The sequence below is a fragment of the Nesterenkonia sp. YGD6 genome (assembly GCF_022565895.1).
Lineage (GTDB): Bacteria > Actinomycetota > Actinomycetes > Actinomycetales > Micrococcaceae > Nesterenkonia.
The window spans coordinates 210,899-628,648 of record NZ_JAJOYY010000001.1 but is presented as its reverse complement, the minus strand read 5'-3'; the positions used below and the strand labels follow the sequence as shown (position 1 = coordinate 628,648).

362 protein-coding genes, 4 tRNA genes, 4 pseudogenes and 1 riboswitch are annotated in these 417,750 nt (G+C 66.9%); of the genes and pseudogenes, 222 read left to right on the top strand and 148 right to left on the bottom strand.

The genetic code is table 11. The features are described 5' to 3' along the window. Window positions 1-79 precede the first annotated feature (79 nt). The 4 genes from LTI14_RS02800 to LTI14_RS02785 all read right to left on the bottom strand — a co-directional run bounded on the left by LTI14_RS02800 (window position 80) and on the right by LTI14_RS02785 (window position 5,792). Window positions 80-982 carry a transporter substrate-binding domain-containing protein gene (locus tag LTI14_RS02800; RefSeq protein ID WP_241463750.1) on the bottom strand — a complete coding sequence of 301 codons (903 nt, stop codon included), beginning with the start codon at window positions 980-982 and terminating at the stop codon, window positions 80-82. 333 nt (window positions 983-1,315) lie between these two features. After that, window positions 1,316-1,912 carry a recombination mediator RecR gene (gene recR / locus LTI14_RS02795; RefSeq protein ID WP_241470215.1) on the bottom strand — a complete coding sequence of 199 codons (597 nt, stop codon included), beginning with the start codon at window positions 1,910-1,912 and terminating at the stop codon, window positions 1,316-1,318. Between the two features lie 48 nt (window positions 1,913-1,960). After that, window positions 1,961-4,726: a DNA polymerase III subunit gamma and tau gene (locus LTI14_RS02790; protein ID WP_241475740.1), complete on the bottom strand. Its 2,766-nt coding sequence runs from the start codon at window positions 4,724-4,726 to the stop codon at window positions 1,961-1,963. 22 nt (window positions 4,727-4,748) lie between these two features. Then, window positions 4,749-5,792 carry an acyltransferase family protein gene (locus tag LTI14_RS02785; protein ID WP_241475739.1) on the bottom strand — a complete coding sequence of 348 codons (1,044 nt, stop codon included), beginning with the start codon at window positions 5,790-5,792 and terminating at the stop codon, window positions 4,749-4,751. 271 nt (window positions 5,793-6,063) lie between these two features. Between LTI14_RS02785 and LTI14_RS02780 the strand changes: the two genes are divergently transcribed. The 4 genes from LTI14_RS02780 (at window position 6,064) to LTI14_RS02765 (ending at window position 10,603) form a co-directional block, all read left to right on the top strand. Further along, a complete protein-coding gene (locus tag LTI14_RS02780; RefSeq protein ID WP_241463754.1) occupies window positions 6,064-7,428 on the top strand; it encodes an MFS transporter in 1,365 nt (454 codons plus the stop codon). 159 nt (window positions 7,429-7,587) lie between these two features. Beyond that, window positions 7,588-8,682: an ABC transporter substrate-binding protein gene (locus LTI14_RS02775; RefSeq protein WP_241463756.1), complete on the top strand. Its 1,095-nt coding sequence runs from the start codon at window positions 7,588-7,590 to the stop codon at window positions 8,680-8,682. A 177-nt stretch (window positions 8,683-8,859) separates the two neighbouring features. Continuing rightward, window positions 8,860-9,810: an ABC transporter permease gene (locus tag LTI14_RS02770; protein WP_241463757.1), complete on the top strand. Its 951-nt coding sequence runs from the start codon at window positions 8,860-8,862 to the stop codon at window positions 9,808-9,810. Between the two features lies 1 nt (window position 9,811). Beyond that, on the top strand, window positions 9,812-10,603 hold the full coding sequence (locus tag LTI14_RS02765; protein ID WP_241463758.1) for an ABC transporter ATP-binding protein: 792 nt from the start codon (window positions 9,812-9,814) through the stop codon (window positions 10,601-10,603). A gap of 133 nt (window positions 10,604-10,736) precedes the next feature. Here LTI14_RS02765 and LTI14_RS02760 read toward each other — a convergent pair whose 3' ends face one another. Beyond that, on the bottom strand, window positions 10,737-11,375 hold the full coding sequence (locus LTI14_RS02760) for an HD domain-containing protein (protein WP_241463759.1): 639 nt from the start codon (window positions 11,373-11,375) through the stop codon (window positions 10,737-10,739). Window positions 11,376-11,498: 123 nt separating this feature from the next. Here LTI14_RS02760 and LTI14_RS02755 point away from each other — a divergent pair, with 123 nt between their 5' ends. The 3 genes from LTI14_RS02755 to LTI14_RS02745 are packed head-to-tail and all read left to right on the top strand — an operon-like array spanning window position 11,499 to window position 14,450. Continuing rightward, complete coding sequence (locus tag LTI14_RS02755) at window positions 11,499-12,704, top strand: thiolase family protein (protein WP_370642669.1); 1,206 nt, start codon at window positions 11,499-11,501, stop codon at window positions 12,702-12,704. Between the two features lie 4 nt (window positions 12,705-12,708). Then, on the top strand, window positions 12,709-13,572 hold the full coding sequence (locus LTI14_RS02750) for an enoyl-CoA hydratase/isomerase family protein (protein ID WP_241463760.1): 864 nt from the start codon (window positions 12,709-12,711) through the stop codon (window positions 13,570-13,572). Next, on the top strand, window positions 13,569-14,450 hold the full coding sequence (locus LTI14_RS02745; protein WP_241463761.1) for a 3-hydroxyacyl-CoA dehydrogenase family protein: 882 nt from the start codon (window positions 13,569-13,571) through the stop codon (window positions 14,448-14,450). The genes LTI14_RS02750 and LTI14_RS02745 overlap by 4 nt, the downstream gene beginning before the upstream one ends. A 59-nt stretch (window positions 14,451-14,509) precedes the next feature. Here LTI14_RS02745 and LTI14_RS02740 read toward each other — a convergent pair whose 3' ends face one another. Continuing rightward, window positions 14,510-15,427, bottom strand: coding sequence for a sugar-binding transcriptional regulator (locus tag LTI14_RS02740; protein ID WP_241464422.1), 918 nt, complete (start codon window positions 15,425-15,427; stop codon window positions 14,510-14,512). A gap of 227 nt (window positions 15,428-15,654) precedes the next feature. Here LTI14_RS02740 and LTI14_RS02735 point away from each other — a divergent pair, with 227 nt between their 5' ends. The 3 genes from LTI14_RS02735 to glpK all read left to right on the top strand — a co-directional run bounded on the left by LTI14_RS02735 (window position 15,655) and on the right by glpK (window position 19,805). Continuing rightward, complete coding sequence (locus LTI14_RS02735) at window positions 15,655-17,403, top strand: glycerol-3-phosphate dehydrogenase/oxidase (RefSeq protein ID WP_370642668.1); 1,749 nt, start codon at window positions 15,655-15,657, stop codon at window positions 17,401-17,403. Between the two features lie 61 nt (window positions 17,404-17,464). Next, on the top strand, window positions 17,465-18,211 hold the full coding sequence (locus LTI14_RS02730; RefSeq protein WP_241475738.1) for an MIP/aquaporin family protein: 747 nt from the start codon (window positions 17,465-17,467) through the stop codon (window positions 18,209-18,211). A gap of 79 nt (window positions 18,212-18,290) precedes the next feature. Beyond that, window positions 18,291-19,805 carry a glycerol kinase GlpK gene (glpK, locus tag LTI14_RS02725; protein WP_241463763.1) on the top strand — a complete coding sequence of 505 codons (1,515 nt, stop codon included), beginning with the start codon at window positions 18,291-18,293 and terminating at the stop codon, window positions 19,803-19,805. 135 nt (window positions 19,806-19,940) lie between these two features. Here the strand turns inward: glpK and LTI14_RS02720 are convergent, their stop codons facing one another. The 4 genes from LTI14_RS02720 to pdhA form a co-directional block, all read right to left on the bottom strand. Next, window positions 19,941-20,891 (bottom strand): urea carboxylase-associated family protein, encoded by a 951-nt coding sequence (locus tag LTI14_RS02720; protein ID WP_241475737.1) that lies wholly within the window; start codon window positions 20,889-20,891, stop codon window positions 19,941-19,943. A gap of 112 nt (window positions 20,892-21,003) precedes the next feature. Then, entirely contained in the window at window positions 21,004-22,548 is a 1,545-nt protein-coding gene (locus LTI14_RS02715; RefSeq protein ID WP_241475736.1) for a dihydrolipoamide acetyltransferase family protein, read from the bottom strand. Window position 22,549: 1 nt separating this feature from the next. After that, window positions 22,550-23,617 (bottom strand): alpha-ketoacid dehydrogenase subunit beta, encoded by a 1,068-nt coding sequence (locus tag LTI14_RS02710; protein WP_241475735.1) that lies wholly within the window; start codon window positions 23,615-23,617, stop codon window positions 22,550-22,552. Between the two features lie 3 nt (window positions 23,618-23,620). After that, window positions 23,621-24,805: a pyruvate dehydrogenase (acetyl-transferring) E1 component subunit alpha gene (pdhA, locus tag LTI14_RS02705; RefSeq protein WP_241463767.1), complete on the bottom strand. Its 1,185-nt coding sequence runs from the start codon at window positions 24,803-24,805 to the stop codon at window positions 23,621-23,623. 185 nt (window positions 24,806-24,990) lie between these two features. Between pdhA and LTI14_RS02700 the strand changes: the two genes are divergently transcribed. The 7 genes from LTI14_RS02700 (at window position 24,991) to LTI14_RS02670 (ending at window position 33,460) form a co-directional block, all read left to right on the top strand. Then, complete coding sequence (locus tag LTI14_RS02700) at window positions 24,991-25,488, top strand: Lrp/AsnC family transcriptional regulator (protein WP_241463768.1); 498 nt, start codon at window positions 24,991-24,993, stop codon at window positions 25,486-25,488. After that, a complete protein-coding gene (locus LTI14_RS02695) occupies window positions 25,485-26,501 on the top strand; it encodes an MDR family oxidoreductase (RefSeq protein WP_241463769.1) in 1,017 nt (338 codons plus the stop codon). The genes LTI14_RS02700 and LTI14_RS02695 overlap by 4 nt, the downstream gene beginning before the upstream one ends. 184 nt (window positions 26,502-26,685) lie before the next feature. Next, entirely contained in the window at window positions 26,686-28,794 is a 2,109-nt protein-coding gene (gene paaZ / locus LTI14_RS02690) for a phenylacetic acid degradation bifunctional protein PaaZ (RefSeq protein ID WP_241475734.1), read from the top strand. Window positions 28,795-29,040: 246 nt separating this feature from the next. Continuing rightward, the gene (locus LTI14_RS02685; protein WP_241475733.1) at window positions 29,041-30,630 is read left to right on the top strand and encodes an LTA synthase family protein; all 1,590 of its coding nucleotides are present in this window, start codon (window positions 29,041-29,043) and stop codon (window positions 30,628-30,630) included. Between the two features lie 111 nt (window positions 30,631-30,741). Beyond that, window positions 30,742-31,098: a DsrE family protein gene (locus tag LTI14_RS02680; RefSeq protein ID WP_241470207.1), complete on the top strand. Its 357-nt coding sequence runs from the start codon at window positions 30,742-30,744 to the stop codon at window positions 31,096-31,098. A gap of 1 nt (window position 31,099) precedes the next feature. Beyond that, window positions 31,100-31,930, top strand: a complete 831-nt coding sequence (locus tag LTI14_RS02675) for a formylmethanofuran dehydrogenase subunit E family protein (protein WP_241475732.1) — start codon at window positions 31,100-31,102, stop codon at window positions 31,928-31,930. Window positions 31,931-32,149: 219 nt separating this feature from the next. Continuing rightward, window positions 32,150-33,460, top strand: a complete 1,311-nt coding sequence (locus LTI14_RS02670; RefSeq protein WP_241475731.1) for a carboxylesterase family protein — start codon at window positions 32,150-32,152, stop codon at window positions 33,458-33,460. Between the two features lie 32 nt (window positions 33,461-33,492). On the opposite strand, the gene LTI14_RS02665 is transcribed toward LTI14_RS02670, so the two are convergent. Then, a complete protein-coding gene (locus LTI14_RS02665; protein ID WP_370642694.1) occupies window positions 33,493-34,896 on the bottom strand; it encodes an aldehyde dehydrogenase family protein in 1,404 nt (467 codons plus the stop codon). Window positions 34,897-34,938: 42 nt separating this feature from the next. Continuing rightward, window positions 34,939-36,513, bottom strand: coding sequence for a GMC family oxidoreductase (locus LTI14_RS02660; RefSeq protein WP_241475730.1), 1,575 nt, complete (start codon window positions 36,511-36,513; stop codon window positions 34,939-34,941). Between the two features lie 184 nt (window positions 36,514-36,697). Here LTI14_RS02660 and LTI14_RS02655 point away from each other — a divergent pair, with 184 nt between their 5' ends. Then, entirely contained in the window at window positions 36,698-37,663 is a 966-nt protein-coding gene (locus tag LTI14_RS02655) for an AraC-like ligand-binding domain-containing protein (protein ID WP_241475729.1), read from the top strand. A 17-nt stretch (window positions 37,664-37,680) separates the two neighbouring features. On the opposite strand, the gene LTI14_RS02650 is transcribed toward LTI14_RS02655, so the two are convergent. From LTI14_RS02650 to LTI14_RS02595, 12 genes are all read right to left on the bottom strand, one after another. Next, window positions 37,681-38,451, bottom strand: a complete 771-nt coding sequence (locus LTI14_RS02650) for an enoyl-CoA hydratase/isomerase family protein (RefSeq protein WP_241463778.1) — start codon at window positions 38,449-38,451, stop codon at window positions 37,681-37,683. 24 nt (window positions 38,452-38,475) lie between these two features. Then, on the bottom strand, window positions 38,476-39,627 hold the full coding sequence (paaE, locus tag LTI14_RS02645) for a 1,2-phenylacetyl-CoA epoxidase subunit PaaE (RefSeq protein ID WP_241463779.1): 1,152 nt from the start codon (window positions 39,625-39,627) through the stop codon (window positions 38,476-38,478). Continuing rightward, complete coding sequence (gene paaD, locus LTI14_RS02640) at window positions 39,627-40,139, bottom strand: 1,2-phenylacetyl-CoA epoxidase subunit PaaD (protein ID WP_241463780.1); 513 nt, start codon at window positions 40,137-40,139, stop codon at window positions 39,627-39,629. Before paaD ends, paaE begins: the two co-directional genes overlap by 1 nt. An 11-nt stretch (window positions 40,140-40,150) precedes the next feature. Further along, entirely contained in the window at window positions 40,151-40,978 is an 828-nt protein-coding gene (paaC, locus tag LTI14_RS02635) for a 1,2-phenylacetyl-CoA epoxidase subunit PaaC (protein ID WP_241463781.1), read from the bottom strand. Then, window positions 40,975-41,274: a 1,2-phenylacetyl-CoA epoxidase subunit PaaB gene (paaB, locus tag LTI14_RS02630; protein WP_036474355.1), complete on the bottom strand. Its 300-nt coding sequence runs from the start codon at window positions 41,272-41,274 to the stop codon at window positions 40,975-40,977. The genes paaC and paaB overlap by 4 nt, the downstream gene beginning before the upstream one ends. Window positions 41,275-41,322: 48 nt before the next feature. Then, the gene (gene paaA, locus LTI14_RS02625; RefSeq protein WP_241463782.1) at window positions 41,323-42,342 is read right to left on the bottom strand and encodes a 1,2-phenylacetyl-CoA epoxidase subunit PaaA; all 1,020 of its coding nucleotides are present in this window, start codon (window positions 42,340-42,342) and stop codon (window positions 41,323-41,325) included. Between the two features lie 186 nt (window positions 42,343-42,528). Beyond that, on the bottom strand, window positions 42,529-42,813 hold the full coding sequence (locus LTI14_RS02620; RefSeq protein ID WP_241463783.1) for a DUF3253 domain-containing protein: 285 nt from the start codon (window positions 42,811-42,813) through the stop codon (window positions 42,529-42,531). A gap of 198 nt (window positions 42,814-43,011) precedes the next feature. Continuing rightward, window positions 43,012-43,632, bottom strand: coding sequence for a TetR/AcrR family transcriptional regulator (locus tag LTI14_RS02615; RefSeq protein WP_241470199.1), 621 nt, complete (start codon window positions 43,630-43,632; stop codon window positions 43,012-43,014). A 21-nt stretch (window positions 43,633-43,653) separates the two neighbouring features. Next, window positions 43,654-44,985 carry an AMP-binding protein gene (locus LTI14_RS02610; RefSeq protein ID WP_241463785.1) on the bottom strand — a complete coding sequence of 444 codons (1,332 nt, stop codon included), beginning with the start codon at window positions 44,983-44,985 and terminating at the stop codon, window positions 43,654-43,656. Window positions 44,986-44,989: 4 nt separating this feature from the next. Beyond that, window positions 44,990-45,451 carry a hydroxyphenylacetyl-CoA thioesterase PaaI gene (paaI, locus tag LTI14_RS02605; protein ID WP_241463786.1) on the bottom strand — a complete coding sequence of 154 codons (462 nt, stop codon included), beginning with the start codon at window positions 45,449-45,451 and terminating at the stop codon, window positions 44,990-44,992. Between the two features lie 165 nt (window positions 45,452-45,616). Next, a complete protein-coding gene (locus LTI14_RS02600; protein ID WP_241470198.1) occupies window positions 45,617-46,657 on the bottom strand; it encodes an NAD-dependent epimerase/dehydratase family protein in 1,041 nt (346 codons plus the stop codon). Between the two features lie 132 nt (window positions 46,658-46,789). Then, a tRNA-Ser gene (locus LTI14_RS02595) sits at window positions 46,790-46,881 on the bottom strand. 139 nt (window positions 46,882-47,020) lie between these two features. On the opposite strand from LTI14_RS02595, the gene LTI14_RS02590 reads away from it, so the two are divergent. Beyond that, complete coding sequence (locus tag LTI14_RS02590; protein WP_241463788.1) at window positions 47,021-49,066, top strand: FAD/NAD(P)-binding protein; 2,046 nt, start codon at window positions 47,021-47,023, stop codon at window positions 49,064-49,066. On the opposite strand, the gene LTI14_RS02585 is transcribed toward LTI14_RS02590, so the two are convergent. Continuing rightward, on the bottom strand, window positions 49,041-50,540 hold the full coding sequence (locus LTI14_RS02585) for an FAD-binding oxidoreductase (protein ID WP_241475728.1): 1,500 nt from the start codon (window positions 50,538-50,540) through the stop codon (window positions 49,041-49,043). The genes LTI14_RS02590 and LTI14_RS02585 overlap by 26 nt on opposite strands. Window positions 50,541-50,633: 93 nt before the next feature. On the opposite strand from LTI14_RS02585, the gene LTI14_RS02580 reads away from it, so the two are divergent. The 3 genes from LTI14_RS02580 to metX all read left to right on the top strand — a co-directional run bounded on the left by LTI14_RS02580 (window position 50,634) and on the right by metX (window position 54,532). Continuing rightward, window positions 50,634-51,617, top strand: coding sequence for a linear amide C-N hydrolase (locus tag LTI14_RS02580; protein WP_241470195.1), 984 nt, complete (start codon window positions 50,634-50,636; stop codon window positions 51,615-51,617). Between the two features lie 92 nt (window positions 51,618-51,709). Then, window positions 51,710-51,842, top strand: a riboswitch (SAM riboswitch). Window positions 51,843-51,973: 131 nt separating this feature from the next. Beyond that, the gene (locus LTI14_RS02575; RefSeq protein ID WP_241470194.1) at window positions 51,974-53,386 is read left to right on the top strand and encodes an O-acetylhomoserine aminocarboxypropyltransferase/cysteine synthase family protein; all 1,413 of its coding nucleotides are present in this window, start codon (window positions 51,974-51,976) and stop codon (window positions 53,384-53,386) included. A gap of 15 nt (window positions 53,387-53,401) precedes the next feature. Beyond that, a complete protein-coding gene (metX, locus tag LTI14_RS02570) occupies window positions 53,402-54,532 on the top strand; it encodes a homoserine O-acetyltransferase MetX (RefSeq protein WP_370642665.1) in 1,131 nt (376 codons plus the stop codon). Between the two features lie 29 nt (window positions 54,533-54,561). Here the strand turns inward: metX and LTI14_RS02565 are convergent, their stop codons facing one another. Continuing rightward, complete coding sequence (locus tag LTI14_RS02565; protein WP_370642664.1) at window positions 54,562-55,452, bottom strand: SGNH/GDSL hydrolase family protein; 891 nt, start codon at window positions 55,450-55,452, stop codon at window positions 54,562-54,564. 95 nt (window positions 55,453-55,547) lie between these two features. Between LTI14_RS02565 and LTI14_RS02560 the strand changes: the two genes are divergently transcribed. Further along, window positions 55,548-56,207, top strand: a complete 660-nt coding sequence (locus LTI14_RS02560; RefSeq protein WP_241475727.1) for an alpha/beta hydrolase — start codon at window positions 55,548-55,550, stop codon at window positions 56,205-56,207. On the opposite strand, the gene LTI14_RS02555 is transcribed toward LTI14_RS02560, so the two are convergent. The 4 genes from LTI14_RS02555 to LTI14_RS02540 all read right to left on the bottom strand — a co-directional run bounded on the left by LTI14_RS02555 (window position 56,194) and on the right by LTI14_RS02540 (window position 59,712). Further along, window positions 56,194-57,198 carry a glycosyltransferase family 2 protein gene (locus LTI14_RS02555; RefSeq protein WP_241475726.1) on the bottom strand — a complete coding sequence of 335 codons (1,005 nt, stop codon included), beginning with the start codon at window positions 57,196-57,198 and terminating at the stop codon, window positions 56,194-56,196. The two genes, LTI14_RS02560 and LTI14_RS02555, sit on opposite strands and share 14 nt — an antisense overlap. A 4-nt stretch (window positions 57,199-57,202) precedes the next feature. Then, the gene (locus LTI14_RS02550; RefSeq protein ID WP_241475725.1) at window positions 57,203-58,228 is read right to left on the bottom strand and encodes a hypothetical protein; all 1,026 of its coding nucleotides are present in this window, start codon (window positions 58,226-58,228) and stop codon (window positions 57,203-57,205) included. Continuing rightward, window positions 58,225-59,310: a glycosyltransferase family 4 protein gene (locus LTI14_RS02545; protein ID WP_342357711.1), complete on the bottom strand. Its 1,086-nt coding sequence runs from the start codon at window positions 59,308-59,310 to the stop codon at window positions 58,225-58,227. The genes LTI14_RS02550 and LTI14_RS02545 overlap by 4 nt, the downstream gene beginning before the upstream one ends. Window positions 59,311-59,466: 156 nt before the next feature. Continuing rightward, window positions 59,467-59,712 (bottom strand): RNA-binding S4 domain-containing protein, encoded by a 246-nt coding sequence (locus LTI14_RS02540; protein WP_241463798.1) that lies wholly within the window; start codon window positions 59,710-59,712, stop codon window positions 59,467-59,469. A gap of 62 nt (window positions 59,713-59,774) precedes the next feature. Between LTI14_RS02540 and LTI14_RS02535 the strand changes: the two genes are divergently transcribed. The 5 genes from LTI14_RS02535 (at window position 59,775) to LTI14_RS02515 (ending at window position 65,982) form a co-directional block, all read left to right on the top strand. Continuing rightward, window positions 59,775-60,776: a DMT family transporter gene (locus LTI14_RS02535; protein WP_241463800.1), complete on the top strand. Its 1,002-nt coding sequence runs from the start codon at window positions 59,775-59,777 to the stop codon at window positions 60,774-60,776. 83 nt (window positions 60,777-60,859) lie between these two features. Further along, window positions 60,860-62,242 (top strand): glycine--tRNA ligase, encoded by a 1,383-nt coding sequence (locus LTI14_RS02530; RefSeq protein ID WP_241463802.1) that lies wholly within the window; start codon window positions 60,860-60,862, stop codon window positions 62,240-62,242. A gap of 182 nt (window positions 62,243-62,424) precedes the next feature. Next, a complete protein-coding gene (locus LTI14_RS02525) occupies window positions 62,425-63,390 on the top strand; it encodes a GNAT family N-acetyltransferase (protein ID WP_241463804.1) in 966 nt (321 codons plus the stop codon). A gap of 11 nt (window positions 63,391-63,401) precedes the next feature. Beyond that, entirely contained in the window at window positions 63,402-64,649 is a 1,248-nt protein-coding gene (gene dusB, locus LTI14_RS02520) for a tRNA dihydrouridine synthase DusB (RefSeq protein WP_241475723.1), read from the top strand. A 10-nt stretch (window positions 64,650-64,659) separates the two neighbouring features. Beyond that, window positions 64,660-65,982, top strand: a complete 1,323-nt coding sequence (locus tag LTI14_RS02515; RefSeq protein WP_241475722.1) for a deoxyguanosinetriphosphate triphosphohydrolase — start codon at window positions 64,660-64,662, stop codon at window positions 65,980-65,982. Between the two features lie 31 nt (window positions 65,983-66,013). Here the strand turns inward: LTI14_RS02515 and LTI14_RS02510 are convergent, their stop codons facing one another. Beyond that, entirely contained in the window at window positions 66,014-66,511 is a 498-nt protein-coding gene (locus LTI14_RS02510; protein ID WP_241463809.1) for an aminoacyl-tRNA deacylase, read from the bottom strand. Between the two features lie 133 nt (window positions 66,512-66,644). On the opposite strand from LTI14_RS02510, the gene dnaG reads away from it, so the two are divergent. The 5 genes from dnaG (at window position 66,645) to LTI14_RS02485 (ending at window position 75,681) form a co-directional block, all read left to right on the top strand. Next, window positions 66,645-68,579, top strand: coding sequence for a DNA primase (gene dnaG / locus LTI14_RS02505; RefSeq protein ID WP_241470188.1), 1,935 nt, complete (start codon window positions 66,645-66,647; stop codon window positions 68,577-68,579). A gap of 209 nt (window positions 68,580-68,788) precedes the next feature. Next, window positions 68,789-71,494 carry a phosphoenolpyruvate carboxylase gene (locus tag LTI14_RS02500; RefSeq protein ID WP_241463812.1) on the top strand — a complete coding sequence of 902 codons (2,706 nt, stop codon included), beginning with the start codon at window positions 68,789-68,791 and terminating at the stop codon, window positions 71,492-71,494. A gap of 44 nt (window positions 71,495-71,538) precedes the next feature. Next, complete coding sequence (locus LTI14_RS02495) at window positions 71,539-73,743, top strand: prolyl oligopeptidase family serine peptidase (protein WP_241475721.1); 2,205 nt, start codon at window positions 71,539-71,541, stop codon at window positions 73,741-73,743. A gap of 121 nt (window positions 73,744-73,864) precedes the next feature. Continuing rightward, window positions 73,865-74,854 (top strand): ATP-binding cassette domain-containing protein, encoded by a 990-nt coding sequence (locus LTI14_RS02490; protein ID WP_241470185.1) that lies wholly within the window; start codon window positions 73,865-73,867, stop codon window positions 74,852-74,854. Continuing rightward, window positions 74,851-75,681, top strand: a complete 831-nt coding sequence (locus LTI14_RS02485) for an ABC transporter permease (RefSeq protein WP_241475720.1) — start codon at window positions 74,851-74,853, stop codon at window positions 75,679-75,681. Before LTI14_RS02490 ends, LTI14_RS02485 begins: the two co-directional genes overlap by 4 nt. A gap of 50 nt (window positions 75,682-75,731) precedes the next feature. On the opposite strand, the gene LTI14_RS02480 is transcribed toward LTI14_RS02485, so the two are convergent. Next, window positions 75,732-76,364: a DUF4870 domain-containing protein gene (locus tag LTI14_RS02480; protein ID WP_241463816.1), complete on the bottom strand. Its 633-nt coding sequence runs from the start codon at window positions 76,362-76,364 to the stop codon at window positions 75,732-75,734. Window positions 76,365-76,413: 49 nt separating this feature from the next. Between LTI14_RS02480 and LTI14_RS02475 the strand changes: the two genes are divergently transcribed. From LTI14_RS02475 to LTI14_RS02460, 4 genes are all read left to right on the top strand, one after another. Next, window positions 76,414-77,274 (top strand): SIR2 family NAD-dependent protein deacylase, encoded by an 861-nt coding sequence (locus LTI14_RS02475; protein WP_241475719.1) that lies wholly within the window; start codon window positions 76,414-76,416, stop codon window positions 77,272-77,274. Continuing rightward, window positions 77,271-78,197: an undecaprenyl-diphosphate phosphatase gene (locus tag LTI14_RS02470; RefSeq protein ID WP_241475718.1), complete on the top strand. Its 927-nt coding sequence runs from the start codon at window positions 77,271-77,273 to the stop codon at window positions 78,195-78,197. Before LTI14_RS02475 ends, LTI14_RS02470 begins: the two co-directional genes overlap by 4 nt. Window positions 78,198-78,267: 70 nt before the next feature. Continuing rightward, window positions 78,268-78,717 (top strand): DivIVA domain-containing protein, encoded by a 450-nt coding sequence (locus LTI14_RS02465; protein WP_241475717.1) that lies wholly within the window; start codon window positions 78,268-78,270, stop codon window positions 78,715-78,717. A 100-nt stretch (window positions 78,718-78,817) separates the two neighbouring features. Then, window positions 78,818-78,988 (top strand): DUF3117 domain-containing protein, encoded by a 171-nt coding sequence (locus LTI14_RS02460; RefSeq protein ID WP_084479395.1) that lies wholly within the window; start codon window positions 78,818-78,820, stop codon window positions 78,986-78,988. 92 nt (window positions 78,989-79,080) lie between these two features. On the opposite strand, the gene LTI14_RS02455 is transcribed toward LTI14_RS02460, so the two are convergent. Beyond that, window positions 79,081-79,731 carry an O-methyltransferase gene (locus LTI14_RS02455; protein ID WP_241463821.1) on the bottom strand — a complete coding sequence of 217 codons (651 nt, stop codon included), beginning with the start codon at window positions 79,729-79,731 and terminating at the stop codon, window positions 79,081-79,083. Window positions 79,732-79,887: 156 nt separating this feature from the next. On the opposite strand from LTI14_RS02455, the gene LTI14_RS02450 reads away from it, so the two are divergent. Further along, a complete protein-coding gene (locus LTI14_RS02450; protein ID WP_241463823.1) occupies window positions 79,888-80,781 on the top strand; it encodes a hypothetical protein in 894 nt (297 codons plus the stop codon). A 26-nt stretch (window positions 80,782-80,807) separates the two neighbouring features. Then, the gene (locus LTI14_RS02445; protein WP_241463825.1) at window positions 80,808-81,401 is read left to right on the top strand and encodes a twin-arginine translocase TatA/TatE family subunit; all 594 of its coding nucleotides are present in this window, start codon (window positions 80,808-80,810) and stop codon (window positions 81,399-81,401) included. A gap of 91 nt (window positions 81,402-81,492) precedes the next feature. Here LTI14_RS02445 and LTI14_RS02440 read toward each other — a convergent pair whose 3' ends face one another. Next, entirely contained in the window at window positions 81,493-82,623 is a 1,131-nt protein-coding gene (locus LTI14_RS02440) for an Mrp/NBP35 family ATP-binding protein (RefSeq protein ID WP_241475716.1), read from the bottom strand. An 87-nt stretch (window positions 82,624-82,710) separates the two neighbouring features. On the opposite strand from LTI14_RS02440, the gene LTI14_RS02435 reads away from it, so the two are divergent. After that, entirely contained in the window at window positions 82,711-83,649 is a 939-nt protein-coding gene (locus LTI14_RS02435; protein WP_241475715.1) for a general stress protein, read from the top strand. A gap of 162 nt (window positions 83,650-83,811) precedes the next feature. On the opposite strand, the gene LTI14_RS02430 is transcribed toward LTI14_RS02435, so the two are convergent. Further along, complete coding sequence (locus LTI14_RS02430; protein WP_241463831.1) at window positions 83,812-84,087, bottom strand: GlsB/YeaQ/YmgE family stress response membrane protein; 276 nt, start codon at window positions 84,085-84,087, stop codon at window positions 83,812-83,814. A 160-nt stretch (window positions 84,088-84,247) separates the two neighbouring features. Next, window positions 84,248-85,840: an aminopeptidase P family protein gene (locus LTI14_RS02425; protein WP_241475714.1), complete on the bottom strand. Its 1,593-nt coding sequence runs from the start codon at window positions 85,838-85,840 to the stop codon at window positions 84,248-84,250. Between the two features lie 83 nt (window positions 85,841-85,923). Between LTI14_RS02425 and LTI14_RS02420 the strand changes: the two genes are divergently transcribed. From LTI14_RS02420 to LTI14_RS02380, 9 genes are all read left to right on the top strand, one after another. Beyond that, complete coding sequence (locus tag LTI14_RS02420; protein ID WP_241463834.1) at window positions 85,924-86,772, top strand: PHP domain-containing protein; 849 nt, start codon at window positions 85,924-85,926, stop codon at window positions 86,770-86,772. Window positions 86,773-86,785: 13 nt separating this feature from the next. Continuing rightward, a complete protein-coding gene (locus LTI14_RS02415; protein WP_241470172.1) occupies window positions 86,786-87,436 on the top strand; it encodes a TetR/AcrR family transcriptional regulator in 651 nt (216 codons plus the stop codon). 107 nt (window positions 87,437-87,543) lie between these two features. Continuing rightward, a complete protein-coding gene (locus LTI14_RS02410; protein WP_241463845.1) occupies window positions 87,544-87,777 on the top strand; it encodes a DUF3107 domain-containing protein in 234 nt (77 codons plus the stop codon). 11 nt (window positions 87,778-87,788) lie between these two features. Beyond that, the gene (locus tag LTI14_RS02405; protein WP_241475713.1) at window positions 87,789-89,570 is read left to right on the top strand and encodes a DEAD/DEAH box helicase; all 1,782 of its coding nucleotides are present in this window, start codon (window positions 87,789-87,791) and stop codon (window positions 89,568-89,570) included. A gap of 11 nt (window positions 89,571-89,581) precedes the next feature. Then, window positions 89,582-90,487 (top strand): DNA-methyltransferase, encoded by a 906-nt coding sequence (locus LTI14_RS02400; RefSeq protein WP_241475712.1) that lies wholly within the window; start codon window positions 89,582-89,584, stop codon window positions 90,485-90,487. Next, window positions 90,484-91,413: an ABC transporter ATP-binding protein gene (locus LTI14_RS02395; RefSeq protein WP_241475711.1), complete on the top strand. Its 930-nt coding sequence runs from the start codon at window positions 90,484-90,486 to the stop codon at window positions 91,411-91,413. The genes LTI14_RS02400 and LTI14_RS02395 overlap by 4 nt, the downstream gene beginning before the upstream one ends. Beyond that, window positions 91,410-92,090 carry an ABC transporter permease gene (locus LTI14_RS02390; protein WP_241475710.1) on the top strand — a complete coding sequence of 227 codons (681 nt, stop codon included), beginning with the start codon at window positions 91,410-91,412 and terminating at the stop codon, window positions 92,088-92,090. The genes LTI14_RS02395 and LTI14_RS02390 overlap by 4 nt, the downstream gene beginning before the upstream one ends. Continuing rightward, the gene (locus LTI14_RS02385) at window positions 92,087-92,866 is read left to right on the top strand and encodes an ABC transporter permease (protein ID WP_241475709.1); all 780 of its coding nucleotides are present in this window, start codon (window positions 92,087-92,089) and stop codon (window positions 92,864-92,866) included. Before LTI14_RS02390 ends, LTI14_RS02385 begins: the two co-directional genes overlap by 4 nt. 94 nt (window positions 92,867-92,960) lie before the next feature. Next, window positions 92,961-93,866 (top strand): ABC transporter substrate-binding protein, encoded by a 906-nt coding sequence (locus LTI14_RS02380; protein WP_241475708.1) that lies wholly within the window; start codon window positions 92,961-92,963, stop codon window positions 93,864-93,866. A 272-nt stretch (window positions 93,867-94,138) separates the two neighbouring features. Here the strand turns inward: LTI14_RS02380 and LTI14_RS02375 are convergent, their stop codons facing one another. Beyond that, window positions 94,139-95,602 (bottom strand): glutamyl-tRNA reductase, encoded by a 1,464-nt coding sequence (locus LTI14_RS02375; RefSeq protein WP_241475707.1) that lies wholly within the window; start codon window positions 95,600-95,602, stop codon window positions 94,139-94,141. A 59-nt stretch (window positions 95,603-95,661) separates the two neighbouring features. Between LTI14_RS02375 and hemE the strand changes: the two genes are divergently transcribed. The 8 genes from hemE (at window position 95,662) to hemL (ending at window position 105,052) form a co-directional block, all read left to right on the top strand. After that, entirely contained in the window at window positions 95,662-96,882 is a 1,221-nt protein-coding gene (gene hemE, locus LTI14_RS02370; protein ID WP_241463858.1) for a uroporphyrinogen decarboxylase, read from the top strand. An 11-nt stretch (window positions 96,883-96,893) separates the two neighbouring features. Beyond that, on the top strand, window positions 96,894-98,483 hold the full coding sequence (locus tag LTI14_RS02365; protein WP_241475706.1) for a protoporphyrinogen/coproporphyrinogen oxidase: 1,590 nt from the start codon (window positions 96,894-96,896) through the stop codon (window positions 98,481-98,483). A 107-nt stretch (window positions 98,484-98,590) separates the two neighbouring features. Further along, window positions 98,591-99,313, top strand: a complete 723-nt coding sequence (gene hemQ / locus LTI14_RS02360; protein WP_241470164.1) for a hydrogen peroxide-dependent heme synthase — start codon at window positions 98,591-98,593, stop codon at window positions 99,311-99,313. Further along, complete coding sequence (locus tag LTI14_RS02355) at window positions 99,310-100,644, top strand: ferrochelatase (protein ID WP_446740369.1); 1,335 nt, start codon at window positions 99,310-99,312, stop codon at window positions 100,642-100,644. Before hemQ ends, LTI14_RS02355 begins: the two co-directional genes overlap by 4 nt. Beyond that, entirely contained in the window at window positions 100,645-101,664 is a 1,020-nt protein-coding gene (hemC, locus tag LTI14_RS02350) for a hydroxymethylbilane synthase (protein WP_241463861.1), read from the top strand. It begins immediately after the preceding gene. Window positions 101,665-101,675: 11 nt separating this feature from the next. Continuing rightward, window positions 101,676-102,488, top strand: a complete 813-nt coding sequence (locus LTI14_RS02345; protein WP_241475705.1) for a uroporphyrinogen-III synthase — start codon at window positions 101,676-101,678, stop codon at window positions 102,486-102,488. 108 nt (window positions 102,489-102,596) lie between these two features. Continuing rightward, on the top strand, window positions 102,597-103,727 hold the full coding sequence (gene hemB, locus LTI14_RS02340) for a porphobilinogen synthase (RefSeq protein WP_241475704.1): 1,131 nt from the start codon (window positions 102,597-102,599) through the stop codon (window positions 103,725-103,727). Between the two features lie 17 nt (window positions 103,728-103,744). Continuing rightward, on the top strand, window positions 103,745-105,052 hold the full coding sequence (hemL, locus tag LTI14_RS02335; protein WP_241475703.1) for a glutamate-1-semialdehyde 2,1-aminomutase: 1,308 nt from the start codon (window positions 103,745-103,747) through the stop codon (window positions 105,050-105,052). A 75-nt stretch (window positions 105,053-105,127) separates the two neighbouring features. Here the strand turns inward: hemL and LTI14_RS02330 are convergent, their stop codons facing one another. Further along, complete coding sequence (locus tag LTI14_RS02330) at window positions 105,128-106,168, bottom strand: zinc-dependent alcohol dehydrogenase family protein (protein ID WP_241463868.1); 1,041 nt, start codon at window positions 106,166-106,168, stop codon at window positions 105,128-105,130. 164 nt (window positions 106,169-106,332) lie between these two features. Next, window positions 106,333-107,118, bottom strand: coding sequence for a 3'-5' exonuclease (locus tag LTI14_RS02325; protein ID WP_241463869.1), 786 nt, complete (start codon window positions 107,116-107,118; stop codon window positions 106,333-106,335). A 116-nt stretch (window positions 107,119-107,234) separates the two neighbouring features. On the opposite strand from LTI14_RS02325, the gene LTI14_RS02320 reads away from it, so the two are divergent. From LTI14_RS02320 to LTI14_RS13315, 3 genes are all read left to right on the top strand, one after another. Continuing rightward, the gene (locus LTI14_RS02320) at window positions 107,235-110,867 is read left to right on the top strand and encodes an ATP-dependent DNA helicase (RefSeq protein ID WP_241475702.1); all 3,633 of its coding nucleotides are present in this window, start codon (window positions 107,235-107,237) and stop codon (window positions 110,865-110,867) included. Beyond that, on the top strand, window positions 110,864-114,535 hold the full coding sequence (locus LTI14_RS02315; protein WP_241475701.1) for an ATP-dependent DNA helicase: 3,672 nt from the start codon (window positions 110,864-110,866) through the stop codon (window positions 114,533-114,535). The genes LTI14_RS02320 and LTI14_RS02315 overlap by 4 nt, the downstream gene beginning before the upstream one ends. Window positions 114,536-114,624: 89 nt before the next feature. Continuing rightward, complete coding sequence (locus LTI14_RS13315) at window positions 114,625-115,809, top strand: DNA cytosine methyltransferase (protein ID WP_446740368.1); 1,185 nt, start codon at window positions 114,625-114,627, stop codon at window positions 115,807-115,809. Between the two features lie 552 nt (window positions 115,810-116,361). On the opposite strand, the gene LTI14_RS02310 is transcribed toward LTI14_RS13315, so the two are convergent. From LTI14_RS02310 to LTI14_RS02285, 6 genes are all read right to left on the bottom strand, one after another. Then, complete coding sequence (locus LTI14_RS02310) at window positions 116,362-117,675, bottom strand: sigma factor-like helix-turn-helix DNA-binding protein (protein ID WP_241475700.1); 1,314 nt, start codon at window positions 117,673-117,675, stop codon at window positions 116,362-116,364. After that, window positions 117,672-118,250, bottom strand: coding sequence for a hypothetical protein (locus LTI14_RS02305; RefSeq protein WP_241475699.1), 579 nt, complete (start codon window positions 118,248-118,250; stop codon window positions 117,672-117,674). The genes LTI14_RS02310 and LTI14_RS02305 overlap by 4 nt, the downstream gene beginning before the upstream one ends. 19 nt (window positions 118,251-118,269) lie before the next feature. Beyond that, a complete protein-coding gene (locus tag LTI14_RS02300) occupies window positions 118,270-119,934 on the bottom strand; it encodes a DEAD/DEAH box helicase family protein (RefSeq protein WP_241475698.1) in 1,665 nt (554 codons plus the stop codon). Beyond that, window positions 119,931-122,279 (bottom strand): ATP-binding protein, encoded by a 2,349-nt coding sequence (locus LTI14_RS02295; RefSeq protein ID WP_241475697.1) that lies wholly within the window; start codon window positions 122,277-122,279, stop codon window positions 119,931-119,933. Before LTI14_RS02295 ends, LTI14_RS02300 begins: the two co-directional genes overlap by 4 nt. A 1,150-nt stretch (window positions 122,280-123,429) precedes the next feature. Beyond that, window positions 123,430-124,677, bottom strand: a complete 1,248-nt coding sequence (locus LTI14_RS02290; protein ID WP_241475696.1) for an MFS transporter — start codon at window positions 124,675-124,677, stop codon at window positions 123,430-123,432. Window positions 124,678-124,897: 220 nt separating this feature from the next. Beyond that, the gene (locus tag LTI14_RS02285; protein WP_241475695.1) at window positions 124,898-126,547 is read right to left on the bottom strand and encodes a phosphotransferase; all 1,650 of its coding nucleotides are present in this window, start codon (window positions 126,545-126,547) and stop codon (window positions 124,898-124,900) included. Between the two features lie 168 nt (window positions 126,548-126,715). Between LTI14_RS02285 and nudC the strand changes: the two genes are divergently transcribed. Together nudC and LTI14_RS02275 are read left to right on the top strand one after the other, a co-directional pair. After that, window positions 126,716-127,789: an NAD(+) diphosphatase gene (gene nudC / locus LTI14_RS02280; RefSeq protein ID WP_241475694.1), complete on the top strand. Its 1,074-nt coding sequence runs from the start codon at window positions 126,716-126,718 to the stop codon at window positions 127,787-127,789. After that, complete coding sequence (locus LTI14_RS02275) at window positions 127,786-129,978, top strand: ATP-dependent DNA helicase UvrD2 (RefSeq protein ID WP_241463881.1); 2,193 nt, start codon at window positions 127,786-127,788, stop codon at window positions 129,976-129,978. The genes nudC and LTI14_RS02275 overlap by 4 nt, the downstream gene beginning before the upstream one ends. 7 nt (window positions 129,979-129,985) lie before the next feature. On the opposite strand, the gene LTI14_RS02270 is transcribed toward LTI14_RS02275, so the two are convergent. Next, a complete protein-coding gene (locus tag LTI14_RS02270; RefSeq protein ID WP_241470150.1) occupies window positions 129,986-130,525 on the bottom strand; it encodes a M48 metallopeptidase family protein in 540 nt (179 codons plus the stop codon). A gap of 73 nt (window positions 130,526-130,598) precedes the next feature. Between LTI14_RS02270 and LTI14_RS02265 the strand changes: the two genes are divergently transcribed. The 6 genes from LTI14_RS02265 to LTI14_RS02240 all read left to right on the top strand — a co-directional run bounded on the left by LTI14_RS02265 (window position 130,599) and on the right by LTI14_RS02240 (window position 139,281). Then, window positions 130,599-131,639, top strand: a complete 1,041-nt coding sequence (locus LTI14_RS02265; protein ID WP_241475693.1) for a hypothetical protein — start codon at window positions 130,599-130,601, stop codon at window positions 131,637-131,639. Between the two features lie 179 nt (window positions 131,640-131,818). After that, complete coding sequence (locus tag LTI14_RS02260; RefSeq protein WP_241475692.1) at window positions 131,819-133,363, top strand: zinc-dependent metalloprotease; 1,545 nt, start codon at window positions 131,819-131,821, stop codon at window positions 133,361-133,363. 52 nt (window positions 133,364-133,415) lie between these two features. Then, window positions 133,416-134,507 (top strand): YlbL family protein, encoded by a 1,092-nt coding sequence (locus LTI14_RS02255; protein ID WP_241475691.1) that lies wholly within the window; start codon window positions 133,416-133,418, stop codon window positions 134,505-134,507. A gap of 89 nt (window positions 134,508-134,596) precedes the next feature. Then, window positions 134,597-137,716: a UPF0182 family membrane protein gene (locus LTI14_RS02250; protein ID WP_241463888.1), complete on the top strand. Its 3,120-nt coding sequence runs from the start codon at window positions 134,597-134,599 to the stop codon at window positions 137,714-137,716. A gap of 148 nt (window positions 137,717-137,864) precedes the next feature. After that, window positions 137,865-137,938 (top strand) — tRNA-Met (locus tag LTI14_RS02245). A gap of 545 nt (window positions 137,939-138,483) precedes the next feature. After that, window positions 138,484-139,281 carry a type I restriction-modification system subunit M gene (locus LTI14_RS02240; protein ID WP_274615772.1) on the top strand — a complete coding sequence of 266 codons (798 nt, stop codon included), beginning with the start codon at window positions 138,484-138,486 and terminating at the stop codon, window positions 139,279-139,281. On the opposite strand, the pseudogene LTI14_RS02235 reads toward LTI14_RS02240, so the two are convergent. The 4 genes and pseudogenes from LTI14_RS02235 to LTI14_RS02220 all read right to left on the bottom strand — a co-directional run bounded on the left by LTI14_RS02235 (window position 139,251) and on the right by LTI14_RS02220 (window position 145,454). After that, a pseudogene (locus tag LTI14_RS02235) lies at window positions 139,251-140,431 on the bottom strand (IS3 family transposase). The gene LTI14_RS02240 and the pseudogene LTI14_RS02235 sit on opposite strands and share 31 nt — an antisense overlap. A 323-nt stretch (window positions 140,432-140,754) precedes the next feature. Then, complete coding sequence (locus LTI14_RS02230) at window positions 140,755-141,408, bottom strand: DUF6308 family protein (protein ID WP_241475690.1); 654 nt, start codon at window positions 141,406-141,408, stop codon at window positions 140,755-140,757. 3,041 nt (window positions 141,409-144,449) lie between these two features. Continuing rightward, a complete protein-coding gene (locus LTI14_RS02225) occupies window positions 144,450-144,824 on the bottom strand; it encodes a hypothetical protein (RefSeq protein WP_241475689.1) in 375 nt (124 codons plus the stop codon). A gap of 39 nt (window positions 144,825-144,863) precedes the next feature. Then, window positions 144,864-145,454 (bottom strand): recombinase family protein, encoded by a 591-nt coding sequence (locus LTI14_RS02220; RefSeq protein WP_241475688.1) that lies wholly within the window; start codon window positions 145,452-145,454, stop codon window positions 144,864-144,866. 1,377 nt (window positions 145,455-146,831) lie between these two features. Here LTI14_RS02220 and LTI14_RS02215 point away from each other — a divergent pair. Further along, window positions 146,832-147,782, top strand: coding sequence for a hypothetical protein (locus tag LTI14_RS02215; protein WP_241475687.1), 951 nt, complete (start codon window positions 146,832-146,834; stop codon window positions 147,780-147,782). 509 nt (window positions 147,783-148,291) lie between these two features. Beyond that, window positions 148,292-148,567 (top strand): annotated as a pseudogene (locus LTI14_RS02210) (transposase); the annotation flags it as partial. A 397-nt stretch (window positions 148,568-148,964) separates the two neighbouring features. Here the strand turns inward: LTI14_RS02210 and LTI14_RS02205 are convergent. The 4 genes and pseudogenes from LTI14_RS02205 to LTI14_RS02190 form a co-directional block, all read right to left on the bottom strand. Next, window positions 148,965-149,231 (bottom strand): annotated as a pseudogene (locus LTI14_RS02205) (IS3 family transposase); the annotation flags it as partial. A 136-nt stretch (window positions 149,232-149,367) separates the two neighbouring features. Further along, window positions 149,368-149,622, bottom strand: coding sequence for a HigA family addiction module antitoxin (locus LTI14_RS02200; protein ID WP_241475685.1), 255 nt, complete (start codon window positions 149,620-149,622; stop codon window positions 149,368-149,370). Window positions 149,623-150,555: 933 nt separating this feature from the next. Further along, window positions 150,556-151,107 carry a hypothetical protein gene (locus tag LTI14_RS02195; RefSeq protein WP_241475684.1) on the bottom strand — a complete coding sequence of 184 codons (552 nt, stop codon included), beginning with the start codon at window positions 151,105-151,107 and terminating at the stop codon, window positions 150,556-150,558. A 135-nt stretch (window positions 151,108-151,242) separates the two neighbouring features. Beyond that, window positions 151,243-152,295, bottom strand: coding sequence for a restriction endonuclease (locus tag LTI14_RS02190; protein ID WP_241475683.1), 1,053 nt, complete (start codon window positions 152,293-152,295; stop codon window positions 151,243-151,245). A 591-nt stretch (window positions 152,296-152,886) separates the two neighbouring features. Here LTI14_RS02190 and LTI14_RS02185 point away from each other — a divergent pair. Genes LTI14_RS02185 through LTI14_RS02180 form a run of 3 tightly spaced genes read left to right on the top strand, consistent with a single transcriptional unit; the run spans window position 152,887 to window position 154,618 of the window. Then, entirely contained in the window at window positions 152,887-153,324 is a 438-nt protein-coding gene (locus tag LTI14_RS02185) for a LexA family protein (RefSeq protein ID WP_241475682.1), read from the top strand. Further along, window positions 153,306-153,824: a Y-family DNA polymerase gene (locus tag LTI14_RS13310; protein ID WP_446740367.1), complete on the top strand. Its 519-nt coding sequence runs from the start codon at window positions 153,306-153,308 to the stop codon at window positions 153,822-153,824. Before LTI14_RS02185 ends, LTI14_RS13310 begins: the two co-directional genes overlap by 19 nt. Next, the gene (locus LTI14_RS02180) at window positions 153,779-154,618 is read left to right on the top strand and encodes a DinB/UmuC family translesion DNA polymerase (protein ID WP_446740366.1); all 840 of its coding nucleotides are present in this window, start codon (window positions 153,779-153,781) and stop codon (window positions 154,616-154,618) included. Before LTI14_RS13310 ends, LTI14_RS02180 begins: the two co-directional genes overlap by 46 nt. 193 nt (window positions 154,619-154,811) lie before the next feature. Here the strand turns inward: LTI14_RS02180 and LTI14_RS02175 are convergent, their stop codons facing one another. Next, window positions 154,812-155,114: a histone-like nucleoid-structuring protein Lsr2 gene (locus tag LTI14_RS02175; RefSeq protein ID WP_241475681.1), complete on the bottom strand. Its 303-nt coding sequence runs from the start codon at window positions 155,112-155,114 to the stop codon at window positions 154,812-154,814. A 567-nt stretch (window positions 155,115-155,681) separates the two neighbouring features. Beyond that, window positions 155,682-156,374, bottom strand: a complete 693-nt coding sequence (locus tag LTI14_RS02170) for a hypothetical protein (RefSeq protein ID WP_241475680.1) — start codon at window positions 156,372-156,374, stop codon at window positions 155,682-155,684. Between the two features lie 214 nt (window positions 156,375-156,588). Between LTI14_RS02170 and LTI14_RS02165 the strand changes: the two genes are divergently transcribed. The 3 genes from LTI14_RS02165 (at window position 156,589) to LTI14_RS02155 (ending at window position 158,499) form a co-directional block, all read left to right on the top strand. Next, on the top strand, window positions 156,589-156,894 hold the full coding sequence (locus LTI14_RS02165) for a hypothetical protein (RefSeq protein WP_241475679.1): 306 nt from the start codon (window positions 156,589-156,591) through the stop codon (window positions 156,892-156,894). Between the two features lie 32 nt (window positions 156,895-156,926). Beyond that, complete coding sequence (locus tag LTI14_RS02160; protein ID WP_241475678.1) at window positions 156,927-157,622, top strand: hypothetical protein; 696 nt, start codon at window positions 156,927-156,929, stop codon at window positions 157,620-157,622. Between the two features lie 205 nt (window positions 157,623-157,827). Beyond that, window positions 157,828-158,499 carry a hypothetical protein gene (locus LTI14_RS02155; RefSeq protein WP_241475677.1) on the top strand — a complete coding sequence of 224 codons (672 nt, stop codon included), beginning with the start codon at window positions 157,828-157,830 and terminating at the stop codon, window positions 158,497-158,499. A 152-nt stretch (window positions 158,500-158,651) separates the two neighbouring features. Here LTI14_RS02155 and LTI14_RS02150 read toward each other — a convergent pair whose 3' ends face one another. Both LTI14_RS02150 and LTI14_RS02145 read right to left on the bottom strand, forming a co-directional pair. Continuing rightward, window positions 158,652-159,488, bottom strand: a complete 837-nt coding sequence (locus tag LTI14_RS02150; RefSeq protein ID WP_241475676.1) for a hypothetical protein — start codon at window positions 159,486-159,488, stop codon at window positions 158,652-158,654. 57 nt (window positions 159,489-159,545) lie between these two features. Further along, window positions 159,546-160,106, bottom strand: coding sequence for a hypothetical protein (locus tag LTI14_RS02145; RefSeq protein WP_241475675.1), 561 nt, complete (start codon window positions 160,104-160,106; stop codon window positions 159,546-159,548). A gap of 100 nt (window positions 160,107-160,206) precedes the next feature. Between LTI14_RS02145 and LTI14_RS02140 the strand changes: the two genes are divergently transcribed. Beyond that, on the top strand, window positions 160,207-161,130 hold the full coding sequence (locus tag LTI14_RS02140; RefSeq protein ID WP_241475674.1) for a DUF5655 domain-containing protein: 924 nt from the start codon (window positions 160,207-160,209) through the stop codon (window positions 161,128-161,130). Window positions 161,131-161,748: 618 nt separating this feature from the next. After that, window positions 161,749-164,883 carry a hypothetical protein gene (locus LTI14_RS02135; protein WP_241475673.1) on the top strand — a complete coding sequence of 1,045 codons (3,135 nt, stop codon included), beginning with the start codon at window positions 161,749-161,751 and terminating at the stop codon, window positions 164,881-164,883. Window positions 164,884-165,293: 410 nt separating this feature from the next. Here the strand turns inward: LTI14_RS02135 and LTI14_RS02130 are convergent, their stop codons facing one another. Next, complete coding sequence (locus LTI14_RS02130) at window positions 165,294-165,557, bottom strand: hypothetical protein (RefSeq protein ID WP_241475672.1); 264 nt, start codon at window positions 165,555-165,557, stop codon at window positions 165,294-165,296. 180 nt (window positions 165,558-165,737) lie between these two features. On the opposite strand from LTI14_RS02130, the gene LTI14_RS02125 reads away from it, so the two are divergent. Then, window positions 165,738-166,958 (top strand): tyrosine-type recombinase/integrase, encoded by a 1,221-nt coding sequence (locus LTI14_RS02125; RefSeq protein WP_241475671.1) that lies wholly within the window; start codon window positions 165,738-165,740, stop codon window positions 166,956-166,958. A 711-nt stretch (window positions 166,959-167,669) separates the two neighbouring features. Here LTI14_RS02125 and LTI14_RS02120 read toward each other — a convergent pair. Together LTI14_RS02120 and adhP are read right to left on the bottom strand one after the other, a co-directional pair. Then, entirely contained in the window at window positions 167,670-168,011 is a 342-nt protein-coding gene (locus LTI14_RS02120; RefSeq protein ID WP_241475670.1) for a carboxymuconolactone decarboxylase family protein, read from the bottom strand. A 107-nt stretch (window positions 168,012-168,118) separates the two neighbouring features. Next, the gene (gene adhP, locus LTI14_RS02115) at window positions 168,119-169,147 is read right to left on the bottom strand and encodes an alcohol dehydrogenase AdhP (RefSeq protein ID WP_241475824.1); all 1,029 of its coding nucleotides are present in this window, start codon (window positions 169,145-169,147) and stop codon (window positions 168,119-168,121) included. Window positions 169,148-169,723: 576 nt separating this feature from the next. Here adhP and LTI14_RS02110 point away from each other — a divergent pair. Both LTI14_RS02110 and LTI14_RS02105 read left to right on the top strand, forming a co-directional pair. Continuing rightward, window positions 169,724-170,722 carry a 2-hydroxyacid dehydrogenase gene (locus LTI14_RS02110; protein WP_342357710.1) on the top strand — a complete coding sequence of 333 codons (999 nt, stop codon included), beginning with the start codon at window positions 169,724-169,726 and terminating at the stop codon, window positions 170,720-170,722. 11 nt (window positions 170,723-170,733) lie between these two features. Continuing rightward, a complete protein-coding gene (locus tag LTI14_RS02105) occupies window positions 170,734-172,251 on the top strand; it encodes an L-lactate permease (protein WP_241463893.1) in 1,518 nt (505 codons plus the stop codon). 44 nt (window positions 172,252-172,295) lie between these two features. On the opposite strand, the gene LTI14_RS02100 is transcribed toward LTI14_RS02105, so the two are convergent. Continuing rightward, window positions 172,296-173,219, bottom strand: coding sequence for a 1-phosphofructokinase family hexose kinase (locus LTI14_RS02100; RefSeq protein WP_241475668.1), 924 nt, complete (start codon window positions 173,217-173,219; stop codon window positions 172,296-172,298). A 450-nt stretch (window positions 173,220-173,669) separates the two neighbouring features. Between LTI14_RS02100 and LTI14_RS02095 the strand changes: the two genes are divergently transcribed. Further along, window positions 173,670-174,845 carry a M14 family zinc carboxypeptidase gene (locus LTI14_RS02095; RefSeq protein ID WP_241475667.1) on the top strand — a complete coding sequence of 392 codons (1,176 nt, stop codon included), beginning with the start codon at window positions 173,670-173,672 and terminating at the stop codon, window positions 174,843-174,845. A 55-nt stretch (window positions 174,846-174,900) separates the two neighbouring features. Here the strand turns inward: LTI14_RS02095 and LTI14_RS02090 are convergent, their stop codons facing one another. After that, a complete protein-coding gene (locus LTI14_RS02090) occupies window positions 174,901-176,271 on the bottom strand; it encodes a hypothetical protein (RefSeq protein WP_241475666.1) in 1,371 nt (456 codons plus the stop codon). Window positions 176,272-176,684: 413 nt separating this feature from the next. On the opposite strand from LTI14_RS02090, the gene LTI14_RS02085 reads away from it, so the two are divergent. The 3 genes from LTI14_RS02085 to LTI14_RS02075 are packed head-to-tail and all read left to right on the top strand — an operon-like array spanning window position 176,685 to window position 181,003. Then, window positions 176,685-179,498, top strand: a complete 2,814-nt coding sequence (locus LTI14_RS02085; protein ID WP_241475665.1) for a cation-translocating P-type ATPase — start codon at window positions 176,685-176,687, stop codon at window positions 179,496-179,498. A gap of 55 nt (window positions 179,499-179,553) precedes the next feature. After that, window positions 179,554-180,546, top strand: coding sequence for an arsenic resistance protein (locus LTI14_RS02080; RefSeq protein ID WP_241475664.1), 993 nt, complete (start codon window positions 179,554-179,556; stop codon window positions 180,544-180,546). Window positions 180,547-180,577: 31 nt separating this feature from the next. Next, entirely contained in the window at window positions 180,578-181,003 is a 426-nt protein-coding gene (locus tag LTI14_RS02075) for a DUF1801 domain-containing protein (RefSeq protein ID WP_241463900.1), read from the top strand. Between the two features lie 21 nt (window positions 181,004-181,024). On the opposite strand, the gene LTI14_RS02070 is transcribed toward LTI14_RS02075, so the two are convergent. Then, window positions 181,025-182,389: a variant leucine-rich repeat-containing protein gene (locus tag LTI14_RS02070; RefSeq protein WP_241475663.1), complete on the bottom strand. Its 1,365-nt coding sequence runs from the start codon at window positions 182,387-182,389 to the stop codon at window positions 181,025-181,027. Window positions 182,390-182,745: 356 nt separating this feature from the next. On the opposite strand from LTI14_RS02070, the gene LTI14_RS02065 reads away from it, so the two are divergent. Further along, window positions 182,746-183,501 carry an SAM-dependent methyltransferase gene (locus LTI14_RS02065; protein ID WP_241463915.1) on the top strand — a complete coding sequence of 252 codons (756 nt, stop codon included), beginning with the start codon at window positions 182,746-182,748 and terminating at the stop codon, window positions 183,499-183,501. Between the two features lie 8 nt (window positions 183,502-183,509). Here LTI14_RS02065 and LTI14_RS02060 read toward each other — a convergent pair whose 3' ends face one another. From LTI14_RS02060 to LTI14_RS02040, 5 genes are all read right to left on the bottom strand, one after another. After that, entirely contained in the window at window positions 183,510-184,565 is a 1,056-nt protein-coding gene (locus LTI14_RS02060) for a variant leucine-rich repeat-containing protein (RefSeq protein WP_241475662.1), read from the bottom strand. 73 nt (window positions 184,566-184,638) lie between these two features. Continuing rightward, entirely contained in the window at window positions 184,639-185,250 is a 612-nt protein-coding gene (pdxT, locus tag LTI14_RS02055; RefSeq protein WP_241463919.1) for a pyridoxal 5'-phosphate synthase glutaminase subunit PdxT, read from the bottom strand. Further along, window positions 185,247-186,158, bottom strand: a complete 912-nt coding sequence (pdxS, locus tag LTI14_RS02050; RefSeq protein ID WP_342357709.1) for a pyridoxal 5'-phosphate synthase lyase subunit PdxS — start codon at window positions 186,156-186,158, stop codon at window positions 185,247-185,249. Before pdxS ends, pdxT begins: the two co-directional genes overlap by 4 nt. Before the next feature lie 112 nt (window positions 186,159-186,270). Continuing rightward, window positions 186,271-187,077, bottom strand: coding sequence for a PspA/IM30 family protein (locus LTI14_RS02045; protein ID WP_241463920.1), 807 nt, complete (start codon window positions 187,075-187,077; stop codon window positions 186,271-186,273). Between the two features lie 123 nt (window positions 187,078-187,200). After that, window positions 187,201-188,712 (bottom strand): hypothetical protein, encoded by a 1,512-nt coding sequence (locus tag LTI14_RS02040; RefSeq protein WP_241475660.1) that lies wholly within the window; start codon window positions 188,710-188,712, stop codon window positions 187,201-187,203. Window positions 188,713-189,264: 552 nt separating this feature from the next. Between LTI14_RS02040 and LTI14_RS02035 the strand changes: the two genes are divergently transcribed. Both LTI14_RS02035 and LTI14_RS02030 read left to right on the top strand, forming a co-directional pair. Beyond that, window positions 189,265-190,797, top strand: coding sequence for a S1C family serine protease (locus LTI14_RS02035; protein WP_241475658.1), 1,533 nt, complete (start codon window positions 189,265-189,267; stop codon window positions 190,795-190,797). Between the two features lie 37 nt (window positions 190,798-190,834). Continuing rightward, the gene (locus LTI14_RS02030) at window positions 190,835-191,584 is read left to right on the top strand and encodes a PIG-L deacetylase family protein (protein ID WP_241475823.1); all 750 of its coding nucleotides are present in this window, start codon (window positions 190,835-190,837) and stop codon (window positions 191,582-191,584) included. 21 nt (window positions 191,585-191,605) lie between these two features. On the opposite strand, the gene rraA is transcribed toward LTI14_RS02030, so the two are convergent. The 4 genes from rraA to LTI14_RS02010 all read right to left on the bottom strand — a co-directional run bounded on the left by rraA (window position 191,606) and on the right by LTI14_RS02010 (window position 195,619). Further along, complete coding sequence (rraA, locus tag LTI14_RS02025) at window positions 191,606-192,142, bottom strand: ribonuclease E activity regulator RraA (protein ID WP_241463925.1); 537 nt, start codon at window positions 192,140-192,142, stop codon at window positions 191,606-191,608. Then, window positions 192,142-193,926: an anti-sigma factor domain-containing protein gene (locus LTI14_RS02020; protein ID WP_241475654.1), complete on the bottom strand. Its 1,785-nt coding sequence runs from the start codon at window positions 193,924-193,926 to the stop codon at window positions 192,142-192,144. Before LTI14_RS02020 ends, rraA begins: the two co-directional genes overlap by 1 nt. A gap of 58 nt (window positions 193,927-193,984) precedes the next feature. Further along, window positions 193,985-194,467, bottom strand: coding sequence for a tRNA (cytidine(34)-2'-O)-methyltransferase (locus LTI14_RS02015; protein ID WP_370642659.1), 483 nt, complete (start codon window positions 194,465-194,467; stop codon window positions 193,985-193,987). Between the two features lie 84 nt (window positions 194,468-194,551). Next, entirely contained in the window at window positions 194,552-195,619 is a 1,068-nt protein-coding gene (locus LTI14_RS02010; RefSeq protein WP_241475653.1) for a J domain-containing protein, read from the bottom strand. A 43-nt stretch (window positions 195,620-195,662) separates the two neighbouring features. On the opposite strand from LTI14_RS02010, the gene LTI14_RS02005 reads away from it, so the two are divergent. Continuing rightward, complete coding sequence (locus LTI14_RS02005; protein ID WP_241475652.1) at window positions 195,663-196,895, top strand: cysteine desulfurase family protein; 1,233 nt, start codon at window positions 195,663-195,665, stop codon at window positions 196,893-196,895. 121 nt (window positions 196,896-197,016) lie between these two features. Here LTI14_RS02005 and LTI14_RS02000 read toward each other — a convergent pair whose 3' ends face one another. The 9 genes from LTI14_RS02000 to LTI14_RS01960 form a co-directional block, all read right to left on the bottom strand. Next, on the bottom strand, window positions 197,017-197,430 hold the full coding sequence (locus LTI14_RS02000; protein ID WP_241463930.1) for a VOC family protein: 414 nt from the start codon (window positions 197,428-197,430) through the stop codon (window positions 197,017-197,019). A gap of 133 nt (window positions 197,431-197,563) precedes the next feature. After that, window positions 197,564-198,703 carry a hypothetical protein gene (locus LTI14_RS01995; RefSeq protein ID WP_241475651.1) on the bottom strand — a complete coding sequence of 380 codons (1,140 nt, stop codon included), beginning with the start codon at window positions 198,701-198,703 and terminating at the stop codon, window positions 197,564-197,566. Further along, complete coding sequence (locus tag LTI14_RS01990) at window positions 198,703-199,140, bottom strand: chorismate mutase (protein WP_241463933.1); 438 nt, start codon at window positions 199,138-199,140, stop codon at window positions 198,703-198,705. The genes LTI14_RS01995 and LTI14_RS01990 overlap by 1 nt, the downstream gene beginning before the upstream one ends. Before the next feature lie 26 nt (window positions 199,141-199,166). Further along, window positions 199,167-200,321: a tRNA 2-thiouridine(34) synthase MnmA gene (mnmA, locus tag LTI14_RS01985; protein ID WP_241475650.1), complete on the bottom strand. Its 1,155-nt coding sequence runs from the start codon at window positions 200,319-200,321 to the stop codon at window positions 199,167-199,169. A gap of 145 nt (window positions 200,322-200,466) precedes the next feature. Beyond that, window positions 200,467-201,789: a DUF58 domain-containing protein gene (locus LTI14_RS01980; RefSeq protein ID WP_241475649.1), complete on the bottom strand. Its 1,323-nt coding sequence runs from the start codon at window positions 201,787-201,789 to the stop codon at window positions 200,467-200,469. A 93-nt stretch (window positions 201,790-201,882) separates the two neighbouring features. Continuing rightward, window positions 201,883-202,899 (bottom strand): AAA family ATPase, encoded by a 1,017-nt coding sequence (locus LTI14_RS01975; RefSeq protein ID WP_241470130.1) that lies wholly within the window; start codon window positions 202,897-202,899, stop codon window positions 201,883-201,885. Next, window positions 202,892-204,193 (bottom strand): DUF4350 domain-containing protein, encoded by a 1,302-nt coding sequence (locus tag LTI14_RS01970; protein ID WP_241475648.1) that lies wholly within the window; start codon window positions 204,191-204,193, stop codon window positions 202,892-202,894. Before LTI14_RS01970 ends, LTI14_RS01975 begins: the two co-directional genes overlap by 8 nt. Continuing rightward, window positions 204,190-204,825, bottom strand: coding sequence for a DUF4129 domain-containing protein (locus LTI14_RS13200; protein WP_241470128.1), 636 nt, complete (start codon window positions 204,823-204,825; stop codon window positions 204,190-204,192). The genes LTI14_RS01970 and LTI14_RS13200 overlap by 4 nt, the downstream gene beginning before the upstream one ends. Continuing rightward, entirely contained in the window at window positions 204,806-206,008 is a 1,203-nt protein-coding gene (locus tag LTI14_RS01960) for a hypothetical protein (RefSeq protein WP_241475647.1), read from the bottom strand. The genes LTI14_RS13200 and LTI14_RS01960 overlap by 20 nt, the downstream gene beginning before the upstream one ends. 149 nt (window positions 206,009-206,157) lie before the next feature. On the opposite strand from LTI14_RS01960, the gene mtrA reads away from it, so the two are divergent. From mtrA to secA, 6 genes and pseudogenes are all read left to right on the top strand, one after another. Further along, a complete protein-coding gene (gene mtrA / locus LTI14_RS01955; RefSeq protein ID WP_036473691.1) occupies window positions 206,158-206,847 on the top strand; it encodes an MtrAB system response regulator MtrA in 690 nt (229 codons plus the stop codon). Between the two features lie 77 nt (window positions 206,848-206,924). After that, the gene (mtrB, locus tag LTI14_RS01950) at window positions 206,925-208,694 is read left to right on the top strand and encodes an MtrAB system histidine kinase MtrB (RefSeq protein WP_241475646.1); all 1,770 of its coding nucleotides are present in this window, start codon (window positions 206,925-206,927) and stop codon (window positions 208,692-208,694) included. Then, the gene (locus tag LTI14_RS01945) at window positions 208,691-210,415 is read left to right on the top strand and encodes an LpqB family beta-propeller domain-containing protein (protein ID WP_241475641.1); all 1,725 of its coding nucleotides are present in this window, start codon (window positions 208,691-208,693) and stop codon (window positions 210,413-210,415) included. The genes mtrB and LTI14_RS01945 overlap by 4 nt, the downstream gene beginning before the upstream one ends. A gap of 177 nt (window positions 210,416-210,592) precedes the next feature. After that, complete coding sequence (locus LTI14_RS01940; RefSeq protein WP_241475639.1) at window positions 210,593-211,501, top strand: ComF family protein; 909 nt, start codon at window positions 210,593-210,595, stop codon at window positions 211,499-211,501. 127 nt (window positions 211,502-211,628) lie between these two features. Continuing rightward, a complete protein-coding gene (hpf, locus tag LTI14_RS01935) occupies window positions 211,629-212,318 on the top strand; it encodes a ribosome hibernation-promoting factor, HPF/YfiA family (RefSeq protein WP_241463949.1) in 690 nt (229 codons plus the stop codon). A gap of 253 nt (window positions 212,319-212,571) precedes the next feature. Further along, window positions 212,572-215,157, top strand: a pseudogene (gene secA, locus LTI14_RS01930) (preprotein translocase subunit SecA); the annotation flags it as partial. A 94-nt stretch (window positions 215,158-215,251) separates the two neighbouring features. On the opposite strand, the gene LTI14_RS01925 reads toward secA, so the two are convergent. After that, a complete protein-coding gene (locus LTI14_RS01925; protein ID WP_241475637.1) occupies window positions 215,252-215,878 on the bottom strand; it encodes an Rv3235 family protein in 627 nt (208 codons plus the stop codon). Window positions 215,879-216,044: 166 nt separating this feature from the next. Continuing rightward, a complete protein-coding gene (locus LTI14_RS01920; RefSeq protein ID WP_241475629.1) occupies window positions 216,045-216,896 on the bottom strand; it encodes a LysM peptidoglycan-binding domain-containing protein in 852 nt (283 codons plus the stop codon). A 145-nt stretch (window positions 216,897-217,041) separates the two neighbouring features. Here LTI14_RS01920 and LTI14_RS01915 point away from each other — a divergent pair, with 145 nt between their 5' ends. Next, on the top strand, window positions 217,042-217,644 hold the full coding sequence (locus LTI14_RS01915; RefSeq protein ID WP_241475627.1) for a hypothetical protein: 603 nt from the start codon (window positions 217,042-217,044) through the stop codon (window positions 217,642-217,644). Here the strand turns inward: LTI14_RS01915 and LTI14_RS01910 are convergent. Further along, on the bottom strand, window positions 217,630-217,887 hold the full coding sequence (locus LTI14_RS01910; protein ID WP_241464432.1) for a helix-turn-helix domain-containing protein: 258 nt from the start codon (window positions 217,885-217,887) through the stop codon (window positions 217,630-217,632). The genes LTI14_RS01915 and LTI14_RS01910 overlap by 15 nt on opposite strands. A 203-nt stretch (window positions 217,888-218,090) precedes the next feature. Between LTI14_RS01910 and LTI14_RS01905 the strand changes: the two genes are divergently transcribed. The 4 genes from LTI14_RS01905 to LTI14_RS01890 all read left to right on the top strand — a co-directional run bounded on the left by LTI14_RS01905 (window position 218,091) and on the right by LTI14_RS01890 (window position 226,865). Then, window positions 218,091-218,852 (top strand): hypothetical protein, encoded by a 762-nt coding sequence (locus LTI14_RS01905; RefSeq protein WP_241475625.1) that lies wholly within the window; start codon window positions 218,091-218,093, stop codon window positions 218,850-218,852. After that, complete coding sequence (locus LTI14_RS01900) at window positions 218,853-220,235, top strand: AAA family ATPase (protein WP_241475623.1); 1,383 nt, start codon at window positions 218,853-218,855, stop codon at window positions 220,233-220,235. A gap of 87 nt (window positions 220,236-220,322) precedes the next feature. Then, on the top strand, window positions 220,323-225,155 hold the full coding sequence (locus tag LTI14_RS01895) for an NAD-glutamate dehydrogenase (protein ID WP_241463959.1): 4,833 nt from the start codon (window positions 220,323-220,325) through the stop codon (window positions 225,153-225,155). 51 nt (window positions 225,156-225,206) lie between these two features. Further along, window positions 225,207-226,865, top strand: coding sequence for a sensor histidine kinase (locus LTI14_RS01890; protein WP_241463961.1), 1,659 nt, complete (start codon window positions 225,207-225,209; stop codon window positions 226,863-226,865). Between the two features lie 3 nt (window positions 226,866-226,868). On the opposite strand, the gene LTI14_RS01885 is transcribed toward LTI14_RS01890, so the two are convergent. Then, window positions 226,869-227,117: a WhiB family transcriptional regulator gene (locus LTI14_RS01885; RefSeq protein WP_036474112.1), complete on the bottom strand. Its 249-nt coding sequence runs from the start codon at window positions 227,115-227,117 to the stop codon at window positions 226,869-226,871. Window positions 227,118-227,537: 420 nt separating this feature from the next. On the opposite strand from LTI14_RS01885, the gene LTI14_RS01880 reads away from it, so the two are divergent. Next, window positions 227,538-227,990: a hypothetical protein gene (locus tag LTI14_RS01880; protein WP_241475621.1), complete on the top strand. Its 453-nt coding sequence runs from the start codon at window positions 227,538-227,540 to the stop codon at window positions 227,988-227,990. On the opposite strand, the gene LTI14_RS01875 is transcribed toward LTI14_RS01880, so the two are convergent. Further along, a complete protein-coding gene (locus LTI14_RS01875) occupies window positions 227,965-229,284 on the bottom strand; it encodes a phosphotransferase family protein (RefSeq protein ID WP_241475619.1) in 1,320 nt (439 codons plus the stop codon). The genes LTI14_RS01880 and LTI14_RS01875 overlap by 26 nt on opposite strands. An 84-nt stretch (window positions 229,285-229,368) precedes the next feature. Between LTI14_RS01875 and LTI14_RS01870 the strand changes: the two genes are divergently transcribed. Both LTI14_RS01870 and LTI14_RS01865 read left to right on the top strand, forming a co-directional pair. Next, the gene (locus LTI14_RS01870; RefSeq protein WP_241475617.1) at window positions 229,369-231,015 is read left to right on the top strand and encodes a sensor histidine kinase; all 1,647 of its coding nucleotides are present in this window, start codon (window positions 229,369-229,371) and stop codon (window positions 231,013-231,015) included. Continuing rightward, window positions 231,012-231,671, top strand: a complete 660-nt coding sequence (locus tag LTI14_RS01865; protein ID WP_241463968.1) for a response regulator transcription factor — start codon at window positions 231,012-231,014, stop codon at window positions 231,669-231,671. The genes LTI14_RS01870 and LTI14_RS01865 overlap by 4 nt, the downstream gene beginning before the upstream one ends. A 35-nt stretch (window positions 231,672-231,706) precedes the next feature. On the opposite strand, the gene LTI14_RS01860 is transcribed toward LTI14_RS01865, so the two are convergent. The 8 genes from LTI14_RS01860 to LTI14_RS01825 form a co-directional block, all read right to left on the bottom strand. Continuing rightward, on the bottom strand, window positions 231,707-232,177 hold the full coding sequence (locus LTI14_RS01860) for a hypothetical protein (protein WP_241475615.1): 471 nt from the start codon (window positions 232,175-232,177) through the stop codon (window positions 231,707-231,709). A 137-nt stretch (window positions 232,178-232,314) separates the two neighbouring features. Next, window positions 232,315-233,373, bottom strand: a complete 1,059-nt coding sequence (locus LTI14_RS01855; protein ID WP_241463971.1) for a phosphotransferase family protein — start codon at window positions 233,371-233,373, stop codon at window positions 232,315-232,317. After that, window positions 233,370-234,554, bottom strand: a complete 1,185-nt coding sequence (locus LTI14_RS01850) for a phosphotransferase family protein (protein ID WP_241463972.1) — start codon at window positions 234,552-234,554, stop codon at window positions 233,370-233,372. Before LTI14_RS01850 ends, LTI14_RS01855 begins: the two co-directional genes overlap by 4 nt. Further along, window positions 234,551-236,488: an ABC transporter ATP-binding protein gene (locus LTI14_RS01845; protein ID WP_241475613.1), complete on the bottom strand. Its 1,938-nt coding sequence runs from the start codon at window positions 236,486-236,488 to the stop codon at window positions 234,551-234,553. The genes LTI14_RS01850 and LTI14_RS01845 overlap by 4 nt, the downstream gene beginning before the upstream one ends. Continuing rightward, window positions 236,485-237,756: a glycosyltransferase family 4 protein gene (locus LTI14_RS01840; RefSeq protein ID WP_241475605.1), complete on the bottom strand. Its 1,272-nt coding sequence runs from the start codon at window positions 237,754-237,756 to the stop codon at window positions 236,485-236,487. Before LTI14_RS01840 ends, LTI14_RS01845 begins: the two co-directional genes overlap by 4 nt. Continuing rightward, window positions 237,753-239,111 (bottom strand): glycosyltransferase family 4 protein, encoded by a 1,359-nt coding sequence (locus tag LTI14_RS01835; protein WP_241463978.1) that lies wholly within the window; start codon window positions 239,109-239,111, stop codon window positions 237,753-237,755. The genes LTI14_RS01840 and LTI14_RS01835 overlap by 4 nt, the downstream gene beginning before the upstream one ends. After that, the gene (locus tag LTI14_RS01830; protein ID WP_241470114.1) at window positions 239,101-240,441 is read right to left on the bottom strand and encodes a glycosyltransferase family protein; all 1,341 of its coding nucleotides are present in this window, start codon (window positions 240,439-240,441) and stop codon (window positions 239,101-239,103) included. The genes LTI14_RS01835 and LTI14_RS01830 overlap by 11 nt, the downstream gene beginning before the upstream one ends. Window positions 240,442-240,543: 102 nt before the next feature. Continuing rightward, complete coding sequence (locus LTI14_RS01825) at window positions 240,544-240,924, bottom strand: DUF1844 domain-containing protein (protein ID WP_241463981.1); 381 nt, start codon at window positions 240,922-240,924, stop codon at window positions 240,544-240,546. Between the two features lie 75 nt (window positions 240,925-240,999). On the opposite strand from LTI14_RS01825, the gene infC reads away from it, so the two are divergent. The 5 genes from infC (at window position 241,000) to LTI14_RS01800 (ending at window position 244,092) form a co-directional block, all read left to right on the top strand. After that, a complete protein-coding gene (infC, locus tag LTI14_RS01820) occupies window positions 241,000-241,770 on the top strand; it encodes a translation initiation factor IF-3 (RefSeq protein ID WP_241464433.1) in 771 nt (256 codons plus the stop codon). Window positions 241,771-242,027: 257 nt separating this feature from the next. Beyond that, window positions 242,028-242,222, top strand: coding sequence for a 50S ribosomal protein L35 (gene rpmI, locus LTI14_RS01815; protein WP_241463983.1), 195 nt, complete (start codon window positions 242,028-242,030; stop codon window positions 242,220-242,222). 49 nt (window positions 242,223-242,271) lie between these two features. Continuing rightward, window positions 242,272-242,652 carry a 50S ribosomal protein L20 gene (rplT, locus tag LTI14_RS01810; protein WP_058888465.1) on the top strand — a complete coding sequence of 127 codons (381 nt, stop codon included), beginning with the start codon at window positions 242,272-242,274 and terminating at the stop codon, window positions 242,650-242,652. Between the two features lie 166 nt (window positions 242,653-242,818). Next, complete coding sequence (locus tag LTI14_RS01805) at window positions 242,819-243,790, top strand: TrmH family RNA methyltransferase (RefSeq protein ID WP_241475603.1); 972 nt, start codon at window positions 242,819-242,821, stop codon at window positions 243,788-243,790. Then, window positions 243,787-244,092 carry an RNHCP domain-containing protein gene (locus tag LTI14_RS01800; RefSeq protein WP_241475601.1) on the top strand — a complete coding sequence of 102 codons (306 nt, stop codon included), beginning with the start codon at window positions 243,787-243,789 and terminating at the stop codon, window positions 244,090-244,092. The genes LTI14_RS01805 and LTI14_RS01800 overlap by 4 nt, the downstream gene beginning before the upstream one ends. A gap of 40 nt (window positions 244,093-244,132) precedes the next feature. On the opposite strand, the gene LTI14_RS01795 is transcribed toward LTI14_RS01800, so the two are convergent. Continuing rightward, complete coding sequence (locus tag LTI14_RS01795; protein ID WP_241464434.1) at window positions 244,133-244,741, bottom strand: DNA-3-methyladenine glycosylase I; 609 nt, start codon at window positions 244,739-244,741, stop codon at window positions 244,133-244,135. A gap of 128 nt (window positions 244,742-244,869) precedes the next feature. Between LTI14_RS01795 and LTI14_RS01790 the strand changes: the two genes are divergently transcribed. Beyond that, window positions 244,870-246,999 carry a S9 family peptidase gene (locus LTI14_RS01790; RefSeq protein WP_241475599.1) on the top strand — a complete coding sequence of 710 codons (2,130 nt, stop codon included), beginning with the start codon at window positions 244,870-244,872 and terminating at the stop codon, window positions 246,997-246,999. A gap of 55 nt (window positions 247,000-247,054) precedes the next feature. Here LTI14_RS01790 and LTI14_RS01785 read toward each other — a convergent pair whose 3' ends face one another. Then, window positions 247,055-247,396, bottom strand: a complete 342-nt coding sequence (locus LTI14_RS01785) for an acylphosphatase (RefSeq protein ID WP_241475597.1) — start codon at window positions 247,394-247,396, stop codon at window positions 247,055-247,057. Window positions 247,397-247,523: 127 nt separating this feature from the next. Next, a complete protein-coding gene (locus LTI14_RS01780) occupies window positions 247,524-248,693 on the bottom strand; it encodes an amidohydrolase (protein WP_241475595.1) in 1,170 nt (389 codons plus the stop codon). A 95-nt stretch (window positions 248,694-248,788) separates the two neighbouring features. On the opposite strand from LTI14_RS01780, the gene LTI14_RS01775 reads away from it, so the two are divergent. From LTI14_RS01775 to LTI14_RS01665, 23 genes are all read left to right on the top strand, one after another. Continuing rightward, window positions 248,789-249,739 (top strand): cation diffusion facilitator family transporter, encoded by a 951-nt coding sequence (locus LTI14_RS01775; protein WP_241475594.1) that lies wholly within the window; start codon window positions 248,789-248,791, stop codon window positions 249,737-249,739. Window positions 249,740-249,800: 61 nt separating this feature from the next. Beyond that, window positions 249,801-250,619, top strand: coding sequence for a superoxide dismutase family protein (locus LTI14_RS01770; protein ID WP_241475592.1), 819 nt, complete (start codon window positions 249,801-249,803; stop codon window positions 250,617-250,619). Between the two features lie 199 nt (window positions 250,620-250,818). After that, the gene (locus tag LTI14_RS01765) at window positions 250,819-253,827 is read left to right on the top strand and encodes a DUF4040 family protein (protein WP_241475590.1); all 3,009 of its coding nucleotides are present in this window, start codon (window positions 250,819-250,821) and stop codon (window positions 253,825-253,827) included. Beyond that, window positions 253,824-254,357, top strand: a complete 534-nt coding sequence (locus LTI14_RS01760) for a sodium:proton antiporter (RefSeq protein WP_241470108.1) — start codon at window positions 253,824-253,826, stop codon at window positions 254,355-254,357. The genes LTI14_RS01765 and LTI14_RS01760 overlap by 4 nt, the downstream gene beginning before the upstream one ends. After that, window positions 254,354-255,958 carry a monovalent cation/H+ antiporter subunit D family protein gene (locus LTI14_RS01755; protein ID WP_241464000.1) on the top strand — a complete coding sequence of 535 codons (1,605 nt, stop codon included), beginning with the start codon at window positions 254,354-254,356 and terminating at the stop codon, window positions 255,956-255,958. The genes LTI14_RS01760 and LTI14_RS01755 overlap by 4 nt, the downstream gene beginning before the upstream one ends. Further along, window positions 255,955-256,362 (top strand): Na+/H+ antiporter subunit E, encoded by a 408-nt coding sequence (locus tag LTI14_RS01750; RefSeq protein ID WP_241475575.1) that lies wholly within the window; start codon window positions 255,955-255,957, stop codon window positions 256,360-256,362. Before LTI14_RS01755 ends, LTI14_RS01750 begins: the two co-directional genes overlap by 4 nt. Next, window positions 256,359-256,625: a monovalent cation/H+ antiporter complex subunit F gene (locus tag LTI14_RS01745; RefSeq protein WP_241464002.1), complete on the top strand. Its 267-nt coding sequence runs from the start codon at window positions 256,359-256,361 to the stop codon at window positions 256,623-256,625. Before LTI14_RS01750 ends, LTI14_RS01745 begins: the two co-directional genes overlap by 4 nt. Further along, on the top strand, window positions 256,625-256,984 hold the full coding sequence (locus LTI14_RS01740) for a cation:proton antiporter (RefSeq protein WP_241464003.1): 360 nt from the start codon (window positions 256,625-256,627) through the stop codon (window positions 256,982-256,984). The genes LTI14_RS01745 and LTI14_RS01740 overlap by 1 nt, the downstream gene beginning before the upstream one ends. Window positions 256,985-257,023: 39 nt before the next feature. Then, window positions 257,024-258,295: a YihY/virulence factor BrkB family protein gene (locus tag LTI14_RS01735; RefSeq protein ID WP_241464004.1), complete on the top strand. Its 1,272-nt coding sequence runs from the start codon at window positions 257,024-257,026 to the stop codon at window positions 258,293-258,295. 459 nt (window positions 258,296-258,754) lie between these two features. Then, complete coding sequence (locus LTI14_RS01730) at window positions 258,755-260,593, top strand: ABC transporter substrate-binding protein (protein ID WP_241464005.1); 1,839 nt, start codon at window positions 258,755-258,757, stop codon at window positions 260,591-260,593. Window positions 260,594-260,734: 141 nt separating this feature from the next. Next, window positions 260,735-262,258: an ABC transporter permease gene (locus LTI14_RS01725; protein WP_241464006.1), complete on the top strand. Its 1,524-nt coding sequence runs from the start codon at window positions 260,735-260,737 to the stop codon at window positions 262,256-262,258. Beyond that, entirely contained in the window at window positions 262,255-263,421 is a 1,167-nt protein-coding gene (locus LTI14_RS01720) for an ABC transporter permease (protein ID WP_241464007.1), read from the top strand. The genes LTI14_RS01725 and LTI14_RS01720 overlap by 4 nt, the downstream gene beginning before the upstream one ends. After that, entirely contained in the window at window positions 263,421-265,166 is a 1,746-nt protein-coding gene (locus LTI14_RS01715) for an ABC transporter ATP-binding protein (RefSeq protein ID WP_241475573.1), read from the top strand. Before LTI14_RS01720 ends, LTI14_RS01715 begins: the two co-directional genes overlap by 1 nt. A 178-nt stretch (window positions 265,167-265,344) precedes the next feature. Continuing rightward, a complete protein-coding gene (locus LTI14_RS01710) occupies window positions 265,345-266,979 on the top strand; it encodes a peptide ABC transporter substrate-binding protein (protein ID WP_241464009.1) in 1,635 nt (544 codons plus the stop codon). 204 nt (window positions 266,980-267,183) lie between these two features. Then, complete coding sequence (locus LTI14_RS01705) at window positions 267,184-268,110, top strand: ABC transporter permease (RefSeq protein WP_241470104.1); 927 nt, start codon at window positions 267,184-267,186, stop codon at window positions 268,108-268,110. Further along, entirely contained in the window at window positions 268,103-269,035 is a 933-nt protein-coding gene (locus tag LTI14_RS01700; protein ID WP_241464011.1) for an ABC transporter permease, read from the top strand. Before LTI14_RS01705 ends, LTI14_RS01700 begins: the two co-directional genes overlap by 8 nt. Window positions 269,036-269,048: 13 nt before the next feature. Next, window positions 269,049-270,152, top strand: a complete 1,104-nt coding sequence (locus LTI14_RS01695) for an ABC transporter ATP-binding protein (protein WP_241464012.1) — start codon at window positions 269,049-269,051, stop codon at window positions 270,150-270,152. Then, window positions 270,149-271,204 carry an ABC transporter ATP-binding protein gene (locus LTI14_RS01690; protein WP_241475571.1) on the top strand — a complete coding sequence of 352 codons (1,056 nt, stop codon included), beginning with the start codon at window positions 270,149-270,151 and terminating at the stop codon, window positions 271,202-271,204. The genes LTI14_RS01695 and LTI14_RS01690 overlap by 4 nt, the downstream gene beginning before the upstream one ends. A 279-nt stretch (window positions 271,205-271,483) precedes the next feature. Continuing rightward, complete coding sequence (gene typA / locus LTI14_RS01685; RefSeq protein ID WP_241464014.1) at window positions 271,484-273,430, top strand: translational GTPase TypA; 1,947 nt, start codon at window positions 271,484-271,486, stop codon at window positions 273,428-273,430. Further along, window positions 273,430-273,894 carry a hypothetical protein gene (locus tag LTI14_RS01680; RefSeq protein ID WP_241464015.1) on the top strand — a complete coding sequence of 155 codons (465 nt, stop codon included), beginning with the start codon at window positions 273,430-273,432 and terminating at the stop codon, window positions 273,892-273,894. The genes typA and LTI14_RS01680 overlap by 1 nt, the downstream gene beginning before the upstream one ends. Window positions 273,895-273,931: 37 nt before the next feature. After that, window positions 273,932-274,252 (top strand): ferredoxin, encoded by a 321-nt coding sequence (gene fdxA / locus LTI14_RS01675; protein ID WP_036474056.1) that lies wholly within the window; start codon window positions 273,932-273,934, stop codon window positions 274,250-274,252. Window positions 274,253-274,290: 38 nt separating this feature from the next. Then, window positions 274,291-275,460: a succinyldiaminopimelate transaminase gene (gene dapC / locus LTI14_RS01670; protein WP_241475569.1), complete on the top strand. Its 1,170-nt coding sequence runs from the start codon at window positions 274,291-274,293 to the stop codon at window positions 275,458-275,460. 130 nt (window positions 275,461-275,590) lie between these two features. Next, window positions 275,591-276,874: a citrate synthase gene (locus tag LTI14_RS01665; RefSeq protein WP_241464017.1), complete on the top strand. Its 1,284-nt coding sequence runs from the start codon at window positions 275,591-275,593 to the stop codon at window positions 276,872-276,874. Between the two features lie 98 nt (window positions 276,875-276,972). Here the strand turns inward: LTI14_RS01665 and LTI14_RS01660 are convergent, their stop codons facing one another. Both LTI14_RS01660 and dapD read right to left on the bottom strand, forming a co-directional pair. Then, a complete protein-coding gene (locus LTI14_RS01660; protein ID WP_241475559.1) occupies window positions 276,973-278,046 on the bottom strand; it encodes a hypothetical protein in 1,074 nt (357 codons plus the stop codon). 47 nt (window positions 278,047-278,093) lie between these two features. Continuing rightward, window positions 278,094-279,047: a 2,3,4,5-tetrahydropyridine-2,6-dicarboxylate N-succinyltransferase gene (gene dapD, locus LTI14_RS01655; protein ID WP_241475557.1), complete on the bottom strand. Its 954-nt coding sequence runs from the start codon at window positions 279,045-279,047 to the stop codon at window positions 278,094-278,096. Between the two features lie 87 nt (window positions 279,048-279,134). Between dapD and dapE the strand changes: the two genes are divergently transcribed. The 3 genes from dapE to LTI14_RS01640 are packed head-to-tail and all read left to right on the top strand — an operon-like array spanning window position 279,135 to window position 281,478. Next, window positions 279,135-280,268, top strand: a complete 1,134-nt coding sequence (gene dapE, locus LTI14_RS01650; protein WP_241475555.1) for a succinyl-diaminopimelate desuccinylase — start codon at window positions 279,135-279,137, stop codon at window positions 280,266-280,268. A 51-nt stretch (window positions 280,269-280,319) separates the two neighbouring features. After that, a complete protein-coding gene (locus tag LTI14_RS01645; RefSeq protein WP_241464023.1) occupies window positions 280,320-281,033 on the top strand; it encodes an SDR family oxidoreductase in 714 nt (237 codons plus the stop codon). Between the two features lie 10 nt (window positions 281,034-281,043). Then, the gene (locus LTI14_RS01640; protein WP_241464025.1) at window positions 281,044-281,478 is read left to right on the top strand and encodes a GNAT family acetyltransferase; all 435 of its coding nucleotides are present in this window, start codon (window positions 281,044-281,046) and stop codon (window positions 281,476-281,478) included. A 25-nt stretch (window positions 281,479-281,503) separates the two neighbouring features. Here LTI14_RS01640 and LTI14_RS01635 read toward each other — a convergent pair whose 3' ends face one another. Further along, entirely contained in the window at window positions 281,504-282,109 is a 606-nt protein-coding gene (locus LTI14_RS01635; protein WP_241464026.1) for an LOG family protein, read from the bottom strand. Between the two features lie 65 nt (window positions 282,110-282,174). Between LTI14_RS01635 and LTI14_RS01630 the strand changes: the two genes are divergently transcribed. Both LTI14_RS01630 and purU read left to right on the top strand, forming a co-directional pair. Beyond that, window positions 282,175-282,246 (top strand) — tRNA-Asn (locus LTI14_RS01630). Between the two features lie 140 nt (window positions 282,247-282,386). Further along, entirely contained in the window at window positions 282,387-283,262 is an 876-nt protein-coding gene (purU, locus tag LTI14_RS01625) for a formyltetrahydrofolate deformylase (RefSeq protein ID WP_241464028.1), read from the top strand. 99 nt (window positions 283,263-283,361) lie between these two features. Here the strand turns inward: purU and LTI14_RS01620 are convergent, their stop codons facing one another. Then, window positions 283,362-283,808 carry an Hsp20/alpha crystallin family protein gene (locus LTI14_RS01620; RefSeq protein WP_241464030.1) on the bottom strand — a complete coding sequence of 149 codons (447 nt, stop codon included), beginning with the start codon at window positions 283,806-283,808 and terminating at the stop codon, window positions 283,362-283,364. 226 nt (window positions 283,809-284,034) lie between these two features. Between LTI14_RS01620 and LTI14_RS01615 the strand changes: the two genes are divergently transcribed. Then, a complete protein-coding gene (locus LTI14_RS01615) occupies window positions 284,035-284,904 on the top strand; it encodes a siderophore-interacting protein (protein WP_241464032.1) in 870 nt (289 codons plus the stop codon). Window positions 284,905-284,974: 70 nt separating this feature from the next. Here the strand turns inward: LTI14_RS01615 and LTI14_RS01610 are convergent, their stop codons facing one another. Continuing rightward, window positions 284,975-285,421, bottom strand: coding sequence for a TM2 domain-containing protein (locus LTI14_RS01610; protein ID WP_241464033.1), 447 nt, complete (start codon window positions 285,419-285,421; stop codon window positions 284,975-284,977). Window positions 285,422-285,501: 80 nt separating this feature from the next. On the opposite strand from LTI14_RS01610, the gene LTI14_RS01605 reads away from it, so the two are divergent. From LTI14_RS01605 to LTI14_RS01595, 3 genes are read left to right on the top strand one after another with little or no spacing between them, the layout of a single operon-like run. Further along, window positions 285,502-286,473 (top strand): phage holin family protein, encoded by a 972-nt coding sequence (locus LTI14_RS01605; protein WP_241464035.1) that lies wholly within the window; start codon window positions 285,502-285,504, stop codon window positions 286,471-286,473. A gap of 9 nt (window positions 286,474-286,482) precedes the next feature. Next, window positions 286,483-287,124, top strand: a complete 642-nt coding sequence (locus LTI14_RS01600) for a CDP-alcohol phosphatidyltransferase family protein (RefSeq protein WP_241470099.1) — start codon at window positions 286,483-286,485, stop codon at window positions 287,122-287,124. Next, window positions 287,124-288,410, top strand: a complete 1,287-nt coding sequence (locus tag LTI14_RS01595) for a glycosyltransferase (RefSeq protein WP_241475553.1) — start codon at window positions 287,124-287,126, stop codon at window positions 288,408-288,410. The genes LTI14_RS01600 and LTI14_RS01595 overlap by 1 nt, the downstream gene beginning before the upstream one ends. Window positions 288,411-288,477: 67 nt before the next feature. Here LTI14_RS01595 and LTI14_RS01590 read toward each other — a convergent pair whose 3' ends face one another. From LTI14_RS01590 to LTI14_RS01575, 4 genes are all read right to left on the bottom strand, one after another. Further along, window positions 288,478-289,752, bottom strand: coding sequence for a PQQ-dependent sugar dehydrogenase (locus tag LTI14_RS01590; RefSeq protein ID WP_241475551.1), 1,275 nt, complete (start codon window positions 289,750-289,752; stop codon window positions 288,478-288,480). Window positions 289,753-289,852: 100 nt separating this feature from the next. Further along, a tRNA-Ile gene (locus LTI14_RS01585) sits at window positions 289,853-289,926 on the bottom strand. 68 nt (window positions 289,927-289,994) lie between these two features. Then, on the bottom strand, window positions 289,995-290,381 hold the full coding sequence (locus LTI14_RS01580; RefSeq protein WP_241475549.1) for a 6-pyruvoyl trahydropterin synthase family protein: 387 nt from the start codon (window positions 290,379-290,381) through the stop codon (window positions 289,995-289,997). 48 nt (window positions 290,382-290,429) lie between these two features. Beyond that, complete coding sequence (locus LTI14_RS01575) at window positions 290,430-291,488, bottom strand: zinc-dependent alcohol dehydrogenase (RefSeq protein WP_241475546.1); 1,059 nt, start codon at window positions 291,486-291,488, stop codon at window positions 290,430-290,432. Between the two features lie 67 nt (window positions 291,489-291,555). On the opposite strand from LTI14_RS01575, the gene LTI14_RS01570 reads away from it, so the two are divergent. Further along, window positions 291,556-292,656 carry a glycosyltransferase family 4 protein gene (locus tag LTI14_RS01570; protein WP_241464436.1) on the top strand — a complete coding sequence of 367 codons (1,101 nt, stop codon included), beginning with the start codon at window positions 291,556-291,558 and terminating at the stop codon, window positions 292,654-292,656. 47 nt (window positions 292,657-292,703) lie between these two features. Here the strand turns inward: LTI14_RS01570 and LTI14_RS01565 are convergent, their stop codons facing one another. Together LTI14_RS01565 and LTI14_RS01560 are read right to left on the bottom strand one after the other, a co-directional pair. Further along, the gene (locus LTI14_RS01565) at window positions 292,704-293,903 is read right to left on the bottom strand and encodes an FUSC family protein (RefSeq protein WP_241475544.1); all 1,200 of its coding nucleotides are present in this window, start codon (window positions 293,901-293,903) and stop codon (window positions 292,704-292,706) included. A 79-nt stretch (window positions 293,904-293,982) separates the two neighbouring features. Beyond that, window positions 293,983-294,522, bottom strand: coding sequence for a M23 family metallopeptidase (locus LTI14_RS01560; protein ID WP_241475542.1), 540 nt, complete (start codon window positions 294,520-294,522; stop codon window positions 293,983-293,985). A gap of 412 nt (window positions 294,523-294,934) precedes the next feature. Between LTI14_RS01560 and rpsB the strand changes: the two genes are divergently transcribed. From rpsB to LTI14_RS01525, 7 genes are all read left to right on the top strand, one after another. Beyond that, window positions 294,935-295,876, top strand: a complete 942-nt coding sequence (rpsB, locus tag LTI14_RS01555) for a 30S ribosomal protein S2 (RefSeq protein WP_241464047.1) — start codon at window positions 294,935-294,937, stop codon at window positions 295,874-295,876. A gap of 19 nt (window positions 295,877-295,895) precedes the next feature. Continuing rightward, window positions 295,896-296,735, top strand: a complete 840-nt coding sequence (gene tsf, locus LTI14_RS01550; RefSeq protein WP_241464049.1) for a translation elongation factor Ts — start codon at window positions 295,896-295,898, stop codon at window positions 296,733-296,735. A gap of 190 nt (window positions 296,736-296,925) precedes the next feature. Further along, on the top strand, window positions 296,926-297,648 hold the full coding sequence (gene pyrH / locus LTI14_RS01545) for a UMP kinase (RefSeq protein ID WP_241464050.1): 723 nt from the start codon (window positions 296,926-296,928) through the stop codon (window positions 297,646-297,648). Window positions 297,649-297,713: 65 nt separating this feature from the next. Further along, window positions 297,714-298,271, top strand: coding sequence for a ribosome recycling factor (gene frr / locus LTI14_RS01540; protein WP_241464052.1), 558 nt, complete (start codon window positions 297,714-297,716; stop codon window positions 298,269-298,271). Continuing rightward, complete coding sequence (locus LTI14_RS01535) at window positions 298,271-299,125, top strand: phosphatidate cytidylyltransferase (protein WP_241475540.1); 855 nt, start codon at window positions 298,271-298,273, stop codon at window positions 299,123-299,125. Before frr ends, LTI14_RS01535 begins: the two co-directional genes overlap by 1 nt. A gap of 2 nt (window positions 299,126-299,127) precedes the next feature. Then, entirely contained in the window at window positions 299,128-299,685 is a 558-nt protein-coding gene (locus tag LTI14_RS01530; protein WP_241464056.1) for a DivIVA domain-containing protein, read from the top strand. A gap of 388 nt (window positions 299,686-300,073) precedes the next feature. Then, window positions 300,074-300,460 (top strand): hypothetical protein, encoded by a 387-nt coding sequence (locus tag LTI14_RS01525; protein ID WP_241475538.1) that lies wholly within the window; start codon window positions 300,074-300,076, stop codon window positions 300,458-300,460. 86 nt (window positions 300,461-300,546) lie between these two features. Here LTI14_RS01525 and LTI14_RS01520 read toward each other — a convergent pair whose 3' ends face one another. Continuing rightward, entirely contained in the window at window positions 300,547-302,205 is a 1,659-nt protein-coding gene (locus LTI14_RS01520) for a solute symporter family protein (RefSeq protein ID WP_241464060.1), read from the bottom strand. Then, window positions 302,205-302,567, bottom strand: coding sequence for a DUF485 domain-containing protein (locus LTI14_RS01515; RefSeq protein WP_241464062.1), 363 nt, complete (start codon window positions 302,565-302,567; stop codon window positions 302,205-302,207). The genes LTI14_RS01520 and LTI14_RS01515 overlap by 1 nt, the downstream gene beginning before the upstream one ends. 217 nt (window positions 302,568-302,784) lie before the next feature. Here LTI14_RS01515 and LTI14_RS01510 point away from each other — a divergent pair, with 217 nt between their 5' ends. Genes LTI14_RS01510 through LTI14_RS01495 form a run of 4 tightly spaced genes read left to right on the top strand, consistent with a single transcriptional unit; the run spans window position 302,785 to window position 306,471 of the window. Continuing rightward, complete coding sequence (locus tag LTI14_RS01510; RefSeq protein WP_446740365.1) at window positions 302,785-303,672, top strand: sensor histidine kinase; 888 nt, start codon at window positions 302,785-302,787, stop codon at window positions 303,670-303,672. Beyond that, on the top strand, window positions 303,672-304,430 hold the full coding sequence (locus LTI14_RS01505) for a LytR/AlgR family response regulator transcription factor (protein WP_241475536.1): 759 nt from the start codon (window positions 303,672-303,674) through the stop codon (window positions 304,428-304,430). Before LTI14_RS01510 ends, LTI14_RS01505 begins: the two co-directional genes overlap by 1 nt. Next, window positions 304,430-304,942 carry a hypothetical protein gene (locus LTI14_RS01500; RefSeq protein WP_241475534.1) on the top strand — a complete coding sequence of 171 codons (513 nt, stop codon included), beginning with the start codon at window positions 304,430-304,432 and terminating at the stop codon, window positions 304,940-304,942. Before LTI14_RS01505 ends, LTI14_RS01500 begins: the two co-directional genes overlap by 1 nt. Beyond that, window positions 304,939-306,471 carry a sodium/solute symporter gene (locus LTI14_RS01495; RefSeq protein WP_241475532.1) on the top strand — a complete coding sequence of 511 codons (1,533 nt, stop codon included), beginning with the start codon at window positions 304,939-304,941 and terminating at the stop codon, window positions 306,469-306,471. Before LTI14_RS01500 ends, LTI14_RS01495 begins: the two co-directional genes overlap by 4 nt. A 115-nt stretch (window positions 306,472-306,586) precedes the next feature. Here the strand turns inward: LTI14_RS01495 and LTI14_RS01490 are convergent, their stop codons facing one another. Further along, window positions 306,587-307,687 (bottom strand): Gfo/Idh/MocA family protein, encoded by a 1,101-nt coding sequence (locus LTI14_RS01490; RefSeq protein ID WP_241475524.1) that lies wholly within the window; start codon window positions 307,685-307,687, stop codon window positions 306,587-306,589. 336 nt (window positions 307,688-308,023) lie between these two features. Between LTI14_RS01490 and LTI14_RS01485 the strand changes: the two genes are divergently transcribed. Further along, window positions 308,024-308,593, top strand: a complete 570-nt coding sequence (locus tag LTI14_RS01485) for an RNA polymerase sigma factor (protein WP_241470091.1) — start codon at window positions 308,024-308,026, stop codon at window positions 308,591-308,593. A 16-nt stretch (window positions 308,594-308,609) separates the two neighbouring features. Here LTI14_RS01485 and LTI14_RS13195 read toward each other — a convergent pair whose 3' ends face one another. Together LTI14_RS13195 and LTI14_RS01475 are read right to left on the bottom strand one after the other, a co-directional pair. After that, window positions 308,610-311,312 (bottom strand): LuxR C-terminal-related transcriptional regulator, encoded by a 2,703-nt coding sequence (locus LTI14_RS13195; RefSeq protein WP_241475505.1) that lies wholly within the window; start codon window positions 311,310-311,312, stop codon window positions 308,610-308,612. Between the two features lie 166 nt (window positions 311,313-311,478). Continuing rightward, window positions 311,479-311,946, bottom strand: a complete 468-nt coding sequence (locus LTI14_RS01475; protein ID WP_241464070.1) for a GNAT family N-acetyltransferase — start codon at window positions 311,944-311,946, stop codon at window positions 311,479-311,481. A 100-nt stretch (window positions 311,947-312,046) separates the two neighbouring features. On the opposite strand from LTI14_RS01475, the gene dxr reads away from it, so the two are divergent. From dxr to LTI14_RS01445, 6 genes are all read left to right on the top strand, one after another. Then, complete coding sequence (dxr, locus tag LTI14_RS01470) at window positions 312,047-313,339, top strand: 1-deoxy-D-xylulose-5-phosphate reductoisomerase (protein WP_446740364.1); 1,293 nt, start codon at window positions 312,047-312,049, stop codon at window positions 313,337-313,339. After that, entirely contained in the window at window positions 313,336-314,856 is a 1,521-nt protein-coding gene (locus LTI14_RS01465; RefSeq protein WP_241475494.1) for a M50 family metallopeptidase, read from the top strand. The genes dxr and LTI14_RS01465 overlap by 4 nt, the downstream gene beginning before the upstream one ends. Before the next feature lie 129 nt (window positions 314,857-314,985). Then, complete coding sequence (gene ispG / locus LTI14_RS01460) at window positions 314,986-316,134, top strand: flavodoxin-dependent (E)-4-hydroxy-3-methylbut-2-enyl-diphosphate synthase (protein WP_255727281.1); 1,149 nt, start codon at window positions 314,986-314,988, stop codon at window positions 316,132-316,134. Window positions 316,135-316,150: 16 nt separating this feature from the next. Further along, complete coding sequence (locus LTI14_RS01455; protein ID WP_241475492.1) at window positions 316,151-317,002, top strand: GNAT family N-acetyltransferase; 852 nt, start codon at window positions 316,151-316,153, stop codon at window positions 317,000-317,002. After that, window positions 317,003-318,085 carry a hypothetical protein gene (locus LTI14_RS01450; protein WP_241475490.1) on the top strand — a complete coding sequence of 361 codons (1,083 nt, stop codon included), beginning with the start codon at window positions 317,003-317,005 and terminating at the stop codon, window positions 318,083-318,085. It abuts the gene before it with no gap. Window positions 318,086-318,290: 205 nt separating this feature from the next. Then, window positions 318,291-319,694: an FAD-binding oxidoreductase gene (locus LTI14_RS01445; RefSeq protein ID WP_241475488.1), complete on the top strand. Its 1,404-nt coding sequence runs from the start codon at window positions 318,291-318,293 to the stop codon at window positions 319,692-319,694. A gap of 61 nt (window positions 319,695-319,755) precedes the next feature. On the opposite strand, the gene LTI14_RS01440 is transcribed toward LTI14_RS01445, so the two are convergent. Together LTI14_RS01440 and LTI14_RS01435 are read right to left on the bottom strand one after the other, a co-directional pair. Continuing rightward, entirely contained in the window at window positions 319,756-320,550 is a 795-nt protein-coding gene (locus LTI14_RS01440) for a TSUP family transporter (RefSeq protein ID WP_370642650.1), read from the bottom strand. A gap of 29 nt (window positions 320,551-320,579) precedes the next feature. Further along, the gene (locus LTI14_RS01435; RefSeq protein ID WP_241475486.1) at window positions 320,580-322,385 is read right to left on the bottom strand and encodes a proline--tRNA ligase; all 1,806 of its coding nucleotides are present in this window, start codon (window positions 322,383-322,385) and stop codon (window positions 320,580-320,582) included. A gap of 254 nt (window positions 322,386-322,639) precedes the next feature. Here LTI14_RS01435 and LTI14_RS01430 point away from each other — a divergent pair, with 254 nt between their 5' ends. Then, on the top strand, window positions 322,640-325,084 hold the full coding sequence (locus tag LTI14_RS01430; protein ID WP_241475484.1) for a helix-turn-helix transcriptional regulator: 2,445 nt from the start codon (window positions 322,640-322,642) through the stop codon (window positions 325,082-325,084). A 10-nt stretch (window positions 325,085-325,094) separates the two neighbouring features. On the opposite strand, the gene LTI14_RS01425 is transcribed toward LTI14_RS01430, so the two are convergent. Then, window positions 325,095-325,481: an SHOCT domain-containing protein gene (locus tag LTI14_RS01425; protein WP_241464084.1), complete on the bottom strand. Its 387-nt coding sequence runs from the start codon at window positions 325,479-325,481 to the stop codon at window positions 325,095-325,097. Window positions 325,482-325,686: 205 nt separating this feature from the next. Here LTI14_RS01425 and LTI14_RS01420 point away from each other — a divergent pair, with 205 nt between their 5' ends. The 15 genes from LTI14_RS01420 (at window position 325,687) to LTI14_RS01350 (ending at window position 339,648) form a co-directional block, all read left to right on the top strand. Next, window positions 325,687-326,130 (top strand): DUF6325 family protein, encoded by a 444-nt coding sequence (locus LTI14_RS01420; RefSeq protein WP_241464086.1) that lies wholly within the window; start codon window positions 325,687-325,689, stop codon window positions 326,128-326,130. After that, entirely contained in the window at window positions 326,127-326,483 is a 357-nt protein-coding gene (locus LTI14_RS01415; protein ID WP_241470082.1) for an SHOCT domain-containing protein, read from the top strand. The genes LTI14_RS01420 and LTI14_RS01415 overlap by 4 nt, the downstream gene beginning before the upstream one ends. Window positions 326,484-326,658: 175 nt before the next feature. Further along, the gene (locus LTI14_RS01410; protein WP_241475476.1) at window positions 326,659-327,204 is read left to right on the top strand and encodes a ribosome maturation factor RimP; all 546 of its coding nucleotides are present in this window, start codon (window positions 326,659-326,661) and stop codon (window positions 327,202-327,204) included. Between the two features lie 24 nt (window positions 327,205-327,228). Further along, window positions 327,229-328,206 (top strand): transcription termination factor NusA, encoded by a 978-nt coding sequence (gene nusA, locus LTI14_RS01405; RefSeq protein WP_241464092.1) that lies wholly within the window; start codon window positions 327,229-327,231, stop codon window positions 328,204-328,206. Between the two features lie 54 nt (window positions 328,207-328,260). Further along, window positions 328,261-328,536: a YlxR family protein gene (locus tag LTI14_RS01400; RefSeq protein WP_241464093.1), complete on the top strand. Its 276-nt coding sequence runs from the start codon at window positions 328,261-328,263 to the stop codon at window positions 328,534-328,536. A gap of 223 nt (window positions 328,537-328,759) precedes the next feature. After that, window positions 328,760-331,636: a translation initiation factor IF-2 gene (gene infB / locus LTI14_RS01395; protein WP_241475474.1), complete on the top strand. Its 2,877-nt coding sequence runs from the start codon at window positions 328,760-328,762 to the stop codon at window positions 331,634-331,636. 147 nt (window positions 331,637-331,783) lie between these two features. Continuing rightward, window positions 331,784-332,278 (top strand): 30S ribosome-binding factor RbfA, encoded by a 495-nt coding sequence (gene rbfA, locus LTI14_RS01390; RefSeq protein ID WP_241475472.1) that lies wholly within the window; start codon window positions 331,784-331,786, stop codon window positions 332,276-332,278. A 27-nt stretch (window positions 332,279-332,305) separates the two neighbouring features. Then, on the top strand, window positions 332,306-333,397 hold the full coding sequence (truB, locus tag LTI14_RS01385) for a tRNA pseudouridine(55) synthase TruB (RefSeq protein WP_241475470.1): 1,092 nt from the start codon (window positions 332,306-332,308) through the stop codon (window positions 333,395-333,397). A gap of 5 nt (window positions 333,398-333,402) precedes the next feature. Beyond that, window positions 333,403-333,759 carry a hypothetical protein gene (locus LTI14_RS01380; RefSeq protein ID WP_342357715.1) on the top strand — a complete coding sequence of 119 codons (357 nt, stop codon included), beginning with the start codon at window positions 333,403-333,405 and terminating at the stop codon, window positions 333,757-333,759. Next, a complete protein-coding gene (locus tag LTI14_RS01375) occupies window positions 333,741-334,208 on the top strand; it encodes a hypothetical protein (RefSeq protein WP_446740363.1) in 468 nt (155 codons plus the stop codon). Before LTI14_RS01380 ends, LTI14_RS01375 begins: the two co-directional genes overlap by 19 nt. Beyond that, window positions 334,208-335,239 carry a bifunctional riboflavin kinase/FAD synthetase gene (locus LTI14_RS01370; RefSeq protein ID WP_241475461.1) on the top strand — a complete coding sequence of 344 codons (1,032 nt, stop codon included), beginning with the start codon at window positions 334,208-334,210 and terminating at the stop codon, window positions 335,237-335,239. The genes LTI14_RS01375 and LTI14_RS01370 overlap by 1 nt, the downstream gene beginning before the upstream one ends. A gap of 14 nt (window positions 335,240-335,253) precedes the next feature. Then, window positions 335,254-336,153: a class I SAM-dependent methyltransferase gene (locus LTI14_RS01365; protein ID WP_241475459.1), complete on the top strand. Its 900-nt coding sequence runs from the start codon at window positions 335,254-335,256 to the stop codon at window positions 336,151-336,153. 115 nt (window positions 336,154-336,268) lie between these two features. Beyond that, window positions 336,269-336,538 carry a 30S ribosomal protein S15 gene (gene rpsO / locus LTI14_RS01360; RefSeq protein WP_036473966.1) on the top strand — a complete coding sequence of 90 codons (270 nt, stop codon included), beginning with the start codon at window positions 336,269-336,271 and terminating at the stop codon, window positions 336,536-336,538. Window positions 336,539-336,819: 281 nt separating this feature from the next. Next, complete coding sequence (locus tag LTI14_RS01355) at window positions 336,820-339,057, top strand: polyribonucleotide nucleotidyltransferase (RefSeq protein WP_241470076.1); 2,238 nt, start codon at window positions 336,820-336,822, stop codon at window positions 339,055-339,057. Window positions 339,058-339,369: 312 nt separating this feature from the next. Then, window positions 339,370-339,648, top strand: a complete 279-nt coding sequence (locus LTI14_RS01350; protein WP_241475457.1) for a hypothetical protein — start codon at window positions 339,370-339,372, stop codon at window positions 339,646-339,648. Here LTI14_RS01350 and LTI14_RS01345 read toward each other — a convergent pair. From LTI14_RS01345 to LTI14_RS01335, 3 genes are all read right to left on the bottom strand, one after another. Next, a complete protein-coding gene (locus LTI14_RS01345; RefSeq protein ID WP_241475455.1) occupies window positions 339,633-340,937 on the bottom strand; it encodes an MFS transporter in 1,305 nt (434 codons plus the stop codon). The genes LTI14_RS01350 and LTI14_RS01345 overlap by 16 nt on opposite strands. Window positions 340,938-341,281: 344 nt before the next feature. Continuing rightward, window positions 341,282-341,548 (bottom strand): rhodanese-like domain-containing protein, encoded by a 267-nt coding sequence (locus LTI14_RS01340; RefSeq protein WP_446740374.1) that lies wholly within the window; start codon window positions 341,546-341,548, stop codon window positions 341,282-341,284. A gap of 86 nt (window positions 341,549-341,634) precedes the next feature. Further along, a complete protein-coding gene (locus LTI14_RS01335; RefSeq protein WP_241475451.1) occupies window positions 341,635-342,921 on the bottom strand; it encodes an MFS transporter in 1,287 nt (428 codons plus the stop codon). 204 nt (window positions 342,922-343,125) lie between these two features. Here LTI14_RS01335 and LTI14_RS01330 point away from each other — a divergent pair, with 204 nt between their 5' ends. From LTI14_RS01330 to LTI14_RS01305, 6 genes are all read left to right on the top strand, one after another. Then, window positions 343,126-343,851 (top strand): ArsR/SmtB family transcription factor, encoded by a 726-nt coding sequence (locus LTI14_RS01330; protein ID WP_241475449.1) that lies wholly within the window; start codon window positions 343,126-343,128, stop codon window positions 343,849-343,851. 147 nt (window positions 343,852-343,998) lie between these two features. Further along, complete coding sequence (locus LTI14_RS01325; RefSeq protein ID WP_241464115.1) at window positions 343,999-345,390, top strand: MBL fold metallo-hydrolase; 1,392 nt, start codon at window positions 343,999-344,001, stop codon at window positions 345,388-345,390. Window positions 345,391-345,447: 57 nt separating this feature from the next. Next, window positions 345,448-346,095, top strand: a complete 648-nt coding sequence (locus LTI14_RS01320; RefSeq protein WP_241464116.1) for a rhodanese-like domain-containing protein — start codon at window positions 345,448-345,450, stop codon at window positions 346,093-346,095. Beyond that, complete coding sequence (locus LTI14_RS01315) at window positions 346,092-346,934, top strand: sulfite exporter TauE/SafE family protein (RefSeq protein ID WP_241464118.1); 843 nt, start codon at window positions 346,092-346,094, stop codon at window positions 346,932-346,934. The genes LTI14_RS01320 and LTI14_RS01315 overlap by 4 nt, the downstream gene beginning before the upstream one ends. 33 nt (window positions 346,935-346,967) lie before the next feature. Next, on the top strand, window positions 346,968-347,246 hold the full coding sequence (locus LTI14_RS01310; RefSeq protein ID WP_036473958.1) for a metal-sensitive transcriptional regulator: 279 nt from the start codon (window positions 346,968-346,970) through the stop codon (window positions 347,244-347,246). Between the two features lie 278 nt (window positions 347,247-347,524). Next, window positions 347,525-348,427, top strand: coding sequence for a ribokinase (locus tag LTI14_RS01305; RefSeq protein ID WP_241475447.1), 903 nt, complete (start codon window positions 347,525-347,527; stop codon window positions 348,425-348,427). Here the strand turns inward: LTI14_RS01305 and LTI14_RS01300 are convergent. The 3 genes from LTI14_RS01300 to LTI14_RS01290 all read right to left on the bottom strand — a co-directional run bounded on the left by LTI14_RS01300 (window position 348,405) and on the right by LTI14_RS01290 (window position 352,840). After that, window positions 348,405-350,069 carry an FAD-dependent oxidoreductase gene (locus LTI14_RS01300; RefSeq protein WP_241475445.1) on the bottom strand — a complete coding sequence of 555 codons (1,665 nt, stop codon included), beginning with the start codon at window positions 350,067-350,069 and terminating at the stop codon, window positions 348,405-348,407. The two genes, LTI14_RS01305 and LTI14_RS01300, sit on opposite strands and share 23 nt — an antisense overlap. Before the next feature lie 150 nt (window positions 350,070-350,219). Continuing rightward, window positions 350,220-352,397 carry a RecQ family ATP-dependent DNA helicase gene (locus tag LTI14_RS01295; protein ID WP_370642646.1) on the bottom strand — a complete coding sequence of 726 codons (2,178 nt, stop codon included), beginning with the start codon at window positions 352,395-352,397 and terminating at the stop codon, window positions 350,220-350,222. A 50-nt stretch (window positions 352,398-352,447) separates the two neighbouring features. Next, entirely contained in the window at window positions 352,448-352,840 is a 393-nt protein-coding gene (locus LTI14_RS01290; RefSeq protein ID WP_241464124.1) for an HNH endonuclease, read from the bottom strand. A 107-nt stretch (window positions 352,841-352,947) separates the two neighbouring features. On the opposite strand from LTI14_RS01290, the gene LTI14_RS01285 reads away from it, so the two are divergent. The 3 genes from LTI14_RS01285 (at window position 352,948) to LTI14_RS01275 (ending at window position 355,566) form a co-directional block, all read left to right on the top strand. After that, a complete protein-coding gene (locus LTI14_RS01285; RefSeq protein ID WP_241475443.1) occupies window positions 352,948-354,474 on the top strand; it encodes a TIGR01777 family oxidoreductase in 1,527 nt (508 codons plus the stop codon). A 45-nt stretch (window positions 354,475-354,519) separates the two neighbouring features. Further along, window positions 354,520-354,780 carry a glutaredoxin domain-containing protein gene (locus LTI14_RS01280; RefSeq protein WP_241464132.1) on the top strand — a complete coding sequence of 87 codons (261 nt, stop codon included), beginning with the start codon at window positions 354,520-354,522 and terminating at the stop codon, window positions 354,778-354,780. An 81-nt stretch (window positions 354,781-354,861) separates the two neighbouring features. Then, complete coding sequence (locus LTI14_RS01275) at window positions 354,862-355,566, top strand: VIT1/CCC1 transporter family protein (protein ID WP_446740373.1); 705 nt, start codon at window positions 354,862-354,864, stop codon at window positions 355,564-355,566. Window positions 355,567-355,592: 26 nt separating this feature from the next. Here the strand turns inward: LTI14_RS01275 and LTI14_RS01270 are convergent, their stop codons facing one another. Next, on the bottom strand, window positions 355,593-356,138 hold the full coding sequence (locus LTI14_RS01270; RefSeq protein WP_241475441.1) for a TspO/MBR family protein: 546 nt from the start codon (window positions 356,136-356,138) through the stop codon (window positions 355,593-355,595). A gap of 50 nt (window positions 356,139-356,188) precedes the next feature. Here LTI14_RS01270 and LTI14_RS01265 point away from each other — a divergent pair, with 50 nt between their 5' ends. Continuing rightward, the gene (locus tag LTI14_RS01265) at window positions 356,189-356,794 is read left to right on the top strand and encodes a TIGR03085 family metal-binding protein (protein ID WP_241475440.1); all 606 of its coding nucleotides are present in this window, start codon (window positions 356,189-356,191) and stop codon (window positions 356,792-356,794) included. Window positions 356,795-356,796: 2 nt separating this feature from the next. On the opposite strand, the gene LTI14_RS01260 is transcribed toward LTI14_RS01265, so the two are convergent. From LTI14_RS01260 to LTI14_RS01250, 3 genes are all read right to left on the bottom strand, one after another. Continuing rightward, window positions 356,797-358,281, bottom strand: coding sequence for a benzaldehyde dehydrogenase (locus LTI14_RS01260; protein ID WP_241475431.1), 1,485 nt, complete (start codon window positions 358,279-358,281; stop codon window positions 356,797-356,799). Between the two features lie 223 nt (window positions 358,282-358,504). Next, on the bottom strand, window positions 358,505-359,047 hold the full coding sequence (locus LTI14_RS01255) for a hypothetical protein (protein ID WP_241475422.1): 543 nt from the start codon (window positions 359,045-359,047) through the stop codon (window positions 358,505-358,507). A 247-nt stretch (window positions 359,048-359,294) separates the two neighbouring features. After that, window positions 359,295-360,356, bottom strand: a complete 1,062-nt coding sequence (locus LTI14_RS01250; protein WP_241475420.1) for a hypothetical protein — start codon at window positions 360,354-360,356, stop codon at window positions 359,295-359,297. 162 nt (window positions 360,357-360,518) lie between these two features. Between LTI14_RS01250 and LTI14_RS01245 the strand changes: the two genes are divergently transcribed. The 3 genes from LTI14_RS01245 to LTI14_RS01235 are packed head-to-tail and all read left to right on the top strand — an operon-like array spanning window position 360,519 to window position 363,569. Next, window positions 360,519-361,526, top strand: coding sequence for an asparaginase (locus LTI14_RS01245; RefSeq protein WP_241475418.1), 1,008 nt, complete (start codon window positions 360,519-360,521; stop codon window positions 361,524-361,526). A gap of 46 nt (window positions 361,527-361,572) precedes the next feature. Further along, window positions 361,573-362,463 carry a polysaccharide deacetylase family protein gene (locus LTI14_RS01240; protein ID WP_241475416.1) on the top strand — a complete coding sequence of 297 codons (891 nt, stop codon included), beginning with the start codon at window positions 361,573-361,575 and terminating at the stop codon, window positions 362,461-362,463. 47 nt (window positions 362,464-362,510) lie between these two features. Further along, window positions 362,511-363,569: a PPK2 family polyphosphate kinase gene (locus tag LTI14_RS01235; RefSeq protein ID WP_241475414.1), complete on the top strand. Its 1,059-nt coding sequence runs from the start codon at window positions 362,511-362,513 to the stop codon at window positions 363,567-363,569. A gap of 103 nt (window positions 363,570-363,672) precedes the next feature. On the opposite strand, the gene LTI14_RS01230 is transcribed toward LTI14_RS01235, so the two are convergent. Then, a complete protein-coding gene (locus LTI14_RS01230) occupies window positions 363,673-364,740 on the bottom strand; it encodes a hypothetical protein (RefSeq protein ID WP_241475412.1) in 1,068 nt (355 codons plus the stop codon). Window positions 364,741-365,485: 745 nt separating this feature from the next. Here LTI14_RS01230 and LTI14_RS01225 point away from each other — a divergent pair. Genes LTI14_RS01225 through LTI14_RS01200 form a run of 6 tightly spaced genes read left to right on the top strand, consistent with a single transcriptional unit; the run spans window position 365,486 to window position 376,508 of the window. Further along, complete coding sequence (locus LTI14_RS01225; RefSeq protein ID WP_241475411.1) at window positions 365,486-365,686, top strand: helix-turn-helix domain-containing protein; 201 nt, start codon at window positions 365,486-365,488, stop codon at window positions 365,684-365,686. A gap of 5 nt (window positions 365,687-365,691) precedes the next feature. Then, the gene (locus LTI14_RS01220; RefSeq protein ID WP_241475409.1) at window positions 365,692-368,985 is read left to right on the top strand and encodes a helicase-related protein; all 3,294 of its coding nucleotides are present in this window, start codon (window positions 365,692-365,694) and stop codon (window positions 368,983-368,985) included. Further along, the gene (locus LTI14_RS01215) at window positions 368,978-369,643 is read left to right on the top strand and encodes a DUF4391 domain-containing protein (protein WP_274615746.1); all 666 of its coding nucleotides are present in this window, start codon (window positions 368,978-368,980) and stop codon (window positions 369,641-369,643) included. The genes LTI14_RS01220 and LTI14_RS01215 overlap by 8 nt, the downstream gene beginning before the upstream one ends. An 18-nt stretch (window positions 369,644-369,661) precedes the next feature. Continuing rightward, on the top strand, window positions 369,662-371,647 hold the full coding sequence (locus LTI14_RS01210) for a site-specific DNA-methyltransferase (protein ID WP_241475399.1): 1,986 nt from the start codon (window positions 369,662-369,664) through the stop codon (window positions 371,645-371,647). A gap of 5 nt (window positions 371,648-371,652) precedes the next feature. Further along, window positions 371,653-374,724 (top strand): type III restriction-modification system endonuclease, encoded by a 3,072-nt coding sequence (locus tag LTI14_RS01205; RefSeq protein ID WP_241475397.1) that lies wholly within the window; start codon window positions 371,653-371,655, stop codon window positions 374,722-374,724. 11 nt (window positions 374,725-374,735) lie between these two features. Then, on the top strand, window positions 374,736-376,508 hold the full coding sequence (locus LTI14_RS01200; protein WP_241475395.1) for a DUF262 domain-containing protein: 1,773 nt from the start codon (window positions 374,736-374,738) through the stop codon (window positions 376,506-376,508). Between the two features lie 240 nt (window positions 376,509-376,748). On the opposite strand, the gene LTI14_RS01195 is transcribed toward LTI14_RS01200, so the two are convergent. From LTI14_RS01195 to LTI14_RS01180, 4 genes are all read right to left on the bottom strand, one after another. Continuing rightward, on the bottom strand, window positions 376,749-377,225 hold the full coding sequence (locus tag LTI14_RS01195) for a pyridoxamine 5'-phosphate oxidase family protein (protein WP_241475393.1): 477 nt from the start codon (window positions 377,223-377,225) through the stop codon (window positions 376,749-376,751). A gap of 87 nt (window positions 377,226-377,312) precedes the next feature. Next, entirely contained in the window at window positions 377,313-379,796 is a 2,484-nt protein-coding gene (locus LTI14_RS01190) for an ATP-dependent DNA ligase (RefSeq protein ID WP_241475390.1), read from the bottom strand. A 132-nt stretch (window positions 379,797-379,928) separates the two neighbouring features. Then, window positions 379,929-380,627: an 8-oxoguanine DNA glycosylase OGG fold protein gene (locus LTI14_RS01185; protein WP_241464175.1), complete on the bottom strand. Its 699-nt coding sequence runs from the start codon at window positions 380,625-380,627 to the stop codon at window positions 379,929-379,931. An 85-nt stretch (window positions 380,628-380,712) separates the two neighbouring features. Beyond that, entirely contained in the window at window positions 380,713-381,045 is a 333-nt protein-coding gene (locus tag LTI14_RS01180) for a cupin domain-containing protein (RefSeq protein ID WP_241464177.1), read from the bottom strand. A gap of 86 nt (window positions 381,046-381,131) precedes the next feature. On the opposite strand from LTI14_RS01180, the gene LTI14_RS01175 reads away from it, so the two are divergent. The 3 genes from LTI14_RS01175 (at window position 381,132) to LTI14_RS01165 (ending at window position 383,178) form a co-directional block, all read left to right on the top strand. Beyond that, window positions 381,132-381,449, top strand: a complete 318-nt coding sequence (locus LTI14_RS01175) for an XRE family transcriptional regulator (RefSeq protein WP_241464178.1) — start codon at window positions 381,132-381,134, stop codon at window positions 381,447-381,449. Between the two features lie 139 nt (window positions 381,450-381,588). Further along, the gene (locus LTI14_RS01170; RefSeq protein ID WP_241475382.1) at window positions 381,589-382,299 is read left to right on the top strand and encodes a hypothetical protein; all 711 of its coding nucleotides are present in this window, start codon (window positions 381,589-381,591) and stop codon (window positions 382,297-382,299) included. A gap of 21 nt (window positions 382,300-382,320) precedes the next feature. After that, window positions 382,321-383,178, top strand: coding sequence for a dihydrodipicolinate synthase family protein (locus tag LTI14_RS01165; RefSeq protein ID WP_241475380.1), 858 nt, complete (start codon window positions 382,321-382,323; stop codon window positions 383,176-383,178). Window positions 383,179-383,260: 82 nt separating this feature from the next. Here the strand turns inward: LTI14_RS01165 and LTI14_RS01160 are convergent, their stop codons facing one another. Then, the gene (locus LTI14_RS01160) at window positions 383,261-383,953 is read right to left on the bottom strand and encodes a hypothetical protein (RefSeq protein WP_241475378.1); all 693 of its coding nucleotides are present in this window, start codon (window positions 383,951-383,953) and stop codon (window positions 383,261-383,263) included. A 184-nt stretch (window positions 383,954-384,137) separates the two neighbouring features. Here LTI14_RS01160 and LTI14_RS01155 point away from each other — a divergent pair, with 184 nt between their 5' ends. The 5 genes from LTI14_RS01155 (at window position 384,138) to LTI14_RS01135 (ending at window position 387,885) form a co-directional block, all read left to right on the top strand. Next, a complete protein-coding gene (locus LTI14_RS01155) occupies window positions 384,138-385,016 on the top strand; it encodes a serine hydrolase (protein ID WP_241475376.1) in 879 nt (292 codons plus the stop codon). Next, window positions 385,006-385,893, top strand: coding sequence for a serine hydrolase (locus LTI14_RS01150; RefSeq protein ID WP_241475374.1), 888 nt, complete (start codon window positions 385,006-385,008; stop codon window positions 385,891-385,893). Before LTI14_RS01155 ends, LTI14_RS01150 begins: the two co-directional genes overlap by 11 nt. Window positions 385,894-386,036: 143 nt before the next feature. Then, window positions 386,037-386,264, top strand: a complete 228-nt coding sequence (locus tag LTI14_RS01145) for a hypothetical protein (RefSeq protein ID WP_241470035.1) — start codon at window positions 386,037-386,039, stop codon at window positions 386,262-386,264. A gap of 243 nt (window positions 386,265-386,507) precedes the next feature. After that, window positions 386,508-387,419: a non-homologous end joining protein Ku gene (gene ku, locus LTI14_RS01140; RefSeq protein WP_274615744.1), complete on the top strand. Its 912-nt coding sequence runs from the start codon at window positions 386,508-386,510 to the stop codon at window positions 387,417-387,419. A 91-nt stretch (window positions 387,420-387,510) separates the two neighbouring features. After that, window positions 387,511-387,885, top strand: a complete 375-nt coding sequence (locus tag LTI14_RS01135) for a hypothetical protein (RefSeq protein ID WP_241464188.1) — start codon at window positions 387,511-387,513, stop codon at window positions 387,883-387,885. A 75-nt stretch (window positions 387,886-387,960) separates the two neighbouring features. On the opposite strand, the gene LTI14_RS01130 is transcribed toward LTI14_RS01135, so the two are convergent. The 3 genes from LTI14_RS01130 to LTI14_RS13190 form a co-directional block, all read right to left on the bottom strand. Continuing rightward, entirely contained in the window at window positions 387,961-388,893 is a 933-nt protein-coding gene (locus LTI14_RS01130) for a cation diffusion facilitator family transporter (protein WP_241470033.1), read from the bottom strand. Between the two features lie 87 nt (window positions 388,894-388,980). Beyond that, on the bottom strand, window positions 388,981-389,607 hold the full coding sequence (locus LTI14_RS01125; protein WP_241475370.1) for a response regulator: 627 nt from the start codon (window positions 389,605-389,607) through the stop codon (window positions 388,981-388,983). Between the two features lie 41 nt (window positions 389,608-389,648). Then, window positions 389,649-390,890 (bottom strand): sensor histidine kinase, encoded by a 1,242-nt coding sequence (locus LTI14_RS13190; RefSeq protein WP_241475368.1) that lies wholly within the window; start codon window positions 390,888-390,890, stop codon window positions 389,649-389,651. 230 nt (window positions 390,891-391,120) lie between these two features. On the opposite strand from LTI14_RS13190, the gene LTI14_RS01115 reads away from it, so the two are divergent. Together LTI14_RS01115 and LTI14_RS01110 are read left to right on the top strand one after the other, a co-directional pair. Beyond that, on the top strand, window positions 391,121-392,299 hold the full coding sequence (locus LTI14_RS01115) for an ABC transporter permease (RefSeq protein ID WP_241475366.1): 1,179 nt from the start codon (window positions 391,121-391,123) through the stop codon (window positions 392,297-392,299). Window positions 392,300-392,382: 83 nt separating this feature from the next. After that, window positions 392,383-393,063 carry an ABC transporter ATP-binding protein gene (locus LTI14_RS01110; RefSeq protein ID WP_342357708.1) on the top strand — a complete coding sequence of 227 codons (681 nt, stop codon included), beginning with the start codon at window positions 392,383-392,385 and terminating at the stop codon, window positions 393,061-393,063. On the opposite strand, the gene LTI14_RS01105 is transcribed toward LTI14_RS01110, so the two are convergent. Next, the gene (locus tag LTI14_RS01105; RefSeq protein ID WP_241475364.1) at window positions 393,047-393,523 is read right to left on the bottom strand and encodes an SRPBCC family protein; all 477 of its coding nucleotides are present in this window, start codon (window positions 393,521-393,523) and stop codon (window positions 393,047-393,049) included. The genes LTI14_RS01110 and LTI14_RS01105 overlap by 17 nt on opposite strands. Continuing rightward, the gene (locus tag LTI14_RS01100) at window positions 393,520-393,861 is read right to left on the bottom strand and encodes an ArsR/SmtB family transcription factor (RefSeq protein ID WP_241464198.1); all 342 of its coding nucleotides are present in this window, start codon (window positions 393,859-393,861) and stop codon (window positions 393,520-393,522) included. Before LTI14_RS01100 ends, LTI14_RS01105 begins: the two co-directional genes overlap by 4 nt. A 128-nt stretch (window positions 393,862-393,989) precedes the next feature. On the opposite strand from LTI14_RS01100, the gene cmtR reads away from it, so the two are divergent. Together cmtR and LTI14_RS01090 are read left to right on the top strand one after the other, a co-directional pair. After that, complete coding sequence (cmtR, locus tag LTI14_RS01095) at window positions 393,990-394,358, top strand: Cd(II)/Pb(II)-sensing metalloregulatory transcriptional regulator CmtR (RefSeq protein WP_241475362.1); 369 nt, start codon at window positions 393,990-393,992, stop codon at window positions 394,356-394,358. Continuing rightward, on the top strand, window positions 394,355-394,999 hold the full coding sequence (locus tag LTI14_RS01090) for a cation transporter (protein ID WP_241475361.1): 645 nt from the start codon (window positions 394,355-394,357) through the stop codon (window positions 394,997-394,999). The genes cmtR and LTI14_RS01090 overlap by 4 nt, the downstream gene beginning before the upstream one ends. A 48-nt stretch (window positions 395,000-395,047) precedes the next feature. On the opposite strand, the gene LTI14_RS01085 is transcribed toward LTI14_RS01090, so the two are convergent. Continuing rightward, window positions 395,048-395,680: an NUDIX domain-containing protein gene (locus LTI14_RS01085; RefSeq protein WP_241470026.1), complete on the bottom strand. Its 633-nt coding sequence runs from the start codon at window positions 395,678-395,680 to the stop codon at window positions 395,048-395,050. A gap of 167 nt (window positions 395,681-395,847) precedes the next feature. Here LTI14_RS01085 and poxB point away from each other — a divergent pair, with 167 nt between their 5' ends. From poxB to LTI14_RS01070, 3 genes are all read left to right on the top strand, one after another. After that, the gene (gene poxB, locus LTI14_RS01080; protein WP_241475359.1) at window positions 395,848-397,563 is read left to right on the top strand and encodes a ubiquinone-dependent pyruvate dehydrogenase; all 1,716 of its coding nucleotides are present in this window, start codon (window positions 395,848-395,850) and stop codon (window positions 397,561-397,563) included. Window positions 397,564-397,694: 131 nt separating this feature from the next. After that, window positions 397,695-398,357, top strand: a complete 663-nt coding sequence (locus LTI14_RS01075) for a DUF6318 family protein (RefSeq protein WP_241475357.1) — start codon at window positions 397,695-397,697, stop codon at window positions 398,355-398,357. A 467-nt stretch (window positions 398,358-398,824) separates the two neighbouring features. Next, window positions 398,825-399,427: a hypothetical protein gene (locus LTI14_RS01070; RefSeq protein ID WP_241475355.1), complete on the top strand. Its 603-nt coding sequence runs from the start codon at window positions 398,825-398,827 to the stop codon at window positions 399,425-399,427. 133 nt (window positions 399,428-399,560) lie between these two features. Here the strand turns inward: LTI14_RS01070 and ctlX are convergent, their stop codons facing one another. Together ctlX and LTI14_RS01060 are read right to left on the bottom strand one after the other, a co-directional pair. Beyond that, window positions 399,561-400,556: a citrulline utilization hydrolase CtlX gene (gene ctlX / locus LTI14_RS01065; protein WP_241475353.1), complete on the bottom strand. Its 996-nt coding sequence runs from the start codon at window positions 400,554-400,556 to the stop codon at window positions 399,561-399,563. 6 nt (window positions 400,557-400,562) lie between these two features. After that, the gene (locus LTI14_RS01060; RefSeq protein WP_241475351.1) at window positions 400,563-401,591 is read right to left on the bottom strand and encodes an ornithine cyclodeaminase; all 1,029 of its coding nucleotides are present in this window, start codon (window positions 401,589-401,591) and stop codon (window positions 400,563-400,565) included. Window positions 401,592-401,739: 148 nt separating this feature from the next. Between LTI14_RS01060 and LTI14_RS01055 the strand changes: the two genes are divergently transcribed. The 3 genes from LTI14_RS01055 to LTI14_RS01045 all read left to right on the top strand — a co-directional run bounded on the left by LTI14_RS01055 (window position 401,740) and on the right by LTI14_RS01045 (window position 404,243). Beyond that, window positions 401,740-402,171, top strand: a complete 432-nt coding sequence (locus LTI14_RS01055) for an Lrp/AsnC family transcriptional regulator (protein ID WP_106122999.1) — start codon at window positions 401,740-401,742, stop codon at window positions 402,169-402,171. A 154-nt stretch (window positions 402,172-402,325) separates the two neighbouring features. Beyond that, window positions 402,326-403,627: a M16 family metallopeptidase gene (locus tag LTI14_RS01050; protein WP_241475349.1), complete on the top strand. Its 1,302-nt coding sequence runs from the start codon at window positions 402,326-402,328 to the stop codon at window positions 403,625-403,627. A gap of 169 nt (window positions 403,628-403,796) precedes the next feature. Next, window positions 403,797-404,243, top strand: a complete 447-nt coding sequence (locus LTI14_RS01045) for a hypothetical protein (protein WP_241475347.1) — start codon at window positions 403,797-403,799, stop codon at window positions 404,241-404,243. A gap of 20 nt (window positions 404,244-404,263) precedes the next feature. Here the strand turns inward: LTI14_RS01045 and LTI14_RS01040 are convergent, their stop codons facing one another. The 3 genes from LTI14_RS01040 to moaA form a co-directional block, all read right to left on the bottom strand. After that, window positions 404,264-404,644, bottom strand: coding sequence for a nuclear transport factor 2 family protein (locus LTI14_RS01040; protein ID WP_241464212.1), 381 nt, complete (start codon window positions 404,642-404,644; stop codon window positions 404,264-404,266). A gap of 62 nt (window positions 404,645-404,706) precedes the next feature. Beyond that, window positions 404,707-405,135 carry a MoaD/ThiS family protein gene (locus LTI14_RS01035; protein ID WP_255727126.1) on the bottom strand — a complete coding sequence of 143 codons (429 nt, stop codon included), beginning with the start codon at window positions 405,133-405,135 and terminating at the stop codon, window positions 404,707-404,709. A gap of 3 nt (window positions 405,136-405,138) precedes the next feature. Beyond that, entirely contained in the window at window positions 405,139-406,284 is a 1,146-nt protein-coding gene (gene moaA / locus LTI14_RS01030; protein ID WP_446740372.1) for a GTP 3',8-cyclase MoaA, read from the bottom strand. A gap of 173 nt (window positions 406,285-406,457) precedes the next feature. Between moaA and LTI14_RS01025 the strand changes: the two genes are divergently transcribed. From LTI14_RS01025 to LTI14_RS01010, 4 genes are read left to right on the top strand one after another with little or no spacing between them, the layout of a single operon-like run. Next, complete coding sequence (locus LTI14_RS01025) at window positions 406,458-407,801, top strand: molybdopterin molybdotransferase MoeA (protein ID WP_241470019.1); 1,344 nt, start codon at window positions 406,458-406,460, stop codon at window positions 407,799-407,801. Next, on the top strand, window positions 407,798-408,334 hold the full coding sequence (gene moaC, locus LTI14_RS01020; RefSeq protein ID WP_241464217.1) for a cyclic pyranopterin monophosphate synthase MoaC: 537 nt from the start codon (window positions 407,798-407,800) through the stop codon (window positions 408,332-408,334). The genes LTI14_RS01025 and moaC overlap by 4 nt, the downstream gene beginning before the upstream one ends. Beyond that, entirely contained in the window at window positions 408,331-408,936 is a 606-nt protein-coding gene (locus LTI14_RS01015) for a MogA/MoaB family molybdenum cofactor biosynthesis protein (RefSeq protein WP_342357707.1), read from the top strand. Before moaC ends, LTI14_RS01015 begins: the two co-directional genes overlap by 4 nt. Beyond that, the gene (locus tag LTI14_RS01010) at window positions 408,933-409,421 is read left to right on the top strand and encodes a molybdenum cofactor biosynthesis protein MoaE (protein ID WP_241464219.1); all 489 of its coding nucleotides are present in this window, start codon (window positions 408,933-408,935) and stop codon (window positions 409,419-409,421) included. The genes LTI14_RS01015 and LTI14_RS01010 overlap by 4 nt, the downstream gene beginning before the upstream one ends. 13 nt (window positions 409,422-409,434) lie before the next feature. On the opposite strand, the gene LTI14_RS01005 is transcribed toward LTI14_RS01010, so the two are convergent. Further along, window positions 409,435-409,887 carry a hypothetical protein gene (locus LTI14_RS01005; RefSeq protein ID WP_241470018.1) on the bottom strand — a complete coding sequence of 151 codons (453 nt, stop codon included), beginning with the start codon at window positions 409,885-409,887 and terminating at the stop codon, window positions 409,435-409,437. 5 nt (window positions 409,888-409,892) lie between these two features. Continuing rightward, entirely contained in the window at window positions 409,893-410,654 is a 762-nt protein-coding gene (gene dapB, locus LTI14_RS01000) for a 4-hydroxy-tetrahydrodipicolinate reductase (protein ID WP_241470017.1), read from the bottom strand. A 121-nt stretch (window positions 410,655-410,775) separates the two neighbouring features. Here dapB and LTI14_RS00995 point away from each other — a divergent pair, with 121 nt between their 5' ends. Genes LTI14_RS00995 through galK form a run of 4 tightly spaced genes read left to right on the top strand, consistent with a single transcriptional unit; the run spans window position 410,776 to window position 415,071 of the window. Beyond that, window positions 410,776-411,645, top strand: coding sequence for a DeoR/GlpR family DNA-binding transcription regulator (locus tag LTI14_RS00995; RefSeq protein WP_241475345.1), 870 nt, complete (start codon window positions 410,776-410,778; stop codon window positions 411,643-411,645). Beyond that, window positions 411,642-412,877, top strand: coding sequence for a galactose-1-phosphate uridylyltransferase (gene galT / locus LTI14_RS00990; RefSeq protein ID WP_241475343.1), 1,236 nt, complete (start codon window positions 411,642-411,644; stop codon window positions 412,875-412,877). The genes LTI14_RS00995 and galT overlap by 4 nt, the downstream gene beginning before the upstream one ends. After that, window positions 412,874-413,893 carry a UDP-glucose 4-epimerase GalE gene (galE, locus tag LTI14_RS00985; RefSeq protein ID WP_241470014.1) on the top strand — a complete coding sequence of 340 codons (1,020 nt, stop codon included), beginning with the start codon at window positions 412,874-412,876 and terminating at the stop codon, window positions 413,891-413,893. The genes galT and galE overlap by 4 nt, the downstream gene beginning before the upstream one ends. Then, window positions 413,890-415,071 carry a galactokinase gene (galK, locus tag LTI14_RS00980; protein ID WP_241464228.1) on the top strand — a complete coding sequence of 394 codons (1,182 nt, stop codon included), beginning with the start codon at window positions 413,890-413,892 and terminating at the stop codon, window positions 415,069-415,071. The genes galE and galK overlap by 4 nt, the downstream gene beginning before the upstream one ends. Before the next feature lie 43 nt (window positions 415,072-415,114). Here the strand turns inward: galK and LTI14_RS00975 are convergent, their stop codons facing one another. Beyond that, window positions 415,115-416,329 (bottom strand): heparan-alpha-glucosaminide N-acetyltransferase domain-containing protein, encoded by a 1,215-nt coding sequence (locus LTI14_RS00975; protein ID WP_241475335.1) that lies wholly within the window; start codon window positions 416,327-416,329, stop codon window positions 415,115-415,117. A gap of 195 nt (window positions 416,330-416,524) precedes the next feature. Between LTI14_RS00975 and LTI14_RS00970 the strand changes: the two genes are divergently transcribed. Continuing rightward, window positions 416,525-417,346, top strand: a complete 822-nt coding sequence (locus LTI14_RS00970) for a DUF4397 domain-containing protein (RefSeq protein WP_241464231.1) — start codon at window positions 416,525-416,527, stop codon at window positions 417,344-417,346. Between the two features lie 33 nt (window positions 417,347-417,379). On the opposite strand, the gene LTI14_RS00965 is transcribed toward LTI14_RS00970, so the two are convergent. Beyond that, entirely contained in the window at window positions 417,380-417,553 is a 174-nt protein-coding gene (locus tag LTI14_RS00965) for a hypothetical protein (RefSeq protein WP_241464232.1), read from the bottom strand. Window positions 417,554-417,750: the final 197 nt, after the last annotated feature.

The following is a 417,750-nucleotide window of genomic DNA, read 5'->3' as shown; positions in this document are numbered from 1 at the left end:
TCCCCTTTTTGGTTTACTCGTTGGCGGTGGGCCGCCTTGTTGCCCCCCCCACCACCGTGGGGTGTATGAGACTCTCAGCTCAGTCTTCGATGTCCTGGAGTGCTTCCAGGTCGCCTTCGCAGAGTGCCTCGGCGGTCAGGTCGGCGGGCGGGACCTCTGCCTCGGTGAAGCCGTATTCGCCGATGATCTCCAGCAGCTCGCCGCTCTCCTTGAGCTCTGCGAGGTGCTCGTTGTATTCCTCGAGAAGCTCCGAGCCCTGTGGGAAGACGGTGGAGCCGGCGCCGTACTGCATGACGCCGTCCATGTCGTGGACGAAGCCCTCGGTGACCTCGACGCCGTCCATCTCACCAGCCATCTCGCTCAGCGAGATCGCGGTCAGGGCGAACACGTCCGCGCGACCACCGGTGACCATGTCCACGCCGTCGTCCGCGGTGCCCACGCCTTCAGCGTCGATGCCCAGGGCGTCGACGTAGCCGGCTTCGACGCCGGAGGACAGGGTGGCCAGCGTGATGTCCTCGCCGGATTCAATCGCCTCGGCGACGTCGTTGAGATCTTCCACGCCGTAGGGGTTGCCCTCTTCCACCAGCAGTGCGGTGGTGTACATGATCTCGGGCTCGGCGAAGGCAGCCTCTTCACAACGCTCGGGAAGAATGGACATGCCCGCGGAGACGGCCTCGTAGCGATCCGCGTTGAGGCCCGGTATGAGGCTGTCCCAGTCGGTGACCTCGGCCTCGATCGTGTAGCCCATCTCGCCGAAGATCTCCTCGGCCAGGGCGATCGTCGCGCCTTCGGGCTCCGCGTCGTCATTGAGATACGAATAGGGCTCTTCGCCGGCGATGGCGACGGTGATGACGTCCTCGCCGCCGCCTTCGGCTTCGCCGTTCTCGGCCTCATCATCGCCGCCCCCACAGGCGGTCAGAACCAGCAGTGCGGCGGCGCTCACGGCGCCTGCGCGGACTGCCATGGAAGTCTTGTTCCTCATCAGTGCTTACCTCATCCTCTGGTGTGCGTCTGGTGCGAGTCAGTCCGGCACCATGCTGCAAAACAGCACAGAACCGCCCTGTCCCAATACGCTAGACCGGTAAAGAGGATTTGGAAACTGATTTCTTGCCAGACGACAACGCTCGGCGGCTTCCAGCGGACCGTGGAATGGTCGGAAGAATCCCTCACGGTGATCCGCTGATGACCCGCGCTTCCCAGACGTGACTAGGACAACAGGGCAGACGAAAACGAACGGAAATACGACGGCGAAGAAACCTGGGTATTACCTGATCACGCTTGCATAACTATCTGGATACGGGGTGTCGGACCCAGGTCAGGACATCACGGTGCGGCCTTCGAAGGCCCGCCCGAGGGTGACGTCATCGGCGTATTCCAGGTCTCCGCCCACCGGAAGCCCCGAGGCCAGACGGGTGAGCTTGATGCCGATGGAGCCGAGCATCCGGTAGAGATACGTGGCGGTCGCCTCGCCTTCGAGGTTCGGGTCGGTGGCCACGATGACCTCGGTGATGGTGTCGTCGGAGAGCCTGCTGAGCAGCTCGCGGATGTGCAGCTGGTCGGGGCCGATCCCGGCGATCGGATTGATGGAGCCGCCCAGCACGTGATACTTCCCGCGGAAGGACCGGGTGCGTTCGATCGCCATGACGTCCTTGGACTCTTCGACCACGCAGAGCAGGCTGGGATCGCGTCGGCTGTCCTGGCAGATCCGGCAGGTGGTCTCCTCGGAGACGTTGAAGCAGATCGCGCAGAACTTGACCTTCTCCTTGACCGTGGTGATCGCATCGGCCAGGCGCTTCATGTCCTCGCCGTCGGCCTCGAGGATGTGGAAGGCCACGCGCTGCGCCGACTTCGGACCGATGCCGGGAAGTCGCCCGAGTTCGTCGATCAGATCTTGGACTGCGCCTTCATACACGGTGTGGACGAGCCTTCCTTCAGGGGTGGAGATTCAGTCTAACCGGGCTCACTCGTTGAGTCGGCGTTCCTCCAGCAGGGTGGCTCCCAGGTGCTTCTCGAAGGCCTTGCGTCCGAAGACGCCGGAGTGCTCCAGCGGGACATCATCCTCACTGGCCACATCCTCCGGCTCAGCCTGAGCCCACGACGGCGGCGCGCTCTGGTCGTAGTCGCTCGGCGGGCCTGAGTCCCAGGCCGGGTCCGGGGGTGGAGCCGGCTGTGAGGGGTGGTCAGCAGGGGGTTCGGACGGCGGAGCCGACGGTGATCCGCCCCCGCCGCGCTGGGCCAGCCGACGGCGGATCTCCGCCGCGCGACTGGGCGCACCCCCGCCGGGCGGGCCGGCGGTGCTCCCTGCGGCGGTGTGCTGCGCTGGCGCGCTGTCCTGTGCTGCTGCGCTGTCCTGCGGGTCGGCGCGCGAAGAGACTGTGCCAGGGGAGGCGTCCCCCGCTGCGAGCACGTCAGCCGGGGCGCTCCAGCGTGGGCCGGTTCCCGCGCGGCGGGCGAAGGCCGGGACCGGTGACTTCTCGGCGAGGGGCCGATAGGCGTCTTCGGCGTCGGGCTTCAGCGCCGACGCGTCGCTGCTCAGGTGCGCAGCCGCTTCGGGGGAGACCGCGGAAGACGCAGCTGCGCGGGAGTCGGCCGCGGCCGATTCCTCGGGATCGTTGGAATCGGGGTCGGTCGGGTCAAGATCGGCCGCATCGGGGTCGCTGGACCCGGCGGCTGTGTTGAGATCGGCGGAGGCGTTGGATTCGGCGGGGTGCTCAGAGGGCTGGTCTGCCGGCTGTTCCGGCGGGGCCTCGGCGAACCCGGGGTCGTAGGGCTCGGGCGGCTCCTCCTGGACCCAGGCAGGGGTGTCATCCCCAGGCCGGGCCTCCTGTGGAGCGGCCGCCGGGCTCAGCCGGCGGTCAGCTTTTGGGCCCCCACCACCGCCTGCCGAGGATGTGCCTCCGGTGACGAGCTTGAAGCGGACCTTCATGCCCAGCACGTCTTCGATCGCGGCGTTCATCGCCTGCTCGCCGTTGCGGTTGGCGAACGTGGTCCGTGCGCCCTCATTGGCGAAATCGAGGCTCAGGGTCTGCCCGTCGAAGCCGCCGACGCTCACATTGCCCTTGACCAGCATCCACAGCATGCGCGACTGGGACTTCAGCGAATCCACGATGTCGGGCCACGCCCGGCGCATCATCTCGTCCGTGGACCCTCCCGCAGCTGATGCGGGCGGCGACGCCGCAGCAGGTTCGCCAGCACCCGAGGGGGTCGGTGTCGCATCCGGCGAGGCCGCAGGCTGGCGATCATGCGGCTGAGATGCTTCTGGCCGAGGCCCTTCCGGCTGAGGCGTGTCCGACTGACGCGTGTCTCCGGCAGGCGGGCCCGCCTGCCGCCCGGGGGGTGCGGCTGCGGGGCGAGGATCGGAGGCCGCTGCGCTCTGCGCGGGGGCGGCCCACTTCGGATCGGCCGGGGCCTGCGGCTCAGCACGATCTTTCGACCCTGAGCCGGCTTCCGGCGCTGAGCTTGCGTCCGGCGTCGAGCTGGCGCTGCCGCTCTGACGCGGGGCGTCGCCGGCGTCGTCGCCGGCTGTGTCCGCCTCGGCGTCGGGCGTCACACCGGCTCCGGCGGCGAAGTCGAGCCGACGTTCGACGCGTTCGAGCCGTGCGGCCACCGAGGCGTGGCCCTGCTCGGCATGGGGCAGCAGCAGTCGAGCCATCAGCAGTTCGAGGTGCAGCCGCGGGGAGGTGGCGCCGACCATGTCGGTGAGCGCCTGGGCGCTGATGTCGGCCGCCCGGGAGAGTTCTGCGGAGCCGAGCTGGCCGGCCTGGGTCTGCATCGAACGGATCTGGTCCTCGGGGACCCCGCGCAGGATCGCGCCGGGGTTCTCCGGCACCGACTTCACCACGATCAGATCGCGCAGCCGTTCCAGCAGGTCCTCGACGAAGCGTCGGGGGTCCTGTCCGGACTGGACGACTCGATCCACCACCGAGAAGGCGGTGGCACCGTCGAGCGCCGCCACGGACTGCACGACCTCGTCGAGCATGGTGGCGTGGGTGAAGCCCAGCAGCGCCGTCGCCCGGTCATAGTCCAGGGTGCGCTCGGCGGAACCGGCGATCAGCTGGTCCAGCACGGAGAGGGTGTCGCGCACCGAGCCGCCGCCGGCGCGGATCACCAGGGGCAGCACGCCGGGGGCGACGGTGACACCTTCCTGGTCGCAGAGCCGGTGCAGGTACTCCATCAGCGGCTCGGGCGGGACCAGTCGGAACGGGTAGTGGTGGGTGCGCGAGCGGATGGTCCCGATGACCTTGTCCGGCTCGGTGGTCGCGAAGATGAACTTGATGTGCTCCGGGGGCTCTTCGACGATCTTCAGCAGCGCATTGAAGCCCGCGGCGGTGACCATATGGGCCTCATCGATGATGAAGATCTTGTAGCGGTCGCGCACCGGGGCGAAGGTCGCGCGTTCGCGCAGATCACGGGCGTCATCGACGCCGCCATGGCTGGCGGCGTCGATCTCGATGACGTCCAGGGAGCCAGAGCCGCCCGTGGCGAGGTCCAGACAGGAGTCGCAGGTCCCGCAGGGGGTCCCGGTCGGGCCCTGTGCACAGTTCAGGCAGCGGGCCAGGATGCGGGCAGAGGTGGTCTTGCCACAGCCGCGCGGACCGGAGAAGAGGTAGGCGTGGGAGACCGCGTCCTTGCCCAGGGCCGTCATCAATGGTTCGGTGACGTGCTCCTGCCCGATCACCTCGGCGAAGGAGTCGGGACGATAGCGGCGATACAGGGCGGTGCTCACAGTGTGAAACCTTATCTGCTTGCTAGGACATGCGCATGCGGTCGGAGTCCTGATCTGAGCCGAGGTCCGGCACGCCGCCCCCAGCGCGCCCCGCGCCAGCGTCGGGGTCGCGCTTCCGAGCGGCGAGGCGGGCGGTCACTCGCTGATTGCCCGGGACGATGTAGAGCCAGCTGGTCCATGGCCGCAGCCACACCACGACCAGGCTCAGCAGCAGCCCGCCCACCGTGCTGATCGCGACATGGAGCACCGGGTCCACGCCGACCTCGCTGAGTCCGCGGTGGATCAGGATGATGATCGGGAAGTGGCAGACATAGACCACGATGGAGTTGCGTCCGACCCATTGCAGAAAGCTGTTGACCTTGCCGGCGGGTATTCGCGGCGCCACCCACAGGATGACCGCGATGCCGATCACGGCGGTGGGGGCCGCATAGAGGCTGCCCGCCCGGAACTCGCGGCTCTCCAGCCCGTGATGGGCCAGCAGGGCCATCACCACGCCGAGCGCCGCGATCAGCAGCCAGGGTGCGGTGGCCCAGCGCTGCAGGATCCGCGCGCAGGCCGCACCGAGGAAGAAGAAGGCCCCGTAGTAGAGCGTGCGGGTGACCAGCGAGTTGTCCACCTCGGTGAAATGCCGGGTGACGACCATGACCACGAACACGACGACGGCCAGTCCACTCAGCAGCTGCGGCCGGGACACCAGCGGCTTGAGCAGCATCCCGAAGATGTAGCAGAGCGTCAGCGCCATCAGGAACCAGAGATAGTCACCCGTCAGCCAGTACTGCAGCCTGCCGGGCCCGCCGCGGTAGATCAGCACGCCGAATCCGACCAGCCAGATCATCAGCGGCCAGATGAGGCCGGCGAACTTCCCCCAGAGGTAGGTGGCTGAGGATTTTGTCAGCGAGCGCGGCAGCAGGGTTCCAGAGAGGAACATCAGCAGCGGCATCCGGAACGGCTCGAGGTAGAGGTTCAGCTGGATCCACTGATCCACGCCGAGCCCGTTGGCCCGAGGAATGTCGGACCCGTGGAGCACCACCACCAGCAGCACGGCGACGCCGCGCAGCAGATCCATCCACCGCATGCGAGGGGAGGTGTCAGTCAGTGGCTGGGACATGGTCCTGGGAACGGATCTCTCGTGAGGGGCCGGGTGCTGCATCGCCGCACCCTGGCGCGAGGAGACGGTGATTTCACTGTAACGGACGACGTTCGCACTGATCACCCCACTGACCAACCGTTCGGTCATTAATTCTGGTACATTAGCGCTCATGCCAGTGACCTGAGTCACAGGCACAACCCAGGAATCACTCGTGCGTCACCTGACGTGTTCAGCCTTTGGAGCAGATATGAGCCAGACCACCTATCTCAGCAGCGAGGGGCATGACCTGACTCGTGAAGAGAAGAAGGTCCTTGCGGGAACCCTCGTCGGCACCACCATCGAGTGGTACGACTTCTTCATCTATGCGCAGGCCGCTGGCTTCGTGCTGGCGGTGCTGTACTTCGAGCCGCTCGGCGAGGACAACGCCGCGCTGGCGCAGATCGTCGCCTGGGCCTCGGTCGGCATCTCCTTCCTCTTCCGCCCGCTCGGCGCGATCCTTGCCGGCATGGTCGGTGATCGGTACGGCCGCAAGGTGGTCCTGGTCATCACGTTGATGGGCATGGGCGGAGCCACCGTGCTCATCGGCCTGCTGCCCACCTATGCGAGCTGGGGCATCCTGGCGCCGGTCCTGCTCATCGTGCTTCGCGTGCTGCAGGGCCTCTCGGCCGGCGGCGAATGGGGCGGCGCGGCACTGCTCGCCGTCGAACACGCCCCCCGGCACAAGCGCGGACTCTTCGGCGCATACCCGCAGATCGGCGTCCCGCTGGGCATGCTGCTGGCCACCGGATTCATGTTCGCGCTCAACGCCATGACCACCGAGGAGCAGTTCCTCGAGTGGGGCTGGCGCGTGCCGTTCCTCTTCTCCTTCGTGCTGATCATCGTGGGCTTCCTCATCCGGCTGAAGGTCGACGAGTCCCCGGTCTTCCTGGAGATGAAGGAGCGCAAGAAGGAATCCTCGGCCCCGCTCAAGGAGCTGGTGACCACGCACAAGAAGTACACCTTCCTTGCCGCGCTGATCTTCGCCGCGAACAACGCCGCGGGCTATCTGGTGATCGCCTTCTTCGCCGCGTACGGCGTGAACACGCTGGGCATGGATCGCAACGACACCCTGATCGCCTCGCTGATCGGCGGCGTCGGCTGGTTCATCTTCACGCTCTTCGGCGGTTGGATCTCCGACCGCATCGGACGCGTCAAGACCTTCCAGATCGGCTACGGCATCATCATCGTCTGGGCGATCCCGATGTGGTTCCTGCTCGACACCGCATCGCTGCCGCTCTTCGCCCTGGCGATCTTCATCCTGACCATCGGTCTCGGCCCGTCCTACGGCCCGCAGTCGGCGCTCTACGCCGAGATGTTCCCGGTCAACATCCGCTTCTCCGGGGTGTCGATCGGCTACGCCCTGGGCTCGATCATCGGCGGCGCCTTCGCGGCCACCATCGCGCAGACGATCCTGAACACCACCGGACAGTCCTGGCTGATCGGCCTCTACATCGCGATCCTGGCGATCATCTCCTTCATCGCCGTCTCGATGGTTCCGAAGAAGCTCCAGGGGATCAATCTCAACGACGACAGCGAGCGCGAGGAATTCTCGGTCATGCCGGGATCGCGCTGACCTGCTGACTTATCAACCTGGAGCGGATAATCTCTGTTCCACACCGCGGAGACGCGGTGATCACTCGCAGCACCAGCAGCACCAGCAGCACCTGAATCACGCACAGCATCACACCGGTGAACCCCACCGGTGAATGACGCACCAAGATGAGGAGCAACTATGCGATCACGCAGCACAACCATGAGGCTCTCCGCGGCGGTTGCCGCCACGGCACTGATGCTCACCGCCTGCGGCGGGGACACCGAGGGCGAAGACACCGAGGGCGAGGCCGGCGAAGAAGCCGGCAGCTACTCGATCGGCATCACCCAGATCGTCGCCCACCCGTCCCTCGACGAGGCGCGCGACGGCTTCAAGGCGGCCTTCGAGGACGCAGGCGCCGAGGTGGAATGGGATGAGCAGAACGCCCAGGGCGAGCAGGCCACCGCCAGCAACATCGCCGGCACCTTCGCCACTTCGGACATGGACCTGATCCATGCGATCGCCACCCCGACCTCTCAGGCCGCGGCCCAGGCGATCACCGACAAGCCGATCGTGTTCTCCGCGGTCACCGACCCCGAAGAAGCCGGCCTGGTGGATTCCTGGGAAGAGCCCGGCGGCAACATCACCGGCGCCTCAGACCTGAACCCGGTGATGGAGCAGTTCGAGCTGCTCCAGGAGATCGCACCCGACGTCGAGACCGTGGGGATCGTCTACTCCTCCGGCGAGACGAACTCCGCCGTGCAGGTGGAGCTCGCCCAGGAGGCCGCCGACGAGCTCGGCCTGGAGATCCAGGAGGCGACCGTCTCGAACTCCTCCGAGGTCCAGCAGGGTGTGGAGTCGCTCAACGTCGACGCGATCTGGGTCCCGACCGACAACGCTGTCGTCTCGGCGCTGGAGTCCGTGCTGCAGTACGGACAGCAGAACAGCATCCCGGTGATCGCCTCCGAGGGTGACTCGGTCATCCGCGGCTCGGTGGCCACCTACGGCATCAACTACGCCGCCCTCGGCCGCCAGGCCGGCGAGATGGCGCTGCGGATCCTCGAAGACGGTGAGGACCCGGCAACCATGGCGGTGGAGACTCAGGAGACTCTGGAGCTCATCGTCAACCCTGAGGCAGCCGAGGCCATGGGCGTCGAGCTGGACCAGGAGCTGCTTGACCGCGCCGACGTCGTCGTCGGCGAGGACGTCGAAGCCGAGGACCCCGCTGAGGCCGACGAGGCCGAGGGTGACGAGGACGCAGAAGACGAGGACACAGAAGAGGAAGAGGACGAGTAGACCCGCACGGGTGACTCGACTCGACCCCCTACGGCCGCCTCAGGCGGCTATGACTGACAGATGACCACCAGGCCGGGCGCCGGAACAGCCGCACCAGGCTGCACCGGCGCCCGTCGCCTGAGTGGACGTGGACCCGCCGACGGCCGTTGATCCGGCTGCGACGACAAATGAGGACACATGATCACAGCATTCGAGCTCGGGCTGATCTACGCGATCATGGCCCTGGGCGTGTACCTGACCTTCAGGATTCTTAACTTCCCCGACCTGACCGTCGACGGGTCCTTCACCTCCGGTGCGGCGACGGCGGCGATCCTGATCACCAACGAGGTGGACCCGTTCCTGGCCACCGCCGCGGCCTTCGTGGTCGGCAGCCTCGCCGGGATGATCACCGGCCTGCTGCACACCAAGGGCAACATCAACGGGCTGCTGGCAGGCATCCTCACGATGATCGGGCTGTACTCGATCAACCTGCGCATCATGGACGGGGCGAACGTGCCCCTGCTGGGCCAGGACACCGTCATCTCCATGATGCGCGGATTCACCGGCGTGGGCTGGACCTCGGTGGCCGTGCTCGCCGCCGTCGCGCTGATCTTCAAGCTGATCATGGACTGGTACCTGCAGACGGACAACGGGCTGGCCCTGCGCGCCACCGGTGACAACGAGCAGATGATCAGCTCCTTCGCGGTCAGCACCGACCGGCAGAAGATCATCGGACTCATGCTCTCCAACGGGCTGGTCGGCATCGCCGGCGCCGTCGTCGCCCAGCACCAGGGATTCGCCGACATCGGCATGGGCATCGGTCTGATCCTGGTCGGACTGGCCTCGGTGATCGTCGGCCAGGCCATCTTCGGCAGCCGCAGCGTCATCCAGGCCACCCTCGCCGTGATCCTCGGCGCCGTGGTCTACCGCCTGGCGATCCAGCTCGCGCTCAACGTCGGACTCAACCCCAACGACATGAAGCTGATGTCCGCGGTGCTCGTCGTCGCGGCCCTGCTGCTGCCCCAGTGGAAGGGCTTCTCGAAGCTGAGCCTGCGCCGCAAGGGCCCCTCGCCGCTGGCCGACGCCGCCGCCCCGCTGACCACCTCAGATGCGCACCTGTCCAAGACTTCGGCAGAGAAGGGAGCCTGACATGTTGAACATCGCCTCAGTCTCCAAGACGTTCTTCCCCAACACCGTCAACGAGCGCCGCGCGCTGGTGGACGTGAACCTGGAGCTCAAGGAGGGTGACTTCGTCACCGTCATCGGCTCCAACGGCGCGGGCAAGTCCACCCTGCTCAACACCGTGGCCGGACGCATCCACCAGGACACCGGCGTGGTCTCCCTCGACGGCACCGACGTCAGCAGGCTCAAGGAGCACCAGCGGGCCGCGCAGGTCGGCCGGGTCTTCCAGGACCCGATGGCAGGCACCGCCCCTAACCTCAGCATCGAGGAGAACCTCTCCCTGGCGGACCGCCGCGGGCGTCCGCGCGGGCTCTCCCGCGGGGTGACCAAGTCGAAGCGCGATCGCTTCGCCGAGGCGCTGAAGCAGCTCGAGCTGGGCCTGGAAGGACGGCTGAAGACCAAGGTCGGGCTGCTCTCCGGCGGACAGCGCCAGGCGCTGAGCCTGCTCATGGCCACGTACTCCGACCCTCGCGTGCTGCTGCTCGATGAGCACACCGCGGCCCTGGACCCGCAGCGCGCGGAGCTCGTCACCCGGCTGACCAGGAGTGTGGTGGAGGACAAAGGTCTGACCACGCTGATGGTCACGCACAACATGGTGCAGGCGCTCGAGGTCGGCAACCGGCTGATCATGATGCACGAAGGCCGGATCATCCTCGACGTCGGCGCCGAGCAGAAGGCCCAGATGACCCCGCAGGACCTGCTCGCCGAGTTCGGCAAGCTCAAGGGTGCTGTGGTCGACGACAAGACGCTGCTGCAGTAGGGCGGCGCGCACACCGGATCGACCAGGCGCACACTGGGTCGACCAGGGACTGACACTGGGCTGAGGCCGGGCAGATGATGCTCAGCCTCAGCCCGGTGCTCGTTCCGGGCCCCTTCTTGGGATCAGCCGGCGCTCACTCGGCCCAGGGCGAGCTGCGGATGACCTCGACGAAGTCCCCGCGCTCGAAGCCGGGCATGAAATGGGCGAGCACATCGGCCTTCACGTTGCCGAAGGTGGTCTCCGGGCGGTCCTTGAGCCCCTCGGTGAACGCCGCGAGGATCTGATTCTTGAAGTCCGGCCGGGGATGGGCCTCGACGACGGCGGCCCGCTGCTCATCGGTGATCGCGTCATAGCCCAGGCCCAGCACGTCGAGCTCGACCCCACGGGTCACCAGCGCGACCTCCGGATCCATGTGAAGCGGGATCTCCGGGGTGGTGTGCAGCGCGATGCCGTTCCACACCTTCTGCGCGTCCTCCGCGGCGATGCCATGGCTGAGCAGGAAGCGGCGGGCCTCATCGGCGGCGTCGATCTCGAATCGCTGGTCGGTCCGCCGGTAGGTCTCGGTGAGCCCCAGATCGTGGAACATCGCGCCGATGTAGAGCAGCTCCGGGTCTGCGCTGGTGCCCAGCTCCTCGCCGCGCAGCGACCCGAAGAGGTAGACCCGGCGAGAGTGGTGGAAGACCAGCGGGGCGGCCACGTCGCGGACCAGCTCGGTCGCCTCGCGCGCCATCGTGGAGTCGGGAATGGTGATGCCTGCAATGATTTCGCTCATGTTCCCCATTGTGGACCAGGGTGGGGGTCGGCCGGGGATCATGCTGTGATTGACCACACAGTGCACTCATGGAAGAGTGACAGGTGAACGATCGGTCAGTTATTCCTGTGAAAGGCGCATGACGTGGCGATCAGCCCTGTATATCTTGTCTCCGGCACCCGCACTCCCGTCGGCCGCTACGGCGGCGCTCTGTCCTCGGTACGTCCCGATGACCTCGCCGCCCTGGTGGTGCGCCAGGTGGTCGAGGAATCCGGCATCGACCCGGCCCACGTCGACGAGGTCATCCTCGGCAACGCCAACGGCGCCGGGGAGGAGAACCGCAACGTCGCGCGGATGGCGTGGCTGCTCGCCGGCTTCCCGGACAGCGTTCCGGGCATCACCGTGAACCGGCTCTGCGCCTCCGGGATGAGCGCGATCTCCCAGGCCCAGCACATGATCGCCGCCGGAGCCGCCGACATCGTCGTCGCCGGGGGAGTCGAATCCATGTCCCGCGCCCCCTGGGTGATGGCCAAGCCCACCACCGCCTTCGGCAAGCCCGGAGAGGTGGTCGACACCTCCATCGGCTGGCGGTTCCCCAACCCCAAGTTCCAGGCCATCGAGAAGCGCACCTTCTCCATGCCCGAGACCGCCGAGGAGGTCGCCCGGGTCGAAGGCGTCACCCGTGAAGACGCCGACGCCTTCGCCGTCGAGTCCCAGCGCCGCGCGCTCGCCGCGATCGACGCCGGCCGGCTGGCACGGGAGATCACCCCGGTCGAGGTCCCCGGACGCAAGGGCGCGATCACCGTGGTGGACACCGACGAGGGCCCCCGACGCGGGATCACCGCCGAGACCCTCGCCGGGCTTCGCCCCGTGGTCGCCGGCGGCTCCGTGGTCACCGCGGGCAACGCCTCCTCGCTCAACGACGGCGCCTCCGCGGTGATCGTCGCCTCCGAGGCCGCCGTGGAGAAGTACGGGCTGACCCCGCGGGCGCGCATCGCCGGCGGTGCCAGCGCAGGACTCGCGCCGGAGATCATGGGCATGGGCCCGGTCCCGGCCACGGCTAAGGCGCTGGACCGCGCCGGCTGGGGGATCGCGGACCTCGGCGCCGTGGAGCTCAACGAGGCCTTCGCCACCCAGTCCCTTGCCAGCATGCGCCGGCTCGGCCTGGACCCCGGAATGGTCAACGCCGACGGCGGAGCGATCGCGCTGGGCCACCCGCTGGGCTCCTCCGGCTGCCGGATCGTGCTGACCCTGGCCCGGCGGATGGAGGACGAAGGCGTGGCCCGCGGGCTCGCCACCATGTGCGTGGGCGTCGGCCAGGGCGCCGCGCTGCTGCTGGAGAAGGCCTGAGCCCATGAGCGCACCAGATCCCACGCTGCTCGACGCAGCGGACTTCAGCACGCTGACGATCACCGAGTCCGCGGACCGGCTGCACGCCCAGCTGGACCGCCCCGAGGTCCGCAACGCCATCGACGCCACCATGATCACCGAGCTGCACGCGGTCTGCGCACACCTGGAGCACCACCCGAAGGTGCTGATCCTCTCCGGCACCGAGTCCGGCGGCAAAGGCATCTTCGCCTCCGGGGCTGACATCGGACAGCTCAGAGACCGACGACGCGCGGACGCGCTGCGCGGAGTCAACTCCACCGCCTTCGAACGCCTGGCCAAGCTGCCCATGCCGGTGATCGCCGCACTGGACGGCTACGCCCTCGGCGGCGGCGCGGAACTGGCCTGGGCCGCCGACTTTCGGCTCGGCACCCCTGCGGTGAAGATCGGCCAGCCCGAGACCGGGCTGGGCATCATCCCGGCCGCCGGGGCGCTCTGGCGGCTGCGTGAGCTCACCGGTGAGGGCGTCGCCAAGGAGATCCTGCTCGCCGGGCGCATCCTCGACGCCCAAGAGTCCCTGGACCACGGGCTGCTCAACGCGGTGCACCCCGCCGCAGAGCTGCTCGACGCCGCCCACGCCCTGGCGGACCGGATCGGCAGACAGGACCCGCTTGCGGTGCGAATCAGCAAGCAGGTCTTCTCCATGCCGCGCGAGGCCCACCCGCAGGTCGACAACCTCGCCCAGGCGATCCTGTTCGAGTCCGAGGCCAAGTTCGAACGCATGCAGGCCTTCCTGGACCGCCGCGAGGCCAAGACCGCGGCGAAGGACGCAGAGAAGACCGCGGCGAAGGCCGATCCCAAGCCAGCACAGACATCAGGAGACCACGGATGAGCACCTCGACCGCAGCGACACAGCCTTTCCCCGCCACCGTCGGAGTGCTCGGCGGAGGCCGCATGGGGGCTGGGATCGCCCACGCGTTCCTCATCGCCGGAGCCGAAGAGGTCGTCGTCGTCGATGTCTCAGAGGCAGCGGCCCAGACCGCCGCCGCGCGGATCACCAAGGATCTCCAGGCCTCGCTGAGCCGGGGGAAGATCGACGGCGAGCTTGCGAGCTGGGCAGACCGGCTCACCGCCACCGCCGATGTCACCGCGTTCACCCGCTGCGGCCTGGTGGTCGAAGCGGTGCCCGAGGATATGGCGCTCAAGGTCGATTCGCTGCGCCGGGCCGAGGCGCAGCTGACCCCGGAGGCCTGGCTGGCCACGAACACCTCCTCGCTGTCCATCACCGCGCTGGCGGAGCACCTGCAGCGGCCCGAGCGGTTCTGCGGGCTGCACTTCTTCAATCCGGTGCCGGCCTCGAAGCTGGTGGAGGTGGTGCTCGCCGAGCGCACCGGCGAAGAGCTCGCCGCGCTCAGCCCGCGCTGGGTCGAGGCCCTGGGCAAGACGCCCGTGGTGGTCAAGGACGCACCCGGCTTCGCCTCCTCCCGGCTGGGAGTGGCGATCGGGCTCGAAGCCATCCGGATGGTCGAAGAAGGCGTGGCCGCTCCGGCCGACATCGACAACGCGATGGTGCTCGGCTACAAGTTCCCGATCGGGCCGCTGGCGCTGACCGACATCGTCGGCCTCGACGTGCGGCTGGGGATCGCTGAATACCTGGAGTCCCAGCTGGGCGAGCGTTTCGCTCCGCCGCAGCTGATGCGCGAGATGGTGGCCCGCGGCGAGCTGGGACAGAAGTCCGGCAAGGGCTTCTACGACTATCCCGAGGCCTGAGCCTCAGGTCCTGATCCCGCAGGTCCTGACCCCGCAGGTCCAGATCGCGAGCGGCGGGATCAGCGCGACGCATCCTGGACCAGCCATCGCGCCGTGGCCTCATCGAGGATGAGATCAGTGGGCAGCCCGGCAGCCAGGGCCCCGCGCAGGCCGCTGATCTTCGCCTCACCCGAGACGATGCAGATCCGCCGCGGCACCTGTCGCAGCAGCTCCAGGTCCGGTCCCGTGCTGCGCTGATTGATCAGCAGGTCACGGTGGCTGCCGTCGGCGCGGAAGAACATGGTCGCCACGTCTCCGACCACCCGCTCCGCGTCCAGCGCGCGCAGGTCCGCCTCATCGAGGTACCCGCCCGAGTACACGTGACTGGGGATCCCGGAGTTGGTCGAGCCGACCCCGAAGATCGCCATGGTCATGCGTCGCTGGAGCTCGAGGATCCTCAGCACGCTGCGTTCGGCCCACATCGCGGTCTTGGTGTCGGCGTGATCGAAGAAGGCCGGGACCGGAAACTGCTCGACGCGGGCGCCATAGGCGTGACCGAATCGGCGCAGGATCTCACTGGCATAGGCGATCCCCGTGGTCTGGGTGTTCCCGGCCCCGTTGAGCTGCACGATCGTGCTGTCGTGGGTGATCCTCCGGCTCAGGTGCTGGCTCACGGCGCTGAGCGTGGAGCCCCAGGCCACGCCGATGATCGCATTGGAATCGACCAGGGGGCCTATGGTCCGGGCCGCCTGGATCGCCACCCGGTCCAGCGACTCTGAATCACTGACCAGATCCGAGACCGGCACGACATGGGCGTCCACTCCGAAGCGTCGCCGGATCTCGTTCTCCAGAGACGGTGCCCGGTGCGCCGGGTTATTGACCTGAATCTCGACCAGACCGGTGTCTCGCGCCATCGAGAGCAGGCGGGAGACCGTGGACCGCGAGGTCATGAGCTCCCGTGCGATGGCGTTCATCGTCAGGTCCTGGAGGTAGTACATCTGCGCCGCGCGCAGGGCATCGCCGCTCCTGGAGCGTGCGGACTCCGCGGTGGATGAACGTGCAGCGGGCTGAGATCTGTCGTCCCCTGGCGATGTGTTGATGATCAATCCTTCCGTAGATTCTGCACGTCTGTGCACCACCATTGACTATTTGTCCCGAAGTTTCAAGAGTGTACCTATACGCACGGTGACCCCGATGTAGCACCTGACACCCTGAGGAGAATGTGATGGCCGACACAATGGCGACCAATGGCGACACCCGGATCCCCGCTGAGAGAGCAGAGGTTCGGCAGCTCCGAGAGACCCCGCGGGCTTCGGTGCTGATCATCGGCGGCGGAATCAACGGTGTCGGCACCTTCCGAGACCTGGCGCTGCAGGGCGTGGACGTGGCGCTCGTGGAGCGCGGCGACTATTGCCAAGGAGCATCCGGGGCGTCCTCGCACATGATCCACGGTGGGATCCGCTACCTGGAGAACGGCGAGTTCAGGCTGGTCCGCGAATCGGTGGTCGAGCGCAATGGCCTGCTGAAGACCGCCCCGCACTACGTGAAGCCGCTTCAGACCACGATCCCCATCTTCAGCACCTTCTCCGGGGTCCTCGCCGCCCCGCTGCGGTTCATCACGCACCGCCAGCACGGGCAGCCTCGCGAACGGGGAGCATTCCTGATCAAGGCGGGCCTGACCATGTATGACTGGTTCTCCCGCGCAGGCGGCGCGGTCCCGCGGCACCGTTTCGCCGGTCGCCGCGCATCCCTCGCGCAGCTCCCGGATCTGCGTCCCGACGTGCGCTACACGGCCACCTACTTCGACGCCTCGGTGCACAACCCGGAGCGGATGACCCTGGATGTGCTGCGTGACGGTCTCAACGCCAACCCGGAGGTCCGGGCCACGAACTACGTCAGCGCGGTGAGCCGCAGCGGGGAGTCCGTGTTGCTCCGCGACGAGCTCACCGGAGCTGAGTTCCCGTTCACCGCCGACGTGATCGTCAACGCCACCGGGGCCTGGGTCGATGGGACCAACGAGTCCCTCGGTGAGCCCAGCGCCTTCATGGGCGGCACCAAGGGCTCCCACATCGTGCTCGATCACCCCGAGCTGCTGGCCGCCTGTGCGGGTCGCGAGATGTTCTTCGAGAACACCGACGGTCGCATCGTGCTGATCTACCCCATCGAGGACCGAGTGCTGGTGGGCACCACTGACATCGACGTCGACGTGAACGAACCCGCCGTGTGCACCCCCGAGGAGGTCGACTACTTCATCGACCTGGTCGGACAGGTGTTCCCCCGGATCGCAGTGGAGCCCGGGCACGTGGTCTACAGCTTCTCCGGCGTCAGGCCGCTGCCCCGCCACGACGCGACCCAGCCGGGCTTCGTCTCGCGGGACTACCGCATCGAGAAGCGAGAGGACCGGATCGCTGGGCAGTCTGTGACCACGCTCAGCCTGGTCGGCGGGAAATGGACCACCTTCCGGGCGCTCTCCGAGCACCTGACCGATGATGTGCTCGAAGTCCTGGGCAAGCCCCGCACGGTCAGCACCGCCGGGCTCGCCATCGGCGGCGGCGCCGACTTCCCGAAGACACCCTCCGCAGAGAAGGCCTGGATCATGGCCCACGCCCGAGACGGCCTCTCCGCCGAGCGGGTGGAAGTGCTGCTGACCCGGTACGGGACCCGTGCCGCGGAGGTCATCGATCACCTCCGTGCCGGCGCGGACAAGGACCTCGACTCGACGCCTGAGCTGAGCCAGCGCGAGCTGGCCTACATGGTGGAGCACGAGCAGATCGGCCACCTGATCGACGTCCTGATCCGCCGCACCTCCCTGGCCTTCCGCGGGCTCGTCACCGCCGAGCTGCTCAGCGAGCTGGGTGAGAGCCTCGCGCCGCTGCTGGGCTGGGACGCAGAGACCATCGCCTCCGAGATCAAGGACGCACAACGAGTGCTGCGTGAATGGCACACCGTTGAGCTCAAGGATCTGGTGGCCTGACTCCGGCGGGCAGCAGCCCGACGGGAACCCCCTGAAAAATGAATAACGAAAGGAGCCAAAGATGTCTCTAGAAGCTTTCGTCGCCGAGACATTCGGCACCATGCTGCTGCTGCTGCTCGGTTGTGGCGTGGTCGCCAACGCCGTCCTGCGAGGCACGAAGGGCAACAACGGCGGATTTCTGATGATCAACTTCGGCTGGGGGCTCGGCGTCTTCGCCGGCGTCTACGTCGCGGCGCTCTCCGGAGCGCATCTGAACCCCGCCGTCACGGTCGGTCTGCTGGTCAACGGCGACATCGAGACGCTGGGCCCCGACATCGAGAAGTCGGCTCTCAACGTGGTGCTCTACTTCGCGGCGCAGCTGCTGGGCGCCATGATCGGAGCCTTCCTGTGCTACCTCTCTTATAAGAAGCACTTCGACGCGGAGCCTGACCCAGGGGCCAAGCTGGCCGTCTTCGCCACCGGCCCAGCCATCAGGTCCTCCCCCTGGAACCTCATGACTGAGATCATCGGCACCTTCGTGCTGGTGTTCGTCATCATCGCCTTCGCGGGTACACCTTCGGGTCTCGGACCCCTCGCGGTGGCACTGCTGGTGGTCGGCATCGGCGCCTCCCTCGGCGGGCCCACGGGCTACGCCATCAACCCGACTCGTGACCTTGGGCCCAGAATCGTCCATGCGCTGCTGCCCATCAAGGGCAAGGGCGGAAGCGACTGGTCCTACGCCTGGGTTCCGATTATCGGCCCCCTGATCGGCGGTGCTCTGGGCGGTCTGCTGGCCATGATGGTCACCCTTCCCGTCGTGAACGGATAGCGCAGAAGCATCGCGGGCGGCTCGGCTGCTGCCCGTAATCGGAACTTTCACCGACTGCACACTCAACGAGGAGAACAACATGTCGAAGTACGTCATCGCGATCGACCAGGGCACCACCTCGAGTCGAGCCATCATCTTTGACCACAGCGGGAACATCGTGTCCTCGGGTCAGAAGGAGCACGAGCAGATCTTCCCCAAGGCGGGCTGGGTCGAGCACGACCCGATGGAGATCTGGAACAACACCAGGGAAGTCATCGGCAACGCACTCTCGAAGGTGAACCTGACCCGGCACGACATCGCCGCGGTGGGCATCACCAACCAGCGTGAGACCACGGTGGTGTGGGACAAGCACACCGGAGAGCCCGTCTACAACGCGATCGTCTGGCAGGACACTCGCACCCAGTCGATCGTGGACGAGCTCGCCGCCGACGGCGGGGTGGAGCGCTTCAAGACGAAGGTCGGTCTGCCGCTGGCGACCTACTTCTCCGGCACCAAGGTGAAGTGGATCCTGGACAACGTCGAAGGTGCCCGCGCCAGGGCCGAGGCCGGGGACCTCTACTTCGGGAACACCGACTCCTGGATCACCTGGCACCTCACCGGCGGCACCGAGGGCGGCGTGCACATCACCGATGTCACCAACGCCTCACGGACCATGTTCATGGACCTCGAGACCCTCTCATGGGATGACGAGCTCCTGAAGGCCTTCGGGGTGCCCCGCTCGATGCTGCCGGAGATCAAGTCCTCCTCGGAGGTCTACGGCACGGTCCACACCGCTCAGCTGCTGCGCGAGACCCCGGTGGCCGGGATCCTCGGTGACCAGCAGGCCGCGACGTTCGGTCAGGCCGCGTTCGAGAAGGGCGGGGCGAAGAACACCTATGGCACCGGCAACTTCCTGATCGTCAACACCGGTGAGGAGATCGTCCACTCGAAGAACGGGCTGCTCACCACCGTCTGCTACAAGCTGGGCGACGCCAAGCCGGTCTACGCCCTGGAGGGCGCGATCGCCGTGACCGGATCGCTGATCCAGTGGCTGCGCGACAACCTGGGGTTCATCAAGACGGCGCCCGAGGTGGAGGAGCTGGCCAAGTCGGTGGAGGACAACGGCGGGGTCTACGTGGTGCCCGCCTTCTCCGGGCTGTTCGCTCCCTACTGGCGGGGCGAGGCGCGCGGGGTCATCGTGGGTCTCACCCGCTTCGTGAACAAGGGCCACATCGCCCGGGCCGCGCTGGAGGCCACGGCCTTCCAGACCCGCGAGGTGCTCGACGCGGCCAACGCCGACGCGGGGGTCGACATGGCGGACCTGCGGGTCGACGGCGGGATGGTGGCCAACGATGCGCTGATGCAGTTCCAGGCCGACATCCTTGGGATCCCGGTGATCCGGCCGAAGGTGGTCGAGACCACGGCGCTTGGTGCGGCCTATGCGGCGGGCCTGGCGGTGGGCTTCTGGAGCGACACCGATGAGCTGGCGACCAACTGGGCGGAGGACAAGCGCTGGCTGCCGTCGATGGACGACGCCGAGCGTGATCGCCAGATGCGTCTCTGGAAGAAGGCCGTGACCCGGACGTTCGACTGGGTGGACGAGGACGTCAAGTAGCACTCAAGCAGCCGACGTCGAGCGGCAGACAGCTGCGCGCAGCTGAACGGGCCCGTGCTGATCCCTTGAGATCGGTGCGGGCCCGTCTGCGTGTCAGGTGCGTCGGGTGAGGGGCGCCGCAGCGAGGGCGACGTGTCAGGGGAGTCTGGACCCTCGACCGGGATGTGGGGTGGCCACCAGCCCGTGACGCCCGCGTCTGCCGCGGTACGTCGCCGTCTCCGGGGGCCTCCAGGCGCCGAGCGCCTCCGCCTCGACGGCGAAGACCTGCACGCCCAGCGGGTGACAGTGCTCGAGCTGCTCTTCGGTGGTCGCCGCATCGGGTCCCCACATGTGCACCGAGAGGTCGCCTCCGGGGCAGGTGGAGAGCGCGCAGAGCAGATCGATCTCGGCGAAGAACTCGAAGTAGTCACCGGGCTGGGTGGGGCAGGCATCCATGAAGTACTCACGCTTCTCATTGAGGCCTGCGAACTGGAACACGTTGAGCACATCGTGGACGTCGTACTCGGTGAGGCCGTGACCGTGGATGGCCCGGGTGAGGTTGGAGTGGCAGTGGTAGTCGAAGTCCTCACCGGTGAGCATCCGATTGACATAGGGGTCACAGCGGGTGCCCAGCAGGTCGTGGATGACCTCGGCGTCGGGGTGCTCGGCCAGGGAGTCCCCGATCACCGTGGCCATCGGGCGCAGGTGGGGGAGTGTGGACCAGAAACGGTCATAGGTGGTCATCGAGGCGCGCTGCAGCTGCCGGGTCCGGGCGGCCCAGAACCGTTCGCGCGGGTTGTGCAGGTTCCACAGGTTCAGGTCACCGACCTGCGGACCCTCGATGGCGCTGATCCGCACGATCGACCCGGCACTGACCTCCCAGGCGTGACCGGAGCGGACTGGGATCTCGAACTCCCGGGTCAGCGTCCGCTCGGCGGAGGCCACGGCGTCATAGAAGCTGCGATCCGGGTCCAGCGGTCCTGAGGGCATCGACTGATACGCGGCGGGCTGATCGTAGGTGCGCGGCCTCGCTGTCCGTGCGCTCGCAGCGTCTGGGACGGCGGGGTCAGCGGTCGCGGGTTCTCCGCTGGTGAGGTCTCCGGTCATGCTGTCTCCTTCTCGCGGGGAAGGGTCCAGTCTAGGGAAGAGGCCGGGGCCGACATCTGTCGTCGGCCCCGGCCCGTTCTGCTCATCCCTCAATGGTGCAGCCTATTGATCCTCAGAGATCCGCCAGCGCGGAGGACGGGTCCTCCAAGCAGGTGGCCACGAAGTTCAGGAACCCGCCGGCGGTGCCGCCGTCGCACACCCGGTGATCGAAGGCGATGGTCAAGGTGGCGACCTTGCGGACTGCGAGCTCCCCGTTCACCGCCCAGGCGCGGTCAAGGATCCGCCCGATGCCGAGGATTCCGACCTCGGGGTGGTTGATGATCGGGGTGGCGCCGTCGGAGCCGAAGACCCCGTAGTTGTTCACCGTGAAGGTGCCTCCGGTGAGCTCCTTGCCCGAGATCTTGCCCTCGCGGGCCTCACCGACCAGCCGTGAGATCTCCCCGTGCAGCGCTCGGGCGGAGAGCCGCTCGGCGTGCCGGATCACCGGAACCACCAGCCCTGCCGGCGTCTGGGCCGCGAAGCCCAGGTTCACGCCGTCGTAGTGCACGATCTCCTGGGCGCCGTCTGCCGTGTCCTCGAGCCTGGTGGCCAGGTCCGGATAGCGGGAGAGCCCGGCCAGCACGAACCGGCTGAGCAGCGCCAGCAGCGACGGCGCGGTGGTGCCGTCCTTGGCGGCCTGCGCCTTGAGTCGGGAGCGCAGCGCGAGTACCTCGGTCATGTCCACGTCCTGCCAGACTGTGGCCTCCGGGATCTCTCGGCGCGAACGGGTCAGAGTGGTGGCCACAGCCTTGCGCATCCCCGACATCGGGACGCGTTCGCGGACCTCGAGGCCACCCGGTGCCGGTGCCGCTGCGGGTGCGCCGGTCTTCGACGAGCCCGCGGAGGGCGGTGTGGGACCGGACGCAGGTGCCGAGGCAGGCGCAGAGCTGACCGCCTGGGCGGAGGCAGGGGCTGCCTGGGCGGAGGAGTCGATCGCGGCGAGCACATCGGCGCGCAGGATCATCCCCTCCGGACCGGTGCCCGTGAGCTCGCCCAGGGTGAGGGCATGCTCGCGAGCCAGTCGGCGCACCAGTGGCGAGGACACCCGAGGGGCCTTCTGCGCTGGAGCTGTGACGGCTGGAGCGTCGCTCACCGGGGAGGCGGCACCGCCGGCGCCTGCCGAGCGGGAGGCGCCGTTGCGTCGGCGGCGTCGCCCGCTGCTCTTCGAGGTGGAGGTGCCGTAGCCGATCAGGACATTGCCCGATCCTTCATCCTCCGCGGAGTCAGCGGCGGATTCGGGGGCCGTGACCGCTCCGGTGGCGGGCATCGTGCCGGCGCGCTCCTCCTCGCGGTAGCTCAGTGCTCCCGCGGAGGAGCCGTTGGAGGCGCCGTCTGCTCCGGCGCCGGCGGAGTCATCCGCGGCGGAGCCGCTTCCGGCTTCACCCTCGGCACCCACGCTGATCAGCGGTTCGTCCACGATCAGGGTCTCGCCCACGGCGCCGTGGAGCTTGGTGACCACTCCGGCGTAGGGGGTGGGCACCTCGATGGCGGACTTGGCGGTCTCGACCTCGGCGATGGGCTGATCCACCACGATCGTCTCGCCCTCGGCCACCAACCAGCTCAGCAGCGTGGCCTCGGTCAGTCCTTCGCCCAGGTCGGGCAGGTTGAAAGTGGTCATCTCAGTCCTCCCACTGCAGCTCGTCGAGCGCGTCCAGGATGCGGTCCACGCTGGGCAGGTGGTGCTCCTCGAGCTTCGGCGATGGATATGGAATGTCGAACCCGGTGACCCGCTTGACCGGGGAGGACAGTGAATGGAAGCTGCGCTCCTGGATCCGGGCCACGATCTCGGCGGCCACCGAGACGAAGCCCTGCGCCTCGGCGATCACCACTGCGCGACCGGTCTTGGTCACCGTGGCCTCCAAGGCGGCGTCGTCGAAGGGCACGATGCTGCGCAGGTCCAGGACCTCCGCAGAGATCCCGTCCTCGGCGGCGGCCGCGGCGGCCTTCAGCGCAGTGGACACGCTGGGCCCGTAGCTGATCAATGAGACGTCGGTGCCCTCACGGACGACGACGGCGCGGCCTTCAGCCCCGACCCCGGCCGCCGGTGTGGACTCATCGTTCGCAGCGGCCTCGTACTGGGTGCGCAGTGCGCTGAGGTCGACGGCCTCCTTGGTCCAGTAGAGCTTCTTCGGCTCGAAGAAGATCACCGGGTCCGGGGAGTCGATGGCCTCGCGGAGCATCAGGTAGGCGTCGCTGACCGTGGCCGGGGTGTAGATCTTCAGCCCCGGGGTGTGCGCGTAGTAGGCCTCGGAGGAGTCGCAGTGGTGCTCCACGCCGCCGACTCCGCCGCCGTAGGGGATCCGGATGACCATGGGCAGGCGGACCCGCCCGCGGGACCGGTTGGCGGTCTTGGCGATGTGGCTGAAGATCTGCTCCAGCGCCGGGTAGGCGAAGGCGTCGAACTGCATCTCGATCACCGGGCGCATCCCGTTGATCGCCATGCCCATGGCCATGCCGGCGATGCCTGATTCGGCCAGCGGGGTGTCGAAGCAGCGGTTCGCGCCGAAGCGCTGGGTCAGCCCGTCGGTGATCCGGAAGACTCCGCCGAGTGTGCCGACGTCCTCGCCGAAGACGCAGACCGAGCGGTCGCCCTCCATGGCGTCGGACATCGCGGTGTTCAGCGCTGCGGCGAAGGTGGTGGGCTTGGTGGTGGCGCCGGCCGGCGCGGGGGTGGTGGCAGTGGCCATGGGTCAGCCCTCCTGGCTTCGCTCGAGCTCATCGGCCAGCTTGGCGCGCTGTTCGCGCAGCTGGGCGGTCGGGGCGGCATAGACGTGGTCGAAGATCTCCAGCGGGTCCATGTCCGGTTCGGTGGTCATGGCCAGACGCAGTGCGGCCGCGACCTCCTCGGCCTTCCCGCTGATCCGGGTCTCGGCGTCGGAGTCGAGGACCCCGCGCTCGGTGAGGAAGGTGCGCATGCGCAGCAGCGGGTCACGCTGCTTCCACTGCTCGACCTCGGCGGACTCGCGGTAGCGGGAGTCGTCGTCGGCGTTGGTGTGGGCCTGCATCCGATAGGTGATGGCTTCGAGCAGCAGCGGCATCGAGTTCTTCCGGGCCAGCTCGACGGCGCGGCGCAGCGTGGCCAGCACGGCCACCATGTCGTTGCCGTCCACCTGCTCCCCGGCCATGCCGTAGCCGATGGCCTTGTGCGCCAGCGAAGGCGCAGCGGTCTGCGCCGAGAGCGGCACCGAGATGGCGTAGCCGTTGTTCTGCACGAAGAACACCACCGGGACCTCGAAGACCGCGGCGAAGTTCAGCGCCTCGTGGAAGTCACCCTCGCTGGTGGCGCCGTCGCCGCACATCGCGAGCACCACGGTGTCCTCGCCGCGCAGCTTCGCCGCGTGGGCCACGCCGACGGCGTGGAGCAGCTGGGTGGTCAGCGGCGTCGACATGGCCGAGATCTTGTAGTCCAGCGGGTCATAGCCGCAGTGCCAGTCGCCGCGGAAGGAGACCATGACCTCCAGCGGGTCCACCCCGCGGGTGATCGTGGCGACGGTGTCGCGGTAGGTGGGGAACATCCAGTCTCCGGTGCCCAGTGCAAGGGCGGCACCGACCTGGCATGCCTCCTGGCCGTGGGAGGAGGGGTAGACCGCGAGCCGGCCCTGGCGGACCAGGGCATAGTTCTGGTCATTGACCCGGCGGCCCACCACCAGCGCCTCATAGGCGGCCAGCAGGGCGTCATCCTCGGGGATCGGGTATTCGTGCCCGGGGCTGGTGCCCTGGGCCTCCTCGGCGATCAGCTGCCCGTCGGGTCCGAGCATCCGGATCTGCTGGGCGGCCGGGAGCATGTACTGCTCCGGGGTGATCCCGAAGCTGCTGCTCGTCTCCTTGATGTGGGAGCCCTGGATCGGGGTCCCGTCCCGTGTCTCGCTGGTCATCGCGAGTCCTCCTAAAAAAGTCTCTCGTGCAGGTGTCGTGCATCACACTCTTGGTACGAGTGTCACCCAGCTCGCCTGCGCGTGACCACTGCGCAGACACATCCAAGACGGCGTCCGCTCGGGGGTCCCCGGGGCTGGACGAACTGCTCGTGTGGGGTGCGCCACGGCTGGTATCGTCCAGAGCTATGGGCGATGAACGAGACGAGGCGGCGAGAGGTCAGATCTCGCTGGACTCCGTGGACCACCGAATCCTGCATGCGCTGAGTCAGGATGCCCGCCAATCGGTGAGCGCCCTGGCCTCCGGGCTGCACCTGTCCCGGGCCAACGCCTATGAGCGGATCTCCCGGCTGCGCGCCGCCGGAGTGCTGCAGGGCTATACCGCGGTGATCGATCCTCGGGCGGCCGGGATGTCCACGGCGGCCTACGTCTTTCTCACCCTGAAGCAGGATGACTGGGAGGTGCTGCGCGGGGCGCTCGCCGATGAGCCCGCGGTGCGGCATCTGGCGCTGGTCGGCGGACAGTACGACGCGGTGCTGCTGGTGCGCACCCGCACCGTGGAGGAGCTGCGCCGCGTGGTCTTCGAGCGGATCCAGTCGCTGGCCTGCGTACAGTCCTCCCAGACCGCCCTGATCTTCGACGACCACACCCAATACGAGCACCCGATGCCAAGGAGACCTTCATGACCTTTCGAGCAGCCCTGATCGAACAGACACTGGAGCGCGGACGCGTTCAGGATCACCAGGCGACCTTGCAGGACCTTCCCGAGGACTACCTCGACGGCGCCGGGGGAGACGCTCCGGTGGACATCGCTGTCCACTACTCCGGGATCAACTACAAGGACGGCCTCGCCCTGGCCGGCAAGCCCGGGGTGGCGCGGACCTCCCCGCTGATCCCGGGCATCGACCTGGTCGGCGAGGTCACCGCCTCCGCCGATCCGCAGTTCAGCCCGGGCGACGTCGTGGTGCTCACCGGCGGCGGAATCGGCGAGGCGGCCCACGGCGGCCTGGCCGAGCGAGCCCGGGTCTCCGCGAAATACCTGGTCAAACTCCCCGCGGGGCTGAGCCCACGGCGGGCCGCGGCGATCGGAACCGCAGGGTTCACCGCGATGCTCGCGGTGCTCGCGCTGGAGCGCGGCGGAGTGCGGCCCGAGTCGGGCGCCGTCGTCGTCAGCGGGGCGGCTGGAGGAGTCGGCTCGGTGGCGATCGCGGTGCTCAACCAGCTCGGCTATAAGGTCACCGCGGTGACCGGCCGGGTCCATGAGCAGGGCGAGTATCTGCGCCACCTCGGCGCCTCCGAGCTGCTGGACCGCCAGGACTTCGCCGAGGCCGGCTCTGCGCTGCAGAAGCGCCGCTGGGCGGGTGGGATCGACTCCGCCGGCTCGGCCACCCTGGCGAACATCCTCTCGCAGACCGACGACGACGGGACCGTCGCCAGCTGCGGGCTGGCCCAGGGCGTCGACCTGCCCACCACCGTGATGCCCTTCATCCTGCGCGGGGTCACCCTCGCCGGGATCAACTCCGTGACCGCGTCGCCTGAGCTGCGTTCACAGGCGTGGGCCCGACTGGCCAGCGACCTGCCCCTGGAGCTGCTCGATGAGATGACCCAGGAGATCCCGCTCGACGGGGTCTTCGAGCAGGCCGAGCAGATCCTCGCCGGCCAGGTCCGCGGCCGCACGGTGGTGAAGGTGAAGGGATGAAGCTGCAGCGGTGAACCTGGGGAGCTGCAGCGGTGAATCTGGGGAGCTGAGTCGGCGAGCTGAGCTGGAGCAGCGGACGTGGCGCGGCGGATTCTGTGCGGGGTGTCACATTCTCGCCTCCCGGGCTAGGATGGGGTCAATTACCGACCGTTCGGTCAGTTCTACCTGTCGTTGAGAGGACCCCATGGCTGCCACTGACACATCTGCGGCTCCCCGTCTCCTGCCCAGCTACATCCAGGACTCCTGGTGGACCCCGGAGGCCCCGAGCAAGGTCAGCGAGATCCTTGACGCCTCCACCTCTGAGCCGGTCTGCCTGGTCTCCACCGAGGGACTGGACACCTCCGCCGCCGTCGCCCACGCCCGCTCGGTCGGCCAGGAGAGCCTGGGGCAGCTGACCATCCACCAGCGCGCACTGCGGCTGAAGCACCTGGCGGCCTACCTCCACGAGCACCGCGAGGAGCTCTACGAGCTCTCCGACCGCACCGGCTCCACCCGGCGTGACCACCTGATCGACGTGGACGGCGGCATCGGCACCATCCGCACCTTCTCCTCGAAGGGTCGGAAGGAGCTGCCCAACGCCAACGTCATCGTCGACGGGCAGGTGGAGCAGCTCTCCCGCGACGGCTCCTTCCTCGGTGAGCACATCTACACCCGGCTCACCGGGGTGGCCGCGCAGATCAACGCCTTCAACTTCCCGGTCTGGGGGATGCTGGAGAAGTTCGCCCCGAGCTTCATCGCCGGGGTGCCCACCATCGTGAAGCCCGCCTCGCAGACCGCCTACGTCACCCAGGCCTGTGTGCGGCTGATGATCGACTCGGGGCTGATCCCCACCGGTGCGCTGCAGCTGATCTCCGGCTCCGCCCGGGACCTGCTGGACCACCTGGATCACCGCGACCACGTGGCCTTCACCGGCTCGGCTAACACCGCGCAGCTGCTGCGCTCCCATGACAACGTGGCCAACCAGGGTGTGCGCTTCACCGCGGAGACCGATTCGCTCAACGCCGCCATCCTGGGTCCCGACGCCGGCCCGGACACGGTCGAGTTCGACGCCTTCATCAAGTCGGTGGCCCTGGAGATGACCGCGAAGACCGGCCAGAAGTGCACCGCGATCCGCCGCGTCATCGTGCCCTCGGCCCAGGTGGACCCGGTGGTCGAGGCGCTGCGGAAGCGGCTGGACTCCCGTGTGGTCCTGGGAGACCCGCGTGACGCCGACACCACGATGGGCCCGCTGGCCTCCACCGATCAGCGCGACGAGGTCGCCCGTGCGGTGGACACACTGGTCAGCGCCGGCGGCGCAGTGCGGGTGGGGGGCCCGGAGTCCGGCACCGGCTCGGCCGATGCCGCGCTCGGCGCGTACTTCCCGGCCACCGTGCTCTCCTTCGCCGAGGCCCGCACCCCTGAGGTGCACTCGGTGGAGGCCTTCGGTCCGGTCACCTCGGTGCTGGGCTACGCCGACATCGACGACGCCGTGGACCTCGCCGCCCTCGGCGGCGGGTCCCTCGTCGCCACCGTCTGCACCCATGACCCGGAGATCGCCGCCGAGTTCACCCGCGGCATCGCCTCCCACCATGGGCGCGTGCTCTTCCTGGACCGCGACGACGCCAAGACCTCCACCGGTCACGGCTCTCCGCTGCCCCACCTGGTCCACGGCGGCCCCGGACGGGCCGGCGGCGGCGAGGAGCTCGGTGGGATCCGCGCGGTCAAGCACTACATGCAGCGCACCGCCGTCCAGGGCTCCCCGGACCTGCTCACCGGGGTGACCGGGATCTGGCACCGTGGCGCCAAGGCCATCACCGCGACCCCTGAGACGGTGGCCGACGGCACCGCCGTGCACCCGTTCCGCAAATCCCTGACCGAGCTGCGCATCGGGGACCAGTTCGCCTCGGGGCTGCGCACCGTGGCGTTGGAGGACATCACCTCCTTCGCCGAGTCCACCGGAGACACCTTCTACGCCCACACCAACGAGGAGGCGGCGACGGCGAACCCGTTCTTCCCGCGCCGAGTGGCCCACGGGTACCTGCTGGTGGCCTGGGCTGCCGGACTCTTCGTGGAGCCGGCTCCGGGGCCGGTGCTGGCCAACACCGGCCTGGAGAACCTCTCCTTCCAGACCCCGGTGACCTACGACGACTCGATCCGCGTGACGCTGACCGCGAAGCAGATCATCCCGCGCGAGACCGACGACTATGGCGAGGTCCGCTGGGACACCGTGCTGCACAACCAGCACGATGAGATCGTCGCGACCTATGACGTGCTGACCCGGGTGGCGAAGCAGAACAAGCCCGAGTGGGTGTGACGCCGTCGTCGGCTGACGTCGGCTGATGTCGGCTGCGCGCGCCTGACGCCAGCAGACCTCAGGCGCACGCAGGCACATGCTCGAGCAGTGAAGGGGCGGGGCCGGGGGGAGAACCTCGGCTCCGCCCTCTGCCGTGTCCGACCTCCAGGCTCTCCTCGGGAACGGCGCGTAGCGTAAGGGGCTGAGTTTTCATCGCCCCTGAGTGGGCTCGAGGTCAGGCAAGGGGCGCACATGGTGGCAGCGGCAATGCCAAATGACCCTGCGCGCGCCCGGATTCCCCACGTGGCCCGGCGGTCTGGCGCGATCCTCGGCCGAATCACGCTCTTTCTGCTGGTCTGGATCGGGCTCGCCCTGCTGATCGCCGCAGCCATGATCCGCCTCCTCTGGGGAGAGATCACCGTGGGCCAGGTGCTGCTGAACCTGGTCTCCGTGGAGACCGACGGTGGAGGTGGAGCCCTGGTCTGGGTCGGCGTCCTGGGCATCGGAGTCCTCCCGCTGGTGATCACCGCCGGCATCGCGCTGTCAGTGCGATTCCGACGCCGCATACGCCGGTTGCGCCGGGATCACGACCGAGCCTGGCGCTCGCCGTGGCTGATGCGCGCCGTCGCGAGTGCGGCGGCCGCTTCAACAGTGGTCCTCGGGACTGCCTCCTTCGCCACAGCGGTGGGCCTCGCTGACCACATCAATGCGGGGAACTCCGAGTACGACCTCAGCGACCACTACCTTCAGCCGCGCATCACCGGCGACGAGCAGAAGCGCAACGTGGTGCTGATCTACCTTGAGGCCGGCGAGGCCACGCTCGAAGATGAGGCGCTCTTCGAGAAGGATGCGTTCGCCCCGCTCAAGGACGTGACCACGGCTGACGCGGGCTGGCAGAGCGTGGAAGATCTCCGGCAGTACGAGGGCGGCGGCTGGACCATGTCCGGTCTCACCTCGACCCAGTGCGGCATCCCGCTGGCGGGCGCCACCTCTGCCGCGAGCAGCGGCGCGCTCGGTGAGCTTCGCGAGGGCGATGAGGCCTACCTGGGTGGAACGACCTGCCTGGGTGATGTCTTGGACGATCACGGATACACCAATGTCTTCCTGGGCGGCGCCAGCTCCTCCTTCGCCGAGAAGGACAACTTTCTGGGCAGCCACGGCTACACGCAGATCAAGGGTCTCGCCGACTGGCGGGCCGCCGGCGAATCGGCGAGCAGCTTCCGCAGCGACTGGGGCCTGAGCGACCAGCGCCTGATGGCCCGGGCCAAGGACGAGCTCGATGAGCTCCATGCGGATTCCGTGCGGACCGGGGCGCCGTTCAACCTCTCAGTGCTGACCCTGGACACCCATGAACCGGTCCATGTGTTCGACTACTGCGACGTGGACACGCAGGACCAGGCCACCTCAGTGTTCTCCTGCTCCATGGCGCAGGTGGCGGGATTCGTGGAACACATGGAGGAGCAGGGATACCTCGAGGACACCGCCGTGGTGATCATGGGCGACCACCTCAAGCCGGTCAACACCGGCGACGCCTTCCAGGAGCAGCTCGAAGACCACCCGGACCGCAGCATCTTCAACCGGATCTGGATTCCAGGCGGAGGGGCGGACGCCACGCTGCGCAAGGGCGTGGACCAGCTGAGCATGTACCCCACGCTTCTGGAGGTCGCCGGGCTGACCCTCTCCGATGGTCAGGCCGGGGTGGGGGTGTCCGCGTTCTCCTCCCAGGTGCCAGAGGATTCAGCGCAGTCGCTGTCCCCGGCGGTGTATTCCGAGCTGCTGAGGTCGCGTTCCTCGGAGTTCTACTCCGAGGCGTGGGACGACGCCGCCACACCCGGCTCACCCGGCACACTGGACTGACCCGGCACAAGGGACTGACCCGGCCGGTCGAGCGTAATGAGGTCTGGGTGTGTTTCTGGGTGCCGGTCGGGAAGGGGCGCGATCACGGGTGAGATCGAGGATGATGGCCCCATGGCAAAGACCGTGATCTTCCTGTTCCATGACGACAACAGTTCACTCGAGGCTGGTTCCCATGTAGCGGAGAGGATCCGCCAGGTCGCCGCAGGCCAGGGCGTGGAGCTCGAGGTCTTCTGCTTCGGTCCCGCGCAGGCCGCCCTGACCGAGGAGAGCGACGACCCGGTCCGAGCAGGCTACCGGCACCAGATCGAGGCACTCACTCGAGACGGCGTCGAAGTGCATGCCTGCCTGAACGCGGCGCACGCCGTCGGTACGGCCGAGGCGCTCATCTCGCGCGGGGTGACTCTTGAATACGCACGCGACGCCTTTGTCCGCTACGCCCTCGAAGGTGCGGCGGTGATCAGCTTCTGACATGACGACACCGATTGATGACGCAGGTGAGGAGGCGTCCCACGAAGAGCGAGAGGAATCGCACTGGGAAGTCCCGTCGTGGCTGCGAGAAGCGACCGAGCTGCCGGGGTTCCAGGTTCTGGATACCAGGTCCGCGCAGGGTCGGATCGAATCTCGCGCCAAGAAGGTCACCCTCGCAGATCTGATCCTCTTCCACGGCCATGCCTGTGACGGGCTGCTTCGGGGTGCATACGCCTTCGCCGCACTGGTCCTCGACGCATTCCCAGGAGGGGTCTTCGACCGCACCGACCTTCTGGTCGTCTCGAAGAACAGCCCATGCCTGGGTGACATCGCCGCGTACCTGACCGGTGGTCGGGTCAGGTACGGCACGCATCTGCTCGACGATTCCTTCGGGGTGCGATTCGTGGTCAAGCAGCTCTCCACCGGTGACGCCTGGGAAGTGCAAGAGGAGCCCGGCTTCTTTCCGCCGTTGATCGCAGATTGGGAAGCGGCCCTGCTCGACGACACGCTCACCGAGAATGGAACACTCAGCATTGTTGAGAAGGCGGACCTTGTGGCGGTCAATGAAGCTGTGCAATGGAACTGGGTGCGCACCGCGCTGCTGCCCAGTCGACCGTCCGAGCACTACAAGGTTCGTAGACTCCGCGATGCCGCGCTTCCCGCCCCGCTCTTGGAAGCGCGACGCACCGACGTCGCGAACCGAGACGTTCCGCCGTCTTCGCGGTTCCGCAGTCCCTATGGAGAGCGGACCGATCTCCCGAGCCCCAGCATTCCCGCAGACGTTCCTGAGCCTTGGGCCGCGCGGTATCTTCAGGGACCGCCGGCCGGCTGATCCCGATCGACGCCCACTGGGGCGCCGAACAGCCGTCCGGGCTGCCAGGCCCGCCGGCGGGACAGCCCGCCTGAGTTCACCGAGATCAGCTATGAGGTCCGTGTCGCCACCGAGGAGAGTCCCGGCCGCGTCGAGCTGCTGCCCAGCCGGAGGCCGACGCCCAGCGCGAGAAGGCAGTGGTTCACTGGGAGGACATATCGTCGAGCAGATGGGCCGTGCATGAGATCCGAGCAGCGTTTCACCCCTCCATGCGGCCCGGTCATCGGACAGCGCGTCGGGCCGGTCCTCAAGGCATCTGGCATTCCCTACGCACGGGCCCAGCGATTCCAGCCGCCGCAGCCCGTAGATGACTGGTCTGAGCCGTACTCCGCACTCGATCCAGCACCGGCCTGCCCGCAGTGGCGGATCAGAGAACTGGAACCGGTGATGGGGAGCCAGACCGGAAGGCTTCCCCAGGACGAGCACTGCCAGAATCTCACGGTCACGACACCGGAGAACCGGCAGCAGGGAGAGCTCCTGCCGGTCATGGTGTGGATCCACGGCGGGTCCTATATCTCAGGTGCAGGAGACGCGCCGATCTACGACCCGAGTGCCCTGGTGAGTGAACAGCGCGTCGTCGTCGTCTCCGTGACGTACCGTCTCGGAGCCTTCGGATATCTCGGCGGCGAGGGTCGGCCTGCCAACCTCGGTCTGCTGGATCAGCTCAGCGCGCTGAAATGGGTGCAGCGCAACATCGGCGCCTTCGGCGGCGACCCGGACGGGGTCACCCTCTTCGGCCAGTCCGCCGGAGGCGACGCCATCGCTCATCTGATGGCCACACCGAGAGCGTCAGAGCTCTTCCGCCGGGCCATCATGCAGAGTCCGCCGCTGGGGATCTCACGGGGACGACACAAGATGACGGCAGCCATGGCCGCTGCCGGTTCCTCCCTGCCCGCAGACGCCCCGGTCAAGGAGGTGCTGCGCGTCCAGGAGAAGGCGCGGGCAGCGGCCGCCCCGTTCGGTCTGCGCGGACTCATGCCCTTCGGGACCCAGTACGGAGTCTGGCCGCTGCCTGAGGAATCCCAGATCGATCAGGCCTGGGACGCAGTCGCACCGCACATCGACATCATGATCACGCACACCGCAGACGAGACGAGGCTGTTCATACCGGTCGCGCATCCGGTGAAATGGCTTCGCGGGATTCCGCTGCTCGGTTCGGGCGCGACGACGCTGCTGAGCCGGCTTGCGACCAGGCAGGTCTACGTCAGGGGCATCCGCTCCTTCGTCAGGCGTCACCGTCGTGCCGGAGGCCGATCGCACTACTTCATCTTCGACTGGGCTGCGCCCGACAACTTCTATCGCTCGGCACACGGGATCGATGTGGCGCTGCTCTTCGGAACTCCGGCGAACACCGAAGGGCTGAAGCTGCTGCAGGGAGCGTCCTGGGAGGAGCTCGATAAAGCAGGCAAGGCCGTCCGGGCGCTCTGGGCCGGGTTTGCTCGGGGTGCGGAACTGCCAGCCAGGGGCCGCATCCCCGGCGTCCCGGTGTGACGGCTGCGAACGGCAAGACCCGGCCGGTGCGCTCAGCGGCTGATCACATGCGGCTGGGCGACCTCCTTGAGTCCCTGCAGGCCGAACTCCAGGCCGAAGCCTGACTGCTTGGCGCCGCCGAAGGGCACCCGCGGATCGATGGCGCCGTGCTTGTTGATCCAGGTGGTGCCCGCCTCGATCCGGGCGGCCACCTCGGTGGCGCGTTCGGGGTTCGAGGACCAGACCGAGGAGCCCAGCCCGACCTCGAGGCCGTTCGCCCACGCGATCGCCTGCTCCAGATCGGTGTAGCGGATGATCGGCAGCGCCGGACCGAACTGCTCCTCGATCACCAGCGGGTTCTGCGGATCGATGTCGGCCACCAGGGTGGCGGGATAGAAGAAGCCCGGGGCGTCTTCGTCGGGATCTGCCCCGATCAGCACGCGGGCGCCGGAGTCCTTCGCAGCGTCCACCAGCCGGGCGACGATGTCGCGCTGCTTCGCGTTCTGCAGCGGCCCGAGCACGTTCTGCTCTTCGAGGCCGATGCCCATCGGCATCTTGGCCGCCACCTCGGTCAACGCATGGCAGACCTCGTCGTAGATGGAATCCGGCACGTAGAGCCGCTTCAGCGCCGCGCAGGTCTGCCCGGTGTTGATGAATGCGCCCCAGAAGAGGTCCTCGGCGATGGCCTGCGGGTCGGCGTCGTCCAGGACGATCCCAGCGTCGTTGCCGCCGAGCTCCATCGTCATCCGCTTCATGGTGTCCGCGGCGGTCTTGATGATCGCCTTGCCGGTGGTCGCCGAGCCGGTGAACATGATCTTCGCGATATCTGCATGCTCGGTGAGCTGCCTGCCCAGCGAACCGTCACCCGGGACCGCGATCAGCACATCGGCCGGCAGCGCGGAGTTGAGCACCTTGACCAGGGCCAGCACGCTCAGCGGGGTGTACTCCGAGGGTTTGATCACCACGGTGTTGCCCATTCGCAGGCTCGGCGCGATCTGCCAGATCGAGATCATCATCGGCCAGTTCCACGGACCGATGGCCCCGACGACGCCGAGCGGACGATAGTGCAGCTCCGCATAGCCGGACTCATCATCGACGAGCACCTCGGGCTCCACCGGGATCGACGCGGCGGTGCGCAGCCAGGCCACGCAGGCGCCGACCTCGAAGCGGGCGTTGGGTCCGTTCAGCGGCTTTCCCTGCTCCCGGGAGAGCAGCTGGGCGAGCTCCTCGGCGTGGGCCTCCACCGCGTCCGCTGCGGCATGCAGCGCGGCCTGACGTTCCCCGTCCGGGGTCGCGGCCCACGAGACCTGGGCGTGCAGGGCACGGGCGACGGCGTCGTCGAGGTCTGCGGCGGAGGTGAGCGGGGCATGGCCGATGAGCTCGCCGGTGGCGGGGTCGTGGATCTCTTGGCCCTCGGAGGTTGTGATCTCCTCGAGCAGCGTGGTGGTGGTCATGATGTTCTCCTTGGTGGTGTCGTCAGGTCGTCAGGGCGGCCGAGGTCAGCCGTGGTCGGCTGTGGTCAGCTGTGCTGGGGTCAGATCGGCTCTGCGGCCCAGCAGCAGGTCAGCCGCCTTCTCGCCGATCATGATCGAGGGGGCGTTGGTGTTGCCGCTGGGCAGTGCCGGCATGATCGAGGCGTCGGCCACGCGCAGCCCGGCGACGCCGCGCACGCGAAGCTGCGGATCCACCACCGAGTGGTCATCGATGCCCATCCGGCAGGTGCCCGCCTGGTGGTGATAGGTGCCGGCCATCGCCCGGGCGTGGGCGCGCACCTGGTCGCGGGTCTCAAGCGGGGCCGAAGGATTGAACTCCGCCCTGCGGTAGGGGGCGAGCGCGTCCTGGGCGCCGATCTCCCGGCACAGTTCGATGGCGTCACAGAGCGCCTCGAGGTCATGCTCCTCGGCCAGCAGGTTGGGGTCCAGCAGCGGAGCGAGCCGAGGGTCCGTGCTGGTCACCCGCAGCGTGCCGCGCGAGAGCGGGCGCACGATTCCGGCGTTGACGGTGAACCCTGCGGCGGGGACCGCACCGCCGTCGGTGGGGTAGGGGAAGTGCATGAAGAGCGGCTGGATGTCCGGCGCCTCCTCCTCGGTCTGCCGACTGTGTGCGAAGAGCTGGGCCTCGAGCAGATTGTGCCGCCCCTCGGCCAGGGGTTCCGGCGCCTCATAGATGACGCTGGCCAGGACATGGTCGTGCAGGTTCTTGCCCACTCCGGGAAGCTGAAGAACCGTGTCGATCCCGGCCTGGCGCAGGTCGGTGGGATCACCGATGCCGGAGCGCTGCAGGATGCTGGGGGAGCCGATCGCCCCTCCGCAGAGCACGATCTCCGCCGAGGCATGTGCGGTGTGCGTCCCGGTCCCGGTGCTGTACTCCACGCCGGTGGCGCGACCGGCTTCCACGGTGATCCGGTGCACCAGCGCATCGGTGGTGAGGGTGAGCCGCTCGTGGCCGAGGATCGGATGCATGAAGGCGCGCCAGGGGCTGTGCCGCTTCCCGTCCTTGGTGGTGGTGTGGTTGAATCCGGCGCCGGACATCTGTGCGCCGTTGAAGTCCTGGGTCTCGGAGATCCCCACAGCGCCCGCGGCCTGGACGAAGGCCTCTGAGCTGGCGTGGCGATTCATGATCTTCTCCACGTGCAGCGGCCCGCCGGCGCCGTGAAACTCGGATTCTCCGTCCTCATGGTCCTCGGAACGCTTGAACAGCGGCAGCACGTCGTCCCAGCCCCAGCCCTCACAGCCGGCCGCGGCCCACTTGTCGTAGTCCGAGCGGTGGCCGCGGATGTAGATCATGCCGTTCAGCGACCCGGAGCCGCCGAGCACCTTCCCTCGGGGCCAGGCGATGCTGCGGTGGTTCGCGTGGATCTGCGGCACCGTGGTCAGCGCCCAGTCCGAGGTCCCCTGCATCAGCATCGGCCAGCCCTGGGGACTGTGGATGTTGGGGTCCTCGTCGCGGCCGCCGGCCTCGATCAGGTGGACGCTGTGTCCGGCGTCGAGCAGTCTGCGGGTGATCACGGAACCGGCGGACCCGGCGCCGATGACGACGTAGTCGGTGGTCATGGCTTCATTCACGGTGCTCATCTCTCCTTGGATCACAGTGCGTCTCGGAGCGCAGTTCTTTCGGCAGTGTTCCCAGCATCGTCACCGACGACGGCGCCGCCTTGATCGCAGGCGCACAGACCTGTGCATCAGGTGCACATGTTGTGGCGCGCGTCACAACAGGGTGGGAGACTGGAGCGATGCTGAGGAACATGAGGCCCATCCGGTGAGCACGACGACGGGACAGGTGTCCTTCGATCCCACCCAGCTGCCGCCTCAGGATCGCTTCGAGGCATGGAGACACGCGGTGAACACCGCGTTCGTGCCGCTGGATGCCAGCACCGAGGACCCGAGCCGGTTCAACGGCGCGCTCACGGGGTTGGCGCTGGGGTCGCTCAGCGTCGCCGGGGTGGGTGGTGATGCGGTCACCGTGCGGCGCAGCCGGCAGGCGATCGCCGCGGGGGATCCCGGGGTCTTCAAGTTTGCGCTGCAGGTTCAGGGCAGCTCGCTCACCCGGCAGGACGGCCGGGAGGCGCTGCTGTCTCCGGGGGATCTGGTCGTCTACGACACCCGGCGTCCCTATGACCTTGTCTTCGGCGGGGCGTACCGGATGTTCGTGGTGCAGATCGCGGTGGAGCACCTGGGGCTCTCGGCCGAGCAGGCCCGCGCCGTGGTGGCGCAGCGGATCCCCGGGTCCGCCGGTCTCGGTGCGCTGACGTCCTCGCTGCTGGGCAGCCTTGATGATCAGCTGCAGAAGGGTGAGATGGCTCCGGACCCGCGGGCGGCTTCGGCGGTGCTGCAGCTGGTCCAGGCGACGCTGCTCTCCCGGTTCCGGCCCGCCGCCGAGGTGCCGACTCGCGATGTGGTCTATCTGGAGGCGGTCAGGCATATCGACGACCACCTGGGGGACCCCGAACTCGGCGTCGGCGCCGTGGCGCGCGCGCTGCACGTGTCAGTCCGTTATCTGCAGGGGATCTTCGCCCAGGAGGGCACCACCATCAGTGACTGGGTCCGTCAGCGCAGGTTGGAACGGTGCCGGATGGAACTCGGGGACCCCTCCCAGGCGCATCGGTCGATCAGCGCGGTGGCCGCCCGCTGGGGGTATCCGGAGGCATCGAGCTTCAGCCGGGCATTCAAGCAGGAATACGGAGTCTCGCCCGGTTCGTTCCGGCGTGAGGTCGCCGGCGGCTGAACAGCGGCTGTGGAGACTCAGCGTCCGTGGAAGACCGGCTTCCGCTTCTGCTGGAAGGCGGCGAATCCCTCGGTGTAGTCCGCGGAATCGCACAGCCGGCCCTGGGCGTGGTTCTCCTCGTTCAGAGATTCCCAGAGGCCGATCCGCTGGTCCCGGACCGCGGCCACGAGGGCCTTGGATTCGCGGAAGGCCAGGGTCGCGCCGGCCGCGGCCACCGCGACCTTCGCCCGGGTGAAGTCGAGGAGCTCCTCGGCCGGCACCGCGCGGGAGAAGAGTCCCGCGGTCACGGCCTCCGCGCCTGACATCAGGTCAGCGGTGTAGATCAGATCCAGGGTCCGGTGCGCGCCGAGGCGCTCCACGAAGAGCGCATGTCCGCCGGAGTCCAGAGTGGCTCCGAGCGCGGCGAAGGGTGAGCCGATCTTGGCGTTCTCGGCCACGTAGACCACGTCGGTGGCGACGGCCAGGCCCAGTCCCACCCCGAGGCAGGCGCCCTGCACGGCGGCGAAGGTCGGGGCGGGGAACGCCGCCATCCGGCGCATCAGCGGGGTGACCTTGTCCTGCAGGTAGCCGAGCGCGTCGTCGGTGGCGGGCACCACGTCGGAGATGTCCCGGCCGGCGCAGAACCCCTTGCCCTCGCCACGCAGCAGCAGGGCGCGCACGCCCGCAGCTTCAGCCTCCCGGTAGGCGGCATCGAGGTCATCGAGGGCCTGCTCATCCAGGGAGTTGAGCTTCTTCGGGGCGTCCAGGACGATCTCGGCGATGTCGTCGGTGATGGTGAGGCTGATCATGGGGTCTCCAGGGTTGGGACGCGCTCAGGCGTCGTAGTCGACGACGAGCTGCTTGGAGGTGGGCCGGGTCTGGCAGGTCAGGATGTATCCGGCCTTGACCTCGTCGGACTCCAGCGCGAAGTTCTCCTCCATCTCGAAGTCGCCGGAGACGACCTTCGCGCGGCAGGTGCCGCAGACTCCGCCGGCGCAGGCGAAGGGCACATCGGGCCGGGCGCGCAGCGCGGCGTTGAGCACGGTCTCCCCGGAGCCCGCGGGGGACGCGATCTGGCCGGTGAGCCCGTCGAGGGTGAACTCGATCTGGACGTTGTCACCCTGCGGGTCGGCTTCGACCTTGCGGCCCTGCTGGCCCTCGGGGCGGTCGGGGCGTCCGGTGGTGAAGAGCTCGAAGCGGATGTCGCCCTCGTCGACCCCGCGGGCGGCCAGGGAGTCGCGCGCCATCTGGACCAGCTCGAAGGGTCCGCAGAGGAACCATTCGTCGGTGTCCTGCACGCGCAGCACCTTGTCCAGGAGATCGCTGAGCTTCTCATCGTCGATCCGGCCGGTGAGCAGCGGGTTGATCCGCTGCTCGCGGCTGAGCACATGATGCACCGCGAGCCGGGCGGGGTAGCGGTCCTTGAGATCGCCGAGCTCCTCGGCGAACATCACGTCCCCGGCCGAGCGGTTGGCGTAGATCAGGTCGAAGGTGGAGTCCTTCGAGGCGGCCAGCACCGAACGGGCGATGGCCATGATCGGGGTGATCCCGGAGCCGGCGGCGAAGGCGACCAGGTGCACATCCGAGCGCAGCGCAACGGCCTCCTCGGCGAGCTTGGCCGGGTTGTTCATCGAAGTGATCGCAGTCTTGGAGACGAACGCTCCGGAGGGGTTCATCACCTCCATCTGGTCGCCGGGCTTGAGCGACTCATTGGCCCAGTTGGAGAACAGGCCGCCGATGTCACGCTTGATCGCCACCCGGATCTCCCCGGGGGTCGGCTCGGTGCAGATCGAATAGGAGCGGCGGATCTCCTGGCCCTCGAGCTCGGTGCGCAGCGCCACGTACTGGCCCGGCGCGTAGTCGAAGTCCTCCTGCAGCTCCGGGGGCACGGCGAAGGTGACCTCCACGGAGTCTGCGGTGAGCGGGCGCACCTCGGAGACGGTAAGGGTGGAGAAGGTCGCGCGGCGGCGTGTGGTCGTCGACATCAGTGCACCTTGAAGTGGTCGAAGGGCTCCAGGCAGTCGCGGCACTGGTACAGCGCCTTGCATGCGGTGGAGCCGAAGCGGGTCATCTCACGAGTATTGGGGGAGTCACAGCGGGGGCATTTCACGCTCAGGCCGACGCGGATGGGTCCTACGGCTGCCTTGCCGGTGGGCGGGGCGATGCCGTATTCGCGCAGCTTCACCTTGCCCTCCTCGGTCATCCAGTCGGTGGTCCACGCCGGATGGAGCACGGTCTCGATACGCACCTTCTGGTGCCCGGCGTGGCGCAGCGCGGCACTCACGTCGGCGTTGATCGTGTCCATGGCCGGGCAGCCGGAGTAGGTCGGGGTGATGACGACGACGGCGGTGCCGTCCTCGTCCACCCGTGCCTCGCGCAGGATCCCCAGGTCCGCGATGCTGAGCACCGGGATCTCTGGATCATTGACGCTGGCGGCGATCTCCCAGACCGTGGCATCGGCGGGCAGAGTCACGGATTCGGGTCCCATGACGGCCATGAGTGCTCCTCTCACCAGGTGGCCCCGGGGTGCTGGCGGGCCAGCACCTGCATCTCGGCCAGGATCAGTCCGCGCTGCTCGGAATGGCGCCCGGAGCGGTCGGCGCCGTGGGCGCCGGACATGTCGGGGATGCTCAGCCCGGCCTGCTCGATCACCTGGTGCAGCCGGGCCAGCGTGGCCTCGCGCAACGAGGAGGGCAGCACGGCGATGTCGCCGAGCTCGGTGATCGGCTCGACGTCGGTGAAGAGCTCCTCGACATAGGACCAGACCGAGTCAAGGCCTGCCTGGACGCGCCGGGCGGACTCCTCGGTGCCGAGGCCCAGCCGCAGGATCCACTGGGCGGCGTGATCCTGGTGGTAGTCGACCTCCTTGAGCGCCTTCGCGGCGATCGCCGCGAGGGTGGTGTCCGTGGAGTTCACCAGTCGGCTGTAGAGCTCGTGCTGGTAGAAGCTGAAGATCAGCTGCCGGGCGATGGTCTTGCCGAAGTCGCCGTTCTCCTGCTCCACCAGCCGGCAGGAGCGGAACTCCTCCTCGCTGCGGAAGTACGCGAGGTCATCCTCGGACTTGCCCCAGGCGGTGCCGGCGTAGGTGAGCAGGAACCGGGCGTGGCCGAGCAGGTCCAGGGCGATGTTCGCCAGCGCGACATCTTCCTCAAGCTCGGGTGCCCGGGAGACCCAGGCGCCCAGGCGCTGGGAGAGGATCAGCGCGTCGTCGCCCAGCAGCAGGGCGTACCTGGCGGTGGCGTCGTCGGCCTTGGCGTCGGAGGCGGCGATCTCCTCGGCGGTGATCGCCTCGCCCTGGGACTGGCGGGTGGCGGAGTCATGCGATGCGAAGCTCACAGGTGCTTCACCCCTTCGGACTGGGTGTAATACGTGGCATGGCGGTAGCTCTTGCCCTGGGCGGACTCGAAGTAGGCGCCCTTGGAGTCGGGGTCCGAGGCCATGATCGCCGCGGCCGGCACGACCCACACTGAGGTGCCCTCATTGCGCCGGGTGTAGAGGTCCCGGGCGTTGCGGATCGCCATGGTGGCATCAGGTGCGTGCAACGAGCCTGCGTGGACATGGGAGAGCCCGCGTGAGGACCGGATGAAGACCTCCCAGAGGGGCCAGGAGCTTGAATCTGCGCTGGAGGTCATGGCCTCGCCTTTCTAGCGGTGATGTCTTGGGGGTGCAGCGGGTGGGACTCAGGCGCCGATGAGGGCGGCCTGGTCCTGGGACTGACGGTTGGCGTAGGCGGTCGCGGCTTCGCGGACCCATGCCCCTTCGTCGCGGGCCTTGCGGTAGTGCTCCAGGCGCTGCCGGCTCAGCGGGCCGTTGCCCTTGATGACGGCGAAGAACTCGTCCCAGTCCAGGTCGCCGAAGTCGTAGTGGCCGCGCTCCTCGTTCCACTTCAGCTCGGGATCCGGAAGGGTCAGGCCGAGTGCCTCGACCTGGGGGACCAGCATGTCGACGAAGCGCTGGCGCAGCTCATCGTTGGTGAAGCGCTTGATCTTCCACGCCATGGACTGCTGGGAGTTCGGGGAGTCCCCGTCCGGGGGGCCGAACATCTGCAGCGCCGGACCGTAGAAGCGGTTCACGGCCTCCTGGGCCATCTGGTGCTGCGCCTCGGTGCCGTGGGAGAGCGAGTAGAGGATCTCCCAGCCCTGGCGCTGATGGAAGGATTCCTCCTTGCAGATGCGCACCATGGCGCGGCCATAGGGGCCATAGGAGGCGCGGCAGAGCGGCACCTGGTTGACGATCGCTGCGCCGTCGACCAGCCAGCCGATCGCGCCGATGTCCGCCCAGGTGCGGGCCGGGTAGTTGAAGATCGACGAGTACTTGGCCTTGCCGCTGTAGAGCTGGTCATACATCTCTTCACGGGGGCGGCCGAGGGTCTCGGCGGCGGAGTAGAGGTAGAGCCCGTGGCCTGCCTCGTCCTGGACCTTGGCGATCAGGATCGCCTTGCGCTTCAGGCTGGGGGCGCGGGAGATCCAGTTGCCCTCAGGCTGCATGCCGATGATCTCGGAGTGCGCGTGCTGGGAGACCTGGCGCACCAGTGACTTCCGGTAGGACTCGGGCATCCAGTCCCGCGGTTCGACGCGGGAGTCCTCGGCGATGATCTCGTCGAAGCGGTTCTGCCCGGACTCTGCCTCGGCGAGCGCCGCAGCGGCGTCGCTCTCGTCGGCGAGGTGCAGGGGAGCGTGCTGGTGGTTCTCGGGTGACATGGTCATCCTCTATTCCGTCGCATTATTTACCGACCGTTCGTTCAGTATAGCACTGGAGATGTGACGGTCAACACTTGGCTGCGAGAAGGGTGAGATGGCTGGGGTCGGCGCGGTTGGAACAGGCGTTCTCACCGCAGCCGGGCGAGTGCGCCGGACCACGGCGCCGACGCCGTCTGGTCTTCTGGATCAACGCGTGTCCGTGTCGGGCGGGCGTCGGCGGATACGGATAGGCCCACGTGCGGTCGCGGGGTCGACCGCTGTGCCTCGTTGGGTGATCTCCACGACGCCGGCGGCCTCGAGACGTCGAGCCGCTGCCCGTGCGGCGTCCATCTGGTCTCGCCAGTCCTCGCCGGCGACTGCGCGCGCAGCCTCGGAGGGGCAGATCGTCGCCGTCTCGGCCCGCTTCGCGAGCAGGTCGAGGATCGCGTTCTCCATATCGCGGTCTGACGCCGCGGGGCGGGGCTCGTCCATGGCCTCAGTCTCCCGCATCCATGGCGTCTGGGAGATCTGGCGCAGACCGGCGGCGAAAAGCCCCGTCGATGCTCCGAAAAGCATGGACGGGGCTGCGCGCTTCTGTGACTACTGACTCTGGGCAGGCCCCTTGTGACTTGACTCGGCGATCGCCTCACCGATGGCCGCGCAGGCGGCGGCACTATGTCCTGGTGTGACTCAGCGCCGCTCGGCCGTGCGCAGTCCCCCGAGGATTATCTGCTTCACGGTCTCGGCCAGGGCCGCGTCCGGGGCGCCGCCGACAGGGCGGTACCAGTCCACGATCGAGTTGATCGTGCCCATGGCCAGACGCGAGGCGGTGCGGGCGTCGATGTCCTGACGCAGGTCACCGTCGTTCTGGGCCTGCCTGATCAGGTCTGCGATGCGCAGGGTGATCTCGCGGCGCCGCTGCAGCGCCTTGACCTCCATCTCGGAGTTCCCGCGCAGCCGCAGCAGCAGCGTCACATAGGGCAATGAAGTGGTCAGCACCTTCACCGATTCGCTCAGGATCATCTCCAGCTCGGCCACCGCGGAGGCGTCCAGCGCCTCAGCCTCGGTGATCACCCGCTCCAGCTCGGCGAGTGATCGGTTCAGCGCGATGTCGAGGATCTCCTCTTTGGAGCTCACGTGGTGGTAGATCGCCGACTTGGAGATGCCCAGCTCGCGGGAGAGCGCGCCCATCGAGGTGGCCTCATAGCCATGGCGGTTGAAGGTCTCGACACAGACGGTGATGAGCCCCTCGCGGTCATAGCCGGGGCGGCCCCGGCGGGAGGCGGACGCCGTCGTCGAAGTGGGGGTCATGACTCCACCCTAGTCGGGTGACTATTGGGGCCGCTGATCATAGATCCGGCGCAGCTTGCCCGAGGAGCGACCCAGGGACCCTGGCTCCTCCACGCTGATCTTGCAGCTGGAGCCGACCTTGACCTTGATCTGCCGAGCCAGCACAGCTCCTGCTGTCTCGGCGTCCTCGGCGGAGGTCTCCGCGCGCCGCTCGATGTGCACGGTCATCTCATCCATCTTTCCCGGTCGGGCCAGACGCAGCTGGAAGTGCGGGGAGAGCTCCTTGATCTCCAGGGCGATCTCCTCGATCTGGGACGGGAAGAGGTTGACCCCGCGCAGGATGATCATGTCGTCGCTTCGTCCGGTGATCCGGCCCATCCGTCGGTGCCCGGGACGTTCGGAGCCCGGCAGCAGCCGGGTCAGGTCGTGGGTGCGATAGCGGATCATCGGCAGCGCCTGCTTTGTCAGCGTGGTGAAGACCAGCTCGCCGTGCTCGCCGGTGCGCAGCACCTCCTCGCTGATCGGATCGATGATCTCCGGGCGGAAATGGTCCTCCCAGATGGTCGAGCCGTCCTGGCGCTCCACTGATTCACCGGCGACGCCCGGGCCCATCACCTCGGAGAGTCCGTAGATGTCGCAGGCCTTCAACGCGAAGGTCTGCTCGATCTCGTGGCGCATCCTGTCCGTCCACGGTTCGGCGCCGAGCACGGCGACCTCCAGCGAGGTGTCCTTGGGGTCCACGCCAGCGGCGCGAAAGGAATCTGCCAGCGCCAACAGGTAGGTCGGAGTGCATAGGATCACCCGGGGCTTGAAGTCCTGGATGAGCTGGACCTGCTTCTCGCTCTGCCCCCCGGACATCGGGATCACGGTCGCCTTGAGCTTCTCGATCCCATAGTGGGCGCCCAGGCCGCCGGTGAACAAGCCGTAGCCGTAGGCGTTGTGCACCAGGTCTCCCGGGCGCACCCCGGAGTAGCGCAGGCAGCGGGCGAGCAGAGTCGCCCAGCTGTCGATGTCCGCATCGGTGTAGCCGACCACCGTCGGGCGCCCGGTGGTGCCGGAGGAGGCGTGCACCCGGCGGACCTGTTCCATCGGCACGGCGAAGGCCTTGAACGGGTAGGCCGCGCGCAGGAACTCCTTGTCCGTGAAGGGGAACTTGGCCAGGTCCTCGAGCGTCTGCAGGTCATCGGGGCCGACGCCGTGGGCGTCGTAGAGCTCGCGGTAGGCCGCGACGTTGTCGTAGGCATGGCGCAGGGTCTGCTGCAGCCGGGTGAGCTGGAGCGCCTCGATCTCCTCGCGGCTCATCAGCTCCTCGGTATCGGGCAGACCGGGGTCGGTTGCGGGGATCGCGGTGATTTCGGTGTTGAGGATGCTCATCGGGTCACTTCTTTCCGGGGGAGGCGATGGTGCGCGAGCGGCCGCGGAACACGCCGAGGAGGTCTTCTCCCCGGGTGATGGTCACGTCGTAGACGCCGCTGCGTCCTGTGTTGGCCACTCCGATCGCCTCGGCGATGATCGTCTCGCCGAGCAGAGCTGGTTTCAAGAAGTTGATGTCGACGCCGGAGGCCACGGTGATGGTGCCCTCATCGAGGCTCGGGTGGTTGCAGGCCATGGCGAAGCAGGTGTCGGCCAGGGCGAAGAGCATTCCCCCGTGGGCGATGTCGAAGCCGTTGGTCATGTCTTCGCGGATCACCATGCTGATCCGAGCGTGGCCTGGGTCAGCTGTGAGGACCACGATGCCGAGAGCCTCGGAGGCTCGATCGTTGTCCAGCATCCGATGTCGAGGGCGACCTGCGGTGCTCGAGTTCAGGCCCTCGGGGGCGAGTTGGGTGGACTCAGTCATCGGTGCTCCTCATCGCATTTCCAGACCGATTGGTCGGTAAGTCAACTGAAGCACCGGAACGGATGTGATGTCAAGCACAGCTCGGGTCGGTCCACCTGTTGGCCCGGCATGGGCGATGGAGGGTCCCCGATGACCGGGTGCGGCTCGACGCCCGCCCGGGGTCCGCTACTCGCGCAGCGCGGCGGTGTAGCCCGAACGGAAATCGGGATGCAGCAGCTCGCCGAGCAGGCGGTGCAGCAGCGACCCGTCCAGCGCCTTGCCATGGCCCGCGCCGAGCAGCGCTGAGTCGAACAGGTCCTCCCCCGACGGGCTGGAATCGGTCAGGACGGAGCCAGACGGGGAGTCCGCGTGATGGCGGACCGGCGAGTTCAGCGGCACCGAATCCAGCACCTGGGGATCGAGCCTCGGATCGCTCCACGGGCGGGGGAGCTCGAGCTGGTCAGCCATCCAGTTGTGCACCACGCCCAGGGGCACCGGGAGCTTGTCCACCCCCAGCACCAGTTCCGGCGGGGCCGCGGAGGTCAACAGCTCGACGGCGGCCCGCGCGGCGTCGTCGGAATGGATCCGATTTGAGATTCTCCAGGCCTCATGGGCGTCCTGACCTGCGGCTTCACCCACGGAACCGGAGCGCAGCTGTTTGATGAGCCGATCTCGGCCCGGACCATAGATGCCGGAGAGTCGCAGGATCCCGCTGCGCGAGCGGGCCGAGGACTCAGCGCCGGCGTCCCGCCACTTCTGCAGAAGCTGCTCGGTGCGGGCAAGGACCTCACCCGTCGGGCCGGCAGGGGTCAGCGGCGCAGATTCGTCCAGTCGCCCCGAGGCGTCGCCGAGGACCGAGGTGGAGGACACCAGCAGCACCTGCACAGTCTCGGCGAGGTTTGCCTGCGTGATGCGGTCCAGCACCGTTTCGAGCCCGCGCAGGTAGACCTGCTCATAGCGCCGCGGATCGCGGCTGCCGGCGGCGGGCGAGAAGACCACCGCCGTGGTGTCGGCCGGCGGGGCCGGGACCGTGGATTCCTCGGTGAGGTCCACGGCCGTGCCGTCGAAGGAGGCGGGCAGACGCTCCGGGCTGCGGCGCCATCCCGAGACGTTCCAGCCCTGGTCCAGAAGTCGATGGCCGATCCGCGTGCCGACGTCGCCGCAGCCCACCAGCACGGCGCGCGGAGTTGGTGAGTCGGCGGGGAGCGGGGCGGCGGAGGCAGTCATGGTCCGAGCCTAGCGATTTCCCGCAGGATGCGGTGATCGACGCGGGCCACAAGTCTCGATGTCAGTGAGCACCTGCGGCGGACGCAGAAGAACCCCCGTCCGGATCTCTCCCGACGGGGGTTCTTCTCACAATGGCGGAGGCGGGGGGATTTGAACCCCCGGTCCGCTTTGAGGCGGACACTTCATTAGCAGTGAAGCCCATTCGGCCGCTCTGGCACGCCTCCTGTGCCCACGAATTCGGCGAACCGTTCTCATGCGCCCGTCTAGACTAGCGGTTCGGCTGGGAAACTGACAAAGCGTGCGCTCGCAGTACTCTGGACGGGACGAGACAGCCGAGGAATGCACCAGGAGAACACGCCACCCATGCCCCGCCAGACCGAGGAACGCAGAGTCGCGCTGATCGGTGCCGGGCCCCGCGGCACCTCCTTCCTGGAACGGCTGCTGGCGGCGGTGGAGCGCGGCACGCCCGACGCCCAGGCATCCCGGTTGCGCGTCCTGGTCATAGACCCCGCCCCACACGGGCCCGGCCGCGTCTGGAACCCGCAGCAGTCCCCGTTGTACCTGATGAACACCCCCGCCAGCTTCCCCACCGCAGCGCCCGTCGGCGCGACTCAGGCCCAGCTGGCCTCGTCGTCGGTCTCCCGCTCCTTCGCCCAGTGGCGGCACGAGCATGAGGCCGAGGAGACCGCCACCTCGGTGCGCGCCGACGGCTTCGAGCCGCCCGTCTTGAAGGGGATCGACCATGGCGGGACCGACACCGACTACCCCACCCGCGCCGCCTACGGGCAGTACCTCACCTGGCTGCACACCGAGGTCTGCGCGGCACTTGCGCGCCATCCCGGGATCAGCGTCGAGCACATCTCCGCGGAGGTCGCCGAGCTGCGCCGCGCCGACTCCGGGTATGAGCTGAGGCTGCGCCCCGACGACGACGACGCCGATCCGCCCCGGGATGATCGGCTCCGCGCCGACCAGGTGGTGCTGGCGCTGGGCCACATACCTGCCGGGCTGAACGAGTCCGGCGAACACTTCACCGAGGTGGCCGAGCAGCTCGGGCTGCACTACCAGCCGCCGGCGATCCCCACCGAGGTGGACTACTACTCGCTGCCCGCCGGGGAGAACGTGCTGGTCCGCGGGATGGGGCTGAACTTCTTCGACCTGATGATCCAGGCCAGCGTGGGCCGCGGCGGAGTGTTCCACGAACACGCCGACCACCCCGCCGGGCAGCGCCTGGAATACCTCGCCACCGGCGACGAGCCGCACCTGGTGGCCGGGTCCCGGCGCGGCACCCCGTATCGAGCCAAGTCCACCGCGCTCACCGAGGCGCCCGGGTTCGCGCCCGTCGGCATCACGCTGCACCACCTCAGCCCCGAGGCGGTGGCCGAGGCCGAACGGCGCCACGACCTGCTCGACTTCTCAGCCCACCTCTGGCCGCTGATCCAGCGCGACGTGCTGCGCACCTATTACCGGACCCTGGTGGAGCTCGCCCCGGAGCTCTTCCGCGCCGGTTTCGAAGCCGCGCTTCAGGAGCTGCTCGCGGACACCCACCTGGGCGAGGCGGTGCTGCAGACCCGTGGTCAGCGGCTGCTGCGCGAGCTCGCCCCGGATGTCCTCTGGTTCGACATCCGCTCGCTGGGCAGGCCCTTCGGCGGGCTGACCTTCGAGTCCGCCGAGCAGTACCAGCAGCACATGAGCGCCTACCTCGAGGATGACGCGGCCACCTCAGCCGCCGGAGCGCGCAGCCCGGTGAAGATGGCCATCGGTGCGCTGCACCTGGCCCGGATGGAGGTCAAGGCGCTGATCAGCCAGGGCCGGGTCTCCCAGTCCAGCCAGATCAGCGAGATCGAGGGCTGGTTCGAGTCCCTGGTGGAGGGCCTGGCCAGCGGCCCGCCGCTGCAGCGGATCGAGGAGCTCGCCGCCCTGACCCGCGCCGGGGTGGTGGAGTTCCTGGGACCCGACCCGATCTTCGACGTGGACCGCGAGACCGGCTTCTACACCGCCGAATCCCCGGCCGTGGCCGCGCCGGCGTACCAGGCGCGCTGGCTGCTTGAGGCGATGATGCCCGCCAATCGGATCCAGCTCTCGCGCTCGCCCCTGGTGGCGGGACTGCTGCGCAGCGGCCTCGCCCGGCCGCGCGAACTCGTGGACGCCTCCGGGGCGCCGCGGGCGGGCAAGGGCTTCGACGTCACGCGACTTCCACATCGGCTGATCCCGGCGGACCGCGCCGAGCCGGAAGAGATCTACGTGCTGGGCCTGCAGCTCAGCTCGGTCCAATGGGGCACCGCCATCGCCGCGGAGGCCGGCGGAGATGGCGATTCCTCAGCGCGATCCCTCGCCGACGCCGACGCCGCGGCCCGCGCGGTCCTTTTCGGTCCGGGCGGCGCGGCTACAGGATCGCCCGCCCAGGATTGAGCCGGCGCTCCGGATCGAACACGTCCTTGATCCGGCGCTGCAGCGCGATCACCTCGGCGGACTGCTCCCAGTCCAGCCAGCGCAGCTTATAGGTGCCGATCCCGTGCTCCCCGGTGATGGTCCCGCCCATCTCCAGTGCCAGCCGGACCGAACCGTCCAGGGCAGCATGCAGCCGCGAGACGGCCGAGGTCGGGAGGCCGCCCTCGGTGGCGTCGATCGTCACGGGGGCGGCCTCGGGCTGTGCGGGGGAGGCCGCGTCGTCGTCGGGTCTTGTCTCGGTGCCGGTGCCGGTGCCGGTGTCGGGGCCGAGCTCTGAGCTGGGGACGCTGAAGGTGGGGTGCAGGTTGCCGTCCCCGGCGTGCGCGACCACCTTGAGCTGGACCTGGTGCTCCTCGGCGAGGTCTTCGATGGCGCGGATGTAGTCCACCAGCCGCGACCGCGGGACCGCGACGTCTTCGCCCACGCGCACCTCGTTGACGATCCCGTCGCCGCGGGCGTGCCGGCGCAGCTCGATCAGCCGCTCGGACTCGGTGGAGCCGGGGTCGCTGACCAGGGCGCCGAGTGCTCGCAGCACCTCACGGATGATCTCGGCCTCGATGGCAGCACCGTGGCCGTCGGTCTGGATCAGCAGCAGCGTGTCTCCGCGCTGGGCCAGGTCCGAGCCCTGCGCCTCATCCAGGGCGAGCATGGTGCGGCGATCCAGCAGCTCCGTGATCGCCGGCTGCACCCGGGCCCTGCCGATGTCCAGGACCCCTTGGGCGGCGGTGGTCAGCTCGTCGAAGAACGCGGCGATGGTCTCGGTGTGCGCACTCAGGTGGCGCAGCCGCACGGTGACCCCGACGACGATGCCGAGGGTCCCCTCGGAGCCGACGAACAGGCTGGTCAGGTCATAGCCGGCGACGCCCTTGAAGGTGGCCTGTCCGGTGTGGATCAGCGTGCCGTCGGCGAGCACCACGTCCAGGGCAAGCACCGAATCACGGGTCACCCCGTACTTCGCACAGCGCAGCCCGCCGGCGTTGGTGGCGACATTGCCGCCGATGGTGGAGGTGCGGTAGCTCGCCGGATCCGGGGCGTACATCAGCCCGTGTTCCGCGGCGGCGGCGTTGAGGTCGGCGTTGATCACGCCCGGTTCGACGACGGCGACCTCATCCTCGGGTCGCATCGCCAGGATCTGGTTCATCCGGGTCAGGTTCAGCACCACCGAACCCTCGGTGGAGTTCGCCCCGCCGGAGACGGAAGTCCCAGCCCCGCGGGTGATCAGCGCGAAGCCATGCTCGCAGGAGAGTCGCACCAGCAGTTGGACGTCCTGCGTCGATTCAGCAAAGACCACGGCGAGCGGCGGGTGCACCTGCCAATGCTCCAGCGGCCCCTGGTCGACCGCGTGGGCGTCGAGCTCCGCGGCGTCGGTGGTCAAGGTGCCCGGCGTGAAGGCGCTGCGCAGGGCTGTCAGGACGTCATTGTCGGAGGCACTCATGAAAGGTGAGTCTAGGTCAGGGTTGACCTCCGGATATGGCCTCCGACACACTGAGGCCCAGTTGGAGCCCAGGTTCGGTGAGAGGCCAGTCTGATGTGCACACGTGTGGTCTACCTGGGCGAGCAGGATCGTGTGCTGACGGCCCGTTCCATGGACTGGAACGCCGACCTGGGGACGAATCTGTGGGTCTTCCCCCGGGGGCTGCCGCGCGAGGGAGGAGCCGGGTCGGAGTCGCTGACCTGGACGTCCCGCTATGGCAGCGTGATCGCCTCCGGCTATGACATCTCGACCACCGATGGGATGAACGAGCGGGGGCTGGTCGCCAATGCCCTGTGGCTGGTCGAGTCGCGCTACCCGGGGCTCGACGATGCCCGGCCGAAGCTCTCCCTCGGCGCCTGGGCCCAGTACGTGCTGGACAGCTTCGCGACCGTGACGGAGGCGGTCGAATCACTCGCCCGTGAAGACTTCGCCGTGGTCACCGCCGGCGTGCCAGGGCAGCCGCGCCAGGCGACCATGCACCTGTCGATCTCGGATGCCTCCGGGGACAGCGCCATCTGTGAGTACCTGGACGGGACGCTGCAGATACACCACGACCGCACCCACCAGGTCATGACCAATTCACCGCCCTTCGCTCAACAGCTGGCGATCGACACCTACTGGCGCGGCATCGGCGGTACCGTCATGCTCCCGGGCACCAATCGCGCCGCCGACCGCTATGTCCGGGCAAGCTTCTACATCAACGCGGTGCCGCAGGTGGAAGACCGCACCATCGCGACCGCGTCGGTGTTCGGGGTGATCCGCAACGCGTCGGTCCCCTATGGGATCAGCACTCCGGGGCAGCCGAACATCTCCTCGACCCAGTGGCGCACCGTGGCGGACCACAAGGACCGTCGCTACTTCTTCGACTCCGCGCTGCGGCCCAGCGTCATCTGGGTGTCCCTGGACCGACTCGACCTGCGAGAAGGCTCAGGTGTCCGCCGCATGGATCTTGCTGATGGCCCGCCCGACGGCCACGCCGGCGACGTCAGTGATCTCTTCGAGCCCGCGGAGCCGTTCGCGTTCCTCGGGCCGGAGTGACTCGCGGCAGGGTGGCCGAACATGACGAACTGCGAACCCGACCCCTGGCCCGCACTTGCAAGGAAGCATTCCGCGATGCAGACTTGGTCCTAGGTCAAGAGTGCCAGCGCAAAACCCCGGTTTGCTGGCCGGCAACCCTCCAGTTCGCGGTGGGGTGCCCCGGGTGACGACCTGGCTGAAACAGTCAGTGAAGCAATTCACCGACTCACTCAGCAAGCGCGGGCCACACACCAGTGCGGGCCCAACATCCCAGTCCTCAGGACAGGGCCGTACAGGATTCAGCGCCGGAAGCTCGACCACCGGCAGCGACGTTCACATCCGGCCCGGTTCCTGGGCCGCATTGAACGGAGAATCCTTTGAGCAACGAGAACACCTGGCAGTTCGAGACCCAGCAGATCCATGCCGGAGTCGCCCCCGACCCGGTCACCGGAGCACGGGCGCTGCCGATCCAGCAGACCACCTCCTTCGTCTTCCCGGACACCGCCGCCGCCGCGCGCCGCTTCGGACTCGAGGAGATCGCCCCGATCTACTCGCGCATCGGCAACCCCACCGTCCAGGCGGTGGAGGATAAGATCGCCGCCCTCGAAGGCGGAGTCGGGGCGCTCGCCGTCGGCTCCGGACAGGCTGCCACCACGCTGGCGCTGCTGAACATCGCTTCGGCCGGCAGCCACATCGTCGCCTCACCCACCCTCTACGGCGGCACACAGAACCTCTTCAAGCACACCCTGCCGAAGTTCGGCATCGAGGTCTCCTTCGTGGAGGACCCCGATGACCTGGAATCCTGGCGCGCCGCCACCCGGGAGAACACGGTCGCCTTCTTCGGCGAATCCGTGGCGAACCCGCGCGGGGACGTGCTGGACATCGAAGGCGTCGCCTCGGTGGCGCATGAGTTCGGGGCACCGCTGATCATCGACTCCACGCTGACCACCCCATACCTGATCAAGCCGATCGACTTCGGCGCCGACGTCGTCGTGCACTCGGCCACCAAATTCCTCGGCGGCCACGGCACGGCCATCGCCGGGGTGATCGTGGACTCCGGGCGCTTCGACTACTTCGCCCACCCGGAGCGCTTCCCCGGCTTCTCCACCCCGGACGAGAGCTACCACGGGCTGGTCTTCGGCCGGGATCTCGGCGCCGACGGGATCTTCGGGGTCAACCTCTCCTTCATCCTCAAGGCCCGGGTCCAGCTGCTGCGCGACCTCGGTCCGGCACTGTCCCCGCACAACGCCTTCGAGATCAACCTGGGGCTGGAGACCCTCTCGCTGCGGATCGAACGCCATGTCGAGAACGCGCAGAAGGTCGCCGAGTACCTGGAGGCCCATGACGCCGTGCGACGGGTCTACTACTCCGGTCTGCCCTCGAGCCCCTGCTTCGAGCGCGCTCAGAAGTACCTGCCCCGCGGATCCGGGGCGGTGCTGTCCTTCGAGCTCGCCGGAGGAGCAGCCCACGACGCTTCAGGTCAGGCCCGGGCGGGCCAGGCCTTCGTGGACGCGCTGGAGCTGCACTCGCTGGTGGCCAATGTCGGCGACGTCCGCTCCCTGGTGATCCACCCCGCCTCGACCACGCACAGCCAGCTCAGCGACGCCGAGCAGCGCGCCGCCGGAGTCAAGCCCGGACTGGTCCGGCTCTCGGTGGGCCTGGAGCATATCGACGACATCATCGCCGATCTGGACCAGGGCTTCGAGAAGGCCGCCCAGGGCGCTGTGAACGCGGCAGCGGAGGCCGGCGCGGACAATGTGACGAAGCAAGAAACCGCAGCGGCGGTCTGAGGTTAGGGTGATCAGGTGCTGAATGACTTTGGGAACAGGCCCGCCGGTGCGTTGAAGACCGCTGAGGTCGGCGCGTACACCTTCGAGGCCGGCGGGCGGCTGCCCGAAGTCACCCTCGCCTACGAGACCTGGGGCACGCTGAACGAGGACGGCAGCAACGCCGTCCTGGTCGCCCACGCCCTCACCGGTGACTCCCACGTCGCCGCCACCGCGGCGGATGCCTCCATCGGATGGTGGGAAGGGCTGCTCGGACCGGGCCGCCCGATCGACACCGAGCGCTGGTTCGTGATCGCCCCGGCCATGGTGGGTGGCTGCTACGGCTCCACCGGACCCGCCTCCCTGGATCCCGAGGGGAAGCCCTACGGCTCCCGATTCCCCTTCGTGACCATTCGCGACTCCGTGCATCTCGAAGCCCGGCTGGCTCATGCCCTGGGCATTCGGAAGTTCCACACGGTGATCGGCGGATCCATGGGAGGCGCCCGGGCGCTGGAATGGGCCGTGACCTACCCGGAGATGGTCGAAGGCGTGGCCGTCTTCGCCTGCGGAGCGGCCTCCACCGCGGAGCAGATCGCCTTCGGCCAGGCCCAGGTGCTGGCTGTGGAGAACGATCCCCATTTCGCCGGCGGCGACTATTACGGCGGCCCGGCGCCGCAGGCCGGGCTGGGACTGGCGCGCCGGATCGCGCACATCACCTACCGCGCGGAGTACGAGCTGGCGGTGCGCTTCGGCCGCTCCGCCCAGGGCATGGAAGACCCCGTCGGCTGGTCCCAGCGCAGGCGCGGGCGCTACCAGGTGGAGTCCTACCTGGACCACCAGGCCGAGAAGCTGCTCCAGCGCTTCGACCCCAACGCCTACATCGTCCTCGCCGAGGCCTTGATGAGCCACGACGTCGGCCGCGGACGCGGGGGAGTGGACCAGGCGCTCGCCGGGGTCACCGCGGCGCCATTCTTGGCGGCCGTGACCACGGACCGGCTGTACTTCCCGAAACAGTCCCAGGAGATCGCCGACGCGATCCCCGGGGACCATCAGGTGCACATGATCGACTCTCCGATCGGCCACGACGGATTCCTCACCAGCGCGGAGCAGCTCGGCGACGCCATGCGGGAGACTCTCCAGCTGGGGAGCCGCGCGCCCCTGCGCCTCTGAACCTCCGGCGGCTCTGAACCTCCGGCGGCTCAGGCGTCGTCGACGCCGCCACCCGGGGGCATGGACCCGCCGAAGAGCGGCTCGAAGGTCGGTCGCTTCGCGTAGATCCCATCCCCGGAGGACCTCCCGCGGAGCCGCCGGACCACCCAGGGGAAGAGGTGGTGGCGCGCCCAGACGGCGTCATCCACCCGGGCCGCACGCCAGCTCCGCACCGGAACCGGGCGCGGCTCCGAGGGCTTGAGATCGTGCTCGACGTTCATCGTCTCCAACACCATGCGGGCGATCGTGTGGTGGCCCAGCGCGGAGAAGTGCAGCCGGTCGTCGTCCCACATCTCCGGGCGGGTCAGCTCGCGCAGGGACCACATATCGGCGACCACGGCGTCATGCCGGGCCGCGATGGTGCGCACGTTCTCGTTGAAGATCGCCACCTTCCCGCGGATCGAGCCGACCACCGGGGTCTCGCGCACATCGGGGCCGTTGAACAGCACGATGGTGGCCCCAGTGGTGGTCAGGATCTGCACCAGGGTGTCCAGGATCCGGGCGGTCTCATCGGGGTCCCCGCCGGGCCGGATCACGTCATTGCCGCCGGCGCACAGGGTGATCAGGTCCGGGCGCAGCTCCAGGGCCGGGGCGAGCTGTTCGTCTCGGATCTGACCGATGAGCTTTCCGCGCACCGCCAGGTTGGCGTAGGAGAACTTGGGAGAACCTTCCACGGCGGCGGCACCGAGGGCCAGCTCCTCAGCCACTCGGTCCGCCCAGCCGCGGTGGTAGCCCGGTCGGGTCTGATCGGGATCCCCGATGCCTTCGGTGAAGGAGTCCCCCAGGGCCACGTAGCGGGTCCAGGGGTGCCGCGGAGTCTCAGCGATCTCGGCGTCGGCGGGCAGGTCTGGTGTTTCGAGGGTCTCATCAGTTTCGTTCACCCGGACATTGTCGCTGACCACCCCCTCTTCATGCATCCACCCATGGGCTGATTAGAGTGGGTCAGTCACCCTTCCCGTCACGCAAAGGTCATTTCATGTCTGCCTCACCGCACGTCGCCTGGTCCCGCGAACCCGAGGACCGCGCCGGCACCCCGCTGGTGGTGCTGCTCCACGGCTACGGCTCCCACGAGCAGGACCTGATGGGACTGGTCCCCGGGCTGCCCGCCGGCTTCACCTATGCCTCCGTGCGCGCGCCGGTGAAGATGGAGGTCGGCGGCTACACCTGGTTCGACCTGGATGTCGAGCGGCTGGCCTATTCGTCATCGGCCGCACGCGAGGCGGTGGAGGATCTCTGGGAGTGGATCGCCGCGGTCAAGGACCAGCACAGCTCGGTGAGCCTGCTCGGATTCTCCATGGGGATGGCGGTCGCCACCTCGCTGCTGCGCAGCCGGCCTGAGGAGTTCGCCACCGTCGTCGGGCTCTCCGGCTTCGCCGTGGACCCCACCCGAGGAGAGGGGATCGAGGACTACTTCGACGACGAGGCGCTGGCCTCCGCGAAGGTGCCGTTCTTCTGGGGCCGCGACCAGGATGATCCGATCATTCCGGCGGAGCATGTGGAGTACACCCACGGCTGGGCGACCAAGTCGGTGAAGCTGACCAAGGTGCTCTACGCCGGGGCCGGGCACGGCGTCGTGCCGCAGGAGATCAGTCACGTGGGGGAGTTCCTGACCCACACGGTGCTCAACTCTCGCTGAGCACCCAGTCCTCACCGTCGCGCCGTACCAGCCCCAGCCGTTCGAACTCCTGCAGCCAGCCCTCCATCGGCCAGTGTCCCCATCGGTCCGCGAAGATGGCACCGTTGCGCAGGATGTCGGTGAGATGCTCCACCGGCGGCCGGGAGACCGGATGGTGCTGGTGGTAGGCGCAGGCCCCTCCCACCCAGGTCAGCTCGACTCCGCGAGCTCTGGCCCGCCAGGAGAAGTCGGTGTCCTCGGCGCCGTAGCCGGTATAGGCCTCGTCGAATCCGCCGATCCGTTCCCAGACGATCCGGCGCACCGCGAAGGACAATGACCAGAAGAGCGCATGCTCTCCATGGGTGAGGATCTCCCCGGGTGCCGGTGCCGGCCGTGCCGGATGCGGCGCGGCCCACTCGGCGAGCTGATCTGCCGTGGCCGCGTCGAGCACCTCCCCGGGGAGCTCGGGCAGATACGCCACCGGTCCGCAGAGCAGATCCTCGGGCCGCAGCCGCGAGGCCTCGATGTATGCGCTGATCAGTCCGGGGTCCGGGATGCAGTCCACATCCAGGAAGATCAGCAGGTCATCGGGTCCGCTGAGCTGCTCGAGGGCCCGTGCGGCGCCCAGATTCCGGGCCGCGGCGAGCGGCAGCCGGCCTGAGCTGCGCGGAATCTCCAGCACCTGGGTGGACAGCCCGGCGTCGGCCCGGGCCGCGCTGTCGCTGGCCGCGCTGTCGCTGGCCGTGCTGTCGCTGACCGGACTGTTGCTGGTCGGCTGATCCACCGCCAGCTGCGCGCTGATCTGCGGGTCCTCCATGGCCACCACCACGTGCGCCACCGGGGACTGATCGCTGAGTGCCAGCGCGGTGCGCTGACGGCGCAGATGGGTGTGCCGGGAATGGACGGCGGTGACCACGACGGCGCGCGGTGTCGTCCTGGGTCGGCTGGAAGGTCCCGGGGAGCTGGATGGTCCGGTGGGGCTGGGTGGTCCTGTGGGGCTGGGCCTGCTCATCGGGTCACCTCGGTGCCGTCGGCGAGGTCCTGCGCGTGGGGGCGAGCATCGAGTGAAGCAGCGCTGCGAACCGGTCCGCGGCAGCGCCGTCGCACCAGCTGGTCCAGTCCGCACCGTCGAGGCTGAGCGTATGCGCCACGGCCCGGTCCCAGCCGGCGTCGTCGTCGGGCGCGGGGGCGCGGACCGCCGGCCAGGGGCCGCGTTCGAGTGCGGCGAGCATATGGGCCTGTTCCTGGTGGGGACGGTCCAGCGCGGTGACCAGCGCGGGGGTGCGGCTGGCGGCGACCTCGGCGATGGAGTTCTGCCCGGCCGCAGTGAGCACCAGGTCGGCGCGCTTCAGCAGCGGCCAGGGGTCGGCCTCCCAGGAGGACTCGCCGCCCAGGATGCGCAGTCGCGCCTGCGGCAGGGTCCGGCGCAGCTGGGCGATCGCCGCGGCGCTCACCGCGCCGCCGCCGCCTCCGCTGAGCACCAGGACCTCGAGCTGCTGGTTCTCAACCGGGGTCCCGTCCGGGGTGAAGCGGGAGAGCCCGCCCAGCGCCTGGACGTCGGGTGCCCCGGCGAGGATCTCGGTGGCCTGCGCGGGCCACATCCCCACCACGGCCGAGGAGATCGAATAGCCCAGCCGATGCGCAGGATCGCTGCGGTCGCCGGGCAGCGCCACGGTGACCACCGGGATCCCGTGGAGCCGGGCGAGCAGTGCGATCTCCACCGAGACATCGGCCACGAGCAGCTCAGGTGCGGCGTGATCGATCCAGGCCGAGACCTGCGCGCTGCGCCGGCGCAGCCCGGAGTGGTGCAGGGGGGCCCAGTGCAGCGCGCCGGCGGCGGTGGGTTCGCGGAACCTGCCGCCGTCGTCCGGCTCTGGGGCGTCATCGCGGTCCAGCTGGAGCCAGTCCGCCGGCCAGTCGGCGGGCGGGGGCAGCGAGGAGACCCCCGTGATGCGGACCCCGCGCGCGGCGGCGGCATGAGCCACGGCGCTGGCGCGGTGAAGGTGTCCGCGGCCCTGATGGTGGATGTACCAGCCGATCATCGCGCTGATGCGCTGGGCTGCGGGGAGGCTTCCATAGCCATCTGGGTGTAGAGCTGCTCGTACTCGTCGACCATCCGCTCCAGCGAGAGATCTCCCTCGGCGCGCTGGCGGACCGGGGTGCGATCGCAGCGTGCGGCCCGGGTGATCGCCTCGGCGAGGGCGGCCACCGACCCGTCCGCGGCGAGGGCCCCGGAGGATTCGGTGACGATCTCTACCAGCCCGCCGCGCGGGAAGGCCGCGACAGGCGTCCCACAGGACATGGCTTCAGCCGCCACCAGGCCGTAGGGCTCATCCCACTGGGAGCTGACCACGGCCACTGCGGAGGAGCCCACGAGCTCGACCAGCTCAGCGTGGCGCAGATGCCCCACATGCACCGCGTCGTCGCCGAGCCGGGGCTCGACCTGACCCTCGAAGTAGCTGCGGTCCATGATGGGGCCCGCCAGGGTGATGCTGCGACCGGCGGCGCGCGCCGCGTCGATGGCCAGATGCGGGGCCTTCTCGGGCACCAGGCGCCCGGTCCAGACGCATCCGTCGCCGCCAGGGCCGGGATGCCACACGTCGGTGTCGACGCCGTTGGGGATCACGCTGGACGCCACTGAGCTCGCCCAGGCCTTGGCCGTGGCGGAACTCACGGCGGTGAACACCGAGGAGGGCGCGGCGTAGTTCATCGCGGATTCCAACCATGGGGTCGGTGGAGTGTGCAAGGTGGTGAGCACCGGCATCGGGATCAACGATGACAGCGCGACCGGAAGGTGGTGCAGCGAGTTGTTGTGGACCACGTCGAAGTCCTTGGACTCCGCCAGTCGCAGCATCAGGCCGAGATAGGCGTGGTGCTGCTGCATCCAGTCCGCCGGCATCGCGCCCACGTCAGAGCGGGCAGCGGCGGTCAGCTCCAGCCGCTCCGGGAGGAGCATCTGGGCGCCGAGCTCCGGGTCGCTGCCGCCTGCGGCGAACAGCGTCACCGAATGACCTCTGCCGATGAGCTTCTTTGCCACCGTGTGTGTAAAGGCCTCGAGCCCCCCGGCGAAGGGTTCCCGAATGGGAAACTGGCTCGAAGCGATGATGCAAATGCGCAACCGCACCCCTAGTTCACAGGGCGAGACGCAGCCCCCCGGCGCCGGTCATCTCAGACCGGCAGGCACCTCGCAGAAAATGTCATGTGAGGCCCGGCGCACACGCGCGCACCCGGCCCATAGAGGCACTGTACACGCGGTTTCAGGGAGGCGGATTCAGCCCCGTCAGCCCTGAACGGGCATGAGTCGCGCGGCTGGCAGGCCGAAGGGCTCGCCGTCGAACTCCACGAGCTGTCCGCGCTTGATCTGAGCGCCGCGGCGGGTCTCCACCTCGCCGTCGACGCGGACACCGGAGGAGTCGATCACCTCGCGGGCGATCGCCCCGTTCTCGACCACCCCGGCCAGCTTCAACAGCTGACCCAGACGGATGGACTCATCGCGGATCGGGATCTCAGACACTTCTCGGCTCATGGCCCAAGTCTGTCATGCGCGCCCGGTGAAGCGTGGGGGAGTGGTCTGGATAAGGTGAGCCCATGAGTTCTGCCGAGCCCGCAGCGGGCCCCCGCTCCCCGCTGGTCTGGGTCTTCCTGCTTCTGCTGATGCTCGCCTCGGGTGCGGCGATCCCCGCCCAGGGGCGGGTCAATGCCGCGCTGACCACCGAGATCGGGGACCCGGTGCTCGCGGCGACCATCAGCTTCAGTGTGGGCAGCATCATCCTGGTCCTGGTGACCTTCGGCACAGGCCGCGGCCGACGGGCCATCGCCCGGGTGGCCCCGGCGGTGCGGGAGGGGCGGATTCGCTGGTGGTACTTCCTGGCCGGCTGCGTGGGCGCCTACTTCGTGCTCACCCAGACGCTGACCATCGGGCTGATCGGCGTGGCCGTGTTCACCGTGGCCGTGGTCACCGGACAGACCTTGGGCGGACTGCTCTGGGACCGGATCGGGCTGGGGCCTGCCGGGCGGATGCGGCTGAACCCGTTCCGGGTCGGCGGCGCGGCGCTGACCGTGCTGGCCGTGCTGTGGGCGGTCTCCCCGCAGCTGGCCGCCTCCGGGCAGGGGCCGGCCTGGCTGGCGCTGGTGCTGCTGCCGCTCTCCGGCGGCTTCCTGCAGGCGGCCCAGCAGGCGATCAACGGTCGCCATTCTGCGGCCTACGCGTCCCCGGCGCCGGGGACGCTGTTCAACTTCCTCGCCGGCACGCTGTTCCTGCTGCTGGTCTGGGCGGGCAAGGCCCTGGTCAGCGGGGTGGAGCCGGCCCTGTCGCTGACCTGGTGGCACTACCTGGGCGGGCCGCTGGGGATCATCTTCATCGCCCTGGGCGCGCTGCTGGTCACCCGCGTCGGGGTGCTGATCGCCGCGATGGGCATGATCGCCGGTCAGCTGCTGGGCTCGCTGCTGCTCGACGTGCTGCTGCCCACGCCCGGCTCGCTGGTCACCACCGCCACCGTGCTGGGCACCGGGCTGACCCTGATCGCGGTGATACTCGCGTCCCTGCCCGACATCCTGCGCGGGCGCCCGCGGCCGAAGTCCAGAGACTGACCCGCTTTCGGACCCGGTGCGTGCGCGCGATAAGCTGACGCAATCTGTGTTCATCCCCGTTCTACCTGAGGTGTATCTGCCACATGGCCAAAGAGACCGCACTCGACAAAGTCATCTCCCTGGCGAAGCGCCGCGGCTTCGTGTTCCAGTCGGGAGAGATCTACGGCGGCACCCGCTCTGCCTGGGACTACGGACCCCTGGGCACCGAGCTCAAGGAGAACATCAAGGCCGAATGGTGGCAGACCTTCATCCGCGGCCGCGGCGACATGGTCGGCCTGGACTCCGCGATCATCCTGCCGCAGGCCGTCTGGCACGCCTCGGGCCACGTCAAGACGTTCTCCGACCCGCTGGTCGAGTCGCTGCACACGCACCGCCGCTACCGCGCCGATCACCTGATCGAGGCCTATGAGGCCAAGCATGGACACCCGCCGGAGAACGGCCTCGCCGACATCCGCGACCCCGAGACCGGCCAGCCCGGCAAGTGGACCGAGCCGCAGCAGTTCTCCGGCCTGATGAAGACCTTCCTGGGCCCGGTGGATGACCAGGAGGGGCTGCACTACATGCGGCCCGAGACCGCCCAGGGCATCTTCGTGAACTTCAACAATGTGGTGACCTCGGCCCGGAAGAAGCCGCCCTTCGGCATCGGCCAGATCGGCAAGGCCTTCCGCAACGAGATCACCCCGGGCAACTTCATCTTCCGGACCCGCGAGTTCGAGCAGATGGAGATCGAGTACTTCACCCACCCGGATGAGGCCGATGAGTGGTTCAAGCACTGGGTGGACGCCTGCTACAACTGGTTCATCGACCTCGGTCTGAACCCGGAGAACCTGCGCAAGTTCGACGTGCCCGAAGATGAGCGCGCGCACTACTCGGCCGGCACCATCGACCTGGAATACCGCTTCGACTTCGCCGGCTCTGCCTGGGGCGAGCTCATGGGCGTGGCCAACCGCACCGACTATGACCTGAACTCCCACACCGAGGCCTCCGGCGCGAAGCTGCAGTACTTCGACCAGGCCAGCGGGACCCGCTACACCCCGTACGTGATCGAGCCGTCCTTCGGCCTGACCCGCGCGATGATGGCCTTCCTGGTGGACTCCTACACCGAGGACGAGGCGCCGAACACCAAGGGCGGAGTGGACACCCGCACCGTGCTCAAGCTGCACCCGAAGCTGGCCCCGGTGAAGGCCGCGGTGCTGCCGCTGTCGAAGAAGCCCGAGCTCGCCGGGGTCTCCCAGGACCTGGCCCAGCAGCTGCGCCAGCACTGGAACATCGACTTCGACGACTCCGGCGCCATCGGACGCCGCTACCGTCGCCAGGACGAGATCGGCACCCCGTTCTGCATCACGGTGGACTTCGACACCCTCGAGGATCAGGCGGTCACCATCCGCGACCGTGATGAGATGACCCAGGAGCGGGTCTCGCTGGACAAGGTCCAGTCCTACCTGGCGGTGAAGCTGCTCGGCTGAGTCGGCTGCGGCGTGGTCCGGTGGCTGGGACCATGCCGCGCTCAGCCCTGGGCTGAACGTCCGGGCGCTGAACAGCCGGTATGGCGGGCGGGTGAGGGGTGAGCTTTGTCCGGGCGCGGGTGCGGGACTACCATGGCTTGTTTGGTCTGAACGACACTTACCGTCTCGTCTAAGGAAATGTGATGAGTATTGAGCACGACGCCGCGGCTCGCCCGATGAACCCGGCCCGGCTGACCCTGGACTCCGGTCTCACCGTGCGCCCCTGGGCCGACGGCGATGACCTGAAGCTGCTCCAGGTCTGGGGCGACCCGGAGAACTCGATGCACCACCAGGACCGCAGCCTGCTGCGGCCCTCCTCGAACGAGCCCTGGTCCCGCTGCATCGTGGCCGAGGCCGCGGGCCTGCCCGTGGCCGCCGCGACGATCTTCCGCTCCTCGCTGCACCCGGACCGGCTCTCCTTCTACGCCGAGGTCGCCCCGGAGCACCGCCGCCGCGGCGTCGCCGCGCAGATGTTGCAGATCCTCGAGGCCGAGGTCCCCAACTGCGCGGTCCAGTCGCTGAAGGCCCGCGTGGCCAAGCGCTCCGCCGCCCAGTGCTTCCTCAAGGACAACGGCTTCACCAAGATCCAGGCCTCCAGGCAGGTGGTCGTCCAGCCGGGCGCCATCTCGCTGCCGGACCTGGACAGCGCGGGACTGGACCTCGAAGACCTCGCCACCGGATCGGTGGAGCTGACCCAGCTGGTCGCGGACTTCTACAACACCGTGCACGCCTGGGATCGCGCCGAGATGACCGTCGGCAAGGCCCAGCAGATGCTGCTCGGACCGGAGACCGGCGCCTCGGGTGCGGTGGTGCTGCGCGACACCAGCGCCGGCGGGAACAACGGCATCCTGGCCTTCGCGATCAGCTACACCTCCGAGCGCACCGATGAGCCCGCCGATGTGCTGCTGGGCTGGAACACCGGGTTGGAAGACTCCGACGCCGAGACCGCCTGCCGCGCCATGCTCGCGCTGCTCTCCGCGCACTTCCCGGTCAAGGTCGAGGTCGACGATGCGATGGTGCCGCTGAAGACCGTCACCGATGAGCTCATCGCCGCCGGCGAGGCCGAGTACGACTTCGAGGCGCTCATCTACGCCAAAGACGCAGCCTGAGCAGGCAGCCCATGACCGCTGAGGCCACCGACACCGGCGCGCTGGACACCGGCGTGCTGGACACCGGCGCGCTCGAGAACGGCGCGCCGAGGGCCGGCGGGCAGGGCACCGCGCTGCTGCCGCCGCTGACCCTGGGACCCATCACGGTGAAGACCCCGGTGGTGCTGGCCCCGATGGCTGGGATCACCAACACCGCCTTCCGTCGGCTCTGCCGCGACTACGGCGGCGGGCTCTTCGTCAACGAGATGGTCACCGCCCGCGCCCTGGTGGAGCGCCGGCCCGAATCGCTGCGGATCATCAAGCACGAGCCCGACGAGGTCCCGCGCTCGGTGCAGCTGTACTCGGTGGACCCGGTCACCACCGGCCACGCGGTGCGGATGCTGGTCGAAGAAGGCCGCGCCGATCACATCGACATGAACTTCGGCTGCCCGGTCCCCAAGGTCACCCGCAAGGGCGGCGGATCCGCGCTGCCCTGGAAGATCCGGCTCTTCGAGTCCATCGTCGCCACCGCCGTGCGAGAGGCGTCGAAGGCGAACATCCCGGTGACCGTGAAGATGCGCAAGGGCATCGACGAGGACCACCTCACCTACATAGAGGCCGGCAAGATCGCCCGCGACTCCGGGGTGGCCGCGGTCGCCCTGCACGGACGCACCGCCCGGCAGCACTACTCCGGGCAGGCCGACTGGTCCGCGATCGCCGCGCTGCGCGAATCCCTGCCCGACATCCCGGTGCTCGGCAACGGTGACATCTGGTCCGCAGAGGATGCCGTGGCGATGGTGGAGCAGACCGGGGTGGACGGCGTCGTCGTCGGCCGCGGCTGTCAGGGCCGGCCCTGGCTCTTCGGTGACCTCCAGGCCGCCTTCGAGGGCCGGACGGAGCGGCACCGCCCAGACCTGCCCATGGTCTCCGCCACCCTGCTTCGCCACGCGCAGATGCTGATCCCGTATTTCGACGGCGACGAGCGCAAGGCCATGCAGGACATCCGCAAGCATGTGGCCTGGTACTTCAAGGGCTACGCGGTGGGCTCGCACCTGCGCACCCAGCTGGTCGCGGTGGAATCCATGGCCCAGCTCGAGGACCTGCTCGGGCAGCTGGATCAGACCCTGAGCTACCCCGGCGCCGACGCCGAGGGCCCGCGCGGCCGCGCCGGCTCGCCCAAGAAGGTGCACCTGCCGCAGGACTGGCTGGAGTCCCAGGAGCTCGACGAGGCGCAGCGCGAGATGATCCAGGCCGCAGAGGTCGACATCTCCGGCGGTTAGGGTTGACCCCATGACTGCGCAGAACGTGGAGCGGGTGGAGGGCGGATACGCCGCCCTGCGACCGGGATACACCGAGGCCGACGAGGCCCGCTGGGTGCCCGAACACGGCAAGTCCGTCTACCGCTCCAGCTTCGAGCGCGACCGGGCCAGGCTGCTGCACTCCTCGGCGCTGCGCCGGCTCGGCGCGAAGACCCAGGTCGTCTCGCCCGACGTCGACGACTTCTCCCGCACCCGGCTGACCCACTCGCTGGAGGTCGCCCAGGTGGGCCGGGACCTCGGCCGGCTGCTGGGCTGTGACCCCGACGTCGTCGACGCCGCCTGCCTCTCCCACGACCTGGGCCACCCGCCCTTCGGGCACAACGGGGAGACCGTGCTCAACGACCTCGCCGCACCCCACGGCGGGTTCGAGGGCAACGCGCAGACGCTGCGGCTGCTGACCCGGCTGGAGACGAAGCGCTTCCACCCCGACGGCCGCTCGGCCGGGCTCAATCTCACCCGCGCCTCCCTCGACGCCGCGGTGAAATACCCCTGGCGCGCCCATGAGGCTCCGGCCCTGCCCGACGGCAGCCGCAGCCAGAAGTTCGGCGCCTATGAGGACGACGTCGAGGTCTTCGACTGGATCCGACAGGGCGTCGAGGGCCGACGCCAGTCCATGGAGGCCCAGGTGATGGACGCCGCGGACGACATCGCCTACTCGGTGCATGACATCGAGGACGGCGTGGTCAACGGCCGGTTCCAGCTGAAGTTCCTCGCCGACCCGCTGCAGCGCCGCCGCGTGGTCCAGACCACCCACGAGTGGTACCTGCCCGAGACCGACCCGGCGCGGATCGAGGCCGCGCTCGAGCGGCTCTCCTCCGCCGGTGCCTGGGTGGGGGAGTCCGACGGCTCCCGCCAGGCGCTGGCAGCGCTGAAGAACATGACCAGCGAGCTGATCGGCAGGTTCTGCCACGCCATCTTCACCGCCACCCGCGAGGTCTACGGGGACCGTCCGCTGGTCCGCCACGAGGCCGACCTGGTGGTGCCGGTGGAGACGCTGGAGGAGGTCTCGCTGATGAAGGGCATCGCCGCGACCTACATCATGGCCTCACGCGAGCAGAAGCCGGTCTACGCCCGCCAGCGCGAGGTCATCGAGGGCCTGCACGGGCTGCTGACCGAGACCGGGGACCAGTTCCTCGAGCCGCCCTTCCAGGCCGACTTCCACGACGCCTCCGATGAGGCTGCCCGGCAGCGCGCGATCATCGACCAGATCGCCTCACTCACCGACGGTGCGGCGCTCGAGTGGTACGCCACCCTGGTCCACGGCCGCCCGGTCTTCAACCGCCTCTTCGCCTGATCCTCCGCCCCTCGACGCGGGAGGTGGGGTGTTACTTCCCGATGTCGCCGACGACGACGTCGAAGGCCTCGAACAGCTCGGCGGCCTCCACGAAGAGGTTGAGATCTGGTTCCCCGGCTCCCATGGCGATCCGCCCGGAGATCGATTCATCCGCGTAGACCGGCCACACCTGTCCCTCGGGGGTGCGGGCGCCGAAGGGGGTGATGGTGCCGGGGTGATACCCGGTGGCCGCCACGGCCTCGTCCGGCGCGGTCATCGACATCTTCTTCATCCCGGCCAGCCTGCGCAGCTTCGCCCAGTCCACCTGCTTGTCCCCGGGGATCAGCGCCACCACGTAGCTGTGCTCGGTGGCGGACTGGGTGAGCTTGGCCTTGGCGACGAGGGTCTTCACGATCTCCCGCGGCGCGACCCCGAGGTTCTCGGCGGCCTCCTCCAGCGAGGAGGAGGGTCCGCGCTGGACGAATTCAAGGGTCACCGCGCGGGAATCGGCGTCGGCCTGCACACGCTCACGTCCGGAAAGCTCAGTCATGATCCCAGCCTAGCCAGACTTGGTCCGCTCCGCCGCGCCACCACCTGCGCACTCCCGAGCATCAGTCCCCGGCACCCTCCACAGGGCCGGGAACACCCGCTCGGCATTTGGCCGTGCCGAGTAGATTAGAGCCATGGCCGGACTGATCAAACGCGAAGACATCGACGCCGTCCGTGAGCGCGCAGACCTTCGCGAGGTGGTCGAGCAGTACGTGACGCTCAGGGGTGCCGGCATCGGCTCCTGGAAGGGCCTCTGCCCCTTCCACGACGAGCGCTCACCGAGCTTCCACATCCGCCCGCAGGTCGGCACCTTCCACTGTTTCGGCTGCGGAGAGTCCGGTGACGTGATCGCGTTCCTGATGGGCATGGAGCACACCAGCTTCCAGGAGACCGTGGAGAAGCTCGCCGGACGAATGGGCATCGAGCTGCGCTACGAGGACGGCGGCAAGGGCCCGGACAAGGCGGAGGTCGGGCGCCGGCAGCGGCTGCTGGACGCGCACAAGATCGCGGACGAGTTCTTCCAGGCCGCGCTGCAGAGCCCCGAGGCGCAGACCGCCCGCGAGATGCTCACCGGGCGCGGCTTCACCCGCGAACACGCCGCCCAGTTCTCCGTGGGCTACGCCCCCAAAGGATGGGACAACCTGCTCAAACACCTGCGCTCCAAGGGCTTCTCCGACGAGGAGCTCACCGAGACCGGGATGTTCTCCTCCGGCGGACGCGGGATCTACGACCGCTTCCGCGGCCGGCTGATGTGGCCGATCCGCAATATGACCGGCAACACTGTGGGCTTCGGCGGCCGCCACCTCTACGAGGACGACAAGGGCCCGAAATACCTGAACTCGCCCGAGACCGCGATCTATAAGAAGTCGCAGGTGCTCTACGGGATCGAACACGCCAAGCGTCACGTCGCCAAGCAGCGCCAGCTGGTGGTCGTGGAGGGCTACACCGACGTCATGGCCTGTCACGTGGCAGGGGTGGAGACCGCGGTCGCGACCTGCGGCACCGCCTTCGGCGAGGGCCACATCAGGATCGCGCGCCGGCTGATCTCCGACGAGGGCGGCGTGGGCGAGGTGATCTTCACCTTCGACGGTGATGCGGCCGGCCAGCAGGCCGCGCTGAAGGCGTTCAAGGAGGACCACATGTTCCTCGCCAAGACCTTCATCGCCGTGGGCCCCGAAGGCATGGACCCCTGTGACATCCGTCAGCACCGCGGCGATGAGGCGGTGCGCGAGCTGATCAGCTCCAAGACCCCGCTCTTCGAGTTTGCGATCCGGGCGAAGCTGCGTGAATTCGACCTGAACACCATCGAGGGCAGGGTCGGCGCGCTGCGCGCCACCGCCCCGATCGTCGGCGCGATCAAGGACCCGGCGCTGCGCCCGGCCTACACCCGCGAACTGGCCGGCTGGCTGGGAGCCGAGATGGACGACGTCGCCCGGGCGGTGGCCTACGCGCAGAAGCACCAGCCCTCACCCCATCAGGAGGCCGAGAAGGCCGCCGCGAACAGCCAGGGCACAGGCAGTCAGCGGCAGGGGAATCAGCGTCAGGGCGAACCGGACGGGGAGCAGCTGCGCCGCAGCGCGCCGGGCTATCCGCGCCCGGACACCCGCGACCCGGCGGTGCTCATGGAGCGTCAGGCGCTGGAGGTGATCCTGCAGCACCCCACCCATCTGACCGCGGAGCAGTGGGAGGAGATCTTCACGGTGCGCTTCACCGCACCGGTGCACCAGGCCATCCACGACGGCGTGCGGATCGCCGCGGCCTCCGCCTCGGATCCGCGCAACTGGGTCCAGGCGGTGCGCGACGAGGTGCCGGAACCGATCAAGTCCTTCGTCTCCGAGCTGGCCGTCACCTCGCTGCCCACCAACAGCGACGAGCATCTGGAGAAGTACTGCCAGTCCATCCTCAACCGGCTGGTGGAGCTCAAGATCACCCACCAGAAGGCCAATCTGCTGGGCCGGCTCCAGCGCATGGACGCCTCCCACAACCCAGAGGAGCACCAGGCGCTGAACCGTGAGCTGATGGAGCTGGAGCGTCGGCGTCGTTCGCTGCGGGAGGCCGAATGGGGCTGAGCCTGACGTTCTGTGAACCGTGGCCCGGCAGCACCGGACTTCGAAGCCGCCACCAGTCTTGATAACGTGTTGCCCCAGACACAGTGAGCGCCGCCACGTCGGGGCGCCACAGCAGTCCCTGCGGTTCAGAGTTCGATGAAGTGCAGCAGCAGGACAAGTTCATCAGCGTGACGATGGGGTCACGTGAAGCATCCGAGAAGGAGATTCACATGCCCCAGGAAACACCTGTCCCCGCGCAGGCGAGCTCGCCGGCCACCGGCAGCGTCACCCGCGTCGAAGCCACCCATGAGGTGCCCGAGGCGATGCGCCGCGACGTCAGCCTGCTCGGCGGCCTGCTCGGCCAGGTCCTCCAGGAATACGGCTCCGAGGGTCTGCTCGCCGACGTCGAGGCGCTGCGCGAACTGACCATCGCGGCACTGGAGGACTCCAGCGGCGAGATCCTGGAGCGCGCCGAGGAGCTGGTCTCCTCCTTCTCCGCCGAGAGGGCCAAAGAGGTCGCCCGCGCGTTCACCTCCTACTTCCTGCTGGCGAACCTCGCCGAGGAGCAGCACCGCGTGCGGACCCTGCGCACCCGTGACGGCGAGCTGCCGCTCGCCCAGCAGCAGCCCTCAGATTCGGTGGCCGCCGCGTTCACCCACCTCGCCGAAGAGGTCGGCGAGCGCGAGGCTGAGCGCCGGCTCAAGGAGCTGCGCTTCCACCCGGTGCTCACCGCCCACCCCACCGAGGCCCGCCGCAACGCGATCACCGCCTCGGTGCGCCGCATCGGAGCGCTGCTCGACGTGCGCGATGATCCGCGGATCGGCTTCACAGAGCTGGCCAAGAACCGGCGCGAGCTCCTCGAAGAGATCGACAACATGTGGCGCACCGCGCAGCTGCGCGTCTCCAGCCCCTCACCGCTGGACGAGGTGCGCACCGCGCTGGGGATCTTCGACTCCTCCTTCTCCTCGGTGTTCATCCAGGCCTACCGCCGGATGGACGACTGGCTCCAGGGCGAGGACTCCGGCGCGCAGGCGCCCAAGGCGCCGGCCTTCATCCGGCTGGGCTCGTGGATCGCCGGAGACCGGGACGGCAACCCCAACGTCACCGCCACGATCACCCGCAAGGCCGTGGCCCAGGCCGCCGACCGGGTCCTGGCCGACTTGGAAGATCGGTCCCGCCGCACCGGGATGTCGCTGACCCTCGATGACCGCTACACCCCGCCGAGCCGCAAGCTCGATGCGCTGTGGAACCGGCAGCGCCAGCTCTCCGAGGAGCTCGCCGAGCAGGCCTCCCAGCATTCCCCGGGAGAGCCGCACCGCCAGGTGCTGCTCGCCATCACCGGACGGATCCAGGCCACCCGGGAGCGCAACGCCGATCTGGCCTACGCCGTGCCCGCAGAGCTGATCGCGGACCTGCGGGTGGTGCAGGACTCCCTCGTGGAGGCCGGCGCGAACCGGGCCGCCTACGGTGACCTGCAGGAGCTGATCTGGCAGGTCCAGACCTTCGGCTTCCACCTCGCCGAGCTCGAGGTCCGCCAGCACTCCAAGGTGCACGCCCAGACCCTGGCCTGGCTCGAGGACCCCGATTCGGTGGAGAAGATGGCCGTGCCGGGCGAGGAGGTGCTGGAGACCTTCCGCGCGATCGCCTCGGTGCAGCAGCGCTACGGAGTCGACGCCGCTCGGCGCTACATCGTCTCCTTCACCCAGTCCGCGCAGAACCTCGCCGATGTCTACACCCTCGCCGAGAAGGCGCTCGGCGGACCCGAGAACGCCCCGGTGCTCGACGTCATCCCGCTCTTCGAGACCTATGAGGACCTGCGCAACGCCCCGCAGATCCTCGAGGAGATGCTGACCAACCCGGCCGTGCAGGCCCGGCTGGAGCAGACCGGCCGGCGCATGGAGGTCATGCTGGGCTACTCCGACTCCGCCAAGGACGTCGGCCCGGTCTCCGCCACCCTCGCGCTCTATGAGGCGCAGGAGAAGATCTCCGCCTGGGGGATCAAGCACGAGATCACGCTGACCCAGTTCCACGGTCGCGGCGGCGCGCTGGGCCGCGGCGGCGGACCTGCGAACCGGGCGATCCTCGCGCAGCCCCCGCACTCGGTGGATCTGCGCTTCAAGGTCACCGAACAGGGGGAGGTCATCTCCGCCCGCTACGGCAACCCGGAGATCGCGCTGCGCCACATCGAGCAGGTCGCCGCCGCCACGCTGATGGCCTCGGCACCCTCGACCGAACGCCGCAACGCCGAGGCCGCCCGGCGCTACGCCGGACTCGCCGAGAAGATGGACGCCGTCTCCCGGGAACGCTTCCACGGCCTGGTCAACGCCGAGGGCTTCGCGCCCTGGTTCGCCGAGGTGACCCCGCAGGACGAGGTCGGGCTGCTCGCCATCGGCTCCCGCCCGGCCAAGCGCGGACTCTCGGTGGAATCCCTCGAAGACCTGCGCGCGATCCCGTGGAACTTCGCCTGGGGCCAGGCCCGGATCAACCTCACCGGCTGGTACGGGCTGGGCAGCGCGCTGGAATCGGTGCAGGACCTTGCGCAGCTGCGCCAGGCCTACGCCGAATGGCCGCTGTTCCGCGCGCTGATCGACAACATCGAGATGTCCCTGGCCAAGACCGACCGGCGCATCGCCGAGCGGTACCTGGCGCTGGGGGACCGCGAGGACCTCACCGCGGTGGTGCTCGAGGAGTTCGACCTGACCTCCAAATGGGTGCTCGCGATCACCGACCAGCGGCGGCTGCTGGAGAAACACCAGGTCCTCGGCCGGGCGGTGCAGCTGCGCAACCCCTATGTGGATGCGCTCTCGCTGATCCAGCTGCGCGCCCTGCGGGTGCTGCGCTCGGGCAAGCTGGCCGATGATCAGATCGATGATCCGCGCAACCTGCTGCTGATCACGCTCAAGGGCGTGGCCGCCGGCCTGCAGAACACCGGCTGATCTCGGCAGAGCCGCGGCACGACGCAGGTGGCTAGGATTGGGGGATGACAGTCCCCTCGGTGAAACCCCTGATCAGTCCCGACCTCGATCCGGCGCAGGCCGATCCGCATCTCTGGCTCGAGGAGGTCACCGGGGAGCGGGCGCTTGCGTGGGTGCATCAGCGCAACGCCCGGGCCGAGGAGCGCATCCAGGACGAGGCGTTCGATCCGCTGCGCACCGAGCTTCGCGAGATCCTCGACGCCTCGGACCGGATCCCCGGGGTGACCAAGCGCGGAGAGCACCTCTATAACTTCTGGACCGACGCCGAGCACCCGCAGGGCCTGTGGCGGCGCACCACTGAGGACTCCTACCGCAGCTCGACCCCCGACTGGGAGGTCCTGCTGGATCTGGACGCGCTCAGCGCCGAGGAGGGCGTCACCTGGGTCTGGCACGGCGCCGAGGTGCTGCGCCCGCGCGGCGCCGGTGGGCAGAGCCCGCCAGCCGACACCGCCGGCCAGCCTGCCACGAACCCGTGGCGGCACACCCTGATCTCGCTGTCTCCGGGCGGCTCCGACGCCGACGTGACCCGTGAATTCGACCTGGTGACCCGGCGCTTCATCCCGGAGTCCGAGGGCGGGTTCCACCGTCCGCAGGGGAAGGGCGGGCTGAGCTGGATCGACGCCGACACCGTCTATCTCACCCACGACGACGGCGCCGATGCGGTCACCAGCTCCGGCTACCCGCGGGTGGCCCGCCGCTGGCATCGCGGCACCAAGCTCGCCGACGCTCAGGCGGTGCTCAGCGTCGAGACGGACCATATGACCGCCGTCGCAGGCTTCGACAGCACCCCCGGATTCGAGCGGCACTTCGGGGTGAGGCTGCTGGGCTTCTACGACCGTGAGACATACCTGATCGATCCCTCCGCGCAGGACGCGATGACGCTGATCGAGGTGCCCACCGACGTCTCCGTGGGCTTTCACCGGGACCTGATCGTGCTGCGCCCGCGCACCGACTTCACCCACCACGGCGTGGCCTACCGCGGCGGCAGCCTGATCGTCGGCGACGCCGAGCAGTTCATCGCCGGGGAGCCCGAGCTGCGGGTGCTCTTCGAACCCACCGAGTCGGCCGCGCTGCTGGACGTGACGGTCACCCGTGAGACCATCCTGGTGACGATCATGGAAGACGTGATCCACCGGGTCGAGGCGCATTGGTGCGAGGCCGGCCGATGGCGGGCCAGCGCCGTCTTCGGCGAGCTCCACGGGTCCCTCGGCGTGGCAGCGGTGGACGAGGAGGAGTCCGAGGAGGTCTGGGTCACCAGCAACGACTGGGTCACCCCCACCAGCCTCTACCGCGGCACCCTGGAGGGTCTGCGCACCGGCGCGCCGGCGTCGCTGGAGCTGATCAAACAGGCGCCCGAACGCTTCGACTCCGACGGTCTCGCCTCGGTGCAGAGCTTCGCCACCAGCGCCGACGGCACCCGCATCCCGTACTTCCTGATCGGCCGGGCCGACGCCGTCCAGGCGGTGGAGGCCGCCGACCCCGAGACGGTTCCTGGCGCCGCCCAGATCGCCGGACCGGAGCCGCACCCGACGATCCTCTACGGCTACGGCGGGTTCCAGATCTCACAGACCCCGAGCTACCTCGGGCTGGCCGGCAAGGCCTGGCTGGAGGCCGGCGGAGTCTTCGCGGTGGCCAATATCCGCGGCGGCGGTGAATACGGTCCCGGCTGGCACCACGCCGCGCTGAAGGAGAACCGGCATCGCGCCTACGAGGACTTCGCCGCGGTCGCGCGGGACCTGGTGCGCACCGGGGTGACCACGGTTCAGAAGCTCGCCTGCCGCGGCGGCTCCAACGGCGGACTGCTCACCGGCAACATGCTCGCGAAGTATCCCGAGCTCTTCGGTGCGGTGGTAATCCAGGTGCCGCTGCTGGACATGCGCCGGTTCGCCCAGCTGCTCGCCGGGGCCTCCTGGCGCGCGGAGTACGGCGACCCGGAGACCGCCGACTGGGAGTTCATGCAGAGCTTCTCGCCCTACCACCTGGTCAGCGAGGGCGTGGACTACCCGCCGGTGCTGCTGACCACCTCCACCCGTGATGACCGGGTGCACCCCGGGCACGCCCGGAAGATGACTGCGGCCCTGGAGGAGCTCGGCGCCGATGTCACCTATTGGGAGAACACCGAGGGCGGCCACGGCGGCGCGGCGAACCCCGCGCAGCAGGCGATGATGAATGCGCTGATCTACCGCTGGCTCTGGCAGCAGCTGGGCTGAGAGGGGTTCCCCTGCGCCGGCGGCGGACTAGACTGGAGCCGTGAAATCGGGCTTCGCCGCGTGCAGCGGCGAGCTGATCACATCGAGCTTCTCAGCACCATTTCCAGGGGGATCGCTGCGCATGAGTGTGCCAGCCATTGAAACGCGCGGGCTGGTCAAACGGTTCGGCTCCACCGCCGCGGTGGACGGCATCGACTTGGACATCGCCCAGGGCGGCATCTACGGCGTGCTCGGCCCCAACGGGGCCGGGAAGACGACGGCGATCCGGATGCTGGCCACGTTGTTGCGCCCCGACGCGGGGGAGGCCCGGGTGCTGGGCCACGACGTCTTCACCGAGCCCAAGGCGATCCGTGAGAAGATCGCGCTCACCGGCCAGTTCGCCTCCCTCGATGAGGATCTCACCGGGATCGAGAACCTGATGCTGCTGGGCCGGCTGCTCGGCTACAACGCCCGCCAGGCCAAGGTCCGCGGAATGACGCTGCTCGATGCCTTCGGCCTCACCGAGGCGGCCGCCCGGCAGGTCAAGAAGTACTCCGGAGGCATGCGCCGCCGCCTCGACATCGCAGGCTCGCTCATCGTGACCCCGCAGCTGATGTTCCTGGACGAACCCACCACCGGGATCGATCCGCGCAGCCGCAACCAGGTCTGGGACATCATCCGAACCCTGGTGGCGGGCGGCACCACGATCCTGCTCACCACCCAGCACCTGGAGGAGGCCGATCAGCTCGCTGATCGGATCGCGGTCATCGACACCGGCAAGGTGATCGCCGAAGGAACCCCCGGGCAGCTCAAGGCCCAGGTCGGCACCGGCGCGCTGAAGGTCCGGGTGGCCGACCCGGCCCGCCGTGAAGAGGCCGCCGCGATCCTCGGCCGCACCCTGCTGGCCGAGGTCCTGCGCGAATCAGACCCGGCGGCGCTCACCGTCCGACTCGAAGACGAGTCCCGCGCGGCCGCCGCGCTCATCGCGCTGCAGGACTCCGCGCTCGCGGTGGAGACCTTCGCGCTGGGCCAGCCCAGCCTGGACGAGGTGTTCCTCGCCCTGACCGGCCACAAGACAGCACCCGAGGCGACTGACGGCGCGACCGCAGACGCACAGGAGGAGGCGGCGTGACCACCACGGCGCAGGACCAGAACCAGCGGATCAGGAGCGTCCTGGTCCCGGCAGATCAACGACCAGCCCCGGCGGGCGCGGTCAGCGCCTCGCTGACCTACGGGTGGCGGGCGCTGCTGAAGATCAAACACATCCCCGAGCAGCTCTTCGACGTCACCGTCTTCCCGATCATGATGACCGTGATGTTCACCTACATCTTCGGCGGAGCGATCGCCGGATCGGTGGACGGCTACGTGCAGTGGCTGATCCCCGGGATCTTCGTGCAGACGATGATCATGATCACCATGTACACCGGCCTGACGCTGAACCGCGACATCTCCAAAGGTGTCTTCGACCGGTTCCGCTCGCTGCCCACCTGGCGCCCGGCTCAGCTGGTGGGCGCGCTGCTGGGAGACCAGGTCCGCTATGTCCTCGCCGGCACCATCATCCTGGGCGTGGGCTTCCTGATGGGCTTCCGGCCCGAGGGCGGCATGGTCGGGGTGCTGATGGCCTTCGTGCTGCTGCTGGTCTTCAGCTTCAGCCTCTCCTGGGTCTGGACGGTGATCTCGCTGCTGGTGCGCACCGAACAGGCCGCGATGGGCATCTCGATGTTCATCATGATGCCGCTGACCTTCGCCTCGAACATCTTCGTGGACCCCGCCACGATGCCGAGCTGGCTGCAGAGTGCGGTCGAGGTCAACCCGGTCTCGGTCGTGGTGACCGCGATCCGTGAGCTCATGGCCGGCGTCGGACAGTTCTCCAGCGTCACCCTGGTGCTGGTCTACTGCGCGGTGCTGATCGGGGTCTTCGGCCCGCTCTCGATGTACTTCTACAACCGCAAGAGCTGATCCGGCTGAGCTTCTGCGGGACCGGCTGGGTCAGCTCACCTGGAGCAGGCTCACTTGATGAAGCGGATCGTCAGCGGGTAGCGGTAGGGCCGACGATTGTAGGCGGCGATCGCGGCCAAGATGCTGAACACCACGGAGAGCACCCAGGCCAGGAACAGGATCAGGAAGCCGATCAGGATGATCGTCGTGGCCGCGCCGACGATATAGGCGATGAACAAGGTGATCTGGAAGTTCAGCGCCTCCTTGCCGTGATCATCGAGCATCCGGCTGCGCTCGCGGAACACCAGCCACAGCACCAGGGGCACCAGCCAGGAGAGAAAGACCCCGCCCAGGTGCATCGCCACGCCCCAGCCCTGCTCCTCGCCCGCACCCACCGGCACCCCGGGCTGAGCAGCGGGTCGAGCTGCAGGACCGCCCGCGGCACCCGATCCGCTGCCAGGAGGCGCCTGGCCGGGAGGAACCTGGCCCGGGGAGGTCTGGGCCGGTGGAGCCTGGCCGGGAGGCGCCTGGGCCGGCGGCACCGGACCTCCGGCTGCGTCCTGCTCCGGCGGCGCCTTGCGCCATTGTCCGTCGGGGCCCTGCTGCCATTCACCATCTGCACCTGAGGGGTGGGTGGGCTGACTCATCATTCCTCCGAAGTCGGCGGGGCGTGCCGGGCCATGGGGTTCACCGAGAACGCTCACGTGATGAACAGCGTAGTCTTCACCGGCTGTGATCGATACGGTGGAGGACATGTGTGATCAGTCCGATGCTCCGCCCATTCCCGATGACGTCCTCGCCCTCGCACGCGCCGCCCGTCACGTGGCGGTCTTCAGCGGCGCGGGGATCTCAGCCGAGTCCGGCGTGCCGACCTTCCGCGAGGTCCAGACCGGCCTGTGGGAACGCTTCTCCGCCCAGGACCTGGCCACCCCGGAAGCCTTCGAGAGCGACCCTGCCCTGGTGCACACCTGGTACCGGTGGCGCGCCGCGCTGATCCGACAGGTCTCGCCGAACCCCGGACATCAGGCCCTGGCGCAGTGGCAGCGGCAGCTCGGCGGAGCCGGAGGCAGACTGAGCATCGCGACCCAGAACGTCGATGACCTGCATGAACGTGCCGGCGCCGAGGTCCTCGCGCATCTGCATGGAAGCATCACGGCCCACCGCTGCGCTGAATGCGATGCGCCCGCCGAACTTGCGGCCCCCCAGTACGACGGCGCCGCCGCGCCCGCAGAGCCAGTGGATCCGCCGCTGTGCGAGGTCTGCGAGCAGGGGCTGATCCGGCCCGGAGTGGTCTGGTTCGGCGAGCCGCTGCCGATGGAGGCGTTCGACGCCGCTGCGGACGCGATGCGCGCCGCGGACCTGATCCTGGTCGTGGGCACCTCCGGGCTGGTCCAGCCGGCGGCCTCGCTGCCGCTGCTCGGCATGGAGCGCGGGACCCCGCTGATCGAGATCAATCCCGAGCCCACCGAGCTCAGCGACGCCATGCACCACCGGCTGCGCGGCCCGGCGGGGACGCTTCTGCCGGTCCTCGTCCAGGCGGTCACCGGCGAGGCGCTGCACGCGATGGACGGATCGGATGGGACCGACGAGACGGTGGAGCGCCGCGCTCGATGAGTCTGTGGGAATCGGTGCTCCTGGGAGCGATCCAGGGGCTGTTCATGTTCATTCCGGTGAGCTCCTCCAGCCACCTGGTGCTGGTGCAGCAATGGTTGGCGGCCGAGGGGTCGCCGCTGCCCTCCCCGGACACCCCGGAGATGATCCTCTACAACCTGGTGGTGCACCTGGGCACGATGGTCTCCGTCACGGTGGTGATGTGGCGACCGCTCAAGCGGCTGGTCAAAGGCATCTGGCGGGAGCTCGGGCTCTGGCGCCGACGCCGGACGCTGCGGCACCTGATCCACCTGCGGCTCGCGCTGCTGGGCCTGCTCACCACTGCCATCACCGGGGTCCTGGGACTGCTCATCCGCGCCTACGGCACCGACGTCTTCGCCACCCCCTGGGCGGTGGCGGTGATGCTGATGATCACCGGCGCGGTGCTGTGGTGGTCGGACTCGGTGAAGACCACCTGGCGCGGTGCCGCCCAGATGACGGTGCTGGTCGCCGTCGTGATCGGCCTGGCCCAGGCGGCGGCGCTGTTCCCAGGGCTGAGCCGCTCGGGGCTGACCATCGCCGCGGCGCTGGCGCTGGGCATGCACCGGCGCCTGGCGGCGCAGTTCAGCTTCTTCGTGGCGATTCCCACGATCGTCGCCGCCACCGGGCTGCAGTCGCTGGGCCTGCTCGACCCGGGCAGCTTCGAAGGTGGACTGTTCCTGAGCTGGCAGGACTACGCGCTGGGATTCGCGGTGGCCGCCGTCGTCGGCGCCGGCGCCCTGTGGATGGTGCTGCGCCTGCTCTACCGCGGGCACTTCAAGATCTTCGCGGTCTACGTGGTGGGACTGGCGCTGTTCGTGCTGATCACCCAGCCCGACATGAGCGACGCCCCACCGGTGGACGAGCTGCCCCTGGATCAGGACCAGCTGAACCTGCAGCAGCCCTGAGATTCGAGGCCGGGCTCCGAGCGTCGAACTCGCAGCGCTGCGCGCCGGGGGCGGGGGATAGGCTGACCCCATGCTCTGGCTATACCTGCTCGCCGTGGTCCTGCTCGCGCTGGTGGTGGCAGCCCTGCTGGGCCGCTGGGACGGCGCTTCGGCGCCCAGAGAGGAGACGGATCTGGGCGAGTCCGATGTGGATGATCTGCTGCGGCGCAGAGCCGAGAAGCACATCACCGCGGATGACCTGCAGGAGGTCCGTCTCGACTCTGCGGTGCGTGGATACCGGATGGATCAGGTGGACCGGCTCCTCGATGCGCTCGGGCAGCAGCTTCGGGAGCTTCAAGGAGGTCAGTCGCACCAGGCGCAGAGCGCGGCCGAGGCCCCGTCCGAGCCCCAGGAAAGCAGGTATCAAGTCACTGTAGAACCTGACACGGGTCCCTCGGATCGCGCTCGTGGCGTGCCTGACAAGGATCTAAGGCTGCCCTCGCAGGCCGATCCGAAACCTGAATTTCCGCGGGTGGAGTGACATTCCTCGCAGATGCGAGATAATAGATTCAGTTCAGGCGCTGGATCTTTGCATCAGGCATGGACACGCACGCTAGAGAACTTCGGAAGGGATGCACTCGATGGCTGCAATGAAACCGCGCACTGGCGACGGTCCGATGGAGGTCACTCAGGAGGGCCGCAGCCTGATCATGCGGGTGCCGATCGACGGAGGGGGCCGTCTGGTGCTGGAGATCAACAATGAAGAGGCCCAGGCACTCAAGCAGTGCCTCATCAAGGCCGTCGGAGAATGAGCTTCGGTTCGGGCCGGTCGTGCACAGCGCGACCGGCCCGAACTGTATCGTCCGTCCCGCGCCGCAGCTGAGCCCCGCGCTCTCGCCGCTGGTCAGCGCCGTGCCGCCACCAGCAGTCCTGTCCCGGACCCGAGCATCGCTGTGCGCAGACGATCGTCCTCGAGCAGACGACGCTCCAGCTCCCGCATCCGCTGCGTGGACTCATCCCGCACCGCAGGGCGGGCCAGGCGATCATGGTCCAGCGCGTCGTTGATGATCAGCAGACCCGAGGGGCGCAGAAGCCTGACTCCTTGTTCGGCGTACTCCGCGGCATGCGTCGCCTCCGCATCGACGAACACCAGGTCATAGCCGCCAGTGGTCAGCCGTGCCAGCACCTGTTCCGCCCTTCCGGTGATCAGCCGCGTCCGCGCCGAGGGCAGCCGCGCGTCTCGGAAGGTCTCTCGGGCCGCCTGGATATGGTCGGCCTCGTAGTCGATGCTGGTCAGGACCGCATCCGGGGTTCCTCCCCGCAGCAGAGCGAGTGAAGAGACGCCGACGCCGGTGCCGACTTCGACCATGGCGTGAGCCCTGGTGCTCGCGGCGAGCACGGTCAGCAGCGAGGCCACCCCCTGGCTGACAGGCTGCACGCCCAGGCTTTCGCCGCGACGTCGCGCCTGAAGCAGCGCAGGCTCCTCCTCGGCGTGCTGTTCCGCGTACGCCCAGCTTGAATGCTTGGCCGACTGCTGGGGGTGCTGAGCTTTCATGGGACCTTCTCTGCGTGCGAGTGAATGAACCGGGCGCTCAGGTGCACGTGCACCTGCGGGTTGGCTGCATCTCGAGGTGCGGTTCGGCACCCTGAGGCGATTGATGTTCAGAAGAATTTCAGCTTCTGCCCAGTTCTACCCTTCATGATAGTCAGGATGACCAGGCACGATAGCAGCACTCCGTCTGCTCGCGGAGTCAGCAGCGGTGGCTCACACCGCGGCTGGCAGCGCGGAGCGGCCGCCCACGAAGCCACTCGGCCGCGCGCCGGGTGGCTTGTGGCGCTGACGCTGTTCGTGCTGGCGCTGCTCGGAGTTCTAGTCTTCGTCACCGCATGGGTCATCGGCGGACGCGCACTGCCGCAGATCAATTCGGTGCAGTCGTTGCTGCCGCAGGGCTCACAGTCCAGCCAGCAGCATGGCGAGGAGACTCTCGGCGACGGTGCCGCGAGCGTCCCGCTGACCAGCACCGACCTGAATCTGATTCCCGTGGACGCCTCCGACGCGACACTGCCGGGTGCCCCCGAGAGCACTCAGATCCAGCAGATCCCGCTGGACAGCCTGAACTCGCTCAAGAGCCTGGGCTGGTCCGTCCCGCATCTGTCGGGTTTCGGGCTGTCCACCGAGTACGCAGAGACCGGGGTGGTCGAGGGCATCCGCACGGTCCAGCTGAGGCTCACCGACGGTGAGCACCGGCTGGACATCTCGGAGACCCGCCCGGAGGAGACCGGGGTGGAGCTCGCCGCCCTGGAGTCGAAGCTCGATGGTGTCGTCGACACCTCGGCGACCCTGCGGGAGACCCTCACCCTGCGCACCGGAGATGCCTGTGAGCTGTACGTCTCCGAAGAGGCGGAGGAATGGACCGCCGCCATGGAGAGCGGACGGGTGCAGTACGTGGTCACCTCTGATCTTCCTGCGGATACCGCTGAGCAGATCTCGAACTGGGTGATGGCCACCGACCGCTCCCGGGTGCAGGTGCTGCCGATCGTCCCCACCGGCTCCGAGCGGCTTGAACGCGGCTTCGAGGAGCTGCTCGCCTGGCTCACCGACTGAGTCGACGCTGACGGTAGGGTTGAGCTGTGCCTGGTATCAACGCCTACGAGTTCGTGATCCTGATCGTTCTCGCGCTCGTCATCCTCGGACCCGAGCGGCTGCCGCAGTACGCCCGAAACCTGGCCCGCTGGGCACGTCAGGCCCGGGACATGGCCGAAGATGCCAAGGGCCGGTTCAAGGACGAGACCGGCACCGACTTCGACGACGTCGACTGGAAGCGCTACGACCCCCGGCAATACGATCCGCGCCGCATCATTCGCGACGCGCTGAGCAACGAATACGGCGAGGACTTCCGCGAGACCCGCTCCGCGGTGGCCGGGACCCTGGACTCGGCTCGAGCCGCCACCGACCCGCGCGAGCTCTTCCGCAGCAAGAACGGCTCCAGCCCTGCGGCGCCCAGCGCGCCGAGCGGGGGAGTCCCTCCCGCGGCTGCGAAGCGAGCCTCAGGCGCCATCGCCGCCGGCATGGCCGGGGCGGCGACGAGTCAGAATCCCTCGTCGGACCTGGGGCCCTCGTCAGACGTGGCCACGCGGGGGGCCGCCGTCGAGCCTCCGGTGCGGAATGCCGACTCCGAAGACCAGCTGGACGCCGCCGCCCCCTTCGACACCGAAGCCACCTGAGGCCGCTCCGTTCCACCGGGCACTGCCCGATCGACCGGCCCGACCCTCCTTGCCGAAGCACACCTAAGCCCAGGTGACGCGTGCGGAGGCGTCAGGCGGGACTGACGGGCAGCTTGCGGCCGCTCATCCCGCGCGGCTGCACTGCCAGCCGGGCGGCGATCGCGCGCAGTGCGGCTCCGGCCGGTGAGTCAGGGGCCGAGAGCACCACCGGCTCGCCGTCGTCGCCGGCCTCGCGCAGATTCATGTCCAGCGGGACCGAGCCCAGCAGCGGGACCGTGCTCTTCAAGGATTCGCTGAGCCGGTCGGCCACCAGCTGACCTCCGCCGGAGCCGAAGAGCTCGAAGCTGGACCCGTCGGGCAGGGTCATCGGCCCCATGTTCTCGATCACCCCGGCCACCCGCTGCTTGGTCTGTGAGCTCAGCGCGCCGGCACGTTCGGCCACGCTCGATGCCGCGGCCTGGGGGGTGGTGACCACCAGCAGCTCCGAGCCGGGAAGCAGCTGCGCCACCGAGATCGCGATGTCGCCGGTGCCCGGGGGCAGGTCCAGCAGCAGCACGTCGAGATCGCCGAAGTGCACGTCGGTGAGGAACTGCTCCACCGCCCGGTGGAGCATCGGGCCGCGCCAGGCCACCGCCTGATTGCCCTCGACGAACATCCCGATCGAGATGGTCTTCACCCCATGGGCCACCGGCGGCAGGATCATCTCATCCAGCCGGGTGGGCTTGTCGGTGATGCCCATCAGGTCCGGGACGCTGAACCCATGGATGTCCGCGTCGACGATGCCGACCTTGAGTCCCTGCGCGGCCATCGCGCAGGCCAGGTTCACCGTGACCGAGGATTTGCCCACCCCGCCCTTGCCGGAGGCGACGGCGTAGACCCGGGCCAGGTTCTCGGGCTGCGCGAAGCGATTGACCTTCCCGGTCTCACCGCCGCGAAGATGGTCCTTCAGGGCGGCGCGCTCCTCGGGAGTCATGACGCCCAGCTGGACCGAGGCCGTGGAGACCCCCTCGGCGCGCACGGCGGCGGCGGTGACGTCTTCGACGATCCGGCTGCGCATCGGGCAGGCCGCGATGGTCAGCTTGACCCCCACCTGGGCGGCGCCGGCGTCGTCGACGCTGATCTCACCCACCATGCCCAGCTGGGTGATGGGAAGGCGCAGCTCCGGATCGATGACCTCGTGGAGGCGCTGGCGGATGCGTTCGGTGATGGCGGGATCAGACACCGCCTCAGTCTACGAGCCAGGGCTGGCCCTGGCGTCGTCGGTCTCCTCAGGGCTCCGCCGCAGGGGCCGACCTGAGATGATGGGGGAATGTCGATGAATGCTGGGACCAATGCAGGCGGAATGAACAACGGGGGGCTGCCTCGTGGGGAGCTGCTGGGACGCTACCGCTCCTACGAGGATGCGCAGAAGGTCGTGGATCATCTCACCGCTGCCGAGGACTTCGACGTGAAGGCGCTGACGATCGTGGGCAACGACCTGCGTTCGGTGGAGCATATCCGCACCCGGCTCACCTACCCGCGCGTCGCGCTCGGGGGAGCCGCGCAGGGCGCGATGTTCGGTGCCTTCATCGGACTCCTGATCTACCTGTTCAGCCCGGAGGCCAGCATCTACAACCTGGCGTTCGCGGTGGTGCTGGGCACGGCGATCTGGATGATCATCGGGGTCATCGGCTTCGCCATGCGCAAGGGCAAGCGCGAGTATGCCTCCTCCTCCCAGCTGGTGGCGACCACCTTCGACGTGGTCTGCGAGTTCTCTGCCGCCCACCGGGCCCGGCAGCTGGTCCCCGGAGCCGGGGTGATGAGCCTCAACGCCTACAACGATCCGACCTCACAGTCCTCAGCGCGGCTGGCTCCTGCTCCGTCGGCCTCCACGTCGGCCCGGCCGGTGTCGGCGCCGGCGCAGCAGGCCTTCGCGCAGCAGGGATCAGCGCGGCAGGTGCCCGGAGAGCCCGCGCCAGGGCAGAACGCACCGGGTCCAGGCCAGGAGGCTCCAGGCCAGGCGACGACGACGGCCGAATCGGCTCCCCAGCAGCCGGTCGCCGGGTACAACGACCTTCCCGATGGCCGCCCCCGCTACGGCGTGCGCATGCCCGCGACCGAAGAACCTGCCGAGGAGCCCACGGGCTCAGCTGAGCCGCAGTCAGCAGACTCCGCGGAGAAGACTGATGCCCCCGTGCCGCCCCACACACCTGAACAAGCTGGGACAGACACGCCCCGGACCCGCCCGGAGGACTCGCCGCGCAGCTGAGCTCAGTGCCTCAGCCCGCCCAGGAACTCTCCGGGACACACAGAAGCGCCCCGTCCATCCGACGCTCACAGTGGAGCTCGGACGTGCGGGGCGCTTCTGTAGCTGCCTCCAAGACAGTGCGGTGTCGGTTCAGTCAAGAACCGCGTCCCGCGCTGAAGTGGTTCAGACGGTCTTGCGACCGCGGCGACCGGTGATGGCCTGCCAGATGAAGGCGACGAGGATGCCGCCACCGATGGCGAAGAGCCATGTGGGCAGATCGAAGAACGAGTCATTGACGTTCACGTCGAAGACGGCGGAGGCGATGAAGCCACCGAGCATTGCGCCGAGCACACCCGTGATGAGTGCGGCGATCCAGCCACCGGGCTGGCTGCCGGGCAGGATGGCCCGAGCGATGGCGCCGGCGATGAGGCCCAGTACGAGCCAAGCAATAATTCCCATGATGTTCCTCCTATGGATTCTGAACCTGTCAGGTTCGACTCATTCCAGAGTAAACCCTGGAACGCAGGACTCTGCGTTCATTTGTGCCTGACAGAGATCGTCTACATCACAGTTCTATAGCCTCTGTATCACAGTTATTCATGCGTCAGGAACGCGGTCTTCACGAATTCCAGATGCCCTGCATCCAGCTTTCAATCTCCTGCGCCGTGCGCGGCAGTGATGCCGAGAGACTCTCCGCGCCGTCCTCGGTGACCAGCACATCATCTTCGATCCGAATTCCGATTCCACGGAACTCCGCAGGCGCGGCCAGATCCTCATTCTTGAAGTAGAGCCCGGGCTCGATGGTGAAGACCATTCCTGGTTCCAGCACTCCGTCGAGGTAGAGCTCACGCTTGGCCTGCGCGCAGTCATGGACGTCCAGGCCGAGGTGGTGGCTGGTGCCGTGCGGCATCCACCTGCGGTGATGCTGACCCGACTCGTCCAGGGCCTCCTCCAGGCTGACCGGCAGCAGCCCCCAGTCGTCGAGGTGTTCGGCGAGGACGCGCACCGCCGCGGTGTGGATGTCACGGAACCTGATCCCGGGGCGGACCACCGCGAAGGCGGCATCGGCAGCGGCGAGGACCGCGTCATAGATCTTCCGCTGGGTGGGTGAGAACTCACCGGTGACCGGAAGCGTGCGGGTGATGTCAGCGGTGTAGAGCGAGTCCGCTTCCACCCCGGCATCGAGCAGCAGCAGGTCCCCACGGCGCACCGCACCATGGTTGCGGATCCAGTGCAGCACGGTGGCGTTGTTTCCGGCGGCAGCGATCGTGTCGTAACCGAGATCGTTGCCCTCCAGGCGAGCGCGGGCGAAGAACGCTCCCTCCACGATCCGCTCACCGCGCGCATGGTCGGCCGCACGAGGCAGGGCGGCGACGACGTCGTGGAAGCCAGCGATCGTGGCCTCCACCGAGACCCGCACCTGCGCGATCTCCCAGGCGTCCTTGACCAGTCGCAGCTCGGAGAGCGCCTCGGCGAGCTCGCCGTCGTAGGCGTCAGAGGTCTCCAGGTCCACGGTGGTGTTGATCCGTGAGGTGTCCACCAGGGCGTCCACGTCCAGATCGACCTCCCGCAGAAGCCTGATCCTGGTGCCGCCGAACTCCACCGGCCCGGCGTCCTTGGTCACGGCCACCTCCAGGGCGCCGGAGTCGGCGGTGCGCAGCCCGAGCCGCTGGGAGAACTCCTCCAATCCGGGCCGGGGACCGATCCAGAACTCGCCGTGCCGTGCGTCGGCGTAGAACTCCTGGGTGTCTCGACCGGCCATCGGCTTGAAGTAGAGCGTCACCTCATGGCGGGAGCCGTGATCGCCGGTGCCCTCGTCCACAGGTTCAAAGACCAGCACCGCACCTGGTTCGTGGTCCACGCCGAGGCCCGAGAGGTGGGCGAAGGCCGAATGTGGTCGGAACCGGTAGTCGGTGTCATTGGAGCGCACCTTGTGTGGGCCCGCGGGGATCACGAGGCGCTCATTCGGGAACTGTGCGGAGACCGCGCTGCGCCGTGCGGCGGCGTGGGTGGCGACCTCATCACGCTCGTGCTGCACCGGCTCGGCCGGCGCCCAGCTGGAGGCCATGAAATCCTTGAAAGCCTCGGAGGTGGGCCGCTGTGAGCGGTTGTTCACCCGGTCTCCGAGATCCTGCGCCTGCCCGGGGGTGAAGCCCGCGGCGGAGGCGGGGGAGACGACGTCGAACTCTTCGTGATTCTCTGAACTGGTCATGAGATCCAGTCTAGGTGGGCACCCCTTCTCGGGTGGGCCCGCCGAGCCCGGCGTCACGGGTGCTGGCCGGTAGGCTGGAGCGCATGAGCGTGGACCTGCACACCCATTCACATGTCTCCGACGGCACCGAATCTCCTGCCGCGGTGATCGCCGCAGCGGCGGCCGCCGGACTGCAGGGGCTCGCGCTGACCGATCACGACACCACCTCCGGCTGGGACGAGGCGATCGCGGCTGCGCGCGAGCACCGGATCACCCTGCTGCCGGGCATGGAGATCACCACGCTGACCGAGAACGGGATCAGCGTCCATCTGCTCAGCTACCTCCACGACCCGCTGCACCCGGGACTCTCCACTGCCGTGGAGAAGGCCCGCGATGGCCGGCTGCACCGTGCTCGACGGATCGCCGACCGGCTTTCGGTGGATTTCCCGCTGACCTGGGAGACGGTGGAGCAGCATGTCAGCGCCGGCGCCACCGTCGGGCGGCCGCACCTGGCCGACGCCCTGGTCGGGATCGGCGCCGTGGCCGATCGGCAGGAGGCCTTCGATCACCTGCTGCACTCAGCGTCCCCCTATTACGTCAGCCAGGAGAACATGCACCCGGTGACCGCGATCCGACTGGTGCGCGCGGCCGGGGGAGTCCCGGTCCTGGCCCACGGCATGGCCTCGGCGCGCGGCCGCACGGTCAGCGCCGAGCAGCTCGAGGAGATGGTGGCCGCAGGCCTCGCCGGTGTGGAGGTCTATCACCGGGACAACGCCGAGTCGGGCCGCGAGGTGCTCCGCGAGCTGGCCGCGCGCCATGACCTGCTCGTCACCGGTTCCTCGGACTATCACGGCACCGGCAAGGCCAATCTGATCGGGGAGAACACCACCCCCTGGGGGACGGTCGAGGCGCTGTGCGAGATCGCGACCGGGATCGCGCCGATCCGCCCCTGAATAGACTGTCCCCATGAGCCAGAGCATCAGAGACCCCGCCGGCATCGTGCGGGCCAAGCGACTGCCCCGGGAGCAGCGCCGCACCCAGCTGCTGGAGTGCGCGCTGCAGGTCTTCGTGGCCAAGGGATATCACGGGGCTTCGATGGATGACATCGCCGAGAGCGCCCAGGTCTCCAAGCCGGTGCTCTATCAGCACTTCCCCGGCAAGCACGAGCTGTTCCTCGGGCTGCTGGACACCCACCTGGGCGCCCTGGAGCATGAGCTCACCCAGGCGCTGTCGACGGCTGAGAACAACAAGGACCGGGTGCAGGCCACGATGGGGGCCTTCTACGAGTTCATCTCCCGCAAGGACGAGGCCTACCGGCTGGTCTTCACCTCGGGGATGGACAACGACGAAGAGGTCGAGGACCGGCTCGAGCGCTTCCACGACGGCATGGCCGGCGCGATCGCCGAGGTCATCGCCGATGACACAGGCCAGCCGATGGCCGAGGCCACGATGCTCGGTCACGGTCTGATCGGCATGGCCCTCTCCGCGGCCCGGCACTGGAGCCGACTCTCCGAGCGCCCGGACCGCGAGGTCTCGGCCGAGCTGACCGCGCGTTTGGCTTGGCGCGGAATCTCCGGCTTCCCGAAAGAGTCTGAAAGCACAGAAAGCACAAGGTAGGTAGACTCGGGGGCAGGTAAACCCGCCCGCTTCTCTGCACGCGCCCGCATACGGGCACCTGCGGAACTCTTCGAAGTGGGCGCAGCCCATAGATTCAAGGAGTTGGCATGGAAGTACGTATCGGCATTCAGCACGTCTCTCGCGAGATCGTCATCGAGACCGACGCCAAGCCCGAAGAGATCGAGCAGGCCGTGGCCGCCGCCATCGAAGGCGCGCAGCCGCTGCTCAGCCTGGAGGACCGCCGCGGCAAGAAGATCGTCGTGCCCGTCGCGTCCATCGGCTATGTGGAGATCGGCTCCGACACCAAACAGACCGTGGGCTTCGCAGCCGCAGTCGCCTAATGAAAGTACCCATGACTGAACAGACCACCGAGTCCTCAGCCGCCGAGATTGACGCCACCATCTCCGCCGTTGACCCCGAGCTCGTCGAGGCCGTCGAAGCCTCCAGCCTCACCTTCGCAGACTTCAATGTGCGCCCCGAGATCGTCGAGGCCCTCGCCGCCAAGGGGATCACCACCCCGTTCCCGATCCAGGCGGAGACCCTGCCGATCGCGCTGGGCGGCTATGACATCATCGGTCAGGCCAAGACCGGAACCGGCAAGACGCTGGGCTTCGGCATCCCCGCCATCCAGCGCGTGACCAGCCCCGACGACGCCGGCTATGACGACCTTCCGGCCCCCGGAGCGCCCCAGGCGCTGATCGTGGCCCCGACGCGCGAGCTCGCCGTGCAGGTGGCCTCCGACATCAAGGTCGCCGCCGCCCGCCGCGGCATCCGCGTGGCCACCATCTACGGCGGCCGCGCCTACGAGCCGCAGATCGAAGAGCTGGATCGCGGGGTCGAGATCGTCGTCGGCACCCCCGGCCGACTGATCGACCTGCACCGGCAGCGCCACCTGAAGCTGAAGAACGTCAACATCGTGGTCCTCGACGAGGCCGACGAGATGCTGGACCTCGGCTTCCTCCCCGACGTGGAGACCCTGCTCTCGGCCGTCCCGGAGATCGGTCGCCAGACCATGCTCTTCTCCGCGACCATGCCCGGCCCCGTGGTCGCCATGGCCCGCCGCTACATGACCAAGCCCACCCACATCTCGGCCGCAGATCCGCTGGATGAGGGCATCACCAAGAAGGACATCCGGCAGCTGGTCTACCGCGCGCACCACCTGGACAAGGACGAGGTCATCGCCCGTCTGCTCCAGGCTGAGGGCCGCGGCCGCACCATCGTCTTCACCCGGACCAAGCGCCAGGCCGACCGGCTCTCCGCGGAGCTGCAGTCCCGCGGCTTTGCCGCCGGCGCCATCCACGGCGACCTCGGCCAGGGCGCCCGCGAGCAGGCCCTGCGCGCCTTCCGCAACGAGAAGATCGACGTGCTGGTCGCCACCGACGTCGCCGCCCGCGGCATCGACGTCACCGACATCACCCACGTCATCAACCTCACCGCCCCCGATGACGAGAAGGCCTACCTGCACCGCGTGGGCCGCACCGGCCGCGCCGGCAAGACCGGCATCGCCGTGACCTTCGTGGACTGGGAGGACATGCCCAAGTGGAAGCTCATCGACAAGGCCCTCGGCCTGGGCATCCCGGAACCCATCGAGACCTACTCCTCCTCGCCGCACCTCTACGAGGACCTCGACATCCCCAAGGGCACCAAGGGGCGCCTGCCGCGGCATAAGCGCTCCAAGGCCGGCCTGGACGCCGAGGAGCTCGAAGACCTCGGCGGCCCCGAGAAGCGCAGGTCCAGCGGCGGACGCGGTGACCGCGATGCCGGTCGCGGCGGTCGTTCCGGTGACCGTGACGGCGGTCGCGGCGGTCGTTCCGGTGACCGCGACTCTTCACGCGGCGGACGCTCCGGCGGCCGGGACTCCGGCCGCGGCGGCAGCCGCACGGAAGATTCGAACCGGGGCTCCTCCACGGACTCCGCTCCGGCCGCCGAGGGCGCAGCTGCCCCGCGCAGCCGCAACCGTCGCCGCACCCGCGGCGGCGAGGACTCCGGCTCAGCCGCGCAGACCCAGCAGGGTCAGCCAGCTGAGTCCGCGGCGTCGGCTGAGGGCTCAGACTCGGCCACGCAGCCAAGGCGTCGGCGGCGTCGTCGTGGTGGCTCCGGCTCAGGCGGCGACACCACCTCCAGCGAGAGCTGAACGGCCCCGATGTGAGTACCGGGGAGAAGGCTGCGGCGAGCAGCGGCAGCTTCGACCCCAGCGGTGGATCCCAGGTGCTCGAGGGCGAGAACCTCGAGCTCCTGCCGGACCTGCCTGACGGTGCCTTCACGGTGATCTACCTGGACCCGCCCTTCAACACGGGGCGGGCCCAGCGGGCCACCAAGACCACCAACACCCGGCGCCCCGACGGCGAGGGCAACCGGGTGGGCTTCGCCGGGCGCAGCTATGACACGGTCCGCCGCGCGCTGGCCGAGTACGACGACTCCTTCACCGACTACTGGGAGTTCCTCGAGCCCCGGCTGCTCCACGCCTGGCGGCTGCTCGCCGATGAGGGCACGCTCTACCTGCACCTGGACTACCGCGAGGTCCACTACGCGAAGGTCCTCTGCGATGCGATCTTCGGGCGGGAGTCCTTCCTCAACGAGATCATCTGGGCCTATGACTACGGTGGGCGGACCAAGAAGCGCTGGCCCACCAAGCACGACACCATCCTGGTCTACGTGAAGAACCCCTCGGGCTACATCTTCAACGCCGAGGCCGTGGACCGCGAGCCCTATATGGCCCCCGGGCTGGTCACAGCGGAGAAGGTCGCGCTGGGCAAGCTGCCCACCGACGTCTGGTGGCACACCATCGTCTCGCCCACCGGGAGGGAGAAGACCGGGTATCCCACGCAGAAGCCCGTCGGACTCATCCGCCGGATGGTCCAGGCCTCCTCGAACCCGGGGGACTGGGTGCTCGACTTCTTCGCCGGCTCCGGAACCCTGGGTGCGGTGGCCGTGGAGACCGGGCGCCGCTTCATCTGCATCGACTCCTCCCCGCAGGCCCTGGATGTGATGGAGGATCGTCTGGGTGAGCATGCGCAGGTCCACCGACAGGCATTGATGGAGGCGTCATGATCGAATTTCGGCAGGTCACCAAGACTTACCCGGACGGGACCCCCGCGGTCCAGGACTTCAGCCTCATCGTGCCCTCGCACACCACCACCGTGCTGCTGGGCTCCTCCGGCTGCGGGAAGACCACGCTGCTGCGCATGGTCAACCGGATGGTGGACCCCAGCTCCGGGGCCGTGCTCATCGACGATGAAGATGTGGCCGACGCCGAGCCGGTCGCCCTGCGTCGCCGCATCGGCTACGTGATGCAGCATTCCGGGCTGCTGCCGCACCGCCGGGTCATCGACAACATCGCCACCGTGCCGCGGCTCAACGGCGCCTCCCGGGCCGATTCTCGGGCACGCGGCTACGAGCTGATGGAGATCGTCGGTCTCGACGCCTCCCTGGGCACCCGCTACCCCGGCCAGCTCTCAGGCGGCCAGCAGCAGCGCGTCGGGGTGGCCCGCGGACTCGCCGCCGACCCCAACATCCTGCTCATGGACGAGCCCTTCGGCGCCGTGGACCCGCTGGTGCGCGTCGAGCTGCAGCGCGAGCTCTCCCGGGTCCAGGCGGACCTGAAGAAGACCATCATCTTCGTCACCCACGACATCGACGAGGCGCTGACCCTCGGTGACCAGATCGTGGTGCTCAAGGCCGGCGGCGAGGTCGCCGCCGCAGGCACCCCAGCGGAGCTGGTGCAGAACCAGCAGGACGATTTCGTCTCGCGCTTCCTGGGCCTGGACTCGGGCCGGCGATCGCTGACCGCCGCCACGGCCGACGACGGCGGCTGGCTCATCTCCGACGCCCAGGGCCGACCCCTGGGTGTGGTGGACTCCCAGCCGGATGGTGTTCAGCCCGGGGGCGGCCAGTCCGGCGGCACCCAGCCCGGGGGCGGCCAGCCCGGCGGCGCCCAGCCCGAGGGTGTCCGAGCCGATCCCGTCCAGCACCCATGACCTGGGTCCTGGACAACCTCCCCCGCATCGGGGAGCTCACGCTGGCGCATCTGGCGCTGAGCCTGCCCGCCGTGATCATCGCCTTCGTGCTCTCGATCCCGCTGGCCTGGGGTGCGAACCGGGTGCGGGTGCTGCGCGAGCCGGTGCTCACCGGCACCGGACTGCTCTACGCGGTGCCCTCGCTGCCCTTGTTCATCCTGCTGCCCGCGCTGATCGGCACCTCGGTGCGTGACCCGCTCAACGTGGTCATCGCCCTGTCCCTCTTCGGACTGGCCCTGATGGTGCGCTCCGCCGCGGAGGCGCTGGACGCGGTCACCGACGACGTGCGCACCTCCGCCACCGCCATCGGGTTCTCCGGAGTCGGACGATTCTTCACCGTGGAGCTCCCGCTCGCCGGCCCCGCCCTGCTCGCCGGGGTGCGTGTGGTCTGCGTGAGCTCGATCAGCCTGGTCTCGGTCAGCGCCGTGCTCGGGGTCAGCTCGCTGGGCTCGCTGTTCACCGACGGATTCGCCCGCAACATCATCGGTTCGATCGTGGCCGGGATCCTGATGACCGTGGTGCTCGCGCTGATCTGCGACCTGCTGCTGGTTCTGGCCGGGCGGATGCTGATGCCGTGGCAGCAGCCGAGCCGCCGTCGTCGTCCGCTGCCGGCCCGGACTCGGGAGGTCTCCGCATGACCAACATCCTCGAAGCCCTGGACTGGCTGTTCACCGCCGAGGCCTGGGCCGGGCCCGGCGGGCTCTGGGCGCGTTCCCTCGAGCACCTCGGCTACACCCTGCTTGCGCTGGGAATCTCCGCGGTGATCGCGCTGCCGCTGGGCCTGGCGATCGGACACACCCGCAAGGGTCGCGGACTCGCGATCGTGGCCACCGGGGCCGCCCGCGCGCTGCCCACGCTGGGGCTGCTCACCCTGGTGGCGCTGTTCACCGGGATCGGGCTGACCGCCCCCATGGTGGCGCTGGTGATCCTCGCCGCGCCCTCGGTGCTGGCCGGCGCCTACGCCGGGGTGGAATCGGTGAACCAGGCCACGGTGGACGCCGCGCGCGCCCAGGGGATGAGCGGCTGGCAGATCCTCACCCGGGTGGAGATCCCGCTGGGCCTGCCGCTGATCCTGAGCGGGCTGCGACTCGCCGCGCTGCAGATCATCGCCACCGCGACGCTCGCGGCCTATGTCGGGGCCGGCGGGCTCGGACGTCAGCTGTTCCTGGGGCTGCAGACCTACGACTACTCCGTGATGCTCGGCGCCTCCCTGGTGGTGATCCTGCTCGCCATCCTGGTGGACGCGGCCTTCGGTGTCACCCAGCGGCTGCTCCGCCGGGTCCCGGGGCTCGCCGGACCGCAGCGCGTCTCCGGCTCCCGCCGAGACCCCCGGAGTCGGCGCGCAAACGGGCGCCCGGAGGCCTCGAACCCTGAAGCACCGCACCAGAATCGCGCGAATGTGACTGCGCACTGAGCACCCTCTGCCGGTGAGCTGGTGTTTCTGCGAAGATTTCTCCTAGGACAAGTTGCCGCTGAAGTGGGAGCTGCCGAGAGAAAGAGGACGACAGATGAGGACCACCGGATTTTGGGTCACAGGAACGATCGCCGCTCTGGCGCTGACCGGCTGCGGCGGCGGAGACCCGCTCGCCGAGGATGGTGAGGGCGAGGCCGAACAGGGCGAGGCCCTGGTGATCGGATCCCAGCAGTACTACTCCAACACCATCATCGCCGAGCTCTACGCGCAGGCGCTGGAAGCCGAGGGGATCGAGGTCGAGCGCGAGTTCGAGATCGGTCAGCGGGAGGTCTATGTCTCGGAGATCGAATCCGGCGCCATCGACGTCTTCCCCGAGTATGCGGGCAACTTCCTGCAGTACTACGACGAGGCAGCCGAAGCGGCGACCCTCGAGGAGATCACCGCCGCGCTCGGGGAGGCGCTGCCCGAAGGTCTGCGCGTGCTCGAGCCGGCCGAGGCCACCGACCAGGACAGCTTCGTGGTCACCTCCGAGTTCGCGCAGGAGAATGACCTCACCGAGGTGTCCGACCTGGCCGGGATCGAGGATCTGCGCATCGCGGCGAACTCCGAGTTCGAGACCAGGCCCTACGGACCCGAGGGGCTCCAGGACGTCTACGGCGTGGAGATCAGCGTGGTCACGGTCCAGGACTCCGGCGGGCCGCTGACCGTGGACGCGCTGCTGAGCGGGGACGTGGAGGTCGCCGACATCTACAGCGCCGATCCGATCATCGAGTCGGAGAACCTCGTGGTGCTCGAGGACCCCGAGGAGCTGGTGCTGCCGCAGAACGTGATCCCGGTGGTCTCCGACCGGGTCGACGAGGCTGCCGCCGCGGTGCTCGACGAGGTCAACGCCGCGCTGACCAGCGAGGAGCTGATCTCACTGAACAGCCAGAGCGTCGATGACCAGGCCGATCCCGCCGACGTCGCCGCCGACTGGCTCAGTGAACAGGGCCTCGACTGATCTGAACCATCGGGAAGCCCCTCCCTGGGGTGAAGAGATCGTAGACCTGTGGCGAACCGTGGGGCTGAAGCCCTGCGACAGACCCTCAGGTCTACGATCTCTTCTCGCGACCACCACGCGCATGCGACCTGCTGCACGGAGTGAGAACACTTCCACGTCAAGTCCGTCTGCAGACTGGAGCGCCGCGACCGGGTCGACCTCCGCGGCGTGGACGAGCTGTTCTGCCCGCAGTTCCTCAGCGAGGTCAAGCTTCGCCTCGGGGGAGAGGTGGCTCAGCTGGCGCGGCGGATGTGGATGTGGCGCACGGCGTCGATGCGTTCGATCTCGAACTCGCCGGGGCGATGGTGCTGGCAGAACCCGCCGACGGGGACCTTCGTGAGGTAGCTGGCCATCTGGGCGAGCTCCGCGGCGGAGAAGTCCTCGGCCCGGCGGCGCTTCGCCGGGGTGGCGCGCGTGGTCTCCTGGCGGACCGTGACCTCGATGCCGTGTAGGTCCTGGAGCGCGCGCACATAGTCTTCGGTGCGCCCCTCGGCGGCCATCTCGCGGGCTCGCACGGTGGGTGCGTGCAGCATCTTGCGCACGATCCGGCGCACCGCGAACTCCACCTCTTCGGTGGCTCCGGTGCAGCCGTGCTGCTTGCGGACTCTGTCCATCTCTTCGTCCAGCAGCGACTGGGTGTGCCGGCGCAGCGCCACGATGGCGTCGTCGGCGGTGCGTTCGCGACGCTCGGTGAGGTACTGGTTCACCGCCGAGCGCACGACGTCGCGCGCCTCCTGAACCGAGTCCTCGGTCTCCCCGGGGGCGGCCATCTTCACCGATTCCAGGGTGATCAGGTCCACTCCGTCGAGCTCGGCGACATCGGGATCGAAGTCATGGGACAGTGCGAGATCGATGACGGTCAGCGGCTTCTCCCGCCGGGTGTCTCCGGAGAGTCCGGCCAGGTTCTCGACCTCTTTGGCGGTGATCCGCCGGTTGCCGCCGGAGCAGCCGATGATCACATCGGCGTTGCGGAAGGCCCCGGGCAGTTCCTGCATCTGCAGCGCCCGGGCGCCGCCGACACGCTCGGCCACGAAGTCCTCGGCGCGGCCGGAGCCGGAGAAGACCCCGATGTCGGTGACCCCGCGCTCGACCAGCTGGGCCAGCGATGTCCCGGAGTAGGCGCCGGTGCCGATCAGCACGATCTTGGCGCCGGGGTAGAACGTGGAGCCGTCGCCGCGCATGTCCCCGGCGATGTCCAGGGCCACCGAGACGATGGAACGTCCGCGGGAGCCCAGCGCGGTGCGGGTGCCGACATCCTTGGCGGTCCGCGACGCGGTCTCGAAGAGCTTGGTGAGGCTTCCGGAGATGGTCCCGGCGTGCTGGGCGTCGGCCAGGGATTTGCGCACCTGGCCGGCGATCTCGCGCTCCCCGATCACGGCGGAGTCCAGACCGGCGCCGACCTCGAAGAGGTGAGAGACGGCGTCGTCCTCCACCAGGGTGCGGAACGAGCGGCCGACCAGCTCGCGGTCCAGGCCGGAGGTCTCTGCGACAGCGTCGAGCAGCTGTTCGCGGGTCGTCTGCACGTCATCATGGGAGCCGCCTGTGGACTCGGCGTAGATCTCCATGCGGTTGCACGTCGCCAGCGTCACGGCAGGCATGTGTACGGAACCGGCCAGTTTGGCCGCTCCTGAGCTGAGAGTGCCCACCGTCTCGAGGTCCAGCTCCGAGTGGGTGGCAACGAGTGAAATAAGTACCACGACGTCATTGATTCTACAGCGGGTCGAAGTGTGGCGCGGAAAAGTGGAGAATGTGGCATATGACTTCTGGATCTTTCGCCGGCATGGCCGCGTCCTCCCCGGCCACCGGCTCCGTCACCGCGATCCCGCGGGCGGCCGTTCGTTCTCAGGGTTCCACCGCGCAGCTGCCGCAGGACCACCCGCTGCTCACCGGGCTCACCGCCGACTCCGCTCTGCTGAATCAGTATCGCGGCGGGCGTAACAGTGCGGGGGAGATCACACGTCCGCACCGCCGCCCGGTGTGGTTCATGCGGCAGGCCGGCCGTTCGCTGCCCGAATACCGGGCGCTGCGCGAGGGCACCACGATGCTGGACAGCTGCCTGGACCCCGCGCTGGCCTCGGAGATCACGCTGCAGCCGGTGCGTCGGCACGACGTCGACGCCGCGATCTTCTTCTCCGACATCGTCATCCCGCTGCGCCTGGCCGGGATCGACGTCGAGATCCAGCCCGGTGTGGGCCCGGTGCTGGGCTCCCCGGTGCGCACCCGCGCCGACGTCGAGGCGCTGCCCACGCTCGACGACGCCGCCTTCGCGCCGATCACCGAGGCCGTGAGGCGCACCGTGGCCGAGCTCGGCTCCACCCCGCTGATCGGCTTCGCCGGTGCCCCGTTCACCCTGGCCGCCTACATGGTGGAGGGCAAGCCCTCCCGGGACCACCTGGGACCGCGCACCATGATGCACGCTGACCCCGACACCTGGAACGCCCTCGCCGCCTGGGCCGCAGAGGTCTCCGGCCGGTTCATGCGCGCCCAGCTGATGGCCGGCGCCTCCGCCGCGCAGCTCTTCGACTCCTGGGCCGGATCACTGGGCCGCGAGGACTATGCCCGCCACGTGCTGAGCCACTCCGCCGAAGCCTTCACCCATGTCCAGGACCTCGGCGGCACCACGCCTGCGGGTCACCGGGTCACCGCCCCGCTGATCCACTTTGGCACCGGCACCGGGGAGATCCTGGACCTGCTGCGCGTGGCCGGCGCCGACGTCGTCGGAGTCGACTACCGGCTGAACCTCGCCGAGGCCACCCGTCGGGTGGGTGCGGAGACGCCGCTGCAGGGCAACATCGACCCGGCGCTGCTGCCCGCCGACTGGCCCGTGCTGGAGAAGCACGTGCGCGCGATCATCGCGGCCGGCTCCGGCGCCGCCGGGCACGTGCTCAACCTGGGTCACGGGGTGCCCCCGGAGACCGACCCGGAGGTGCTCACCCGCGTGGTCAGCCTGATCCACGAGATCGGCTACGAGGACTGAGCTCCGCCTGAATGAACGCCCAGATCAACGCTTCGTTGAGTGAACCCGTCAACGCACAGGTCAGCGCCCCGGTGAGCGAACGGTCGAGCGCCCCGGCCTCGCCGCCCCATGTCGCCGTGGTCGGCGGGGGCATCGCCGGGCTGATCGCCGCCTGGGATCTGGCCCGCGCCGGCGCCACGGTGGAGATCTTCGAGGCCGGTGACCGGCTGGGCGGGGCGATCGGCGCCCACGTCATGGGGGGCGTCGCCTACGACGCCGGAGCTGAGGCCTTCGCGACCCGCTCACCCGTGGTGCCCCGGCTGCTCAAGGAGCTCGGCCTGGACGAGCAGGTGGTCGCCCCGCAGCATTCCGCGGCATGGCTGCAGCTGCCTGATCTTGCCGCTCCGCTGCCGGCCACCGGAATCCTCGGAATCCCGGCCGATCCGCTGTCCCCGGACGTGGTGGCCATCCTCGGAGAGGCCGAAGCTCGCCGCGCCGCCGAGGATCTCACTGCTTCCATGGAGAACTGGGCCGAGGCCCATGAGGCTCGGGCCGGGCAGATCACCCTCGGCGAGGTGGTCCGGGACCGGATGGGCCAGGCCGCGCTGGATCGGCTGGTCACCCCGATCGTGTCGGGAGTGCATTCGGCTGACCCCGACGACCTGGACATGAACAACGCCGCCCCCGGACTCTTCGAGGCAATGCTGCGCGAGGGCTCGCTGGCCCGCGCGGTGGCGCTGGTGAAGTCCAAGGCCCCTCCCGGCTCGGCGGTGAACTCGCTGCACGGGGGACTCAACCGCCTCGTCGGCGCGCTCGAGGCGCAGCTGCTCCAGCTCGGCGCGGAGATCCGGCTCAACACGGAGGTCACCGACCTGGCCGCCCTGGCCGCCGGGACTGCAGCGAGTGGAGGGGCACGACCGGACCACGTGATCCTCGCCCTGGACGCCCCTGCCGCTGTGCAGCTGATCTCTTCAGTGGTCGACCTGAGCGGACTGGACCTGACCGGACTGACCCCGGCCGGAGGTCCAGATGACGGCACTCAGGCCGCCGGCGCGCCGGACCCGGGCCGCGGCGTCGCCCTGGTCTCGATGATCCTCGACGCCCCCGAGCTCGACGACCACCCGCGCGGCACCGGGGTGCTGGTGGCGCCGCAGGTGAGGGACATCGCCGCCAAGGCGATGACGCACATCAGCTCCAAATGGGAATGGGCGGACACCGCCGTCACCCACGCCCACGGACCCGGTCACCACGTGGTGCGCCTCTCCTATGGACGGGTGGGGCAGACCCACCAGGACGCGCTCGGCGCTGAGTCCAGCGACGAGGCGCTGCTGCAGGCCGCCGCCGTCGACGTCGGTGCGCTCTTCGGGCTGCCGATCGAACCCGAGCAGATCCTCGAGGCCAGCGTGATCCGCTGGCGCAAGGCGCTTCCGCAGAGCTCCGCCGGGCACGCCGAACGGATCGCCGCGCTGCGCGAGCGGCTGGCTGATGCCTCCGGCGGGGCGGCAGCGGGGGAGCAGCCGGGGCTCCACATGATCGGCGCCTGGTTCGCCGGCACCGGACTGGCCCGGGTGGTGCCCGACGCCCGCGCGGCGGCCGCAGCGATCCTCAGCGTCCGCTCCTGAGCCGTCCGTCACTTTTTTCGACGTCATGTAGAAAACCGTGGAAGTCCGGGCGATAAGCTGGATGCGGGACATCGTCACCTGAGGTCCCGCACGGACGATCAATGCTGATGGAGGCATCTGTGAGCTACGGCAGCAACGCCCAGCGCACGCCCGAAGAGGTCAACACCTCGGGCAAAGACTGGTTCACCCTCTACACCGTCTTCGCGCGGACCGGACCCGCTCCGCAGGGCGCCGACGTGGAGGTCGAGTTCGACCAGCTTGCCGGAGCGTTCGCCGAGCAGGAGGTCAGCTTCCGCGGCACCTACGACGTCTCCGCCATGCGCGACGAGGCCGACATCCTCACCTGGGTCACCGGCCCCTCAGCCGAGGACCTGCAGGCCGCGGTGCGCCGCATCCGCCGCACCGCGATGTTCTCGCAGACCCGGATCGCGTTCTCCGCCATGGGCGTGCACCGCACCGCCGAGTTCGCCCGCAGCCACGTCCCGGCCTATGCCCTCGGGGTGCCGCCGGAGGACTGGCTGGTCATCTACCCGTTCAACCGCTCCTATGACTGGTACCTGCTGGACCCGGCCAAGCGCGGGAAGATGCTGCGCGAGCACGGAATGCTCGGCCAGGAGTTCCCCTCGGTGCTGGCCAACACCACCTCGGCCTTCGCGCTGAACGACTGGGAGTGGCTGCTCGCGCTGGAGGCGCCGAAGCTCACCGATCTGGTCGACATGATGCGCAAGCTGCGCGAGTCCGAGACCCGCTATCACGTACGCGATGAGATTCCCTTCTACACCGGACGCCGCCTGAAGGCCGCGTCGGAGATCGCTGAGGTTCTGCTGTGACGATCACCCCCGACAACACCGAATCGGCCGAGAACGCCGGATCAGCCGGGAATGCCGGACCGGCGCACCCGACCGAGACCTCCGATCACCCCACCGAGGCGCAGGCCGCCTCGGCAGTGGCGGACTCCTCCCAGGCCACGCCCACCCCAGGCACCGAGACCAGCCCCGACGCCGCCGAGGCGCCGGCTCCGCTTCCGGTGGACTATGCCGAGGGTTCCACCAAGGACCAGCCGGGCAACTATGACGCGATCCTGCTCGCCTCCTTCGGCGGCCCCGAAGGTCAGGATGACGTGCTCCCATTCCTGCGCAACGTCACCCGAGGTCGCGGCATCCCGGATGAGCGGCTCGAAGAGGTCGCCACGCACTACCGCGCCAACGGCGGGATCAGCCCGATCAACCAGCAGAACCGGGACCTCAAGGGGGCGCTGGAGGCCGAGGTCGCCGCCCGGCAGCTGAACATCCCGATCTACTGGGGCAACCGCAACTGGAACCCCTTCTTCACCGAGACCTTCCGCGAGATGCACGCGGCCGGACACCGTCGGATCCTGGCGCTGGTCACCTCCGCGTACAACGGCTACTCCTCCTGCGGGCAGTACCGCGAGGACTTCTCACTCACCCTGGATGAGACCGGGCTGCGCGAGGAGATGAGCGTGGTGAAGGTTCGTCAGTTCTTCATGGACAAGGCGTTCATCGACCCGTTCAAGGACGCCCTGGCCGCCGGCATCGCCGATGTCCGGGCGCAGCTCGAGCAGGCCGGCAAGGCCGAGGCGAAGCCGAAGATCGTCTTCGTCACCCACTCCATCCCCAGCCGCAACGCCGAGGCCATGGGCCCGGACCGGGTGATCGAGGAATACGGCACCGACGTCTACTCGGCCGAGCACCTCGCCGTCGCGCGCCACCTCATGGCCAGCGTCGAAGAGGCCGAGGGCCTGGAGCACTCACTGACCTTCCAGTCCCGATCCGGCAGCCCGAAGACCCCGTGGCTGGAGCCCGACATCAACGACGCCATCACCGAAGACGCCGAGGCCGGCGTCGCCGGTGTGGTGGTGATGCCCATCGGCTTCGTCTCCGATCACATGGAGGTGCTCTGGGACCTCGACACCGAGGCCAAGGACACCGCCGCGGAGCTCGGCCTGGCCTACCACCGCGCCGCGACCCCTGGCATCCAGGAGAAGTTCGTCTCCGGACTGGTCGACGTGCTCAGCGAGTACCTCCAGGGCGTCAACGGTGAGCCCGTCGGCTTCGGCGAGCAGGTCGTGCCCGGCAAGTGGTCCGGCATCTGTGGTCCCTGCAACTGCACCCGCTTCCGCAAAGATGTCGCAAGGAGCTAGATGCCCACCTTCACCGTAGGCACCCGCGGCAGCAAGCTCGCACTGACCCAGACGACGACGGCGGCCGAGGCGCTCGCCTCCCACGCCGACGCCGGATATGAGCTCATCACGGTCAAGACCGAGGGTGACATCCTCACCGGGCCGCTCGCGCAGATGGGCGGCACCGGAGTGTTCGCCTCCGCGCTGCGCCAGGCGCTGTTCGACAAGACCTGTGATGTGGCCGTGCATTCGCTCAAGGACCTGCCGGCCAAGGATCTCGAGGGGCTTGCGATCGCCTCGGTGCCTTCTCGCGAAGACGTGCGCGATGCGCTGTGCTCCGCCGATGACGTCCCGCTGGCCCAGCTGCCGCAGGGCGCGAAGGTCGGCACCGGCTCCCCGCGCCGGGCCGCACAGCTGCGCGCCGCCCGACCTGATCTGGAGATCGTGGACATCCGCGGCAACGTCGGCACCCGGCTGGCCCGGGTCCGCGGCCATGGGTCTGCGGCCGAGGCCTCACCGCAGGCACCGAATGCCGCCCGGGGTGACCTGGACGCCGTCGTGCTTGCCGGGGCGGGGCTGAAGCGGCTCGGCCTGGAGCACCACATCGCCGAGCTGATCCCCACCGAGGTCATGCTCCCCGCCCCCGGACAGGGAGCCCTGGCCGTTGAGGTCCGCGCCGAGGATGCCGAGCCCACGGCGCCGCTCGGCATGGCGCTGGCGCTCTATGACGACATCCCGGCCCGGCTGGAGACCTCCGCCGAACGGGGACTGCTGGCGAAGCTCAACGCCGGCTGCTCGGCGCCGATCGGCGGGCTCGCCCGCTATGACGACAATCCCGACGGCGGCGCCACACTGCGGCTGGATTCGGTGATCTGCGCGCCCGACGGCACCAAGGTGCAGCGCGCCGGGGCCGAGATCTCGATCGAGGCCGGGGCTGATCGCCGGGTTTCGGTGGACCGGGCGATCCAGCTCGGCACTCATGTCGCCGAGCAGCTGCTCGCCGAGGACTTCGGGCTGTTGCAGCACGTCGTGGATTCCTAGAAGCTGGCACCATGCGCATCGCCCTGACCCGAGACCCCGCACAGGCGGGCCCGCTGGAGGCAGGGCTGCGCGCCGCCGGACTGCAGGTCCAGTTCCTGCCGGTCACCGAACAGCGACTGCCCGCCGACACCACCGAGCTGACGACGGCGCTCGAGCGGCTCTCACACGGCGACTTCGCGTGGGTGCTGTTCACCAGCGCCAACACCGTCCGGGCCCTGGTCAAGCTGGGTTGGGACGGCACCGTTCCGGCACAGGGACGCGTCGGCGTCGTCGGCCCGGGCACTGCCCGGGTGCTGCGCACGCTGACCGGCATCACCTCCCCATGGATGCCTGAGGCGGAGAAGAGTGCGGCCGGGATGATCCAGGAGATCCCCGAGCCGGCCCCGGGTGCGAACACGGAGCTGCTGCTGCCGCAGTCGGCCCAGGCCCGGTCCCAGCTGCGCGACGGTCTCAGCGCCATCGGCTGGCAGGTCACCCAGGTCAGCGCCTATGAGACCGACTGCCTGGTGGTCGACGGAACGCTCGCGCCCGGCGACTCGGACCGGCGGCTGCTCCCGCAGCCCGCCCGCGAAGACCTCCTGGACCTCGATCAGCTCGCCGCGGACCTGCGCCGCGACCGGCTGACCCACGTGGACCCCACGGTTCTGCTGGTCACCAGCTCCTCGGCCGCCGACGGACTCGCGGACCTCGGGGTCCCGGAGCGGGTCCGGCTGCTGGCCATCGGCCGGCCCACCGCCAGGACCCTCTCTCGCCGCGGCATCCCCGCCGCCAGTGTTCTCTCTGAGCCGAGCGCCGACGCTGTGATGGCCGCCCTGGGTCGCTGAGAACTAGACTGACCGGCGGCGACACGCTTGAGCTGGACCGGCTGCGCAGTGACGCGCCGCCAGCCCGAGCGCACCGACCGTCATCCCCCTGATCACCAGGAGTCGAACGTGAGTTTCCCCGAACAGCGCCCCCGCCGGCTGCGCCGCAGCCCCGCCATGCGCCGGATGGTGGCCGAGACCCGGCTGCACCCGGCCGACCTGATCCTGCCGGTCTTCGTCCGCGAGGGCCTCACCGAACCGGTGCCGATCAGCTCCATGCCCGGAGTGGTGCAGCACACCGAAGCCTCCCTGCTCACCGCCGCCGAAGAGGCCCGCGACCTCGGCCTGGCCGGGATCATGCTCTTCGGCATCCCCACCACCCGCGACGCCCAGGGCAGCGCCGGCCTGGACCCGCAAGGCATCCTCAACCGCTCCATCCGCGCTGTGAAGGACCGGGTCGGCGAGGACCTGGTCGTGATGAGCGACCTGTGCCTGGACGAGTTCACCGATCACGGGCACTGCGGGCTCGTCGACGAGGCCGGCGAGGTGGACAACGACGCCACCCTGGAGGTCTACGCCGAGATGGGCGTGGCCCAGGCCGAGGCGGGCGCCGACGTCGTCGCACCCTCGGGCATGATGGACGGCCAGGTCGCGGTGATCCGCCAGGCCCTGGACGAGGCCGGACACCAGCACGTGCCGATCCTCGCCTACGCCGCGAAATACGCCTCCGGCTTCTACGGCCCGTTCCGCGAGGCCGTGGACTCCCAGCTGAAGGGTGACCGCAAGCAGTACCAGATGGACGCCCCGAACCGCACCGAGGCGCTGCGCGAGGTCGAGCTGGATCTCGCCGAAGGCGCGGACATGGTGATGGTCAAGCCTGCCAGCGCCTACCTCGACATCCTCTCCGACACCGCCGCGATCAGCGACGTCCCGGTCTCGGCCTACCAGGTCTCCGGGGAGTACGCGATGATCGAGGCCGCCGCCGCCAATGGCTGGATCAACCGGCGCACCGTGGTCACCGAATCGCTGATCGCGATCCGCCGCGCGGGCGCCACCAACGTGCTGACCTACTACGCCGCCGAGGTGGCCGGATGGCTGCGCGAGGAGCTGGCCGGGTCACGCGGGAGTGCCTCGGCGTCCAGTGCGCAGACGCCGCCGAGCGCGCCCGCGCACCCGCCGATCGAGCCGCGTCGGCCCACAGCCTCGACCCGCCCTGCCGACCAACCCCGCACTGACGCCGGCTTCCCGCCGGTCAGCTGAAAGGACCCTCCTCCGCGATGACCACGAACCAGGAACTCTTCGACACAGCCCGCGAGCTCATGCCCGGGGGAGTGAACTCCCCGGTCCGCGCCTTCGGCTCGGTGGGAGGGACCCCTGCGTTCATGGTCTCCGCCGACGGGCCCTACCTGCGCGACGCCGAGGGCACCGAGTACGTGGACCTCGTCGGGTCCTGGGGACCGGCGCTGCTGGGGCACAGGCATCCTGCGGTGATCGCCGCCGTGCACGCCGCGGTGGACGCCGGACTCGGCTTCGGCACCTCCCACCCCTCCGAGGCGCGGCTCGCCGAACTGGTCCGCGGCCGGGTCCCCGGGGCGCAGATGATCCGGATGGTCTCCACCGGCACCGAAGCCACCATGACCGCGATCCGGCTGGCCCGCGGGGTCACCGGTCGCAACATCGTGGTGAAGTTCGCCGGTTGCTATCACGGGCACTCCGACGGGCTGCTCGCCGCGGCCGGCTCCGGGGTCGCCACGCTCGGGCTGCCCGGATCCGCGGGGGTCACCGAGGCGCAGGCCTCGGAGACCATCGTGGTGGAGTACAACGACCGCGCCGGACTCGAGGCGGTCTTCGCCGAACATGGCGAGCGCATCGCCGCGGTGATCACCGAGGCCACCCCCGCCAACATGGGCGTGGTGGTCCCTGAAGAGGGCTTCAACGCGTTCATCCGCGAGATCACCGAGCGCCACGGCGCGCTGATGATCTTCGACGAGGTGATGACCGGATTCCGGATCACCGAGGCCGGCTACTGGGGAGCCTCCGGACGGGTCGAAGGCTGGGAGCCGGACCTGTTCACCTTCGGCAAGGTCATCGGCGGCGGGCTGCCCACCGCCGCGCTGGCCGGGCGCCGCGAGATCATGGAACACCTGGCGCCCACCGGACCGGTGTATCACGCCGGCACGCTGTCGGGGAATCCTGTCGCGATGGCCGCGGGGGTGGCCACCCTGGAGCACGCCACCGCCGGGGTCTACGCGCACGTGGATTCCAAGGCGCAGGTCGTGGCCGACGCACTCACGGCTGCGCTGCACGACGCCGGGGTGGACCACTCCCTGCAGAAGGTCGGCTCGCTGTTCTCGGTGGCCTTCGGCACCTCCGCCACCGGGGTGCACAACTACGCCCACGCCCAGGCCCAGGAGACCTTCCGCTACGGACCGTTCTTCCACGCGATGCTCGACGCCGGGGTCTACCTGCCGCCGAGCGTGTTCGAGGCGTGGTTCCTGTCCTCAGCCCACGACGACGCCTCCATCGGCCGCATCCTGGATGCGCTGCCTTCCGCCGCGAAGGCCGCCGCGCAGGCCAAGCCCTGAGGGGTCAGCCTTGAGGTTCAAGGGCCGAGGGTCACGGGTGCGACGTCAGCCTTGACCCTCGGCGGCCAGCGTTGATCACGCGAGCCTGGGGTTGATCATCGTCATCCCCGGGGTCGCGGACCGCTGCATCGCGGGCAGCAGGGTGGCCGCCTCCTCGAGCCCGACCACGCGTTCGATGAGGTCCTGCGGGCGCAGCGTGCCCTCAGCGATCAGGGCCAGCATCCCGGGGTAGTCGGTCGCGGCCATGCCGTGGCTTCCCAGCAGGTCGAGCTCCCAGGCGATGGCGCGGGCCATCGGGACCGCGGAGAGTCCGGTCTCGGTGGGCAGCAGGCCGATCTGGACGTGGCGGCCGCGGCGGCGCAGGCTCAGGATCGCCGCCGCGCAGGTCTGTTCGCTGCCGACCGCGTCCACGGATATATCGCTGCCCTCACCGGTGATCTCGCGAACCGCTGCCGGGACATCGCGCCCGTCGGCGAGGATCCCATGATCGGCGCCAAGGTCCCGGGCCGCCTGCAAGGCCTCGGGGCTGCGGTCCACCGCGATCACCTGGGCGCCGATCGCCTTGGCGATCATCACCGCGCTCAGCCCCACACCTCCGGCGCCCACCACGGTGACCCATTCCCCGGCGCGCACACCGGCTCGGGCGGTCAGCGCCCGGTAGGCGGTGGCGAACCGGCAGCCCAGCGCGGCCGCGGCCTCGAAGGAGACACCCTCGGGGATGGCCACCAGGTTCGTGTCGGCGGCGTGGAGAGCGACGTGTTCGGCAAAGGAGCCTGCGTGGGTGAAGCCGGGCTGCTGCTGATCGGGACACACCTGGGCGTTGCCGGAGCGGCACCAGTCGCAGGCCCCGCAGCCGCACACGAAGGGCACCGTCACGCGGTCGCCCACGTGCCAGTTCCGCACCCCAGGGTCCACCGCGGAGATGACCCCGGCGAGCTCATGACCGGGCACATGGGGGAGGGTGAGCTTCTCGTGTCCGGCCCAGGCATGCCAGTCGCTGCCACACAGGCCGGTCGCATGGACCTCCACGACGACCCCGCCTGCGGGTGGGGCGGGGTCGGGCACGTCCCGGACGTCCAGGGGCCCTGCGATCTCATCCATCACCATTGCGCGCATGAGGATGGATCTTACCTGTGCGCCCGGCACCGTCACGTGCCTGCACCGTTTGGGCACTGACGGGTGGAACGCTACAGTCTTTCGCCGGTCGTTCCACCCTTCGAGTCAGGAAGGTCCGCCCTCCACAACATCATCGGTGACGTCGGAGGGGGTCGCCTCGGCGTTCACACCGGCCATGCCGGACTGACCACGGCGTCGGGACGGGTGCGGCGCAGATACTCCTGCAGGTCCGCCGACTGCCCGACCTTCCATCCGGCCTGGAGCCGGTGCAGCTCGGGCGCCGGGATCTGCAGCTGCGGGAAGCGCTGCGCCTGCGCGCAGGCCACCTCTACCGCGGCCCAGGCGTCCGGGGTCGCCGAGTGGGCGGCGTCGAGCTCGACCTCATAGTGCAGGCACATCTGGCTCAGCGTGCGTTTTCCGCGACGGTACTTGTCCACCTGCTTGTCGATCACCAGCGGGTCGATGACCCCGACCGGCTCGGTGAACTCCACCCCATGGCGCAGCGCCTCCTGCTGCAAGACAGTGAAGTCATAGGGAGCGTTCATCACCACCACGGCGCTGCCGGCGGCGAACTCCTGCGCCAGCGCGGTGGTGATCTGGGCGACCGCCTCAGCCGCCGGCTGCCCGTTGGCCTGGGCGTATTCGGTGGAGATGCCGTGGATGGCGGTGGTCTCGGCGGGGATCTCCACCCCGGGATCCACCAGCCATTCCCGAGTGCGCACGCGCTGCGCGCCCGGACCGGCGGGCTCGACCGCACCGGCTTCAGCGCCGCTGCCGGCTGCCGTGTCGGCGCTGACCTCTGCGTCGTCGAAGATCACCAGCGCCGCGGAGACGATCCGCGCTACACGTGGATCTCGGGAGGTGGTCTCCAGGTCGAAGCCGACCCGGCGGCGGGTGTGCCAGGACTCGCTGCTGGGAGTGATCTCGAAGAGGGTGGGGGTCTCGGCCATGGCACTACGGTAGCGCGCCGGTGGGACATGACCGCGGACATCACCCTGCGCCGCCGGTGCGTGGTCGCGCTGGGTTGCGCCGTGTCATGTCCGGGGGCTCTGATTGAATGATCCCCATGGAGTTCGATCAGTCCCAGCATCAGGTGCTCGCCGCCGCCGAACGCCCCGGACATGGGCCGATCCTGAGTTTCGGTGGTCCCGGCAGCGGCAAGTCGACGCTGGCGGCGGAGCTTGCGCTGCGTCATCTCGAATCCGGACAGGACTCCTCCCGGCTGCTGCTGCTCTCACCCACCCGCGCCACCTCTGCGGTGCTGCGCGACCAGGTCGAAGCTGCCTGGGCCGCCCGGGACGCCAGTTCCCGGGGTGGGTCGATCTCGGAGCAGCCCTCCCGATCCTTCGCGTCCTACGCCTTCTGGCTGCTCGGAGAGGCTCGGCGCCGGGAGATCCTCAGCTTCACCGCGCGTCGGCCCCGGCTGCTCTCCGGAGCCGAGCAGGACAGCATCATCCGTGAGCTGTTGGCCGTGGATCCCTCCAGCGGTCTGCCGCCGATCAGCTGGCCGACCTCGTTGGAGGAGGCCGCCGGCACCGATGGTTTCCGCAAGGAGATCCGTGAGCTCTTCGACCGCGCCGCCGAGTACGGGGTGTCTCCCGATCAGCTTCGCGGCCTGGCCGAGCAGTGCCGGCGCCCGGAGTGGGCGGCCGCCGCGGAGCTCTACCAGCGCTACCGTGAGGATCTCGACGCCGGGGCCAACGCCGACGCGTTCGACCCCGCGGGATTGATCAACGAGGCCTGCAACCTGCTCGAGGAGAACCCCGAGTTCCTCGCGACCGAACGAGAGCGACTGCGCCGCATCATCGTCGATGATCTGCAGGAGGCCACCCCCTCGGTGTATCGGCTGCTGCGTCTGATCGGCGCCGGCGCCGACGTGCTCGCCTTCGCCAGCCCCGAGACCGCGGTCCAGGGCTTTCGCGGCGCACGGCCGGACAAGCTGCGCAGCTGGACCGTGGCCCCGCGCCGGGTCACCGCGCAGAGCGTGTTGAGCCTGAATCCCGAGACCGACGCCGAGATCGAGGGCATCGTCCGGCGCAGCATCTCCGGGGCGATGACCCAAGATCCCCACGGCGGTCTGCCAGGGGTCGAGCCCAGCGTCATGGTGCTCGAGGGCAATCACCGGATCACCCCCGAGGTGGGCCGGGCCTACGCCCGCGCCCTGCGCCGGATCGCCCCGGCCGGACCCCCACAGCCTCGCCAGCGCTGGCTGCAGCTGCTCAGCGAGACCACCGCTGAACGGGCCGACGCGGCGCAGGGTGCTGCTGCACAGGCCTCCGCTGCGGAAACCTCCAATGGACAGCCGACGCTCGACCAGCCGCTGACGGAACAGCCCGCACCCGCGCCGGCGGACGCCGGATCCTGCGCGGTGGAGATCGTGCCTGGGGACTACCTGGCCGAGCAGTTCGTCCTGCAGGAGGTCCTGGACCGGCACCACCGACATGGGGTGCCCTTCGATCAGATCGCCGTCATCGCGCGCAACGGCGCGCTGCTGAAACGGCTGGTGCGGATGTTCCAGACCCAGGGCGTCCCGGTGCGCCAATCCATGAGCGATGTCATCCTCAACCAGGAGTCCGCGGTGGCCCCGCTGCTGCGGGTGCTGCGCCTGGTCACCGTCCAGTCCAGTCCTGCGCAAGATCCGGAGCAGGCTCCCGACCCGCTGCCCGTTCCGACGGACACCGTCGCGCTGCCCGAGGTGCTCGCACTGCTGACCAGCCGCTATGGCGAGACCGATTCGATGACGCTGCGCAGCCTGCGCCAGGTGCTGCGCAGCCAGGAGCGCCGCCGGCTGCGTGCAGACGCAGACCCCGCCGAACCGCGCAGCTCCGACGAGCTGCTTGTCGCCGCCGCGAACAATGCGGCCGACCCGGTCTTTGAGGCGGTCCGCGCTCAGTCGCGCTTCCAACACCTGACCCGCGGACTGGAGCGGGTGGCCGCCATGCTCGCCGCCGGGCACGCCGCCGCCGGGCCCTCCAGCGGACCCGAGGAGCTGCTCTGGGAGATCTGGAACGCCGCCGACGTCAGCCGCCACTGGGCCGGGCTGACCCGCTGGTCCAGCGCCGAGGGACGCCGCGCCGACCATGATCTCGATGCGGTCATGGCGCTCTTCCAGGCTGCCGAACGTTTCTCCGACCAGAACCCCGGGGCCTCCGCGATCGCGTTCGTGGACCACATCGAACGCCTCGAGCTCCCCATGGACACCCTGGCCAAGACCTCCGCCGTCGATGCGGCGATCGAAGTCCTGACCCCGGCCAGCGCGGCAGGTCGGGAGTTTGACACCGTCATCCTGACCGGGCTCCAGGAAGGGGCCTGGCCGAACCTCAACCCACGCGGACAGCTGCTGGGCAGCGGTCACCTGGTGGACGTCGTCGAAGGTCGCGCCGACGCCTCCGCCCAGTCGCTGCTGGTCAAACGGATGAACGTGCTCCAGGACGAGTACCGGCTCTTCGCCTCTGCCGTCTCCCGAGCCAAGAACCGTCTCTACGCGGTGGCCGTGCACGCCCAGGAGGAGAGCCCCTCAATGCTCCTGGACCTCGTGGTGCCTCCAGGGGAGCGCGAAGCCCGCAGCGGCGCCATCCCTCGCCCGATCACCGCCCACCGGCTGATCGCCGAGCTGCGCCGGCACCTGGAGATCAGCATCCAGGCCGAGCTCGACGACGACCCCGCGGATTCCCCCAAACACAGTGACGATGCCGCCCTTCTCACCGAGCCCAGCATCGATGAGACCACTGAGACTCAGCGCCGGGCAGCGGCCCGGGCGCTCGCGGTCCTCGCCGAGGGCGGACTCATCGGCGCCGAGCCGAACACCTGGTGGGGCCTGCCCGAGCTCAGCACCACCGCGCCGCTGCTGGAGCCCGAGGACATCGTCCGGGTCTCCCCGTCCTCGGTGCAGAGCGCCATCGATGCGCCGCTGCAGTGGTTCACCGGCGCCGCCGGAGGTGTCGAGGTCACCGATTTCAGCCGGATGCTCGGCTCCCTGATCCACGAGATCGCCGAGCACCACCCGGCCGAGACCGACCGCGAGGTGCTGACTGCCGAGCTCGACGCACGCTGGGACAGCCTGGGACGCGAGGAGGGATGGGAGACCGAGAAGGACCGCTCCCGTGCCCGCGTGATGCTCAAGAAGCTCGCCGGCTACTTCGGCCACGTCCAGGGTCAGGGCCGCCAGGTCATCGCCCGCGAACTGCAGGTCGAAGCTAGCCTGGAGATCCCGCTGCCGCCGGAGGAACCCGGGGGTCCGGCGCAGACCCGATCCGTGCTGATCCGCGGCGTGATCGACCGCGTGGAACGCACCGAGGCCGGTGAGCTCTTCGTCATCGACCTCAAGACCGGTAAACGCCAGCCGACCAAAGCCGAGATCCCCACTCACGGACAGCTCGGGTCCTATCAGTTGCTGGTGGCATTGGGAGCCGTGGACCAGGCTCTCGCCGAGATTAAGGACACAGGTGAAGCTTCTGTGACCTCACCCGGAGGCGGCGCAGCGCTGCTCCAGGTGGGCACATCAGCCCAGGCGTCGAACCTTCAACAGCAGGAAGCAATCCATGCCGAGGACACCTGGCCGCTGGAACAGCTCACCCAGGCCGCCCAGGTGATGAGCGGTCGAGTCTTCTCCGCCTACCACGCACCGAATCAACAGCGCTGCCTGGTCGGCTCGCTCTGCCCGCTCTGCGAGAACACGAAACAGGTGACCCAGCCATGATGACCCTGGAGACCATGCGTTACAGCGCCCGCGACATTGCCGACGCCCTGCAGCGCGACACCCCCGCCGAGGACCGGCACTACCCCACCGCCGAACAGCAGGCCGTCATCGAATCCGGGCTGGACCCGATGCTCGTCGTCGCCGGCGCCGGATCGGGCAAGACCGCCACGATGGCGGACCGGGTGGTCTGGCTGGTCGCCAACGGGATCGTGCGCCCGGACCAGATCCTCGGCGTGACCTTCACCAAGAAGGCCGCCGGAGAGCTGCGCGAACGGATCACCCGGAAGCTCGAGCAGCTGCTGGAGGCGGAGCTGATCTCCCCGGCCGATGTGGTCCCCGTGGAGGTCTCCGACACCGTGGAACACGCCGACATCTCCGAGCTGCTGGCCCCGGCGGTCTCCACTTATCACTCCTACGCGAACACCCTGGTGACCGAATACGGTCTGCAGATCGGCCTGGAACCGGAGACCCAGCTCATCGGGGAGGCCAAGGCCTGGCAACTGGTGCACCGGCTGGTCAGCGCCTATGACCGCGCCGAGGTGCTCGTGGAGGCCGAACAGTCGGCAGGCAACCTCGCCGGATACGTGATGCGCCTGGCCGGAGACTGCGCCGAACACCTGCAGACCCCGGAGGCGGTGGAGGCCCACATCGACGTCGAACTGGCCCGAGTGAATGCCTGGCAGGAGGCCGGCGCGGCACTGAGCAAGGATCAGACCGCACTCGTCCGCGCGCTGCGGGTGCGCCGCGAGATGGCCGAGCTAGCCCGCCGCTACCAGGAGAAGAAGCTCACCGAAGGCCTCATGGACTACGGGGACCTGCTGCGCTTCGCCGCCCAGATCGCCCAGGACGTCCCCAGCGCAGGGGAGGCCGAACGGGAGAAGTACAAGGTGGTGCTGCTGGATGAGTTCCAGGACACCTCCTATGCGCAGCTCGCGCTCTTCAGCAGCCTCTACGGCGCCGGCGGCTCCGGCGGCGGGATGGGCCACGCGGTCACCGCCGTCGGGGACCCCAATCAGTCCATCTACGGGTTCCGCGGCGCCTCTGCCGGGCAGCTCTTCGACTTCCCCCAGTCCTTCCCCGCGGTGGACCCCGATTCGGGCCAGCGTCGGCCCGCAGCGCTGCTGCAGCTCACCATCGCCTGGCGCAATGGCGAGCGAATCCTCGACGTCGCGAACCGGCTGGTGACTCCCTTCGCCCCGGACGCCGCAGACTCCCTCGACAAGCCGTGGCGGGCGCACAATGCGCACCTGCGCGGGCAGCTCAAACCACTGAGTCCACCCGACGGCGCCCACACCGCCACGGTGCGCTACGGCTGGTACACCTCAGACATCGAGGAATCCCAGGCGATCACCGAAGAGCTCCGCGCCGCATTGCAGCCCGACCCTCCGCGAGACCCGCAAGACAAGGCTCCGAGCTGCGCGGTGCTGGCCCGGACCCGAGCCCAGCTAGAGACCATCGCCGAACAGCTGCGCCTCGCAGGACTGGACTACGAGCTGGTTGGACTCTCCGGGCTGCTGAGCACCTCCGAGGTGGCCGAGGTGCTCGCCTATCTGCGGGTCATCGCCGACCCCGGCCGCTCCGATGCGCTGATCCGGATCCTCGCCGGCGCCCGCTACCGGATCGGGCCCCGTGACCTGCTTCAGCTGCAGCGCTCCGCCCGCGACCTCGAGGGCCTGCGGCTGCGCGCCCCCATCTCCGAACAGCCCGAGGGCAGCGCCGCGTCGGGGGAGGGGGTCACCGACGCCGAGGACCGGTACGAGTCCACCGAACTCGAGATGGACGAACGCGCCTCCCTGGTCGAAGCGTTGGAACGGCTCAAGGACTCCCCAGAGCACGCTGAGCAGCTCGGTCTGTCCGCCGAAGGGCACCGCCGGCTGCTGCTGGCCAAGGAGCAGATCCGGCGGGTGCGCCAGTGGGCCACGCTGGACCTCGGCGTGCTGATCCAACGTATCGTCAGCGACACCGGTCTCGACATCGAAGTCGCGGCCCGCCCCTGGGAGGAGCAGCACTACGCCGCCCGTCAGCTCGACGCGCTGATCGATCAGGCCGAAAGCTACGCAGCCACCGAGACCACCCCGGACCTGCGCAGCTTCCTGGACTGGCTGGACGCCGCCGAGGAGAAGGAACGCGGTCTGGAGCAGGCCGACGTCGAACCGACCCCCGGAGCGATCCAGCTGATGACCATCCACGCGTCCAAGGGACTCGAATGGGACGTGGTCGCCGTCGCCGGGCTGCGCGAGGACAAATTCCCCAGCGCTAAGGCCGACCGGTGGACCGGCAGCAACGGCATGCTCCCGGCCCGGCTGCGCGGAGATCGCCGCAGCATCCCGCAGTGGGAGTCCGAACAGCCTGATCTGCGCTCCTGGGCGGTGTCGGCCGGGGTGGGCGGCTGGAAGCAGTTCACCGAAGACAACAGGGTCTTCACCGAGGACGTGAAGGACTTCAGCCGAGAAGAAGAACGGCGACTGGCGTATGTCGCGGTGACGCGAGCAAAGAAGCTGCTGCTGTGCACCGGCGCCTGCTTCTATGGCACCTCTGCCGGCAAGGAGCCCTCAGAGTTCATCGAGGAGATCCGCCAGGTGGCCGATGGCTTCGGCGACGCCTCGGCGGCGTTGGAGTGGGCAGAGGTGGTCGATATGAAGGACAACCCTGTGGGCAACGACCTCTTCGGGGCCCAGTGGCCCTATGACCCGCTGGCTCCGCTGCCGATCGGCCGCTACCGGCGACAGGTGACAGAGGGTGAACAGACCACGCTGCCTCAGATCAGCACGGTGGAGTCACCGAAGGCGCAGCCCGGTCGCCGGGCTGCGCTGACCCGGGCCGCCCAGCTGGTGGAACACGCCATCACCGACCGCGCGCAGCCCGACGTGACGTCCGCCGAGGCTGGTGCGGCGGCTCTGCCGCTGACTCCGTGGGAGCAGGAGGCCGAATGGGTCGTGGACCGGGCGCGTGAGCAGCAGCGCGGGACCGGGAAGCCGCATTTCCCGGCGCACATCAGCGTCTCCAGCGTGGTGGGCATGGCCCGCAACGCCGAGTCCATGGCCGAGTTCGCCCGGCGTCCCGTGCCCGTGAAACCCTCCCAGGCGGCACGCCGCGGCACCGTGATGCACGAATGGATCGAGGAGTTCTACGAGACCCGCAGCCGACTGCCCGGGATCGAGGAGCCGCACCGCGGCGATGAGGACCTGGACGATGCCTTCGACCTATCCACGGTCAAGGAGCGATTCACCCAGACCGAATGGGCGCAGCGACGCCTGTACGCGGCTGAGATCCCGGTGGAGACGACACTGGACGGTGTCGTCGTCCGTGGCCGGATCGATGCCATCTTCGGCAAGGACGACGCCGGCCAGGATCTCACCGCTGCCGACTTTGAGCGCTGGGAGCTGAAGTCAGCGGAGGACCGGAATGCGCAGATGCAGCAGTGCAGCTGGGACCTGGTGGACTGGAAGACCGGCATGGTGCCCACCGGCAAGGACCTGCGCGAGAAGCAGATCCAGCTGGCGGTCTACCGGCTGGCTTTCCACCGGCTCTATGGTGTGCCGCTGGAACAGATCGGAGCGTCGTTCTTCTACGTGGAGCACGGGGTGACCGTGCCGGGGACACAGCTTCCCAAGAAAGAAGAACTAGAAGATTACGTCCATGGCGCGAGACGAGCGTTTGGTAGCTGACGAAGGGCCATAGCGGCACGGTGGACGCGATGCGCCCGCGCTGGATCACGTAAAGTCGAGACACTTAGCTACAAGGAAGGAGTGCCTGCGTGATCCTAAACGGCATTGAACTATTCGCGGGAGGTGGAGGCCTCCTTTTAGGATCCTCTATGGCCGGTATCCAACACACCGCCGCAGTTGAGTGGGATCGATGGGCTTGTGACAGCCTCGAACAAAACCGCCGCGCAGACTACAGCTTGGTCCGAAATCTCGAGGTCATCCGCGGCGACGTTCGTGCCGTTGACTGGTCCGCGTATGCGCAGAATGACATTGATGTCGTTTCGGGGGGGCCTCCCTGCCAGCCGTTCTCGACAGGGGGGCGTGCTCGCGCGGCAGACGATCCCCGTGACATGTTTCCAGCGATGACGGAGGCGATCGCGGCAGTGCAACCCAGGGCGTTCGTTGTAGAGAACGTTCGTGGCCTCACGCGCGCGACTTTCCACGAATACTTCAAATACATCCAATTACGATTGCAGCACCCTATGCTCCGCGCGTCAGACGGTGAATCCTGGACGGAGCACCTGCGCCGGTTAGAAGCAGCGCACGCCGCACCGGGAACTGACTTGCAGTACAACTTAGTCACTAAGGTCGTCAACGCGGCTGACTATGGGGTGCCGCAGCATAGACATCGGGTTTTTCTTATCGGATTCCGGAGCGATATAGAACAAGAATGGACGTTTCCCCAACCCACACATTCCGGAGCAGCACTTTTGGCCACACAAGTGAACGGATACTATTGGGCTAGGCACCAAGTTCCTTCGAGTCACCGCGAAAACGTTTTGCGTGCAGGTGGCGACCCCACGCTGAAGCCATGGTTGACCGTTCGGGATGCCATCGAAGGCTTACCTGAGCCGGATCCGGCTGGGTCTAGGAGATGGATGGATCATGTCCTCCAGCCTGGTGCGCGCACCTATCCTGGTCACACGGGCTCCCCGATCGACTCTCCATCCAAAGCACTGAAAGCGGGAGGTCATGGTGTACCTGGCGGTGAGAATATGATTCGATACCCGGACGGGAACGTTCGTTACTTCACAGTGCGGGAAGCGGCGCGAATGCAGACATTCCCAGACGGTTATGCGCTTCACGGTTCCTGGGGAGAGGTGATGCGCCAGATCGGAAACGCAGTGCCCGTTGAGCTGGCAAGAGTCGTAATGGAAAGCGTTGCGAATCACCTGAGAGTATCGAACGCCCGGGCTAAGGCTGTCCCCGACAGCTCACTTATGGGAGTCGCGTAGACCTGGCCCAGGACGGCGCCCTCCTCTTTCGTAGCCGCGCCCATTATTTTAAATGGCAAGTAGCGACAAGAATCCAAAGTGGTGTCTACGATCCAAGGTCACCGTAGATATGCCATATAAAAAATATAAAATGTGAAGTTTAATAAATGTTATATAACAAAAATACTTAGAAATATTTTGCTAGTATAAGCCAATTATAAAACTTACTGTAATTGAAGTAATAGCATGAGGAATTAAGATTTCTGGTCGAAGTGGTCAACTGTCGGTCGAGCGCCTTAGTGCACCAGGCTGAGTCGTCGAGCTTAGAATTACTGCCTCAACAGATCCTGTAGTCGATGGGGCAACCGGTGCTGCTGCCACATTAACTCTAATGACTGAAGAAACCATTTCCAGGCGTCGAGCTGTTGAAACAAGGGGCCGCTTCACGCATGGTATTGGTCTCCGGATTGAGCCTCCCCGGGGAAGAAAAGGGCGGGAAATCAACTCCAGAGACTGTTGACCATGACAGCCAGGAGAGCAACGAAGATTATTTCTTCCGAGGCGCAGGCGGATTCAGATGGCCGAACATCCATCAACTGGACAAGTATGGTTGAGTGACCATGCCTGCCGTTCGATATCTAAAGTAATCACAAATTCACAGCCCTCGATGACGCCAAAGTACTCCAATGCGCTGCGGACAGAGCTTAAGGAGGCTTTTTGGCCCGTACGGGTAATTGTGAGCTCGCTCCCGAGTTCAGACTCAAAGGTTACGGACTGTGGGGCTGCTCGGAGTCCAAGTCGCCAGCATAGCCACTTATTCACGAGGAAACCGCTTCCCCGGACATGGTCGTAATTGGCGGTTTGACGAATTCCTACCCGGTCTCCGATCGCAACCATGTGTTCAGGCTGTTCTGGTTCGGTTTCACTAGGTTTCTGTGCGCCATGCTCGACGAGCCAGATCCGCCCGTCGGCCATGTTTCCGATTTGGTAGTTGTCCAGACATTGGTCTACTCGCCAGGGACTGACGTCGTGAACCGCAGTGACCTTGCGCACCAAGTCGCGGTAACTCTGCGGACCTTCTTCTTTTAAGATGTCGAGTACGGCAGGAAGAGTGCTTCGGTATTTGGGCCCCTCTACGGTGCCTATAAGCGCCCACCGGCTCTTCAAAAGGGAGATAAAATCATCGTAATGGTCGAGGGCGCTTCGGACGGAGTTTGCGCTCAATTTTGTTCGTTTAACTATCTCATCAGTCCGAAGTGGCCCGTCCATGAGGACTGCGGCAATTTTGTCGTAGCGCTGAGAATTCTTGCGCACTAGATGCCGCCCGAATTCCACGGTTGGTATGAGGCTGGCTAACGTGCCATAGAAGTCGGGAGGCAGCGCTGAGGACTCGATGAGTTCCTCCCAGTCATTCTTTAGAATGGGACCAGTGGGCGACATCGAATCCAGGATTTCTTGAACAGCGCTAGGATCGAGGGAGTACCACCACTTAGCTTTCTTGACCGGCCGAAACTCGAGCTCGTCGAGAATTATGGGGGCGATTGCTAAGCCTGCCTCGCCGGAACTAATCGCGCGTGCTACTTGGTTCAAGTGTACAACGGGCCGATTCTCGAAAGATTCGAGAACTTGTTTGCGCCACTCGGGTAGGAGAGTGTTTAGGGAATCTAGGAGAACACCCTTTGCACGGTTTTCCAGTTGACGGATCCGTTCCCGTGTCACATTATATTTGGCACCCAGTTCAGCAAGGGTGCGGGGACCTCTGGATTGCCCGTATCCGTGCCGGAGGAGTGCGTCTTGCTGCCTCGGGTCCAGGCGCGAAAACTCTTCCACTAGGTGTGCTAGTGACGCGGGCTCGAAGTTGGGGCCTGTTTGGGTGGAATGCGTCATCGGTCAATCATTCTAATGTCTGTCCCGAGTTTGGATTGCAGGGAATGAATGAGGGCCTTCGTGTCGCTTGTGAGCGGCTGTGTAGGAGTAGACACGACAACCATGCGGATGGTGACGTGGCGCGGCGCGATCAGTCCTCCCCACACGATGTGTTTGAGGTCCGAAGGGTTGCCCCAATAAATGGTTACTTCGTCTTCTTCAGGGCCGATCGCGGTGAACCGAGAGGGCTTGACCCCGATAGTTTGAGGCAGGACAGCCCATTCACTTCCAAGGACGATGGTGCTGATCATCCCTTCCATGGCCACAGCGGTGGGCACGAACTTGGCATACGGACCTAACCCTCTTCTAGCCCGACGGTATTCCTTCATGGGGCCGTCCTTGATCCACACCCGGACTCGTTCAGCCGGCAAGTACGCTCCGATCATGCCACCAATCTGCGGGTCAACTACCCACTGTTCGTAGGTTGCCGACCGTTCGCCGTGGGTCATGTCTTCCCATCCAAGTTCTACGGCTCGTTCGAGGATCCTTTTGGCCACGTCTTCGCGAGTGCTTCGTGGGATCCGTCCAGTCGCCATTGTCCGTCTCCTTACCCACTCAACGCAGTTCCGGAGGGAACTGGAGCCTTACTTCATCTGACGACGACTCTACGTTCGCAGCGTCCTTTATCCAGTGTTCTAGGAGAGTTCCGACGGTCTCATCGGAGAACGTAATGCCGTCAGCAGGCGCCCCCTCTAGGTTCAGGCGCTCGACCTCACCGTCGATCTCGCGACGAAGGTTCAGGGTCGCAGCTACCCGGCGTACATCAGTGACGAAGTCAAGTACCTTTAAATGGTCTTTGTTCTTGGCCAGTCTCAACCCGCGGCCAAGTTGTTGGACGAAGATACGTCTGGAATGGGTCACGCGCAGGAATGCAATTATATTAACGTCCGGAACGTCAACACCTTCATTGAGTACGTCAACGGACGTTAGTATCCGAGTTCGACCGAGTTTGAATTGGTTCAGAAGAACATTCCGCTGCTGAATGGAGATACCAGAGTGCAATGCGGCCGCGCTTTGCCAGGCAGGATTGGATTGTCGCAATAACCGCGCGAACTCTTCCGCATGGGAAATAGTTCGGCAGAACACGATGGCTCTGGGTTCCACAGTGCTCATCCAGACATTCCGGAGCTCATCTAAGATTTCGGCGTCCCGTTGTGGCAAAAATAGTCGACCGTTGAGTTCGCTGATGGAGTAGCCGTTTTCTGACTCCGCGCGAACGAGGTCCCAGTCGATATCGTCGACGAACATTCTGTAGTCAACTTCAGACAGCCAGCCGCGAGCCATGCCGGTAGCGATCCCCATCTTGTAGGAAGGTTCTCCGAACACCGAAGACAAGTCGAATTCGTCGCCTCGCCATGGCGTTGCGGTGACGCCGAAATATGGTACGTCAGGCACCAAGTCGAGAAGTTGCCGGTAACGGCTGTTCTCTCCCACGTGATGCGCTTCATCGATCATGATTAGGTCTGGTCGGTAGCCTTCATGGACAGCTCCGACGGCGGACTCGATGGTGGCGGCGAGTATCCCACTGCGTTCGGCAGGTTTGTCGTCACCTGTGAGCAAGTTGGTGGGAACGTTCTTCGAAACGTGGCTCCACATAGCACGCTCGAGTTGAGCGGACAGCTCCTTGAGGTGAGACAACACCAGGACGTTGGCTCCTGGGTGGCGCTGGACGAATCGATTGATTACGTTACCACCGACCACTGTCTTACCTAGTCCGGTAGCCAGGATGAGAAGTGCTTTTCCTCGCGATTCCAGATCTGCTTCGATCGCCTCGACTGCCTGCTCTTGATAGTCACGGGCTTCGTGTCGATTGGGGACGGCCTCGTCCATCCCAGAGCCGAGCCGCGCGAGGGTGGCACCGTTCCACACGTCGATGCGTACGCCTACCGCTTCTAGAGCCTTTATTCGCTTTCGGGCGGGAGCGGACAGGTCCGTATTCGTCACTAGCACAGCGTGGTCAGCCCGATAGTGCGCGAACGCCTCACTGACCTCGTTGACCCCCGCAGCGTCAATGGGGCCTGCTGTGGACCATTTGGACTGGATGACCCATTCCGCATTTTCCCGAACCGCGAGGATGTCCCCGCCCCGATCACCCGCACCATCTATGGCGCGCACGTCATTGAATCCCAGGTGCCAGAGAACCCGTTCCGTCGCCTTAACTAGGCCTGCGGGTCCAGCGTCCTTGAGCGGACCGGGGCATAGCCAGGTAGGTGAGCTCACGCCTGAGCAATCCTCTGCTCGAGCATTTCTAGAGAAAGACGGGCCCGTTTTAGGACGTTGAGGGAGGCAACTTCTCGCTCCTCGGACGCCACCGACGCGCAGTCGAGTAGCAAGCTCATCAACTGGGACTTGACGAGTTGTTTAGCTTCATCGGACGTCAAAGAGGCATAACGATCCTCGAAGACGTTTCCATCCGTGAAAATTTCCGGCCAAGTCTCCAATAAACGCACAAGATAGAGGGCTGATACGTGTTCAATGAAGTCTGTTGTGTCCGAGCGTAGGATTTCTCCTCGGGAGGCGTATGTCGTCTCCATTCGGGAGATGTCCTGACGACTCAACATCGCCCAGGCCCGTTGGGGGTCCTCTTCGGCCGATGAGGAGATTAGGGTGCTGATTCGGCCGATGACACTCCGGGTGGACTCCTGCACAGTAGTAAAGTCGAGATTGGCATCCTTAAAGGTGTCCTGGCGCAGTTCCGCAATGAGTTGCGAAAGTCTCCATTCGTTACCGAGCGCATTTTTCCGCACTCCTAGAAAGTGGGCGACTTCCGCAGACACGATTTCGAGGACTTCGGCCCCGTGGGTCCGGAACGTATCGTGAGTCGTGTCGATGAAGAGGTGCGCTGCGCCGCCACCCGTTGGGTACAGATACACAGGTGATCGTCTGGCGTTAGTGCCGATTTCGATCGGTTTTTTTACCTCCCAGGCTTGAATGTCCAGGTGGTCACTGATCGCGTGAATCCGATACTCACGAGTCAGTGCCGGCTTCCCTTTAGCGTCTTTCAAAAGTGCGTCAACCTGGTCCGATACGGTCTTTGGCTTAGTCGAAACAACTTGGACAGGGGATTGGGCGTTACCCGCGTCGATCCTGGGGGCCACTTCCGAGGTGCTCGATTTCGGCACTCCCAACGCACGAAGGATGGCATCGTCATCACTCGAGCCACTCTCTTCAGGACCGGGCGCGTTTTTCCGCGCCACGTCTTCCTCGTGGTTGATCACCGCCTCCCACCATTTTTGGTCGTTCTGGTATTCAGCGTCACCGCGGTGGAACAACTGTCCCCAAGCGGCGGCCGTCGTATGTATAGCGGTCTTCCCATCGCCGGGGATCAGACACTTTCGACCTGGATCGTTCCGCTGGTAGCCCCGAAAAAGTTTACCGATCGGTGAGTCGTTCTGCTCATACCCTGCTTTGGTCGCCGCCCTGGGGCGCAGTGGTCCTTCCCCGCGCAGATAATTGATGGCGAAGATCCAGTCCCGGGAGGAGGTCTCGAACCGATCCTTCTTATAGTCGACTGGGACATGGTCGAGGTGAATTTCGCCGACGATTCGCCCCTTATTAGCTGGAAGCTCGATGGGGTACTCATGTTGTCTAGTCATCGAGTCATTCGGATCCACCCACTCGAACACGGACTTCTCGTGCACCAGAATCTTGCGCCCATTGCGAATGAAGTCGATGCCGAAGTTATTGGAGTCCAAGTATCGTTGAATGCCAACCCAGCCGGTAATACGCCTTTCACGTACTTCAAGGGACGAATTGAGGCAACGTTCGCATTCAAAATTCCCTAGGTTCTGCCAGTGGCCGCAATTTTTGCAGGCTTGGGCGTCGGCGAGCTGCTTATCGATTCTGATTACCGCAGGGATTTGTTCCTGGTTTCGACCGGCACCGTAGGTTACATAGCGAGTATCGCTCCAAACACAGTGGGTGTATGGTCGAACCACTTTACCGTTGACGCGGAGGTTCACTTTGGAGTTCTCTAGGAGCCAGGAGTAGATCTCCCCCAACTTCGTCTGGATTACCTCGAAACGACCAGCTAGGTATCGGTACCGGTCTGGATCCAAGCGCGTGACACGAATCTTGGTGCCGTGGGTCGTAGCGTCGTCTTTCGGAACCGTGAACTCAGGGACGTCGAAGTCGTCCCCAATTTTGTCCAGGTCTATCCGCACCCCTCGCCACGTTGACTCACCTGCGGTGGTTGTCAGGACCTCGGTTACTCTGCCGAGGCGTGCGGTGGCGACATTAAAGCCCATGCCGAAAAGACCGAGCTGTTCGAAGGGGTCATTGCCTGTCCAGCCGGCACGCACCGCCTTGCGAAGCTGTTCCTGGCTCATGCCGCGTCCGCGATCCCTCACCTCGACTTCAGCGTCGGCACGTTCGGTTCTGGCGGTGGGCAAGAGGACGTCAATTTGGGCGGCATTATCAACCTCGCCATGGGGATTTGGCGTGCCAGTCTTGCGTGTCTGAACGGCGTCGATGCTGTTGTCGATGAGTTCAGCAAGGCACTGCCAGTCAGCGATTTCGATCTCGCCAAGCATGGAGAGGATCCTTGGGGATGGGGTGATCTTCATGGGCTACTCCTTACTTGACAATCTGATGGGTCTGGGCGCCAGAGACGTCCCTGCGCGGGCACTCCGCCTCTGTGGGTTCCGAACTCCGGGCGGACTTGTGCGCTCAGCGAAGTCATCGAACTCTTGATCGACAGACTTTGTCGAGCCGTGCTCGTAGTCATCGGGATAGCCCTTGATAACGCGACACAAAGTGTCCCGCCGTAAAGGAATCACCCGCTCCCTGAGAAATTCGTACCAGTTCTGAAGCCCGGCATTAAGCTCAGTGGCGTGCACGAGCGAATCAATCTGGTTTCGGTGCAGCGGAACCGTGATTTGAAACTTGGTCAAGTGGGACTTCCGATTCCGGCTGGCAGTCCGGGTGCGAGGATACTTCTGCGTGCCACACTCTCGGGTGAGTTCACTCGACCAACGAATAATCCTAATTTTGGCCACAGATTCACGGTCCCCTCATGTCTCTTTAACTTGCACACGTCTCTGGCGAATGGCGCATCAACCTCATGTTAGTACCAATGGGTCGCGACTCGGGGGCTACACGTCGACGATAGCCCGGAGAGTGATCGGTTTGCTGAGTATGCGGTTGGCCTCCGTCCTGACGAGAAAAATGCGAGACTCGCCCAATCGAGACCCCTCGCAAGGAGTTCGAAGTCTCTGGGCTCGAGACCGACGATGCCAGTGTGACGAAGATTCAGGTCTGCCAGGATCTAGACGTATTGAAGTCGCCATTTCGCAGCTTCATCGTCCGGCGTGCTCGGCACAAGGATGATGAATGGGGCTACCGCAGGCGCGCAAGAGAATTAGAGCAGACGTCCACCACGATATGTTCTGCACAGAGGGTCTCGAGGATCGAGAGTGACAACTCAAAGGGCTTTGCCACACTGCCGTGGCTTGGCGGCGCTGATTGAATCGGACTTGGTTCTCCTATGTAGCGTGGTCATCGACTAGCTAGTGGACCTGCGGACTATTACTGACGGATTGGTCCTCGGTTCACCTGAGACCGGGTTGTGACCCGCGATGCGCCAACTGGATGAAATGTATCCTTGCCATCCAACGAAAATTGCTCGAGTGCATGTCCGCAGTCCTCGCGAAGCACCTACCTGAACTCACGGCAACGCGCTGCCAAGACACCGTCACCCTGCGGAACCTCAAGCGCTCAGATCGCGACGCGCGGGGTCTTCATCTTCCGGGTCAGGTGGATCGCGTAGAGCGCCACGATGACACCCAGCACGGCGGCTCCGGCGCCGACATAGCTCGGGGCGCGGAAGCCCATCTCGGCGGCGATCACCTGGCCGCCCACCAGGGCGCCGAGCGCGTTGGCGGCGTTGAACGCGGAGTGGTGCAGCGAGGCTGCGAGCTGCGGTGCATCCGGGGCGGTGTCTATCAGGTGGGTCTGCATCGACGGGCCCAGCGCGCTGGCCGAGAGGCCGACCAGGAACAGGAAGATCAGCATCAGCACCGGGATGTGCGCGGTGTAGGCGAAGAGCACCATGAACACCGCCACCAGGGCCATTGCGACCACCACGGTGCCCAGCACGGACTTGTCCGCCGCCCAGCCGCCGACGAAGTTACCGACCACCATGCCGGCACCGAAGAGCCCCACCACCCAGGGCAGCGCGCTCTCTGGGAAGCCGGTGACCTCGGTGCTGACCGGGGCGATGTAGGAATAGAGCGCGAACATCCCGGAGAAGCCGACCACGGCGAGCATGATACCCACCCAGAGACGCTTGTTCTTCAGGCCCTTGATCTCGGAACGCATCGTGGCCTTCGCCGGGGGCATCTGCCGCGGCGCGTAGCGGGCCACCGCGACCATGGTGATCAGCGCGAGCACGATCACCGAGATGAACATCCAGCGCCAGCCGAACTGCTGACCCAGCGCGGTCACCACCGGTACGCCGAGCACGTTGGAGATCGCCAGACCACCCAGGACGACGGCGATCGCACGGCTGCGCTTGGCAGGGCCCGCCATTTCGGCCGCCATCAGCGCAGCCACGGCGAAGTACGCGCCGTGGGGGAGTCCGGAGAGGAACCGGGCGATCAACATGGTCTCGTAGTTCGGTGCGAAGAAGCTCAGCACATGGCCGAACACGAAGACGCCCAGCAGCAGCAGGGCATAGGCCTTCCGCTCCCGTTTGGCACCCAGGATGGAAAGTATGGGCGCGCCGATGACCACACCTATGGCGTAGGCGCTGATCAACATGCCGGCCTGCGGGATGGTGATGCCGAGATCGGCGACGGCCTCAAGCTGGAGCCCCATTATCGCGAACTCGGTGACACCCACGGCGAACCCGCCGATGGACAGTGCCACGATCGCCAGCGCCACCTGTCTGCGGGTGTACTTGGGCTTCGCGGGGGTCGCGCTCGGAGAGGTCGTGCCTGCTGAGGTCTGTTCCGCCGTGGTCATATCGTCATCCTGTGCTGCAGCCGGTCAATGGTGGGGTGCACCTGTCAGAGCGCGCGTGGAGCCTGCCAAATCCGAGAAGCCGGGAGAAGACACTCATCCGACAACTGCGCCACGGCGGGGATCATTCCCGGGGCGGCGCCGCACCTCGACGTTGAGGGCCTGACGTGCAGGGGTCCTGGACAGGCCTCTCCTCGGCGGTGAGGAGGCCGAACCAGGAGATTCAGGCGGTCGGTGGGCGCAGGCCCGGGTGCCGCTGATAGATCGACTCGTTCCCGCCCTCGGACTCTTCCGGGGAGGGGGCGGAGTCGGCGGACTCTGGTGAGTCCGGGGACTCAGGTGAATCGGGAGATTCGCCTTGCTCCGAGGAGGTTGCTGTTGCCGGCTGCACGGGGGGCACCGGCTGCGCAGCCGGCACAGACTGCGCAGAGGATGTCGACTGTGCCGAGGCGGCGGACTGGGCAGACTCGGCGGAACGTGCCGACTGGGCCGAAGATGCAGACCCCGTGGAGGCCGCCGAAGTCGCCGAGGCGACCGCGGGGAAGAAGTGCTTATCCTTCGCCCGACGCTCCGAGGCCTCATCGGGGTGGATCGGGAGGTCGCCCTCGTCCTCCTCATCGAAGATCACGTCGGGAATGGGCTCCTCGGCAGGGGGCTCGTTCGCGATGACCGGAATGGAGCCGGTGGGCTCATCCCCGGGCAGCGGGCGGGGCGCGAACGCCGGGACCTCGCCGGTGGCGCCGGCGTCCTCGGTGAGGTCTTGGTGGTGGCTGGTCTGGGTGGCGCCGGCGTCGGTGATGACGGCGGGCTCGTCGTCGTCCTCGCCGGAGTCCGCCCACTCGCCGGTGTCGGCCACGGTCGCCGCGGCACCAGCGCGGGCCACAGGACGGGAGTCCTGTTCCTCGGCGGGCGCGGCGGGTTCATCGCCCGCCACCGGGGTCAATGCGATCGGCTGTCCGCCGTAGGTCTCGATGTCTGTCTTGAGCTGTTCCAGGAGACCCCTCGCCTCCGCGATCATCTCCGGGTTCTCACTGGCGTGCCCGCGGACCAGCCACTGGGCCAGCGCGAACTCCGCGGTCAGGGCGGCGCGGCGCATCAGGTGCTCGTCGACCTCGCCGGTGCGGTGGCGGCGGTAGGCGGCGAGGACCTTCTCGGTGAACTCGGCATCCCCGGCAGCGGTGAGCCAGGCGAAGTCATCCGCCGGATCGCCGCTGTGCAGGTCGGTCCAGCCGGTGACGGCCATGACGCGCTTGCCCTCGATCAGCAGTGAATCCTCGTGCAGGTCCCCGTGGGTGACGGCGGGGGTGAAGCCCCAGAGCTCGCGGTCCTCCATGGCGTGCTCCCAGCGGCGCAGCAGCAGGGCCGGGATCTCCCCGGTGGTGGCAGCCTGGTCCAGTTCGTTGAGTCGACGCTGGCGGTATCGCTCGGCGGAGTATCGGGGCAGGTCGGCGTTGTCCACCACGGCCTCGTCGAGGTCATGGATCGCGGCGATGGTGCGCCCGATGTCCTCGATGACGGCCTGCGGCTGCATGGAGAGCTCGCTGAGCTCCAGCGAGGTGCCGGGCAGGTGGTTGTAGACGAAGGTGCGCATCTCCCCGCGGCGCACGGCGCCGGCGACGGAGGGGACCCGGAAGGGCAGCTCGGCGCGGATGCCGGTGGAGAAGCCGCGCAGCACCTGCAGCTCGGTCTCCAGGCGCATCGCCGCTTCCTGGTGCTGCGGAGAGCGGATCCTCCAGCGGTGACCTTCAGAGTCGATGACGACGGCGGACGTGAAGTCGCGGGCGTCGTCGGCCGCCGCGGCCACGCCGGTCGGGGAAAGGCCCGGCACTGCCGCGGTCGCCAGGGCCGCAAGTTCCATCGATGTCCATCGCACGAGGACCAGCGTATGGGGTCAGACCCCATACGCGCGGCCGGGCCACGCTGAATTGATGAAATCACACGGGATTGGCACTCATGCGGTCCTCTCGGTGCGGCGATCCTCACTGTCCACATAGGTCCTGCGGGTGCTCCCCGCAGTCTCGGGCCCGGTACGGTGGAGGATATGCATATGCACCTCCGGGACCCTGGTGAAGGCCTGCTCGTCCTGCCCCAGGACGGGGCCCGGATCGACCGCCTCGACGCCCAGCGCAAACGCCCCGAATGGCTCAGCGAAGTCTGGTCCACCCCCGGCACCCGGGTGCTGCGCCTATACGGCCGTCGCGCCCGGCTCAGTGGGAACCGGCTGGACTACGAAGAGGCGACCGGCCCGCTGCCCGAGGGTGCCGTGGCGCTCGGTGCCGTGGATCCCGCCGAGCTGCCCGACGGAGCTGCCAGCAACGGTGTCTCCGGCAGCCGCGGTGGCGCGGCCGCGCTCGTTCACGTGGTCACGGTGGCGCACCCCAAGCCCGCCGATGAGCACGTCGCCGCCGGGACCACCTGGGCTGACCTTGCCTTCGCCGGATCTCAGCTGACCCCGCTCGACGCCGCCCTGCTCACCCAGGCGCTGGCGATCACCGCCTGGCATGTCGGCACCCGCTTCTGCGCCTCCTGTGGAACCGCCACCGAGGTGGAGGTCTCGGGCTGGCGCCGGGTGTGCCCCCACTGTGGGGCGCAGACCTTCCCGCGCACCGACCCCGCCGTGATCACCGCAGTGCTGGACTCTGATGACCGGATCCTGCTGGGCTCGGCCCACCGCTGGGACACTTGCCGCTATTCGACCTTCGCCGGGTTCGTCGAGGCCGGGGAGTCGGTGGAAGCGGCACTGGCCCGTGAGATCGAGGAGGAGGCCGGCGTCGTCGTCTCCGATATCCGCTATATGGGGTCACAGTCCTGGCCCTTCCCGCGCTCGCTGATGCTCGGGCATTTCGCCGTGGCCTGTGATGCCTCCGTGGCCCGGCCCGACGGCGACGAGATCCGTGACGTCCGCTGGTTCACCCGCGCAGAGCTCACCGAGGCGGCCGAGGCCGGGGAGGTCACCCTGCCGACCCGCTCCTCGATCTCCCGGGCGCTGATCGAACGCTGGCACGGAACATTGATCAACGCGGTCTCCGATGCCCAGCCGCGCCCGGCCCCCAGCCGCGCGAATACTGGCAGCACAAACGGCCGGCCCGGTCAGCGAGGACAGCAGCCCCGATGAGTCAGCCCGCCTTCTCCTCCAGCTCTTCCACCGGACACACGCTCTCCGCCACCCAGCTGGCCGCCGCCCCGCCCGAAGCGATCCTCGACGGACTCGACGAGGAACAGCGCCTGGCCGCCTCCACGCTGAAGGGTCCGCTGTGCATCCTCGCCGGGGCCGGTACCGGCAAGACCCGCGCGATCACGCACCGGATCGCCTACGGCGTCCGCGCCGGGGTCTATGATCCGCACCGGCTGCTCGCCGTGACCTTCACCGCCCGCGCCGCCGCCGAGATGCGCTCGAGGCTCAGCGCGCTGGGCGCCCCCGGGGTCCAGGCGCGCACCTTCCACGCCGCCGCGCTGCGCCAGCTGCAGTATTTCTGGCCGGTCGCCATCGGCGGGACCATGCCGCAGATCCTCGACCACAAGGTCCGGCTGCTCGCCGAGGCCGCGCGCCGGCTGCACGTGACCACCGACCGTGCCGCGCTGCGCGACCTCGCCAGCGAGATCGAATGGGCGAAGGTCTCCACGCTGACCCCGGAGTCCTACCTGGAGGTCGCCACCGCCGAGGGCGCTGGCCGGCCCGCGCCCGGGGGAGTGGACCACCGCACCTTCGCCAAGCTGTATCAGTCCTATGAGGACGTGAAGCTGGACAAGCACCTGATCGACTTCGAGGACGTGCTGCTGCTCAACGTCGGCATCCTGGAGGACGATGAGCGGGTGGCCGCCCAGGTGCGCCAGCAGTACCGCCACTTCGTGGTCGACGAGTACCAGGACGTCTCCCCGCTGCAGCAGCGGATGCTCGACCTCTGGCTCGGTGGACGCGACGAGATCTGCGTGGTCGGCGACGCCGCCCAGACGATCTACTCCTTCACCGGCGCCACCCCGGACTACCTGCTCGGCTTCAAGCGCCGCCACCCCGAGGCGAACCTGGTCAAGCTGGTCCGTGACTACCGCTCCACCCCCGAGGTGGTGAAGCTGGCGAACTCGCTGCTGGCCGACCGCACCCGAGAGACGGTTCGCCTCACCGATCCGGCGCCCTGGCCCGAGCCGCTGCAGCTGATCTCCCAGCGCGAGCGCGGCCCGGTCCCGAAGCTGATCCAGCACGCCGATGACGACACCGAGGCCGGGTGGATCGCCTCCGAGATCAAGGCGCTGCAGGAACAAGGGGTGCCGCTCTCCGAGGTGGCCATCCTCTACCGCACCAACGGACAGTCCCAGGCCTTCGAGCAGAGCCTGGCCACTGCCGGGATCTCGTACCAGCTGCGCGGCTCCGAGCGGTTCTTCTCCCGCCGGGAGGTCCGCGAGGCGCTCGCCGCCCTGCGCACCTCCTCACTGGTCGACGACGCCGGGGACACGGTGTCCAAGAGTGTGCGCGACATCCTCTCCTCCCACGGCTACTCCGCGAAGGCCCCCGAGGCCACCGGCGCGGTCCGCGAACGCTGGGAGTCCATGGCGGCTCTGGTGGGGCTCGCGGACCAGCTCTCCACCGAGCGCGAAGACTTCACCATGCGCAGCTTCATCACCGAGCTCGAGGAGCGCTCCGCCGCGCAGCATGCTCCCACAGTGGAGGGCGTCACGCTGGCCTCGCTGCACTCGGCCAAGGGCCTGGAATGGGAGGCGGTGTTCCTCGCCGGACTCTCCGAAGGGCTGATGCCGATCACCTTCGCCAAGACCCAGAAGGAGGTCGACGAGGAGCGCCGGCTGTTCTACGTGGGCATCACCCGCGCACGGAAGTTCCTCTTCCTCTCCTCCGCGGCCTCCCGGCACACCGGCGGCCGCGGCCGCCGCACCCCCTCGCGCTTCCTGCGCCCGCTGCGCAAGGAGATGGGCATCGAGGAGCCGGGCCGGAAGATCATCCCCTCGGCGGGCGGGCTGAGCCCCAACGCCGCGGCGCGCAAGAAGAAGGCCTCCACCTGCTCGACCTGCGGGAAGATCCTCACGGTGGCCACCGAGGTCAAGCGGCGCCGCTGCGAGAGCTGCCCCGCCCGCTACGACGAGGCGCTCTTCGAGAAGCTGCGCGCCTGGCGCAGCGACTACGCCAAGGAGCTCGAGGTGCCCGCCTTCGTGATCTTCACCGACGCCACCCTGGAGGTCATCGCCGAGCTGAAGCCCACCTCGGACGCGGAGCTGCTGAAGGTCCCCGGCATCGGCGAGCGCAAGCTCGAGAAGCACGGCGACCGGCTCCGCGAGATCCTCAAAGAGGTCTGATCAGGGCTCAGTCGGCGTGGTGGTCGGCCCAGCTGACGCCGGCAAGGAACGCATCGGCCTCGCCGGTGCGCGGATACTTCGCGACCAGCGCCTTGAAGCTCGGCCCGTGCCCGGGCTCGATCAGATGCGCCAGCTCGTGGACCAGCACCGAGTCCTGTACCCAGACCGGCATCTCACGCAGCCGCGAGGAGAGTCGGATGGTCCCGGTGGTCGATGTCGTGGAGCCCCAGCGCTGGTGCTGCTGGGTGGACCAGCTCACCGCCTCCGGCTGCGGGACGCCGTCCAGATAGCGGGCCGAGAGCGCGGATGCCCGTGCCAGCAGCTCCTCATCGCTGCGCGGTCGCCGTGCCGCGCGGCGGCTGAGCTTCTTCTGAAAGGCTCGGGCGTGGTCTTCGATCTCGCGCTGACTCAGCCGCACGGGAACCCGGAGGCGCAGAGTCCCCGCCACCTGATCAGCCGAGATGGTTCGGGTGCGCCGAGCCGAGCGGACCACCAGCACCTGCTGGCCGTCCACCGTGATCTGCTGCTGAAGCTGCCTCGACGCCATGAGAAGGAGCCTAGCCCGGCCCAAGACTGTGGAAAACTCAGCCCGACCATCCCGGCCTTGGCACGATAGGGAGATGGATCCTGGGACACTGCCCGCGGAATGGAAAGACGTCTTCGTGCTCGATGCGCGCACCATCCAGCTCGGCGCCGGTGACCGCGCCGTGCGGATCATCGGCCCTGCCCGGCAGACCCTGAAACGCCTGCAGGAACCGGTCAGCGTCACCCGCGGCGAAGAAGCTGCCGACGACGGAGACTCCTGTCCCGAGCAGGGCTGCCCGCGCCCCGCCGAGGGCTGCCCGCCCACCGCCGCAGCGGCGATCCGGGTGCAGGCGCGACGCCAGCTGGCGGCGGTGCTGATCGATGGGCTGCCCCGCCCGGCTGCGCTTCTCGCCGAGCAGCTGACCCGCCTGCCCCTGGGCCTGCTGCTGCTGCGCGACGATCATCTCGTCGACCGGGCCGACGTGGCGGCCGGGTATCCCGCGGCCGCGGTGGGCCTCACCCGCGCCGTCGCGGTGCGCCGGTCCTGCCTGCGGCAGGACCCCGAAGCAGCAGTCATCACCTGCTCGGCGCCCGCCCGGCAGACCTCGGCGTCCGCCGCGAACACCTCGCTCCCGATCCCGCACACCCCGCCCGCGCTGCCGCAGGAGCCGGTGGACATCCAGGTGATCTTCGCCCGGCGCGCCGTCGCCCCGGCGCGACTCTCCGCCGCAGCCGCCCGGGCCCAGCTGGTGCTGCCGGTGGTTCGGCACCCGCTGGGCACGGGCCCCGACCAGTGGCAGATCGGTCCGCTGCTCAGCCGCGACCACGGCCCCTGCCCGCAGTGCCTGCAGCTGCACGGCGCCGCAGCAGACCCGCACTGGGACACCGTGCAGACCGCGCTCGCAGGACAGCATCCGACCGCGAATCCTCCCCTGGATCAGGAGGACCCGCAGTCTGCGACGGTGGTGGCGAGCCTGCTCGCCCGCGAGGTCCAGCTCGCCATCGATGGCGAGGTCACGCCGCAGACCGCCTCGCGGATGATCGGCCTCTCCGCCTCGACCGGGAAGCTCAGCCTGGAGCACGTGAGCCCACACCCGGAATGCGCCTGCCGGCTGAACACTCCCGTCTCCGAGTGATGAGGGCGGGGGATCAGAACAGGCGAGCAGAACAGCTGAGAAGGGGCAGCCCCACCGTCAACATCACAGCCCGACTTCATCCTGTGGCGAACTGACCGCGCCCATACAGACATCACGGAGCCGCGCTGGATACGCTGGAGTCTCTCAGGCCGAACCAGGATCACCACAGGGAGCGTCCGATGAGCCAGAACAACTCCGGCAGCAACGACCAGGGCAACGGGGAAGACCCACGTGACCCCATGGAGGAGTTCTTCAAACAGCTCTTCGGCGGGCAGATGCCCGGGCAGACCCCCGGTGATGACGCCGACAAGGACGACGCCGCCAAGCGCGGCCCCAGCATCGGCTTCACCGGCACCCCCGGCGCAGGTGGCGGTGCAGGCGCCGGTGATCAGGGCGGAATCCCCGGCCTCCCTCCCGGATTCGACCCCTCGCAGATCCCCGGCATGGCCGATATGAACCCGCAGATGATGCAGCAGATCATGGGACAGGTCCAGTCCATGTTCTCCGCCATGCAGAACCCCGCCGACGAGGACAAGGGCCCGGTCAACTGGTCCATGGCGCGGCAGGCCGCACGCCAGGCCGCCGCCGGCGATGACCCCAGCGTCTCGGCCGCCGAGCGCAAGGAGATCGACGACGCCCTGCGCCTGGCGGACATGTGGCTCGACGGGGCCACCACCTTCGAGACCGCCGGGCAGATCGGCCAGGCCTGGTCCCGCGCCCAGTGGGTCGAGGAGACCTTCGACTCTTGGAAGCGGCTGACCGAACCGGTGGCCGAATCGGTCTCCAAGGCCCTCGGCAGCGCCATCAAGGACCAGCTCGGCGAGGAAGGCTCAGGCCTTCCCCCGGAGCTCGAGTCCATGATGGGCGGAGCCGGCGCACAGCAGATCACCGGCATGATCGAGTCCATGGGCGGCATGGCCTTCGGCATGCAGCTCGGCCAGGCCGTGGGCGCACTCGCCAAGGAGGTCGTCTCCTCCTCGGACACCGGACTGCCGCTGGCCGGCAACACCACCGCGCTGCTGCCCAAGAACGTCCGCGAGTTCAGCAAGGGCCTCAGCGTGGACAAGCGCGAGGTGCTGCTCTACCTGGCGCTGCGTGAAGCCGCCCGGATGCGCCTGTTCAACAACGCCCCCTGGCTCGAGCAGGACCTCTTCAACGCCGTCGGCCAGTACGCCGCCGGGATCCACATCGACATGGACCGGATCGAAGAGGCCGCCAGCCAGATGGACCCGAACAACCCCGAGGCGATGAACTCCATCCTCGGTGAGGGCCTCTTCCCGGAGGAGCGCACCCCCATGCAGGAGGCCGCGCTGAAGCGCATCGAGACCACCCTGGCGCTGGTCGAGGGCTGGGTGGACGACGTCGTCACCCAGGCCGCCGAGCACCTGGAGTCGCTGTCCCGGCTGCGCGAGACGATGAACCGCCGTCGGGCCTCCGGGGGACCGGCCGAGGACACCTTCGCCGCACTGGTGGGACTGGAGCTGCGTCCCCGTCGGCTCCGCGACGCCGCCGCCCTCTGGGCGCATCTGCGCGAGACCGAGGGGATGTCCGGACGCGATGACGTCTGGGGCCACCCCGATGTCCAGCCCGACGAGCAGGACCTCGACGATCCGACCGGATTCCAGCAGCGCCGCGCGGAACGTCAGGAAGAGACCGCCAAGATCGACGAGGAGCTGCAGAAGCTGCTCGAAGGCGGATACGACGGCAAGTCGACGGGGGCCTGACGTCATCTTCCGGTGCGGCTGGTCACAGATGAGATGATGAGTGACGATCATCATGACTGAGCACACCCCGAAACCGAAGAGGCTGAGTCTGCGGAGAAGCCTGCAGGCGGCGGCCGGCACGTCAGCGCTCATCATCGGACTGCTCAGCCTGCTGCTTCCCAGCCCCTACCTGGTGGAGAGCCCTGGCCCGATGTTCAACACCATCGGCGAGATCGAGGACCAGGCCGTCATCTCCGTCAACGGAGAACCGACCTACCCGACCGAGGGTTCGCTGAACCTGACCACCGTGTTCGTCGCCGGGGCACCCACCTCCACGGTGCGCGTCCCGGAGGCCGTCACCGGCTGGCTCCGTCCCGGAACCGACATCCAGCCGCACGAGCTGATCTACCCCTCCGGCACCACCGCCGAGCAGGTCCAGCAGCAGAACACCGCCGCGATGACCAGCTCCCAGGATCTTGCGGTGGCTGCGGCCCTGGAGGAGCTCGGCATCGGGTATGACCAGGAGCTCTCCGTCATCGACTTCACCGCCGAGGCGGTCCAGGTCGGCACCAACGAGCAGCTCCAGCCCGGGGACCGGGTCACCGCGGCGGCCGGGAGCTCCATCACCGGACTCGAGGGGCTGCGTGACGCAGTCAACACCGCCGCAGGTCAGCCGGTAGCATTGACAGTGCTTCGCGATGGTGAGGAGCTCGACTACGAGGTCCCCACCTACCAAGAAGCGGATGGCGACTACTACGTGGGAATCATGCTCGAGAACGAGTTCGCGTTCCCGGTCGAGGTCGACATCCAGCTCGACGGTGTCGGCGGTCCCAGCGCGGGGCTGATGTTCACCCTCGGCCTCGTGGATTCCATGACGGAAGAGTCCATGACCGGCGGGGAGAACTGGGCCGGCACGGGCACGGTGGACCCGGACGGCACGGTCGGGCCCATCGGCGGGATCGCCCAGAAGGTCGTCGGTGCACGCTCCCAGGGGATCGAGAACTTCCTCGTCCCGGCAGCGAACTGCGCCGAACTCGACGGGCGGGTGCCCGGCGGGCTGTCGACCTACGCGGTCGATGACGTGTCCGAAGGTCGCGCGATCGTCGAGGCGGTCCGCGACGCAGACGAAGACTTCCTCGCGGGGCTCGAGCCCTGCGGAAGCTGAACCGGTGCGCCGGTCCAGCCGGGTCAGCTGCCTGACCCACCAGCAACACCGATGTATCCAAGCACATATATAGAGACGAGGGTTTATCCGTGAGTTTCTCTCAGGGATTCGGGTCCGCGAACCCGTTCGGCGGAGGCCTGTTCGGCTCCGGTTCGGGCGGGGACGACGGCGACAACTCCGGCGGGTCCGGTTCCGACCGGCCAGCTAGGAGTTCCGGGCCGCGGCGGCCGTCAGCACTGGTGCTGACGATCGTCATCATCGCCGCGCTGATCGGCATTTTCGTGGCATCTTCCGGCTTCTACGCCGAGATCCTCTGGTTCAACCAGCTGGGGTATGAGGATGTCTTCTGGACCGAGCGCATCGCGCGCGGTGTGATCTTCCTGATCGCGTTCCTGGTGATGGCAGGCCTGGTCTGGCTCAGCCTGTTCCTGGCCTTCCGCACCCGCCCCAGTTCGGTGCAGAGCCAGATGAACGAATCGGTGATCCGCTACCAGCGCACACTGAACTCGATGCGTCGCCTGTTCATGATCGGCCTGCCCGTGCTGATGGGCCTCTTCGCAGGCACCGCGGCCCAGGGCAGCTGGGAAAACGTGATGCTGTTCCTCAACCAGCAGCCCTTCGGCATGACCGATCCCGAATTCGGGATGGACTTCGCCTTCTTCGTCTTCACCCTGCCGTTCCTCGGATTCATCAACGGCTTCCTGATCTCGGCCGTGCTGGTCGCCGGCATCGCCGGCATCCTGACCCACTACCTCTTCGGCGGCATCCGCATCGAGGCCAACGGCAAGTTCGTGGTCGAGAAGGCAGCCCGCTGGCACATCGCTGTGACCGCGGCTCTGTTCCTGCTGCTCCAAGGTGCGAACTGGTGGCTCGATCGCTACGCCACCCTGCAGAACCAGAGCGGAACCTGGGCCGGCGCGCTCTACACCGACGTCAACGCCGTCATCCCGGCGCAGGCGATCCTCGCCGTCGCCGCGGTGGTGGTGGCCGGCATCTTCATCATCACCGCCGTGACCGCCCGCTGGCGCTTCTCCATCATCGGTTCTGCGATGCTGCTGATCACCGCGATCATCGGTGGCGGCCTGGTCCCGTTCTTCGTCCAGGAGTACCAGGTCCAGCCCTCGGAGCGGACCCTGGAGACGCCTTATATCGAGCGCAACATGGAGCTCACCCGCTACGCCTACGGCCTGCATGAGATCGAGCAGGAGAGCTACGAGGCCGACGCCTCGGCCACCCCGGGCGCACTCGCGGAGGATGCGGCCAACACGCAGAACATCCGCCTGCTGGACCCGAACCTGGTCTCCGCCGCGTTCGGTCAGTTCCAGCAGTTCCGCCAGTACTACTCCTTCCCCGACACGCTGAGCTTCGACCGCTACGAGATCGACGGCGAACGCCGCGACACGGTGATCGCCGCCCGCGAGCTCAACGTGCCCACCGACGCCTCCTGGGTCAACCGTCACCTGATCTACACCCACGGCTACGGCCTGGTCGCGGCCAACGCCAACACCGTGACCCCCGAAGGACGCCCCAGCTTCACGCTGCAGGGCATCCCCACCCGCGGCGAGCTGGCCTCGGATGAGGACTATGAGCCGCGCATCTACTTCGGTGAGAACTCGCCGCAGTACTCGATCGTCGGTGCGCCCGAGGGTGCCGATCCGCTGGAGCTCGACCGTCCGGCGGCAGCAGACTCCGAGACCGAGACCGTCTACACCTTCGAAGGTGAGGGTGGCCCCGCCGTCGGCGGCCTGTTCAACCGGCTCGTCTACGCCATCCAGTTCCAGTCCCCTGAGATCCTGCTCTCCGGGGATATGAACGAAGAGTCGCAGATCCTCTACGACCGCGAGCCGCGTGAACGTGTGCAGCAAGTCGCACCGTTCCTCGACGTCGATCAGAACATCTATCCGGCGATCGTGGACGGCCGGGTGAAGTGGATCGTGGAGGGCTACACCACCTCCAACGACTTCCCCTACTCGGCCCAGCAGCAGCTGGAGCAGGCCACCACGGATGCGCTGACCCAGGGAGCCCCCATGCTCACCGGACAGGTCAACTACATCCGCAACTCGGTGAAGGCGACCGTCGATGCCTATGACGGCTCGGTGGACCTCTACGCCTGGGACACCGAGGATCCGATCCTGCGCGCCTGGCAGGAGGTGTTCCCCGACGCGCTCCAGCCCTACGAGAACATGTCGGCGGAGCTGCTGGATCACGTCCGCTACCCCGAGGACATGTTCCGGGTCCAGCGCGAGCTGCTCGGTCGCTACCACGTGACCGATCCCGGCACGTTCTACGAGAACAACGACGCCTGGTCCGTTCCTGCGGATCCGACCGCCGACGACGAGAACTCCGTGGCGCAGCCGCCGTACTACATGACGCTGCAGATGCCCGACCAGGAGGAGCCTTCCTTCTCGCTGACCGGTACGTTCATCCCGCAGATCGCTGAAGGTGCACAGCAGCGCAACGTGCTCTACGGCTTCCTCGCCGCCGCCGGTGACGCCGGCACGGGTGAGGACGGGGTGAAGGCGGAGGACTACGGCCAGCTGAGGCTGCTGGAGCTTCCGCGTGACACCGCCGTGCCTGGCCCCGGCCAGACCCAGGCGAACTTCGACTCGAACTCGCAGATCTCGCAGGAGCTGAACCTGCTGCGTCAGGGCGCTTCCGAAGTGATCAACGGCAACATGATCACCCTTCCCGCCGGTGGGGGCATCCTCTATGTCCAGCCGGTCTACGTGCAGTCCACCGGCACCGCGGCCGCCTACCCGGCGCTGCGCAAGGTGCTGGTGGCCTACGGCGAGGAGGTCGGCTTCGCTGACACCCTCGACGAGGCTCTCGACCAGGTCTTCGGCGGCGACTCCGGAGCCGCAGTGGCTGATGGTGCAGGCGTCACCGGCGACGCTGTGGACTCCGAGCTCGATGTCCCCGAGGGTGACGTCCCCGCTGAGGACGATGCCACCACCGAGGATGAGGCGCCTGCTGAGGAAGAGGCCACCACCGAGGACGAGACCGACGCCGATGAGACCGACGGTCCCACCGCGCCGTCCGGTCCCGCTCAGGAGCGTCTGAACGACGCCCTGGATCGCGCAGGCCAGGCGCTCCAGGATTCAGAGGCGGCACTCGCCGAAGGTGACTTCGCCGCCTACGGCGAAGCCCAGGAGCAGCTGCAGCAGGCCATCGATGATGCCCTGCAGGCCGAGGCTGACCTGGACGAGTGATCACTCGGAGCTGATCTGAGACCCGCAGAATCTCCCCGTCCGGACCCTTGTGGCCCGGACGGGGAGGCGGGTGTCGGAGATCACACTCCGAACAGTTCATTTCGATTTTGCACTCAGGAAATGTGTGCGTAGACTAAACAAGTCGCAACGCGGGGTGGAGCAGTTCGGTAGCTCGCCGGGCTCATAACCCGGAGGTCGCAAGTTCAAATCTTGCCCCCGCAACTGTGAAGGGCCGTTGACTAGGAGTTTTCTAGCCAACGGCCCTTTTTTAATGCCCGATATGTGGCCACCCTTGCTCAGAACCTTGCGCAGAGCTGAGAATCAGGTTGGACGACGTGGCCGTGCGACACTCACCAGGGGAAGTCCGGCCTGTCTGGGGTTAGCTGAGATGCCCTCTGAAGGCCCCTTGCGGGGACCAGTCTCTGACCGCGCCCTCCTGCGGGTCAAACTTCTGCGGTTCGGCCTCGGGGTCGACAGCAGAATTTGTGTTGGCTCTCGCGCGTCGAGGGACAGACACCAGCAACAACCGAGGAAGCAAGGGGCGCCCCCGGTTCCCGACAGAAGCTCCAGGTGCACGAAAGATTAGTGGTCGTGACTAGCTTTGACCCCCATACGCAAAGGGCTCCACTCCTTGTCCGTCCGGTGCGGTGTCCATATCCGCGTCCAATCGCACGGGTAGTGTGAACGCGGGTCTCTGTACCGCATGCGGTGCGAATGAGAACGAAGATAACAATCGAAGTGACGCCACGGGCGTAGGAGACAACCACATGGCACCGACCACGCGAGAAGGACAACGCGCCGAGCTGCACAAGACGATCTGGCGAATCGCCAACGATCTTAGAGGCAGTGTGGACGGCTGGGACTTCAAGACTTATGTGCTCGGCATGCTCTTTTATCGCTTCATCTCCGAGAACCTGACGGCGTACATCAACATTGGGGAACGCAACGCGGGTGTCGCGGCTTTCAACTACACAGCGCTCTCAGATTCCGACGCTGAGTTCGGACGCGCCGAGACCGTAGCCGAAAAGGGCTTCTACATCCTGCCCTCTGAGCTATTTAGCAACGTGCGTGAGCGCGCACCGCGCGACGCAAACTTGAACGAAACGCTCGAACGCGTCTTCAAGAACATCGAAGGCTCAGCCATCGGCGCCGACAGCGAAGACGACCTCAAAGGCCTATTTGACGACCTCGACGTCAATAGCTCCAAGCTCGGCAGCACCGTTACCAGGCGAAACGAGAAGCTCGTCAAGCTTCTCAACGCGATTGGCGATCTCCCGCTGGGGAACTTCGAAGACAACTCGATTGACCTCTTCGGCGACGCGTATGAGTACCTGATGCAGATGTACGCCTCACAAGCCGGTAAGTCAGGTGGTGAGTACTACACGCCCCAGGAAGTCTCCGAGCTGCTGGCCCGCATCACTGTCGTGGGCAAGACACAGGTCAACAAGGTCTATGATCCGGCCGTCGGATCGGGGTCGCTTCTCTTGAAGTTCGAGAAGGTGGGGTCTGCTGACGGTTTAGTTGACCTCGGGGTTTACGCCGCCAGAGCGACGGTCGTTTTGTAAACGGTCTCGTACTCAACCGGGGTCAACTTACCCAGATGCCGCTGCCGACGACGCCGGTGATAAGTCCGCTCGATCCAGTAGACGATCTCCCTGCGGAGCTCATCCCTAGAGGACCAGCGGCGCCTGTTGAGCACGTTCTTCTGCAACGTGGAGAAGAAGCTCTCCATCGCGGCATTATCACCCGCAGCACCGACCCGGCCCATCGATCCGAACAGACCATGAGCCTTGATCGCCCGCTGATATCTCCTGGAACGAAATTGAGACCCTCGGTCGCTATGAACGGTGCATCCGGCCACTGCGCGAGCTCCGCGGCGGACCACCGCGTCGTTCAGAGCAGCCACTGCCAGGTGTGACTTCATCCTGGGCCCGATCGAGTAGCCCACGATCCGATTCGAGAACACGTCCTTGACCGCGCAGGCGTAGATCTTGCCTTCAGCGGTGCGATGCTCCGTGATATCGGTAAGCCACAGCTGATTCGGAGCAGTCGCGCTGAAGTCGCGTTGGACCCGGTCATCACAGACCGGAGGGCCTGGCTTCTTGTTCATCCTTCGGGCTCTGCGGATCGTGGCCGAGAAGATCCGCTGCTGAGAACACAGCCGCCAGACCCGGCGCTCAGACACCCGATGCCCGGCCGCGCAGAGCTCATCAGCGATGAACCGGTGCCCGAACTCAGGATCATCAGCGTGAATGTTATAGGCGGCGTTGAGCAGTTCCGCCTCCTGCCAGTCACGAGCCGAGACCGGGTTCGCCGCCCATTTGTAGAACGCCTGCTTCGAGAAGCCCAACACCCGACAGGCCACCGCCACCGGAACACCGGTGACGGCAAGGTCACGGACCAGCGGGAACATCATTTTGGGCGGGCCTGCCCGACCTTGAGATTCGCTTGGGACAAGTACGCAGTCGCTCGACGCAGGATCTCGTTTTCTTGTTCGAGTTCGCGGATGCGTTTGAGCATCTTCGACTGGTCCGCTCGGCTAGCAGCATCTTCAGCAGGCTCGACACCGTGGTGATGTGCTCGATCCTTGCTCACCCACATCTGCAGGGCTGATTTCGAGATGCCCAGGTCTTCGCAGACCTGCTTCTGGGTCATCCCGGAATCGAGCAGCTCCAACGCGGAGGCCTTGAACTCCTCGGAGTAGATCTTCGGCATGGGACTATCCTCTCTGCTTTCATAGCAGTCAAGAAGTCAACGGAACCGTCAGCAGACCCCTGGGAAAAGGCGAAGAACGCACGTCGCGCCTACCTCGACGGATGACAACTGGTCGCCTACAGCGTGGCACTTCGACCTGTCAGGCGACTCCTTGAGAGTTGAGCGGGCTACGGCAGATGAGCTTTGACCAGCTACCAAGACATCGTGGAGTGCCCCAAGGGTGCCCGGTGAAGGATCGGCTTACGTGCGGACGAATTAGCTCTGGACAGCGCGGTGAAGTCGATGCAACGGTGCTTCGCGTACCTGCCCTAGATCCTCCCAGGTCACCAAACGAGGATGTCGAGCAATCTCAGGTCGGTCAGCTGTGTCATGTCGCGGACGCGCTGTTGGACAGCCGGCTCCTGGTGCTCGTACCGGGCCAAGGCTTCGCGCAAGTCTTCGATGGCACCGGACGAGCGGGCGGCGAGTAGGTCCTCGCGTACGGCGATCCACCTGAGCTGGCTTCGCCGTAGCTCTGGGTATCGCGCCGCGTGGGCCCGGGCAGCCGCCCGGTACGCCTTCCACAGACGAGAGTCCAATAGCGGGAACACAGCCGGGTACTTCACGTGTAGGACCTTAGAGACCTTCGCGAAGGAAATTCCGCGCGGGGCCGTCCCGGCGAAGTGCCAGTACAGGTCCGACATGTCGTCGAAGAGTCCACCGCGCACTTCTGGGTGCGCGTCGGCGAGATCCGCATTCGTCGCGATCCATGGGGCATCCGCAGCCCGTGCAATGAAATAGTCACCCTCGGCGTGCGAGATTCTCGAACTTACGTACCGAGTCCGCTTAATCTCCTCCGGGGTGATTGTTCCGTGGCCACCGGGCGGCGGGTAGTCGAACCTGGCTGGCGTCTTGCGCGGGTAGCCGACGAAGCGGTCGAGCGCTTGATCGAGCACATAATCGGAGCCTGCGACGGTGAACGTGACGGTGGAGGCCATGCCTCGAACACTATCCCTCCTACGACATTTAGCTCGACCGGTCACAGGCGAGGCAGAAACCATCAAGACTCAAGCGGGGGCAAATGCGTGGTTGCCGGCGGCCCCTGCCGATGTAAGACCTCGTCGTTGTCGTAATCGTCAGTGGTGGAGCATGACAGGCATGATGTTCTGGGCCAATCTGCGGGGAAGGTGTGTCAGTTAGGGATCGGCCACCGCGCGGGCTTCATGCCTTCCCTGCAAAAGGGACGCGGCATCAAATCTGGGGCGATTCAGAAGGCGTTGAAAGTGAGTCCTGGAACTTAGAAGGAAAACCCACCGCCAATGACGAGTCCACCACCTGAGCCCTTAGGGCCCTTAGGTTGTTTTGTCTCATGGCGGACGGCCCACCACCCCAGGACGTGTTGAAGAGGAATGCGCATGACGGGGATTGCTAGGGAGTAGCCAACGTGGCTGTCCTGGACTACATCGATGAGGGTCAAGGAGGTCATCCCATCGTCTTCCTGCTGCTTAAAGGAACCCATCTGAGCAGTAGCAATTTTCGTGGCCTCGTCTTTAGAGAAAGCCCTCGAACTAGGCGTGGCGCGTATGTACATTTCGGAGTAAGTGACTTCATCAAATTTAGATGAAGCAACAGGCGTCCCCATAGTGATCGCGGCTGCAGTTTGCAAGTAAATCTTCGGTCCTGACCCTGTTTGCTCTACGGACTCTGCGAGGGAAAGAAGTTTTGGATCGATGCGAGGGGCGTTAGGCACGGAGTCTCCAATCGTGTGAAGGCGAGATCGAATTTGTTCCTCAGCGTATCGGCCGGCTACTGCTTCAGGAGACCCGCCCGTAGGCCGGTCGTCTTGCGTGCACTCGTGCTTAGGCTGAGGGCTCGATGCACGCTGGGGGATCCCTCAGCGTGCATCGAGCCCGGGAGCGGGGTGCAACTGTCCGCAGGCCCACCGGCTTGCGGGCACAGCATCTGACCGTGTTCGAGTAAAACGACCTAACTGCGTGATCGTGGTCCGTGACGCTGAGCTTGGCGGTGACGTTTCGCTTGTGGTTCTTATTTGAGACGGCGAAGTATGCAAACCTCGCGACTGTTAGGTCTTGTGGCTGTTACAACCTAAGGGTTCAAAGACGAGTGCACGTGGTTGAAGGCGGGCCTACAGTTGGGAGCTATGGATTACGAGAGGAAAATTTCAGTAGTGCCCGCTCCTGGGGAGCCACATCGGCAGTGGCGCACGGCAGACCCTGAACTGGCTCCAGGAGAGGCTGTCCTTCTCATCATGGCTAGCGACTCGAAGGTCGCAGTGTCCAAGTTGATAGCTGGGTCAGGGGATTTATCCAAAGATGAGGTCATATCTTTGGGCCGTCTGAACTTTCATTGCTTCCTCCAGGGCTACGAGCCTATGGTGGCGCTGTTCAGAGCAACAATCAAACTTGATCCTGCGATTCCGGATCTCATTGGCGATGAACTCAGTCGCGTGTAATCAGAGGGTCCCTGAACCGAGCACGGTTAGCGGACCAAGGGCGCCTTAGAGTCCGAGGGGCTCCGGGAGTTCGGAGTCCTTCTCACCGCCAAGCTCGAGGGGCTAGCCGCCCTTGTGTACAACGGGTTCATCGCACGCAGAGGGATCCCCTATTGAATCTGAGCTTGGAAGACGGTGAGGTCGCGCTTTGCGTCTCTCCTTCATCGTTCGGTGTGTCGCACGTAGAGTGAACAGATGGTTGCGGACGCTTCAGTGCTGTTGATGGGGCCTCGTGGACGACGACTGTGCCTGGAACTGGCAATGGTGCTTGACCCGTTGATCCGGTCCGCCGTCTTCTGGCTCGCCTACGACTTGGACCCCGATAAGGGCACCACCCGAGTGATAGTCACTGTCGGCTCTTGTGAGGTCAGCGACCCACGGCCAAGGCCGTCAATGGCCGAACTCGTTACTGCTCTGGCCTCGTTCGATGTGACGCAGATAGAGCCTGAAGTCATCGATCGTGCTCTGGGCGCGGCGGTCGACACCTCCCGACCCTGGCAGGAACCCGACGGGGAGGACGTTCTCGCAGGGCTTCCCGACGTGACACACGCTCTGGCACCGATCGCCGGGCACGTGATGAGGGTGGCTTCGACTCGGTGGTGGTCTCAAGGTCGCCAGGACGAGCAGTGGGTCATCGACTGGCGAACAGTGGATGCCGCAGCGCCGACGCCTGGGGAGCCGTCACGAGACCTGTCCACCTGGGTTCGCGATGCACGCGCCGAGGAAGCCCAGGCGCAGAAGGAGAGACCATCAGATCCCCACGCCGCCTGGTCGGGCACATGGTGGTCGTTCCCCGAAGGGGCCGTCCAGTCGGTGGGGCAACTGCCCCGGGGGGCTGGATCTCATCGAAGACTCCATGGGAGGGGCAGATGCCACCGTGATCCCCGTCCGCGGTGCGGGTCGTACCTATGAGGTGCGCGCCGGAGACGATTGGGTCTCACTGTGCCGCGATTATCCTCTGAACGTCACGGCATCTCGACGGCACGATTGGTTTCGTTGTACCGGTTACGAAGGCGGGTGGGTGATCCCTGACTGGGAGAAGGTCGCAGAGCGTTGGGACGCGGTGCACGTGACGGCCTTGGCCTACCTCAGTAGCGCCAATCGTGCATTGAAGATTGATCCCGATGTGTCGACAGTCATGGCGGGGTGGAATCCGGACACTACTATTTGGCTCTCAGACGTTGAGTCGGACAACTCGCCCCAACGGTGGAGACGCGCTGGTGATCAAGAGTCCTGGATGAGAACCTACCCCTGACCTATTTGCGGATTCTCGGATTTGCCCGCTGAGGGTCCGCCCTGCGGGCACTTAAACTCCCCTTCAAGGCTGGATGCCCGCAGAGGGATCCCTCAGCGGGCACCATCGAGGATCTCGGCTCCAACGCCGAAAACAAGATTAAAATTGATCCTGCTATTCCGGATCTAATCAGTGATGAACTCACGTAAGTGCGGCGAACAGCCTCCCAGGGCACAGATAAGCCTCAGCATCAATGAGGTGCTGAGGCTTATGACTGTGTCGGCGCTGAAGCGTCACTGCTGCGGATATTGGCCTGAACCTCCGTACTGTCCCGGGTCGCCGTATTCTTCAGACTCTTCCGTCTCCACGTCGTGCTGTGGCGTAGGAGTCGCCGCGCCCCTGGCGCGTGTCCGACGCTTCTCGGCAGTGTCCTCGAAGCGACGCCGGGCCTTGGCCTCCACCTGGGCGTAGAGGTCCGGGTGGTCTTCGCTGAGCACCGCGATCATGATCTCCCTGATCCGGGAGTTCTCGGTCTCCTGCCGGCGCTTTAGCTCAGCGATCTTCGCGTCGGCGTCCTCCTTCGTCACCTGAATCTCTGCCTCGATGTGGGAGATCCCCGCGTTCAGCTTCTCGTTGATCCGCTCGTTACGAGTCTTCTTCTTCGCCATGATGGATGCCTTTCGTGGTGATCTCACGGTCCCAGTCAGTTATGAGCTGCTGGGTTGCTCGTAACGCCCAGTGCCCGCCAAGGCGGCGTAGAGCGTGGAGCGTGAGACTCCAAGATCACGAGCAACTACGGCCTTCGGCACCCCAAGATCAATGCGTTCCCGTGCCTCGGCGATCTGCTCCTCGTTGAGCTTGGGCCCGCGATCGTAGGCGCCGCGCTCCTTGGCGAGTGCTATGCCTTCAGCCTGGCGCTCACGGATGGTTGCCCGCTCAAGCTCGGCTACGGCGGAGAGGATCTGGAGCATGAAGCTGCCCATCTTGTCGGTGGTGTTCAACGCCGGGAAGTCGATGAACTCCAGCTCGACTCCCTTGTCCTTGAGCTCGCGGACGATCTCCAGCAAATCGATCGAGGACCGAGCCAGACGATCCGGGCTCTTCACCAGGACCTTGTCCCCGGCCCGGGCGTAGTCGATCATCTCGTGCAGCTGCGGCCGCTCACGGTTCTTCCCACTGAGCTTCTCCGAGAAGAGCTTGTCTACGTGCCCGAGAGCATCCAGCTGCCGAGCGAGGTTCTGATCTGCGGCACTGACTCGGGCGTACCCGATGACCTGGCCGGTAGTGTTCGACGACATTACAAACTTTCTAACGCATATGTTAAACCAAACTCTACACCCACCCTATTGGACACACAATAGCGCGGCGGGACCAATGTCCGTTGAGGTGTACCCCGCTGGGCGGGTGGTAGCTAGAGGGGGAGCTGGATGGCTGGACAGCTCGATGGCTGGATAGCTCGGAAGGTCGGGACCCAGATTCAAGACTGCGGTCGATTCGCCCGAACCGTCAGTCTTTCTTGTCAGAAGGATAAACCTGATCCGCAGCCCGATGCTTCCTGGTGGAAACCTGTAGAAAAACTTGAATGTAGCTGTATGCGCATAGTAATATCGGCTACTGGATATGGTTCCAATCACAATTGGACTCTGGGCGAGACTTGAGGCCTTCAGTTGAAGCAATACAAAGGAGACCGGGGAATGAAGCTTTCATCGCGGAGCGATCGCTCGCGGCCTGGGGTTCGTGAACCTCGCAATGCGGCAGGTCCAAGCTGAAGGGGCCGGGCAACCCGAAGACTGGAGTCGAAGGCATGGCGCATGAGGTGTCACCTCTTCCCAACGCGGAGCGACGTAGGTTCTCCTCGGCCCGAGGGAACGATCTAGTCTCCAAGGTAGAGCGCCAAACGTCCGACAAGCCCTCCCACAAGAACATCCAACGGGCCAGTGATTTTCTTTCCTCGCGTGCCGAACGGTTAACCGAGAGTGCCGGGGCAGCCTTCAAATCAGGCTCCGGTCGCCTCCGTAGCGAATCGTACGGCCCATCCGCGGCAAAGGGGCGGGAGAGAATTGCAGAGACCTTCGGAAGTTTTCGAGACAAGTCCAGGTGGCTCACCGAGGCACAGGTCGGCGAAGACGGAGCCTTGATTTGCCCTAAACTTGTGCGAGTATCCGAGAAGCTGTTGTTAGCAGCGGCAGCCCTGGGGGCGCTGGGCACTCTGCTGCTATCCAGGAGATTTCTCGGCAGTATCGAAGGGGACCCCACAGCCTCGGAACAGCTGGTCGCAATTGCCTCGCCAGCGGTGTGGCTCCTGCCGGTCCTGACGGTGCTGGCCCTCTATGTCGGAAGTATCGTTTCCCTGCGACTCAGACTCCCACTGTGCCGGGTCACCTCAATGTTTCTTGCCGTCTGCGGCCTAGCCGGAGCGCTTATCCTGACCCTAGGAGTCCAGGCCATTCCCGGCGTCGGCTGGGTAGTTGGGCGGGTTGTGGGTTTCGGTGGCTGGGTGCTGCTGCTGTCCGGCATCCTCGGTTTCTCCGCTGTGACGATGCTCTGGGTTTTTCGACCCTGTCGACAGTGGCATTCAGAGCGCCGCCGGAGAAGTGCAGCACGTCACGAAGCACCCCACATGCGCACGGCCCCGAGGCCGACAGTTCCATTCCCAGAGAGGACCACTCCGAGATATGACCAGAATGACTAACGTAGACATCGCTCGTCTGAGGACACGTGATCTCCAAACACGGTTCGACTCTTCCAGCGATTTTTCAGGCGATTTCAACCTCATGCCGTCTCACCTGATTGAGTTCGTTAGGCCAGCAATAGCACGGGGCGAGAAAATGGTGGCGTCTGCCCCCTGTGATATGGCTATCTGGGACGCCCCGGGCGACGGCACCTACTACTCATCCGGTGTTCCTGTGGTCGCGACGGGCTTTGCCAACCGGTACGGCACAAATTTCATGCTTGGGACAGTGGCTGGCAACCTAGCAGGCAACGCATGGAACCGGCGTAAGGCTGAGGCACTTTCCCAGAAGCGTTGGATGGCCTACATACCCCAGGGCATGCTTACTATCAGCACCTGCGGCTTCTACATCGACCATGAGGACGGCCAGTTCTGGAGAGGTTGGCATGACCTTGACAAGGTCGATTGGATTGAGCCGTCGAAGGTCGAGATCCGGACCCAGGGAGCTCAAAATCAGGTCCGGTTCCAACTCATTTCTGACTGGGCGGAACTCCTTTACGTCCTTTGGGTCAGAACGGCAACAGGTGGACACCACCCACGCAAGTACGATTGGATTTCGCCCAATCTGCAAACCATCCCGTTGGACAGCTACCCGGAATACGGGACGGGGGCCGAGTCTGTCCATAGCCCCGCTGCGCGCGGGCCTGAGGCACATTTCGGTCAGGCCAATGCGAACCTCGCCCTGATCTTCAGCTTGATCTCCCTGTTCTTCGTGTTCTTCCTTGTCCCGACTCTGATCTTCGGACCGCTGGCGGTTTGGCAAAGTATTGAGGCTAAGAAGAAGGGCAATATGTCACGCCGAAGAGTCCTGGGGATGTTGTTGGGCGGCGGAATGTTGCTTTTCGTCTTTGTGTTACTCATCGCGGGATTGTTGGGGTATGTCTCCTCTATGTGAGGTGATTACGCCTAGAAGGTGGTGCCGTCGTCAGTTCTTCGGCTGCTCTTATACTGGTGACTTGCCTTCGAGTAGTAGTCAATAATCGAATCGCTGTAACTGTCCTTTTGGACGGATAACCTTGTCCTTAAGCAGCGGGGCCGGCAGTTGGATGGCCTTCAACTCGTCTTCCAGCTTCTGATTCCTACGCTTCGCGTCGGCCAGCTCAGCCGCCTCCAGACTGCTAGCAGCAGGTGCCCTACCAGCGTTGATACGAGGATGGTGACGCCACCGGTAGATCGTCGCCACTGAGGTCCCCATCTCGTCGGCATGTCCTCGATGAGGTGTCCTTCATCCAGCAGGCCAAGGACGCGGTCACGGAACTGATGTGAGTGCTAAGGGCTGAACCGCACTGGGATTCCTGGAGACTCTGGTCTGCCCCGAGTTCCGAGGAGTCCGGATTTCGTGGATTCTTTATGTCCTGAGCACAGGAGGACCAGTGGAGACGAGGAGGCTGTCCCGCGGAGTTCCGGCGACGAGTGCTGGACGCGCTCCACGCTGGCCTCAGCGTCGCGAGCATCGCCCACGACCTGCAGATCAGTGACCAAACGATCTACGCCTGGCGTCGACAAGACCGGATCGAAAGTGGCGAGACCCCGGGGCTGACCACCGCGCAGAACACCGAACTACGCGCGGCGAAGAAGCGAATCGCTGAACTGGAGCTGCAGTTGGCTGTGGCGACGAAGGCGGTGGAGGTGCTCAAAGCCGACACTAGCCCAAAAGGCGACACGCGGCGGTGGAGCTGATCGCGGCACAGGACCTGCCAGTCCAGGTTGCCTGTCGAGTCCTTAGAGTCGCGGAGTCGGGCTACTACGCTCAGCGCAACCGGGCCTCCTCGGAACGAGCGATCCGTCACGAATGGCTCACCGGTGTCGTCTCAAGGGTCCACGCCGCATCTCACGGCCGCTACCGTGTACGACGGGTCCCCGCCGAGCTCACCATGGGGTGGGGCATGGCCGTTGGCTATCAGCAGATTGAGCTCCTCATGCGCCGAGCTGGTCTCAGAGGTCTGACTGGGCGGCGCAAGTGGCGACGGATGTTGCCCAATGAGCTAGCAAAGGACCTGGTTCAACGTGGTTTCGCTCGTCAGGAGCCGTGCCCGTTGTGGGTCACTGATCTCACCGAGCATCGCACTCCTTGAATTTCAGTGGTGGGATGTTCCGTGATGTCTGTGACCCAGAGTTCGTTGAGCCCGAGGAGGTGGAACTTGCGGTTGACCAGGTCACCGTCGGTGGCCACGCCTTTGAGGCGTTTGACCCGGGTTGGTCCTGGTAAGCCTCCCAGTCTTGCGCGGCTTATCAGAATCCAGACGAACCGGCTGGAGCAAGTGATCCCCATTCCGAGCGCGAGCTCGGCATGGATACGTCGGTAACCGTAGGTGCCCCTGGATGCGATGTGGACCTCGCCGATCATCGAAGACCTTCGAGGACTTCTTCCGGTTGAGTCACGAGTCATCGTTGGGAGGTGTCATCGGGGTCTCAGAGGGTTCCAGGGGAACGAAGCTGACATGGTTTCACTGGTACACCAGCAAAGACGCGCTCTTGGATCAGCGATCCGCCACTAGCGCGCGGTCATACGTCGCCTGGAGGTTCACCCAGAAGCGCTCAGAGAGATCGAAGCGCTGGGCGAGCAGCGAGGCCACCTCCGCGGTGATGTCTTGGACGCCCTGGGTGATCGAGGTGAACTGCGCCGGGTTGAGACCGAGCTCCTGTGCCACCTGTTCTGGTGCCAGACCGAGGGGCTCGATGAACTCTTCCAGGAGGATCACCCCGGGGTGGATGAGAGGCGTTGAGGGTTCCACGGCAGTTTTTTTTCGGGCTGTGGGCATCGTCGTAGCGCTGCGCCCCCTCGAACTCAGCGCGGTTGGGGAGCTTCATCTTGGCTAGACGCAGCACGGGGCCAGGGGTGGTATGTCCCAGCTCCTCATCCAGCGCGACAGTGACCTGGGCATCCAGGATTTTTCGCTGCAGGATTCTCAGCCCCTCCACCCGAGGAATCTTTGGACCGTACTGCGCATGTGCCAGGTCGAGCTCGGTGGGGACTCTCATCTCGGACAGCTGCCGCACCGTGTCCGAGGTGGGCTGGTCCAGGTGCTCATTCAGAGAGACGGTGATCCGCGCGTTGAGGATGTGCCGGCGCAGCTGACTCATAGCCAGCCACCGGTCGGTGGGGTTCGCCGGATTGCTCATCGACTCAGTATCGCGCGGAGGGATCATTGGAGTGAAGAGGGAGCGTCGGCACAGTCTCAGGGGGCTTCTAGGGGGCCAGGACACACGGATGTTGACGGGGTTTCAGGGTTTCGCTGGGATGTTAGCCGGAACACGGGCCTCAGGTCAGCGATCTGTCGTCAGCGCGAGGTACTACGTCGCATGGAGATTTGTCCAGGACTGCTGCGAGAACAGCCGGGCCACCTCATTGGTGATGTTTTGGGCACGCTGAGTGATCGAGGTGAACTGCGCCGGGTTGAGACCGAGCTTCTCGTGCCACCTGTTCCGGAGCCAGTCCGAGAGGCCCAATGAATTTTTCCAAAAGGACCACCCCGCGGTGGACGGTGAACACCCCGTTCAAAGTTCCGGCATGAGTTAAAACGCAACCCAAGTTGATCGTCTATCGATCTCGTCTGACTCTTGGGCCAAGATCTGCTCCGGTAACGTCAGACGAAGAGCGCCCGGAAGGGAGGTCTCGCTTCCTGGTCCGGGCGTTCGGTACGACCCGAGAGCGCCGGCGCTCAATGTTAGAACCCTTCAGTGCCGGCCAGTTCTGCCATCAGGGTCGAGTAGCTCCTCATGCTGGTGAAACCTGGGCAGAGGTTCGGATCATCGTAGTCAGCGGTGCCGCTGTCCACCGTGGTAGTGCTGCCCATGCCCGCCGGCGGGATGTTAGAGCTGTCCACCTTCACGAAGAGCGCGCAGACGCCCAGTGCGGAGACCGCCAGCTCGGAATTCTCTGCGACTTCGACGATCAGGATGCGCGGGCCCATGAACGAGGAGTTAAGCACCCATTCGTGCACCAAAGCATCAGAGGTCGCCGTCGGATCAGCAGAGTGCAATGCGACCGTCACGCCGTTGGCGGGGTCGTGCTGATCCTCGGCCTTGAACCGGTTCTTCGTCAGCTTCAGGCCCAGCGAATCCGTCAGTGCGCGCGACTGCATCGCACGCAGCACCGGATCCTCACCGAAGACGATGATCGTGGCACCACCGACCGAGCGGACCTTCTTGTCGAGGTCCACTGCGAGGTGATCGGTGTCGTAGTTGGGACCATAGGCCCTGATTTCATGGTCGTTCATCACGGGGTTGCTCCTGCTCTTCTCGGAGGTGATCGGCATGCGTGCCACGTCTGCAAGCGATGGATGGGGAGCAAGCGCTTCTCCTGGCGATTTCAGGCCTCGGCGGCATCAAAGGGACGATAGGCTCCACAAAGCTCAGGGCGGGTCACAGAGACGAGCACCTTCGAAATATCGTTGGGCTTGTTCGTTCATCGGTTCGATCCGTCCGTCGCGGGAGAACTGGAAGAGTGCCCTATCGACCTGGTCACCCCACTCTGCGGCGGCGCGTGTGTACCCGGCTGCGGAGAAGAACATCCAATGCGTGGCGCTCTCCCCGGCAGCCGCCCCGCGTAGACCTTGCAATGCTGGCCGGCCAGTGGGTCGCCCCTCCAGCTTGACCTGAGCCACTATCTTGCCCAAAACGGATGATTTACCCACGATGTCGATACCGCTATCTCCCGTGGTCACAGTGACAGAGACGTCGTCCCAGCCCATCCACTCGATCCATTCAGCAGCCAACACTTCGGCCTCGCGGGCAGTGTTCACGAAGCGCGCGTCCGGCTCTCGTCGCTGAGGTCTCCTTATGGTGCTCGCAGCGTTGAAGTCATTGATAATCTTCGCGGCCTGCTCGCCGTCAGTAACGGACAGTTTTACTGCGATACACGGGTAGGAGCGCCCGCCGTGTGTGAACCATCGATTCATCTCCGAAGTCTCACTCGAGGCGTCAGAGAGGTACAAACAGTAGTACATTTCGTCATCCAGGGTCTCAGGTTCGAAGACCGAAACACTCGCGGACAGCCGTGAGTTGATGAGTGCTTCTTCCAGCGTGCTGTGTTCTAGTTCGATTCTGATGGTGCCGTTCTTGAAGGCGATCACAGAACCTCGTGCGCCAGATCGGGGCTCTTGTCCGTGCTCCTCGACCCCGCTGATAAGGCCAGTCACGCCGATGAGCCGCGGTGGGGCATCCTGTGGAACCAGTGCGGTCAGCGTGCCTAAGGTGATGACCATGCTGAAGACGAACGTCGCCAGGGCGATCAGGAATGCCCATCCTGACGTGAGTCCCTGGTCTAGATGCAGATAGCCGCCAAGGCGGAGACTGCCAGCTGCTGCGATCACGCCGATCAATACGGATACCCCGCACCCAAGGCACGACCAGTAAGAATCCGATGTCGGTCCTTGGACATGCGAGTTTTCTTGTTCAGCTGACATCCTGTCGTGCTCCTGAGTCAAGAGAGGGCAACGAAGTAATCGTCGCAGAGAAGCCTACGAAGAAGTCCAGGGGACTATTGGGCAAACTACTCAGTGAACCGGCGGTACACAACAGGGGGCAGGCCAATTGCGTGTGATGAAGCAGTTGCGATGATCAACCTAAATGGGTAGCCGCCGATGACTAACGGGTCGGGGCAAACTCAAGTCTGCCGACTTAGACAGACTGACGGTTGCGCAGGGAGCGCTTCCTAAGAACCCTGGGACTTCTTCACCTCATCCGCGTGTTCGATCTCGCAGAAGCCGTAGCTCTAGCAAATGGCCCGATCTGAACCGCGCCACCAGGAATAGAGGCATGGCCTCAATGGAACTTTCATGGAAGACGTGTTCTTGATGCACCGAGGTCAGGGTCGCGCACCACGCGATTCCCTGCCCATAGAGCGATTGACCGCGTCACTCGGGCTAACCTTGCGAGAAACGAAACTGCCGAACGTGGCCTCATGCGAGGTCGGCGGCGGCGACTCGCGAAACTAGGGCGACCGTGATTTTGCCGCGTTGCTATCGAAGCTATGTTCGATAGATACTGAGGCTCCCATGCGTATCGAACAGATCCAGAGTCTCGATGAGACCGACGTAGCTCGGGGCCTCTTGCGGGCTCCCGAGTCCGTGGCTGCTGGCTATCCGTCCCCGGCCCAGGACTACCAGACAGCTCCGATCAACCTCTCTGAGTACCTCATCCGAGATCTCAACAGCACCTTCCTTGTCCGGGCCTCGGGTGACTCGATGGAAGGTGCCGGGATCAGTGACGGTGATGAACTGATCGTGGATCGCTCGCTGACCGCGGGAGACATGTCCGTGGTGGTCGCTATTCTCGACGGTGAAATGACCGTGAAGCGGCTGAGGCTTGTCAATGGGGGAGTGGTGCTCCAAGCGGAGAACCCTTCCTACCCCCCCCCCCCCCCGATTGAGGTTCAGGAGCTCTCTGAACTCGAGATCTGGGGAGTCGTCATCAAGTGCATCCACAACGTGTAGCCGGCCCTACTGATCTCGACGGCCGGGACTTCATTGGCCTCATTGATGTGAACAGCTTCTACGTCTCGGCCGAGCGGGTCTTTGACCCGAAACTCCGGGACCGGCCCGTAGTGGTGCTCTCAAACAACGACGGTTGCTGCGTCGCGCTCAGCAAAGAAGCCAAAGCACTGGGCATCCCGATGGGGGAGCCGTGGTTCAAGCTCGCAGCCTCGGCCGAACGGCTGAACCTGGTGGCGAAGTCCTCGAACTACGAGCTCTACGGCCAAATGTCGGATCGTTTTATCTCGGTCCTGCAGGACTGCGCGCCGGAGGTGGCGCAGTACTCGATCGATGAGGCGTTCGTGAAGGTCCGCGGCACTATGTCTGAGCTTCTGAGCTGGGCGAAGATGGTGAAGAACCGTCTCTGGAAGCACCTGGGTCTGCCGGTGTGCGTGGGATCGGGCGCACCAAGGTCTTGGCCAAGCTCAGCAACCGTGCAGCCAAGAACCTCGACCATCTAGGTGGGGTGTGTGTCTGGGAATCCGTGCCCGAGCGGCATCGAGAGCAGCTGCTCTCCAACCTCCCAGTCGATGAGGTCTGGGGAATCGCCGGTCGCATGGCGAAGCGGTTCAACGCAATGGGCATCGAGACGATCCAACAATTGCGCGACGCCGATCCGGTGATGATTCGGGACCGGTTCAGCATCGTGATGATGCGCCTGGTCTTGGAGCTGCGTGGAGTGCCGTGTCTGCCCTTTGAGGAAGCCACAGAGATCAAGGATCAACTGATCTTCTCCCGGTCCTTCTCTGAGCCGGTGACTACTCGGGCCACGATGGAGCAGGTGCTCGGAATCTATGCGCAGCGTGCCTCGGCTCGGCTGCAGAAGCATCATCGTCAGGCCAAGGTCGTGACGGTTTGGGCGATGACGAGCCATTTCAATGCTGATGGCGCGCACGGGCCGTCTGTCACGGTCAAGTTGCCCAGTGCCACGGCTGACCCAGTGGTGTTGACGCGAGCGGTGAAAGCGATTCTGCCGAAGATCCACGAGGGGGTGCGCTATGCCCGTGCTGGGGTGGTCGTGACAGATCTTCGAAAGACTGGGTTGGAACCGACCTTTGACGTGTTTGCGGACGCGCACGAGGATCGAGGGATCGGGCCATTGATCGAGTCAATCCGGTCGAAGCTCGATCAACCGGCTATCGGCCTCGGCGCGGCGGGGTTAAAGACTGGTCCTGGGTGGGAGATGCGTCGAGAGATGCGAAGCCCTCGATATACAACGCATTGGGACGAGCTGCCAGTCGTGCGCGCAGTCTAAGCACCACCCCCGGAGGCGCACTTGAGTAGGACCCGGGAACTGGGCCAATGACCTCCCGGGAGGTGAAGGACCTGGACACGTTGGATCTACCGCCGGCCGAGTGGGCGGCAAAGCGCTGACATACACCCCCTCCTGCCCACGGGGAGGACCGGCTGGCGTATTCCAGATGGGCAGTATGTCTCTCCGTCTGGTTCTAGCGCTTCTTGGCGTTGCGGTAGGCCTCGACGATGTCTCGATGCAGTCGACCTCGTGCGGAAACCTGGTGACCGTTCTTGACCGCCCACTCGCGAATCAGGCGAGCCTCATTCTGCGGTGACGGCGGCGCAATGGCCCGACCTTTCCGGATGTACTTCTTCAGCGTCTCTCGCAGCTCCTTGGCGTGTTCGTCACTGAGGTCAATCTCGTAGAACCGAGCATCCAGACCGAAGGTCACGGTCTCCTTCGCCTCACTGCCGTCGAGGTCGTCCACAAGAACCACTTCTACCTTCTGTGCCATCTCTAATGCCTTACTGTCTAAGCGAGGATTAGGCATCATTCGCGTCGTCCATCGCATCGGCTTCTGCAGGGAACGGTCCTGCAGAAGGTGTCGCTTACTGCAAGTACTACTGAAAAATAAAAGCTACAGGGCGGGACTTGAAGATAGCTGGTAGAGACTTCGCCCCGATGTGTAGAGCCGTCCGGCCTGCCGCGGGCTGGCTAGCACCAGGGGGCTCAACGGGGAGGAACCGGTAGCCGAACTTAGGTCATGGCGTTGAGCATCGAAGAGCGCGTTCGCCCGACGGGCCTGGACTCGTTCAGTTGCGGTGACGGGCTTGGCCCGCCTTCGGAGCAGGGATGACGCGCATACTTAAAAACCCGGCACGCCACCGCACGGGATCCCCCATAGGCCGGGGGCATCTGCAAATTTGTCCGCGCGACGTCGTACTAAGAGGCAATGGCGAGCCCAGCTTCACGGCGGGACGGTCCAAGTACTCGCGGAGTCCCGTGCTGTCCAGGGCGTGGACCTCGAGGCGCTGGTGATTATGGGACGGAACCAGCACCTGCGTTGAACGAAAACATGAGGTTAGAGAAGCGAGGCGAGACGTTCGTCCGCTACCGTTACGAACTCTTCCGTCTGCTCTCCGTCCGGTGCTCCGAATACCTCCATTACCGCGATGAGGCTTAGAGTGTTGGCTTGCCGCCACGTGATCATGTCCATGGTCATGTCGACCATCTCGCTCTCGACATCGATACGGACGGCGAGGGTTCCATCGCCGAAGGAGGGAAATGAGACGGGGGTGGGACGAAACGTTAGCGGCCCGTCTTCAGTCTCTTCAGTCCACTCGTCGCAGGTGTTGAATGCCTCGGTGAATGCCTCGAGTCCTCGTTCAGCGTCATCGTCGTCGAACACTGCGACCGTGTGGCTTAGCAGAGGACCGAAATCACCGGCGGAGAAATCGGCACTTGCTGTATCGACGGCTCCAAAGTCCTCCAGCAGTTCGAGTTCACACAGCGCGGCATCGTCATCTGTGTCATCTGAGGACTCGTCTGGGTCCTTTGTCCAGCCCGTGGGCATGTCGTCCAAGGTGAGCAGCGCCGCCTCGACGTCCAGGTCCCCAGACCCAACTTCGGCGTCCGGGGAGTTCTCCGACTCGCCGTTAGGAGCTTCTGAAGCGGCAGGGTCTATGGTCCGGGCGCGATCCTCACTGTCGCCCCCGCAGGCTCCCAGCACGAGCGTGAGAGACGCCAGACCAGCAATAAGTGCATTCCTGCGCATGCTTTCCTCATTTCCACTGAGTGTTTACCCTCACACCCTACCGTCGCTGCTCTGGGGCGACGGGCTTAGTAAATATTGAACTAGAGTTCAGCCATGCAGCGGCACGTGGAGATGCCCAACCGGCTGCGAATCAGGGCAGTAATGGCCTGGTTCTGGCTTCGCAACACCTGATGATGAGCCGGACGGAGAGTCGGACCAGTTCCCCAGGACCTACGTGGAGAAGCTCCGGGATGAGAATGCGAAGTACCGGCAGCGGGCGCAAGGGGCGGACGAGCTAGCGCATGAGCTGCACACGTGCCGCGTGGAGGCCACTGGGCGGCTCGCGGACCCTACGGACCTGGAGTTCTCCGAAGAGCACCTGGACGACCCGCAGAAGCTCACAGCAGCCATCGAAGAACTGCTGAACAGGAAGTCACACCTCGCGATGCGTAAACCGTTAGGCAATATCGGTCAAGGAGTCATGTCCCAGGGCACAGGTAATGTGGATCTTGCCGGTCTTCTACGAGCTGGCACGAAGTAACCTGAACTGCTTTGACCGAGAGGGAAAGACCGATGAAAACCCAAATTACCGCACTGTCCACCGTCGCATTATTAGCACTGACGGCGTGTGGAGGCGACGCAGACGAGTCATCGCAGGAGCCGGAAGACACCGTCACGGTCACTGCCGAGCCAGAGGACGCAGGCACTGAAGCCCAAGAGGACCGGATCGCCGAGCTTGAGGCGCAGGTAGAGCAGCTCGAGGCCGAGCTAGATGGAACTGACAGTGAAGAAGCCTTCGAGGAGCCTGCCTCAGAGGTTGAAGACGAGGGCGACAACGGAGATGCTTCAGACTTCGGGACGCGCGAAGACCCTCTGCCGATGGGTGAAGTTGTTGGCAACGACGACTGGGAGGTGACCCTCAACAGTTTCGAGCGTAACCAGGATGGCGCCATTTCAGCCGAAAATCAGTTCAACGATCCGGCACCTGATGGCAGCTCTTATGCGCTCGCCAACGTCTCTTACACGTATCTGGGCGAGGGCTCGACGGAGTTGTTTATGGACACCGGCTTCGCGTATGTCACTGAGTCCGGTGAAGCCGTATTGTCCTCGGACTACTCTGCGGTCACACCTGACGAACTGGACGTTTTCCAGGAGTTGTTTAACGGCGGCACTGCGACGGGCAACCTCGCCATCGTCGTTCCAGAAGGTGACACTGGCGATGCGCGTATTCAGTTCGGGTCAGATGAGGCGTGGTTTGCCACCGAATGACTGACTCAAATAGGTCGCACCGGGCGTTTAAGTAGCCCTTGGGGTGCCATAATGAGAATTTGTCGCATTATGTGTCATGAGGAGTGGGCCGGGCCTGGTGTCCGGCCCTCTCACTTGTGTCCTGGCGACCCGAGGATGTAATGGAGTTGAAGGGAAGGCACTGAGCTTCCGCCAGTCCGTCCCGAGAACAAGGAGTAGGCTCTCGATGACCATCCCATCACCGCGGTTCGCGCTGCTACCTGATTCAGCCGATTCGCGGCTACTGGTCGACCTGACCAGTCATGCCAACGACCTTTCGGAGGCGGCAAACGCGCTGAAGGGCGCAGTCAACGTCGGCCAAGGCTCCGAACTATGGGAACCCCTGACCTCACATGCGGTCACTGCTTATATTCGTCCGTTCACCACGTCCAACGTTCGGGCGCGCCTCGATCAGATGTCTGAGATTCCATCCGTACCGCCCGAGTTGCAATCGGTGCACGACACCATCCGGAAGTACCGCAACACTACCGTTGCTCACTCCCAATCTGACTTGGTCATGCCCCTGTCGCTCGTTATCCTCAATGACTCGGGCCAGGGCGTCGACGTCAGGGGGCTAACACTTAGCCATCCGATGCCCCTCGCATTCGCGGAACATTTCGCCGCCTTGATCGTTGCGATGCAGGACATCGTCGATCAAGCAACACAGCTGGTTCTGGAGCGACTGCGATCGTGGCTGCGGACTCAGACTCCGGACGCGATCCGGGGTTGGCGACGGCCCGAAGTCGCTTTTGCCGAAGACGCGGAGTTCAGTGCTACCCGCAGAAGGAGACGGGACCCGCACTTCACGTTCTATGCGCACACTGAACCGATCCCAGACGACGAGCACCGCGATGTGTGACAACGAGGCTCAAAGCGAGGCGTCGAAGGTCTGAAAACTCTCGTTGTCTAACTGACCACACCTGGTCAGACCCCCTCCTCCAAGACTCTGATTCACAGCTCTAGGATCTCCATGAACTGGCGTCTGGGGGGTCTAGTGATGTCTAGGGCGCTCTACTGCTCAGCGACGGAACCATCGCCGGTAAGGCGTAGAACAGCTTTCATCTCTTCGCTCCCCAGCTGAAGTTGACCTTCGTTCCGATTCGCCTGCAGAAACGACTCAAGGTCACCCACAAGGGTTGGTTTTGAGGCCAGCATAGAGTTGAGCGCGTGCTCGACTTGCGTGGGTGTGAGCATTTGGATGGCGCCAGCCATCTCAGACGGAAAGCTGGCATCTTCTACGTGAGCTTGAGCAAGGAGTCGAATCTTCACATCGGCGAAGTGCTGGGCGACGAGTGCCTCGATGAAGGGCTGTCGTGCTTCAGTGCTGGTCATGGTGGCCTCGTAGACTCCGAGGGCGTCGCTCACCACGTTCGTTGGGTCGAGGTGTGTAGCCAGAGCGAAAGTTGTTGACTCTTCTGACGCGTCTTGTTGTCGTAGTCTGCGTTGCGCCCTGCGCTCCAGCCATCGCTCCCGCTTTCCGATGAAGTACGGGATGACGTGCTCGGACCAGAGTCGCTGTATGCGCGGCTTGGCCCACTCCGTTGCCTTGAGGACAGCCAACATAAGTAGGAGCCCAAGAGCTTCTTCGAGGTCCTCCTGCTCGCGGGTTTTCTGGCGGGGGGTTTCCGTGTGTTCGGCGAATGGAGTGAACTCGGGGTCTGAGGGCGGTGAGCTCTCACCTTGCCCCTGGTCCTTAAGCCGGATTTCGACGTGCTCGGGGCCCCCGCTGGAAGAATTCGGCGTGAATCCACGACTCCATCCTTCAGTCTTCTTCGAGTCCGCCAGGCGTGCATCCCTGCGCATTCGAATGATTGCCTCGACGTCCTCATAGTCAGCTTCGTTCGCCACGATCATTCTCCTATCTGGGCCACGGCGGACTGCAGTGCACCGCAGGACCGACGCAACTCAATCCTCACACTGGCCACATGCACCATTCGCGGACATCTCTAAGTAGTGGATCTCACATATGGCACGAGGCTTCTCGGCGGGGGTTCTTTTCAGCGACCGCGCCTTCACGACCTGAGGTGTGAGGGTCGCTGCGCCCCCATCGGCGGGCAGGTCGTCTGCGTACGCCTTGTAGCAGAGAAGGCGGTGTTGAGCAGCGAGATCCTCGACGTTGGTACCGAGATCACTCGGAACAGATTTCGGCGCTTTAGAGTAGCCATCACCAATCGTCCCGTCCTGACGAACACACAGGGCGGTCAGTGGTGGTTGGCCGGAGTCAGCTGCACGCTGGGCCACGCTCTCGAGCAACGTTCCGCTCCAGTTCGTGATCAACCTCTTGGTTCGGATTCCTGAGCGCTCCTGAACGGCCTCGGTGATTTCCAAGTAAGTAATCGTTCGGTTGTACTCGCTAGCCACTTCGGTAAGAATCTTGTGGGCGATAGGGACCCATTCCGCCAAAGCGTCAGCGAACTTGGCCCTGGCCCCATCTGCTGCGAAGTAGGTTCCATGTGTGTCCGTCATGGTTAGGATCCTATCGGCGCGGCAGGCAGTCCCGATGTCTTTGAGCCAGTGCTGTAGCGACGTTTGTGCGGTGAATTTTCACATCTGACAAACTTGCTCCATGGCGGACCTGAAGCTCTTTAAAATCTCCGACGGCACTGTCTCGGAGTTGCCCTCACGAGCAGCTGTGCTCGAAAAGCACCTTCAGCAACTAATCGAGAACAACATGGAGGCAATGTTTGGGGTTCGCTTCCTGGCCAGTGAGCACTCAACAGGGAAAATTCACAGGGGCCGAATCGACTCACTGGGTTTGGACGAGAACAACTCTCCCGTCATTTTCGAGTACAAGCGCAGCACCAACGAGAACGTCATCAACCAGGGACTGTTCTATTTGGACTGGCTGGTCGATCACCGCGGAGACTTCGAGAAGATCGTCGCTCAGAGACTCGGGGCTGATGCGTCGGCCCAGGTGGACTGGGAAGCGCCCCGGTTGATCTGCGTGGCCAACGACTTCACCCGCTACGACGAGTACGCAGTCCGGCAGATTGACCGCAACGTGGAACTGGTTCGCTACCGAGACTTCAACTCCGATCTGATCAGCATCGAATTGGTGACGACCACATCAACCGAGCAGACGGCCACAGCGCACAAGGCCATCCCCACGGTTACCAAGACCGTCGCGGGACGGGGAAGCAGCGTATCTGACCTACTGAGCAGGGCGTCCCCGGACATCCAATCGCTCTACGAAAAGTACGAGGCATATGCGTTGAGCCTGGGAGAAGATGTCGTGAAAAACATTCGGCACAACTACTTCGCCTTCCGGCGGATCAAGAACTTCGCGTGTGTGGAGGTCCACCCCAGTAGTGGCAACTTGTTGATCTACCTTAAAGTCGATCCTCAAAGCGTGGAACTCACGGAAGGATTCACTCGCGACGTTAGAAGCATCGGGCACTTCGGCACAGGTGACCTGGAGCTGCGCGTTACTCTGGCGACGCCGTGGGAGACGGTAGAAGCGCTGACCTTGCGTTCCTATGAGACCAGCTGACAACTCCCGACCCGATGGAATTGTTGCCGACGGTCTGTCGAGGACAGCGAACGTAGCGAGAAGAGCGCCGGTTCGGTCAGGAGATCCCGTCGTCAATTCCGGAGGTCTCACACTCTCACCGTGGCGCTCTTCCGTTGGGTGCCCGGACAGGGGCTTTAGTCAGGTCCGGCTATGGCTACCTGGGATGACAAATAGATCGGACCCTTCGGGTTTGCCGCACCGATGGCTGACATTCTGATGTGCCCGAGGCTGGGTTAAGCGGATGTCGCTATGCACCAGCAAGATGAGGCGGCGCCGGATGCCCGTGTCGACGCTTCTTGGCGTTGCCATAGGCCCCGACGATGTCACGGTGGAGTCACCCACGGGCGGAGACCAGGTGGCGGTTCTTCAGCGCTCATTCGCGGATCTCATTGATAGGTCAGTTATCAAGATTGCTTGCGCCTTTCTGTAAGGTTTTTCGATCGATAATGAAAGCTCGTTTGCCTTGTGGCGGCAGCGAATGCTCGTGCGCATGGTGAGAACTTCGGCTAACTGTCGAGGGTTATCTAGTTTGCTCTTACAACATCCGATAGCATGCGAAATTAGTTACTACTGTTCGCGGACTGGATGGAGCTCAGCGTGCCTACACCTTTGGTCGGGAAGCAGCATAAGAAGGCCCTCGAAGACCTTCACGCTCGATATTCTAAGTTGCGCGAGGGTGAGCAGCGGGACGACCCGAGTGTTGTGATCCTGGAAGGAGTTTCCGGGGTGGGTAAGTCACGTGTGATTCGTGAGCTTTACTCCAAGATTCGAGCGGAGCAATCGGATGCTTACTGGCCGCCCTTGCCTGTAGAACCTGACGACACGTACAGCCCACTGTCTGTTCGAAAACAAATCGGTCCGTCCGTAGAAGGCTTTGTCTGGGAGTCTGGGGCATTACCTACATTTGGTTGGTGGGAGTTCAACGGGGCAAAGCTGTCCACTGGCGTCGCGATGAGTATGGACGCGCAGGTCGAAGATGTCGTCAAGGCACACACGACACCTGTGGCTCTGGCCAGACTTCAGAAAGCCGGCGTACTTGACCGGTTCAAAGGGGCACCCCTCAAAGCGGTCAAGGATCTACGCGACATGGGCCAGGACCAGCTGGTCGACAGACTGTTGGGACTTGCCAGTGAGACGGCCGACGGGCTGATCCCCGTCCCGGGTTTGAAACTCGCGTTGAAGTGGCTGAAGGGCGGGTATGACTCCGCCAGGCAAGCCCGAAGGGACCACGACGCACTTGCCCGCAACGTGGCCCAGGACGAGGAAGTGGCGAACACCCGATCCGGGAGAGCCGCACTACTCGCTGATTCTATCCTCGGCTTAGCATCCACTGACGTCCCCGGGATTGTGGTCGTTGAGGACATCCATCTCATGGGCGAGTCCTTCACGGCCTTCCTCGATCAAATCACCGGCAAGGACGCAGCTCCTGTGCTGGTAATCGGCACTGCCTGGCCAGATGCTGAGTCTGCGGGACACTCAATGGCAATCACCGAGCCATACCGCGACTGGCGAGACCGGGCCGTCAAGGAGGTCGCCGCCGAGGTGATCTATCTTGAAGCGCCAACGCAAGCTGACCGCATCGAGATCGTCCGTAAATGGGCCCCTGACATCTCCCCCGAGAGTGCGGCCAATCTCTCGGAGAAAATACACAACCCCCTGGCTCTGGAACTCGTACTGACGAGTAAGGCTACGAGGGGCGCATTGACGAAGCACCATGGTGATCTTCCCGCAAGTTACGTGGTGAAGGTTCCCGTCAAGCTGAGTGAGATCTACTACGAACGCTTAGGGGAGCTGGACGATCAGGTTCGCAATGCGCTGTCCGCAATGGCCGGCTCCATCCCGAATAATCACCAAGAACGTACGTGGCCCTTTATTCGTCACCACATCGCTGCCGCGATCGAGAAACGAGGGAACGATCTCCTCAACGAGCAGGGGTTTGGGTCATCGCTGGCCGAGACGATACGAGGCCTTGCTGTGGACTCTGACTCTCAGACTTGGCTGGTGTCATCCGGCTTAGCCGATACGTTCCGTGAGGCATTGATGGCCGAAGTCGCAGCGAGGCATCTTGAGAACGACCTTGGCCTGCTGGATGAGATGAGAGAGGAGGTTGTCTTCTACCTCGGCTCATGGCTCGCAGATCAGTCCGATGATCGCTTCCTGCTGCCACGGACTGAGGAAGCGCGAATCGTGGGCCATTGGTATCTGTCCCTTGCGGGAGACGCGCATATCTCAGAGGAGGAGAGTGCAAGAGCACTGGTCAGTTCTGCCTACCTCGTGGCCGAAGAGCAGGCCTCGATCAATGCCTACGGGAAAGCAGCCCGCATTATGCAGGCTGCACTCGGTCAGGTTCCGGACCACCTCGGTGGCAGATCCACCGGCGTAGTGGAGTCGGAGTACCTGGACTGGGTCAAGAGCTCAAAAGCTGACGAGACAACCGGTCTAAAAGCCGCACTTGAAGTGGCCGACGCCCTATTCAGGCGGGGGGAGGCCGGATTGAGGTCGACCGATCCAAGCCACGTCGACTGGCTTTTTGAAATCGGACTGCTCAACAAGCAACTCGGCCACGAAGTCGAGGCCATCAGTGTATTGGAGAGGGCATTTGAGAAGCTTCCTCACGTCGAGGGCAACGTCCAATTAGAGCCAACGGAGATCGCACAGCACCAGGTCGAACTTTATGAGAGCGTCGGTCGCGTGGAGGACGCGATCCGCGTCTGGTCATATCTCGTCAACGATGCCCGCTCAAAGCCGAGTCGCAACACGAGCTACCTTCGGGTACTGACGGAGGATTTCGCGGCTTTTCTGGATAGACATGACCGGGGTGTGCCGGCGGACTACCTTTCGGAGTCGGACTCGGCGGTGGAGGCGCGCGAGGCAGCTGTGCAATCTCAAGTGGCTGCAGTGTGGGCTGACGTTCGGAACCTGATCGAAAAAGATTCGATGGCTGAGGCGGCTGATCGTCTTTCAGCTCTCTACAGCGAGCTGGACGCACAGAGTCAGTGGGTGGAGGCAGAGAAGCTCGACTATTCCTGTAGATATCTCGCTCAGAGAATGCTGAGGGTGGGGCAGTCTTCAAAAGCTGAGAGAGTGGTTTCCATGTGGCGCGACATGCGCCCCGCACTTGCCGCGGGGTCGGATTGGATCTTCGCGAAAGCTTTGACACAGTCCGGCAAGAAGCAGGAAGCCATAGAGGCTCATCAGCGCGGGTTGGACCACTGGCTCCGGCAACCGGGTGCGACTGTCGCGGATCGTCTTGTTTTCGAGCATCGTTTCGGTCTGTCCAATCTTGATGGAGGTCTGAGAGCCACCCAGGCGCTGGCGGAAGATTTGGTCGAAGCTCTGGCTAAGGCGTCGGTCGTCCCTGAACCGGACGATTCACCGAACTCAAGGGCGAATTGGTTGGGTGAACAACACCAGCTACGGCGGCTTGGTCCGAGGCGGTGGGCTCAGGACTGGGTCAAGCTGCGCGGGAACTTCATACTCAAAGTCACACACATACTTCGGGCAGATGAAGGTCTACTGTCCAGGGATGTCCTGGAGCGCTTGCGAATATGGGAGCAGATTGGCGAGGCAGCAACCGATGAGGATCCCGAAGCACTCAGGAGCCTCCACTATGACCTGGTGCAGGACGCCCAGTACGGAGCCGATTGCGTCGAGAGTGCAGCGGCCGAGCTACTGTCTCGGCGACTCGATCGATTGCTGGAGCTTCGAGGAGGACGGGAGGACAACTCTTAACGCTTCCCGGAGATTCGAGCGTTTACAGTATATGTTATTCGCGAGAGCCTCATCGTCTAGGCACTTTTGGACAACGACGACGATCCGAGAGACGCGGGTTAGCTATCGTCTGTGTGGGCCGTTGGCTTACGCACAAGTACCTCGAGGGGGGCGTGGACTCGTCCGTCATCACAAACAGAGAAGCGAACGGACGTAAGCCTATTCTTGACTGCGCGCTTCTCTGGGCGTGCGATCGGTTGCTATACCCACATCTGGAGACACTCCCATAGGTCGGAGTCAAGCGGCCGGGACGCGATTCCTCTCGGCGGAGGACCGACAAGCCTCGGTGCATGTGACGGCGCACGAGGAAGAGACATCTTCTTCCGTACAGGGCGCAGTCAGAGGCGGTGCGGGTGTGCGGCGCAGGTCTATCAGCGCTCTCCACCAACGAGGTGGCGCTCCAGGTAATCATCGAGGTCTGAGACGCGATAGGTGATGCTGCGACCATCCTGGACGAACGGCGGATCGGTGATGCCGAGCGAGCGGTTGTTCTTCAGGGTGCCTTCAGCCTTTCCGATGTAGATTGCGGCCAGCTTGGTGTCGAGGGCAGCACGATCCCTCAGTGGCGTGGACGTGGCGCAGTTGCAGGTGGGCCGAGCGGCGACAGGTTTGGCGGTACGAGTATACGAGGACACGGAAAAACCTCACTCAGTATGAGTATTCTTCCGGACCTCCGGGGCTTTAAATGCCCATTTACCGATTGACTATCGGGCCGGCCAGGGTTCCGAGAGGTTTTCTCGTATGACTTCAAGATACCAACCGTGATCACAAGTGTTTAGATGGATTGAACAACTGATAAAAACTATACTCAGGACATGCCCAAGAAACTGGAACCTGGTGACCACTCAGATCTCGCTGACAATAAGATGTCACAGCTGGAGAACGGCTCGTGGCAGATGTGGTGGACCGTCAGGCTGCACGATGGCCGAAAAGTCAGGCGTCCATCCCAGGGTCCCACCAAGGGTGAGGTCAGACGTCGGGCCAGGGCGGCGATCGCCGAGCTTCTCGCGACCTCGGGTAGCAGCTGGAAGACCTCGGCCATGCTGACTGACTACATCGCAGAGGTCACCATCCCTGCCATCGAGAATGCTCGTCTCTCGGAGAACTCGAAGCGTCAGTACCGACGGGGCGTAGCGATGCTCACCGGTGAGTGCGAGCGACACCGACACCATGACAGCCTCAAGGGTCACAGCATCGCTTCCGGTACCAAGTTTCGAGCCCTGGAGCGCTGCCTTAAGGAGGTTGCGCAGCTACATGGACACGAGAGTGCACATCAGTCACGGAGCGTGCTCAGCAGATATCTGATGCAGGAGCTCCTCCGCGATGAGCTGATACCCGGCGATCCCATCCGAGGTGTGTCTCTGGACTTCGGGGCCAAGCCGGAACGCAGCAGGGGAGGCAGGGCCCTGACCGTGCTGCAGCGGCGCCAGGTCATCGACTATCTGCTTGAGCTGGAGCCTTCTGACGGGCTAAAGGCGAAGCAGCAAGGCCGTTGGTCATTGGAACACCGAGTGGCCAAGCGTGAGTCTGCGATCGACCTGACTCTTCTGCAGGCCACGACCGGTGTGCGCGTTTCGGAAGCCAACGCGCTGACTGTAGACCGCCATCTATTGGAAGAGGGGAAGCATCTGGTCGTCAACATCACCGGCGACATTGCCAAGAACTCTGTAGCACGGAGGGTCCCTCTCCTGTTGGATGCCGGCGGCGCAGTGGCTGAGCGACTGCGTCACCGGCGGAGTGCTGCTCCAACAGATGGCGATCTCATCGGTGCACCGGCGGACCGGACCAAGATGTGGGAGGGAGGCAACTGCAACAAGGAGACAGCCAAGCTGTATAAGGAGATGGGTGAGGTGCTCGGCATCGATGCATTCGAGAAGGAGCGAACGCATATCTGGCGGACGACGTTGAATTCTCTTCTAGAGAGTCAGGTCTCTGAGGGCCGGAGGGCTGCGCTGTTCGGGCACGACGCCAAGATCAATCGGCAGCATTACACTGACCTCGATGACATCTCACAGCTGGTTGAGGTCGGTGGGTAAGCTACCGAAACCTTGTTCAGAACCTTGCTCAGAGAGTGTGATTCTAGGTGATCTTTGGTGACCCCCTGTTACTTCGACCGCTACATCATTGCCGCGCTGACATGGGATTATGCAGGTTTTTCCGGGATTGCCACGTTCCAGTCTTGAAAACCCGGAGGTCGCAAGTTCAAATCTTGCCCCCGCAACGAGATAAGGCCCCGGACCTGGGGAACACCAGGTCCGGGGCCTTTTGCTTGCCCTGGGGGAGTCTCAACTCCGCTCTGACTTTGAGATTCCTTCGTTCTGGCCGAGTCGTTGGATGAGCCTGCCTGCCGTACCGCGGAGCCCCCGCTGAGAAAAAGCGGGACGCCGTCGACCTGGGGCAGTGCGCCAGGTTCGTCAAGGTGCCAGATTCCGCGGACCAAGCTCTCCTCGGCGGTCGAGCAACCCCATCGGATATCGCTGGACATCTGTGCCGGTCAAGACCGCAGAAGCCAAGGTCCCGCGGAGGGCCGCCATGGGGTGCTCCCGGTCCGTGAGCGGATCGGACCCTTAGCTGCTGCTCGTAGGGCCGCAGACCCCGGAGGGCACTCGGTCACCGGAGTTCAGCCGAGGCTGGGCTCCGGTGACTCTCACGACGGCGGTTCTTCGCGCTTCGACGACGTTCGGCCCGCCCTCGAGCCTCACCAGTGGGTGGGGCCTGGACGAACGAGAGTCGACCAGGAACGCGCGTCACTCACTGTTCGCCTCATCCTGGAAGAACTTCATTGCCATCCAACCATGCCTCACAGCGCCACCTGCCCGAAGTGCTGCGGAGACCATCACGGCTTCGGACACTTCCTCTTCGGACGCACCAGCCCTATACGCACCTCTGGAGTGAATCTCGACGCAATGTGGGCACTGCGTTGTGGTCGCTACTGCGATCGCAATGAGTTCGCGGAGTTTTTTGGACAACACATGATCGTTTTCGGAGAATACGGCGCCATCAAACGCCGCGAAAGCCTCGAATCCTTTCGGGGATCCCTCCTTTATAGTCTGCATGTGTTTTACGTCAGACGAGTCGTAATGCATCATATTATTGCTCTTCCACGTTTCTATTTTTGTATGCAGTGTTCATCCACGGGATCTTCGACTGGCGACGTGTGTGGCGTCTTCCGTTCCGCGCTTCGTGCGCGACTCGGTCAGCGCTGCGGGGCAGCGCTGTAGTCCACCACCACACGCCCCTCGATCTTGGCGTGCTGCATCTCGTCGAGGACCGCGTTGATGTCCTCGAGTGGACGGCGACTGTAGGTGGGACGGATCTTCCCCTGGGCGTAGAATTCCAGGGCTTCCACCATGTCCTGGCGGGTGCCAACGATCGATCCGCGGATGGTCAGCCCCTTCAGCACGATGTCGAAGATCGGGGCGGGAAAGTCTCCCGGAGGCAGGCCGTTGAACACGATGGTGCCGCCGCGGCGGGTCATGGCGATGGCCTGACCGAAGGCCTTGGGGTGCACGGCGGTGACCAGGACGCCGTGGGTCCCGCCGGTCTTCTCCTGTATCTCGATGGCCGGATCCGTCATCATGGCGTTGACCACGATTTCCGCACCGTGCTGCTTGGCCAGGGCCAGCTTGTCGTCGGCGACGTCAACCGCCACGACCCGCATGCCCATGGCCACTGCGTATTGGACAGCGATGTGGCCCAGCCCGCCGATGCCAGAGATGACCACCCACTGGCCCGGGCGGACCTCCGTCTGCTTCAGCCCCTTGTAGACGGTCACACCGGCGCAGAGCACCGGTCCGACCTCGTAGGGGTCGGAACCATCAGGGATGAGGGGGGCGTACTTGGCGTCCACGATCATGTATTCGCCGAACGATCCGTTCACGCTATAGCCACCGTTGTTCTGAGACTCGCACAGAGTTTCCCATCCGGTACGGCAGTATTCGCAGGTTCCGCAGGCACTCCACAGCCAGGCATTGCCCACCAGCTGGCCCACGGAAAGCTCGGTGACGCCTTCCCCCAGCTTCTCCACGGTCCCCACGCCTTCGTGGCCGGGGATGAACGGCGGACTGGGCTTGACCGGCCAGTCGCCCTCGGCGGCATGCAGGTCGGTGTGGCAGACGCCGGAGGAGATGAGCTTGACCAGGGCCTGGCCCGGCCCTGGCTCGGGAATGGCGACCTCTTTGATGACGAGGTCCTGCCCGAAGGCCTCAACGACTGCGGCCCTCATCGTGCCTTGGTGGGCCTGTTGGGTGTCCGAGTCCGTACTAGTGGAGGAAGCGGTGACATTGCTCATGATGGCTCCTTGATCGTGGCGGGTCTTCTCTTTGAGGTCCGGGTCGAGACGGAGGCCGCCTGCTGCAGCCTGGTCCCGGACCAACGTCCAAGTACCAGTCGGGTCTGCGTCTGGACCATGCCGACTCCACGGAGCGGGCTGTTGTTCACGCGGCCTCTTGGCGTGACTCTAGTCACATTCGAGTTGCATCCACGTTGCATCCGCAGGGGCGCTCGCGTCTGCTCGGCCGTGGAGGGAGATCATCCTGATCGCGCTCCCACCTCTGTTCTTCCACGCGCCTGACGATGCAGCGGCTGTGATCAGAGGTCACCAGGTCGACGGGACCGCAGGAGGCTTTCCTTGCGCCAGGGTTCAGATCAGCGGATCACATTGACTTGACCAACGTCCCTGGTCAGTCCAGCTAGTGGGACCAACGGCCCTATCTGCCGTCGTTTCCGGACCACATAGTGGATTCGGGCTCGGGAGACCGGGGATGGGATCGGCGAAAACAGGCGGAGGCAGGGCATGCGGGTGGCCGTTTACAGTGCAAAGCCGTATGACGAGCAGTTCCTGACGGACGCCAATGTCGCCCATGGGCATGAGCTCTCCTTCCTGGAGACCCGTTTGTCGCCTGAGACCCTTCCGCTGGCTGCAGGCGCTCAGGCGGTATGTGTCTTCGTCAACGACGACGTGGGCGGGCCCGTACTCGATGGTCTCAGCCGGCTAGGTGTCCGCAACGTGATGCTGCGGTCTGCGGGTTTCAACAATGTGGATGTGAAGGCGGCAGCGAAGCTCGGAATCTCGGTCTCCCGCGTCCCGGGATACTCCCCGCACGCCGTGGCGGAGCACTGCGTGGCCCTGGTGATGTCATTGAATCGCCAGATCCACCGGGCCTACAACCGGGTCCGGGAAGGCAACTTCGCGTTGAACGGTCTGATGGGATTCGATCTCCACGGCAGGACGGTGGGAGTCGTGGGCGCTGGCCGGATCGGGACCTGTTTCGCGCGGATCATGCTCGGCTTCGGCTGCCGGGTGGTAGTGAGTGATCCCCACCCCAGCGAGGAGTGCCGGAGGATGGGAGTGGAGTACCTGCCTCTGGAAGAAGTGCTGGCACACAGTGACATCGTCTCGCTGCACCTGCCGCTGACACCGCAGACCCACCATTTCATTCAGGCTGAACGTCTTGCCAGCATGCGTGACGGTGTAATGCTCATCAATACCAGCCGAGGTGCGCTGATCGACACGAGCGCGGTGATCGATGCCCTCAAACAGGGGAAGATCGGTTACCTGGGTCTGGACGTGTACGAAGAAGAGGAAGATCTGTTCTTCGAAGACCTTTCGGACGAGGTCCTGCACGATGACGAGTTCTCGCGACTGCTCACCTTCCCCAACGTGCTGATCACCGGCCATCAGGCGTTCTTCACCCGTGACGCGATGACGCACATCGTGACCACCACGATGGAGAATCTCACGGCGGCGGCGCGCGGCGAAGTCCTGAACCAGATCACCGTTGACGACCTCGCAGAGTAGCGGGGCAGGAGATGCTGGCATTCCTGGCAGCTGTACCGGTCCTGTTGGTCCTGGTGCTCATGACTGTCGCCAACTGGTCGGCAGCCAGGGCAGGGCTGGTGACGGCCGCGCTCACCCTGGTGCTGGCCGTGGCGGCCTTCGGCTTCGGGGGTCCGGCGGATCCGTTCAGCGTGGTCTCGGGCACGGCCGGCGTGGTGGCCGAGGCTTCATTCATCGCCGCGACGGTGGCGGGAATCATCGGTCCCGCGTTGGGGATCCACTACCTCCAGCAACGCACCGGCGCTGCCGAGCGGTTGCACGCCGGCTTGGCCCGCCTCCACCCGGACCCCCGGATGGGGGCGCTCCTGGTGGCTTGGTTCTTTGCGCTGTTCCTTGAGGGCGCCGCTGGGTTCGGTACGCCGGTGGCGCTGGCCGCACCCTTCCTGGTCGCCGCAGGTCTCCCGCCGGTGCGTGCCGTGGCGGCGGCCCTCATGGGCCACGCCGCCGGAGTCTCCTTCGGTGCCATCGGCACGCCGGTGCTGGCACAGAGTGCGCTGGTGGATTTCTCAGGGACGGAGCTGGCAAGGGCCACGGCTCCTTACCACGTCATCCTCGGCGGGATCCTGACAGCCGCAGTCGTCCTGACCATCGACCGCGCTATGCCCGGTACCAGGAGGTTATGGACCTGGGGTGTCCTGGCCGCCGTCTCCTTCCTTGTGCCCTATGGCCTGATCGCCGCTTTTGTCGGTCCTGAGCTGCCCACGCTAGGAGGTGCCATCGCCGGTGTCGCCATCTTCGCCGCCCTCCTTGTCCGACGGCGGCGCCTGGAGAACGCCATCTCCGGCGGTGGACCTGCGGAGGCCGGTGACCCAGGAGGGCTGCTGCGCGCAGCCGCCCCGTACCTGGTCCTGGTGCTTCTCGTCCTCGCGACTCGCCTGATTCCTCCGGTCCGAGACCAGCTTGAGGGCGTCACGATCGAGTGGGTGACCGGTACCGGGTTCACCGGCAGCGTCCAGCCGCTGTTCCACCCGGCGGCATTGCTGACCGTGGCCTTTGTCTCCGGAGCGGTCCTCCAGCGGGCCTCGCGACGCGATGTCCGTGGGGCATTCATCACTGCGACCAGGCAGCTCGGCCCGGTGCTGGCGGCGCTGGTCGCGATGATCTCTATCGCCCGCACCATGTCCTATGCCGGGATGACCAACGAGCTGGCCTACGCGGCGGCCGGCATCGGGATAGCGTGGCCTCTGCTGTCCCCAGCCGTCGGAGCGTTCGGGACGTTCGTCACCGGCTCCGCCACCGCGTCCAACGTGCTCTTCACGGAACTCCAGACCACTGCCGCCCACGCTGCAGACCTTCCGGCGCTGCCCCTCCTCGGGGCACAGGGATTCGGAGCCGCGGTAGGCAATATCGTCTGCCCGCACAATATCGTGGCCGCCGTCGCCACCGTGGGCCTCACCGGGAAAGAGGGAAAGGTGCTGCGCTCCACGTTTCCCATCGCCATTCTCTATGTCGCGCTCGGAGGTCTCCTGGCCTTTGCCTTCACGCGCTGACCTGAGGTCGAACCTCCCAGCACCTGGAAGAGGTCGAAGACGAGTCACACGGTGGGCAGTTCAGCTTCGAACCGCGTGACGTCTTCGGCGCGGCAGAGCTCGGTTCCGGGCAACATCGCGGTCGCGCTTCCTGCCGCGACGGCCGTCCGGAAGGCCTCAGCGAGGGGTCTGCCCTCGGCCAGGCGCAGCACGAGACCGCCGAGGAAGGCATCACCGGCTCCGACCGGGCTCGCCACCTGCACCTTCGGCGTCGGCAGGCGCAGCGCCCCCGCCGCAGAGACGAGCAGGGCGCCCGCCGATCCCATGGTGAGCGCGATGACTTCCGCGCGACCGTGGTCGATGAGGTCGCGAACAGCGTCGAGCTGTTCTTCAGGACTCAATTCGTGGTCAGCCCCGACAAGTTCGGCGAGCTCGTGCCGACTCGGTTTGATCAGGAACACTCCTTCGGCCAGGGCCGCGTGGAGCGGGACCCCTGCCGCGTCGACCACGAGGTGAACGCCCTGTTCGGCCACGGAGCGGGCAAGTATGGCGTAGAAGTCTTCGGGCACCCCGGGTGGGAGACTTCCACTGGCAACAAGGTATCCACCGTGCGGGAGATGGGCGGTGACGGTTGAGAGGCAGTCGTGCCACTCCGCTTCGCTCAGGGCCGGCCCCGGCAGGACGAACCGGTACTGATCGCCCGTCGACGTCTCGTCGACGGTGAAGCTCTCCCGAGTGTCACCCGCGATCGCGATCACCGTGCCGTCGATCCCTTCATCCGCGGCGAACCTCCGGTACTTCGCGCCAGTGGGACCGCCGAGTGGGTATATCGGCGTGGAGCTGCCGTTCAGGTTGCGTATCGCGCGGGACACATTCACCCCGCCGCCACCGGGATCAATGCGAGCCGGTCCGCAGCGCAGCTTGTGCTCGGCGCGCACCCGATCCACCGAGCTCGACACGTCGAGGGCGGGATTCATCGTCAGCGTCACGATCGGTGAGTGCATTGGTTCTCTGCCTTTCCTCGACCACACAAGCCCAAGAAGACGGGCAACGATTCGGTGCGCGGCACCGCCCGGAGACAAGCCCAACATCGATCGGCGGCGGACGTTCATCGCCCTCCGCTGCCTTCACCATCCAGTGGCGCGTGCGCCTCGAGTAGGGCCGGAAGTCCCCTCGGCAAGTCCATCGGCCCTGCTGGGATGAGTGTCCTGATGGACAGGGCAGGAGGGGAGCGCCGGAAGCCCTCAGGGGATGCCCGGGCGGACTGCCAAGCAGAGAGTCGCGTCAAGCGTGAAAGGCCGCAGGCGTCCCGTGTTTGTGTCGCTGCCCAGCAGTGATGTAAATCACATATACCCTCATGGTTGGCCCCGGGCACCGACGGTCGGGGCTGCCGCCAGCTCGTATAGCGCGGTGGCATCAGCAGCACCTCTAGGAGACACATGCAGTCCACCAAGCCGACCAGTCGTCGTCGCCGCCTTGCGGCCGTCGTGACCGCCGCGTCACTCATGCTCGCCGCACCAGCCGGCGTCGCACCCGCAGTGGCGAGCGCCAACTTCCCCTCGCCCAACGGGCAGACCAACATCTCCAGCATCTTGACCTACGCGGATGTGCAGAAGGAGCTGCAGAAACTCGAGAAGACCTCCCGCTTCAACGTCGATGTCTTCACCCTGGCCGAGGCCGGCACCTCAGTGAACACCTCCGAACAGGGCCGTGACCTCTATGTCGCCACCGTGGGGACGGGCCCGGAAGAGGTCTGGCTCCAGGGACGCATTCACGGGAATGAGCCCTACGGCACCGAGTCCCTGCTGACTCTGCTCAAGGACCTGGGCACGAACGGCTCGGCGGATTACAACCTGCTGCGTGAGAAGTACACCTTCCACATCATCCCGATGTACAACCCGGACGGTTCCGAGGCGAACATCCGTCAGACGATCCTCTGGAACGACTTGACCGGTTCCCCCGAACTCAATGAGAACGGCAGTGAACGGCGAGTAGACCTCAACCGTGACTGGACCGAAGCTGGTTTTGTTGCGAAGGAGTCCTTAGCGTTCTACGAATATTGGACCATGGTGAACCCGGCTTTCGGTGTGGACATCCACCACCAGGGCTTGAAGCAACAATGGGAAACAGGCGATGACGTGACCTTCTCCCTAGGGATTTCCCTGGCCCCGGGCGGACCCACCTTGCCCGGGCTCGAAGACGGCACTTACGACGTGGCGACCCGCCAGATGCTCGTGCATGTCTACGACGAACTGTCCAAATACGGTTTCATCAACATGGACCGCTATCAGGTGGGCGATGGCTTGGAGATCGACATCAAAGGCGGTGTCGTCTCAGCGATGATGTTGGGTCTGGATTACCAAGGATTGAATCCGGAAGGTCACAGCCACCCGGTCGTCTTCTTCGAGACGAGCGGAAACACCTCGGAGGGCAGCCTGGGTCAGAAGGCCCGTGGCAAGTCGGTGCGGCAGAATGTGCTGGCGCTGGAGGAGCTTCTGCTTGGTATGGCCACGGGTGAGGTGCAACAGGCGGATCCGGACCGGTGGGAGGAGATCCCTCATCAGCCGACGACTGGATACCTGACGGACTACGCAGGCACGATCCCGGCTCAGTAGGCGGAGCTGGACACGGGGGATCCTCCCTGCCGGCTGGCGGGAGAATCCCCCGTGTTCAAGGGATGGGGTTTCGCCGTGCTGCCTCCGTGACGGCCTCGCCGTCGACCTCCACGGAGGGTGGCCGTTGCAGCAGTTCGAGCAGCAGGATGGCGATGAGCGCGCCGATCGCGGTCCACAGGGTCACCTCCGGCGTCAGCGGCCTCACGAGCAGCACGATCGCCGCGCCGATGACGGCGATCGCGATCCGGATGTACCGGCGGGCGCGGTAGAGGAACGCGCCGAACCGGCCGGTCGTCGCCCCGGCGCTCTCCGCCGCAGCACGTGTTCGCCTGGCCGTGTCGACGGTCAGGCGGCGGACCGCGATGGCACCACGGAATGGCCCGGCGAGGTAGGCGACGACGGCAGTGGTCACGCCAGCCACCCCGACGGCGAGCACCGTCGAGCAGAGCAGGGGCACCAGGGCGTCGTAGACCGCCTCGGCGGCACTCGACGGCAGGTGCTGCGGCGAGATCGAGGCGACCGTGGCGATGCGTCCGACGGCCACGCCGAGCGCGAGGAACGCCATCGCGAACGTCAGGCCGACGCCGGCCCAGATCAACGCCCTCGCCTTCCTCCTCGCGACGAGGACTCCGCCCGCGAGCAGGCCGATGCTCACCCAGGGGAGCACGAAGCCGAGCACGTCGAGCGCCTGGTAGGCCGTGCGTGCCTGGACGAGCTCATCGGACTGGGCGACGACGACCGTCCGGTCGACGTCAGGGATGCGGTCGGCCAGCGCGAACCCCTGCGCGGTCAGCTGCTCCTTGACGGAGGCGATGATGGGTCCGATCTGGATGCCCACTTCGCCCGTGTCGCTGATCACGACGGCGCCGGAGGCGTCCCCGCTGAGGACGGCGGTCAGCCGGGCATGGCTGATCCGCAGCGACTGGTCCCACACCTGCTCGAACTCGTCCGAGGCGATGAGTCGCTCGGTCGTGGAGCGGATCTGCGACTGGGCGCCCTCCACCGCGGGCTGCTCGAGGAGCTGGAGCGCGGCGGCGGCCCTGGGCGGGAGGTCGAGGGTCGCGATTCCGTCGAAGAGGTCGGACGTGATCGTCTCGATGTCGATCTCCTCATTGATGGCCGCGGTGATCTCGTCGACCAGGAAGGCCTGGAAGGCCGGGTCCTCGAGGATCGGCGACACGGTGGCGACGAACTGGTCGGTGTTGGTGACTTCGGTCTTCGTCCATGCTGCGACGACGGCGAGCGGGGCGAGGAACACCCCGAGCGCGAGCAGCAGCGCGGCGAGGAACGCGCGTCCACGTCCGGTCCGGCGCGTGGGGGCGGGCGGTGGCGCCTCCACCGGCTCGGTCCGCAGCTTCGACTGCAGCCGGGCGACCTCCGCCGACAGCCTTGCAATTTCCTGGTCCCGGGTTTCAGCGACACCCATGTGCACCGCGCCTCTCGATCTGGAGGGAGGCTTCGGAGAACGCCTCGGATTCGCACCAGCATGCTCCCGGACATGGGCGCGAACAAGGTACGTCGGCCCGCCATCGCCACCACCGGGATCGACGCGCGCTGGTCCTCTGCGCGGCGGCGACCCTCAGAGAAGAGCACCACATCGCTCGGCGGCGGACGTTCATCGCCCTCCGCCGCCTTCACCATCCAGTGGGGCGCGCGCCTCGAGCAGGGCCGGAAGTCCCACAGGCAGGACCATCGGCCCTATTCGATGAGTGTCCCGCCCGGCACGGTAGGAGAGGAGCGCCGGGACGGCTCGGGAGACACTGGCGAGGGCTATCGACGTCGCGATGCGAGTGGGTGCCCCCAGATCTCAACGATCGAGGGTAACGAGTGGAGGGCGCGATGTCCGCTGTGAATCTGGGGGAGTCGCACCCGCGAGGTGAGCGACGGCAACGTTCGCCGGCCGACCTCACCCACCACCCGGCCGCCGCTTCGGGTTCACCGAACAAGCCTCACGCCCATTCCGCCGCTCACGTGCTCGAGGGCCTCGCCACCACTCGCTCTGGACTTGAGTCGGACGAGGTGCACCGGCGCCATACGCACTTCGGGCCGAACAGTCTCCCCGAGCCTTCGCGCACCCACCCGGTACTGCGCTTTCTGGCGCAGTTCAACAACGCCATCATCTACGTCCTCCTCGTGGCAGCGGTGATCAAGCTCGTTTCGCGCGACTACATCGACGCGTCCGTGATCTTCGCGGTCGCCCTGATCAACGCCATGATCGGATTCATCCAGGAGGGACAGGCCGAAAAGGCGCTGCGTGGGATCCGCCGAATGCTCTCTCCGCGCGCGACGGTGAGACGCGATGGCGGATGGCACGACATCCAAGCAACCACGCTTGTACCAGGGGACATCATTCGCGTCCATGCCGGTGACCGCGCCGCGGTCGACGCGAGGCTGGTCGAAGCACGTGACGTCAGGGCCGATGAGGCGGCGCTGACGGGTGAGGCGGTGCCCGCAGCGAAGCACACCAGGCCAGTCGAACACGAAGCGCTCCTCGGTGACCGGCACAACATGCTCCACGCCGGGTCGGTCGTAGTAGCGGGACGTGCCGAGGCGGTCGTCACCGCCACGGGAACCCGCACAGAACTCGGGCGCATTCAGAAGCTGGTGCGCGACGTGGAGCGCACCGACACCCCACTGATCCGTTCGATCAACCGGCTCGGGCGCCAGATCACTGCCACCGCGCTCGTGCTGATGTCCGTCATGGTGGCCCTCGGGTGCGTGTTGCACGGTGACTCGTTCGAAGAGCTGGTGCCCTCGGCCATCGCTTTCGCGGTAGCTGCGGTGCCGGAAGGTCTGCCCGCCGTCGTGACGATCACCCTCGCACTGGGCGTGCAGCAGATGGCCGCACAGCGAGCGATCATCCGTCGACTCGCCGCAGTAGAGACCCTCGGGTCGGTCACCGTCATCTGCTCGGACAAGACCGGAACCCTGACCAAGAACGAGATGACCGTGCGCGCTGCCGCGACAGCTGTTTCCCAGTACACGGTCACGGGCGAGGGATACAACCCTGATGGGTCGGTGCTGCGAGAGGGTGCGGTGGTTGATTCGTCCTGTGCTGACCTTCTTGAACTGGCGCTCGTCATGACGCTGTGCAACGACGCGCGCCTCGATCACACGGCTGCCGGCGAGTGGCGAGTCGTGGGCGATCCCACCGAAGGTGCGCTGATGAGTTTCGGCCGCAAAGCGGGCGTCGACCTGGCTGGATACGGGCGCCGAGATGAGCTCCCGTTCGACGCCGAGGTGAAGTACATGGCCACCCTTGATCAGTCCGAATCGGGAGAACAGTTCGTCTCAGTGAAGGGCGCACCCGACCGTCTTCTCACCTTCTGCGAGTTTCAGCGTCGGGCCGACGGAGGGCAGGATCCGATAGAGCCCGCTCGGTGGCATGCACTGATCGATGCATACACCGCCCAAGGCATGAGGGTCCTCGCAGCCGCGCGCCGTGATCAGCCATCGGATGCGGTGACCGTCGAACATGCTGAGCTTCGAGGCCTGGTGATGCTGGGAATCGTCGCCATCGCCGACCCGCCGCGGCCAGAAGCGACAGCCGCGATCGGCGAGTGCCAGGACGCAGGCGTCCGGGTGAAGATGATCACCGGTGACCACGCACTCACCGCCCACGCGATCGCCACGGAGATGGGACTCGCCGATACCGCCGCGACCACGCTGACCGGGGCGGACATCGACCACATGGACGACGAACAGCTGCGGGCCAGGGTCGGCGACGTCGATGTGTTCGCGCGAACCAGTCCTGAACACAAGATGCGCATCATTGCGGCTCTGCAGTCCCTCGGCGGGGTGGTCGCGATGACGGGCGACGGAGTCAACGACGCTCCCGCGCTGACCCGCGCCGACGTCGGCGTCGCCATGGGCATGAAGGGCACAGAGGCCGCGAAGGATGCTTCCGACGTCGTCCTTGCCGACGACAATTTCGCTACCATCGAGCGAGCCGTGCGTGAGGGTCGGCGCGTGTACGACAACCTGCAGAAGTCGGTGGTGTTCATCCTGGCGACGACCCTCGGACAGGCGCTCGTCGTCTTCACCGCAGTCGCGGTCGGCTATCCGGATCCGCTGCAGCCCACCCAGATTCTCTGGGTGAACCTCGTCACCGCCGTCACTCTGTCGCTCGCATTCGCCTACGAGCCCGTCGAACCTGGAACGATGACGCGACCACCGCGACCGCCCGAAGACTCGATCCTCGCAGGCAGCCTCTTGGCGTTGGCGGGAACGGGTATCGTGGTGGCCGCCGTGACGACCACAGCGTTCTTCGCCGCACTCGCTTCCGGCGCCGACCTGGATGCCGCACGCGCTGCCGCGGTGGCGGTGCTGGTGGTCTCTCAGATCGCCGTTCTGTTCAATGTGCGCCTGCTGCGTCGCTCGAGTATCACCCGCCGTGTCCTCACGGGGAATCGCGCAGTGTGGATCTCCATCGCCGTACTTGCTGTGCTGCAGACTGCGTATACCTATCTGCCACCCCTCCAGGTATGGTTCGGATCCGTCCCACTCTCCCCAGCTCAATGGGTGACCGCGTTCGGTTACGCCCTCGCAAGCTTCCTGTTGGTCGAGGTGGTCAAAGCAACGGGGCGGTACCGTGCGAATCGCACGTCACCGCCGAGGCGCTCACGCCGCTCGCGGCTTGGGCGGGGTGAGTAGATCGCGGTCACGGACCTGTGACAGGAATTGGTCGAGGAATCTGCAGGAGGTGCCCGTGAGGCGAGAGACCCTGGAACGCCACCAGGTGTGGTTCTACCTCGCCGCCGTGACGTGCGGCCTCGGCCTCGGCACGCTCGCCCCACAGCTGGGCGTCACCGCCGATGTGCTGATCTGGCCGACGCTGGGTCTGCTGCTCTACGCGACGTTCACCCAGGTGCCGATGGCAGCGGTGCCTGCGGCCTTCACCGAGGGGCGATTCATGGCGGCCGCGCTTCTCGGAAACTTCGTGCTGCTGCCGGCGGTGGTCTGGGTGCTGATCCAGTTCGTGCCCGAGAACCAGGCGCTGCAGCTGGGACTGCTGCTGGTGCTGCTGGTGCCATGCACCGATTGGTTCATCACCTTCAGTCAGCTCGGGCGAGGCGACGCCACCCGGGCCACTGCGTTGACCCCGGTGCTGCTGGTGCTCCAGCTGCTGCTTCTGCCGCTCTACCTGTGGCTGATGTCAGATGCTGACCTACGCGTGGTGCTTGCGCCCGCGGAGATCTGGCCCGCCTTCCTGGTGGTGCTGCTGCCACTGGGGCTGGCCGCATTGACTGAGGGCTGGGCTGGAGGCAGTCCGGCGGGAGCAGCCGTGGTCGTTCGTCTCGGGTGGTGGCCGGTGCCGCTGCTGGCGGTGGTGGTGCTGCTCATCGCCGTCGCGAACGTCGGCTCCGTCGTCCACGATGCTCACCTGCTGCCCGTGGTGCTGATGGTGGTGAGCCTGTTCCTGGCCATCAGTCTGGTGTTGTCCAGGGTCTTGGCGAGTGTCGCCCGGCTCAACGTCGCCCAGGGGCGCACCCTTGCATTCTCGATGGGCACCCGGAACTCCTTCATCGTGCTGCCCTTCGCGCTTGCCCTCCCCGCGGGCTGGGAGACCGCCGCGATCGTGGTGGTCATGCAGTCCCTCGTCGAACTCTTCGGCATGATCTTCTGCCTCTGGTTCGTTCCCCGCGTGCTCTTTCCCGACGTCCGACCGTCAGCGCCGTGGGAACCACGAAGCATCGGGTGAGGCGTCCCGCACCGCCCGGTAGGCTCAGGTCATGGAACCGGTCACAGACAGCGTCGAGGACTACCTCAAGGCCGCAGGGCGCTCTGCAGAGATGACCGTGTTGGACGGCTGGATCACCGCCGAGCTGCCGGGAATCAGCCGGGTGCTCTGGCGCGGACGCATGTGGGGCGGCACGGAGCAGACGATCATCGGATACGGCAGGCTGCGTCAGCCCAAGCCGCGCGGCGCCGCTGTGGACTGGTTCCTGATCGGGCTCGCGGAGCAGACCAAGCACCTCTCCGTCTACGTCAACGCGGCCGAGGACGGCAATCACCTGATCCAAGAGCGAGCCGATCGGCTCGGCCGGGTGAAGGTCGGCGCCGCTGCGCTGACCTTCACGACGCTGGAGCATCTGGATCATGCAGAGTTCCGCAGCCTCATCGCGCGCGCTCGGGCGCTCAACCCCGAGGTTGTCTGACCCGGCGCAGCCGGAACCCGCTCAGTAGGTCCAGTTCCGGCTCGCCGAGAGGTTGATGCCCTCGCCGGTGAGCTGGTTCCAGCACGACATCTGTGACTGGAAGGACGTGCAGGCGAAGAACTCGTTCGACGCGGTCTGGCCGTAGCCCAGCACCGGCTGACCCTGTTGGGCGACCGGGTTCTCGCAGTCCGGTTCCGCGGTGCGGTCCACGCGGATGGCGTAGGTGACACCCTCGGTGCAGCCCTCGGGGGCGGTGAAGCTGTGCTGCAGCACCCGGCAGCGCAGCGTGTCCGAGAGTTCGCAGAGCACATTGCCATCGGGGGAGACGAAGGAGCTCAGCTGTTGGCCCTGTGCAGGGAAGGACGCCTGGATCCAGGCGGAGCCCATGTCCTGGGCCGTGCCGCGCAGAGCGTTGGCGGTCTCCTCAGACTCGCGCAGGTCCAGGAAGAGCGCCGCTGCGTGGGTGTTGCCGCAGCTCTCCTGCAGCCCGATCAGCGCCTCCTGCACCAGGGTCCCGTCCGACGACTCGATCCAGCTGCCGTCCTCGGAGGCCGCCGACGCGAGCGCGGCGAGGACCTCGCGGTCCTCGGCGGGGGATTCACAGCTGGACTCTTCCGGCAGCGCCGCCACTTCGGCGCGCAGCTCCTCCGGGGTCGGAGGCTCCGACGTGGGGCTCGGCGCGGGCTCCTCCGCGGAGTCTTCCTCGCCCTCATCCGAGGGCTGCTCCGTCGCGGATGTCTCGGCCGCCGTGGTGTCCTCGGGGGAGTCTCGGTCCAGCAGAGACAGCGCCAGGGCGCTCAGCGCCACCAGCACCAGAACCGGCAGCAGCACGGCCAGCACGAACTTCGGCGCCCTGGACCCGCGCCTCCTGGGTGGCGCAGCAGGCCGTGCCGCCGCATACCGAGCGGGCGAGGCGATCGTGGAGTAGCCGGTGCCAGCTGCCCCGGCGTCGAAGGAACCGGTCGCGAACCAGTCGTCCCCGGTGGTCTTCTGGGGTTCATCTGCGGGCACGGCGTCCAGCTCGCCCGTGGCCTCGACGTCGCCTGGGGGGTCTTCGCCGTCCGGGTCGCCCGTGTCATCCAGGTCGCGCACCGTGGGCGCTGGATCGGACGGGGTGCGGGCCGATGGTGCTGAAGGTGCCGGGGGAGGGGGCGGGCTCGTGTTGTCCGCGGAGGTCGCCAGAGCGTCCTCCCGACGGGACAGGGCCGCGTCGATCTCGGGGTCCCCGATCGAGGCCAACGCTTCGAGCAGCTCCGGGTAGGTGGCGGGATTCTCCGCAACGGTCGCGCGCAGGGACGGGTGGTTCTCTGCGATCCAGTGCAGCGTTTCCCAATCCGTGCGGGGATCGGCGGCGATGCCACCGAGCTCGTGATCGTTCGAAGCCATACGTTCCTTTTCGGTCCCGACGGCGGCGAACCAGGCCAGCCGTGCAGCGTGAACAATGCGGTTCGACCGAAGTTTACCTTCGCCGTCGAGACTGACAGAGTCCGGTCACTGTTGGTGCAGTGGGGTACGGCCCCAGAACTCGACCCCGACGACGGCGTCGATCTTCCGTGCCAGGCACCTCGATCGGCCCCCACACCCAGACAGAGACGGTCCCCGCAGGTGAAGATGTACCCCGCGGGTGCGATTCCAAGCGTTCATACCTGCAGCAGCCATGCCGGTCCGGGCAGCGGCTGTCGATTCAGGCCGGCGGCCCTCTGCGCGCGGCATAGTCCCATCAGACGTCAGGAGAATCCATCGTGGACCTTCCACGTATCTTCGCCATTCGCGAGAGCAGCCACCGCATCCACAACCCGTTCACGCCGCGCAAGCTCGAAGCCCTCGGAGAGGCTCTTCGTCTGGAGCCCGGGACCCGGATCCTCGATCTCGCCAGCGGGTCAGGGGAGATGCTGTGCACCTGGGCGCGTGACCACGGGGTCACGGGGGTCGGGGTAGACATCAGCACGGCCTTCACCGCTGGTGCCCGCGCCCGCGCAGTCGCACTCGGCGTCGAAGGCTCAGTCGTCTTTGAACACGATGACGCCACCGGCTACGTCTCTGCCGAAGCCGTAGACGTAGCCGCGTGCGTGGGTGCGACCTGGATAGGAGGCGGCGTGGCCGGAACCATCGAGCTGCTCGAGCGCAGCCTCCGTCCAGGAGGCATGGTGCTCATCGGGGAGCCCTACTGGCGTCGCGAGGTTCCGGACCATGACACCGCCGCAGGGTGCGGCGCCTCGGGCTCGGAGGACTTCCTGCTGCTGCCCGATCTTCTCGGACAGTTCGGGGATCTCGGCTATGACGTCGTAGAGATGGTGTTGGCGGATCAGGACAGTTGGGACCGATATCAGGCTGCCCAGTGGCTCAACCTGCGCCGCTGGCTCGATGAGAACCCCGCAGACGAACTGGCCGCTGAGGTTCGGGACGAACTCACCAGGGAGCCTGTTCGATATACCCGCTATCAACGTGAGTACCTCGGTTGGGGAGTCTTCGCCCTCATCAAGCGCCGCGGGGGCTGATCGACGGGTCAGTTCTGCAGCTGGTAGCCCTCGCGGGACAGGGTGAATCCATTGCCGGTCTCGGTGTTCCAACACTCGAAAGCTGCTTCGGAGGAGACGCAGGCGAACCTGCCGTTGCTGGCGGACTGGCCATACTGCAGGGTCGCCGAGTTGGCGCCCTCGGTGCTGCCACAGTCCAGCTGTGGGTCCTCGGACCCGACGGAGAGCCGCGCGGGTCCGTCACAGCCCTGGGGGGTGTCGAAGCTGTAGTCCAGGATGTTGCATTCAAGCTCGTCCTCGCCGATGGCGCAGTTGATGTTGCCCGAGGGTGCGGTGAACGCGGGAATGTCCTGGGCACCTTCGGGTGCTGGCCGTGCGGCCTGGGCGTCGTCGTCCGCAGCGTCGTCGTCCTCGGTGCCGTCGGCTTCAGCGTCGTCGTCCTGGGTGCCCTCGTCCGAGTCCTGGGCCCCCTCTTCGCCCGTGTCCGGGCCCTGGTCGGTCTGTTCCTCGGAGATCGAGGTCTCGTCGGCCGGGTCCTCGTCGCCGCTGAAGACCCCGTTGAAGATCAGGAAGTAGGCGGCGACCACAGCGGCGGCAGCGACCAGGAGGATCAGCAAGATGATCGCGCAGGTGCCGCCGCCACGACGTCGCGGCTCCGGCTCGTGGTCAGCGTACGACAGCGGCGCGGCCGACGCCTCCCAGGGCGCTGGGCCGGTGGGGGCGGCGGGGTAGTAGCCAGGACGCGGCTGCGCCTGGGCGTGACTCCGGGCATGACCCTGGTCGTAGCTCTGGTCGTAGCTCTGGTCGTAGCTCTGGTCGTAGCTCTGGGGGTGATCCTCGCGCACGGCGGAGAACTCATCCGCCCCGGCGGAGCGTCGCACCAGGGCGGCGTCGACCGCTGGGTCGCCCAGCGCACCCAGCCACTGAAGCAGCTCGGGGTAGGTGTTGGGGTTCTCCGCGATCAGCGGACGCAGCTCGGGATGGTCACCGGCGAGCATCTGCAGCTGGACCTGGGGCGTGTTCGGATCGGCCGCCCGCGCGGCCGGCCCGGTGGAGCTCTGCCCGTGGTGTGGTCCGTCATTCATGTGTTCTCCAGAGTCGAAGGTCCGCGTGCGGCATCTCTGGGACATCATGCCTGAACCGGGGCCACTTTTCAGGTCAGCTGACGGTCTGCTCCGCACTGATCTCGACGAAATACTGGTGCAGGCGGTGATCCGGAGTCAGTTCCGGATGGAAGCTCGCGGCCAGGATCCTTCCCTGCCGAACCGCCACCGGACGGTCCTGCCAGGAGGCGATGACCTCCACGTCGACGCCCAGGGACTCGATGACCGGGGCCCGGATGAACACGGCCTCCAACGGGGTCGGGTCATCTCCGGGGAGCCCGGGCACCTGAAGCGGACCGATGAAGGATTCCAGCTGGCTGCCGTAGCCGTTGCGCCGCACCACGACGTCCAGGCCGCCGATGCGCTCGAAACCGTTGAGCGCCTCGGCGTCGAGGATCTGATCGGCCATCAGGATCATGCCGGCGCAGGTCCCGAACATCGCCATACCCTCGGCGTGCCGCTCCCGGATGGACTCCATGAGTCGCACCGGGGCGGCAAGCCGGGCCATGGTGGTGGATTCACCACCGGGCACGATCAGCCCGTCCAAGCCCTGAAGCTCGGAGGGACGGCGCACGGTGGAGACCTCGGCCCCGGCGGCGCGCAGGGCGCGGGCATGCTCGGCCACGGCTCCCTGCAGCGCCAGGACCCCTATGCGGGGTGTGCTCACCAGCCGCGCTCGGCCAGCCGGTGAGGTGCCGGGAGGTCGGCGACGTTGATGCCGACCATGGCTTCGCCCAGACCCTTGGAGGCCTCGGCGACCACGCCCGCGTCGTCGTAGTAGGTGGTGGCCTTGACGATGGCGGCTGCGCGTTCGGCGGGGTTGCCGGACTTGAAGATGCCCGAGCCCACGAACACGCCGTCGGCGCCCATCTGCATCATCATCGCGGCATCGGCGGGAGTGGCCACGCCGCCGGCGACGAAGAGGACCACGGGGAGGCGTCCTTCGCGAGCGATCTGCTTGACCAGCGCGTAGGGCGCCTGTAGCTCCTTCGCGGCCAGGTAGAGCTCATCCTCGGCCAGGGAGGTCAACCGGGCGATCTCTCCGTTGATGGTGCGGATGTGCTTCATCGCCTCGGAGACGTCGCCGGTGCCGGCCTCGCCCTTGGAGCGGATCATCGAGGCGCCCTCGGTGATCCGGCGCAGCGCCTCACCGAGGTTGGTGGCGCCGCAGACGAAGGGCACCTTGAACTTGGACTTGTCGATGTGGTGGGTGAAGTCGGCAGGCGAGAGCACCTCGGACTCGTCGATGTAGTCGACCTTGAGGTGCTCGAGGATCTGCGCCTCGACGAAGTGACCGATCCGGGCCTTGGCCATCACGGGGATGGAGACCTCGTCGATGATGCCGGTGATCAGGTCGGGGTCTGACATCCGGGCGACACCGCCGGTGGCGCGGATGTCGGCGGGCACACGCTCGAGGGCCATGACGGCGACGGCACCGGCGTCTTCGGCGATGCGGGCCTGCTCGCGGGTGACCACGTCCATGATCACGCCGCCCTTGAGCATCTGGGCCAGTCCGGTGTTCACCGCGGTCGCGCCGGTGGCGGCAGCAGTGTGTGAAGTGGACTCAGTGGTCACGGAGGTCTCCTGAAGGTTGGGTTGCTGCGATGACAATGGGGAGTGAACATCGCGTTCACTCCCCATTGTTTCATCACTTCAGCGGGACCGCCGAACCGACGTCATACTGCGCTCAGGCGCGGTCGCGTTCCTCAGCTTCGAGCTGCGCGGTGTAGTCCTCGGTGGCCTGGCCATCTGAGGACCCGGCGCCCAGGGCTGCCGGCGCGGAGCTGCCGGACTTCAGCGCCGCGAGCCGGGCGTCGACCTCGGCCTGTTCGCCGAGGTCCTCCAGGGATTCGAACTGCGCGTCCAGCGAGGAGGCGGCCAGCTCGTTCTGCCCGCGCACCTTGGCCTCTTCGCGGCGGATCTTCTCCTCGAAGCGTCCCACCTCGGAGGTCGGGTCCATCACGTCGATGGTCTTCACCGCGTCGTGGACCTGGGACTGGGCGTGCGCGGCGCGGGAACGGGCGATCAGCTCGTCACGCTTGCTCACCAGCTGCTGACGCTTGGTCTTCATCTGCTCGAGGCCGGTCTTGAGCCGGTCCACGATCTCGCGCTGGGAGGTGATGGTCGGCTCGGCGGACTTCGCCGAGGACTCCGCCTCCATCTGACGCTGGATGGCGACCTTGGCCAGGTTGTCGAACTTCTGCGCGTTCTCGGTGTTGCCGCCGTCGCGGAACTCGTCGGCCTTGCGGGACGCGGCGAGTGCCTTCTGGCCCCAGGACCGTGAGTTCTCGAGATCCTCGCTGTAGTCGTCCTCCATCATGCGCAGGTTGCCGATGGTCTGGGCGATCGCCTCTTCGGCCTCTGCGATGTTGTTGGTGAAGTCTCGGACCATCTGGTCGAGCATCTTCTCCGGGTCCTCGGAGCGATCCAGCATGGCGTTGACGTTCGCGCGTACCAGCTGGGACATGCGACCTAAAATGGACTGCTTGCTCACAGTGTTCACCTTTCCTTGTGTATCAATGTCTATCGATTGCTCACGTTGTCGATACTAGTCACGGGTGCTGGTCACGGCCATGGCGCGGCTCCGGTGAAGACCCAGCTGCTCGATATTTCTGCGTCAGAACATCCGCCGACGGCGCCCGAAGCCGCCCCCGCCCATGGGCCTGCGGCCGCCGGGGTAGCCGTAGCCGCCCGGCATGCCGAATCCGCCGAACCCGCCGCCGAACCCGCCGCCGTAGCCTCCGCCGCCGCTGAGTGCATCCTCGGCCGATTCCTGTCGGGCGATCTGGGCTGCCTGCACGGCCAGCGTCTTGGCCTGGGTGGCCAGCTCCAGGGCCTTGGCAGGCTGGCCGTCTCCGATGGATTCGGCTTCGGCGAGGGTGCGTTCGGCCTCGGCCATCCGGGTCCTTGAGGTGGCGCCGCTGCGCTTGGAGCGCAGGTAGTCCCGGGAGGACTGCACCTGGTGCCGGGCGGTGAGGATCTCGGTCTGCAGCACTTCGCGGGCTCGCCGGTCCCTGGCCTGCTGGTCGCGGACAGCGTTCAGCGGCTCGTCGAGCTCCCGGTGGGCGATCTCCAGCGAGTTCAGCAGCTCCAGCGGGTTGGTCTTCTCCCCGGAGTCCAGGGCGCGCCGGACCTGCTTGACCGCTGCCTCGGCGGCGGCGATGGGTCCGGCCAGCTCTGCCGACTGGCCCGCCTGCATGGTGGCGCGGGCCTGGGCGATGTCCTGCTCGGTCTGGTCCAGTCCGATGCCGAGATTCTGTTCGGCGCTGCGCAGCCGCAGCTGGGTCTCCTCGAGGGAGTCGATCAGCTTTCCGGCCTCCCCGGCGGCTTCTTCTCCAGCGTGGATCGCGACGACCGCGTCCGACGCCGCTGAGCCGGTGAGCGCCTTCTCGGCGTCATCGGCCGAGGTGTCAGCGTGCTGGAGGCTGCGAGCGGAGTGTGTCAGGGCTTCGGTGAAGGAGGTGAGCGCGTCGTCGTCGTATCTAGACTGCAGGTCGGGCAGGCGCTTCGCGGCCTGCTCACGGCGGCTGCGGAACTCACCGATCCGGGTGCGCAGCTGGTCCAGAGCCGGGCGCGGGTCAAGTTCGAGGCTGCGCAGGGACTCGAAGTCCTGGCGGTGCGACTCGAGGGTCTCGTTGACCCGCTGGCAGTTGGCGATGACCTTGCGCAGCAGCTCGCGCGCCTGCTCCTCGTCCTCCGGCGGGTCGCGGTCGACCGTGTGCTGCATCCGGAAGGACTCCTGAAGGTGCTCCCGCGCCTCGTCCACGTCCTTCTGGAACGGGGCGACCTGCTCATCGCCGTAGGCGGCGCTGGCGAAGAGGATCTCCTGCTCGGAGGAGTTCACCGCGTTGTCCGCTGCGATCAGCAGGGAACCGGCTTCGCGGCGGAGCTCCTCGAGGCTCATCTTGGCCAGCCGACGCTCCTCCGCGGAGCCGGCTCGAGAGTTCTGGCCGCCGGAGAGCTGCTGGTTGTTCGCGAAGCCCTGGAGCCGGCGGTCCTGCTTCTTGCCGCCGGAGAGCCACACTGCACCGAGACCGATCAGGCCAAGGATGACTGCACCGATCAGCAGCGGGCCGATGACGAACATCCCGAGGGTGATGGGCGGATTGAGGAGTACGTCGGGCACCATGGGCCGAGTCTATAAGTGGCCTCAGACATCGTCTATCGGGGAACGGTCAGCTCGTCTGTGAGCGTAGGAGGCGGGGTCCGCAGGCCCGAATCCCGGCGTCCTGGCGTCCCAGAGGGCGGAGGTGGGCGGGCCGGCGGGGGTGCGGCGCGCGGATCGCGGGCTTCCGGGTGCGGGTCACCTCGAAAGTCCTTTCCGCCGCACGTCAGGCACTCGGCGTCTCCGGGAATCGTCCAGGAGGCGCCCAGGCCGTTATCGTCATCGATACAGGATGAGCGCTGACAATAGCAGTCGAGCCAGCGAGAGCATGCGTGTCACGCTCCGGCCGCCACACTATTGCACCGCAAGACCACAAAGGCAGGTTCCACCATGAGTTCAGATCCGCACAACGGCCCTCGCCGGGACGACGTCGACCCTCCGGAGGATGCCACCGCGCGGATCGATCCTGTCTTCCCTGCGTCTGCTTCGGCTGGACCAGGGGAGCGGGATTCAGCGGAGCAGACTGCGCCCGGCCCGCAGACGGGTTCGGACGCGGGTTCGGGGGGACCGTCCGGGGTGGAGTCCTATTCCGCCGGATGGCCAGCCTCTCCCTCAGGCGCGCCGGGAGCCCAGCAGTCCCCCTCCGGGGAGGGCGGCTACGGTCAGAGCGGGCACGGCCAGGGCCCGTACGGCCACGAGCAGTACAGCCAGAGCGCGTATCAGCAGGGTCCGTACGGTCAGGCCCAGTACGGCCAGGCCCAGTACGGCCAGGCCCAGTACGGCCAGGCCCAGTACGACCAGGACCCCTCCTATGCCGGGCAGGGCTATGACGCCTATGGCGGGTACGGCTCCGGGGCTGCCTTCGTTGATCCCAGCCAGCAGCCGCGCCCCAAGCGCACGGTGGGCGTCGGCGGCCTGGCGCTCGCGGTGCTGCTCGCCGGACTGCTCGGCGGCGGTGTGGTGGCAGGCAGCCAGGCGGTGCTCGACGATGGGGGGATCAGCACCTCTTCGACCGGCGGGATCGAGATCAACAACCCCGACTCTGCCACCGTGGTCACCGCCGCGGCGGCGAAGGCCTCTCCTTCGGTGGTGACGTTGGCGGTCAGCGAAGGCGGACAGGGCGGCTCGGGCTCGGGCATCATCCTCGATGAGGAAGGCCATGTGCTGACCAACACCCACGTGGTGACCCTCGGCGGAGCCGCTCCCGACCCCGACATCCAAGTCCGGATGAGCGACGGCTCGGTGTCCGACGCCACGCTGGTGGGCACCGACCCGCTGAGCGACCTCGCCGTCGTCCAGCTGGAGGACATCGAGGGGATCCAGCCCGCCGAGCTGGGCTCCTCCGGTGACCTCAACGTCGGGGACCAGTCGATCGCCATCGGCGCCCCGCTCGGCCTCTCCGGCACGGTCACCGACGGCATCGTCTCCACCCTGAACCGCACCATCTCGGTCGCCTCCTCCGCGGTGGAGGACGAGGGTGCCGATGCCCCGGAGGCCCCTGAGGAGGGTGTCGAGGAGGACGGCTTCGAGTTCTACTTCCCGGACATGGAAGGGTCCCCCACCCAGGGCTCGATCCATCTCAACGTGATCCAGACCGACGCCGCGATCAACCGCGGCAACTCCGGCGGCGCCCTGGTAGACGGGGAGGGCCGGGTGATCGGAGTCAACGTCGCCATCGCCTCCTCGGGCGGGGCGGCAGAGACCGACGCCGGATCCATCGGCGTGGGCTTTGCCGTGCCGATCGACTATGCGCAGCGAGTCGCGCAGGAGCTGATCGACACCGGCGAGGTCTCGCACGGGCTGCTCGGGGTCACGGTCGCCGCCGCCGGTTCCCAGGAGGTTCCGGAGGAGGCCGAGCCAGGACTCGCTCCGGTGATGCCCGGCTTCACCGTCGGCGCGCTGATCGATGATGTTCCTGGCAACACCCCGGCCGCCGAGGCCGGCCTGGAGACCGGTGACATCATCACCGCGGTCAACGACCGGCGGATCGAAGACTCCCTCGCGCTGACCGCCACGATCCGTGAATACCCGGCCGGTGAGAGCGTGACGATCAGCTTCGTGCGGGACGGGCAGCAGGAAGAGGCAGAGGTGACCCTTGGCGCGACCTGAGTCTGACGTTCTCGCAGCCAGAGCCTCTGGCTCGGCGCTGACGACCCCCGCTCAGCTCGCTGCCGAGCACGACATCAGCCGGGTGCTGGCCTTCGGCGCCCATCCCGATGACATCGACTTCGGCGCGGCGGGCAGCATCGCAGCCTTCACCGCGGCGGGCGTGGAGGTGACCCTGTGCCTGCTCACCGCAGGCGATGCCGGCGGCTTCGAGCCCGGGCGTGACGGGGCCGAGATGGCCCGGGTGCGTGAGGCTGAACAGCGCCAGGCGGCCGCGGCGCTCGGGGTGGACGAGGTGATCCTGCTCGACGAGCGGGACGGCTTCGTCGCGCCCACTGCCGAGCTGGTCGGGAAGATCGTGCGGATCATGCGTCAGGTCAGGCCCGAAGTGGTCATCTCACCGCATCCGGAGCGCGCCTGGGACCGGCTGCAGAAGGCCCACCCTGATCATCTGGCCTGTGGTGAGGCGGTGGTTCGTGCCTCCTACCCGTATGTGGAGAACCCCTTCGCCTACCCGGAGCTCGCCGCCGCGGGCCTCGAGGCGTTCAAGATCCGGCATCTGCTGCTGACCACCGCCCCGCAGGAGCGGGTGAACCTCCGCCTCGACGTCACCGGCCAGGAGTCAGCGAAGATGACCGCGCTGCGGGCACACTTCAGTCAGCATCCCGACGCCGTGCGGATGGAGGACTTCGTGCTGGAGCAGATGCGCGAGATCCACGGTGCCGGCGGCTTCGCCGAGGAGTTCCACTGGGTCACGGTCAACGCGCCGGACACGATCAGCGGGTTCTGAGGCCCAGCCGAGTTCTGCGGCTCAGGCGGGGGTGACCAGCACGCCGTCGGCGTCGGACCACAGGGTGGCTCCCGGCACGAAGGTGACGCCGCCGAACTGGACCGGCACGTCGACCTCGCCCAGCCCGTCCTTGACCGACTTCCGTGGGTTAGAGCCCAGCGCGCGCACCCCGAGATCCATCTCGGCCAGCTGCTCACGGTCCCTGACGGCGCCGTGGATGACCACTCCGGCCCAGCCGTTCTCGATCGCCGAGGCGGCGATCATATCCCCGAGCAGAGCCGAGTCGAGCGAGCCTGCACCGTCGACGACGAGCACAGCGCCGGCGCCGGGGGAGTTCAGCAGCTCTTTGACCAGGCCGTTGTCCCGGTGGCAGCTGATGGTCCGGATCGGGCCGGTGAAGCGGGCGCGGCCGCCGAGGTTCAGCAGCTGCAGCGAGAGCGACTGCAGAGACTCATCGGCGTCGTAGAGGTCGCAGGTCGCGAAGTCAGAGCCGGTGGGCTCAGGGCCTGCAGCAGGCTCAGGGTCGGTGCTGGGGGTGGGCACGGATTCTGCGCTCATCAGTCCTCTTCCTCATCCTCGTCGGCGGACCCGCCGTACTGCGGGCCATCGGTGACTCGTTCGCGCATCTCGATCTCTCCGACCGTCTCGCCTGTCGGGCGTTCCTCGCCGCGGATCTGCTCGACGGTGATCTGCAGCGCCCGGTTCGACTCGACGTTGCGCAGGGTGACGACCTCCTCCTCGAGCTCGGCGGCGGTGAAGTTGCCCAGCGAACTGGGCTGGCCGTCGTCGCGCGGCATCAGCCAGAGCTGGTAGGTGGCGTCGCCCTCGAGCTCGCCGACCTCGGAGAAGTCCACGTAGCCGACGTTCTCGGCCGCGGAGATCACCGCCCGTGCGGTGCCCCCCTCGGCGAGCTCGATGCCGTCGACGACCCGCGCCTCGGGGTCCCCGTCGGCAGTGGCCTGCACGTCCTGACCCACGGTCAAGCTCCAGATGAGCAGGATCGCGGCAAGCACCACGACGGCGAGTCCGGTCACGATCATCCAGCGCTTCACCAGAGGCTCCCGCTTCGGCGCAACCTCGGTGTGGCTGGAGATGGACTCCACCATCCCCATCCCGACGTCTTGATCGGAGAGGTTGTGCAGCACCTCATCGAGCAGCTGCCCAGGCGGGACGACCGGGTAGGCGGTGAAGACCTCGGCGAGGGTGCGTCGGGCGGAGAGCACCCGGGTGTCCCAGGCGCGCGCGGTGGCTTCGTTCGCGGTCACTGCGGCCGCATCCAGCACGGCGCGTTCCCGGTTGTCGATGGCGTCCAGGGCGTGGATCTCGGCGAGCTCCACGAGCAGCCCGTGCTCCACGTCGGCGGCGATGTCCTCGGTGAAGTTCCGGTTGACCGCGCCGGAGCGTTGCACGTCCTTCTTCGTCACCGCTGCGCGCAGGATCGGATCCAGCTCCGCCTCACGGTTGGTGCGCCGGGCGTGCATCCGGGTCATGCCGTCACGCAGACGTGACTTCACCGCCGGAACGGCGGCCCGCACCGTCGCGGCCACCTCTTGGTGCGTGTAGCCGGCAAGATAGCTCAGCGCCAGTGCCTGGGACTGGGAGTCCGAGAGCACACTGATGTCATCGATGATCTCCTCGGGAAGACCCGCGATGCCACCGCCCTCCTCGGCCGGGACCACGGAGAGCTGGATCGGTGTGGCCAGGCCGTCTCGGAAGCGCTCCACGATGATCCGATGCGCCAGCGGCACCAGCCATTCCAGGACCAGCTCGTACTCGGTGGGCCGGTAGGCGTCGTCGGGGGCCTGTTCGTCGGCGGCATGCTCATCGGTGAGCAGCTCCGAGGCCTGGGACTGCAGCCGGAGATCCTGGGCGCGCTCATCGGCCTGGTCCCAGAGCTGCTGATAGACCGCCAGCGTGGACCTCTGCGCCCCCTCGGGGTCCTCGTGCATGAGCAGCGCCAAGCCGTAGACCACGTCGGAGGTGGCCTCGTAGAAGGTGGCGAAGGAAGGCTGGTATCCGCGGGCTGAAGCGGCGAGGAGTTCGCTCAGCGTCGGGTCGCGGTGCGGATCGGCGGAGTCGGGCTGGTCGACGTCGTCGTACTCGGGACCGTCATGCTCCGCCGCGGTGTGCCCATCCTCGGTGTACCCGGCCTCGGTGTACCCGTCCTCGGTGCGTTCAGCCCCGTCGAGCTGCGCGTCTTCGGAGGAGGTCTCACGACTTCCGGAGTCCTCGAGACCAGAGGTCTCATGTGCGGATCCGCGGTCAACTTCTGCGCGGGTCAGACCGCCGTCGGGACGGTCGTCGGGGCGGTCCGAGGCAGGGCGGTCAGAGGCGGTGTCCATGGTTGGTGAGTGTATCGATCCTCAGCGGCTTCAAGCGTCACCAACACCCTGATGAGCCTCAGACGGCCCCGGTGAAACCGTCCTGACGCCATGCTTCGTAGACGGCGATCGAGACCGAGTTCGCCAGGTTCAGCGACCGGCGGGAGGCGAGCATCGGGATTCGCACCCGCTCGGTGATCCGGGGATCGGCCTTGACCGCATCATCGAGCCCGGTGGATTCTCGGCCGAAGAGCAGCACATCGCCGCTGCGGTAGGTGACCGAGGTGTGCGTGACGCTGCCCTCGCCGGTGAAGGCGAAGATGCGCTCCGGGGCCAGCGCCGCATACGCGGCCTCCAGGCTCGGGTGCACGGTCATCACCGCCAGATCGTGGTAATCGAGTCCGGCTCGGCGCAGCTTGGCGTCGGCGAAGTCGAAGCCGATCGGCTCGGCCAGATGCAGCTCCACCCCGGTGACCGCGGCCAGCCGGATCAGGTTGCCGGTGTTGCCGGGGATCTCAGGCTGGTCCACCAGCACACGAATCGGAGTGTTCACGCCGGTCATCCTACCGGCGCCGGGCGCGGCCGGGTGCGGTGGGGCTCCGGCCGGGCGCCGGCGCAGGGAGGGGCGACGACGCCGGCGGGTCCGCTATTCCTGCGGGTGCTGCAGCTGCCTGCGCAGCGCGGCGAGCAGGTGCCGGTCGATGACGTTGGCCTGCGCGGAGGCGGCGAGCTGTTCGCGGATGCTGCGGAAGGCGCGCGCCGGCGCCAGCGGGGCCCGTCCGGCTCCGGTGCCGCGTGACTCCACGACTGGGCTCTGCATGCCGCCGTCGGGGGAGTGAAGCACGATCTGCTGACCCAGGTTCAGGCTGGTCTCACGGCCGGTCTCGCGCATCGCCGCCTCCAGCGTGGCCCGCAGGAGCCGGGACTCCCCGGTGAGGTCAGGCAGGGCCAGCGAGCGGCCGGCGGCGTGAAGCCTGCGGCCATCCCAGGATGCGGCTGCGGCGGGCACCTCGAGGGAGGAGACCACCACCAGAGTGTCGCCGCAGACCAGGACGTGATCGACGGCTGGTCCGCGCGGGGCCCGGCTGGCTCCGCGGCGATCCTTCCCCGCCGGTTCCAGCGCCACCGCGTTGAACAGCCGTGCGGTGGGCAGCTCGGCCAGGACGTGCTTCTCCAGCAGGGCGCCCATCCGTTCGGCCCGGCGGGCACGCCCTCCGCCGAAGATCCCGCGGGAGGCGAAGCGGCCATGGGTGCGCTGGCTGGTCAGCGGCAGCGAGAGCGGCTCAGGCCGGGAGAGGTCCGGGATGTAGACCGGGGCCAGGTGGGCGGTCCCCGACGGCGTGCGGGCAGAGTCCGCGCTGGACGAGCGCGCCGAGGTGCTGCCCGAGGCGGTGGTCCGAAACGCCGCACCGGATCCGCCGAAGCCGGTGCCGCCGAACCCGGGGCCACGGCCGTAGGTGGGCCCGTCGGTCTCAGCATCCTCATCGGTCTCCGCGCGCTGCGGCTGGCGCAGCCTGCGGTCATAGGCGGCCCGGGCGGATTCATCGCCGAGGACCTCCCAGGCGGACTGGACCTCATGGAACTCCTCGGCCGTGCCGCCGGCGTCGGGATGGGCGCGCCGAGCCTGCTTGCGATAGGCCGCGCGAACAGCCTGGGCGTCGGCGTCGGGGCCGATGCCCAGCACGCTGTAGAGATCTCCGGGGTGACTGCTCATCGAAGATTCACGATAGCCCCAAAAGCGTAGAATCGTGGACACGATGTCATCTGCACCCGACGCCCTGCCCGGCGGATCCTACTTCGACCACGCCGCCACCACCCCGATCAAGCCCACCGCGATGCGTGTGCTCACCGAGGTGATGCCCGCCCTGTCGAACCCCTCCTCGCTCCACGGCTCCGGCCGCCGCGCCCGCCTGGCGGTGGACTCCGCCCGTGAGCAGCTCGCCCGCGCTCTCGGAGCCGACCCGTCCGAAGTGATCTTCACCTCAGGAGGCACCGAGGCGGACAACCTCGCGGTCAAGGGGCTCTACTGGCAGCGCCGCGCGCAGGAGCCGGCCCGGCGTCGGATCCTGCTGCCCGGGATCGAACATCACGCGGTGCTCGAGACCGCCGAATGGCTCGCGGCCCACGAGGGTGCCGAGCTCGGGATCATCGCCGTCGACGCCCACGGGATCGTGGACCTGCGCGCACTCGAGGCGACCCTCGCGGCCTCGGCGGAGTCCGTCGCGCTGGTCACCGTGATGTGGGCCAATAATGAGACCGGCGCGATCCAGCCGGTGGCGCAGATCGGGGAGCTCTGCGCACGTTTCGGGGTGCCGCTGCACACCGATGCGGTCCAGGCGTTCGGCTCGCTGCCGGCCGGTGTGGCCCCGCTGAGCTTCCGCGAGTCCGGTGCGGCGACCCTGGCGATCAGCGGACACAAGATCGGCGCCCCGGTGGGGATCGGTGCGCTGCTGGTCCGCCGGGACGTGGTGCTGACCCCGGTGCTGCACGGCGGAGGCCAGGAGCGCGACATCCGTTCCGGCACCCTCGACGTCGCCGGGATCTGCTCCTTCGCCGCCGTGGCCGAGGAGCTGGTCGCCTCCCAGCCGCAGGAGTCCCAGCGGCTGGCGCGGCTGCGCGATCAGCTGCTGGCCGCCGTCGTCGAACTCGACGGGGTGACGCTGCGCGGACCGGACCCGCGGACTCACCCGGAGCTGCGGCTGCCGAACAACCTGCACATCACCGTGGACGACGCCGAGGGTGATTCGCTGCTGTTCATGCTGGACATGGCCGGCTTCGACACCGCCACCGGCTCGGCCTGCACCGCAGGGGTCCCGCGTCCCTCCCACGTGCTGCTGGCGATGGGCCTCAGCGAGGAACAGTCCCGCGGCGCCCAGCGCTTCACCCTGGGCTGGACGACGACGGAGCGCGACGTCGCCGCGCTGGCCGCCGCGCTGCCCGCGGTGATCGCCCAGGCGCGCAGCGCCGGAATGGCCGCCGCCCGGCGCTGAACCGGGGAGCAAGAAGCGCACTGCGCGGGGCGGTCTGCGACGGAATGCGGGTCCCGGCGGCGTCTGATCCCCCGCAGAGCGCCCAGCGCCCAGCGAACGGGGATGCGGTCGAGGGCTCAGCTCAGGGCAGGACGATGTCGTTGACCTCGCCCGGCGCGCAGGCGATCTCCCAGCGGAACCCGTCCGGATCGGCGAAGTACCCGCTGTAGCCGCCCCATTCGCGGCGCTCGGCCGGCTGGATCGCCGTCGCGCCGGCGTCGCGTGCCTGGTCCAGGACCGCGTCGACCTGCTGACGGGTGGCCACATTATGCGCCAGGGTCAGCGGCGCTACCCCGTCGCCGGTCATGATCGGGCCCACCTCGGCCTCGAACTCGCCGCGATCCCAGAGCGAGAGCAGCAGGTGCGCCCCGGCGCGCAGCATCAGCACCCCCGGGGCCTCCACGCTGGGCGCCCAGCCGAGACCGTCGACGTAGAAGCGCCGGGTTGCGGGCAGATCGCTCACAGCGAGGGTGATCAGGGAGAGTCGCTGCTCCATCGGGGCCTCTCTCGGGTGCTGTGCCCTTTGCGTGGGCGGCTTGCGGCGGCAAGCGGGTCCGCGTACGGGGCCATTCCACCGCAGAGTGCCCACGCGAGGGAAGGGGCGCTTGGACCGGGCGGGGATGAGCCGCTCAGGCCTCGCGGATCTGGTCGCGCAGCGCCTCGGCGGTGTCGCGCACCCGGGTGAGCACCCGCATCGCGGCGGGCTCGGTCAGCGCGGCGAACTGTGAGCGGGCTGGTTCCCCCTGGTGGCGGTCCGCGGAGCCCACCAGGATGAAGCTCTCCAGGCTGTTCAGCGGCATCCCGAGCCGGTCCCAGGGTCCGCGCAGCCGCCGCGCGATGTCACTGACCGGGGGGAGCTGGGTCTCACCGCGGCGTGCGGCGTCCCGTGAGGCAGGACGCGCGGCCGCGGCGGTCTCGGCGCCGGTCAGCGTGGAGGCGAGCATGGTGGCACCGGATTCCACCAGTTCGGCGGTGCGTTCCCAGCCGAGTGCCTGCATCACGGTGAGATCGACGCTGAAGCCGCTCGCTCGCGGGCCCTGAGCCGCCCGGAAGTCCTGCATGTGTTCAGGCTCCACGCTGCCGCCGAGGTCCAGCAGAATCTCCTCCACCCCCGTGCGTCGGAGGGCCTCGATCATGAGGCCGAGGTGGCCGCGTGCCTCTTCACGGTCCAGGGCGCGGATGCTCCGGTAGCCGCTGACCGTGGGGATCAGCCCGCCGCGAGCGCGGGTGTAGTCGGGTTCGGTGATGATCACCGTCAACGACGACGGCGCGCAGGCCCGCCGCACATGGGTCAGGTGTTCGGCGACCCCCGTGGCGAGGGAGGCGGCCAGGTCCCGGCGCGCCCCGTGGTCGGTGAGCACCTTCTCCCCGGAGTGCAGCGCGAGCCCCGCCATGAGACTGATCGGTCCCAGCAGCTCGAGCACCAGGGGAGCGGCGAGTCCGTCGTCGTCGGGGGTGTCCAGTCCGGCCTCGCGGCGCTGCCCGCGGACATCGGCCAAGGTGTCCACATCGGAGCGCAGCCAGCCGCGCGCGCGCTGATCATCGGCGCCGGGACGCTGGGTGAGCCGCCAGCCGTAGGAGGTCAGTTCGGTGGCGAGCTCGGAGAGCTGGGCGAGGCTGCGGCCCAGCAGCTGGGAGTGCAGCCCGCGCCCGGGAAGCTCGGGCAGTCCGGGCAGGTGCGGTGCCGGCAGCTCCGCTGCCTGGAGCTCGGCGCTGCGCAGCAGATTCGTCCCCGGCATCACGCCGGCCGCGGTGGAGCGCAGCGGCATCAGCGCCGGGCCGAATCGTCGGCGGGAGCGGCGGCGGGTGCGGGTTCGGTGACGGCTCCCGACGATGCCGGGTCAGTCGGGGACGGCCCCGGGCCGCCGGTCGCGCCGGAGGAGGCGGAGATCGCCTCGTGGTGGCGGATGACCTCTTCGATGATGAAGTTCAGGAACTTCTCGGCGAACTCAGGGTCGAGCTGGGCCTCATTGGCCAGCCGCTTGAGCCGGGCGATCTGGTTCTTCTCCCGGGCCGGATCCGCCGCAGGGAGCTGGTGCTTGGCCTTGAGCACCCCGACGCGCTGGGTGGCCTTGAACCGCTCGGCCAACAGGTAGACGAGGGTCGCGTCGATGTTGTCGATGCTCGCCCGCATCGAGAGCAGCTCATCGAGGATCTCGGGTTCTACCTGGGCGGCGGCCTCGCCGGCGCGGGGATCTGTGCTCATGCACCCAGCCTACTGGTGCGCCCTGCCTACCGGGCGGCCGAGCTCACCGGCTGGTAGTTCTTCGAACGGGCGGTGTCGATGGTGGCCTGCCCCAGCACCCGGGTGCCCTGGTACATCACCGCGGTCTGTCCGGGGGCCACTCCCTGGAGGGCCTCCTCGAGCTCCACCATCAGCCTCGGAGCGCCGGTGGAGGTCTCCGGGTGCTCGGCCTCGACCCGGGCGCGGGCCGGGACGGGGTCGGCGTGGGCGCGGATCTGCAGGTCCAGGGAGAACCACCCACCGGTGGCGGCCTCGGGCACCGGACTTCCGGCCCAGGAGAGCCGGATCCCGGTGAGCCGGTCGATCTCGAGCAGCTCACGCGGCCCGGCGACCACGGTGTTGTCCTTCGGTCGGATCTCCAGCACGAAGCGGGGCTTGCCGTCCGGGGCGGGGTGGCCGAGCTTCAGCCCGCGGCGCTGGCCCACGGTGTAGGCCTCGGAGCCCTCATGCTCGCCGATCTGCTCGCCCTCGGCATCAAGGATCGGGCCGTTGCGCAGCTCGATCTGCTCGGCGAGCCAGCCGCGGGTGTCGCCGTCGGGGATGAAGCAGATGTCATGGGAATCGGGCTTCTTCGCCACCGAGAGTCCGCGTTCTTCCGCCTCGGCGCGGACCAGGTCCTTCGAGGGGGTCTCGCCCAGCGGGAAGATGCAGTGCTCGAGCTGCTCGGTGGTGAGCACGCCGAGCACATAGGACTGATCCTTGGTCCAGGTCGCTGCCCGGTGCAGCTCCGGGCTGCCCTCGGCGTCGCGGAAGACCTTGGCGTAGTGGCCGGTGGCCACCGCGTCGAAGCCCAGCGCGATCGCCTTGTCCAGCAGCGCCTCGAACTTGATCTTCTCGTTGCAGCGCATGCAGGGGTTCGGGGTGCGGCCGGCGGCGTATTCGCTGATGAAGTCATCGACCACGTCGGCCTTGAAGCGTTCGGAGAAGTCCCAGACGTAGAAGGGGATGCCGAGCTTCTCGCAGGCGCGCCAGGCGTCGGAGGAGTCCTCGATGGTGCAGCAGCCGCGGGATCCGGTGCGCAGCGTGCCGGGCATCCGGCTCAGCGCCAGGTGGACCCCGACGACCTCGTGGCCGGCGTCGACGGCGCGGGCCGCGGCCACCGCGGAGTCCACTCCGCCGGACATGGCTGCCAATACCTTCATGAGATGACTTTCCGATCGACGATGATGCGCTCCGTGGAAGTGAAGATGCTGATGCCCAGTATTCAGCAATCCCGGGGGTCGGTGCATTCCCGCCGGTCAGCCGCCGTTCATCCGACTGCCAGCGGTGCCTCGTCAGCAGCCGGCGCTAGAGCCGGCCCGAGGCCTTGAGCCGGATATAGGTGTCGGCGAGCTGCGGGGGCAGCTGGTGCGGGGTGGCCTCGACGACCTCGACCCCGAGCGAGGCCAGCTGGCGGCGCAGCGCCTCCTTCTCGATCAGCGCCCGCTCGGCGGCGGCCGCACGGTAGACCTCCCCGGTGGTCTCCCGGGCTCGCGCTCGCCGGTCCAGCTCGGGGTCGCGCACCGCGGCGAGCACCACGAGGTGGCGCTGGCTCAGCGCCGGCAGCACCGGGAGCAGGCCCTCCTCCAGGGACCCCGAGTCCAGCGAGGTGAGCACCACCAGCAGGCTGCGCTGGGAGCTGATCATGCGGATCTGGCCCGGCAGCTGGGAGAAGTCGGCCTCCACCAGGCGGGGCTCCACCGTGGACATCGCCTCGGCCATCTGGTGCAGCAGATCTCCGCGCATCCCGGAGCGGGCCTGGGAGCTGACCCCGCGGTCGAAGGAGAAGTAGTCCACCCGATCCCCGGCGCCGGCGGCGAGCGCACCGAGCAGCAGCGCCGCCTCCATCCCGGAGTCCAGCCGCGGCTCGTCCTCGATCCGCACCGCGGAGGTGCGGGAAGAGTCCAGCGCCAGGATCACCCGCCGGTCACGTTCAGGCCGCCAGGTGCGCACCACCAGGTGCTGGCCCTGGGAGGACTGCCGCCGGGCCGTGGCGCGCCAGTCGATGGAGCGCACATCGTCGCCGCGCACATAGTCGCGCAGCGAATCGAACTCGTGCCCGGCCCCGCGGATCTGGACCGCGGTGGCGCCGTCGAGCTCGCGCAGCCGCTGCAGCTTCGAGGGCAGATGCCGGCGCGAGTGGAACGGCGGCAGCACCCGCAGGGTGTGCCTGACCCGGTGGGTCACCTGGCGTCCGGCAAGACCCAGCGGACCGATCGAGCGCAGGCTCAGGTGTTCGCTGTGCAGGTCTCCGCGGCGGGTGGGCCGCAGCGCCGTCTCGATCCGCGCCGTCTCGATCCGGGAGCTCGACCCGGGGCCCAGCTGGATCGGACTGACCTGCTGGCGCGCGCCGGCGGAGGGCTGCCAGCCGTCCTTGACCTGACCGCGCAGCCGTCGCGACCCGTGGTGATGCACGGTGGTGCTCGCCGTCGTCGGCTGACCCAGCCGCACGTCGGTGGTGGGCACGCGCTCCACCCGCACGCTGCGCGGGGAGCCGGCGAGGACCATGTCGAGCGCGGCGAGCAGCACCAGCAGCAGCGCGCAGCCGAGCAGCGTGGCCGGGGCCGGGAACACGACGACGACGGCGCTCAGCACCAGCGCCAGGTAGAGGAAGCGTCGGGTCAGGACCATCGGGCGGCTCCCTCTGCGGAGTTCATCGCAGCGTCCATCTCAGCTGCGGACTCAGCAGCCATCTCAGGGGTGGTCACGTGTCCGGGCCGCCGTTCAGCGCGGGACCGGGACGGTGGCCAGGATGGACTGCAGCACGTCGTCGATGCTGACCCCGTCCATCGCCGCCTCCGGGCGCAGCGAGACGCGGTGCCGCAGACAGGCCGGGGCCAGCGCCTTGACGTCGTCGGGGGTGATGAAGTCGCGTCCGGAGAGCCAGGCCCAGGCACGGGCGGCGTTCATCAGGGCGGTGGCGCCACGGGGGGAGACGCCCAGCTGGAAGCTCGGGGTCTCCCGGGTGGCGCGGGCGAGGTCGACGATATAGGCGAGCACCTCACCGGCGATGGCGACCTGGCGGACCTGGGCGCGGGCGGCGAGGACGTCCTCGGCGCCGGCCACGGCGCGGACTCCGGCGCCGGCGAGGTCGGAGGGGTTGAACCCGGCGGCGTGGCGGCGGATGACCTCAATCTCCTCTCCGCGGTGGGGGAGGTCCAGGTGCACCTTGAGCAGGAACCGGTCCAGCTGGGCCTCCGGCAGCGGGTAGGTGCCCTCATACTCCACCGGGTTCTGGGTGGCGGCGACCAGGAACGGATCGGGCAGCGCCCGGCTGATCCCGTCCACCGAGACCTGGCGTTCCTCCATGGCCTCGAGCAGCGAGGCCTGAGTCTTGGGCGGGGTGCGGTTGATCTCATCGGCGAGCAGCAGGTTGGTGAAGACCGGGCCTTCGCGGAAGCTGAAGTCCCCAGTCTTGGAGTCATAGACGAGCGAGCCGGTGACGTCGCCGGGCATCAGGTCCGGGGTGAACTGCACCCGCGAGGTGTCCAGGCTCAGCGAGGCGGAGATCGCGCGGACCAGCAGCGTCTTGGCCACCCCGGGCACACCTTCGAGGAGCACATGGCCGCGGACCAGCAGCCCGATCAGCACGCTGGTGACCGCGGCGTCCTGGCCGACCACCGCCTTGGCCACCTCGCCGCGGACCTGTTGGAACTTGTCGCGCAGCTGGTGCGCCGCCTGGTCTCCGAGCTGGTGCGGGGCCTGATGGTTCTGCGTGGCGGCGATATGCGGTTCAGTCATTGCTGGTGTTCTTCCCTTGCTGGTGGTTCAGGTGTGTGGAGTCTTGTTCGTTGCGCGGCCCGGAGCCGCGACCGGTGTCCTGCTGACCGTTGGTGTGGCGACCGCTGGGGTGGTGACTCAGCGCGGCGCGCTGGACCTCGTCCTCCAGCTGCGCCAGCGCCTGGGCGTAGGCGACCAGGTCTGAGTTGCGTCGCGGCTGCCGGGCGAGCAGCGCGCCCAGCTGGGCGGGGTCGCGGCGGACCTGCCGGGCGGCGGCGTCGATGATGCTCGCCTCCCGCGGGGCGGCCCCGAGCCTGAGCAGCCGGGCCAGCCGGATCAGGTGGGCGCTGCGCAGCGTCTGTGCCGAGGCGGTCACTGCGTTGGCGCTCTGATACATCCGGCCGCGCCCCTCGGCGGTCTCGGCCGCGGGGACCTGGACCGGCAGCGGTTCGCCCACCACCGGGCCGGGACGCCGCCCGAGCACGAGCATCATCACCAGCACGCAGAGCAGCAGCCACCAGGCCAGCGGGGTGACCCAGTCGGGGAGGAAGTCCATGGGGGAGGCCCACTGCTGGTCATCGAGGGTGTCCAGGCCCATCGGGGTGTACCAGATGAGGTCGTTCTCGGCGCCGAAGAGCCACAGCGCCAGCGCCGCGTGCCCGGCGTCGGTGATGTTCTGGTTGGTGAACGCCGCCGGCGCCCCGAAGAACACACCGGCGTCGGTCTCGATCAGCATCTGCGCGTCACCGGCGTCATCGGAGAATCCGGTGAAGCAGCCCGGTTCATCGCTGTAGAACAGCGCGCCCGGGGCCTGCACCGTGGCGGCGTTCACCGCGGCGTCCAGCGGGCACTGGGCGCCGGCCTCCAGGGCTGAGCCGGATCCACCGCCCGGGTGCGCTCCGGCGTAGAGCTCCGGACCCTCAGGGTGCAGCGCGCTGAGCAGCTCGGAGCCCTCGCTGAGCAGCACCACGGGTCGGTCCCCGCGTGCGCGCAGGCCCTCGACGAAGGCGTCGTCGGGGACGTCGCCGGTGGAGAGGACCACCAGCGGGGCCCCGGGATGCTCGGTCAGCAGCTCGCGGGCGATCTCCGCGGAGGGGGCCGGGTGGATCTGAACCTCGCGGTCCTCGAGCACCTCGGAAAGCGCGGCGTACCCGTCCAGCGAGGTGTTCCCCAGGCCGAAGCGATCCAGGTCCTCGTCGCTGACCGACCGGACGAGTGCCACCGCGAGGACGCCCAGGACCAGCAGGAGCAGCCAGAACTGCCAGCGCTGGAACCCGCTGCGCAGGGTGGAGCCGAGCGTCGCCGTCGTCGTCATCGCCGCGCCCCCTGAGTCTGCAGGCGCTCAGGCTGCTGAGTTTCGGCCGGAGAGGACCGCAGCCGCTCCTGGAGGGTGAGCAGGGAGTCGTAGTCGGTGCGCTGCAGCGCACCGCCGCCGTAGCGGGAATAGTTGAACAGCTCTGCCGCGTGGATCGCCTGCTGCGCCTGGACGGGGTGCGCCCGCGCCAGCGCCGCGCCTGCCTCGGTGGCGGTGCGACCTGCCTGCTCGGTGAGCTCCTGGCACTCCTCCGCGGCCCGGATCACGGCACGGAAGAGCTCCCGGCAGGCCTCGTCGAAGCGTCCGGCCTGGGCGTGGGACTCGGCGCGCCGGCGCAGCTGCTCCGCGGTGACGCCGGCGGGGCTGGTGAGCAGCTCCGCAGAGTCGGTGCCGCGCTGCAGCCGGGGCCGCACCAGCACGATGCACAGGACCACCGCGGCGAGCAGCAGCACCAGCAGCAGCACCGGTCCCAGGGGCAGGTTCAGCGGACCCAGGTTCAGGCTCAGCTGGTCCAGCCAGCCGAAGAAGCGGTCTGCGGCCTCGCGCAGCGGACCGGTCGCGTCGCGCTGATAGCGCGGATCGCTGAGCTCCTGCTCGAGGAGCCGCCGGGCCTCATCGGGTTCGGGCTGCACCGAGGCTCACCTCCGCGAAGTGTTCCTGGAGGTGCTCGATCGACCCGGGGACCAGACGATCGGCGCCGGTCCGGGCAGGCTCCGCCGGCCCCGCCGGCTGCGCCTGCCCCGGCAGCCCCACCTGATGCGGGTCGGCCGGAGCCAGCGGGCCTCGCACCGGATCGGCCGCAGCCAGCAGCGTCACGTCCAGGGCCTCCTGCCGGATCCTGGCATTGAGGTACATCAACGAGATCACCGTGCCCACCACCCCGATGAACAGCGTGGAGAGCACCGTGCCGTAGAGCTCGGTCAGCGCGAAAACCGCGAAGCCGGCCCACTCCCCGCCTGTGGTCAGGCTGTTCTCGATCAGCTCCGAGGCGGCCACGGCGAGGATCAGCGGCATCGAGGCGATCGTGAAGACCAGTCCGAGGATCACGTAGAGCAGCGCGACCAGCCCGATGTTGCGCCACCAGCGTCCACGGTTCAGCCGCCAGGACCGTCCGAGGGCCGCGAAGGGACCCATGCGCTCCACCACCACGGTCAGCGGGGCGTACATCACCGCCGCAGTGACCCAGCACAGCGCCAGAAAGAGCCCGGGCAGGACCACCACGGCCCCGAAGAACAGGGTGATCACCAGCAGCAGCACCGCGACGAAGAACACCGGCAGCGCCACCACGGTGAGGATCAGCCCCAGCACCAGCAGGTTGACCACGGTCGGACCGAGTCGGCCCAGCCGCAGCCGGACGGTCTGGCCCATCCCGGTATGCAGGCCGTAGGCGGCACGCAGCGTGGGCAGCACCATATAGGCAGTGGCCACCGCGATGACCAGGAACGTCACCGCGGAGCTCGCAAAGGTCACCCAGAGGAACGCGGCATCGGTGGCCACGCCCAGCGCCAGGTCCGGGTCCTCGAAGGCGTCCGGGTCGGTGAGCATGCGCATATAGGAGGACGAGGGCAGCACCAGCATCATCACCAGGGTCAGCCCGAAGTTCACCAGCCCGGCGAGGAAGGGGACGCCCAGCACGGCCTTCGGAGATCGACGGATCACGGCCACGGCGGCGCTGAAGAGCTCATCTGCGACCATCCGGCGCAGCGGGAAGACCGCGCCCGGGGTCAGCGGGGGCTCCTGCGTGGCGCGTGAGGGCGCAGAACCGAGGCCCGGCCGCGGCCGAGCATCACGGTGTGTCTCCGCTGTCCGGATCATCGCCCCTCCTCAAGCGCGTCTGCGCGAGTGCCCTCTGCGCCCAGCCTACCGCTCTCATATATCCTGAATGCGGTGCCGCCTGGAAACTGGGCCCAAATCTGCGCGCGCGAGACGCTCTGCGCCGCAGGACCCCTATGGATGGAGAGCAGATGAAAGCCAGAATCCTGGTCGTCGACGACGACGAAGCGCTCGCGGAGATGATCGGCATTGTGCTGCGCAACGAGGGATTCGAGCCCACCTTCTGCTTCAACGGCGAAGACGCCCTGGAGACCTTCCACAGCTCCAAGCCGGACGTGGTCCTGCTCGATCTGATGCTGCCCGGCAAGGACGGCATCGAGGTCTGCCGCGAGATCCGCGAGGAGGCCGACACTCCGGTGATCATGCTGACCGCCAAGTCCGACACCGCCGATGTGGTGCGCGGACTCGAGGCCGGCGCCGATGACTACGTGCCGAAGCCCTTCAAGCCCGCCGAGCTGGTCGCCCGGGTGCGGGCTCGACTGCGTCCGGCTGACCACAATGCGCGCCCGGACGGAGAGAACCTCACCATCGGGGACCTGAGCATCGACGTCGCCGGTCACGAGGTCCGCCGCGGCGAGCACCGGATCTCGCTGACCCCGCTGGAGTTCGACCTGCTCACCGCGCTGGCGAAGAAGCCCTGGCAGGTCTGGAACCGCGAGATGCTGCTGGAGGAGGTCTGGGGCTACCGCCACCAGGCCGACACCCGACTGGTCAATGTCCACGTGCAGCGACTTCGTTCAAAGATCGAGAAGGATCCGGAGAACCCCGAGATCGTGCAGACCGTGCGCGGCGTCGGCTACAAGGCCGGAGGGCAGGGGTAGTCATTCCTGGTGAAGCTGAGCCCTCCGCAGATCAGGCTGCCTCACGGTCCTCGGCGACCTCGACCGGCAGCGTCCCGGTGGTCCGGGACCGTGTCCGGGACCCGCAGGAGGAGATCGACGCGGCCGCGAAGGCGACCGAGGCCGCCGACGGCGAGCAGGTTGCCGTCGAGAAGCGGACCTTCGGCGGAACCGCCCGGAAGATCAGCGGGCTGCCTCGGCTGTGGGCGCGCTCGCTGCTGATCCGCGCGGTCTTCTTCACCGGCCTGCTCACCATGATCAGCACCATGGCCGTGGCGGCCTTCCTGGTGCAGCAGGTCACCTCCGGACTCTTCCAGGAGCGCTTCGATCAGGCCGAGCTGGAGGCCGCCGATGGCCTGGACGCGATCCGGAGCAGCTTCGCGGCACTGAGCACCAGCAGCCGGACCGAGGCCCAGCAGGACATCCAGTCGATCCTCAACGACGTGGACGACTCCACCGCGCAGATCCAGCGCGAGGTCATCCTGCTGCCGCTGGAGGGCGGAGAGAATCTCTACGTCGACGGCATCACCTCCGGGGGCCTCCCACCGGGCCTGATCTCGGATGAGCTCAACGCTGCCGTCGCCGGGGGCACCGGCCAGTACTGGCAGGCGGTCCAGCTCAACGCCAACCGGACCAATGATTCGCCCGGAATCGCGTTCGGCACTCAGGTCGACGTGCAGGGCAACCCCTATGCGCTCTACTTCGTCTACGACTTCTCCCCGGTCCAGGAGAACGTCGCCTTCGTCTTCCGCACCATGCTCGTCGCCGGTGCCGCGATCCTGCTGATCAACATGGCCATCGCCGCCTGGGTCGCCCGCTCGGTGGTGCGTCCGGTCTCGCAGGCCGCCGAGGTCTCGGAACGGATCGCCGACGGTCAGCTGGACCAGCGCCTGGCCGTGCGCGGGGAGGACGAGATCGCCCGACTGGGCCTGTCCTTCAACCGGATGGCCTCGAACCTGCAGGAGCAGATCACGCAGCTGGCGAACCTCTCCAAGATGCAGCAGCGCTTCGTCTCCGACGTCTCCCACGAGCTGCGCACCCCGCTGACCACGGTACGCATGGCCGCCGAGGTGCTGCACGAGTCGCGCGATGACTTCGATCCGATCAACCGACGCTCCACCGAGCTGCTCCACCACCAGGTGGAACGGTTCCAGGCGCTGCTCTCGGACCTGCTGGAGATGTCTCGGTTCGACGCCGGCGCCGCCGAGCTGGCCACTGCTGAGGTCGACCTCCTGGCCCTCGTCCGGGAGGTGCTGATCAGCTCCAAGCCGCTGGCGGAGAGCTCGAACACCCCGCTGGGCCTGGTGGTCCAGGGAGAGAACTTCCTCGCCGAGGTCGACGCCCGACGGATCAGCCGGATCCTGCGCAACCTGATCAACAACGCGATCGAACACGCCGAGGCACGCCCGGTCGATGTGATCGTCTGCTCCAGCCCCACCGCGGTCGGCATCGCGGTGCGAGACCATGGGATCGGCATGAGCCCCTCCGAGGTCGCCCACGTCTTTGACCGCTTCTGGCGCGCCGACCCGGCCCGGGCGCGCACCACCGGAGGCTCCGGGCTCGGCCTCTCGATCGCCACTGAGGACACCCGGCTGCACCAGGGTGCCCTGGACGCGTGGGGTCAGAAGGGTCAGGGCTCCTGCTTCCGGCTGGTGCTGCCGCGCCGACAGTCGGTGCCCTACCGCGCCTCGCCGATGGCGCTGCCTCCGGTCTACCGGGCCACCGACAGGTACCGCATCGAGAACATCCAGGATCTCTCCGAAGAAGAGCCGCAGCATGACCGGATCAACGAACAGGCGCTCTACCAGCCGAGGAAGGGTGAGTCATGATCCGCCGTCGACTGCTCGCGCTGATCACAGGGCTGCTCACGCTGATGCTCTTGCTCAGCGCCTGCTCGCCGCTGCTGCCCACCGACGGGCCGGTGGGGACCTCCGCCCCGGAATCAGGCGAAGACCTCACCTACGCCCCGCAGGCGCAGCCGCCGCAGACCGGCGCGACCGCAGAACAGATCGTCGCGGGATTCATCCGCGCCGGAGCCGGCGCCCAGGACGACTACGCCATCGCACGGCAGTTCATGTCCCCGGCGGCGGCCAGGGACTGGCGCCCTGATGCGCGGACCGTCGTCTACTCCTCCGAACCACCGGTGCTGGCCTCCGGAGAGGACACCTGGAGCGCCCCGTTCCAGGTGGACTCCGTGGTGGACGGGGCCGGGATCCTGACCCGGCTGCCCGAGGACTCCACCGAAGTCATGGACTTCACCGTGGAGGAGGTCGAGGGGGAGTGGCGGATCACCGAAGCCCCCGACGGCACCATGCTCATCGACGGCTCGTTCCAGCAGGCCTTCCAGGCCCACACCCTCTACTACTTCGACCCACAGCTGCGCTACGCGGTGCCGGATCAGCGCTGGTTCCTCAACCGGCCGGGCATCTCCTCAGAGATCGTCAGCGCGCTGCTCGCCGGACCGGCGCCCTACCTGGAACCCGCCGTGATCTCAGCCTTCGGCGACGACGTCACGCTGGAGCGCGCCTCGGTGCCGGTCGATGACAGCACCGCCGCGGTGGACCTCTCCCCGGGCGGCGTCGAGGACGCCGATCCCGCCGAACGGGTCCTGATGCAGCAGCAGCTGGACCTTGCGCTGACCTCGCTCACCCGGATCAACGATGTCGAGATCACCGTGGCCCAGCGCGAGCTGGAGATCCCGGTGCAGGCGGACCTGCCCGAGGAGGACCGGCTGCGCATCGAGGTCTCCCCAGAGGTGGACTCCACCCAGGTGGGCATCGAGAACGACACATTGCGCCGACAGAACGACCAGGTCACGCTCTCCATCGGAAGCCTGCCGGACATCGCTGACCTGGACCCGCAGGCACCGGCGGTCCCGGGATCCTCCTCCGAGGAGGTCTTCGCGTTCCTCAACGGCGAGGGCGATCAGCTCTACCACCTGCGCCCCGAGCGGGCCGAGGACCCGGTGCTCGAGGCCCCCAACCTCACCCGGCCATCGATGGACAACTACGGCTGGACCTGGACCGCGTCCGCGGAGGGCGACGACGCCACGGTCCACGCCCTGGCCTATGACGAGTCCCTGGAGCCCTCCAGCGCGGAGGTCAGCGCCGACTGGCTGGAGAACCGCACGATCACCTCGCTGCGCATCGCTCAGGACGGGGCCAGGGCCGCGGTGATCCTCGACGACGACGGCGAACGGGACCTCTACGTGGCCGGTGTGATCCGCGATTCCACCGGCATCCCGCGAGGACTCGGGCAGCCGATGCGGCTGGAGACCTCGGTGGAGCTCGAGGAGGTCCGCTGGCAGGGACCCGACGCGCTCTACGTCTGGGCAGGCTCCGACGAGGAGACCATGACCCCGGAGCGGGTCACGCTGACCGGCGCGAACCGGGCGGACAGCCCGCTGCTGGGGCTGTTGAACATCTCCGTGGGGGAGGGCCAGCAGAAGGTCTTCGCCGAGACCGTGGATGTGCCCTTCCAGAATCTCTCCGGCGACACCTGGGTGGCGCTGGAGGAGATCGAGGTCCGGGATCTGGCGTTCCCGGGCTGAGGCCCCGGGTCTCTGATCTGCTGGGTCGCTGATCTGCTGGTGCGCTGGGCCGCTGGGCTGCTGGTGCGCTGGGTCGCCGATTCTCCCCAGCACCGGGCACCGCTGACGCGGTGAGCCGGTTCTCCCCAGCTGAGCCGACGCGGACTCCGCGGGCCGCTGCGCCGAGATGATCGAAGGATGGATCCCACGCGTCAACGCACAGGGCAGCTCGGTCGCACCGTGGATCGGGTCTGGTTCGGTCCGACCGGAGCTTCGGTCAGGGCCGCGCTGAGCTCGGCGGCAGGGATCGTCACTCCGGTGTGGTGCATCGGCTGCGCGGAGCAGGACCTGGTGCTCTGCGCGCTCTGTGCCGAGGATCTCCGCCTGATGACGCGTGCGCCGTTCGCGGCCGAGGAGCAGGCGATGGCTCTGCCGCTGCTGATGGACGCACAGGCGATCACCGTGCTGCCGGTCAGCGCCGCCGGTCGCTACGCGGGTCTGGTGGCCCGAGCGGTGCTCGCGTTCAAGGACCACGGGGCCATCGGCCTGGGTGCCGCGCTGGGACCGGGGCTCGCACGCGCTCTGCGCCTGGCGGCGGCGCGTGTGCCGCCGGAGTCCGCGGCCGGGGTGCCCGGGTCACGGCCCTGGCTGCTGGTGAGCCCGCCGTCGTCGTTGCGCTCCCAGCTGACCCGCGGGTTCGATCCGGTGCAGGTGCTGCTCGACCGTGCCCTCGCGGTCTCCGCGCGGGAGCTGCGCCAGGCCGGGCTGCGACCGCATCGGGTTCCGGGGCTGCTGTGCCAATCGCGGGCGGCGGCGCTGCGGTCGCTGAGCCCCCGGCAGGGCCGGCAGAAGACCCGCGGGGCGCGCGCCCGCCGCCGTCGCTCGGTGGGAAGCCTCGAGCTGACCCCGCGAGGTCGACGCCTGCTCCCCGGGGCGGATGTCCTGCTTGTCGACGACGTGCTCACCAGCGGATCCACGCTGGCGGAGCTGCACCGGGTGCTCACCTCCGCCGGCGCCCGGATCCACGGTGCGGCAGTCTTGGCGGCAACCCCTGGACCTGGGGCTGAAGTGGGATCTTCGCTGGTGAGAGCTTCGCCCGAGGCGTAAATGGTGACGTGGGTCGCCCCGGGGAACTAGTCTGAGGTATGGGTACTTCTCACAGTCCCATCGCAGCGGCGAGGGGAAGAACGTTCTCGTCTCCGCTGTGCCTGATATCGGATACGAGGAGGACAGAATGACTCTGCAGGTCAACTTCACTGGCCGAAATATCGCGATCCCCTCCGCCTTCAAGGAGCACGTCGAAGGGAAGCTCGAGAAGATCGAGCAGCTCACCGACAAGGGGCATCGCCTGGAGATCAAGGTCTCCAGCGAAAACTCCCACCGCCGAGCCGACACCAGCATGACCGTCGAGCTGACCGTCATCGGCCGTGGCAAGGTCATTCGTTCCGAAGCGCAGGCCGGGGACAAGTTCGCCGCCTTCGAGATCGCACTGAACAAGCTCACCGAGCGGCTGCGACGCACCCTGGACAAGAAGAAGTCCCGCGCCCACGCCTCCCACAACGGGGCCCCCGACGTCGCCGCCGCGATGGCGAGCGTTCCGCCGGCAGCCACCGACCGTCCGCTCTACGAACAGGTCCTCGATGCGGAGGCGGCTGATGATGTGCCGCCCACCGAGGATGAGGCTGAGTCCAGCATCAAGATCCGGCGCAAGGTCTTCCCGGCCAAGCCGGTCAGCGTTGACGCAGCCGTGGATGCGATGGAACTGGTCGGGCATGACTTCTACCTCTTCGTGGACGCCGCGACGGGTCAGCCTTCCGCGGTCTACCGCCGCCGGGGCTGGACCTATGGCGTGATCTCGCTGGATCCGAACGGCGGCGATCAGCGTGAACCGGTGGTCGAGGAACTGGCCTACCAGGCCTCCTGACCCGCACCACCAGCACCACCCACCCATCACCCCTCCGTGAGGGGCTCCTTCTGCGTTGAGGGGCGGATTCTCCGAGTGTTCCTGGCCCAGACGGGCTGAGATGCTCGTCGGAATCCGCCCCTCAACCGTGTGGGGGAGGAGCCTGGGGCCATGGGTTCGGGTGCTGCTGGGGGGAGCGCGTAGAATGACAGATGGTGATTCATGCCTATCGTGAGTCTCCGCCGAACCAGTAGACACCGATGGAGAACTGGCTGTGCCCACTCTGCTTGAACGAATCCTCAAGACCGGGGACAAGAAGATCCTCAGGACTCTGCGCTCCTACGCGGATGCGGTGAACCTCCTGGAGGACGAGTTCAAGGAGCTCAGCGACGCCGAGCTGCGCGCCGAGACCGAACGCTTCCGGGAGCGCCTGCGCGACGGCGAGTCACTGAACTCGCTGCTCCCCGAGGCCTTCGCCACTGTCCGCGAGGCGGCCGACCGCACGCTGGGTCAGCGCCACTACGACGTGCAGCTGATGGGCGGAGCGGCGCTGCATCTGGGTGAGATCGCCGAGATGGGCACCGGTGAGGGCAAGACCCTGGTCGCCACCGCCCCGGCGTACCTCAACGCGCTCACCGGCAAGGGCGTCCACGTGGTCACCGTCAATGACTACCTGGCCAAGTACCAGGCGGACCTGATGGGACGCGTCTACCGCTTCCTCGGGCTCAACGTCGGCACCATCACCAATGACCTGAAGCCGGCCGCGCGCCGCGAGGCCTACGCCGCAGACATCACCTACGGCACGAACAACGAGTTCGGCTTCGACTTCCTGCGCGACAACATGGCGCAGTCCCTGGATGACCTGGTCCAGCGTGAGCACCACTACGCCATCATCGATGAGATCGACTCGATCCTCATCGATGAGGCGCGCACCCCGCTGATCATCTCCGGAGCCGCCTCCGGCGATGTCTCGCGCTGGTACAGCGACTTCGCCACGCTGGTGAAGAAGCTGCACATCGACGAGGACTACGAGGTCGATGAGAAGAAGCGCACTGTCGGCGTCCTGGAGTCCGGCATCGACAAGGTCGAGGACTATCTCGGGATCGAGAACCTCTATGAGACCCAGAACACCACGCTGATCCAGTACCTCAACAATGCCATCCGGGCCAAGGAGCTCTACCGCCAGGACACCGATTATGTGGTCTCCCAGGGCGAGGTGCACATCGTCGATGAGCACACCGGACGCATCCTCAAGGGCCGGCGCTACAACGAGGGCCTGCACCAGGCCATCGAGGCCAAGGAGCAGGTCCGGATCAAACCGGAGAACCAGACCCGGGCCACCGTGACGCTGCAGAACTACTTCCGCAGCTACGACAAGATCTCGGGCATGACCGGCACCGCCGAGACCGAGGCCGGCGAGTTCATGTCGACCTATAAGCTCGGCGTCGTCCCGATCCCCTCGAACCGTGAGCGCCAGCGCACCGACCACAACGACCTCGTCTACAAGAACGAGGTGGTGAAGTTCGACGCGGTGATCAAAGACATCGTCGAACGCCACGAGAAGGGCCAGCCGATCCTGGTGGGCAGCGAGTCCGTGGAGAAGTCCGAGTACCTCTCCAAGAAGCTGGCCCAGGCCGGCATCCGCCATGAGGTCCTCAACGCGAAGAACCACGAGCACGAGGCCACCATCGTCGCCCAGGCGGGCCGCAAGGGTTCGGTCACCGTGGCCACGAACATGGCCGGTCGAGGCACCGACATCATGCTCGGCGGCAACGCCGAGTTCAACGCCGTCCGCGAGATGGAGAAGCTCGGCCTGGATCCGGTGAAGGACGCCGAGGCCTACGAGGCGAAATGGGACGAGGTCTTCGACCGCGCCAAGGCCGAGACCAAGGCCGACGGCGACAAGGTCCGCGAACTGGGCGGGCTCTACGTGCTGGGCACCGAGCGGCACCAGTCCCGACGCATCGACAACCAGCTGCGCGGACGCTCCGGACGTCAGGGTGACCCCGGCGAATCCCGGTTCTACATCTCCCTGACCGATGACCTGATGCGGCTCTTCAACCAGGCCGCCGCCGCGCGCATCATGAACTCCAAGGCCATGGACGATGAGATCCCGGTGGAGCACAAGTTCGTGTCCTCCGCGATCGCCAACGCCCAGCAGCAGCGCGAGGGTCAGAACACCGAGACCCGCAAGAACGTGCTCAAGTACGACGACGTCATGAACCGTCAGCGCCAGGCCATCTACTCCGACCGCCGCCGCATCCTCGAGGGCGACGACGTCCACGAGAAGGTCCAACATTTCATCGAAGACGCGGTGAGCCTGATGATCGAGGAGAAGACCACCTCCTCCTCCTCGGAGGATTGGGACCTGGAGGCTCTCTGGGAAGAGCTGAAGTCGCTCTACCCGGTGTCGCTGAGCATCGAGGACCTGGTCGAAGAGGCCGGGGGCATCGATCAGCTCAACGTCAAGATGCTCAAGCGTGAGCTCATCTCCGACGCCAAGGTCGCCTACGAGAACAAGGCTGAGGAGGTCGGGGAGGCAGCGATCCGGCAGCTCGAGCGTCGGGTGCTGCTCACCGTGATCGACGAGAAGTGGCAGGAGCATCTCTACGAGATGGACTACCTGAAGTCGGGCATCGGGCTGCGCTCGATGGCCCAGCGTGATCCGCTGGTCGAATATCAGCGTGAAGGCTTCCTGCTCTTCCAGACCATGGCCGACAGCGTCCGCGAGGACTCGGTGCGGCTGCTCTTCAGCGCGGAAGTCACCGCGAAGGCTCCCGAGACCGCCGCACCGAACCTTCCCGGGGTCAAGGACGGGCGGATGTTCGCCGCCGGCAAGCGGCTGCGCGTGCCCGGTCTGCAGGACACCACCGCGACCCAGGGCTGAGCCCCACGCGGATCCCTTGAGCTGAATCCTGGACTGAGGTCGTCCCCGGCTGCGGTCGGAGACCACCTCAGCCCAGTTCCATCGCGACCACGCGCCATCGACGCCGGTGGGCCTCCAGCCGCAGGGCGCAGGCTCGGATGCGCCTGCCGTCGGCGAACACCACTGCGACCTCCCATGCGCCCCGGGTGATGCGTTCCGCACGCAGGTGCCCGAAGGTCAACGGCTGGGGTCGCGGGATCGTCTCCGCGGAGCCGGCCGCGCCTCGGTCTCCCCGGCCTGCCGCTTCACGGCGCGAGGACCGGCGGGTCTCCGCGAGCAGCGCGGCGCGTTCGACCACCTTCTGCTGCACCTCGAGATCGAGCCACCGCTGCAGCTGGCTGGCCGGGCGCAGGCCCAGAAGCACCTCAGTGGTGACCTGGCAGACGATGCGGGAGATGGCGCAGATCTGCCGGCGCTCCTCCCGATAGGTGGCAAGCGCGGTGGGCGACTCACCCGGGGGTCGACGATTCCCCGCAGGCTCCCGCTCCCCGCGGAGTCGCCGCATGAGCGCCGGGACCTCATCTTCTCGAATGAGCCGATAGCCCGCCGTCGCGACCGGTCCCGGGTCGTGCCGCGGAGATCCCGGGGCCGGGATGACGGTGGTGCGCCCGCGAAGCTGCGGATCCGCGTCGAGGAAGGCGCGCAGCGCCTCCATGGGATCCTCCCGCGCAGGGCCCCGGGGGCCTGGCTGAGAGGAGGGCTCTTGACCGGCTGGGCTCACTGACATGATCTCTCCCGTATGGGTCGTCGGTTCTTGGGTCGCTGGTGCGTCGGTCGCTGGTCCTCGGATCGTCTGATCTGCGGTGCGGCTGGTCCGGGTGCTACGAGTCCGGCACGTCCAGGATCGTTCCCGGAAGGATGATGCCCGGGTCGGCGCCGATGCGGGCCCGGTTCACCGCATACCATTCGGGCCAGCTCGCGGCGATCTCCCAATCCGTGGCGTCAGGTCCCAGGTGCTCCGCGGCGATGTCCCACAGCGAATCCCCCAGCCGGACCACGACCTGCTCGGGCTCCGACTCCTGGCGCTGCGACCGGCCCTGAAGTCGATCGTGGATCGGCGCCTCGGGGACGAACAGTCCTGAGTCGGGTGCCTCCGGGTGTGATGGAGCGCCGCGGTCAGGTTCGGGGCTGGGACCATCGTGTGGTGCGGTGGTGTCGAACAGGGCGGAGTCTGGATCCCCGCCCGCCGCGTCACCCGCCGCCCCGCCGTCCAGCACCGAGACGGCCTCGGTCGTCGTCGCCCGGGGCCAGGAATCCGCCGCCACGGTGGTCAGAGCCAGCCCGGCGCCCAGGGCCAGCGCCGCGCTGCGCCGCAGGAATCCAGGGCTGAACTGCGCGAGGACCCGTTCCATCCGCCAGGCGCCGCACCGGCGGGCGATCTGCTGGGTGAGCACGGCCAGCACTGCGATGCTCGCGCCGAGGCTGATGAGCAGTCCCGATGCCGCAGCGAGCAGTCCCAACAGGGCCTCCGCCGCCTCGATGCCGTGGAGACCTCGGAGCTGGGTGGACTGCATCCAGAGATCGGGCTGATGTCTGAGGATCGCGGCGCCGCACCACCACAGGACCGGGCCGCTGGCGATGAACGCCGCGCTCAGCAGCAGATCCTGAAGTCTGCCATCGGGGGCTGCCCTCACCGAGGATGGTGAGGCGAGATCTCGGCTGCGAATGCTCATGGTGCCCATCCTGGTCAGTGATGAGTGCTATTTAGTGCTGTTTGATATTTTTTGAGTGTACACAGTCTCATCGGCTCTGCAATAGAGGTGACGGCGGATCGTGTACTCTCAGGGCCAGACAGCAGGTCGTGGAGATGGGACCGATATGCGCTGGGATGCACTGTTCGAGGATCTCGAGACCCAGTTGGAGGCCGCGCAGACCGCCGAGCTCACTGCCGCGGCCGCGGACGCCTCCAGGCTGGAAGCCTCTCGGCTCGAGTTCGCCGAACGCCTGCGGGCGCACCGCGAGCGGGAGCTGGGTCTGCAGATCTCGGGCGGTCAGCGCCTCGTGGTGCGCGTCGGCGCAGTCGGTGCGGACTGGCTGGCCGGCGCTGTGCTCCCGCACAGCGTCCTGGTGCCGCTGACCAGCATCCTGGCCGTCGATGGCATGGTCCGCGCGGCTGCTCGCAGCGAGCCCAGCGCCTCGCGAAGGCGACTGAGCATCACGGCGCCGCTGCGGCGACTGGCTCGAGACCGCGAACTGGTCAGCGTCTTCGGGACGCAGGGACTGCTGGCCTCAGGCCTCATCGCCGCGGCAGGCCGGGATTTCGTGGAGATCGCTCCGACGAGGCGGGATGATCTGCTGCCCCGGGGCAGTCAGGGCGGGGGAGCGCGATCAGCGCGCGTCATCCCGCTTCACGCGGTGGCCTGGTTCCGCAGCGAGAGCGCCGACGTCGAGCAGCTCTCGCCCCGTTCAGGACTGAGCTGAGCCCGACCGGTCCTCGATCGCTGAAGCGCCCGGAGTCTCGGGAGCTTCAGCCGATCGGGCCGCGCGCTGGGCCGCGTACTGGCGCTCGATGTACTCATCGAGCTTCGCCTCCTCGACCCGCCACTGACCGCGACCTCCGATCTGGATTCCCTCCAGGTCGCCGGTCTTGATCAGGGCCCGAGTCTGCGACATCGAGATGTTCAGCGCCTCAGCCACATCGGGGAGGGTCAAGAACCGTCGCATCATGAGCCTCCGTGATTCCGCATGTCGTTTGATGTCGTTTCACGTCATTCTCCCATGCAATGGCGGCGGGATCCGAGTTCTCCCACGCGGCAGCGGCACAAACCTTCTGCACAGGTTCTGCTTCACCCGTTGTCTTCTGAGGAGCCTGTATCTACGCTGAGCCTGTGCGCCCGCGCTGGCGGGCCGTCAGCCAGGGAGACACCATGCCTGAGCCCCATTCGCCGCCGAGCGCAGACTCCCGGACGCGTCCGCAGACGCCCGGGGCGCCCAGATCCGTGCCCGCCGGGCAGCGCCTGCGCCGGCCCAGCTGGAGAGATCCCCGGCTCCTCGCAGGCGTGCTCATCGTGGCCCTCTCGGTCTCCGGAGTGATCGCGCTGATGACCACGCAGAATCACACCACCGAGGTCTACGCCGCCGACCGGCTGCTCACCGTGGGTGACCGGCTGGCCACCGAGGATCTGCGCGTGGTCCAGGTGCAGATCGACGATCTTTCCGAGGCATACCTGACGGTCAGCGGGGGCCTGCCGGACGGTGCCGAGTTCATCGCCATGGTAGATGAGGGCGAGCTGATCCCGCGTCGCGCGCTTGCCGAGGAAGACCCCCAGGGACGGCAGGCGATGACGATCGCGGTGGAGCACACGCTCGCCCGCGGCGTGGAGCCGGGACGCCTCGTCGACGTCTGGGCCGCCGACGCCGGAGCGCCCGGGGCCCAGCAGGAGGTCCGGGTGGAGCAGATCGCCGCCGCGGCCCAGGTCTCGGTGATCACCGAGTCCAGCAGCACCTTCGGCGCCCAGGAGCGCGTCATCGTGGAGCTGCTGGTGGAGCCGGATGAGCTGCCCGCGCTGCTGGGCGCCACCAGTTCGGCCTCCACCCTGTCCGTGGTCCCGGCCGGGGCCGGAGCCGAGGCAGATGCCGAGCAAGAGCAGGAGCAAGAGACAGGTCCTGAGCCAGAGGACGAGGCCTAGATGAGTCGGTGGGCCGTGGTGACCATGGGTCGGCTGAGCGTGGACCACATCGCCGCCGTCGAAGGCCTCCACGGTCCCGTCACGATCGAGCGACGCTGCGCGGACCTTCCAGAGCTGATCGCCGTCTGCCGGGCCGGTCGGGCCGATGCCGCGCTGGTCATCGGGGAGACCCAGCAGCTCACCGCCACGGTGCTCGGTGAGCTCCAGGCCGGCGGCAGGCACGTCGTGGTCGTCTCACACGTCGCGGAGGAACGGAGCCGGCTGCAGCGGCTCGGGGTGCCCACCTTCACTGACGAGGTCGGCCCGGCGGCGTTGGCGCAGGCCCTGCAGGGTCGAGAGCTCAGCGACGGAACCGTCACAGGGTTCGCCGCCGCCGGTCTGGGTCCGACCAGCGGCTGCCCCTCCGCCGTTGCCGATGCGAGGCCCAGCACGCTCCAGACCGCCGACGGTGCTGGAGTCCATCCCGGCGGCGTGGAGACAGACGACCCGACAGACCACGACGACGGCGGGCCGCCCTCCACGCTGGGCCATGCGCCACCCGGAATCACCGTGGTCTGGGGCGCCCCGGGCAGCCCCGGTCGCAGCACCGTGGCGGTCAACCTCGCGGCCGAGCTCGCGATCCAGGGCGCCTCGGTGCTGCTGATCGACGCCGACACCATCGCCGCCTCGCTGGTGGCGCAGCTGGGACTGATGGAGGAGACCGCCGGACTGGCCAGGGTCTGCCGGGCCGCTGACCTGGGCAGGCTCGATTCTGCCGCGCTCGACGCGGCGACGATCTCCGTGCAGATCAGCGGCGCACGGCTCAGCCTGCTCTCCGGACTGCCGCGGGCCCAGCGCTGGCCGGAGCTGCGCGAACGCAGCCTCACCGCGGTGCTGGAACTGGTGCGCAACCACTACGGGCATGTGATCATCGACGCCGCCGCCCCGGTCGAGGAGGACGAGGAGCTCAGCTTCGACACCACCGCCCCGCAGCGCAACGCCGCGACCCTGACCTGCCTGGGACTCGCGGACAGGATCCTCGCCGTCGGGGCCGCTGACCCGGTGGGCTTCCCGCGACTGGTCAAGGCGGTGGAGGCTCTGGAACTCGCCGTCGAGTCCTCGACGCTGGCCGAGCCCGAGGTGGTGATCAACAAGGTGCGCAGCGAGGTGATCGGACGCTCACCACGGGATCAGCTCAGTCAGACCTGGATCCGGCTCGGCCCCGCCGCCCAGATCCACGCGTTCCTGCCCTGGGACGCGGCGGGCTGTGATGCCTCCCTGCTGGCCGGGCAGGTCCTCGCCGAGGCCGCCCCGAATTCACCGCTGCGGCGCAGCATCGCCCGCCTCGCCGGCGTCGATCTCTCGGTGCGCCGTCGAGGCCTGTTCCGGCGGGGCAGACGGTAGGCTGAGCGGCACAGGCAACGCGCGGTCTCCGGCTCCGGAGCGGGGGACCACGCGTACTCCAAATCTGCAGAAAGAGTGAGAGTACACATGCCCGCCGAGACAATTCTTTGGACCAGCAATGACGCCGATCTTGAGACATTGACCGATGCGTATTACGCCCACATCGCCAGTGAGGATCGCCACCAGGTCAGCGCCGACCGCCAGCATCAGCGGGTGCGCGAACACCTGCACCTCGCCGAGACCCGGACCGGCTCCTCCCCGGTCGTCCAGGTGGCCCGCGTCGGGGACAAGAGCCTCGTCCAGGTCGTCACCGATGACATGCCCTATCTGGTGGACTCGGTCACCGCAGAGGTCACCCGCCACGGCCACGGCATCTCGTTGGTGGTCCACCCGATCCTGCTGAGCAGCCGCAGCACCGACACCGGCCAGCTGGTCTCGGTGAAGTCCCTGCCGTCCGAGCACCGCGGGGTCTCCTCAGGCGACACCCAGACCCTGCCCAACCTCACCGCGGTCTTCGATGAGCAGCACCTGGTCAAGATCGAATCCTGGATCACCATCGAGCTCGATCGGGTGATCTCTGCCGAGGACGCGGAGACCCTGGTCGCCGGACTCCAGAAGATCCTGATCGACGTCAAAGCCAGCCACCGGGATCAGAACCGGATGGTCGCCCAGGCTCAGGCCGCCGGTCGTTCGCTGCGCGAGGCCAGCGACCTCCCAGAGTCCCAGGAGTCGGCCGATCTGCTCGAGTGGATGGGCGCCGGGAACTTCCTCTTCCTGGGCTATCGAGAATACGAGCTCGCCGACTATCCCGACGGGTCGGTGCACCTGGATCCGGTCACCGGGACCGGCCTCGGGATCCTCGCCGACAAGAACGGCAAGCCGATCACCCGGCGCTCCACCGAACTCTCCGCCGCCGGTCGGCAGCGCGCCGGGCAGCGCCGCGCCCTGGTCATCACCAAGGCCAACTCGCGCTCCACCGTGCGTCGTCGCACCTACATGGACTACGTGGCCGTCAAGACCTTCCACGCGGACGGCACCGTCAAGGGCGAGCGCCGGTTCATCGGGCTGTTCAGCGAGCGCGCCTACAGCGAATCGATCGTGAACATCCCGCTGCTGCGCTCCCGCGCCGAACAGCTGCTGCGCCGCTCCGGCTTCGCCCCGGACTCGCATTCCGGCAACGACCTGATGCAGATCCTGGAGACCTATCCGCGCAATGAGCTGCTGCAGATGGAGATCGAAGAGATCGAGGAGGCCGCCTGGCAGATCATGCAGCTTCAGGAGCGTCGCCGGGTCAAGCTCTTCCTGCGCCGGGACCACTACGGCCGATTCATGACGGCTCTGGTCTACCTCCCCAGGGACCGGTACAACACGGCGGTGCGCCTCCGCATCGAACAGGAGCTGCTGGCGCATGTCGACGCGGAGTCCATCGACTTCAACGTCCGGCTCACCGATTCGGTGCTGGCCCGGGTCTTCTTCCGGCTTCGCCTGGCCGACGACGCCGCTGAGCCCACCGGCACCCAGCAGGAGCTGGAGCAGCGGCTGGCTCGGGCGGTGCGCTCCTGGTCTGAGGGGATCGCCGCCGAGGCGCGGAGCCGATACTCCTCCTCCCATGCCGAGGCCGTCGCCGCACGGTGGGGCGAGGCGTTCCCGGACGACTACCGGGTGCTCTACGAGGTCGAGGATGCGCTCGCCGACGCCGCCCAGTTCGAGGCCCTGGAGTCAGCCGCCGCCGAAGGTCAGGCTGTGCCGCGGATGAGCTTCTACCACTCTGGGGAGAGCGGTGTGGCAGACATGCGGCTGAAGCTCTACCTCACCGAGCCCAAGACGCTGACGGACACCCTGCCGGTGATCGATGACTTCGGGCTCGAGGTGCTCGACGAGCGCTCCTATACGCTCGACTGTCCCGACGGTGCCACCTTCCACCTCTACGACCTGGGGCTGTTCTATCCCGAGTCGGTCGACGTGGACGCGACCATCGGGTTGCTGCAGGAGGCCTATCAGCAGGTGCTGATGGGTCGGGCAGAGTCGGACATCTTCTCCCAGCTGGTGCTGCGGCTTGGCCTGAGCATCCGCAGCGTCACCGTGCTGCGCGCCTATGCCAAGTACTACCGCCAGCTCGGCAGCACCAACTCCTACAGCTTCGTGGCCGACTCGCTGCTGCAGAACCCCGAGATGGCCACCGCACTGGTGGACTACTTCAAGGCCCGGTTCGATCCCGATCTCGAAGGCGACCGGGAGGCCCAGAGCGCGACGGCGCGCGAGCGGGTCGTCGAGGCGCTGGAGCAGGTCCGCACGCTGGACGCGGACCGGGTGCTCAGCGCCCTGTTGAACCTCATCGACTCCACCCAGCGCACCAACCTCTACCAGGGTCGCGACTGGCTCTCGCTGAAGCTGACCCCGGCGACCATCGACGCCGCACCGGCACCTCGCCCGGCCCACGAGATCTGGGTCTACTCGCCCCAGGTGGAAGGCGTGCACCTGCGCTTCGCCAAGGTCGCCCGCGGCGGTCTGCGCTGGTCCGATCGGCGGGAGGACTTCCGCACCGAGGTGCTGGGTCTGGTGAAGGCGCAGATGGCGAAGAACGCGGTGATCGTGCCCTCCGGGGCCAAGGGAGGCTTCTTTCCCAAGCAGCTCCCGGACCCCAGCGTCGACCGTTCGGCGTGGGCCGAGGCAGGCCAGGCGGCCTACAAGATCTTCATCCGCGCCCTGTTGGACATCACGGACAACCAGAGCGAAGTCGACGGGCAGATGGTCATCACCCACCCCGAGCGGGTCATCCGCCATGACGGGGACGACGCCTACCTCGTCGTCGCCGCCGACAAGGGCACGGCGACCTTCTCCGACACCGCAAACGCGATCAGCAAGGAGTACGGACACTGGCTCGGCGATGCCTTCGCCTCCGGCGGTTCGGTGGGCTATGACCACAAGGCCATGGGCATCACCGCCCGGGGCGCCTGGGAATCGGTGAAGTCGCACTTCTCCGAGCTCGGCCTGGACACCCAGCGCGAGGAGTTCACCGTCATGGGCATCGGCGATATGGGGGGTGACGTCTTCGGCAACGGGATGCTGCTCTCCGAGCACATCCGGCTCGTCGCGGCGTTCAACCACCTGCATATCTTCATCGACCCGGACCCCGACGCCGCGGACAGCTTCGCCGAGCGTAAGCGGCTCTTCGCGGCCCAGCGTTCCGGCTGGGGGGAGTACAACCTGGAGCTGATCTCCGCGGGCGGCGGGGTCTTCTCGCGGACCGCGAAGACCATCGAGGTCACCGAGCCGATGCGCCGCCGCTTCGACCTGCCCGAGGGGCAGACGCAGCTCACGCCCCCGGAGCTGATCAACGCGCTGCTGAAGGCGCCGGTGGACCTCGTCTACAACGGCGGGATCGGGACCTACGTGAAGGCCTCCACCGAGACCCACGATCAGGTCGGCGACCGCGCCAACAACGCCATCAGGGTCGACGGCGGGTCGCTGCGCGCACGAGTGGTCGGCGAGGGCGGCAACCTGGGGTTCACCCAGGCAGGCCGGATCGAGGCGGCCCAGAACGGGGTGCTGCTGAACACCGACGCCATCGACAACTCCGCCGGGGTGGACTGCTCTGACCATGAGGTCAACATCAAGATCCTGATCGACCAGCTGGTGGCGTCGGGTCACCTCGACGCGGACGAGCGCAGCGAGCTGCTCAGCTCGATGACCGAAGACGTGGCCGCCCATGTTCTGGAGACCAACCGGGACCAGAACGTGCTGCTGATGACCGACCGACACCGGGTGGGGGAGTGGTCGCCGAGCTTTCAGCGGCTGATCAGCTGGCTGGAGGACACCGTGGGCCTGGACCGGGAGCTCGAGGTGCTGCCCACCGATGAGGTCTTCGCCGAGCGCGCCGCGGCGGGACAGCGGATCCTGACCTCTCCGGAGCTCTCGGTGCTGGCCGCCTACGCGAAGATCCAGCTCAAGGCCGCTCTGGTGGAGAACTCGGTCCCCGATGACGACTGGTTCGGAGTCACCCTGGAGCAGTACTTCCCGGCCCCGCTGCGCGAGCGCTTCCCCGATCACCTCGTCCGCCACCCGCTGCACCGCGAGATCATCGCGAATGTGGTGGCCAATGATGTGATCGACGTCGGCGGAGCCGCGTTCGTCTTTCGTGCCATCGAGGAGACCTTCGCCGCCGAGGAGCAGGTGGTGCGCTCCTTCGTGGCGGTGCGTGAGCTCTTCGCGCTGGAGGACTTCGACGCAGCCATGCGGGAGCTGCCGGTCAGCTTCGACCGGGACGCCTGGGCCAACACCTACCGGGACATGCGCCGGCTGTTGGACCGCGCGGTGCGCTGGTTCATCAACCACGTCAGCCGCGGCACCTCGGTCCGCGAGGACGTGAAGACCTACTCCGAACACATCACCCCGCTCTACGGCGAGCTCACCAGCTACCTGCGCGGCGACGACCGTGAACGGGTCGAGCGGCTCCACGCCGAGGCGCTGGAGGCCGGGATGCCCGAGCAGCTGGCGACCTGGGTCTCCCAGCTCTTCGAGGCCTTCTCGCTGCTGGACATCGCGACCCTCGCCCGAGACCTCGAGCTGGACTCCCGCGAGGTCGCCGGGGTCTACTACGCGGTCTATGCCGACTTCAGCGCCGATTCGCTGCTGAACCGGATCACCAACCTGCCCCGGCAGGACAAGTGGCAGGCCCTGGCCCGCGGAGCTCAGCGCGACGAGCTCTACGGCGCGATGGCGGACATCGCCTCGTCGGTGCTGCGCGCCACCTCCGCCGAGGCCGAACCGGAACAGCGGCTCGAGGAGTGGAAGCAGGACAACGGCGCCAAGCTGGCACGGGCCGAGAAGCTTGTGGCCGAGGTGGACGCGCTGGCCGATGACAACATCGCCTCGCTGACCGTGCTGCTGCGGCACCTGCGGGGTCTGGTCGACTCGTGAGCCGTCGTCGTCTGGTCTCTCCCACCACCGCCTGCACCGAGGAGCCCTGATATGGCTGTCTTCCAGGATCCGCTCGTCGGACACCGTCACCTCTCCCAGGATGATGTGGAGTGGCTGCACGCGCTGGTGGGGGACTGGCAGCTGATCTCGGATCTGGCGTTCTCCGATGTGGTGCTGTGGTTCCCGCACACCGAGGAGGGGTTCCTCTCCGCTGCGGAGCGCTCCTTCATCGCGCTGGCCCAGGCACGGCCCTCGACCACGCAGACCCTGATCCACCGCGATGTGGTCGGGGATCGGATCCGCGCGGACCTGAAGCCGATGGTGGAGCGGGCCTGGACCTCTCAGGTGGAGACGAACTCCTCGGATCAGGGCCAGCCATCACCGGCGAGGATGCGGGTCCAGGCCATCCCGCTGCTGCACCGCGGCCGCACGGTCGGGGTGATCACGCTGCACTTCGCCGTGGCCGCGATGCGCAGCCCCTCCCGGCTGGAGCTGACCTATCGGCGCTGCGCCGAGGATCTGCTGGTCATGGCGGCGGAGGGCCGCTGGCCCGATGCGAGCCAGGAGTTCACCGGCTACGGCGGCGCCCCGCGGGTGGGCGACGGGCTGCTGCGACTGGACGCCGAGGGCCGGATCACCTTCGCCTCGCCCAATGCGGTCTCGGCGCTGCTGCGCCTGGGCGTCTCCGACACCCTGGAGGGACGCTCGCTGGCCGGCATCGGGTCCGAGCTGCAGCGGGCCACCGGAGTGGTGGTCGATGAGTCCCAGCCGATGATGCTCACCGGCCGACGTGCGATGCGCGCCGAGCTGGAGGCCCACGGCGCCGCGGTGACGCTGCGCTCGATCCCGCTCTACCGGGCCTCCCGCCCGGCGCCCGGCTCCGGCGCGACGTCGGCCGCTTCGTCAGGCAACGGCGCCCGCGAGGTTCGTGGCGGCGAGCATTTTGCGGCGCTGGTGCTCTGCCGCGACGTGACCGAGCTGCGTCGCCGCGACAAGCAGCTGATGAGCAAGGACGCCACGATCAAGGAGATCCACCATCGGGTGAAGAACAACCTGCAGACCGTCTCGGCGCTGCTGCGGATGCAGTCGAGGCGGATGGACTCCCAGGAGGGCCGGGAGGGTCTGCGCCGGGCCATGAGGCGGGTGGAGACCATCGCGATGGTCCATGACTCGCTCTCGAAGGGCCTGGAAGAGACGGTGGACGTCGATGAGCTGATGCGCCGCCAGCTGCACCTGGCGGCCGAGATGGCCCAGTCAGACCGGCAGGTGATCACCGCGCTGGAAGGCAGCTTCGGGCAGCTGCCCCCCGATATGGTCACCCCGCTGGCGCTGGTGATCACCGAGATCGTCGCCAACGCGGTGGAGCACGGATTCGGCCCGGATCCGGCGCACCGGGAGCTGCACGTGAGCATGAGCGTGCAGCGCCATGCCGACGCCGCCGGGCGTCAGCGCCTGGAGCTGGAGCTCACCGACGACGGTGTGGGACTGCCGGAGCAGGAATGGGAACCTGGGCTGGGGCTGCAGATCGTGCGCACCCTGGTCCGCGGGGAGCTCTCCGGATCCATCGAATGGGAGACCGCAAGCGACGCGTCCGACGGCGGCACCGCCGTCGGCTCGGAACCTCAGGCGGGCACAGAAACGGCGAGGACCGGGACACGGGTGAAGCTCCGTGCACCGATACTCGCCGCGTCGTTGAAGAGTGGTGGGTGAGACTCAGGAGGCGCGGCGGGCGCGTGCGGCCCGGCGCTTGAGCGCCCGGCGCTCGTCCTCGCTCATGCCGCCCCAGACTCCGGAGTCCTGACCGGTCTCCAGCGCCCACTGCAGGCAGGTGTCCATCACTGGACACCTGCGGCAGACGCTCTTGGCCTCTTCAATCTGCAGCAGGGCCGGTCCGGTGTTGCCGACGGGGAAGAAAAGCTCCGGGTCCTTGTCCAGGCAGGCTGCTCGGCTGCGCCAATCCATGGGATCACTACTCCTAGGGCGCCTCGAGGGCGCCGATGTTCGGGTCATTGGGTGTTCAGCGGCGATTCCTCGACCGAGCCTCATGGTGAGGTGCTCGAGCATGAGTCTCCAGGGAGTCACATCCGCTTCCAGGCGACAGAATGTTCCACGGTCCAGATGATCCGCAGTGCCTGGACTGCTGTACGGCTCCAGACCTCGGGTGAGGTGTTCTGCCATCCCGAATAAGTACGCAATCAACGTTGGCATGTTAACGGCTGGCAAACAAGACTTCGCACTACTGAAATGGCCCCGAAACAGTGTGTACTTTGTCACAGGATTCCCAGGCTGCAGAGAAGCTCCACGTCAGAGGGTCCTCTTGAGAGCCCGGTGCGCGGGAGTGCGGCGGCCCTGCGCGCGGTCCGCGGGTGGTTCAATGGAGATATGGCCTCAGATGACTCCGTCCAGCCGGATTTCAACGCCCCGCGGCCGCCGCGGCGCTTCGTCCAGGCGCGGCCCCGACCGCTGGCTGTGTGGGTGATCTTCCTGATCCTCTTCGTCCAGGGCCTCACGGTGGCCTTCAACGCCATCGCCAGCGCCGTGGCCTCACCGCCGCAGGTGCTGGACACCGCCGGTCAGATCGCCCTGGTGGTGCTCTATGTGCTCTTCGGGCTGATCATGGTGGTGCTGGGCTTCAGGATCTTCCTCGGCGCCCAGGGTGCCCGCACTCCGGCGATGGTGCTCCAGCTGCTGATCGTGGTGCTCTCCTTCAGCTTCTTCTCCGGAGGCGCCAGCCTCATCGGCCTGGCCTTCCTGGCGCCGGCAGCTGTGGCGCTGGTGCTGCTCTTCATCCGTCCCACGCAGGTCTGGCTCAGCGAGGCTGACCCGCAGGACTGAGCGGCCGCAGCAGCGTCTCCGCGCAGTGCAGGTGATGCTCGCGCTGCTCAGGGCTGCGCGCCCCCGGCAGCAGGGAGAGCAGCACCGCCGCTGTGCGTGCGCCGAGATCCATGCGGTCTGTGTCGATCAGGCAGCGCGAGTGGAAGCGCTGCGCGAACTCCGGCACTGCGGCGTACCCCTCCGCGTCGATGCTCGGCAGCACCAGCAGGTGCCCCAGCATGGTGGCGAGGTCGTCGGCCCGGTAGCCCGGTCCCACGGTGTCCGCATCGATGAGACCCATCGGGTGCTGCGCCGCCTCATCCAGGAACAGGTTGGCCGGGTGGAAGTCCCCGTGCGTGGGCACGACCGGGCCAGGCGTCTCGCGCAGGGCCGAGCCGATGCGCTCGCACAGCCGCTGCACCCGGTGCGGATCAGCCCCCGCCGCGGTGGCAGACTCCGCGAGACCGTCGAGCCGCTGCGCCGCGGGCACCCGGGGCGACATTCTCAGAGTCTCTGGTCGCAGCGTCTCCAGCGCCCTGATCAGCACCTGCGGGTCGGGCAGGACGACGTCGACCGGGGAGTCGGCCTGGGAGGTGGGGCGGTAGAGGTGATGGGTCAGAGCCAGCCCGGGCGCCTGGTCGATCACCAGGATGCCGTCCCCGGCGTCGGCGATGGCCGGGATCAGCACAGAGCAGCCGTGACGTTCGAGCAGCTGCTGCACCCGCGCGGGTCTGACCACCTTCAGGTAGACCACCCGCTGACCCCGGGCCGAGGAGACCAACGCCCGGTAGACGGCCCGGCGCAGGGGACGAAGCACCAGCATCTGCAGACCCTTGAGCCTGCATTGTTCTCCGAGAACCATGCTCAGCCGTGACTCCAGCTCGGCATCGCCCGGAAGCTCGCGGCTGCCCAGACCACCCCCGGGGGAGGCGGCGGGGTGCTCCACCACGAACAGCCCCGGCAGCTCCGGGTCCACCGGGTGCACCCACAGGTGCACGGTGCCCTGGAGGGAGTCGGCCCGGACTGCGCCCATGCTGCGGCGCTGCTGCGGGGTCAGCGCCACGGTGCTGGCCACCACGGTCAGCTCCCTGCGCTCGGCGGCCGCGGTCGGCCCGGTCGGGGCCTCGGCGCCGGGAGCGGCACACTGGACTCGGTACCGGGCCGAGATCTCGGCACCGGGCCGGGCGTAGATCTGCTCCAGCTCCCAGCTGCGCATCTCCATGCCGGAGGTGTCCAGGGACTGCCGCAGCAGCGTCTCGGCCTCGGGCCCGCGCAGCACGCCCAGCAGATCCCCGCGCACCTGATGCTCAGCCATGGCGCCATCCTCTCGCACACAGATGAAAGAACTCTCATCGAGGAAGGGCCTCTTCAAGGCGATCTGAATGAGAAACTGAACACGATGAGCCACTCACGCCAGCCTGATGCTGACTCAGGTCCGGAGTCCGCCGAGGTCCCGGGCCCACGGCGCAGTGTGCCCCGCGGATGGCGATCGGGCCCGCTGAACGTGCGGGCGCGGATCCTCGCCGCGGTCGTCGGACTCGCGGCGCTGGCGCTGGCAGTCTCGGGCTACACCGCGTTCGCGATCCAGCAGGCGCAGGTTGAAGGGCGCATCGACGCCGAGCTGGCGGCCGACGCCGAACAGTTCCGGGTCCTGCATGAGGTCGGCGTGGACCCCGGCACCGGTGAGCCGTTCAGCTCCCCGGCGGAGCTGGTGCGCACCGCGATGGAGCGGATCATCCCGACCCGCAATGAAGGGATCGTGGGACTGGTGGATGGGGAGGTGGCCTTCACCTCGCCGGTCACCCCGGTGCGGCTGGAGGAGGACGAGCAGCTGCTGCGCGCCCTGGAGTCCCATGCGCTCAGCGAACGGGCCACCGTGGTCACCATCGAGACTGCGACCACCAGTTACCGCACGGCGATCGTCCCGGTACAGGGGAACGTCGCAGCAGACGCCCCGGACCTCGACGCACCAGATCCCGCCGCTGACGAGTCGACCGAGACCGCGGAGGAGCCGCAGGTGGGCGCGTTGGTCATGGCCTATGACATCACCGCAGAAAAGAGGGTCTTCGCCGAGGGCTTTCTCATCTATGCCGCCGTGGCGCTGCTCTCCCTGGGCGTGGTGGCCATCGTGGGCGGCGCGATCGCCGGACGACTGCTGCACCCGGTGGGAGTGCTGGCCTCCGCCGCCCGGCATATCGGCCGCGAAGACCTCTCCGAACGGATCCCGGTCACCGGCAGGGACGACCTGACCGAGATGACCAAATCTGTCAATGAGATGCTCGACCGGCTCGAGGAGTCGTTCCAGGCCCAGGACCAGCTCATCCACGACGTCAGCCATGAGCTGCGCACCCCGCTGACCATCGTGCGTGGACACCTGGAGGTCCTCGACGCCGGTGACCGGCAGGACGTGACCTCCACCCGCGAGCTGACCCTGGACGAGCTGACCCGGATGAACCGTGTGATCGATGACCTCACCACGCTCGCCCAGGCCGGTCGCCCGGGCTTCGTGCAGCGCGCGCCCACCGATATCGGGACGCTGACCGACGAGGTCTATGACAAGGCGCTCGCCCTGGGCCGGCACCGCTGGATCGTGGAGTCACGCGTCGAGGGCGCCGCCTGGGTGGACCGCGAGCGGCTGACCCAGGCCTGGCTGCAGCTGGCGGCCAACGCGGTGAAGTTCTCCGCTCCCGGCTCGGTGATCGCGCTGGGGTCGGAGCTCACCGCCACAGAGATCCGGATCTTCGTCCGCGATCAGGGACCGGGAATCGCTGCGGAGGACCAGGAGCGGATCTTCCACCGTTTCGGGCGCACCGACACCTCCAGACCTGGATCTGGCCTTGGGCTTCCGATCGTGGCCGCGATCGCGCAGGCGCACGGTGGGCGCGTGGACCTCCAGTCCGCGCCCGGCGTCGGCGCACGCTTCACCGTGGTCATCCCGCGCGACAGCGGCGCCGCTGACATCCGGGAGCCGAGCCAGGACGCAGAACAGACCCCCGACGACGACGCCACCGCGCCGCTGCCGATCGATACAAGGAGCCATGGATGACCCAGATTCTGCTCATCGAGGATGAGGACCGGATCGCGTCCTTCGTCGAGAAGGGACTGCGCGCGGCCGGCTACGCCGTGCTGCGCGGCGCCTCGGCGTCGGAGGGGTTCGAATACGCGCTGAACAACTCGGTGGACCTCGCGGTCCTCGATCTCGGGCTGCCCGATGAGGATGGGCTGCGCCTGCTGGGACGACTGCGCGGTCAGGGCTTCGGAGCGCCGGTGATCATCCTGACAGCCCGCAGCACCCCGGCCGACACCGTGGCCGGACTCGAGTCAGGGGCCGATGACTACATGCCGAAGCCGTTCAGCATCGATGAGCTCCTCGCGAGGATCCGGCTGCGGCTGCGCGGAGGCTCGGCGGAGGAGCCGACCAAGCTGACCGTAGGCGCGCTGGTGCTGGATCTGCATGGGCGGCGGATCGCCGTGGCGCAGAAGCAGCATGACCTCTCATCCCGGGAGTTCGCCCTGGCCGAGACCTTCATGCGCCACCCCGGACAGGTGCTCTCCCGCGAGCAGCTGCTTGAACGGGTCTGGGGCTACAGCTTCGATCCGGGATCGAACCTGGTGGACGTCTACGTCAGATACCTGCGTGCGAAGATCGGTGCCGGGGCGATCCAGACCGTGCGCGGAGTCGGCTATCGGCTCGACGTCTGACGCGGCCGGCCGCACTGAGGCGGGGAGAGACTGACTCAGCTCGGGGCCGAGGGTGGGGACCAGCTGGCCGCTGACGCGGCTGACCAGCTGACGGCCGAGACCGGGGACCAGCTGACCGGGGTCACCGGGGACCAGCTCTCCGGGGAGAGCGGACTGACCGGGGACCAGGAGGATGCTGATTCCAGCGGTGGCTGCTGGTAGGTCGAAGGCGGTGCCGGGGTGACGGCGGCGGGGCTCCGGGAAGCGGACTCCTCGGCCGATGCCGCCGAGGGTGCTGAGGTCGGCGACGTGGCGGAGGGTGCCGAGCCGGCGCGAGTCGGCTCGCCGGCGGAGGAATCGGTAGACCGATCGGTGGAGGAGGCGGACTCGCTCTCACCGGTCACCTCCAAGGCGTCGCCGAGATCCTGTGTCTGGTCGGGACCGCTGAGCTCAGCCACGGCCACCGTGCCGCCGAGCGCCGCGATGCTCAGGGCCCCGGTGATGATCCAGCCTGTCTGCCTGTTCATGATGCGCAGGTCCTCTCTGCTCGACGCCGACCAGCGGCTCCTCATCTCATCTTCCATGATCGTGTTGCATGGTGAGCGAGGCGTGAGACCAGGATGAGAAGATTCTCATCTTCCCTCAGCGCTGCGACTGCGGCTCGCTATGGCAGCGCCACGTGGGCCCGCATCGCGGCTGCGACCTCGACGTAGGCCGGCCGCACGGCATAGACGCATCCCAGACGCAGCACCGCGGCACGCTCATAGACGGCCAAGGACCTGCCCGGCACCTTCAGCCGCGCCGCCGTCGCGTCGACCGCGCTGACCACCGTCCTGGCTGCGTGCCGCTCCCAGATGCCCTGGAGCATCCGCAGTCGAGCATGGGCTCGCAGGTTGCCCAGGTCCAGGGCCGGATCTGCCAGACAGGCGGTGTCCACATCGAGCAGTCCCGGTCCGTTCTGCGGGCTCCAGAGCAGCTGCTTGTCGTGCAGGTCGCGGTGGGCCGGGCGCAGCTGCCCCTGAGGCAGCTGCGCGAGGTCTTCGCTGATGCGTTCGACGCTGCGCCACATCTGGTCTGCGGGATGGACAAAGGGTTCGACGAGCCGGGCCCAGTGCGCCAGCACCACGATCTCCTGATCCGCCGAGTGCTCCGGGATGCCGGGGAGGTCGGAACCCCCGTTGCTGGAAGCCTCGGCGGCGGAGGAGGAGACCGACCGGGACCAGGCGCTGAGCACTTCGGCCCAGGCTCGTTCCCACCGCTGCGGACCCAGCCTTCTCGGCTCGTGCAGGCTGGATCCCTCCAGCGCGCCGAAGGTCACCGTGGACCGGGTGTGCGCCAGCACCGCGGGGGTGCGGAAGTACTCGGTGAACGCGTCCGCCCGCTCGATCCCGTCCAGGATGGTTCGGGTGCGGCCGCGCCGAACCACCTTGATGAACTGGTCCTCGCGCCGCACCACCGCCCGTTTTCCGGGTCGGTGAGAGACGACGACGCCGCCGCGGGCCAACTCCTCGAGGTCGGCCAGCCGAGCATCGGCGCCCAGCGGCTGCAGGCTTGCGCTGGCACCGTCCCAGATACCGGCGCGGCGCTGGCCTGCGTCCTCGCATTCCAAGGAGAGCCTTGCCTGCTCTGGGCGCGGCCAGGCCCGGGTCACACGCATCGGCCGGCCCTGGTCGGTGAGAACGGTGGGGGGCAGCGCGAAGTTCGTCATCGGGAGTCTGGTCATCGTTTCAGCGCCTCCTCGCCCAGGCTCAGCGTGGTCTGCATCCGGTCAGCCCATTCGGGCTCACGGTGCCGGAACGGATCTGTGACGGAGCTCAGCTGGGCGTAGGCCTCCCAGACAGCGATCCGCCGCAGGTCAGGAGCCTCGTCCGCGCAGTAGCCCTCCAGGAAAGAGCTGATCAGCGGTTCCAGCCGCAGCCGGCGGCAGGAGGCGGCCCAGCTGCCCACATCGCGCATCGGATCACCGACGCCGGAGCGGTCGAAGTCGATCAGTCTGATCTTGTGACTCTCAGGCGTGGCCATCACCACTTGATCGGGGGAGAGATCCCCGTGCAGCTCCGAGTCCGGGCCCGGGGGCAGCGCGTCGACTGCGGCGCGAACCCGGTCCGCCAGGCCCCAGGCGGCATCCGCAAGCCACGGCGCGATGGCGGCGACGGCGCTCGCAGAACCGCTCGGCTGGATCGGAAGACGGTCTCGCCGCGATCCGGCGGTGTGCCGGTGCAGCCGGCCCAGAGCCGCCCCCGCCGTGGTCGCGGCCGGAGCATACGCGCTGCTGCTCAGGTCGGCCCAACCCCAGAGCGGCGCACTCGTGGCGGTGCCGCGCCCGCCCACCGGGGTGCTGCGCACCAGCGGCAGGCCCAGCTCTCGCCAGCGCTGAGCCGTCGACAACGCAGGGGCGGTGCCCCTGGCGGCGACCCGCAGGATCTTCTCGCCGTGCCCGGGACCGGTGGGCGGCACCGCGGCCACGACCCGTCGACGAGGGTTGTATCGCAGGATCTTCCAGGGCGCCTCGGCAGCCGTCGCACCGTTCAACGCCTGGCGCGCCTCGGTGAGGTCCTTGCCCAGCACGGGGTCTGCCCACAGGCTCCCGCTGAAGAGATGCGGCGGGTGCTCCGAGTGCACGCAGAACCGCGCCAGCCCATCAGCATCGGCTGCCCGTTGTCGGGCCTTGTTGAGCTTGTCCTCGTGGACGGTGAGCATCGCCCACCCGGGTTCGGCGTCGTCGGTGGTGAAGGCGGCGACCACCGAATGTCCGGTCTTGATCCTGACCCGGGTGATGGTGGCCGGCTGGTCCAGCAGCTCCGAGAGCGCGTGGGGGTCCAGCAGCGTGCGGGCCCCCGGGATGCGCGACGCCTGAGCGGCAGCCTCATCGGCGGCGGTCCATTCTGTGTGAGGCTGGCTCATCGACTCACCTGCTCTGTCCTGTCCGTCGGCACCGTCTGCTCTGCTGACTCAGTCCCACCCGCAGCCGCGGTCGGATCCGGTGGATTGAGCTGTTCCGCTGTCCCGGCCCCGGAGTCTGCGGCGCTGCGCTGGGTGGCCGCCCACTGCGCCAGCCGCGAGTGTGCATCGGCGAGCAGCTCCGTGGGGGTGCCGTCCTCGTGGATGCGTCCGGCCTCGAGCCAGAGCACCCGGTCCAGATCCTGGATCATGCTGAGGTCATGGGTGATCGCCACCGTGGTGCGTCCGCGGGTCAGTTCGCGGATCGAGTTCTCCACCACTCCCCGTGAGGCGGGATCCAGGCCGGTGGTGGGTTCGTCCAGCAGGATGATCGGCGCGTCGCGGACCAGCGCCCGGGCGATCGCCACGCGTTGACGCTGCCCGCCGGAGAGCGTGTCCCCGCGGTTTCCGAGCTCGGTCTCATACCCCTCGGGCAGCGCCATGATGAAGTCATGGGCACCGGCCCGCCGGGCCGCCTCCTCGACGTCGACGTCGGTGGCGTCCTGCCGGCCGTAGCGGATGTTCTCTCGCACTGACGTGCTGAAGAGCACCGATTCTTGGAGCAGGATCGCGATGTTGCGCCGCAGGTCGGCTCGGGTGACGTTGCGCGCGGAGTACCCGTCCACCAGCACCGAGCCGGCCTCCGGATCGGCGAGGCGGAGGAGGAACCCGGCCAGGGTGGACTTCCCCGCGCCGGAGGGCCCCAGCAGCCCCACGCGCTGACCCGCCGGGATGCTCAGGTTGAGCGTCTCGAACAACGGCGTGCCGCGATGGTCGTTCGCGCTGATGTTCCAGAAGGTCAGCTCTCCAGAGGCGCGTCCCAGCGGCAGCGGATCCTCGGGGTCCTGGATCTCGATCTCTTCGTCGAGGAGATCCGCGATGCGCTCACCGGAGGCTGTGGCGCGGGCGATCCTGCCGGTGTACTTCGCCATATCGCGCAGCGGCTTCATCGCGATCTTGAGGTAGAGCAGGAACAGCACCATGTCCCCGGGGGTCATGAACCCCTGGAGCACCTGCCAACCGCCGAAGCCCAGCACCACAGCGGTCGCGATGCCGACCAGCAGATCGGTGGAGCGCTCCAGCCGGGCGGCGAGCTTCCGTGCCCGGATACCGGCCTTGAGCGCCTTGGCGTTGCCGGCGGCGAAGCCGGAGGCCACCGTCTTCTCCAGGCCGTAGGACTGCACCACGCGGATGGCGCCCAGCGCCTCGGCGGCATCACCGACCAGCTGGCCCTCACCCTTGCGGGTGGAGCGGGAGGCCGAGGTGATCTTCGGGCTCAGCACCCTGCTCGCCAGCAGGTATCCGACGCCGGTGAGGATCACGATCAGCGCGAGCAGCGGGTTCAGGATCAGCACCACGATCAGCAGGGTCACCAGGGTGAGCAGATTTCCCACCATGGGAAGCCCCGCGGTCACGGCGACCTCCTGGAGCCGGCCCATGTCCCCGACGAGTCGCTGGGAGGTGTCACCGATGGAGGCCTTGGAGTGATACCGCAGCGAGAGCGACTGGATGTGGTCGAAGACCCTGCTGCGCAGTCTCGCGGCGACCTTCACCCCGGTCTTGGCGAAGGCGATGGTCGAGGCGTAGTTGCAGATCGCCCGGCCGCCGACGATCAGCGCCAGCGCGAACGCCCAGAAGATGATCATCCCCTCCACGTTGTGGCTGGAGTCGATGGTCTCCTCGACCCGGGCCCCCAGCGCCTCGGAGACTGCGTCCACGGCGAACTTCACCGGCCACGGTTCGAGCACGCGGAACGCGACGTCGCCCATCAGTGCCAGCAGTCCAAGGGCGATCAGGAGCTTGTGCTCTCCCAGGTGCGGCAGCACCATGCGCAAGGTGCGCATGACCCCGCGGCGGTGCAGCGTGCGGGAGGACCTGGCGTCGGATCGTCGACTCATCGCTTGGTCACCTCCAGGGCAGGGAGCTCCGCGAGCAGGTCCTGTGCGCGCTGCACCCAGCTGTGCTCGTCCTCCACGAGGCTGCGCCCGGCGGTCCCCATCCGGGCACGCCGCGCGGGGTCTTCGACCAACCGGATCAGCGCCTGCGCGAGTCCGTCCGGGTCACCGGGCGGAACCGTCTCCCCGCACGCTCCCGCCGAGCCGCCCTCGAGCAGCCGCGTCAGCTCACCGAGCGCGGAGGCGATCACCGGCACCCCGGCGGCCAGGTACTCGTAGACCTTCAACGGGGAGAAGTAGTGCTCGTCCCGCGTGCTGGTGGCGGGGTATGGAGCGGTCGCGATGTCCAGGCCGGACAGCAGCCGCGGCACCCGTGCCGGGGCCACCGATCCGCTGAACTCCACGCGCTCGCCGATGCCCAGCTCGGCGCAGAGGGACTCCAGGCGCTCTCGTTCGGGTCCGCCGCCGATGATCTGCAGCCGCAGATCCGGCTGGGGCGCATCCGCGCCGAGAGCCTGGGAACGTCTGCGCTCCAGGACCTGGGCGAACGCGCGCAGCAGCAGGTCGGTGCCGTGCCAGGGTTTCAGGGTGCCGAGGAACCCGATGGTCACGGTGTCCTGCTGAGTCGTCCCTGCATCTGTGCGTCGCAGGTCAGGGCGCCGTGCGGAGAACCGTGCCGGATCCACTCCATTCGGGGTCACCCGCACCGGCGGAGCCCCTTCGTGGGGCTCCGCGGAGAGCATCCCCCGCGCCCAGTCCGCCACCGGCGCGGAGACGCAGGAGAGCAGGTCAGCCTGGGCAAAGGTCTCCCGGGTGGACCGTTCTGCGGATGCCACATCGTGGAGGCTGCGGTGCCGCTGCTGCTCGGTGAGCAATGGAGCATTGACCTCGACCACCAGCCGGGCCGTGCTGCGCCCTCGGGCCTCGACGCCGGCGGTTGAGAACAGGGAGTACCGCTCGTAGAGCAGATCGAAGTCGCCCTCGACAGCGAGGTCGGCCATTCTGGCGGCGGTGCGGCCGACGGCGACCTCCCGGGCGGCAGCACCCTCGCTCCCGGAGATCGGGACCACGAAGACCGGCAGGTCCGCGAGATCCGCGGGGACCGAAACGGTGGTGGGGTCATCGTGCTTATCGCCGCGCTTGGTGCAGAAGACGGTGACCTCGTGACCCAGTGTCCTGAACGCGCGGATCATCTCCTGGGCGTGCACGCTCGCGCCCTTGGAGCCGAAGAGACCGATGCCGGGGTCAGCGAGCAGGTAGCCGATCCTCATACCGGCTCCTGCACTGCGGCGAGCCGGTTCTGCGCCGCAGGGGACGCGGGATCGCTGACCAGGGCCTGCAGCCGGCGTGACTGAGCGGCGGAGTCGAAGTTCTGCTCGATCAGGGTGCGCCCGGCCTCGAGCATGCGCAGATGCCCCGGGTCGGTCGTGATCGCCTCGGCCACCGCGGCGGTGAGGGCCGTGACATCCCCGGCGGGGACCAGCCACCCGGTCTCACCGGGGCGGACCACCTCGCCCACGGCTGTCACCTCGGCGGCCACGCAGCGGATGCCGCGCGCCATGGCTTCGAGCAGCACGGTGGGCAGGCCGTCGGCGTTCCCATCGGCCCCGATGACGAACGGGGCCACGAAGACGTCATGAGAGCCCAGCAGCTCAGCCACCTCCTGCTGGGTGCAGGGCCCCAGCAGGCGCACCGAGGATCTCAGCCCGGCGTCGTCGATCTGTTGCTGCAGATGATTCGCCAGGGGCCCGTCCCCCGCGATGTCGGCCTGCACGTCCAGGCCCTCGTCGCGCAGCCTGGCCACCGCCTCGATGAGCAGATGAAACCCCTTCTTCTCGACCAGCCGGCCGATGCCCAGCAGTCGGGCAGGACGCGGTGGGCTCTCGAGGCTGGGGTCTGGGGCAGGCTGAGTTCCGAGATTCGGTGTGAAGGGGAAGCGAGAGAGCTCCAGGCCGTTGCGCACCAGATGCAGCCGCTGGGCCGCCGCAGGGAATCGGGTGCGCAAGTCGTCGAGGTTGTAGCCGGAGATCGTGATCGCGTGATGAGCCTCCGCCAGCTTCGCCTGGAGCTCATGCTGGTCCACGTCCTCATGGAAGATGTCCTTGGCATGGGCGGTGAACGAATACGGCAGACCACTGATCCGGCCGGCCAGCCGCGCCACCGTCGTGGCGATCGAGGCGAAGTGCGCGTGGAGGTGAGTGACTCCCGCCTGGTGGGCGGCATGGGCCAGACCGACGGCCTGCTGTGCGTCGTCGTGTCCGGCGGCCAGCAGCTCCGGAAGGCTGCGCTGCAGCCCGGGGGCCAAGGCGGGGGACGCAGCGGCCAGGGCCAGCTGGGCCCACAGCTTCGAGGAGGTGGAGCTGCGCGGCACTTGGATCACCGGAGCCTTGACCCGGGCCAGCTCCGGATGGAAGCGGGCGTCGGTGCTCGGCCGCAGCGAGAAGATCACGATCTGCTCACCGGCGGCTTCCCTGGCCAGGATCTCCGAGACGATGAAGGTCTCCGAGAAGCGCGGATACATCTTCAGCACATACCCGACCACGTGATCGCGCGGGACCGCGGGCGTGCCGTTGCACGGGTCATGGGTCGGTGCGGGGGTTGTCTCGACGGTGTGCTCAACGGACATGAGAATCGGACCTCGCTTCGGCAGTTTGGGGAGTCAGGGGTGTGGCGGCGCAGGGCGCCGGGGACGGCGCGTGGGCACGAGCAGCGGCTGCAGCGCTCGCGGGAGAAGTCACGGGTGCGGGCTGCTGGGTGTGACCGGCAGCCGCGCGTCGCACCGCCGCGGGTCCGAGCGCCAGCTCCGCGACCGCCAGCGCTCCGATCCGGGTCAGCCCGTCAAGGTCCACCGCGCCGCGGTCGCTGCGCCGGGTCACCGCGTCGCCGAGCCACCGGCTCAGCGCGGCTGCGCTGAGCTCCCCGGCGGCCAGGGTGTCGACGGCGCCCACGGCGGCCAGCGCCCGAGCTCGGCGAGGCTGCTCCGCCCGATGGGTGGCCCGAGGCACCAGCAGCGCTGGGGTGGTGGTGGCCATGATCTCGGCCGTGGAGTTGTACCCCGCCATGGAGACGACGGCGGCGGCCTCGCGCACCAGCGCAGGGACATGCGGTGCCAGCCGGGTGACCTGGATGTTGGCGGAGTCTGGGGAGGCAGCGACGGCGCGCTCCACGCTGGTGTGGTCACCCAGGGGCATCTGTGGTCCGGTGAGGATGATGTGTCGATGCCCGGCCGGGACCCGAGCCTGCGCGGCCGCCAGGGCAAGCCGACCGCCGTCGGAGCCTCCGCCGACCATGGAGAGCACATAGGGCTCACGAGCACGGACGCTGGAGTCGGAGAGCTCGTCGGTGGGGCGCCCGTGGCTGAGGTAGCCGGTGAACCGGGTCCGGGTTGCCAGCGGCTGAGGGATCTCACCGCTGGTGATCGGGTTGTAGATCAGGGGATCCCCGTAGACCCAGACCGCGTGATAGAACTTCGCGGCGGCAGATGCTCCGCCGATCCGGGCCCATTCGGTGCGAGCGGCAGCGGGGGAATCCAGCACTTCGCGCATGCCGAGCACGCAGCGGGTGCCCTGGGCACGCAGCCAGGCCAGCGAGTCCAGCAGCTCCCCGTCGACCCCGAACGGGTGCCGATCTGCGATGAACAGATCCGGGGACAAGGCCTTGATGGCGGCGGCAGCGGTGGAGCGGCGCAGCGAGGAGAGCCGCTCATTGCTCACATCGAGGTTCCTGGAGGCGTAGCCCTCAGCGGTGCGGGTGAACCCGGGGAGGACCAGCCAGTCCCAGCCCTGGGGCAGCGAGTCTGCGGTCGCGTCCGGATGCCCTGCGATCAGCAGTCCGCGCACCGGCTGATCGGTCAGCCGCGGGAGGTCTGCGGCGAGGGCGTGGGCGAGGGCCCGGTTGCGGCGGGCGTGGCCCAGTCCGACTGAGTCGTGTGAATAGAGGACTGCGGTGATGCTCATGGAAGACCACTCTGGTCACCGCAGGTGAAGCAACGATGAGACCAGGATGAGAGTCTCTTCCGAGTTCTCTCATCCTGATCTCATCTGGTTCTCATGAAAGGGTCAGTTGACCGGGCCGGTCCACTTCTCGCCGGGACCCTTCCCGGGTGCATCCGGGACGGTGGACTCTTCGCGGAAGGCGAGCTGGAGCGAGCGCAGCCCGTCGCGCAGCGGCGCGGCGTGGGTCGAGCCGACCTCGGGGGCGGCGGCGGTGATCAGACCTGCAAGGGCGGTGATCAGCTTGCGGGCCTCATCGAGGTCCTTGAGCTCCTCCGCCTTGGGGTCATCGGCGAGGCCGGTCTTGACCGCGGCGGCACTCATCAGGTGCACGGCGACGGTGTTGATCAGCTCCACCGCGGGCACCTCGGAGATGTCGCGGGACCGCTGGTTGACCGCCTGGGCGAGATCGGGATTCTCGGCGTGGTTATTCTGCTCACTCTGCATGCTGGTAAGCTTGTCACAGTCTCATCGGCCGCGCTAAACGCACTCAACACGGCGATCACCTCCCAGTTGAGCTCATTGGGCGCACTGGCCGGTGACTCCCCATTCACCGAATTCCTCACAACAGGAGCTAGACAGATCAGCGAACCACGCATCAACGAACGCATCCGCGTACCAGAAGTCCGCCTTGTCGGCCCCCAGGGGGAGCAGGTGGGCGTCGTGCGCATTGAAGACGCCCTGCGTCTCGCCACTGAGTCCGATCTGGATCTGGTAGAGGTTGCGCCCCAGGCCAAACCTCCCGTCTGCAAGCTGATGGATTTCGGCAAGTACAAATACGAGGCAGCGGTCAAGGCTCGTGAATCACGGAAGAACCAGAGCACCACGGTGCTCAAGGAGGTCCGTTTCCGGCTGAAGATCGATGACCACGACTACAACACCAAGGTCGGTCACGCCCGTCGCTTCCTCGATGCCGGCGACAAGGTCAAGGCCATGATCCAGTTCCGCGGTCGTGAGCAGCAGCGCCCCGAGATGGGTGTTCGCCTCCTGCAGCGCTTCTCCCAGGACGTCGCCGACCTCGGCGCCGTGGAATCCTCCCCGCGCCAGGACGGCCGCCACATGGTGATGGTCGTCGGTCCGCTCAAGACCAAGGCCGAGGCCAAGGCGATGGCGAAGAACCAGGCCAAGAAGGAGGAGCCGACCGAGGCTGACGCCGAGGCCGAGGCTCCCAAGGTGAAGAACGAGCGCCGCTCGCGGAAGAACGCGGAGCGCCTGCCCACGGAGAAGAAGGACGCGACCCCGCTCTCGAACTCCATGGCCGATTATCTGCCGGATGAGCTGAAGAACCTCTAGAGGCCTTCTCTCCTCACGGTGAACCCGCGCACCATTCTCATGACGTAGACTGGTGCGCTGGTTTGTGTGACAGCGCTGCAAGGTGCTGTCGCCACCACCCAAAAGGGGTCTGATGCGTGGATCTCCGTCGCTGCGAGAGCAGCCTCGGCCGCGCGTCGATGACCCACCTCTGCGCCGCCGCGTCAGCAGATGAGCTTCGGCTCGTCGCTGGAGAGCACAGGCGTTGCAGGTCCGAACGACATAAGGAGAACGGCACCATGCCGAAGATGAAGACCCACAGCGGGGCCAAGAAGCGGTTCAAGCTGACCGGTTCTGGCAAGCTCAAGCGCCAGCAGGCCAACCGTCGCCACTACCTGGAGCACAAGTCTTCACGCCTGAAGCGCCGCCTGGCCGGGGACCAACTGGTCACCAAGGCTGACGAGAAGCGCATCAAGCGGATGCTGGGCATCTGAGCCTCAGCACTTTCATCACCGAAGACTTTAAGACTCAAGGAGATATCACGTGGCACGTGTAAAGAGGGCCGTCAATGGCCATAAGAAGCGCCGCAAGGTCCTAGACAGGGCCTCCGGCTACCGCGGACAGCGCTCACGCCTCTACCGCAAGGCAAAAGAGCAGCTGCTGCACTCGTACGTCTACAACTACCAGCACCGCAAGAAGCGCAAGGGTGACTTCCGCCGCCTGTGGATCCAGCGCATCAATGCCGCTGCCCGCTCGCACGGGATGACCTACAACCGCTTCATCCAGGGCCTGAAGGCCGCTGGAGTCGAGGTTGATCGTCGCATGCTTGCTGAGCTGGCCGTCTACGACGCCAACTCATTCGGCGTTCTGGTCGAGACCGCCCGCAAGGCGCTCCCGCAGGACGTCAACGCCGCTCGAGTCTGACTCGACGCAGTGTGACAGAAGGCGCCGTCTCCTCACCGGGGGCGGCGCCTTCTTTGTGCCAGCACCGCTGGCGAAGCACCATTCACGCAGCACCTGCTCCACCGTGCTGAACCTATGAGCACCCCGAGATGCATGAGCAGTCCATTCAGCAGGAGAAGAGAGAATCATGTCCCAGCACATCGACCCCGAGCTCGTCGACAACCCGAAGTCTGACCGCGTCCGCCGCGTGGCGGCTCTTGCCGGGCGGTCCGCGCGCCACAAGCAGGGACTCTTCCTGGCCGAGGGGCCCCAGCCGGTCCGCGAGGCGCTGACGATCTGGCTGCGCCAGTGGGAGCAGGAACAGGGCCCGCAGCCCTTCCCCGAACTGGACGCTCTCTTCTTCGATCCCGCAGCCCTGGAGCGCCACCCCGATGTGCTCGCGCTGCTGGACCGGATGCGCGGGGTGCTCTTCAACCCCGAGACTCAGCTGCCCTCGAACGCCCGGGTCTTTCTGCGCGAAGCCACTCCGGAGGCGCTGCGCGCAATGGGCGACGCCGAGACCTCCCAGGGCATGCTTGCGGTCTGCCGCATCCCCGCTGTCTCCACCCGGCGAGAAGCTCTGGACGCCCAGCTCGAGCAGATCGCCCAGGGTGCCGGGCAGGTCGCGGCCATGCTTCGGCTGCAGGACCCGGGCAACGCCGGCACGATCATCCGCACCGCGGATGCCGCCGGCGCCGGCGCCGTCGTGCTCTCGGCGGGGACCGTGGATCCGTGGAGCCCCAAGGTCGTCCGCTCCGCCGCGGGCTCACACTTCCACGTGCCGATCTTCACCGGGGTCGAACCGGCCGACCTGACCGAGGCGGCCCGCGCCAAGGGCTTCCAGGTGCTCGCCGCCGATGGCCGGGGTGAGACCCAGCTCGCCGAGCTGGCCAACCCCGCAGCCCCCACCCTGTGGCTGTTCGGCCACGAGGCCCACGGACTGACCCACGCTGAGCGCGAGCTCGCCGATCACCGCGTGGCGATCCCGCTCTTCGGAGCTGCCGAATCATTGAACGTGGCCACCGCGGCCACGGTCTGCATGTACTCCACCGCGATGGCTCAGCACGCGCTCTCGGCCGAGGCCACTTCCGACGCCGGAGAGAGCGCGCCCACGGCATGAGCAGGGAGGCCGAGAACACCGGCTTCGACTGCATCCACTGCGGGCAGCCGATTCCCAGACAGCTCGGCGGCAGCTACCGGAACCACTGCCCGCGCTGCCTGTACTCCCGGCATGTGGACATCACCCCGGGCGATCGCGCCGCCGACTGTGGGGCGGCGATGGAACCCATCGGGGTGGACCACACCGGCAAGAAGGGCTTCCTGCTGCTCCACCGCTGCACCCGGTGCGGACAGGTGGATCGGAACCGGCTCGCACCGGATGATGACATGGACCGGGTCATCGAGCTCCAGCGCCCGCAATGACTCAGTGCTGCATCATCCCTCTTGGTCGGCGCCGTCCGGTTCAGCCGCGCTGGTTGGTGAAGGCGATCCCTGAGGCGCCCCGGCGGTGCGAGCCCACCAGGTGGGTGTCCACCATCCCGATGGCCTCCATCAGGGCGAAAGCGGTGGTGGGACCGACGAACCGGAACCCTTCCGCCTTGAGCCGCCTGGCCAGGGCTTCTGACTCCGCTGACCGGGTGGGCACCTGCTCCATCGTCTGCGGCACGGGGGTCTGCTCGGGCTTGTAGGACCAGATCAGCGCGGACAGGCCACCGCGGTCACGCAGTGCCAGGGTGGCCCGGGCATTGCCGATGGTCGCGGTGATCTTCCCGCGGTGACGGATGATCCCGGCGTCGTCGAGCAGCCGCAGGATGTCCTCCTCGGCGTAGTCCGCGACCACCTCGGGATCGAACCCGGCGAAGGCGGCACGGAAGTTCTCCCGCTTGACCAGGATGGTGGACCAGGAGAGGCCGGCCTGAAACCCCTCCAGGCTCAGCCGTTCGAAGAGGCCGTGCTCGGCACGGATCGGCATCCCCCATTCGGTGTCGTAGTAGCGCAGCATCATCTCGCTGCCGAGCGCCCAGGGTGTGCGGGGCAGACCGTCGGGGCCGATCGCGGGTCCGGAGGTCATCGCAGAGGTCGTCGCAGGAGTCGTCTCGGGGGTCGCGTCAGAAGTCACTCCACCAGGGTATCGCCGTCCACCACGCCGGTAGTTGTACAATGCAACCATATGCTGGCGGTCGCTGGTAGAACAGCACCATGACACAGCACAGCTCGAGCATCTTCTCCGACCTGGACCACTTCGTCACCCATCCTCGCCTCGGCGGTCTCACGCTCAGCCCCGACGGTTCCCGGCTGGTCACCACCGTCTCCACGGTCAACACCGCAGGTGATGGCTACACCGGTGCGCTCTGGGAGATCGACCCCAGCGGCGCCCGTCCCGCCCGCCGGCTCACCCGCAGCCCCAAGGGCGAGGGTGCTCCGGGGTTCTCTGCCACAGGTGATCTCTACTTCACCTCGGACCGCCCGGGGGAGAAGCCCGAGGAGAAGAGCTCCGCCCTGTACAGGCTCCCCGCGGATGGAGGTGAATCGGTGCTGGTCAGTCGACGCGCCGGTGGCGTGAGTCAGCCGCACTGCGCCCAGCAGGGGTCCACCATCCTGCTCACCGCGCCGCTGCTCCCCGGGGCCGACTCCGAGGAGGCGCACGAGCAGCTGCACAGGCAGCGCGAGGAGGCCTCGGTCAAGGCGATCCTGCACACCGGATACCCGATCCGCTTCTGGGACCACGATCTCGGCCCGGCCCGCCCGAGCCTGTTCGCCCTGGAGCCCGACGACGACGCCGCGGCCCTCCCCACGGATTCCGAGCAGGCGAGCCTTCGCCACCTCACCGAGGGTCTCGAAGCTCGCTTCGGCGGAGACGTGAAGGTCAGCCCGGATGGCACCGTCGCGCTGATCAGCGTCGTCGTGCCCGAAGTCCGGGCCGGTCAGCGCACCGCTCTGGCGGTGGTGGACACCGCCACCGGTGAGCGTCGGATCATCGCGGACGAACCCGGGTACACCTTCAGCGCCGGAGGGATCAGCCCCGATGGGCTTAGCGCCGCCGTCGTGCGCTCCGCCCAGCCGACGCCGCAGCGAGCCCCGCAGCCGCAGCTGCACCTTCTGGACCTGCACACCGGCGCGCTGACCCGGCTCGCCGAGGACGCTGACCTGTGGCTCACCCCCGCGGCCTGGCTGCCGGACGGCTCAGGACTGCTCGCGCTGGCCGACCAGGGCGGACGCGGTCCGGTCTTCCGCGTGGACGCCACCAGCGGTGCGGTGGAGCAGGTCACCACCGAGGACGCCACCTACTCCGCCGTCGTCGTGGCCCCTGACGGTCACACCGCCTACGGGGTGCGCTCCAGCTACGCCTTCCCTGAGGAGGTGGTCTCGATCGACCTGAGCACGGGGGAGGCCGCGCGGCTGCAGAATCCCCATGTGCGTCCGGAGCTGCCCGGCACGCTGACCGAGGTCACCACCACCGGGGCCGACGGTGCGCCGGTGCGGGCCTGGCTTGCGCTTCCCGCCTCCGCCTCGACGGAGCAGCCGGCACCGCTGCTGCTCTGGATCCACGGCGGGCCGCTGAACTCCTGGAACGCCTGGACCTGGCGGTGGAACCCCTGGCTGATGGTGGAGCAGGGCTACGCGGTGCTGCTGCCCGACCCGGCGCTGTCCACCGGTTATGGGCAGAACTTCATCCAGCGCGGCTGGAACTCCTGGGGAGGGCATCCCTTCACCGATCTGATGGCGATCACCGACGCCACCGAGGCGCGGAAGGACATCGACCCGACGCGCACCGCCGCGATGGGCGGCTCCTTCGGCGGGTACATGGCGAACTGGATCGCCGGGCAGACCGACCGATTCTCCGCGATCGTCACCCACGCCTCGCTGTGGGCGCTGGATCAGTTCGGCCCCACCACGGACATGGCCTCGTACTGGCGCAACGAGCTCGATGAGCGGATGGCCGCGGAGCACTCACCGCATCTGCATGTGGAGAAGATCGTGACCCCGATGCTGGTCATCCATGGCGACAAGGACTACCGGGTGCCGATCGGGGAGGGGCTGCGGCTCTGGTACGAGCTGCTCGCGAAATCGGGGCTGCCGGCGGATGAGGACGGACACAGCGCACACCGGTTCCTCTACTTCCCCGACGAGAACCACTGGGTGCTCAGCCCTGCGCACGCGAAGATCTGGTACCAGGTGGTCTCGGGCTTCCTCGCCGAGCATCTGCTGGGCGAAGCGGCCGCGCTGCCGGAGGAGCTGGGACTCACCGCGCCGGCTGCGGACCAGCAGCCCGTCCGCGGGCATCTGGGGTCTCCCGCGGGACGCGCAGCCGCATCCGTCGCTTCCTGAAGGCTGTCGGGGAATCTGTCGCACAGCGATGCGCCTTGGGAGGGAGGTGCTGGTGTCAGTGACGGATCTCGAAGCCTGCCTGCGGCAGCGAGGCGAGATCCGCCTCGGTCGCCTCACGCTGCTGCACCTCGGTCACCTCGGCGGACTCGGGTCCCTTCCCGGCCCAGCGCAGCAGCGCGTCCACCGCTGGACCGTCGCCGCCGACCAGGAGCTCCACCGCGCCGTCGGCGGTGTTTCTGACCCATCCGATCAGTCCCAGGTCATCGGCCTCGGCCTTCGTCGATGCGCGAAAGGTCACCCCCTGCACCCGACCGGTGATCTGCGCGTGGGTTCCGGTCGTGCATCCCGAGGGAGCGAGGGGCTGTTCGGAATCGGGAGGTGAGAGGGGTTCAGTCATGGGCCCAGTCAAACACCCTCAGGGTCCAGCCACCAGGTCCCGCCCGTCTGCGGGCGCGGTGGGAGGCGCCCGCAGGTGGCTCGAGACGGGATCGCCGCGGCGCGCAGACTCAGGCCGGCGCGGAGGCTCAGGCCGAGGCTTCGGCGGGCTCGTGCGAGAACACCAGCGCTCCGTCGATCCAGGTGTGCAGCACCCGGTTCCTGGTGTCCAGCGGATCTCCGGACCAGAGCGCGAGGTCCGCGTCCTTGCCCGGCTCCAAGGTCCCCACTCGATCTGACACCCCGAGCACCTCGGCCGGGTTGATCGTGATCGCCCGAAGCGCCTCGACCGGGTCCATGCCCTCGCGCACCGCGAGGGCCGCCTGATGGATCAGGAACTCGATGGGCACCACGGGATGATCGGTGATGATCGAGACCTTCACCCCGGCGCGGGCGAGGATCCCCGGGGCCCTGGGGCTGCGGTCGCGGACCTCCACCTTGGAGCGCGAGACGATCATCGGCCCGTAGAGCACCGGAATGCCGCGATCGGCGATGACGTCGGCGAGCTTATAGGACTCGGTGCCGTGATCCAGGACCAGCTCATAGCCGAACTCATCGGCCAGGCGCAGCGCGGTGGCGATGTCATCGGCGCGGTGGCAGTGCTGGCGCCAGGGGATCTTGCGGTCGAGCACCAGCGCCAGCGCCTCGGAGACGAGATCCCCGGGCCGGTCCGCCGAGTCCTTGGCCTGCCAGTTCCTGGCCTCGGTGAAGGCCTTGCGGATGGTCATCGCGACCCCGAGCCGGGTGTTCGGGGTCTGCTTGCGCTCCCCATAGATCCGCTTGGGGTTCTCACCCAGGGCTGACTTCAGGCCCGAGGGGGAGCGCAGCACCATCTCGTCCACGATCCGCCCCTGGGTCTTCAGCGCCACAGTGAGCCCGCCGATCGGATTGGCCGACCCCGGATTCACGTTCACGGTGGTGATGCCCGCGGCCCGGGCGTCGGCGAAGCCGATCTCCGCCGGGTTGATCGCATCCAGGGCGCGCACGGCCGCGGTCACCGGATCGGTGGTCTCGTTGACATCGGCGCCGGCCCAGCCCTCGCCCTCCTCATGGACCCCCAGGTGCACGTGGGCATCGATGAGTCCCGGCAGCACCCAGCCGCCGGCGGCATCGATGACCTCATGCTCGGCAGGATGGTCCACAGCGGGCCCCAGGGCCGCGATCCGGCCCTCGGTGACCACCAGGGAGCCGTCGAAGGGCTCACCGCTGATGGGCAGGATGTGCGCATTGCTGATGACATAGTTTCTCTGAGCAACCATGTGGGGACTCTAGCGCACTCGCCTTGCTGAGAACGCTTCTGCGTCCGGCTCGCAGCTTGGGAGATCTCGGCGGAACGCAGGAGAATGGTGCCACGATGCACCACCATGATCACGGCGCCCGCGCCGACGACCCTGCCTCCTCCGAGACTGCCGCACGCACGCGCTCACACCGCCGTCGGCTGGCGATCGCCTGCGCCATCACCGTGGGTGTCGTCCTGGCGCAGGCCATCGGGGCCTGGGTCACCGGTTCGCTGGCGCTGCTCACCGATGCCGTGCATTCACTCACCGACAGCATCGGCCTCGGTGTCGCCCTGGTCGCGGCGGGACTGATGCACCGGGCCGCCACATCCCAGCGCACCTGGGGCTTCCGACGCGTGGAGATCCTGGCGGGGCTGCTGCAGGCGACGCTGCTGCTGGGCGTGGGCATCTACGCCGCGGTGGAGGGGATCGGCAGGCTCAGCGCACCGCCCGCAATTCTGCACATCGAGCTGCTGATCTTCGGGGCAGTCGGTCTGACCGGCAACGTGATCTCGCTGCTGGTGCTCGCCTCGGGCCGGAAGGCCAACTTCAACATGCGTGCCGCGTTCCTCGAGGTCACCGCCGATGCGCTGGGATCGCTGGCGGTGATGGTGGCAGCCGTCGTGATCTGGACCACCGGCTGGCAGCAGGCCGACGCCGTGGCCGCGCTGGCCATCGCCGCACTGATCATTCCGCGTGCGCTGCTGCTGCTGCGCGAGACCGCGCGGGTGTTGCTGGAGTTCGCCCCTCGCGGGCTTGACCTGGAGCAGGTCAGGGCGCACATGCTGGCCCAGGACCATGTCCAGGAGGTCCACGACCTGCACGCCTCCACGGTCGCGACCGGGCTGCCGGTGATCTCCGCCCATGTGGTCCTCGATGACGCCTGCTTCCGCGATGGCTGCGTGCCGGAGACGCTGAGCCGGCTGAAGACCTGCGTGGCCGAACACTTCGACGTGGCGGTGGAACACTCCACCTTCCAGCTCGAGCCGCGCAGCATCGCCGCCGGTGAGACCCACACCCACGCCTGATCAGCCCCCTCGACCACCCCTGTGCACATGTCTGAGCGGGCGCCCGGTAGGCTGTGCGGTCATGAGCATTCCACCGCACAGATCCGCCTCCCCCTGGTTCCGCGGCGCTCCGCTGGCCGGGATCGCGCTGGCAGCGGCGCTGGCCCTGGCGGGCTGCGGCGATGCAGATGCTGAGCAGAGCGATCCCGCGCTCGCCGACGACGACGCGGACGCCGGGGACGCTCAGCTCGCCGAGGCCGGAGACGAGGACGGCGAGGCGGGCGGCGCCGGTCCGGACGGCTCCGAGGAGCCATTCGCCTCCGCAGAGATCGCTGACGTGGCGGGCAACGACATCGGCACGGTGAGCTTCTCCGAGGTCGAGAACGGCGTGCTCATCGAGGCCGAGGTCCACGACGTCGACGCAGGCTTCCGCGGCATCACCGTCCACGAACGCGGCGTGTGCGAGCCGGTGTCCAGCTCGGAGGACGGCGTGTTCGGAGACTTCGAGTCCTCCGGCGGTCACCTGGTAGGGACCATGGAGGAAGACATGGGCATCGTGGAGGGCGAAGAGGCTCCGCAGGAGGAAGCTCCGGAGACCGACCTGAATGACCTCACCGAGGAGGTCCCGCCCGCAGAGCCCGAAGCAGTGACCCACCCCGGCCATGCCGGAGATCTGCCGAACCTGCTGGTGAACCAGGACCGGACCGGCTGGCTGAGCCTGGTCAGCGATCGACTCGCGCCGGAGGACCTGCTCAGCGCAGAAGGCAGCTCCGTGATCATCCACGCCCAGGCGGACAACCATGGCAACGTCCCCGAGCGCAATTTCGGCCCCGACGCCGAGACCCTGACCAGTGGAGACTCCGGGAGCCGCGTGGCCTGCGGCGTCGTCGAGGAGCAGTAGGACACACTTGCCGTAGCACGGATCACACCGGAGCATGGTCCGCACTCCATGAGCACGACTCGATTGCTGAGAGATCAGCCCCATAGATATAGTCGAACACTGGTGTGCCGGGAAGACTGGTCGGCGATGAGCTTCACCGCGCCGTTTCACCCGCACCGACTGGAGGCACCATGCACTCGCGAAGACCTTCCATGCGCTCATGCGCGCCGGCGGTGGTCCGCCGATGACGCTCATGGTGCTCCTGATGCTGACTCTGGCCCTGGTCCCGATCGCCGCCCTGGTCCACCGCGCCCTCGGTCGCGACACCGGCTTCTTCGCCGCCGTGGCGCTGACCGGCATCGGGGTGGCCACGCTGCCGTGGCTGAGCACCTTGCTGGATGGGGGAGTGATCGAGGAGCACCTTCCCTGGATCCCCACGGTCGACGTCGGCCTCAGCCTGCGCCTGGACGGGCTCGGGATGGTCTTCCTGCTGCTGATCCTCTTCATCGGTGCCCTGGTGATGGCCTATTCGGCCCGCTACTTCTCGGTCAAGAAGAAGACCTCGGACTATTACCTGTGGATGCTGATGTTCGTCTTCGCGATGAGCGGGATGGTCATCGCCGATGACCTGATCCTGCTCTTCGTGTTCTGGGAGTTCACCACGCTGTGCTCCTTCTTCCTGATCAACCGCTCCGGAGACAAGGCCCCGGCCCCGGCCCAGCGCACGCTGCTGATCACCGCCGCAGGCGGGCTGGGCCTGCTCACCGCGGTGCTGCTGATCATCGTGGAGACCGGCACCACGTCCATGTCCGAGGCGCTCACGCACAGCGCCTGGCAGGACAACACCACCTTCACCTCGGTGGTCGCGGTGCTCATCGCCTTCGCCGCCTTCACCAAGTCCGCGCAGTTCCCCTTCCACCTGTGGCTTCCCGATGCGATGGTCGCCCCCGCGCCGGTCTCGGCCTACCTCCACGCCGCGGCCATGGTCAAGGCCGGCATCTACCTGCTGCTGCGCTTCTCTCCGGTCTTCGAAGAGTCCACGCTGTGGCAGGTGCTCCTGATCAGCTGTGGTCTGACCACCGCGCTGATGGGCGCCCTCTTCGCCCTGCAGCGCCACGACATCAAAGAGATCATGGCCTACTCCACGGTCTCGCAGCTGGGCTTCCTGGTCGCCGTCATCGGCATCGGCACCCCCACCGCGCTGGTGGCCGCCACGATCCACGTGGTCGCCCACGCATTGTTCAAGTCCGCGCTGTTCATGATGGTGGGCATCATCGAGCACGAGGCGCATTCGCGAGACATCCGACGGCTCAACGGACTGAGCAGGACCATGCGCATCTCGCTGGTCATCACCCTGATCTCCTCACTCTCCATGGCCGGGGTCCCGCCGCTGCTGGGCTTCGTCTCCAAGGAGCACCTGCTCGCCGGGTTCCTCTCCGCGGACATGCCCGCCGCGCTGACCTGGACGCTGACGTGCATGGCCGTTCTCGCCGCCATCGGCACCTTCGCCTACTGCGGCCGGATCGTGCTCGGCGCGTTCACCAGCTACACCGGCACCGGGTCCAAGGACGAATACCACGAGCCCATCGACCCCACCACGCCCCATGAGGCGCCCGCCAGCTTCTACCTGCCGGCGCTGCTGCCCGCCGCCGCGGGCCTGGTGCTCGGCTTCACCCCCTTCGTCTTCGACGGGCTGATCACCCGGGCCGGCGAGGACGCTCAGACCGGGACCTATGCGGCGGAGTTCGCGCTCTGGCACGGCTTCAACACCGAGCTGATGCTCTCCGCGGTGATCGTCGGCGGCGGCCTGCTCGTCGTCGCGATGCGAGCCCGCCTGGACAACCTGATTCCGCGCAGGATCCTGCCGTTCACCGGCGTCGAACTGGCCGAGTCCTTGCGACTGGGGGCCATCAACTTCGGCCGCCGGGTCGGAGACATCACGCGCAGCGACGTGCACGCGGTGCACCTCGCCCCTCCGGGCATCCTGCTTGCCGGCGTGTTCATCGCCGGCCTGGTCGCCGCGCCGGTGGTCGGAGAGTTCGATCCCGGCAACACCCGGATGACCGACTGGGTGCTGATCGGGCTGCTGGTCTTCTTCCTGGCCGGCACGGTCATCGCCGAGAACCGCGCCGCCGCGGTCGTCCTCGCCGGCGGCGCCGGGTTCGTGGTCGCCGCCTGGTACTTCGCGCTCGGCGCGGTGGATGTGGGCATGACCCAGCTGCTCGTGGAGATCCTCACCGTGGTGGTGCTGGTCCTGGTGCTGCGCAAGCTGCCCAAGCGCTTCCACAAGGTCACCCGCACCCGGCGCAGCGTCGCCATCGCGGTGGCCCTGTCCTTCGGCGTGATGGCCTTCGCCGCCACCTTCGCACTCACCGGCCGGCGCGGACAGTCCCCGGTCGCCGAGTGGTACCTGCTCAACACCTACGAGGAGACCGGCGCGCTCAACGCGGTGAACTCCATCCTGGTGGACTTCCGCGCGCTGGACACCTTCGGAGAGCTCACCGTGCTCGGCGTTGCAGGCTTCGCGATCCTGGCGCTGCTGAACTCCTCCTTCGCCACCTCGGACAACGAGCCGCCCGCCTCGCGGCAATGGTCCGGGACCCCGCTGGATCATGCCGGGGACAACACCACCGCCATGCGCAGCGTCTTCAACTGGATGGCGCCGTTCATCGTGCTGCTCTCGCTGATCCTGCTGCTGCGCGGCCACTACGAGTCCGGCGGCGGGTTCATCGCCGCGCTGGTCGCCGGCGGCTTCTTCGCGCTGCGCTACCTGGTCGCCCCCTCCGACACCTCGGTGAAGCTGCGCTTCGACTATGCGCTGGTCATCGTCGGCGGCATCATCACCGGCGCGGCCATCGGCTTCGCCGGCTTCCTCGAGGGCTCCTATCTGCGCCCGATCGTGATCATGGAGGGACTCCCGATGCCCTGGGGCTCCGAGGCCGGGTTCTCACTCACCACGGCGCTGATCTTCGACGTCGGCATCTATCTCGCCGTGATCGGCGCGGTGCTGGTCGCGCTGGACCGGCTCGGTCAGGCGCAGCGCTACCCTGCGGAGCTGCTCAAGGCACACCGCCGCGCGCGCGGCACCAGCGAATCGGAGCTCTCCACGCTGAAGGTCCCCGCCGGCTATCACGCCGACCCCGGCGACCTTCCGTTCGAAGTGCAGGCGGATGAGTCCTGGCCCGGGGTTCACCCGGACATCGAACCGAAAGGGGTGAACGACCGATGAGCATCGCCATCGCCGTCGGGCTGCTCACCGCCGCGGCCGTCTACCTGTTCATGCAGCGCGGAATGGTGCGGATCGTGCTGGGCTTCGTCCTGGCCAGCCACGCCGCGAACCTGATGTTCTTCGCGGCAGGCAACACCGCCTACCGCGGCGTGCCCTATATCGGCTCCGGCGAGCTCGGCGAACAGGCCGACCCGCTGCCGCAGGCCTTCGTGCTGACCGCCATCGTGATCGCATTCTCCATCACCATGTTCATGGTGACCCTGGCGATCACCACCACCACCGACGACGACACCGAGGACGTCGAGGTCTCGCCGGCCCTGCTGCTCGCCGCTGACCGCGGCGACACCAACGACGCCGGCTTCTTCGGTCTGACCACGGAGTCCGGCGACATCGTGGTGGAGCGCGGAGAGGACGAGACCGGAGACCCCTGGCCGGAGAAGACGCCGGGGACCGCCTCCTCCGCCGAGCCCGGGGCGACAGCGCCTCAGGCGACGGCGCACACCGAGACCCAGGAGGGAGACGCCCGATGACCGAGATACTTCCTCCGCTGCTTCCGCTGGCGGTCGGCATACCGCTGCTGCTCGCCGCCGTCGGCGTCATGCTGCGCAAGAAGCGTCTGGCCCGCCACATGATCAGCCTGGGCACCCTGGCCGCGCTCTTCATCTTCGCGGTGCTGCTGGTGATCGCCACCGGCGACGGGACCGTGCTGGTCCACCAGGTCGGGCTCTGGGACTACGGGGTCTCGATCCCGTTCGTGGTCGACGCACTCTCCGCGCTGGTGCTGATGATCATGTCGGTGCTGGCCTTCGCCAGCGTGCTCTTCGCCATGGCCACCCACGAGGCCCGGGCTCGGTTCTTCCACCCCTTCGTGCTGGTGCTCATGGCCGGCGTCTCCGGCGCGCTGATGACCGGAGACATCTTCAACCTCTTCGTGTTCATCGAGGTCATGCTGCTTCCGTCCTATGGCCTGCTGGCCATGATGGGCGCCAAGCTCGGCGCCCACGGGGCGCGGATCTATGTCTCGGTGAACCTGCTGGCCTCCACGCTGCTTCTGGTGGGCATCGCCCTGGTCTACGCGACCGCGGGCACCGTGAACCTGGCGGAGCTGCATGGGGCGGGCAAGGATGACCCCGCCGTCGCCCTCGCCGGTGGCGTGGTGCTGACCGCCGTCGCGATCAAGGCCGCGGTCGTGCCGGTCCACGGCTGGCTGACCCGCACCTATGCGATGACCTCCCCGGCCGTCACCGCGCTGTTCTCCGGGATCCATACCAAGGTCGCGATCTACGTGATCTACCGGATCTACTCGCTGCTCTTCGACGGCGACGAGCGCTTCCTCTGGGTGGCTCTGGTGATCACCTCAGCCACCATGCTCATCGGCGTCCTCGGCGCGGTGGGGGAGAAGACCACCCGGTCCATCCTGGTCTTCCACATGATCAGCCAGATCGGCTACATCTTGATCGGCGTCGGACTGTTCACCCTGCTGGGGCTCACCGCTGCGATCTTCTATCTGCTCCACCACATGATCGTGAAGGCCTCGCTCTTCCTCTCCACCGGCGCGATCGAAGAGACCTATGGCACCGGAGAGATCGACAAGCTCGGCGGCATGCTCAAACGTGAGCCGCTGATCGCGGTGACCTTCATGGTGGCCGCGCTCTCGCTGGCCGGGCTGCCGCCCTTCTCCGGGTTCGTCGCGAAGTTCGCGATCATCCAGGCCACCCTGGCCGAATCCCACTACTGGGTGGCCGCCGTGGCGGTGGTGGTCTCGATCTTCACGCTGCTCTCGATGCTGAAGATCTGGACCGGCGTGTTCATGGGGTCAGAGCCCGACGACCTGCAGGAGCGCGCGCTGACCTATCAGCAGCGCATGCACGGCAAGCGCTACCTGCGGGTGCAGGCGCAGGCCGAGACCCCCACGCTGACCATCGGACCGCCGACGGCGACCACCACCGCGGTGCTCGCCGGCAAGCAGGCCGTCAAGGTCCCCTTCAAGCTGATCTTCCCGGCGATCCTGCTGGCCGCGATCACCCTGTTCTTCGGACTCGGGGCAGAGCTGCTGATGGGCTGGTCGGAGACCGCGGCAGAGAACCTGCTCAACCCATTGGACTATGTGAGGGCGGTGAGCGGCGCATGATGAGCTGGTCATTTCGGATCATCGGATTCCTCTTCTGGTACGCCAAGGAGTTCATCATCTCGAACTACACGGTGACCGCCGAGGTGCTGCGTCTGCGCGGACGTTCCAAGATGCGGCCCGCGATCATCGCGGTGCCGGCCGCCTCGCGCAGCGACAGCGAGTGGACGATGATCTCCTCGCTGATCACGCTGACCCCGGGTACGCTGACCATCACCATCTCCAAGGGGCACGGCATCCTCTACGTGCACGGGATGTTCGTGGAGAGCCGCGAGCAGCTGGTGGCCGAGATCCAGGAGATGGAGGACCGGCTGCTGCGCGCGATGCGGCGGGTCCCCGGGGACCTGAGCCGTCCGACCCAGCTTCCGGTGGTCCGTCCGCTGGATGAGGCAGGTGAGAGCCGATGATCTCCGAATGGACTCTCGAGGTCGCGCTGATCCTGCTGGCCATCGGCATGGTCATCGCCGCCGTGCGCGGGCTGATCGGCCCACGCACCATGGACCGGGCTGTGGCCGCAGACCTGATCTTCTTCGCGACCATCGGCTTCGTCGCCCTGATCGGACTGCGCACCAATATCGAGGCGCTCTTCGACATCATCCTCATCGCCACGCTGCTGGGCTTCATGGCGGCGCTGTCGATGGCACGACTCGGATCAGGAGGTCGCCGCTGATGGAACCGGATCACATCGCCGACATCTTCGGCCTGGTGTTCATCTTCGTGGGCATCGCCACGATCGTCATCTCCGCGATCGGGCTGTTCAAGCTGCCCGATCTCTACCTGCGCGCCTCGGCGGTGGGCACCTCCGCGGGACTGGGGGTGGCGTCCATCGTCTTCGGCGCGCTGCTGATGGATTTCAGCGGACTGAACCTGGTCAAAGCGATCATCGCGATCGTCGCGCAGCTGCTCACCTCGGCAGTGGGATCCATGGCCATCGCCAGGGCTGGATACCTCAACAACGCCCTGCCCGCTCCGATCACACATATCGACGAGCTGGCTATGACCAGACGTGAGGTGTCAGGGGGTCGTTGAACAGTTGGTCCTGAGGTCACATGCCGATAGTTTGAGTCCATGAGCGCTCATTCCGACCCGCAGGGTCACCCCAAGAATTCCAACCCGGCAGGCCGCGCGGCTGGTGCCCTGAAGGCCCATCGTGCACCCCGGCACCAGATCGAGGACGGGGGCCGCTCCGGTGCCACCGTGCACCAGGGTGACCAGCTGCGCGTCGGCACCCTCTCCGCGGCGGCGGACCAGCCGTTCATGGTCAAGAACCGCCAGCGTGAGGACTTCGAGGAGTCCATCTCCGGGGACAGCGAGGACCACAAGACGTCCTCCCCGGTGAAGCTGACCGGCACCACCTGGAAGTACAGCGCCAAGCGGACCCTCACGGAGTTCGGTCGCGACAGCTGCACGGATCTTGCCGCAGGGCTGACCTACTACACGGTGCTCTCGGTCTTTCCGGCGCTGATCGCGCTGGTCTCGCTGATGTCATTCGTCGGCGAGGGCGAACGGACCCAGGAATTCCTGCTCTCCACCGCCGCGCAGATGCTCGAGTCCGACACCATGGAGCAGATCAGACCGGCCATCGAAGCCATCACGAGCGTGGAGGGTGCAGGTATCGGGCTGGCGCTCGGCCTGCTCACCGCGCTGTGGACCGCCTCGAACTACGTCAACGCCTTCTCCCGGTCGATGAACCGGGTCTACGAGGTGGAAGAGGGCCGCTCGCTGCTGAAGCTGCGTCCGATCTTCTACCTGGTCACCGCGGGGCTTCTCGTGCTGGTGGCCACCGCGGTCTTCCTGCTCCTGATCTCGGGGCCCATCGCCCGGGCGGTGGGGGACACCGTGGGGCTCGGCGAGACCGCCGTGACGATCTTCAACTGGGCCACCTATCCCGCGCTGCTGATCGTGGCTGTGATCTGCATCGCGATGCTCTATCACGTCACGCCGAATCTGCGTCAGCCCGGGGTCCGCTGGATCTCCGCCGGCGCCGTGCTGGCCATCTTGGTCATGGTGCTCGCGACTGCTGCGGTGTTCTTCTATGTGTCGAACTTCGGGAACTACGAGGCCACCTACGGCGCGCTGGCAGGCGTCATCATCTTCCTGATCTGGGTCTACATCATGAACCTGGTGCTGCTGCTGGGCGCCGAGTTCGACTCCGAACTGGAACGCGGACGCCAGCTGCAGAGCGGCATCGAGGCCGAGCGCACCATCATGCTTCCACCCCGGGACATGGGCACCGCAGAGAAGAAGTCCAAGAAGTATGAGGACCTCGTGGCGCAGGGCCAGGCGCTGCGCATGACTCAGGGTGAGACCTCCGATCCCGAGGCCTCCTGGCGGCGCTGAGCACCACACCCGGCACAGCGACGTAACACTCTGACTTATTCGCAGGTCAGCCCCCGTTACCAATGAGTAGCAGAAGTCTGATCCGAATGTTGCTTACGTGTTTCAAGCGGCAAAGTGGCGCTCCTCACATAACGTGCGGACATGTGACCGCCTGGTAACTCCCGTGCGATTCCCTGGGCGGAATCGCACGGGAGTTTCTCTGTCTCCAGGTGGCCGTTGCATGTTTCACACATGTTTTCGCGGATTGATCGGACGCAGAATCGAGCCGTGATCTGGGTCATATCTCAGTCGGTTGAGTCGGGTAACGATTCCATCACACGCATTGAAATGGCCAACCGGCCGGTCGTGCCGACCGTAGTCTGGTTCGCACATTGAACCGGTGTTAGATGGGTCACCTTCTCGAGGGATGAGGGGAAGAAATCGCGCCGGTCACATCGCATTGAAGGATGAGGAGCAACTGTGAAACTGAGGAAACTCTCTGCGGCGACGGCCATTCTGGCCACCGGCGCACTCGTGCTCTCCGGCTGCACCCCCGGAGGCGACAACGACGACGCCGAGGCTGAAGAAACGTCCAACGGCGAAAATGGCGGCAACACCGACGCGATCACCGCGGAGGGGCAGCAGTTCACCACCGAGCCGGAGGACACCGGCAAGGCAGACACCAGTGACCTGGAGACCATGGATGACGAGATCTCGGTCTCCATCGGTGAGACCGAGTTCATCAGCTACCAGGGGTTCACCCCGGAGACCTACAGCACGTACAACTCCGTCGTGGTCAACCGACTCTTCGACGGCTTCGGCTACTGGGGCACCGACAACGTCTGGTACCCCAATGAGGACTTCGGCTCCTACGAGGTCACCAGCGAGGATCCCTTCACCGTGGAATACACCATCGGAGAGGATGTCAGCTGGTCAGACGGCACACCGGTGACCGTCGCGGACTACGTGCTCGACTGGGCGTATCAGAACGCCGAGCTCACCAACTCCGATGATGAGCCGCTCTTCAACGGCATCTCCCAGACCTACGGCGAACGCGTGCTCGAAGGCCCCCAGGGTGACCCCGAGGGCAAGACCTTCACCATCGAGTACACCGAGCCCTTTGCCGACTGGGAGATCCTGGTGGGCTCGGCGCTGCCGGCTCATGTCGTCGCAGAGCAGAGTGACATGGAGCTCGATGAGCTGGTCACCGCGGTGCGCGAGGCTGACACCGAGGCGCTGGAACCGGCAGCTGAGTTCTGGAACGACGGCTGGTTCACCGACCCAGGTGAGTTCCCCGATGAGGAGCTCATTCCCGTGACGGGCCCCTACAAGCTGGACAACTGGCAGGCCGGGGAGTCACTGACCATCACTGCGAACGAGGAGTACTGGGGCAGCGCGCCGGGCACCGAGCGCATCGTCTACCGCTTCGTCAACGACGGCCAGCACGTCCAGGCCCTGGAGAACGGCGACCTCAACATCGCCCGTCCGCAGGCCACCGTCGACACCCGCGGCCAGCTCGAGCGTCTCGAAGATGACTTCGTGCTGCACGAGGGTGAGGCCGCCACCTGGGAGCACCTTGACTTCAACTTCAACGACGGTGCCTTCAGCGACAGCCTCGAACTGCGGGAGGCCTTCGCGATGTGCGTGCCCCGCCAGCAGATCGTCAGCAACCTGATCGAGCCGGTCAACCCCGAGGCCTCGGTGCTCAACGCCCGCGAGTCGCTGAGCTTCGAGGAGAACTACGAGGAGATCGTCTCCGAGAGCTATGAGGGCACCTACGACGAGGTCGATGTCGAAGGCGCCCGCGAGATCCTCGAGGCTGAGGACGCCGTCGGCACCGAGGTGCGCATCGGCTACGCCGGACCGAACCCGCGTCGCACGGACACCGTCGCCGAGATCCAGGCCTCCTGTGATGAAGCAGGCTTCGAGATCGTCGACGAGGGAAGCGAGGACTTCTTCGCTCCGGGCGGTGCCCTGGAGACCGGTGACTACGAGGTTGCGCTCTTCGCCTGGGCCGGTTCGGGCCAGGTCGTCTCGGGGCAGAACATCTACTCCACCGATCGCCCGCAGAACTACGGCGGCTACTCCAACGAGACCGTGGACGACCTGTTCAACCAGCTCGCGACGACTGAGGATGCCGACGAGCAGCAGGAGATCATCATCGGAATCGAGCAGGAGCTCTGGGGCGACCTGTTCGGGATCCCGCTCTACGTGCACCCGCAGCTCTCCGGCTCGGACATCACGATCAGCAACGTCCGCGACACCGCGTCGCAGGACCAGATCATGTGGAACGCCGAGCAGTGGCAGCGCGCCGAGTGATCTCAGCAGTCCGCAGGTCCCTCTCCGCTGAGCACCTCAGCTGATCAGGACCATCGACATCAGTGGGGTTCGATCCGGAAGAACTCCGGATCGAACCCCACTGATGCTTCCCCCACAGCTCGTGGAAGGTACAACCACCCCGTGTACAGCTATGTTCTGAAACGACTCCTCAGCGCCATCGCGGTGCTCTTCGGCGCCTCCCTGCTCGTCTTCGTCCTGGTGATCAACTCCGGTGATCCGCTCCTGGAGCTGCGCGAGTCCAATGCCGACAACGTCGAATTCCTGATCCAGCAGCGCATCGACTTCATGAACCTGGATCAGCCCTGGTACTCCAGGTACTGGATCTGGCTCTCCGGGATCGCCGGCTGCGCCGTCGGCGCCTGCGACTTCGGCACCAATATGAGCGGACAGGATGTCGGCGCCATGGTGGCGAACTCGGCGTCCTCCACGCTGCGCCTGGTCTTCCTGGCCACCATCCTCTCGATCATCATCGGCATCCTCACCGGCATCGTCACCGCGATCCGGCAGTACTCCTCCCTGGACTACGCGGTCTCGTTCTTCGTCTTCCTCTTCTTCTCGCTCCCGGTATTCTGGGCCGCGGTGCTGGCCAAGGACTGGATGGGCATCACCTACAACAACTGGCTGCGTGAACCACACTTCAGCTGGACGCAGATCTTCATGGTCGCGGCGGTCGCCGCGATCCTGGTGCCGCTGATCATCGGCGGCTCCGCCCGGCGGCGGCTGCTCACCGGTGCGGTGATGTTCGGCTTCGTGATGATCGCCATGCCGCTGCTGGACTCGTTGAACTACGCCCGAGAGCCCCGGCTCGGCCCCGCGCTGATCACGCTTCTGGGCATCGGACTCGCCTTCGGTCTGACCGCCCTGCTCTCCGGACTGAGGAACCGCAGCGTGCTGTACTCGGCGCTCACCGTGGTCGGGCTCGGCCTGGTCTCCTACTACGCCACCTTCTGGCTGCTGATCGACCCTCCGGGCGGCTGGCTGAGCATCGTCGGCCTCTTCGTGGTCACCATCGCCGTCGCCGTGCTCGTGGGTCGAACCATGGGCGGCCACGCGAAGGGGCAGGCTGTGGCGGTCAGCGTGATCACCGCCTCGCTCTTCGCAGTCATGGTGCTGCTGGACCACTTCATGCGGGCCTGGCCCGAATTCCTGGGCATGAAGCCGCGTCCGATCGCCACGATCGGCTCATCCTCGCCGAACTTCAGCGGGGACTTCTGGCAGGTCTCCCTGGACCAGGGCACTCAGCTGATCCTGCCCACCACGATCCTGATGCTGGTCTCGGTGGCCACCTACACCCGGTACACCCGCAGCTCCATGCTGGAGGCCGTCAACCAGGACTACATCCGCACCGCACGCGCCAAGGGCGTCAACGAGCGCACCGTCGTCTTCAAACACGCCTTCCGCAACTCGATGATCCCGCTGACCACGATCGTGGCCTTCGACTTCGCCGGGCTGATCGGCGGCGCCGTCGTCGTCGAGCAGGTCTTCGGCTGGTCCGGCATGGGAAACATGTTCGTGACCGGCCTGAGCAACGCCGACCCCGCGCCCGTCATGGCGTTCACCCTCATCACCGGCGCCGCAGCGGTGCTGTTCAACTTGATTGCGGACCTCACGTATGCGGTCCTGGATCCGAGGATTAGAGTATGAGCTCACAGACACCCCCCATCCCGCCCGAGGACGTGCTCAGCGCCGCCGAGGCCGAAGATGCGAAACTCGCCAGCGCGCATCGCTCCTACTCACAGGGCCAGCTGGTCCGGCGGAGATTCTTCGCGCACAAGCCGGCCGTGGTCTCCATGGCCGTGCTGGTCTTCATCATCATCATCTCGGTGACCTCCATCGGTTTCTCCGGCCAGGGGACCGGCTGGTGGTCGAAGAGCTTCCTGGCCACCGGCATCACGGTCGACGGCGGCCGTCCCACCATGTTCAACGACGGCTTCCTCGGTGACCACCCCTTCGGCCAGGACAGCATCGGCCGGGACTACTTCGCCATGGTCATGCGCGGGATCCAGCAGTCGCTCGTGGTCGCGATCGGCGTGGCCTTCGCCTCCACCTTCCTCGGAGTGCTGGTCGGTGCTCTTGCCGGGTACTTCCGCGGGTGGATCGAGGCGGTGCTGATGCGCGTCACCGATGTGGTGATCGTGGTCCCGCTGCTCGCCCTCGCCGCGGTGTTCGGCGCCTATGCGCAGAACCTGCCCGGGGGGACGCTGACGCTGGCGCTGTTCATCGGACTGGCCACCTGGACCGGCACCGCCCGACTCGTCCGCGCTGAGATCCTCTCCCTGCGTGAGAAGGACTATGTCTCGGCGGCGGTCGCGATGGGCGCCCACCCGGCTCGAATCATCCTCAAGCACATGTTGCCCAACAGCATCGGGGTGATCGTGGTCAACGCGACCTTCGCCATCGCCGCGGCCATCCTGCTGGAGACCACGCTGTCCTACCTCGGATTCGGCGTGCAGCCCCCGGAGACCTCGTTGGGCTCGCTGATCCAGAACAATCAGAACGCCTTCACCACCCGACCCTGGCTCTTCTGGTTCCCCGGACTCTTCATCATCGCCATCGCGCTGAGCGTGAACTTCATCGGCGATGGACTCCGCGATGCCATCGACCCGCGGCAGAAGCGCACCGGTTCGAGCCGTCCCGGCTGGCGGACCGCCTTCGGCCTGCTGGGCCGGGCCACCGCAGAGGAGCGGGCCGGCACGCAGGTCAAGGAGCTCTCCGGAGGTCCCTCCCAGCTGCAGATGCCCGCAGGAATGAGCGATCACGGTCCAGACTTCGGCCACGATCCGACCGACGAGAAGAGGGACTCCTGATGCGCGAGCCAGTACTGAGCTACAAGGACATCCGGGTCAGCTTCGCCACCGAGTTCGGCGATGTGGATGCGGTCAAGGGCGTCTCCTTCGACGTCATGCCCGGCGAAGTCGTCGCCGTCGTCGGCGAATCAGGCTCCGGGAAGTCCGTGACCTCCTCCACGGCCATGGGGCTGCTGCCCGAGAACGCGACTGTCCACGGTGAGGTCCTGCTTGAAGGTCGCAGCGTGCTCAACATGTCCACCGCCGAGCGGCGCCGGCTGCGGGGTGCGGACATCAGCATGGTGTTCCAGGAGCCGATGACGGCGCTGAACCCGGTGCTGCGCGTCTCCGATCAGCTGATCGAGGCCCTGCAGGTTCACGACGTCGCCTTCGGCGCAGAGGCGCTGGAGAGGTCCATCGAGCTGCTCGAGCGAGTGGGCATCCCCGACGCGCGGACCCGGATCCGGCAGTATCCACATCAGTTCTCCGGTGGGCAGCGGCAGCGCATCGTGATCGCCATGGCCATCGCCTGCGGGCCCAAGGTCATCATCGCCGATGAGCCGACCACCGCATTGGACGTCACGGTCCAGGCCGAGATCCTGGACCTGCTGCGCGAACTCAAGGAGGAGCTCAACACCGGCATCCTGCTGATCACCCACAACATGGGTGTGGTCGCAGATATGGCCGACCGCGTGGTGGTCATGCTCAACGGCGAGGTGGTGGAGACCGGCCCGGTCACCAAGATCCTCAGCCACCCCGAGCACCCTTACACCAGGCGTCTGCTCGCGGCGATGCCGCTGCTGCGCGCGGCGGGAGACCCATCCTTGGAGCCGGAGCGCGTGAGCGTCACCGAGCGTGCCGATGCCTCAGCTGACGGCCTCGCGCCCAACGGCACGACCAACGGCTTCTCCGGCGACGGAGACGACGGCGCCGCCAGCGTCGCGCCGCCGGCGCTTCAGGCCAAGGACGTCGCGCTGGAGTACAAGTTCCGCCGCAGGGCGACCCGGGTGGTGCATGACCTCAACTTCACCGTCCAGCCCGGGGAGATCATGGGTCTGGTGGGGGAGTCCGGTTCCGGCAAGTCCACCGTTGCCAAGGCGGTGCTGGGTCTGCTCGACGTCGCCGAAGGTGAGCTGCGCGTGCGCGGAATGAACATGCCGGCGCTGCCGTCGAAGGAGAGGAAGACGCTCAAGCGAGAGATCGGCGTGGTCTTCCAGGACCCGGCCGCGTCGCTTGATCCCCGATTCCCGATCGGCGACATCATCACCGAGCCCATGGTCGTGCACAAGGAGGGAGACAAGAACTCACGGATGGCGCGGGCCAGGGAGCTGCTCGACGCCGTCAGGCTCCCCTCCAGCGTGCTCAACCGGTACCCGCACGAGCTCTCCGGAGGCCAGCGGCAGCGCATCAGCATCGCCCGCGCACTCACCCTGAACCCGACGCTGCTGATCGCCGATGAACCCACCTCCGCGCTGGACGTCTCCGTGCAGGCGGCGGTGCTGGACCTGTTCTCCGAGCTGCAGCAGCACTACGGCTTCGCCTGCCTCTTCGTCAGCCACGACCTCGCCGTGGTCGATGCTCTGGCACACAAGGTGATGGTCATGCAGAACGGGCGCACGGTGGAACAGGGGACCACCGACCAGGTGCTGCGCCACGCGAAGGAGTCCTACACCCAGCAGCTGCTGGCAGCCGCCCCGGTTCCCGACCCTGAGGTCCAAGCTCGACGACGCACCGAACGGCAGCGTCTGCTCGCCGCGCTCGCCTGAGGAGATCCTGCAGGACGCTCTGCGCGCCTGCGCGTGAAACACGGTCACATGTACGGAACCTGTAACGCAGCTGAAAAACTGCCCTGCTAAACTCGCTCCCACAGGTGACCCACGCAACACTCGCGCGTAGATCACCGTATGCCCATAAAGCTCGCATCTTCTCGAGGAGTAATCGAATATGCACGTCAACAAGACATCCCGTCGCCATGGCGCGACGGGTGCCGTCGCGGTGACCGCAGCCGCAGCCCTGGTGCTGTCGGCCTGCGGCGGCGGTGGCGACAACGGCGGAGACAACGGCGAAACCGCCGAAGGCGTCGACGGCGGCGGCACCGTCTCGGCCTACAACTGCGAACCGCAGTTCCTGGTCCCCGCGAACTCCACCGAGGTCTGCGGCTCGTGGGTCCTCGGCTCCCTGTTCACCGGCCTGACCCAGACCGACTTCGACACCTACGAGCCCACCGCGGGCGTGGCCGAGTCCTGGGACACCGAGGACAACGTCACCTGGACCTTCACCCTGGGTGAGGACTGGACCTTCCACGACGGCGAAGAGATCACCGCACAGACCTTCGTGGAGACCTATAACTGGGCCGTCGACCCTGACAACGCCCAGCAGAGCGCCAACTTCTTCGACAACTTCCTGGGCTACCAGGAGGTCGTCGACGGTGACGCCGAGGAGCTGGAAGGCGTCCGCGCAGTCGATGAGTACACCCTCGAGATCGAGCTCACCGAGCCCTTCTCCCCGCTGCCCGACATGCTGACCTACACGGCGTTCTACCCGATGCCCTCGGTCGCCTTCGACGACATCGACGCCTTCGAGGAGGCGCCGGTCGGCAACGGTCGCTACCAGATGGACGGCGAGTGGCAGCACGACGAGCAGATCGCCGTGAACCGCTACGAGGACTGGGCCGGCGAGAACCCCGGCCTTCCCGAGCGGATCGAATGGCGCATCTACTCCGAGGTCGACACCGCCTACCTGGACGTCCAGGCCGGCAACCTCGACATCCTCGATGCCGCCCCGCCGAACCGCCGCACCACGGTGGAGGCCGACTTCGGCGAGAACTACCAGGACTTCGACACCTCTGCCTTCACCTACCTGGGCTTCCCGCTGTACCAGGAAGAATTCCAGGACGTCGATGTGCGCCACGCGCTCTCCATGGCGATCGATCGTGAACTGATCATCGACAACATCTACGACGGCGCGCAGACCCCGGCCGAGAACATCATCCCGCCGGACCTGATCGAGTCCAACGAGAACACCTGTGAGTTCTGCCAGTTCGATCCCGAGGCTGCCGCAGACCTCTACGAAGAGGCCGGCGGACCTGAAGAGCTGACCGTCTACTTCAACTCCGGTGCAGGTCACGAAGACTGGGTCGAGGCCGTCTCCAACCAGTGGCGCGAGCACCTGGGCATCGAAGACATCACCTTCGAGTCCCTCGAGTTCGCCCAGTACCTCGGTCTCCACGACGAGCAGGCGATCAGCGGGCCGTACCGTCTGGGCTGGACCCTGTCCTACCCCAGCGCGCAGTACGCGATGGAGCCCATCTACTCCACCGGCGCCTCCTCGAACTACGCCGACTACTCTTCCGACGAGTTCGACCAGCTGATCGGCGAAGCCAATGCCGAGACCGATCCCGACGCGGCGGCCGAGCTCTACACCGACGCCGAGGCCGTCCTCCTCGAGGACATGCCGGTGATCCCGATGTGGTTCACCAACTACCTCACGGTGCACAGCGACCGGATCGATGGAGAGTCCCTCTTCATGGATCAGGCCACCTTCACCCGCCTCGAGCAGGTCGTGGTGACCGAGGAGTAATCCTCAACGCTTCAGAGGCGCGGGGGGCGGGCGGACGCGCCGGCCCCCCCCCCGCCTCTGGCATGTCGACGCGCAAGGATTCCGGAAAACCGGGTCCAAGTCCCTATCATTGATCGCGGCGTCGCCCTCGACACAGAGAAGACCTCTCTGACGAGACAGATGCTCGGCGCACCCGCGCCACCACCCGCACCCACAAGGACAGCAATGACCCGCTATATCATTCGGCGTCTGCTCCAGTTCATCCCGGTCATCCTGATCTCCACGCTGATCGTCTATGCACTGGTCTTCGCCATTCCCGGTGACCCCATCCGAGCCCTCGCCGGGGACCGGCCGATGAGCGACGCCGTCAGGGAGACCCTGCGCGAGCAGTACAACCTGGATGACCCGTTCCTGGTCCAGTACTTCAAATACATCTGGGGCATCGTCACCGCCCTGGACTTCGGTTCGACCTTCAACGGCCGCCCGGTCACCGACATCATCGAACAGCGCCTGCCGGTCACCGCGACGCTGGCCCTGGTGACCCTCGTGATCCAGACCATCATGGGCGTCATCGCCGGCATCCTCGCCGCCCTGTACCGCGACCGCTTCTTCGACCGCTTCGTCCAGGTCTCCACCGTGGCCATGGTGGCGCTGCCCACCCTGGTGATCGGCTTCCTGCTCCAGCTGATCTTCGGACTCAACCTGGGCTGGTTCCCCATCGCCGGGATCAACAACGGCATCACCAGCTACATCCTTCCCGCCCTGACCATGGCCGCGGTCTCCACCGGCATCCTGGCCCGGCTGGTGCGCAGCGAGCTGCTGGACTCGCTGAAGTCCGACTATGTCCGCACCGCCACCGCCAAGGGGATGAAGCGCACCCGGGTGATCACCCGCCACGGGCTGCGCAACTCGCTGATCCCCGCCGTCACCTTCATCGGCGCCGACCTCGCGAGCATGCTCGGCGGCTCCATCATCGTGGAGACGATCTTCAACCTCCCCGGACTGGGCCAGCAGGTATTCAACTCCATCCAGGGGCAGGAGGGCACCGTCGTCGTCGGCATCGTGACCCTCTTCGTGCTCTTCTTCGTGGTGATCAACCTGATCGTTGATCTCCTCTATGGCCTTCTCGACCCAAGGATCCGTTATGAGTGAGACACACCGCCCCGAAGCGCGCGGGGAGCCGATCGACTCGACCATCACACCCGCCGGAGAATCCACCAAGAAGGTCGAGGAGGCCAGCCTGCTCGCCGATGCCTGGCGCTCGCTGCGGAAGAACCCCTGGTTCATCATCTCCGCGGTCCTGCTGGTGCTCTTCCTGGGCATGGCGATCTTCCCGCAGCTGTTCACCAACACCGATCCGCGCGAGTGCCTGCTCGGACGCAGCCGGCAGTCGCCCTCGGCCGAGCACTGGTTCGGCACCGATGTGCAGGGCTGCGACTACTACAGCCGAGTCATCCACGGCGCCCGGAACTCCATCGCCGTCGGATTCATCGTCGCCATCGGCACCTTCATCATCGCCGTGGTCCTCGGCCTGGTCGCCGGATACTTCGGCTCCTGGGTCGACGCCGTGATCTCACGCATCACCGACATGGTCTTCGCCGTGCCCTACATCCTGGGTGCGCTGGTGTTCCTCAACGTGCTGGAGTCCCGCGGGGTGCGCGAAGTGGCCTTCGTGCTGATCATCTTCATGTGGCCGACCATGACGCGTCTGATGCGCGGCTCGGTGATCTCGGTGGTGAACTCCGAGTTCGTGCTGGCCGCCCGCGCCCTGGGCGCCGGACCGATCACCATCATGCGCCGGCACATTTTGCCCAACTCGCTGGGACCGGTGATCGGCTACGCCACGGTGTTCACCGGCATCATCATCGGCGCCGAGGCGACGCTGACCTTCCTCGGCGTGGGCCTGCAGCTGCCAGCCATCTCCTGGGGGCTCCAGCTCTCGGATGCGCAGCCGTTCCTGCAGACCGTCCCGCACCTGCTGCTGTTCCCGGTGATCTTCGTGGGACTCACGGTGTTCGCATTCATGACCATGGGCGACGCCATCCGCGACGCCCTTGATCCCAAATCCAAGAAGTGAAGGGCTGGATCTCATGACTGAATCCCAGACCTCGACCGGGTTCACCCCCGGCACCAGTCCCGGCGACGCCCCGCTGCTGGAGGTCAAGGACCTCCAGGTGGAGTTCCGCACCAAGGCCGGCGTCGCCAGGGCCATCAACGGGCTGAACTTCACCCTGCACGCGGGGGAGACCCTCGCGATCCTGGGCGAGTCCGGCTCGGGCAAGTCCGTGACCGCGCAGACCATCATGGGCATCCTGGACATGCCCCCGGGGCGGATCGCCGGCGGCGAGATCCGCTACCGCGGCGATGACCTGCTCACCATGAACGAGGAGTCGCGCCGGAAGCTGCGCGGCGGGAAGATCGCGATGATCTTCCAGGACGCACTGTCCTCGCTGAACCCGGTGCTGCCGGTCGGCTGGCAGATCGCCGAGATGTTCCGCGTCCACCGCGGGATGAAGCGCAAAGAGGCCAGGGCAAAGGCCGTGGAGATGATGCAGCGCGTCGGGATCCCCGGCGCCGAAGAGCGGGCGGGCGACTTCCCGCACCAGTTCTCCGGCGGCATGCGCCAGCGGATCATGATCGCCATGGCCATCGCCCTGGACCCCGACGTGCTGATCGCCGATGAGCCCACCACCGCGCTGGACGTGACCGTCCAGGCCCAGGTGATGCGGCTGCTCAAGGACCTGCAGACCGAGTTCAACATGGGGCTGATCCTGATCACCCACGATCTCGGCGTGGTCGCCGACGTCGCGGACAAGATCGCGGTGATGTACTCGGGACGCGTCATGGAGGCCGCCGACGTCTACGAGACCTACGCCAAGCCCGGTCACCCCTACACCCAGGGCCTGCTGGCCTCGATCCCGCGGATCGACGACGAGGGCGGACGCCTGCGCGCGATATCGGGGCTGCCGCCCTCGCTGACCGACATGCCGCCGGGCTGCCCGTTCAACCCGCGCTGCGAGTTCGCCACCGACCGCTGCCGGACCGAACGTCCGGAATTGCGGCTGGTGGCCGAGGGACACCTCTCGGCGTGCCACTACGCCGAGGACGTCTACGCCGGCACCGCCACCCGCACACGGCGCCCGTCACCCACCGGCGCCGGCATGATCGACGTCTCTGAGGAGGCACCAGAATGAGCCTGTCTGTTCCCGCCGCGGCCGCGGACCCCTTCGCCGACAAGCCCTCGGTCCTCGAGGTCGACGGCCTGGTCAAGCACTTCCCGATCACCCAGGGCATCGTCTTCCAGCGCAAGGTCGGCGCCGTCAAGGCCGTGGACGGGGTGAGCTTCAACCTGCGCGAGGGCGAGACCCTGGGCATCGTGGGAGAGTCCGGCTGCGGCAAGTCCACCCTGGCGAAGCTGCTGATGCGCCTGGAGGAGCCCGACGCCGGCACCGTGAAGTTTCGCGGCAAGGACTTCCTCTCGGTCAAGGGCGATGAGCTGCGCCGGCTGCGGCGCAAGATCCAGATCATCTTCCAAGACCCCTACACCTCGCTGAACCCGCGCATGTCCGTGGGCGACATCATCGCCGAGCCGTTCAAGCTGCACCCGGAGGAGAAGCCGAAGCAGGGGATCCGCAATCGGGTCAAGGAGCTGCTGGACCTGGTCGGGCTGAACCCCGAGCACATCAACCGGTACCCGCACCAGTTCTCCGGCGGTCAGCGCCAGCGGATCGGCATCGCCCGCGGGCTGGCGCTGAACCCCGATGTCATCATCTGCGACGAGCCCGTCTCGGCGCTGGACGTCTCGGTCCAGGCGCAGGTGATGAACCTGCTCGACGACCTGCAGAAGGAGTTCGGGCTCAGCTACATCTTCATCGCCCACGACCTCTCGGTCGTCCGGCACATCTCGGACCGGGTCGGTGTCATGTACCTGGGCAAGCTCGCCGAGCTGGGCACCCAGGACGAGATCTACACCGGTCCGGCACACCCCTACACCCAGGCGCTGCTCTCCGCGGTGCCGCTGCCGGACCCCACCCTGCGCGGGGCGCGCGAGCAGATCGTGCTCCAGGGCGACCCGCCGAACCCGGCGAACCCGCCCTCGGGCTGCCGCTTCCGCACCCGCTGCTGGAAGGCCACCGAGATCTGCGCCACGCAGGAGCCGGAGCTGATCTCGCGCGGTCAGATCACCCAGCTGACCGCCTGCCACCACGCCCAGCAGAACGAGAAGGTCATCCCCCCCCACGGCTAGCCGGCGCCTGGGTCGCAGGCGTGGTGACGCCTGCGGCACAGACCTCGCGAAGCCGGCCTCCCAGGCTCAGCTCAAGCGCCGGTGACCACAATCATTGCCGGTCTCGCCGTTCGAGGCCGTACACTGGAAAGGTGTGGTCGCGACACGGCCGTGTCGCTGTGCGCTCTGACCCACCCGAATCCACACTGTTGAACCACGAAGTGACATGGACGAGTCGAGGCATGACATCGACCGACCAGACACGTCACACTCTCCTCTATGGAAGGCGTTGCCCCTCTTATGACCACTGCTGCCGCTCGTACACTTGCAGGCACTGACGAGCGCCAGGATCTGCGCAACGTCGCCATCGTCGCTCACGTCGACCACGGCAAGACCACTCTGGTCGATGCCATGCTCACCCAGACCAAGTCTGTCGGTGGCCACGGCGATCTCGAGGACCGGGTCATGGACTCCGGTGAGCTCGAGAAGGAGAAGGGCATCACGATCCTGGCCAAGAACACCACCGTGTTCTATTCAGGCCCGGCCGCCACCAAGCACGCCGGCATGGACAAGGTCACCATCAACGTGATCGACACCCCCGGTCACGCCGACTTCGGCGGTGAGGTCGAGCGCGGCCTCTCCATGGTCGACGGCGTGGTGCTCCTGGTGGACGCCTCTGAGGGCCCGCTGCCCCAGACCCGCTTCGTGCTGCGCAAGGCACTGAACGCCCAGCTTCCGGTGATCCTGGTCGTCAACAAGACCGACCGCCCCGATGCGCGCATCGACGGCGTCGTCTCCGACACCATGGACCTGCTGCTCGGCCTGGCCTCCGACGTCGCCGAGGAGAACCCCGACCTGGACCTGGACTCCGTGCTGGACGTCCCTGTGGTCTTCGCCTCCGGCAAGGCCGGCCGCGCCTCGAAGAACCAGCCCGAAGACGGCGGACTGCCCGACGCCGAAGATCTCGAAGCGCTGTTCGACACCATCCTCGAGCACGTCCCGGCCCCGAAGTACGACGCCGAAGAGGTCCTTCAGGCCCACGTCACCAACCTCGACGCCTCACCCTTCCTCGGCCGCCTCGCGCTGCTGCGCATCTTCAACGGCACGCTGAAGAAGAACCAGCAGGTCGCCTGGGCCCGCAAGGACGGCACCATGAAGACGGTGAAGATCACCGAGCTTCTCGCCACCAAGGGTCTGGAGCGCGTCTCCGCCGAGTCCGCCGGACCGGGTGAGATCGTCGCCGTCGCCGGCATCTCCGACATCATGATCGGTGAGACCCTCACCGACCTGGAGAACCCCAAGCCGCTGCCGACCATCACCGTGGACGACCCCGCGATCTCCATGACCATCGGCATCAACACCTCGCCGATGGCCGGCCGGGTCAAGGGCGCGAAGGTCACCGCCCGCCAGGTCAAGGACCGGCTGGACAAGGAGCTCATCGGCAACGTCTCGCTCAAGGTGTTCCCCACCGAGCGCCCCGACACCTGGGAGGTCCAGGGCCGCGGCGAGCTCGCGCTGGCCATCCTGGTCGAGCAGATGCGCCGTGAAGGCTTCGAGCTGACCGTGGGCAAGCCCCAGGTCGTCACCCGCGAGATCGACGGCAAGCTCCACGAGCCCATGGAGAACATGATCGTGGACTCTCCCGAGGAGTTCATGGGTGCGATCACCCAGCTCATGGCGTCCCGCAAGGGCACCATGACCACGATGACCAACAACGGCACCGGCTGGATCCGCATGGAGTTCATGGTGCCCGCCCGCGGCCTCATCGGCTTCCGCACCAAGTTCCTCACCGACACCCGCGGCGCCGGCATCGCCTCCTCCTACGCCGCAGGCTACGAGCCGTGGAAGGGCCTGATCGAGTACCGCACCTCCGGTTCGCTGATCTCCGACCGCACCGGCACGGCGACCCCGTTCGCCATGATCAACCTGCAGGAGCGCGGCACCTTCTTCGTGGACCCGCAGGAAGAGGTCTACGAGGGCATGGTCGTCGGCGAGAACGCTCGCCACGACGACATGGAGGTCAACATCACGAAGGAGAAGAAGCTCACCAACATGCGTGCAGCGGCTGCCGACTCCTTCGAGGGCCTGACCCCGCCGACCAAGCTGACCCTCGAGGAGTCCCTCGAGTTCGCCAATGAGGACGAGTGCGTGGAGGTCACCCCGCATTCGATCCGCATCCGCAAGGTCATCTTGAACTCCTCCGAGCGCATGCGTGACACACGCAAGAAGAAGAGCGCTTCACAGTAATGACCGCACCGCAGGACACCGCGACACCCTCGCGGAGAAGCTCGCTGCGACCAGCGCTGCTGGGCGTCTGCTTCTCCGCAGGGGTGGTCCTCGGGATCCTGGGCACCGTGCTCCACGGCAACATCCTGATGCTCGGGCCCACCGAGACCGGGACCGTGCTGCCCTGGGGCGCGGCGCTGGCCCTGCTGATGTGCCTGCTGGCGCAGCTGTGGGCCGGGCTGAAGAGCGGCTCGCTGCTGGAGCCGATGCTGATGGGCGTGACCACCTTCACCGTGGCCTCGATCGCCTACCTCTGGCCCGGACCCGACCAGCTCGTGGTGCCCTACAGCCCCGAGGCCATGGCGCTGCTTCCCGGACCCACGCTGGCCTCGGTGATCTGGTGGCTGGGCACCGCGGCGGTGACCCTTATCAGCATGGTCCTCGTCAAGTGGATCATTGTGCGGGACCGCGCCGCATCTCGGTAGACTCTACTTACGCACTCGTAGAAAGACAGAGGAGTCCATGACGTACATCATTGCCCTTCCTTGCGTGGATCTGAAGGACAAGGCCTGCATCGATGAATGTCCGGTGGACTGCATCTATGAGGGGGACCGGATGCTCTACATCCACCCCGATGAATGCGTGGACTGCGGCGCCTGCGAGCCGGTCTGCCCGGTGGAGGCCATCTATTACGAGGACGACACCCCGTCGCAGTGGTCGGAGTACTACCGCGCCAATGTGGAGTTCTTCGACGAGGTCGGTTCCCCCGGCGGCGCGGCGAAGGTCGGGCTGATCCCCAAAGACCACGAGATCGTCGCGGCCCTGCCCCCGCAGCAGCAGTGACCCAGCAGCCCTGACCACTCACCCCAGCGGAGGCCTCCATGCTCACCCTTCCTGAGTACCCCTGGGATGCGATGGCTCCCTACCTGGAACAGGCGCGGCAGCACCCCGAGGGAGTCGTCAACCTCTCCATCGGCACCCCCGTGGATCCCACCCCTGCGGTGATCCAGGCGGCGCTCACCGCGGCCGCCGACGCCCCCGGGTACCCCACGACCCATGGCACGTTCGCGCTGCGCGAGGCGATCTCCGGCTGGTTCGCGCGCCGCCGGGGGGTCACCGGGCTGGACCCGGAGAACATCCTTCCCACGGTGGGCTCCAAGGAGCTCGTGGCCTGGCTGCCCACCCTGCTGGGACTCGGTGCCCGCGCGGGAGCCGGAGCCGCCGACGTCGTGCTCCGCCCGCTGGTGGCCTACCCGACCTATGACATCGGCGCGCAGATCGCCGGAGCCACCCCGCTGGCCACCGATGATCCGCTCAGCCTCGACGAGGAGACCCTGCAGCGGGTCAAGCTGATTTGGATCAACTCACCCTCGAACCCCACCGGAGCGGTCGCCGGAGTCGACTGGATGCGCGAGGTGGTCCAGCTCGCCCGCCGCATCGGTGCAGTGGTCGCCTCTGACGAGTGCTACGCCGAACTCCCCTGGGAGGTCGAGGACGACGACGTCCCCTCGGTCCTGGACCCGCGGGTCTGCGGGACCGATCCGGAGACCGGCAGGGCCGACCACCGGGGACTGCTCGCGGTCTACTCGGCGTCGAAGCAGTCCAACCTCGCCGGCTACCGCGCCGCCTTCGCCGCGGGCTGCCCGGAGCTGATCAGTGGGCTGATCAACACTCGCAAGCACGCTGGAATGATCGTGCCCGCCCCGATCCAGGCCGCACTTGCCGTGGCGCTGAACGACGACGCCCACGTGCAGGCCCAGCGCGAGCTCTACCGCCGGCGTCGTGCGCTGATGGTGCCGGCGCTGCAGGCCTCCGGCCTGCAGATCGAAGAATCCGTCGCCGGTCTGTACCTGTGGTGCCGCGCGGCGGAGTCAGACCCCTCCGCCGCCACGGCGGAGGACACCTGGGCGCTGGTGGATCAGATGGCGCAGCGCGGGATCGTCGTCGGCCCAGGGGTGTTCTACGGCGAACAGGGCAACGGGTACATCCGAGTGGCGCTGACAGCCACGGATGAGCGCATCGCCGCCGCGGCGAACCGGCTCACGGGCTGAGCCGGGCTCGCGGGCCCGGGCCCGCGAAAGGCACACCCCGAGGCGTGAACCATGACACAACTGGCAACCGACCGTGACCAAGCGGTAGGTTTGTCATGATGTCCCCCTAGTGTGTCTGATAAGGAGACCCATGACTGAGCAGTCTTCTGCCCGCCTGAATTATCAGGGGGGAGATCTGGAACTACCCGTGCATTCGTCCGTGGAGGGCAATGTCGGTCTCGGTATCGCACCGCTGCTGAAGACCACCGGCGCTGTCACCTATGACCCCGGCTTCATGAACACTGCGAACGCGCAGTCTGCGATCACCTACATCGATGGCGATGAAGGGATCCTGCGCTACCGCGGCTACCCCATCGAGCAGCTGGCCGAGAAGTCCAGCTTCCTCGAGGTCTCCTACCTGCTGATCTACGGCGAGCTGCCCACCCAGCAGCAGCTCACCGATTTCGACACCGTCACCCGTCGGCACACCCTGCTGCACGAGGAGCTGCGCGACTTCTTCGGCGGCTTCCCCCGTGACGCGCATCCGATGCCGGTGCTCTCCTCCGCGGTCTCGGCGCTGTCCACCTATTACCCGGACTCGCTGGATCCCTTCAACAAGGATCACGTGGAGCGCTCCACCTACCGGATGCTCGCGAAGGTCCCCACCATCGCGGCCTACGCCTACAAGAAGTCCATCGGCCAGCCGATGCTCTACCCGGACAACAACCTGACCCTGGTCGAGAACCTGCTTCGCGGCTGCTTCGGCGTGCCTGCCGAGCAGTTCGAGCTGGACCCCACCATCGTCAAGGCCCTGGACACGCTGTTGATCCTGCACGCGGACCACGAGCAGAACTGCTCCACCTCCACCGTGCGCCTGGTCGGCTCCTCGCAGGCGAACCTCTTCGCCTCGGTCTCCGCCGGCATCAACGCCCTCTACGGCCCCGCCCACGGCGGCGCCAACGAGGCCGTGCTGGGCATGCTGCGCCAGATCCAGTCCGGCGACGTCAGCCCCGAGGCCTTCATGGAGAAGGTCAAGAACAAGGAAGACGGCGTCCGGCTCATGGGCTTCGGCCACCGGGTCTACAAGAACTACGACCCGCGCGCCCGCGTGGTCAAGGGCATCGCCGATGATCTGCTGGCCAAGCTCGGCGGCGACGACGAGCTCTTCGACATCGCCCAGCGCCTGGAGCAGAAGGCGCTGGAGGATGACTACTTCATCGAGCGCAAGCTCTACCCGAACGTGGACTTCTACACCGGCCTGATCTACAAGGCGATGGGCTTCCCGGAGAAGATGTTCACCGTGCTCTTCGCGCTGGGCCGGCTTCCCGGCTGGATCGCCCAGTGGCGCGAGATGATCGAGGATCCGTCCACCAAGATCGGACGGCCCCGCCAGATCTACATCGGCGAGCCCGAGCGCCACTACCCCGGAGTCTGACCCTCCCTCCCGTCGTCGAGCGGCGGATTCTCCGACCATCTGAGCGCCTTTTCGGCCTCAACCGGTCGGAGAATCCGCCGCTCAACGCGGTTAAGGGGTCAGCGGCGGGAGAAGCCGATGACCACGGCGTCCTCGCTGACCGTCTCCGCGCGCTCCCAGCGGCCCGAATCGCGGTGCCACTCGTAGGCGCCGGCGTGCACCGACTGGACCCCGTAGGTCTCCGCGGAGGCCACGGCCCACTGCGCCACCAGCCATTCCGGCTCGCTGTGCTCGGTCGCTGGGTCCTCGGCAGCGTCGTCTGCATCATCTTCGGTGGCCCCGGCCTCGTCTTCGACAGCGCTGACCGAGATCCGCACCACGGCTGATTCGCCGGAGCCTTCCACGGCCGCCGCCTCGGCGCCGAGCATCCCGGACAGCGAGCCCTGGAGCTCACCGCGCAGCCCCTCGGCGTCCGGACCGGGGACTTCGAGCTGGCTCAGCTGACACGTCATCACCATGGGCTGCAGGCCGGTCAGCGGTCGGGCGAAGGCCCGGGCCAGCTCCTCGTGCTGCGGGTAGAACGTCGGGTTCTGCGGTCGGCCCAGCGCCTCGGCGACCTCCTCGAGTCCCAGGTCGGGCGACCATGCACCCTCACCCTCGCCGTCGCCGTCGCGGCTGTCGATCAGCCGGGCGTAGAAGTCTTCGGAGGTGATCGGGGTGGAGCTGGTGGCTTTCACCGCGTCCCACTGCGGGCCGCCGTCGGCGAAGAGCACCGGCGACGGCGGAGCCTGCCCCTGCTCGGAATCAGCAGCCTCCGCCTCGTCGCCGTTCTCCGTCTCCTCGGCGTCTTCCTCCACAGGGTCTGCCCGGTTGTCCAGGTTCGTCTCCTGCAGCGAGATCGCGATCGCGTCGGTGGCGGCCTGAACCGGCAGCTCCAGCTCCGCGGCCGCGGCGGCGAGCTGCGCAGCCGAGTAGGTCTGCGCCGGGGTGAGCCGGTGCTCCATCTCGCCGACCGTGACGGAGCAGCGTTCATCGAGGAGATACTCGTTCTCCTCGATCAGCTGCCAGGCCCCGTAGCCGGTCGCGCCGACGGCGGCCGCGACCACGGTGATGGCCGCGACGGCCTTGACCCGACGACGGCGTCGGTGCACGGTGCGGGTGACGGTGATGGGGCGATCAGCGCGGGGACTCATCCAGACCTTTCAGCTCTGGGTCGACTCGGCGTCGACCCGGTGTCGGCTCAGTTGCGGTGCAGGGCAGCGTTGAGCTCGACCTTCTGGCCCTTGCGAGGCACTGCCTGGACCGCGCCGGTGACGGAGTCGCGGCGGAAGAGCAGGTTCGGCACGCCGGAGAGTGCCGAGGCCTTCACCGTGTCCATGACGGTGCGGTCATCGGCGAGCACCGAGATCTTGGTGCCGGCGGTGACGTAGAGCCCGGCCTCGATGACGCAGTCATCGCCGACCGAGATGCCCACACCGGAGTTCGCGCCCAGCAGCACGCGCTCACCCAGGGTGATCTTCTCCCTGCCGCCCCCGGAGAGGGTGCCCATGATGGACGCGCCGCCGCCGATGTCGGTGCCGTCGCCGACCACGACCCCGGCGGAGATGCGGCCCTCCACCATGGAGGTGCCCAGCGTGCCGGCGTTGAAGTTCACGAAGCCCTCGTGCATCACGGTGGTGCCCTCGGCCAGGTGCGCGCCCAGGCGCACCCGGTCCGCGTCGCCGATGCGCACACCGGAGGGGGTCACGTAGTCCACCAGGCGGGGGAACTTGTCGATCGAGTGCACGCTGACGTGTCCGCGGGAGCGCAGCTTCAGCCGGGTGGTCTCGAAGTCGGCGACCGCGCAGGGCCCGAAGTTGGTCCAGACCACGTTGCTCAGGTGACCGAAGATGCCGTCGAGGTTGATGGTGCGCGGTTTGACCAGCCGGTGGGAGAGCAGGTGCAGGCGCAGCCACACGTCGGAGGCGGAGCTCGCTTCGGAGTCGAGGGCGGACTCCACGGAGACCACCTGGGTGGTGACCCCGCGGTCAGGATCCTCGCCGGTCGCGGCCTGCAGGGCGGCGATCAGCTCGGCGTCGTCGTTCTCGGACAGGGGGGCCATCACAGGGCGCGGGAACCAGGTGTCCAGGACGGTGCCGTCGTTGGTCACCGTGGCGAGGCCATGGCCGGATGCGGTTCGAATGTCAGTGCTCATGGCACCATCCTACTTTTTCCGGCGCGGGAGCCCAGGAGCGTCCTGTTGCGGGTCCCATGCGCGGGGGCGTTCGCCTAGGCTGGGCGGATGGATATCCGTGGACTGCTCTCCGGCGACGTCGCCGCGCTCACCGAGGCGATCATCGGCTGCGAATCCGTCTCCGGCGACGAGACGGCCCTGGCCGACGCCGTGGAGGCCGCGCTTGAAGACCTGCAGGGCTTGCGCGTGCATCGCGACGGCGACACGATCATCGCGCGCACCGAGACCGGTGCGGCGCAGCGGATCATCCTCGCCGGGCACCTGGACACCGTGCCGCTGCCGACCACTCCGGGCTCCCGCGGCACCGTCCCGCCGCGCTGGGAGCAGGCCGAGGGGGTAGACGTGCTCTACGGCCGCGGCGCCACAGACATGAAGGGCGGTGTGGCGGTGCAGCTGAAGCTCGCCGACGACGTCGCGGCGCGCCTGGCCGCGGGAGGCTCCCTGGACCGCGACATCACCTGGGTCTTCTACGACCACGAAGAGGTCGAGGCCAGCAAGTCCGGTCTGGGACGGGTGCTGAACCGCGTGCCGGAGCTGCTGGACGGCGATTTCGCGGTGCTGCTGGAACCCACCCACGGCGTGGTCGAGGGTGGCTGCAACGGCACCTGCCGCTTCGAGGTGACCATCCCCGGGGTCGCCGCGCACTCCGGGCGGGCCTGGATGGGGGAGAACGCGATCCACGGCACCGCCGGGCTGCTCCGGGTCTTGAGCGAGTACGCGCCACAGACCATCACGGTGGAGGGCCTGGACTACCGCGAGGGGCTCAACGCGGTGCGGATCCGCGGCGGGGTGGCCGGAAACGTCATCCCGGACTCCACCGTGGTGGAGATCAACTACCGGTTCGCCCCGGACAAGACCGAGGAGCAGGCCCACACCCATGTCCGTGAGGTCCTCGCCGAGGCCGGAATAGGCGCGGCTCAGCAGAAGGTGACCGACAGCTCCGCGGCCGCGCGGCCAGGGCTGGACCATCCCGCGGCCAAGGCGTTCATCGACGCCGTGGGCGGAGAGCCGATGCCCAAGTACGGCTGGACCGATGTGGCACGGTTCTCGGCCAGGGGAGTCCCGGCGGTGAACTTCGGCCCCGGAGACCCGCTGCTGGCACATTCCGACGATGAACACGTCACCGCGCAGGCGCTGCGCGACTGCCACACCGCGCTGCACCGCTGGCTGCTGGACGGCTGAGCTGCTGCGCCGCCACGGCAGCCCTCGGAGCGGATCCTCTAAGCTGATTTCATGACCCAACAGCAGACCGCCAGCACTCGTCCAGTCGCCCTGATCACCGGGGCTTCCCGCGGGATCGGCAAGGCCATCGCCGCCGAGCTCGGCCGGGACCACCACATCCTGGTCGGCGGGACGAACCCCGAGACCGTGGACGCCGTGGTGCAGACCCTGCCCAGCGCCGAACCGTTCCTGCTGGACCTGACCGACCTCGACGCGATCGCCCCCGCGCTGCAGGCCGCCGGGCTCGCCCGACTCGACGTGCTCGTCCACTCGGCCGGACTCGCCTGGATGAACCCGGTCGCGGAGACCTCTCCGACGCAGTTCCAGGAGATGTTCACCGTCAACGTCTTCGCCGTCGCGGAGCTGACCCGCGCCGCGCTGCCGCTGCTGCGCGAATCCACCGGACAGGTGCTGAGCATCAACTCCGGGGCAGGATTCACCGCCGGACCCGGAAGCTCGCTCTACTCCGGGACCAAGTTCGCGCTGCGTGCGCTCACCGACGCGCTGCGCGAGGAGGAGCGGGGCCGGGTCAGGGTCACCTCGATCCACCCAGGCCGGGTGGACACCGACATGCAGGTCGCCCTGCAGGAGTCCATGGGCAACGAGGACTACGACGGGGGCATCTACATCTCCCCGCAGGCGATCGCCGAGGCGGCGCGCACCGTGGTGGACATGGAGGACGCCTCCATGGTGGAGAGCATCTCCATCCGCCCGGTGCAGAGATAGCAGGGAAGACGTGACCGACCTGCGCGTCACCGAGCTCCCCGAAGAACTGCTCGATGCCGCCGTCGGGCTCTGGCAGCAGGCCGGGCTCACCCGGCCCTGGAACGACCCGCTTGAGGACTGCCGGCGGGCCCTCACCGGAGAAGAGTCCACGGTGCTCGCAGCGCTCGACGCCGCGGGGGAGCTGGCCGGCACGGTGATGGTCGGCCAGGACGGTCACCGCGGCTGGATCTACTATCTCGCCGTCGACCAAAGGCATCAGGACCAGGGGCTCGGCAAGGCGCTCCTGGCCGGGGCCGAGGACTGGCTGCGCGGGCGCGGGGTGCCCAAGCTGATGCTCATGGTCCGGCAGGAGAACGCAGGCGTCCAGGACTTCTACCGGGCGCTGGGCTACACCGACCAGGACACCGTGGTGCTGGGCCGCTGGCTGGACACCGAGCTGGATTGACGCCCGGCTGCCCGACGGCTGAGCCTCAGCGTCCGGCGGGAGGCGTCCAGGCTCGCAGCTTCGCGATCAGGTCCTGCGGATCGGTGCTGATCACCAGTGCCGCGCGGCGCCAGGCGGACATGAAGCCCTCGTCGACCATATGGTCCACCATGGCCAACAGCGGATCCCAGAATCCCTTGACGTTGTAGAGCCCCACCGGCTTGGCGTGCAGACCCAGGTACTGCCAGGTCCACACCTCGAAGAACTCCTCCAGCGTTCCCATGCCGCCGGGCAGCGCGATGAAGCCATCACCGAGGTCCACCATCCGGGACTTCCGGGTATGCATGTCGGGCACGATCTCCAACGAGGTCAGCCCATGATGTCCCACCTCGCGTCCGATCAGCACCTCGGGGATGATCCCGTGGACCTCGCCGCCGGCCTCCAGGGCCGCATCGGCGATCTGCCCCATCAGGCCGACCTTCCCGCCGCCGTAGACCACGCCGATGCCGGCCCCGGCCAGCGCGGTGCCGAGCCGGCGGACCTCTTCGGTGTAGTCGAGATCAGCTCCGGAGGCGGAACCGGTGAAGACCGTGAGAGCATTGAACCGCGGGGCAGGGGCAGTTGCTGGGGTGTCGAGAGATACAGGCGTCACGGATCTATGATTCCACAGCGATTTCACAGCGACCAGGAACCCCTGTTAGACTTTCGTAGTCGCAATCCTCCATAGCTCAACGGCAGAGCACTCGACTGTTAATCGAGCGGTTGTTGGTTCGAATCCAACTGGGGGAGCAGATTCGCCCTCGCCCTCACGGGCGGGGGCGTTTTTCATGTCATAGTGTGCTTCGTGCGACGCTGTCCGTGACGGGGCCGCTTCGATGATGCAAGGCTGTCCCGCCGCCCTGACCTGGTGAACCTGATTCGGAGACTTGATGAGCGCCCCTGAGACGAAGACCCACGACATCGCCCGGCTGATCATCTCCTGCCCGGACCAGCCAGGGATCGTGGCGGCGGTCTCGGAGCTGATCGCCGAGGTCGGCGGCAACATCATCAGCCTGGACCAGTACTCCACCGGCGTGGAGGACGGCCGATTCTTCCAACGCACCGTGTTCCACCTGCCCGGACTCGCCGCGGCGAAGCCCGCGGTGGAGCAGGCCATCCAGACGAAGCTGGCTGATCGCTTCTCCATGGACTATTCGCTGGCAGCGGCAGATCAGCCCAAGCGGGTGGCGATCTTCGCGTCCAAGACCGACCACTGCCTGCTGGATCTGCTCTGGCGGCACCGCCGCGGTGAGATCCCGATGGACATCGTCATGGTCATCTCCAACCACGCCGACCTCGCCGAAGATGTGCGGCCCTTCGGGATCCCGTATTTCCACGTGCCGGTGATCAACGGGGACAAGGCTGCGGCCGAGGCCCGGCACCTGGAGCTGCTGAAGGGCAACGTCGACATGATCGTGCTCGCCCGGTACATGCAGATCATCTCCGAGGACTTCCTCGAACATGTCGGGGCTCCGGTGATCAACATCCACCACAGCTTCCTGCCCGCCTTCATCGGCGCCGGCCCGTACCAGAAGGCCGCTGACCGCGGAGTGAAGCTCATCGGCGCCACCGCCCATTACGTGACCAAGGACCTCGACGAGGGTCCGATCATCGAGCAGGACGTCATCCGGGTCTCGCACAGCGACGACGTGGCCCAGCTCACCCGCTTCGGCGCCGACGTCGAACGCGCCGTGCTCTCCCGCGCGGTGAAGTGGCACTGCGAAGACCGGGTCATCCGCAACGGCAGCACCACGATCGTCTTCTAGCTCTTCTCCTCCGTCGAGGGGCGGATTCTCCGGGTGCCTGACGGGCCGGGAAGCCCAGACTGGCCGGAGGATCCGCCTCTCAGCGAGAAGAGGGAGGGATCAGGATTCGAGGTTCTTCTCGCGCTCGGTGGAGGTGACCTGGATCTTGCGCGGCTCCTCGGTGGCGTAGACCCCGGTCACGCGGACCGTGAGCACGCCTGATTCGTAGGTCGCGGAGATCGCGTCACTGGAGACCTCGCCCGGCAGGGTGATGGTGCGGGAGAAGGACCCGTAGCGCACCTCGCGCAGACCCTCGGCCTCGGTCTCGCTGCGACGCTCCCCGGACACGGTCAGCGTGCGTCCGGTCAGTTCGACCGCGACGTCCTTGTCCGGGTCGATGCCGGGGAGGTCGGCGCGCAGGACCAGGTCCTCACCCTCGCGATGGGCATCCACGGCGGGCACGAAGCCGGCCTGGCGCTGGGCCGCATCCATCGAGGGAGTCCGCATGCTGCGGAAGACATCGTCGATCAGGGCGAAGGGGTCCAGACGGGTCAGAGAGTTGTTCATAACGGCAATCAGCTCCTTATGCTCATCGCTCTATAGGACTGGGTCAGTGCCTTGCGGCGTCGGTTCCTGTGGAACCCACACCCAGTATATTCCCAAGTTGAGCATGATGCACTCAACTTTTTCGACGGATTGGACAACGATTCGAGCACGGGCTTCTGTCGCAATACAGGCCCCCGCAGCTGAGGCTCACCTCCGCCGGGCCACCCGGTTCGATTAGAGTGCCGGGGTGTCCAAGTCAAAGAAAACGCGCATCCAGCACGTCCTGGCCGTCGAGGCCAAGAAGCAGCTCAGTCCGCACATGATCCGGCTGGTCCTGGGCGGACCCGGGTTCGAGGCGATCGAGTTCAAGTCCGTGGGGGAGTCGCCTGCCACGGACCAGTACATCAAGCTGCTCTTCCTTCCGCAGAGCGCCGCGGAGGCCGCGCAGCTGCCCGAGGGTCTGGACCTCAGCCGCCCCTACGACATGGACGCGCTGCGCGAACAGCTGCGCACCGAACAGATGCCGGCGACCCGGACCTACACCATCCGCCACGTCGACCATGAGAACTCGCAGATCTGGGTGGATTTCGTGGTCCACGGCGAGGAGGGCCGCGCCGGAGTCTGGGCGAAGAACGCGCAGATCGGGGAGCAGATCAGCTTCTTCGGGCCCGGGAGCGGCTACGCTCCGCGCGGGGAGGCTGAATGGCACCTGCTGGCCGGTGACGAGGCCGCGCTGCCCGCGATCGCCTCGGCGCTTGAATCGATGGCTGAGGACGCGCGCGGGGTCGCCGTCGTCGAGGTCCGTGACGCGGCCGAGCGCCAGCCGCTGGATGTCCCCGCAGGGATGGACCTGGTCTGGCTGCACCGCGAGGCCGACTTCAGCCCGGAGACCACGATGCTCGCGGAGTACCTGGAGGAGCTGGCCATCCCGGAAGGTGATGTGCAGGTCTTCGTGCACGGCGAACGGGCCCAGATGAAGCGGATCCGCCGCATGCTGGTGGATCAGAAGGGGCTGGAGCGCAAGGCGATGTCACTTTCCGCATACTGGGCGAACGGCCGGATCGAGGACCAGTTCCAGGCCGAGAAGCGCACCCCGGTGGGGCGGATCGAGGACTGAGCGGGGTCCGCAGAGCGGAGCAGCGAGCCAGGGAGGCCAGGAACGACGACTCCGCCCATCCCGCGTCGACTCAGCCCGCCACCCCTGAGCTGGTGCCGACCACCAGGGCGAAGACCAGGCCGACCGCCAGCAGCAGCATCGTGATCGCCGAGCACACGCCAGCCCGCTCGCGGTGCCCGGCCAGTCGCAGGTCCGCACGGTCACGCATGGACCCGGCGAGCAGCATGATCAGGTCGATCAGCGTCCAGGTGAAGATGATCGTGATGCAGAGCAGCCCGAGATTCGCGAATCCTGAGACCATCAGCGCGACGGCGGCGATGCTCACCAGCACCATCAGCGACGCCGTCACCGGGCGGTTCAGATACCACCGATGCGCCCCTGCGGGCCCCATGAGAAGTGTCAGGAGCCAGGCGATCACAAAACGTTTCTCCGAGGTGGGCTGGCTCTCGTACGCCCGCTGGTCAGCCTCGGTGTAGGTGTTGGCATAGAGCTCTTCGAAATCGTACTGGTCAGCCATGTTCTCAATCGTATAGGTGGTAGTTTGTAGTGAACTGAACACCCACCCTCGAGCACCATCTCTCTTATGGAGGCGCAGTCTTGTCTCAGCCCGGAACCGGCCGCACAAAGGGCACGGCGCCCCGTACGTCGCTGCTCGATGTGATCAAGGTCGTACTGCGACTCGGCCCCAAGCAGATCAACGACGAGATCCAGCTGGCCATCGGCCAGATGAAGACCAAAGGTGTGGCCGCGGGCATCGCCGTGGCCCTCATGGTCGTCGGCGTCGTCTTTCTCACCTTCCTCGTGGTGGCGCTCATCGTCGCCGCCGTGGCCGCGTTCGCGCTGATCTTTGAACTCTGGGCCGCCGCGCTCATCGTGGCCGGCATCTTCTTGCTGATCGCGCTGATCTTCGCGCTCATCGGGCTGCTCAAGTTCCGCAAGACGCTGCCGCTGCTGCCCGAAGACGCCATCCGCGGCTTCCGCCTCGATCTCGGAGTGGCCCGCGAAGGCACCCGCTTCGATCCGCAGAGCCTGGATCAGGCGGATTCCGAGAAGCGTCGGCAGAAGGAAGAGTCCAAGCGTCAGGCGGCCGAACAGGCGAAGAAGGACGCGAAGACTCCCGGCGCCGGTTCCCCGACACCTCCCACCTACAGCGAGCTGCTGCGCCGCACCGGCCTGCGCCGCGATCACCTGGCCTCGCTTCAGGACCAGATCACCTCCAGCACCCGAACCATCGCCGAGAGCGTCAAGGACCGGGCTGAGAACGTCAAGGACAAGGCCGAGAGCATCGGCTCCAAGGCCCGCGGCGGTTCCAAGCCGAAGCCCAAGGCCGACCGCGGCTCCTCCGACCGGGTCGGGCCCAAGCCGAAGACCCTCGGTGCCGCCGGTGAGCCGGTACGCGTCCCACCCGCCGCCGAGCCCAAGATCGAGGGCGTCCCCGCCGCCGCAGGCCAGGAGTCGGGCGCACACGCTGCCGGAGAGTTCGTGGCTGCGCGGTGGAAGCCGCTCGCCGTCGTCGCTGGTTCTGCTGCTGCAGGTGCAGTCTTCCTCCGCGAGCTTGTGAAGAAATAAACTGCCCCGGTGAGACTGATCGGTGCCGGAACCCAGGATGGTTTCGAGTACACCATGCGCGAGACGTTCTGGACCGCGCCCAACATCGTGACCGTGCTGCGGGCCCTGCTGATCCCCGTGTTCGTCTGGCTCGTGGCGCAGGACCAGTACATGGCTGCGTTCTGGGTGCTGGTCGTCCTCTCCAGCACTGACTGGATCGACGGGTACATCGCCCGACGCTTCGATCAGATGTCCACGGTGGGCCAGTGGCTGGATCCGTTGGCGGACCGGCTCGCACTGATCACCGTCAGCGCCACCCTGGCCACCTTCGGGATCGTGCCGATCTGGGTCGTGCTCGCCGTGGTCATCCCCGACCTGATCCTCTCGGTCAACACCTATCTGCTCTTCAAGGGACCGCCTCCGCTGAAGGTCACCCTGCTGGGCAAGCTGCGCACCGCGTGCCTGCTGATCGGGCTGCCGCTGGCCCTGCTGGGTTCCACCGGGATGCTGCGCGAGGGCCTCATTCCTGACATCGCCTTCGTGCTGCTGGCGCTCGGCGCGGCGATGCATATCATTGCTTCAATCGACTACTTCATCAAGGCCCGCCGCGAGGCGGCGCGGCTGCGCGGCGAACAGGCCCGCCCGGACACCGAGGAGGATTCGACCGCCTGATGATGAACCATGTGCCCGCCGATGCTCGCGGTGATGAGCCGGGGGAGAAGCCTGCCGGGGAGCCCGCAGAGAAGCCCGAGGTGAACCCCGCTGAGCAACCCGGTGGGAAGCTCAGGATCCTGATCGCCGCCGACACGTACCCGCCCGACGTCAACGGCGCGGCGGTCTTCAGTCACCGGCTGGCGAAAAACATGGCGGCTCGCGGTCATGAGGTCCACATCGCTGCCGCAAGGACCAGCCGCGGCCCTGACATGGTCGAACATACCGACGAGGCCACCGTGCACCGGTTCCGGTCATTCAAGGCCCCGACCCACGAGTACATCCGGCTCTGCCTGCCCTGGCTGGTGGAGCCCGCCATGGGGCGGCTGATGGACGAGCTGCAGCCCGACGTCGTCCATGTCCAGTGCCACTACATGATCGGCAAGGCTGCGATCGATGCCGCCGCCGAACGCGGTCTGCGCACCATCGCGACCAATCACTTCATGCCCGAGAACCTGGACCCGTTCCTGCCCTTCCCTGCCTGGTTCCGCCGGATCGTGGCGAAGAACTCCTGGCGGGACATGGGCAAGCTGATGGGCAAGGCCGCCGTGGTGACCACCCCGACCCCGCTGGCGGCGCGGACCATGATGGAGCGGGCAGGATTCAAGAAGGTGCTCCCGCTCTCCAACGGGATCGACGTCGAGAACTACCGGCTGCGTCCCGGTGAGGTGCTGGCCCCGCCCGAGAGCCCCACGGTGCTTTTCGTGGGCCGTCTGGCCGTGGAGAAGAACGTGGATGTGCTCATCGACGCGATCGGCAAGACCGATCCGGGGCTGGGGATCGGACTGGACATCGTCGGCGACGGCGAGCAGCGCGATCGGCTCGCCGCACAGATCCAGGAGCTGGGCCTGGACGATCGAGTGCGGATGCGCGGCCATGTCGACGAGGACGCGCTGCGCCGCGCCTACCTCGAAGCCGATGTCTTCTGCCAGCCCGGGACCGCTGAGCTGCAGTCGCTGGTCTCCCTGGAAGCGATGTCAGCCGGGCTTCCCGTGGTGCTCGCCGACGCTCTGGCGCTGCCGCACCTGGTGGAGGAGGGGGTCAACGGCTACCTCTTCGAGCCCGGGAACTCCGCACATCTGGCGGCACGGTTGGAGCAGCTGTTCACGATGAGCCCGGAACAGCGCACCGCGATGGGGGAGCGCAGTCGGGAGCGGGCGGGCCGGCACAGCCTCAACACCACGATGAACGCCTTCGAGAAGCTCTACCGCGGCGCGGACTGGATCGAGAACAAGCACCCGCAGTAGCGGAGGCCGGCGTCTCTGCCGTTGCGTCTCTGCCGTCGCGGCCGCTGGCGAGGTCACTGTGCCGGGGTCACTCCGCCGGGGTCAGGCGCAGCAGTTCGGCGCCGTCGCCGTCTTCGATGATCCAGATGCTCCCGTCGGGGGCCTGCTCCACGTCGCGGATCCTGGCCCCCATGTCCCAGATCTCTTCCTCCCCGGCCTGATCGCCGTCGAGCTCCACGCGGACCAGTGCTTCACCCGAGAGCGCCCCCATGAAGGCGCTGCCGGTCCAGTCCTGGAACATCTCACCCTGGTAGATCATCAGGCTGCCGGGGGAGATGGAGGGGGTCCACCAGGCGGCGGGGGCCGCGAAGCCGTCCCCCTCGGTGTGGTCCGGGATCTCTGCGCCGCCGTACTGGGAGCCGTTGGAAGCCTCGGGCCACCCGTAGTTCTCGCCCGCCTCTAGCAGGTTCAGCTCGTCGCCGCCCTCGGGGCCCATCTCGGAGATCCAGAGCTCCCCGTTCGCGTCGAAGTCGATGCCCAGCGGATTGCGGTGACCATAGGTCCAGATCTCCTCGGTGACGTCCCCGTCCTCGGCGAAGGGGTTCTCCGGAGCCGGTTCGCCCGCGGGGGTCAGACGCATCACCTTGCCCAGGCCGCTGGAGAGATCCTGCGCCGGGTCGAGCTGCTGACGGTCCCCGGAGGTGACGAAGAGGTGCTCTCCGTCCGGGCTGAACGCGAGGCGGTGCGAGAAATGCCCTGCGCCGGAGGTCTTGGGGTCCTGCTCCCAGATCACCGTGAGGTCCTCCAGCGTCGCAGTGTCCCCGGAGTCCACCAGCTGCGCGTGTCCGACGACGGCACCGGTGCCCGCCTCCGAGGCGTTGATCCAGCTCAGGTAGACGCGCTGACTGTCGTCGAAGTCTGGGGCGGCGACGACGTCGCCCAGGCCGCCCTGACCCTCGACGACGATGTCCTCGGGCAGGCCGCTCACGCTGATGTCATCGGCGTCCGCAGAGTCTTCCGGCGCGGCAGAGCCGTCCGCGCTGCGCAGGAACAGCTCGCCGTATCTGCTGGTGATGAGCATCTGCTCGGTCCCGGGCAGGAACTCCAGCGCCCAGGGGGCGTCATAGCTGCCCTGCTCTTCGATGCTGAACGGCGCAGCGTCAGAGTCGGGGCTCGGGTCCGCGTCGGGTGCTTCAGAGTTCGGTGATGCGGCGTCTGGTGATTCGGGGTCTGTGGATTGAGAGTCTGCCGCGTCAGTGCCGGTCTCAGCACCGTCGCCGGCTTGCTCCGTGGAGGGTTCGGCACAGCTGACGAGCAGCAGAGAGGTGAGGATTCCGGCAGATATCGCAGGTAGACGTCCCATGACCCGACCCTAGTTCAAGCGTGTGCCCGGCCGGAACGTATGACATAGGTCACGGTGGCTCGCCAGCAGACGTAGCCCGCCTGAACCTGACTTTCGACGGTAGGGCGTCTGGGACTTGAACCCAGGACAAAAGGATTATGAGTCCTCTGCTCTAACCAACTGAGCTAACGCCCCTCGGGTCCGCGCGCACGATGAGCAGTCGAGTCGCGAGGACACTCCGACATACTACCGAGCCTGCCCGCTCAGAGCTGAACCCTGACCGACGCGCGGGCCCGGGGGTGCTCCTCGGCCTGCACCTCCAGCGCCGTGAGCCCATGGTCGGCGGGGAGTCCCGCGACCAGCTTCTCGGCGATGTGCTCGATGATCACCTCGGTGGTGGTGAACTTCTCGGCGAGCTCGGTCACCTCGTCGAGGTTCTTATAGCGCAGCGGCTCCAGCGTGGCGGCGAGCAGCTCGGTGGCGGCCCCGATGTCCATGACCACGCCGTACTCGTTGAGGCTCTCGCGGAAGAAGCTGGCCTCGATGCTCAGCGTGGCGCCATGAAGGTTCTGCGCCGGTCCGAAGAACGGGTCCTTCAGGCTGTGCGCGATCATGATGTGGTCATCGACGGTCAGGCGGAATCGGCTCATGGCTCTCCTAGGTGGTGGTGGTGGATGGGAATCGTCGCTGCGCGAGCCTCACCCGAAGGCGTAGTGCGCGGCGAGCGGGTGATCGATCACGTGCAGGATCTGCTCCCGGGTCCAGGGCGCACCGGTGGCGACGTCCTGCATCACGGCAGGCAGCTCGGCCAGCGGCGAGTGCCCGCTGATCAGCATGTCGAAGCGGGAGTCGAGCAGGCCTAAGGCCGTGGCGAGACGCTGGCCGCGGGTGCGGCGCATCCGCCGTGGGCCGGACACCTGACCGACCTGGGTCGCGACGATGCGAAGCCGGCGGGCATGGAAGTCGGCACCCAGCGGGATCTGCTGATCTCCGGTGCCGAACCAGGACTGCTCCACGACCACGGCGTCGTCACCGGCCAGACGCAGTGCGGTGGCGAGCCCTGAGGAGCTGGCCGAGCTGTGCAGGACCACATCGTTGTCGAGTCCAGCCTCCTCGGGGGTGACGGCGTCCAGGCCCAGGGATTCGATGACGGCTCGCCGCTCGGCGTCGATCTCCACGACCTGCAGACGCTGCAGCGCCGTCTTCGAGGCCAGCAGCGCCGTGGTCAGCCCGATCAGACCGCCGCCGACGACGGCGACCCGGTCGCCGACCATCACGGGCCCCTCCCAGAGGCCGTTGAGTCCCACCTCGCCGATCCCGGCGAGCAGCGCCCGCTGCGGGGGGCAGTCTTCGGGGAGCACGTGGGCGGCGGACTCGGGGACGACGACATGTTCGCGGTGCCCGGCCAGGGTGAAGACCGTCCGCCCGATCAGCGCTTCGCTGCCCTGCCGGACCACCCCGACGTTGAGATAGCCGTGCGAGACCGGGAAGGGCAGCTCGCCGAGCTGGAAGGGGGCCTGCATGACTTCGGTGATGTTCGCGGGCACCTCGCCGCGGTGGACCAGCGACTCGGTGCCGCGGGAGATGCCGCTGTGCAGGGTCTCGATCAGCAGCTCGCCGGGGCGGGGCGACGGGAGTGGGACATCGCGCAACGCCCCTGTGTCGGCGGACTCCGTCCAATATTGGCGAGAGGTTTCGGGAGTCTGGCCGTGGCCCTGGACATCCGCGCTGACACCGGTGAAACGCAACTCGCTCATGACACTCATCATGCCAGAGCCGTCCACTCCGTCGCCCCGTCGACGGCTGTGCCAGAATCGGCATGTGCTGAAGCTCTTCTTCGACTGCCGGTACACCCGGACCCAGGTCCACGACGGCATCTCCAGGTTCACCGCCTCCCTGGTGGAGGCGGCCGCCGAACAGGCCGATGTCACCATGCTGATCAGCGATCCGCAGCAGCTGAACCTGCTTCCAGCCCTTCCTCATCTGCAGATCTCCTCGCCGACCTCGGCTCGGGAGCCCTGGGTCGCCCGGCAGATCAATCCGCACCGCCCAGACGTGGTGTTCTCCCCGATGCAGACCATGGGGGGACGGGGCCGGAACTACCCGCTGATCCTCACCCTGCACGACCTGATCTACTACGCACACCGCACCCCGCCGCGGGATCTGCCCGCACTGGTGCGCCTCGGCTGGCGGGCCTACCACCTCTCCTATCTGCCTCAGCGGCTGGTGCTGAACCAGGCCGACGCCGTTGCGACCGTCTCCGAGACCACCCGCGGGCTGATCCGCCGGCACCGGCTCACCCGCAGGCCGGTGGAGCTGATCTCCAATGCTCCGCCCGCGGTCGAGTGCCCCCGCGAACCGGGCGCGGCGCCGACGAAGGAGCTCATCTATATGGGGTCCTTCATGGGGTACAAGAACGTCGAATCCGTCATCGCGGGCCTGAACCGGCTGCCCGGATACACCCTGCACCTGTGCAGCCCGATCCAGGCCGCCCGCGAGGCGCAGCTCCGCACCCTTGCGGCCGACCCTGAACAGCTGGTCTTCCACCACGGGATCTCCGACGCCGACTATCGCACCCTGCTGCGGCGGGCCAGCGCATTGGTGACGCTCTCCCAGGCGGAGGGCTACGGTCTGCCCGTGGTGGAGGCGATGGCCCATGGCACGCCCTGCGTGGTCTCCGACCTGCCGATCTTCCGCGAGATCGGGGGAGCGGCGATGGCGGAGGCCGGCACCCAGGTGGTCCCCGGGCAGGATGCTGAAGCCCTAGCCCAGGCGGTGCGCCGACTTCAGGACCCTGCCACCTTCGCCCGCGCCTCGATCGCGGCCCGGGCGCGAAGCCAGGAGTTCTCCTGGGCGGACTCGGCTTCAGCGCTGGTCGCGCTGGGGGAGCGCCTCGCCGGGCACGGGCGGGCGGCCCGGCGCTGACCCAGGTGGACTGTCTCGTGCTGACCCAGGAGGGTGTCTCGCGCGGATCAGTGCGAGACGGTCGGGTTCTCGGATGTCGCTTCACGCGCCTGGCGCGCCGAGGCGACGTCGTCGACGACGACGACGATGTGGCGCACGCTGGAGATCAGGGAGCCGTAGAGCGGCCAGGAGTCTCCGGGCAGTCCCTCGCCCTCTGACATCTCGGTGGAGAGGGAGCTGAGGTTGTCGTGCATGGATGCGACCTCGGCATCGGGATCTGCGATCGCCCGGCCCGCGTCTCCGACGATCTGTGCCCACTGTTCGCGGAAGCGATGGTCCCATTCGCCGTCGGTGTAGGTCGCCTCTCGCAGGGTGCGAGACAGGTGCCGCAGATGGGAGATCCCCTCGTCGACGCGTTCGAGGATCTCCTCGTAGCTTGCCTGCTCGGAGTTCCAGCTGCTCACCTCGAGGCTCTGAATGCCCTGCCGCGCGCGGGGGTTGGCCCGGCGAGATTCACGGGCGAAGCGCACCACGGTCCAGGCGGAGTTCAGCTCCTCGGTCATCGATTCGGTCTCCTGGAACCATGCTTCGGCCTGATCGGTGTCCCATGAATCGGAGAACTCCTGGGAGATGCTGACCAGCACGCTGCCCATGCGCTCATTGATGCTGTCCACGTAGCGGCTGGCCTGCTTGTCTCGCAGCGGCGGCACGATCAGCAGGTTGACCAGCAGGCCGGCGGCCACACCGACGGCGACTTCGAGGATCCGGTCATCGAGGAGCCCCGCTTGATCATCGAAGCCGCTGCCGAGCACGAAGATCGCGGTGGTGGCGATCGCGATCCCCTCATCGCGGATCCAGGAGATCCGAGCCGCGACCACCCCGACCAGCAGGGCCAGGGCGAAGGTCCACAGGCTGACGCCGAGGAAGTAGCCGATCAGGAAGGAGAGACCGACGCCGAGGCTCGATGCGATGGTGGTCTGGATGCCGCGGGAGAGCGAACGATGGACCGTGGCGTGGACGGTGAGAAGCGCGGTCCACGGCGCGAGGAACGCCAGCTCGGATTCCAGCACCGAGGTGGAGACCCACCAGGCACCGGTGCCTGCGATCACGGTCTTGAGGATCTGCAGCAGATCGGTGAGGAACTCCGGCCGCTGCACCAGGTGTCGGATCTTCCTGGCGTCCCCTTCAGATGCAGGGCTGCGCCCAGGGGTGTTCTTCGCGTCCTGGTGGCTGCGGTTCGTCGTCTCCTCCTGGGAACGTCGGGCCACGCGTGCTCCTCGGGGTCTTGGTCGGCGATCGGGGGACAAGAGCCTACTAGATCTGGTTCGATGCCCTCCACCGGCACCATCACTCGTCGCCCAGCGGCAGCAGCACCGAAGCTTCGACGTCGCCGGTGAGCAGCAGCGGGTTGATGTACTCCCCATAGAGCCGCACGCCCCAGTGCAGGCAGGGTGCATCGCAATGGCCTGAGCTGGCAGCGAGCGTCCCCGCCGGATCCCCGGCGCTGACCCGATCGCCGACCTCCAGAGTGGTCTCCACCGGCTCGAAGGAGCTGAGGTGCCCCTTCCCGTGTCGGATGGAGAGCACCGGACGATCCACCACCACGCCCGTGAAGCTGACCTCACCGTCCGTCGGAGCCCTGATGGTCGCCCCGACGCTCAGCGGCCCCAGGTCCACCCCGCGGTGCCCTGGACCCCAGGGGGAGGGGGGCCTGGCGAAGGGCCGCAGCTCATCCGCGGCCACGGGCAGCCGCCAGGGCGCCTGTGCCATCGTTGGCGAAGAGCGCCCCGCCGAGAAGGGCTCCACCGCCGATGACCCCGCCGAGGCCGGCGTCAGCCCGCCCAGAACAATCAGCAGGGCGACACTCAGCGCAGCGACCTTCGCCACCGTGAATCCTCGCCCCCGCCTGCCCATGCACCCAGCCTCGACCACCCTGAACTCCGATCCCCGCGAGTCCGCCGATGTGTGGAGCATCCAGGGCGCTGGCGGATCCCTGTGGCGGTTGGGGAAAACGCCGTCGAGCCGCTAAGCTGAACCCCAGCAGTTGACTTCTTCGTGCCTCGGCATGCCTGAATCAGCTGACTACGCGCAGAGGTTGCCCGAGCGATCGGGGCGTTTCTCATCGGTCCGCATGACAGCTGTTCTCTACTCTGGGACAGCCGTGCGGAGAGAACGCGAGTCCCCTCCCTCTTCTGCCAGGAGCCCGAGAGAACCGGGCCACTGTCCAACCGAGAAACCCAGCCGGAGCTGCATGAGGCATGTCCTCCATGTTCCAAGCCCGGCATTGAAAGGAAATACCATGCCTGTCGTCACCATGCGCCAGCTGCTCGACTCCGGTGTCCACTTCGGTCACCAGACTCGCCGCTGGAACCCGAAGATGAAGCGCTTCATCTTCACCGAGCGCAACGGTATCTACATCGTTGACCTCCAGCAGTCCCTCTCCTACATCGACACTGCTTACGAGTTCGTCAAGCAGACCGTCGCCCACGGCGGCTCCGTCCTCTTCGTCGGCACCAAGAAGCAGGGCCAGGAAGCCATCGCCGAGCAGGCCACCCGCGTCGGTCAGCCCTACGTCAACCACCGTTGGCTCGGCGGCATGCTGACCAACTTCGCCACGGTCTCCAAGCGCGTCCAGCGCATGAAGGAGCTCGAGGAGATCGACTTCGACGACGTCGCAGGCTCCGGTCACACCAAGAAGGAACTGCTGCTGATGCGCCGCGAGCTCACCAAGCTGCAGTCCAACCTCGGTGGTATCCGCAACCTCACCAAGACCCCCTCCGCGGTCTGGATCGTCGACACCAACAAAGAGCACCTGGCCGTCGATGAGGCCAAGAAGCTCGGCATCCCCGTGATCGCCATCCTCGACACCAACTGCGATCCCGATGACGTCCACTACCCGATCCCGGGCAACGACGACGCCATCCGGTCCGTGGACCTGCTGACCCGCGTGATCGCCGACGCCGTGGCCGATGGCCTCATGGCTCGCGAATCCAAGCGCGGCGGCGGCTCCGGCACGGCTGCAGAGCCGATGGCCGAGTGGGAGCGCGAGCTGCTCGAACAGCACGCCACTGAGAAGTCCGCCGAGACTGAGAAGTCCGGCAAGACCGAAGAGCCAGCAAAGACCGAGCAGTCAGACGAGGCCGCCGAGCCCGCCAAGGCTGAGCAGTCCGAGCCGGCCGCAGAGGCGCCCGCTGCCGAGTCCACCGAGTCCACCGAAGCTCCGGCTGAAGAAGCCAAGTAAAGAGAGGAACTGCTTTTCTATGGCGAACTACACCGCTGCAGACATCAAGGCCCTGCGTGAGCGCACCGGCGCCGGCATGATGGACGTGAAGAAGGCTCTCGACGAGACCGACGGCGATACCGAGAAGGCCCTCGAGGCCATCCGTATCCGCGGACTCAAGGGTGCCGCCAAGCGCGAAGGCCGTTCCGCCGCTGAGGGCCTGGTCACCGCCAAGGTCGTCAACGGCACCAAGGGCTTCCTGGTCGAGATCAACGCCGAGACCGACTTCGTGGCCAAGTCCGCGAAGTTCGTCGCGCTGGCCGACAAGGTCCTCGAGACCGCTGTCGCCCACGACGTGACCACCGTGGAGGCACTCCTGGAGGCCGACGTCGAGGGCAAGAAGCTCGTCGACTTCGTCACCGAAGAGGGTGCGATCCTCGGCGAGAAGGTCGTCGTGCGTCGTCTTGCCACGGTAGAGGGTGCCTTCGTGGACGCCTACCTGCACAAGACCTCCAAGGACCTTCCGGCTCAGGTCGGCGTGCTCTTCGCCGTCGACGCCGACTCGGATCAGGCCAAAGAGGCTGCTCACGACATCGCGGTGCACGCCGCCGCGCTGTCCCCGCAGTTCCTGACCCGCGACGAGGTCCCCGCAGCGACCGTGGCAGACGAGCGCCGCATCGCCGAGGAGACCGCCCGGGCCGAGAACAAGCCCGAGCAGGCGATGACCAAGATCATCGAAGGTCGCACCAACGCGTACTTCAAGGACAACGTGCTGGTCGACCAGCCGTTCGCCAAGGACCCGAAGAAGACCGTCACCCAGGTCCTCGAGTCCGCCGGCACGTCTGCCAAGGGTCTGGCTCGCTTCCGCGTCGGAGCCTGATACTCAACGCAGCTGAAGTGGAGGGCGGCTGACCACTAGACTGGTCGCAGCTCAACAGTTCAGACGTCAAGGGGGTGACCACTTCACACGAGGTGGTCACCCCCTTTTCTGTGCCCACACCGGCCTCACCGGGTCCCAGCAGCCCGGAAGACCGCACCACCGACGCCCCACGATCCCCTGGAGGACACCCATGACCGCAGAGACACCGACACACCGCCGCCGAGTGCTCCTGAAGCTCTCCGGAGAGGTCTTCGGCGGAGGCGCAGTGGGAGTCGATCCGGCCACGGTCCGGGGGATCGCTGAGCAGATCGCCGCGGTCAAGGGCAAGGTGGAGGTCTCCGTCGTCGTCGGCGGCGGCAACTTCTTCCGCGGCGCCGAGCTTTCCCGGGCCGGCATGGACCGGGCCCGCGCCGACTACATCGGCATGCTGGGCACCGTGATGAACGCGCTGGCGCTGCAGGACTTCCTGGAGCAGGCCGGCCAGCCCACCCGCGTGCAGACCGCCATCACCATGGGCCAGGTCGCCGAGTCCTACATCCCGCTGCGCGCCGTGCGCCACATGGAGAAGGACCGGGTGGTCGTCTTCGGCGCCGGCGCGGGCATGCCCTACTTCTCCACCGACACCGTCTGTGCCCAGCGCGCCCTGGAGACCCACTCCGACATGGTGCTCATGGCCAAGTCCGGGGTCGACGGGGTCTACACCGCGGACCCGAAGACCACCCCCGACGCGCAGAAGTTGGATCACCTGACCTACACCGATGCGCTGCGCAAGAACATCCGGGTCATGGACCAGACCGCGATGACCATGTGCAATGACAACGACCTCAACATGCGCGTGTTCGGCATGGAGGGGGAGGGCAACGTGACCCGTGCCCTGCTCGGCGAGGAGATCGGCACGCTGGTCACCCCCTGACCTGGTGCCCCCGACTAGACTGAACCTCAATTCCATCCTCAACGTCATCCCCTAAGGAGACCCCCGTGATTGATGAGACCCTGGCAGATGCCAAGGAGCAGTTCGAACGAGCCATCGAGGCCACCTCGGTCGACTTCAGCACCGTGCGCACCGGCCGAGCCAATCCGGCGATCTACTCCCGCGTGCTGGTGGACTACTACGGCTCCGCCACCCCGCTGCAGCAGCTGGCTTCCTTCGCCACCCCGGATGCCAAGACCATCCTGATCACCCCCTTCGACGTCTCCGCGATGCGCGACATCGAGCGGGCGCTCTCCGATTCCGAGGTCGGCGCCAACCCCTCGAACGACGGCAAACAGATCCGGATCACGATCCCGGACCTCACCGAGGAGCGCCGCAAGGAGTACGTGAAGCTGATCAAGTCCAAGGGCGAGGACCACAAGGTCTCGGTGCGCAACACCCGGCGCAAGTCCAAGGAGATCATCGAGAAGGCCATCAAGGACGGCGAGGTCGGCAAGGACGACGGCGAGCGGGGCACCAAGGAGCTCGAGAGCCTCACCAAGACCTACGTCGAGAAGATCGACGAGATGAGCAAGCGCAAAGAAGCTGAGCTGCTCGAGGTCTGATGTCGGGCAAAGCTGGGAGGAATCTGCCCGCAGCCATCATCACCGGCGTCGTCCTGCTGGTACCCGCACTGCTCGGGATCTTCTTCTTCGAGCTGATGCTGATCTTGGTCTGGACGATCCTGCTCTCGATGGGTGTCTGGGAGGTGGCCCGCGCGCTCGAGACGCGCGTGACCCCCAACGGACACCAGCTTCGCCTCCCCAAGATTCCGCTGTTCCTCGGTGCCGTCGCGATGCCCACCGCCGCCTACTTCGGCGGGGTGGAGGCGCTGACGCTGGCGCTGATCGCCACCGGACTGGCCATCGTCGTCGCGGCAGCCCTCTGGAAGGTCCGGGATCCGGGGCGCTCCATCCTGTCCTCGATCTTCGTGGCCAGCTGGGTGCCGTTCATGATGTCCTTCGCCGTGCTGCTGCTCAACCTCGACCAGGGTGACTTGCGCCTCGTCGTCGTCGTGCTGCTGGTGGTCTCGAACGACACCTTCGGCTACATCTTCGGGGTGTTCCTCGGCAAGCACCCGATGGCGCCGAAGATCAGTCCGAAGAAGTCCTGGGAGGGCTTCGGCGGCTCGCTGCTCGGTGCCACCGGCGTCGGGGTGCTGGCCTCCTGGCTGATCTTCGACGAGCCGGTCTACATCGGCGCGGTGCTCGCTGTCGCCGTGGTCATCGCCTCCACCGCAGGCGACTTCTCCGAGTCGATGGTCAAACGCGAGCTCGGCATCAAGGACATGTCTCGACTCCTCCCAGGTCACGGCGGAGTGATGGATCGGTTGGACTCGCTGGTCTTCGCGATGCCCACCGCGTTCTTCGTGATCGTGGCGCTTAACGCGGATGCCGGCGGAGTGCCACTAGGATTATGACCATGGCGAACGAGATTGCACTGTTCACGCTTCTGAGCGACCAGGAGCAGGGGTACAACCGCGACGAGGTTGACGAATTCATGGCTCGGGCCCGCGTGGCCTATGACTCCGGCGAGGGCATGGCCCTGTCGGAGATCCGTGACGTCAGCTTCTCCATGACCGGCGGCGGCTATGACCCTGCTGAGGTGGACGGCGCGCTGGACCGGCTTGAGGACGCCTTCGCCAGCGCCGAGCGGGACAAGTACATCGATGCCCACGGCGAGGACGCCTGGTACGAGATGCTCGCCGAGCGCGCCGAGCCGCTGCGCGGACGGCTCTCCCGCCCGGACGGCAGACGCTTCCGCGAGCCCGCGCACTCGGCCTCCAACGGTTACCGCAAGGAGCAGGTCGACGAGCTCTGCCGCCAGCTTGAGCAGTACCTCGACGGTGAGAACCCGATGAGCGTCGACGAGGTCCGCACCATCACCTTCAGCGGCGCCCACGGCCACAACGGCTACGACGAGGCCCAGGTGGACGCCTTCCTGGACAAGATGACCGAGATCATGGCCTCCGTCGGCTGACCCTTTCCTTTCTCTCTCTTCTCGATGAGGGTCCTGGGACCCGGCTCCGCGGAGTTTTCCCCAGGACCGGATCAGCTGCTCCGGCTCCACAGCCGAGGCCTCGGCCGCCCCTGGCGCGTTGTCCGGGTGTGCACTGAATACCGTGGAGTCACTGGACCTGCCCCGGGATGGTCGCCGCCGACCCGCGCAGTTCGTGCCGGCGACAGGACGACGACGGGCGCGTCTCCTGGCCTCCGGCATGCCGCGCCGCCGTTCCATATCAGCAGCCCCGCAGGAGGTTCCCGCGTGCAGCGGCCTGACTTGGTTGTGGGGCACCGGATCACGGTGCCTGAGCGGTTCATCGTCGACCTCGCAGGCTTCAGGGTCACCTCGCCAGCCTATCTGGGGCGTGCGGGAGGCGCTGGAGCTCATCTGCGAAGGCGTCGATTCGCCGCAGGAGTCCCGACTGCGCTTCTTCATGCATCTCGCCGGCTTGCCTGAACCGCGGGTGAATCGGGTGATCCGGCATCCCAGCGGGCACCCGTGGTTCGAGCCTGACCTGGCGATCCCGGAGTTCCGCGTCTCGATCCAGTACGAGGGGGAGGAGCTCCACTCCACACCTGGCAGCGTCCGCAGAGATGTGCGCCGCAGCGAGATCACCGAGCAGCTGGGCTGGCTCGAGGTCAGGATCACCGCGGACCACATGGGGGATCAGGGGCGCCGCGGGATCCAACGCATCCAGTGTGTCCTGGTCCAGCAAGGCTGGCGTCCCGAAAATCCCACCACACACAGTTGAGGGGCGGATTCTCCGAGCAGCCTCTGCCGTTTCCGGCATGAAGTACTCGTAGAATCCGCCCCTCAACGAATGGGGGTGAAGAAGGCCTAGTGGTCGGCGGCCTTCTCGGCGCCGACACCGGTCAGCGAGCGGATCTCCATCTCGGCCTGCTTGGCCGGATCCTCCGCCACCTTCGAGGTCAGCGAACCGATCCAACCCAGCAGGAAGGCCAGCGGGATCGAGATCAGACCCGGGTTGGTCAGCGGGTACAGCGCCAGGTCGATCTCCGGGAAGAACGAGGTGTCGCGGCCCCAGACCACGGGCGAGAAGGCGATCAGCAGCAGCGCCGAGCCGAGTCCGCCGTACATGGACCACAGCGCGCCACGGGTGGTGAAGCGCTTCCAGAACAGCGAGAACAGGATCGTCGGCAGGTTCGCCGAGGCGGCGACCGCGAAAGCCAGCGCCACCAGGAAGGCGACGTTCTGCCCCTGTGCACCGATGCCGCCGAGGATCGCGAGGATGCCGACCACGATCACGGTCATCTTGGCAGCCTTGACCTCGCCGGCGGAGTCGATCTTGCCCTTCTTGATGACCTGGGCGTAGACGTCGTGGGCGAAGGAGGCCGAGGCCGTGATCGTCAGACCCGCGACCACCGCGAGGATGGTGGCGAAGGCGACGGCGGCGATGAAGCCCAGCAGGAACGTCCCGCCGAGCTCGTAGGCCAGCAGCGGTGCCGCGGAGTTCTGCCCGCCGGGTGCTGCCAGGATCGTCTCGGTGTCCAGCAGTGCCGCTGCGCCGTAGCCCAGCACCAGGGTGAACAGGTAGAACGCGCCGATCAGGGCGATGGCCACCACGACGGACTTGCGTGCGTCCTTGGCGGTGGGAACCGTGTAGAAGCGGATCAACACGTGCGGCAGGGCGGCGGTGCCCAGAACCAGTGCGATGCCCAGGGACATGAAGTCCAGCTTGGTGAAGAGATCCGCGCCGTACTGCAGGCCGGGCTCGAGGAGAGCCTCTTCACCGGTGTTGTCCACCGCTGCGCCGAGCAGCTCGGAGAAGTTGAAGCCGTAGAGCGCCAGGACCCAGACGGTCATGACGGCAGAGCCGGCGATCAGCAGGGTGGCCTTGATGATCTGCACCCAGGTGGTGCCCTTCATGCCGCCGATGAAGACGTAGAAGATCATCAGCGAGCCGACCACAGCGATGATCAGTGACTGACCGATCCCGCTCTCGATGCCGAGCAGCAGCGCGACCAGCGCGCCGGCGCCCGCCATCTGTGCGAGCAGGTAGAACAGGCAGACCGCAAGGGTCGAGATGGCTGCGGCGATGCGGACCGGCTGCTGACGCAGACGGAAGCTGAGCACGTCGGCCATGGTGAACTTGCCGGTGTTGCGCATCAGTTCGGCGACCAGCAGCAGGGCGATCAGCCATGCCACCAGGAAGCCGATGGAGTAGAGGAAGCCGTCGTAGCCGTAGATCGCGATGGCGCCCACGATGCCCAGGAAGGACGCCGCCGAGAGGTAGTCGCCGGCGATGGCGGTGCCGTTCTGCGTGCCGGAGAAGGAGCGTCCGCCTGCGTAGTAGTCGGCGGCGGTGCTGGTGTTCTTCGACGCGCGGATCACGAAGAACAGCGTGACGCCCACGAAGACGAGGAAGATGGAGATGTTCGCCAGCGGGCTGCCGACGTCGGAGCCCGCTTCCGCGGCCGCGGTCGCGAGCGGCGTCAGTCCGGCATCTGTGATCGATGCGTTGATCAGGGAGTTCATCAGTGCTTGTCCTCCTCAGGAAGGCCCGCGCCTCGGGCTTCGAGCTCGATGCGGATCGCCGAGGATTTCGGGTCCATCTTCGAGTTGCTGAACCAGACATAGAGTCCGGTGATCACGAATGTGGTGACGAACTGCGCGAGTCCGAGCACCAGGCCGAGGTTGATGTTTCCCCAGACCGGGATCGCCATCACGTCCGGGAAGAACGCGGCGACGATCACGAACGCGATGTACCAGATGAGGAAGAACGCCGTCATCGGGAAGACGAAGCTCCGGTGCGTCCGGCGAAGCTCCTGGAAGTCTTCGCGCGCCTGCACCTCCTGGTAGTCAACGGGCCCCGCGTCGGGGGCATTGACTTGTGTCATTGCGGCTCCTTAGAAAGTAGCGTCGGCACGCGGAAGCGGGCCTCGGTCACATGTGTGTACCTCCAGAGTGCAGTGTGACCCGGGTCACGATCGGCCTCAGCGCGATGTTGTGCGATGAGCGGCACTGGATTAGCGATGAGTGGTCATCGGGCTGCGCCTGGCGGTCGGATCATGAGCTGTGCAACAGATCGACCCGCGCCCTCATAGGATGAGCACGATGAATTTCCTGGCAGAGCTCGCCCCCCTGGTGCTCGCCCTGGCCCTGGTGGTCGGGGTGATCCTGGCTGCCGTCCTGCTCTACCGCACCCACGACGACGACGCCGGCCCCGCCTCGACCCGGGATGCGGTGATCAGCCCGGAGATCCGGGCACAGCTGAGCGAGGCGCCGGTGGAGGAGCAGCTGCGGCGCCAGCTCGTCGAGGCAGAGCTGCGCTCGCTGCGCGCGCAGATCTCCCCGCACTTCATCTACAACAGCCTCAACGCCATCGCCGCGACGATTCCCACCGACCCGGTCAGGGCGCGTGAGCTGGTGCTGGACTTCGCAGACTTCACCCGGTACAGCCTGCGCGCCGAAGGGGAGTTCACCACGCTGCGCGAGGAGCTGGCCGCGGTCGAAAGCTATGTGCTGCTGGAGAAGGCGCGCTTCGGCGACCGCATCCAGGTGAAGCTGCAGATCGCCCCGGAGGTGCTCGGCGTGCGCATCCCCTTCCTTGCGGTGCAGCCTCTGGTGGAGAATGCGGTCCGCCACGGAATGGATTCGGACTCCGGATCCGGCACGGTCTGGCTGCGAGCCGCGGACACCGCCACCCATGCCGAGATCAGCGTGGAGGACGACGGGCACGGCGCAGATCCCGAAGCGATGCACCAGGTGCTCCACGGGGAGGCTGGCAACGCCCACATCGGGGTGCGCAATGTGGATCTGCGGCTGCGCCAGGCCTACGGCGCCGACGCCGGGCTGGTGGTGGAGACCGCACTCGGGGCCGGGATGAAGGTCTCCATGCGGGTCCCGAAGTTTCAGCCCGATCCGTTCCAGCCCGAGAAGCACCACCCAGACCGCCCAGAGCAGCAGCCAGTCCAGCGTCATGAGCCCCAGGGAGGATCCTGATGGAAGCGAGTGTGAATCCGCAGGGCCTGACCGTCCTGGTGGTCGACGACGAACCGCTGGCGCTGTCTCAGATGAAGTGGCTGCTCGCCGCCGAACCCCAGGCGGGCGAGGTGTTCACCGCAGCGGACGCGCGCAGCGCGGAACAGGTGCTGCAGCAGCGACGGATCGATGTGGTGCTGCTGGACATCCATATGCCCGGGATGAGCGGTCTGGCGCTGGCGCGCCGGCTGCGGGACCTCCCGGCGGTCGAGCCCCAGGCTGAGGCCGGACCGCAGGTGGTCTTCGTGACCGCCGATGCCCATCCGGCGGTGGAGGCCTTCGAGCTCGAAGCCCGGGACTATCTGCTCAAACCGGTGCGCGCCGAGCGGCTGGCCGAGGCGCTGCGTCGGGCGGCGGCGGCCCGGGAGACCGCCGCGCAGGATCGGCCCGAGCCGGTCAGGGTCGCGGTGCTGCAGGGAGACTCCACGGTGCTGGTGAACCTGCAGGACATCCGCTGGGTCCAGGCCCATGGAGACTACGCCCGGCTCCACACCCAGGCCGGGACCTACCTGCTGCGCACCCCGCTCGCGGAGCTTGCCGAGGCCTGGGAGGAGCACGGGTTCATCCGCACCCACCGGTCCTCCCTGGTCAACCTCATCCACGTGCAGCGGGTGACCCGCCGACAGGGACGGATGCTCATCGAAGTGCCCGGTGCCGAGCTTGAGGTCAGCCGACGGCTGATGCCCCAGGTGCGCGAGCGCCTGGAGACCGGCCGCTGATGAGCGACTCCGACACAGGCCCCACCGGCCCCGCCGCCCTGCGGATCGCCGTGCGCGGCCCCGAGGCGGTGCCAACCGTGCGCGAGGCGCTGCTGACCCGCAGCCAGGCCGCCGACCACGCCCGTACCGCCGGAGCAGACTCCGATCAGCGCGCCCAGGCGGTGCGTGCGCTGATCCGCGCCCAGCTGCGGCTCGCGCTGATCCTCGGCGTCGGATTCTTCTGCACCGTGGTGGTGACCAGCCTGCTGCTGGTCACCACCGGGCTCGGATCGCTCACGCTCTGGGGCGTGCCGCTGACCTGGGCCGTCCCCGGCGTCGGCTTCTTCCCGGTGCTGCTGGGCCTGGCCTGGTACTTCCGCCGGCGCTCAGAGGCCAATGAGCAGCTGTGGGCCGAGGTGCTCGGACTCAGCCTGCAGAGCCCCGGCGCCAGGCCCCGCACAGCAGCCGTAGCCTCACCCGCCCAGACCGCCCCGAACGCCCAGACGGCCCCGACCGCCGAGGACCCGCGGTGACCGGTGAGCAGATCGCCGTCCTGGGCGCCGTCGCCCTGGTGTGCGCGGTGACCCTGCTGCTCGGCGGCCCGGGCCTCTCGCGCAGCACCGGGGACTTCTTCGTGGCCTCACGCCGGGTCCCGCCCTGGATGAACGCCTCGGCGATCGCCGGGGAGTTCCTCTCCGCAGCGAGCTTCCTGGGCGTGGCCGGGCTGATCCTGGCCCACGGGACCTACGGGCTGTGGTTCCCGGTCGGCTACACCGCAGGCTTCCTGATCGTGCTGCTGTTCATGGCCGCCCCGCTGCGCCGATCCGGGGCCTATACGATCCCGGACTTCGTGGTGCTGCGCTTCCGCTCCGCGATGATGCGCAGGATGACGGTCATCGTCGTGGTCGCCGCCGGCTGGCTCTACATCGTCCCGCAGCTCCATGGCGCCTCGATCGCGCTCTCGGCCACCGGCGGGGCGCCCGGCTGGGTGGGACCGCTGCTGGTCGCCCTCGTGGTGCTCTTCGTGGTGCTCACCGGCGGGATGCGTTCGGTGACCCTCGCCCAGGCGGTCCAATACTGGGTCAAGCTCACCGCGCTGCTGGTGCCCACGGTGTTCATCCTGCTCCAGGTCGGGTTCTGGGAGCGGCTGGAGCTGCCGGAGTTCAACGGCGCCTGGTCCGCCGGGCTGGCCTCGCTGAGCGACTCCGGGGACCAGTGGGGGGAGTTCTCCCGCAGCCTCTCCGTGATGGTGGCCCTGATGATGGGCACCCTCGGGCTGCCCCACGTCCTGGTCCGCTTCTACACCAACCCCGACGGCGGCGCCGCCCGCCGCACCACCACCTTCCTGCTGGGCCTGCTCGTGCTGTTCTACCTGCTGCCGGTGCTGCTCGGGGTCATCGCCCGGATGGTCTGGGGCACGACGACGGGGGCCGGTGCGCTGGCGGGCACCGGTGGTCTGAGCCACGACACCGCGATCCTGCGGCTGCCTGCCGCGGTCTTCGACGGTCTGGCCAGCGACCTGCTCACCGCGCTGATCGCCGGGGGAGCCTTCGCCGCGTTCCTCTCCACCACCTCGGGGCTGGTGGTCTCGGTGTCTGGAGTGCTCTCGCAGGAGTTCTTCTCCGGCACCGTGCGCGGATTTCGGCTCGGTGCGCTGCTGGCGATCACGGTCCCGCTGGTGGTGGGATCGGCGACCTCCGAGTTGGCGCTCGCCGGTGCGGTGGCGATGGTCTTCACCTTCACCGCCTCCGCGCTGGCCCCGGTGATGCTGCTCGGGGTGTGGTGGCGCGGGCTCACCGCGCAGGGCGCGTTCTGGGGCATGACGGTGGGCGCGGTGAGCTCGCTGACCGCGCAGGTGCTGGGTCTGGCCCTGGGGGAGGGCCCGGTGCAGGACGGAGCGATGCAGCTGCTGGTCTCCCCGGCGCTGTGGTGCGTCCCGCTGGCCTTCGCGGTGACGGTGCTGGTGAGCAGGTTCGGTCGTCAACAGCCGCCGAGTCACACCGATGCGGTCATGGAACGGCTGCACACGCCTGAGCTCGCCGCGCTGCGGCCGGGCCGCTGACGCGCAGCTGGCCCGAGAAGCAGGGCGCCTGAAGCTCGGTGCACGTGAAGGTCAGGGCGCCTGAAGTTCGGTGCACCTGAAGTTCGGTGCACCTGAAGTTCAGGTGCAGCGAGCTTCAGCGCAGCCGTGGCTCGCCCGGGTAGCGCAGTCCGATCTGGGCGCGGATCTCATCCAGGGTGCCCATGATCCGCACCGAATCGTCCACGCTGAGCCGCTCGCCTCCGAGCACCCCGCGGGCCACGTAGTCCTCGGCCGCGAGGGCCTGATGCTGCATGCCCACACCGTTGCGGGCAGACTCGTAGCGCTCCAGCAGCGTGCCGTCGGCGGCGCGATGGCTGAAGTCCGTCGAGGTGTACCAGACCCCGTCGATGTCGATCCGCCCTTCGGTGCCCACGATATGGGCGGTGTTGGGGCCCTTCGCGCGCGAGGAGGTCGTCGTCGTCGAGAGTGCCCCTGAGAGGTGGGTCATCACGGTGGCGACCTCGGTGTCCGCGCCGGTGGCACCGAAATGTGCGGCGGCCTGGATGCTGATCGGTTCGCCGAGGATGTCCCAGGCGAAGGAGATCGGGTAGATGCCGAGGTCCAGCAGGGCGCCGCCGCCGAGGGTCAGCGCGTTGATCCGATGCTCCGGGTCGGTGGGCAGGGACTGGGTGTGATCGGCGAAGACGGTGCGGACCTCGCCGATTCCGCCGGCGGCGATGATCTCGCGAATCCGGCGCATATGCGGCAGGTATCGGGTCCACATGGCCTCCATGACCAGCAGTCCCCGGCGCGCGGCGAGGTCGCGCAGCTCCACGGCTTCGGCGCGGTTGAGCGTGAACGGCTTCTCCACGAGCACATGCTTGCCCGCTTCGAGCGCCATCCCGGCGGTCTCGCGGTGCATCGGATGCGGGGTGGCCACGTAGATGATGTCGACCTCGGGGTCCGCCACGAGCGCCTCATAGGAGTCGTGGGCGCGGGGGATCCCATAGGTGGTTGCGAAGCGCTGCGCGGACTCCGCAGAGCGGGAGCCTACGACGCGCACGTCGAGGCCGGCGATCAGCGCATCGGAGGTGAACTGCCCGGCGATGAACCCGGTGGCGAGGATGCCCCAGCGCAGTGAACCCGGGCGTGTAGCGGGGGCCGCGGGGTGTGTCTCGACCTGTGTCTCGGCGGAGCGAGCGGAGTCGAGGGGAGAGTCTTCCGGAAACGCCGGCGTTGCGTGGCTCACAGTCATGGGCCTGAGAATACACCGAGCAGGAGTTTTCCTCAGGCTGCTGATTCGGACAATGGTCTGCGCAGCGGCAAAACCCTAGGGTGGCACCCCAGGGCACCCTGGAGGGTGTGGACTTTAGTCTCTAGAGTGAACAAGGGCCCGCCGGCCCCTTCGCCGGTGGATCCACCCCTGCAGGACTTCCTGCCAGATCTCCGGGATGCTTCGCTATGCCTGTTCCTCCCAGCTCCACCGTGACTGCCCCGCCGCCTGCCCTCAGCCCACTCCCTTCCAGGCAAGACCAGTTCTCGACCCGCAGCCGCCAGGAGCGCTCCACCGCCACACGAGGGGGCGCCTCCGATGCAGGCAGAAGATGACACAGAGTTGGACGTCCGTGACGCCTTTGCCGCGCACGGAGGGGCTCTCTTCTCCTTCGCGCGCAAGGCCCTGGGTGACCGAGCCGAGGCAGAGGACTGTGTTCAGGAGGCCTTCATCCGCGCCTGGCGAAACAGAGACCTCTACCGCAGCGAACGGGGTTCGGTGCGGACATGGCTGTTCGCCATCACGCGGAACCTGATCATCGATTCCCTGCGCGCCCGCGCCCGGCGCCCGGCGCCGTCGGATCCGGAGAAGATGCAGTGGCCGAGCGAGCAGGTGACGGAGGACATCCTCATTGTGGAGCGGCTGGTCCTCTATGAGGCCCTGGCCACACTCACCTACGAGCACCGCCAGGTGATCGCCGCTGTTCAGCTGAACGGCGTCGGCTATTCGGAGCTTTCGGCCCAGACGGGGGTTCCGGTCGCGACCTTGCGGACGCGGATGTATTACGGGCTGAGATCATTGCGGACGGCCCTGGGAGGGCATGCGCGCGAGGAGGGAGATGCCTTCGCGGCCGGAGGGGCCGATGATGTCGCGCGAGCCTACGACTGAGCTGGTTGGTCCCGGCTCAGGCGCGGACGCCGGGTGCGAATCCCGGCGTCTGCTCCGGGGGGCTGGTGCGCTGCGAGGTCACCGCCGCCGCGGTCCAGAGTTCACGCCGGGAGTCCATCCTCAGCTTCGGCAGCAGGTTCGCCACGTGATACTCCACGGTCTTCTGCGAGACGAACAGGCTCTCGGAGATCTGACGATTGGTCCGGCCCTGAGAGATCAGGTGAGCGATGTCCCGTTCCCGCGGAGTGAGCGAGGCATAGCGGCCAGCCACGGAGAGAAGTCTGCCCTTGACCGCGGTCAGCTCCGGAGCCGCGCCGAGCTGGGCGAAGATGTCCCGCGCCGCCTCGAGCTGATCGTCAGCCTCTGTGTGCTCTCCGCGTTCGCGATGGACGACGCCGAGGCTGTGGTGGAGTCGGGCCTTGGTGTGCGGAAAGTCTGCGGTGAGCCAGATGGCGGACCGGTAGTCCGCCACGGCAGTCATGAGATCTCCGCGCTGCGCGGCGAGCTTGGCCCGCAGCGCCTGCGGGTGGCCATAGGGCAGCGGCAGCGCGGGGTGCGCGGCCACCTTCTGCGAGAACGTCGCCAGGAGTCGCTCGGCCTCTGCAAGCCGCGCTCGGGTCGGATTCTCGAGGTCCAGCAGCGCTTCGATCTCCAGCGCCCGCCACCCGATGAGGCCCACGCGCTCGGTCCAGGTGCTCAGCTTGCTGCCCCGAAAATCGGCGATCACGCAGAGGGCCCGCTCCTGGTCCCCAGCCATCCTCGCCGTCCAGGCCATCGCGGTCATGACGTTATAGAGGGGCAGTGCGCTGGAGGTGGTCACATGATGACTCAGCCAGTCAGCATGTTCGGCAGCGGCGGTCTCATCGGCATGGGCGACGGCGGCCATCGCCAGGACCGCATGGGAGCTTGCGAGACCACGCCAGTCGTGCGTGGTGCGAGCCATCGCGATCACCCGCTCCGCGCGCAGGATCGCGTCGGTCCAGCGTCCCAGCTGGAACTCCATCATGGCCTGTTCAGCCATTCCGCGCTGGGCCGCCGCAGGGACCACCCGGCGATGCCGGCCCTCCTCGGCGCGCTCCAGATCATCCAGTGCGGCAGTCGTATGGCCGGCGTAGAAGTGCGCGCGTGCGCGGAAGTAGAGCGCATCGGTGTGTTCGGCGGTATCGGCGGCTTCGATCAGGAAGGCGTTCAGACGAGTGATGGACTCCTCGACTGCTCCGGAGTTCCACAGCGCGTAGACCTCGTGCATGACCAGCACTCGGCTCAGGGCCCTGTCGATGGGGGTGGCGGGCTCGACCTCAAGGCTTTGTGCCGCCGCGACGGCGGCCTGTGCGGCACGCGCATCGGCCGCGGCGATCTCCACAGAGCACAGCAGGATCAGCATGCGCCAATGGGTGAGATCGTCCAAGGACTTGTTCGACCATGGATTGCGCAGCTGGGTCAGCAGCAGGCGGCGGGCCTCGGCGAGCCGACCGGTGAAGAAAGCCAGTCCGGCGTGGAAGAACGCGGCCAGGGCGGGGTCTTCGAGCAGCCCGACCTCCGTGAAGAGGGAGGCCATGCCGCCCGGGTTCTCCGCGATGCCCACGGTGAGACAGGAGGAGACCATCCGCCGGTTCCGTTCGGGCCCACGGCTGACACCCATGGCCAGCGCCAGGTATTCCGCACTGGAGGAATAGTCTCCCGCTTCCAGCGCTCGGATCCCTTCGCTTTCGAGGGTGTCGCCGAGCTCGGGGTCCCCGTCTGGGGAGGCCGCGCTGAGATGTCTGGCCTGTGCGAGACCGCTCGTGCGCCGGGCGAGGAGATCATGCAGCTGCCGACGCCTGGCAGGTTCGATCAGCGCGACCGTCGCCTCGCGCCAGGCTTGATCGTGCAGACGCACTTCTCGACCATTGCCGGTCAGGATGGGGTTGAGCGCATCGACCAGAGAATCGACGTCCAACGCGGCCGTCACCGTGCGGGTGGCCGCTTCGAGGGCGAGTGCGGCGACCTCCGCGGTCTGCCCGGTCGACGAGTCGCCGCCGTCGAGGGCGAGGACCTCGAGGAAGGTGCGCAGACATGGTGCCATCTGCTCGAGTTCGGGCTGCAGGAATGACTGTGGAATCGCTGAGCGGGCCATGGCGTCGGAGGTCAGTCCGGCGCCGGCGAGGCGCAGCGCGATGCCACGGTTTCCGGCGGCGCGGGCGTGCACCACAGCGAGCGACTTTTCGGCGAGGCGATGGCCGTGCTGGCGCAGCAGCTTGTCGAGCTCGTGCTGTGTGATGCCACGCAGGGTGATCCGGGTCCCGGTCTGCGCGGCCATCTTCGCGAGCCGACGGGTGAGTGGATCGGTGGTGGGGGAGGCAGTCGCGATGATCAGCACCGGAGGACCAGCATTGAGCGTCAGCGCGCCATGATCGATCAGCTGCTCCAGGGACGCCTGGATCCCGGGCTCGACACGGTGCAGGTCATCGGCCACCAGGCAGTACGGGCCCGGGCCGTGCTGCTGCAGCGCCTCGCCCACTTCTGCGTCTGGTGTCAGGTCGGAGACGGCCATGACGGTCAGTCCGGCGGAGGCCGCCCAGGCCCGCGCCTCGCCTGCGAGAGTGGACTTCCCAGAACCGATGGTGCCCTCGAGGAAGCAGACGGCACTCCGTCCGGCAAGAGTGCTGTAGATCGCGCGCAGCACCTTCGCGCGCTCCGGGTCTCGACCCATCGCGACCCTGGCGGCTGTGGCGTTCACGCGCGGACCCCCTTAGGTTCAAGACGTCACCGTCAGTGGCATTGAACACATACTAGGCCCAGGTCAGAACAATGTCATGAGTGTTTCGCGATTTGACACTGTTCAGCGCGGCAGGCGCAGCAAGGGTGCAGGCGCGGCAAGGGTGCCGGCGGAGTCGCCGGGCCGCTCAGCCCAGCTGCAGGATCTTCTCCTGCACCACCTTGGCGCGGACGTTGGAGAAGCTGGACTCTTCACCGGTCTCGGTGAAGCCCAGGGACTCCAGGATCTTCAGGGTGCCGAGGTTGTCCACCACCACGCGGGCGGTGACGGGGCGTTCGGGGAACTCGGTGAGGAACTTCTGCACGGCCTCGGTGGTGATGCCCTGGCCCCAGAAGCGCTTTTCGATCCAGAACGTGATCTCCCGGCTGTCCTCATCCTCGAACGCGGCGATCGAGCCGACAGGCTGGCCGTCCCGATCGATGGTGCGCACGATGATGTCATCGGAGTTCAGCAGCTCGCCCCAATGGTGGTCGAAGACGCTGCGGTCCTTGGGGTTGGTCGAGGCGAATGCGGCCATATGTGCGGCGTCGGCATCCTGCTGGAACACGAAGAACTGCTCCAGGTCCTCGGTCTCCACTGCACGCAGTGTGATCATCGGTGAGGCTCCTTCATCGGCTTGTGGCCGCATGGGTCTGCAACTGCTGTGCTCCCAGCGTACTGTGCACGCCCATCACGGGCGACCTCGGTGCGCCATAATGGTGGCTATGGCTTCCCCCAAGCGCCGCGTGGCGATCCTCGGTTCCACCGGTTCCATCGGAACCCAGGCGCTGCAGGTCATCGCCGCACACCCGGACCGATTCGAGGTCGTGGCTCTGGCCGCGGGGTCCAATGCCGCACTGCTGGCCGAGCAGGTCGCCGCAACCGGCGCCGACCTGGTCGGGATCGCCGACGACGGCGCGGCCGGCGAGCTTCAGCGCGCGCTGTCAGCCGGCTCGCCGGGTTCGGCCCCGGCGGTCGGCACGGCGGGGCGCCGCCCCGAGATCCTCACCGGTGAGGAAGCGGCCGTGCAGATCGCCGGAGAGTCCGGCGCCGACGTCGTGCTCAACGGGATGACCGGCTCCATCGGTCTGCGCCCCACCCTCGCCGCGCTGCGCTCCGGCGCCACCCTGGCGCTGGCGAACAAGGAGTCACTGGTGGTCGGCGGCGCGCTGGTCGCCGAGGCGCTGCAGCGCCCGGGACAGCTGGTCCCGGTGGACTCCGAGCACTCCGCGCTGGCGCAGGCGCTGAGCTCCGGTCGACATGAGCGTGGACTCTGCTCCGTCCCCGCACACGGGAACTCCCAGCTCAGCGGCGCCTCGGAGGTCTCCGGCCTGGTGGTCACCGCCTCCGGCGGGCCCTTCCGCGGCTGGGACGCCGCCGCGCTCGCCGAGGTCACCCCCGCCCAGGCGCTGAAACACCCGAACTACGCGATGGGCCGGGTGGTCACCACCAACTCCGCGACCATGGTGAACAAGGCGCTGGAGGTGATCGAGGCGCATCTGCTCTTCGACATCGAGCTGGCGGACATCCAGACCGTGGTGCATCCGCAGCAGTGGATCCACTCGATGGTCCAGTTCCGGGACGGCTCCACCATCGCCCAGGCGGGCCACCCACGGATGCTGATCCCGATCGCGCTGGGACTCTCCTGGCCCGAACGCCTCGAGCAGATCGATGCGCCCATCGACTGGACCCAGGCCATGCAGTGGGACTTCGAGCCGCTCGATGAGCAGGCCTTCCCCGCCGTCGCCCTGGCCAAGAGCGCCTGCGCCGCCTCACCCACCCACATGGCCGTCTACAACGCTGCCAACGAACAAGCCGTAGAGGCCTTCCACGCCGGCCGGCTCAGCTTTCCGGGCATCGTCGCCACGGTCGAAGCCGTGCTTGAGCGCTACCACCCCGCGAGCAGCCGCGCCGCACCCTCGCTCCAGGAGGTCCTGGGCGCGGAGCACTGGGCCCGGGCCGCCGCCGATGAGCGCATCGCCGCCGGATCAGTCCAGGTGCGCGCATGATCGCGCTGCTGATGATCGCCGGCATCGTGATCGTCGCCCTCGGGATCGCGCTGTCCATCGCGCTGCATGAGATCGGGCATCTGCTGCCCGCCAAGCTCTTCAAGGTCCGCGTCACCCAGTACATGGTCGGCTTCGGCCCCACCCTGTGGTCCCGCCGCCGCGGCGAGACCGAATACGGGGTCAAAGCGATCCCGCTGGGCGGCTACGTCGCGATGATCGGGATGTACCCGCCCCCGGATGAGACCGGGACGATGAACCACCCCGCCGAGGAGGACCACGAATCGGCCGAGGCCGCCCTGGGCGAGGATGCCGCCCCGCGGGACCCCTATCTGCGCGAGGTCGGCGCCCAGTACGGCGCCCCCGCCGCGTCGTCGTCGAGTGCAGGTGCTGACGGCGGCGGAGCCGGCAGCGGACCCGGCACGACGACCAAGACCGTCCGCTCGCAGTCCACCGGGATCTTCCAGCAGCTCTCCGCCGACGCCCGCGAGGTCGCGGCCGAGGATCTGCAGCCCGGGGACGAGGACCGGATGTTCTACCGGCTGCCCACCTGGAAGCGGATCATCATCATGCTCGGCGGCCCGGCCATGAACGGGCTGATCGCGCTGTCGCTGACCGCCGGGATCATCTCCTTCCACGGCACCGCCGAACCGAACACCACGGTCCGCGAGGTCTTCGAATGCGTGGTCTCCGCCGATGCCGCCGACGCCGGGCAGAGCGAGTGCACCGCCGACGACCCCGCCGGACCGGCCTATGAGGCGGGTCTGCGCCCGGGCGATCAGATCCTCGCCTTCAACGGTCAGTCGGTGGACACCTGGGACGAGCTCACCGAGCTGATCCGCGAGTCGGCCGACGAGTCCAGCGAGGTCACCTACGTCCGCGCCGGTGAGGAGACCACCACCACGCTGACCCCGATCCTCACCGAGCGCCCGATCAGCGACGGGCTGGGCCGGGCCCAGCGTGACGACGACGGCGCGCTCATCACCGAACCGGTGGGCTTCATCGGAATGGGTGCTGACCAGGAGCTGGTCCAGCAGCCGTTCTGGGAGGCCGGGCCGGTGGTGTGGGAGCAGTCCAAGGCGGTCGGTGCCGTCGTCGCGAACCTGCCGGTGCGCCTCTACGACGTGGCCGTGTCCACCTTCACCTCCGCCGAGCGGGACCCCGACGGGCCGCTCTCGGTGGTGGGTGTGGGGCGGATCGCCGGGGAGCTCTCCGCTCAGGAGGAGATCCCGCTGGAGTCCCGCTTCGCCTCGCTGATCTCCCTGGTGGCAGGGGTCAACGTGGCGCTGATGGTGTTCAACCTGATCCCGCTGCTGCCGCTCGACGGCGGCCACGTCGCCGGGGCGCTGTATGAGAGCCTGCGCCGTCGACTCGCCAAGCTGCTGGGCCGCCCGGATCCGGGACCCTTCGACATCTCCAAGCTGCTGCCGCTGACCTATGTGGTCGTTGGAATGCTGCTGGTCATGGGCGTGTTGTTGATCTATGCGGACATCGTGAACCCGATCCGCCTCTTCGACTAGCCGCGTCCACACCGGGCGGTACCATGGGAGAGGCGGGTGACCCTCGCCGATGCCCCAAGAATCTGACGTCTGACCGACGTCAACACTCAAGATCCATCAGGAGAGTCTGTGCCCGCGATCAATCTCGGAATGCCCTCCGCGCCGCCGCCAGTGCTGGCGCCGCGCCGGAAGACGCGCAACTTCCAGGTCGGGTCAGTAGGTGTGGGCAGTGATCACCGCGTCTCGGTGCAGTCGATGACGACCACCAAGACCCATGACATCAACGGCACTCTGCAGCAGATCGCCGAGCTCACCGCCTCTGGCTGCGACATCGTCCGGGTGGCATGCCCCACGGACAAGGACGCCGAGGCGCTGAAGATCATTGCGATGAAGTCGCAGATCCCGGTGATCGCCGACATCCACTTCCAGCCCAAGTACGTGTTCGCCGCCATCGAGGCCGGCTGCGGGGCCGTGCGCGTGAACCCCGGCAACATCCGACAGTTCGATGACAAGGTCGGCGAGATCGCCAGGGCCGCCAGCGACGCCGGCGTCTCCATCCGCATCGGCGTCAATGCCGGGTCCCTGGACAAGCGGGTCATGGACAAGTACGGCAAGGCCACGCCGGAGGCGCTGGTCGAATCCGCCGTCTGGGAGGCCTCGCTGTTCGAGGAGCACGGCTTCCACGACTTCAAGATCTCGGTCAAGCACAACGACCCGGTGATCATGGTCCAGGCCTACCAGATGCTCGCCGAGCGCGGGGACTGGCCCCTCCACCTGGGCGTCACCGAGGCCGGACCGGCCTTCCAGGGCACCATCAAGTCCTCCGTGGCCTTCGGCGCGCTGCTCTCCCAGGGCATCGGCGACACCATCCGCGTCTCGCTCTCCGCCCCGCCGGCCGAAGAGGTCAAGGTGGGCAACCAGCTGCTGGAATCGCTGAACCTGCGCCCGCGCAAGCTCGAGATCGTCTCCTGCCCCTCCTGCGGACGCGCCCAGGTCGACGTCTACACCCTGGCCGATGACGTCACCGCCGGCCTTGAGGGCATGACCGTGCCGCTGCGCGTGGCCGTCATGGGCTGCGTGGTCAACGGACCAGGCGAGGCCCGCGACGCGGACCTCGGCGTGGCCTCGGGCAACGGCAAGGGACAGATCTTCGTCAAGGGCGAAGTCATCAAGACCGTGCCCGAGGACCAGATTGTGGAGACCCTGATCGAAGAAGCCAACCGGCTGGCCGAGGAGATGGAACGCGAATCCGATGGAGATGCTCAGGCAGCGAGTGCCCCTGTGGTCTCCGTCAGCTGACGCCGCAGCTGCACGCGTGCACCGCGCCACCCGCGGAGAGGTCCGTGTGCTCGGACACGGGGACACCCCTGCGCTCGAGCAGCTGCTCGCCACCGATCCGGTGGCCAATGTCTCGGTCACCGCGACCGTGCGTGCCCGCCGCTCTGCCGCGCCCGGCAAGGGCCGCAACGGCGCCGTGGTGCTCGGCATCGACGGCGAGAACGGGCTGCTCGCCGCCTGCTGGACGGGCAGCAACATCATCCCCGTGGCGGCAACCGCCGCCCAGGGAGAACTCCTAGGGGTGGCCGTCGGTGCGATGCGCCGACGAGTGGCCTCGATCTACGGGGGCGCCGATGCTGCCCTGCACCTCTTCGAGGCCACCGGTTGGACCGGCGCACGCGACGTCCGGCCGGACCAGCCGCTGATGTCGATCACCGAGGTGTCTGAAGTGGAGCCGCTCGCGGGGGCACGGCTGTCCCAGTCGGGGGACTTCCCCCGGGTGGAGACGGCCAGTGCGGCGATGTTCACCGAAGAGCTGGGATTCTCCCCCTACGCCCAGGGCGCGAGCCAGTACCGGGAGCGCGTGCGCGGACTCATCAACGCCGGACACTCGATCATCGCGGTGGATCCCGAGACCTCCGAGATCGTGTTCAAGGCCGAGTTCGGCGCGGTCAGCCCCGAGGTGGTCCAGGTCCAGGGCGTCTGGGTGCGGCCCAGCCACCGCGGACGTGGCCTGGCCGGGCCGGGGATGGCCGCCGTGGTCGAGCACGGACTCAAGCTGGCGCCCACCGTGAGCCTGTATGTGAACAGCTACAACACTGCGGCGATTCGCGCCTACGAGCGTGTTGGATTCACCCAGGTGGGGACGTTCGCGACCATACTGTTCTAGATGACTTTCTTCCCCTCCACTCGCGCCGCGCAGCGCCGCCGTCGTCCCACCGTCGGCGCAGTGCTCGGGCTCCTCGGAGTGCTCCTGCTCACCGGCTGTGAGAGCTCCCCCGCGGAGCAGGCCGGGACGCCGGCGGCCGAGCCGGACACCAGCACCGGGGGAGTCCAGCAGCAGGTCCCTGAACCCTCCGGCAACCAGCTCTCTCACGAGGAGATGCGTGAGCAGCTGGAGTCCCGCTACCCGGATGCCGCGCTGAGCGACACCTCGGAGTACTGGGCGGGACTGCGCGACATCGAGACCGAGCTGCAGCGGCTGGTGGTCGACCCGCCCGAGTGCAAGCAGTTCGTGGTGCGTTCGGCGGTGCCGGTTCCTGCCGGCGCGCTGGTGGCCTACGCGGACGAGACGACCGAGTCTGCTGAGGACCGGAGCGATGAGCAGCCCGAGGAGCCCGAAGATGCCCAGGGCGATCCTGAAGCCGGTACGTTCGGTGACCGGGCGCGCTTCCAGCTCGCCAGCACCGAGGACGACGAGTCCGGGGATGACTCTGCAGATGAATCCGAGTCAGGAGAAGATCCCGACCCTGAGGGCGACGGCGCATCCGGTGATCCAGGGAACGGAGACTCCGACGACTCCGGTGACTCAGAGAACGGCGGCTCCGAGGACGAGGAAGAGCCCGAGCCCGAGCCCGGGCCCGTCACCGTGGACCTGCCCGGAGCGCGCCAGGCCGTGATCTATACCTTCCGCGATTGGCGCGCCGCGGATGCATACCTCGCCGCGGAAGAGGACGGACTGGACTCCTGCGACTCCTACACGGCCAGCCGCGGCGGAGAGGACTCCGCAGAGACCTCCACCTCGGTGGACACCGTCGACGTCTCCTCCACCGCCGACGCCGCACTGGGCACCACCCGGCGGATCAGCGCTGAGGGCGAGACCGAGCACAATGCCGCCATCACCCTGCGCGGCGGCTCGCACATCGTCACGGTGGCGGTCCCGCTGGAAGACGCGCTCTCCGAGGAGGAGGCCGAGGTCGCCGTCGAAGAGCTCCAGGCCGAAGCCGCCGACCTCCTCGAGAGCCTCGACTGACCTCCTGCTCGAAACAGGAATCGGTCAGCCGCAGGCGGTCGATGAAAGCCCCCGTCACAGGTGATTCAGCCCAGCGTTCATGCACCGTTGACAGCGCTGCGCGGGCCTGCTCAGAATTAAGTCATTCCCCACCACGCCGCATTGAAGCGCTCCGGCGATCGGGCGCCCGGCGTCAAGAGACAACCTCCACATGGAGGGCGCAGACATGGACACAGATCGAGACCTCGACCAGTCCTTGCAGGAACTCAGATCCTCGTTGTCGGGCGTGGTGATCGAACCGGACCATCCGCTGTACGAAGACGCGCGCCGGGTATGGAACGGCATGGTGGACGTTCATCCCCGCGCCGTGGTCCGAGCCGGCAGCATCGCCGATGTCGACCCCGTGCTCGACCTCGCACAACGCACTGGAACGCCGCTCGCGGTCCGCGGCGGAGGACATAATGTGGCCGGGCACGGCACCGTCGAGGCAGGGCTGGTCCTGGACCTCAGCCTGCTGCGCGGCGTCGACGTGAATGCTGAGACTCAGATCGTGACGGTCGAGCCCGGCGCGACCCTCGCCGATGTGGACGCGGCCACGGTCCCGCACGGCCTCGCGGTCCCGCTCGGGGTGATCAGCGCCACCGGGGTCGCTGGACTGACCCTGGGCGGCGGGGTCGGCTGGCTGACCCGGGTCTGCGGCCTGACGCTGGACAACCTGATCTCCGCGGAGGTGATCACCAGCAACCTGGAGCACGTGCATGCAGATGCGCAGAACAGCCCAGACCTGTTCTGGGCGCTCCGCGGAGGGGGCGGGAACTTCGGACTGGTGACCTCCTTCGTCTACCGGGCACAGCGACTGCCGGAACAGGTCCTGGGTGGAAACCTGGTCTACGGCCGGCCCCACTGGCGGCAGGCGCTGCAGGCGTTCGCCCGGTGGACCGAGGACCTGCCCGACGAGATGACCAGCATCCTCTCGATCATTCGGCTGCCCTCGGAGTACGGGGTCGGCGAGGAGCCGGTGCTGGTCATCGGGGTCGCCTGGGTCGGAGCAGACCTGGATGAGGGTTCGCGACTGGTGGACCGGCTGCGCGAGCATGCCCCGCCCGACGCCGAGGAGATCGAGCCGGTCCAATGGCTTGCATGGCAGTCGGCAATGGACGGGCTCTTCCCCAAGGGCGCGCGCGGCTATTGGAAGAACGCCTCCTTCTCGCGTCTCGATGACGAGGTCATCGACGCGCTGCTGGAGATCGCAGGGGAGCTCACCTGGATCGGTACGGGCTTCGACATCCATCATATGGACGGCGCCTTCGGCCGGGTGGCCGAGGATGCCACCGCTTTTCCCAACCGCTCGGCCCGCTATTGGCTCAACATCTACGGATTCTGGCAGGACCCGTCCGAGGACTCTCGCCTGACGGCGTTTGCTCGGCGGGCGCACGCCGCCGTGGAACCCCACGCCGACGACGGCCAGTATGTGAACTTCCTCGGCGCCGAGCATGAGACCGATCCGACGGGGGCCGTTCAGGAGGTCTACGGCGGGCACAAGACCCGACGGCTGATCGAGATCAAGACTCGCTACGATCCGACCAACCTGTTCCGGCTGAACCACAACATCAGACCGGCGTCGGTCTAGCCGGCGTCGATCGAGACGGTGCGGACCTGGCCGGCGCCGACGGAGGCCGCGCCGTCGAGGATCAGCCGAAGAGGTCCATGGCCACGTCGTAGCCCAGCTTGATCACCAGCGCGAAGACCACCACCAGGAACACCGCCCGGATGAACTTGGATCCCTTGGCGATCGCCATCCGCGCGCCGAGGTAGCCCCCGGCCATGTTCGCGGCACCCAGCACCAGCCCGAGGCCGATGAACACGTGTCCGGCGGGGAAGAAATACAGCAGCGCGCCGAGGTTCGTGGCCACGTTGACCACCTTCGCCTGCGCCGAGGAGTTCAGGAAGTTGTAGCCCAGCACGGTGACCAGGGCGATGACCAGGAAGGTGCCGGTGCCTGGGCCGAGCACACCGTCGTAGAAGCCGACGATCAGCCCGATCGTCACCGCGCGCGCCAGGTGGCCCATCCCCGCGTGCCGCAGCTTCTCCAGCTGCCCGACGTGGGGTTTCACTGCGGTGAACACGCCCACGCCGATCAGCGCGAGCAGGATCAGCGGCAGGATGATCCGCTCCGGGAGCGAGGCGGCGACCGCCGCGCCGCCGTAGCTGGCCAGCAGCGCCGCCGCGGCCATCGGCAGCGCCGTGGTCATCGAGGGCCTGACCCGTCGCGCGTAGGTGATCGCCGACGTCGTCGTCCCGAAGATCGACCCGAGCTTGTTGGTGGCCAGCGCCTGGACCGGGGTGATCCCCGGGACCATCAGCAGCGCCGGCAGCTGCAGCAGCCCGCCCCCGCCGACGACGGCGTCCACCCACCCGGCCGCGAAGCCGGCCATGACCAGCAGCAGCAGGGTCACCCAGGTGATCTCGAGGCCGCCACCGATCACGAGATCAGTGGCGGCCTCGAGGGTCTCGGTCAGCGCAGACCCTTGACGTGTTCGAGCACCGCCGCCGCGGCTTCGGCCACCGGGACCTCGTGGGATTCACCGGAGCGGCGGTCCTTGAGCTCGATGGTGCCGTTCTTCAGGCCGCGGCCCACGGTGACCAGCATCGGGACCCCGAGCAGCTCGGCGTCGCCGAACTTCACGCCGGGGGAGACCTTGGGCCGATCATCGTAGATCGCGGTCAGGCCGGCGGCTTCGAGCTCGCTGATCAGCGCCTCGGCGGCCGCGTAGACCTCCTCGCCCTTGCCGGTGGCGACCAGATGCACATCGGCCGGAGCGATCGCGGCGGGCCAGATCAGGCCCTTGTCGTCGTGGGTGGCCTCGGCGATGGCGGCCAGCGCGCGGGTCACGCCGAAGCCGTAGGAGCCCATGGTCACGGTGGCGAGCTTTCCGTTGACGTCGAGGACCTGCAGGCCGAGCGCCTCGGCGTAGCGGGTGCCGAGGTGGAAGATGTGGCCCATCTCGATGCCGCGGCGGGTGCGCAGCGGACCGGAGCCGTCCGGGGCCGGGTCACCGGATTCCACGACCACAGACTCGATGATGCCGTCCCAGCCGAAGTCGCGCCCGGCGACCAGGCCGAACACGTGCTGGTCAGATGCGTTGGCACCGGTGATCCAGCTGGTGCCCGACACCACGCGGGGATCCACCAGGTAGCTGATGCCGGTGCCGGACTCCTCGCCCAGGACGGGGGCGTCCAGGGTGAGTCCGGGGCCGATGTAGCCGCGGACGAGTCCGGGGTGCTTCTTCAGGTCCGCCTCGTTCGCGGCCTCCAGTGCGACCTCGCCGCCGACGCCGAGGAGGCCGCCGATGGTGGCTTCGGCGCGCTTGAGGTCCACCTCGCGGCTGCCCGGCACGCCGAGCACCACGATCCGGCGGGTGCCGTCAGGCAGCACGGCCGCGACGACGACGTTCTTCAGCGTGTCCGCCGCAGTCCATTCGCGGTCGGCCCGGGGCTGGTGGGTGTTCGCGGCGTCGACCAGGGTGGCGATGGTGTCGGTGCCGGGGGTGTGGTGGACCTGGGCCTCCGGCAGTCCGGAGAAGTCCAGCGGCTCGGGAGCCGGAGTGGTCACCGCCTCGACGTTGGCGCGGAAGCCGCCCTCGGACTCCACGAAGGTGTCTTCGCCGACGTCACAGGGGAAGAGGAACTCCTCGGACGCCGAGCCGCCCATCGCGCCGGACTGTGCGTTGACCGGGACCACGGGCAGGCCGAGCCGGTCGAAGATCCGCAGGTAGGCCTCGCGGTGGGCCGCATAGGCCGCGCTCTGGTCCGCTTCGGTCAGCGCGAAGGAATAGGAGTCCTTCATGATGAACTCGCGGCCGCGGAGCAGGCCTGCCCGGGGGCGGGCTTCATCGCGGTACTTCGTCTGGATCTGATAGATCGAGAGCGGCAGGTCCTTATAGGAGCTGTAGAGGTCCTTCACCAGCAGGGTGAAGACCTCCTCGTGGGTGGGTGCCAGCAGGTAGTCCGCGTCCTTGCGGTCCTTGAGCCGGAAGATCCCGTCGCCGTAGTCGTCCCAGCGGCCGGTCGCCTCATAGGGCTCCTTGGGCAGCAGTGCCGGGAAGTGCACCTCCTGGGCGCCGATCCGGTTCATCTCCTCACGGACGATCGCCTCGATCTTCCGCAGCACGGTCAGCCCCAGCGGCAGCCAGCTGTAGACGCCCGGGGCGGCGCGGCGGATGTAGCCGGCGCGGACCAGCAGCTGGTGGCTGGCGACCTCGGCGTCGGCCGGGTTGTCGCGCAGCGTGCGGAGGAACAGGTGAGACAGGCGGAGCGGCACAGGTGAACTCGTTTCCGGTGAGGGATCTTCTACCGGCCCAAGTCTAAGGGGCGCTCGCAGATGAGCTCCCACGCGTCGTCGACCAGCCCTCCCGCGCCGTCGCGCAGCGTGGATATACTCCCAGCGTGGCCGCCTCGAGGCCAGCGCATCCGACAGTGCCATGGGCCCGTTATCGCATTCCGGCGAGTCGGCCGGACCTGTTGCCGCGTCCCCGCGTGACCGCGGCCATCGAGCGCGCGGTCACAGGACACCGGATGACCGTCATCAGCGCCCCCAGCGGTCACGGCAAGACTCGGGCCGCCGCCGAATGGGCGAGGCATCAGCCGCGTCCGGTCGCCTGGCTCTGCCTGGGTCCGGCCGACGATGAACCGGCGGCGCTCACGTCGGGTGTCATCACTGCCCTGCGCGGACTGCTCCACGCCGACGACGATCTGCGCGAGGCGCTGGGTGAGCTGGATCCGGGCTCCGACGCGACCACGCTCTACGACCAGGTCTGCCGGACCTTCGAGCAGCCTGCGTCTGTCTCCGTGCTGGTGATCGACGACGCCCAGCGAGCCGCAGGTCAGTTGAGGGCCGGCTTGCTGGGCATGCTCGTCGACGACGCCCCCGAACACCTGCGGCTGGTGTTCCTGGGAACCACCCCGATCGAGGCCTGGCTGGCGAAACAGATCCTGGAGGACTCCGCCGCCCATCTCTCCGCAGCGGATCTGGCCTTCGACCGGTCAGAGACCGAGGGCCTGCTGAAGCGATTCGGAAACAGCCTGGACTCGCGCGAGGTGCTCGAGAGCACGCAGGGATGGCCTATCGCCGTGCAGACGGCCGCGCTGGCCAGCCAGCGGCCTCCCGGAGCGGGAGACAGCCTCGAGGACCTGTTGAGGAGCTATGTGCAGACCCAGATCCTTGACGGGCTGGGTGAATCGCTGGCGGTGTTCATCCTCACCACGACTGCCTGCACGGAGCTGACGGCCGAGCTCGCCACCGCACTGTCCGGTCGAGACGACGCTGCCGCGGTGCTGGATGAGCTGGTCGACCGCGGCATCTTCCTGAGTCGGCATTGCGAATCGGGCGAGACCCCGACCTACCGGTGGCATCCGATCTTCGCGCGGCAGTGCACCCAGATCCTGCGCCGTCAGGACCCGACGGCGCTGAACCTGCTCCACCTCAGGGCAGGCGAGCAGCTGTCGTCCACCAACCCCCTGAGCGCACTGCGCCACTTCCAGGCGGCTCAGGATCATGATCGTGCCCATCAGGTGCTGGTCGCGAACTGGCTGGAGCTGATCATCGGGGACCACGCCCGACAGGTCGCCACCTTCTGCGCGGGCCTTCCGCAGCGCTTATCCGGCGCGGCCACGACACAGCTCATCCTCGCCTGCGCCGAAGATGTCATGGGCGAGCATCAGGTGGCCCGCACCCGATTCCGCAAGGTGCTGGACTCGCTGCCCGATGACGCGACGGACGAGGGTGTGGAGTCCGTGCTCCGGGTCGCGCGACTGTTTCTCACCGACGACCCCAGAGCGGCGCTGACGGCGGCGCGGGACGTCCATGCGCGGCTCTCTGTCTCGGGGGAGTTCGAGGGACGGGAGCGGGTCGGGGTGCTGTTCCTGCTGGCCTGGACCGAGCTGCGGCTCCGCCTGCACCCTGAGTCTGCCCCCGAGATCATGTCTGCCGCCGCCCGCGAGTGGGGAGCGATGGGGGAGGCCCAGCTTGAGCGGAGCGCACTGGGCAGTCTCGCCATGGTCGATCTGTGGGATGGCAGAAACGCCCGCGCCCGTCGCATCCTGAGCGAGGTCGATGCTCCGCTTCAGGCATCGACCTCGATATCGACACACTACGAGGGCAGTGCGCTCGGCACCGCGATGGGACTGCTGGCGTACTGGTCTGCAGACTTCGAGAGCGCCACCGAATGGTTCGGTCGCGTCATCGAGGCGGGGGACGCCCCTGTTCCTCTCGGCGGCGCGGTGCGGACGTTCCTGGCCTTCAGCGCTGCGGGTGCCCGGGATCCGGCCCTGTGTCGAAGGGCTGCCCTCGAGCTGGAGGCTGTGTCACGGGAGGAGGCCCAGGGGGTGCAGTGGCCGATCTTCCGGGATGCGGCGCAGGCCGTGCTGGAGGAGGTCGCGGGGCACCGGCCGAGGGCCCTGGCGCTGGTGGAGCGACACCCTGATGCGGCAGACCTTCCGATGATCGGGGTCGTGCTGGCCGGCATTCTGCGGCGAGCCGGGGATCCCGCTCGCGCATTCCGCCTGCTGTCCCGGCATCGAGCATTCATGGGAATCTCCTACGTGGCGATCTCCGCACGAATCTCAGCTGCCCTGGTCCACCGGATGCGCGGGGAACCGGACGTCGCCCACGAATACTGTGAGTACGCCCTGGACATCGCGGAGCGCGAAGACATCCGCCAGCCCTTCTGCGACGGTGACCTGAATCTTCGCCTGCTGCTCACGGACCATCTGACCCGACGCACATCCCATGAGGCCTTCATCGCCAGCGCCCTGACGGCTGAACAGAGCCGCCGCGGGGTCCTCGCGGCCCTCTCCGGCCGGGAGGTCGAGGTGTACCGGCTGCTCCAGACCTCCAAGACGATCCAGGAGATCGCGGACGCGCTGATGGTCTCGGTGAACACGGTCAAGACCCACCAGCGAGCGATCCACCGGAAGCTGGGGGTCCGGACCCGCCGCGAGGCTCAGCAGCTCGCGCCCTGAACCTAGAGCCTCAGGCGAGGGCCCTGGCCTTGAGCGACCTGAACTCCTCCTCGGTGATGGTGCCCGAATCGCGCATCAGGGCCGCCTTCTCGATCTCGACGCTGGGACTGGTCACGCCCACCTCCCGCAGCCGCGCGAGCATCGCCTCATGGCTTCTCTGATCAGCTGCGGCGCCGCGCTCAGCCATCCCGCCGCCACGAGCGATGAGATAGATCAATGCGGTGAGGAAGGGCAGGAATATCAAGAAGAACACCCAGACCGCTTTGGAGAACCCGCCGAGCTTCCTGTCCCGAAAGATGTCTCCGATGATGCTGAACATGACCATCAGATAGGCCACAAACACGAAGGCCCATACGAACCACCAGATGATGGACCAGAACGATTCCCAGAATTCCATGACATTGCCCTTCTGTGCACGCTGCCGCCGTCGAGGAGTTGACACCTTGAGCGTCACACAGACCCCGCGGCGGGTGGACTGAAAATCACCCGTTCCGGGTGAGCAGAACGCCGCCGCGCGGTCGGCTCTGCGAGCATCGGATCAGACACCCCCTGTGCTGCAGGGCTCTGCCGGATCGCGGAGATCACCGGAGAGGGAAAAGACCATGCCTGACTTTCGATACGGCCCCGTGGAGATCTATCTGCTCGCCTTCGAGGGACAAGAGCCGGCCCCCGGTGCCCTGACCGCTCTGGCAGATGTGCTCTCCACCGGCGCGGTGAGACTCCTTGACCTGGTCGCGGTGAGCAAGGACGAGGCCGGACGAGCGGCCATGCTCGACCTGGCGGGACGCGACCGGCTGGGACTGAGCGTGGGGCCGGACCCGGTGACCGAGGGGCTGATCGGCGAGGAGGACCTCATCGAGCTCGCCGCGCCGCTGGCCTGCGGGTCTTCGGCGGTGGTGCTGGCCCTGGAGCTCAGGTTCGAGCTGATGCTCGCAGACCGGCTGGCCCAGGGGGAGGCGGAGGTCCTGCGCACCACGCGAGTACCGGCCCCGGTCGTCAACGCACTCATCGACCTGTATGACCCCGTGGAGGGAGGACCGCCGTGACGATCGAACGTGTCGGACGCCCGGGGCTGATCGGACTGGCTGCCCGAACGTCTGTGCTGCTCGGCGCCACCCAGGCCTTGACCGGGGAGGGGGACGTCTATCAGCAGCGTCGGGCACAGGACCGCGACGACCAGGAGCACTACGCCGCCGCCCATCAGCAGGCGCGCATCGAGGCAGCCGCGCTGGCGGCGATCGCCCATGCCGCTCCTCCGGCCCCGCTCGCACCTGTGCCGCTGGCAGTTCCCAGCGGCACGAGCTTCATGGATGACCTGCAGCGGCTGGCCGAGCTGAGACGATCGGGTCTGCTCAGCGAGGAGGAGTTCGCGGCCGCGAAGGGCAAGCTCCTCCGCTGAGCCGCCGCTGAACCGCCGCTGCGCCGCCGCCGAGCGATCACCCCCGACGTTCCCGGAGACTCGGTCCGCCAGCGGGCCGGGCCTGAGCGGGGCGCACCCACAGGGCTCGGTAGGAGGTGCGGCGAGTCTCAGGCACAATAGAGACGCACCGCAGACCACCACCGATAGGACCGTCATGGCCACCGCCCCCCGCCCCACCGGTGAGCAGCGCTTCCAGGATGCCCGCGCGGCGAAGATCGCCGAGCTGATCACCCCCACGATCACCGCGCAGGGGCTGTACCTCGAGGAGATCGAGCTCGCCGCAAACGGGCCCACCACCACGCTGAAGGTCTCGGTGGATCTGCTCACCGGCACCGACCAGGTGGATCTGGACACCATCGCCGAACTGTCCCAGGCCATCTCCGCCCGCTTCGACGAGGACGACGTCCTGCCCGAACTCGACAGCTATGACCTCGAGGTCTCCACCCCCGGCGCGACCCGCCCGCTGACCACACCGCGGCACTTCGAGCGCAACCTGGGCCGGATGCTGGAGATCACCCAGGCCGGGCACAGCCCGATCCTGGCCCGGCTGCAGGCGGTCAGCGACGGCTCCATCACCGTGGTCGAGCAGAAGCCGACCCCCAAGAAGGGGATGCCGGTGAAGTACGGAGATCCCGCGGAGATCAGTCTCGCGGCGATCACCCACGCACGAGTGCAGGTAGAGTTTTCCCACACGCAGTAGATACTGGCTTAACCGGAGGCACAAGTGGATATCGATATGAGCGCACTGCGCATGCTTGTCAAAGAGCGAGAGATCCCGCTGCAGCGGCTGATCCCCGCCATCGAACAGGCGCTGGTGCTGGCTTACCACAAATCGCCCGGAGCGCTGCAGCACGCCCGGGCTGAGATCGATCAGTCCACTGGCCACGTCACGGTGTGGGCCAAGGAGCAGGACGAGAACGGCACCTTCATCGGGGAGTTCGACGACACCCCCCGGGACTTCGGACGGGTCGCCGCCTCCACCGCCCGCCAGGTCATCATGCAGCGGATCCGCGACGCCGAGGACGATCAGGTCCTGGGCCAGTTCAAGGGCCGCGAGGGCGAGCTGATCTCCGGCACCATCCAGCAGGGCCGCAACCCCAACATGGTCCAGGTGGACCTGGGCAGCGTCGAGGCGCTGCTGCCCCCGCAGGAGCATGTCCCCGGCGAGGAATACGTCCACGGTCATCGGATCCGCGCCTTCGTCGTCGACGTCCACCGCGGCATGCGCGGACCTTCCATCACGCTCTCGCGCTCACACCCGGGCCTGGTGAAGAAGCTCTTCGAGCATGAGGTCCCCGAGATCGCCGACGGCTCCGTGGAGATCACGGCTATCGCGCGTGAGGCCGGGCACCGCACCAAGATCGCGGTGCGCGCCCACCAGTCGGGGATCAACGCCAAGGGTGCCTGCATCGGCTCCATGGGCTCCCGCGTCCGGGCGGTCATGAACGAGCTCAACGACGAGAAGATCGACATCATCGATCACTCCGACGACGCCGCCGAGTTCATCGCCCACGCACTCTCACCCTCGAAGGTGAAATCGGTCACCATCCTGGACGAGGCCACCCGCAGCGCCCGCGTGGTCGTCCCGGACTATCAGCTCTCCCTGGCCATCGGCAAGGAGGGCCAGAACGCCCGCCTCGCCGCGAAGCTCACCGGGTGGCGGATCGACATCGTCTCCGACGCCACGCTCGCCGCACCCTGACCGGCCGCCCACTCCCACGTTTCTGCTCGACGCCGCCGGAAGGGGTAGACTGTCATGGTTCCAGTGCGTACCTGTATCGGCTGTCGCCGTGAGGTCGCTCAGGACAAGGCAATAAGGCTCGCACTCAGCGCAGCCCAGAACGCCGATCCTGCACCGCCGCTGGTGGTGTGGGACACCGATCGGGCCCTGCCCGGACGAGGCGCCTGGCTGCACCCGCAGCGTGAGTGCTTCGAGACCGCCGTCAAGCGCAAGGCCTTCAACCGGGCCTTCCGCCGGACCGTGGACCCGAGGACGCTCGACCTGCACGACATTATTGGCACCAACGGTTGACGCCGCCTGGGGCTGCAGCAATGCAGCGGACAGTCGGAGGAGACCAGAAAGCGGGTTCAGAGAGATGGATCCCCGATGAAGACCGACGCATGAGTTCGCAGCGATGACCCATCACAGCAACTCCGTCACGGTTTCAGAACAGTTCAAACGGCCTTCGCCGATGAACCGCTGACATCAGCCCCGCTGGTGCCAGCGGGGAAGCGTGGGCCAGACAAGGAGAAATGTGGCCAAGGCCCGCGTACACGAGCTCGCCAAAGAGCTCGGCATCACCTCGAAAGAAGCCCTCGCAAAACTGCAGGGCATGGGCGAATTTGTGAAGTCGCCCTCCTCCACCGTGGAGCCCCCGGTGGCGAAGAAGCTGCGTCAGGCATTCCCTGACGCCAAGCCCGCCGCCGACGCCCCCGCGTCCAACGGCGCTGCCCGCCCAGGTCCGAAGAAGTCCGACGGTGCCTCCGCGCCCGCCGCTGACAGCTCAGGCCCGGCGCAGCCCGCCGCATCAGGATCCTCCGCGCCACGGCCCGGCGGTTTCAAGCCCGGCCCCCGGCCCGGCCCGAAGCCTGCTGCAGCGCCCGAACCCGAAGCCCCCGCAGCTGCTGCCCCCAAGGCGTCGGCCCCGAAGGCCGAGACCCCGGCTCCTGAGGCCGAAGCTCCCAAGGCTGCCGAGAAGCCCGCTGCGAGCACGGAGGCTCCGGCTGAGAAGCCCGCCTCCAAGCCCGCCGCATCAGGCGCCAAGCCCGGCGGTCCCCGCCCGGGCAACAACCCCTACGCGCCGAGCCAGGGCATGGGCGCCGAGCGCCAGGCCCCGCGTCCCGGTGGAACCGGCGGCCCCCGCCCCGGTCCCAAACCGGCTGGACCCCGTCCGGGCAACAACCCGTTCGCACCCCAGCAGGGCATGCGCAATGAGCGCAGCGGTGGACCCCGTCCCCGCGGCGGTCAGGGTGCACCAGCCGGCGCTCCGCGTCCGGGTGCACCTCGCCCGGCCGGCGCCTCACGTCCCGGCGCACCGGCAGCAGGCGGCGCAGCCCGCCCCGCAGCCGCACCACGTCCGGGCGGTCCCAAGCCGTCGATGATGCCCAGCCAGACCCCGGCTCCTGCCGGTGGTCGTCCCGGCGCCCCCGCCGGTGGCCCGCCACGCGGCGGTCGCGGCGGCGGTCCTCGCCGTGGCGGCGCAGCAGGTGCCTTCGGTCGCGGCGGCTCCAAGGCCAAGGCTCGCAAGTCGAAGCGCGCAAAGCGCCAGGAGATGGAGCAGCGTCAGTCCCGCGAGATCGGCGGCGTGCGCGTTCCCAAGGGAGACGGCACCACCGTCGTGCGGCTGCGCCGCGGCTCCTCGCTGGGCGATTTCGCCGAGAAGATCAATGCCGAGCCGGCAGCCATGGTCACCGTGCTGATGAAGCTCGGTGAGATGGCCACAGCCAATCAGTCCCTCGACGAAGAGACCTTCCACCTGCTGGGCGATGAGCTGGGCTATCCGGTCCAGATCGTCTCCCCGGAGGACGAGGACCGCGAGCTGCTGAACACCTTCGACATCAACATCGAAGATGAGCTGGCAGCCGAGGGCTCCGACGAGCTCTCCGCCCGTGCCGCCGTCGTGACCGTCATGGGTCACGTCGACCACGGCAAGACCCGACTCCTGGACTCCATCCGCAGCGCGAAGGTGACCGAAGGCGAAGCCGGCGGCATCACCCAGCACATCGGTGCCTACCAGGTCCACGTCGAGCACGAGGGCGTCGAGCGCGGCCTGACCTTCATCGATACTCCCGGTCACGAGGCGTTCACCGCCATGCGTGCTCGTGGTGCGAAGGTCACCGACATCGCGGTGCTGGTCGTGGCCGCCGATGACGGCGTCATGCCCCAGACCATCGAAGCGCTGAACCACGCGAAGGCCGCCAACGTGCCGGTCGTCGTCGCGGTCAACAAGATGGACAAGGAAGGCGCCTCCCCGGACAAGGTCCGCGGTCAGCTGGCCGAATACGGTCTGGTGCCCGAGGAGTACGGCGGCGACACCATGTTCGTCAACGTCTCCGCGCTGCAGCACCTGCACATCGACGAGCTCCTCGAGGCCGTGCTGCTCACCGCAGACGCAGCCCTGGAGCTCACCGCGAACCCGAACAAGGCAGCTCGCGGCGTGGCCATCGAAGCGAACCTGGACAAGGGTCGCGGCGCCGTGGCCACTGTGCTGGTCCAGTCGGGCACGCTGCGGGTGGGCGACAACATGGTCGCCGGCACGGCTCACGGCCGCGTCCGCGCCATGTTCGATGAGCACGGCGAGACCGTCAAGGAGGCCCTGCCCTCCCGTCCGGTGCAGGTGCTGGGTCTGTCTTCGGTGCCTCGCGCCGGTGACACCTTCCTGTCCACCTCCGATGACCGCACGGCTCGGCAGATCGCTGAGAAGCGTGAAGCCGTGGAGCGCAACGCTCAGCTGGCCAAGCGTCGCAAGCGCATCAGCCTGGAAGACTTCGACCAGGCTGTGGCAGAAGGCAAGATCGACACGCTCAACCTCATCCTCAAGGGCGACGTCTCCGGTGCCGTGGAGGCCCTGGAAGATGCGCTGCTCAAGATCGATGTGGGTGCCGATGTGCAGCTGCGCGTCATCCACCGCGGCGTCGGTGCGATCACGCAGAACGACGTGAACCTGGCCACTGTGGACAACGCAGTGATCATCGGCTTCAACGTCCGACCTGCGGAGCGCGTCAACGACCTGGCCGAGCGTGAAGGCGTGGACATGCGCTTCTACTCGGTCATCTACGCCGCGATCGATGACATCGAGGCAGCCCTGAAGGGCATGCTGAAGCCAGAGTACGAAGAGGCTTCACTGGGCAGCGCGGAGGTCCGCGAGGTCTTCCGCTCCTCGAAGTTCGGCAGCATCGCCGGTTCGATCGTCCGCTCCGGCCTCATCCGCCGCAATGCCAAGGCGCGCCTGGTGCGCGATGGCAACGTGGTGGCAGACAACCTCACCATCGAGTCGCTCAAGCGCTTCAAGGACGACGCCACCGAGGTCCGCGACGGCTTCGAGTGCGGCATCGGCCTCGGATCGTTCAACGACATCCGCGAAGGTGACAGCATCGAGACCTGGGAGATGCGCGAAATTCCGCGCTCCTGACCAGGCCCGCCGGTTTCACCGGTGACAGCTCCGGGGACCCTGCCACAGGCGGGGTCCCCGGACCTGTCCGCAGACCATACCCACCTGGCCCCGCATCAAGCGCGGATCCAGGCCAGGGACACACAAGTCTTCTGAAAGGAGCGCATCATGGCAGATCCAGCACGCGCCGCCCGATTGGCGCAGCGCATCAAGGTGATCGTGGCCGAGGCGCTGCGTCGCCGGGTCAAGGATGAGCGCGCAGAACTGATCACCGTCACCGACGCTCGAGTGACCAATGATCTCCAGCACTCCACGGTGTACTACACCGTCATGGCCCCGGACGAGGAGTCCCGGGCAGGGGCCGAGGCCGTCCTGGCCGCGAACCAGGGCACCCTGCGCTACGAGCTCGGTCGGCAGCTGAACATCCGGCTGACCCCGACTCTGGAGTTCGTCGCCGACGAGATCCCGGAGACGGCCGCGCACATGGAGGACCTCCTGCGCAAGGCCCGCGAACAGGACGAGCAGGTCGCCGCCCTGCGCAAGGACGCCCAGCCCGCCTCGGAGGAGAAGCCCTACCGCTGGCAGGTCGAGGAGGAGCTGGCCGCATCGGAGGACGACGCCGCATCCGACGACGACGGCCGCTCCAGCTCCGCGGATCGCTGAGCGCACGGAAGCTGAGGCTGGATACGCATGGGGAAGAAGCAGAAGCCTGAAGAGCTGGAGGTCGGCTCCGGACTTGTCCTGGTGGACAAGCCGGCCGGCCTGACCAGCCATGACGTGGTCGGACGGATCCGCAAGCTCGCCGGGACCCGCAAGGTGGGCCATGCCGGCACTCTGGATCCGATGGCCACAGGCGTCCTGGTGGTCGGGATCAACCGCGCCACCAGGCTGCTGACCCATATTGTCGGAGTGGACAAGACCTACACCGCCACCGTGCGGCTGGGTCAGTCCACCTCCACCGACGACGCTGAGGGCGAGGTGCTGCAGACCCGGTTCGCCAATGCGGTGACCCCGGAGGCCATCGCGGCCGAGATCGCGAAGCTCACCGGCGCGATCCAACAGGTCCCCGCCACGGTCTCTGCGATCAAGGTGGACGGCCAGCGCGCCCACGCTCGGGCCCGCGCCGGCGAAGAGGTCGCGCTGAAATCCCGCGACGTCACGGTCCATGACTTCGAGGTCTTCGGGATCCGCCGGATCGACGGCGGCAAGCTCGTCGACGTCGACATCGAGGTCCGGGTCTCCTCCGGCACCTACGTGCGCGCCCTGGCCCGGGATCTGGGCGAGGCGCTCGAGGTCGGCGGTCACCTCACCGCGCTGCGCCGCACCGCGGTGGGCTCCTACAGCATCGACCAGACCCTGACCCTGGAGCAGCTGGGCGAGGACTTCGGCTACATCGGCCTCGCCGAAGCCGCCGAGCACCTCTTCCCGCCGCGTCAGCTCACCGCAGAGGAGACCGAGAACCTCGGCTACGGCCGGCGGATCACCGCCTCGGGCACCGGCGAGGACCCGCAGCTCACCGCGGCCTTCGCCCCCGACGGCGAGCTGGTCGCGCTGCTCATCGATGTGCCCGCCAAGAAGGGCGCCTCGGCCTCACCGGACGCCGCCCATGCCGCGGACTCCGACTCCATCGACTACCAGGCCAAGCCCGAGCTGGTCTTCGCGATCAGCACCGGACCTGGCTCGACCGATTCAGCATCGGCGGATTCAGGGTCGCAGACTGGCGGAACCGGGGCCCAGCCCGCCGGAACCGGCGTCACACAGCCGCCCGGAGACTCCGAATGACGGTGATGTTCCTCATAGGCGCCATCGTCTGTGGGCTCTCCGTGCTGGTCTGCTGGGTGATGACCGCGGCCCGCGATCACCCCGCGGACTCCTCGATCATCTCGCTGGCCGCGATCGAGCTCTACCTCATCGCCTACGGCATCTACGCCGGGATCCGGCAGATCGCCGGGGCTCCGGTGGCCGGCGAGGCGTGGGAGTTCTGGGGCTATATCCTGACTGCACTTCTGCTTCCGGTCGGAGTGTTCATCTGGGCCATGATCGACAAGACCCGCTGGTCCAACCTGGTGATGAGCTTCGTCGGACTTGTCGTGTTCGTGATGGTCTACCGCTTGGAGGAGATCTGGTGGGGAAGCGCGCTATGACCCGGCCGTCGTCGGACGTGCCGGCCAACGCCTCGCCCACTCCGCGCAACCGCGGAGTCGGCATGCTGATCATCACCGCCTACGGCATCTTTGCCGTCTCCTCCTTCGCCCGAGCGCTGTATCAGATCCTCACCGACTTCGACGCCTCCCCGGTGTCCTACTCGCTCAGCGCCTTCGCCGCCGCCGTCTACATCGTCGCCACCCTTGCCCTGGCTCGGATCGGCCCCCGCGCCTGGCTGGTGGCCCTGATCGCGGTGCTGGTGGAGCTGACCGGGGTGCTCGGCGTCGGCTTGTGGACCTACCTGGATCCGGAGCTCTTCAACGAGGCCACCGTGTGGTCCCACTTCGGTGCCGGCTACGGTTTTGTGCCGCTGCTGCTGCCGTTCATCGGCCTGTTCTGGCTGCTGCGGCACCGGCCGGGCACCGAGGCCGCGCGGGACACCCAGTGATGAGCGATAGGCTGATCGGCGTGCAGTTCTGGAATGGTCTTGAAGAAGTCCCCCGCGGGCTCGGACCCACCGCCGTGACCATCGGCAACTTCGACGGCGTCCACCTGGGTCACCAGGAGGTCCTGACCCGTCTGGTCGCCGCCGCCCACGGGCAGGCCGATGGTGCCGCAGCGGACGCTTCTTCGCGCGCCCAGGCCGTGGCGATCACCTTCGATCCGCACCCGCTGCAGGTCCACCGCCCCGAAGAGTCCCCGGAGATGCTCACCGGCACCGCGGAGAAGGTCCAGCGCCTGGCCGAGACCGGCATCGACGCGCTGCTGGTGCTGCACTACAACCTCGACCTCGCCGGGCTCACCCCCGAGGAGTTCGTCAAGACCTATTTCGTGGACACGCTGAACGCCTCCGTGGTCGTCATCGGCCACGACGTGCGCTTCGGCCGCGGAAACTCCGGGAACTTCGAGACCATGGTCGAGCTGGGCCGACGCTACGGCTTCAGCGTGCTCGGCGTGGATGATTTCGCGCTGATCGGGCATTCGGTGGCCGAGACCGAGCGGCGCTGCTCCTCGACCTGGGTGCGTGAGGCCCTGGAGGCCGGCGACGTCGCCGCGGCGGCCGAGGTGCTCGGACGCCCGCACGCGGTGCTCGGCGAGGTGGTCCACGGGGCCGCCCGCGGACGCGACCTGGGCTTCCCGACCGCGAACCTGGGCCGCGACTCCGAGGGCATGATCCCCGCCGACGGCGTCTACGCCGGCTGGCTGGTCGACGCCGCCGGCGCCCGCTGGCCCGCGGCGATCTCGGTGGGCTCGAATCCGACCTTCCACGGGGTCGAGCGGGTGGTGGAATCCCACGTGATCGACCGGCCCACCGAGGCGGTGGAGGACTTCGACCTCTACGGCCAGCACGTGCGGGTGGAGTTCGTCGAGCACCTGCGCGGCATGGTCGCCTATGAAGGCGTGGAGAAGCTGGTCGAGCAGATGTACCAGGACGTGGATCAGACCCGCCAGGTCCTCGCCCGCCTCTCCGTCGAGTAGACCGGATTCGGCACGTGCCCTCCCGTCCCAAGCCACGGCCCGCCCAGCAGGCGCTGATCTCCGACCCAGAACGACGACGTCGCCTGGGCGCCTCCTTCGCCGATGACACCTCGCTCGAGGAGGCCCGGCGCTACGACGCGGTCCGTCCCCGCTACCCCGACGAGATGGTGGACCAGCTGCTGCGCGCGGCTGGATCCTGCGCTTCCGTCGGGCCGCCGGTGGTCGCAGACCTCGGCGCCGGCACCGGGATCCTGACCCGGGCGCTGCTGGCCCGAGGTGCCAGCGTCCACGCGGTCGAGCCCTCTGCGGCCATGACCGAGGTCATGTGCGCCCGCAGCGTCGAGCAGAATCCGGAGCCGAATCCGGAGCAGAGTCCCGGACAGACCCGCCCGCCGCACCGCCTCAAGGTGCACCGCACCACGGCGGAGGCGACAGGGCTGGAGCAGGAGAGCTGCGACGTCGTCGTCGCGGCCCAGGCCTGGCACTGGTTCGATGACGCCCTGGTGCAGGACGAGGTGCGCCGGATCCTGCGGCCGCAGGGAGTGCTGGGGGTGGTCGCGAACTATCTGGACACCTCGGTGCCCTGGGTGCACCGGCTGACCCGGATCATGCGCGCCGGAGATGTCTACCGGCCGGGCTGGACCCCGCCGGTGGACCCGGCACGCTTCACCGCCTGGGACACCACGCAGACCCGGTGGGAGCGGAAGATCACACCTGAACAGATCCGGGAGCTCTCCACCACGCTGAGCTCCTGGCTCTCCGCCGAAGAGCCCGCCCGAGCCCGCCGCCGGGCCAACCTGGACTGGTACCTCGACGAGCACCTGGAGCTCACCCCGGGGGAGCCGGTCGCGCTGCCGTACCTGACCGTGCTGCACACCAGCGTTTCCCGTGTGCCAGGCGCTCCTGTATCGTAGAAAGGTCGCTTCGGCGACGTCGTCATGCTGCAGTCCGCGGTGGCTGACACTGGTCCCTGGCCCTCACCGGCAAAGCCCGGTCCTGTTCGCGGTACAACAATGAAGGAGCTCTTCCATGGCTTTAGATCCCGTTGTCAAACAGGAGATCATCAAGGAGTACGCAACTTCCGAGGGTGACACTGGTTCACCCGAGGTTCAGGTTGCGGTTCTGACGCGTCGGATCTCCGACCTCACCGAGCACCTGAAGGTGCACAAGCATGATCACCACACCCGTCGCGGTCTGATGATCCTGGTGGGTCGCCGTCGTCGTCTGCTGAAGTACCTTGCTGCTACGGACATCGAGCGCTACCGTTCGCTGATCAAGCGTCTCGGTATCCGCCGATGAGCTTCAGCGTCAAACGCTGATCACCAAGCAACGAAACAGGCGGCTCCTGAAACGGTCTTCATGACCGTAGGAGCCGCCTGCTTTGTATGCGAGGATAGTGGGTGGCGCACCCGCCAGTGAGAGGGATCGAACTCATATGTTCCGGTCCTCGGTAGTAGCCTCCGGGAGGCACGACACGTGCCAGGCCCGTGGGCTTCGATCGATGACCGACCGTATGTACGCAGATCCTTTCCTCTCACTGGCTCGCCAGCAATGCACGCTACTGAGAGGAGACACCTGTAATGCAGGGTCCCGAGATTCACTACACCGAAGCCGTGATCGACAACGGATCATTCGGTACACGCACGATTTCCTTCGAGACCGGCCGCCTCGCCAAGCAGGCCGCCGGTTCCGTCCTGGTCACCATGGACGAGGACACCACGCTGCTCTCGGCCACCACGGTGGGCAAGTCACCCCGCGAGGGCTTCGACTTCTTCCCGCTGACGGTCGACGTCGAAGAGCGCATGTACGCCGCAGGTCGCATCCCCGGCAGCTTCTTCCGCCGCGAGGGTCGCCCCTCCGTCGACGCGATCCTGGCCTGCCGCCTGATCGACCGCCCGCTGCGCCCCGCCTTCAAGAAAGGCATCCGCAACGAGGTCCAGGTCGTAGAGACCATCCTCTCGATCAACCCGGATGACCTCTACGACGTGGTCGCCATCAACGCCGCCTCGATGTCCACCCAGCTCTCCGGTCTGCCGTTCTCCGGCCCGATCGGTGCAGTGCGCGTGGCCCTCGTGGACACCGGCTCAGGCGCCCAGTGGGTCGCCTTCCCGAAGCACTCCCAGCTCAAGGACGCCGTGTTCAACATGGTCGTCGCCGGTCGAGTCGTCAACGACGACATCGCCGTGCTGATGGTCGAGGCCGAAGCCACCGATGACTCCTGGAAGCTCATCAAGGAGCAGGGCCGCACCGCGCCCACCGAGGACATCGTGTCCGAGGGCCTCGAGGCTGCAAAGCCGTTCATCAAGGTCCTCTGCGACGCACAGGCAGACCTGGCAGCTCGCGCCGCCAAGCCGGCCATCGACATCCCGACCTTCGTGGACTACGAGTCCGACGTGCTGGCCGCGGTGGAGTCCTCCGCTTCGGAGCGTCTGAGCGCGGTCTACCAGATCGCTGACAAGCAGGAGCGCGACGCTGCCGACTCCGAGCTGAAGGCCGAGGTCCGCGAGGACCTCGCCGGCGAGGGCAAGGAGTTCGAGGGTCGCGGCGGCGAGGTCGCCAAGGCCTTCGGCGCCGTGACCAAGCAGGTCATCCGCCAGCGGATCCTGCGCGACCAGGTCCGCATCGACGGACGCGGCCTGACGGACATCCGCCAGCTCACCGCCGAGGTCGAGGTCCTTCCCCGCGTGCACGGCTCGGCCATCTTCGAGCGCGGCGAGACCCAGATCATGGGTGTCACCACGCTGAACATGCTCAAGCTCGAGCAGAACATCGACTCGCTGTCGCCGGTGAAGACCAAGCGCTACATGCACAACTACAACTTCCCGCCGTATTCGGTCGGTGAGACCGGCCGCGTGGGTTCACCCAAGCGCCGCGAGATCGGACATGGTGCTCTTGCTGAGCGCGCCATCACCCCGGTGCTGCCGTCCCGCGAGGAGTTCCCCTACGCGATCCGCCAGGTCTCTGAGGCCCTGGGCTCCAACGGCTCCACCTCGATGGGTTCGGTCTGCGCCTCGACGCTGTCCATGCTCAACGCCGGTGTGCCGCTGAAGGCTCCGGTCGCAGGCATCGCCATGGGCCTGGTCTCCGACCAGGTCGACGGTGAGACCCGCTACGCCGCCCTGACCGACATCCTCGGCGCCGAAGATGCTTTCGGCGACATGGACTTCAAGGTCGCCGGCACCTCCGAGTTCGTCACAGCCATCCAGCTGGACACCAAGCTCGACGGCATCCCCGCTTCGGTGCTCTCCGCAGCGCTGAAGCAGGCCCGCGAAGCTCGCCTGCACATCCTGAGCGTCATGGCCGCCGCCATCGACACCCCGGATGAGATGTCCGAGTTCGCACCGCGCATCATCTCGGTGATGGTCCCCGTGGACAAGATCGGTGAGGTCATCGGCCCGAAGGGCAAGATGATCAACCAGATCCAGGAGGACACCGGCACCGACATCTCGATCGAGGATGACGGCACCGTGCTGATCGGCGCGACCAACGGCGAAGCTGCTGAGGCAGCCCGCGCCGCGGTCAACGCGATCGCCAACCCGCAGGTCCCCGAGATCGGCGAGCGGTACCTGGGCACCGTGGTCAAGCTGACCACGTTCGGCGCGTTCATCTCGCTGACCCCGGGCAAGGATGGCCTGCTGCACATCTCCGAGCTGCGCAAGCTCAACGAGGGCAAGCGCGTGGATGACGTCGAAGACGTCGTCAACGTCGGCCAGCGCATCCAGGTCGAGATCTCCAAGGTCGATGACCGCGGAAAGCTCAGCCTGGCACCCGTCGTCGAAGGTGACGGCTCCTCGGAGTCGGACAACGACGACGCGTGATCAGCTTCTGCGTCAACGGCTCCAGCTGAGAAGCTGAGCCACTGAGACGGCCGGTGAGGCTCCCCTGACGGGGACCTCACCGGCCGTCTTCGTGTCACGGGGGTCCAAGGCCCAGTGCCCTCTCCAGCTGCTCTGTCTCGCATCGAGTGGGCGATTTGAGGGATCTCTGGGCCCCAAAAGGGCCGAAAAAGCGCCCAAATCGCCCAGTAGATGAAGGCTGTCTGGATTCCAGCCTGCCCGGACGCAGCTGTATCCCACCCAGTGAGGCGGCGGGGGTTCAGCGGCTCGATGGACCATGACAAGGTGGGTCCCATGGACCATGTGGTGGGATGGCTGTTCCTCGGCTTCTGGGTCGTGCTCGGCGGGGCGGTGGTGGTCCGCCTGGTGCTGGCCCTCCGACGACGACGCCGCGGATCCTCGCTGCAGGATTCGGTGCTGCGCCCGGTGCTGAGAACAGGCACGGCCGGGGTCTGGCCGACCCTCGACGCGCGCGCCGGAGAGCATCCCGAAGACGTGCCGGGGGGAGCGGAGCGCCGCAACGAGGCGGAGGATCAGCACCACGACCAGGCTGAGGGTCAGTCCCGGGAGTAGTCCCGCGCGTTGCTCACACCCAGCGCATTGGCCACCGCGGCGAGGATGATCAGCAGCGCGGCGACCAGCGGCACCAGCGCCGCGACCTGGGTCCCGAAGCCCTCAGCCAGATACCCGGTGATCGCCGAGGAGGACGACTGGCCGATCACGATCGCCGTGGTCAGCAGCGACATCACCGTGGTGGAGCGCCCGCGCGGGCTCCGCTCGGCCACCAGGCTGAACTGGGTGACCAGGGTCGGGCCGATCCCCACCCCCATCACCAGCAGCACCAGCAGCAGCACCGGCAGGGCCGAGGCGAACTGCAGTCCGATGGTGCCCAGCAGCAGCACGCCGCCGAAGCTCAGCCAGCGCGCCTGAAGGCTGAAGCTCGCCGGGAACAGGGCCGCGGCGAGGGCGAAGACCGCCGAGCCGATGCCCATCGCGCCGTAGACCAGCCCGGCGCGTTCGGCGTAGCCGAGGTCGGCCATGAAGGAGGTCAGCGTGGTCAATGTGGAGCCGAAGATCAGCCCGATGCCCAGCGCGCCGGCCATCAGCACCAGCAGCCGCGGCGCGAACAGTGACCGCACCGGTGCGGGCTCCTGGTGGGTGGCGGCGTTCTTGGGCACTACGTCCGCGGTGCGGTGCAGCGCGAAGGTGATCAGGAAGCACAGGGTCAGGATCGCGGCGCCGATCATCGGTGCCGCTCCGCCGAGCGTGGCGGCGAGCAGGCCCACGATGACCGGACCGAAGACGAAGGTGATCTCGTCGGCGGCGGACTCATACGCCATCGTGGAGTTCATCGTCTTCTGCTGCCGTGCCGGGGGCAGCTCGCGGAAGATCACGCCCACCAGCCGGCTGCGCGACATCGGCGGGACCTGCGGAGCGGTGGCTCCCACTAAGAAGGCCGAGGTCAGCACGGCCCAGGTGCCGAAGGGGCTATAGACCACCCAGGCCATGGCGAGCAGCGAGAGGCTGCTGGCGGAGCCGGCGATCAGCAGCACCCGGCGCTGGCCCCAGCGGTCCGCCGCGGCTCCGATGAGCGGGCCGAAGATCGCGGTGCCCAGACCGACCATGGCCGATGTCAGTCCGCCCAGGCTGATGGAATCCCGTGCGGCCACCACCAGGGTCAGCACCCCGACCACCATCATCGCGTACGGGAAGCGCGCCAGCAGGGCCACCGGGAAATAGGCGGGGCCCACGGCGCCGCGCAGGGTCTGCCGCGGGTCGGAGCCGGGGAAGCTGGGTGCGGGACGAGTGCCTGGCTCAGCAGCTGGTCGCGGCTGCACGGCGTCGGACTGGTGCGCGGGCATGGTGGTGGATCCTCCGGGAGTCGGCTCTCGCGTGCTCAGTGCCGCCTTGACTCCACAGCGAGGCCGCCGCCGAGACAGGTAGATACACGAAATGTCAGCGCTCCCGCGATGCGGCCGCAGCTGGACCGGGCCGGGGGAGGGCAGAGTTCTCAGCGTACCGGCTGTCCTTCAGCTGGCGCCATCTGCACTTGCTGCCTCCGGCGCTCAACGCGTCGCGCGCCGGAGGGCTTCCTCGGCGCAGGGGCTGTCTGAAGAGAGGGCCACCGGTGGACATCAGCCTCGTGCCCAGGGACGCCAGGGGTGCCGGTGAGGAGGTGCTGAGTTCAGGGAATTGCAGAGGCTTCTCAGGGGAGCGCCGTCGGATGACCCTCTTTGGCCCATAGATTCATTCCTCCCTCCATGCTCTCGACGGTGAATCCTGCGTCGCTCAGGGTCTGCGCCGCCGTCAGACTTCTCCGACCGCTGCGGCACACTGTGATCGTCGGTCGTGCGGAGTCGAGTTCCGGCAGTCGTGTCTGCAGCTGTCCCAGGGGTATATGGAGGGCTCCCGGGATCATGCCAGCGCTGACTTCTTCATCTTCTCGCACGTCAACGATCTGAGCCGTCTCCATCCGTTTGAACGTCATTGAAGGTGAGACTTCCTGCATTGTGGCCTCCTGGGCTACGGGTCGAGGGTCGAAACTGAATTGTGCGCAGTTCAATGTCTGCTCACCGAGGGCCTCTGGTGGGTCTCGTACATCCGTGCCGCCACTATCGCGGCCGAGACTGCGCTGACGGCGGCAGCCACCCATACCGCGGCAGAGAGTCCCATCAGGTCGGCCACGATCCCGCCCAGCACAGCCCCGGCTGCGTAGCCGAGATCGCGCCAGACCCTGTAGACGCCTACCGCTCGACCGCGCCAGGCCGGGTGGGCGACGTCGCCGACCACGGCGAGCAGCGTCGGGTAGACCATCGCAGTGCCGGCCCCGAGCAGAGCCGTGCCCGCGGCCCAGCTGCTGAAGTCATCACCCGAGGCGATCAGCATCAGAGCCACGGCTTGCGTGGACATCCCTGCGGTGATCAGATGTTTGCGCCCGATCCGATCCGAGAGCGCGCCGGTGACCAGCTGCCCCGCTCCCCACACGCCTGGGTACAGCGCGAAGAGGAGCCCGACCTCGCCTACCGAGAGGTCGGCCGTGGCGAAGAGCAGGGGAAAGAGACCCCAGGAGAGACCGAAGTTGAGATTATTGACCAGCCCAGCCTGGCTGGCCGAAGAGAGGGCCGGCTCCCGGAAGCTCGTCTGGACTGCGACCTGCCGGCTGGTGAGGTCTGCGTGCAGGTGATCGTGGGTGCCGTCGGCACGGGCCACATGCTCGGCGGCCTCCAGGTGGGCGTGCCCGATAGTCTCGCGCACGAACGCACCTGAGAGCAGCAGCGCCAGGGCGGTGTAGGCGAGGCCCAACAGGAACGGGGCCGGGCGCAGCCCGAACTGCTCGGCCAGGTATCCCGCCAGCAGGGAGGTCACGGCTACAGCGCCATACCCTGCGGCTTCGTTCAGCCCCATGGCCAAGCCGCGCTTGGTGGGCCCCACGAGGTCGATCTTCATCACTACTGTGGTGGACCAGGTGAGCCCCTGGTTGATGCCCAGCAGGACATTTGCGGCGATGATCCAGCCCCAGTCCGGCGCGAGGATCAACATCAGCGGAACGGGCACGGCGAAGAGCCAGCCGATGAGAAGTACCGGCTTGCGGCCGTACCTGTCCGACAGGGTCCCGGCGAAGTAGTTGGCGATGGCCTTGGTGACGCCGAAGGCGGCGACGTAGGTGAAGATGAACGTATAGCCCGTGAGCTGGAACTCGGATTCCGCGAGCAGCGGGAGCACCGTCTGCTGTTGGCCGACCATGCCTCCCACCAGGGCGTTCACCGCGACGAGGAGGGTGAACTGGGAGATGTTGGCGCGCAGTCCCAGCGTCGGTGGCCCGGCGGGGGACCGACGCGCGCTCATGTCTCCACCTGCGGGCTCGCCGTGAAGCGCTGGGTCCGCTCGACGGCGGCCCCAGCGTTCCTGCGAATGTGAGTGCATCCCGAACCCTTCATGAGGCTCGCCCTTCCTAGGCCGGCGCTGCCCGAGGAGTCGGGCTGATCTCGTATTCCAAAGAAAACTAGAATACTGGTTGTTATGATAATCCAAAGAAGTCTGGAGGATCAATTGGGTGATCGGCAGAAGAAGACCGTGCTGTTCGAGCAGCTGGCTCGAGTGGGGAAGGCGCTGGGCAGCGGCAAGCGCCTGGAGCTGCTGGATCTGCTTGCCCAGGGCGAGCGAAGCGTCGAGCACCTGGCGGCTGCAGCTCAGCTGGGGCTGAGCACCACCTCGGCTCATCTGCAGGTGCTCAAGCAGGCTGGGTTGGTGACCACTCGCCGGGACGGTACCCGGGTGCACTACGGCTTGGCGGGCCTGGATGTGATCCGGCTCTATGAGCAGCTTCGAAATGTGGCCGGTGAACGAGTCTCCGATGTGGGTCGCGCCCGGGAGGACTATCTGGCCAGCGGTCGGGCTGCCGGGGCCCCGGGTGAGCAGGACGAGGTTGGCCGGGACGAGCTTCTGGCCAGGGTTGCCGCGGGCGAGGCCACGGTGCTTGATGTACGTCCTGTCGAGGAGTATGTGGCCGCCCATATCCCAGGTGCCGTGTCCATCCCGGTGGAGGAGCTTCCTCGGCGGATCAACGAGCTGCCGTCCGGTCAAGACGTCGTTGCATACTGCCGTGGTGCCTACTGTGTGCTCGCGTACGAAGCGGTGGATCTCCTGCGTGCCGCCGGCCGGACTGCCTGGCGGCTGCATGAGGGCATGCTGGAGTGGCGCCTGACCGAGCTGCCTGTAGACACAGGCCCTGGCCTGGTGGCCTCCGGAGTGGCTGCACGCCTGCATGACCAGTGAGGACGTCCTCTCCCGGCTCACATCGGCAAGGTCCAGAGCGCTATGGAGCCCGGGTCACTTGGCTAGATTTGTATACCCCAGGGGGTATGTGCGAGAGTAGTGACATACCCCCTGGGGTATCCATTGACTTTCAAAGGAAGGGATCTCATGCTTCTTGAACGGATCTACGACGAGGACCTGGCTCAGGCCAGCTACTTCATCGGCTGCCAGTCCAAGGGCGAGGCCATCGTCATCGATGCCCGCCGCGACAACAGCGAATACTTCGAACTGGCCGCCCGCCACGGCATGCGCATCACCGCCGTGGCCGAGACCCACATCCACGCCGATTACCTCTCCGGCACCCGCGAGCTCGCTGCCGCCGCGAACGCGGAGGCCTACGTCTCCGGCGAGGGCGGCGATGACTGGCAGTACGGCTTCGACGCCACCCGGCTGACCCACGGGGACACCATCAAGCTGGGCAACATCACCATTGAGGCCCGCCACACCCCCGGCCACACCCCTGAGCACCTGGTGTTCCTGGTGACCGACGGCGCCTTCAGCAACGACCCCGGCTACATGATCTCCGGAGACTTCGTCTTCGCCGGAGACCTCGGCCGCCCCGACCTCCTCGATGAAGCCGCCGGGGGAGTGGACACCCGCTTCGTGGGAGCCAAGCAGCTCTTCACCAGCCTCAAAGAGCAGTTCCTCACGCTGCCCGATCATGTGCTGGTCTACCCCGGCCACGGCTCCGGCAGCGCCTGCGGCAAGGCACTCGGCGCGCTTCCCGCCACCACGGTCGGCTACGAGCGGATCAACGCCTGGTGGTCCAAGCACCTGGCCAATGACGATGAACAGGGCTTCATCGATGAGCTGCTCGACGGCCAGCCAGACGCGCACGCCTACTTCGGTCGGATGAAGCGCGAGAACAAGGAAGGCCCCGCAGTGCTCGGCCCGCTGAGCCCCCTCGAGGCCTTCACCTCGGACCAGGTGCGCAGCGCCCTGGAAGAGGACCGCGCGATCTTCGTGGACACCCGCACCAACGACGAGGTCAAGCAGGGCACCGTCCTCGCTGCGCTGAACATCCCCGCCGGCGGCAAGTTCGCCAGCTACGGCGCCTGGGCCTACGACCCGGAGAAGGAGCAGCAGCCGCTGATCCTCCTGGCCGCGGATCAGGACCAGGCCGAGGACATGCGGAATCACCTGATGCGAGTGGGCATCGATGCGGTCAAGGGCTACACGGTCAGCATCGCCGACCTGCCGCAGACTCAGCCGGCCACCATCACCCCTGCCGAGCTGGAGAACTTCGAGCCGGCTCTGCTGCTGGATGTGCGCAACAAGTCCGAACACGCCGACGGCCACGTCCCCGGCTCCAAGCAGCTCAGCGCCGGCCGCGTGCTGTGGAACCAGGATCAGCTTCCTGCTTCCGGCCCGATCGTCACCTACTGCCAGTCCGGGGTCCGGAACTCGGTGGCCGCCAGCGCGCTGCGCCGGCAGGGCCATGACGTCCGCGAACTCGTCGGCAGCTATGCCGGCTGGTCAGACTGGAACAAATCACACTGATCAGACTGTTCTGGTCTCAGCAGCACCACACACTTTTCGAGAGGAAACACCAGCCCTATGGCTAACACCACCACGAGCACCCTGAACCCGACGACGACGGCGGCCGCATCCCCGATGAGCCCCACCGAACTCGTCGAGAAGCTCCGCTCACAGAACGCCCCGCTGCTCGTCGACGTGCGCACCCCTGCGGAGCACGAGTCGCTGCGGGTCCCCGGGTCCCACAACGTCCCGCTGGATCTGCTGCAGAAGAACAAGGAGACCCTGGCCGAGCAGTTCAACGGCGATATCGTGCTGATCTGCCAGACCGGCAACCGCGCCAACCAGGCCCTGCAGCACCTGCGCGCTGCAGGAGTGGACACGGCACGGGTGCTCGAGGGCGGCGTCGTCGCCATGGAAGCGCAGCACAGCCAGCACACGCACCGTGGCCAGCAGCGCTGGGCCATGGATCGCCAGGTCCGGATGGTCGCCGGATCGCTGGTGCTCGCCGGGTTCCTCGGCGGCAAGCTGATCTCCCCAAAGGTCGGCTACGTCGCCGGCGCGATCGGTGCGGGGCTGACCTTCTCCGCGGCGACCGATTCCTGTGCGATGGCCGCGGCGCTGAACAAGATGCCGTGGAACAAGGTGGAGGCTGACCCGACCGTGGAGGCATTCCTGGCGCAGATTCCTCGCTCCACGCAGATCCAGACTCCGGCGTCGCGGGGGTGAGTACCGGTCTCATCCTGGCGATGATCCTTTCCGTCATCATCGGGATCTCGCTGGGCCTGCTCGGCGGCGGGGGTACGATCCTTGCGGTTCCGCTTCTGACCTACGTGGCGGGAATGCCGCCGAAGGAGGCGATCGCCGCCTCGATGTTCATCATCGGGGTCACCTCCGCGGTCAGCGTGGTCGCCCATGCCAAGCGCGGGAACGTGCAGTGGCGAACCGGGTTCATCTTCGGCGCCGCGGCCATGGTGGGAGCCTTCGGCGGCGGACTGCTGGGGAGCCGACTGCCCAGCGTCGTGCTGATGGTGGCCTTCGGCATCATGATGGTCGCCACGGCGTTGGCGATGATCCTGGACCGTCGCGCCAAAGCCTCTGGTCAGCCTAGGAAGAAGCTTCCGCTGGCCAAGATCCTGATCGAAGGACTCGTGGTCGGTCTGGTGACCGGCATGGTCGGTGCCGGTGGCGGGTTCCTGGTGGTTCCGGCGCTGGTGCTGCTCGGCGGGCTCTCGATGCCCGCCGCGGTGGGCACCTCGCTGCTGATCATCTCGATGAAGTCCTTCACCGGGCTCGCCGGGTATCTGACCTCGGTGAGCATCGACTGGGTCCCGGTGCTGATCATCACCGTGATCACGGTGATCGGCGCGCTGATCGGCACCGCGTTCGGCAAGCACGTCCCAGAGAAGGCGCTGAAGAAGGCCTTCGGATATCTGGTGTTGGCCATGGGCGTGGTGGTGTTCCTCCAGGAGCTGCCGCTGGCCTACGGCCTGGGCGCCGCAGCGGCCATCGTGGTGCTGCTCGGGACCCTGCTGTACCGCCGGCGCGGAGATCAGCTGGCAACATAGAGACGAATCAGTGCGAGAAACAGGGAGAGAATCATGAGAGAAGCCGATCCGGAGACACAGCGCAAGATCGTGAACCGCCTGAAGCGGGCCCGCGGCCAGCTGGACTCGGTGATCAACGCCGTGGAGAACGGCGGCAGCTGCCGCGACGTGGTCACCCAGCTCGCGGCGGTGTCCACCGCCCTGGACCGCGCCGGGTTCAGCGTGGTCTCCTCGGCGATGCAGTTCTGCGTCACCGACCCTGAGCGGGCGGCGGAGACCGAGGACGGGCTGACCGTGGAGGAGCTCGAGAAGCTCTTCCTCTCGCTCTCCTGAGCTGAGCAGGCCGGGGCTGCGGGTCAGGGCAGCGCCACCGAGGTGCTTCCGGCTGCATGACGCCGGCCGTGCTCACCGCCGTGCATACATTCGAAAGGCCCAGCCGCACATCGGCTGGGCCTTTCGCGCGTGATCGTTCGCATCGGGTGCTTCGCCGCCGCGGCAGAATTCCAGACGCTGCCGCGCATCCGCTCCGAGCCGTGCTCATCTCTGGCGGCAGGCCCCTGTGCATCGCTGGCATCATGGGACTCAGCTGCCCTGCACAGGAGAGGACACATATGACATTGCTCGTCATGGGATCGGTGAACCGCGACATCACCGCGCGGCTGCCTGAGTTCCCACAGCCCGGGGAGACCCTGCTGGCCACCGCGTCGCAGACCGCCACCGGGGGTAAGAGCGCGAACCAGGCAGTGGCCGCAGCGCTGGTCGGCGCCGAGGCGCAGCTGATCGCTCGCTGCGGGTCCGACGCCGCCGGGGCCGAAGCGGTGAACGCGCTGCGCGAGGCAGGGGTTCACGTCGACGCCGTGGCTCCGGGCCGCGGCGCCCAGGGGATGGCCTTCATCACCGTGCGCGCTGACGGGGAGAACACCATCGTGGTGGTCCCCGGGGCCAACGCGGAACTCCAAGCCCAGGACTGCCCGGAAGCGCTGCTGGACCAGGCCGACTGGATCCTGCTCAGCCTGGAGGTCCCGCTGGACACCGTCCTGGAGGTGGCTGCCCGCGCCCGCGCGGCAGGGACCAGGGTGGCGCTGAACGCCTCACCGCTGTCTGAGCAGACGTTGGATCTCCGCCACGTGGACCTGGTGATCGTCAATGAAGGTGAGGCCGACCATCTGCTGGCGGATGCCGGCGCTGCCCACCGTCACTCGCAGGACCCGACACCCGAAGACCCGACCGGCGCGCTGGGCATCGAGACCCTCATCGTCACGCGCGGAGCAGCCGGGGCGAGCATCCATGAAGCTGGCTTGGAACCGGTGCATGTGCCCAGCGTCGAGGTGGAGGCAGTTGACACCAGCGGCGCCGGGGACGCCTTCGCCGGCGCCCTGCTCGGACGGCTGACCTGCGGAGACAGTCTGAAGACGGCGGCCACCATCGCCTCGAGGTTCGCCGCCGCCACGACCACCCGGTTCGGCGCCCAGGCCTCCTACCCGCGGGACTTCACAATGGCGACAGATTCGTGACCGCGGGCCCTTCCAGAAGCTCTCCGTCGGCGGCGAAGCGTGAGCCGTGCAGCGGGCAGTCCCAGGACAGGGCCGCGTCGTTCCACTTCAGCACCCCGCCCAGGTGGGGGCAGATCGCGGAGACCTTGCACGTCTGACCGTCCACGGTGGAGACCCCGACAGGTTTCCCATGGTCGCGACCCACATTGCCCTCGCCCTCCTCGGGGGTGTCCTCGGGCAGCGAGCGCAGCTCGGCGCCCACCCAGCCGGCCACCAGGGTCCCGCCCACCTCCAGGTTGTCCTTGATCCCGGTGAACACGTCCGAAGGCGTGACCATCCGTTTGCTCAGCGTCTCGGCCCAGGCCATGTGCCCGCCGAGGATCTGCGCCGAGATGGCCAGCGCCGCGGCCACCGCGTTGCTCATGCCCCATTTGTTGTACCCGGTGGCCAGATAGATCCTTCCGCCGCCGCGGGGCAGCGCGCCGAAGAACGGGACGTATTGCGCGGTGCGGTAATCCTGGGCGGACCACACGTGGGTGCGCCTCGCGCCGGGGAAATGGGCCTGCGCCCAGGCCTCGAGATCATCCACGGCGGCGCGCTCGGAGGGTGAACGGCCCACTCCGTGATCGTTGCCGCCGATCAGCAGCAGCTCCTCACCGTTCACCGGGACCGTGCGCAGGGTTCGGCCAGGGGTGTCGGCACTGAGATACATTCCCTTCGGGATGCTGACCGGAGCGCCGGGCACCCGATAGGTCATCGCGTAGGAGCGGTTGGGTTTGAGCTTGGCGAAATAGCCGCCGCGATCCAGGACCGGGACCCCGGTGGCGAGCATCAGCCGCGCCGCGGTCACCTGACCCTGGGAGGTCTCCACGGTCAGCGGCGCCTCATCCACTGCCGGGTCCAGAGGGGAGCCTTCGGTGTCGTCCTCCACCGAGGCCCGGGGAGTTCCCGTACGGGATTTCGCACCGGCGCCCCCGGCAGTGTCGGATGCGTCACCAGCCGCGGAGCCGTTGGAGGTCGCCCCGGTGACCCTGACCCCTTCGATGAGTTCCCCGCCGCGTTGACGGAGCTCCTCGGCCAGGGCGGCGAGGACCTCCATGGGGTGGAACTGAGTCTGCTTCGCCAGTGCCACGGCGCCGCTGACCTCGAACGGCAGATCGGTCTGATCGGTCCAGGTCACCGGCAACCCAGCCTCCTGGCAGGCGGCGAACTCCTCCTGCACCGAGGAGAGTCCGGATTCTGTGGTGGCGTAGGTGTAGGCGGTGCGATGCTGATAGGGCACCCCGTGTTCCTGCATATAGCGGACCAGCCAGGAGACGCCCTCATCGTTGCCGTCCACATACGCCTGCAGCACCTCAGCGGAGTGGTGCCTGCGGATGCTGGAGAGCGTGGTGCCCTGCAGCAGAGAGAGCTTCGCGGTGGTGTTGCCGGTGGCGACGACCCCGACTGCTCGGGCTTCCAGCACCGCCACCTTGTGCCCTGCCCGGGCCAGCAGCACCGCCGTGGTCAGACCGGTCAGGCCCGCTCCGGCGACGACGGTGTCATAGTGCGCGCCCTCGGTGAAGGAGTCGCTGGGGATGGACTCCGGGGAGTAGGTGTCCAGCCAGACCGAGCGGTGGGTGTTCGAGGGCTCATAGGCGGTGTGCGGGCTCTGTGAGTTCACAGGTCGTCCTTCCTCAGGCTGCTGCCGGTGGCCGGGAGCGGAGTCCCGGCGATGGTCCTCATCCTGGTGGCTGGAGCTGGGAGTATCCAGCATTCACGCCCGTACCCTCCGCCTGTTCATCCCGCCCGAATCACCTGCGGGGAGTCGGGATCAGCCGCGCATGCCCAGCGCGAAGGGCAGCACCTCTGCCGCACCCGCCCCGCGCAGCTCCCGGGCTGCCACGGTGAGCGTCCAGCGCGAGACGACCTCGTCGTCGACCAGCAGCACCGAGGCGCCGTTGATCTTCTCGGCGAGCTCCTTCGGCACCGCGAACTTCCCCAAGAGCCCGGCCAGCCGGAAGGCGCTGTTGGTGTCCGGGGTGCTGGTGGGACCGCCGTCGACCCACTCCAGTGCTCCTGCGTAGGGCAGCCGACCGACCTGGGCCAGCGCCCGGGCGATGGAGTCCACCAGCACCGGATGCTTCCGGGAGGGCATCGAGACGACGACGTCGGGTCGCCGCGCCCAGCCCCATTCGGCCAGGACCCGGATCGCTCCACGCACCAGCTGTTCGGAGACCTCCGCGTCGGCGCCCTGGAGCGCCTCGCGGACAGGGGTGCCCCAGCCGAGGTCGCTCAGCCGGGCGAGTGCTCGTCCCGGCTGAGACTGTGCCTCGGCCGGGAGCTTTCCCTTGAGGTTGATCCCGAGTGCGTCCAGCCCGGTGGGCCACTGCTTGCGCGGGGCGATCTCCAGACCGACGCGGTCCAGGCTGTCTTTGGCCTCGGCGAGGGCCGACTGGGAGACATCGTGCGGGAACCAGGTCTCTGCGCAGGTGTCACAGCGACCGCAGGGCTGGGCTTCCTCGTCGTCGAGGGCGTGGGCCAGGAAGACCATTCGACAGACCCCGGCGGGGAGCCGCTCGTAGTCGAGCATCAGCTGCTGCTCGGCCCGGCGCATCGCCAGGATGGTGTCATAACGCTCGGCGTCATAGGTCCACGGTCTGCCTGTGGAGAGCCAGCCGCCGGAGACCCGGCGGACGCTGCCGTCGACCTCCAGGACCTTGAGCAGCAGCTCCAACGGGGAGCGGCGGATCTCCACCATGGCCTCGAGCTTGGCCACCGAGAGCGTGGTCTCGGGGGAGAGGGCGCCCAGCACGGCATCGGCGCGTTCCTGGGTCGGCATGGAGGCCTGGGCGAAGTACTCCCAGATGCGGATGTCCTCCTTGCCGGGAAGCAGCAGCACGTCGGCGCTGTCCACCGCGCGTCCTGCACGGCCGATCTGCTGGTAGTAAGAGACCGGGGAGGAAGGGGCGCCGAGGTGGACCACGAACCCGAGGTCCGGCTTGTCGAAGCCCATGCCCAGCGCGCTCGTCGCGATCAACGCCTTCACCGTGTTGTCCTTGAGCGCCTGCTCCAGCTGCTGGCGCTCATCCGGGTCGGTCTGCCCGGTGTAGGCGGCGACCTTGTAGCCGTGGGAATTCAGGTGCGCGGCGAGGTCGGTGGCCTGGGAGATGGTCAGCGCGTAGACGATCCCGCTGCCGGTGAGGTCCTTCAGATGTTGGGTGAGCCAGGCGATGCGCTGTTCGGAGTCGGGCAGCGAGAGGACGCCCAGGCGCAGGGATTCACGGCTGAGCGTGCCGCGCAGCACCAGGACCTCCTTGTCAGCCCCCTGAAGTCCGGCAGCTTCCCCGGCAGGGGTGAGCTGGGCGGCGATGTCATCGACCACCCGTGAGTTAGCGGTGGCGGTGGTGGCAAGGACCGGGACCTCGGCGGGGAGGTTGCGCACGATCTCCCCGATGCGGCGGTAGTCGGGGCGGAAGTCATGACCCCAGTCGGAGATGCAGTGAGCCTCATCGACCACCAGCATGCCCATGCGCTGCAGCAGCCCGGGCAGGACCTCGTCGCGGAAGCGCGGGTTGGCCAGACGTTCGGGGGAGATCAGCAGCACGTCGAGCTCGTCATTGCGCAGGGATTCCATGATGGAGTCCCATTCGTGGGCGTTGGCGGAGCTGACCGCCTGGGCGCGCACCCCGGCGCGGGTGGCGGCGGCGATCTGGTCGCGCATCAGCGCGATCAGCGGGGAGACGATCAGGCTGACCCCGCGTCCGCGGCTGCGCAGCAGATGAGCGGCCAGGAAGTAGACCGCAGACTTTCCCCAGCCGGTCTTCTGCACCACCAGCACCCGGCGTCGTTCCTGCACCAGCGCGGAGATCGCCTCGAACTGGCCGTCACGGAAGTCCACCTCGGCTCCGGCCAGCGCGGCCAGGCGCTCGCGGGCCTCGGTGTAGAAGGCCGGATCGCGCTCGGCGGCGGAGGAGTCAGGGCTGGCTGTGTTCGTGCTGGGGATGCTCACGTGACTACTCTGTCACAGCCCTATGACACGGCTTCCGGGACGAGATGTGATCAGCTCAACGCCGTTTCATCATCCATTGCTGCATCTTCCACCGCTGCATCCTCCGCGCGGAGGGTCCGAGTGATCTCGACCCAGCGGCGCAGGAACGCCGGCTCGTCGAGGCGCCGTCGTCGCATCCAGGAGGTGACCTCGTCATTGCACTTGCTCGCGTTGCAGGAACGGCAGGCAGGCACCACGTTGTCGATCGTGTAACGCCCACCCCGGGAGATCGGGGATACGCAGTCCTTCTGGAGAGGAGCACCTTCGGCGCCGCAGTAGGCGCAGCGTGCCCACGCCTGGAGGATGCGGAACCACTGGTCCTTCGTCAGGTCGCTTCCCGAGGCGGCGACGCGTCTGGTCCGCCGGCGCGCGGCGCGGACGCGGCGAGTGTTACGAACCGGCATGGCCCGAGATTAGCACTGCGGAGGCCGGAAGAAACTCCCAGACACCGGGCAGTGAGGCCTGGTAGCGTTCCGGCTAAGCTGCCGCGCCAGGTCTACCAGGAGGCATTATGCCGATCTTCGAGTACGAGACCCACCTGCCCTTCTCCCGTGAAGACGTCTTCGACTGGTACGCCCGCCCGGGTGCGCTGGTGCGGCTGCATCCGCCCTTCGCGGGTCGAGTGATCGAGGAGCCCACCAATGGTCTGCAGGACGGGTCGGAGTCGGTGCTCGGGATCAACATGCCCAGCTTCTTCGGCACCACCCTGTCCTCCCTCGCCGATATGGCCGGCTCGGCCAGCTCGCTGCCGATGCGCGGGTACACCAAATGGCGCTCGCGGCACACCAATTTCAAGCCTGGACATGGCTTCTCCGATGAGATGATCTCGGGTCCCGCGAAGTCCTGGCGGCATGACCGCAGCTTCGAGGACGACGGCGCCGGGATGGTCCTGCGTGAAAAGGTCACCTACGAGCTGCCCCTGGTGGACAAGCTCCCCGCTGCGGTGCAGAAGGTGGTCGCTCGCCAGTTCGAGGCCGAACTGAACCGGATCTTCGCCTACCGCGGCCGACAGAGCAGCGATGACCTGGCCTTCCACCAGTCCCACGGCCGCCTGGCCTCACAGCTGAACCAAGACCCCCACCACGTGCCCGAGGTCGCCCCGATCAAGGTGGTCGCCGTGAGCGGCGCGTCCGGGCTGATCGGACGCCAGGTATGCGCGCTGCTCGGCGGTGCCGGCATCGAGGTCCGCCGGATGGTCCGCGGCCACGGGGACTCCTCTGGCGGAAAGACCGGAGAGATCATCTGGGATCCCGAGGCCGGAACCCTGGACCCGGAGGCGCTGCGCGACGTGGACGCCGTCATCCACCTCGCCGGACACCCGCTGGCCGCCCGCTTCACCGATGAACACAAGAAGAAGGTCCTCGACTCCCGCGTCGAGGGGACCTCGCTGATCGCCAGCACCCTCGCGCACCTGGAAGAAGCCGATCAGCGCGGCCGCGTGCTGATCAGCAGCTCCGCCATCGGTTACTACGGTGCGACGCCGGCCGATCGCTCCAGCCGCAGCGCCATCCTGACCGAGGACTCACCTGCGGGCACTGACTTCCTCGCTGACGTCTGCAAGAAGTGGGAAGAGAGCACCGCGCCGGCGAAGAAGGCCGGGGTCAGGGTCGGGATCGTCCGCACCGGGATCGTGCAGACCCCCGCCGGCGGCGCGCTTTCTCAGCTGCTGCCGCTCTACACCCTCGGTGCTGGCGGACCGCTGGGTGATAAGGAGTGGCAGAGCTGGATCAGTATCGATGACATCGCCTCATTGATCGTGCACCTGGCGCTGAACCCGCACGCCGAAGGTCCGGTCAACGGTGTCGGGCCTGAGCCGGTCACCGCCAAGCAGTACTCCAAGACCCTGGCCGCGGTCATGCGCCGCCCCTCGGCGATCCCGGTGCCGACCTTCGGTCCGAAGCTGGTCCTCGGTGAGCAGGGTGCCAAGGAGATCGTCGGCGCGGATCAGCAGGTCACCTCGGTGAAGGCCCAGTCCCTGGGATACGCGTTCCGCCACCACACCCTGCAAGAGGCCCTCGAACACGTGCTCGGCAGCTGACACGGTCAGACAGCTGACCCTGGTCCAGAGAAGGAAGAATGCCCAATGACAGAAGACACCAAGATCCGGATGTTCGGCGCCCAGTGGTGCGGGGACTGCCGGCGGACCAAGGCCCAGCTCGACGCGCTCGAGCTGGACTATGACTACATCGACCTGGAGCACGACGTCGCCGCCGCGAAGGTGGCCGAGGAGATCTCCGGACGCAAGCAGATTCCCGTGGTCGTCTACCCCGACGGCTCACACCAGGTGGAGCCCTCCAACGCCGATGTCGAGGCCAAGCTTCGGGAGCTGGGCGCGACCTCTTGAGCTGAGCCTCAGGTCTACGGTCCAATGGGCGCAGCAGATCTGCCCGACCAGCTGCCGAATCCTGAGGGACGCCGGATGAACATGCCAGTCCACGCCGGAGAGCCGCACACCGCAGGCATCGCGGGACGGCTGAACTGGTTGCGCGCCGGGGTGCTCGGCGCGAACGACGGGATCATCTCCGTCGCGGCCATCGTCGTCGGCGTGGCTGGAGCGACCAACCAGCTCGCGCCCATCGTGACCGCAGGCACCGCCGCCCTGGTCGGCGGCGCGATCTCCATGGCGCTGGGCGAGTACGTCTCGGTCAGCAGCCAGAGCGACAGTGAGAAGGCGCTGATCGAGAAGGAGCGCGGAGAGCTCGCACAGATGCCGGAGCAGGAGCTCGACGAGCTCACCGGCCTCTACCAAGCGCGGGGGCTCTCCGCCGAGACCGCGCGCAAGGTCGCCGAGGAGCTCACCGCGGATGACGCGCTGGCGGCGCACCTCTCCGTCGAGCTCAACATCGATCAGGAGGACCTGATCAGCCCGTGGCAGGCGGCGTTCGCCTCGGCCGCGGCCTTCGCCGTCGGCGGGATCATTCCCTTCGCCGCGATCCTGCTGCCGCCTGATATCCGGATCGCGGCGACCTTCGCGCTGGTGCTGCTGACCCTGGCGCTGACCGGGGCGCTAGGTGCTCGGCTCGGCGGCAGTCCGATGCTGCGGCCCACCATGCGGGTGGTGATCGGCGGAGCGATCGCGCTCGCGGCCACGTTCATCATCGGCACGCTGCTGGGCACCGGGTTCGGGTAGTCGAGTCCCGCGCAAGCCCTGGACGCTCAGTTCATCAGCGCGATGTAGAAGTTCAGCGTCGAGGCATACAGCGTCCACGCCAAGTAAGGGAGCAGCAAGTATGCCCCCACCCGGGAGATCGGCCAGAACCGCCAGATGGTCAGCCCGATCGCGACGATCAACACCACGATGAGCACCATCGCGGCCCAAAGAGCTGCGGTGCCGAAGAGCGGATAGCCGCCGAAGAACAGCGGGGACCAGATGCTGTTGAGCACCAGCTGCCCCACGAACAGCGCCAGTGCCGGAGTGGCGTTGACGCTGTGCCGACGGCGCCAGACCAGCCAGGCGCCCACGCCCATCAGCAGATACAGCACGGTCCAGACCGGACCGAAGACCGCATCCGGCGGGGTCCAGGCGGCCTTGTCCGCGTCGGCGTACCAACCGTCGGTCTCATCGGCGGTGAGAACGTTGCCCAGGAACCCCACGGCCTGCGGGATCCCGACGAAGAGGATGAGCGCGATGAGCTGCTTCACCGTGGAGTCCGGGGTGCCATGTGGATCGAGCCAAGTTTCGGTGCGTGCCTGCGGAGTCATCTCACGGTCCTTCCGTACCCAAGTGATGCCCCGACCATACACTTGGGCCTATGACCTCTACAGCTTCTGAGCAACGCCAAGCCCTGGTCACTGCACTGCGCAGTGTCCCCGCCGACGCCCCGACGCTCTGCGAAGGGTGGGCCGCCGAGGACCTGGCTCTGCACATCGTGATCCGCGACTCCCGCCCGGACCTGATCATCGGTCCGGCGCTGCCGCTGGTGGGCGACGCGGCGCGCAGGACCCTGGATAAGCTGCGCGCCACCGGGTATGAGTCACTGGTCAACCGGGCGGAGGCCGGGCCGCCTCTCTACTTCCCGCAGAGCCTCCCACCGCTCAACGATCTGATGAACACCGCGGAGTTCTACATCCACACCGAGGACGTGCTGCGCGCGCAGTCGGACTTCGATCCGAAGAGCCCGCGACGCATCTCCGAGAAGCTGCGCAGGCGACTCTGGAAGCAGGGCTCCACCGCGATGTTCGCGATGGCCGCGCGCAAGGCGAAGCGGCGCATCACGTTCATCAGCCCCGGCTACGGCGCGACGACGAGCGGACCGTCCTCCGCCCCGGTGCAGGAGATCCAGGGCGCGCCCGAGGAGCTGCTGCTCTGGGCCTTCGGCCGCGAGGAGAAGGCCCAGGTCAGCATCAGCGAGGGCTGAATCTAGAACGGGTAGGACGCGATCTCCGAGCGCACAGTCAGCCACTGGGTCTCGGTGAAGGACTCGATGTTCGCGCTCGCGCCGCCGAGCCGGGAGCCGGTGCCGGAATCGCCGACCCCGCCGAAGGGCGCGTTCGCTTCGTCGCCCACGGTCTGTTCGTTGATGTGGACCTTGCCGGAGTCGACCTGGTCGGCGATCTTCATGGCCAGGCCGACATCGCCGAGCACGCCCACCGAGAGCCCGTATTCGCTGCTGTTGATGATCTCCACGGCCTCCTCGATGGTGGAGAAGGAGATGACCGGAGCCACGGGGCCGAAGATCTCCTCGGTCCAGGCCGGGTTCTTAGGAGTGATCCCGGAGATCACGGTGGGGGAGTAGAAGAGGTCGGTGAAAACGCCGCCGGCCTCGACCGTGCCGCCGTCTGCGGTGGAGGATTCCACGATCGAGTGGATCCGGTCGAGCTGCTTGGCGTCGATGATGGGGCCGATGGCGATGCCGTCCTCCGCCGGGTTGCCCACCGGAAGGTTCTTCGCCTTCTGGCTCAGCTTTGCGATGTACTCGTCCTTCAGCGACTCGTGCACCAGGTGGCGTCCGGTGGTCATGCAGACCTGACCCTGGTGCAGGAAGGAGCCGAAGGCACCGGCCGAGGCTGCCTTGTCCAGGTCGGCACCGGGCAGGATCACCAGGGCGTTGTTTCCGCCGAGCTCCAGGTGGGCGCGCTTGAGCAGCTTGCCCGCGGTCTCACCGACCATTCGTCCGGCCGCGGTGGAGCCGGTGAAGGAGATGATGCGTACCTCGGGTGCCTCGGTGAGCGCCTTGCCGACCTCGCCGCCACCGGGCAGCAGGTGCAGCACGCCGGCGGGCAGGCCGGCTTCTTCGAAGATCCGGGCGATGGTCACGCCGCCGGAGACGGTGGTGCGCGGATCCGGCTTCAGCAGCACCGCATTGCCCAGCGCGAGTGCGGGGGCGACGGAGCGGATGGAGAGGATCAGCGGGAAGTTGAACGGGGAGATCACCGAGACGACGCCGGCGGGGCGGCGCCGCGCGAAGGACCAGCGCGGCTGCTCGGTGGTCAGCACCTCACCGGCGGGAGCGGAGGGCAGTGCGGCGGCCTCGAAGCACTCGGCCGCGGCGACGTGGGATTCCAGTGCGGCCTTGGCCGGGACTCCGCCGGTCTCACGGATGATCCAGGTCTCGATCTCCTTGGCGTGCTCCTCGAAGAGGGTTCCGGCGCGGCGCAGCACTGCGGCGCGCTCGGAGGGCTTCATCGCGGCCCACTTCTTCTGCGCGGCGGCCGCCGCGGTGGCGGAGCGCTCGACGTCGGCGACGGAGGCGCCGCCGGCGGTGCCGAGGCTGTCGCCGGTGGCGGGCTCGGTGATCAGGATCAGCTCACCCCCGCCGGTCTGCCATTGGCCGGTGAAGACCTTGCTGTCCCAGCGGGCGTCGTCGAGGAGTGTGGTCGTGTCAAGCGTGGAGGTGGTGGACATGTGGTGACCTCTCGGGAGGGGAAAGACTGCACGGCAATTTTGCCTATCTCCATAGTGATCTGCCGCACAGCTCAATTCAAGTGTCGTGTGCGAAAAAGTCGACCTTCACATCTGTCGCGGTGAAGTGCGACAAGGACCTGAGTCAGGCATCGAGAGCTCATTCTGAGCGTGGAACCGGGTGAGTCCGGGCACCCGGACTCACCCGGTGATGTCGACGGGATCTCTACTGTGCAGTCCATTCGCCGCAGTCGCTGGTTTCGAAGGCGACATCCGTCTCGGCGATGGTGACAAATCCCTGTCCCTCGGGGAGTCCATTGGTGATGATGTCGTCGAACTCACCGCTGAGTCCTGAGAGTCGGGCCCAGTAACAGAACCCTGAGGTGCTCTCGGTGCGATAGGTGCCCGGCTGGATCTCCTCGCCGACCAGGAACGTTCCTGAGCCCGGGATGGATCCGGAATCCGAGGCTGATGTCTCTTCCTGTGCGGACTGCTCGGTCGCTTCCGCTTCGGCTTCCTCCTCGGCCTGCAATGCCAGCTCTTCCTCCCGTGCGTCCAGGGCATCTTCACGGTCATCGAGCTCGGATGCCCGGGTCTCGATGGATTCCTCGTCTTCGGCGATGACCTCGCGGCGCTCCTGGAGGTCTGCCGGTTCCACTTCGACTTCCACCTCGACCTCTTCGGTGATGGTCTCCGTCTCGGTCTCGGTGACGATCTCAGGTTCGGGCTCTCCGCTGCTGCCGATACCGACCCCCGCAATCAGTGCCACGACGATGCCGACTATCCACGGCCAGCGACGGCTCTTCCTGGGCTTCTCCGGTGAGTCCGCACCGCCTGCAGCCGGTGGGTAAGGCTGGTGCTGATCCTGGTGCGCGTGATTCATCGTGTCCCTCTTCCTCGAGTGGTTCCCTGGCCTATCCAGAGATCTGACACGTTGGTAAAAACAGTTTCTGTGCCAGTGAGAATCACCCTAGATGTGACCACGGACATGAATCAGAACACACGAAGAATCGCACCTAGCCCAGCTCTTCCTCCGAATACCGACGCTGGGACTCGCGCTGACCATGGGTGATGCGGCGGATGTCCATGCTGGAGTCGAAGGTGGAGCCCACCGCTCCTGCCACAACTCCCATGGCGGCGCTGAGCCACGCGATGTCCAGGTAGTTGAAGAAGCTGATCTCATTGCCGATGAGGTCAGCCAGGAAGTCCGGGTCGATGACGACGAGCGCGCCAATCAGGATGGTCACCACCAGCGTCGCGTAGAGCACCGAGACTGCGATCAGCAAGGTCAGCACGGTGGACCCGTTGTAGAGCCAGACGACTCGGGCCAGATCACGGCTTGTGGGTTTGTCCCAGAGCCTGTTGGTCAAGATCAGCCAGACCACCATGCTCAGGATCGCCGTGACCCCGATGGAGAGGAGCCGCGCAGTGCTCAACGCGTCGGCCATCTGCCAGATCGAGAAGTAGAAAATCCCGAAGGCGCCGACCGCCGCCGCGCCGGCCAATGCGCCGGAGAGCTTCGGAGCGGTCCGGAACGGATCATTGGCGACGGTCATTCCCAGTATTGTCCGCAGGTCACCGGTGCCGGAACGGGCGAACAACCTGTGTCTGCCATTCCCTTCTGTTGGCGTCCACTGCGTCCAACGCTGGGCATATTTCTGCTGAAGCGGTCCGTGCGAATCCGGCAGCAGCTGCAACAGACAATCCATGAAGATCTCTTGGATCCGCCGTTTGGTCGCCCAGATGCCCAGGGTCGGATAAGAGATGATCGCCGTCCGGCTCTCGGCGAAGAGCTCCGCCACCAGCGGTCGTCCCTCGTCATGGCGGGGCACCTCGGTGAGCATGAGGACGGCGTCGGCATCGAGGTGCTCGGCGTCGAGTTCACCCAGCGCCTTGATGTCCAGAGTCCCGTCAGGACTTATCCGCACGCTTCGAGTCTCGATTTCCACGGTGACGTCGTCGGCCAGCACTTCGCGCGCTTCAGCGGTGAACGCTGCTTCGATCTTCCTGATCCGGCGTGCGGCCACTCCAGGGTCCGCGACCAGCATCACCCGGATGGGGGTGTCGGATGATGACATGTGTGGTGCTCCTCCTTATATCCCCGTGCAGAGTCAGGCCCATATCGGGAGATCCGCACGAGGAGTCACCTCGAGCGTAACCACAGTGAATGTCGTTGTCCTCACCGCTGGTCTGTGATGGACTCAAGGAAGACAGTGGCGACCACAAGAATCGAGGCTGACATGACCCGCATCGTCGTGCTGGCCACCGGAGGAACCATCTCCTCCCGTCAGAGCTCGGCAGGCGGGTCCAGCGCCAAGGACAGCGCCGCAGACCTGATCAGCGCCCTGAGTGCGCACGGACTCGACGACTTCGGAGCCGGCGTCGAACTCGAGTCCGAGGACGTTGCGGTGCAGAACTCCTTCAACTTTTCTCTAGCCGACCTCTCCCGGATCGCCCACGAGGTCGCGCGGATCCTGCGCCGGGAGGACGTGGACGGCGTCGTCGTCACCCATGGCACCGACACCATGGAAGAGACCCTCGCGCTGCTGGGCTTCACCCGTGATGATCCGCGGCCGGTGGTGCTCACCGGAGCCCAGCGCAGCCCCGATCACCCCGACAGCGACGGCCCACGCAACCTCCACGACGCCATCCACACCGCGGCCTCGCCAGCTTCCCGCGACCAAGGCGTGCTGCTGGTCTTCGGCGGGGAGATCCACAGCGCACTGGGTCTGCGCAAGAACCACACCCTGGCACCGCAGCCCTTCGGCCACCGCAGCGCTGGCGCGCTGGGCGCCGTCGTCGGCTCCGGCACCAGCTACTTCGCCCAGGCGCTGACACCCGAGCCGCTCCCGCTGCCCAACGCGGCATTCGAAGATCAGCGGGTGGACATGGTCCTGGGCTATCCCGGGGCCGACGCCGCGCTGATGCACGCAGCTCTCGAGGCCGGGGCCACCGGCGTCGTCGTGCTCGGCGCAGGGGCAGGCAACCCCGGTGTTCCGCTCACCGATGCCATCGCGCAGGCCACCGCTCAGGGCGTCCTGGTGGGTCTGGGCACCCGCACCGGGGCCGGGCCCGTCGCGGTGATATACGGAGGCGGGGGAGCCGTGGACGCCGTCGCCGCCGGAGCTGTCCCGCTTTCAGACCTGCCCGCCACCCAGGCCCGGATCCTGATGGCGCTGCTGCTGAGCGCCCATTCACCCAGCCAGGCCAGAGACCAGCTGGACGCACGGCTGAACCCGCAGACCTAGAACACTTCAGACGCACTGCACCAGACACGGAAGAGGTACTCACATCATGGCCAAAGAGATCTACGTAGCACTGGGCATCGACGTCGACGCGGTCGGCGGCTGGCTCGGCTCCTATGGCGGCGAGGACTCCCCGGGTGACATCTCCCGCGGTATGTTCGCCGGTGAGGTCGGGGTGCCCCGGCTGAACAACCTGCTGGCGAAATATGACCTTCCTTCCACCTGGTTCTGGCCAGGTCACTCCATCGAGACCTTCCCCGAGCAGTTCGATCAGGTGGTCGCCGCAGGACACGAGATCGGAGTCCACGGCTACAGCCACGAGAACCCGATCGCGATGACCCGGGAGCAGGAGACCGAGATCCTGACCTACTGCATCGACCTGATCGAGAAGCGCGCCGGCCGCCGCCCCACCGGCTATGTGGCGCCCTGGTGGGAGTTCTCCACGGTCACCAACGAGCTCCTGCTGGAGCAGGGCATCAAGTATGACCACTCGCTGATGCACCGGGACTTCGAGCCCTACTACGTGCGCGTCGGGGACAGCTGGGAGCACTCGAAGATCGACTACGACAAGCCCGCCAGCTCCTGGATGAAGCCCCTGATCCGCGGCGAGGAGACCGACCTGGTAGAGATTCCCGCCTCCTGGTACCTCGATGACCTGCCGCCGATGATGTTCATCAAGTCCAGCCCCAACAGCCACGGCTTCGTGAACCCGCGCCAGCTCGAGGAGATCTGGCGCGACCAGTTCGACTGGGTCTACCGGGAGAGCGACTACGCGGTCTTCACCATCACCATCCACCCCGACGTCTCCGGACGCCCGCAGGTATTGCTGATGCTGGAGCGGCTGATCGAACACATCAACTCCCACGAAGGCGTGAAGTGGGCGCAGTTCAATGACATCGCCGATGACTTCATCCGCCGCTCACCGCGCACAACCGACTGACCTTCCTGCCCCTGAACCCGCCGCTGCATCTGCCACAAGGAGACACCGTGTCCAAGAATGAGAAGAATGCCCACCGGCTCGATGTCCCCCTGGACGGCGTCCGCGGACCCAAGGGTGCGAAGAAGACCCCGTTCGAGGGCGACCCCCGCAAGCTCTGGCGGGTGAACCAATACCCGTCCCCGTTCTCACTTGCAGATGCACCCACCCGCGAGAAGGTCGGGTTCAAGGGCAAGAAGGACGACGGTGAGGACGCGCTCGATGAACGCGCCGAGATGCTGGCCGACCTGCAGGAGCTGATGTGGGCACATGTCGTCTCAGCGTCTGAAGAGGACCAGCGCGAGGTGGCCAAGGCCATCGCCGGCCGAGTACCTCGGCGAACACCTGCGGAGAAGGCCCGTCGGGAGGAGCTGTTCTCACCCGAGGTGGAGAAGGCGCTCAGCAACCTGGCGCGGGGGCCCAGGATCTTGCTGGTGCTGCAGGGCATGGACGCCTCCGGCAAGGGCGGGGTGGTCAAGCAGGTCGTGACCTCCATGGACCCGATGGGTGTGGACGTGGCCGGGTTCGGCAAGCCCACCGCAGCGGAGAGTCGCGAGCACTACCTGGAGCGCATCATCCGCAGGCTCCCACGCCCCGGGCATGTGGGGGTCTTCGACCGTTCCCACTACGAGGACGTGCTGGTGCCCACCATCCTCGGCAGCGAAAGCGCGGAGGAGCTCGAGCGCCGCACCGAGGCGCTGATGCTCTTCGAGCGCGAACTGGTCCGGTTGGGCTTCGTGATCATCAAGATCAAGCTCACCATCTCCCAGGAGGAGCAGCTGGACCGGCTGGTCTCCCGGCTGGACCGCAAGGAGAAGCACTGGAAGTACGACCCCTCCGACGCCGACGCCCGGGCCGAGTTTGACCTCTACCAGGAGGTCTACTCTCGCCTTATGGAAGCCACTGACGCCGACCACGCGCCCTGGCATGTGATCGGAGCGGACCGGAAGTGGTACTCCCGACTTGCGGTCCAGGAGCTGCTGATCGCGGCGCTCTCGGACCTGAAGCTGCGCTGGCCTGCCGCGGACTACGACGTGGAGACGGAGCGGAAGCGGCTGTTGGAGTCGTGAGGCCGACTCGCTCCACGAGTTCAAGGACGCTTGTCAAGGTGAGTTCAGGATCCTCCACATCCACAAGGCGTTCACCCGCCCTGTGACAGATCTCGTCCCCTCCTTATTTGAGCACTACCTCCGGCAGACCTTCTCGAAGGTCTGCGATGAGACTCAATAGACGGTCGAGAAATTCCGCGCTGAGGTCTTTCAGCAGCTCATCGGCGAGCTCTTCCGGCGAGAGCTTCCAGAACCCATTCAAGTCCCAGTTCCAGAAGCGCTGCGGCCACTCATCGAGCCAATCCTCTGCTGCCTGCTGGGGTCTTGGTGGCGTGACCACCACCTGTTTCTCCTGATCGACGTGTTGGCCAGAATAGGTATCATCTTCCATCAGCCACTGTGGTGTGCCGATCTCGTCGCACTGGACGCACCACCATCCGAGCTCGACCAGTACCCATGGCATCATCAATCTCATTGATTCATTGACGGTAGGCTCCCAGTCGCTGCGTGCAAGATCTTCGCGGAGTCTTGCAGCCACGCTTGGTGACCCGTCAGACACTTCTGAGAATCCATGACCGTCTTCGGCCGGGATCTCATTCCCCATGTCGTCTACGCCGGCCACACTCGCGTGCACTCGCTTCGTTAGGTGGGCCAAGAGTCGAGAGGTGGCGTCGTCCGTATCGTCGAAGACGGTCTGCAGTAGGACACCGCGTCCTTCGCGCATAAGCCGTTGCCGTGCGAGCCCAACCTTGGCTAAGACATCAGCGAACTGCTGCAACTCGTTGGCGACCTCGCGCTCCGCCGGGATCAGCCTCAGGGCCTTAAGTACCCGCAGTCGGGACCGGAAGCCCTCTGCGCTTCGCCTGAGCGAGCGCTGGCCCTGATTGGTTTCAAATGCGGGGTCAGTCTCGAGGTCGCTCGCCCCGGAGACTAGCGTCAGCGCGGCATCCAGCACGCTGTCGACCTGGTTGTAAAGAAACTCCTGTTGGGCCTGGCCGTTGTCGGCCTTGGCGACCCTGATCGCCTTCAGTCCTAGCCACGTTGCAACGATGACGGCAATAACTGCGCTGATTGCTGTGATGACTTGAGCGATATCGACGAGAAGGGCCCACTCAGCCACACCACCGTTAATCGTGGATGCGGCAATGTCAGCACCTTGGGACTCGTGCTCGATACGGTCGGGATGGGTCAAAGGTTCTCTTTCGCTTGATGTCGGCCTACTTAATATACCGACTCGACGGATCCCTAAAACGTAAACTACCTGGTCACTCGGGAGGGACCAAGGTTTTTTATCTGCGACCAGGGTGAATGTATCCTGAATATGATTACCTATTTACCAATCCCGCTCGAACAGTGAGAACGCTTCCGATCGATCGAGTGGAAGAGACATGGATGAGTCCATGGAGTCCTGAAACGATGCGACATCGAACTTGGGACGCAGTATCTTCGGATGTCAGTGTTGGACCAAGAGCCCGAACCAAGTTAAGAATTTCGGGAGGGTCGGGGAACGAATGGTCTCGGAAGAACATCCGCAGCACTTCGAAACCGGCGCTCGCTAGCCCTGGGCGCTTCACCTGCGCCAGCGCATGTCGCATCATCAACCGCCCGGTGAACTTCCGGCGCAGCGCACCGCCTGCGTATCCTCTCAGGGCACCGAATACCCGCGCTCGGCCAAAAGGGTTGCCACACGCAGCCCGGCGAGCCAGCTCGGATCAGGAGTACATCGGTGCCATGCACCCGGGTGTTCCTTACTCCAGCCACTCGATGAAGTCACTAGGCAGGCATTCAAACACTTCGCACATGGCTTCCAGAGTGCTGAACTGGATCGCCTGGGCGCGCAGAGTCCCTCGACCACGCCCTCATAAACCCTGCTCCAAAGGCACAAATCCGGTATCGTCAGCATTGTCGACCTAAACGGGCCGAGATGGAGGGCTGGTGTGACCGAGCCATGGCTGTCAGCTGACGATATCGCTGTCCACCTCGGCGTCACTAAGGACACCGTCTACACATGGATCACTGACAAGGGTATGCCTGCCCATAAGATCGGTCGCCCGTGGGAGTTCCGGGCTAGCGAGGTCGACTACTGGATTACAGGCGGTTCCGCGACTGGAAATCTGGTTGACGGGGCGGAGGGATAACAAGCTTGCGCATCATCAATAACGTCACGGACCTCCTTGGAGATGATCTCAAGAATGAGATCACACGAGGGTCCAAAGTTCGTATCGCCGCTTCGACGTTCTCGATCTTCGCGTTCGAGGCACTCCGTCAGGAGTTAGAACGGGTTTCTGAGCTGGAGTTCATATTCACGACTCCAGCGTTCGTTACGGAGAAGATGACAGACAAGCTCCGTAAGGAGCGTCGCGAGTTCTTCATCCCAGATGGGCACGCCGAGTCGAGTCTGTCTGGGTCTGAGTTTGAGATTAGGTTGCGTAACCAACTCACCCAGCGCGCAGTAGCGAAGGAATGTGCAGATTGGGTGCGACGCAAGGTCACGTTCCGTTCGAACGCGACCAGTAGCCAAATGCAGCAGTTCGCAGTCGTTGGCGACAGCGCTGCTTACACGTCTCTGCAAGGATTTACCACAGCCGACCTCGGCTACGAGCGGGGCAACGCGGTATCGAACATGGTGCAACGCGTTGATGAGGCTCCGATGACGTCTCAGTACCTCCAGCTGTTTGACCAAATCTGGCATAATCCCGATCAGCTGGACGATGTGACTCAAACTGTCCATGACCACATTGCCAGCGTCTATGCGGAAAATGCCCCAGCACGCATCTACTTCCTAGTCCTTTACAACCTGTTTGCGGAGTTCTTGGACGACATAAACGAAGATGTCCTGCCGAACGATCGCACTGGCTATCAAGACACCAAGGTTTGGCAGAGCCTCTACAATTTCCAGCGCGATGCGGCAACCGGGATCATCAACAAGCTGGAGACCTACAACGGCTGCATACTCGCCGACAGTGTCGGTCTGGGTAAGACCTTCACAGCACTTGCGGTGATCAAGTACTACGAGCTGCGCAACAAGTCAGTGCTCGTGCTTGCTCCGAAGAAGCTTTCCGAGAACTGGACAAACTACAACGCAAACCTCACGACGAACATTTTTGCGTCTGATCGATTTAATTACGATGTGCTGGCCCACACCGACCTCTCCCGCACACGCGGAGAATCGCTCGGCTTGAGACTGGATCGGATCAACTGGGGCAACTATGACTTGGTCGTCATCGATGAGTCGCACAACTTTCGCAACGCGGATTACGCCGAGGAAAAGGAATCTCGCTACCAACGGCTCATGCAAAAAGTTGTCCGGGAGGGTGTAAAGACCAAGGTGCTGATGCTCTCGGCGACCCCGGTCAACAACCGCTTCAACGACTTGAAGAACCAGCTCCAACTCGCCTACGAAGGAGAGTCGGAGAACCTCGCCCAGCATCTGAACCTCTCTACCACTGTAGAGAAAGTCTTCAGCGACGCGCAACGGGTATTCAATGAATGGTCCAAACTCGACCCTCAAGAGCGAACCACCGATCGCATCCTGAAGATGCTCGACTTCGACTTCTTTGAGTTACTCGACGCGGTGACGATTGCCCGCTCGCGAAAGCACATCCAGGCGTTTTACGACACTACTGAGATTGGAGCCTTTCCCGAACGGCTCCCACCGCTCTCGATCCGCGCACCGCTCACTGACCTGGCAGATGTGCCGGACTTCAACGAGATCTTCGAGCAACTCCAAGCGCTCACCCTTGCCGTGTACACTCCGTTGGCTTACGTATTTCAAAGTCGGATGGGCAAGTACGAGGCTCTCTACAACGTCACAACCGGCAGTGCCCGATCAAACCTTGGCCAGGCTGGACGCGAACAAGGTCTGAAGAAGCTCATGACGGTGAACCTTCTCAAACGACTGGAGAGTTCAGTCGAAGCCTTCCGCCTGACCGTAAGCAAGATCGAGGAGTCAGTGGACCGCACCTTGCGGCGTCTTGATTCTCACGCAGGAGCGCTCGCTGATTCGAGCACGGATCTCACAGGGCTTGACTTCGATCTCGATGATGAAGACGATGCAAACATCGAGGCCATTTCGTTCGGCGAGAAGATCGAGATCGACCTCGACGACGTTGACATCGAGTCCTGGCAGCGGGACCTCTGGAACGATCGTGAGACTCTTCGAGAACTGCTTGATGAGATTCGCAAGGTCACTCCGGCCTACGACCTGAAACTCCAGAGAATCAAGCAACTAATCACCGAGAAGGTCGCACACCCGATCAACCCTGGCAACCGCAAGGTTCTTGTCTTTTCGGCATTCGCTGACACCGCGAACTACCTCTACCGCGAGCTCGCCCCGATGCTCGCCAATGCCGGATTGGAGACGGCCGTCATCACCGGCGGCAGCCACTGCGCCAAGGCCACGCTCGGAACCGGATTCGACTTCCAACAGGTCATGGCGATGTTCTCGCCAAAGTCGAAGCAACGGCACCTCACCATGCCGAAAGAGACGCGCGAATTGGACGTCCTCATTGGCACGGATGTCATCAGCGAAGGGCAAAACCTCCAGGACTGCGACTTTCTGATCAACTACGATATCCACTGGAATCCGGTGCGGATCATCCAGCGGTTTGGGCGTATCGACCGCATCGGATCAACCAATGCTCAGATTCAGCTGGTTAACTTCTGGCCCGACATCTCCCTCGACGAGTACATAAACCTCAAAGAGCGGGTCGAGAACCGCATGGTCATCGCTGACGTGGCAGGTACCGCCGATGACAACGTCCTCAGCCTGGAAAACTCTGATGCGGCGTTCCGCAAAGAACAGCTCCGAAAGCTCCAGGATGAGGTCATTGAGCTTGAAGACGTGCGCACCGGTGTCTCGATCACTGATCTCGGGCTCAATGACTTCCGGATGGACCTGCTTGGCTACATCAAGGACAACGGAGATCTCGCAGGCGTACCAAAGGGCCTGCATGCCGTCGTTCCTGCGGACGCTGCGAAGGGCCTGAAGCCGGGGGTGATCTTTGCGCTGCGCAGCGTGAACGCGGAGGATGCTACGGTCGCAGGCAAGAGCGGCAACCGTGGCAATCGGCTCCACCCGCATTATCTTGTCTACCTGGACGACGAAGGCAACGTTATTGCCGACCACACCGAGGCCAAGCACCTGCTCGACCTGCTCCGCGCCGGATGTCGCCCCTACGACGAGCCAATCTCTGAGGTCGTGCACGCGTTCAACGCAGCAACGCATGAGGGTGCTCAGATGAGGAAATACTCCGGGCTGCTGACAGACGCGATTCACTCGATGATCGACGTCACAGAGGAACGCGACATCGACAGTCTCTTCACTGCCGGAAAAACCAGCGCGCTGACCCAGACCATCGCAGGGCTCGACGATTTCGAGCTGATCGCGTTCGTCGCCATTGTGGACGCGTCTGCCGGGATCGAGACCAATGGTTGATCTGCTATACAAGTGGCCCGTCGCAGCGCAATTAGGCAGCCGTGTGCCCAAGGAGAAGTTCTACGAGTACGGCAATGTCAGCACCGCCGTGCGTGAGAAGTTTGTGGCAGAGGTCCAGCGCATTACCTGGGCCTACAAGCTTGCTGAATCCACCATCAATCTCCCTGGCAACACGAGCGTGTCCGAGATTCAGGTCTTTCAGATTCACACCAAGACCGGCAACGTCGCCGATCAAGTGCTGTCTGCGATCGACAAGGTCATTCATTATCCGATTATTTTTGAGATCACGCGCGCAGGCGCAGGCGAACCGAAAGTACGGATGGTCGCTGCGCACAAGCAGCTCGGTTCGGGCGCTCCGAAGCTCAGCACCTATTACTCGACCAAATGGCTCCATGCTGCCGTAGAACGGCAGTCGCTCCCCACAGCCATCACCCTTCCCGCCCTCTACGCAGCGATCCTGGAGCCGCTAACTCCGGTGACGATGCGGCCCGGTGAGGAGACGTCAGAGGTTGCCGACAGGCTGGCAACCGTGAGGAAGCTCGAACGCGAGATCACCGCTTTGGAGGGCAAGCTCCGCACCGAGCAGCAGCTCAACCGCAAGATCGCGCTACGCCGCACCCTCAAGGCTAGACAACAAGAACTCGAACAGCAGAGGTAACCCGTGGAGAAACTACGAATGACGTCGCCAGATCTGACCGAAGCCAACATTGACAGGCTCGCCGAGTTGTTCCCGAACGTAATCACCGAGTCTTTCGACGTCGATGGCAACGTCAAGATGGCCGTCGACTTCGACATGTTGCGCCAAGAGCTCTCAGGCCACGTCGTTGAGGGAGAACAGGAGAGATACCGGCTCGACTGGCCGGGCAAGCGCGCAGCAGCATTTGCAGCAAACGCGCCAATCGCTAAGACCCTGCGCCCTGTGCGCGAAGAGTCGATCGATTTTGATTTAACCAAGAATCTATTCATTGAAGGCGACAACCTAGACGCGCTCAAACTTCTTCAGGAGTCTTACCTGGGCAAGGTAAAGCTGATTTACATAGACCCGCCATACAACACGGGCAATGATTTCGTGTATGCCGACTCGTTCGCCACGACCAAAGAAGAAGAACTTCAGCGTTCGGGACAGATGAGTGGAGAGGGTATTCCGCTTGTATCGAATCCAAAGGCGAACGGACGGTATCACTCGAACTGGCTCACTCTGATGTATCCCCGCCTCAAACTGGCACGCAATTTGCTGTCCGACGACGGAGTCCTCGTTGTCTCCATCGACGAAAACGAACACGCAAATCTCGTTTCGCTCGGCACAGAGGTGCTAGGAACAGACGCCTACGTTGGTGAGATCGCCCTCAAGAACAGCAGTCGAAGTGATCAGCGGTATGTCTCTATGCAACACGAGTACGTCGTTTTTTTCGTGAAAAACAAGTCCGTAAATACGGGAGATTGGACTGAAAAAAAGGCGGGTTTGGACCGTATCTACTCGGCCTTCGATGGATTCCGCAAGAGTTTCGGAGATGATTGGTGCGGGATCCATGAAGCAGCCAAGGCGTGGTACAAAGGCTTCCCGCCGTCGGATCCTGTTTATGGAAGCAAACATTACAACCGCATGGACGAGCGAGGGATCTATTTCGCTGACAATATCTCTGGCCCGAACGACGGCCAGTATGTCTATGACGTTCTTCACCCGGCAACAGGTCAGCCATGTAAGGCACCCGCACGCGGGTGGGTCTTTCCGAAAAACTCGATGGATCATAGGATCGCTGAAAATCGTATCCACTTCGGGCCCGATCACACGACAGTTCCGAATCTCAAGACTTATCTCGCCAGCACCGAGTACCAGAGCCTGACGAGTGTTCGATACGTCGATGGACGGGCAGCATCCAAGCGGCTCCAGCGTCTTTTTGGGGAAAAAGTCTTTACGAACCCCAAGGATGAGCTGCTTCTACGGGATATCTACAAGGCAGTTGGAGTCCGGACTGGCGATGTTGTGCTCGACATGTTCGCAGGATCGGGCTCGGCCCTCCAAGCGGTGTGGGAACTCAATCTCGCGACCGAATCCGACGCTCATTTCATTGGTATACAGGTGGCTGAGGACCTTAATGCGTCGCTCAAAACTGCCAAGGGGGCGGCCAAGCAGATCACCACTAACGCGATCAAGATGCTCACAATGAACGAAAGGCCGGCAACGGTTGCCGAGATTGGCAAAGAGCGTCTTCGCCTCGCAGGTAAAAAGACGCGCGAGATCGCCCCCAACTCAGATGTCGGCTTCCGGTCCCTGAAGGTGGACACCACCAACATGGCGGATGTGCTCCGCACTCCGGACGACACGGATCAGGTTGTGCTTGACCACCTTGAGGGTAGCGTCAAAGGTGGTCGCTCCAGTGAGGACCTTCTCTTCCAGGTGCTGCTCGACTGGGGGCTCGACCTCACAATGGCTGTCAGTGTCGAACGGATCGACGGTCGTCAGGTTTTCATGGTCGAGGACGGCGCATTGATCGCGTGCTTCGACGGCGAGGTGACTCCGGAGCTTGTGCACGCGATCGCGAAGCGCCAACCGCTGCGTGTCGTGTTCCGCGACTCCGGCTTCGTGTCTGATGCTGCGCGGATCAATGCGGAGCAGGTTTTCCGCCAGGTGTCTCCGGCGACGGACGTAAAGGCGGTCTGACCAAAATGAAACTACAGTTCAAGGTTCAGCAGTATCAGACCGACGCTGTCGACTCGGTTGTGGAGGTCTTCGAGGGCCAGCGCAAGAATGACGGCCTCTCCTATCGAATCGACCCAGGTAGGGTGACGCCCACCTCGAACCCGACTCTGTTCGACACTAACGATACGCCTGACTCTGGTTTTCGGAACGCAGACATCGAACTCTCCGTTGCGCAGCTATTGGAGAACGTCCATAAGATCCAGCGGTCTCGCAAACTGCCACTTTCGACCAAGCTCCTTGACAGCAAGGCTGCTCCGGGTGCCCCGAACCTGGACATAGAAATGGAGACAGGAACCGGGAAAACCTACGTCTACACCAAGACCATTTTGGAGCTTCACAAGCGGTACGGCTGGTCGAAATACATCATCGTGGTGCCCTCGGTTGCGATCCGTGAGGGCGTCAAGAAATCGTTTGACGTTACTTCCGAGCATTTTCAACAGCTCTATGGAACGAAGCCTCGAACGTTTATCTATAATTCCTCCCAATTACACGAGATTGAGCGTTTCAGCTCCGATGCCGGAGTTCAGGTGATGATCATCAATATTCAGGCATTCAATGCGACAGGTAAAGATAACCGTCGCATCTACGACGTGCTCGATGACTTCCAGTCGCGACGTCCTATCGACGTGGTCGCCGCGAACCGACCTATCGTGATCATTGACGAGCCGCAGAAGATTGGTGCTGCGAAGTCCCTCGATGCGCTCGCGCGCTTCCACGGCCTCATGATGTTGCGCTACTCGGCCACCCACAAGGTGGAGCACACGAAAGTGCACCGGCTCGATGCCTTGGATGCTTACAACCATAGACTTGTCAAGAAAATTGCTGCGCGAGGCATCACGGTAAAGGGTCTGGCCGGATCCACCGCATACCTTTACCTGGACGCGATCGAGATTGCCAAAGGTGCGAAGCCCCGTGCTCGGATCGAGATTGAAGTGCAGACCCAGACTGGCATCAAACGTCGGGTCAAGCGCCTCGACGTCGGAGCGAACCTACATGACATATCGAACGGCATTGGGGCTTACAAGGGTTTGTTCATCACCGAGATCGACGCGAACCGGGACGTGATCGAGTTGAGCAACGGTGACGTCGTCATCGCTGGGCAGCTCGCCGACCGCGACGCTACGGAGGAGACGAAGCGGCGCATCCAGATTCGTGAGGTCATCCGTGCGCATCTCGACAAAGAGCGCGAGCTGTTCAGCCAGGGCGTCAAGGTACTCTCCCTGTTCTTCATTGACGAGGTTGCCAAGTACCGCGACTACAGCCGTGAAGACACCCTCGGTGAGTACGCCCGAGCATTCGAGGAGGAGTTCGTTGCGATCCGCGACGAGGTGCTCGGCGAGCTAGCGATCGATGACTTGACCGGGGAGTTCCAGCAGTACTTGCGGCGCGATGAGGTCCGACGGATACACGAGGGATACTTCTCAATTGACAAGAAATCCAAGCATCAAGTTGATGGCAGTGTCTCCGGCCGTGGTGACGACAAGGGCCAGTCGAACGACATTGATGCGTACGACCTGATCCTGAAGAACAAGGAGCGACTGCTTTCGTTCACTGAACCAGTCCGGTTCATCTTCTCCCACTCCGCGCTACGCGAGGGCTGGGACAACCCCAATGTGTTCGTCATGGGCATGCTCAAGAAGAGCGACAATACTGTCTCTCGCCGCCAAGAGATCGGCCGGGGTCTACGCCTGGCCGTCGACCAGCAGGGTATCCGCATGGACAACCCCGCCACCGTTCATGACATCAACGAGTTGACGGTGGTCACCGACGAGTCGTACACCGACTTCGTTGTCGGGCTTCAGAAGGAGATTTCGGAGTCCTTAGCTGCCCGCCCACGAAAGGCGACCCCCGAGTACTTCGTCGGCAAGATTGTTAATGATGTTCCAACCGGGACCCTTCACGTGATCACGCTAGACGAGGCAAAACAACTCCAGCACTGGCTGACGATTAATGCTTTTATCGATTATGAGCAGCACCTCACTGAAAAGTGGATCGCGCGGGCCGAATTGCCTGAGATGCCGGCGTCATTGCAACCTTACTTTTACCAGGTTGCCGAACTAGTTGACGCTCTATACGTCGCGGTGCCGGAGATCACTGACGACCGCAAGCCGAAGAAGATCCCGCTCAACGAAGCAAACTTTGCCAAGAAGGAGTTCCAGGCTCTCTGGGGTCGGATCAACCAGAAGGCGATCTACCAAGTCGAGTTCGACTCCGATCAGTTGATCCGCAAATCAGCTGACCATCTCGATAAGCACTTGAGCGTCGCCGCGATGCAGTATGTCGTCCAAGCAGGGCAGCAGCGCGAGAAGTTGGGGGTCGACGACCTCGCGGGCGGCTCGGGATTCACGGTGTCATCCACGCAGACTCACACTCAGACCGTCAGTGCGGGATCACAAGTGAAGTACGACTTGCTTGGTGAGATCACCGAGAAGACCCAGCTCACCCGTCGTACGGTTGCCGCGATCTTGCGAGGCGTGACGCCGATCACGTTCGCGAAGTACCAGCTCAACCCGGAGCAGTTCATCACCGAGGCTGCGAGGCTGATTAACGAGCAAAAGGCGACAGTCATCGTCGAGCACCTGGCGTACGACACGCTGGAGGATCGGTTCGAATCAGCGATCTTCACCGAGAATCAATCGGCACAGGACTTCAGTAAGGCGGGTGCCAAGCTCAAGAAGCACGTCTACGACTTCGTAGTGACCGACTCGAAGATTGAGCGCGCGTTCGTTACCGAGCTGGACACAAGTACGGAGGTCGCTGTTTACGCGAAGCTCCCGCGCGGGTTCTACATCCCAACTCCGGTGGGTAATTACAACCCCGACTGGGCGATCGCGTTCACAGAGGGCAGCGTCAGGCACGTCTACTTCGTTGCTGAAACCAAGGGCTCTCTTTCGACCCTCGAGCTCAAAGGAGTCGAGGACGCCAAGATTGAGTGCGCACGCAAGTTCTTCGCGTCCATCAGTGAGAAGAACGGCCAAGACGTCACCTACGACGTCGTCACCGACTACACCGAGCTGATGCAGCTCGTGACCGCGTAAGGGAGATCAACATGTCTTTCCAGACCCCGCGAAGTATCGAGGAGATGCTCACCGCCATCCACAGGCGTGAGTATCTAATGCCTGCGATTCAACGTGAGTTTGTTTGGGGCGTTGACCAAATCACGAAGCTCGTCGATAGCCTCATGCGTGGGTACCCCGTTGGTTCGTTCCTGCTCTGGGACGTCAAACCGGAAACTGCGCAGTCCTACACGTTCTACGAGTTCCTGACGAATTACCACGAGCGGGACAACCCGTTCGCCGACAGGGCCACGGTCACGTCGGGCAGCGGGACTACAGCTGTGCTTGATGGTCAGCAGCGTCTGACCTCCCTCAACATCGCCCTGTACGGCAGCTTCGCCGAGAAGAAGAAGTACGCTTGGTGGAACAACGCTGACGCGTTCCCAGTGAAGCGGCTTTATCTCAACCTCATCGATGACTCCGATGAAGAAGATCTTGGCCTGAAGTACGACTTGCGTTTCCTAACGGATAAGGAGGCTTCAGTCCAGGGGGGTGGCGAAGATAAGTGGTTCCGGGTCGGTGCCGTGCTCGATCTCACGAACTCGGGTCCAGCGATCATGAAGGAGTTGGAGCGGCGTAATATCTCCGGCTCTGGGGACGCGTTCCAGCGAATGTACGATCTCTACGAGGCGGTTCGCATCCTTAAGCCTATGAACTATTTTCTGGTGACTGACCAGGACCCAGATAAGGTGCTAGAAATCTTCGTCAGGGTGAACAGCGGCGGGACGACACTTTCTTACTCTGACCTGCTGCTATCAATGGCCACCAATCAGTGGAGAGAACTCGATGCCCGAGAAGAGGTCCGCTCGCTTGTGAGTGACCTCAATGGGAATGCTGGTCGCCAGTTCTCGTTCTCCAAGGATGTCGTCCTTAAAACCGCATTGACCATCGCTGATGTGGACGTTCGGTTCAAGGTGGCCAACTTTACGCAAGCAAATATGGCCAAAGTTGAGTCCGCCTGGCCACAAATCAAGAACGCGCTTTTGCGCGCGGCAACCCTGCTGCAGCAATTTGGTTACAACGAACGCAACCTCACCGCAAACAGCGTCATCGTGCCGATCGCCCACTACCTCCACCTGCGAGGCGCCGGTGACTCCTATCTCGACTCTACCGCGGACGCGGCCGACCGTTTGGCGCTCCAGAGGTGGGTCACGCGGTCGCTCATCAAACGCGGCATTTGGGGTTCTGGACTCGACACGACCCTTACGCGCATCCGTGCAGCGCTAACCGCCTGCGAGACAACTGGTTTTCCAGTCACCGACGTTGAGACGGCGATGTCGTCGGCGGGCAAGAGCCTGTCGTTCGATGCTGCAGAAGTCGACGAGTTGTTAAATCTCAAGTACGCAGGGCAACGCACTTTCTCAGTGCTCTCCGTGCTTTACCCTGGACTGGACCTAGGTAAGAAGTTTCATGAGGACCACATTTTTCCCAAGTCGCGATTCACCAAGAAAAAACTCGTCGCGGCAGGTGTTGATCCGGACAGGATCGACGACTACATGGAGGCCTTCAACCTCCTGCCGAACCTTCAATTGCTGGCGGGTACAGCTAATATCGAGAAACAGGATGCGCTGCCCGTTGATTGGATCGCGACGGCGTTTCCGTCTGAGGAAAGGCGCACGACTTACCTAGAAGAGAACGATCTCGATGGGCTTCCGATCGACCTTGCCAACTTCCTCACATTCTTTGAGCACCGTAAGGCGCGAGTACGGCACAGGCTTGTGAAGGCGCTCGGGACATCCGCTGACGCCATTCTTCCGGAGGAGTGAAACGTCAGAGTCACCCGTGGGCTTCGACTAGGTCGCCAAGCAAGTGATTGAGGAGACCTTGCTTCTGCGAGGAGAATGCGGGACCGTTCAGACGAGATCTTGGGAAGGTCCCCAACCGGCGATTATTTCAAGCGTGCCAGTCGTTACAGACCGGAAATTGAAGCTCGGCTGCGTGAGCTGTCTGGGCAAGATGGAGGGGCGAGGAACCGAAGTTCCCGCCCCTCATCGATACGTGAATGTCTACAGCTCCACGCGCCCCTGGTCACCCATGTTCGGGGTCTCTGAGGAGAGCGAAGCCTTCGCCATCTTCACGAGGGCGGCAGCCTTGCCGGGTCCCTCCCAGTACTGGGCGGTCTCCGGGGTCACCTCGATCAATACGGCGTTGGGATCCTCAGGGCCGCCCTCGAAGTAGGCCTTGGGACCGAGATCCCACAGCTCCTTCTTGCGCTCGAGATCAGCGATCACCTGGGCGCTGCCCGCGATGGAGACCCAGGTGTGGGCATCCACGAAGCTGAGGTTGACCTCGCCCTCACCGATGATGTCCTCGACCTTGTCAGAGTTCAGCGGGGTGAAGAACCAGAACTTGTGCTGGTCATCGATCTCGGTGACACCCATCGGGCGGGAGACGATCCGGTGGTTCTGGTCCACGGTGGTGAACATGCAGGTACCGATGCTGTTCAGCTTCTTGACGAGCTCGTTCGCAGTCATGTCAGTCATATCGTTCTCCTGTGTTGGGTATGAGCGTCTTGTTCGCAGTCTACGGATCAGAGGTGCTGAGTACAGCGCGTCCACGCTGATCCGATTTCAGGGTCCATTCTTCACCCGCACGCCCCGCCAGGTGGGGTGGCGCAGCCGGTTATCCCTAGTCACTCCGGAATGGCGGACCTCCGCGGACAGCTTCGGAGTCACCCAGGTGGCGTCGGAAGAGTCCTCGGCTGGGACGTCATCCACCGGGGCGGTCTTGCGGACCAGTTTCTCCAGCTGGCCGCGGAGATCGGTCAGTTCCACATCGCTGAAGCCGGTGCCGACCCGTCCGGCGTAGTGGAGCTCTCCGTCGTCGTCGGTCATGCCCAGCAGCAGCGAACCGAAGGTCTTCGCGCGCCCGCCCTTGCCCTGGCGCCAGCCGATGACCACCACATCCGCGTGGCTCTCGTGCTTGAGCTTCAGCCAGTCCTCGGAGCGCCGCCCTGAGCGATAGGGACTGTCCGTGCGTTTGGCCACCAGTCCTTCGATCTTGAGTTCCAGGCTGACCTCCATGGCCTCATCCAGGGAATCACCCAGGTCGCCTGGGACCTGCACGTGTTTTCCGCTCTCGGCGAGCTGTTCCAGAATCTCCCGACGAAGCGAATAGGGCTCAGCGGTGAGGTCACCGTGCTCGGCGGTGGAAAGCACATCGAAGACCATAAAGTGCACCGGGATCTTCTTGGCCGTCTGTTCGATCTCCTTGGGCTTGCTCAGCTTGCCGCGACGCTGCAGCAGTCCGAAGTCGGGCCGGGAGCCGGAGTTCAGCGCGACGATCTCGCCGTCGACCACGGTTCCCGCTGGGGCCAGGTCCGCCAGTTCGCCCAGCTCGGGGAAGGTGGGCGTGAAGTCCTTGCCGTTGCGGCTGCGGATCTCCACGCGACCATCGGCGTGGACCGCGGCGATCGCCCGGTAGCCGTCCCACTTGCCCTCCAGCACCCACCCGTTGCCGCGAATGTCGGTGGGCTTGCCGGGGGAGGCGAGCATGGGGGAGGGGAGTGGGTCTGGGAACGCTGACTTCTTCGTAGATGCGGCGGCTGACTCCTCGGTCTTCTCGGCTTTCCCCGGCGACTCGGATGACGGCTTCGCAGGGCTCTCTTCGGCGCGCTTGCCAGCAGGCGGCTGATCCTTGGTCATCCGCATAAGCCAGTCCTTGCCGGCCTCATCGGTCTGGACCAGGGCGTAGCGCCGTGGCACCCCGCCCAGCCCACCTTCGGGTGCGCCGCTCAGGACGAAGACCACCTTCCCGGTCTTGCCCTCGCCGATCTCCCATTTCTCGATCTTCACGGTGCCGGAGTCCCAGATGGACATCTCACCCCCGCCGTACTCGTTCTTCGGGATGGTGCCTTCGAACTCGGCGTACTCGATCGGGTGGTCCTCGGTCATCACCGCCAGCCGCTGCTGACCACTCTTGAGCGGCGGGCCCTTCGGCACCGCCCAGGAGACCAGCACGCCGTCGTGCTCGAGCCGGGTGTCATAGTGCAGCCGGGAGGCGTGATGCTCCTGGATCACGAAGATCGGATCTCCGGTCCGGGCGGCGGGAGAGTCGGTGGGGACCGGCTCGGGAGTCTTCGAGGCGTCGCGCATGGACCGGTAGGTGGAAAGCGCGTCCTGGGCAGGCGGCAGGACGTCCGCGGCGTCGTCGTCGGCGGTGAAGTCTGCCAAGGGGTCAGCACCTGAGGCGATGCGTTCCATCACCTGGTGCATGTCCAGCTGCGCGAGGTGTGGATCCTCCAGCTCCTCCCAGGTCCGCGGGGCGGCGACATGAGGACCCTCGATGGATCCGGGGCGGCCGCGCAGCGAGTATGGGGCGATGGTGGTCTTGTTGCGGTTGTTCTGTGACCAGTCGATGAGCACCCTGCCCTGGCGCAGGGACTTCTTCATATCGCTGACCACCTCATCCGGGTGGTCGGCCTGAAGCGCCTTGGCCAGCTCATGGGCCACCTGGGAGACCTGCTCGGAGGTGTAGCTGCCGTTGAGCGCGGCGTAGAGATGGATGCCCTTGGAGCCGGAGGTGACCGGGACCGAGGGCAGGTTCATCTCATCGAGGATCTCGCGGCACCAGCGGGCCACCCGCGCGCAGTCGGTGAGGTCCGCGCCGGGACCTGGGTCCAGGTCCAGGACGAGCCGGTCGGGGTTCTGCGGTTCACCGTCCGGGCTGAACCGCCACTGCGGGACGTGGACCTCCAGGGCGCCGACCTGCCCGAACCAGGCCAGCACGGCAGGTTCATTCGCCAGCGGGTAGGTGTTGCTGTGATCGGAGTGTTCCAGCTCCTCGCGCGGTACCCAGGCCGGGGCGGAGTCCTCGAGGTTCTTCCGGAAGAACGGCTCATTGGGCTTCTCTTCTGACCCGACGCCATCGGGCCAGCGCTTGCGGGTGGCCGGGCGGTTCCTGGTGTGCGGGAGCATCACCGGGGCCACGGTCTGCCAGTACTCGATGACCTCGGCCTTGGTGGTGCCCGAGGCGGGGAAGAGGACCTTGTCCAGGTTGGAGAGCCGCAGCTTGTGACCGGCGACCGTGACAGTCTGCTGCCGCTTGCTTGCCATGGGTCAACCCTGGTGGGGGAGGCTGGGCGTAGGCTGAGTAAGGCTAATCTGCGCCGGGTCATGACATGACTGTGGCGGGCGCTTGCGTCGAGAAGCGCCCGCCACAGTGGTGTCCCTCAAGAGGGGAATGTCTTATGCCCGGCGGGTGACTGCCAGTTCGATCTCATCGGCGCGGACCGTGCGGTCCACCGAGGAGTCCTGCGAGGCTTCGTCGGCCCATTCGGTCATCAGCGTGCAGTACTGCTGGTAGACCTCGGGAACCCAGACGTCGGTGGTCGCGTCGGGCCAGGCGTCGCGCGCGAGGTTCGCGGCGACGTCGCGGTCCAGGCTGACCAGCTTCGGCTCGGCGGCCGCGCCCTGGGCGAAGTAGAGGAACTTCGTGGAGAAGGCGGGCCCGAACCACGGGATCCGGCCGGCGCCGTCGTCGGTGGTCAGGATGCTGAAGGCGTCCTTGGCGGAGTCGCCGTTGCGCACCGAGTTCCACGCGTTGACGAGCAGCTCGGAGGCCTCGTCGCGGTGGGAAGCGAAGTTGTCCAGGCGGTGGTGCAGCCGCGGAACCTTGGGCCCGAGACCCCATGACAGCGAGTAATAGAACAGCTGGAAGGCGTTGTCGGCGGTGCGCTCGCGGTCGCCGATCTCGAACACGTCGCGGCGGGTCAGCGAGACCTTGTCGAGGCTGCCGAGCATGCCGGTCAGCGTGGGGAGTCCGCGCTTGGAGAGTTCGGCGCGCCAGCGGGCAGCGTCGACATCAACGCCGTGCTTCATCACCGCGTTGGAGCCGGGCAGTGCGTGCAGGATGTCCTGGGGCAGTCGTGCGTCTTCATTGATCATGATCCAACCCTAATGCGCCCAGCGGGCCGCGGCCCCCACCTGCCGGACGGTGAGGTGATTCAGCCTGATCTTCGCGGAGTTGCGTTCAGCGTTGCTTGACCACCGTGAGCAGGATGACGGCGTCTTCGACGGCGTCCAGCGAATGCAGTCCGTCCGGAATGGTCAGGAGATCTCCGGGTGATCCGTTCCAGGACGCCTCACCGGATTTCAGTAAGACTCGGCCCTCCAGCACCTGCAAGGTGGCTTCCCCGGGGTTCTCGTGCTCGGAGAGCTCCTCACCTGCCCGTAGGGCGATGAGAGTCTGCCGCAGTTGATGCTCATGACCCCCGAACACCGTCTTCGCGCTCCTGCCGCTGGACGCCTTACGAGCCTGCTCAAGTTCATGCCGTGCCAGTGCGATCAGTGAGGTCTTCTGCATGGTGCTTGTTCCGATCTCTTGAGGGTGACGGCGATGCCATTCTCATGGCCATTCCCGAAAGGTGTGGTATTTGACACACTGGGAAGATGAAACGATATCTCGCTCCGCTGACCCCAGACCTGGCCCGGGCAGCTCGCGCGCTCACACAGGTGTCCGTCGAAGAGATCAGTGAGGAGGCCTCGCTCGAGCCCGCGAGGGTCCGCGACTTCGAACACCGCGGATCCGGTTTGGACCCAGAAGCCAAAAAGAAGCTGCGGGCGGCGTTGGAGCGATTCGGCGCCGTCTTCTTCGATGAGGACGACGAGGGCGGCTACGGGGTGCGGCGCAAGTACAACGCCTCCAAGGCTCGTCAGTTGGGCCGCTGGGAGAGCGAGGGCGGACCTGCCTACGAGGACGACATCTAAATAGTACTCGCAGCTAGTTCGGCAGCGCGTTCCGCAGGAGGCGAATCACCTATGACACGCCTCCGGGGAGCCCTTCCCCACCTGCGGTCAGGTGGAGAGCACCGCTCACCCGCTCGACACACCGGCGTAGAGTCGCACCATGGGCACAGAGAAGACACCCAGCAACCTTGCACGCGTGAGTGGCACCGCGGTGTTCGGCGCCGTGGGCGTCGCTGCTGGAGTCGGATTCGCCGTGCTCGGTGCCCTGCGCCGGAATCGCCCCATCCATTCAGTGGGCACGGTCGTCCCGGGCAGGCTCATCATCGACACCCCCGGCACCACAGGCTCCGCGCTCTTCGACGCAGCAGGGGAGACGCCGCTGATCGCACGGCTGTCACGTTCTGCCTCCTGGCCTGTAGAGCTTCCCGACATCATCGGGCTGGCCGTGAGGATCCCCGGCGGCGGGCACTACGGTGGCGAGGCGGACCTGCTCTTCGCCTCCACCGGCACCGGCAGGCTCACGCGCTACATCCTGCAGCTGCGCACCTCGGCGGGAGCCGGCCCGTTGACCACCATGTTCCCCTTGACCGGAGTGGAAGGGAATATCGTCTTCCGACTCGACCCGGAGCCGCACGACCATTACCAGCTGTCCTACTCTCCAAACTCGGGACCATGGTGGGGCCTGGGTGGGATATCCCTTGAGCCCTCCGGGGAGCCGTCCCAGCGTTCGAACGATCCTGCCGGGTCCGATGACCCGACACTGCGATTCCGACCCGTCGCGAACCCGCCCACCGGCCTGAGTGTGCCGGCGTGGCTGCGGGCTGTCCGCGCCCCTGCCTACGGGGCCGCCCGCATCGCCTGGCACGCGTGAACCCCGATGATTGGAGCACCGATGTTCACCGGCCTCAGTGCGTTCCCGCACACTCCGTTGCGTGATGATGCCTTCGACGCGCCGGCCTATGCCCGTCTGATCGAACACCTGGCGCAAGCCGGCGTCGACTCGATCACCGCGCTGGGCTCCACCGGTTCCTACATGTACCTCGACAGGGAGGAACGACGTCAGGCCGCGGAGGTCGCAGTGCAGCATGCCGGCTCGGTGCCGGTGATGGTGGGCATCGGCGCCCTGCGCACCTCCCAGGTTCACCGGCTCGCCGAGGACGCCCAGAACGCCGGCGCCAGTGCCGTTCTCCTGGCCCCGGCGACTTATCAGCCGCTCAGCGATGACGAGGTCTACGGGCTCTTCGAAGACGTCACCGCCGAGCTGTCTGTACCGCTGGTGGTCTATGACAATCCCGGCACCACCCATGTCAGCTTCACCGATGAGCTGTACGCCCTGATCGCTGCCCCGCCCCAGGTGGCGTCGATCAAGATCCCCGGCGTCCCGGCTGAGCCCGGTGCGGCGGCGGACCGCGTGCAGAGGATCCGTGCCCATATCCCCGCTACCGTGACCGTGGGTGTCTCGGGTGACGGCGCCGCTGCCCGCGGTCTCATTGCCGGCTGTGACGCCTGGTACTCCGTCACCCGCGCCGCACTGTCCGGGGACCACGCCGGGGCGCTCGCGGAATTCGCCCGACTGGAACCGCTCTGGACATTGTTCGCCGAACACGGCAGCTACCGGGTCACCGCGGCGATCGCCGAACACCTGGGCCTGGTCGCCGCCGAGTGTCTTCCTCGCCCGGTCCAGGGCCTTGGACGCTCCGCGCGGGCACGGGTGGCGCAGGTTGTCGAGGAGCTGCAGCTCACAGAGTGAGGCGGGCCTGACCACGAGCTCGCACTCGCCGCCGGGAACTCCCGCCCGCCCTGAGACCTACCGAAGTTGTCGCACCGAGGGCTCAGTGACCGTGGGCGGTGCCACCCACCTCTTCTGCGATCTGTGGAGCAATTTCCACAGAATCGGCAATCCCTTCCGAGGAGTTGAGCGAGAGGGCCGCCCCGTCGACGACTACGGAGACCCCACCGAGTGAGTTGCTGGCCTCCACCCAGGAGGCCTGAACCTCTTCATTATCGAAGATCTGAATTCCCGAGCTGGATCCGTTGACTGTCATGTCGTAGGAGGCAGAGGACAGCATCCCGGCTTCCACCCGTTCGGGTTCGCTGTACTCGATATCCAGAGCCTCCAGTGCATCCACGAAGAGTTCGACGTATTGCTCGTTCTCCGAGGGCTCAAGCTCCGTGGGTTCGGGAGACTCGGTAGATTCCACCGGCTGAGTGGGTTCAGGCGCGTCAGCGGAGTCTGCCGGCTCAGGAGCTTCGGATTCCGTGGTGACTTCCTGAGCTGCAGCTCCGGTCTCGCCTTCATCGGTGCCGGTGGAGCAGGCAGAGAGACTCAGGGCGAGGGCGGCGACGGCAAAAACATGGGGCTTCAAAGTTGACTCATCCTCATAGGCGACGGGTGTCATCCAGGAACACAACCACAGAGGTGGCACGGCTCGGCCCCAGGGACTGAGAATCGCGTTCACCAAGATAATCAAGATCAAAGTGACCCCTGAATGACTGATGACGAAAATATTATCACTGCTTTTCATCGCCAACGATAAGATTAATTCGACACTTAAGGAGCTTAGATACACAGGAATTCGCACGCGGGGTTCGCCTATCTCTCCCAAATTCGATTCTCGTCGGTATGGAGTGCCCTGCTGAGCGTGGCGGCCACGTCCCACGTCGCGATTATGCTGGGGCTGTCCGGCAGGCCTGGTGATGAGGAGTCTTGTGGAGCAGCAGCTGCAGCAGCTCGAAGCCGCGATCACCCGCCTGGCCGCAGACCAGCCCTTCGCGCTGTCCTGGGAGATCCGCGCGATCGGCACCGGCGAGATCATCGGCCAGGACTCGACCCGCGCCGCCGCCTCCTTCAGCACTCGCAAGGTCAGCGTGCTGCTGGCCTGCCTCGCACTGGTGGAGACCGGCGAACTGAGCCTGGAAGACCGCTCGGTCATCACCGAGGAGATGAAGGACGGCGTCCAGGCCGGGATCATGCGCAGCCTCTCCGCTGGGATCTCGCTGAGCCTGCGCGACTGCCTGCTGCAGATGATGAGCACCTCGGACAACATCTGCACCCAGCTGGTCTTCGCGGCCATCGGCTCCGTCCGGCCTGACCCGCTGCAATGGGTCAACGACTACTGCGCCTGGATGGGCCTCCACGCCACCCTGCACCGCGAGATCTTCCCCCGCACCGGGGACCTGACCTGGAGCCACTCACTGGACACCCTCACTACGACGACGGCGCGGGATCAGTCCCGCTTGCTGGAGCAGCTGGGCCGCGGGTGCGTGGATGACCTCGCCGCCGCTGAGCTGATGCTGTCGCAGCAGCTGTGCGAGTTCGCGCGTGATGCGATGCTCGGGCTTTTCACCCCGGCGCTGGGGGTCGCCTGTACTCAGATCCGGTTCGCGGAGAAGAACGGGCGCGGGCTGCGCAGCCTCTCCCAGGTGGGACTGGCGCTCTCGGCGTCGGGTGCACCTCTGGCAGCAGTCGCGGCCTACGCCGAGAACATCCCGACCGTGTTGCCCTCCGGGGTCCCCGGGCGGGTGGCGGCGTTTGATCTGTTCGCCGAGCTGGGACTGGCAGTTCAGGAGTGGGCCCTTGGTCGCTGAGGTGAAGATGCTGAGCCTTGAGGAATGTGCGGCGACCTATCCGGAGCTGCGTTTCGCCGTGGGCGCCGCTGGGTCTGCTGAATCTACTGGGGTGGGTGCCGAATCCCGGGCGGATGAACCGCACGACCTGGCAGGCACGGGCAAGTTGCTGCTCGGCCTGGCCCTGGCCCACCTCGCCGAGGGGGACGGGGGCTTCCTCGGGCGTCCGCTCACGGTGACCTCTGATCACCGCGTCGGAGCCCGCTCGGGCACGCTGCGACTGATGGCCGGGGAGTTGACGCTCAGTGTTGACGACGCGGTGAAACTGGTCTTCTCCACCGGCGACGGCGCCTGTGTGCTCGCGCTGCTGGACTTCGCCGCGCCCGAGGGAGTCGACCTGCTCAACGAAGCCCAGAGCCTGGTCGCGAAGCTGGGCCTCGACGCTGTTCGGTTGACCGGCCTGGAGCGCGATGAATCATGGGGCGAGGGGCTCGTCGGTGAGACGACTGCTTCCGCAAACCTGCAGCTGCTGCGTGCGCTCGGGACCCCGGGCGAAACCGGGAACGGTCCAGCCGCAGCCGGGGGAGTCTCCTCCGAAACCCGTCACCGGCTCCACGGCTGGATGGGCAAGGTCTTCGAACCCGCCGGCCTGGCCGCGGCGCTCCCAGGCTTCGGGCCGAAACGAGTGCCGCACCAGACCCTCTCGGGCTGGGAGCTCACCGCCGCCGGCGCGCAGCGCGGATACAGCTCAGTGCTCTCCCTGCCCAACCACGCAGGGGAGTGGGTGCATCTGGCAGCCCACCTGCCGCCGTCGTCGGCTGGTGTTCGATCCCCACGGGACGTCTCGGCCGTGCTGGGCACTTTGGGCCTGGCGGCCTACCACTCCGCGCTGAGCTGACCGCTGCACGCTAAGGCTTAGCACTCCGGCGTGCAAAGCCTAGGCGGAGGTAAAAAACATGGAGTCACCAGGCGGCGACCATACGTTGAAGTCAGGTGCCGAGTTTGTCCGGGTACTGACAACGATGTTCTTGAGGAGTCAACATGCTGACGACACTGCATAATCTGGGTCTACGTTCCGAGCACGCCTACAACGCCGCACTGGTCTCAGTGGGGCTGTCCTTCGGCAGCTGGGCGCTCTCCCGCTACAAGAATGACGATTCCAAGCCGCAGGCAGACCGATGGGGCATCTTCGTCGGCCAGTGGGCGCCGACACTCTTCGGACTGGGCCTGGCGCTCTCGCAGTACGAGAACAACGGCAAGAAGCGCTGAATCTCAGACTTCCACGGAGGGGCGCTGCCGATCATCGGCAGTGCCCCTCCGTGTGTGTGGGTGCATTCAGATGCTGCTCATCGCGGCCTACCTGCTGGCCCAGCTCCCCTGCCGCCGCCGCGTCTCCCAGCCGAGCCCGCGCCGTCGTCGTCCGCTCTATCTGTCCGGACCCAGACGGCTGTGATGTCATTAGCCCAAGAGCAATGACGAAGAACCCATGACGAACAACCTCAGGAGTGACCCATGCGGGCGATCTGGTCTGGAGACGTGTCTTTCGGGTTGGTGACGGTGCCGATCAAGCTGTATTCGGCCACGCAGAGCCACGATCTGTCCATGCATCAGGTCCATGACGAGGACGGCGGGCGGATCCGCTACCAGCGCCACTGCGAGGTCTGCGGCGAGAAGGTCGACTACAAGGACATCGACAAGGCCTACGATTCAGGCGAGTCCACTGTCGTGCTCACCAAGGAGGAGCTCGGGGAGCTTCCCGCAGACGACTCCAAGGAGATCGCGGTGGAGCAGTTCGTACCCGAGGACCAGATCGACTCGATGGTGCTGGACAAGTCCTACTACCTCGAGCCCGCGGGGAAGTCTGCGAAGGCCTATGTGCTGCTGCGTCGAACCCTGGAGGAGTCCTCCCGAGTGGCGATCGTGACGTTCACGCTGCGCACGAAGACCCGGCTCGGGGTGCTGCGGGTCCGTGAGGACGTGATCGTGCTGCAGGGGCTGCGCTGGGCCGATGAGCTGCGCGAACCGGAGTTCGACATCCCCAAGTCGCGGCTGACGAAGAAGGAACAGGAGATGGCCACCTCGCTGGTGGACGCCTACGCCGAGGACTTCGACCCGGAGCGGTTCAAGGACGAATACCAGGACCAGCTGCACACGCTCGTGGAGGAGAAGCTCGCCCACGGGGAGGACATCGACACCGACGCGACCTTCGGCAACGTCGAGGATGAGGACGACGGCGACGGCAACGTCATCGACCTCATGGAGGCGCTGAAGCAGTCGGTGGACTCCCGGCGGAAGAGCTCGGGGAAGGGTGCTGGGGAGTCTGAGGGTTTCAAAGGTGGGGGATCTCAGGGTTCCGCGAAGGGCGGTTCTTCGAAGAACTCCTCGAAGGACAGCGGCTCCAGCCAGAAGAAGAAGGCCAGTTGATCAGGCTCCGGCTCGTCAGTGCCGTGAAGATCAACCATTCGGTTGACACCTTGCGCGCCTGAACCTCTGGCTCATTCCATAGGCTGGAGGTATGGATATCATCTACGACCTCAGCGTCCTGGCCCACCTGTTCGCGATGGCTGCCGTCATCGGCGGGTACTTCGTGGTCCTTCGCAAGCCACGACCCTGGCCAGTCATGGTCTGGGGCGGCCGCATCCTGCTTCTCAGCGGCCTGCTGATCGTCGCATTGGGCGAGGCCGCCGACCTCTGGGGAGGCGCCGATGTGAACCATCTCAAGATCGGGATCAAGCTGCTGGTCTCCCTCGCCGTGGTCGCGACATTGGAGATCGCCGCGAGCAAGTCCCGCAAGAACAACCAGCGGGCAAGCGAGAAGCTGACCCACGCGGCCGGCATCCTTGCGACAGTGAACGTCCTGGTGGCGGTCCTCGTGCCAGGCTTCATCTAGGAATCTCCCCGGACGGTTCTGCTGGGTCTCTCTTCGCCGCTTCTGCTCGATCGGGCAGAAGCGGCGAGGGTGTTCTCAGGGCTGCGGCTGCGGAGGTGGTGTCTTCGTGGTGAAGGAGACTGTGATCCAACTGTGCGGATCCTCACCGTCCAGCTGCGCTCGGGTCTCGTCACGGATGCGATCCCAGTCCTCCAAGGATCGCAGCCCCATGCCTGTGGGGACGTAGAAGACGACGTCGATCGTGCGCGCTCGTCCCTGCTGCGCGGCGTAGACCCGATAGTCGGTGAAGCCTTCTGACTCGGTGACGTCCTGGGCTGCTCCCTCGGCCTGTCTCTTGAGCTCGGGTGGAGTCACCAGGGAGATCTCGGCCAGGGCCCTGCGCAATGTGGAGAACGGCATGGGAAGAAGGATCAGAGCGACGATCGCCAGCACCGCTGGATCGACATAGGGCATCGCCCATTCGGCGTCGGTGTCCTCGATCAGCATGCCGATCAAGAAGGCCGCAAGCAGAGCTCCGGTCACTCCTCCGGCCATGATCCAGCCCTTCACGTCCATCGCGACCAGAGCCGAGCCGAGCTTCTTGTTCGCTCGATGCTCGATGAACCCGATCACGAGGGTCAACACGACTACAACGGCGGCGTAGACCACCGCGGGGCCGAACTCGACATCACGGCCACCCGTCAGCAGAGCGGATATCGCTTGGAAGAGTGCGTAGGCGGCCACCGACATCATCAGCAGGGCGTTCACCGCCAGGACGATCGGCTCGAAATGCCAGAAACCCATGGTGAATCGATCATGTGTCCGTTTCGAGAGCGCATTGGATGCCGACTTCGCGATGAGTCCCGCGAGAGTGATCGACACGACTGACATCACCGCATCGACCAGCGAGAAGACACCATCGAAGAGGATGGCGAACGATCCGGAGACGACGCCGAACCCGATTCCCAGCGCAGAGACGATCAGGACTCCCACCAGGGAGACCTTCAAGGCCTGTTGTTCCGTACGCACGGCGTTGAAGCCCTTTCATAGATGAGGAAGGCCCGAGAAGAGGGCTGCTGACCGCGATAAAGCGCAGTCAGCCTAGCAATGGCCAGGTCAGATGATGTGCTGAGTGCGTGCTCGATCGATGGCCTGCGTGCGATTCTCCACGCCGAGCTTGTCGTAGATGTGGACCAGATGTGTCTTGACCGTGGCCTCCGAGATGAAGAGCACGCGGGCCAGGTCACGATTGGTGGCTCCGGTGGCCAGCTGCTGCAGAATCTCGATCTCACGCGGAGTCAGCGCCGTCGCCGGTGACGCGAGTCGCTTCATCATCTGCGCGGTGATGGAGGGGGACAGCACGGATTTCCTCGCCGCGGCGTCCAGCACCGCGTGCTGCACGGTCTCCGACGGTGCGTCCTTGAGCAGGTAGCCGATCGCGCCGGCACCCATGGCGGCCACGATGTCCGCCTGAGTGTCGAAGGTCGTCAGGATCAGCACCGGAAGGTCATGCTCCGCGGTGATCCTTCTCGTGGCTTCGACCCCGCTCATGCCTGCACCCATCTGCAGATCCATGACCACCACATCCACCTCCTGGGCAGAGACCGCGAGGATCTCCAACGCGGATTCACCGGTGCCGGCCTCAGCGGTCAGGCGCAGCTTCCCTGAAGCTTCCAGCAGCGCCTTCACCCCTGAGCGGACCACGGGGTGGTCATCCACGAGAAGGACGCGCACCTGCGTCATGGGGCCGGGTGTCGTGGGTTCAGGTGTCGTGGGTCCGGGTGTCACTGGCCCTCCAGGGGAAGTCGGATGTTCACCGCAGTGCCCTTGCCCGGAGCCGACTCGACGGTCAGTGCTCCGTTGAGCTCGCGAGCGCGCGCCGCGAGTTTGGCCAGTCCGTAGCTGGGGGCGTCCTGTCGTTCGAGCTGGGCGTCGTCGTCGTTGGCAAAGCCGATCCCGTCGTCAACCACGTCTAATGAGACCGCATCGGGCCAGACCTGCAGAGTGACCACGGATGTGTGAGCGCGCGCGTGGGCCACGACGTTGCCGAGCAGCGACTGGGCTGCACGCAAGAACACCGCACGGTGGTTCAGCGGCAGGTCAGGCAGCTCGCCTTCGCTTCGAAGCCTGCATTGCAGCTCCTGTCCCTCGGCGTGCGCCCGCTCGGCAGTCCGGGTGCATACCTCGCGAAGGGCGGTGAGGAGATCGGAGTCCAGGGCGGGTGAGCTCAGATCCCGCACGAAACGTCGGGCCTCGGCCATGTTCTCTGCCGCCGTCTCCTCGATCACGTCGATGCGTGCAATGGCCCTGTCCGGGTGCTGATTCTCCAGTTCTTGCCGTGCGGCGCGGGTCATCAGCACGATCGAGGACAGTCCCTGGGCGAGGGTGTCGTGAATCTCGCGGGCCAGTCGTTCCCGTTCGGCTGCGCGCCCCACCTCCTGTTCCTGCTCGGCAAGCTCCAGACGAGCTGCCTGCAGCTGACGGATCGTTCGCTGGTGGCGTTCGTTGTCTCGGTATACCGCCCGGTAGGCGAAGCCGACGACCACGGCGAAGGCGGCTCCCAGGGATGGCCCGATCACCATTGCCAGATGAAAATCACCCGACGGCGCGTGCATGAACTGGGCCACGATCACCACCGCGGTGAGACCCACGATGCTCGCTATCGCCGGTCCTGTCGGCAGGACGACCAGGTAGAGGAAGAAGAGCGGGAACGCCACCCAGGAGAAGTCGGGGCTGGCCAGCGTCATCACCGCCCACACGAGGGTGACTGCGGCCAGCCACGGCAGCACGAAGCGTCGGGGATTGCGGCTGGTCTGACCTTGTGCGAACCGACTTTCCCAGGCGGTTCCGATGACGTAGATGCACGCCAGCAGAATGCTGAGTGAGACGACGAGCCATTCGCCCCCGAAGGCAGAACGGATGCCGACGACGACGCGCAGCACTCCGATGAGCAGCAGGGCGGCGAAGCTGACATGCAGGCTGATCCTCAGACCACGCAGGATGTCGGGCGTGGAGACCTCTCCCACCAGCGATGCCCTCCTCGACTGCTCCACGACAAGTGACAATGCTCGTGGGCCGTGGTCGTCCACTTGATCATCGTACCGAGGCGGACTCTCCGCCGGATCAACCATTCGGTTGAGCCTGGCGTCCACCGAAGGGACCTGCGGGATCAACCGATCACACGATCCCTGAGCGGCCTGATTCCAGGATTCTGGAGAGCAAGATCATCACCCAACACCTGCTCTCTGGAGTCGCCATGTACTTATCCCTTCGGGACATCACCTTCGCCAAAGGGCGCTTCGCGCTGATCGGCGGAGTCGTCGCGCTCATCACCATGCTCCTGGTGCTGCTCACAGGCCTGACCAACGGTCTCGGTCATCAGAACACCTCAGCACTGGAGCGACTCGACGCCTCACACGTCATCTTCAGCGCGCCAGCGGACGCGGATGATCATCCCTCCTTCACCGAATCAGGGATCACCACAGCCGAGCTGGACATCTTGGAGGAGGCTCTGGGCGCAGGCGCCGTGGAGCGACTGGGAGTGACGCAGACCCGGGTTGAAACCAGTGCTGATGACGCGGAGGAGGGCTCGAGCCGGACAGCGGCCTCGGTCGCGGTCTTCAGCGTGGAGCAGGACTCCGCGCTTGCCCCGGGACTGCAGGCGATTCAAGGTCAGCCGCATCCGGGTGAAGGCGAGGTGATCCTCAGCTCTGTGATCGCAGAGGATCTCGACTTGGCACTGGGGGACAGCCTGCGCCTGTCCTCCGGTGAGTTCACCGTTGCCGGGATGGTCGACGACGAGTTCTACAGTCACGTCCCCGTGGTCTGGACCTCCATCGCCGACTTCGCGGGCATCGCTCATCTGGGCGAGGACACTGTGGCGACCGCTCTCGCGGTACCAGCTGCGGCGGTGCCAGCTCTCGCGGTGCCTGAGGCAGCCGGACGCGCTGCCGCAGATGATCTGTCCACCGAGGCCCTCGCCACGGTCAATGACCAGGCTGGCACTGTCTCCACCGACACTCAGGGAGCCTTCAACGCTCTGCCCGCCTACCAGTCAGAGCGCGGCTCACTGGTGATGATGCAGGGATTCCTCTACGGCATATCCGCGCTGGTGGTCGTGTCATTTCTCACCGTGTGGACCATCCAGCGCACGCGTGACCTCGCGGTTCTCCGCGCGCTGGGATCCTCCCGCGGTTACCTGGTCCGCGACGCGCTGACCCAAGCGGCCATCGTGGTTTCTCTCGGCGCCCTCACCGGCGGACTGGCCGCCTGGGCAGCAGGACTGCTCATCGCCAACGCGGTGCCGTTCGTGCTGACGCCTGTCACCGTCGCGGCCCCGGTCCTCGGGGTCTTCGCACTGGGCGTTGCCGGTGCCGCCCTGACGACTCGACGCGTCTCCCGCGTCGATCCACTTCTCGCCCTCGGAGGAAACTGAGCATGACATCGATCCACACCACACCCATGCCATCACCACCGGCCCCACCTTGTGGAGATGCCGCTGCTCTTCGGCTTGAGGACGTGACCCTGACCTATCCGGACGGAGTCGACGAGAACGGAGAGGCCCGCACGCTTCGGGCACTCGATGCGGTCCATTTCAGCGCAGAGGCCGGGACCGTCACAGCCCTCGTCGGGCCTTCAGGCTCCGGAAAATCATCGTTGCTGGCCGTGGCCGCGGCACTCATCCGACCCAGCTCCGGCGCGGTGCACCTCGCAGGCAGGGAACTCACCGGAATGCGTGAGCGCGAGCTCACCACGCTGCGCCGAGACCAGGTCGGCACCATCTTCCAACAGCCCAACCTCCTGCCGAGCCTCACCGCGCTGGAACAGCTGGTGCTCACCGCGCATCTGCACGGCGACCGAGGCAGGCAGCTGAAGGCGGCAGAAGAACAGGGTGCGGAACTGCTGGATCTGGTCGGTCTGGCGTCTGTCGCGAACCGGCGTCCGCACCAGCTCTCCGGCGGTCAACGCCAGCGGGTCAACATCGCCCGGGCACTCATGGGCAGACCCTCGGTGATGCTGGTGGACGAGCCCACCTCCGCGCTGGATCACGAGCGGGCCCGATCCATCCTCGAACTGCTCGTCAGCACTACACGTCAGTTCAACACCGCAACGGTGATCGTGACCCATGATGCGCAGATGGCGACGTTGACCGACCGAACCGTGACGATCCGTGATGGTCGCCTCATTTCTGAGCGGTAGTCGACCTGTGGCTGTCGTCTTGGAGGAAGGAGTCAAGGACATTCAGCGCGCTGTCCCAGCCGTCGTAGAAGAAGCTGTCCCCCTTGGCGCCCTCTGCACCGCGGAGGTCGAAGGTCAGCTGGGTGCCCGCGTCGGTGGTGGCCAGGACGAGAGTGACCACCGGGGCGTCGTCGGGATCGCTGTGCGGGTCACCCCAGGTGAAGACGAGGCGTTCAAAGGGGGAGACCTCCCGGTAGACGCCGGCGGTGACCACCTCGGTGCCGTCCTCATCATTGACCATCGTGTAGGTGTAGCGTCCGCCCACACGCACGTCCATCTCCACCGACTCCCGCGGTGTGGTGGCACCCTCGGGATGGAACCACTGTGCTGCGGCATCGGGGTCTGTCCACGCAGTCCAGACCTGCTCCGGCGTGGCCGCGAACGTCCGCACCAGGGTGAAGCCCTTGGATTCATCGATCATTGCTCTTCGCCTTTCTGTGATGCATCTTCCTTGGATGGGTGATTGTTGAGGTACTCCTCAAGGTGATCCAGCCGCTCATTCCACTGCCTGCGCTGGTTCTCGATCCACTGGGATGCCTCATCGAGGGACGCCGGGGTGATCGAGCAGTCGATCCACTGCCCGCGGCGATTGCGGCTCACCAGCTCTGCCCGCTCCAGAACGCTCAGATGCTGGGAGACCCCGGCGCGGCTCATCGGGTAGTGCTTGGCGAGCTCGCTCACGGTGAGCGGCCGGCGTCGCAGTCTGTCCAGGATGTCCCGACGGGTCGGATCGGCCAGGGCGCTGAAGGTGACGCTCAATGGGTCCTTGGGTGGCAAGAGCGCCTCCAATGCGTAAGTAGTTGCTTACATGTTAGAAGGGGTCCTGAGCATGGGTCAAGAGTCTGGCGCCTGGATTGATAGGTCAGCGCTCGATGTATAGTCACCCCATGCTGACCAATGTTTCCCGCGCGGAAGTGATGAACCGCCTTGGACGGGCGATGTCGGACCCGACTCGCTCCCGAATTCTGCTGTCCTTGCTCGAGAAACCGGGCTACCCGGCGAAGCTCGCACGTGAACTCGCACTGAGCCGCACGAATGTCTCCAACCATCTCGCCTGCCTGCGGGGATGCGGAATCGTGGTCGCTGAGACCGAGGGGCGCCAGACTCGCTACGCCATAGCTGACCCACACCTCGCCGTCGCCCTGACCGCACTGCTGGAGGTGACTCTCGCGGTGGATGGGAGCGTGCCATGTTTGGACCCGGCCTGTTCCGTGTCTGGTTGTCGTGAAGCTTCGGCAACTGTGGAGCGTCAATGAGCCTGGAGTCCGTGACGCCCACGCGGCGGGCGAAGCTGCACCGTCGGGTGCGGCTCATCGTTGCTTTCACCATCACCTGGAATGTGATCGAAGCTGCCGTGGCGATCGGGGCCGGGGTGGCCGCCTCCTCCACGGCATTGATCGCCTTTGGACTCGATTCCGTGATCGAGGTCGCCTCGGCGATCGCGGTGGCCTGGCAGTTCACCCGAAAGGATCCTGAACGGTGGGAGAAGGCCACCGTCCGCGCCATCGGGATCGCATTCTTCGCCCTGGCCGCCTACGTCAGCATCGACGCGTTCCTCACCCTGACCGGGGTGGAGCAGGTCGATCACAGTCCGGTCGGCCTCGGCATCGCCGTGGCGAGCCTGGTGGTCATGCCGCTGCTCGCCTGGTTCGAATTCCGCACCGGCGGCGAACTCGGATCCAAGAGCGTCCAGGCCGACGCCAAACAGCTGCTGCTCTGCGTCTATCTCTCCGGGGCGGTGCTTCTCGGGCTGCTGCTCAACACCATCTTCGGCTGGATGTGGGCCGACTCCGTGGCGGCACTGGTCATCGCGGCCCTGGCGCTGCGTGAAGGGATCGAGGCGTGGCGCGGTGATGTCGAGTCACCGCTCGAGGTCCTCGATGATCTGAAGACGTAGCGCTATCGGGGCCCGGGAAGTCTTGCTCGAGAAGAGGGAAGTGGGCGCCTAGGGCTTGATGCCGCGGGGATGATCAGTCCAGGGTGCACGAGGGTCGCGCAGCTCCCCTGCACCGGTCCTGATCGCGTGCAGCGCCAAGACTCCGGTCACGGCGCTGGGGTTGCGGATCTGCCCGGTGAGCACCGCCTGCACAGCCTCAGTCAGAGGGATCCAGGCCTTCTCGATCTCGGCCTCTTCGCCCTCGCGCTCGTGCTGGTCATGTTCCGGCGTCTCGGTGATGCCCCGGGCCAGGTAGATCCGGATGCCTTCATTGGAGGCGCCGGGGCTGGTGTGGAAGTCCGCCAGGGTGTGCCAGGTGTCGGCGCTGATGTCGGCTTCCTCGTGGAGTTCCCGCGCTGCGGCGTCGAGCATCGGCTCACCCTCGGCGTCGAGCAGTCCTGCCGGAATCTCCCACATGTTCTGCCGCAGCGGGTGCCGGTACTGCCGGATCAGCAGCACCCGGTCCTGCTCGTCCATCGCGAGGACGGCCACGGCGCTGAGGTGCTTGAGGAACGCGCGGGTCAGCGTCTGGCCGTTCTTGCCGAAGCTGAAGGTCTCCTCGACCAGGTCATAGATCGGCGTCGACTGCAGGGACTTGGCCCCCAGGATGGGGTGCTCAGCGGGGGAGTCATAGATCGGCATGGAGCCAGCCTACGTGGGGCTGGTGTCTCGGCCGCTGAACAGGGCCCGCCGTCGTCGTCCTCCGCACGACCTGGCCCATAGGCGCACGGGGCCCGGAGTTCTAGACTGCGGACATACGCGCCGTGGCCTTTACTCGGGGAGCGGCGACCCTGAAGGGAAGGACGCTCATGCCGACAGTCGCACGGAACATTGTTGATACCTTGCACGCCAGCGGAGTCGAGCGGATCTACGGGATCTCCGGGGATTCGCTCAACGGTCTGACCGATGCGCTGCGCGCCGCGGGGACCATCGAATGGGTTCCGACCCGCCATGAAGAGGCGGCCGCCTTCGCCGCCAGCGCGGAGTCCCAGGTCACCGGGGAGCTCGCGGTCTGCGCGGGAAGCTGCGGGCCGGGCAACCTGCACCTGATCAACGGCCTCTTCGACGCGCAGCGCTCGCGGACCCCGGTGCTCGCGATCGCCGCGCACATCCCCAGCGAGGAGATCGGGTCCGGCTACTTCCAGGAGACCCACCCGCAGGAGCTATTCCGCGAATGCAGCGTCTATGTGGAGCACGTCGCCCACGCGGACCAGATGCCGCGGCTGCTGCGCATCGCCATGCGCGAGGCCATCGAGAAGCGCGGGGTAGCCGTGCTGGTGATCCCCGGAGACGTGGCGCTCGCCGATAGCCAGGCCGAAGCTGAGACCATCCGGCCGATGCACTCCCGGGTCGTTCCTGCCGAGGCCGATCTGGACCGGGCGGCCGAGGCGCTGAACACCTGCGAGCGCGTGACGATCCTGGCCGGTGCCGGCACCGCTGGAGCTCACCCCGAGCTGCTGGCGATGGCCGAGCGTCTGCAGGCCCCGATCGTGCACGCGCTGCGCGGCAAAGAACACGTGGAGTGGGACAACCCCTACGACGTTGGAATGACCGGGCTGCTCGGGTTCTCCTCCGGTTACGCGGCGATGGCGGCCTGCGAGACGCTGCTGGTGCTCGGCTCGGACCTGCCGTATCAGCAGTTCTATCCCGAGGACGCGAAGGTGGTGCAGGTCGACATCCGCGGATCCCAGATCGGCCGACGCACCCCGGTGGACGTCGGGCTGGTCGGGTCGGTCAAGGACACCGTGGAGGCGCTGCTGCCGAAGCTCGATGTACATCAGGATTCCCGGCACCTTGACGGTGCGACGAAGCACTACGCGAAGACCCGGAAGGATCTTGACGCGCTGGCGACGCCTTCGCGGCGGACCATTCATCCCCAGTACCTGACCAAGCTGATCAACGACGCCGCGGACGACGACGCGATCTTCCTTCCCGACGTCGGCTCACCCGTGGTCTGGGCCTGCCGGTACCTGACGATGAACGGACGACGCCGGCTGCTCGGTTCCTTCAGCCACGGATCCATGGCGAACGCGATCTCGCAGGGGATCGGCGCGCAGATGGCCGAGCCGGAGAAGCAGGTGATCGCGCTCGCCGGTGACGGTGGGCTGGCGATGCTCATGGGGGAGCTGCTGACCATCACCCAGAACGAGCTGCCGATCAAGACCGTGGTCTACAACAACTCCTCGCTGAACTTCGTGGAGGTGGAGATGAAGGCCGCCGGCATCGTCAATTTTGGCACCGAGCTGAAGAATCCCAACTTCGCGAAAGTGGCCGAGGCGATGGATATCAAGGGGATCCGGGTGGAAAAGTCTGAGGATCTTCCAGCCGCCGTCGAGGAGTTCCTCGCGCACGACGGCCCGGCGCTGCTGGATGTTGTCACCGAGCGCCAGGAGCTTTCGATGCCGCCGAGTGTCACCGCTGAGCAGGCAAAAGGCTTCACGCTCTATGCGGTGCGGACGGTTCTCAGTGGCCGCGGGGATGAACTGGTCGACCTCGCGAAGACGAATCTCCGCCAGTTGTTCTGATTCTTCGCCCTCCACAGAATCGCCCCGGCCCCTGTTGCGCCGGGGCGGTTCTGTTTAGTCTGTTGCTTCAGTGGCCGTGACGGATTGAACGGGACAGGTTCATGAACACTTCAGCGGGTCGGCTTGGTGTGGTGAGTGTTGTGCTGGTTCTTGGGCTGGCGCTGAGTTCCTGTGGGGGTGACGATGCTGGGGCTGAGTCTGGTGGAGCGGATGTTGAGCCGAGTGCGGAGGAGACCTCACCGGAGGGTGGAGCTTCGGATCCGGAGCAGTCGAGTGGTGACGGGAGTGAGGCCGAAGAGCCTGAATCGTCGCCGACGCCGGTGCCTGCGTCTTCGGATGGACCCGCGCAGAACTGGCCCGAGCCTGAGGTTCCGGATGAGATCTATGAGGAGACCGAAGCGGGCGCGCTGGCGGCGCTGACGTACTGGTTTGAGGCGATTACGTACCTGCAACTTACTGGCGAGTTTGAGCCTGTCTCCGCAGTCTCGGCTCCCGACTGCGCGATGTGCGACAACACAATAGCCCAGTTCTACGACCTGTATGAGGTTGAGAGCGGTTGGTACGCGGCGGAGGGCACCACTACTCAAGATGAGCTCGCATCGGGCATCACGGGAGACGGCCACGCACGCATTCTGTTCGCGTTGGTCGAGGGTGGGTATACGGCTTACGGTCCCGAGGGTGAATCCTTGGGGGTTGTCGAGAGTCGCACATACGATGCTGAGGCATTTCTGTATTTTGATGGTAGTCAGTGGTGGGTTTCAGAGCTCGAGATAGCGGATGCGGTCGTCGAATGAGGGTGCAGCGAATCTGGGGCACCCTAATGGTGCTCTGTGGCCTTAGCGGAGAACTTATCGCTGGGTCCTTCGGAGGTGCTTCAGTTAGCCCACTGATGTCGCGGACTTGTAACCATGTCGTCACTTGGGAAGGAAGGGAGGCCCAGGGTGCGGCTAGGTGTGAGCGTCCCCAAAATGGTGCGGTGGATCGATCGCCGCGGGAGCCTCGGAGTGAGGGCGAAGAGTATGTTGCTGGTGATAGGGAAGCTGACTGGTCGATTCCTGCTCCTGAAGTTCAGCCGACCTACTGCAGTGCCGAAGGTGGAGCAGCCCAAGCCGGGTGTCGAGTCGTTCTAATTGACGAGTGCGCATCTCGCGGCATGGACCTAGTCAGTCCAGTCGACACGGGGGAATTCTCGGGCTTCATCTGCGCTCCAACCGCTGATGCCGTCGAGGTTGAAGAAGACGTAGAGGAGGCCGTGGACATAATGGCGCTCCTGCCCGGCGCCGTCGAAGAAGCTTTCGCCACCCTCCCGATCGCCGGAGGTTCCGTCGAGTTCGAACCCGACCTTCTCGGTTTCGGCTACCGGGGACGGCATACCCACATGTTCGCGGACGTCGAGACACAGACCCTGAATCAGACCCTCCTCGACATCCCGGTGGAGATCCGGGTGAATCCCCAGAGCTTCCTATGGGACTACGGCGATGGTGCCAGCCGGGTCACCTACGACCCAGGGGAACCGATGCCCGACAGCTGGCAGGGCGAAGCGGTGGTCAAGACGAATCAAGAGACACCCACGAGTCACGTCTACACCGAGACCGGGCGCTTCCCGGTCAGCCTGAGCACCACCTTCGTCGGCGAGTACCGGGTCGGCGGCGGCCCATGGATCGTCATCCCCGGATCCGTGGATGTCCAGGCCTCACCCGGTGAGGCCGACATCTGGCGAGTCGCCGCGCGCAACGTCTCCGGCTCCTGCCGCAACACCGTCGACTGGGGCTGCAACGGGCCAGTCACCCTCGAACCGGGCGACACCCCACCGAAGATCTTCGCGGACCAGTACGACGCCAACGGCAACTGGCTGGGGGAGTGACCCTTTGCCTGCTGGCCGCCCAAAGATGAGGCGACCGAGCGCCATCGTCGTCCGTTCCCGGCAGATCGTCCCCGGCAGTTGAGTTCTTCGGTCCATACGTATCGACCGAAGAACTCAACTGCCCAGGATGGGGTCAGCGGCGGGGGAGGTGGTTGCCGGCGATCATGCAGCGCACTGACCCGCCTGCGGCCTCCAGGGTGGAGACATCGACCGGCATCAACGTGCAGTGCGCGGCGATGGTGTCCCGCTGAGCGTCCGTCAGGCTCGCCTCGGCTGTCGTGGACAGCACCAGGTAGCGCCCGTCGGTCCCCGCGAGTTCCAGGCAGTTGCCGGCGAAGCGGCCGACCTGGGCTTCGCTGAGCTCCACCACGGTCCTGCCGGAATCGCGCAGAACGCCGAGCACGTGCTCGCGCTGAGCCCGGTCGCGGATCATGTCACTGCTGATCAGTGCCAGGTCGGTGCCCACCGACATCATCACGTTGGTGTGATAGACGGGCACCCCGTCGCCGTCGGTGGCGTCGAAGAGCACCGGGGCGTAGCCGAAGTCGCGGCAGAACTCAGCAAAGAGTCCCGCGGACAGCCGACGTGACCGGCAGGCGTAGGCCAGCCGGGCGCGGTGATCGAGCACCATCGAACCCGTTCCCTCGAGGTACTCGCCGAAGCGCTCCGCCGAGGAGTAGTCCACCACGCGGCGCACCCGATGGGTCTCCTGCAGGTGCGCCACGATGTCGCCGCGCCGCTCGGCCCGGCGGTTCTCCGCATACATCGGATACAGCGTGACCGTGCCGTCGGGATGGGTGCTGAACCAGTTGTTCGGAAACACGCTGTCAGGCGTCTCCGCGGAGGGGTCATCGAAGATGTCCACGCCGATGCCCAGTCGCTCGAGGGTGCGGCCGAGCTCGGTGACCTCGGCGTAGGCCGCATCGGCTACCCGGCGGGCGGACTCCCGGGCGGCTGAGGGCAGCAGCGCGTCGAGGATCCGCTGCTGGAAGCTGTTGTCCGCAGCGGTTTCCGGGTTGGGCGTGAACTGGTGCGGTCGCACGAGTACCACTCGGGACGGGGCCTGCTCGGTCACCTGCTCTGCGGTGACGCGGAAACGCGCCACCGGCGCATTCATCACCTCAGTCATCAACGATCACCCGACCGGCTTCATCGAGCTGACCAGTGAGAACAGGTCCTTCGGGTCCTCGGGGTCGGCGACCAGGTCCAGCGAGGTCTGCAGATCGGTGCCGGCGGTGGCGTCGCGGACGAAGCGCAGCGCGGAGAGATCCGCGATCGCGAAGCCCACCGAGTCGAAGATCGTGATCTGCTCAGGGGACTGGCGGCCGGACTCGGCGCCGGTGAGCACCTGCCAGAACTCGACCACCGGGAAATCAGGCTCCATCTGCTGGATCTCGCCTTCGATCCGGGTCTGTTCCGGGTACTCCACGAAGACCCGGCCGCGGCGCAGGATCTCGGCGTCCAGCTCGGTCTTGCCCGGGCAGTCTCCGCCCACAGCGTTGATGTGCACGCCGGGGGAGATCTGCGCAGAGCTCAGGATGGTGTTCTGCGCCTTGTCCGCGGTGCAGGTGGTGATGATGTCGGCCCCGGCCACGGCCTCGTCGGTGGACTCCGCCAGGGTGACGTTGAAGCCGAGCGGCTCCAGGTTTCGGCGCAGCTTCTTCATCGCGGCGGGATCCACATCGAAGACCTGCAGGTCCTCGATGCCCAGCGCAGAGCGGATCGCGAGTGCCTGGAACTCCGCCTGGGAGCCGGCGCCGATCAGCGCCATCCGCGTCGAGTCTGGGCGGGCCAGCGCCTTCGCGGTCATCGCGGAGGTCGCGGCGGTGCGCAGGGCGGTCAGCAGAGTCATCTCTGCGAGGAAGGTGGGGTAGCCGTTGTCCACATCGGCGAGCATGCCGAAGGCGGTGACGGTCTGGAACCCGCGGGAGGGGTTCAGCGGGTGCCCGTTGACGTACTTGAAGGCGTAGGTCTCCATGTCGGAGGTCGGCATCAGCTCGATCACGCCGAACGGCGTGTGGCTGGCGATGCGCGGGATCTTGTCGAAGCTCTCCCAGCGGCGGAAGTCGTCCTCGAGGTACTGGATCATGTCGGTCATCAGCTGCTCCACGCCCTCGCGCTGGATCCAGCGGGCCATGTTGCCGACGTCGACGAACTGCGTCATGAGGAACTCCTTCAAGGGGTGGTGCGTGAATCGTGCCAGGGTGATGAGTCTCAGCCTAGGGATCTCGATGTGTACATGTAAGAGTAGTTCTGTTGAATTTCGGGGCACTCAGGTGGCAATTTGGCAGGTTGCGGATAGCATTATGCACATGCCTCGCCTCACGGACCTCGACCGTCGACTCATCTCCGCGCTGCGCAAGGACGGCCGCGCACCGGTCGCGGCGCTCGCCGAACAGCTCGGAGTCGCCAGGGCCACGGTCACCAGCCGAATCGAGAAGCTCAAGGCCCAAGGGGTCATCGTGGGGTTCAGCGTGCGCGTCCACGACCACAACGAGACCGGCGAGGTCCGCGCCATCTCTTTCATCGAGGTCGTCGGGCGCACCACCGATCATGTGATCGCCGAGCTGCGCGGCTTTCCCGAGATCATGGCGCTGCACACCACCAACGGGGGCTGGGACCTGGTCGCGGAGATCTCGTGTGAGAATCTGCGCGACTTCGACGAGGTGCTGCGCCGCGTCCGCGGGATCAAGGGAGTGGTCAACAGTGAGACCAGCCTGCTGCTCAGCTCGGTGGTCCGCTGAGCCCGGGTCCGCGCCGATGCTGGAGAGCTGAGCCGCCCGCTGGGGGCCGAACGGGCGCCGTCGTCGTTCTCCCGCCGTTCCTCCTGGCTGGTTGAGTTCTCAGGCGGATACGTAAGTGCCGGATAACTCAACCACCCAGGTAACCTGGGGGCCTATGCGCGTCACCATTGATCCCCACACCGAAGGCGTCCTGAACAACGACGCCGGCTCCACCGTCCGCCGCTCCGTGCTCCCCGCCGGGGTGCGTGTGCTCACCGAGGAGATGCCGGGCCAGCGCTCGGTCACCTTGGGCTTCTGGATCGGGGTGGGCTCCCGCGACGAGGCCGCCCACCAGCACGGCTCCACCCACTTCCTGGAGCACCTGCTCTTCAAGGGCACCGAGACCCGCTCCTCGCTGGAGATCGCCTCGGCCTTCGACAGCGTGGGCGGTGAGTCCAACGCGATGACCGGCAAGGAGCACACCTGCTACTACGCCCGGGTGCTCGACACCGACCTGCCCATGGCGGTCGAGGTGCTCACCGACATCGTCACCTCCGCGCTGCTGGATCCGGCCGAGATGGAGATCGAGCGCGGGGTCATCCTTGAAGAGCTCGCCATGGCCGAGGACGATCCCGAGGACGTGGTCCACGAGCGGTTCGGCTCCCAGGTCCTCGACGGTCACCCGCTGGGCCGGCCCATCGGGGGCACGCCCAAGGAGATCAATGCCGCCAGCCGCGAGGACGTCTTCGACCACTACCAGCGCTGGTACCGCCCCGACGAGCTGGTCATCACCGCCGCCGGCGGGCTCGACCATGACCATGTGGTCTCACTCATCGCGGAGGCGCTGGACAAGTCCTCCTGGGACATGACCGTCCCCGGCTCACCGGCGCAGCGCCGGGTCGGTCGCGAGACCGAGATCCCGGTCCGCGCCGGCACCGAGACGATCATCAAACCCGTGGAGCAGTCCCAGGTGATCCTCGGCGGCCGCGGTATGGCCGCCTCCGACGAGGACCGCTTCGCGCTCTCGGTGATGCACGCGGTGCTCGGCGGCGGCATGTCCTCCCGACTCTTCCAGGAGGTTCGCGAGCGCCGCGGCCTGGCGTATTCCACCTACTCCTTCTCCTCGGCGATGACCGACGCCGGCTACTTCGGCCTCTATGCCGGCTGCCTGCCGAACAAGGTCGCCAAGGTCACCGAGGTCATGGCCGCGGAACTCGACCGGATCGCCACCGACCACGTCAGCGCCGAGGAGCTCACCCGCGCGAAGGGTCAGCTGCGCGGCGGCACCGTGCTGGGCATGGAGGAGACCTCTTCGCGGATGTCCCGACTGGGCCGGGCCGAGCTGGTGCGCGGCGAGTTCGTCGACATCTCCGACACGCTGCACCAGATCGACACCATCACCGCCGAGGACGTGCGCAAGGTCGCGGCCAGGCTTGCCAGCTCGCCACGAGCTGTCACGGTGGTCGGCCCCGCCTAGACTGGAAGAGTCACTGCAGGCGGACCGAGGGGGTCTCATGCACCGCAGCCGAAGTGGATGCCGCAGTCGGAGTCGCAGCCGCAGGCGAGCTGCTTCCCGGCGGTCCGGCGTCGTGGTCATGTCTCTCGGCCTTATGCTCCTGACCTCCTGCGCGGGCGACTCAGGCCCTATGAGGGCAAAGAGCCCTGGCGATCAGTCCACCAGCGCCCCCGCGGTGACCTACCCGAACGAGGGTGCCGACGGCAGCGGCGCCTACATCGACGGCGCGGGGCCTGACGATGGCGGTGAAGTCCCGGACATGATCCCCACCCCGGTTCAGGAGGCACCAGAGCTGGTGTCCGAACACCTCTCCAGCTGGCAGGAATACAGCACGGCCTCCGAGACGGAGCTCCAGCTGGCCTTCTACAGCGGCAATCCTGCCTGTTACGGCGTGCGGTCGGTGGTGGAAGAGGATGACACGGAGGTTCGCGTGGCCACCATCTCGGGCACCCTGCCCGACGCAGTCGGCTCCGCCTGCACCCAGGAGGCCCGCTACGTGGCCCTGGTCATCGAGCTCGACCAGCCGCTGGGAGACCGCGAGGTCGTGCCGCTGACTGAGGTTGAGCTCGCACCCTGACCCAGCGGCTCGGCTCGGCTTCAGTGTCGACCTGGCCAGATCGGACTCGGACCCGACCCCTTGGCCTCGACCCCGCCGAAGTACAGCTCGATCTCGGTGATCTGCCCATCGACCACTTTTACCAGCTCCACATTGCTGAACGGCGGCTCGTTCGGCAGCTGAGCGGTATAGCGCAGCATCACCGTGCCGGGTTCGATCTCGACCGCAGCGGTGATCTCGTGGCGCAGGAAGCGCTCGGCGGTGGCGAAGCAGGTCTCCAGGAATGCGGCCTTGTCCAGATGGTCATCTTGTGGAGACGTGAAGGTCATGTCCTCATCGAGGAGGATCCGCGCCGCCTGGCGGTCCCCGACGCGGTAGGCCGCGAACTGCGCCAGAGCTGTCTCCATCGGCGTCCTGATCATGATCGGGAATCTACTCGTCCCTCCCGCGGCCTGTCAGCGCTTCGGGGCCGGGAGCGGCAGGCCTAGCCGCCGGCGAAGGGCGGGAGCACATCGAGCTGATCCCCGGGGTGCAGCCGAGCCGTCTCGGACCGGGCTCGAACCCCGTTGACCAGGAACGAACTTCGCGCGCAGACCCGCTCCAGGCCGGGCACCGCGGCGCCGTCGTTGGTGTTGCGGTCGTGGTCGCCCGCAGGGTCGTCACCGCCGGCGGTGGTGGACAGCTGCTCCCGGACCAGCCGGGGCAGCTCGGTCAGCAGATCGACGACGGCGACCCCTTCTGCGGGCACCGGCAGGCGCAGCTCCTCGACCCCGGCGGCCTCGGCGGCGGCGGCGAAGAAGCGCACGCTGATCGGCGCACCCGTCATAGGCGCGGCGCTCGGCGCTGACGTCGGGACAGGCGCAGCGGATGTGTCCGGTGCGGGGGATGCCGTCGCAGGTGAGGTCTCGGTCATGGCTCAGCCTCCGATGGCGGACATGGAGCGGTCAGGGCGGTGGAAGCTGGCCAGATCGAAGCCTGGGCGGTCGGTGCCGTGGGCGGCGGGCTTGACCCACATCGCCTCGGCCCAGGCCTGGGCGATCTCGGCGTCGGTGGTGGCGGGGTTTCGCAGCAGGTGCATCAGGTCGAACTCCTCGTTGGAGAACAGGCAGCTCATCACTCGGCCCTCCGCGGTGAGCCGGGTGCGCCGGCAGTCCGCGCAGAACGGCTCGGTCACCGAGGCGATCACCCCGACGCGGCCCTGCGGCGGCCCGTGCAGTCCGCTGAGGATCGCGTCATCAGTTGTGCCCAGCGGGTAGACGTCGAAGCGCTCGGCCGGGGCGCCGTCGCGGTTCTCCGGTGTCGGGGTCAGGGCGAAGCGCTCGGAGAGCAGCGCCCGGGTCTCCGCGGCGGAGATCGTGCCGTCCTTGTTCCACTGCTGATCCCCGTCCAGCGGCATCTGCTCGATGAAACGCAGCTCGAAGCCGCGCTGAAGCGACCATGCCAGCAGGTCTGCGGCATGGGTGTCATTGATCCCGCGCATCAGCACCGCGTTGATCTTCAGCGGGGTCAGTCCTGCCGCGGCGGCGGCCTCGACCCCGATCAGCACCTTGTCCAGGGAGTCGCGGCGGGTCAGCTGGGCGAAGGTCTCCCGGTGCACCGAGTCCAGCGAGATGTTCACCCGGGTCAGCCCGGCCTCTGCCAGCGCGGCGGCCTTGCGCTCGAGTCCGATGGCGTTGGTGGTCATCGCGATGGGCAGATCCGGGTGATCGGCGCGCAGGGCCGCGACGATCTCGACCAGATCAGCACGGACCAGCGGCTCACCTCCGGTCAGTCGCAGCTCGCGCACCCCCAGCGTGTTCACCCCGATGTGCACCAGCCGGCGGATCTCCGCGGCGGAGAGCAGCTGGTCCTTGCTCAGCCAGGGGAGCCCCTCGGCCGGCATGCAGTAGGTGCAGCGCAGATTGCACTTGTCGATCAGCGAGATCCGCAGGTCTGTGGCGCGGCGGCCGAAGGAGTCCATCAGCCCGCGAGCCGGATCCGCGCCGCTGGTGTCGCGCCCGGTGTGACCCCCGCCCGATTTTCCGGGCCTGGATGCGCTCTGCTGGGAGGGCAGCGCGGGCATGCCCAGCTGGACCCGACTGGGTGAGGCCGGGCTCGAGGAGCTCGGGCTCACCGGGGCGGTGCTCGATGCGCCTGGAGCGGGGGCGTGGTCAGCTGGAAGCTGCTGCATCTGGCCATCGTATCCTCGCGGCCTGTCACGAGGAGATGTCACAGCCTCTGCGTAGACTGGACCCCATGTCAGAGACCCCCGACCGCGTACCCGTCGAAGAGCACATCAGCCGCCTCAGAGAGGTGCTCGGCGCCGCCCTGGGCGCCCGTGCCGCCGAGACCGTGGAGATCTCCTCCGGCGGCGTCGCCGGCCGGATCATCGCCGAGCGGCTGGTCTCCGAGGTGCCCCTGCCGGGGTTCGACAACTCCCAGATGGACGGCTTCGCGCTGCGCGCCGCCGACCTCACCGTGCATGCCGGTGAAGCCACCCTGCCGGTGGCAGGCACCACCGCCGCCGGCCAGGAGCCGGCCCTGCTGCCCATCGGCGCCGCCTTCGAGGTGATGACCGGGGCCCCGATCCCCGCCGGGGCCGACGTGGTGATCCCGGTGGAGTTCACCGACGGGTTCGGCGCCAAGGAGGTCCGCTTCACCGGACTCACCGAGGCCGACGTCGCCCGCGGCCGCTACATCCGGGAGGTGGGCTCCGACATCGACGCCGGCACCCTCCTCGCCGAACCCGGTGACGTGATCAGCCCCGCCCAGCTCGCCGTGCTCGCCGCCTGCGGCTACGCCGAGATCAGCGTGCTGGAACCGATCCGCACCCTGGTGGTCTCCACCGGGGACGAGATCCGTCGTCCCGGCTCCGAGCTGCGCCCCGGCCAGCTCTACGACGCCGACACCCCGCTGCTCGGCGCGGTGCTGGAGACCTTTGGTCACCAGGTGGAGACCTCCCGGATCGGCACCGATGATCCGGCCTGGTTCCTCGAAGCGCTGGACGCGCTGATCGCGGTGCACCACCCACACCTGATCATCACCGCCGGCGGCATCAGCAAGGGCGCCTACGAGGTGGTCCGCCAGGGGCTCGGCCGTCGCGGCATCTCCTTCGGCGTCGTCGCGCAGCAGCCCGGGGGCCCGCAGGGATGGGGTCTGCTCGAGGGTGACCTCGAGGGCCGGGGCCTGCTGCACTGGCGCTCCCAGGTCGACGACGCCCGCGCCCCGATCGCCGTCATCTCGCTGCCGGGCAACCCGGTCTCCTCGGCCGTGAGCATGGAGACCCTGGTCCGTCCCGCGCTGGCGGCGGTGGATCCCAACTGCGCCCCGCCGCGCCGGATCACGGTCCGCACGGTCGAAGACATCAGCTCCCCGCAGGGCGTCCGGCAGTTCCGTCGCGTGCGGATCCTCGATGACGCCGCCGTCGAGACCGGCGCGGCGCCCAGCGTGGAGCTCGAGGGCGGGCCCGGCTCCCACCTGCTGGGTCACCTCGCCCGGGCCGATGCGCTGCTGGAGCTGCCCGAGGACGACGTCGAGATCCCGGCCGGCTCCGAGCGGCAGGCCGTGCTGATCACCGGCCGCGGGATCGGCACCCGATGAGCGAACAGCCAGGTGCTCAGCAGACCGAGCCCGCTGCCCAGCAGCGGCTGACCCACGTCCGCGGTGACGGCAGCGCCCACATGGTCGACGTCTCCGGCAAGGAGGTCACCCAGCGGGTGGCCCGGGCTCAGGCCGTGGTCAAGACCACCGCCGAGGTCACCGCGCTGCTCGCCAGTGACGGGCTGCCCAAGGGCGACGCACTGGCCACCGCGAGGATCGCCGGGATCATGGCCGCCAAGAAGACCCCTGAGCTGATCCCACTGTGTCATCCGCTGCCGGTCGCGAAGGTCACCGTGGACCTCGACGTCGACACCCCTGCCTCGGGCTCGGTGCGCATCACCACGGAGGTGAAGACCACCTCGCGCACCGGCGTGGAGATTGAAGCATTGACGGCGGCCACGGTCGCGGCGTTGACTCTGTACGACATGATCAAGGCCGTGGACAAGGCCGCCGTGATCACCGACCAGATGGTCCTGTTCAAGGCCGGCGGCGCCAGCGGAGAATGGGCCAGGACTGAGACGGAGACCCGATGACCGACACCCCGCACGCCACCCCGCCCAAGAAGATCCCCGCCGACGCCACCGCTGAGGCTGAAGTGCCGGACCTCGGCGAGACCGACTACTCCGACGCCCAGACCTCGCGCATGATCGCACCGGTGATCGTCTCCACCCGCGCGGCCACCGGGGTCACCGAGGACCGCTCAGCACCGGTGATCGCCGAGTTCGCGAAGAAGATCGGCTTCTTCACCCGCCCCCCGGTGCTGATCCCCGACGGCGAGGGAGTCCTCGCGGCACTCTCGGAGCTGCTGGTGCAGATCGAGCCCGCGGTGATCATCACCTCCGGAGGCACCGGGCTCACCCCCGATGACCTGACCCCCGAATTCACCAAGCCGCTGCTGGACAAAGAGATCCCCGGCATCATGGAGGCGGTGCGCGCCCACGGCCGGACCAAGAACCCGCTGGCCTCGCTCAGCCGCGGCGTCGCCGGGGTCACCGGCAAGACGGTCATCGTGAACCTGCCCGGTTCTCCCAAGGCTGTCCGCGAGGGCATGGAGGTGCTGGTCCAGGTCCTCCCGCACCTCTGCGACCAGGTCGCCGACATCCGCGACCACGAGGCCTGGGACAGCGAGGAATGAGCTCGGATACACCCCAGGAGCTGAACCGGGCAGGCTTCTCCGCCGATGAGCCCTTCGAGTTTCCGCAGGAACGCGTGATCCTCGCCCAGCTCAGCGATCAGCCGCTGACCCCCGCCCAGGCAGAGGCGGAGGTCTGGGCTGAACGGGCCGGCGCCGTCGTCGGCTTCTCCGGAATCGTGCGCAACCACGACCAGGGCCAGCCCGTGCACCGGCTGAGCTACACCGCGCACCCCTCCGCGGCCGAAGCGATCGCCCAGGTGGCCGTCGACATCGCCGCGCGCTTCCCCACTGTGCGGGTCTGGGTGGCCCACCGGGTGGGGGAGCTCGCGATCGGGGACCACGCACTGGTCGCCGCCGTCGCCTCGGCCCACCGCGCCGAGGCCTTCGAAGCCTGCGCCGAACTGGTGGAGCAGACCAAGGAACAGGTGCCGATCTGGAAAGAGCAGTTCTTCGCCGACGGCAGCAAGGAATGGGTCGGGCTCTAGCCGGGTGCAGGACCTACCGGCTCGAGCGGGCCGTCTTCTCCATGGCGATCGCCTTGCGCATGTTCTTCCGGGCTCGGGTGCGATCCCCGGCGATGTCATAGGCGATGGAGAGCCGGAACCAGGAGCGCCAGTCTGAAGGGGCGGCCTCGGCCTCGGCGGCGTAGATCTTGAACTGCTCATCGGCCTGGGCGCGGTTCGCCCGGCCCCCGGCGGAGCGTTCCACGGTGTCTTCGGGCAGCCCGCCCTCGGTCTCCAGCCTCCGGCCCAATCGTTCAGTGCCGATGCCGAAGAGCAGCTCACGGCCCAGCACCCAGGCGCCCAGGATCACGATTGCCATCGCGCCGGCCCCGATCAGCTGGGCGTAGATGTCATCGACGCGCAGGAACCGCCAGGCTGAGGCCCCGGCGCCGACCAACATGATGGCGAGCAGGACGATGACCAGTCCGGTCCAGAATTTCGTCTTCACGCGGGCTACAGTCCCAGATCGAGGTAGCCGTCGAGCCCATGGGTCAGCCCGGGTCGTGAACCGACCGTGCGCAGGCCCAGCAGCACGCCGGGCATGAAGGAGGCGCGGTCGAAGGAGTCGTGGCGGATGGTCAGTTGCTCGCCGGTGGAGCCCAGCAGGACCTCCTGATGCGCGACGAGTCCGCGCAGCCGCACCGAATGCACGTGAATCCCGGCGACCTCGGCGCCGCGAGCACCTTCCAGGGCGGTCTCGGTGGCATCGGGGGAGGGGCCGACGTCGGCCGCGTCCCGAGCCTGACCCATCAGCTCCGCGGTGCGCACCGCGGTGCCTGAAGGGGCATCGACCTTCTTCGGGTGGTGCAGCTCGATGATCTCGGCAGAGTCGAAGTATTGCGCGGCCTTGGCGGCGAAGGCGGTGGCCAGCACCGAGCCCAGCGCGAAGTTGGGGGCGATCAGCACACCGGTGGAGCTGTGCGTGCTGAGCAGCTGCTCCAGAGCCTGCAGCTTCGCGGTGTCCCAGCCGGTGGTGCCGACCACCGCGTGGAGGCCGTGTTCCACGGCGAAGCGGACATTGGCCTCGGTGGACTCCGGCACGGTCAGATCCACCACATGGGTGGCCCCGGCGGAGAGGATCTCGCTGAGCTCGTCTGTGCGGCCCTGTGCGGCGACCAGCTCCATGTCCGGTGCGTTCTGAACGGCTTTCACGGCCTCGGTGCCCATGCGGCCGCCCGCGCCGAGGACGGCGACTCGAATCTCTGCTGTGCTCATCCCCCCAGCCTATCGTCCAGTCCTCCCCACCGGGGGTTCTCCCTGGACAGGTCAGGGGGTGTTGAAAACTGTTCGCTTGTGTTTGAATGTGAGCACCAGGTCGGCAAGTGAAGGGGAGTCCATGCTGGCAGCACAGCGCCGTGCCGGGATCGTCTCGCTGCTGGACGTCTCCGGGGCCGTGAGCGTCACCGAGCTCGCCGCGCACTTCGGGGTCTCGGACATGACCATCCGTCGGGACCTGGACAACCTCGCCGCCCACGGGCTCATCGCCAAGGTCCACGGAGGAGCCGTCGCCCCGGCCGATGCCGCCGCCGGCTCATCCGCGCGGCGCAGCGAGGAGCCGGGCTTCCCGGTGAAGTCAGCGCAGCGCCAGGCCGAGAAGGAAGCCATCGCCGCGGCCGCCGTTCAGCTGGTCCAGCCGGGGATGTCCATCGGCCTCTCCGCCGGCACCACCACCTGGGCGCTGGCGCACCGGCTCCTCGGCATCGGAGAGCTCACCGTGGTCACCAACTCCCCGCGGATCGCGGAGATCTTCCACCGCTCCGCCGAGCAGGCGCGGGCCGGCGGCGAAGCCCCGGAACAGACAGCCGTGGGCAGCGCACCAGCAGATCAGACCGTCATCCTCACCGGGGGAGTCCGGACGCCCTCGGACGCGCTGGTCGGCCCGATCGCGAACCAGGCGCTGCGCTCCCTGCATCTGGATCTGATCTTCCTCGGCGCCCACGGCTTTGCCCTGGAGGCCGGGTTCACCACTCCGAACCTGGAGGAGGCCGAGACCAACCGGACCTGGCTGCAGACCTCACCGCGCGCCGTCGTGCTGGCGGATCACAGCAAATGGAACGCCACAGCGCTGGGCACCTTCGCCGAGCTCGCGCAGATCCACACACTGATCACCGACACCGGCCTCGACGACGCCGCGGCCGATGCGCTGCGCGAGCAGCTCGAGGCGCTGATCCTCGCCGAACCCACCGAGACCAGGAGTCCCCGATGACCACCCCCGCCAGCGCCGCCGAGCGCCCCGCGCCCGAACCGCCGCAGCCCCTCCCCGGCGGGCATGCCGCGCAGCGCACCCGGGCCCAGCTCGCCGACGGCCGCGAGATCTTCTTCTTCGACGATGAGCCCCGCCGTCGCACCGTCGAGGACCGGCGCGAGATCTTCCGACCGGTGGGCGGCAACGAGATGCGCTATGACCCGCTGCTGCGCGAATGGGTGGCCATCGCCGCGGCCCGCCAGAATCGGACCCACCTGCCCTCCACCGATCAATGCCCGCTGTGCCCCTCGACGCCCGAGCGTGCCACCGAGGTCCCGCAGGGCCAGTACGACGTCGTCGTCTTCGAGAACCGCTTCCCCTCCTTCCGCGGCGACATCCCGATCCCCGAGGAGCTCCTGAGCACCACGACGGCGGCGCAGGAGTCCGCCGGTCTGCGCCACCCCGGCTCGGGCCGGTGCGAGGTGGTCTGCTTCACCGACCAGCACACCTCCGCGCTGGGGCAGGTCAGCGTCAGGCGGATGCGCACCGTGGTGGACGCCTGGGCGGACCGGACCGCCGCGATGCTCGCCGAACCCGGCGTCGAGCAGGTGTACTGCTTCGAGAACCGCGGCGAGGAGATCGGAGTGACGCTGAACCACCCGCACGGGCAGATCTACGGCTACCCCTTCGTCACCCCGCGCACCCGCACCCTGTTGGACTCCGCCGCGGACTACCGCGCCCGCCGCGACGCCGATCTCTTCGCCGACATCCTGGCCAGCGAGGTCGCCGACGGTCGCCGGGTCGTCGCGCGCACCGAGCACTGGACCGCGTTCACCCCCGCCTGGGCGCGCTGGCCGGTGGAGCTGCACATCTACCCGCACCGCGCGGTGGAGCGGCTGCCCGAGCTCACCGACGCCGAACGCGACGACTTCGCCGCGCTCTACCTGGACCTGCTGCGCCGCGGCGACCTGCTCTTCGACTCACCCCTGCCCTACATCTCCGGCTGGCAGCAGGCCCCGGCCTCGGCCGCACCCGGGCTGATGCGGCTGCATCTGCAACTGTTCTCGATCCGGCGGGCGGAGAACAAGCTGAAGTACCTGGCCGGCTCCGAATCCGGGATGGGCGTGTTCATCAATGACATCGCCCCTGAGGAGACGGCACGGCGACTCGTGGCGATCGGCCCGCAGGCGGCAGAATCAGACACGGCAGAGTCAGAGCAGGCAACACCCACCCAGACAGAGGAGACACCATGAAGCTGCTGGTCACCGGCGGTGCCGGGTATATCGGATCCGTGGTGGTGCAGCGGCTGCTCGCCGAGGGCCACACCGTGGAGGTCCTGGACAACCTGAGCACCGGCCACGCCGACTCCGTGCTGGACGGGGCGCGCTGGCACCAGGCCGAGCTGCTCCAGGTCGGTGAGATCCTGGACTCCAGCTTCGACGGCGTCGTCCACCTCGCCGCGCGCTCCCTGGTGGGGGAGTCGGTGAGCCACCCGGAGCGCTACTGGCACGGCAACATCGTCGCCACCCTCGCGCTGCTCGATGCGATGCGCGAGGCCGGGGTCGGTCGGCTGGTGTTCTCCTCCACCGCCGCGGTTTACGGGGAGCCCGCCGGATCCAGCATCGCCGAATCGGACCCGACCATGCCGACCAACCCCTATGGGGCGTCGAAGCTGGCGATCGATCACATGCTCACCGCCGAGGCCCACGCCCACGGGCTGGCCGCGATCAGCCTGCGCTACTTCAACGTGGCCGGCGCCTCCGGGGACCTGCGCGAACGCCACGACCCGGAGACCCACCTGATCCCGAACCTGCTCAAGGTCGCCGCGGGGGAGAAGGAGTCCGCCAGCATCTTCGGCACCGACTACCCGACCGAGGACGGCACCGCGGTGCGCGACTACATCCATGTGCTCGACCTCGCCGAGGCGCACCTGCGCGCGCTGCAGGCCGCCGAACCCTCGACCCACGAGATCTACAACCTCGGCACCGGCACCGGCACCTCGGTGCGCCAGGTGATCGACGCCGTCCGCGAGGTCACCGGGGCTCCAGTTCCGGCGACGGAGGAGCCCCGCCGCGCCGGGGACCCGGCGGTGCTGGTCGCCTCCGGAGCGCGCGCGCTCGAGCGGCTGGGCTGGAGCCCGACCCGCGAGGTCCGCGAGATGGTCGCCGACGCCTGGGCCGCCCTGGGGCACGAGCCCGCCGCGACCCCCGACCCACAGACCGCCGGAACCCAGACCCCCGGAGACCAGGCCCGCGGAGGCGCCGCATGAGCTCCGAGCACCTGGCGCTCGCCGAGCACTTCCACGCCGCCTACGGCCGCGCCTGCACCGGGATCTGGGCCGCCCCGGGCAGGGTCAACCTGATCGGCGAGCACACCGACTACAACGGCGGCTTCGTGCTGCCCTTCGCTCTGCCTCAGGTCAGCGAGGTGGCGGCCGCGGCCCGCGAGGACCGGATGGTCCATGTGCGCTCGCTGCTCAACGGCGAGACCGCGGAGTTCAGCCTCGACGGGCTGGCCCCCGGCGTCGTCGCGGGCTGGGCCGCCTATGCCGCCGGGGTGCTCTGGTCACTGGAACAGGCCGGACACCGGCTGCCCGGCCTGGACCTGCTCATCGACTCCACGGTGCCCATCGGCGCGGGACTGTCCTCCTCGGCCGCCCTGGAGTGCTCGGTGGTGCTGGCGGCCACCGACCTGGCCGGCGTCGACCTGCCCGCCGCGGAGCTGGCCCGGCTCGCGCAGCACGCGGAGAACGACTTCGTGGGCATGCCCTGCGGGATCATGGACCAGATGGCCTCGGTCGCCGCCGAGGCCGAGCACGTGCTGCTGCTGGACACCCGCAGCATGAGCACCGAACAGGTCCCGTTCACCCTGGCCCCGGATGATCTCGCGCTGCTGGTCATCGACTCCCGCGCCGAGCACCGCCTCGTGGACGGCGAGTACGCCGCCCGCCGCGCCCAGTGCGAGGCCGGCGCCCGGACGCTGGGGGTGCAGAGTCTGCGCGAGCTCACCGACGACGGGGTCGCGCCCGAGGAGCTGCCGGCGCGGCTCCCCGACGAGGTCACCCTGCGACGGGTCCGGCACGTGCTCACCGAGAACGCGCGGGTGCTCGCCGCCCGGGAGGCGCTGCGCACCGGCGCCTACGCCCAGCTCGGTGAGATCCTTTCTGCATCCCACGCCTCTGCCCGCGATGACTTCGAGATCACCGTCGAAGAGACCGACACCATGGTGCAGACGCTGCTCTCGGTGCCGGCCTCCGATCACGTGCAGCCCGCGCTGGGGGCCAGGCAGGTGGGCGGCGGATTCGGTGGGTGCGTGATCGCGCTGATCCAGGCGGACTCCTTCGACGGGCTGCTCGCCGCGGTCCAGGACAATGCCCGCCGGCGCGGCTTCACCGAGCCCACCGGCTTCCTGGCGCACGCCTCCGCCGGAGCCCGCCGCCTCGCCTGAGCGCCGTGCGGGAACCGCCGCCGTGCCTGCGCCGTGCGAGGGCCTAGCGGCCCGCGACGGCGTTTCCGGCCGCGTGGGCCAGCGCCTCCAGCGGGCCGCGACGGCGCAGGATGAAGCGCAGCAGACCCGCGCCCAGGGCGCCAATGATCAGGATCATCAGCATCTCCATCGGCGAATACTCGGTGAGGAAGGTCAGGAAGTCCGGCACCGGAGCCCCGCGCCAGAAGTGCAGCACCACGATGTGGGCCACGTAGAGGGTCAGCGGCATCGCACCCGCGCCGATCAGCGGTGCCAGCAGCCAGCGCAGCTTCTCCGCGACCAGCAGGCACAGCCCCAGCACCAGCATCGAGGTGCCGATGGTGTGGATCAGGTCCATGGTGGAGCCCTCATGGGGGGTGGCAAGCAGAAACCACAGATCCTCGGTGACCAGCGGAACCTGGAAGGTCCCGACCAGCAGCTCGGCGCGCATCTCGGCGCTGGACCAGCCATAGCGGGCCGCCAGTTCGGGGATCAGCGAGGACTGCCAGAGCATCCACAGGTGCACCGCGTAGCTCGCCGCGGCCAGCACGAGACCGATGCCGGCCAGCTTCAGCGCGGTGGGGGCGCGGTGCAGCTGCAGCCGGCCGATGGCCATGCCGGTGAAGAGGTAAGCCGGCCACAGCAGCAGCGGGTAGTACCCGGTCAGCGCCAGATCCATGCCCAGCACCGCCGGATCGGCCAGGTCGGCGACGCCGGGGGAGTGCCAGAGCCGCCAGATGTCGGGGAATCCCTCCCAGGAGCTGCGCAGATCGTTGTGCAGCCACCAGAACGCCACCGGGGCTGCGGCCACCCAGGCCCCGGCGAGCGCGAACAGCGGCACCGCGCCCAGACGCAGGAACGGCAGCGCGAGCAGGAAGAGCAGGCCGTAGTGCACCAGGATGATCGCCACTCCGGAGTTCAACGAGGCCAACAGCAGCCCGATCACCACCACGACCAGCGCGCGCCCCGCCACAGCCTTGCGGTCCCCGGCGAGCTGCGCCCCGGAATGGGGTCGGCCGGCGCCGCCGCTGAGCAGCGAGAGCCCCACCCCGGCCAACATCGCGAACAGCGCGGAGGGCCGTCCGGTGAAGAGCAGCCCGGCCCAGCTCGCGTCCTGGCCGGTCTCAGAGATGGTGGGCAGCGCGTGGACGCTCATCATCCCCAGCAGCGCGAGACCGCGGGCGGCATCGACACCGGAGATGCGGCGCGGACGTACGGAGGTGGTGCCAGCTTTGATCACCGTATGTACGTTACTGCTTTCTCGGGCCGACGATCGCCGAGCGCCTGGTGAGCGCGCCAGCGGACCACTTGAGCGGCCCGGGAGAAAAAAGTTTCGAATCCGCTGCAACCTTTTCGCGGCTCCGACGGTAGTCCTGATGTGAGCACAAAAAGTGATCACCATCACTGCCTTCAGGCACCCTGAAAGGACAACGCCATGCGCAAGTCACTTCCACTCGCCACCACCGCTCTCGTCGGGATGGCCATCGCTGCCACCGCGGCCCCTGCCTACGCCGACGAGCATGAGGCCTCCGCTCAGCTCTCCGTGCTGCACGCCGTGCCGGACCTTCCCGTCGACGTCTACGTCAACGGCGAGCTGACCCTCGATGACTTCAACCCAGGTGACCTGGCCGGGCCGCTGGAGCTGCCGGGCGGCGACTACGAGATCGCGATCACCGCCGCCGACGCCGCCGATGCCTCGGATCCGGTGCTCGGCCCCGTGGACGTCTCCCTGGAGGGCGGCGGGAACTACACCGCAGCCGCCCACCTGGACGCCGACGGCAACCCGACCGTGACCGCGTTCGGCAACGACACCTCGGAGCTCGCGGCCGGTGAGGGTCGCCTCACGGTGCGCCACGTGGCCGCCGCCCCCGAGGTCGACATCTGGGCCAACGGCGAGGTCGCCGTCGAGTCGCTGGCGAACCCGGACGAGGCCGCGCTGGAGCTGCCTGCCGGCACGCTTGAGGCCGCCGTGTCTCTGGCCGGCGAGTCTGACCCGGTCATCGGCCCGGCTGATGTCGACGTCGCCGAAGGCGTCAACACGATCGTCTACGCCTGGGGCTCCGCCGCGGACGGCAACCTGGCTCTGGCAACCCAGACGGTCGACGCCGCGCACTCCTCGCCAGACGGCGTGCCCACCGGCAACTTCGAGGTCGTCGCCGGCCAGTCCACCGCCGGCTGGGTCGCCGGCATCGGCGTGCTGGCCCTGATGGGCGTCGGCGCCGTGGCCATGGGTGCCCGCGCCAAGAGCCGCGCCTGAGATGAACAACCACCGTCGTCGCCTGCGGGCGGGTCACTCCGCCAGCCTGGCTCTCATGCTCACCGCTTCTCTGGTCGCAACAGGGTGCGCCACGGGGACTGCGGCCAGCTCCGAGGGCCAGGCGGCGGCGGTCTCGGCCTCCGGAGCATCCCCGGGACCGTCGGCGTCTTCCCCTTCGCCGACGGCCCCCGGATCTCCGGAGGCCACCCCCTCAGTCCTGAGTCCCGGATCCGTCCCGGTCCAACCTGCCGAGCAGGGAGAACAGGAGCCCACTCCCGAGCCCGTGCAGGTGCTCTACCCGGAGATCGATGCAGACATCCCGGTGGAGCCGCGGGGGGGGGGCCGGGGGGGGGCCAAGGGAGAAAACCCCCCCCCCCCCCCCCCGGCCGGGGGGCAATAAAACA

Coding starts and splice junctions, on each gene's coding strand:
- LTI14_RS01145 (WP_241470035.1), top strand. CDS start 386,037: ATGCTGACGACACTGCATAATCTGGGTCTACGTTCCGAGCACGCCTAC.
- LTI14_RS02650 (WP_241463778.1), bottom strand. CDS start 38,451: ATGATCAGCCTCACCATCACCGACGACATCGCCGAGATCGTCCTGGAC.
- LTI14_RS02140 (WP_241475674.1), top strand. CDS start 160,207: ATGGCGGACCTGAAGCTCTTTAAAATCTCCGACGGCACTGTCTCGGAG.
- LTI14_RS01700 (WP_241464011.1), top strand. CDS start 268,103: ATGAGTGAGACACACCGCCCCGAAGCGCGCGGGGAGCCGATCGACTCG.
- LTI14_RS01705 (WP_241470104.1), top strand. CDS start 267,184: ATGACCCGCTATATCATTCGGCGTCTGCTCCAGTTCATCCCGGTCATC.
- LTI14_RS02550 (WP_241475725.1), bottom strand. CDS start 58,228: ATGATCGGCTGGTACATCCACCATCAGGGCCGCGGACACCTTCACCGC.
- hemQ (WP_241470164.1), top strand. CDS start 98,591: ATGGAGGCATCTGTGAGCTACGGCAGCAACGCCCAGCGCACGCCCGAA.
- LTI14_RS01370 (WP_241475461.1), top strand. CDS start 334,208: ATGAGCGATAGGCTGATCGGCGTGCAGTTCTGGAATGGTCTTGAAGAA.
- LTI14_RS01755 (WP_241464000.1), top strand. CDS start 254,354: ATGACCGAGATACTTCCTCCGCTGCTTCCGCTGGCGGTCGGCATACCG.
- LTI14_RS02715 (WP_241475736.1), bottom strand. CDS start 22,548: ATGACCACTTTCAACCTGCCCGACCTGGGCGAAGGACTGACCGAGGCC.
- LTI14_RS01240 (WP_241475416.1), top strand. CDS start 361,573: ATGGCCAAAGAGATCTACGTAGCACTGGGCATCGACGTCGACGCGGTC.
- LTI14_RS02560 (WP_241475727.1), top strand. CDS start 55,548: ATGTCTGCCTCACCGCACGTCGCCTGGTCCCGCGAACCCGAGGACCGC.
- paaB (WP_036474355.1), bottom strand. CDS start 41,274: ATGACCTCCAGCGCAGATTCAAGCTCCTGGCCCCTCTGGGAGGTCTTC.
- LTI14_RS01490 (WP_241475524.1), bottom strand. CDS start 307,687: ATGACTGTGAGCCACGCAACGCCGGCGTTTCCGGAAGACTCTCCCCTC.
- LTI14_RS01215 (WP_274615746.1), top strand. CDS start 368,978: ATGGTTGATCTGCTATACAAGTGGCCCGTCGCAGCGCAATTAGGCAGC.
- dapE (WP_241475555.1), top strand. CDS start 279,135: ATGGATATCCGTGGACTGCTCTCCGGCGACGTCGCCGCGCTCACCGAG.
- LTI14_RS01715 (WP_241475573.1), top strand. CDS start 263,421: ATGCGCGAGCCAGTACTGAGCTACAAGGACATCCGGGTCAGCTTCGCC.
- LTI14_RS02085 (WP_241475665.1), top strand. CDS start 176,685: ATGTCCGCTGTGAATCTGGGGGAGTCGCACCCGCGAGGTGAGCGACGG.
- nudC (WP_241475694.1), top strand. CDS start 126,716: ATGCATATGCACCTCCGGGACCCTGGTGAAGGCCTGCTCGTCCTGCCC.
- LTI14_RS01920 (WP_241475629.1), bottom strand. CDS start 216,896: ATGAGCATTCGCAGCCGAGATCTCGCCTCACCATCCTCGGTGAGGGCA.
- LTI14_RS01720 (WP_241464007.1), top strand. CDS start 262,255: ATGAGCTCACAGACACCCCCCATCCCGCCCGAGGACGTGCTCAGCGCC.
- LTI14_RS01990 (WP_241463933.1), bottom strand. CDS start 199,140: ATGAGCACAGATCCCCGCGCCGGCGAGGCCGCCGCCCAGGTAGAACCC.
- LTI14_RS01795 (WP_241464434.1), bottom strand. CDS start 244,741: ATGACCTCCGGACCCGCGATCGGCCCCGACGGTCTGCCCCGCACACCC.
- LTI14_RS02670 (WP_241475731.1), top strand. CDS start 32,150: ATGAGATCCGAGCAGCGTTTCACCCCTCCATGCGGCCCGGTCATCGGA.
- LTI14_RS01445 (WP_241475488.1), top strand. CDS start 318,291: ATGGACACAGATCGAGACCTCGACCAGTCCTTGCAGGAACTCAGATCC.
- LTI14_RS02525 (WP_241463804.1), top strand. CDS start 62,425: ATGAGTATTGAGCACGACGCCGCGGCTCGCCCGATGAACCCGGCCCGG.
- galK (WP_241464228.1), top strand. CDS start 413,890: ATGAGCTCCGAGCACCTGGCGCTCGCCGAGCACTTCCACGCCGCCTAC.
- LTI14_RS01710 (WP_241464009.1), top strand. CDS start 265,345: ATGCACGTCAACAAGACATCCCGTCGCCATGGCGCGACGGGTGCCGTC.
- LTI14_RS01875 (WP_241475619.1), bottom strand. CDS start 229,284: ATGGCTGAGCATCAGGTGCGCGGGGATCTGCTGGGCGTGCTGCGCGGG.
- LTI14_RS01015 (WP_342357707.1), top strand. CDS start 408,331: ATGACCGACACCCCGCACGCCACCCCGCCCAAGAAGATCCCCGCCGAC.
- hpf (WP_241463949.1), top strand. CDS start 211,629: ATGACTCTGCAGGTCAACTTCACTGGCCGAAATATCGCGATCCCCTCC.
- LTI14_RS02215 (WP_241475687.1), top strand. CDS start 146,832: ATGACCAGAATGACTAACGTAGACATCGCTCGTCTGAGGACACGTGAT.
- LTI14_RS01840 (WP_241475605.1), bottom strand. CDS start 237,756: ATGAGGATCGGCTACCTGCTCGCTGACCCCGGCATCGGTCTCTTCGGC.
- LTI14_RS01350 (WP_241475457.1), top strand. CDS start 339,370: ATGGACCATGTGGTGGGATGGCTGTTCCTCGGCTTCTGGGTCGTGCTC.
- LTI14_RS02105 (WP_241463893.1), top strand. CDS start 170,734: ATGCTGGCATTCCTGGCAGCTGTACCGGTCCTGTTGGTCCTGGTGCTC.
- LTI14_RS02600 (WP_241470198.1), bottom strand. CDS start 46,657: ATGACTGCCTCCGCCGCCCCGCTCCCCGCCGACTCACCAACTCCGCGC.
- LTI14_RS01380 (WP_342357715.1), top strand. CDS start 333,403: ATGTTCCTCATAGGCGCCATCGTCTGTGGGCTCTCCGTGCTGGTCTGC.
- LTI14_RS02005 (WP_241475652.1), top strand. CDS start 195,663: ATGTCATCTGCACCCGACGCCCTGCCCGGCGGATCCTACTTCGACCAC.
- LTI14_RS01345 (WP_241475455.1), bottom strand. CDS start 340,937: ATGCCCGCGCACCAGTCCGACGCCGTGCAGCCGCGACCAGCTGCTGAG.
- LTI14_RS02345 (WP_241475705.1), top strand. CDS start 101,676: ATGCGCATCGCCCTGACCCGAGACCCCGCACAGGCGGGCCCGCTGGAG.
- LTI14_RS02060 (WP_241475662.1), bottom strand. CDS start 184,565: ATGAATGACGGACCACACCACGGGCAGAGCTCCACCGGGCCGGCCGCG.
- LTI14_RS01505 (WP_241475536.1), top strand. CDS start 303,672: ATGGAAGCGAGTGTGAATCCGCAGGGCCTGACCGTCCTGGTGGTCGAC.
- LTI14_RS02230 (WP_241475690.1), bottom strand. CDS start 141,408: ATGGCCTCCACCGTCACGTTCACCGTCGCAGGCTCCGATTATGTGCTC.
- LTI14_RS01885 (WP_036474112.1), bottom strand. CDS start 227,117: ATGGATTGGCGCAGCCGAGCAGCCTGCCTGGACAAGGACCCGGAGCTT.
- LTI14_RS01945 (WP_241475641.1), top strand. CDS start 208,691: ATGATCCGCCGTCGACTGCTCGCGCTGATCACAGGGCTGCTCACGCTG.
- galE (WP_241470014.1), top strand. CDS start 412,874: ATGAAGCTGCTGGTCACCGGCGGTGCCGGGTATATCGGATCCGTGGTG.
- LTI14_RS01530 (WP_241464056.1), top strand. CDS start 299,128: ATGGCGAACGAGATTGCACTGTTCACGCTTCTGAGCGACCAGGAGCAG.
- dapC (WP_241475569.1), top strand. CDS start 274,291: ATGCTCACCCTTCCTGAGTACCCCTGGGATGCGATGGCTCCCTACCTG.
- LTI14_RS01450 (WP_241475490.1), top strand. CDS start 317,003: ATGACTTTCTTCCCCTCCACTCGCGCCGCGCAGCGCCGCCGTCGTCCC.
- LTI14_RS01515 (WP_241464062.1), bottom strand. CDS start 302,567: ATGACACAAGTCAATGCCCCCGACGCGGGGCCCGTTGACTACCAGGAG.
- LTI14_RS01105 (WP_241475364.1), bottom strand. CDS start 393,523: ATGATCGATGAATCCAAGGGCTTCACCCTGGTGCGGACGTTCGCGGCC.
- LTI14_RS01335 (WP_241475451.1), bottom strand. CDS start 342,921: ATGAGCGCGCGTCGGTCCCCCGCCGGGCCACCGACGCTGGGACTGCGC.
- LTI14_RS01285 (WP_241475443.1), top strand. CDS start 352,948: ATGCCGATCTTCGAGTACGAGACCCACCTGCCCTTCTCCCGTGAAGAC.
- LTI14_RS02425 (WP_241475714.1), bottom strand. CDS start 85,840: ATGACCAGTTCAGAGAATCACGAAGAGTTCGACGTCGTCTCCCCCGCC.
- dxr (WP_446740364.1), top strand. CDS start 312,047: ATGGTGGCTATGGCTTCCCCCAAGCGCCGCGTGGCGATCCTCGGTTCC.
- LTI14_RS01475 (WP_241464070.1), bottom strand. CDS start 311,946: ATGATCACACTGCGTGCAGTGGAGACCGAGGACCTGGAGCAGTTCTTC.
- moaC (WP_241464217.1), top strand. CDS start 407,798: ATGAGCGAACAGCCAGGTGCTCAGCAGACCGAGCCCGCTGCCCAGCAG.
- LTI14_RS01275 (WP_446740373.1), top strand. CDS start 354,862: ATGCCAGTCCACGCCGGAGAGCCGCACACCGCAGGCATCGCGGGACGG.
- LTI14_RS02145 (WP_241475675.1), bottom strand. CDS start 160,106: ATGACGGACACACATGGAACCTACTTCGCAGCAGATGGGGCCAGGGCC.
- LTI14_RS02405 (WP_241475713.1), top strand. CDS start 87,789: ATGACTGAACAGACCACCGAGTCCTCAGCCGCCGAGATTGACGCCACC.
- LTI14_RS02095 (WP_241475667.1), top strand. CDS start 173,670: ATGCAGTCCACCAAGCCGACCAGTCGTCGTCGCCGCCTTGCGGCCGTC.
- paaA (WP_241463782.1), bottom strand. CDS start 42,342: ATGTCACCCGAGAACCACCAGCACGCTCCCCTGCACCTCGCCGACGAG.
- LTI14_RS02450 (WP_241463823.1), top strand. CDS start 79,888: ATGACCAGGCACGATAGCAGCACTCCGTCTGCTCGCGGAGTCAGCAGC.
- LTI14_RS02390 (WP_241475710.1), top strand. CDS start 91,410: ATGACCTGGGTCCTGGACAACCTCCCCCGCATCGGGGAGCTCACGCTG.
- LTI14_RS00970 (WP_241464231.1), top strand. CDS start 416,525: ATGCGCAAGTCACTTCCACTCGCCACCACCGCTCTCGTCGGGATGGCC.
- LTI14_RS01400 (WP_241464093.1), top strand. CDS start 328,261: ATGGTTCCAGTGCGTACCTGTATCGGCTGTCGCCGTGAGGTCGCTCAG.
- LTI14_RS02745 (WP_241463761.1), top strand. CDS start 13,569: ATGAGCACCTCGACCGCAGCGACACAGCCTTTCCCCGCCACCGTCGGA.
- LTI14_RS01280 (WP_241464132.1), top strand. CDS start 354,520: ATGACAGAAGACACCAAGATCCGGATGTTCGGCGCCCAGTGGTGCGGG.
- LTI14_RS01165 (WP_241475380.1), top strand. CDS start 382,321: ATGTTCACCGGCCTCAGTGCGTTCCCGCACACTCCGTTGCGTGATGAT.
- LTI14_RS02265 (WP_241475693.1), top strand. CDS start 130,599: ATGGATCCTGGGACACTGCCCGCGGAATGGAAAGACGTCTTCGTGCTC.
- dapB (WP_241470017.1), bottom strand. CDS start 410,654: ATGAGCACAGCAGAGATTCGAGTCGCCGTCCTCGGCGCGGGCGGCCGC.
- LTI14_RS01485 (WP_241470091.1), top strand. CDS start 308,024: ATGCAGGCAGAAGATGACACAGAGTTGGACGTCCGTGACGCCTTTGCC.
- LTI14_RS00995 (WP_241475345.1), top strand. CDS start 410,776: ATGCTGGCAGCACAGCGCCGTGCCGGGATCGTCTCGCTGCTGGACGTC.
- LTI14_RS02590 (WP_241463788.1), top strand. CDS start 47,021: ATGCCCCGCCAGACCGAGGAACGCAGAGTCGCGCTGATCGGTGCCGGG.
- LTI14_RS01070 (WP_241475355.1), top strand. CDS start 398,825: ATGGCGCTCCTGCCCGGCGCCGTCGAAGAAGCTTTCGCCACCCTCCCG.
- LTI14_RS01190 (WP_241475390.1), bottom strand. CDS start 379,796: ATGGCAAGCAAGCGGCAGCAGACTGTCACGGTCGCCGGTCACAAGCTG.
- LTI14_RS01500 (WP_241475534.1), top strand. CDS start 304,430: ATGAGCGACTCCGACACAGGCCCCACCGGCCCCGCCGCCCTGCGGATC.
- LTI14_RS01520 (WP_241464060.1), bottom strand. CDS start 302,205: ATGAACTCCCTGATCAACGCATCGATCACAGATGCCGGACTGACGCCG.
- LTI14_RS01250 (WP_241475420.1), bottom strand. CDS start 360,356: ATGTCATCATCCGACACCCCCATCCGGGTGATGCTGGTCGCGGACCCT.
- LTI14_RS01680 (WP_241464015.1), top strand. CDS start 273,430: ATGACCGCACCGCAGGACACCGCGACACCCTCGCGGAGAAGCTCGCTG.
- LTI14_RS02380 (WP_241475708.1), top strand. CDS start 92,961: ATGAGGACCACCGGATTTTGGGTCACAGGAACGATCGCCGCTCTGGCG.
- poxB (WP_241475359.1), top strand. CDS start 395,848: ATGCCGACAGTCGCACGGAACATTGTTGATACCTTGCACGCCAGCGGA.
- tsf (WP_241464049.1), top strand. CDS start 295,896: ATGGCGAACTACACCGCTGCAGACATCAAGGCCCTGCGTGAGCGCACC.
- LTI14_RS01290 (WP_241464124.1), bottom strand. CDS start 352,840: ATGCCGGTTCGTAACACTCGCCGCGTCCGCGCCGCGCGCCGGCGGACC.
- pdhA (WP_241463767.1), bottom strand. CDS start 24,805: ATGACCAGCGAGACACGGGACGGGACCCCGATCCAGGGCTCCCACATC.
- LTI14_RS02660 (WP_241475730.1), bottom strand. CDS start 36,513: ATGAGCACCGTGAATGAAGCCATGACCACCGACTACGTCGTCATCGGC.
- LTI14_RS02455 (WP_241463821.1), bottom strand. CDS start 79,731: ATGAAAGCTCAGCACCCCCAGCAGTCGGCCAAGCATTCAAGCTGGGCG.
- LTI14_RS01575 (WP_241475546.1), bottom strand. CDS start 291,488: ATGAGCGAGTTGCGTTTCACCGGTGTCAGCGCGGATGTCCAGGGCCAC.
- ispG (WP_255727281.1), top strand. CDS start 314,986: ATGCCCTCCGCGCCGCCGCCAGTGCTGGCGCCGCGCCGGAAGACGCGC.
- LTI14_RS02580 (WP_241470195.1), top strand. CDS start 50,634: ATGTGCACACGTGTGGTCTACCTGGGCGAGCAGGATCGTGTGCTGACG.
- LTI14_RS02685 (WP_241475733.1), top strand. CDS start 29,041: ATGCCAAATGACCCTGCGCGCGCCCGGATTCCCCACGTGGCCCGGCGG.
- LTI14_RS01975 (WP_241470130.1), bottom strand. CDS start 202,899: ATGACTGAACCGCATATCGCCGCCACGCAGAACCATCAGGCCCCGCAC.
- dusB (WP_241475723.1), top strand. CDS start 63,402: ATGACCGCTGAGGCCACCGACACCGGCGCGCTGGACACCGGCGTGCTG.
- LTI14_RS02500 (WP_241463812.1), top strand. CDS start 68,789: ATGCCCCAGGAAACACCTGTCCCCGCGCAGGCGAGCTCGCCGGCCACC.
- LTI14_RS01025 (WP_241470019.1), top strand. CDS start 406,458: ATGTCAGAGACCCCCGACCGCGTACCCGTCGAAGAGCACATCAGCCGC.
- LTI14_RS01690 (WP_241475571.1), top strand. CDS start 270,149: ATGAGCCTGTCTGTTCCCGCCGCGGCCGCGGACCCCTTCGCCGACAAG.
- LTI14_RS01775 (WP_241475594.1), top strand. CDS start 248,789: ATGCACCACCATGATCACGGCGCCCGCGCCGACGACCCTGCCTCCTCC.
- LTI14_RS01170 (WP_241475382.1), top strand. CDS start 381,589: ATGGGCACAGAGAAGACACCCAGCAACCTTGCACGCGTGAGTGGCACC.
- LTI14_RS02220 (WP_241475688.1), bottom strand. CDS start 145,454: ATGTCGTCGAACACTACCGGCCAGGTCATCGGGTACGCCCGAGTCAGT.
- LTI14_RS02735 (WP_370642668.1), top strand. CDS start 15,655: ATGGCCGACACAATGGCGACCAATGGCGACACCCGGATCCCCGCTGAG.
- LTI14_RS02740 (WP_241464422.1), bottom strand. CDS start 15,427: ATGTACTACCTCCAGGACCTGACGATGAACGCCATCGCACGGGAGCTC.
- LTI14_RS02615 (WP_241470199.1), bottom strand. CDS start 43,632: ATGACCCCCACTTCGACGACGGCGTCCGCCTCCCGCCGGGGCCGCCCC.
- LTI14_RS01855 (WP_241463971.1), bottom strand. CDS start 233,373: ATGACCAGACTCCCGATGACGAACTTCGCGCTGCCCCCCACCGTTCTC.
- paaZ (WP_241475734.1), top strand. CDS start 26,686: ATGGCTGCCACTGACACATCTGCGGCTCCCCGTCTCCTGCCCAGCTAC.
- LTI14_RS02385 (WP_241475709.1), top strand. CDS start 92,087: ATGACCAACATCCTCGAAGCCCTGGACTGGCTGTTCACCGCCGAGGCC.
- LTI14_RS01785 (WP_241475597.1), bottom strand. CDS start 247,396: ATGACTGAACCCCTCTCACCTCCCGATTCCGAACAGCCCCTCGCTCCC.
- adhP (WP_241475824.1), bottom strand. CDS start 169,147: ATGAGGGCCGCAGTCGTTGAGGCCTTCGGGCAGGACCTCGTCATCAAA.
- LTI14_RS01160 (WP_241475378.1), bottom strand. CDS start 383,953: ATGAAAAGCAGTGATAATATTTTCGTCATCAGTCATTCAGGGGTCACT.
- LTI14_RS02310 (WP_241475700.1), bottom strand. CDS start 117,675: ATGACGCATTCCACCCAAACAGGCCCCAACTTCGAGCCCGCGTCACTA.
- LTI14_RS01195 (WP_241475393.1), bottom strand. CDS start 377,225: ATGACTGACATGACTGCGAACGAGCTCGTCAAGAAGCTGAACAGCATC.
- LTI14_RS02555 (WP_241475726.1), bottom strand. CDS start 57,198: ATGAGCAGGCCCAGCCCCACAGGACCACCCAGCCCCACCGGACCATCC.
- LTI14_RS01580 (WP_241475549.1), bottom strand. CDS start 290,381: ATGAGCCGATTCCGCCTGACCGTCGATGACCACATCATGATCGCGCAC.
- rbfA (WP_241475472.1), top strand. CDS start 331,784: ATGGCAGATCCAGCACGCGCCGCCCGATTGGCGCAGCGCATCAAGGTG.
- LTI14_RS02320 (WP_241475702.1), top strand. CDS start 107,235: ATGGAGTTCGATCAGTCCCAGCATCAGGTGCTCGCCGCCGCCGAACGC.
- LTI14_RS01310 (WP_036473958.1), top strand. CDS start 346,968: ATGAGAGAAGCCGATCCGGAGACACAGCGCAAGATCGTGAACCGCCTG.
- LTI14_RS02510 (WP_241463809.1), bottom strand. CDS start 66,511: ATGACTGAGCTTTCCGGACGTGAGCGTGTGCAGGCCGACGCCGATTCC.
- LTI14_RS01425 (WP_241464084.1), bottom strand. CDS start 325,481: ATGGAATTCTGGGAATCGTTCTGGTCCATCATCTGGTGGTTCGTATGG.
- LTI14_RS01835 (WP_241463978.1), bottom strand. CDS start 239,111: ATGTCCGTTGAGCACACCGTCGAGACAACCCCCGCACCGACCCATGAC.
- LTI14_RS01620 (WP_241464030.1), bottom strand. CDS start 283,808: ATGAACAACTCTCTGACCCGTCTGGACCCCTTCGCCCTGATCGACGAT.
- LTI14_RS02465 (WP_241475717.1), top strand. CDS start 78,268: ATGCTCTGGCTATACCTGCTCGCCGTGGTCCTGCTCGCGCTGGTGGTG.
- LTI14_RS01355 (WP_241470076.1), top strand. CDS start 336,820: ATGCAGGGTCCCGAGATTCACTACACCGAAGCCGTGATCGACAACGGA.
- LTI14_RS02185 (WP_241475682.1), top strand. CDS start 152,887: ATGCGTATCGAACAGATCCAGAGTCTCGATGAGACCGACGTAGCTCGG.
- LTI14_RS02315 (WP_241475701.1), top strand. CDS start 110,864: ATGATGACCCTGGAGACCATGCGTTACAGCGCCCGCGACATTGCCGAC.
- LTI14_RS02415 (WP_241470172.1), top strand. CDS start 86,786: ATGAGCCAGAGCATCAGAGACCCCGCCGGCATCGTGCGGGCCAAGCGA.
- LTI14_RS02495 (WP_241475721.1), top strand. CDS start 71,539: ATGACAGTCCCCTCGGTGAAACCCCTGATCAGTCCCGACCTCGATCCG.
- LTI14_RS01320 (WP_241464116.1), top strand. CDS start 345,448: ATGGCTAACACCACCACGAGCACCCTGAACCCGACGACGACGGCGGCC.
- LTI14_RS02255 (WP_241475691.1), top strand. CDS start 133,416: ATGACTGAGCACACCCCGAAACCGAAGAGGCTGAGTCTGCGGAGAAGC.
- LTI14_RS02435 (WP_241475715.1), top strand. CDS start 82,711: ATGTCGATGAATGCTGGGACCAATGCAGGCGGAATGAACAACGGGGGG.
- LTI14_RS02535 (WP_241463800.1), top strand. CDS start 59,775: ATGAGTTCTGCCGAGCCCGCAGCGGGCCCCCGCTCCCCGCTGGTCTGG.
- LTI14_RS01510 (WP_446740365.1), top strand. CDS start 302,785: ATGAATTTCCTGGCAGAGCTCGCCCCCCTGGTGCTCGCCCTGGCCCTG.
- LTI14_RS01805 (WP_241475603.1), top strand. CDS start 242,819: ATGTCCCAGCACATCGACCCCGAGCTCGTCGACAACCCGAAGTCTGAC.
- LTI14_RS01535 (WP_241475540.1), top strand. CDS start 298,271: ATGTCGGGCAAAGCTGGGAGGAATCTGCCCGCAGCCATCATCACCGGC.
- LTI14_RS02270 (WP_241470150.1), bottom strand. CDS start 130,525: ATGGCGTCGAGGCAGCTTCAGCAGCAGATCACGGTGGACGGCCAGCAG.
- truB (WP_241475470.1), top strand. CDS start 332,306: ATGGGGAAGAAGCAGAAGCCTGAAGAGCTGGAGGTCGGCTCCGGACTT.
- LTI14_RS02275 (WP_241463881.1), top strand. CDS start 127,786: ATGAGTCAGCCCGCCTTCTCCTCCAGCTCTTCCACCGGACACACGCTC.
- mnmA (WP_241475650.1), bottom strand. CDS start 200,321: ATGAAGGTATTGGCAGCCATGTCCGGCGGAGTGGACTCCGCGGTGGCC.
- LTI14_RS02760 (WP_241463759.1), bottom strand. CDS start 11,375: ATGAGCGAAATCATTGCAGGCATCACCATTCCCGACTCCACGATGGCG.
- LTI14_RS02240 (WP_274615772.1), top strand. CDS start 138,484: ATGGCACCGACCACGCGAGAAGGACAACGCGCCGAGCTGCACAAGACG.
- LTI14_RS02015 (WP_370642659.1), bottom strand. CDS start 194,467: ATGACCGGCGTGAACACTCCGATTCGTGTGCTGGTGGACCAGCCTGAG.
- LTI14_RS02780 (WP_241463754.1), top strand. CDS start 6,064: ATGAGCCAGACCACCTATCTCAGCAGCGAGGGGCATGACCTGACTCGT.
- cmtR (WP_241475362.1), top strand. CDS start 393,990: ATGCTGACCAATGTTTCCCGCGCGGAAGTGATGAACCGCCTTGGACGG.
- dapD (WP_241475557.1), bottom strand. CDS start 279,047: ATGAGCACTGACATTCGAACCGCATCCGGCCATGGCCTCGCCACGGTG.
- paaE (WP_241463779.1), bottom strand. CDS start 39,627: ATGTCGACGACCACACGCCGCCGCGCGACCTTCTCCACCCTTACCGTC.
- LTI14_RS02430 (WP_241463831.1), bottom strand. CDS start 84,087: ATGGGAATTATTGCTTGGCTCGTACTGGGCCTCATCGCCGGCGCCATC.
- hemL (WP_241475703.1), top strand. CDS start 103,745: ATGACCACGAACCAGGAACTCTTCGACACAGCCCGCGAGCTCATGCCC.
- LTI14_RS02800 (WP_241463750.1), bottom strand. CDS start 982: ATGAGGAACAAGACTTCCATGGCAGTCCGCGCAGGCGCCGTGAGCGCC.
- LTI14_RS01610 (WP_241464033.1), bottom strand. CDS start 285,421: ATGGCTGACCAGTACGATTTCGAAGAGCTCTATGCCAACACCTACACC.
- hemE (WP_241463858.1), top strand. CDS start 95,662: ATGACTTCTGGATCTTTCGCCGGCATGGCCGCGTCCTCCCCGGCCACC.
- LTI14_RS02770 (WP_241463757.1), top strand. CDS start 8,860: ATGATCACAGCATTCGAGCTCGGGCTGATCTACGCGATCATGGCCCTG.
- LTI14_RS01980 (WP_241475649.1), bottom strand. CDS start 201,789: ATGGTCCTGACCCGACGCTTCCTCTACCTGGCGCTGGTGCTGAGCGCC.
- LTI14_RS01265 (WP_241475440.1), top strand. CDS start 356,189: ATGACCTCTACAGCTTCTGAGCAACGCCAAGCCCTGGTCACTGCACTG.
- rpsB (WP_241464047.1), top strand. CDS start 294,935: ATGCCTGTCGTCACCATGCGCCAGCTGCTCGACTCCGGTGTCCACTTC.
- LTI14_RS02325 (WP_241463869.1), bottom strand. CDS start 107,118: ATGGCCGAGACCCCCACCCTCTTCGAGATCACTCCCAGCAGCGAGTCC.
- LTI14_RS01595 (WP_241475553.1), top strand. CDS start 287,124: ATGATGAACCATGTGCCCGCCGATGCTCGCGGTGATGAGCCGGGGGAG.
- LTI14_RS01210 (WP_241475399.1), top strand. CDS start 369,662: ATGACGTCGCCAGATCTGACCGAAGCCAACATTGACAGGCTCGCCGAG.
- glpK (WP_241463763.1), top strand. CDS start 18,291: ATGTCGAAGTACGTCATCGCGATCGACCAGGGCACCACCTCGAGTCGA.
- LTI14_RS02010 (WP_241475653.1), bottom strand. CDS start 195,619: ATGAGCAGTCACCCCGGAGATCTCTACAGCGTGCTGGGCATCGGCCCC.
- LTI14_RS01745 (WP_241464002.1), top strand. CDS start 256,359: ATGATCTCCGAATGGACTCTCGAGGTCGCGCTGATCCTGCTGGCCATC.
- LTI14_RS02620 (WP_241463783.1), bottom strand. CDS start 42,813: ATGGACGAGCCCCGCCCCGCGGCGTCAGACCGCGATATGGAGAACGCG.
- LTI14_RS02730 (WP_241475738.1), top strand. CDS start 17,465: ATGTCTCTAGAAGCTTTCGTCGCCGAGACATTCGGCACCATGCTGCTG.
- pyrH (WP_241464050.1), top strand. CDS start 296,926: ATGACCGCAGAGACACCGACACACCGCCGCCGAGTGCTCCTGAAGCTC.
- LTI14_RS02460 (WP_084479395.1), top strand. CDS start 78,818: ATGGCTGCAATGAAACCGCGCACTGGCGACGGTCCGATGGAGGTCACT.
- LTI14_RS02000 (WP_241463930.1), bottom strand. CDS start 197,430: ATGGAGCAGCGACTCTCCCTGATCACCCTCGCTGTGAGCGATCTGCCC.
- LTI14_RS02675 (WP_241475732.1), top strand. CDS start 31,100: ATGACGACACCGATTGATGACGCAGGTGAGGAGGCGTCCCACGAAGAG.
- LTI14_RS01085 (WP_241470026.1), bottom strand. CDS start 395,680: ATGCCGATCTATGACTCCCCCGCTGAGCACCCCATCCTGGGGGCCAAG.
- LTI14_RS01060 (WP_241475351.1), bottom strand. CDS start 401,591: ATGACGCAGTTCGTCGACGTCGGCAACATGGCCCGCTGGATCCAGCGC.
- LTI14_RS01090 (WP_241475361.1), top strand. CDS start 394,355: ATGAGCCTGGAGTCCGTGACGCCCACGCGGCGGGCGAAGCTGCACCGT.
- mtrA (WP_036473691.1), top strand. CDS start 206,158: ATGAAAGCCAGAATCCTGGTCGTCGACGACGACGAAGCGCTCGCGGAG.
- LTI14_RS01860 (WP_241475615.1), bottom strand. CDS start 232,177: ATGAACAGGCAGACAGGCTGGATCATCACCGGGGCCCTGAGCATCGCG.
- LTI14_RS02610 (WP_241463785.1), bottom strand. CDS start 44,985: ATGAGCATCCTCAACACCGAAATCACCGCGATCCCCGCAACCGACCCC.
- LTI14_RS01895 (WP_241463959.1), top strand. CDS start 220,323: ATGCCCGCCGAGACAATTCTTTGGACCAGCAATGACGCCGATCTTGAG.
- LTI14_RS02710 (WP_241475735.1), bottom strand. CDS start 23,617: ATGGCCACTGCCACCACCCCCGCGCCGGCCGGCGCCACCACCAAGCCC.
- hemC (WP_241463861.1), top strand. CDS start 100,645: ATGCCCACCTTCACCGTAGGCACCCGCGGCAGCAAGCTCGCACTGACC.
- rpsO (WP_036473966.1), top strand. CDS start 336,269: ATGGCTTTAGATCCCGTTGTCAAACAGGAGATCATCAAGGAGTACGCA.
- fdxA (WP_036474056.1), top strand. CDS start 273,932: ATGACGTACATCATTGCCCTTCCTTGCGTGGATCTGAAGGACAAGGCC.
- LTI14_RS02125 (WP_241475671.1), top strand. CDS start 165,738: ATGCCCAAGAAACTGGAACCTGGTGACCACTCAGATCTCGCTGACAAT.
- LTI14_RS02365 (WP_241475706.1), top strand. CDS start 96,894: ATGAACGCCCAGATCAACGCTTCGTTGAGTGAACCCGTCAACGCACAG.
- LTI14_RS01010 (WP_241464219.1), top strand. CDS start 408,933: ATGAGCTCGGATACACCCCAGGAGCTGAACCGGGCAGGCTTCTCCGCC.
- LTI14_RS01900 (WP_241475623.1), top strand. CDS start 218,853: ATGAGTCGGTGGGCCGTGGTGACCATGGGTCGGCTGAGCGTGGACCAC.
- LTI14_RS01035 (WP_255727126.1), bottom strand. CDS start 405,135: ATGACCGAGACCTCACCTGCGACGGCATCCCCCGCACCGGACACATCC.
- LTI14_RS02720 (WP_241475737.1), bottom strand. CDS start 20,891: ATGACCGGAGACCTCACCAGCGGAGAACCCGCGACCGCTGACCCCGCC.
- paaD (WP_241463780.1), bottom strand. CDS start 40,139: ATGGCCGTCATGGGACCCGAATCCGTGACTCTGCCCGCCGATGCCACG.
- LTI14_RS01915 (WP_241475627.1), top strand. CDS start 217,042: ATGCGCTGGGATGCACTGTTCGAGGATCTCGAGACCCAGTTGGAGGCC.
- ctlX (WP_241475353.1), bottom strand. CDS start 400,556: ATGACTGAGGTGATGAATGCGCCGGTGGCGCGTTTCCGCGTCACCGCA.
- LTI14_RS01910 (WP_241464432.1), bottom strand. CDS start 217,887: ATGCGACGGTTCTTGACCCTCCCCGATGTGGCTGAGGCGCTGAACATC.
- LTI14_RS01465 (WP_241475494.1), top strand. CDS start 313,336: ATGATCGCGCTGCTGATGATCGCCGGCATCGTGATCGTCGCCCTCGGG.
- LTI14_RS01760 (WP_241470108.1), top strand. CDS start 253,824: ATGAGCATCGCCATCGCCGTCGGGCTGCTCACCGCCGCGGCCGTCTAC.
- rpmI (WP_241463983.1), top strand. CDS start 242,028: ATGCCGAAGATGAAGACCCACAGCGGGGCCAAGAAGCGGTTCAAGCTG.
- LTI14_RS02075 (WP_241463900.1), top strand. CDS start 180,578: ATGGAACCGGTCACAGACAGCGTCGAGGACTACCTCAAGGCCGCAGGG.
- LTI14_RS02160 (WP_241475678.1), top strand. CDS start 156,927: ATGAAAACCCAAATTACCGCACTGTCCACCGTCGCATTATTAGCACTG.
- LTI14_RS01995 (WP_241475651.1), bottom strand. CDS start 198,703: ATGCCGCTGCGCTCCACCGCGGCCGGCGTGATGCCGGGGACGAATCTG.
- LTI14_RS02305 (WP_241475699.1), bottom strand. CDS start 118,250: ATGGCGACTGGACGGATCCCACGAAGCACTCGCGAAGACGTGGCCAAA.
- LTI14_RS01850 (WP_241463972.1), bottom strand. CDS start 234,554: ATGAGCCAGCCTCACACAGAATGGACCGCCGCCGATGAGGCTGCCGCT.
- LTI14_RS02190 (WP_241475683.1), bottom strand. CDS start 152,295: ATGTCAGCTGAACAAGAAAACTCGCATGTCCAAGGACCGACATCGGAT.
- LTI14_RS01770 (WP_241475592.1), top strand. CDS start 249,801: ATGAGCATTCCACCGCACAGATCCGCCTCCCCCTGGTTCCGCGGCGCT.
- LTI14_RS01050 (WP_241475349.1), top strand. CDS start 402,326: ATGCGCGTCACCATTGATCCCCACACCGAAGGCGTCCTGAACAACGAC.
- LTI14_RS01890 (WP_241463961.1), top strand. CDS start 225,207: ATGGCTGTCTTCCAGGATCCGCTCGTCGGACACCGTCACCTCTCCCAG.
- LTI14_RS01325 (WP_241464115.1), top strand. CDS start 343,999: ATGCTTCTTGAACGGATCTACGACGAGGACCTGGCTCAGGCCAGCTAC.
- LTI14_RS01420 (WP_241464086.1), top strand. CDS start 325,687: ATGCCTGACTTTCGATACGGCCCCGTGGAGATCTATCTGCTCGCCTTC.
- LTI14_RS02260 (WP_241475692.1), top strand. CDS start 131,819: ATGAGCCAGAACAACTCCGGCAGCAACGACCAGGGCAACGGGGAAGAC.
- LTI14_RS02070 (WP_241475663.1), bottom strand. CDS start 182,389: ATGGCTTCGAACGATCACGAGCTCGGTGGCATCGCCGCCGATCCCCGC.
- LTI14_RS01940 (WP_241475639.1), top strand. CDS start 210,593: ATGGATCCCACGCGTCAACGCACAGGGCAGCTCGGTCGCACCGTGGAT.
- LTI14_RS02295 (WP_241475697.1), bottom strand. CDS start 122,279: ATGAAGATCACCCCATCCCCAAGGATCCTCTCCATGCTTGGCGAGATC.
- LTI14_RS01055 (WP_106122999.1), top strand. CDS start 401,740: ATGCCTCGCCTCACGGACCTCGACCGTCGACTCATCTCCGCGCTGCGC.
- LTI14_RS02175 (WP_241475681.1), bottom strand. CDS start 155,114: ATGGCACAGAAGGTAGAAGTGGTTCTTGTGGACGACCTCGACGGCAGT.
- LTI14_RS02765 (WP_241463758.1), top strand. CDS start 9,812: ATGTTGAACATCGCCTCAGTCTCCAAGACGTTCTTCCCCAACACCGTC.
- LTI14_RS01200 (WP_241475395.1), top strand. CDS start 374,736: ATGTCTTTCCAGACCCCGCGAAGTATCGAGGAGATGCTCACCGCCATC.
- LTI14_RS01245 (WP_241475418.1), top strand. CDS start 360,519: ATGACCCGCATCGTCGTGCTGGCCACCGGAGGAACCATCTCCTCCCGT.
- LTI14_RS02195 (WP_241475684.1), bottom strand. CDS start 151,107: ATGAACGACCATGAAATCAGGGCCTATGGTCCCAACTACGACACCGAT.
- LTI14_RS02470 (WP_241475718.1), top strand. CDS start 77,271: ATGAGTCTGTGGGAATCGGTGCTCCTGGGAGCGATCCAGGGGCTGTTC.
- LTI14_RS01205 (WP_241475397.1), top strand. CDS start 371,653: ATGAAACTACAGTTCAAGGTTCAGCAGTATCAGACCGACGCTGTCGAC.
- LTI14_RS01800 (WP_241475601.1), top strand. CDS start 243,787: ATGAGCAGGGAGGCCGAGAACACCGGCTTCGACTGCATCCACTGCGGG.
- LTI14_RS02475 (WP_241475719.1), top strand. CDS start 76,414: ATGTGTGATCAGTCCGATGCTCCGCCCATTCCCGATGACGTCCTCGCC.
- purU (WP_241464028.1), top strand. CDS start 282,387: ATGAGCGCCCCTGAGACGAAGACCCACGACATCGCCCGGCTGATCATC.
- LTI14_RS01865 (WP_241463968.1), top strand. CDS start 231,012: ATGACCCAGATTCTGCTCATCGAGGATGAGGACCGGATCGCGTCCTTC.
- LTI14_RS01660 (WP_241475559.1), bottom strand. CDS start 278,046: ATGAGTCCCCGCGCTGATCGCCCCATCACCGTCACCCGCACCGTGCAC.
- LTI14_RS02090 (WP_241475666.1), bottom strand. CDS start 176,271: ATGGGTGTCGCTGAAACCCGGGACCAGGAAATTGCAAGGCTGTCGGCG.
- paaI (WP_241463786.1), bottom strand. CDS start 45,451: ATGACTGAGTCCACCCAACTCGCCCCCGAGGGCCTGAACTCGAGCACC.
- LTI14_RS01845 (WP_241475613.1), bottom strand. CDS start 236,488: ATGAGTCGACGATCCGACGCCAGGTCCTCCCGCACGCTGCACCGCCGC.
- LTI14_RS01790 (WP_241475599.1), top strand. CDS start 244,870: ATGACACAGCACAGCTCGAGCATCTTCTCCGACCTGGACCACTTCGTC.
- LTI14_RS01590 (WP_241475551.1), bottom strand. CDS start 289,752: ATGGGACGTCTACCTGCGATATCTGCCGGAATCCTCACCTCTCTGCTG.
- LTI14_RS02420 (WP_241463834.1), top strand. CDS start 85,924: ATGAGCGTGGACCTGCACACCCATTCACATGTCTCCGACGGCACCGAA.
- LTI14_RS02695 (WP_241463769.1), top strand. CDS start 25,485: ATGACCTTTCGAGCAGCCCTGATCGAACAGACACTGGAGCGCGGACGC.
- rraA (WP_241463925.1), bottom strand. CDS start 192,142: ATGAGCGCAGAATCCGTGCCCACCCCCAGCACCGACCCTGAGCCTGCT.
- LTI14_RS01185 (WP_241464175.1), bottom strand. CDS start 380,627: ATGATCAATGAAGACGCACGACTGCCCCAGGACATCCTGCACGCACTG.
- LTI14_RS01180 (WP_241464177.1), bottom strand. CDS start 381,045: ATGCAGAAGACCTCACTGATCGCACTGGCACGGCATGAACTTGAGCAG.
- LTI14_RS01960 (WP_241475647.1), bottom strand. CDS start 206,008: ATGATCCGGACAGCGGAGACACACCGTGATGCTCGGCCGCGGCCGGGC.
- LTI14_RS02515 (WP_241475722.1), top strand. CDS start 64,660: ATGACTGCGCAGAACGTGGAGCGGGTGGAGGGCGGATACGCCGCCCTG.
- LTI14_RS01830 (WP_241470114.1), bottom strand. CDS start 240,441: ATGAGCATCACCGCAGTCCTCTATTCACACGACTCAGTCGGACTGGGC.
- LTI14_RS01645 (WP_241464023.1), top strand. CDS start 280,320: ATGACCCAACAGCAGACCGCCAGCACTCGTCCAGTCGCCCTGATCACC.
- LTI14_RS02775 (WP_241463756.1), top strand. CDS start 7,588: ATGCGATCACGCAGCACAACCATGAGGCTCTCCGCGGCGGTTGCCGCC.
- LTI14_RS02020 (WP_241475654.1), bottom strand. CDS start 193,926: ATGGACACCGCCTCTGACCGCCCTGCCTCGGACCGCCCCGACGACCGT.
- LTI14_RS01305 (WP_241475447.1), top strand. CDS start 347,525: ATGACATTGCTCGTCATGGGATCGGTGAACCGCGACATCACCGCGCGG.
- LTI14_RS01740 (WP_241464003.1), top strand. CDS start 256,625: ATGGAACCGGATCACATCGCCGACATCTTCGGCCTGGTGTTCATCTTC.
- LTI14_RS02120 (WP_241475670.1), bottom strand. CDS start 168,011: ATGATGCATTACGACTCGTCTGACGTAAAACACATGCAGACTATAAAG.
- LTI14_RS01880 (WP_241475621.1), top strand. CDS start 227,538: ATGGCCTCAGATGACTCCGTCCAGCCGGATTTCAACGCCCCGCGGCCG.
- LTI14_RS01825 (WP_241463981.1), bottom strand. CDS start 240,924: ATGCAGAGTGAGCAGAATAACCACGCCGAGAATCCCGATCTCGCCCAG.
- LTI14_RS02490 (WP_241470185.1), top strand. CDS start 73,865: ATGAGTGTGCCAGCCATTGAAACGCGCGGGCTGGTCAAACGGTTCGGC.
- LTI14_RS01970 (WP_241475648.1), bottom strand. CDS start 204,193: ATGACGACGACGGCGACGCTCGGCTCCACCCTGCGCAGCGGGTTCCAG.
- LTI14_RS01260 (WP_241475431.1), bottom strand. CDS start 358,281: ATGTCCACCACCTCCACGCTTGACACGACCACACTCCTCGACGACGCC.
- LTI14_RS02530 (WP_241463802.1), top strand. CDS start 60,860: ATGGCCAAAGAGACCGCACTCGACAAAGTCATCTCCCTGGCGAAGCGC.
- LTI14_RS02410 (WP_241463845.1), top strand. CDS start 87,544: ATGGAAGTACGTATCGGCATTCAGCACGTCTCTCGCGAGATCGTCATC.
- LTI14_RS01340 (WP_446740374.1), bottom strand. CDS start 341,548: ATGGAGACGGCTCAGATCGTTGACGTGCGAGAAGATGAAGAAGTCAGC.
- LTI14_RS01040 (WP_241464212.1), bottom strand. CDS start 404,644: ATGATCAGGACGCCGATGGAGACAGCTCTGGCGCAGTTCGCGGCCTAC.
- LTI14_RS01430 (WP_241475484.1), top strand. CDS start 322,640: ATGACCGTCATCAGCGCCCCCAGCGGTCACGGCAAGACTCGGGCCGCC.
- LTI14_RS01115 (WP_241475366.1), top strand. CDS start 391,121: ATGTACTTATCCCTTCGGGACATCACCTTCGCCAAAGGGCGCTTCGCG.
- LTI14_RS01045 (WP_241475347.1), top strand. CDS start 403,797: ATGAGGGCAAAGAGCCCTGGCGATCAGTCCACCAGCGCCCCCGCGGTG.
- LTI14_RS01695 (WP_241464012.1), top strand. CDS start 269,049: ATGACTGAATCCCAGACCTCGACCGGGTTCACCCCCGGCACCAGTCCC.
- LTI14_RS02040 (WP_241475660.1), bottom strand. CDS start 188,712: ATGGTGCCCGACGTACTCCTCAATCCGCCCATCACCCTCGGGATGTTC.
- LTI14_RS02395 (WP_241475711.1), top strand. CDS start 90,484: ATGATCGAATTTCGGCAGGTCACCAAGACTTACCCGGACGGGACCCCC.
- LTI14_RS01410 (WP_241475476.1), top strand. CDS start 326,659: ATGGCCACCGCCCCCCGCCCCACCGGTGAGCAGCGCTTCCAGGATGCC.
- LTI14_RS02290 (WP_241475696.1), bottom strand. CDS start 124,677: ATGACCACGGCGGAACAGACCTCAGCAGGCACGACCTCTCCGAGCGCG.
- dnaG (WP_241470188.1), top strand. CDS start 66,645: ATGGCCGGACTGATCAAACGCGAAGACATCGACGCCGTCCGTGAGCGC.
- LTI14_RS01270 (WP_241475441.1), bottom strand. CDS start 356,138: ATGACTCCGCAGGCACGCACCGAAACTTGGCTCGATCCACATGGCACC.
- ku (WP_274615744.1), top strand. CDS start 386,508: ATGCGGGCGATCTGGTCTGGAGACGTGTCTTTCGGGTTGGTGACGGTG.
- LTI14_RS02585 (WP_241475728.1), bottom strand. CDS start 50,540: ATGAGTGCCTCCGACAATGACGTCCTGACAGCCCTGCGCAGCGCCTTC.
- LTI14_RS01175 (WP_241464178.1), top strand. CDS start 381,132: ATGAAACGATATCTCGCTCCGCTGACCCCAGACCTGGCCCGGGCAGCT.
- galT (WP_241475343.1), top strand. CDS start 411,642: ATGACCACCCCCGCCAGCGCCGCCGAGCGCCCCGCGCCCGAACCGCCG.
- LTI14_RS01750 (WP_241475575.1), top strand. CDS start 255,955: ATGATGAGCTGGTCATTTCGGATCATCGGATTCCTCTTCTGGTACGCC.
- LTI14_RS02785 (WP_241475739.1), bottom strand. CDS start 5,792: ATGGATCTGCTGCGCGGCGTCGCCGTGCTGCTGGTGGTGGTGCTCCAC.
- LTI14_RS01135 (WP_241464188.1), top strand. CDS start 387,511: ATGGATATCATCTACGACCTCAGCGTCCTGGCCCACCTGTTCGCGATG.
- LTI14_RS02225 (WP_241475689.1), bottom strand. CDS start 144,824: ATGGCGAAGAAGAAGACTCGTAACGAGCGGATCAACGAGAAGCTGAAC.
- LTI14_RS01765 (WP_241475590.1), top strand. CDS start 250,819: ATGCGCGCCGGCGGTGGTCCGCCGATGACGCTCATGGTGCTCCTGATG.
- LTI14_RS01735 (WP_241464004.1), top strand. CDS start 257,024: ATGAGCGCTCATTCCGACCCGCAGGGTCACCCCAAGAATTCCAACCCG.
- typA (WP_241464014.1), top strand. CDS start 271,484: ATGACCACTGCTGCCGCTCGTACACTTGCAGGCACTGACGAGCGCCAG.
- LTI14_RS02750 (WP_241463760.1), top strand. CDS start 12,709: ATGAGCGCACCAGATCCCACGCTGCTCGACGCAGCGGACTTCAGCACG.
- LTI14_RS02540 (WP_241463798.1), bottom strand. CDS start 59,712: ATGAGCCGAGAAGTGTCTGAGATCCCGATCCGCGATGAGTCCATCCGT.
- moaA (WP_446740372.1), bottom strand. CDS start 406,284: ATGCCCGCGCTGCCCTCCCAGCAGAGCGCATCCAGGCCCGGAAAATCG.
- LTI14_RS01870 (WP_241475617.1), top strand. CDS start 229,369: ATGAGCCACTCACGCCAGCCTGATGCTGACTCAGGTCCGGAGTCCGCC.
- LTI14_RS01665 (WP_241464017.1), top strand. CDS start 275,591: ATGACTGAGCAGTCTTCTGCCCGCCTGAATTATCAGGGGGGAGATCTG.
- LTI14_RS01925 (WP_241475637.1), bottom strand. CDS start 215,878: ATGGAGGCGCTGCGCGCCTTCCTCGACGCGGATCCGCAGCTTCGCGGG.
- LTI14_RS02170 (WP_241475680.1), bottom strand. CDS start 156,374: ATGCGCAGGAATGCACTTATTGCTGGTCTGGCGTCTCTCACGCTCGTG.
- LTI14_RS01125 (WP_241475370.1), bottom strand. CDS start 389,607: ATGACGCAGGTGCGCGTCCTTCTCGTGGATGACCACCCCGTGGTCCGC.
- LTI14_RS01780 (WP_241475595.1), bottom strand. CDS start 248,693: ATGGTTGCTCAGAGAAACTATGTCATCAGCAATGCGCACATCCTGCCC.
- LTI14_RS01905 (WP_241475625.1), top strand. CDS start 218,091: ATGCCTGAGCCCCATTCGCCGCCGAGCGCAGACTCCCGGACGCGTCCG.
- LTI14_RS02155 (WP_241475677.1), top strand. CDS start 157,828: ATGACCATCCCATCACCGCGGTTCGCGCTGCTACCTGATTCAGCCGAT.
- LTI14_RS02700 (WP_241463768.1), top strand. CDS start 24,991: ATGGGCGATGAACGAGACGAGGCGGCGAGAGGTCAGATCTCGCTGGAC.
- LTI14_RS02330 (WP_241463868.1), bottom strand. CDS start 106,168: ATGCGCGCAATGGTGATGGATGAGATCGCAGGGCCCCTGGACGTCCGG.
- LTI14_RS02680 (WP_241470207.1), top strand. CDS start 30,742: ATGGCAAAGACCGTGATCTTCCTGTTCCATGACGACAACAGTTCACTC.